Below are 453,059 nucleotides of genomic sequence, written 5' to 3' on the forward strand. Positions count from 1 at the left end.
CGGCGCAGGTTGTCGGGGTCGTCCTGATGGGTCCATCCCTCGTCTGCCCAGGTATCGCGTTCTTCAACCGCGACAAGGTTGACCATGGTGCCGCCGCGCAGGGGATACGTCACCATATGCCGCCCCGGCCCCATATACACGGTGGCTTCCGCCGGTTCGCGACCGGTGGCCGGGACGGTCGCCCGCCATGCCACCTGCCCGGTAAAGAACGGATTGCGTGCCCCGTTCATCGCCCGGTGGGCCACCGACCGCAGGCCATCGGCACCGATGATGAACCCCATCTCCTGCGCTGGTTCGCCGACCAGTTGGACCTGCGCCGTGGTCAGGCTGGGGATCACACGTTCGACCCGCACGCCGCAGCGAATGGTCACCCCGGCGTCAAGTGCCGCATCCGCCAGGAGGTCGATCAGGTCCGCCCGGTGAAACAGCAGAAACGTCGCCCCCGGCGCCACTTTGTCGAAATTGAAATCAATCACCTCGTGGCCGGACACACCATCGCGCAGCCACACACCATGCCCGTGCACGGCCCGGTCGCGCGCAGCCTCGCCCAGACCTAAGGCCTCCAGCACGCGCACGCCATTGGGGCTGATTTGCAACCCGGCACCGACCTCGGTGATCGCAGGCGCTTGTTCCAGCACGGTGACATGCGCCCCGCGCCGGGCCAGCGCCACCGCCGCCGTCAGCCCGCCGATCCCTGCGCCAAGGATGGTCACGTCCTGTCCTGCAATCATGGTTGCACGTTCCTCTGGCGTTCACCCATCCGTCACACTTCCCCGGCTGACGTCATGGGATAGCAAAGAAAAAAGGCGCCGGGTTCACCAGCGCCTTTTGTCATGGATCAGGGCCACATGCCACGCGACAAGTGCGCCCATCGAGTGATTTTCACCGACCGAGCCTAATCGTCGCGGTGAACCTTCTCGCGGCGTTCATGGCGTTCCTGCGCCTCAAGGCTCAGCGTCGCAATGGGTCGTGCATCCAGACGTTTCAGCGAAATCGGCTCGCCTGTTTCGGAGCAATACCCGTATTCGCCCTCTTCGATCCGGCGCAGCGCCTGATCAATCTTGGCCACCAGTTTGCGCGACCGATCACGTGTTCTTAATTCAAGCGCCCGATCTGTCTCCTCCGACGCACGATCCGCGATGTCCGGGATATTCCGAGTGTTGTCTTGTAAACCTTCCAGCGTATGGCGGCTTTCGTCCAACAATTCTTCTTTCCAGGCCAGAAGCTTGCGACGGAAATATTCCGTCTGACGCGCATTCATGAACGGTTCGTCTTCGGCAGGACTATAATCGTCGGGCAGGAAAGTCTCTGCTTTCATACCAACTCCCTCAACTTACCGGACCGTAAAGACGTAACAACCAAGTTGCACCATAGGAGTCCGGCTTCTTGTGGCGCCCGTTTACACCCGCTGTTGCCGGTTGTCACTAGCCAAACCGCAGGATCAGGAAAGGTTTTCGCCAATAACGGGCAAACATCTGATATATAACAAAATCACTCGGGATTAGGATCGCCCGAACGGGTCACAGGAACACCGGGGCGCGGCGATCGGGTCATGCTGTGAAACTGTCGCAAGTGACCGCGGCCCGGAATGGCACGACCGAACCCTTGCCAAAACCCACCGGTCCCATTACTTCGCCCCGGTAAGCGCCGCCGTGACCGCAAGGGGATGACAGGATGACAAAACGCTTTGAAGGCACTGAAAGCTATGTCGCAACCGATGATCTTAAGGTTGCGGTGAATGCCGCCGTTACATTGGAACGTCCGCTGCTGGTCAAGGGTGAACCCGGCACCGGCAAGACGGAATTGGCCAAGCAGGTGGCGGGCGCCCTGGGCGCGCGGATGATCGAATGGAACATCAAGTCCACCACCAAAGCGCAGCAAGGTCTGTACGAATACGATGCCGTCAGCCGGCTGCGCGACAGCCAGTTGGGCGACGAACGTGTGCACGACGTGTCGAACTATATCAAACGCGGCAAATTGTGGGAGGCGTTCGAGGCCGATGAACGCGTCGTCCTGTTGATTGATGAGATCGACAAGGCCGATATCGAGTTTCCCAACGACTTGCTGCAAGAACTTGATAAGATGGAATTTCACGTCTACGAGACGGGTGAAACCATCCGCGCCAAACATCGCCCGATCATCATCATCACCTCGAACAACGAAAAGGAACTGCCGGACGCCTTCCTGCGCCGCTGCTTCTTTCACTATATCCGTTTCCCCGATGCCGACACGCTGGCCAAGATCGTCGAGGTCCATCACCCCGGCATCAAGCCGCGTCTGCTGACCGAAGCACTGACCCAGTTTTATGAAATCCGCGAGCAACCGGGGCTGAAGAAAAAACCGTCCACCTCGGAAGTGCTGGATTGGCTGAAACTGCTTTTGGCCGAGGATATTGACCCCGAAACCCTGAAGCGTGACGGGGCGTCCGCGCTTCCGACGCTGCACGGGGCGCTGTTGAAGAACGAACAGGATGTGCATCTGTTCGAACGTCTGGCCTTCATGGCCCGGCGCGAGGGGCGTAGCGGGCGGCATTAGCCCATTTGATCTTGACAATCGGACCATATGAACTTATCTTCTGATCAACACGACAGGAGATGCACCATGCACACCGCCCCACACCCGATCACCCCGCCCCCGGCCCGTCCGACCTCGGACCACGCGGCCGTGGCGCTCAAGGCCTATGGTCGCATTGCCGAGGCTTGGGGGCTGAAACTGGACGAGGCTGCGGCACTGGCGGATATGTCCACCTCCACCTGGAAGCGCGCGCGCAATCCCGGCTTCAAGGGCGATCTGACCCGCGACCAGATGCTGCGGCTGTCCGCGCTGGTGGGCATCTACAAATCCCTGCACCTCTATTTCGACGCGGCGATTGCCGATCAATGGATCACCCTTGCCAACACGGGTCCGCTGTTTGACGGTGCGCGTCCCATCGACACGATGATCGAGGATGGCTTGCCGCAATTCCTGCGTGTGCGCAATTATGTCGATGCGCTGCGGGGTGGGATGTGAGTAACCCGCTGCCGCTGCGATCTGTCAGCGACCGCGCGCTGGTCCGCCTGATCCCCGCCACCTATCACAAACCGCCCGTCCTGCGCGGGCTGGTCGATAGCGACGACGAAATGGCCCTGCTGGCCGAGGTCGAGGCGATGACCTCGGCCCGCCAGATCGCCGAGCGCGGGCGCGATCTGGGGGTGAACCGTCTGGAACTGGCGTGGGAACGTCGTGCTGCCGATCTTCGCATCTATGGTTTGAGCCATGTGAACGCGGCCTTCACCTATCGCCGGGCGGGCGGCAACCGATTCAATGACGAAACACGCGGCGCATGGTATTGCAGCTGGAGCGCCATGACCTCGCTGGCCGAAGTCGGGTATCACTACACGCGCGAGCTGTCCCATATCGGCATCTTCGACACCAAGGTGCGTTATGTCGAATTGCTGGCGGACTTCATCGGCGACTTCCCCGACCTGACCGGCCAGCCTGACCACCCCGCGCTGCACGAAGACCCGGCACGGGGCTATCCGCGCGGGCAGGAACTGGCCAATCGCCTGCGCGCGGACGGACAGCGGGGGTTGGTCTATCCCTCCGTGCGCCACCCCGGTGGCACCTGCCTTGTCGCCTTCGATCCCGCCGCCGTGCAGAACGTGCGCCCCGGTGCCAAGTGGGACATCACGTGGTCGGGCAGCCCGGATTTTGACGTGGTGGGGCTGTAGGCATCGATTCGGTCAACCTCGCGCCGATCAGCCCTGTCGGTCTAGTGCCACATGAAACACCCCGCACAATATATTGTTTTTCTTTACGGCTTTCCGGGAAAAGCACCCTGGATCACGCCATTTTCCTTGGTCAAACCACAACACCCCCATACACTCTGACCCTTGCCTGGGGGGGCACAAATGCGGGTGTGACGGTGTTGTTATGGGAAGCAATGCGCACATGTCCGTTCGGCCAATGACGCCGTCTGATAGAGATGCGTGGGCGCGCCTGTGGGAAGGCTACCTGCGCTACTATGAGACCGAAGTCGCCCCGGAGGTTTATGAAACCACCTTCGCCCGGCTTCTGTCAGAGGATCCGAACGAATTCCACGGGCTTCTGGCCTGCGTGGAGGATCAGCCCCTGGGGCTGGTGCATTACCTGTTCCATCGTCATACGTGGAGGATCGAGAATGTCTGCTATCTGCAAGACCTCTATGCCGACCCGTCGATGCGCGGCATGGGCGTCGGGCGGGCGCTGATCGAAGCGGTTTACGCTGCCGCCGATCAGGCCGGTGCGCCATCAGTCTATTGGCTGACGCAGGATTTCAACCACACCGCCCGCAAACTCTATGACCGGATTGGCGTCAAGACGCCGTTCATCCGGTATAGGAGGGCGTGACGATGCGAATGATGATCCTGCCGACCCTGTTGACCGCGTTCACCATCAGCGGATGTTCGATTCCGATGACCGCGAACAGTCCACGAGAGGAAGTCGCCGCCCGCCGCATCGCCCTGCCTGCAGCCCTGCCGCCGATGAAGGCCTTCGGCTCGACCCATATCATCCGGCCATCACGACCCAACAGCGTCATTGCCGGGGACTTCCTGGACCTGTCCTTCCAGTTGGAAAGCGGACGCCCCCTGCCCGTTCTGACCCGGTTCGAGGGGCCAGTGACTCTGCGCGTCACAGGGGATGCGCCGTCTTACATGACGGCAGACCTGACCCGATTGATGTCCCGACTTCGGATCGAGGCCGGGATCAATATCCGGCAAGTTGCCGCCAACGAGACCGCCTCGATCACGCTTGAGGTCATTCCGAAACGGCAACTGCAACGTCTCGTGCCCCATGCGGCCTGTTTCGTGGCACCCAATGTGGCAAGCTGGCAGGACTACAAGGCGGCGCGCGGCACCGCCCGGCTGGATTGGACACGCCTGCGCACCCGCACCCAAATGGCCGTGTTCCTGCCCGGCGATGTCAGCCCGCAAGAGCTGCGCGATTGCCTGCATGAAGAGGTCGCGCAGGCGCTGGGGCCGGTGAATGACCTGTATCGCCTGCATGACAGCGTGTTCAACGATGACAACTTCCATACCGTGCTGACCGGGTTCGACATGCTGATCCTGCGCACCTATTACGCCCCGGAACTGTCGTCCGGCATGAGCCGCGGCGACGTGGCGGCCCTTCTCCCCGCCATACTGGCACGGCTGAACCCGGCAGGTGGTGCCGGAGCGCCCCGCATGGGAGGCCGGTCCCCCGAGGCGTGGAAAGACGCCATCGCGACCGCGCTGGGCAAGGGCGCCTCGACAAACCGCCGCCGCGAAGCTGCCACCACCGCCGTCGCACTCGCCCGCAAGATGGGATGGCGCGACACGCGGCTGGCTTTCAGTCTGTTTGCCTATGGCCGCCTGCATATGCGCCAAAGCAGCCGCGACGCCTTCGCCGCCTTCCGCGAGGCCGAAGCGATCTATCGCGCCAGTCCCGAAACCGCCCTGCACGCCGCGCATATGGGCGTGCAACTGGCCGCCTATGCCCTGTCTGCCGGTCAGGCGGATCAGGCAATTGCCATCGTCAACACGCATATCGCCCCTGTGATGCGCGCCGAAAATGCCGCCCTGCTGGCCACGCTGATGATGATCAAGGCCGAGGCGCTGGACCTTGAGGGACGCCCGCGTGAAGCAGAGCTTGTCAGGCTCGACAGTCTGGGCTGGGCGCGGTATGGCTTCGGCTCGAACGAGCAGGTCGGCGCGCGGCTCAGCGAAATCGCAGCCATATCGCCGGGTTAGACGGATTGGGGCTGTTGTGACAGCCCCCGTGCAAGGGGTTTAAGCTTATGCTGGTCATTGCGGCATTTGTTTTCGGGGCATTGGTCGGGGTCATCCGCGCCCGCAAACGCGGTGGAAATCGGCTGGACATCGCGCAATATGCGGCGGTGCATGCGCTTGTGTTTGCGCTGATCGCGCTGTTCGCCTCGATCTTCATCAGCCGCTAGGTTTGCGCGATGTTCCTGCCCTTCTTTGAAAACCTCCGCGCCAACAAGGTCCCGGTTTCCCTGCGCGAATTTCTGGCGTTTCTGGAGGCGATGAAAGCCGGGCTTGTGACCTATGATATCGAAGGGTTCTACTACCTCGCGCGCGTTGCGATGGTGAAGGACGAGCGCAACCTCGACAAGTTTGACCGGGCCTTTTCCATGACGTTTGAAGGGCTTGAAGCGATCTCTTCAGAAGACATGCTGGAGGCCGTGGACATCCCGCAGGAATGGCTTGAAAAAATGGCCGAGAAGTTCCTGACCGACGAGGAAAAAGCCGAGATTGACGCCCTGGGCGGGTTCGACAAGCTGATGGAAACCCTGAAAGAGCGTCTGAAAGAACAGGAAGGGCGCCATCAGGGCGGCAAAAAGTGGATTGGCACCGCTGGCACGTCACCCTTCGGAGCCTATGGTTTCAATCCCGAAGGCGTGCGGATCGGGCAGGACAAATCCCGCCACCAGCGCGCGGTGAAAGTCTGGGACAAGCGCGAGTTTCGCAATCTGGACGATTCCGTCGAGTTGGGGACGCGCAACATCAAGGTCGCCCTGAAACGCCTGCGCAACTGGGCGCGGACCGGGGCAGACGAAGAGTTGGATCTGGACGGCACCATCCGCGCCACCGCCGAACACGGCTATCTTGACGTGAAAACCCGGCCCGAGCGGCACAATGCGGTGAAAGTTCTTTTGTTCCTTGACGTGGGCGGCTCAATGGACCCGCATATCAAGGTGGTGGAAGAGTTGTTTTCCGCTGCCCGGGCCGAGTTCAAGCACCTGGAATACTACTATTTCCACAACTGCCTTTATGAAGGTGTGTGGCGTGACAATGCACGGCGCTGGACCGATCAGATCCCCACATGGGAGGTGCTGCGGACCTATGGGTCTGATTACAAGTGCATCTTCGTAGGCGACGCCTCGATGAGCCCATACGAGATCGCCTATCGCGGCGGCGCGAACGAGCATTGGAATGATGAGCCCGGCCAGGTCTGGCTGGAGCGGGCCCGCGACCAATGGCCGGACAACCTGTGGATCAACCCGCTGCCCGAGCATCACTGGCGTTACACCCAGTCCGTGCAGATGATCAGTCAGATCTTCGAGGGCCGCATGGTGCCGATGACGCTGGAGGGGATCGAACGCGGGATGAGAGACCTGGGGCGCTGAGCGCGTGCGGCCCCGCCCTGCCCCTTCCTTTTTGACCAGAGCGGACACATATCTCATCCATGTTGAAACTGCTTCCGATCCTTCTGCCGGTTCTTTACGGCCTGGTGCTTTATCATTTCTCGGTCTGGCGCACCCATCGTGAACTGGATGCGCAATCGACACGTCTGGCCGACCCGAAGCTGAAGGCGTTGACGGACCGGATGGCGGCGGCGCTGGATATCGCGGAAATCCCCGTGCACATCTATGAAATCGACCCGGTGAACGGATTGGCCGCACCGGATGGGCGCATCTTTATAACGCGCGGGTTTTACAATGAGTATCGGCAAGGCAGGGTATCGGCCGAGGAACTGTCCAGCGTGATCGCCCATGAACTGGGGCATGTGGCGCTGGGGCACGCGCGCAAGCGGATGATTGATTTTGCCGGTCAGAACGCCATGCGCACCGTGCTTGCGATGATGATCTCGCGCCTGTTGCCGGGGATTGGCGTGTATATTGCCAACATCCTGACCCGGCTGGTGGCAGCGGGGTTGAGCCGGGGCGACGAGTACGAGGCCGATGCCTATGCCACTGCGCTCCTGATCAAGTCGGGGATCGGGGCCGCGCCGCAGAAAACGCTGTTCGGCAAGCTGGATGCGTTGACGAAATCACGCTCGGGGGTCATGCCAGCGTGGCTGATGAGCCACCCCGAGACACAGGACCGCGTTGCCGCAATCGAGAAGAACGAGGCCAAGTGGGTTCGGTAAAGTGAAGGCTTGAGGGTTGAGGTTAAGGGGCCTTGCCCCTCTGCGCATGCGCGCATTCACCCCAGGATATTTGTGGCCAGAAGAAACCCGGGTCAGAGCAATGTCTCAAGCGCCTTGCCCAGTCGCGGCAGGCGCGCTTTTTTCATCAGGCGGCGGATGGTCCAGTCTTCGCCGGACAGGGTGCGGGCTTGAGACAGAACGCGGGTGGCGACCGTCGTGATGGCGTCCGGGCATTCGTTGAGAAATGTCAGAAGAAACAGGTCGGGGCTTTCGCGGCGCAAGCCTTCTTCGGCCAGCGTATGGCGGGGGAAATCAGCGTTGTTCAGGGTCAACAGCACGTCCGCATGTCCTGCGATGGCGGCGGCCAGCACATGGACGTCGTTTTCATCGGGCAACCACAACCGTCTGAGGTCCGCGTCATGGAGCAGCACACTGGCCTTCGGCCAACGGTCGCATAGCAGTGAAATTTCTGCGCGGGCGACGCTGTCCTGATCGGGTCCAAGCTTTGCTGCCGCGCGCGCCCATTCTTCCAGGATGCGGGGCGACCACAGGGGGGTGAAGCAACCCTCTGCTGCAGCGCCAATCACCATTTCGCGCATCACGGTGGGATAAAGCACGCAGGCGTCGATCAGAACTTTCATGGCAGAAGGCGGAAGAACAGCGCCTTGAGATAGCCGCTTTCGGCAAGCTGCGGGTGCATCGGGTGGTCTGCCCCGGCAAAGCCCGTGTGGATCAATTGGCTGTTGCGCCCTGCCCGTCCGATCCCCCGGATCGACGCCGCGCGGAACTTGTCGATCGTGGCAGCGTGCGAGCAGGAACAAAGCCCAAGATAACCGCCGGGCGCCACCAGGGGGGCGGCGAGCCGAGCGAGGCGTTCATACGCGCGCAGCCCCGGTTCCAGCGCCTTTTTCGACGGCGCGAAGGCAGGCGGATCACAGATCACCACGTCGAACGTCTGGTTTTCATCAGCCAGCGCGGTCAGCATGTCGAAGGCATCGCCCTGCGCTGTGGTGAACCGGTCCTCGGCCCCCATTTGGCGCGCCCCCTCTTCCGCCAGCGCCAGCGCGGGGGCTGAGCCATCGACCGCCACCGCGTGTGACGCGCCTGCCGCAAGGGCTGCCAGCGAAAAGCCACCGACATGCGAAAACACGTCCAGCACGCGGGATCCTTTGGACAGGTCCGCCGCAAAGGCATGGTTCGGGCGCTGGTCAAAGAACAGCCCGGTTTTCTGCCCGCCCGTCAGATCCGCCATATAGGTTGCCCCGTTCATCGGCACGGCCACGGGCGCATCGGGGGGCCGCCCCAGCAGTACGGCGTTCTGGTCGTCCAGCCCCTCCAGCGCGCGGGCGCGGCCCGAAGCGTTCTTGAGAATGGTCGTGACGCCTGTCACCTGCGCGAGAGCGGCAGCCAGTTCGTCCAGCAGCAACTCGGCCCAGGCGGCATTGGGTTGGATCACGGCGATGTCACCGAACCGGTCAATGATGACGCCGGGCAGCCCGTCTGCCTCGGCATGGACGAGACGATAGAAGGGCGCATCGAACAGGGTATTGCGATGGGACAGCGCCGCGGACAGCCGTGCCGCCAGCCAGGTCTGGTCAATCACCGCATCCGGATCACGATCCAGCATCCGCGCGATGATCCGGGACCGGGGGTTCACCGCCACCGTGCCCAGCGGCGCGCGCCCGGCCTCTTCCAGCCGTGCGATGACACCTGCGCCAAGAGCTTTGGTGCGCCGATCGGTCACCAGTTCATTGTCAAAGACCCAAGGCGCCCCGTGGCGGATCGCACGCGCATTCGCCTTGGGTTTCAGGCGGATCGTTGCGCGATCAGGTGTATGCGGCTGGGCCATGTGATATCATCCCTCATATTGGTCGATTTGTGCCTAGCCTGTGCCCGCGCCCATGGAAACCCGGAAATTGGGCGTTGTTAGCGCTATCATTTCCTGATAGAAGCGCCACAAGCCCAACCAATTGTGCCATATTGATACGATCAGGAACAGGAGCGCGAACATGACCCTGAACAGCGATCTTCTGAAAGTGACCGAACGGATCATCGACCGTTCGAAGGACACGCGGCAAACCTATCTGGACAAGATCAACCGTGCCGCCGAAGACGGTCCGCGACGGGCGCATCTGAGCTGTTCGGGACAAGCGCATGCTTATGCCGGGGCTGGTCCCGATCAGGACCGGCTGGCGGAAGGGCGCGCGCCGAATATCGGGATCGTCACGGCCTATAACGACATGCTGTCGGCGCATGCACCCTTTGCGACATTCCCTGACCTGATCAAGCGTGTGGCCCGCGCGGAAGGGGCAACCGCTCAGGTCGCAGGCGGAGTTCCTGCCATGTGCGACGGCGTCACACAGGGCGAAACGGGGATGGAACTGAGCCTGTTTTCCCGTGACGTAATCGCGCTGGCCTCGTCCGTGGCGCTCAGCCACAACACTTTCGACGCGGCACTGTTTCTTGGCGTGTGCGACAAGATCGTGCCCGGTCTGGTGATCGCTGCGGCCAGTTTCGGGCATATCCCGGCGGTGTTCATCCCGGCCGGGCCGATGACCTCGGGCCTGTCAAATGACGAAAAAGCCAAGGTGCGCAATCAGTTCGCCGCCGGAGAGGTGGGCCGCAAAGAACTGATGGCCGCCGAGATGGCGGCTTATCACGGCCCTGGCACCTGCACGTTTTACGGCACCGCCAACACCAATCAGATGCTGATGGAGTTCATGGGGCTGCACCTGCCCGGCGCGTCCTTCGTCACGCCGCATACCGACCTGCGCGATGCGCTGACCGCCGAAGGCACCCGCCGCGCGCTGGCGATCACCAGGGATGGGCCGGCAGGGTTTACTCCGGCAGGTCATGTTCTGGACGAAAAGGCCTTCGTGAACGGGCTGGTGGGTCTGATGGCGACCGGCGGGTCGACCAACCTTGTGTTGCACCTGCCCGCGATGGCGCGGGCGGCAGGGATCATATTGACGCTGGAGGATTTCGCCGACATTTCGGCCATCGTGCCCTTGATGGCGCGGGTTTATCCCAACGGACTGGCCGACGTGAACCATTTCCATGCGGCGGGTGGCCTTGGCTATATAATTGGCGAATTGCTGGACGTGGGGCTTCTGCACCCGAACGCGACGACCATCATGGGCGACCTGAGCGCCTATACGCAGGACCCGAAACTGGATGGGGACCGCGTGCGCTGGGAACCCGGCCCGCGTGAAAGCCTGAACGACAAAATTCTGCGCCCGGCCACTGATCCGTTCCAGAAAACCGGGGGTCTTGTGCAATTGTCGGGCAATCTGGGACAAGGCGTGATCAAGGTCTCGGCGGTCGATCCGGAACGCCATATCATCGAAGCCCCCGCCCGCGTGTTCCACGATCAGGACAGCGTGAAAACCGCGTTCAAAGCTGGAGAGCTTGAGGGCGACATGATCGTTGTCGTCCGCTTTCAGGGGCCGCGCGCCAACGGAATGCCGGAACTGCACGGGCTGACCCCCACCCTGTCGGTTCTGCAGCAGCGCGGCCAGCAGGTGGCGCTGGTGACCGATGGGCGGATGTCCGGCGCATCCGGTAAGGTGCCTGCCGCTATTCACGTCGCCCCCGAAGCCGCCGATGGTGGCCCGATTGCGCGCATTCGCGATGGCGATATCATTCGGCTGGACGCCGACCGCGGCACACTTGAGGTTCTGACCAAAGGTGCCATGGATCGCCCCGCCGTGCAGGTGGACCTGAGCGCCAACACAGACGGCATGGGCCGTGAACTTTTCGAAACCTTCCGTCGTGCGGCCCGCCCTGCGACCGAAGGCGCCAGCACCCTGTCTTGAAGGAGACCGTGATGACCCCGCAAGAGGCAAGCCGCACCGCCGAGAAAATCTGTCGTCTGGCGCCGGTCATTCCGGTTCTGGTGGTTGACCAAGTCGCCCATGCCGTCCCGCTGGCGCGGGCGTTGGTCGCCGGTGGGCTGCCCGCCCTTGAGGTGACATTGCGCACCGACGCCGCGTTGGAGGTGATCGCCGAGATGGCAGGCGTCGATGGTGGTGCAGTGGGCGCTGGAACGCTTTTGTCTTCGCAGGATATTGAAAATGCAAAGAAAGCGGGCGCGACTTTTGGTGTCTCGCCCGGCGCGACCGACCGCCTGCTGGACGCGTGCGAAGCCAACGACCTGCCGCTTCTGCCCGGTGCGGCCTCGGCGTCGGAAGCGATGCGTCTTCTGGAGCGTGGCTACACCGTGCAGAAATTCTTTCCGGCCGAAGCCGCCGGAGGGGCGCCGTTTCTGAAATCGCTCGCCTCGCCCCTGCCTCGGATCCGGTTCTGTCCCACGGGTGGCGTCAGCCTGAAAAACGCGACGGAATACCTGTCCCTGCCCAACACGCTTTGTGTGGGCGGGTCATGGGTGGCCCCCGGCGATCTGGTCAATTCGGGCGACTGGGCAGGCATCACACGGCTTGCGACCCAGGCCGCGCAACTTGGGCGCTGACCTCGTGACGCCCGACCCGCGACGGACGCGGTTGCGCTAGAGCCATTTCAGAAGCCTGAAGATCGCAATTTCGACGACCAAAAGCACCGCGACCGCCCCGCTGAACAGCCAGAAGGCATTGTCGTTATCGACCCCCGGCATGCCGCCGACATTGATCCCCATAAGCCCGGTCAGGAAGGACAAGGGCAGGAAGATCGCCGACACCACGGCCAGCACGTAAAGCGTGCGGTTGGTCTTTTCCGCAAGCTCGTTGACGATGTCATCCTTGATCACCAGGGCGCGTTCCTTAACCTGGTCCAGCTCTTCCACATAGCCGATCACCTGATCGGTCGTTTCGCGCAGGCTGGTGCGCCAACTGTCGCCTGCCCAGGCTGGCGGGTCTGCCAGCAACTCGCCCATCGCGGCGCGTTGCGGGGCAAGATAGCGCCGCAGGATCACCGATTTCTGACGGATATCGGCGACGGCGCGGCGTGTCTCTGACGCCTCGCGGTCGCCCAGATTGCTTTCGATATCGTCGATCTGGTCTTCAATATCGTCGATCGCCGGGCCGATCCGTTCGTTGACGCGCGCGATCAGACGGACATAGGTTTCGGCAATGGTCGCAGGCCCGGTGCCGTGATCGACCAGCGCCGCCAGAATATCGCGCACGCTTTGCAGACGCTGATCGCGCAGCGTGATGACCCGCATCCCGTCCGACCAGATACGCAGGGCGACCATGTCCTCGGACCTTTGACCGGGGTTCAGATTGGTGCCACGGATCACCGTGGTCAGTCCGGTCTTGCCGTGAAAGACGCGGGGGCGGGTTTCTTCGGCCAACAGCGCCTCGGCCGTGGCGGGGGACAGACTGCTTTTGTGGCGCACCCAGGTCTGCGCCCGCGTGCTGGCGCGGTCCAGATGCACCCAGATCGGGCCATCCGGGGCACGCCATCTTTCGACGGCCTGCCAATCGGCGAATGCGCCGCGCCCGTCGCCGGTCAGGGTGATGGCAAAGACCAGCCCGTCATCTTCGGGCGCTTCGGTGGCGAGAAGTTCGTATTCGCTCATTGTTGGTGCCCTCTTTGCCGCGCGGGGTCAGATGATCTCATCTTCGTCGAACAGCGGATCATCCTCAAGCTGGGTGGAAAGGGCGGTCATCTTGTCGTCGGCCTCTTTGCCGTTTTCGACGCGGGCGACGTGAAACAATGCGTCGCCTTCATTCACGATGGGCATGACCGCGCGCCCCACAATGATGCCGGGCAAGGTGGCGATCACCTCGGCCTCGACCTCGCCGAACGGGTCCGAGACGACGGCCAGCACATCGCCCTGCCGCACCGTGTCGCCTTCGGATTTATAGGTGCGCAGAAGCCCGCCCTGCCCGGCCCGGATCCAGCGGCTGGTGGTGCAGAACACCGGATCGGCCTTGGCCCGGGACACGCCCCGGCGGCTGATCATGCCTTTGTCCTGAAGCACCCGCAGAATGCCCATCACGCCAGCGCGCACCGACATTTCATCAAACCGCAACGCCTCGCCCGCTTCGTAAAGCAACACGTCGACGCCGATCTCATGTGCCGCCCCCCGCAACGAGCCATCGCGCAACGGCGAACGCAAGACCACCGGCGCACCAAACAGCCGGGCCAGACGGCGGGTTTCGGTATTCCCGGGAGAGATGCGGATCTGTGGCAGATTGGTGCGATGCGCTGCAGCCGAGTGCAGGTCGATCCCCAGATCGCAGCGCGACACCACCTTGCGCAGGAAAATATCCGCCAGCCGCGAGGCCAGCGACCCGGCGTCAGACCCCGGGAAGCTGCGGTTCAGGTCGCGCCGATCCGGCAGGTATCTGGACCGGATCAGAAACCCGGGTGCGTTCACGATGGGGATGCAGATCAGTGTGCCACGCAGGGTTTGCAGGTTCCTTATGGTCAGAAGGCGGCGCACGATCTCGACCCCGATCACCTCGTCGCCATGGATGCCTGCGCTGACAAACACCGTCGGGCCGGGCTTGCGCCCGTGGATGACATGGGCCGACATCGTGACCGGTGTGTGATCGGACAAGACGCTGACCGGCAGGTCGATGGTCTGACGGCTGCCCGGTGCGACATCGACACCACCCAGCCGGAACGCAGCACGCCGCGTCACTAGCCCTTGCCCTTGGTCCGGGTCGAGCCGCGCTTGATGTCTTTTTCCAGAAACTCGATGATCTTGCCCGCCACGTCGATCCCGGTGGCTTTCTCGACCCCTTCCAGACCGGGGGTGGAGTTCACCTCCATCACCACCGCACCATGATTGGCGCGCAGCATATCGACACCGCAGACATTCAGGCCCATCGACTTGGCCGCCCGTACCGCGGTTGATCGTTCCTCGGGCGAAATCTTGATTGGCTCGGCGCTGCCGCCCCGGTGCAGGTTCGACCGGAAATCATCGGCAGCCCCCGTGCGTTTCATCGCGGCAATCACCCGTCCGCCGACCACCAGTGCACGAATGTCGGTGCCGCCGGCTTCCTTGATGAACTCCTGCACCAGAATGTTGACCTTGGCGCCGCGAAACGCCTCGATCACCGATTTGGCCGATCGGTTGGTGTCGGCCAGCACCACACCGATGCCTTGCGTGCCCTCAAGCAGTTTCACCACCAACGGCGCGCCCCCGGCCAGTTTCAGCACCTCGTCCGTCTGTTTCGGATCATGCGCGAAGGTGGTGACCGGCAGTCCGATCCCATCCCGCGCCAAAAGCTGCATCGAGCGCAGCTTGTCCCGCGACCGGCCGATGGCGACGGATTCGTTCAGGGGATAGACGCCCATCATCTCGAACTGGCGTAGAACGGCCAGACCATAGAACGTCACGGACGCCCCGATGCGCGGGATCACCGCATCGTAGTGGCGCAGTTTTTCCCCGTTGTAATACACTTCGGGCCGACGCGAGGCGATGTTCATGTAACACCTGAGCGTGTCGATGATGTCCAGCTTGTGTCCCCGTTCTTCCGCAGCCTCTTTCAGACGCTGGTGGGAATACAAGCCCGCATTGCGGGCCAACATGGCAATTCTCATTCAACTTCTCCTGTGCGCGGGTTGGGGTCGGGGGGCGGGTTGTGTCGTGATCGGCTGACCGGGCCGTGGCAGAACGGGTGCTCCGGCCAGATAGGACCGGCGCGGGTCCACCAGCAGACGGTGCCTGCGGATCGCGCTACGGCCAAGGATAACATCAAACTCCATCTTTTCGCGATTGGCCAGCGAAACGTCGATCAGCCAATGCCGCTTGCCGATCACCAGAGTGGTGCGCACGACCAGTCGCCGCTCCGGCACGCCGCCGGTGTTCTTGATGTCGCGTTCTTCAAGCACGGGGGCGGACAGGCGGCGGGTCGTGCGGCGGTTTTTCAACGGGACCATGAATTCGACCCAAGGCGCGCCATCGCGTTCAAAAAGGGTCTGGTCCACCGCGTGAAGCGCCGTGGTCCGCGCGCCCGTGTCCACCTTGGCCGGCAGATCGAGTATGCCGAAATCCGGCAGGGCAATATGTTCGCGCCAGCCGATGATCTGAGGTGGCCTGGAGGGGGGTGATTTGGTCATGCGTGTCGTCCGAGTTTTACGTGTGCCGGTTCATTGAACATTCCCGAACTTGGCACGCCTTTCCACAAAAAAACGGACGACACGCCAATCCGCACCGGGACCGACCGGAACACTCGCTCGGATGGCCCTCAGCCCAGCACGTCAGATACGGCACGTGTTGTGGCGGCGATCACCGTATCGGCCTCGTCCCGGGTCAGGCAGAAAGGGGGCGCAAAGCCCAGAATGTCGCCTTGTGGCATGGCGCGGGCGATCACCTTGCTTTGCTCAAGCAATTTGGCCGAGACCTGCGGCCCGATCTTGTCGGTTGCATCAAAGAAGGCGCGGCTATCGCGATCCTTCACGAACTCGATGGCGCAGAGCATCCCCTCGCCCCGGATATCGCCCACATGAGGATGGTCTGACAGGGCGTCTTTCATCCCTTGCTGCAAATACGCGCCGACCTCTCCCGCGTTCTCGACAAGGTTCAAATCCTCAATCAGCTTCAGGTTCGCCACCCCTGCCGCCGCGCCGATGGGATGGGCCGAATAGGTCCAGCCATGACCGATGGGGCCATTTTCATCGGTGCCCTGCTCCAACACCTTCCAAACCCTATCGGATACGATGGACCCGGACAGTGGCGCATAGGCGGATGTCAGACCCTTGGCGATGGTGATGAAATCGGGCGTCATCCCGTAGTGATCCGAGCCAAACATACTGCCCAGCCGTCCAAACCCGGTCACGACCTCATCCGCGATCAGCAGAATGTCGTGCTTTCTCAAAACGGCCTGAATGGCGGCCCAGTAGCCTTCCGGCGGGGGCACGATCCCGCCCGTGCCCAAAACCGGCTCGCCGATGAACCCCGCGATTGTGTCAGCCCCTTCGCGGTCGATCAACGCCTCAAGCTCGGCGACGCAATGGGCCACGAACTCCGCCTCGCTCTGATTCAGATCATTTCGGCGGAAGTAATATGGGGCCTCGGTGTGAATGACCTGCGCCAGCGGCAGGTCGAACTTTTTGTGAAACAGTTCAAGCCCGGTCAGCGACCCGGTGACAAGCCCCGAGCCGTGATAGCCACGCCAGCGCGAGATGATCTTTTTCTTCTCGGGCCGCCCAAGGATGTTGTTGTAATACCACAGCAATTTCACGTTGGTCTCATTTGCATCCGAGCCACCCAGCCCGAAATAGACCTTGGACATATTGGCAGGCGCGCGGTCGAGGATCATCTTGGACAAGGTGATCGACGCCTCGGTGCCGTGCCCGACATAGGAGTGGTAATAGGCCAGCTCGCGCGCCTGATCGGCAATGGCCTCGGCGATCTCGGGACGGCCATAGCCGACATTCACACAGTAAAGCCCTGCAAAAGCGTCCAGCAGCTTGTTGCCATCACGATCCTCGATATGCACGCCCGATGCGGTGCGGATGACACGGGTCGGGCTTTCGCCGCGCGCGTGTTGGGCCAGATGGGTCGAGGGGTGGAAGAAGTTTTCGCGATCCCACTGGTCGAGTTGGTTATTGTGAAGCATGGCTTACCTCAATCGTTCGGGCGGGCGGGCGCGCCGCCGGGTTCAAAGACGATAGGAGCTTTTGCGCATGGACCCTTGGCGTTTTGCGGCTTCGGGTCGGGCGGGTCGGCTCCGCTCAGCCCCAGCAGCAGCGCGCAATGCCTTTATTGCTTGGGTCTTGTCCCGGATAACGCATGACGAACGTGAAATCCAGCCTGCTCAGCCCACGACATCGCCAATCACGGCAACACAATCCCCGGATTTGATCAGGCCCGGATGATGGCGGCTGATCAGGATCCCGCCCCGGCGGGCGTGATAGTCCACCGGCACCTGCCCGGTTCGGTCCACCGGCCAGCGCCGCGCCACCACATCGCCCTTGCGAACCGGATCGCCAAGATCGACCAACGCCTCGTACAGCCCTTCACCTTCACTGAACAGGAAACAGTCATCATCCGGCATGGTCAGCGTCACGGTGTCGTCGATCTGCATTTCGGCATCAAGGATCCCCGCATGGATCAACACGTTGCGCGCACCCTTCTTGGCAATCGCGTTCGACCGCGCGGTGGAGGTGCCGCCCCCGCCCAGCTCGGTCGTGACCAGCACCTTGCCCATCTCTTCGACCGCGGTGTCATACATGCCCACATTGTCGATCTCGCGCATCCGGACCGAATAGGGCGCGTTGAAGGCCCGCATGGCCCGCACGCAAGCAGCCTCCAGCGACTTGTCGTCCAGAATATGCACTGCCGCGAAGGGCAGGAAATCCAGCGTCTTGCCGCCGGAATGGAAATCGACCGCGATATCGGCCATGGGCAGCAGCACGCGCTGGAAATAGTCGGCAATCTTCTCGGTCGGGGTGCCGTCCGGGCGGCCGGGGAAGGATCGGTTCATGTTGCCCTTGTCGATAGGCGATGTCCGGGTGCCCGCGCGGAAGGCGGGATAATTGAAGGCGGGCACGATGATGACGCGACCGGTAATGTCCTCGGGCTTCAACGTCACCGTCAGTTCCTGCAACGCAATCGGCCCTTCATATTCATCCCCATGATTGGCCCCGGTCAGAAGCGCGGTGGGTCCGGGACCGTTCTGAATGACCGTGATCGGGATCATGACCGACCCCCAGGCGCTGTCATCGCGGCTGTAGGGCAGCCTGAGGAATCCGTGATGCGCGCCGTCCTGATCCAGCGGAATGGTGGGCGTAATCGGGGTCTTGATCATGGCTCAATCCTTCACGAACATCTTGCGTGGCACATCGGACAGACATTCCGGGCCATCCATACCGATGCGTATGCTTTCGGTGATCTCAAACCCCCAATCCTCCATCCACAGGCCGGTCATGAAGTGGAAGGTCATGTTTTTTTCAAGCACCGTCTTGTCGCCGGGGCGCAGCGACATGGTGCGCTCGCCCCAATCGGGCGGATAGGACAGACCGATAGGATAGCCGGTGCGGTTGTCCTTCTCGATCCCGTATTTTCTTAGCACATCAAAGAAGGCCAGCGCGATATCTTCGCAGGTATTGCCCGCGCGGGCCTTGTCCAATCCCGCGTCCATCCCTTCCAATACCGCCTTTTCGGCGTCCAGAAAAGTCTGGGTGGGTTTGCCCAGGAACACCGTGCGTGACAGTGGGCAGTGATAGCGGTGGACGACGCCCGCAATCTCGAAAAACGTGCCTTCGCCCGTTTTCATCGGCTGGTCGTCCCATGTCAGATGCGGCGCGGCGGCATCCGCGCCCGAGGGCAACAGCGGCACGATGGCCGGATAATCTCCACCATACCCAAGCGTATTGTCGTAACGCAGGCCGGCGTCATAGATCTCGGCCACCAGATCGCATTTGCGCAGGCCGGGATTCACCTTGTCAAAAATACGCTGGTGCATCTTGCCGACGATCTGCCCGGCCTGCCGCATATAGGTAAGTTCGGCCTCGGATTTCACGGCACGTTGCCAGTTCACCAAGGCGGTGGCGTCGATGAACTGTGCGTCTGGCAGATGGGACTGCAGCGACGCAAAGGCGGCCGCCGTGAACCAGTAATTGTCCATCTCGACCCCGATCCGACCCTTGTCCAGCCCGCGATCCGCCAGTTGCGCGGACAGGTAATCCATCGGGTGGCGTTCGTTGGATTGAACATAATGATCGGGATAGCCAATGATACGGTCTGGCGTCATGTAACAGGTCCGCAGCGCCCCCGCCGCATCCTGCCCGCGCCCGAACCATGTCGGCGTGCCGTCCGTCGTGACAATGACGCATTGGTGCACATAGAACGACCACCCGTCATAGCCGGTCAGCCAATTCATGTTCGACGGATCTGTGACGATCAACAGATCAAGCTCACGCCGCGCCATCTCGCGCCGCGTCTTTTCCAGGCGATCCGCATATTCATCCCGCGTGAACCAGAGCTTCGCTGCGTCCATCCTGTTCCTCCACCCTGCAAGACACGACATCACAATTCAGCCTAGCTGACGCAAGGATGTGATTCTTGGCAAGAGTTGTGATAGGCGCGCGCCTGGGTCGGGGTGTCGGTGTGCCTACCACCGACCCCACAGGCTGCGCCACAACAGGCTGCCCCGGCGGGAAAACTCCGATTGCCCCAATGTCCCGTCCACGGCCGAACGAGGGGATTTCTGCGCCTGACGCAAGATCGCGCGGCTTCGCCATGCGCTGCGCAAGGCGGCGTTGCCATCCTTGCCCAGCACAGTATATGCGTGGTCAATCGCGGCCAACCCGGCTTCGGACAGTTCGCGGATCGTGCCGTCATCAGGCACGACATGCCCCCGCCCTGCCGCTTTCAACGCGGGTTGGGACATCAGCCAGTTGGCAATCCCCGCCGCCTCGCCCAGATCGGTCAGCGCCTGATCCCGGGCATGGTCGCCTTCAAAATCGGTAAGCCCCGTGGCCTGCCCGGCTGCCAGCATCAACGCCCCCGCGCTGTCACGCAGATAGGTGCGGATCTGCCCGGCGTCGCGACGCGGCGCGCCCTGCGCATCCCGCTCGCGCGCGTCCAGCATGGTCAACAAGGGCGCCGCCCGCAGATCGCCCCAGATCACCAGTTGCGACAGCGGAGTCGCGACATCATGTTTCGGAGCCTCGCGTCCATCGGTTGCCGCCTCGATCACATCGCGCCAGAATTGCAGGCGGATCATCGCGACCATCGGTTCCTGAGACATGAACGGCGCACGCGCAATCTCCAGGTTGAACGCATAAAGCGGGAACAGCCGTTTGCGTTCCTCCACAGCGCCGGTCATGGTCGCCAGAAACCGGTCCGGATCGCCCTTCTGCACCATCTCGGCGCAAGCGGCGATGGGGTCGCGCGGGTTCAGCTCGATCATGCCGGGCGCGCCCCGTCACGCAGCAGTTTCCATGTGATCGCGTCAAGCAGCGCCTGAAACGAGGCATCGACGATGTTGGGGCTGACGCCAACGGTCGACCAGCGGTGGCCGTCGCGGTCTTCGCTGTCGATGATCACGCGGGTCTGCGCTTCGGTTCCGCCCTGGGTGATGCGCACCTTGAAGTCGACCAGATGCAGATCGTCGATGATGTCCTGATAGGGGCCAAGATCCTTCGCCAGCGCCTTGGCCAGCGCATTCACCGGGCCGCGATCGGTGCCGCTAGCGTCCATGCTTTCGGACACGGACAGTTTCTTTTCGTTGCCGATTTTCACGACCACGATGGCTTCCGACAGGCTGACGGTCTGGTTGCGTTTGTTCTTGCGCCGCTCGACCGTGACTTTGTAGCGTTTGACCTCGAAAAACTGCGGCAACTGCCCCAGCACGTCCCGCGCGACCAGCTCGAACGAGGCTTGCGCGCTATCATAGGCATAGCCCTGATCCTCGCGTTCCTTCACCCGGTTCAGGATGTCACCAAGACGCGGGTCGCCCTTGGCAACCTTGATGCCTGCATCCGCCAACCGCGCGCGCAGGTTCGACTGCCCCGCCTGGTTCGACATCGGCACGATGCGTGTGTTGCCCACGGTTTCGGGCGGGATGTGTTCATAGGTGGTCGGGTCTTTCAGAATGGCGCTGGCATGCAGCCCCGCCTTATGCGCAAAGGCCGACGAACCAACGAAGGGCGAGGCCTTGTTGGGCACCCGGTTCAGGATATCATCTAGCTGGCGTGACAGGCGCGTGAGCCCCTTCAGGGCCTTGTGACTGATCCCTGTTTCGAACCGGCTAGCATAGGGTTCCTTCAACATAAGCAGGGGGATCAACGTGGTCAGGTTCGCATTGCCACAGCGTTCGCCCAGCCCATTGAGTGTGCCCTGCACCTGCCGGGCGCCCGCGTCGATGGCGGCCAGAGAACAGGCCACCGCGTTGCCCGTGTCGTCATGGGTATGAATGCCGAGACGGTCGCCAGGAATGCCTGCTGCGATCACGGCTTTGGTAATCTGGTGCACCTCGTGCGGCAACGTGCCGCCATTGGTATCGCAGAGCACAATCCAGCGGGCACCGGCGTCATACGCGGCTTTCACGCACTCCAACGCATAGTCCGGGTTGGCCTTGTAGCCATCAAAGAAATGTTCCGCATCATACAGCGCCTCGCGCTCTTCCTTGACCAGATGCGCGACCGAGGCGCGGATGTTTTCCACGTTCTCATCCAATTTGATCCCCAGCGCGGTGGTGACGTGGAAATCGTGGCTTTTGCCGACCAGACAGACCGCAGGCGTGCCCGCGTTCATCACGCCCGCCAGCACATCGTCGTTCTCGGCCGAGCGCCCGGCCCGTTTGGTCATGCCAAAGGCCGTGAAGGTTGCGCGCGTCTTGGGAGCGGTGGCGAAAAAGTCGCTGTCGGTGGGGTTCGCGCCCGGCCAGCCGCCTTCGATATAGTCGATGCCGAGCGTGTCGAGGGCCTTGGCGATCTGCTGCTTTTCGGTGAGCGAGAATTGGACGCCTTGGGTTTGTTGGCCATCGCGGAGGGTGGTGTCGTAGAGGTAGAGGCGTTCGGTCATTGGTTTGCCCCCTTGCCCGTGGCACTTGCGGCACGGACAGCGCCTGATGCCGATTCACACACCGGGCCGCTTGCGGCCCGGTTCGCCCCCGACCCGCCCCCCAGGGCGGGGGCGAAAACGCCCCCACCCTCGGGTCGTTGGCGAACCTGTGTTTTGCTTTGAAGTGAAGGCATCACAAGCCCTCCAGCTTGGCGGGATCGAAGTCTATTTCCGGTCGCAAATCAACGTGGTCCTTGGACATACGAACGCTGACATTTGCCAATGACAGAATGTGCTTCATTCGGTCTACTTCCGAAAAATCTTTGCTTTTCATAGCCCTTTGTCGGGCATCATGAAGCTTCTGAGCAATCCGTCTTAAGCTATCAACACCATTGCGATAGGTTGAGACTCGAGCTGAAAGAGCTTCTTCCGAGAAAAACCCAAGAAAAATCAGATTTCGCGCCAGAGCGTTCGCATCATCCGAACCATTCATTTTCTTGAGGCATTCCAGTGCAGCATGTGTATTCAGATCATCCGCCAATGCGTCAATGATTGCCTGCTCTGGCCTGAGTTTCATTGCGTCATCCACATCGCCGTACTGAGCGATCAACTCAACAAAGCCGTGAAGCCTGTTCTCAGCGTCTACTGCTTTCTCTTCCGTCCAGTCCATCGGCTTGCGGTAATGCGTGCCGAGGAACACGAAGCGGATCACCTCGCCCGGCACACCTTGTTCCAGCAAATCATGCACGGTGAAGAAATTGCCCAGCGACTTGGACATTTTCTTGCCCTCGACCTGCAACATCTCGTTGTGCAGCCAATAGTTCGCGAACCCCGCGTCCGGGTGCGCGCATTTCGACTGGGCGATCTCGTTTTCATGGTGCGGGAATTGCAAATCGTTGCCGCCGCCATGGATGTCGAAGGTTGCGCCCAGCAATTCATGGCTCATCGCCGAGCATTCGATATGCCAGCCCGGACGCCCCCGACCCCACGGGCTGTCCCAGCCGGGCAGATCATCGGTGGACGGCTTCCACAGCACGAAATCCATCGGGTTCTTCTTGTAGGGCGCGACCTCGACCCGGGCGCCCGCAATCATGTCATCGACAGACCGGCCGGACAGGCGACCATACTCCTTGTAGCTTTCGACCGCGAACAGCACATGGCCCTCGGCCTCATACGCGTGGCCCTTAGCGATCAGATCTTCGATCATCGCGACCATTGGCTCGATGAACTCGGTCGCGCGGGGCATTTCATCGGGGTCCAGAGCGCCCAAGGCGCGCATGTCGTTCAGATACCAGCCGATGGTCTCATCCGAGCGTTGATGAACCAGTTCTTCCAGCGTGCCCCCGGCGCCCGCCTCTTTGCGGGCCAGCGCGGTCGCGTTGATCTTGTCATCCACATCGGTGAAATTGCGCACATAGGTCACATGATCCGCGCCATAGACGTGCCGCAACAAACGATAGAGCACATCGAACACCACCACGGGCCGCGCATTGCCCAGATGGGCGCGGTCATAGACTGTCGGCCCGCAGACATACATGCGGACGTTTTCGGGGTCGATCGGCTCAAAGGGCCGTTTCTTCCGTTGCATTGTGTCGTGGAGTTGAATCTTGACTTCCATTTGGTCCTCGTGCGTCCCCGCAAGCGTTATCCCGCGGCGGGCTTAGCAAGTTCCTGACATGTATGGAATAGAAGAACGGCCCGCCTGACGATGTCAGTGGGTAATGCAGCAGATAATGGTGATGCTTTTCCGTTTCATGTCGCGAAGGCTATCACCCTTCCCCCTGCCTGCCAAGCGCGTTATCGTGACCCCATGACACGTGACGCGGTGAACGAAATATGCAAAGCCCTGCCCGGTGCGGAATGGTCCGAGCCATTTGGACCCGGCCATGACGTCTGGAAAGTGGGCGATAAGATTTTTGCGGCCATGGGTGCGCAGACCGAAGGGGTTTCAGTCAAGACGCCAGACGTGGAAACCGCCGCGATGCTGATCGAGGCTGGTGTTGGCACCAAGGCGCCTTATTTCCATCGGTCATGGGTGCTGTTGCCCTTCGATGCGGGGCAGGACGAACTGACCCACCGCATTCACCGGTCCTATGCGCTGATCCGGGCCAGTCTGACAAAAAAGGCGCAAGCGGCGCTGGCGCCCTTTGATCCCGATATCTAAGCCATCGCCGCGTTGGTTTTCACAGCCAATTCGCCCTTGGTCCACATCTGAACAACCTTATAGAGGATCGGCAGGATGATCAGCGTCGCGGCCACCAGGCTGGCCCCTGCCACGATCCGAAGGATGTCGCTGCCATTGACCACGGCCCCCAGTTGCATGAGGCTTCCAAATGCGGCCAGGGGGAAGGTCAACGCGCCCCAAAGCGGGCTGAATCCCGCCTTCAGCAGCCACCGGATACGGCCAATCAGAATGCTCAGGATCACGATGGCGGTGACGCTGAACACCAGCGCCAGTTCGGTTTCGTCCAGCAGATAAGCCCCGGTGCCCAAGACGCTGGCCGGGGCCAGATGGATTGCCAGAAGCGGACGAAGCGGCGGTGGAATGCGGGTGCGCAGAAACTGGGCGGCGCTGGCGCCCCAGATGATCGCGGCGGCAAAGAAACCGCCCCAGAAGCCCGCTTCGGCAAATCCCACCCATCCCAGCGGCACGGCAGCCAGCGGGATCAGCACGAAGCCTGCGAACAGCAGGTGCCAAACCGGGGTCACGATCCGCGCCTCAACGGGGCCGGTGATCAGCATGTGGATGACACGCAGGGCCAGCAACACATGCGCCGCAAAGGTCAGAAGCAGGATCGCCCCCGCCAGAACCAGCGAAAACGGTTCAACCGTCGCAGACAGAAGATACCCGCTCAGAACCATCGCAGCCAGCCCTGCGCGGCCGGGCAGCACCCTGAGATCTTCGATGAACGTGCCAGAGCGCTGCATGAATTTCATGGCATAAGCCGCAAGGCTGAAGAGATAAAGAAGCGTCACCGCCCCCAGGATCAACTCACCGATGGCACCGGGCGCGGAGAACGTATCTGTCGCGCGCCGCCAGGCCAGACCCAAGCCGAACACGCCCATGATCGGGGTGAAAACGGCAGGGGGCATCCGCTGGAACATCCGGGTTTTCGGCGGGATGGGCGGCGGCGGCGGGAAATACGGGGCTTTGGCCATCGGCGGGATCCTTGAAATGCAATCGCTGAACACAACGACGCCCATTTAACCCGTGTGGCCACACAAAAAAAGACCTCGATCGCGTCCGGATTGCCGCAGGCCGGGTCTGTCGTCGCGCGGCGCCTCTAAACCAGTGTTTCCTTGCGAGCGGCGCGCAGATTGTCTGCCAGCGCGGCGCGCAACAGTGTCGCCTCGGACCCCACCCCAAGAAAAGTCACGCCAAGATCGGTGTAATACCGGAAATCGGCATGGTCATAGTGAAGAATACCCGCGGCCTTTCCGGCGGCGCGGATGCGGGCGACGCTGTGGGCAATCGCCGATTTCACCTCGGGATGGCCCGGGTTGCCGCGGTGCCCCATATCGGCCGACAGATCCGCGGGTCCGATAAAGACACAATCAACCCCATCGGTGTTTGCAATCTCGTCGATATTTTCAACCGCAAGGCGGGTTTCGGCCTGCACGATCAGGCACACTTCGTCATTGGCGTTGGTCAGATACTCATCCATCTGCCCAAATCGTGCCGCACGGGCGACCCCTGCCCCCATGCCACGCCGCCCCTCTGGCGCATAGCGGGTGGCGGCAACGATGCGTTCTGCTTGCGCCCCTGTGTCCACCAGAGGCACCAAAAGGCTTTGCGCCCCAAGATCCATCACCTGTTTGATCACCCAATCCTCGCCCACGGGCACCCGCACGATGGGCGAGAGATCGAACTGCCCCAATACCCGAAGCTGCGTCTGGATCATGGTCGGATCGAAAGGGGCATGTTCACCGTCGATCAGCGCCCAGTCATAACCGGTGCCCCCAACAAGTTCGGTTGCAGAGGGGCTTGCCAGGTTCAGCCAAAGCCCGATCTGCATTTCTTCCGCAGCCAAAGCGCGTTTCAGCCGGTTTTCTGGTGCTTTCATACCGCCCCGCAAATTATTTAACACGTGAACAGGCACAGCCTAGCCACCCCTGCCTCCGCGATCAAGCACATGGGGCGTGGTTCGGTCGCGCTTCGTTAACAGTACTCGTTCACGATTATTACAGATAATCAGACCGTTGCAGACCGTATTTCGCCATCTTCTCGTTCAGGGTTCGGCGCGGCAGGCACAACTCGTCCATCACCCCGACGATCGAGCCCTTGTGGCGGCGCATCGTGTTGTCGATCAGCATCCGTTCGAACGCTTCTACGTATTCCTTCAAAGGCTTGCCCTCGGTCGTCATGACCGGCTGCACCTCGTCATGGTCCGACATCAGAAGCGACGAGATCGTGCCGGTGCCGCGCCGCGACTGCAACACGGCGCGTTCGGCAATGTTGATCAACTGTCGGATATTGCCGGGCCACGGCGCTTGCAGAAGCTGGGCGGCTTCCTGCGCGCTGACCGTCGGGGCGGCGCAGCCGTATTCATCGGCAAACTGGTCGGCAAAGCCGGTGAACAGCATCAGGATATCCTCACCGCGTTGGCGCAGGGGTGGCAGGGTGATCTTCATCGCAGCCAGGCGATAGAACAGATCGGGCCGCAAGCAATCTTCGCAGGTCTTGCCCTGCTCTTGCAGGTTGCAGATCGCCACGACGCGGGTTTCGGCGGGCGTGCCCTGATCGTTCATCCATGTCAGCAAGCGGGCCTGAAGCCCCATCGGCAACGCCTCGATGTCCTCAAGCACCAGCGTGCCGCCGCGGGCTTCTTCGACCAGCGGCTGGGGGCCGCCCTCTTCCATCGGGCCAAACAGGCGGCGCGTCAGGTCGTCTTCGTCTTGCCCTGCGCAGGTTGCGACGACGAATTTCTTGCCCGCCTTCGCCCCGACCGCATGCAGCGCATGGGCGACCAATGTCTTGCCGGTGCCTGTCTCGCCTTCGATCAGCACGTGACCCTCGGACTGACCGATGTCCAGAATATCCTCGCGCAACCGCGACATGACAGGCGAGGCGCCAATCAGCTTTTTCATGATGGTCGACCCGTCCGAGAGTTCACGGCGCAGCGCGCGCGCATCCATGGCAAGACGTCGCTTATGCGTCGCCTTCTTCGCCAGACTGGTCAACTGATCGGGGTTGAACGGTTTTTCAAGGAAATCGAATGCCCCGACCCGCATCGCCTCGACTGCCATGGGCACATCGCCATGGCCGGTGATCATGATCACGGGAAGTGAGCTGTCGATGCTCATCAGTTTCTTCAAAAACCCCATGCCGTCGATCCCGGGCATCTTGATGTCCGAAATGATGACCCCGGGGTAATCCTGCCCGATCACCTTCAGGGCATCCTCGGCCGAGGGGTAGGTTTCCGTCTCGAACCCCGACAGGGACAACCATTGCGAGATGGATTGTCGCATGTCCTGTTCGTCGTCGACGATCGCGATTTTCATTGCCTGCGCCATCGCAGCCTCCTGATTTCCAGTTGCGTGACAGCCCTATTCAGCGGCTTTCACGTCCAAATCCTTGTCATCCAGAACCGGCAGTTCGACCTCGAACACAGCCCCGCCATCCTGACCATTGCGCGCCGTCAGACGCCCGCCCAGATCGGTGACGATCCCGGATGAAATGGCCAGACCCAGCCCGACCCCGTCGCCCGGCGCCTTGGTGGTGTAGAAAGGCTCGAACAGGTTATCCAGATCGTCCACTCCGTTTCCATTGTCGCGCACGGTGATCAACACATAATCACCCCGGCTGACAATTATATCAACCTGCGGCAAATCAACGGTTTTTGTCGCGTCCAGCGCGTTACGCAGCAAATTGATCAACACTTGCTCCAGACGCAAGCGATCCCCCATCACCATGACGGGTTCGCGCGGAATATTGCGCGTGATGCGCACCTCGCGGCTTTTCAGTTGGGGTTCCATCATCGACAAGGCGGTGGACACGCTTTCGCGCACATCCATCGGCTCGAACGCGTCACCGCCCTTGCGGGCATAGCTTTTCAACTGCCGCGTGATCGCGCCCATCCGTTCAATCAGGTCGTCAATGCGCTGAAAACTGGACAGGGCTTCGTCAGGGCGTTTGCGTTGCAACAGCAATTTCGCGCCGGCCAGATAGGTTTTCATTGCGGCCAGTGGCTGGTTCAATTCATGGCTAACCGCCGCCGACATTTCGCCCAGAACAGCCAGTTTCGAGCTTTGCGCCAGCGTCTGCTCGGCCACTTGCAGGTTTTCTTCGGCGCGTTTGCGCTCGGCGATCTCGCGTTGCAGGGCAAGGTTCAACTGCCGCAAATCCGCCGATTCCTGCGCAAACAGAACCGAACGGAACTGCGCCCGGCGGCTGATCAGATAAAACAGCAGCGACAGGAGCATCGCGAAGGCCATGATTTCCAGCGCCAGAACCGCGTTCACCTTCTCGCGCACCGAGGCATAGGAGGTGAAAGACGCAATCCGCCAGCCCTGAAACGGCACCCGGCTTTCGTGGCGCATCACCTCTTCACCCAGAAACAACACGTCCGACGGCAGGCCCGACCAATCCGCCGCATCGCGCACGCTGCGCCTGATCGCGTCGGTGGCCGACACGGTGGCCAGCGCCTCGCCTTCCGGTTTGCCGCGCCAGCGCGGTTCGGTTGCCAGAATGACGTTTCCTTCACTATTGGTGACAAGCACCGCGTCCGAAATCCCCGACCAACTGCTTTCAAACTTGCGCAGGTCGACATTCACGACGATCACCCCGATCACGCCATCGCTGTCCTCGATCTTGCGGGAATAAGAGAACTCGTAGGACCCGGCCTCGGTTTGCACCGTTGTGAACACGGTTTCCGAGCTTCTGAGCGCCTCGACGAAATACGGGTTGGTGCGGTGTTGCGAGCCAAGGGCCTCGCGCGTGGTGGCGGCCACGGCGCGCCCGTCACTGTCCAGAAGCATCAGCGACGCGGCTTCGATCTCGTCGCGATAGGAAATCAGCCGGGCCGTGCTTTGCGAATAATCGGCCGAATTCAGAGCGTTGATCAGCGCCGGATCCCGCGACAGCAGAAGCGGCACGACCGAGTTGCGCTGTAGTTCACTGAGCAGGTTGCCCGAATACAGCGCCACGCGCAGTTCAGCCCGATTGCGGGTGGTTTCGGTGTAGCGTTCGGTCAGCAAACGGTTTGAAAAGAAGACCACGAAAACAGCAAGCGAAATCAACGCCACAAGCACAAGCCGCGCGCGAAGACTGACCCCCGGTCGCGGGGGCGGCACTGGACGTTTCTTTGGGTCGACCATGGCTTGAAGATAAGTCCGCGCGACCCGCTTCGCAATCATGCAGCGACGACGCTGTCCACCAACGAGCGGAACATCGCCACGCCATCCGTGCCGCCATGCTTTTCATCCACGCAGCGTTCCGGATGCGGCATCATGCCCAACACGCGCCGGTTCTTGGAAATCACCCCCGCGATGTCACCCGTCGACCCGTTCGGGTTGTCCAGATAGGTAAACGCGATCCGGCCCTCGTCGCGCAGCTGCGCAAGTTTCTCGTCGGTGACGTTGTAATTGCCGTCGTGATGGGCGATCGGCACGGTGATTACCTGCCCTTTTTCATAGCCGGACAGAAAATCGCAATCCGTGGTTTCAACTTTCAGGTCAATGGGTTTGCAAATGAACTTCAAGTTGGCATTGCGCATCAGCGCACCGGGCAGGATGCCGGTCTCGGTCAGCACCTGAAACCCGTTGCAGATCCCGATGGCATAGCCGCCCCGTTCGGTGTGCTTGATCAGCGACCGGGTGATGGGCGATTGTGCCGCAATGGCCCCGCAGCGCAGATAGTCGCCAAACGAGAAACCGCCGGGCACGCCCACGATGTCCAGATCATCCGGCAACTCGGTTTCCTTGTGCCAAATCATCTTGACCTGTGCGCCGGCCCGTTCGAACGCCACGGCCAGGTCGCGATCGCAGTTGGACCCCGGAAAAACAATGACACCCGCCTTCATCACAGCACCTTGATGGCGTAGTTTTCGATGACGGTGTTGGCCAGCAGCTTCTCGCACATCTTCTTCACGTCCTCTTTCGAGGTGCCATCGGCTAGGTCCAGTTCGATCACCTTGCCTTGGCGGACCTTCTCGACCCCGTCAAAGCCCAGATTGCCAAGCGCGTGGCGGACGGCCTCGCCCTGCGGATCCAGAACGCCTGTTTTCAGCATCACGTCTACACGAACTTTCATCGGGGCAAATCCTCAGTTGATCAGGGTCGGTTTGGTGGGGGTGTGGGTCACGTTCGACGGCATGACGCCCAGTCGGCGCGCCACCTCGGTATAGGCATCGGCCAGGTTGCCAAGGTCGCGACGGAACACATCCTTGTCCAGCTTCTGGCCGGTTTCGATGTCCCACAGACGGCAGCTGTCGGGGCTGATCTCGTCGGCCACGATCAGACGCGGGAAATCGCCTTCGTAAACGCGCCCCATCTCGATCTTGAAATCGACCAGCTTGATGCCGACGCCGTACATGACACCCGACAGGTAATCGTTCACGCGCAGCGCCATCGACACGATCTCGTCCATCTCCTGCTGGCTGGCCCAGCCGAAGGCGGCGATGTATTCCTCGGGCACCAGCGGGTCGCCCAGGCTGTCATCCTTATAGGAAAACTCGACGATCGGGCGCGGCAGCGGTGTGCCTTCCTCGATCCCCAGCCGTTTGGCAATCGACCCGGCGGCAACATTGCGCACGATGATCTCAAGCGGAATGATTTCGGCGGCGCGCACAAGCTGTTCGCGCATGTTCAGCCGCTTGATGAAATGGTTGGGGATGCCCAATTGCGTCAGCCCCTTCATGAAGAACTCTGACAGGCGGTTGTTCAGAACGCCCTTGCCGTCGATCACGTCCTTCTTTTCGGCGTTGAAAGCGGTGGCATCGTCCTTGAAGTATTGCACGATGGTGCCCGGCTCGGTGCCTTCATACAGGATCTTCGCCTTGCCTTCGTAAAGTTTCTTGCGCCGTGCCATAAGACCTCCGTCGGTCGGTGCGGGATGCAACATTGGACGGGCCCCCTGCCCGTGCGACTCCCGCCATTGCCCGCCCTATACGTGAAAGCCCGACGCTGGGCAAGAATATCGCCGATCCGGTACAATTTCCGGGCATTGAGAGCGCAACCGGGGTTGCGATGAACGTCCGCCATTGGCATATCAGTATCGACAAGCGCCGTTCGGCCTGCCGAGGGCACCAGACCATGAACAAGGGAACGCCATGACCACCTTTGATGATCGCGAAAACGCTTTTGAGGCCAAGTTTGCGCATGATGAAGAAATGCAGTTCAAGGCAGAAGCACGCGCCAACAAGAAGCTGGGCCTGTGGGCTGCAGAGAAACTGGGCAAGACCGGGGACGACGCATTGGCCTATGCAAGCGAAGTGATCAAGTCCGATTTCGAAGAAGCCGGCCACGAAGACGTGGTGCGCAAGGTCACCGGCGACCTGAACACCGTCAGCGCCGACGAAGTCCGCGCCAAACGCGCCGAATTGCTGGCCGTCGCCAAGGCGGAACTGGTTTCGGAGGCCTGATCGCCCCGGACCACGCGCGTGCCCAGATCGGCGTGCGCCCAATGACACATGACACCGACACACGCCAACGGGCGCACCTTCCGGGGATGCGCCCGTTTTCATTTCGGCGTCCGGCGGGACAGGTTGATCGGCAATAGTCGTTAAAACTTGATCTGTTAACAGCATATTCGTGTCTTTGCGAAACCCTGATGCCGGGATCGGAAAGGGGTGAAGCCATGCACGAACACACAGATATCCTGCGGGATCACCCAGACATCCTGCAAAAGCGGCGCGCGACGCGGGCGCTGTCGGTCGCGGACGGGATCGATCTGCGCAAAACCGCGCTGCGCCAGCTCTTGGCCGCGTTGTTGGTTCTGGGTGTGATCGTCCTGATGTGGGACAAGATTGCACAGCTTGACCTCAACACCATCCGCGCGGCGCTGAAATCGGTGACCCCCTGGCAATGGCTGGCCGCGTGCGGGTTCACCGCCGTCTCTTTCTGGGCGTTGGGGCGATATGATCGCGTGGTGCACCGCCTGCTGCGCACATCCGCCGACATGAAACAGGCTGAACAGGCCGGGATCGCCGCGATCGCGATTTCCCAGACGGTCGGCATGGGGGTGATTTCGGCCAGCTTCGTGCGCTGGCGCATGTTGCCCGATGCCTGCCTGACCCAGGCGGCACGGCTGACGGCCATCGTATCGGCATCGTTTCTGGCGGCCTGGGCGGTGATCACATCGGCGGCGGTCGTTATGGCACCGGTGGCGTTGCCCATGGGCGGTTGGGTACAGGGGGTCGCATGGACGGTTCTGATCGTCACCGCGCTGGCGATGGTCGCCTCACTGCTGCGACCGCGCCTGTTGTCAGGTGTGCGCCTGCCCCCGCTGCGCGCGGTTGGCGCGTTTCTTGCTCTGGCGGTTCTGGATATGGTGGCGGCGGGTGCGGCGTTGTGGGTCTTGCTGCCCGCGGGCTGCGAAATCTCACCTTTGCTGTTGATTGCCGCCTATATGCTGGCACTTGGTGCGGGGTTGATCTCGGGCACACCGGGCGGAATGGGTCCGTTCGAGTTGACGCTTTTGGCAGCTCTGCCCACGGCCGGGCCTGAACCGCTTCTGGCCGCAATTCTGGCGTTTCGGGCGGTCTATTTCGCCCTGCCAGCGCTGTTGGCCGCCGCGCTGACCATTCGCGGGCCACGTGTGGCAGTCAGCCATCGGAGCGGCCAAGCCAACCGGTCCGAACGGGCTAGACTGCGCCCGCCATTCGGCCCACACCTGCCCACGCATGTCGCCCAGGCCCTGCGCATCGCCCCGCGCGCGGAAGCCGGGCTGCTGCGCCACGGTCGGTTGTCGCTGATCGAACGTGGCGATGCGACCCCGGTTGCGATGGGGACCACAAGCGGGCAGAGCCTGATTGTGCTGTCCGATCCCATGGACCCCGTATTGTCGCCGGACACATTCCTGTCCGAGCTTGAAGACCTTGCCCGGCGCGGATTTCATGCGCCGTTCCTGTACAAGATCGGCGGGCGCATGGCCTGTGCGGCACGGCGGGCGGGTTGGCGGGTGTTGCCGCTTGCGCGCGAGGCCACGCTTGACCCCCGACGGTTTACCCTGGACGGATCCGACAAGCGCCAATTGCGTCGCAAATTGCGGCAAGCCGACAAGGCAGGCGTCATCATTCAGCCCGGTGGGGTCGACCTGCCACTTGCCGATATGGACCGGATTGCGGCACGCTGGTCCGCCACCCATGGTGGCGAGCGCGGATTTTCCATGGGGGTCTGGTCCCCCGCCACCTTGCCTTTTGCGCTAGTATTTCTGGCCTATTATCACGGGCGGTTGGTCGGCTTCCTGAACCTGCACGCAAATGCCAACGAACACGCACTGGACCTGATGCGTATCGACCCGTCAGCCCCGGACGGCACCATGCACGCGCTTGTGACGCAGGCGATTGCCGCGGCCAAGGCCGATGGCATTACCCGGTTTTCACTGGCCGCCGTGCCGCTGGGCACCTGCCGAAACGAACGCACCGCCTTTCAACTCATCCGGCGGGTTCTGAATGCAGCCTGCGGCGCAGACGGGTTGCGCCAGTTCAAATCCGCCTTTTCGCCTCATTGGGAAACCCTGTATGCCGCCGCCCACTCGACCGTGGCGCTGGGGATTGGGGCGCTGGATGTCATGCGCGAAATTCATCAGACCAAGACGGCGTAAGCGCGTCCAAACCTGCGTCCATGATCTTGTGCCCATGACACCCCCGTGGTGTTCCGGTGGGGTTCCTGTGCCACCCCGCCACAACAGGGCGAGGTGGGCGCGCAGGCGACATATCCAGTCGCAACAAGTATTTTTCCTGTTCCCCCCGCGCATGGTTGACGCATTGGGTTTGCGCCTGCACGCAATCCGTGGCAGGTAGCGGCCAAACCTCGTCTCACAACAAGCGGAGCCCCCGATGACGGACGCGCTGACCCAACTGATGACCGAACGCGATTGGCTGCTGGCCGACGGAGCAACCGGGACCACCCTGTTCAACATGGGCCTGACCTCGGGCGATGCGCCCGAGCTGTGGAATGTCGACAAACCTGACAATATCCGCGCGCTGTACAAGGGGGCCGTGGATGCCGGGTCGGATATCTTCCTGACCAACTCGTTCGGGGGCAACGCGTCGCGGTTGAAACTGCATGATGCGCAGAGCCGGGTGCGTGAGTTGAACCGCGCCGCCGCCGAACTGGGGCGCGAGGTTGCCGATGCCACGGGCCGCACCGTGGTGGTTGCCGGGTCCATCGGGCCGACGGGCGACATCATGGAGCCGATGGGCAGCCTGACCTTCGACAGCGCGGTCGAGATGTTTCACGAACAGGCCGAAGGGCTGAAGGAGGGCGGCGCGGATGTGCTGTGGGTCGAGACAATCTCGGCGCCCGAGGAATACAAGGCCGCTGCCCGCGCCGCCGAACTGGCCGGAATGCCGTGGTGCGGCACGATGAGCTTTGACACCGCCGGGCGCACCATGATGGGCGTCACCTCGGCCGATCTGGCAAAGATGGTTGAAACGCTCAGCCTGCCGCCACTGGCGTTTGGGGCGAATTGCGGGGTTGGCGCGTCCGACCTGTTGCGCACCGTGCTGGGCTTTGCAGCCCAAGGCAGCGAGCGCCCGATCATCGCCAAGGGCAACGCAGGCATTCCGCAATATGTGGATGGGCATATCCACTATGACGGCACGCCTGACCTGATGGCCGATTATGCCGTTCTGGCGCGCGATTGCGGGGCGACGATCATCGGCGGCTGTTGCGGCACGACGCCTGACCACCTGCGCGCGATGCGCGAGGCGCTGGAAACCCGGCCACGCGGCGAGATGCGCCCGACACTGGACCAGATCGCATCTGCCCTTGGCGGCTTCTCATCAGCGTCCGATGGCACGGGCGACGATGCCGGGCCACGACCGGACCGCCGGTCGCGTCGTCGGCGCAGTTAACCACACGGACGGGATAGGACACGGGAACGAGGGCACCAATGCCCTCGTTTACTTTTCAGGCCATGGGCACATAGCGTCAAAACAGCGACAATTGATCGCCCGCCCTCGGCGGCACCGCAAAGAGGTCGCGGCGCAGCGCCGGCAGATCCCTGCCCAACCCAAGCCGCGTTCGCGCAATCGCGAAACGGTGGCGCAACAGCGCCGAAAACGTGCCCTGACCGACCATCCGGGTGCCAAAGGTCGCGTCATAATCCTCCCCGCCGCGCATCTCGCGCATTCGTCCCATCACGCGGGCCGCCCGGTCGGGCGCATGTTCCGCCAGCCAGTCCTGAAACAGTCCCGACACCTCGCCGGGCAGCCTGAGCAGGATATAGCTGGCCGCGCGGGCACCTGCATCGCTTGCTGCGCTCAAGATCGCCTCAAGCTCGTGATCGGTCAGACCCGGAACGACGGGCGCGACCATCACGCGCACCGGGATCCCCGCCCCTGCCAGCCGTTCGATCAACTTGAGCCGTCGCACCGGGCTGGGCACGCGCGGCTCCATCCTGCGCGACAGACCCGCGTCCAGTGTCGTGACCGAGATCCCCACATGCGCCAGCCCCGCCTTCGCCATGTTCGCCAACAGGTCAAGGTCACGCTCGATCAGCGTGCCTTTGGTAACGATGGTCACGGGGTGGCGAAAGTCAGACAGCACCTCGACCACCCCGCGCATCACACGATACTGTGCTTCGATCGGCTGATAGGGATCGGTGTTGGTGCCAATGGCAATCGGTGCCACCTGATAGCGCGGGCGCGACAGTTCCTGTTCCAGTCGCCGCGGAGCATTCGGGCGGGCAATCAGCTGCGTTTCGAAATCCAACCCGGCGGAGTATCCCAGAAAGGCATGAGTCGGACGCGCAAAGCAATAGATGCAGCCATGTTCACAGCCTCGATAGGGATTGATCGAGCGGTCAAACCCGATATCGGGCGATTGGTTGCGCGTGATCACACGCCGTGGATTTTCGATGGCCACATGGGTCTTGAGTGCGCGCGGCACCTCTTGATCCCAACCGTCGTCGATCGCAACCCTTTGATAAGGCTCGAACCGCCCGCTGGCATTGCTGACGGCGCCCCGCCCCCGCCGTGCCTCGGCCCTGATCTTGCTGTCGTGATCCGACTCCATGGTTCATCATAGGAACATATCAGGAACATATGAAGCATATTCACGATCTACCCGCGAATTATTCATTTGCCATTAGGTCGGTCAAAGGGCACTCAGTGTCGCAATCGGTTCAGACCAGACGTGCGAAATCGTCGCATGTGAGAATTGAGACAACGACCTTTAGCTGGGGAACGACAGCCATGTCCGACCAAGAAGACGATATCATCCTGAGCGAGCTGAACGACGAAGAGCTTGTCCAGCAGATGCATGATGACCTGTATGACGGTCTTGCGGAAGAGATCACGGAAGGCGTCAACATCCTGCTGGAACGCGGGTGGGAGCCTTACAACATCCTGACCGAAGCCCTTGTCGCCGGCATGACCATCGTGGGCCATGACTTCCGCGACGGCATCCTGTTCGTGCCCGAGGTTCTGCTGGCTGCCAACGCGATGAAGGCCGGTATGGCGATCCTGAAACCGCTTCTGATCGAAACCGGCGCGCCGCGCATGGGCAAAATGGTAATCGGCACGGTCAAGGGCGATATCCACGACATCGGCAAGAACCTTGTGTCCATGATGATGGAGGGCGCTGGCTTCGAGGTGATCGACCTGGGCATCAACAACGCTGTCGAAAGCTATCTTGAGGCGCTGGAGGCCGAACAGCCTGACATTCTGGGCATGTCCGCCCTGCTGACCACCACCATGCCCTATATGAAGGTGGTGATCGACACGCTGGTCGAGAAAGGCATCCGCGATGACTATACCATTCTGGTCGGCGGCGCGCCCCTGAACGAGGAATTCGGCAAGGCCATCGGCGCCGACAGCTATTGCCGCGACGCGGCGGTGGCGGTGGAAACCGCCAAGGATTACATGGCCCGCAAGCACAACCAGCTTGCCGCAGGTTAAGCCGCGTCAAACGCCTCTCAGGCCCTGCCCGCGCGGCGGGGCCTTTTCTTTTGAACCCCGAACCCCCAGATGAGGGTCATGAGCAAGACACGCTTCATTCTTCTGATCGCTCTGGTGATCCTGTCAGGCGGGCTGACGATCTTTGTGGCCGGTCTGGCGATGGCGTCGGGCAAGCTGGATGGTCGGGTTGCAATGGCACTGTTGCCTTTGCTGATGCTGGCCTCGATCGGTGTTCGGGCTTTATCGGGACGCAAAGGAAGATGAAACCGACGGACGAGGAACTCACACGCACGGGGCTGGCGCCAACGGATGCCTCGGCCAAGGTGCTCGTGCTGGCCTGCGGGGCGCTGGCAAATGAAATTCTGGCGCTGATCCGCCTGAACGGCTGGGATCACATGAGCCTGACCTGCCTGCCCGCCATTCTGCACAACACGCCCGACCGGATCCCCGCAGCGGTGCGCGCGGCGTTCGACAAGCACAAAGCGGATTTCGATCAGGTTTTTCTGGCCTATGCCGATTGCGGCACCGGCGGGCAACTGGCGGCGCTATGCGATGAACTCGGGATCGAGATGATCCGCGGCCCCCACTGCTACAGCTTTTTTGAAGGCAACGACGCCTTCGCCGCCCACGCGGACGGAGAAATCGACGTCTTCTATCTGACCGATTTTCTGGCGCGCGGTTTTGAGAACTTCGTCATCAAGCCCTTGGGTCTGGATCGACACCCCGAACTGCGCGACATGTATTTTCAGCACTATACCCGGCTGATCTATCTGGCGCAGACGGACAATCCCGACCTGGACCGCATGGCACAGGACGCGGCCGACCGGCTGGGCCTGAAATACCAGCGCAAGTTTACCGGGTTTGGCGATCTGGCAACGGCGTTGCAGACGTTGGCGTGATCACACCGCTTCGGCTGCGTGGTGGCGGATGCGTTCGACCATCGCGCGCAGCCCGTTCGATCGTTGCGATGACAGATGTTCGTTCAGACCCAACCGCGCAAGCTCGGCGGGGGCATCGACCTTGCCGACCTCAGACAGGGGCAGGTCATTATAAAGTGCCGCCAGAACGGCAATCAGCCCCTTGACGATCATCGCATCGCTGTCACCACGAAAGCGGAAGGTCTGGCCGTCGATCTCGGGATGCAACCAGACCTGACTGGCACAGCCTTCCACCTTGGTTGACGGCACTTTCAACGCGTCTTCCAAGGGCGGCAGGGCCTTGCCCATGTCGATCACCATGGCATAGCGATCCTCCCATTCGTCCAGAAAGGCAAAATCGTCGACGATCTCTTCAAAGGCTTGACTGGCCATGGGGTGTCCTTCTGCTTCACCCTTCATCAGTTAGGGCGAACCGCGCGAAAGGTCCAGACCCCCGGCCAACGGCGCAGTGTTCTCTTTTCAAAGCCCCGCGCATGGGCTAACCCTTTGGTCAGAAGAAGAGGAGCGACCATGACCCTGCGCCGTTTTGCCCTGCCCGCCGTGATGACCAGCCTTGTCTTGGGGCTGAGCGCCTGTGGCAGCACGTCGAACCTGAACCCGTTCAACTGGTTCAGATCAGATGGCGTCAAAGAGGTGGCGGTCATTCCCGAAGGCGGTTTTCTGGAGGATCAGGAGTTTCGCGGGCTGGTCACGCAGGTGATTGATTTGCAGGTGCAACGCAGCACCGGGGGAGCCATCGTGCGGGCGACAGGCCTGCCGCCCCGCCTTGGATACTGGGACGCTGACTTGGTGCCCGAGAACTTCGAACGCCCTGTCGACGGTGTTCTGACCTATATGTTCCGCATCAGCGAACCACCCTATCACACCATTGCAGGGCGCCCGAAACAGCGCGAGGTGCTGGTGGGACATTTCGTGTCGAACACCAAATTGCAGGGCGTGCGCACGATCCGCGTGGTGGGTGAACGCAACAGCCGATCCTCCAGCCGCTGACCCGGCGGTCAGAACGACCGGGCTTCAGACCTCGAACACCTCGACCCGCTGGCCTTTGGCGGCCAGCGCCAGTTTACCTTCGCACAGGCGCAGCGCATCGTTTCCGAATACCTCGGCCCGCCAGCCACGCAGGGCCTGCACGTCGCGCTTGCCTGCCGCCAGCGCGTCCAGATCGGCGGCTGAAGCGATCAGTTTCTGCGCCACCTTCTCCTGCTCGCACCGCGCTTTCAGAAGCACGCGAAGCAGGTCCGCCAGCGCCGGGTTCACTTGCAGCTTGTCGCGTGATTTGTCAGGCGCGCGCGGCAGATCCTCTTGCGCCATTTCAACGCCAGCGGTGACAGCGTTCAGGATCCCTTCGGCAATCTCGCCCTTGCGGGCTTCGCGCAAGAGCAGACGCGACCGGCCCAGATCCTGCATGTTGCGGGGCTTGGTCGAGGCCAGTTCCAGCAGCGCGTCATCCTTCATCACCCGGTTGCGGGGGATGTTGCGCGATTGGGCATAGGCTTCGCGAAACCTGGCCAGTTCCTTGGCAACCCCAAGGAAACGCGACGAATTGGTGCGGGTTTTCAGACGCTTCCACGCGTCCGAGGGATGGATGGTATAGGTCTCGGGGTCGGTCAGAATAGCCAGTTCTTCCTCGACCCATGCACCGCGCCCGCTTTTCTCAAGCTCGGCAGAGAGGTGTTCGTAAATCTGGCGCAGATGCGTGACGTCGCCAATGGCGTATTTTTTCTGCGCTTCGGTCAACGGGCGGCGCGACCAGTCGGTGAAACGGCTGGACTTGTCCATCTGCGCGCGCGCGATCTTGCGCACCAAGGTCTCATACCCGGCCTGATCGCCAAAGCCACAGACCATCGCGGCCACCTGCGTGTCGAACAGGGGGTGTGGAAAAACGCCCGCTTCAACAAAGAAAATCTCAAGATCCTGACGCGCGGCATGGAACACCTTGACCACGTTTTCATCGCGAAACAGGTCATAAAGCGGGTCCAGCGACAGCCCATCGACCAGAGGATCAACCAGCACCGCATTGTCATCTGCATCGCCGGGCACGGCAAGTTGCACAAGGCAGAGCTTGGAGTAATAGGTGCGTTCGCGCAGAAACTCCGTGTCGACCGTGACATAGGGATGCGTGGCGGCGCGGGTGCAAAACTCGGCCAGCGCCTCGGTCGTGGTGATCGTTATCATACAGGGTCTTTCTGCTCTTTTTCGTGTGCCTTCTGGCCGTTCGACGGGTTTACGGTGAAACCGGGAAAAAGGGAAGCCTTGGGCGACATGGGCGCATCAGGGCAGGTATACTGGCGTGCGGTCGCCACTTGCGAAACAGCGAAGCACGGCGGGATAAAGGCGATGTTCCTGTTCCAGTACCCGGGCCGCCAGGGTCGCCGCCGTATCATCCGGCAGGATCGGCACCCGAGCCTGACCCAGAATCGGGCCACCATCCAGTTCTGCCGTCACTTCATGCACCGAACAGCCAGCTTCCGCATCGCCCGCGTCAAGCGCGCGTTGATGGGTGTTGAGCCCCTTGTATTTCGGCAGGAGTGACGGGTGAATGTTCAGACACCGCCCGGACCATTTTCCTGTGAATCCTGCGGTCAGGATACGCATGAACCCGGCCAGACAGATGATGTCGGGGCGGGCCTGTTCCAGCGCGTTGCTCAATGCGCCCTCGAACCCCGCACGGTCGCCCTTGAAGTCGCGGTGGTCGACGACTGCGGTCGGAATGCCAAGGGCTTGCGCCTTCGCAAGACCGCCCGCATCCGGCACATTGGACAGGACCAGACAGGGCCGCGCCGGGTGGTCGCCGGTCATCGACCGCGCCAGCGTCACCATGTTCGAGCCGCTGCCTGATATCAGGATGGCGACCCGCTTATGCGCCCCGCCCGCATTGATCACAGAAGCGACCCAAGATAGCTGACGCCCTCGCCCGCCTGAATGCGGCCCAGTTGCGTCACCGTCTCGCCCGCATTCGTCAGACGCTCGGTCACGGCAGCGGCCTGCGCGGCATCAACGACCAGCACCATGCCCTGACCGGAATTGAAGGTCTTCAGCAGTTCCGTCTGATCCATCCCGCCAGTTGCGGCCAACCACTTGAACACGGGCGGCAGGTCCCATGCATCCAGATCAACCAGCGCGCCCAGCCCATCGGGCAGCACGCGCGGCAGGTTTTCTGTCAGACCGCCGCCGGTGATATGCGCCAGAGCATGCACGCCCCCTGCCCGCACGGCCTCAAGCGCCTGACGCACGTAAAGGCGGGTCGGGGCCAACAGCGCTTCGCCCAATGTGATGCTGCCATCCCATGGGCAGTCCGCGTCCCAGCCAAGGCCTGAGACCTCGACCAGTTTGCGCACCAGGGAATAGCCGTTCGAATGCACGCCGTCGGACGCCAGGCCAAGCAGCACATCGCCTTCCTTGACGCCTTTTGGCAAATCTTCACCGCGCTCCATCGCGCCGACCGAGAAACCGGCCAGATCGAAATCGCCATCGTCATACATGCCCGGCATCTCGGCGGTTTCACCCCCGATCAGGGCACAGCCCGAAAGCTCGCAGCCTTTTGCGATCCCTTCGATGATCCGCGCCGCCTTGTCGGTCTCAAGACGCCCCGTCGCAAAGTAGTCCAGGAAAAACAAAGGTTCCGCGCCTTGGCACACAAGATCATTGACGCACATGGCCACCAGATCAATCCCGATCGTATCCACATTGCCTGTGTCAATCGCGATGCGCAGCTTGGTACCAACGCCGTCGGTGGCGGATACCAGAACCGGATCCGTAAACCCTGCACCTTTCAGGTCAAACAGCGCACCAAAGCCACCCAGACCGGCCATCACGCCCGGACGGTTGGTGCGTTTGGCGGCGGGCTTGATCCGTTCAACCAGTGCATTGCCTGCGTCAATATCCACGCCTGCGTCGGCATAGGTGATGCCCTTGGATGCGTTGCTCATCTGGTCCCCCGATTGACCTGCATAAAAACTGCGCCTGCGATAGCTTAAGGGGGGCAAAGAGTCCACGCCTCGCTTGACGCCGCGCGCCAGTTTGCTAGCAAGGGCGGCACCGGTGAATACAGTGGGCCTGTAGCTCAACGGTTAGAGCAGAGCGCTCATAACGCTTTGGTTGCAGGTTCGAATCCTGCCGGGCCTACCACTCCTGTACGGATCAGTCGGGTGCCGCGTGTCAGCGGGGCAAGACCAGTTCGACCTTCAGGCCCCCCAGATCGGCGCTGTCGCCCAACCGCAAATGCCCGCCATGACCGCGCGCGATGTCGCTGGCGATGGCCAGTCCCAGACCCACGCCCGACCCCTTGTCCTGATTGCGTGCCTTGTCCAGACGCGCAAAGGGTTTCAGGGCTTCTTCGCGCGCCTCGGGCGGGATGCCCGGCCCGTCATCTTCGACCACGAAGCGCAAGTCGCCGCGCCCAGTGACAAGCGATAGCCGCACGTGTGAACCATAGCGCGTGGCGTTGCCCAGCAGGTTTTCCAACGCCCGCTCAAGCGCCGCGCGGCGTGCGGGATAGGTGCCGGGTTCGGCCACGTCGCCCAATACGACGTTCTGACCCGCCCGCGCCGCGTTCTCGGCCAGATGGCGGGTCAGAGTTGCCAGATCGACGGGTTCCGGTTCATCTTCCAGCGCGTCCGAGCGGGCAAAACTCAGAAACCGGTCAACCAGACGTTCCATGTCGTCGACATCCCGCTCCAGATCTTCGCGGCTGTCGTCCTCGATCATCGCCAGCCCCAGCCGCAGGCGGGTCAACGGCGTACGTAAGTCGTGACTGACGCCCGACAACATCAATGTGCGCTGTTCGATCTGCCGTTCGATGCGCGAGCGCATATCCAGAAATGCCTTGCCCGCCGACCGGACTTCGGTCGCACCCGCCAGCTTGTAAGGCACCACCTGCCCCTTGCCGAACGCCTCGGCTGCCGTGGCCAGCCGGCGGATCGGGCGCAACTGATTGCGCAGGAAAAGATAGGCGATCAACGTCATCAGGATACCGGTGGCCACCATCAGCACCAGCAATTGATGCGGGTTCGACGCAGACACCCGATCACGCGAAAACCCCACCCGCATCGGCCCGTGACTGGTGATGACCCCCACGATCACGCCATCACGCGTCGATGACAGATCGACCCCGGTCAGGTTCGGCAAACCCGCCTGCAAAGTGCGCGACACCCATGATCCAGTCAGGTCGGTCAGCCGGATGGACGTGTCGACAGGCGCCCCCGGAAGCTCGACCCACATCGCCAGCGGCCGGATCACCGGCGCGATCCGGTCAAGCGCGGACCGGGGGGTGGCGGCGGCATTCACCTCCTCCAACAGATATTCCAGCTCCAGCACCACCGCCGATGTCATCTGCACCGTGATTCGATTGAAATGCCGCTGGATGAACACCACCGAAACAACCAGTTGCAAGGTCACGATCGGCACGATCAGGATCAGTGCCGCCCGCCCATAGAGGCCCCGCGGCATGAATTGCTTCAACCAGCCGAAATCGAGAAATCTGTTCTTGGGCAATTGAACCATGGCCAGACCCTATGACGCAGCGCCCGTCTTGCCAAGCGGCGACCGCGCGGGGTTACTGAGGGGGAGATTCGCAAAACACGGGGGGGCCCGGGCGTGGCCAACAGGACAGACATGACAGACCGTCCACCCACAGGCGTAATGACCCGGCAGGCGCCGGGCATCCGTCGCATCATCGCGCCCAATCCCTCGCCCATGACCTATTGGGGGACCAACACATTCGTTCTGGGCGAAGGCGATGTGGCCCTGATCGACCCGGGCCCGGCAGACCCCACCCACATGAAGGCGATCCTGTCCGGTCTCCGGCGCGGTGAACGGGTGACGCATATCCTTGTCACCCACGCACATCTCGACCATTCCCCCCTGGCCCGCCCGCTGTCCGAAGCCACCGGCGCGCCGGTGATGGCCTTTGGCGACGCGCAATCCGGACGCAGCGAGATCATGCGCGATCTGGTTGCACGTGGCCTGACCTCGGGTGGCGAAGGCGTCGATACCGAATTTCGCCCCGACATCCTGCTGGAAGACGGAGAGGTCTTTCGCGCCGCAGGGCTTGAGGTCGAGGCGATCTGGACCCCGGGCCACTTCTCGAACCACATAAGCTTTGCCTGGCAAGGCATTGTCTTTACGGGGGATCACGTTATGGGATGGGCCAGTTCACTGGTCTCGCCACCGGATGGAGATCTGACCGCCTTCATGGCCTCCTGCGCGAAACTCGCCGCCCGGAAGGATCGGCTTTACTTGCCAGCCCATGGCGCATCCATCCCCGACCCTGCCGCCCGTCTGGCCTGGCTGATCGCGCACAGACAATCACGCGAAACCGAGATCCTGACTGCCCTGTCGGATGGCCGCCCGGCATCTGTCCGCACCCTGACCCGCGCGATCTATACCGACACACCAACCACCCTGATCCCGGCTGCCCAACGCAACGTTTTCGCGCACCTGATTGACCTTGCGATGCGCAAAATTGTCATGGCGGAACCGCACCTGGACGCCAATGCAGATTTTCGCAGGATAGACTGAAGAAAAACGCTAATCCCTCTTGCAGCCCGAAATCGCTCTTGCTATATCGCCCCTCGTGTTCCGGCGTAGCTCAGCGGTAGAGCAGTTGACTGTTAATCAATTGGTCGTAGGTTCGATCCCTACCGCCGGAGCCAATTAAATCAATAAAAGCGGCTATTTACCGAGACCGCCAATGGCGGTCTTTGTAGTTTTAGACCCACCCCATAAGTAGGTCATAAGCACACGCGGGTGTTCGGTTCCACCTCGACAGCCAACGTGTTAAGTTTCAGAAACCGTCGTTTCTATTCAGTGGCTTGCGCATGAAATACGTTTCCCCCTCGGTCAAAGAGACCGCCTTCAACTGCCCGCATTGCGGAGCGCTTGCAAAACAGTTTTGGTATGCGATCCGCGCAGACCTGAACAGCGATGAGCACCCCAAGCCACTCGTGGCGACCGAAAATGACGATCAGAATTGGGATTTTGCAGACGTCGAGGACAAGGAAACCCGTGAAAATCTGGCCGCTTGGGGCAAGCTGATGAAGCTGGCCCATCCGTTCTTCGAGGGAGGAATAGACGAGAATTATAGCTTCCAGAACGTCTAAAATCTCTTCATCTCGCGTTGCTATAATTGCAAGGATATCGCGATTTGGATTCATGAGCGGCTAGTCTACCCTCAGCGAGGCGAAGCTCCGCCCGCCAACCCAGACATGCCGGACGAAATTCGCCGGGACTACGATGAGGCCAGCACTATCCTTGACCTCTCAGCCAGAGGGGCAGCAGCTCTCATCCGCCTCGGCATCCAAAAACTGTGCAAGCACCTCGGCCAACCGGGCAAGAATATCAACGATGACATCAAGGCCCTCGTTGCAGGGGGCCTCGACCCACGCATTCAGAAGGCCCTCGATGTGGTGCGGGTCGTCGGGAATAACGCGGTCCACCCCGGCCAGATCGACCTCAAGGACGATAGGGCGACCGCGGAAAGTCTCTTCCGGCTACTGGACTTGATCGTGGAAAAGATGATCTCCGAACCGAAGCACGTTGAGGAGGTCTATGCGGCCCTTCCTGAGGATGCACGCAAAGCGATTGAGAAGCGCAACGGCAAGTAAAAGCGACCCGCTGCACACGCACCCGGGTCGCTCTACAGGTCATGGGGAAAGGAGTTACCCCGCCCTGACTGCGGTTGTTGCGCTTAACGAGTAACTGAACCGCTATGCCTCTGGCGGTTGGCGAGGCCGCTCCGCACTCCGACCGGAGTGATCTGTGTCAACTCATCGCTGCCACAAACCTTCATGCTTGGATCGAAACAGAACGAAGGACGGTGGCACATGACACATTCCAAGCAGCTTGTCGTGGATTTCTCGAAAGTGAAGCGAAACGATGTCGGAACCGTGGGCGGCAAAAACGCCTCGCTCGGTGAAATGATCGGTGCGCTTCAACCGAAAGGGATCCGCGTGCCACCGGGGTTTGCCACGACCTCGGACGCATTTCGCGCCTATCTGGTCAGCAATGGCCTGAACCGGAAGATCGCAAATGATCTTGAGGCGCTGTCGTCCGGCAAAACCTCGCTTCAGAAAACCGGAAAGCGCATTCGCAAGCGGATACTGAACGGCGACTGGCCCGAAGACATCGCCGCAGCCATACGGGCCGCGTATCGCACGCTTTGCAATGCGGCAGGTGAAACCGATCTGCCGGTCGCGGTTCGCTCAAGCGCCACGGCGGAAGATTTGCCCGATGCCAGTTTCGCAGGGCAGCAAGAGACCTTTCTGAACATCATTGGCGAGGAGGCTTTGCTGGACGCCTGCAAGCGATGCTATGCGTCGCTTTATACCGACCGCGCCATTTCCTACCGCCAGATACAGGGGTTCGCGCATGATCAGGTGGCCCTGTCGGTTGGTGTCCAGCAGATGGTGCGCGCCGATACGGGCGGGTCGGGGGTCATGTTCTCGATTGATACGGAAAGCGGGTTTCCCGATGCGGTCCTGATCAATGCCGCGTGGGGTTTGGGCGAAAACGTCGTGCAAGGCGCGGTGGACCCCGATGAATACCAGGTCTTCAAGCCGTTTCTGGACAATCCCGATCTGGCGCCGATCCTTGAAAAACGTCTGGGCGCCAAGGCCATCAAGATGATCCACGACCGCGACGGCACACCGCGCAACGTGCCCACGTCACGCGAAGAGCGGCAGAGCTTCGTGCTGAGCGATGCTGAAATCCTTGATCTCGCGCGCCAGGCCAAAGTGATCGAGGCACATTATGGCCAGCCGATGGACATGGAATGGGCCCGCGATGGTGTGAGCGGTGATTTGTTCATCGTTCAGGCCCGCCCTGAAACGGTTCAATCGCGCTCCGATATGGGCACCCTGAAATCCTATGCGGTGACGGATCCCGGGCCGGAATTGCTGCGCGGCCTGAGCGTGGGCAGCGCCGCCGTTGCCGGGCGCGTTTCGATCATCGAAAGTGCTGCCGATATCGACAGGTTTATCGACGGGTCTGTGTTGGTGACAGGCACGACCGACCCGGACTGGGTGCCGATCATGAAACGGGCGGCCGCGATCGTGACCGACCATGGCGGACGGACCTCGCACGCCGCCATTGTCAGCCGCGAGCTGGGGTTGCCAGCGATCGTCGGCTGCGGCAACGCCACACATATCCTGCACGACGAACAGGACGTCACGGTATCCTGCGCAGAAGGCGAAGAAGGCGTCGTGACCGCCGGCATTTCCGAGATCAACGTCACGGAAGAAACGCTTGATGCGTTGCCCCGGACCAAGACGAAGGTCATGCTGAACCTCGCCAATCCCAGTGCGGCGCTGCGCTGGTGGCGTCTGCCGGTCGATGGTGTCGGGCTGGCCCGGATGGAGTTCGTCATCAACAACTCGGTCCAAGTTCACCCCATGGCTCTGGCGCATATTGAGAAGGTGCGCGACCCCGAGGTTCGGGCGAAGATCGAACAGCTGACCGCAGGGTATGACACGATGCCAGAGTATTTCGTCGACCGCCTGTCGCGCGGTCTGTCGCGGATCGCGGCGTTTTGCTATCCCAAGCCGGTCATCGTGCGGATGAGCGATTTCAAGACCAATGAATACGCCGATCTTCTGGGCGGACGGGACTTCGAACCGCGCGAGGAAAACCCGATGCTCGGGTTTCGCGGGGCGTCGCGTTATTATTCCAAGATGTATCGCGACGGCTTTGCGTTTGAATGTCAGGCCATAGCGCGATTGCGCGGGAAAATGGGTTTTGACAACGTGATCGTCATGATCCCGTTCTGCCGCACGCCCGAAGAGGCCGACAAGGTTCAGGCTGTCATGGCAGAGCATGGCCTTGCGCGCGGCGAGGATGGGTTGAGAGTCTATGTGATGTGCGAAATCCCGACGAATGTCCTGCGTGCCAAGGAATTTGCCACGCGGTTTGACGGGTTCTCCATCGGCTCGAACGATCTGACACAGCTGACCTTGGGCGTCGATCGGGACTCCGATGCGCTCGCAGATTTGTTCCGCGAGGATGACCCGGCCGTGCTTCAGATGATCGAAACGGTCATCCGCGAGGCGCATAAGGTGGGCTCCAAGGTCGGCTTCTGCGGCCAAGCGCCCAGCAACGATGCCTCCTATGCCCGTCATCTGGTCGGATATGGGATCGATTCAATCTCGGTGACGCCGGACAGCTTCGTTCAGGTCTTGCGCAACGTATCGGACGCGGAAGAAAAGCGGGAGAAGTGAATCCGCTTTGATCCGATCCAACCGGCCCCGCGCACTATTCTTTCACGTAGGGTTTGCCGTCCGCTGCGGGTGCGCGTGCACGGCCCACCACGCCAGCCACAACAACAATCGTTGCGACATAGGGCGCCATCGCCAGAAACTCCGACGGGATCGGTGTGCCCAGAAGTGCGAGTTTCTGCTGCAGGGAATCCGCAAAGCCGAACACCAGTGCGGCCAGCAAAGCCCCCACCGGATGCCAGCGCCCGAAGATCATCGCCGCAAGCCCGATGAACCCCCGCCCGCCGGTCATGCCTTCGTCAAACCGCCCGACAGAGCCGAGTGTGAACCACGCCCCGCCAAACCCCGCGACCATGCCCGCCACCGTCACATTGACATAGCGCGTGCGATAGACGTTGATCCCCAGCGTGTCGGCGGCACGTGGCTGTTCTCCGACGGCACGTGCGCGCAGTCCGTGGCGGGTGTGAAACAGGTAATAGGTCGCCAGCCCCGCCAGAATGAACGCGCCATAGACGAAGATATTCTGGTTGAAGAACACCGGCCCGATCACCGGCACGTCGCTGAGAAGGGGTATCTTTATGGTCCTGAACACGGGCGCGTTGTTCAGCGCGCGGTATTCCTGAAACACCTGGCTTGAGATGTAGCTGGTCAGCCCCAGCACGAACAAATTGATAAAGACGCCCGCGATGATCTGGTCCATCCGGTAGGTCACCACCAGTGCCGCCAGAATGAACCCGAACATGCCGCCGACCGCGACGGCGGCGACCAGCCCGGCGATCCCACCCGCCAGCGATCCAACCAGCGCACCGGTGAAAGCGCCTGCCAACAGCATGCCTTCAATGCCGATATTCACAACGGCCACCCGTTCGGAGAGCACCCCCGCCAACCCTCCAAGCGCGATGGGGACGGCTCGCACAAGTGTCGCCTGCAACATGCCGGTCAGTGAAAAGGACTTGCCCGCCGTCGCCCAGACCAGAAACGCGGCAACCGCGATGGCCAGACCTATGCCCAGGATCATGGAAGCCCACTTTGCGCCCCCGCGCAGAAACAGGCGCACGCCAAGAAAGGCCAGCAAGGCCGAGATGACATAGATGAACGGCCCGCCGGGCACCACAAGGTTCGGCACCGGCCAGACATCCGTCGGACGCGACAGGCGGAAGGTGGCCACCCCGGTTGCATCCGGGGCCATGAAAACAGCCAGCAGAACGCCAAGACCGATGAGGATTGCGCCGCTGATGCGGGTTTGCCGTTGACGGGCTTTGTCTAGAAGAACGCTCATGATCCGCCCTCCTTTGTTTGATCGCGGCGAAATCCCCATGGAAACAGCGCTTTGACCAGCAAAGGTGCGGCAATAAAGACGATGATAAGCGATTGGATGATGCCGATCAGATCAATGCTGACGCCCGCGTCCACCTGCATCTGTCGCCCGCCAGCCTCCAACGCGCCGAACAGCACACCCGCAAAAAGCACACCGACCGGATGCGATCGACCCAGAAGTGCGACCGCAATCGCGTCAAACCCGATCCCCGCCGAAAACCCCGGCGTGGCGCGGCCAAGCACACCCAATGTCTGGTTCGCCCCCGCAATACCGGCCAGCGCCCCGGCAATCGCCATCGCCAACACGATGGTCAGGCTGGCATTCATGCCAGCAAACCGCGCGGCCACGGCATTCTCGCCACTGGCGCGAAATTCGAACCCCAGTTTGCTGCGAAACAGCAACCAATAGGCAAGCGCCACCATGGCAAGCGTCAGGAAGATGCCTGCATGCAAGCGCAGATTGGGGTCGAGGAAGGTCAGAAGACGGGGAAGTTCGGCGACCTCGGGAACAGATTTCGAGATCGGATCGGCGCGACCTTCCTTTTGGATCAGCGGCGTGCGCAGCAGATAATCCAGAAGCCGATACGAGATCAAATTCAGCATGATGGTCGAAATCACCTCGTGCGCGCCGGTTGCCGCCCGAAGCCAGCCTGCGATGCCTGCGTAAAATGCACCGGTCACGGCACCTGCCAATATTGCACCGGGCAGCGCAATGACCGCAGGCAGATCCCCCAGCGCAACGCCGGCGACCACGGCGGCAAGTCCGCCCATGACGACCTGCCCCTCGGCCCCGATATTGAAAAGCCCGGCGCGGAAACCAAGCGCCAAACCCAGACCCGCAAGGACCAGCGGCAGCGCGGCCGTCAGCGTTTCCGAGATCGCATTGACCGACCCGACCGAGCCTTGCAGCAGGGCCACATAGGACCGGCCGATTGTGGCCAGATCAACCCCGGTGGCGACCATCACCACGGCCCCAAGGATCAAAGCCGCAACAAGGGCGAACAGTGGCACGATCACCAGATCCTCGACCTTGCTGCGTCCCAGCAGCCTGCCTTTCGTGGCGTGATCGGTCATGTCGCTCATACCCTCGCCCCCGCCATAGCAAGTCCAATGTCCCCTTTGTCGACAGGTGCGTCATGCGGGGCGTACTCCGCCACGATCCGACCCTTGAACATCACAAGGATCCGGTCGGACAGCGCCATGATCTCGTCCAGTTCGGACGAGACAATCAACAGGCCGTCGCCTTCGTCGCGCGCGGCCATCAGGCGTTCGTGGATAAAGGCAATCGACCCCACGTCCAGCCCGCGTGTCGGCTGCCCGGCGATCACGAAACGCGTGTCGCGGGACAGCTCGCGCGCCACGACCAGCTTTTGCTGATTGCCACCCGACAAATGCGCCGCAGACGTATGAACCGAGGGCGTGCGCACGTCATACTGTTCGGCCACGGCTGCGGCGTCGGTATGCACTCGGCCCCAGTCGATGCTGGTGCCCGCCGAATAAGGTGGGGCGTAATAGCTGTCCAACACCATGTTTTCGGCAACCGTGAAGGTGCCGATCAGCCCGGCACGCTGCCGGTCTTCGGGGATATGCGCGATGCCCAAACGGTGGCGTTCACGTGGCGAAGCTTGGGTGATATCCGTGCCATCGAACCGCACCTGACCAGACACGACCCGGCGCAGACCCGCCAACGCCTCGATCAGTGCCGATTGTCCGTTTCCCTGCACACCCGCAATGCCGACCACCTCGCCACTTCGCACCTGAAACGAGATGTCATCGACAGCCACGGCGCCATCATCCCTGAGAACGGTCAAATCCTGAATGCCCAGAATGACGTCGCCGGGCACAAACGGGGCGCGGGCAACATCGAAATCGACTGGATGACCGACCATCATCTCAGCCAGATCAGGCCGTGCCAGCTTCTTAGGATCCCCGGTTCCGACAATCTCGCCACGGCGGATGACGGCGATACGGTCCGATATATCAAGGATCTCGTTAAGCTTATGAGTGATGAAGACGATCGCCTTGCCCGCTTCGCAAAGCGACCGGACGATCTGAAAGAACTCGTCGACCTCTTGCGGGGTCAGGACCGCTGTCGGCTCGTCCAGGATCAAGACGTCGGCCTCGCGAAACAGAACCTTGATGATCTCAACCCGTTGCTGGATGCCGACGGGCAACGTTTCGATGATCGCATCGGGGTCGACGGCCAGCCCATATTCGGCACTCAGACGACTGACTTCGGATCGCGCCGTCGTCAAATCCAGATGATCAAACCGACCAACCGGTTCGATGCCAAGGATCACGTTTTCCGCCACCGTAAAAACAGGCACCAGCATGAAGTGCTGATGCACCATGCCGATGCCTGCGCGGATCGCTTCGCCCGGCCCGGCAAAGCGCACCGATTGGCCGTCAATCTGGATCTCGCCCTCGTTCGGGCTGTAAAGACCGCAAAGCACGTTCATAAGCGTCGATTTGCCCGCGCCGTTCTCGCCCAGAAGGCCCAGAACCTGACCCGGTTCAATCGTCAGATTGACCCCCTTGTTCGCGACAACCGGGCCGAACCGTTTCGTGATATTTCTCAGCTCGACCCGCATGGTTCCGACCTAGTCCGAGACCGCGATGCTGCCGTCGATGATCCCGGCGCGAATGGCATCAAGCTCGGCCTTCAAAGCGTCTGGAACGGCGCTTTCCATATCGTGGAACGGAGCAAGATCGACGCCGCCGTTTTCCAGCGTGCCGACAAGAACACCGCCCGAAAACGCGCCCTTCATCGTGTCCTCGATCACGCGCGCAACAGTCGCATCCATGCGTTTGGTGATTGAGGTCAGATAGACGTGCTGTCGTTCGGTATCGGTGAAATAAAGGTCTGCATCCACACCGATGATCTTCAGCGTGTCGACCCCAAGTTCATCGGCCAGCGTCGCAGACCCAAGCCCGACGGGTCCGGCCACCGGCAGGATAATATCGGCGCCCTCGTCATAAAGGTTCTGAGCAAACGCGCGACCGTCATCGAGGTTATCAAAGTTGTTGGTGAAAAGCCCTTCGCGGGTATCAAGATCCCATCCCAGCACCACCACGCTGTCGTCTTTCGTCGCGTTCCAGTGGTTCACGCCCTTGACAAACCCGTCCATGAAGATGGTCACGGGCGGGATGTTGATCCCCCCGAAAGTGCCCAGGATCTTGGTCTTGGTCATGCCAGCCGCCAGATAGCCTGCCAGAAACGCGGCCTGATCGGTTGCATAGACCTGCCCCAGCACGTTGGGGATGGGCGGATCATAGGCGAAATCGACGATCGAGAACGGCTGATCCGGGTTGCCTTTTGCGGCCTTCGCGGTGGCATCACCCAACAAAAAGCCGACGGTGATGATGATGTCGCAATCACCTTCGATCAGAGAGTTGATGTTGGCGTCGTAATCCGTCTCGGCCTGCGATTCCAGAAAACGCCCTTCAATGCCAAGATTTTCCTGCGCATCCAGCACGCCCTTCCAGGCCGTCTGGTTAAAGCTGTTGTCGTCAATGCCGCCTGTGTCCGTGACCTGACAGGCGGTGAACCCAAGGGCTGGCCCCGCCAGCAGCAGCGACACCAGTGCAGCGCCAAGCGCCGGCGGTTTTGTCCATAGCGTCCGTTTCATGATGCACTTCCTCCTCCAAGCAAGATTGCTTTGAAGTCTAGCGCGCCCTTCCCCCGGTCGATTGAGGCATATCAATCGTCGCCAGTGTCTTTCTTGAAGATCATCGACAGCCTCAGCACCGCGGCCAATATGGCCTGTGCCAATACAGGCGACCGCCCGATGCCGATGGCTTCATCATTGTCGCGGGCATCGTTTTCACGCAGGGAACAGCGCCAGTGACCGTCGCGGTCATTGGCCCGACCGTGAATGCTCACCGCCCAATTGGGATAGGCGTCATCAGCGACCAGAAGGGCCCCATCTGTCGTGGATATGCGCTCGGCGGTCACCTCCTGGCCGATCTGGCCGGGAAGCAGAAACCGCAGCGCATGAACCGCGCCCGCGAAATCCGCAATCGGCATGTCAGCCTGTGTTTCAAGTTCTTCGATCAGGATATCCAGTTCAGGGTCTTTCATCGTAAATCGCTCCGATTGTTTGGGTTTGCCAGGCCTGAATGCGACACCCCCCGCGACAAGGTGGCGCGATGCGTCCAGAGGCATCCGGGATGGGCCGGTTCGAACATGACTGCCCGCATTCGACCGCTTTGACGGAAGGTCCGGGACTGGCAGGCGGCCCTGATCCGGACGCAAAACCACTGACGCCGCGCGGGCTGGTTTCTTCGTGGATCATGTTTCCTGTCGCAATACGATCGGCCTTCATACGCCCGGTCCTTTGGATCACTGTTTCTTGGAAAGCGTAGCAGCGGCGCCGTGCCATCCATTGACCTCGGTCAATCGGACCGGGCGACGCGTGTGAGCTAAATCAATCCATCATCGAAAATTCGCTATAGCTTCGGGGCAGAGGTCAGTTGTCCAATGTTCGAAAACGCGTTGAAAATCTTCAAGATCAAAGGGTTCGACATCAAGATTGATCCGAGCTGGCTGATCATTGCGGCATTGATCGCCTGGAGCTTGTCGCAACACTATTTTCCGTCCGCACATCCGGGGGAAACCAGGGGCGTCTATCTGTTCATGGCCGTGACCGCCACGCTGTGCTTCTTCGCCTCTCTTCTGCTGCACGAGCTGGCTCACTCGATCGTTGCGCGTCGTTTGGGCGTGCCCATCAAAGGCATCACGCTTTTCCTGTTCGGCGGCGTCGCTGAACTGGAGGCAGAGCCGCAATCGGCACGAGCCGAATTCTGGATTGCCTTGGCCGGGCCGGTCATGAGTTTGCTTCTGTCGCTCGCTTTCGGTTCGCTTGCCTTGCTGGCCGGGCTTGTCAGTGGCCTTGAGACCATTGCCACCGTTCTGTCCTATCTGGCCGCCATCAATCTGATCCTCGCCCTGTTCAACCTCGTGCCGGCATTCCCGCTGGACGGGGGCCGCGTCCTTCGTGCCTATCTCTGGCACAGGCATGGCAACCTGTTGCGAGCGACCGAAACGGCGGCGAGATCCGGCACGATCTTTGCCTATGTTCTGATGATGCTGGGGTTGCTGGCCTTGTTTCAGGGCGCCCTTGTCACCGCGCTGTGGCAGATGATGATCGGCGGCTTTGTCTTGATGGCAGCGCGTGCAAGCTACAATGATCAACTTGCCCGCGCCGTGTTCGCCTCACGAACTGTTGGCGATCTGATGCAGGATCATCCCGTGACCGTCGGGCCAGAGGTCACTTTGGCCGAATTCGTCAACCACGTGATGCTGCGACACGGACGAAGCTTTGTTCCCGTGGTCGAAGGCGAAACGCTGCTTGGCCATATCGACCAGGCAATGATCGCCGGTATCGACCGCGAACACTGGCCAAGCACCCGTGTCGATGACATTTTTGCCGGATTGGACGACACATCGACGGTGTCACCCGACCTGCCCATCCAGGAGCTTATGGCGATCATAACGAAAACAGGCAGGCGGAAGTTTCTTGTTGTCAAAGGGCACCGATTGGTTGGGATCATCTCGCTGTCGGACCTTGTTCGGCATCTACAGCTCTCTGACCTGAGCATCGCAGCAGAAAGGTAAGACCGCGGATGCACCACAACCGGCCGCGCATGACAGCGCATGACAGCGTGCCGTCAATCCCATCTCCCGGCAAGGATCGTGGTTTCGCCGAATGACAAGACCACGCCAAGTATTTACCCTTGCTTCAACGCGATGCGATTTGACAGATGGAAACCAACGGTGGAGCACCGCAATGAACAGCACGGGTGACGACAAGGCACTGGTCGATGCAATCCTGGATGCGGCCGCGGACGCCATCATCGTGTCGGACGAGAAGGGCTTGATCCTGCGGGCCAACCCGGCAGCCATTGCGATGTTTCAACATACGGAACAGGACCTGGTCGGGCAGAGTGTCAACGTGCTGATGCCGCAAGCGGCCGGGGCGCTCCATGACCGCGATCTGAACCACCATATCGAGACAGGCGAAAACCGGATCGTCGGCCAAGGCCGTGACGTTGAAGGGGTGCGCAAAGACGGAACGCGTTTTCCGCTGCACTTGTCTGTTGGAAGTGCCACAGTGGGTGAAAGCCGCGTTTTCATCGGTATCTTGCACGACCTGACGCAGCGAAAGGCCACCGAAGCCGCGCTGGCGCGGTCGCGAAGGTTGAATGCCATCGGCCAGATGACCGGCGGGATCGCCCATGATTTCAACAACTGGTTGACGGTCATCATCGGCAATCTTGAATTGCTGGAGATGCGCAATGCAGACCAGCGCGACTTGAATTTGATCCGCGATGCGCTTCACGCCGCCACGATCGGCTCTGATCTGATTGCGCGGCTCAGTGCCTTTGGGCGCAGAAGCGACCTTAACCCGGTCAGGGTCGATCTGAAGGCGCTTTGCGAGGATACGCTGGTGATCCTGAAGCGGACGCTTGGTGCGAGAATCCAGATCAAGACAGACTTTGCGCCGGTGATCAGTCTGGTGATGGTTGATCCTGTTCAGCTTCAATCGGCCTTGATGAACCTGGCCCTCAATGCCCGGGACGCGATGGGCGATGGTGGTGAGCTTTTGATCTCGGTGAAGAATGTCAGGATCGACGATGACTATATGGCGCAAGAGGTGGATGTCGAAACCGGCGACTATGTATGCCTGTCGGTCAGCGACAATGGCGAGGGGATGAGCCCCCAGGCGCAAGAGCATGTGTTTGAACCGTTTTTCACAACCAAGGCCGATCGTGGCGGCACCGGGTTTGGGCTGGCAACCGTTTACGGGTTCGTAAAGCAATCCGGTGGTCACATCACGCTGTACAGCGAAGAAGGGTTGGGAACCAGCTTTGGGTTATACTTTCCTGCCCTTGCGGTAACCAATGCCCCCACCCGCTCCGAAACAAATCAGAAAACCCGGTCGAACGCGCCGTTTGGGCAAGGCAAGACCGTGCTCGTGGTCGAGGACAACGCCAAGGTGCGCAAGCTGTCGGTCGCGCGGATTCGCGAACTGGGCTTCGATGTGGAAGAAGCGCAAAGCGGTGACGCGGCCTATGCGATGCTTGCCGGGGGAATGCGGGCTGACATTCTGTTTTCCGATCTTGTCATGCCCGGCGAATTGAACGGATACGATCTTGCCGCACTGGCATCCAGAGAGTTTCCCGATGTGAAAGTGCTGCTGACATCCGGTTACGCCAGCGATGTGGTCACAACTCAACTGTCGCAGGGCAAAACCTACGACATTTTGCACAAGCCCTATCGACAGGCCGACCTGATCGAAAGCCTTCAGGCACTTTTTGCGGACGACCCGGACGATTGAAGGACTTGAACGTCGCATGAAAACGTATATCCGATACCACGAACGGTCTTGATCAGCCTTGGTTCTGCCGGGTCGTGTTCGATTTTCTTGCGCAAACGGGCGACCTGATTGTCAATGGCCCGATCAAGGGGGTTCCATTCCCGTCCGCCCGTCAGATCCATCAGCTGATCACGCGACAAGACCCGTTTCGGGTGTTTCAAAAAGACCATCAGCAGCTTGAAATCTCCACTCGTCAGGCCGCAATCCTTTCCCACACGGTCCACAAGCGCAAGCCGGTCAGGGTCAGCCGTCATTCCGTCAAAGATGTATTTTGTGTCTTCCTCGGCTGCCGCGGAATGCGCGACCTCTGCCGTGATCGCCGCGCGTCGCAAGACGCTGCGCACCCGCGCAATCACTTCCCGGATGTGAAACGGTTTCGTGATATAATCATCGGCGCCGATTTCCAGCCCGGCAACGCGGTCAATCACGTCGTCCTGTCCGGTGACCATGATGATGGGAACCGACGAGACGCGTCGGATCTGGCGGGCCAGGTCCAGACCGTTCTCGGACCCAAGATGGATATCCAAAGTGACCAATGAAACGCGCTTGGTTCTGATCAGGTCCAGAACAGATTGCCCGCGCGTTGATTCAAGCACTGCAAACCCTTCCGCTTCAAAGACATTCCGAAGAAGCGTTCTGATTTTCGCGTCGTCTTCCACGACAAGAATGGTTTGTGCCGACATATATGTCCCCTTTGTCGGTGACTGCCGATGACAACCAATAGGTTGGTGCCGGAACCCTATAAGAAAAGGGCTGCATACAAAATGATACAAATCTACGCAGCCTGACCACCATCGCTGATACGAACGCAGTCCATGGTCCCTTCTGGACGAACAGAGGAGACCCCTGCGATGTATGTCACCCTTCCGACTGTAAACAGCACCATTGGACCGGTTCTCAGCCTTCAGACATCCCACCGCAATCAGGCCGAGACTCGTCTGAAAGCCGGGTCATACCTGTATTACGAAGGGGACAAGGTGAACTGGCTGTATCAGGTCAAGTCGGGTGTATTGCGATTGGCACGGCTGCTTGAGGACGGTCGACGCCAGGTCATTGCCTTCGGTTATCCGGGCGATGTCGTTGGCTTCCCTTCCGATGGCCTCCACCATACCGATTGCGACGCTCTTGCAGATGCGCGGTTGCAGCCACTGCACCGGTCCGCACTGGAACATGGCGGCCGGGATGACAAACTGCACGCCCTGCTGCTCGAGGCTGCAATGCGCGAGATCAGCGCGATGCAGGATCACTTCATGATGCTTGGACATAAATCAGCAGTCGAAAAAGTCGCGTCGTTTCTGAGCGTCCTGATCGCGCGCCATGGCACGGACCAGGACGGCAATCGCCAGATCGACCTGCCCATGCCCCGCGCCGATATCGCCGATTTTCTGTGCTTGTCGACCGAAACGGTTTGCCGGACATTTGCGCAGTTTCACAGACGCGGGATCATTGCCGTCGACAATATCTATACGATCATCCTGTTGCAGCCCGAGGCGCTTGTCGCGCTGTCGAAAGGCGATGCTGACTAGGGGTCGCCGGTCACCCGGAACACCGGGACGGGACGGGCGAATGAGCCTGCGTGACCCGTCTTCTCATACAGCGCATGTGGGCGGCGATGGAACAAGAGGCGACGCCCGCGCGCCACTCAACACCCCGTGACTGTGATAAGCTTGCCATGAAAACACCCTTCGGGTCAGCCGAGTGCAGACGGCCCCTTCAAGGTTTTCGGGGCGTGCACCACCCGGAAGCGCAACAGCAAACCCGATGGCGGTTATGAACGACGAAAATCAGAATGCCGTGTATGCCCAATCCGTTATCTCCGTGGCCAAAGCACTTGATGTGGATCCAGAGCGTGGGCTGGATGCGCGTGCCGTTGCGCTTCGACACGACCGCCACGGCCCGAACCAGTTGCGCGCGCATGCCCGGCAAAGCCCGTTTCTGATCCTGGCGCATCAAGCCGAAGGCGTGATCGTCTGGCTTCTTGCGTTTGCGGCCGGGTTGTCCTTCTATTTTCGCGACGTTGCCGAAGGTATCGCGATCGTCGTTGTTCTGTTGATCAATGCCGCGATCGGGTTTTTCACCGAGCTGCGCGCAGCGCGCTCGATGGAGGCATTGCTGGATATCGCGTCGGTTTCCACCCGCGTCCGACGGGACGGTCAAGACCTGCGTATCGACGCGCAAGATCTGGTGCCGGGTGATATCGTCCTGCTTGAAGCCGGGGAAGTGGTCACTGCCGATCTACGACTGGCCGAAGCGTCACGTCTGGAATGCGACGAATCCGTGCTGACCGGAGAATCCGCGCCGGTGGCCAAACAAACCGATCCAGTACCACCAGGGGCCGTGATCGGGGATCGCGCCAGCATGGTCTACAAGGGCACGGCCATCACCCAGGGGTCGGGGGTGGGCATCGTGACGGGCACCGGAATGGCCACGGAACTGGGGCGTATCAGCCATCTTGTGCAAACCGCCCATGCCGCGTCCTCGCCTCTGGAAAAGCGTTTGGATCGGCTGGGACACAGGTTGGTCTGGCTGACGCTGGCGCTTGCGACCTTGGTGATCGGCGCCGGTATCCTGCGCGGGCACGACATGTTCACGATGGTTCAGACCGGTGTGGCATTGGCGGTTGCTGCGGTTCCCGAAGGATTGCCGGTTGTCGCCACGTTGAGCCTTGCGCGCGGTATGTGGCGCATGGCCGCGCGCAACGCGATCATTTCAAGCCTGTCATCGGTGGAAACCCTGGGCGCGACCACGGTGATCCTGACTGACAAGACCGGCACGCTGACCGAGAACCGCATGACGGTTGCGCGCTATCTTGTTGCTGCGGCTGATGTGGACCTGACGCATCAGGAGGGCGCGGTTCAGTTTGAAATCGACGGTCAAAGGACCGACCCCATGCAGGACGCGCGCCTTTCTCAGATGCTGCGGATTGGTGCGCTTTGCAACAGCGCGACATTGGGACACGGGCGCGCGGCCCCCTCCGGCGATCCGATGGAACTGGCGCTGCTGCGTGTTGCCCAGCGGACCGGTCTGGGGTGCGATCACATGTTGCAGAAATGCACGAAGGTGACAGAGCACGCCTTTGCCCAGGACGCCAAAATGATGGCAAGCGTCCATCGCATCGACGGTGGGTATCAGTTTGCGGTCAAAGGTGCACCCGAAGCCGTGATCGACGCCTGCACCCATGTGCTGGGACCAGACGGGCCGCAGGAACTGGACCCCGCCGCGCGCGCCCGGTGGCTGGACCGCGCCGCAGATGCCGCAGCGGACGGGCTGCGCTTGCTGGCCATGGCGATGAAGCCGTCGGATCGCGAAGATGCGGCGCCCTATGAAGGCTTGACCCTCGTCGGGCTGGTCTGTTTTCACGATCCTTTGCGCGAAGATGTCGCCGCGGCCATCGCCGCAGCCCGCACCGCTGGGGTGCGCGTTGTGATGATGACGGGCGATCATGCCAAAACGGCGGCCGCCATCGCAAAACAGGCAGGTCTCGGCACGAAGGGTCGCCCTTTGGCCGTGATCGAGGGGCAAGAGCTGACGGGTTTCGACCCCGATACAACCGACGGAGCCTTGCGCGACCGTATCCTTGCCGCCGATGTCTTTGCCCGTGTGGACCCTGTCATCAAGCTGAAACTCGCCACGCTCTACCAGGCGAACGGCCATATCGTTGCGATGACCGGTGACGGCGTCAACGACGCCCCTGCCCTGAAAAAGGCCGATATCGGGATCGCAATGGGCCAGCGCGGCACCGAGGTCGCCCGCGAAGCCGCGCATATGGTGCTGCGCGACGATGCCTTCGGTACCATCATCGCGGCAATGCATCAGGGGCGCGTAATCTTCGACAACATCCGAAAGTTTGTCGTCTATCTGATGTCCTGCAATGTCAGCGAGGTGCTGATCGTCGGTCTGGCTGTCGGCACGGGCCTTCCGATGCCCCTGCTGCCGCTGCAGATCCTGTTTCTGAACCTCGTGACGGATGTGTTTCCTGCCTTCGCGCTGGGGCTGGGCGCAGGAGATGACACCGTCATGCACCACCCCCCGCGTAATCCGGCAGAAGACATCGTTGATCGCAGCCGCTGGACCGACATCGGCGTTCTGGGTGGGGCAATTACCCTTGCCACGCTAAGCGCATTCTGGCTGGCACTGCATTGGTTGAAACTGGATGTGGGGCGGTCCGTAACGGTGGCCTTCCTGACCCTTGCGCTGGCGCAGTTGTGGAACGTGTTCAACGTGCGGGTGCCGGGGGGGCGGGTGTTCGTCAATGATGTGACGCGCAACCCCTGGATCTGGGGCGCGATCACCCTGTGTATTGGGCTGATCGCGGCAGCCCTTTGGGTGCCGGGCTTGTCGAGTGTTTTGCAATTGCCCGATCCGGGCGGTGCCGGATTGCTGCTGGCGACGAGTGCCAGTTTCATTCCGTTGGTGATGGGACAGATCTATGTCAGCTTGCGCCCGGCGCATTGACAGAAATCGACGACCTTTTTCTCTGCCCGAGCCCCCCTGGAAGAACGCATCCGGCATGTGATTTGTGACATGGGCGCCACAATGTTTCAAAAGACAACAGGATTGTGAAATATTTAGTCGCGGCAAATTCCTAACAATATGTTAACATGTGAATACCGAAAGGTCTCTGGTGGGGAAAACGGTGCGTCATATTCCGGCGCAACCCTCAGCATCTGGAGTGGGGTAATGGTATATAAGTCACAGAATAAACAGATTAAAACACCAAAGCGCGTCGTTCGCTATCTTCGACAGCAGACACCGCCGAAAACCGACAGAACAAAACGGGACGAGCCCGAGACACCCGCCGTGGTGTTCACGGACTGGGCCAGCATCTGACGGGTTTTCACGGCTGCGCGACACGCTTAAGTTGGGATCATGACTGATCCTGTATCGTCCATACGCAATCTTGGGCCTGCGTCGGATGCGGCGTTTGCCCGGGCGGGCATTCACTCGGCGGATGAATTGCGGGACATGGGCGCAGACGAGGCCTATCGCCGTTTTCTGGCGGCGGGTTCTCGTCCCCATTTCATCGGATACTATGCTATGGTCATGGGGTTGCAGGGGCGGCCGTGGAATGACTGTACGGGCAAGGAGAAGGCCGAGCTTCGCGCGCGGTTTGGTGCGCTGAAGGCCGAGATCGGACAGACCGGAGTGTCCGAGCGCAAGATGGAGGCGATCCTGGACGAGATCGGGATCCTGCGGCAGACGGGACGTTGAACAGGTGGCTCACGGTGTGAGCCAGAGGGGCGCTGCCCCTCACCCCGGGATATTTCGGGCCAGAAGAAACACCATCGTGCAAATGAAAAAGCCGCCCAGGTTCCCCTGAGCGGCTTTTTGTCAATCTGACGGGTGGGCTTAGCCAACCAGTTCCAGACCCGAGAAGAAGTAGGCGATTTCCTCTGCGGCGGTTTCCGGGGCGTCCGAGCCGTGGACCGAGTTTTCGCCAACCGACTGGGCGAATTCCTTGCGGATGGTGCCTTCGTCAGCGTCGGCCGGGTTGGTGGCGCCCATGACGTCACGGTAGGCTTTGATCGCGTTTTCGCCTTCCAGAACCTGCACGACGACCGGCTCGGAAATCATGAACTCGACCAGTTCACCGAAGAAGGGGCGGTCCTTGTGGACGCCATAGAAGGTTTCGGCTTGTTTCTGCGTCATGTGGATGCGCTTCTGTGCGATGATGCGCAGGCCGGCGGCTTCGATCTTGGCGTTGATGGCGCCGGTCAGGTTGCGTTTGGTGGCATCGGGTTTGATGATCGAGAAAGTGCGTTGAATGGCCATGTCGGTCCCTTTTGCGTTTGAGCGTCAAGGCCCCTGCCCTGATGCGGATGTGATTTGCGCGTCCCGTAACATGGGATCGGCGTTTTGAAAAGCGGCGATTGACGAGGCTGCCCGGCTCAGGCACATGGGGTTTCATGCTTCGGATTTCAGACATCACCTATGCCGTTGAAGGACGCCCGCTGTTTGAAGGCGCGTCGGCCACCATCCCCGATGGTCACAAGGTTGGCCTTGTCGGGCGCAATGGCACGGGCAAGACGACGCTGTTTCGCCTGATCCGGGGCGAGCTGTCGCTGGAGGCCGGGGACATCTCGGTGCCGAAGGGCGCGCGCATCGGGGGCGTGGCACAGGAGGTGCCTGCCTCGCAGACCTCGCTTCTGGATACGGTGCTGGCGGCGGATACCGAACGCGCCGCGCTGATGGCAGAGGCCGAGACCGCCACCGACGCCCACCGGATTGCCGATATTCAGACCCGTCTGGCCGATATCGACGCCTGGAGCGCCGAGGCGCGGGCGTCTGCGATTCTGAAAGGCCTGGGGTTCGACGATGACCAGCACGCCCTGCCCTGTGCCGATTTTTCCGGCGGCTGGCGGATGCGGGTGGCGCTTGCGGCGGTGTTGTTCTCTGAGCCCGATTTGCTTTTGCTGGACGAGCCGACCAACTATCTGGATCTGGAAGGCGCGTTGTGGCTGGAACAATACCTGACGCGCTATCCGCACACGGTTCTGATCATCAGCCATGATCGCGGACTGCTGAATCGTTCCGTCGGAGCGATCCTGCATTTGGAAGACCGCAAACTGACACTGTATCAGGGACCGTATGACCGGTTTGCCGAAACCCGTGCCGCGCGGCTGGCGGTCGCGGAAAGCGAGAACAAGAAGATCGAGGCGCGGCGCGCCCATTTGCAGAGTTTCGTGGATCGGTTCCGGGCCAAGGCTTCAAAGGCCGTGCAGGCGCAGTCTCGTCTGAAGATGATCGAGAAGCTGAAGACCATCACCACCCCGCAAGAGGCCGCGTTGAAGGCGTTCAGTTTCCCCGAGCCCGAAGAGTTGTCGCCCCCCATCATCAATATGGAAGGCGCGTCCTGCGGTTACGGTGACACCACCGTTCTATCGCGGATGGATCTGCGGATCGACCAGGACGACCGGATCGCGCTTCTGGGCAAGAACGGTCAGGGAAAATCCACGCTGTCCAAGCTCTTGTCAGGCAGGCTTGATCTGATGAGCGGGCGGATGACCAAGTCCTCCAAGCTGCGCATCGGCTATTTCGCGCAGCACCAGATGGACGAGCTTTACGAAGACGAAACGCCGGTCGAGCATTTGCGCCGCCTGCGCCCGAACGAGGTGCCGGGCCGCCATCGGGCGCGGCTGGCGGGGTTCGGGCTGGGTGCGGATCAGGCCGAGACGGTGGTGGCGCGGTTGTCGGGCGGACAGAAGGCGCGGCTGACCCTGCTTCTGGCCACTCTGGACGCGCCACACCTGTTGATCCTGGACGAACCGACCAACCATCTGGATATCGAAAGCCGCGAGGCTTTGGTCGAGGCGCTGACCGCCTATTCCGGCGCGGTGGTTCTGGTCAGTCACGACATGCATTTGCTGGGGCTGGTGGCCGACCGGCTGTGGCTGGTCAATGATGGCCACGTCGCCCCGTTCGCGGGCGACCTGGAGGATTATCGCAAGATGCTTCTGTCTTCGGACGAGGACAAGAAGCCCGCCAGGGCCAAGCCTGCGCCAACCAAGCCGAAACGGGCCGACCGCGACACGATCCTGGCCCTGCGGGCCGAGCTGCGCAAAGCCGAGGCGCGGGTCGAAAAGCTGGAAGCGATGCGCGACAAGCTGGACGCCAAGCTGGGCGATCCGGGCATTTACGATCCCGAACGCAAGGATGAAGTCGTGGTCTGGCAGAGAAAGCACGCCGAGGTGCACGACGCCCTGGACCGGGCCGAAGAGCTCTGGTTGCGCGCGCAGGATAAGCTTGAAAAAGCCGAGGGTTAGGCATGGAACTTGAGCTGTTCATCCCCGCTTTTGTCACGTTATTTGTGGTGATGGACCCGATTGGCATCTCGCCTTTGTTCATGGCGCTGACGCGGGGAAGAACCAAGCGCGAGCGGCGGGCGATTGCGTTGCGGGCTTGCGCCACGGCGGCGGTCATTCTGATCCTGTTTGCATTTCTCGGCGAGAATGTTCTGGGGTTCCTGGGTATCTCGATGGCGGCGTTCCGGATCTCTGGCGGGATATTGTTGTTGCTGCTGGCGCTGGACATGCTGTTTGAACGCCGCACCCAACGGCGCAAGGATCAGTCAGAGGAAGGGCATGATACGCATGACGACCCGTCGGTCTTTCCATTGGCCATCCCGATCATGGCGGGGCCGGGGTCGATTGCCACCGTCATCTTGCTGTCGGGACAGGGCGATGGTCTGACGGGCCTCGCATTGGCGCTGACCGTAATGGCCTTGGTGCTTCTGATCGCGTTCATTCTGTTCAACGCAGCATCGCTGTTGGAGCACGTATTGCGCGAAACGGGCATCAAGGTGGTGACACGACTTCTGGGGATGCTGCTGTCGGCGCTGGCCGTGCAGTTCATTCTGGATGGGCTTCGCGATTTCGGCCTGATGGGATAGCACATTTCCTGCGCGGCGCGGTGCCCCGGTGACAAGTCCGCCAGTCGTTCCTATATCTTTCAGGTACCTATCTCGGAGACCCGCATGACCGGCGACGACTATGCCCGCGCGATCTATCTGACCCTGCTTCTTGTGGCGATCGGGGGATATTTCATCGCGGAAAACCGCAAGAATATCGGCCAGACCTTTCGCCATGCGCTGATCTGGGGGCTGATCTTCATCGGCGCACTGGCCGGGGTCGGACTATGGCAGGATATCCGAAACGACATCACCCCCCGGCAAAGCGTGGTGCAGGAAACCGGGCAGATCGTGCTGCCGCGCGCGCGTGACGGGCATTTCTATGCGACGCTGCTGTTGAACGGACAGCCGATTGATTTCGTCGTCGACACCGGCGCCAGCCAGATCGTTCTGACCAAGGAAGACGCAGAACGCGCGGGTGTACAGATGGAGGCGTTGCGCTTTTTCGGCCGCGCGATGAGCGCCAATGGCCCGGTACGCACAGCACCTGCCCGCATCGCCCGGGTCGAGCTTCTGGGGATCGAGGATTTCGGCGTCGAGGTCTGGGTGAATGATGGCGAAATGCCGGGGTCGCTGTTGGGCAACGACTATCTGCAGCGGTTCGAGAAGATCGAGATCGAGCGGGACAGGCTGATCCTGACCCGGGGTGGCTGATACGCGTTTAATCGCGCTATATCATAGCGTTAAGAGCTTGCCTTCATCTCCCACCGGCCGCTTTCCTGGCTCCAGTATTTGGCGGTGCAACCTGCGGCGACCACCTCTTTCCATTGCGCGCGGGCGCGGGAAACGGCGTCCGGATCATTGCCGTCGAACAGGATACTGACGCGGGTCAGCGCGGTCATTTCATCAAAACTGACCGCCGCTCCGTCGACCAAAATCAGTGCATCGGCGGGGTGGGCCAGGGTCATGTCCGTGGTCAACAGCACAGGCTGATCCGCATCATGCGGCCCGCCTGCCAGCCCGTGCGGCAAAAAACCGTCATCAGACGCCGTCCACAGCCGCTCATCCAGCCAGTCCAACCGCGCGGGATCGGTACCGCGCAGGCAGATTTTCCAACCTGCCTGCAACGATCTTTGCAAAAGCACCGGCAATGTCGCCTCAAGCGGGCTGCGCGTCATGTGATAGAAAAAGACCTCGCCGGTCTTGTCCTGTGACGCGCCCTGCCCGCTGTCGGTTTCGGTTGCCGGGTCTGACATCACTCGGCCTCGTACATGTCCTGCACAAGACGGTTCAGGGTCAGAACGCCCCAACCGGTCGCACCCTTGGGCCACAAGGGCCCGTCCTGCGCGACCTGCGCGGTGCCGGCAATGTCGAGGTGGATCCAGGGCTGGCCGTCCTTGACGAACCGACCAAGGAACTGTGCGGCGGTGATCGACCCTGCGGGGCGGCCGCCCACGTTTTTCATGTCGGCCTTGTGCGACTTGATCAACTGGTCATAGCCCGGCCCCATCGGCATCCGCCATGCGCCTTCGCCTTCGGCTTTGGCAGCATCCAGAAGCCCGTTGCACAGGGTATCGTCATTCGAGAACACGCCGGTGTTGTCATGCCCGAGCCCGATTATGATCGCGCCGGTCAGGGTGGCCAAGTCGATCATGCCAGCCGGTTTGTATTCTTCCTGCGCGTACCACATGACGTCACACAGGACGAGCCGGCCTTCGGCATCCGTGTTGATCACCTCGATCGTGTCGCCTTTCATCGAGGCCACAATATCTCCGGGGCGCTGCGCACGGCCATCGGGCATGTTTTCCACCAGACCGACCAGTCCGACCACGTTCGCCTTGGCCTTGCGGGTGGCCAGCGTTTTCATGACGCCCGCCACGGTGCCTGCCCCGCCCATATCCATGGTCATGTCTTCCATTCCCGCGCCGGGTTTCAGGCTGATGCCGCCGGTGTCAAACACGACGCCCTTGCCGACCAGCGCCAGCGGGGCGACGCCCTTCTCACCACCCATCCATTCCATCACGACCACCTTGGACGGCGACTCGGACCCCTGCCCCACGGCCAGAAGCGCGCGCATTCCAAGCTTCTCCAACGCGTCCTCTTCCAGCACCTTGACTGTCACCCCGAGCTTTTTCAGCGCCACAAGGCGGTCGGCAAATTCGGTGGTGGTCAGCACATTAGCGGGCTCGTTTACAAGGTCGCGGGTGAAAAAGACCCCATCGCTTTGCGCATTGATGCGCTCGGCGGCGCCCTCGAACTGGTCGACGCGCGACACCATCAGCGACAGGTTGCCCGGCGTGACCTTGTCGTCCCTGCCGGTCTTGTGATCGTTGAAGGCATAGGCGCGCAGCACCGCCCCCAGCGCCAGATCATCGGCGTGTTTCACCGGACCGGCCAGAACCAGAACATCCTTGCCGGCCATGGATTTGCCGATGGCCCCGCCCGCCTTGCGCGCGGTGGTCTGATCGGCGCGGGGTGCCAGCCGGATGACCTGCACGGCCTCGGCCTTCATCCCCGTGGGAAAGGCCAATTCATGCGCGTCCCCGTCCTTCATCTTCTCAAACGCCTCGCTTTCGGCAAACCGCAGAAGCGCGCCACGGGTCAGCTTGTTAACCCTCCGCGCTGCCGGGTGCAGCTTGCCCGGTTCGGACAAGACCACGGCCACGCGGCCTTCGTGCTCGCCGATGGCATCAAGGTTCACTTCGCTGAAAACGGGCTGGATCGGGGTCGTCATGGGACATTCCTTTCAGGCAATCTTTTGCCATTCCTAGCCAGAGGCACACCGAAAGGCCAGATAGCAGTTTTCCCCGGCCAAGGGATCGGCTAGAAAATGACCCACAACATGTTGGGGTTCACCGGGGGTAACGTGGCCAGATTCGACCGCTATATGCTGTCGCAAATGATTTTGCTGTTTGGCTTTTACGGGCTGGTGCTGGTTCTCTTGTTCTGGGTGAACCGGGCGGTCAGGCTGTTCGATCAGCTGATCGCCAACGGTCAGAACGCCATGGTGTTTCTTGAGTTTTCGGCGATGATCGTGCCGGGCGTGATCGTGTTCATCATCCCCATCGCGTCCTTCGCGGCCGCGGTGTCGGTGACGAACCGGCTGAACGCGGAAAGCGAACTGGTGGTCGCGCAGGCCGCAGGTTTCGGCCCGTTCCGACTGGCGCGACCGGTTCTGGTGTTTGGCGTCTTTACCGCGCTGTTCATGCTGGTCCTGACCCACGTGCTGGTCCCGATGAGCCAGTTGCGTTTTGCCGAACGCCAGGCCGAGGTCGCCGAGAATATCACAGCGCGCTTTCTGACCGAGGGCAGCTTCGTGCACCCGGTCGAGGGCGTGACCCTCTATATCCGCGAGATCAGCCCGGCGGGCGAACTGCTGGACATTTTCCTGTCGGACGACCGCGACGAGGGGCAGAAATACACCTATACCGCCAAGAAGGCGCTGATCCTGCGCACCGATGCCGGGCCGCGACTGATCATGTTTGACGGACTCGCGCAGGTGTTGAACGACAGCTCGCAACGGCTGTCGACCACCAGATTCAAGAACTTCACCTATGACATCTCGGCCCTTCTGTCCGGACCGATCGGCGGCAATCGCTCCGTCACCCAGATCTATACGCCCGAGCTTCTGAACCCACCCAAGGCCACGTTGGTCGAGACCGGCGAAACCCTTGCAGCCCTGCGCGCCGAGGGGCATTTCCGCAACGCACAGGCGCTGTATTCGATCGTGACCGCGATGACCGGGTTCTCGATGCTGATCGTCGCAGGGTTCAGCCGGTTCGGGCTGTGGCGGCAGGTGGTTCTGGCGCTTGGCACCGTGGCGCTTTTGCAAACCGTGGACAACACGATGCTGGACATGGCGCGGCGTGACGCAAGCCTGTTATGGCTGGTTTATGCGGCGACGGCAGTGGGCGCGGTGATGAACATCGTGATCCTGATCCTGGCCAGCCGCCCGTCCGCGCGCGACCTGCGACGCCGGCGGCGCACCCTGCGCGAGTTGTCGCGGACACCGGCCGGAGGGGTCGCATGAAACTTCACCTCTATATCGCGCGCCGGTTCCTGTTTGCCTTCCTGACCATGCTGGTCGTGCTGGCGATGATCTTCGTGCTTCTGGACATGGTGGAAAGCATGCGCCGGTTTGACAGCGCCGCTGTCGGGTTCGGAAACATACTCAGCCTGACGCTTCTGAACGCCCCGGTCTGGATGTATCGCATCCTGCCGCTGATCGTCATATTGGCGACCCTGTGGATGTTTTTGAGCCTTGCGCGCAGTTCGGAAATGGTCGTGACCCGGGCGGCAGGGCGATCCGCCCTGAACACGCTGATCTCGCCCGCGCTGACCGTGTTCCTGTTCGGCCTGATCGCGGTGGCGGTGGGCAACCCGATCGCAGCGGCAACGTCAAAGAAATACGAACGCATCGCCGCGCAATACGAGGGAACGGGCGGGTCGGTCCTGTCGATCTCGACCGAGGGTGTCTGGCTTCGGCAGGGCAACGAAGACGGCCAGACCGTGATCCGCGCCACCCGGTCCGATCTGGAAGGCACCAGCCTGTCGGGCGTGACCTTCTTTTCCTTTGCGCCCGACGGCTTGCCAACCCTGCGGATCGAGGCCAAGACCGCGCAGCTTGAACCCGGACAGTGGATGCTGACCGGCGCCAAGGTCTGGGATCTGGAAAACGCCGACAACCCCGAACTGGAATCGCAGTCCTTCGATGAATATCTGGTGGATTCAAACCTGACGCAGGAACAGATCCGCGACAGCTTCGGCAAGCCCAGTTCGATCTCGATCTGGGACATGCCGCGCTTCATCAACCAGTTGGAGGCCGCCGGGTTTTCCGCCCGCGCCCATCAGGTCTGGTTTCATATGGAACTGGCAACACCCTTCTTTCTGGTCGCCATGGTTTTGATCGGGGCGGGTTTCACCATGCGCCATACTCGTTTTGGCCGCACCGGGATCATGGTGCTGTTGGCGCTGATGATGGGGTTTGGGGCTTACTTCATCCGCAATTTCGCGCAAATTCTGGGTGAGAACGGGCAGATCCCCGTGCTTTTGGCCGCATGGGCGCCGCCCATCGCCGCGATCATGATGCCCATGGGGCTTTTGTTGCATCTGGAGGACGGGTGATGGACAACCTTTGGGCCAGAGCACGCGCAGGACTGGCGGCCGCCTTGCTGGGGCTTGCCACTGCGTCGGGTGTCCTTGCCCTTGCGTCGGGTGCCGCCCTTGCAGGTCAGGCCAGCCTTATCGCCGATCAGGTGCGCGTCGAAGGCAACAGCGCCCTGATCGCGCGGGGCAATGTGGTGGTCCTGTATGAAGGAACGCGCCTGACCGCCTCATCCGTGATTTACGACAAAACCACCGACACGCTCCGCATCGAGGGCCCGATCACCATCCGCCGCCCTGACGGAACCGTGCTGATCGCACAGGCGGCGGAATTGGCATCGGACCTGCGCAACGGCATCCTGAAAAGCGCGCGGCTGGTGTTGAACGAGCAGTTGCAGATCGCCGCCGCCCAGATCAACCGCGTGAATGATCGCTATACGCAAATGACCCGTGTTGCGGCCTCGTCCTGCCATGTGTGCAAGACCAACCCGGTGCCTTTGTGGCAGATCCGCGCCGACCGCGTGGTGCATGACGAAAAGGCCCGGCAATTGTATTTCCACGGCGCGCAGCTTCGCATCGCGGATGTGCCGGTGTTCTATCTGCCGCGGCTGCGCCTGCCCGACCCCACCCTGAAACGCGCCACCGGCTTCCTGCCGCCGCGCATCCGCACCACCTCGACGCTGGGCGTCGGGGTCGTCGCCCCGTTCTTTCTGCGTCTCGGCGATCACGCGGACCTGACCCTGTCCCCGTTTCTGGCGGCCAACACCTCCACGCTTGAGCTGCGGTATCGCCACGCGTTCCGGGTCGGTGACATTGCGTTTTCGGGCGCCATCAGCCGTGACGATGTGCTGCCCGACCAGACGCGATACTATGTCTTTGGCGAAGGCACGTTCGCCCTGCCCCGCGACTATACGCTCAGCTTCGAACTGCAAGAGGCTTCGGACCCGGCCTATCTGCTGGATTATGGCTATTCCGATCAGGACCGGCTGCGCAACGCAATCGAAGTGATGCGCGCGCGTCGGGACGAGTTCGTGTTCGGCGGCATCACCCGCTATGACACATTGCGCGAAAGCGAGTTGCCGATTTCGGATCAACTGCCATTTGCCCAGGTCGATGCATTTTATGAACGCCGCCTTTTCCCGCAATGGCTGGGGGGCGAACTGCGCGGCACCCTGTCCTGGCAGGCGCATTTTCGCGAAAGCACGCAGGACATACTGGGCCGCGACATGGCCCGGATGGGCGCCGGGCTGGGCTGGTCGCGCAGTTGGATCGGCCCTGCCGGTCTGGTGATCGAGGCCGAGGCGGGTGTGGATGCCAATGTCTATTGGATCGAACAGGACAGCCGATTTCTTTCGGAACAAAGCTTCGCGGCCCCGTCTGCAGGGGTGACGCTCAGATGGCCAATGTCGCGTGTGGCGGCATCGGGCGCGGTCGACATTCTTGAGCCGGTCGCCCATGTGGCATGGTCCAAGCAGGTCGGGGCCGACATTCCCAACGAAGACAGCGTGTTCGTCGAATTTGACGAAGCCAACCTGTTCGATCTGAACCGCTTTCCCGGCTATGACCGGCGCGAAGACGGCGCGCGGGCGGCGCTTGGGCTGAGCTGGACGCGCCATTCGCCCGCCGGCTGGGCGTTCACGCTGGCGGCAGGCCGGGTGTTTCGCGAAGGCGGGTTCGACCAGTTCACCGATGCCTCTGGCCTGGCGGGCGACCGGTCCGACTGGCTTCTGGGGGCGCATGTGAACATCGGCGGGCGGTTCGCGCTGCAGGGGCGTGCGCTGCTGGACGACAATCTGGGGATCACCAAGTCCGAAACCCGCGCCGCCTATCTGGCCGAAGATTTCCAGATCAGCGCCGCCCATATCTGGGTGATCGAAGACCTGGCTGAAAACCGCCCCGACCCGACCCACGAATTGCGGCTGGACGGCGCCTATCAGATCAGCGATTTCTGGCGCCTGTCGGCCGATGGCAGCTTCGATCTTGAAGCCCGGCAGGCCACGCGCGCCGGATTGGGTCTGCGTTATCAAAATGAATGCCTTTTTATGGACCTTTCCCTCTCGCGTCGTTTCACATCCTCGATTAATGTGACGCCAACGACGGATTTCGGCTTCAAGGTCGAATTGACGGGGTTTGGCGGGGCACGGGGCAAAACGGCCCATAAATGCAGTGGCTGACCGGGCCCGTGAATTGACCCGCAGATTGAGATGACGGCATAAGATGACGCAGAGCAGAACGGACAGGACAATGGTGAAACGCATGATCAACCGCCGCGCCCGCACCGGGCCGAGATTTCGCCTGGTCAAGCGCCTTGCCACGACGGTGATGGCGGGGATGCTGGTCGCGGCGTCGCTGGGCGCGGGGACGGCCTTGGCGCAGGATCTGTTCGCCCCGGTGAAAAAGGTCAATGACCGCGTGATCACCGCCTATGAATTGTCGCAACGCATGGCGTTTCTGACCATCCTGAAGGCCCCCGGCAATCTGCGTGAACTGGCATTGGAACAACTGACCGATGAGGCATTGCAGCGCCAAGCCGCCGAAAACGCGGATGTGAACCCCACCGCCGAGGAAATCCTTGCCGGGATGGAGGAGTTTACCGGCCGCTTCAATCTGGATGTCGAGACCTTCAACAAGATCATTGCACAGGCCGGCATCGCACCCGAGACATTCCGCGACTTCGTGTCAGGCGGGATTGCGTGGCGCGGCGTCGTGCGCGCCCGCTGGGCCGGCCGGGTCGAAGTCACGGATGACGAGGTGGATCGCCAGCTTGCCCTGACCCGCCCCGGACAGGGCGTGCGGGTTCTGCTGTCCGAAATCATCCTGCCAGCCCAAACCCCGGCGCAGATGCAGGCGTCGAACGCGCGCGCCTCGGAACTGAGCGAGATTACGACCCTGCCCGCCTTCGCCGCCGCCGCGCGGCAGTATTCGGTGGCACCGTCACGCGGGCGCTCGGGTCGACTGCAGTGGATGGACCTGTCGAACCTGCCCCCCGCTGTCGCCGCGCAGATCCTGCCGCTGGCACCGGGGCATGTCAGCGACCCGATCCCGGTCAAGAACGGCGTTGCAGTCTTTCAGATGCGCGCGATCGAAGAAACGGACACGCCGCAACCGAAGGATGTGACCGTGGATTACGCCACCCTGCTGCTGCCCGGCGGACGCACGGAAACCGCCCTTGGCGAAGCCGCTAGTATTCGCGCCAAGGTCGATACCTGCGACGATCTTTATGGCGTCGTTCCCGTTGCAACGCCTGCACAACTGCAACGCGAAAGCCTGCCCATCGGTCAGGTGCCCACCGGTTACGCGCTGGAACTGGCCAAGCTGGACGAGGGCGAGGTTTCAACCAACCTGACCTCGGCCTCCGGGCAGAACCTCGTGTTCCTGATGCTGTGTTCACGCACCCGCGATCTGCCGGAAGAGGTCAGCCGCGAGGACATCAAGCGTCAGTTGCAAAACCAGCGCCTGCAGAGCTTCGCCAGCGCCTATCTGGACGAGTTAAAGGCCGCGGCCTATATCGAAGACTATAGCGGGCAATGACCGACGCGTCGCCGTCCAAGGACCGCTTGCCCCCCATTGCCCTGACCATCGGTGAACCGGCAGGGATCGGCCCGGACATCGCCGGGCCGGCCTTCACCGCGCTGCGGGGTAAGGTGCCGTTTTTTCTGATCGGTGATCCGTCGCACTTGCCGCTCGGCACGGAATTTACCGAGATTGCAACGCCCGCCGAAGCGTTAACCGCATCCAGCTTGCCGGTGCTGTGCCACGCCTTTCCCAGCCCCCGCCGCCCCGGCGACCCCCAAGCGGACCATGCGCCGCACATCATTGCGGTGATCGAACAGGCCGTGGCGCTGAGCCGCTCGGGCGAGGCGCTGGCGGTCTGCACCAACCCGATTCACAAGAAGGCGTTGAAAGATGGCGCGGGCTTTGCCTTCCCCGGCCATACGGAGTTTCTGGCCCATCTGGCGGGCGGGGCGGATGTGGTGATGATGCTGGCCTGCGAGGGCTTGCGCGTCGTACCCGCAACCATCCACATCGCGGTGTCCGAGGTGCCGACTGCCCTAACCCGTGACCTTCTGGCGCAGGTTATTCGGACAACCCATTCGGCGCTCATACGGGATTTCGCGATCGCCACTCCGCGCATCGCTGTCGCCGGGCTGAACCCCCATGCGGGCGAAGGCGGCGCGATGGGGATGGAAGAGATCGAGATGATCACCCCGCTTCTGGACGACCTGCGCGCCGAGGGGCTGGATCTGATCGGACCCCAATCAGCCGACACGATGTTCCACGCCGCCGCGCGGGCAGGTTATGACGCGGCGGTCTGCATGTATCACGATCAGGCCCTGATCCCGATCAAGACCATCGACTTTGCAGGTGGCGTCAACGTCACGCTGGGCCTGCCCTTCGTGCGCACCTCGCCCGATCACGGCACGGCGTTTGACATCGCGGGCACGGACAAGGCGGATGCAAGCTCCTTGATCGCTGCCTTGCGCATGGCCCGTCAGATGGGACGCAGCCGTTGGGAACGATCGGCATGAGCCAGATCGACGGCCTGCCCCCCCTGCGCGAGGTGATTGCGACCCACGGTCTGACCGCCAAGAAATCGCTGGGGCAGAATTTTTTGCTGGATCTGAACCTGACCGCCAAGATCGCGCGGCAGGCGGGCGATCTGGCGAACTCGGACATTCTGGAAATCGGGCCCGGCCCCGGCGGGTTGACGCGCGGGTTGCTGGTCGAAGGCGCACGCAAGGTGCTGGCGGTCGAGAAAGACAGCCGCGCCATGGCACCTTTGGCCGAGATCCAGGCAGTCTATCCCGACCGACTTGAGGTCATCAACGCCGATGCGCTGGAGCTTGACCCGCTGGAGCATCTGACCCCGCCGATCCGCATCGTCGCCAATCTGCCCTATAATGTAGGCACCGAACTTCTGGTGCGCTGGCTGACCCCGCCCCGCTGGCCGCCGGTCTGGGACAGCTTGACATTGATGTTCCAGAAAGAAGTCGCTGAACGTATCGTCGCCCAGCCCGGATCGAAGAAATACGGGCGTCTGGCGGTGTTGTCACAATGGCGCACCACCCCGCGCGTGGTGATGGAACTGCCACCCGAAGCCTTCACCCCGCCACCGAAGATCCACTCGGCCGTGGTGCATTTCGACGCGCTGCCTGAACCGCGTTTCGAAGCGGACGCGGACAAGCTGCAAGCCCTCGTGGCGAAAGCCTTTGGCCAGCGCCGCAAGATGCTGCGCGCGTCGCTGAAGGGTCTGCATCCGCAAATCGAAGATGTACTGACCTCGGTCAGGATCAAGCCTACAGCGCGCGCCGAAGAGATCGGCATCGAAGCCTTCTGCGCGCTCAGCCGCGCCTTGGCAGAATGACCGCTTGCCTCAGCTGTGCTCCTCAGCCGCCGTTTCCGCCAGCGCCCGGTTGAAGGCCTTCAGGGCATCCACATGGAACACCGCGCCCCATAATTCGGGCGGATCGCCCTCGCCGCCCAAGGTGACCACGGGAATGAATTGCGCGTTCGAGGTTTCGAACATCGGCATCACAGCCTCCAAGGTGGCGTTGCCGTCGACATAGACGCCTTGCTCGATCAACTCCCAACACAGCTCTTCGCGGGCGGCCTTGTCGTGATCACGTGCGCGCATGATCTGGGCCACGCGCACCGTGGATAACAGATAGGCTTGCGGACCGGCCGCCAGATGCACGCCGCGCCGTTCAAGCTGGGTCAGGAAGAATGATCGGTCGACCCAGCGGCTGGCCAGCGCGGTGGACAGCGACACCGCCGCCATCACCGCGATCCCGGTCTGCCAGTCGCCGGTCAGCTCAAACACGATCAGCGTGGTGGAAATCGGCGCGCCAAGCACTGCCGCCGCCACAGCGCCCATGCCCGCCAGCGCATACAATGTCTCGGAGCCTGACACATCGGGAAAGACCGCGGTCGCCACGATCCCGAAGGCCAGACCGGTCAAGGCCCCGACCATCAGCGCGGGGGAAAACACCCCGCCCCCCATGCGACCAGCCATGGTGATCGCGACGGCGGCAACCTTGACGACGACAAAGGTGATCGCCAGTTGCAGCCCCAGCCCGCCGGTCAGCGCATCCGATGTGGTTTCATAGCCCACGCCGATGATATGCGGATACCAGATCGCTATGGCGCCCAGGATCAGACCAGCACAGGCCGGGCGCAGCACCTTGGGCAGGCGCAGGGCTTTCTGAATGCTGTCGCCCACATCCTCGGCCCAGAAAATGGATCGCATCAGGATCACCGCGACCACACCGCAGACCAGCCCCAGCAGCAGAAAGGCGGGCAATTCGACATAGAAAGCGAGCGAGCCTTCGGCGGGCAGGATAAACTCGGTCACATCACCATATTCGATTCGGTTGATCACCGTGCCTGCGACCGATGCGATGGCAATCGGGGCGAAGGCGTGCACGGCGAAGTGGCGCAACACGACCTCAAGCGCGAACAGCGCGCCCGCGATCGGGGCATTGAAGCTGGCCGATACCGCCGCAGCGACCGCGCAGCCCAACAGGTCACGTCCGGTGACACCGTCAGCCTTGATCCGCACAGACACCCAACTTGAAATGACCGCCGCCAGGTGAACCACCGGCCCCTCGCGTCCTGACGAACCGCCCGTCGACAGCGTAATCAGTGACGCCAGTGCCGATCCCAGTCCCGCGCGTTTCTCGACACGGCCATCCCACAGGGCGGCGCCCTCGATCACGTCGGCGACGGCACGCACACGCCCGTCATGGGTGAACCAGTTCAGAATGATCCCGACAACCAATCCGCCGAAAGCGGGCAGCAGAAGCACCCAATACCACGGCAACGTGCCCGCGAAACTGTGCAAATGTGCCAGATCATCCGTGCCATACAGCGTCGCCTGAAGCGTTTCGATTCCCTTGCGAAACCCCAACGCGGCGAAGCCGGACGCGACCCCAATCAGAAGGGCGATCAGCCAGAACTGCACCTGGCTGGGCCCTTTCTCGATCAAAATTAACCAACCAGTGGTGGCCCGCTTTCGCAAATCCCGCCAAGCGCGATATAGAAACAATTTTAGCCGTCTAGGCATCGTCACCCGCCCGCGCGGCCCTTCCCAAGATCACGCATTTACCATAAGTTGTTCCGGCTTTGCTGGGGAGGATGGGATGACCATCGACACCGTGATTACCGAGCTTTCGTCCATGCTAGGCGATCGGCTCAGCCGCTCCAAGTCTGATCTGTCGCACCATGGCGGTTCCGAAAGCCATTTCGCCCCGGCCCCGCCGGATGCGGTGGTCTGGCCCGAAACCACGGACGAGGTCAGCGCCATCCTGCGCCGGTGTCATGCAGCGGGCGTTGCGGTCATCCCGTTTGGCGCGGGCACTTCGCTTGAGGGGCATACCAGCGCGCAAAAAGGGGGGCTGTGCATCGACCTGACGCGGATGAACCGGGTCTTGTCGGCAGATCCCGGCGACATGATCGCCGTGGTGCAGCCCGGCGTGACCCGCGAAGACCTGAACCATGAGCTGCGCGATCTGGGCGTGTTCTTTCCGGTCGATCCCGGCGCAAATGCGACCCTTGGTGGCATGGCGGCCACGCGGGCCTCGGGCACCACGACCGTGCGCTATGGCTCGATGCGCGACAACGTGTTGGGACTGACCGTTGTGCTGGCCGATGGGCGCGTCATCAAGACCGGGTCGCGCGCGGCAAAGTCTGCGTCGGGCTATGACCTGACCGCGCTGTTTCTGGGGTCCGAGGGGACGCTGGGCATCATCACCGAGCTGACCCTGCGCCTGCATGGTGTTCCCGAACAGATCAGTGCGGGCATTTGCGCCTTTCCCGACATGGCCTCTGCCGTGGGGGCGGTACAACAGGTGATCCAGATGGGCATCCCCATGGCGCGGATCGAGTTTGTGGACGCCGACACCGCGCGCGCCTTCAACGGCTATGCCGGCACCGACATGCCCGAATGCCCGCATCTGCTGATCGAGATTCACGGAAGCCCCACCGTCGTCACCGAGGCCAGCGAAGCCTTTGGCGAGATTGCAGAAGATTTCGGCGCCACCGGATACCAGCACGCCACCCGCACCGAAGACCGCAACGCGCTGTGGAGGATCCGCCACCAGGCCTATTACGCGGTGCTGGCGCTGCGACCCGGCGCGCGGGCGGTGGTGACGGATATCTGTGTGCCCATCTCAAAACTGGCCGACGCCATCACCGAAACGCAGGCCGACATTGCGGCCTCGGGCCTGATGGGACCGATCCTGGGTCACGTTGGCGACGGCAACTTCCACGCGGCCCTTTTGATCGAAGACGGCAACGACGCCGAGAAAGCTATCGCCAAAGACTTGGCCTTAAAGATGAGCACCCGCGCCCTGGCCATGGGCGGCACGATCACCGGAGAACACGGGGTCGGCATGGGCAAACTTGGGCTGATGGAGGCGGAACACGGCGCAGCGTGGCACGTGATGGGTAACATCAAGACGGCGCTGGACCCCAAGGGCATTCTGAACCCCGGCAAGCTGGTGCCACAATGCTAACGCGGTTTACCTGCCCAGCAGTTCGCGCGCGGCGGCGCGGCCCGCATCGGTGATCGTATCGCCCGAGATCATCCGCGCCACCTCGTCCACGCGGGCAGCCGTGCTCAACGGGGTTACGGTGGTCAAGGTCATACCGTGTGCCACCGTTTTCTGCACCTGCCAGTGATGATCCCCCAAGGCGGCGACCTGCGGGCTGTGCGTGACCACCAGAACCTGCCCGCCTTGTGACAACGACGCCAAACGCCGCCCGACCGCGTCGGCAGTGGCCCCGCCCACGCCGCGATCAATCTCATCAAAGATCAGGGTCAGCCCATCAGTTTCGCGGGTCAGACACACTTTCAGCGCCAGCAAGAACCGGCTGAGTTCCCCGCCCGAGGCAATCTTGTTGAGCGGTCCGGCGGGCGCACCGGGGTTGGTGGCGACGGTGAAGGTGACCTGATCCTGCCCGTCGGGTCCGGGTTCGGTGCCGGTGATCTCGGTGGTGAATACGGCGCGTTCCATCTTCAGCGGCGCCAGTTCGCCCGACATTGCCTTGTCCAGCGCCGTGGCCGCAGCCGCGCGCGCGCTGCTGAGCGACCTGGCTGCACTGTCATAGCGCGACCGCGCGGCGACAAGATCCTGTTCCAGACCGGCTATCGCATCGGCACCCGCATCCAAGGCGTCAAGCCGTGTGCGCAGATCATCCGCAAATCCCCCCAGATCATCCGGGGCCACCTGATGCTTGCGCGCCATCGCGCGAATGGCGAACAGGCGCTCTTCGACCGCCTCAAGCTCGTGCGGGTTGAACGTCAGGCTGTCCAGCGCGGCCTCGACCCCCTGCACCGCGTCGCCCAGTTCTGCCATCGCCCGCCCCAGGGCGGAAATCGGGGGGTCCAGCGCCTCTCCGGCCTGATCGACGACGCCTTCCAGCCAGCGCAAGGCGTCGCCCAACCGGGCTTCGGCCCCCTCGCCCGATGACAGCGCCTGATGCGCCTTGGTGATATCCTCGCCGATCCGTTCGGCGGCTTGCATCAAGCGGCGGCGGCGGTCCAACTCGGCGTCTTCGCCGGGTTCGGGGGCCAGCGCCTCCAACTCGGCAACCGCATGGCGCAGAAACTCCTCTTCGGCTTGCGCCGCGGCCAGATCGGCACGGGCCTGATCCAGCGCCTTCGCTGCCCGCGACAGGTCGCGCCAGGCTGTGCGGGTGGCCTCGACCTGCGCATCATGGCCGCCGAACTCATCCAGCAACTGCCGGTGAACGCGCGGGTTCAGAAGCCCGCGATCATCCTGCTGCCCGTGCAATTCGACCAATGTCTCGGACAAGGCGCGCAGCACTTCGCCCGATGCACGACGATCATTCACCCAGGCCGTCTTGCGCCCATCGGCCCGGTTTACCCGGCGCAGGACCAGTTCGTCCTCGACCGGGATGCCCGCCTCTTCCAGCACACCCCGCGCGGGATGGTCAGGTGGCACGTCGAACACTGCCGTGACCTCGCCCTGTTCCGCCCCGGCGCGCACCAGATCTGCCCGTCCGCGCCAGCCCAGCACGAACCCCAGACTGTCCAGCAAGATGGATTTGCCCGCCCCGGTTTCCCCGGTCAGCACATTCAACCCCGGCTGAAACTCAAGCTCCAGCCGGTCGATGATCAGAAGGTCGCGGATATCAAGACCACGCAGCATGGTGTCCCCGGACGCTTGCGGTCCTGCCCCGGCGAAGGGTCAGAGCCATTCGCCCTTGACCAGTTGCCGATAGACCGAGTTCAGCCAGTTGTTGCCTCTGGCCTCGGGTTTCAGCCCGGACTTGGTCAGCAGGCGATAGCTGCTCTGATACCATTCGGTCGATTGGAAGTTGTGCCCCAGAATGGCCCCGGCGGTCTGCGCCTCCTCCACCAGCCCAAGCGACAGATAGCTTTCCACAAGCCGGTGCAACGCCTCGGCCACATGGGTCGTGGTCTGGAATTGCTCGACCACCACGCGGAACCGGTTGATCGCGGCCGCGTAATGCTTGCGCTTCAGATAGTAACGGCCGATTTCCATCTCTTTCGCAGCCAGATGGTCAAAGGCCAGATCAAATTTCAGGATCGCGGATTTCGCGTATTCGGTGTCGGGATAGCGTTCGATCACAGTGCGCAACGCTTGCAACGCCTGATAGGTCAGGCCCTGGTCGCGCCCGATCTCGTCAATCTGGTCGTAATAGCTGAGCGCCAGCAGATATTGCGCATAGGCAGCATCTTCGGAGGCCGGATAGAAGTCGATATACCGCTGCGCGCTGGCCCGCGCCTGTTCATATTCCTTGTCCTTGTGGTGCGAAAACGCCTGCATGATCAGCGCGCGCTTGGCCCATTCGGAATAGGGGTACAGGCGCTCGACCTCGCCAAACCACTTGGCGGCTTCCGACGGGTCGCCGCGTTCCAGATCATATTCACCGCGCTTATAGATTTCTTCCGCCGTCCACTGGTCGATCGGCTTTTTCTCGACAGGTTGCGAGAAAGCACCAAACAGGCCACCGCCCCCGCCGCCGGAACTGCCACCAAGACTGCCAAACCCCAAACTGCCAGAGCCGCCACCGCACGAGGACAGAACAAGTCCCGACACCAACGCCACGCTGATAGCTTTGCCAAATTTCACGCGGATCATGACCGGTGCCACCCCAAAAAATTACTATCCAACCGAAAGGTCCGAATTGCTCTCGCCTGTCCTAGCACAGAAATTTTCAAGGCAAAATGGTTTGCGCGGCAATTTTCGCACCTCTTGGACACTCGGCGCACACTCATTCCTCCCACACGTGCCTGAAAACGAAGAAACCACGCCAGAAAAGCGTGGCTTCCGTATTGGAATCAACGGGTTCGGGACCAGATCATGCCGTCATCGGAAGATCGGAGCGGCGCACCCCCACCCCCGGCAGACGGCGTGCGGTTTCCGGGTCGCATTCGACCAGACGCCAGGCGTCCGGTTGATCGAACAGGGCGCGCAACAGTTTGTTGGTCATCGCATGACCCGCCCGGTGCCCGACATAGCGCGCCTTCAGCGGCGCCCCGGCCAGAGCCAGATCGCCCACCGCATCCAGCATCTTGTGGCGCACAGCCTCGTCAATGCGGCGCAGACCGCCGGGTGACAGAACCGCGTCGCCATCGACAACCACGGCATTGTCATAGGTTCCGCCAAGGGCCAGCCCGGCCTTGTGCATCGCGTCCACATCGGCGCGGCGGCAGAAGGTGCGGCAATCGCTGAGCTCGCGCACGAAATTGCCATTGGACAGGTCCAGATGCTTGTCCTGCGTGCCGATGACACGGTCAGGGAACGAGATGTGAAAATCGATCTCGAACCCGTCCGAAGGCTCCAGCCGCGCCCAAACGGCATGTTCGCCGTCATCTTCGCGGTATTCGACGGGTTTCAGAACCTCAATCACCCGCACGGGGGCCGCCAGTTCGCGCACGCCGGTCTTCACCAGCCCGTCGACAAAACGTGCCGCACTGCCGTCCATGATCGGCACTTCCTGCCCGTCCAGTTCAACCAGCGCATTGTGAATGCCGCACCCGGCCAGCGCGGCCATGATGTGTTCGATGGTCTTGACCTCGACCCCGGCATCGTTCCGGATCAGGGTGCACAGCGGCGTCGGCACACCGGACGCCCAGTGGGCGGGCACCAGATTGTCACGATCCGTGACATCGATCCGTTTGAACCAGATGCCGTGTTCCGCCGGGGCGGGCATCACACGCATTCGAACCGGGCGCCCGGAATGAAGCCCGGTGCCGGTGAATGTCACACTGCTTGCAACTGTGGTTTGCACGTGTTGCCTCTTCTTTGCCTCTGTTCGGGTTGACGTAAACGGATTGCGAAAGGCGGCCCGTTCCGTCTGCATTTGTTGCCGCGCCAGAAGCCGCTGACGGTTGGGGTCTGTGTGGAGTGGCACAGCTTCCCGACCGTTCTGGGTCTGCATGGTGATGCGGACGTCCCGCCCACCGATGTCAGTTTCCGCGCATAAACAGGTCTCTGAACCCGGTTCTGGCAGCGGCAGGTCTGACGCGCTCCAAGCATGTAGGGCTTGGTGACACAGAGGTAAATCCTGCCCGGTGCAATAACAATTCAAACCTCTGTAACGGTCTGTAACATCGCCACACACCCCGGCGGAGGGTTGCCGAAACACCGCCACCCGGGCCGTAATCCGCTGTTCTGCAACAAAAAAGACCCGCCAAGGGGCGAGTCGGAGCGGATCATTTCGTGATGAATATGACAACCTGTCAACGCAGGCAATGCCGTGCAGAGGGGTGGTTTGTGGCCCGTTTAATACAGGGCTTGGAACGGGCCGCGCGACACAGGTCCGCGCGGCCCAAAACAGTTTGCGATCAGTTTGCCTGACGCCGCAGGAAGGCGGGAATTTCAACCTTGTCCTGTTCGGGGTCAGTGGCCGGGGCTTGCGGTTGCGCGGGCCGTTCCGATTGCACCGGCGGCTGGCTGCGCGCCTGGTCTTCGGCACCAGCGGCACCCGATCCGGTCATCCGGTTGATCAGCGAGTTGATGCCAAAGCGTGGTTTGTCATGCCCCGCGCCTGCGCCCCCTGCGCCCCCCTGATGTGCGGGCGTGCTGCCATGTGACGGCGCCTGTTGGGCACGCGGCTGGTTGTGCACAGCGGCCTGCAACCGGGCCAGTGCCTCGGGTGACGGGGTGCCGGGGGCCGGGGCGCGCGGCGCGACGAACGTGGCCACGTCCGGCTGATCGTCATATCCCTGCGGTGCAGCTTCGGGTTCACGCGGCTGATAGGCGGGCGGAGGAATATCGCCCCCTGCCTGTTCAGGGTTGAACACGTTTTCGGTCGGCGCTTTCGGGGCTTCTTGCTCCCGCTCCAGATCGCCAAACAGCGACGGCTCGCTGCTGGCGGCTTCGACAGGTGCGGCTGCCGGGGACGCCGAAGCTGCGGGGGCAACTTCTGCGGCAGGCGCGTTATCGATCGCAGCGGCTGCGGCAACAGCTTCCGGCGCTTCGGCTTCCATTTTCTGCTCGACCTCAAGCGGGGCCTGCAGCGGGGCGGCCAGACTGCGGCGCGGCAGCGGGATGTCCGAATTCACATCCACCGCGTCGATGCCGGTGGCGACCACGGACACGCGCATCGCGCCTTCCATGTCGGTGTCCAGCGTCGAGCCGACGATGATGTTGGCGTCCTGATCCACCTCTTCGCGGATACGGTTCGCGGCCTCGTCCAGTTCGAACAGCGTCAGGTCGTAGCCGCCGGTGATGTTGATCAACACCCCCTTCGCGCCCTTCAGGCTGATTTCATCCAGAAGCGGGTTTGCGATGGCTTTCTCGGCGGCCTGAACGGCGCGATCTTCGCCATCGGATTCGCCGGTGCCCATCATGGCTTTGCCCATCTCGTCCATCACGGCGCGGACATCCGCGAAGTCGAGGTTGATCAGGCCGGGGCGCACCATCAGGTCGGTGACGCCTTTGACACCTTGATACAGCACGTCATCCGCCATCGAGAACGCCTCGGTAAAGGTCGTTTTCTCATTCGCCAGGCGAAACAGGTTCTGGTTGGGAATGATGATCAGCGTATCGACCATCTTTTGCAACGCGTCCACACCGTCCTCGGCCTGACGCATCCGCTTGGCGCCTTCGAACTGGAACGGCTTGGTCACGACGCCCACGGTCAGCACACCAAGCTCGCGCGCGGCCTGCGCGATGATCGGGGCCGCCCCCGTGCCGGTGCCGCCGCCCATACCGGCGGTGATGAAACACATATGCGCGCCGGCCAGATGATCGACGATCTGTTCGATCGATTCCTCGGCTGCCGCTGCGCCGACCGATGCACGGGCCCCCGCGCCCAGCCCTTCGGTCACTTTCACACCCATCTGGATGCGGTCCTTGGCGCGCGAATGCTGCAAAGCCTGCGCGTCGGTGTTGGCCACTACGAATTCAACGCCCTCGAGTTCCTTCTCGATCATGTTGTTGACAGCGTTGCCACCGGCACCGCCCACGCCAAACACCGTGATACGAGGTTTCAACTCTTCCTGACCGGGCAAGGTAAGGTTCAAAGTCATGATTTTTCCGCCTGTCTATGTCCGCGCCGCACCGATGTCCCCCGATGGCGGCAAATACTGTCAATTATTTCCGACTGAATCGCCGGTTTCTGCCTCGTTTTGACCATGTTACCCCAAAAAACCGCCTTTCGTCACGCCCTAAAGGGGCGCAATGCCGCAAAATATTGAGCAATCGCAGGCGATTTCAGCAGGATTTCGCCGAACACACCGTATATTGGTGCGATCGAGGTCTTCTTACCAATTGTCCTTGAACCACCGGAAGGCCCGGCGCAGGCTGCGCGCCGGGTAGCTTTCAGCCGGAATGTCGAAATCCCACCATTCGTCCTGCGGATGGGCGGCGAACAGACACAGCCCGACTGCCGAGGCAAACCCCGCCCCCGTCGCCGCCTGCGGCAGTCCCTGCACCCGCAGCGGGCGCCCGATGCGCACCTGCTGGCCCAGAATTTTCGGGGCCAGCCCGTCCAGCCCGGGGATCTGGCTGCCGCCGCCGGTCAACACGATCTGCTGGCTGCGCAGATGCTCGAACCCGGACGCGTCCAGACAGGCGCGGACCTCTTCCAGAATTTCTTCGACCCGCGGGCGCATGATGCCGATCAGTTCGGCCCGGCTGACCGTGCGTCGGTCATGTTCCCAATCACCGGTGTCACCGCCGATCTCGATCATCTCGCGATCATCCATGCCCGTGGCCACGACACCGCCATAGAAGGTCTTGATCCGTTCCGCCGTCGACAGCGGGACCTGAAGCCCCTTCGAGATGTCCGAGGTCACGTGATCCCCGCCCAGCCGCACGCTGTCGGAATAGATCATGTGCTTTTTCATGAAGATGGACAGGCCCGTTGACCCGCCGCCAAGATCAATGCAGGCCGCGCCCAGTTCCTGCTCGTCCTCGACCAGCGCCGAAATGCCGGACACATAGGCCGAACTCGCCAGCCCCGCCAATTCAAGATCGCAGCGTTTGATGCAGTAAAGCAGGTTCTGAATGACCGCTGAATCAACGGTCAGCACATGCATGTCCACCGCCAGCCGGTTGCCGATCTGTCCACGTGGGTCGTTCAGCCCCGACCGGTGATCCAGCGCGAAATTGACCGGCTGGGCGTGCAACACTTCGCGCCCCTCGCCAATGTCGGGCATGTCACAGGCGGCCAGCACCCGCGCCACGTCGTCTTCGGTGACAGCGGCGTTGTTCAGCTCGACCACACCATCCAGACCATAGCTGCGCGGGTTGGCACCCGAGAAGCAGGCGATCACGTGATCGACGCGAATGTTGGCCATTTTCTGTGCTGCCTGAATGGCGGTGCGGATGGCGCGTTCGGTTTCCTGCATCGCGTCGATTTCGCCGAACCGCACCCCACGCGACCGCGTGGTCGCCGCCCCGATCACACGAAACGCGCTTTGCCCGGCCAGACTGCCCACCCCATCGCTTTCGCGAAACTGGTCCGGCCCGTCAAAGCGCAGGATCAGGCAGGCGATTTTAGAGCTGCCGATGTCCAGAATGGCGATCACACCTCGCTGCATGGCGGCTTCGCGCATGGCGCGCATGGCGCGCTGCTGGCTGTAAATATCGGTCATTGGTCGTCGGCTCCAAATTCTAACGTTCGAATGCGACGCAACTCTTCGACGGCTGGCTCACCCAGTCGAAGCGTCGGTCTCAGGGGGTTTCTCATGTCGACCACGGTCAGGTCGCGGGCCATCACCTCTTGCGCCTGATCCAGGGCGATCACCTGCTCCAGGGCGGCCACGGAGTCGTGCTCGGGCAAGAGGATGCGCTGTTTGGTGGCCAGAACCACGTCCCAACGACGCTCGCCAACCCGCACGAGGCCGCGCAGCGACGGCCCGAGCGGACGCGCCGTTTCGATCAGCGCCAGCGCCTCGTCCACAGCCTGGTTCGCGCCCGCGCCCGCGATCAGCGGCAAGTCCGACCGGCCATTGCGCGTGATCAGGCTGGCCACCCGATGGCCGCTGCGGTCCAGCAGGTCAAGGATGCCATCATGGCGCCAGATGATGACCGGCTGGCGTTCGGTGATCGCCACCTCAAGCACGCCACCGGGGCGCACCCGCAAGGCGGCCTTTTCGACAACGTCCAATTTCGTAAGCTCCAACCGCATCGCCTCAAGATCCAGATCGAAGCTGGATATCGGGAAGTCGATGGGCAGCAGGTCGCGCACCGCGTCGGCCACCACCGGTGTTGCGCCCTCGACCGCCATCAGCTTGACCATGAACTCAGGACGCTCCTGCACCGACCGCTGAATCTGGGTGTAAGTGTCGACGAGATGGGTGCGATTGTCCGGGTTGGCGAAGTAAAGTCCCACCGCCAGCAACACAAGCCCGACCGGCAACCCGACCCGCAGCAAAGCCCGGAAGGTCGGCGTCAGCCACAAGCGATGCGCCTTGTAGGCCAGGCGCGAAGGCGCCGGATCGCGATGGGTCGGCGCGGCATCTGACGCCCCGCCCCCGGCCTGCGGCGGACGTGGCGCGGCGACGGAATGATAGCCGCGCGCGGGGCGGGGTTTGCGCATCAGCGATCGCATGAGGCATCCTCCACCATCCAGGCGCAGAACTGGCCAAAGCTGATCCCGTGATGGGCTGCCTGTTCAGGCGCGAGCGACGTGGGCGTCATGCCCGGCTGCGTGTTGGTTTCCAGAAGGATCAACCCGTCCAGCCCGCGCGCCTCGTCCCAGCGGAAATCAGTGCGGCTGACACCGCGACACCCCAAGACTTCATGCGCCCGCAAAGCGTAGTCCAGACAGGCGGCTTCGATCTCGGCGGGGATGTCGGCAGGCATGATGTGGCGCGAACCGCCCTCGGCATACTTGGCGTCATAGTCATACCAGCCATCGGTCAGGATATCGGTTACACCAAGCGCCCGGTCGCCCATGATCGTGGTCGTCAGTTCACGCCCCGGCGCATAGGTTTCCACCATCACCGTATCGGGCATGGTCGGGGCCAGTTGCGGCGGCGTGTTCGCGCCGTCCTGCACGATGTAAATCCCGACCGAGCTGCCCTCGTTGAAGGGCTTCACCACATAGGGCGGCTCCATCACGTGGCGGGCGCGCACCTCGTCCGCCGGTGCCAGAACGCTGTCGACCACCGGCAGGCCTGCTGAGCGATAGGCGTCTTTCGCGCGCTCCTTGTCCATCGCGAGCGAGGACGCCAGCACACCGGAATGGGTATAGGGAATTTGCAGCCACTCAAGCAGGCCTTGCACGCAGCCATCTTCGCCCCAACGGCCATGCAGCGCATTGAACACCACGTCGGGGGCTTCACTGCGCAGACGTTCGGACAGGTCAGGGCCAGCGTCGATGGCAACCACGTCATAGCCCTCGCCTTTCAGCGCCGCGACGCATTCGCGCCCGGAGCTCAGCGAGACCTCCCGCTCGGCCGATTGACCGCCCAGAAGAACCACAACTTTCGAGACTGTCTTGCCCGACATGCCTGCTTTTGCCTCGTTCCTGGCCGCGAAACCGCGACCAACTGCCCAGCCGTTTCCGGCGCCGATCCGCACTTTGCGCGCGGTGTTTATCTTTATCGGAGGCTGTACCGCCCCTTACCTCAGGGCATTGTGCCCCTTGTTTGCAAGGGCGCTTGCCCCTTGTCACCGGTTCTTTTCGACCGGATCTGAAGGGCCTGCCCGACCCCGGTATCTGCGCGCGTCCGTTGGCTTATTTCTCTGCCAATTCACCCACGCGCATGATTTCCCATACTAGCTCTATGCCACTGTGTTCGTAAACCTTTTTTCTGACCTCTTCGCCCAATCCTTCAAGGTCGGCGGCAGTGGCGTCGCCGGTGTTGGTCAGGAAATTCGCGTGCATCGGGTTCATCTGCGCCCCGCCCCGCGTGGCTCCGCGCATCCCGGCATCCTCGATCACCTTCCACGCTTTCAACTCGTGGCTGTCATCGGCACGCCCGGTCGAACTGAACCCCGCCGGGTTGCGGAACGTCGACCCCGCGGTGCGGTCCTTGGTCGGCTGCGTCTGGTCCCGCTTCGCCAGTTGCGCTTCCATCCGCGCGGTCAGGTCGTCGGGGTCGCCCATCGGGCCTTCAAATGTCGCGCTGGTGATGATCCATCCCTCGGGAAGGTCGGTTTGACGGTATTGGAATTTCAGATCATCGGCGGTCAGCATCACCCGCTCACCCTCGCGCGTGATTGCCTGCGCTTCGACAAACACGTCCGCCACATATGACCCATAGCAGCCCGCATTCATCCGCACCGCGCCGCCAATGGCACCAGGGATGGTGCGCAGGAAGGTCAGGTCAACGCCCGCTTCGGCTGCCTTGCGCGCCACATGGGCATCCAGCGCGGCGACGCCTGCGGTGACACGGGTGCCGTCTGTGTCAATCTTGTTGAAGCCCCGACCCAATCGGATCACCACACCACGAATGCCGCCATCGCGCACAATCAGGTTTGACCCGACGCCCATAGGAAACACCGGCACGTCGGGGTCAAGCGCGGTCAGGAACTGCGCCAGATCATCTGCATCCGCCGGCATGAAAAACCAGTCGGCAGGCCCGCCGACGCGCAGCCAGGTCAGGGCAGACAGGTCCTTGTCCTGCACCAAAGCGCCGCGTGTTTCGATCTTGCCTGGATGGGTCACGTCAGCCTCGTGTCTTGTGCAGCCACCGGATCAGGTAGATCACCGGCCAGCGCAGGATCGACATCGCTGCGATCATGACCAGTATCCCGACCAGTGGCCCGTTTTGATAAACCACGTAACCCAATAGCGGAATGCCCACAGCGATCAAGACGTAAGCTGCCCGCCAATGATGATCGCGTGACGGAAACAGGGCGATGATCTGTGCCACCACCGCCCAGAAACAGGCAAGGATCAACGAGAGAGTCATACGCGCCCCAGGGCACGGCGACCCAGATACCAAAGCGGACGGCGAAACATGGATATGAACGCCGCCAGTCCGATAGCTGACCATATCCAACCGTGCACCACGCCAATCCAGATGATCAGCACAGGGGCGGCGGCCAGCAGCGCAAAGCCCGGTGCAAACTGGCGGCGCATGGGCAAAAACGCCACCGCGCTGGCGGCGATCACCCAAAGGGTGGCGGCGATCAGCGCGGGGCTCATGGTGCGGGCCGTGTCATGACAGCCGCGCGGGCAGGTTGTTTGCCCAGGCGCTGATCGTCCCGGCCCCAAGGCACACGACCAGATCGCCCGGCTTGGCATGATCGCGGACCAACGCGGTCAGCGCATCCTCATCAGGGATGGCAATGGCGTGGCGGTGGCCATGGCGCACCAGACCAGCGACCAAATCGTCACGGCTTGCGCCTTCAATCGGGTCTTCGCCAGCGGCATAGACATCGGCGATGCCGACCACGTCGGCTTCATTAAAGCAGGCGCAGAACTCTTCGAACAACCCGTGCAGACGGGTATAGCGGTGGGGTTGATGCACGGCGATCACGCGGCCCTCGGTCGCCTGACGGGCAGCTTTCAGCACGGCCGCAATCTCGACCGGATGATGGCCGTAATCGTCGATGATGGTGACGCCGTTCACCTCGCCCACTTTCGTAAAACGCCGGTTCACGCCACCGAAACTGGCCAATGCGGCGCGAATTTCGTCCCGCTTCATGCCCAGATGTCGCGCGACAGCCACCGCTGACAGCGCGTTCGAGACATTGTGATCCCCCGGCATCGGCAGGGTGCAGCCGTCGATCCGGGTGTCTTCATTGTGCAGTTCAATGTCGAAATGAGCGACACCGCCCTTGTAGGTCAGGTTCACAGCCCGCACATCGGCCTGCGCGTTGAACCCATAGGTCACGACGCGGCGGTCCGTGATCTTGCCGACCAGTGACTGAACCTCGGGGTGGTCGGTGCAACAGACCGCCAGCCCGTAAAACGGAATGTTCGAGACGAAATCCAGAAAGCCCTGCCGCAGCGTGTCGAAGTCGCCCCAATGCTCCATATGTTCGGGGTCGATATTGGTGACGATGGCGATGGTCGCGGGCAAACGGTTGAACGTACCGTCGCTTTCATCGGCCTCGACCACCATCCATTCGCCCTGCCCCATGCGCGCGTTCGAGCCATAGGCGTGGATGACGCCGCCATTGATCACGGTGGGGTCGATATGCCCGTGCACCAGAAGCTCGGCGACCATCGTGGTGGTGGTTGTCTTGCCATGCGTGCCGGCCACGGCGATGTTGGATTTCAGACGCATCAGTTCGGCCAGCATCTCGGCCCGGCGCACCACGGGCAGGCCACGCGCACGGGCGGCGTCCAGTTCCGGGTTGCCCGGTTTGATCGCGGACGAGATCACGACAACCTCGGCATTGGCCAGGTTCTCGGCCTTTTGTCCGACGAAGATTTCAGCGCCCAACTCCGCCAGCCGATCCGTGATCTTCGAGGTTTTCAGATCCGACCCCTGCACCCGATATCCGTGATTGAGCAGCACCTCCGCGATGCCCGACATGCCGATGCCACCAATGCCGACAAAGTGGATCATCCCCATCTCGATGGGCAATTTGGTCGCTGCTGCGTTCATGTGGCTACCTTTCACTCGTGCGATTTGTCCGGCCTTGTCTGCGGTCGGTCAGGTCGTTTGGGAGACACCCGCCAGATGTTCAACCAGCTCCACCAACGCATCGGTCGCGTTTGGCCTTGCCTGTGCTTTAGCGGCGCGTGACATCCGCATCGCGCCGTCGGGGTTTTCCAGAACGGTCGATATCTGCGCGGACAGCGTGTCCACGTCAAGACGGCTTTCGGGGATCAGGATCGCAGCACCTGCCTCGACCAACCCGCGCGCGTTGGCGGTCTGGTGGTCATCCGTCGCATGCGGATAGGGCACAAGGATCGAGGGGCGGCCGATCACTGAAATATCCGCCACCGAGGACGCACCAGCCCGGCTGATCACCAGTTGGGCTTCGGACATGCGGCGCGGAATGTCGGTGAAGAAGGGTTGCACATCGGCGCGGATACCATGTTCGGTATAGAAGGCGCTGACGCGCTCCATATCTTCTTCGCGGGCCTGGTGGCTGACCGAGATATGCTGCAAAAGCCGCTCGGGCAACGCGGCAATGGCAGGTGGCACCGTATCTGACAAGGCGCGCGCACCCTGTGATCCGCCAATGACAAGGATCGACATGGGATAATCGCCCGGCGCGATATAGCCCGCGGTTTCACGGGCCAGCACCCCCGCCCGGACCGGATTGCCGGTATAGACAGGGTTCGCGCCTTCGGGCAATTCGGTCGGCCAGGTGCCGCAGGCCACCGCGTTGACGCGCGTGGCGAAGATCTTGTTGACCCGCCCCAACACGCCGTTTTGTTCATGGATCATGCGCGGCAGGTTCAGCACCTTGGCCGCAGACAAAGCGGGAATCGTCGGATAGCCGCCGAAACCAACAACCGCCTTGGGCTTGTCGCGGCGCATTTTCAGGATCGCGCCCATGATGCCCGCGCCAATCCGGGCAGGCACCAGCGCCTTGGCCAGCATCCCGCCGCGCGCGAAGGTCGCGGACGAGACCTCTTCGATCTCGACCACATGGGGAAAGCCACCCGTGTAGCGCGCGCCCCGCGCGTCGGTCGACAGCTTCACCCGCCAGCCTTTGCGCAGCATCGCCTCGGCCAAGGCTTGTGCGGGAAACATGTGGCCGCCGGTGCCCCCGGCGGCAATGACGAGAAGAGGTTTGGCGTCGCTCATCGTCCTTGCCTGCTTGCGAATACGTCCTGCATACGGCCCTGTGGCCGGGTGCGGGTAAACGCCAAAAGCATGCCAAGTGCAATCCCCCCCGCAATCAGGGACGAGCCGCCATAGCTGACGAAAGGCAAGGTCATGCCCTTGGCCGGCAACAGGCGCACGGCGACCCCCATGTTGATCAGCGCCTGCACGCCGAACATGGCGGCCAGTCCGGATCCTGCCAGCCGAATGAACGTGTCGCGTTCATGGATCAGGCGCAGGAAGCTGCGCACCACCACGGTGGCATAGAGCGCGATAATGACCAGAACAAGAATCAGCCCGTATTCCTCGGCGGCCACCGCAATGATGAAATCCGTGTGGGCGTCCGGCAGCGACCATTTCACCTGCCCCTCGCCCACACCGACGCCGAAGAACCCGCCTTCGCGGATCGCGTTGGTGGCATAGCCAAGCTGCGTTGTCGGGTCCACATCCGGGCTCAGAAACCCGTCGATGCGGCGGGCAAAGTGCTCGGAGTTGCTATACGCGAACATCCCGCCCAACACGACCACCCCGGCAGCAGCCGCCAGAAACAGGATCGGCGCACCGGCCAGAAAATACATGACACCCCAGCCAAAGAGCACCAATGCGGCCTGCCCGAAATCCGGTTGCAGCGCAAGAAAGCCGACGATCACCAGCACCAGCCCCAGCGACATCGAGCGCCCCGGCGGGCCATTGATTTCCTGGCTTGCAGCCATCAGCCACGCGGCAACGACGACGAAACCGGGTTTCAGAAACTCGGACGGCTGGATCGAAGCAAAGCCCAGTGAATACCACCGCACGGCACCCTTGCCGAAATCGGTGCCAAGAACCGGCAGCAGCATCACCGCAACCAGCGCGATCACAAACCCCAGCACGCCAAGCCGGCGCACCATGCGGGGGCTCATCATCGTCGTGGCAAACAGTGTGACCAGCGCGGTCACGCCGAAGATCAACTGACGTTGCACGTAATGAAAATGCTCAAGCCCGTTGCGTTCGGCCAAGGGGGGCGACGCCGCCAGCCCCAGCAGAATGCCGATCCCGAACAGGATCAGGATGCAGGACACCGACCACTTGTCGATCGTGCGCCACCACCGGGGAAGAATGGGGTCGCCGTCGCGCGCGGGAACCGCGCCATATACCATCTCTGTCATGGGAAAACGCCTGCCACTTGTCTGTACCGCTCGTTTTTACCAACAGCAGCCCCCATTTTAGGGTTATCTCTGCCGCTGATCCTCATTCGCCCGTCTGATGCGGGTCATTGCGCACAGGATAGCCAGCTTTTCATTGGTTTTCCAGAGAATTCGCGCCACGTGCGACCCCGGTGCGCGATCAACTGCCGGGCGGGCTGACCGCGCGTGAGGTTGACCGGTCGCGCCCCAGCCTGCTTTCGCGCCAGATGATCACCAGCCCGGCGCAGACCACGATGCCCGCCCCTGCCAGCATTTGAAGCGTCGGCAGCTCTCCGAAAAAGACATGTCCGAACGCGAGCGCGAAGATCATCGAGGTATAGTCAAACGGCGCGATGGTCGAGGCATCGGCATGGGTATAGGCCGTGGTCAGCATCAGTTGCCCCACCCCCCCGGCCAGCCCGGCCCCCAGCAACAGCGCGAACTCCCACCCCGTGGGCCAGACCCAACCGAAGGGCGCGGTCAGCAGCGACAGAAACACCGCCGTGAGCGAGGCATAGATCACCACGGTCGAGGGTGGATCAATGCCCACCAACTTGCGCACAAGGATCTTCGCGACAGCCACGCAACAGGCGGCGATCAGGGCCAGTATCGCGCCGAAGGCGCGCAGCGTGTCATCTTCGCCGCTGCCGCCAAACCCCTCCAGTCGCGGCCACAGGATCACCAGGACGCCAACCAACCCGGCCAGAACGGCGCCGATCCGCACCATGCGCACCTGTTCGCCCAGAAAGATCGCGGCAAGCACCACTGTGATGATGGGTGCGGCATAGAAGATCGCCGTGACCTCGGTCTGCGGCAAATAGCCAAGCGCGGTGAAGCTCAGCCCCATGGCCAGCACGCCGACGGTGCCGCGGCTGATATGCCCCCAGGGGTTCGTGGTGCGCAGGGCGCTGTGCAACCGCCCCTCGTATGCCAACCAGCCAAGAATGACCGGCAGCGCAAAGAGCGAGCGGAAGAACACTGCCTCGCCCGCTGGAATATGACCTGACACCGCCTTCACCATCGTCTGAAGCGAGATGAAGAACGCCACCGAGCCGAGTTTCAATGCGATACCGCGCGAAGGGTTCATCCCCCTCGCTTAGCGCGTTTGCCTAACGGTTGGAAGCCGGACCCGTGAAACGAAAAACGCCCCCAACTTTCGTGGGGGCGTTTGACTTGGTCTGCGCTGGCTTAGTTGATCATCGTCAACAGCGTGTCCAGCGACTGCTTGGCGTCACCATAGAACATCCGCGTGTTTTCCTTGAAGAACAGCGGGTTCTCGATGCCGGAATAGCCGGTGCCTTGCCCGCGCTTCGACACGAAGACCTGCTTGGCCTTCCAACATTCCAGCACCGGCATGCCGGCGATGGGGCTGTTGGGGTCTTCCTGAGCGGCCGGGTTTACGATGTCGTTCGAGCCGATGACGATGGCGACATCCGTGTCCGGGAAATCGTCGTTGATCTCGTCCATTTCCAGCACGATGTCATAAGGCACTTTGGCTTCCGCCAGCAGCACGTTCATGTGACCGGGCAGACGGCCCGCGACCGGGTGGATCGCAAAGCGCACATTCTTGCCTTTGGCACGCAAACGGCGGGTCAGTTCGGCCACGTTCTGCTGAGCTTGCGCCACCGCCATGCCGTAGCCGGGGATGATCACCACGCTGTCGGCGTCTTCCAAAGCCGCCGCCACACCTTCGGCGTCGATGGCGATCTGCTCGCCCTCGATTTCCATCGCGGGACCGGCCGAGCCGCCGAAGCCGCCCAGGATCACGCTGATGAACGACCGGTTCATCGCCTTGCACATGATATAGGACAGGATCGCACCCGACGAACCAACCAGCGCGCCAACCACGATCAGAAGATCGTTGCCCAGCGAGAAACCAATCGCTGCCGCGGCCCAGCCGGAATAGCTGTTCAGCATCGACACGACGACCGGCATATCCGCGCCGCCAATGCCCATGATCAGATGATAGCCGATGAAGAAAGCGGCCAGCGTCATGATGAACAGAGGCAGGAAGCCCCCGGTGTTGAAATACCAGATCAGGCAGACCAGCGAGAGGATCGCGGCACTGGCATTGAGCATATGGCCCCCGGGCAGCTTCTCCGCCGCCGATGTCACCTTGCCCGCCAACTTACCATAGGCAATGACCGACCCGGTAAACGTCACCGCACCGATGAACACGCCCAAGAACAGCTCGACCCGCAGGATGTTCTGCTCGACCGGTGTTTTATGGGCCAGCAGGGCGGCGAAGCCCTCAAGCCCGTGGCGGGCCTCGTCGCTCATCGCCAGCACATTGCCCAGCTCGATATGGGCGTTATAGCCCACGAACACGGCCGCCAGACCGACCAGCGAGTGCATCGCGGCCACAAGCTGCGGCATCTCGGTCATCTGGACCTTCTGCGCGACATAAGTGCCGATGACACCGCCGCCAGCGATCAGGATGATCGACAGAACCCACAGGCCAGAGCCGGGGCCAACCAGCGTGGCTAAGATTGCCAGCGCCATACCGACAATGCCATACCACACGGCACGTTTCGCGCTTTCCTGCCCCGAAAGACCGCCAAGCGAGAGGATGAAAAGAACTGCCGCGACAACATAAGCGGCTGTGGTGAAACCAAATTCCATAACCCTCTACTCCTTACGATTTCTGGAACATGGCGAGCATCCGCCGTGTCACGAGGAAGCCACCGAAGATGTTGATCCCCGCCATGAAGATCGACAGCGCGGCCAGCAGGATGACAAGGAAGGACCCCGTCCCGATCTGCATCAGCGCACCCAGAATGATGATCGACGAAATGGCGTTGGTGATCGCCATCAGCGGCGTGTGCAGCGAATGCGAGACATTCCAGATCACCTGGAAGCCGACGAACACCGCCAGCACGAACACGATGAAGTGCTGCATGAAGCTGGCTGGCGCATAAAGCCCTGCCAGCAGCATCAGCGCACCGCCCACACCCAGCAGGGTGAATTGCTGTTTGGTCTGTGCCTTGAACGCGGCAAGCTCTTGCGCCTTTTTCTCTTCGGGCGTCAGTTCTTTCATCGCAGCCTTGGGCTTGGCGGCAATCGCCTGCACCTTGGGCGGCGGAGGTGGGAATGTTATCTCGCCCTGATGGGTGACGGTCGCGCCGCGGATCACGTCATCTTCCATGTCGTGATTGATCTTGCCGTCCTTGTCAGGCGTCAGATCCGACATCATGTGACGAATGTTGTTGGCATAGAGGCTGGACGCCTGCGCGGCCATGCGCGACGGGAAATCGGTATAGCCGATGATGGTCACGCCATTGTCGGTCACGATCTTCTCGTCCGGCACGGTCAGTTTGCAGTTGCCGCCCTTCTCGGCCGCAAGGTCGACGATGACGGATCCGGGTTTCATGGCTTTCACCATGTCCTCGGTCCACAGCTCGGGCGCCTCGCGGTTGGGGATCAGCGCGGTGGTGATCACGATGTCCATTTCCGGGGCAAGCTCGCGGAACTTGGCCAGTTGCGCCTCGCGGAACTCGGGGCTGGAGACCGAGGCATAGCCGCCCGTGGCCGCGCCGTCTTGCTGGTCTTCCTCGAAATCGAGGTAAACGAACTCGGCCCCCATCGATTCAACCTGTTCGGCCACTTCAGGTCGCACGTCGAACGCATAGGTGATCGCGCCCAGCGATGTGGACGTGCCGATCGCGGCCAAACCCGCCACACCGGCCCCGACCACCAGAACCTTGGCGGGGGGCACTTTGCCTGCCGCCGTCACCTGTCCGGTAAAGAAGCGGCCGAAATTATTGCCCGCCTCGATCACCGCGCGGTAGCCCGCGATATTGGCCATGGACGACAGCGCGTCCATCTTCTGTGCCCGTGAAATACGCGGCACCATTTCCATCGCGATGACAGTCGCACCGGACGCCTTGGCCTTTTCCATCCCCGCTTCGTTGCCACCGGGATTGAAGAAGCTGATCAGCGTCTTGTCTGCCGACAGCCGTTTCAGCTCTGCATCAGTGGGCGGACGCACCTTGGCGATGATATCCGCAGCCTTCCAGAGCGCAGCGGCGGTTTTGACAACCTCGACCCCCGCCTCTTTGTAAGCTGCGTCCGAGAATCCCGCGGCCGCACCGGCCTTGGTTTCAATCACGCAGTCATAGCCCAGCTTTTGCAGCATTTTGGCGCTGTCCGGGGTCATTGCGACCCGGTTCTCGCCCTCGAATACTTCCTTGGGTACACCGATCTTCACAGTCTCTTCCTTCTCCCGTCGTGTGCCGACCGTGGGGCATCCCCGGTCCCGGCGGTTTCCTGTGCATCCTATACGCGGCTCAGGCGCAAGATGCTATCGTTACGGAGCGTATTGCGACAATATTGTTTCAATACGCGCTTCCCCATCGCAGGGCAATGCTGCTTTGCAGCAGGGCTGTCAGATCCAGCGGCGCACCTGTCCGGCCCAGTCGTCGAATGCAGGGCCGAATTTGGCCCTCAGTGCCGCTTCTTCCCATAAAATGAACCGCTTGGTGATGATGGTGGTGAACACCGGCACCAGCAGAAGCGCCGGCAGCACATCCCACCTGAGTATGAGACCTGTCAGGATCATCGCGTCGCCCAGATAGATCGGGTTGCGTGTCCAGCGATAAAGGCCGTGCTGCACCAGCGCGGACGGCTCTTCGCCCGGAATGACCGTGGTTCGGGCGCGCCGGAACTGCCAGATCGCCGCCCCCAGCAGACCCAGCCCCAGCACGATCAGCAGGTTGCCCAGCCCGCGTGTTATCTCAAGCCCGAAGCCCAGCCCCGGTGCGATCCGGTCCAGCCCATAGGCCAGCGCGATCATCAGGGCCAGCCAGACCGGCGGCATGTCAAGCCAGCGCAGAAGATGGGTCATGCGAAGACGCGCCCCTGGGTCGTATTCATTGAAGAATGTTGTAACGTCTGGACCGGGATGTGCAACGGCATTCGCGCCTCGATTGGTCTTGCCCCAAAGGTGAAAATCCCTACCCTTCCGAAAACCCGGCGACGAGGTATCACATGACCGATTTCAACGCGACCCGACCCCTGTTTTCCCTGCCCCACGGCGTGACCTATCTGGATGGCAATTCGCTTGGCCCCCTGCCCGTCGCCGCACAAGACCGGATGGCCGCCTGCCTGCGCGATGAATGGGGCGAGATGCTGATCACCGGGTGGAACAAGGCAGGTTGGATGGACCAGCCACGCGCCCTGGGCGACCGGATCGGGCGGCTGATCGGCGCGGCGCCGGGCACGACGGTGGTGGGCGACACCTTGTCAATCAAGGTCTATCAGGCGCTGGCCTCGGCGCTGGAGCTGCGCCCCGACCGCCGTGTGATCCTGTCTGACAGCGGAAACTTTCCAACCGATCTTTACATGGCCGAAGGGTTGGTGCGGTCGCTGGACCAAGGCCACCGGATTGAAACCCCTGCCCCCGAGGACGTCGCCGCACAAATCGACGCCATCGGCGATGACCTTGCCGTCCTGATGTTGACTGAAGTCGATTATCGCACCGGGCGGCGGCACGACATGCCCGCCCTGATCCGCGCGGCGCATGAGGTTGGCGCGCTGGTGATCTGGGATCTGGCCCATTCGGCGGGCGCTTTTGCAGTGGATGTCAGCGACACGGATGCGGATTTCGCGGTCGGGTGCACCTATAAATACCTGAATGGCGGACCCGGCGCGCCCGCGTTCATCTATGTGGCGCCCCGACTGGCCGATCAGGTGCAACCAGCTCTGTCAGGGTGGCTGGGCCACGACGCGCCATTTGCATTCGATCCCGACTATCGCCCCGGTCCCGGCATCGACCGGATGCGCGTCGGCACCCCGCCGGTTCTGCAGATGGCGGCGCTGGAGGCTGCGCTGGATATCTGGGATCAGGTCGACATGGACGCCCTGCGGACCCGGTCGGTTGAATTGTGCGAGCGGTTCATCGAGGGGGTCGAGGCGACCTGCCCGGACCTGACCCTTGCCAGCCCGCGCGACGCGGCGATGCGCGGCTCTCAGGTCAGTTTTCGGTTTGACCATGGATACGCCGCCATGCAGGCGCTGATCGCGCGCGGCGTGATCGGGGATTTCCGCGCGCCAGACATCATGCGCTTTGGCTTCACCCCGCTCTACATTGACGAAGGCGACGTGGATCGGGCGATTGCCACGCTGGCCGATATTATGGCGCACCGTTTGTGGGATCGGCCCGAGTATCACGCCCGGGCCGCCGTGACATAATTCAATGCGCGGGGCGGATGAACGTCCCGTTGCGCAGATCGGCCATCGCCTGGCGCAGCTCGTCCTTGGTGTTCATCACGATCGGGCCATGCCACGCCACCGGCTCGCGGATCGGCGCACCTGCGACCAGCAAGAAGCGTACGCCCTCCGGCCCGGCCTGCACCCGCACGTCATCCCCTGCCCCAAACCGCACGACGGTGCGGTTGCCGGACAAATCGCGGATGTTGACCTCTTGCCCCATCACCTCTTTTTCAAGCAGCACACCTTGGGGTGCGGCAGCATCAGTGAACGCGCCCGCGCCTTCGAACACATAGGCGAAGGCCTGACGGCGCGTGTCCACCGGGAAGGTCTTGGTCACACCGGCGGGTACCGTGATATCCAGATACAGCGGGTCCGCCGCGATCCCGTCGACCGGGCCAGACTTGCCCCAGAAATCGCCGACGATGACGCGGACCTTGGTGCCGTCATCTTCCTCGATCACCGGGATCTCTGCCGATGGCACGTCCTGATAATTCGGCGCGGTCATCTTCAGATCGCGCGGCAGGTTGGCCCAAAGCTGGAACCCATGCATCTGCCCGCGCGCGTTCGCATGTGGCATTTCCTGATGCATGATGCCGGACCCGGCCGTCATCCACTGGATATCCCCCGCGCCAAGGCGACCGGCATTGCCAAGACTGTCTTCGTGTTCCACCTCGCCCGCCAGCACATAGGTGATCGTCTCGATCCCCCGGTGCGGGTGCCATGGAAAGCCCTTTTCCGACAGGCGCGGATCGTCGTTGCGGAAATCGTCGAACAACAGAAACGGGTCATAGGCTTCCGGCTCGTGAAAGCCGAAGGCTCGGTGCAGGTGCACACCCGCGCCTTCCAGCGTGGGTTTCGACTGCGTGGCTGACAAAACGGGACGAATGGACATGGTATCCCCCTTTCAGAAGGTCATGTGGTGTTGGTCTTAACCTAGGCACGGCACGCTTGATCTGCAATTGCGCGCAGCTTAACAGCACCTCTGCATTTTTGCACAAATCGCTTCGGGGCAAGCGCGCAGAGCCGTTTCCTGCTATACTTGCAGCATTAGTTTATGGATTGAGGCACCCATGGCCCAGCATTTTACCGACACCGAATGGCGAGAGATCGAGGCACATCTGGACGCAGCCCTTGCCCAAAACCCAGAAGCCTATGGCCTGCCGGAACGGCGCGACGGGTCCGTGATCCTGATGTCGTGGAACATTCGCAAGTTCGGAGCGGTTGCCGACCGGGACGGGTTGAAGAAAAGCGCGGGCGCCACGCGGATGATTGAACGCATCGCCGCGCAGGCCGATCTGCTGGCCATTCAGGAACAGCAGGAAAAGACGGGCGCGCTGGAAGCATTGATCACTGCATTGGGCGGTTCTCACAACGTGATTTACAGCGATGTGACGGGCCGCAGTCCTGGTTACAAGGGTATGTCGGAACGGTTTGCTTTTCTATATCGCGAGGACCGGGTGCGGTTGGGGCATCTGGCCTCGGATCTGTCCTATGACCGCACCGCGATCGCCGCAAACATGAACGAGGCGCTGAAAGCCTCCTTTGACACCAGCGTGCCGGGTCAGGACGACCCCGGCTATCTTGAGCAGTTGATGAACTGGGTGCAGAACACCACCCGCCTGATGGGGTCACAGTTTTCCAAATTCGTGCAGTTCATCCGCAGCCCCTATCTTGTCGAGTTCGTGATCGGCGGACCGGATGGCCAATACGAGTTTTATGCCGTCAACGCGCATCTGGTGTCCGGCAAGAAGAACGAGCGGGAGCAGGAGTTCTTTGCGCTTCTGGAGTGGCTTCTGCATGACAGCCGCAAAACGGTTGGCGAACGGCGCAAGATCATCCTGATCATGGGGGATCTGAACATGGATTTCGACAGCTCGAACGCCGACCGGCGGATCGGGATCGAAAACTATGTGACCGGGATCAACGCCAAGCGGCGGCTGGATGCCAAGGTAAACTTCCCGTTCCTGGATGGCAGTTTCAACACCAACGCACGGCGCACCCAGACCTATGACCACATCGCGTGGCTGGCCGATGATACACGCCTGCCGCGTGGGCGTCATAACGGGTTGGCGGGCACGCTTGGGCTAGACCAGTTCAATTACGGCATGTTCGATTTCGTGCAATTGTTCACCGAGGCTGGCCCCGGCCGACTGCCAGACGGCACCCCGGACTATAACCGTTTCGCACATGATCTGTCCGATCACATGCCGATCTGGGTCAGGCTGCCCCGGCCCGCGTCAGATCAGACCCGGTTCACGACGTAGGCGGCAGCGGGCAGTCATCCGGTTGGGCCTTCCAGCACAGACCGTCATATTCGCGCGGGCTGGTCACGGTGACATTCACCAGATCGCGCGGATAGATGCCGGTCCACCGCACAGGGAAGGGTGGCACGTATTTCGCGACCGTTTCCACCACGATCAGTTTCTCGCCCCTGTACATCTTGGGAATATGCGGCCCCAGATATTCGCGCATTGTGGTGCGGGTGTGGTTGTAAATACCGCTGTTGAAGCTGGTTTTTGACAGACCCTTTCCCAGTTCGCGCGGATATTCGTCGTTGCAGCGTGTTGGCGAAAGGTTGCATTCCACGACGGTGACGCGCACCCAACTGCCTTCCCTGGTCCCGGACATGTATTCGAACAGCTCATCCAGCCCTTCCAGCGTCGTGCGGTCGAACGAGTGGAGCCGCGACAGGTAGTCGGCGATCGCATAATTCGCTTTCAGTGCAAGGCTTTGGCGGCGATACGCCTCAAAATAAGTATAGGTCGCCATCAGTCCGAACAGCAGGATAGGCAGGATGATCACGCTTTCGACCGTGATTGATGCGGCCTCGACCCGCGCGAATTTGCGCAAGCCCGCCCGTGCGCGCCGCACCGTGCGGCCACCGGAGGCGAGGAGTGTCATCAGATTGCTAAACATCGTCCCTGCCCTCATGGTTCATTCACATAAGTTGACATGGCAACAATCGCGACCGCGCCGGACTTGTCGCGCGGCAGGCCCATGACATAGGGCGTCGTGAAGAAGAACGGGTCTTTCTTCACACAGACACGGATCAGCAGCAGATCTCCACCACCACCCGGCCCGTATTCCACATTCTCCGGCTGTTTATAGTCGTTTGCCCGGTCGACACATTCAATCGGCCCGGTGGGCAGGGTCCACCCCACCCCGTCGATCTTGCGCACGTCGATGGTCATTTCCCGTTCGCAATCGTGAAACAGGATGGTGTCTTCGCAGATGTTTTTCTTCAGGACGGTCATGTCCTCGGGGCGGTTTGTGCCCAAACGCATGCCGCGGACGTTCACATCAACAGCCCGCTCCAACATCATCGACCGCATGCCATAGATGCTCAGTTCGAAGGATGTCAGGAACAGGGTCAGGAAGAACGGAAACCACATCACGAACTCGATGGTCGTATTGCCGTCGCGTGCGCGCAACCTGTGCCAGATCTGTTTACATACCCGTTTCATTCGTACTGTTCCGTTGTCCTGTCAGGACGCTCCTGTTTCCAGATAGCCTGCCCCGTGGGCGTTCCCGTAACCTGTGCTCACGACCGTCAGTTGATCAGCCGCAACTTGTTGATATCCGCCGCGATTTTCGAAAACACCTTGCCGATGTCCAAGGCGCTGACCTTGTAATGCAGAAGCTCGGGCTTGCCGCTTTCGCCAACCTTGGTGGACGCGCATTTCTGCATCGCATCTGTCGCCGTGTCGGGGGTTTCCATCTCGATCGTATAGATGGTAATGCCCGCGTTCTTGGCCGCCGTGCATTGATCCAGCAGGCGCTGGTCGATGTCGCGGGTGCCATTGCCGTCCGAGTCATTGCTGTTCGAGATCAGGCGACCGGGCGCGTTCTTGTTTGCCGGCAACAGCCAGTCAAATCTCTCGACGAAGCCCCAGGTGTATTTCTTCTTCCAGAGCTCCTGCCAGGTCAGTTGGCTGGTATAGCTATCAAATTCTGAGCGCGTGGGCGTACAGTAATTTCTGCCATGTCGGCTGGACCAGAAGCAGTCGTTCCGACCATTCTTGCCATACGGGTGTTCTTCCCAACGTGTTTCGCCTGTGGCCGGCAGGAACCACATATACTTGTTTGTATCAGCCTTATAGACCGACATGATGTCCCGGTCATTATAGGTGTTCAGCCAGAAGGGTGACGGTCCGGTCCGGTATCCATCAAACAGATGGTGGTGGTTGGTGTTCTGACCATCGGTCATCAGCACCAGGAACTTCGACGAAGATGTGGTGGCCGGATTGAACGGGCGGCCCGCGAAGGCTGCATCGACTTCACCATCGTCGATCAGCGCCGACACAACCGTTTGCGCCTTGTGATGCAGAAGCGCCGAACCCCATTTCAAACCGATGTCGATCGCGGTATCACCTTCTGCGCTCAGGGCATTGATCTTCGCTTCCATCTGGGTCGGCGAATCCTCAAAAGGCACAACCTCGCGCCAACTGTCCGTATGGCAAGACAGATAGGCATCGCTGTTGTTGCTTTTGTAATTGCCGCCATAGCGATAGAACTTCGCCGCCTGGCGCAACGGGACGTCCGGATCGACATAGGCGGACCGGAAGGTCGCATCGGGATAGAAGGTCGCGCAATAGGCATCGGTCTGGGCGTCTTGCCGGGTGAACTTCGTCAAGAGCGTCTGCCCGACATTCACCTGTGTGGAATAGGGGATCAGCGACAGCGATGTCTTCTTGTGCGTGATCGTGCAATTGGTCGAGGTCGTTCCGTCATTCGGATTGCACAACAAAAGGTTCGAAAACTCCTTCGCGGCCTTGCGCAGCTCGTAAATCTTGGAATTGCCCGTGGTGGATGTATTGCCCATCGACCCGGACACGTCCACCACCAGCGAAATCTCGGTCAGCGCGTTCACCTTGGCCGCCGCGCCTGCTGCGGGCGCGCTCAGGTAACTGACGCCGGTCGATGGCAGGAAGGGAAACGGATTGTCCAGAAGGGGTGTGCGCACATCCATCTTGGCGTAGCCCGACACCATGGTGCCGTCCGACTTCACCGTCACCACAACGTCTTCCGGTTTGATGAACCCATCAAGGCCCGCGCGCTTGAAGTAATCCATCACCACGCTTTTGCGGTCGTTTTCCTGATCCGGGTGGGCCGCGGCCAGAAGCGCACGGTCCAGCGTGGCCTGCAAGCGGGTGCGCTGCATTTCATATCGCATCAGGTCAATCGACAGGCCCGAAACGATCAGCAGGGTCATGAACAGGAACATCGTCAGGATGAACATCGCCCCGTCTTCCTCGCGGGCGAAAGTGTTGAGCCGACCCCGTCGCAACAGGCCCGCCACACTGGATTTGAAACCGCCCAAGCAGTCGTTCCGGCGCTTCATGTCGATCTCCCTTCCCATGCCCCCGCACGGTACCAATTCACACGTACTAACTTTTTAATCTTTCGATAATAATTCGAAAGCTATGGCAAAACTAAGGCAATTTCTTTACGAAAGCGAGCAAACTCGCCCAAATACGCCTGATTGTCCGCAGCTTAAAAACAGAAAGCCGCCTGAGCACGGTTTTGCATTGGATGTCGAACCAATGGCACGGGAAACCGGGGTGGCATTGGGGCCGATTAGGCCTAACCTGTTCAAAGAAACGCCGCCGAAAATCGATTCTGCGGCAGTGCAGCAAAGTACGCAGGGGTATGAAAAATGGCTGATATGGCTAACATCAAAGAGCCGAGTTTCCGCGATTCCGTGAACCTGATGTTCGACCGCGCGGTCGCGCTCATGGATATTCCCACAGGTTTGAAAGAGAAGATCCGGGTCTGCAACTCGACCTATACCGTTCGGTTTGGCGTGCGGCTCAGGGGTGAAATCCGCACCTTTACCGGCTATCGCTCGGTCCATTCCGAACATATGGAGCCTGTCAAGGGCGGCATTCGCTATGCCTCGGCGGTGAACCAGGACGAGGTCGAGGCGCTGGCCGCCCTGATGACCTTCAAATGCGCGCTGGTGGAGACGCCGTTTGGCGGGTCCAAGGGCGGGTTGTGCATCGAACCCCGCGATTACGAGGAACACGAGCTGGAACTGATCACCCGTCGCTTCGCCTATGAACTGGCCAAGCGCGACCTGATCAACCCATCGCAGAACGTCCCTGCCCCCGACATGGGCACCGGCGAACGCGAAATGGCGTGGATCGCAGACCAATATGCCCGGATGAACACCACCGACATCAACGCACGCGCCTGTGTCACCGGCAAGCCCACTCATGCGGGCGGCATTTCCGGCCGGGTCGAGGCCACCGGGCGCGGCGTACAATATGCCCTGCGCGAGTTCTTCCGCCATCCCGAAGACGTGAAGATCGCCAATCTTGAGGGCAAGCTGGACGGCAAAAGGATCATCGTGCAGGGGTTGGGCAATGTGGGCTACCACGCGGCCAAGTTCCTGTCGGAAGAAGACGGGGCCAAAATCACCGGCATCATCGAACGGGACGGCGCCCTGGTGAACGAAGATGGGCTGGACGTCGAGGCAGTGCACCAATGGATTGTCCAGCACGGTTGCGTCAAGGGATTTGGCGACGCCAAGTATCTTGAGGACGGCGCGAAGGTGTTGGAAGCCGAGTGCGACATCCTGATCCCCGCCGCGCTGGAAGGGGTGATCAACCTGACCAACGCCGACCGCATTCAGGCCCCTCTGATCATCGAGGCCGCGAACGGCCCGCTGACCTCGGGTGCGGACGAAATTCTGCGCAAGAAGGGCACGGTGATCATTCCCGACCTTTATGCCAACGCAGGCGGTGTGACGGTCAGTTACTTTGAATGGGTCAAGAACCTGAGCCATATCCGCTTTGGCCGGATGCAGCGCCGCCAGGAAGAGGCACGCCACCAACTTGTGGTGGACGAACTGGAGCGGCTGGACCGCTATCTGGGCGATGCCTGGTCGATGACGCCGCAGTTCAAGGAAAAATACCTGCGCGGCGCGGACGAGCTGGAACTGGTCCGGTCGGGTCTGGATGACACGATGCGCACCGCCTATCAGGACATGCGCGAGGTCTGGCATGCCCGCGACGATGTGGATGATCTGCGGATGGCGGCCTATATCGTGGCGATCAAGCGCGTGGCGGCAAGCTACCGCGCCAAGGGTCTCTGACCCCAGCGACCCCCGGCTGCCGCCTTTGCGGACTGCATCAAGGCGGCAGCGTAACCTGCTGACGATATTTGATTTACCGGCGCAGGTGGTCGCTTTTCGCCGCGTCCTGCAAGGCCCAGTATTGCAGGGCATCACGTATGCCCTCGGCCGCCTGCCTGCGCCAGTTTTCATCCTGCAACAGCTTGCGGTCGCGGGGCGAGGACAGGAATCCCAGTTCGATCAGGGCGGACGGAATATCGGGCGCCTTCAACACCGAAAACCCCGCCTTCATGCGCGGGCTTTTATAGGTCGACCGGGTTGCCGAATGGATCCCTTCCACCAGAGCGTCGGCCAGGGCTTCGGAACGTGGCGTGGTCTCGGTGCGCGCCAGATCCATCAGGACCAATGCCACCTCGTCCGACTGGCGGGTCAGATCGACACCGGCCAGAATGTCCTCCCGGTCATGCCGCTCGGCCAGGGATTGCGAGGCGGCATCGGTGGCCGCGTCCGACAGGGTATAGACGGTCGCCCCGGTGGCCCGCCCCTGTGCCAGGGCATCCGCGTGCAGCGACAGGAACACGTCGGCCCCGGCCCGGCGGGCAATGGTCACCCGTTCCTCCAGCGGGACGAAGATGTCGCTGTCACGGGTCAGAACGACCTTGAACCCGCCCGAGCGCAACAGCGTCTCCTGCAACTGCCGGGCAAAGGTCAGCATCAGATCGGCCTCGACCACGCCTTCGCGCTCGGCGCCGGGGTCAATGCCGCCATGGCCGGGATCCAGCACCACCACAAGGTCGCCAAACCCGGTCTGGCGCGTCTTGGGCGATGGCATCGGGCGCGGCGTGACGGGGGTGAACACAGCGCTGTCCGGCGCACCGGTGGTGGCGGCGAATTCTTCCGGTGACGATTGCGCCAGGTCCAGGGACAGGACGGCTGTCCCGCCCTCGCCATCGGGGCTGGTCATCCAGGCGTTTTCCACAACCATCGGGGCGGACAGGGTCAGGACAAGTCGCGTCCAGCCGGGGCGAAACAGCCCCGCGCGCAGATCCGCCACGCGCTCGGACATGTCGCGCAGGGCACCGGTATCAAGCCCGGACCAGTCCAGTTCGGAAAAATCCAACACGACGCGCTGTGGGTCGTCCAGCGTAAACACTCGCCAGGGCACGGCGCGTGTCATCTCGATCGTGACCGCCGCGCCCCGCCAGCGGTCGGTGATCGTGACCCCTGCCCCGGCCAGTCTGGCCAGCCCTGTCAGCTTCTGCGCCGCGTGCTTTGGCCGTGGCGGGGTTGCCGGGGGCACAGCTGACGGGTCAGAGGGTGCGGCACCATCCGTCGCCCTATGTGGTCGCGGCTCGGGCTGCACAGATGTTGCAGGGGCGGCACTGTCCTGCCCCATCGCGACACTGGCCATGCCAGTCACCAGCGCAAAATATCCTGCCGCCAGCAGGGCTGCCCCCGCCCTGCCCGTCGTCCATGTCGTCATGTTCCAGCAACCCTGCCCGAGCTTTCCTTTGGACGAAGCTTACCAAGCTCCGCCCGGAAGGTCAGCCCAAATTGAACAGGCAATGCGCGTTCAGCTGTCTTCGCGTTTCTCGGCGATGATCTGTTCCATCTGCTCCAGCGGCATGTAACCGCGCGCCATTGTATCGTGCATCACGAAGGCCGGCGTACCGGTGATCTGCAACCGCTGCCCCAGCGCCCGGTTTTCGGCCAGAACCCTGTCCACTTCGGGCGCATCCATCCCGTCGGCAATCGCCTGCCCGTCCAGCCCAAGCTCATCCCCCAACGCGATCAGGCTTTCGGTCGTGACCGGCCCGCGTAGCGTGATCAGGGCATCGTGCAGCTTGGCATAGGCATCTTCGCCCGCCAGCAACTGGCCCGAAATCGCGAACCGGGCCGACAACATGCTGGCTTCGCTGAGGATTGGAAACTCTTTCAGGATCAGGCGCACACCGGTGTCCTTTTCCAAAAGCTCTTGCAGGACGTCATAGGACTTGCGGCAATATCCGCACTGGTAATCGACGAACTCGACGATGGTGATGTCACCATCAGGATTGCCCGAAACGTGGGAAAACCCATCGTTGAACAGCGCATCGGCATTGACCTTCACAAGATCCGCATCCATCGCATCCTGTGCCTCGGCCTGGCGCTGCTCCAACACGCCGATGGCTTCCATCAGCACCTCGGGATTGTCCAGCAGATAGGCGCGAATCTCGTCGCGAAAAGCGTTGCGTTCGTCATCCGTCATGCTGGTCAGATCCAGCGCGGTGCCCGGCAGGGCCATTGCGAAGGTCAGCGCAGAGGTCAGGGCCAGGGGCCTTAGGAAATTCATGTCGTTCGTCCGTTCCTGTTTTGGCGCACAGTTCGTTGCGCAATTATTCTAGCAGCCGGGTGTGCCCCGTAACTGCACAATCCCGCGATCACCCCCGCATTTACGCGATTGGCGCGACACTGCCAACCAGTCGTCTGCCTGTGGGCGCTGCGACATAATCCGCACGCGGACGGCATTGACTTTACCCCGTATGGAAGGCACCCAGACGGGCGCACAGCAAAAGGATGTTGCCATGAAAAGCTCGACCCGCGGCATTGTCGATCCGTTTATCGTCATGGATGTGATGGAGGCCGCCCGCGCCGCCGAAGCGTCGGGCCGTGACATCATCCACATGGAGGTGGGTCAGCCGTCGACCCCGGCCCCCACGAAAGCCCGCGAGGCGCTGGCGGATGCGATGAAAGGCGAGCCGTTGGGCTATACCGTCTCACTGGGCCTTCCGGCACTTCGGCAAGGCATCGCAAGACTTTATAAAGACTGGTATAATCTGGAAATCGACCCCACCCGCGTTGTGGTCACTCCGGGCAGTTCCGGGGCTTTCATCCTGGCCTTCACCGCGCTGTTTGACGCGGGCGACAAGGTGGGGCTGGGTGAGCCGGGATATCCGTCCTATCGGCAAATCCTGAAGGCCCTGAACCTTACCCCCGTGGGCATTCCGACCCGCGCGGAAAACCGCCTGCAACCTGTCCCGTCCGAGATCCCCGGCGATCTGGCCGGGCTGATCACCGCCTCGCCCGCCAACCCGTCGGGCACGATGCTGGATCACGCGGCCCTTGAAGGGCTGATCGGCACCTGCCACGCGCAGGGCACCAGTTTCATTGCCGACGAGATCTATCACGGTCTGCAATACGAGGGGCGCGCGGTCTCGGCGCTTGAAGTCTCCGACGACATTTACGTGATCAACAGCTTTTCCAAGTATTTCTCGATGACCGGCTGGCGGGTGGGCTGGATGATCGTGCCCGAAGACCATGTGCGCCTGATCGAACGGCTGGCCCAGAACATGTTCATCTGCCCCTCGCATGCCAGCCAGATCGCCGCCCTCGCCGCGCTGGAGGCGCGTGACGAGCTGGACGCGAACCTCGCCACCTATGCCACCAACCGCCAGTTGATGATCGAGGAGTTGCCCAGGATCGGGTTCGACAAGATCGCCCCACCCGACGGGGCGTTCTATATCTATGCCGATATTCGCGACCTGACCGATGCCAGCCGTGCGCTGGCTGCTGAAATCCTCGACAAGGCAGGCGTCGCGGTGACCCCCGGTCTGGATTTCGATCCGGTGCGCGGGCATCAGACACTGCGCTTTTCCTATGCCCGGTCAACGGATGAAATTCGCGAAGGGTTGGCGCGGCTGGCGAGGTTCATGTCCAGAAGGCGGCGTGCATAAAGCGTTCAGATCGCAGCGAATCGCGCTGTTGTCGCATCAACTTGGGCCTGATGGTAGGGCCCTGATTTTCCATAACTGATTGACAATTCTCTGGTCGTTTCAATTATCGCGCGTTCTTCTCACCAAAAAGAAAACGCAGGATGGCCCAAACTGCAAAATGAGGCGTTCATTGCACCTTTTAGCCTTTTCTTAGCCCGGATGCTGTTTAATTAGAACAAAGCGCAGAAAGATGGCGGTTTCGGATCAGTAGTAACGATTGGTTGGGTTAGCGTATGCCACAAGGATATTTGGTACAGCTTGGTGACAATTCTCTGGATGCTGGCGACAGTATCGGTGATCCGCTTGTCACGTTTACCACGGCATCCTCCATTGGTGCAGGCGAGTGGGTGTGGTCGGGTACGTATGGTGGCAGCACTTACACTAACGAGGTTGAACCCGGCGTTTATTACGAGGCCTCAGATGGTAACGTGTATTTCGTACCTGACCTTGGCCCCGTTGACACAATTTCGTCATCTTCGGTCGTGTCTGCCCCCGCCTATTCCACAAATGACGGCATCCTGACCGGCACCAGCGGCGATGATGTCATCGACGACACCTTCGTCGACGAGGATGGTGATGTTGTCGATGGCAACGACAGCATCAGCACAGGCGGCAATGACGACATCATCTATGGGTATGAAGGCAACGATACCATCGCTGCGGGCGCGGCCAACGACACTGTCTATGGTGGTGATGGGAACGATACGATTGATGGCGGGGCTGGCGACGATGTCATCTATGGTGACAACGAACCCGCCACGCCCGATCCCGCGACACTGAATTGGGGATCAGCATCGTCCAATGGAACATTCGCGGTATCCGGCACGACGCAAACCGTGAATGTCGCGATATCGACCAACACATCCACCAGCGGCCAGACCGCGACGGCCACCTCGAATGGGTCACCATCAGAGCCCGGTCTGTGGGTCAGCGGCGTCACCGATCCGATCACGACGACCATGTCTTTCGACACGCCGGTCGAAAATGTCTCGTTCGAGGTATATGACCTCGATTTCTCGGCTGGGGGGTGGGACGACCGCATCACGATCACCGCAACCGATGCCGATGGAAAACCGATCACGATCAATTTCTCGGACCTTGACGGGTTGCATTCGGTGTCCGGCGGACAGGTGGATGCAGATGGCGCAGCTAGCAACGGGGTCGAAACCAGCGGGGCGGACGATTCCGTCACTGTCACGATTCCCGGCCCGTTGTCGGATATCACCTTCGTGTTCGACAATGGTGAAAGCGTAGCCCGCAGCGGAATGTTCGGCGTCGGCAACATGACATTTGACATACTTCCGCCCGAGGCCACGGACACCGGCGGCGATGACACGATCGACGGTGGCGATGGGGCAGATACGATCTATGGCCAAGGCGGCGATGACACGCTGACCGGTGGATTGGGGGCTGATACGCTGGATGGCGGTGCGGGCAGCGATACGCTGAACGTGGCGGCGGGTGACACCGCATCGGGCGGCACCGGGTCAGACATTTTCAACCTGGATGCGGCAACCGCACTGGACGGATCGGGGCCAACCATCACCATCGACGGTGGCGAAGATGATGATGATGGTGACACCGACACGCTTTATCTGAACCACCTTGTCGACGACTGGGACGATGTGGTGTTCGATCCGGGCAATTCGGAAAACGGCACCGCGACCCTGTCCGATGGCACGGTGCTGACCTTCACGAATATCGAAAGCGTCATCATCTGCTTTACCTCGGACACCATGATTCTGACCGACCGCGGGGAACGCCCCGTTCAGGATTTGCGTCCCGGAGATATGGTCGTGACCCGTGACAATGGGCTGCAGCCGATCCGCTGGATGGGCCAGAAGACCGTATCCGGCACCGGCAACCTGGCCCCGATCCGGATCGCGCCGGGTGGGTTCGGGAATGACCGGCCGCTTCTGGTCTCGCCACAGCACCGCATGGTTTTCGCCGGTTACGAGGCTAGCCTGCTGTTTGCCGAACGCGAAGTGATGGTGCCCGCCAAGCACCTGTTGGACGGTCGCGGCGCCGTGCTGGCCCCGATGGAACAGGTGACCTATTTCCACATGATGTTCGACCGCCACGAAGTCGTGTTCGCCAACAATGCCGCGACTGAAAGCTTCCATCCCGGCCACCAAGGCCTGGCGGCCATCGACGCCGCCGCGCGGGACGAGTTGTTTGCCCTGTTCCCCGACTTGCGCGCGGATCCGTGCCACTATGGCGACACGGCCCGCCCGGTCTTGCGCGCGTTTGAAGCAGGCGCCCTGCCCTGCGTCGCCTAACGTCACCCGCGCAAACCCTCAATCGCGCACCATAAACCGAACGCGCCGCGCAAACTGGGGCGCTGCGGGGTTCGGCGGGTGCAGAATTGCTGTCCGCGAAACCCCGGTGACAGATAGTCCATGGGAAGGTGATCAGGGTGCCGATGCCGTGATACCGCGTTCAGCGGCGCTGGTTTCGCGAACACGGACGCCTTCTGCGAAACCCTCGCAAAGTCCGGTGGCATCGCGACAAGTGCCTTGGCGCTGGATGCGATCAAAGGCGCGGGCGTCGAAACGGCGCGGATCGCGGGAGGCCGTTTACCGCGCGGCCTGGCGGACCGATTCTGTCGGATCCCGACACCACGGTCTGCATGCCACAACCGTCGCGGATGCCCGAGGCACAGATGCCCCATCCTCCCGGCACCGAAACCTGATGTTTTGACTGTCACACGGCCCCGATCCGCGACGGGGCGGTGTCAGTTGATCCCGTTTTCCCGCTGCACCGCGCGGATGAAGTCGATCACGCTCGCCACCTCGGCCCGGGTGATCCCCTCGACCGGGGCCATGTCGCCGAATTTCCAGTGATGGGCCCGCACGCCTTGTTCGGCCGCCATGTAGAAGGCGATGTCGGCATGATGTGACGGTTCATAAATCTTGTGGATCAGGGGGGGTCCCGCCCCGTCGACACCCCCTGCATTCGTGCCGTGGCAGGCGGCGCATTTGGCCACGAATACCGTCTGGCCGATCTGTTGTGCATCGGTCAGCGCCGGCATGTTCACCGGCACGAGTGGATCGCCCGGCGCGGCGGTGTCGCCTGCGCCCATTGCATTCTGATCGGACGGGGCGGTCCGGGTCAGGGCCCAGCCTGCCACAACCGCGGCCAGAACCGCGATACCGGCATAGGTCAGCTTTGGGTTGGATCGAATCATGTGATCTCCTTTTTGTCTGACCGCCACCGTGGGCGTTCCATCGACTGGAAGGTCAACAGCGAAAGGTCAGGGTCAGGCGACCGACGAGCGCATTGCGGGGTCAGCCCCTTTCTGCGACGACCAGTCCCGCGCCGCATCGCCAAAGGCACGGAACAGGATTTGCGAGACGGGATCCTGCGTGGCGTTGTATTCGGGGTGCCATTGCACCGACAGCGTGAACCCGGGGGCGTCCTGAATCACGATGGCTTCCGGTGTGCCATCATCGGCGTGACCTTCGATCACGATACGCGACCCGGCGGTCTTAATCCCCTGCCCATGCAGGGTGTTGGTGCGCACGCAGGTGGCACCCAGCAACTGATGAAACACGCCGCCTTCGTGCAAATGCACGTCGTGGCGAATGGCGAATTTCTCCTCCAGCGTGCCATCAGGTGGCATCCGGTGGTTCATCCGCCCCGGCAGGTCACGGATTTCGGGATAAAGCGTGCCACCCATGGCGACGTTGACCTCTTGAAAGCCGCGGCAGATGCCGAAGAAAGGCTGGCCCCGATCGACGCAGGCCCGGATCAGTGGCAGTGTGATGGCGTCGCGGCAGCGGTCAAATTCGCCATGCGCTTCGGTTTCGTCCTCGCCATATTCTGCGGGGTGAACATTGGGCCGCCCACCGGTGAACAGGAACCCGTCGCAGGTGTCCAGAAGCTCGTCCACCGTCACGAAGCGCGGGTCCGACGGCACGATCAGCGGCAGGCAGCCCGCGACCTGCGAAATGGCTTCGGAATTCATGGTGCCGCCCGCATGGGTCGGATATTGGTCGTTGACCAGATAGCTGTTGCCAATGATGCCAATGATCGGTCGGGTCATACCTGCTCCGCGTGATCTGTTCAGGTGCGGAAAGATACTGTACCGCAGATGCCTGCACAACGGGTTTGGCGCGTGATTACCCTTCCGGCACCAGCCCTGCGGCTTTGATGCCCGCCTCGCCTGCGGCCAGATCGTTTTCCGAGGTGTCACCCGACACGCCCACGCCGCCCACGACGTCACCTTCGGCGTTGCGCACGATGAACCCGCCCGGCACGGGGACCAGCTTGCCGCCATAGGCCACATTGGCCGCCGCGATGAAATAGGCCTGCGCCTCGGCGCGGTCGCGCTGTGCGGTGCCGCCAATGCCCAGCATGACCGAACCATAGGCCTTGCCGCGCGCCAGATCGAACCGACCGGCGGGCGCCCCGTCAGAGCGTTCAAAGGCGATCAGATGCCCGCCCGCATCGACCACAGCGACCGAAAGTGGTTTCATCTTGGCCTTTTCGGCATGGTTCAGGGTTTCGCGCACGATAACCCGCGCAGCCTCCAGTGAAATCCTGTTCATGTGTCTCCTCCCGGTATTGGCCTATGCCGCGCATTGGGCCTTTCTGGCAAGCCTGTGCGCGTGCAGCAGGGGTTCAGTATACCCCGAAGGCTGTGCACGGCCATCAAATACCAGCGCGCAGGCGGCCTTGAAGGCTTCGCCGTCGAAACCGGGGGCCATCGGCTCATAGGCCGGGTCGTCCGCGTTCTGGCTGTCGACCTTCCGGGCCATGGCGCGCATGGCGTCCATCACCTCATCCTTCGAAACGATGCCGTGGTGCAGCCAGTTGGCCAGCGCCTGGCTGGAAATCCGGCAGGTTGCGCGATCTTCCATCAGGCCCACATCGTGAATGTCCGGCACCTTTGAGCAGCCGACACCGGCATCCACCCAGCGCACCACATAGCCAAGAATGCCTTGGGCGTTGTTTTCCACCTCGTCGCGGATTTCTGCGTCCGACCAGTTCACGCCTTGCGCCACCGGAATGGTCAGCAGATCATCCAGCGTCCCGCGCGGCCCCTTGGCGGCAATCTCGTCCTGCCGGGCCAGCACATCGACGCGGTGATAATGGGTCGCGTGCAGGGTCGCTGCCGTGGGGCTTGGCACCCAGGCGGTGTTGGCACCCGCTTCGGGATGGGCGATCTTTTCGGCCAGCATGTCGGCCATGCGATCCGGCATCGCCCACATGCCCTTGCCGATCTGGGCACGTCCGCGCAGCCCGCAGGCCAGCCCGATATCGACGTTGCGATCCTCATAGGCGCTGATCCAGGCGGTGTCTTTCATGTCACCCTTGCGCACCATCGGCCCCGCTTCCATCGAGGTGTGAATCTCGTCCCCTGTGCGGTCAAGGAAGCCTGTGTTGATGAACGCCACGCGATGTTTGGCCGCGCGGATACATTCCTTGAGGTTCGCGCTGGTGCGCCGTTCCTCATCCATGATGCCCAGCTTGACGGTGTATTGCGGCAGGCCCAGCATCGCCTCGACGCGGGTGAAAATCTCATCGGCGAAGGCGACCTCTTCCGGGCCGTGCATCTTGGGCTTCACGACATAGATCGACCCTTTGTGCGAATTGCCATCCTCGCGCTTCACATCGCGCATTCCGATCAGGGTGGTTATCACCGCGTCCATGATGCCTTCCGGCACCTCATTACCGTCGCGATCCAGAATGGCGGGGTTTGTCATCAGGTGGCCCACATTTCGCACCAGCATCAGAACCCGGCCCCTGTGGGTCATGGGCGTGCCATCAGGCGCGGTATAGTGAATGTCATCGGCCAGCTTGCGGGTGAAGCTCTTGCCGCCTTTGGTGACCTCTTCGGTCAGGGAGCGGTCCATCAGGCCCAGCCAGTTGGAATAGGCCAGCACCTTGTCTTCGGCATCCACCGCGGCCACGCTGTCTTCGCAATCCATGATCGCCGACATCGCGCTTTCCAGGCGGATATCCGAAATGCCGGCACGGTCCTGTTTGCCGACCGGGGTGTTTGCGTCCAGAAGCAGCTCGATCATCAAGCCGTGGTTTTTCAGGTAAATCCGCCCCTCGGCATGACCTGCGAATTGAGCAGGATCGGCCAGCGCAGGTGTCAGAGCGCCGTCATTGACCGAAATGTCCTGCACATCGGCCCAGCTTCCATCAGCCAGCGGCACCGCCTGATCCAGAAAGTCGCGCCCCCAGGCAATCACGCGCGCGCCGTGTTCGGGGTCATACCCCCCCGGCTTGGGCGACGTCCCCAGTGCGTCGGTGCCATAAAGCGCGTCATACAGGCTGCCCCAGCGGGCATTGGCTGCGTTCAGGGCAAAGCGCGCGTTCGTGATCGGCACCACCAGTTGCGGGCCGGGGATCTCGGCAATCTCGGGGTCCACATTGGCGGTTTCAATCTTAAAATCGGGGCCTTCGGGGACAAGGTATCCGATGTCTTCAAGAAACGCGCGATAGGCTTCCGCGTCATGTGGCTGGCCCGCGCGGGCCTTGTGCCAGTCGTCGACCTGCTGCTGAAGGTCGTCGCGTTTCTTCAGAAGGGCGCGGTTCTTTGGACCAAGCTCGTGCACGATTTCGGCGAACCCGCGCCAGAAGTCGTCGTATTTCAGCCCCGTCCCGGCCAAGGCGCGCGTTTCCAGAAAGCGCCCCAGCTCGCGATGCACGGACAATCCTTTGCGGTCGATATAAACGCTCATCCCCGGTTCCTTCAGTCGGCAATCAAACAAGTTGCGGTACACTCTCGCATACTGCAAGGGATCACAAGTGGGATTTCCTGCCCCGACAGATAAGCAGAACTTAACCGTGAGCCAAGCATCGCTCGTGTCTTGCAGCCCCCGGACGGCAGGTCTAACCTGCCGACTTGCACGCGAGCCAAAAGGATTCACGATGACCGACACAACGCCCCAGCCCATTTACCTTGCCGACTACACGCCGCCCAATTGGCTGGTCGAGGACGTGTCCCTGACCTTCGTTCTGGATCCGACCGCAACGCGCGTGCGGTCGACCATCCGGTTTGCCCCCAACCCCGATGCCACATCGCGCGACTTCTTCCTGCATGGTGAGCATCTTAACCTGATCCACGCCGCCATTGACGGGACCGAGATCACGCCCGAGATGGCCGACGGCGGGCTGACAGCAGAAGTGCCAGACACCGCTTTCACATGGGAGGCCGAGGTCGAGATCAGCCCCGAAACCAACACCGCGCTGTCCGGACTTTACATGTCGAACGGCATGTATTGCACCCAATGCGAGGCCGAGGGCTTCCGCCGCATCACCTTCTATCCCGATCGCCCCGACGTGATGGCCCCCTTCCGGGTGCGGATCGAAGGCGATATGCCGGTGCTTCTGTCCAACGGCAACCCCACCGGGTCCGGCGAAGGCTGGGCCGAATGGCATGACCCCTGGCCCAAACCAGCCTATCTGTTCGCGCTGGTGGCGGGCGAGTTGATCGCGCGCGAGGACAGGTTCACCACCATGTCCGGCAAACAGGTGGATCTGAAACTGTGGGTCCGCCCCGGCGATGAAGCCAAGACTGCCTTCGGGATGGAGGCGCTGAAGGCTTCGATGAAATGGGACGAACAAGTGTATGGGCGCGAATATGATCTGGATATTTTCCAGATCGTCGCCGTGTCGGACTTCAACATGGGCGCGATGGAAAACAAGGGGTTGAACATCTTCAACACCTCAGCCGTGCTGGCCAGCCCCGAAACATCGACAGATGCGAATTTCGAGCGGATCGAAGCCATCATCGCGCATGAATATTTCCACAACTGGACCGGAAACCGGATCACCTGCCGCGACTGGTTTCAACTGTCGCTGAAAGAGGGTCTGACCGTGTTTCGGGATCAGCAGTTTTCAGGCGACATGCGGTCCAAGGCGGTGTGCCGGATCAACGATGTGATCGCCCTGCGCGGACGTCAGTTCCGCGAGGATAACGGCCCGCTGGCCCATCAGGTGCAGCCTGACAGTTTCGTCGAGATCAACAATTTCTATACCGCGACCATTTATGAAAAAGGCGCAGAACTGATCGGCATGATGAAAACGCTGGTGGGGGATGATGAATATTACAAGGCGCTCGACCTGTATTTCACCCGCCATGATGGGCAGGCCGCCACGATCGAAGACTGGGTGCGCGTGTTCGAAGACAGCACGGGCCGCGATCTGACCCAGTTTCGGCGCTGGTACAAACAGGCCGGCACGCCGCGCCTGAAGGTGACGGATGACTTCAAGGACGGCACCTATACCCTTCACTTTGAACAGGAAACCCCGCCCACACCCGGGCAGGACGAGAAGTTGCAACAGCACATTCCGGTCGCTGTCGGTCTGATCGGCCCGAATGGGGACGAGGTGGTAGCGACACAAGTGCTGGAGATGACCGAGGCGACGCAAAGCTTCACCTTCGACGGTCTGGGGGCCAAGCCCACCCCGTCGATCCTGCGCCATTTCTCGGCCCCTGTGATCCTGCAACGTGACAGCTCGCCCGCCGAACGCGCCTTTCTGTTGGCCCATGACACCGACCCGTTCAATAAATGGGAGGCCGGGCGCGCGCTGGCCAAGGATGTGCTGATCGCCATGGTGACGGGTGAGGATGCCCCGCTGTCAGATTATCACGAGGCGCTGACGGTGATGCTGCGCGACGACAGCCTTGACCCGGCCTTCCGCGCACTGGCGATGGGCCTGCCGGGGCAGGATGATCTGGCGCAGACCCTGTTTGACGCGGGCGTCACCCCGGACCCGCAGAAGATCCATCGCGCCAGTGAAACCCTGAAACAGGCGACGGCCGAGCATCTGCAAGACCTGTTGCCGCGCCTTTCGGCCGAGATGGAAGTGGACGCGCCCTATGAGCCCAATGCCGAACAGGCGGGCAAGCGGGCGCTGGGGCTGGAGCTTCTGAAACTGACCAACCGTCTGGATGGCGGCGCGGCGGCCCAGGCCCTTTATGAAAGTGCAGACAACATGACCCATCGTCTGGGGGCGCTTGGCTGTCTGCTGGATGTTGAAAAAGGCAGCAAGGAACTGGCCGATTTCCGCACCCGCTTCGAAGATGACGCGTTGGTCATGGACAAGTGGTTTGCCATGCAGGTTGCCCATGCTGACCCCGATAAGGCCGCCGACATAGCCGACACGCTGACCAAGGATCCGGCGTTCAACTGGAAGAACCCGAACCGGTTCCGCGCCCTGTTCGGCGCTCTTTCGATGAATCAGGCGGGGTTCCATCACGCATCTGGCAAGGCCTATGGCCTGCTGGCGGATTGGTTGATCAAGCTGGACCCGGTCAATCCGCAGATCACAGCACGCATGACGACGGCGTTTGAAACCTGGCGACGCTATGACGCGGACCGGCAGGACATGATGACCGCGGCCCTGAAACGCATTGCCGCCACGGACGGGTTGAGCCGCGATAGCCAGGAAATGGTGGGCCGTATGCTGGGCAAGTGAGCTGCAGTAAAATGGGCGGTGCCGTCTGGCCCGCCCATGTCTTTTCACTGTCCGTTTCGTTTTGCTGTGCGCGGGGTCTAGCTGACCGCGCAGTAATTCTGTTCCTTGATCCAGTTGCGCATCCCTTCGCGCTTGCGCTTGGAATGGAACGGCCCCCAGTCGGCGGCGACGCCGCGCATGCCCTTGGACACCACATTGTCACGCGGCACGGTGACCGACATGATGCGGATGGCACAGCTTAGGTTCAGCTCGCCCTTTTTCAGGTCGGCCCCTGACCGCGCCTGGCAACCATAACCGCGCGCGGTGGCGGGCAGGATCTGCACCAAACCATACCATTTGCCACCGCCACCCACGGCGGTCTGGCGCCACGTGCTTTCATAGAAGGATAAGGTGGACAGAAGACCCGTCCAGAACGCATTTCGCCCCACCTTGTCCTGCGACTTATAGCCGGGGCACCAGGCGTCGATATCGTCTGGCACGGTTTCTGCCAGGATCGTCCCATGAGTTTCCAGCGCCTTCATCGTGGCATCTGTCCAGGCCGGGGCCTGCGGTTTTTCATCCCATTTCATCGTCAACATAGGCATGCGCACCCCACGCGTGCCGAAAATGTCGTTGGCCTGTGCGCTCGGGGCAAGCATCAACGCCGCCGCCAGGCCCAAAATCAGTCGTTTCATCGTCCCTCGCTCAGGTCCGGTTGCTGTCTTTCTTACGTCATCGCGGCGAAATAAGGGGCGTGGTTGCATTTAGCAACCTCACCAATGCGGCAGCGCAGCAATTGGCAGAGTCTTGCTGAAATTCATGTTTACAAAGCCAATTTGTGCCCATGACGTTCTACCATTGCCAGAAAATCGTAGAATTGCTGCACTGCGGCGCAATCGGAAGGTGAGCAACACGCGCCAGAACCCGTCGCGCGCCCCAAGCGGCCCGCTGCATCCTCGGCCGCCAGCACCTCTTGCCCCGCGCGCATGCCTGCCCTAGAAGGCCAGAAGATCACCAAACACGGGAACACGCACATGCTGGATCATCTCGCCTATGAACCCCCTGCACCGAAAGTCATTGCGGGTGCCAAGGACGATTGGGAACTGGTCATCGGGATGGAGATCCACGCGCAAGTCAGCTCGAACGCCAAGCTGTTTTCCGGGGCGTCCACGAAATTCGGGGCGGAACCCAACGCGAACGTGTCCTTTGTCGACGCCGCGATGCCGGGCATGCTGCCGGTAATCAACGAATACTGCGTGGAACAGGCGGTGCGCACCGGGCTAGGCCTGAAGGCCGAGATCAACTTGTTTTCCGCCTTCGACCGCAAGAACTATTTCTATCCCGACTTGCCGCAGGGCTATCAGATCAGCCAGCTTTATCACCCCATCGTGGGCGAAGGCGAAGTGATCGTGGACATGGCGCCGGGCGTGGCGCGCCGCGTGCGGATCGAACGCATTCACCTGGAGCAAGACGCAGGGAAATCGGTGCATGACATGGACCCGAACATGTCCTTTGTCGACCTGAACCGCACCGGTGTGGCGCTGATGGAAATTGTCAGCCGCCCCGACATTCGTGGGCCCGAGGAAGCCGCCGCCTATGTCACCAAGCTGCGCCAGATCCTGCGCTATCTGGGCACCTGTGACGGCAATATGCAAAACGGCAACCTGCGGGCGGATGTGAACGTGTCGGTCTGCCGTCCGGGCCAGTACGAGAAATACATTGAGACGCAGGATTTCGGCCATCTGGGCACAAGGTGCGAAATCAAAAACATGAACTCGATGCGGTTCATTCAGGCGGCGATTGATTTTGAAGCCCGCCGCCAGATCGCCATTCTGGAGGACGGCGGAGAGATCACGCAGGAAACCCGGCTTTATGACCCCGACAAGAACGAAACGCGGTCGATGCGCTCGAAGGAAGAGGCGCATGATTACCGCTATTTCCCCTGCCCCGACCTGCTGCCTTTGGAGATCGAACAGGACTGGGTCGACGACATTGCGCGGTCGCTGCCCGAACTGCCGGACGAAAAGAAGGCGCGCTTCGTCAACGATTTCGGCCTGTCGGAATATGACGCGGGCGTGTTGACCGCCGGTGTGCGCAACGCTGCGTATTTTGAAGAGGTCGCCGACGGGCGTGATGGCAAGCTGGCCGCGAACTGGGTCATCAACGAGCTGTTCGGCCGTCTGAAAAAAGACGACAAGACCATTGCCGACAGCCCGGTCAGCCCCGCACAACTGGGCGGTATCATCGAGTTGATCTCCAAGGGCGACATCTCTGGCAAGATCGCCAAGGATCTGTTTGAAATCGTCTATACCGAAGGCGGCGACCCGGCCAAGATCGTCGACGAGCGCGGCATGAAACAGGTCACCGACACCGGCGCCATCGAAGCCGCAGTGGACGAGGTCATTGCCGCCAACCCGGCCCAGGTGGAAAAAGCCAAAGAGAACCCGAAACTGGTCGGGTTCTTCGTGGGTCAGGTGATGAAAGCCACCGGCGGCAAGGCCAACCCGAAAGCGGTGAACGAGATCGTGACCGCGAAACTGGGGCTCTAGGCTCACCTTTCGGAGCTGACAAAAAGGGCGCCGCTTGGGCGCCCTTTCTTTTCATGACGTTGATCGTAGCGGCTCCGCGCTGGACCCGTTTTGAATCTCGATTTTTACAGCCCCGGCAGCAGACGCGTCAGACCACGTTCGCCGAAGGTGGCACCACGCTTGGCCCCGAAGGCGTATTCCACACCCAGCCCAAGATAGGTTGACGACAGGTTGGCGGTGACGCCGAACGCAGTGGCGCCGATCCCGGCGGATCCGACTTCACCATACAAAGTCACGTTTTCAGCAGGCTCGTAATTCGCGCGGAATGCGGTGGTGTAAATGTGAACATCGCCTTCGAAGTCGACCCGATCATAGGCCGCGCCAACCGAGAAGTGGTCGTTCAACTGATAGGCGCCGGCAATCCCGAAAGCGGTGGCAGACACGCCACTTTCGTCGCCGAACCCGACATAGGCTTCAAGATCGAGCGCCCCGAAATCGCGGCCGACCTCGGCGCCATAGAAGTCGATCGAGGTGAAGCTGTTGCTTTCACGGCCATAGAACAGGCCCGCCGAGGTCGTATCATTGAAGTGATAGATCGCGTGAACAGCGCCCGAGGTCACGCCTTCGTTCACGAACCCGAATTCGTAATGCGAAAGGTCGAACTGCACGGAAAATGCGCGGTTGATGCCAAGCTCCAACGAGCCTTCCACAGCCATGCGCGACAGGTCGCTGTCTTCGCTGAAGGCCGAATACCCAAGGGAAATGTCGCCACCGGTCAGTTCCATGGCGGCAGCCGGCATCGCACCCAGGGTGGCGGCGCAGACCGATGTGAAAAGGATTTTCTTTAGGTGTGTCATGCTCGTCTCATATCTTATATTCGTAGTCTCGCCCGGATGCCGCCACGCAGAAATCGGCTTGGCGGCGATCTGGTAACAGACTGTTAACAAGTGTTAATCCCTTCTGACATGCCGATTTTCTATTTTGCGTGGAAACTATCCATTGGGATGGGTTTCGTGCTGTTTTTACAACGGCTTCATGTGGCTTCATGCGGCTTCATGCGGCTTCGTGCAGGCTCATGTGGGCGGTGCCGTGATCGCGCGGACTGTGTCCGGGGTCAGGGCCATCCGGTCACAACCGCCGCTGCGCACAGAACCGCTTGGGCCGGGCGCGATGTCTGGTCATGCGCCACGCCACCTGCTAAGCGTCTGCACGACCACAATCCTGATCAGAGTATCCAGATGTTCGAATACGAAGCGATCCCCGCCCCGCGCAAGGGCAAAAAGGCCCGCGGGGTCAAGACCAGCGAAGACCGGTTCGCCCATGCGATGACCGAAGTGTTGAATGACATGGCCGCCGACGGGTGGGAATATCTGCGCGCCGACACACTGCCTTGCGACGAGCGGTCGGGATTTACCGGGCGCACCACGGTCTATCAGAACGTCCTGGTGTTCCGTCGCCCGCTGCTGACAGAAGCCGCCGTGGACACCGACGCAGACGAGACAGAGGAGGCACCGGTTCACCGTGCACCCGCCGTCGCGGCGCCGGTGGATCCGGTCGACAGCCACGCGGCGCCGTCGCTGCCATCGGCGGACGCGGCCAATGCGGTTGGCGACCATGCCCCCGCTGTCACCCGCCAGGACAACTGAGCCGGGTCAGTCCGAGATATCCAGTGCCAGCGCGTGGATCTGCCCCACCAGCTCCGGCCCCAGCGCCGCGTGAACGGCCCGGTGGCGGGCCACGCGCGACATCTTGCCGAACGCCGGCGCGCGGATCACCACGCGGAAATGACTTTGCCCACCTTCCTGATAACCCGCATGCCCCCGGTGCATTTCGCTTTCGTCAATAACTTCAAGATGTTGCGGCGCAAACGCGGTGTGCAACGCCTTGGCAATCTGATCGGCCCTGGTCATTTCCTGCCCTTTCCCTCTTCAATCGGCTCGAAAATGCAGTAAACTCTCGGGTCCGAGTCGAAAAGAGTATTCCCATGCCCAATAATGATCCATTTGGTTTTGACATCTCGGTCTCAGCGGCCAAGAAAAAGAACCCGCGCGGCAAGCGTGGCATGTCGGGGGCGTTCGAGACCTCGAAACGGGTATGCGAACATCCCGGCTGTGAAGAACAGGGGCAATATCGCGCGCCGCGGTCGCCAGATCATCTGGACGAGTTCAAGTGGTTCTGCAAAGACCATGTGCGGGAATACAACCTGAAATGGAACTTCTTTGAAGGCGCGCCCGAGGACGAGGTCCATGAACAGTTCGAAAAGGATCGTGTGTGGGAGCGCGAGACAAAGCCTTTCGGATCAAAGGACGAACAACGGGCCTGGGCACGGCTGGGCGTTGATGACCCGCATCAGGTGCTGGGCGCCAACGCGACCCGCAATCCTGGCAAGTCGATCACCGGCACCCGCAAGCTGCCCCCGACTGAACGGCGCGCGATCGAGATTCTGGACGCCAAGGACCACTGGACCAAGGCCGAGATCCGCAAGGCCTACAAAAAGCTGATCAAGGTCTTGCATCCGGACATGAATGGCGGCGACCGCAGCCAGGAGGAGCAGTTGCAGGAAGTTCGCTGGGCTTGGGATCAGATCAAGGACAGCCGCAGCTTTAAGTAAGCACCGCGCGACGGGGCTCCGGGGGAAAAGGGGCTTTGCCCCTCTGCGCGTTGCGCATTCACCCCAGGATATTTTTGGCCAGAAGAAGCTGGCGAGAAGCTGTCGGACCAGTTCCGGGTGTTTCTATGACCAGCCTGTCGTTGCGTCATAAAACTCGCCCCCTTCCCCTTGAACCCGTCTCGTTGATCAGGCATCACACTCGGGTTGCGACGCGCGAGGCAGAAGGAACTACGCAGATGGCAGACGGCACACAGGATATGAACGCAAAACCCACCGAAGAAATCTCGGTCCGTGAGGTGTTCGGGATCGACAGCGACATGCATGTCAAGGCGTTTGCCGATCGCACCAGCCGCGTGCCGGAAATCGACACGACCTACAAGTTTGATCCTGACACGACACTGGCGATCCTTGCTGGGTTTTCGCACAACCGTCGCGTGATGATCCAAGGCTATCACGGCACGGGGAAATCGACCCATATCGAACAGGTGGCCGCGCGTCTGAACTGGCCTGCGGTGCGGGTGAACCTTGACAGTCACATCAGCCGGATTGACCTGATCGGCAAGGATGCGATCAAGCTGAAGGACGGGATGCAGGTGACCGAGTTTCAGGAAGGCATTCTACCCTGGGCCTTGCGCAACCCGACCGCGATTGTGTTCGACGAATATGACGCGGGCCGCGCGGATGTGATGTTCGTCATCCAGCGGGTGCTGGAACATGACGGCAAGCTGACCCTTCTGGACCAGAACGAGGTGATCACCCCTCACCCGTCCTTCCGCCTGTTTGCCACCGCAAACACCGTGGGTCTGGGCGACACGACGGGGCTGTATCACGGTGTGCAGCAGATCAACCAGGCGCAGATGGACCGTTGGTCGCTGGTTGCCACGCTGAACTATCTGTCACATGATGCGGAAACAAATATCGTGCTGGCGAAGAACCCGCTTCTGAACACGGAAAAGGGTCGCAAGACGGTCAGCCAGATGGTGACGGTCGCCGACCTGACCCGCACCGCCTTTATGAATGGCGATCTGTCTACGGTGATGAGCCCACGGACCGTGATCAACTGGGCCCAAAACGCGCATATCTTCCGCTCGGTCGGCTATGCGTTCCGCCTGTCCTTCCTGAACAAATGTGACGAGCTGGAACGCCAGATCGTGGCAGAATTCTATCAGCGGTGTTTCGACGAGGAACTGCCGGAGAGCGCGGTGAGCATGAGCCTGGGGTGATTTGTGATCGTTTGATATCCTTCTGCATTGCCCAGTCGCAGAATTGGGCAGTGCCGACCTATGGGACTTCGATAGGCTGATCCAATGAAAAAACCCTCCGACAACCCCGCTGATCCGTTCAAGAAAGCGCTGGCCGAGGCGACGAAAACGCTTGCCGATGAGCCGGAACTGTCGGTCAGCTTTACGGTGGATCCCTCGGGCGTGACGAAGGACGCGATGCGGCTGCCGCAAGTCACGCGGCGGCTGACGCGCGACGAGGTGTTGCTGGCGCGGGGCACGGCGGATGCCTATGCGATGAAGCTGCGCTATCACAACGAGGCGACCCACGCGAAATATGCCCCTGCCAGCGGCATGGCGCGCGAAATATATGAGGCGATGGAGACCGCGCGCTGTGAGGCGATGGGCGCGCGCGACATGCCCGGCACAGCGGGCAACATCGACGCCAAGATCGAAAGCGATGCGATGCGGGCGGGTTTTGACCAGCTCACTGCCGCGGCCGATGCGCCGCTGGCCACCGCGGCCGGATACCTTACGCGTCATTTGGCGACGGGGCGCGATATGCCCCCGGCTGCGGCCAACGTGATGAATTTGTGGCGCGACTTCATCGAGGGCCAGACCGGCGATCATCTGGACGATCTGGGCGACAAGCTGGGCGATCAGACGGCGTTTGCCCGCTTTGCCCGCCAGATCATCGAAGATCTGGGCTATGGTGATCAACTCGGCGACGACCCGGACAGTGAGGATGATCAGGCCGAGGATGACGCCGAACCGGACGAGGATCAGACCGAGGACGATCAGCAAAACGAACAATCGCAGGACGATGAAGAGGCCGAGGCCGACCCCGAACGGTCGCAGGACGAGCAGATGGACCAGTCCGAAGCGCAGGTGACGCTGGACGACATGGCCGAGGACGAGATGAGCGACGAGGCGCAAATGCCCGAGGCCGATGCCCCGCTTGAGCCGCCCGCCCCGCCGCCCGCGTCGGAAGCGGATCCGGATTATCTGGTTTACAGCAACGAACATGACGAAGAGATCATGGCCGAGGATCTGGCGGAACCGGCCGAATTGGAACGCCTGCGCGCCTATCTGGATCAGCAATTGGAGCCGTTGAAAGGCGCGGTCAGCCGTCTGGCGAACAAGTTGCAACGGCGGCTTCAGGCGCAGCAGAACCGCTCGTGGCTGTTCGATCTGGAAGAAGGTATTCTGGACGCCGGTCGTTTGGCGCGCGTCGTCGCCAACCCCACGACCCCCCTGTCGTTCAAGATGGAAAAGGACACCGAGTTCCGCGACACGGTGGTGACACTGCTTCTGGACAATTCCGGGTCGATGCGGGGGCGCCCGATCTCGATCGCGGCGATCTGCGCTGACGTCTTGGCGCGGACGCTGGAACGCTGTCAGGTCAAGGTCGAGGTTCTGGGCTTCACCACACGGGCCTGGAAAGGCGGGCTGGCGCGCGAGAAGTGGCTGGCCGATGGACGCCCGCAGCAACCCGGCCGTCTGAACGATCTGCGCCACATCATCTATAAAAAGGCCGACGCGCCGATGCGGCGGACACGGGACAATCTGGGCCTGATGATGAAAGAGGGGCTTCTGAAGGAAAACATCGACGGCGAGGCGCTGGAATGGGCGCATCGGCGGATCGTGGCCCGACCCGAGCAGCGCAAGATCCTGATGGTGATTTCCGACGGGGCGCCGGTGGACGATTCAACGTTGTCCGTTAACCCCGCGAATTATCTGGAAAAACACCTGCGCGACGTGATCGCCATGGTCGAAAAACGCAAGCAGGTCGAGCTGCTGGCCATCGGCATCGGCCATGATGTGACACGCTATTACGACCGCGCGGTGACGATCACCGATGTCGAACAACTGGCCGGCGCGATGACAGAGCAACTGGCGTCGCTGTTTGACAGTGATCCCCGCGCACGGGCGCGCCTTCTGGGGATAAAGAAGGTCAGCTGACCCCCCCTTTCCTCGGCCCGCGTTTCACGGCATGTTGCGCGCATCCAGCGCCTGCCTGTGGCGCGCGGCATTACCCGACACATTCAGACACCGGAGAACACCATGTTCCAATCCTTCGACACGACCGCCGACCCCTCGCATGGCCCCGTCAGGCTGGCGCGGCTGCGCCGGGCAATGGCGATGAAAGGGCTGGACGGGTTCATCGTGCCGCGTGCGGATGCGCATCAAGGCGAATATGTCGCGCCGTGTGATGCACGTCTGGCGTGGTTGACCGGGTTCACGGGCTCTGCCGGGTTCTGCATTGCGTTGAAGGACCACGCCGGGATTTTCGTGGATGGGCGGTATCGCACCCAGGTGCGTGCGCAGGCTGACATGGAGGCGTTTACACCGGTCCACTGGCCCGAAACCCTGCCCGGCCCGTGGTTGAAGGACACACTTGCGGGAAAGGCCGCCAAGATCGGCTTTGATCCGTGGCTGCACACGAAAGGCGAGATCGAAACCATCGAAAAGGCGCTGTCAGGCACCAAGGTCACGCTTGTGCCAACTGACAATCTGGTTGACCGGATATGGGAGGATCGCCCCCCTGCCCCCAACGGCAAGATCATCGAGCAACCTGTTGAGTTTGCAGGCATGTCCAGTGCGGCCAAACGCTCTGAACTGGCGGATATGCTGTTGTCGGCAGGGCAGAAATCCTGCGTGATGACCTTGTCCGACAGCATTGCATGGATGCTGAACATCCGCGGCGACGATCTGCCCCGCATTCCGGTCGTGCAGGGCTTTGCCGTTCTGGGCGATGATGCTGCGGTGGCGTTTTTCACCACCGAGGGGCGCCAGATCGAGGCTGCGTTGGACAAGGATGTCACGCTGCATTCGGTCAAGGATTTCGCCGACCATCTGAAAACACTCGATGGTCCGGTCCGGGTGGACAAGGCCACCGCTCCGCTGGCGGTATCGCAGCTGTTGGACAAGGCGGGCATTGCGGTGGATTGGGACAGCGATCCCGCCATTCTGCCCAAGGCGCAGAAGAACCCGACCGAACTTCGGGGCGCGCGCACGGCGCATCTTCGCGATGCCGCCGCCGTGGTCGAGTTTCTGACCTGGTATGACGCCGCAGAGAAAACCACCCTGACCGAGATTGATCTGGTCACGACACTGGAAGACAAGCGCCGCGCATCAAACGCGCTGTTGGACATTTCGTTCGAGACCATCGCGGGCGCCGGACCGAACGGGGCGATCATGCACTATCGCGTGACGCATGATACGAACCGCACCCTTGCCCCCGGCGATCTGGTGGTTCTGGACAGCGGCGGGCAATATCGCGACGGCACCACGGACATCACCCGCACCTTGCGGGTCGGCAATGTCGGGGACGAGGGAAAACGCTGCTACACGCGTGTGTTGCAAGGCATGATTGCCCTGTCGCGAATCTATTTTCCCAAGGGGCGCACCGGTCGCGATCTGGACCCGATCGCGCGCTATCCCTTGTTTGCTGCCCATCAGGATTTCAACCACGGCACCGGGCATGGTGTCGGGGCGTATCTGTCAGTGCACGAGGGGCCACAACGGTTCAACGCAATCTCGGATATCGAATTGCTGCCCGGGATGATCTTGTCGAACGAACCGGGCTATTATCGCGAAGGCGCGTTTGGCATCCGTCTGGAAAACCTGATCGTCGTGCAAAAGGCCACCTGCCCCGATGGCGGCGATGCCGATCGCGACATGCTGTCTTTCGAGACCCTGACCTTTGTCCCCTTTGATCGTGACCTGATCCTTCCCGATATGCTGTCGGGGGAAGAGCGGGCGTGGCTGAACAACTATCACGTCACTTGCGTTGAAAAACTGTCGCCGCTTCTGGGTGACGCTGCGTTGCGCTGGCTCAAAGCGGCCTGTGCGCCTATTTGACACGCGACCGTCACATTTTTTCTGATACTGTTCCGCGCACGGAACCCGCAACACGAGGATGACCATGGCTGACCAAATCACGATCCGCCCCGCCGAAGGGAAATGGACTGTTCGCGCCGGGGGCGCGGTGTTGGGGGAAAGCCAATCGGCGCTTGAAGTGGTCGAAGGCAACCGTGCCCCGGTGATCTATTTCCCGAAGGGCGACGTGGCGATGGCGTTTCTGGACAAAAGCGACACGATCACCACCTGCCCGTATCGTGGCGAGGCGCGGCATTTCTCGATCCAGACGAAATCGACCGTGATCGAGGATGCGGGTTACATGTATGACGCACCGGTCGAAAAACTGGCCGCGTTGAAGGATCATCTGGCCTTCTATGCCGAAAAGGCGACCATCGCGCGCACCTGACGCTGGGGCGTCATGGCGCCTTTGGGATCGAAACCTGCCCCCCGCCCACCGGCGCGGCAACGCCGGTCGTACCGGGGGCCGAGGTTGTCATCCCCCGCGCCACGCGCACCGCAAGATAGGCAAAAGCCTGCGCCTCCAGCATGTCGCCATTCAGTCCGGTGGCGTCGATGTCCCGGACCGGGACGGAAAGCCGCGCCCGAAGCTCACCCATCAGGGCTTGATTGTGGCGTCCGCCGCCCGTGACCAGCACCTGTTTGGGCGGTGACGGGCAATGCTCCAGACCGCGTGCAACAGCAGCCGCAGCACAGGCGGTCAGGCTGCGCAGGGCATCGGCATCGGACAGATCTGACACCAGTCCCGGAAGGTCAGGAAAATCGTCACGGTCGAGCGATTTGGGCGGCATGCGATGGAAATAGGGATGGGTCAGGAACCTGTCGACCATCGCCTGATCGGCCACACCCGAGGCGGCCAGTTCCCCCCCTTCGTCCCGGGCAGCATCGCGCCGGGCTTGTATCAGGTCGTCCAGCGGCGCATTGGCCGGGCCGGTGTCGAAGGCCAGGCAGGCCCCCACCGCATCCGGCCGCTCAATCCGTGGGTCGACCCATGTGACATTGCCAACGCCCCCCAAATTCAGAAAAACCAAGGGCGCGTCAGCCCCGATGAACCGCGCGCAGGCATGGTGAAAGAATGGTGCAAGTGGCGCACCTTCGCCCCCCAAACCCACATCCGCGCTGCGAAAATCCCAGACCACCGGTAGGCTCAGCGCCTGCGACAGCGCCTGTCCGTCGCCCGCCTGATGGGTGCCCCGCCCGCGCGGGTCATGGGCGAATGTCTGGCCGTGAAAACCCAGAAGCTCCGGGGTCGGGTCGGTCTGCATTAGCTCGGCAATGGCCGCATGATGCACGGTTTCGACAATCTGCGCGGCGGCGGGGATTTCTGGTGCATCTTGCCATTTTCCCAAAGCACGCCGCAGGGTTTTGCGTTGTGCGGCCGAATAGGGGCGAAATACGGTCGGACCGAACCCCGCGATCACATCGCCATCGGTTTCGATCAGGGCGGCGTCCACCCCATCCAGTGATGTGCCTGACATGCACCCCAGGGCCCAGACCGGCCCTTGCTGCAAGCGGGCCCGCAATGCCCCGTCGGCCCTGGTCTTGTCGATGGCTTTCAACACGCTCTTTTCCTTTTCCCGCCCCGCGTCTATACGGAAGGTTCAAAGATCAGGATGGACCAAAAGAACATGACCTACCACCCGAAATCCGACTTCATGCGTGTGATGATCGAGCGCGGCTTTCTGGCCGATTGCACCGACTATCAGGCGCTGGACGATGCGCTGAACGCGGGGGTGGTTTCCGCCTATATCGGTTATGACGCGACGGCGCAGTCGCTGCATGTGGGGCATCTGATGAACATCATGGTGCTGAGGTGGTTGCAGAAATGCGGCCACAAGCCGATCACCCTGATGGGTGGCGGCACCACCAAGGTGGGCGATCCCTCGTTCCGGTCGGACGAGCGCCCGCTGTTGGGCCCGGAACAGATCGAGGCCAACATCGCCGGCATGCAGCAGGTGTTCGCCAAGTTCCTGCGTTATGGCGACGGAGCCAGCGATGCGATCATGCTGAACAACGCCCAGTGGCTCGACGGGCTGAATTACCTCGATTTCCTGCGCGACATCGGGCGGCATTTCTCGGTCAACCGGATGTTGTCGTTCGAAAGCGTGAAGTCGCGGCTGGACCGCGAACAATCGCTGTCGTTTCTCGAGTTCAACTACATGATCCTGCAAGCCTATGATTTTCTTGAGCTGAACCGCCGCTATGGCTGCCTGTTGCAGATGGGTGGGTCGGACCAATGGGGCAATATCGTCAACGGTGTCGATCTGACGCGCCGGGTGGCGGAAACCGAGGTCTTCGGCCTGACGACTCCGCTTCTGACCACCTCGGACGGGCGCAAGATGGGCAAAAGCCAGGGCGGCGCGATCTGGCTGAATGGCGATATGCTCAGCCCTTACGAGTTTTGGCAATTCTGGCGCAACACGACCGATGCTGACACGGGCAAGTTCTTGAAAATCTTCACCGAATTGCCGGTCGAGGAATGCGACCGTCTGGGCGCGCTGGAAGGGGCCGAGATCAACGAGGCCAAGATCATTCTGGCCAACGAGGTCACCGGCCTTCTGCACGGTGCGGAGGCTGCCAAGGCTGCCGAAGCCACCGCGCGCGAAGTGTTCGAAAAAGGTGGTGCGGGCGATGACCTGCCCACCCTGACGCTCAACCCCGGAGATCTGGGCGACGGGATGTCGATCGTGCAACTGTTCGTCAAATCCGGTTTGGCAAAGTCCGGCAAGGACGCGAAACGCCTGATTGCCGAGAACGGGGCAAGGGTGAATGACGAAGCGTTGACCGATGCCGGCCGGATGGTTGTTGCAAATGATCTGGATCGGCCAATGAAGCTCTCGGCGGGCAAGAAGCGTCACGCGCTGGTGGTGTTGGCGGGCTGACCCGGACGTCGCCAGCCCTGATACGGGTCGACTTGTCCCACGTATAAGCTCGCGCGGCGCCTACGAGCACGCCCATCAGGTTGCGGAGCGATTTTCTGATTTCGCGCAACTGTGATATTCTGCCCCCATTCAGTTCCGGGGGGGGGGCGGAATGTCGACGTTCGAAACGGTCACAGCCCGTTGGGCATGGGCAGGTGCGCTTGCACTGGCGTTGTATGTCTTTGCCGGGATCGCCACCGCCCAAGACCGCACCACCGAGCCGTTCCTGCGCACCTATGCCGCCGCGCGCGCCGCACCCACCATCGCCGAGGAAGGCGGCTGGCGCACGATCCGGGTGGAATACTGGAGCAAGGCGATCTTTTCTTTCACCTATAATGTCGACAAGGAGATCTGTCAGTTCCTGATCTGGCTGTCGGATGCCGAGGATGATTTTCCCAACAAGATCATTGATTTCGGCTGTGATGGCACACCAGACCGGATCAGGACCCTGGCGGACAGGGAATTTCAGAACCGCCCCCTGACCGATTTTGAAACCCGCGTCTATGCCTATTTCCTGCCCCGCGCCGCGGCGAGTTTCGAGGCGGCAAGCCTGATCAAATCCTACAATCCGGAACCGAAACTGGCGCTGGTGCCGGATGCAAAAATCATGCGCGAAAATCGGGAGCTGATGCAGGAAATCGCCAACGCCGCCACAAACAGCACCCTCATGGGCAATCCGGAGCATTCCGAGACCCTGAAACCGAACGACCGTGTGTTCAGGATCTTCGTCAACAACGGGGCCAAGAATGGCGGGGCGACGCTGACATTCTTTGCGGAAAAGGCATCGGGACGGTCGCTGCGATCCTGCAGCATTGATTACGAAGATCCGACCAATGACGTGGTTTTTCTGGACAGAGCCTGTGACAGCGTTTTCGAATATGCGTCCGATAATGGCAAGGGTCGGAAGCTGGCCGTCGCGGGGATGGAGGGCGTGATCAAGGGCGTATTGCTGGATGTCGCGCGGTTTGCACGGGTGGCAAACACCTATTTCAGCCTGAATTGAACTGAGCCCGACCTCTGCAAGTCCTGGGTTTGGCGGTCGGTGGCTCACGTTGTGAGCCTGAGGGGCGCTGCCCCTACGGTCCAAATCGTGGATTTGGACCTCCCCCGGGATATTTGAGGCCAGAAGAAATACGCAATCCGTCAAGGGGTGGTCCTGGTGAATTGCCGTTCGTGAAGGGGGCCGTTAGGCTGGCGCAAAAGACAGGACTGCTGTGCCATGACTTCGAATAACCCGCTTCTTGCTTCTACAATCGCCCCTCCGGTGATGGAGGCGCGTCGTTGGATCGCGGGCAAGGCGTTTGGTGCGGATCGACCGCTGATCAATGTGAGCCAGGCCGCGCCTGTTGATCCGCCGCCCGACCAGATGCGGCAGGCCATGGCCGAGGCGGTGTTGCGGCAGGACGAAGTGCATCTTTATGGCCCTGACCTGGGGTTGCCGGCGTTGCGGACGGCGTTGGCGGACAGCATCACGCGACGTTATCAGGGCCAGGTCAGTGCGAAAAACATCGCGATCACGTCAGGCTGCAATCAGGCGTTTTGCGCCGCGATCGCCACGCTGGCCGCACCGGGGGACGAGGTCATTTTGCCGGTGCCCTGGTATTTCAATCACAAGATGTGGCTGGACATGAACGGGATTGCGACCGTTCCCTTGGCCTGTGGGGATGATCTTGTGCCTGATGCCGGGGATGCCGCAGCCCTGATCACCGCGCGCACCCGTGCCATCGTTCTGGTCACGCCCAACAACCCGACCGGGGTCGAATACCCGCCCACGGTGATTGCGGCCTTTCGTGATCTGGCCCGCCACCACGGGATCACTTTGATCATCGACGAGACCTATCGCGATTTCCATTCCCGCCCTGGCGCGCCGCATGAGCTGTTTGGCGATCCGGATTGGGACGACACGGTCATTCATCTTTACAGTTTTTCGAAGTCGTTTCGTTTGACGGGACATCGGGTGGGCGCGATGGCAACGTCGCCTGCTCGGCTGAGCGAGGTCGAGAAGTTCATCGACACGGTCACCATCTGCCCTGCTCAGCTGGGCCAGCACGCTGCGCTTTGGGGGCTGCGCAATCTGGGCGACTGGCTGGAGGGGGAGCGGCGGAAGATCCTGGTACGGGGCGACGCGATGCGTTCGGGATTTGCGCCCCTGGCCGAACGGGGGTGGCGGCTCAGGGGGTGTGGCGCTTATTTTGCCTATGTGCAGCATCCGTTCGATCTGCCCTCGGACCAACTGGCGCGGGCCTTGGTGGACCAGTGCGCCGTGCTTGCCCTGCCGGGCAGCATGTTTACCCCGGAGGGCGACGCGGCGGGCGCATCGCACCTGCGCATTGCCTTCGCCAATAGTGATGAAAAGGGAATTGCCGAGGTGTTGAAACGGCTGGCGACTGTCCGTCCCTGACGGGGATCGCCATCCGATGCATCGACAGATATTGGCATTCCCGGCTGGCTCACCTAAAACCCTTGCAAACAGGTGGTAAAAGGAACACGCGCATGGCAACCGGCAAAGCATCCCGCACGTTTGGCTGGATCCTGATGGGTCTGGTGATGGTGGGGCTCGTGGGGTTTGGATCGACCAATTTCGGCGGCTCGGTTCGGTCGATTGCGACCGTGGGTGACACCGAGGTGGACGCCAACCGGTATCTGCGCGAACTGCAATCCGAGATGAACGCGTTTCAGGCGGAAACCGGGCAGCGCCTGACGATGGAGATGGCGAAGGGGTTCGGGCTGGATCAGCAGGTGCTGGCGCGCGTGATTGCCACTGCGGCGCTGGAAGATGAAACCGCGCGGATGGGCATTTCGGTGGGGGATGCGCAATTGCGCGACCGGATCGTCGACATTCCGGCCTTCAAGGGGGTTGATGGCAAGTTCGACCGCGAAGGCTATACCTTTGCGCTGGAGCAATCAGGCCTGACCGCGTCGGAGTTTGAGCAAAGCCTGCGCGATGAGGTCAGCCGCCAGATCTTGCAGGCCGCCGTGGTGAACGGGGTGGCGACGCAGCCTGCGTATGTCGACACACTCTATGCCTATGCCCGCGAGGCGCGGGATTTCACCTGGGCCGCGCTTCCGATGGACCAGTTGGAGACGGAGGTGCCGGCCCCGACCGATGACGCGTTGACCGCCTATTATGAAGCGCATCCGCAGGACTTCACCCTGCCGGAAACCAAGGTCATCACCTATGCGTGGATGAACCCGGAGGATGTCATCCCGACAATCGAGGTGGAAGAGGCGCAGATCCGCGCGCTCTATGACGAACGCGCTTCGGAATACCTTGTCCCGGAACGCCGGATGGTCGAGCGTCTGGTCTTCAACAGCAACGACGAGGCCGAAGCCGCGATGGACGCGCTTGCCACCGGCAATCAGACCTTCGAAGGTCTGGTGACCGGGCGAAACCTGCAGCTTTCTGACGTTGATCTGGGCGATGTGTCACAGGACGAGTTGGGGGCTGCGGGGGAAGCAGTGTTCGCGCTGACCGAACCCGGTGATGTGACCGGACCGCAAGACAGCGACCTTGGCCCGGCGATCTATCGCATGAACGCCATCCTTGAGGCGCGCGAAACCAGTTTTGAAGAGGCGCGCGAAGAGCTGCATGGCGAGTTGGCCGCCGATGCGGCGCGCCGCCTGATCGGCGACATGGTGGCCGAGCTTGATGACCAGATGGCCGGGGGGGCCACCATCGAAGAAATCGCGAAAAGCCACAACATGCGCCTTGATACGCTGCGCTGGACCGCTGGCAACAGCGACGGAATTGCCGCCTATGATGCGTTCCGCGAGGCCGCCCAGGCGGTCACCACCGATGATTTCCCCGAAATCACCCTGTTGGAAGATGGCGGTGTCTTTGCGATGCGGCTGGATGAGCTTCAGGCCCCGCGCCTGCAAGATCAGACCGAGGTGGCAGACGCCGTGCGCGCGGGGTGGGAGGCTGAAAAGCGGCTGGAGCTGCTGGCCGAACAGGCGCGCGCGCTGATCCCGGAACTTGAGGGCGAGGCCACCCTGTCGTCGCTTGGGCTGACCGAGGTGGTCGAGGAAGACCTGACGCGCGAAGCCTTTGTCGAAGGCACACCGCCGGGCTTCATGGCTGCCGTCTTTGACATGGCGCCGGGGGATTGGCAGGTGCTTGAGGCTGAGGACCGCGTGATACTGGTGCGGCTGGATGCGATTCAGCCTGCCGATCAGGACAGTGACGAGGCGCGCGAATTGAAGGCCAGCTTTGCCGCCGGCACCGCGCAGGAAATCGCGCTGGACATCGAAAACGCCTTTGCCCGCGCCGTTCAGGCCCGCGCCGGGATTGAACTGAACCGCGCAGTGATCAACGCCGTGAATGCGCAGTTTCAGTAACCCGACCCGCTGACAGGACCGGAAAGGACATTCAATGGCTCTGACCCCCTCGTTCGAGGATTTCGAAGCCGGTTGGCAGGCTGGGCGAAATCAGGTCGTGTACACGCGGCTCGCGGCCGATCTGGACACGCCGGTGAGCCTGATGCTGAAGCTGACCGAGGCGCGGCGCGACAGTTTCATGCTGGAAAGTGTGACGGGTGGCGAGGTGCGCGGGCGCTATTCCATCGTTGGGATGAAACCCGATCTGATCTGGGAATGCCGGGGCGATCAGGCGCGGATCAACCGGCAGGCGCGGTTCGACGCCGAGGCGTTCGAGGACATGGCGGGCGACCCGCTGGACGCGCTCCGCAACGTGTTGGCGGAAAGCCGGATTGACCTGCCTGCCGACCTGCCAGCGGCATCGGCGGGTCTGTTTGGTTATCTGGGTTATGACATGATCCGTCTGGTCGAACACCTTCCCGATGTGAACCCGGATCCGCTAGGGCTGCCGGACGCGATGATGATGCGGCCGTCGGTCGTGGCCGTGCTGGACGGGGTGAAGGGGGACGTGACTTTGGTGTCGCCAGCCTTTGTCGACAGTGGTCTGAGCGCCAAGGCGGCCTATGCGCAAGCGGCCGAGCGGGTGATGGATGCGCTGCGCGATCTGGAGCGCGCTGCCCCGGCCGAGACCCGCAATCTGGGCGAGGCACGCGCATTGGGACCGTTGGTGTCGAACTTTGCCAAGCCCGACTATCTGGCGGCGGTGGAAAAAGCGAAAGACTACATCCGCGCAGGTGATATTTTTCAGGTGGTGCCCAGCCAACGCTGGACCCAGAACTTCCCCCTGCCCCCTTTCGCGCTTTATCGCAGCCTGCGGCGCACCAACCCGTCGCCCTTCATGTTCTATTTCAACTTCGGCGGCTTCCAGGTGGTGGGCGCATCGCCCGAGATTCTGGTGCGCGTCTTTGACCGCGAGGTCACGATCCGCCCGATCGCCGGGACCCGTCCGCGCGGTGCGACGCCCGACGAGGACAAGGCTTATGAGGCGGACCTGATGGCGGACCAGAAAGAGCTGGCCGAACATCTGATGCTTCTGGACCTTGGACGCAACGATGTGGGGCGCGTGGCCAAGATCGGCACGGTGCGCCCGACGGAAGAGTTCATCGTCGAACGCTACAGCCACGTCATGCATATCGTGTCGAATGTGGTGGGCGAGCTGCATGAGGATCAGGATGCGCTGTCGGCGTTTTTCGCCGGGATGCCTGCGGGCACCGTGTCGGGTGCGCCAAAGGTCCGCGCGATGGAGATCATCGACGAGTTGGAGCCCGAAAAACGCGGCGTCTATGGTGGTGGGGTTGGCTATTTCAGCGCAGGTGGCGACATGGACATGTGCATTGCCCTGCGCACCGCCGTGGTGAAGGATGAAACGCTCTATATTCAGGCCGGGGGGGGCGTCGTCTATGACAGCGACCCGGAGGCGGAATATGAAGAGACGGTGAACAAGTCCAAAGCGATCCGGCGGGCCGCGGAAGATGCCGCGATGTTCACGCGGGGCGGCAACGGGTAAAGGGGCGTTGCCCCTCGGCCATGCGGCCTCACCCCAGGATATTTCTGGCCAGAAGAAACCGCGGGATCAGTTGCCCATCATCCATTTTCCGTCCGGCCAGAAGGCGTGGAAAGCAAAGGCGAAGAGCAGATCATGGGGCACATCGCGCCCCTTTGCGTCCTTGACCCGGATCGTGCCCACGTCGCGCCCCTTGGCAATCTGCACCGTGTCGAGCGCCGAGGCCTGACCCGCGGCCCAGCGGATTGTCAGCCCGGCCTCGCGGATCTCGCCCGCCTTGGCCAGGCGTGACACCGGCCAAGCGCGGTCCCCCACGCGAAGAACGCGGGCCAGGGCGGGCACTCCGTGAGGTGGGTTTTCGCCTGTGAAGAACGGATAGGGGCGGTTGCGGCTGTCATAGCCCGTATAGGGGTTTTGCCCATAGGAGCGGCGCGCTTTGGGCTGGTTCATCACCAGGCCTTGCGGGTTGCGCGCGGCAAATTCGGCCCAGCTTTCCATCCAGGCGGGAAGCTGTTTCAACTGCACGCCCGTGTGTTGCCCCACGATCCCTTCGCCGATCGCCTGCTGCCACCAGCTTTCGGTCTGGTGGTCATACATCACCATGTCAGAGTTGCGAAGTTTGCCGGTCACGCCGAAGCTCAGGGTCTGCCCTGCCACGCGACGATCAAACACCATACCCGAGTTGCACAAGGGGCAGAAGGTGACGGCAATCGGCACCCCGCCCACGCGGTCATTCACGATCTCGTGCCATGTCAGGTAGCGCAGGGGATAGGCGCGCGGTTTGGTTCCGGGAAGTTCAACCGTCAGCACGGGTTCGCGCGCGCCCAGGCGGGTTTCATCCGCAACCTTGATGAAGGCCGGATCGCTGAGCGCGGGAATGCCATCGCGCCCGGGGCCACCGGAGAGGATTTCGGACCATTGTTGCACCGAGGTTTCGCCAAAATCCGTTTTGGGAAATTCAGACGCCCAGTCGGCGGGGTCGGCCCGCACCTCATGCACCCACAGACCGAGCGTGATGGCGATCAATGTAACGAGGATACGCATGGGGCCTCTCTTTCCTGGCTGTCCGATGTGATCGTGACAGAGAAAGACGAGGCCCCATAGCCCCCTTCACAGGGGTTTGAGCAAACGTGCGCGGCCTAGTCGGCCACGCGCGCTTCGGTGATCACGTCTGGCTGACTGGTGACGGCGCCATTGGGGCCGTCACCGCGCTTGATGGCGTGCACCACGTCCATCCCTTCGGTGACATGCCCGACGACCGTGTATTTGCCGTCCAGAAAGGGGCCGGGAGCGAACATGATGAAAAACTGGCTGTTGGCCGAATTGGGACTCTGCGCGCGGGCCATGCCCACGACCCCTTCGACGAAGGGTTCGTCCGAAAACTCGGCGGGCAGGTCGGGATAGCTGGACCCACCCATCCCGGCGCGTCCGCCATTGCCATCGGCCTTGCCGAACTCAACATCGCCGGTTTGCGCCATGAACCCGTCGATCACCCTGTGAAACACCACGTTGTCATAGGCACCTTCGCGGGCCAGGGTGACGATCCGTTCCACATGCTGCGGGGCCAGATCCGGGCGCAGGGTGATCACCACCGTGCCCTGTCCCTGCCCGGCGATGGACAGCTCCAGTTTCGGTGCATCGCCAAGCGCGGACAGGTCGGCAGGCGCCGGTTCGCGCGGCCAGAGCGTGTAGATTGCATAGCCCACGACGATGGCAACCCCGGCCAGAAACGCGATCCAGAAGGTCATCTTGTCACGTTTCGTGTGCGTCTCAGACATCTGCCGCCACCTTGACCGAGATCATCACATCGGGGTCTGCCGGCGGCTCGCCCCGTGTGATGGCATCCACATGCTCCATCCCCGAGGTGACGCGGCCATAGACCGTGTATTGCCCGTTCAGGAAGTGGTTATCCTTGAAGTTGATGAAGAACTGGCTGTTGGCCGAGTTGGGGTTTTGCGAGCGTGCCGCCCCCAGCGTGCCACGGTCATGGGGCAGTTTCGAAAACTCTGCCGGCAGGTCAGGAAGCGACGAGCCGCCTGTGCCCGCATGGCGCAGGGTCATCGGATCCTTGCCATTGGCCACATCGCCGGTCTGGGCCATGAAGCCGTCGATCACGCGGTGAAAGACAACGCCGTCATATTCACCGGCGCGCGCCAGTTCCTTCATCCGTTCGCTGTGTTTGGGGGCCACGTCGGGCAGTAGCTCGATCACCACGGTGCCGCCTTTCAGCTCCATCAGAATGGTGTTTTCGGGGTCTTTGTATTCGGCCATCCTGGCCTCCTTCCGGTTCGTCTGTTGGGTCTTTCTTCGCGGGCCAACCTATGCGTCTGCGGAGCAAGATGAAAGAGGCGACAGGTGCATTTTCCTCACCAACCCCGTTGACCCCGACCCGCTTTTGATGTGCAACTTGCCACAAGCTGATGGAGGGACGGATGGCCTGGAAAACACTCGACGATATGGATCTGAACGGCAAGGTTGTGCTGACGCGCGTGGATATCAACGTGCCGGTCGAGGATGGAAAAGTCACTGACGACACCCGCATCCAGCGTATCCTGCCCACATTGCGCGATATTCTGGCGGCGGGTGGCAAACCGGTTCTGCTGGCCCATTTCGGGCGACCCAAGGGGCAGCGCGTGCCGGAGATGTCGCTGTCGGTGGTGCAACCGGCGTTGGAAGCGGCCTTGGGACACCCGGTAAAATTCGCCGAGGACTGCATCGGCGGTCCGGCCAAGAAAGCGGTTGCGGCGTTGCAGAGCGGAGAAGTTCTGCTGTTGGAGAACACGCGTTTTCATGAGGGCGAAACCAAGAATGACGGGTTGTTCGCGGCCTCGCTGGCGGCCCTTGGCAACATCTATTGCAACGATGCGTTTTCAGCAGCGCACCGGGCGCATGCTTCGACCGAGGCCTTGGCGCATCTGTTGCCATCCTGTGCCGGGCGACTGATGCAGGCAGAACTGTCGGCCCTTGAGGCGGCATTGGGCGATCCCGAACGCCCGCTGGTGGCGGTCGTGGGCGGGGCCAAGGTGTCGACCAAGCTGGATCTGCTGGGCAATCTGGTGGGTCGCGTGAACCAATTGATCATTGGCGGCGGCATGGCCAATACCTTCCTGGCCGCACAGGGGATTGATGTGGGCAAATCACTGGCCGAACATGACATGGCCGACACCGCGCGCGAGATTCTGGCCAAGGCCGAGGACGAAGGATGCGAGATCGTCCTGCCTTCGGATGTGGTTGTGGCACGCGAATTTGCGGCGGGTGCAGCGCACGAAACGGTCGCCGCTGATGCCTGCCCTGCAGATGCGATGATCCTGGATGCCGGACCGGACACGGTGGCCCGCATCTGTGAGATATTCGAAGCAGCCAAGACCCTGATCTGGAACGGCCCGCTGGGTGCGTTCGAGATCGAGCCATTTGACGCGGCCACCAATGCCGCTGCAAAGAAAGCCGCCGAACTATCAGCGGCAGGAAAGCTCGTGTCGGTCGCCGGTGGCGGCGACACGGTGGCGGCGTTGAACAAGGCGGATGCGGCCGAGGACTTCACCTATATCTCGACCGCAGGTGGTGCATTTTTGGAATGGATGGAGGGTAAGACGCTGCCCGGTGTGGCGGCGCTTTCTGACTAACCCCTTCATATTACCTTATAAAAGACCCCGCACCGGCGACGGTAGCGGGGTTTTCTTTTATCTGATTTCGCCACTTGACGAGTTCCTGAGTGTTTTAGTAGGTTATGAGCATCAGCCAGTTGCCCAAGCGACCAGCCGGAGAAACAGGGCAGTTTTTGCCCCCCGACAGGAGCGCGACAATGACATTTCCCTGCGAAGGCCCGCAACTAGCCAGAACCGATATCCCACACCCGCTGTCCATCCTGACCGGCCTGACCTTGTTGGCCACCTGGATCGTGACCTGCTTTGAAGGAGACAGACCATGACCGCCCCCCTGCCCGCCTCGGTGTTCGACACGGCCCGCCAGACGCCGCCGCCCAAACATGATGCGCTGGACCTGACCGGATACGGAAAGAAGGCGCAGATCGTGCTGAACGACATGGTCTATACTCTGACGATCACGCGGGCGGGCAAGCTGATCCTGACCAAGTGACCCATGCTGTGGCGCGTGTCTGGCTGCGTTCCCGCCCGACTGATTTCCCCCGCGCCCGGACGGGGGGCAAGACCCACGACCGTTTCATCCGTCTTGCCCCCACTGTTCTTTCCTTCCCCTGCGTTTGGGGTTCTTCTTGCCGTCGTTAGCGCCAGCACAATTGCAAGGGCCGGGCCTGTCGCCTAGAACAAGGGAAACTCACCAGTTCCAGACAGGACCGACATGCCAAACCAAGCACAAATGGATAAGATCAAAGCCAAACAGGGCTTCATCGCCGCACTTGACCAGTCGGGCGGCTCGACCCCGAAGGCGCTGCGCCTTTATGGGATCGAGGAAGACGCCTATTCGAGCGAGGCCGAGATGTTCGACCTGATCCACGCCATGCGCGCTCGGATCGCTCAGGCGCCGGCCTTCAATGGTGACAAGGTGATTGGCGCGATCCTGTTCGAAATGACAATGGACCGCGAGATCGCCGGGAAACCCACCGCGACCTATATGTGGGAAGACCGCGGTGTCGTGCCGTTTCTGAAGGTCGACAAGGGGCTGGCGGATGAAGAGAACGGCGTGCAACTGATGAAACCGATGCCGGATCTCGATGCACTGTGCGACCGCGCCGTGAACGCAGGGGTGTTCGGCACCAAGATGCGCTCGGTCATCAACGCGGCGAATGCAGACGGCATCAACGCCAATGTGGCGCAGCAGTTCGAGGTCGCCAAACAGATCATGGCGCACGGGCTGGTGCCGATCATCGAGCCCGAGATCAACATCTCGATCCCAGACAAGGTGGCGGCGGAAGACCTGTTGCTGGTCGCGCTGCAATCGCAACTGGATGCCCTGTCGGACGATCAGACCGTGATGCTGAAACTGACCCTGCCCGAGACGCCGAACCACTACAAGGCGCTGGTGGATCATCCGCGCGTGGCCGCGGTGGTGGCGTTGTCGGGCGGATACAGCCGGGCCGAGGCCAACGCCCGTCTCAGCCAGAACACCGGCATGATCGCCAGCTTCTCGCGCGCCCTGACCGAAGGGCTGTCCGCGCAGCAATCGGACGAAGAGTTCAACGCCACCATCGCGGATACGATCGACAGCATCTATCAGGCGTCGATCGCGGGCTGATCCCGGTCTTGCACGAACCTGACGCCCGTGGCGCACGCTGCGGGCGTTTTGTGTCGGGTCGGCTATGACAAGCGCCGCACCCCGGGATTTTGCCTTTTGCCTGAAATCCTGCATACTGAATACAGATCAGTTTGCATAAGTTGACAAGTTGAAAGGCGCGCCTCATGGCCAGCACCCTTCTTGGCGGCATCGCGATCAACGAAGTTCTGGTTGACCCCAATGGCGCGAATGATTTTGACACAGACGGCAATGGCGTTGCGCGCGGTGCAGATGAGTTCATAGAGCTGATCAACACCTCTGACGCCGCGATCGACATATCCGGACTTGAGCTCTGGGACCGTGGACGCGACAATTGGTTCACGTTTCCTTCCGGCACCATCCTGGAGCCCGGCGCAGTCGCAGTGGTGGTGCGCAACGTCCAGAATGGCGGCAGCTTGCCTGCTGTGACCGGTGACAATCTGGCTTTCGACGCGAATTACGGCGGCGGCGTGTTCAACAACAACGGCGACAATATTGTCGTCTATGACCCGAACAATGACGAATATATTCAGGCGATCTACAACGGCGACTCGGTCGACGACCCTGTCAACGGCCCGGGATATTCCGGGTTTTCCAGCACCGCCACGCAATCCGGGACAACCGAGGATTGGGGAAACGATCAGGACGGGTTTTCGATCCAGCGGACCTCGGCGGGATTTAACAACTCTTTGACCCCAACACCCGGAACGGACATCGTCTGTTTTGCCTCCGGCACCCTGCTTGAGACCCCGCAAGGCTTCACCCCGATCGCGGCATTGCGCGCAGGCGACCTTGTCAACACGATGGATGATGGCTGGCAGCCCATTCGATGGATTTTCGCCCGGCGCGTCACGCTGGCCGATCTGCACGCGGACCCGAATCTGTTGCCAATTGCGATAAGCGCCAATGGTTTGGGTGACAACCAACCCTCCACGCCGCTATTGATCTCGCGTCAGCATCGCATTCTGATTGAAGGGAAAATCGCCCGATGCATGTTCGGCGCAGAACAGATATTGGCCGCTGCAAAGGATTTGACGGGGTGCGAGGGTATCCGGGTGCACCATCCGGACACAGGCTTTTTCTATTATCACGTCCTGTTGGACAAACACCAAATTCTGAACGCAAACGGGATTGCGGCAGAAAGTCTTTATCTGGGACCCGGCGCGATGACCGCCCTGTCAGGTGATGCGCAAGAGGAGTTGCGGCTTTTGTGCCCACATGGCGGTCTTGGGGTGCCCGCGCTGTCGCAAACACCATCGCGGCCATTGACCCGTGGCGCGCGCGTCAGAACACTGGTGAAACGGCATGTCAGGAACAATCGGGAGCTGCTGGCTGCATTCCGACGGACGCTGACACACGATCGCCATCCGGAAGGTTGATCCAAACGGCCGGTCCCTGTGCCGGCAGTCGGCTTCCCTGCCCATCCACGAAAAAAGCATCTGCTGATTCGATTTGGGATTCACAAGGCGAATCGCCTGTGCCATAGTGTCGGTGCACCATCCGAAAAGAGATGGGCAAGAGGCAGTACATACAGACGGGACACCTATGGGCGCACCTCGTGCACAAGCTGGTTTTGGTGGGGCGATCTACTTCGTGGTGATCGTGGGGCTTGGCCTGTATTTCACCTTTGCCAGCGTGCAGGGCGACTTTGGTCTTTTCCGTCGCGTGCAGATCGAGGCTGAGACGCAATCGCTTTTGAAAGAGCGGGATGCGCTCTCGGCCGAGATTGCCGCGCTGTCCAACAAGACCCGCCGCCTGTCGGACGATTATCTGGACCTCGACCTGCTGGACGAACAGGCCCGGTCCGTACTGGGCATGGTGCGCGCGGACGAGGTTGTCCTGCGCTGACGGCGCGCGGTTTGGCTGCCCCTTCTCACTGCCTACATCACTCATTGCTCTATTGCAGTTGTGCAAACCTGTTCATGCGCATGGCGCAAGGCTGTGAACCTGTCGTCGCGTCAAGTTTTTGTCGACCTGAAAGCATATTTTCTGTATAAGATAGTTTAATACTAAACTACCGCTTCGCATCAGCCGACGCCAGGAGGAGGACGCCATATGGCCGCCCGGAAAAGCGCCCCGAAAAAATCCGCTAAATCAAACACATCGAAGGAAGAGCTGCTTGGCTTCTATCGAGAGATGTTGCTGATCCGTCGATTCGAGGAAAAGGCCGGCCAGCTTTATGGCATGGGTCTGATCGGCGGGTTCTGTCACCTCTATATCGGTCAGGAAGCCGTGGTTGTCGGGCTTGAAGCCGCCGCGAAAGACGGCGACAAGCGTCTGACCTCTTATCGCGACCACGGCCACATGCTGGCCTGCGGGATGGACCCCAAAGGTGTGATGGCCGAGCTGACGGGTCGCGAAGGGGGGTATTCCAAAGGCAAGGGCGGGTCGATGCACATGTTTTCGACCGAAAAGCATTTCTATGGCGGCCACGGCATCGTGGGCGCGCAGGTGCCGATTGGCACCGGGCTGGCCTTCGCCGACAAGTATCTGGAAAATGGCGGCGTGACCTTCACCTATTTCGGTGATGGCGCGGCCAATCAGGGTCAGGTTTACGAAAGCTTCAACATGGCGTCGCTGTGGCAGTTGCCTGTGATCTATGTGGTTGAAAACAACCAATATGCGATGGGCACATCCTTGCAGCGGTCCAGTTCCACCCCCGACATCTATACCCGCGGCGAAGCCTTCGGCATTCCCGGCGAGGCGGTCGATGGGATGGACGTATTGGCGGTGAAAGAAGCCGGTCTGCGCGCCACCGAACACTGCCGGTCAGGCAACGGGCCATATATTCTTGAGATGAAAACCTACCGCTATCGCGGCCACTCCATGTCCGATCCGGCCAAGTATCGCACCCGTGAAGAGGTGCAGAAGATCCGCGAGGAACGCGACGCCATCGAGCATGTGCGCGACTTGATTCTGCAGGGCAAACACGCCTCGGAGGACGAGCTGAAAGCCATCGACAAAGAGATCAAAGGCATCGTGAACGACGCTGCCGAATTCTCGAAGAACAGCCCGGAGCCCGCTCTGGAAGAGCTGTGGACCGACATTTACGCCTGAGACCCGGACAGAGGAGAGAATAGAATGGCTACTGAAGTATTGATGCCCGCCCTGTCCCCCACGATGGAAGAGGGAACACTGGCGAAATGGCTTGTGAAAGAAGGCGACGAGGTCGCATCGGGCGATATCATTGCCGAGATTGAAACCGACAAGGCCACGATGGAATTCGAAGCCGTCGATGAAGGGATCATCGGCAAGATCCTTGTCGAAGAAGGCACCGAAGGCGTGAAGGTGAACACACCGATTGCGGTGCTGATTGAGGAGGGCGAAAGCGCCGATGACATTGCGGCCCCTGCGGCAGCACAAGCTGACACTGATGCGCCCGAAACCGCCGACGCGCCAGTCGAGGCCAAAGCAGCCGCCCAGCCGATTACTCCGGTCGCGCCCACCGAAACGGACATTCCCGAGGGCACCGAAATGCGCGCGACCACCGTGCGCGAAGCTTTGCGCGACGCGATGGCCGAGGAAATGCGCGCCGATGACACCGTGTTCCTGATGGGCGAGGAAGTCGCCGAGTATCAGGGGGCGTACAAGATCAGCCAGGGCTTGCTGGACGAGTTCGGCGCCAAGCGCGTGATCGACACCCCGATCACCGAACACGGCTTTACCGGCCTTGCAACAGGCGCGGCGATGGGCGGTCTGAAACCGATTGTCGAGTTCATGACCTTCAACTTCGCCATGCAGGCGATTGACCACATCATCAACACGGCCGCGAAGACGCGGTATATGTCGGGCGGCCAGATGTCCTGCCCCATCGTGTTCCGCGGTGCCAATGGCGCTGCGGCCCGTGTGGCTGCCCAGCACAGCCAGGATTACGCGGCGTGGTATGCGCAAATCCCCGGCCTGCATGTGGCGATGCCCTATTCGGCGTCGGATGCAAAGGGTCTTCTGAAAACCGCGATCCGCGATGAAAACCCGGTCGTGTTTCTGGAGAATGAGCTGCTCTATGGGCAGAGCTTCGATGTGCCAGTGATGGACGATTACACCGTGCCCTTCGGCAAGGCGCGCATTTGGCGTGAAGGCAATGACCTTACCATTGTCAGCTTTGGCATCGGCATGAAATACGCGTTGGAGGCTGCCGACGCGCTGGCCGAAGACGGCATTTCCGCCGAGGTGATCGACCTGCGCACCCTGCGCCCGTTGGACTATGACACGGTGCTGAACTCGGTCATGAAAACCAACCGCTGCATCACAGTGGAAGAAGGCTGGCCGGTGGCGTCCATCGGCAACCACATCTCGGCGACCATCATGGAACGTGCGTTCGATTATCTGGACGCCCCGGTGATCAACCTGACTGGCAAGGACGTGCCCATGCCCTATGCCGCCAACCTTGAGAAACTGGCACTGGTGACCACGAAAGAGGTCATCGACGCCGCTAAAGCCGTAACCTATCGCTAAGGAGACACAGACATGGCAACCGAAATTCTGATGCCCGCCCTGTCACCTACGATGGAGGAAGGCACGCTGGCGAAATGGCTGGTCAAGGAAGGGGACGAGGTCGCGTCGGGCGACCTTCTGGCCGAGATCGAAACCGACAAGGCGACGATGGAGTTCGAAGCTGTCGATGAAGGCATCATCGGCAAGATCCTAGTCGAAGAAGGCACCGAGGGCGTGAAGGTGAACACCGCCATCGCGATTCTGGTCGAAGAAGGCGAAGAGGTCGGAGAGGTTGCCGAAAGCGCCCCCGCAACGCCTGCTGCCGAAAAGGCCGACGCTGCGCCGGACGCCAAGGAAGAATCGGCTCCTGCGGCTGCAAAACCTGCCGCCCCTGCCCCGCAAGCCGCTGATGGCAGTCGCATATTCGCCTCACCGCTGGCGCGGCGCATTGCGGCGGACAAAGGGTTGGACCTGGCCCAGATCAAGGGCTCTGGTCCCAAGGGACGGATCATCAAGGCAGATGTTGAGGGCGCGACCGCAACCGCACCCAAATCCGCCCCAGCCGCCACAAGCGCACCTGCTGCAGCCGCGCCTGCGCCGTCCGTATCGGCTGATACCGTGGCCGCGATGTATGAAGGGCGCGACTTTGAAGAGGTCAAGCTGGACGGAATGCGCAAGACCATTGCCGCCCGTCTGTCGGAGGCTAAGCAGACCATCCCGCATTTCTATCTGCGGCGCGACATCAAGCTGGATTCGCTTCTGGCCTTCCGCAGCCAGTTGAACAAGCAACTGGAAAGCCGTGGCGTGAAGCTGTCGGTCAATGACTTCATCATCAAGGCGGTCGCGATCGCCCTGCAACAGGTGCCCGAGGCCAACGCGGTCTGGGCCGGGGATCGCGTGTTGCAAATGAAGGCGTCCGACGTGGCGGTTGCCGTGGCGATCGAAGGCGGCTTGTTCACGCCGGTCTTGCAGGACGCGGATCAGAAATCCCTGTCCAGCCTGTCGACCCAGATGAAAGATCTGGCCGCGCGGGCGCGTGACCGCAAGCTCGCCCCGCATGAATATCAGGGCGGCAGCTTCGCGATCTCGAACCTTGGCATGTTCGGCATCGACAATTTCGACGCCATCGTGAACCCACCCCATGCGGGTATTCTGGCCGTGGGCACGGGGGTCAAGAAACCTGTCGTCGGCGACAATGGCGAATTGACCACAGCCACCGTGATGAGCGTCACGATGTCGGTCGATCACAGGGTCATTGACGGGGCTGTCGGGGCGAACCTGCTGAAAGCGATTGTCGAGAACCTTGAAAACCCGATGACGATGCTGGCGTAACGTCGCATTCAAAACTTGCAATCTATTGACATGGCTCAAGGCGAACCCGTACGTCTTGGGCCATGTGCTTTTCCAACATGCTGAAAACACAGGAGAAGCAGATGGATTTCATAACCCTACTTGATGACACCTCGGCCAATACAGAGCGGTTTCGTTCCGCGCATCCTGAGGCTGCGAAAGGGTTCACCGGAATGCACCGCGCCGCGATGGCGAACGGGGCGCTGACCACCAAGGACAAAGAACTGCAATGCATTGCCATCGGCATCGCCAAGCAGTGCAACGATTGCATCGGCTTTCATGTGCGCGCCGCCCTGAAGGCTGGCGCCACCCGCGACGAAGTGGCCGAAACCGTGTCCGTGGCCATCATGATGGGGGGTGGTCCGGCTTACATGTACGGCGCACGCGCCTTGCGAGCCTTCGACCAATTGTCGCAATAACCGTCAAAGCAAATCGCGATTTGAAACACAAAAGGGCGGCGCAAACGCGTCGCCCCTGATCATTTCGGCTTGGGGTATCCCCGTTCTGGCGGGCTGGTTAACCAGCGACAGCGACAAGGAAAAGGGTCGAAAAACCCACCACTGTCGCAAACCAAATCTGTTTCATCTCGGAACTCCGATCATTGTCCACAGCTTCGTATAGATGAAGTCGACAGATCAAAACATTGATTTATCGCAAATTTGCGGATTTCCGCCGATGGTTACTGGATCAGGCGCTGATCCATGTTGATCGAGGGGCAATCGCACCCTGCCTCGCCCACGATCCGCGCCGGAACACCCGCAACGGTCTTGTTGCATGGCACGTCTTCCAACACGACCGAACCGGCCGCGATCCGTGAGCAGGTGCCAACCTTGATGTTGCCCAGAACCTTGGCGCCGGCCCCGATCAGCACACCATCGGCGATCTTCGGGTGACGATCTTCGTCTTCCTTGCCCGTGCCGCCCAGCGTCACCGAATGCAGCATCGACACATTGTCACCCACCACGGCGGTTTCCCCGATCACGATGGAATGGGCGTGGTCGATCATGATCCCGCGCCCGATGCGTGCACCGGGATGGATGTCGATGCCATAGACCTCGGAACACCGCATCTGGATGAAATACGACAGTTCCTTTCGCCCCTGTTTCCAGAGGTGGTGCCCAAGGCGATAGGCCTGCATCGCCTGAAACCCTTTGAAATACAGCACCGGCTGCAACATGCGGTGGCAGGCCGGATCGCGGTCCAGAACGGCGGTAATGTCGGCGCGGGCGGCTTCAGCCAGTTCCGGGTTGTCGGCATAGGCTTCATCCGCAATTTCGCGCAGCAACACCATGCTCATCTCGTTCGAGCTGAGTTTGGCGGCGAAGCGATAGGACAGCGCCTTTTCCAGCGTGCGGTGGTGCAATACGCAGGCGTGGATCAGGCCCCCCATCAAGGGTTCATCCGCGACCGCCTGCCGTGCTTCACGGGTTATACGATCCCAAACGGGTTCGATTTCGGTGACGATCGCGCGCTTTTCGGCCATGGTCATTCCTCGTGTTGAAGCCCCTTCCTACACCAGATAGGGTCGGAGTTCAAAATGCAAACCCGTGGTAGCACGGATCACCGACATGAATGAATCCCGGATCGCAACATATCGCGCACAATTGATCGACGCGCTGTCGGCGCTGGATCGCAGCGATGCGCGCGGGGCATCCGGGCAAAAGACGGTCGAGCTGGACCAGCAGGCCGTGGGGCGGCTCAGTCGGATGGATGCATTGCAGAATCAGGCGATGGCGAAAGCAACCGGTGCGCGCCGCGCGGCCCAGCGCACACGCATCCTCGCCGCCCTGGCACGGATCGACGAAGACGAGTTCGGATTATGCGAGGATTGCGGCGAAGATATCCCGACAGGTCGGCTTGATCTGGATCCCTGCGTTACCAAATGCGTGAGCTGCGCAAGCGGATAAGGCGCCCGCGCCGGTCATTTCGTGCCTTCAGCGCTGCAAACACGGTCAACATGCAATCGACATAATCGGGGTCGTTCAGGAACGGCTCGGCCACACGTGGCAGAGACATGGCAACAGATCCAAGGCTGCCATTGCCCCAATCCGGATGCGCATGGCCCAGCGCGCGCCGGTATCTGTCCGCCGCTTCCGCGCGGTGCAGCATTTCCAGCATGGCGCCGGGACGCTTGCGAGCCGGAAGCGCCAAAAGAGCGCATCCGGCAGCCGCGACATCTCCGGGCAGAACAGGACGCATGGTTACAGCGCCACTTCCAGCCGCGCGTACGGTCCGGGGCCAAACCGGTCTGACACCTGCGCCACTTCGACCGTGTAAGCTCCGCTGACAAGGTCGGCTGTGCGCATCATAGCGTCATAGGTCCAGACAGGTGCTGCAACCTCGACCTCGCGCTTGACCGACCCACCGTCGATGACACGCAGGCGATAGCGTTCAAAGGCTTCCCCCAACGGGACATCGGTGGCATCCCACGCATCCGCATCCACACGACTGCGCCGAACCCAGCGGATCAGGTGGTCGGCTCCAGACAACTCACTGCCCAGATGCACCGGCGCATAGGGGCGCAGACCTATTCCCTTGAACGCGTGGACTTCATGCAGGAAGGACGGGTCTGACAGCTTCTTGCGGGCCGGTCCGATCCGATAATGCCGGCTCAACCCCCGCGCCGATGACGCCAGCCGGACCTGCGCCTGATGTGCGCCCAGCAAAACCACATAACTGCCCACCGGCCAGGACTGGGGCGCCGTGGCATCGGTGCCCGCCTGCCCGCGTAAACGCAGGGTCAGGTCATAGGTCCGCTCGCCCACCAGTTCGGCCCCGGCAAACTGGAAAACCTCCCACATATCCGGGTTGCCATCGCCGATCACCGCCACATTGGCGCCATTCAGCATGTCGTCGATGGAGCATGACGACAGGGCCCCTTCGGTCAGCGCGACCCGCAAGGCCGGACCCCGGTCGATCATGCCCGAGGGTGCATGGGCCAGCACCGATTGCGTCACGCCAATGATCGACGGATCCGTGATCATGCGATTGACCGCGTAGCCATTGTCCGCAACCGAACTGTAAAGCGCCACGCGCCCCGGCCAGGGCCGCGCAGCCACCGCAATGCGGGGCTGATGCGGCACCTCGTCCCCGGTCAGAAGCGGCAGGTCCATGAACAAGGGGAACACGGGTGCGGGGGGAATATAGGGTTTGACCGCAGGCGCAGGCTCGACGCTGTCTGATGGCTGGAACAGGCCCGGCTCCACCCGCACGGCGCGCAGGGTCTGCACACCGGTATGATCCACATGGTCAATCCGGTACTGCTCGGTCCCGGCCTCGGTGGTCATCTCGATCACATCCCCGGCTCCCTTCGCCAACTCGGATGGCGGCAGCGAAAATGTCGCCTTGTCCCGCGCCACGCGGGCTTCCGACAGCCAGCGTTCAACAATGGCCCGCGCCTCGACCCGGGTCAGGATCAGCGGGATTTCCGAGGCGGCGACCGACCGGCTGGTTTCATCCGGGAAAGTCGCCTCGACCGAGCGGACATCGTAATCCCCGGCCCCTTCCACATAGGTCAGGCGCACGCGACCGGCGATCTCGGCCTCGGGATCGCGGATGCGTTCCAGCGTGGTGTCGCGATCGGGCGACAGGGCCATTTTTTGCGGATCAAGCAGGTGGTCGGACCGCCCGGTGCGGGTTTTGAAGACCAACATCCCCTCGCGTTCGGTCACTTCGAAACCATAGGCCAGCATCAAGGGCTGCAACGCCGCCCGCGCCCCGCCGACCTGATCGACGATATAGCCACGCACCAGCCCGTATAGCTTCGAGACATCATAGCGTGTCACCCCCGACCGTTCGCAGATTTCGGCCACGACCGAGGAAAGCGAGCGCGCCGAGACGCGGCCGTTCAGCCAATGCCCCCGGTCGTAATTCGCCCCATCACTCCACAATCCTTTGCGGTTGGGAAACTGCGGAAAGGGTCGCGCATCCCACGCCCAGACATGTGCGCGGGTCATGTCCAGCATCTGAACACCCGTCGCACTGTGGGTCGGATTGTTGTCAGGCGTGGCCCAATAGTCATAGATCGCGCGCAGATATTGCGCCTGTATCAGATCATCCCGCCGCCCGTTCGAGTAGCGCGGCTTTGAGCTTTCCGAGCTTTTCGGGTCCAGAAACTTGTTGGGCTGGTTGGTGCCCTTGTCGATGGCGGCACAGCCGATTTCGGTGAACCAGAAGGGTTTCGATCCGGGCAGCCAGCCGGTCGGGGCAGCCTGACGCACGCCGCCGACACGATTGTGGTGCGACCGTTCCCACCAATTGCGCAGATCCTTGTAACGAAAGACCCACGGCTCGCCATGCGCGCCATCTGTGATGGGCGTTCGAATTTGCAATGCGCGCGCATCCGCCGTTTTGTAGTACCAATCATATCCCTCACCGCCCTCGATGTTGGATTGAAGATAGGCCAGATCATAGATCGACCCGTGATGCGCATCCGCATGGTCGAACCCGTCACGCCAGTCGGACAGCGGCATATAGTTGTCGATGCCGATGAAGTCGATATCCGGGTGGCTCCAAAGCGGGTCCAGGTGATAAAACACATCGCCCGACCCGACCTGCGGGTGATAACCGAAATACTCGGACCAATCGGCGGCGTATGAGATCTTGGTTCCCGCCCCAAGGATCGTGCGCACGTCCTGCGCCAGCGTGATCAACTGGTCAACCACCGGAAAGCTGTTGCCGGGACCGCGAATTTGCGTCAGCGCCCGCAACTCGGACCCGATCAGAAAGGCATCCACGCCGCCTGCCGCCGCACACAGATGGGCATAATGAAGGATGAAGCGACGATACGAAAACCCCGCAGGGCCAGTATAGTCAACGCCGTCATCCGTGACCGTGAAATCGCCCGGCTGCGCCGTCCCGAAGAACGCGTTGACCTGCGCCACCGCCCCTGCCGTGCCATCAGGTGATGCGACGTGGCCGGGCGCGTAGGACGTGGTGATCCGTCCGCGCCAGGGCAGGACCGCCTGCCCCAGATTGCCGCTCCAGGGATCGGGCAGCGTGTTGCCCTCCATCTGCTCCATCAGGATAAAGGGATAGAATGTTGCTTTGCGGCCGGAATTCGACGCCAAAGCAATCGCTTCCATCACGGCTTTGTCAGACGGGGTGCCGCCATAGATCGGGCGTCCCTTGTCATCTTTCGGCACAAGCCCTGCCTGCGAACGGCTCACGCCCGATACACACCACGGCATGCTGTCGCCATCCACCTCTTTCTGCTCGACACGGGGGCGGATACGGCAGTTGCCACAGCGCAGGTCATCACCGAACCACGACACCACCAAAGCGGTGTTGCGGCAGTTGGGCATTTCCTGCCGCATCATCTGGTAAGAGGTTTTGAAATCCGTCAAGCCGGACGGGGTGTTCATGTTAGACCCTTCGACTGCGCCGGGCGCGCTTTTGTAAAAGACAGGGCTTGTGGCGAGGGAATATTCGCCCGTGCCGGGGATCAGCGCGACGGCGCGGGTGCCGCGTGCCACTTCCCTGGGCTGGTCGCGCTGTTCGGGGCGGAACACCTCGAAGCTGAATTGCGGTACACGGTTGCCGAACTGGCCCAAGGGCAAGTCTTCGATCACCACATAAGCGACGCCGCGATAGGCCGGTGCCTTGCCCGCGCCCTTGACGGCTTCAATCTTCGGGTCCGGCAGTTGCGATTCAGTGCCGGTATAGACGCGCATGTTCAGGTCTGTTGGCGACACCTCGTTCCCATCTGCCCAAATCCGTCCGACGCGGGTGATCTCGCCTTCGCACAAGGCAATCGCAAGGCTGATCGAATAGCTATAGGTCGTGACCTCGGGTTCAGGCGGAGATGGCATCCCCTTGCCCCCGCCACCGCCAGTGGTCGTGACCGATTCCTTGAAGCGCGTGGCCCAGATCACCTGCCCGCCCAAACGGGCGCGGCCAAAGACCATCGGGATCGCGGCCCCCTCGGACGCACCGGTCAGGCGCATCCGGTCGACCTTGCCGGTCTCGACAGGTTCCGAGCCTTCGCCCAGGATACGATTGTCGATGACCTGACCGACAGTCGCCCCAATCGCCTTGCCGATCACCACCGATGAAAGGCCAAGAACGCCCCCGCCAATCGAAGCTCCGGCGGCTGCACCGACTGCGGATAGTAAGATCGTTGCCATCAGTTGATCCTTTCAGGAAATGCGAAACACGCCACGATGCGGCGGGCCCAGGGGGCAGACAGTGAGTTTTCGACCACGCCATGACCCGAATAGGCATGGACAAAGGCGGGTGACGGGTCGGTTTGGCAGAGAAACCCCAGATGCTTGGCCACCGCGCCGCCCTGCATCCGAAACAGAAGCACATCGCCCGGACGGGCCGCTGAAACGGGGCGTTCGATCAGGTGCTGGCGGGCGGCTTCCCACAGGCGTTCCGCGCCCGCAGCCTCGGACCAATCGGCGGTATAGGCCGGCACTTGGGCCGGTTCCCCCCCCAGCACCGCACGCCACACGCCGCGGATCAGTCCAAGACAATCACACCCGTTGCCCCGGCAAGACGCCTGATGCACATAAGGCGTGCCAATCCAGCGTCGGGCCTCGGCCACGATTTCTTGCTGCAAACGGGTCAATTCAGTCACCTGACTCGGGGGAAAACGGGTTGGTGCCATCGCGGCCAAAATCCAGCCGATCCAGCAAGTCGTTGGTTTCCTTCGCATCCCCGCCATCGTTCTTGCCATGCCCCACCGGGTAGGACATCAGCCAGTCCTCACCGGGAATGTCGGGAAAACCGCGAAAGTTTCGGAAGTTGTTGAACTTGACCCGGCAGGTTTTCGGCAGCTTGTCACATCCGGCTTCAAGGCGCACCATGTCCCCCGGCACCATGGACGCGCGAATGGACTCCCACAGCTCAACCGTCCGCGCGCCGTCCTCGCCCTTGCGGTCGTTCTTGATCAGTCCGGTCAGGCCTTTGGCCGCGCCGGTCAGGACGGTGAGCCTGCCCCGTTCAAACCACCGGTTGGGATAAAGCGCCATATCCGAGAACTGAAACGTGGTCTCATGCGTGTTTTCCCCCACCGCGATGTCCAGCCGATATCCCGACTGGTTCAGATTGAACCGGCACGACCCATCCCCCAGAACCGCGGAACACGGCATCTGATAGACACGCCCCTGCGGCTGGTTCAGCTTTTCGGACAAGCCGTTCAGTTCAGCGCGGAACCCACCGGCTTCACGGGCAAGCTCGCCCACCGTGCCGCGAAAACGCAGAAAGCGTTGGCGTGTGTCCACCCAATTGACCAGCCAGGCTTCCACCTCAGCCCCGTCATAGCGGCCTGCGCGAATGTCTTGTTCCGAGATCGAGGCGTCGTTCAGAACGCCCAGCGCCTCGGTGTTGTCAACCGACAGGCCAGTTGTCTGGCTCAGCGCATGGGCGGTCATGCCGGTATCTGCGCGAAAGGTCACGCCGTCGATCACCAGATCCAGATCATGATCGGTGAAGCCGTGCACGACCCCATCGCGCCGCGTGACCTTCCAAAGTCGCGCGACCGAAGTGACACCTTGACCCAGATGGGCTTCGAATTCAGAGGACAACGCCATCAGACCCGCACCTCCACAACCGGAACATTGGGGGCATCACCCGCCTGGAACGAGGCGACCGATGTGTGAATGCGATCGGTGTCAAAGCGCACCGGCACGTCAAATTCATATCCCGCCGTCACCTCGGCCCCGGTTTCAGGGGCAGTCATGAACGTCACCATCCCGGTGGTGTAATCCACGGTGAACTGCGTGCCCTCGCTCAGCGGATCGCCCTTCAGGCCCAGCTTGACCGTGCCTTCAACCGGCTTCTGAATGGGCCGGGCATAGGTCTGCTCTCCGGAACGATAGGTTTTGATCAGTGGAAACTCGACCCTATCGCCATCGCCCCAGGCGATGATCTGATCGGTGTATTCCGGGGGGTGCGACGGTAGACTGCTTTTGTAATCCGACCAGTCCTTCCAGCGAAACCCGACAAGCTGCCCGCGCCGTGCCTCGAAGAACGCAATCAGCGTTTCAACATCGTCGAGCGACCGCATCCCGATGCCCGCATCATAGCGGCGGCGCGAATGCTCCCACGGGGTGTTGCGTTCTTCAAACCCGTTGGCAAGAGTCACAACCTCGGTACGCCGTTCCGGGCCACCAACGGACCCAAAGCTCAGATTTGCCGGAAACCGGACCTCGTGAAAAGACATGGGGAAACCCTCCTAGGTTCGAAATGACTGGGTTAACGGTGGCGCTGACCACGTGACAATGCGCGCGACATCTGCGCGGCGATCTGGCTTTGCGACCGCCGGAACCCTTCGACGTCAGGGGTCGAGATGTTCATCGTGATATTGACAGGGCGACCGCTGCCGCCGGCCTGCACGCCCAATCGACCGTCGGCTCCACGAGCCAGCGGCATGATCGCCTCTGGGCCCGCCTCGCCCATAAGGCCGGTGGCGCCGCGCATCGGAAACGTCGTCGCGCTTGAGACCACGCCGCCCTTGGCAAAGGGCACCACGCGCCCTTGCGCGAAGGTCCCACCCTTTTCAAACGGCAGGAAGGCGTTGGTCGCGGCCCCGACTGCCTGCCCCAGAATGTCGCCGAAATGCCCCGTAACGGGCTTGATTGCAGCATTATAGGCCGCCTGCGACATAGATTGCGCCACGCCCTTCAAAGCATCCGACAGCTTCATGCCATCAAAGACCAGACCATCAAACGCCTTGCGCAATCCCGATGAAATGCCGGAGGACAGGGTGTTCACATCCGCGCTCAGATCCGAGACCGTCGAATGCATGCCCCTAAGTTCGAACACGAAGCCTGCGGTCATCGCCTGCGCGCCGCCCAGGGCCGTTTCCAACGCATCCAGTTGTTCATCAAAGCTGTCCAGACCGTTCATGGTTATTCTCCTTCAGTCAGGTGTTTCGGCGCATCCGGAAACGCCAGCGCCAGTTCTTCCAGCCGCGCCCGCAGGCATGGCGCGGGTTGATCATCCAGCCCGGCCATCACCATCAGTTCGACCGGGGTCAGCGCCCAGAACTGGTCCGGGCGCAGTCCCAGCCGCCCCAGCCCAAGCCGCATCAGGCCGGGCCAGTCGAAAGCGGGACAGGTGCTCATGGGTGCGCTTCGCTGTCAGTGGGCGTGGCGAATGCCCGGCTCAGAAGCTGCCCCGCCGCCTGCGCCGCGCGCACCGGACCACCGGTAATCTCGGCCGCCAGCAGGTCCTGCGCGCGGCCTTGCCAGCCGCCACCCCGCAATCCGGCCACGATCAGCGCCAGCACATCCCGGCTTGAAAACGCACCGCGTTCAAACCGTTCCACCAACCCGATGATCGTGTCCTCGCCCAACTGCGCCTCTAGCTCGGCCAGCGCACCCAAGGTCAGCTTCATGACATGCGCCGTGCCGTCGATGGTCAGCGTGACCTCTCCTGTCCAGGGGTTTGCCATGATCACAGCGCCGTAAAGCTCAGCTCACCCGCCGAGGCCATCGACAGCTCATATGTCGCCTCGCCGTTATGTGACCCAGCATACTCGACCGAGGTGATCATGAACGGCCCCTCGACGACGCCGAAATCAGGCACGATCACCTGGAAGTCCGGCACCTCGTTGTCAAAAAAGATCTGCCGCGCCCGCTCATCCGTGGTCGCGTCCTTGAACACGCCCGAGCCCGAGATCGAGGCGGATTTCACACCCGCGCCCCCCAGCAACTCGCGCCAGCCTCCGGTGCTTTCCAAACTGGTCACATCAACGCTTTCCGCATTGAAACTCAGACGCGTGGCCCGAAGGCCTGCAATGGTCTCGAACACGCCGCTGCCGGTCATGTCGAGCTTGATCAATAGGTCCTTGCCGTTTTGCGCAGCCATGGGATCACTCCGTTGTTAAGGGTTAGTCGTCTTGAACACGGGCACGGAAGAACAGGTCGATCCGGCGCACATCCGCGTCCTCGACCCGCCGCGCCCGCGCGCGATGGAAATTCAGATAAACAAGCTGGCCCCGTGCCAGCGCCAATGTCGCATCCACCAGCGCATCGCTGACAGCGGCGGCCACTTGCTTGGCGCTTTGAAAGCCCGCTTCATCCGTCACCACGCTGACGGTGATTTCGTGCAGGGCGCCATGCCCGGTCATGTCGGACCGTTCGCGCACATCCTCGGGGCCGAGGCTGACATAGGTGCCGGTGATGATCCCCGCAGGCACCGCGTCATAGATCGCACCGGCGACAAGCGTCGACAGGGCCACATCACCGGTCAGCCGCTGATACACGGCCTGCTGCAAGGCGGCGGAAACACCGTAGCTCATGCCGACACCTCCTCTTGGGCGAAACAGGTCAGGTAATGGGCGCTGGCATCAGCCTCGGTCACGGCCAGGATGCGAAACAGGCGCGATCCGGCGCGAAACCTCTGATCAGGTTGGGGACGCGACGGGGCACCATCCGGGGCAGCCCGCACCGTGATGCGAAACGCGATGGTTGACACCGTGGCAAACCCGGCGGCCCGTTCGCGGCCCGTGCGCGGCTTGATTTCGGCCCATAGCTCGCCCAAAGCCTGCCAGCTTTGGGTGAATCCCCCGGCCCCATCCGGTGTGCGCACCGGCGCTTCAAGCGTCAGCTTGCGGTTCAGAACCGGCGCTTTCATCGGGCACCCCCACCGCCAAGCAGGCGCACGGTGCGATAACGCTGGATCAACGACGACACAGCGGATGGCCACGGGGCTTGCCCAATCGAGGCCCCACCGGCCTCGGACCGGTTTTCATAATAGCTTGCCGCCAAAAGCATCACGGCCTGGGCCAGATCCGCGGGCATATCGGCCCAGCTGGCACCAAATCCCGCGTCAAATCCGATCACCACCTGTCCACCCACCGGGATGGCTGGCAAACACAGGCCCGTCGACACCAATCGTGGCCGGTGTAAGTCTGGCTCCAGCACATACCGGGCGGTGTTGATCACCTCTTCACCGCCAAGGCGATCCACGATCTTCAGGCCGGTGATCTGGCTGACCGGGGCCACAGGCAGGGCTTGCGTGGCCAGATCGCGCCAGGCGGTCAGGGTCCAGGTAAAGCTGCGGGACAAGAGGATCTTGCCAGTGCGGGATTCGATGGCCGCGATGGCGGCCCTTAGATAGCTCTCCAGCACCGTATCCTGCACCCCGTCATCGGCAAACCCGGTGCCCAGCCGCAAGTGGTCCTTGAATTGGGCGACCGGAAGGACCGCGCCCGGCACAGTGGTCTGCTCGACTAACATCATGGATCATCTCCGAAATTCGGGTCCCTCACGTCACTTGGGTTAAGATGGGCGCGCACCGTCCGCGTTGCTCGGACGGAGGGGGAGCAGCTAGACAACACGGGGGGTAGGTCAGCGCGCGCCCGGTCCCGCACCTGCCGTGTGGCAGAATGCGAGGCTCGGGTTCAGGCTCTTACGAGACCGAGAACTTCAGAAGCTTGATCGCCGCGAAGTCGCTGACATCGCCGCCCACGCGCTTGGTCGCATAGAACAGCACATGCGGCTTGGCCGAGAACGGATCTCGCAGGATGCGGGTGTCAGGACGTTCGGCAATCGTATAGCCCGCCCCGAAGTCACCAAAAGCAACCGGGGTTGTATCGGTGCCAATATCCGGCATGTCTTCGGCGATCAGAACCGGATAACCCAGCAGACGCGCAGGTTCCCCGGCGGCCAGGCCGTCCGACCACAGGAAACGGCCATCCATATCCTTCATCTTGCGCACAGCCCCGGCGGTTTTCGAGTTCATCACGAACTTCGCACCCGCGCGGTATTCGGCGTCCAGCGCATAGACCAGATCAATGATCGCATCCGCCGGGTTCGAGGCGTCGAAATCGCCCGACGTGCCGGTCACGATGTAACCGATATTGCCCCAGGTCCAGATGTCATTGTCCACTGACGGGTGCGCCAGAATGCCCTTGGGCTTGTCGATCCCGTCCCCCGAAATGAAGGCCCCGGCCTCGGCGCGGGCAAACTTGTCGGCAATCCGGCCCGCCAACCAGGTCTCGATCTCGAACGCGCTGTCGTCCAGAAGACGCTGCGACGCTTTGGGCAGCGCGGACAGCTCATGCAGCGGAATGGTGATCCGCTCAATCGAAGGCGTGCCGGTCTCGACCGAAGGATCCGTTTCCGTGGCCCAGCCCGAGCCGACATCGGAATGGTCGATCAGCACGTCATAGGACGTCGCTTCGACATTCACTACATTCGCCACGGCACGCAGCGACGCGGTGGATTTCAAAACGCTCTGAATGGTGTCGGCGGTCTGCGGATCGACCAGATAGCCACCGTCCCCGGCAACCGCTGTCGACATGGCCTTGCCATCCAGTTCCAGACCGCGCAGCCCGTCATCGTCACCCGACCGCAGATACGCTTCAAACGCTTTCTGATGCGGGGCTTCCAGATCGGCGGCAGCAGCAAGATGCGGACGCGCCGCAGGGGACTTGGAGGTGAAGTTTGTTTTGCGATCCAGCATGGTCAGTCGCTCTTCCTGTTGTTGAAGTTTGGTGGAAATATCGTCATGAAACGCATTGATATCGCTCATGAAGCCAGCCAGCGCGGTCTTCACCTCGGCGGCCGGGGTGGCGTCCGTCGCGGCCGACTGGCCCAGAGCCTTCGTCTCGGTCTTGCTCATGTGTATGTCCTTTTCAGAGGGTCAGATCGCTGGCACGGCGGTATCGGGCCAGCATATGGCGCGCTTCGTCGATCGAAGCGGCCAGTTCACGCAGGGCGGTATCGTGAACGGCAGGCAGATCGCCTTTCGCCCCCACCCGCGCCGTCGGAAGCATGGGGAAGGTGACAAGCGACACCTCCCACAGCTCCAACTCGGTCAAAAGCCGTTGGCCCTTGTCGTCCTTGGTGGCCCGCTTGGTGCGATAACCAATGGACAATCCATCAATCGCACCTGCCTCGATCAGCGCAGCGGCCTCCCGCCCCTTGGCGACATCCGTCAGAATGCGCCCCTTGACGTAAAGCCCGCGCGCGTCCTCGCGCACCTCGTCCCAGACGCCGATGGGTTGCGCCGGGTCGTGTTGCCACAGCATCTTCACGCCGCGGTCCGCCGCCTTCAGCGCGCGCAGGGATTTGCCATAGGCACCGGGCGCCACAATGTCGCCGCCCGTGTCGCATTGATCGAAAAAGCTGGCATAGCCCTCGATCAGAATGCCCTCGTCCACTTCGGACGTTTCGCCCAGCTTGACGAATTTGTGTTCAAGCCCAAGATCGGGCCGGAAATCGCTCATCTGCTTTTCCTCGTTGGTTATGCGTTGTCGGATGTCAGGGGCGGCAGGCCCAGAAGGCTGCGTTTCTCGGCATCTGACAGAAAACTGGCGTCAGCCACGCGGCGCCATTGCTGATCCCGTTCAGCGGACAGGGCCGGCACTTGGTCAAGGTCGGGCTTCAGGACCACGCTTTCACCGGTGAACCCGGCCAGCCAATGGCCCACACTGGCCGCAACCCGCGACACCAAGGGCACCACGGTCAGGCGATAAAACGCCCGGCTGGCCTCCTGATAGTTCGCATAGGTCGCATCGCCCGGAATACCGATCAGCATCGGTGGCACCCCGAAGGCCTGCGCGATCTCGCGCGCGGCGGCTTCCTTGGTTTTTTGGAACTCCATATCCGAAGGACTGAATCCCATTGGTTTCCAGTCCAACCCGCCCTCCAGCAGCATTGGCCGCCCGGCATTACGCGCACCGACGTGATGGGTCTCCATCTCGGCCAGCAGACGATCATACTGATCCGCGCTCAGTTGCGCCTGCCCATCGGCCCCGTTGTAAACAATGGCGCCCGATGGCCGCGCGGCGTTGTCCAGCAGGGCTTTCGACCAGCGGCTGGCCGCGTTGTGCACGTCGATCGCCGTGGCGGCCGCCTGCAAGGGCGACAGTCCGTAGTGATCGTCCTGCGGGTGGAAGGCCTTCACATGGCAGATCGGGGTCGTGCCCTCCCCCACGTGAAACCGATGCTTGCGCGCGCCGACCGTGTAATCATAAGCCACCGGCCAGCCATCCGCCCCGGGCACGAGGCTCATCCGGTCGGACCGGAGCACATGCAACTCACCCGGCAGCCCATCCTGTCCGGGAACAGCCTCGAAATACCCGTTTCCGGTCAACAGCAGTTGCCCGAAAAAGGCTTCGAACAGCTCGGCCCGGCCCTGCGCGGCATTGGGGCGTGCCAGAAGGTCCAGCAGCGGGTGGGTGTCGAACCGCTGGCTTTCATCCTGCAAGACCAGCGGCAGCGCGGCAGCGGCTTCGGCAATCAGTTTGACCGACCGAAAGCCGACCGGATTGGCAGCAAAGCCCGTTTTGGTCAGGCTGACAACATCACGCGGGCTCCAGGCCACCCGGCCCGCGCCCCCATAGGCAATGACCGGGCCCGTCGCCGAGGCTTTGGTTTCGGTCGGTTGTGCCGCCATATGTGCTGCGTCACCCCGCTTGAGAAAGTCGAATACCATGGGCGGATGCTCCTCGCGTTCTGTCCTTGTTGGGGAAGAATCCCCGGCAAATCTGTCCCGCCCGGTCCCCTGCCTGTCGCAGCGCCGGTCGGCGAAACTTTCGTCTCAGTGATGGTCAGGTCAGGGTCGCTGGAGCGTTACCGTTCTGGACCCTGCCTTTCGATGTTTTGCACTCTGACATCCAAGGTTAAAAAACAGTTTAACCAAGCGAACGCACCTGCGGATGGCGGTATTTGGCAACGGGTTCGATGATCAACTCGTGCAAAGCCCAAACCAGCGCATCAACGCGGTCGGGGCTTCCCTTGCCCTCGTATCCCTGCACCGTCATGCGGCACATCTCGTCTTCCAGTGCAGGCATCGACGTGGCATGAGACACGCGGCCCTGCTCATACAGTGCCGCAACGGGCTCGGCACGCGCCGATTTGCCCCGCGTGGCGCGTACGGCGCGAAACGGCACAGTGGCGTCGATCTGCCGGATCACGCTCTCCACCAGATCTCCGCCCTGGTTGACCTCGGCCACCAAACGGTCGGCACCGTGGCGTTGCATCGCCGCAATCGCCGCTTCAGACCATTGTGTCGGGCTGGCCGCCGAGACACTGGCATCCTCCAGCACCACGGCTCGCCAATTGCCCGGTGCGCCCTGGGCCATGACACCCGCCACCACGATCCCGCAGGCGTCCGACCCCTTGTGGCCCGTCACCGGCGGGTCAACAGCAACCACGATGCGGTCGAACTCTGGCAGTTCGCCGGTGATGCGCGCGGCATCCAGCCTCGCCATGGTCCACAAAGCCCCCTCGACATCTTCAAGCAAGACCCCATCCAGCTCCTGCCGTCCAAGGCTCGTGTTGGCATAGCGGCTGCGCACCTCGTCAAGGAAACTCTTGGCCAAATAGGCGCGATTGGCTTCTGTGGGGGCTTGCGTCACCACGGTCGACGGGTTGTTCAGGATCGCCTTCAACACCCCCACGTTACGCGGCGTTGTGGTTACGCATTGGCGCGGATGATCGCCCAGCCGCAATCCGAACTGCAGCATGTCCCAAGTGTCCTCGGCCTTTTTCCACTTGGCCAGTTCATCCACCCAGGCCGCATCAAACTGCGGACCGCGCAGACTTTCCGGTTCATGTGCCGAAAACACCTGCGCCACCGCCCCATTGGGCCAGACCAAGCGTCGCCGCCCAGCCTGCCACTCCGGCCGCCGGTCAGGGGGCGAGCACGCCAGTATCCCACTGTCGCCGAAAATCATTACCTCGCGCACCTGGTCGATGGTTTCACCGACCAAAGCCACGCGGTGGGACCGGCCCGGGTCCAGCGGACCGAACCCTTCGACCTCGGCCCGCACCCATTCCGCCCCGGCGCGGGTTTTCCCCGCGCCGCGCCCCCCCATGATCACCCAGCTGCGCCAGTCACCGTCCGGCGGCAACTGATGGTCCAGTGCCCAGAACTCAAACAGATACGGAAGCGCTGCCAACGCCCCGTCACTCAGATCATTCAGGAAGCTCTCGCGCTCTTCTTGCGTCGCGCAGGCAAGCCAGTCGGCGCCCGATTTCATCTCGGGCCTCAGCAAGGTCGAGAGCGCCCGCTCCCGCCCCGCCAAAGGCGGTTTGACCACTTTGTTCAAGTCGTTTCCTTTCCTCGAATACTGTTTGCATGGCACGGCGCACCTCGGTCACGGCTTTCGCCAATCCCGGTGTGGTCTCGCAATCGGCCAGTTCCGCCGCGCTCAACTGGCGGTCCAGCTCTTTCAAAACGCGCAGAAAAAACGCGTCCGCGATCTTCAGGTACTCTTCCGAAGCCGCGTCCTTCCCCAAGGGCGTGATCATTGTCATTATTATATTTGCCTCTCATGCTCGTCTCCGCACGAGCGACATGAAAAAACGGCCCCGGGCGGGTGCCCAAGGCCGTTGAAGTCACGTCTTCTAGCGTATGTCAGACCCTAGGGGCGACCGCGCGTTCTGTCAAACCGCCCTCCCGCAACACCGTCCGGCAAGGTCATGTTTTCTTTACCAGATCACTGGTTCGCCCGCTCGGCTTCGATCTCGCGCCACTTGGCAACGTTGCGGTTGTGTTCTTCCAGTGTTTCGGCAAAAGCGTGCCCGCCCGTGCCATCTGCCACAAAAAAGATGAAATCGGTGTCGTCCGGGTTCAGAGCTGCCTCGATCGCCGCTTTGCCCGGGTTGGCGATGGGAGTGGGCGGCAGACCGTCGATGACATAGGTGTTATAAGGCGTCTCCGAGCGCAGTTCGCTTTGCCGCAACCCCCGGCCCAAGGCCCCCTGTCCCTTGGTGACACCATAGATCACCGTCGGGTCCGTTTGCAGGCGCATGCCCTGGTTCAGGCGGTTTACGAACACGCTGGCCACCTGGCGCCGCTCTTCGGCCACGCCGGTTTCCTTTTCCACGATCGAGGCCATGATCAGCGCCTCTTCCGGGCTGTCATAAGGCAAATCCGGCGCACGTGCTTCCCATGCTGCCGCCAGAATGGCCGACTGAGCCGCCTGCATCTCCGCCAGCAGCGCCGCCCGGTCTGCACCGACCCTGACTTCATAGCTGTCTGGCGCCAACGTGCCCTCGGCGGGGACCTCAGCCACCTCGCCGTCCAGAAAATCGGCATGGTTCAGACTGTCCACGATCTGCCAGCTTGTCACCCCTTCAGCCAGCGCAATGCGATAGCGCGTATCGCTTTCATTGCGCACCTTCTGATAGGTCTCGGGCACGGGGGTGTCCTGTTCGGCCGGGTTGAACTCGGCCGTGATTTCATATTCCTGCGTGGCGGGGTCCAGTTCGCGCACCTGAACCTCGGCCGCCAGAACACCGATCCGGTATACGACTTCCGTACCACAGGTCGACGCCCCGCCGCGTGTCACCACATCGACGATATCTTCCATCGACGCGCCCTCTGGCACCAGAAACGACCCGGCCTTCAACTGGGATTTCTTGTCGGAATACTCGACACCCAACCGAAAGATCGTTGCATTTGAAATTGCACCTTGTTCGGTCAGGGTATTTGTCACGCGCGAAAAGTTGGATCCTTTTTCAACGCGCAAACAGATTGCTTCGGTCAGCGGACCGGCACCGGTGTACTGCCGTTTACCCCATGCGATCATCCCGATTGCGACGATCATGATGACCACGAACAGGCTCAGCGCATTCGACGCGATGTTGCGCCACATCAGTCAGCGACCTTGCCCATGATCAGGCTGGCATTGGTGCCGCCAAACCCGAAACTGTTGGACAGAACCGTGTTGATCTCGCGCTTCTCGGCCTTGTTGGCGGCAAGGCTCAGCTTCGGTGTGACCGCCGGGTTGTCCAGGTTGATCGTCGGTGGCGCGATCTGGTCGCGCAGCGCAAGGATGCAGAAAATCGCCTCGACCGCGCCCGCAGCCCCCAGCAGGTGGCCGATCGAGCTTTTGGTCGAGCTCATCGTTGCGTTCTCAGCCGCATCGCCCAACAGGCGTTCAACCGCGCTCAGTTCAATCGTATCCGCCATGGTCGAGGTTCCATGCGCATTGATGTAATCAATCGCGGACGGCTCCAGTCCTGCCTTCGCCAGAGCGGATATCATCGCGCGGAAGCCCCCATCGCCATCTTCGGATGGGGCGGTGATGTGATAAGCATCGCCTGACAGGCCATAACCCAGAACCTCGGCGTAAATCTTGGCGCCCCGTGCCTTGGCATGTTCGTATTCTTCCAGCACGACAATGCCCGCCCCTTCGCCCATGACAAAGCCATCGCGGTCCACGTCATATGGGCGGCTGGCCGCTTGCGGGTTGTCCCCGGCCTTGGTGGACAGCGCCTTGCAGGCATTGAACCCGGCAATCCCAAGCTCGCAAATCGCCGCCTCGGCGCCACCGGCGATCATCACATCCGCATCGCCGGTCTGAATCAGACGCGAGGCATCACCAATGGCATGTGCGCCTGTCGAACAGGCGGTGACAACAGAATGGTTCGGCCCTTTGAAGCCGAACTTGATCGAAACCTGACCCGAGATCAGGTTGATAAGCGATCCGGGAATAAAGAACGGAGACACGCGGCGCGGTCCACGCTCGTTCAGCAGAATCGAAGTTTCGGCAATCGTCGCCAGCCCGCCGATCCCCGACCCGATCATCACACCCGTGCGCAACCGGCTTTCCTCGTCCTCGGGCATCCAGCCGGCATCCTTCACGGCCATTTCCGACGCCGCCAAGCCATAGAGGATGAAATCATCCACCTTCCGACGCTCTTTCGGCTCCATCCAGTCGTCCGGGTTGAACGTGCCATCCGTGCCGTCGCCCAGCGGAACTTCACAGGCATATTTCGTGGTCACACGCGACGCATCGAACTTGGTGATCGGGCCAGCGCCCGACTGCCCGTCAAGTATACGTTTCCATGTTTCCTCGACCCCACATGCAAGGGGGGACACCATGCCCAGACCTGTAACGACCACTCGACGCATTCTGCTGCCCTTTCTCAGGAAGTCTTTCATCCCACGCTTGATAGCGCGGCGAAGGGTTTAGGGGCAAGAGGCGTTCGGCCTGTGCGGCAAAAGCTGCCGATCGCAGGCCATCCGGTGACACGCTGGGAAAACTGAGACCCCATCGTGTCACCGGTCCGGGACTCACACCTACAGGGCTCAGATGAATTCTGCGCGACGCTCTGGCTCAGGGCGCGCCACTGCCAAGGCCTGAGCCAGATCAACAGCCTTCGAAAACAAGGCCCGCCCGATCAACGTGCCCGCGATGTTGGGGATGTATTTCAGGCGCGCCACATCATCCAGTTCGTGGACCGTCCCGGCGGCGATGACCTGATGCCGGGTCTTGCCAGCCAATCCACTCAGAAGCCCAAGCTGCGCATCCGGCTGATCAATGTCACTGTCAATGTCGGTGATCAGGACACTGGCCAAAGGAACATCCGCATAGGACGCCAGAAAATCCTCTGGCGTGATGGCCACAGGATTGCGCCAACCATCCGTCATCAACTGGCCTTGCCAAACATCGGCCGCCAGAACGATCTGGTCTGGATGTCTGTTGGCAAGCTCTTTCACCATATCAGGATCACGCGCCGCAATGGAGCCCAGCACAACGCGTCCAGCGCCCTTCTCGATCCAGTTTTCAACCATGTCACGGGTGCGGATGCCCCCGGCAATCTGGACCGAACAACCCGCCTGTTCAATGATCCGTTCGATCAGGGCCGCGTTTTCGCCCTTGCCATCCACCGCATCGAAATCGGTGATATGGATCCATTCAGCCCCAGCTTCGGCGAAACCCTGTGCCGTCTCGACCGGATCCACATGCCAGATCGACGGCTCTTCCAGCCGCCCACGATGCAACGTCACACACCGCCCGTTCTGCAACTCAAGTGTCGGATAGATGATCATGGATCGCCTCCTTCGCCAAACCATCAATGGTTTAGTGAAACAGTATCATATCCCCGCAAGCGTGACCAAATTCGGCTCAATGCGTGCTGAAAACGGCGCACGGTATCAAATCCGCACAAAAAAACGGCCCGCCATGTGGCGGGCCGTTTCTGGAATTGGAAAGTCTCGTGACCTTATACGGCTTCCGAGATGAATTTCACGGCGTCGCCGAAGGTTTGAATGGTCTCGGCAGCATCATCCGGGATCTCGATGCCGAACTCTTCTTCGAAGGCCATCACCAGTTCAACGGTGTCCAGGCTGTCGGCGCCAAGGTCGTCAATGAACGAGGCCGATTCCGTGACCTTGTCCTCTTCAACACCCAGGTGCTCAACAACGATTTTCTTCACGCGATCTGCGACGTCGCTCATGATAAATCCTCACGTTTTTTCAGGCGCTTGGCCCTTTTCGATAGACCCGGGATGGGCCACTTAGTTTTCGGTGTGTAACACCGACATCCCCCACCCCGAAAGGTATGTTGGAGAAAAACATGCGCCGCCTATAGCACATCGCATTAGATAGGCAAACGCTTTAGACCTTCGATAGGTCAGGTGACCGAGTGCTGTTCACCCGCCCCCCTTGTCACAACATGGCCATTCCGCCATTCACATGAATCGTCGCCCCGGTGGTGTATCCTGCCTCGGGTGCGGCAAGGTACAGCACGGCGGCCGCGATTTCTTCGGGTGTACCCATCCGCGCGGCGGGGATTTGCGCGTTGATCTTGTCTTTCTGGTCGTCGGTCAGCTTGTCGGTCATCGCGGTTGCAATGAACCCGGGTGCGACGCAGTTTGCCGTGATGCCGCGGCTGGCCACCTCATAGGCGATGGATTTGGTCAGCCCGACCATCCCTGCCTTGGACGCGGCATAGTTCACCTGCCCCGGGTTGCCGGTCGCCCCCACGATCGAGCTGATGTTGATGATCCGCCCCCAACGGGCTTTCATCATTGGGCGCATGACACCCCGGCACAGACGCATGGTCGAGGTCAGATTGACGCTGATCACGCTGTCCCATTCCTCATCGGACATGCGCATGAAAATCTGGTCGCGGGTGATCCCGGCGTTGTTGACCAGTATGTCCACCGATCCCATCGCCTCGACCGCCTGCTTGGGCAACGCATCCACGGCGTCGCCATCCGACAGGTTGCAGGGCAGCACATGCGCCCGCTCGCCCAACTCTGCGGCCAGAGCCTCAAGCGGTTCCACACGCGTACCGGACAACGCCACAGTCGCCCCGGCACCGTGAAGAGCCGTGGCAATCGCGCCACCAATGCCACCCGATGCCCCAGTGACCAGCGCATTCTTTCCAGTCAGATCAAACATTTATACTTCCTTCTTCATCTCTTTGCAGGCGCCAATCCCCACGACGGGACTGACGGCAGAATTCAGAATCTCCTGAAACTGCCTACCCGTTCAGTGCCGCGACCGCAGCAGCGACATCGTCCGGGGTGCCAACCGCGCGCGTTTCGACATCTTTTGCAATGCGCCGGATCATGCCTGACAAGGCCTTTCCTGCACCAATTTCCCAGATCTCGGTCACACCCTGTTCAGCCATCCACGCCACGCTTTCACGCCAGCGCACTGAACCTGTGACCTGTTCGACCAACAGCGACCTGATCGTGGTTGCATCGGAAATCGCGCGCGCCCGCACATTCGACACCAATGGCACGACAGGCGCTTTCATCTCGACATGCGATAACGCCTCTGCCATCGCTTCCGCTGCGGGCTGCATCAGGGCGCAGTGAAACGGCGCGCTGACCGGCAAAAGTACCGCGCGTCGCGCGCCTTTGGCCTTTGCGATTTCGACGGCGCGCTCGACCGCCTCCTTGTGGCCGGACACAACCACCTGTGCCGGATCATTGTCATTGGCCGCCTGGCAGACCTGATCATGTGCTGCTTCCAAGGCCACGGCTTCGGCTGTTTTAAAATCCAGCCCCAGCAAGGCAGCCATCGCCCCGACCCCTACGGGCACGGCCTCTTGCATGGCTTTGCCCCGCGCACGCAACAACCGGGCGGCGTCGGCAATCGAAAATGTGCCGACCGCCGCCAACGCCGAGTATTCGCCCAGCGAATGGCCCGCGACAAAGGACGCTGCCGACACCGAAACGCCTTCCGCCTCTAATGCCCGCATCGCGGCAAGCGATGTGGCCATCAGGGCTGGCTGCGCATTCTGCGTGAGCGTCAAGGCCTCCTGCTCGCCCTCCCAGATCAGCGAGGACAACTTTTCGCCAAGCGCCTCGTCAACCTCGTCGAACACGGCCTTCGCCGCTGGATACGCGTCTGCAAGGGCCTTGCCCATTCCGATGCTTTGGGCGCCCTGCCCGGGGAATACGAATGCGCGGCTCATGGGCTCTCCTGTTGTCATGCCTTTCCCAAAGGGCATAGCGCGCAGGGACGTTTGGCGCAATCGCTTTGCCGGAAATGAAAATCGGCGCCCGCCTGACAAGACGCACGCCGAACCGGTCGAACTTCGATTGAGTGTCGCTTACGGGGCCGACACCCGCGCCAGCGAAATGGCATTGCCCGTCACCCGTGCGATCCTGCGGTTTCTCGGATCGCGTCTGCGCCGCTCGCCGGTCAGGTCCGAAACAAGCCGCGCCTGAATGCGTTCCAGCGCCGCCTCGGGCCCTGCGATGACCTCATAGGCGTCCATGCCGCTGCCGATCCGCGCATAGAGGGCCGCATCATCCGGGTTGTCGTCGTTGCGCAGGATCAGAAATGATCCGATATCCGCGAAGGGAATGCGCGTTTCGTGCCGGAACCGGTTCAGACCGTCCCGATGCCCGATCCGCAACTCACAGCCATCCAGATCAACCTGTGCTTCGACCTGACGCGCGTCGCGGCCATACCAGAACAGCATCCAGCCCACCACGAACAACAGGCCCGTCAGGCCAAGCTTCATCGCCATGGTCAACGGATCGGCAAACGTGTCGGCCGAAAAAGACCAGACGCCTGCGATAATCAAAAGAAGCACCAGACCGACGAACCGTCCCGCTGCATGTGTCAGCCGCAACAGCCCCGCCTCTGTGCCAATCGCGCTTAAACGATATCCCCACGGAGTCTGCACGACCCCTGGTCCGCCCTTGCCCTGTTCGGTTGTTTCCGAAGACTTGATATTCTCAATATTGCCCTGCATCCGTGTGCCGCCCATTTCAGTTCAATATCACCGGGATCAACCGTGCGATTTCCGTATCCGGACCGACGCCCTCCCTGTACTCGAACGCTCCCACGCAACTGTGACGGGATTAGGGCGCAGGTCTGGTCATTCGCGGGCAATTGCAGGGATCCGGGCCGGAACTCTGCACGGGTATCACGGGACCGGCACACAAACCGGAATCAGCCTTGCACCATGGGCGCAGACGTGTATAAGGCACCGTCCTTTCCGTGTGTCTGAGAACCGCGTGGCCTCTCGTGGATGGGGGCGGAAAGGTGAAGCCCCATCCTTTGAAGCGCGCCTGAAAAAAGAACTGGAGCTCACATGCCGCTTTACGAGCATGTCTTCATCTCGCGTCAGGACTTGTCCAATACGCAAGCTGAAAACCTCATCGAACATTTTGGCACCGTGCTGGCCGACAACGGCGGTAAAGTCGTTGACAGCGAGTACTGGGGCGTCAAGACGATGTCTTACAAGATCAACAAGAACCGCAAGGGTCACTATGCGTTCATGAAGACCGATGCACCCGCACCGGCCGTTCAGGAAATGGAACGCCTGATGCGCCTGCACGATGACGTGATGCGCACGCTGACGATCAAGGTTGACGAACACGCCGAAGGCCCGTCGATCCAAATGCAAAAGCGTGACGAACGCGGCGACCGCCGTGGCCGTGACCGCTAAGTTCGAAAGGATCTAACCCATGGCAGCCAAACCATTTTTCCGCCGTCGCAAAGTATGCCCCTTCTCGGGCGACAACGCGCCGAAGATCGACTATAAAGACACGCGCCTTCTGCAGCGCTACATCTCCGAGCGTGGCAAGATCGTCCCCTCGCGGATCACCGCTGTGTCGGCCAAGAAGCAACGCGAACTGTCGCGCGCCATCAAACGCGCCCGCTTCCTCGCCCTGCTTCCCTATGCCGTGAAGTAAGGAGATCTGATCATGCAAGTTATCCTTCTGGAACGTGTGGCCAAACTTGGCCAGATGGGCGATGTCGTTGACGTGAAGCCGGGCTTTGCCCGCAACTTCCTTCTGCCCCAGGGCAAGGCCCTGTCGGCCTCCGACGCCAACATCGCATCCTTCGAAGCCCAGAAAGCGCAGCTGGAAGCGCGCAACCTGGAAACCAAGAAAGAAGCCGAAGCCCTGGCCGCGAAACTGGACGGCGAACAGTTCGTCGTGATTCGCTCCGCCTCGGACGCTGGCGCGCTTTACGGCTCTGTCACCCCACGTGATGCCGCTGACGTCGCCACCGAAGCCGGCTTCACCATCGACAAGAAACAGGTCGCCCTGAAAGCCCCGATCAAGGAACTGGGCCTGCACGCCGTGCATGTCGTCCTGCACCCCGAAGTCGAGGTCGAGATTCAGCTGAACGTCGCCCGTTCTGCCGAAGAAGCCGAATTGCAAGCCTCGGGCAAGTCGATCCAGGAACTGGCCGCTGAAGCCGAAGCTGAAGCCGAGTTCGAGATCGCCGAACTGTTCGACGACATCGGTGCAGCCGCGTCGGAAGACGAAGACCTGGCCGAAGCCGTCGAAGAAGAAGTCTCTGCTGAGGATTCAGAGGAAGACTAAGCCCTTACTTCCACCTCAAGAACAAAAGCCGCTCCGTTTCGGGGCGGCTTTTTTGCATCATTGATGAAGCCTTCTCGGCGCGTCTTGGCGCTACGATCCCTACCTTTCACTCAACATGAGTGAAGCAATATACCACCACTCTATTCACAGACGTCCGCTTTCTCACACATCGAAAGGGCAACAGCCGAGCCGTTCCATTTGCATTTCCGACGCCCCACACCTTGCCTGACAACTTGTCAGCGCGGCATCGCCGACCCCGCCACAAACGGCTATTCTCACAACCTTGTTCACAATACAGTTCGGGGTATGACTCACTTTACTCGACGTGCTTTTGTTGTTTCACTGTCCACGCTTGCCCTGACGGGCTGCTTTGGACATGATCGATCGCAAAAATCAACGCACCGCATTGACGGGTCGTTCAATCCGCCGCTCTATCCCAACGAAACGCCCGAGCTGCGCGGCCTGATCAACAAATGGGCTGATCACTACCAGATCCCGCGCGAACTTGTGCACCGACAGGCCGTGCGCGAAAGCACCCATCGCCCATGGGCACGCAACGGACCCTATTGGGGGTTGCTGCAGATCCTGCCTCAAACCGCCCGCACCATGGGGCATCGTGGCCCGCCCAAAGAGCTTCTGAATCCGGACGTGAACCTGAAATACGCGGGCAAGTACCTGCGCGGTGCCTATATCGTGTCGGGTGGCAGCATCGAAGGGGCGATGAAGTGGTATGCCAAGGGCTATTATTACGAAGCCAAGCGCAAAGGGCTTCTGGTCGAAACCGGGTTGCGCCCCGGCTGACGCGGCCCGACAAACGAAAAAAAGCCGCCCAATCGGGCGGCTTTTTCCTTGAACGGCGGCGCCGGTCTTATTCTTCTTCCAGCGCCTCGACAGCCTTCTGAAGATCGTCCTTGGACACTTCTTTTTCCGACACTTCGGCCAGCTCAAAGACATAGTCGATAACTTTGTCTTCAAACAGCGGTGCCTGGATCTGCTGGCGCATCTGCGGGTTCTGCTGAACGAATTCAAAGAACTGGCGTTCCTGCCCCGGGTACTGACGCGCCTGGTTCATGACGGCTTGAGTCATCTCGGCATCCGACACCTCGATCTCGGCCTTCTGGCCCAGCTCGGCCAACAGCAAGCCAAGGCGCACGCGGCGTCCAGCCAACTTGATGTGCTCGTCCGTCGGGTCGATCTCGGGGTGGTCGTGACCTTCCACGTCCGGGTTTTCCTCATGCCACAGCTGATGCGCGATCTGCTTGGCCTCGGCATCCAGAAGCGACGGCGGCAGGTCGAAATCGACCAGCTTGTCCAACTCGTCCAGCAGACCACGCTTCATCACCGCACGCGCGGCTCCCGAGAACTCGGCTTCCAGACGTTCACTGATCTGCCCTTTCAGAGCCTCCAGATCTTCTGCGCCAAACTTCTTCGCCAACTCGTCGTTGATTTCGGCGGCGACAGGTTCTTTAACCTCTTTCACCTTGCACTCAAAGACAGCGTCCTTGCCGGCCAGGTTCTCAGCCCCATACTCGGCCGGGAACGACACTTTGACTTCCACATCATCGCCTGCTTTCGCACCGACCAGCTGCTCCTCGAAACCGGGAATGAACGACCCCGACCCCAGCACCAGCGGATAATCTTCCGCCGCACCACCGTCAAAGGCTTCGCCGTCAACCTTGCCCAGGAAGTCGATCACAACCTGATCACCGTCCTTGGCTTTCGACCCTTTCTTGCGGTCTTTGAAATCCTGTGCGGTTTCAGCCAGGCTGCCCAGCGCTTCTTCGATATCCGCCTCACCGGCTTTCACAACCAGCTTTTCCAGCTTGATGCCTTTCAGGTCGACGTCCGGGATCTCGGGCAGAGCCTCATAGCTCATCTCGATCTCAACGTCGTCGCCCTCTTTCCAATCTTCATTGGTCATCTTCACGTCGGGCTGCATCGCCGGGCGGTCGCCGCTTTCTTCGAAATGCTTGTTCATGGCGCCGTCGACGGCTTCCTGCATGGCTTCGCCCATCAGGCGCTGACCAAACTGCTTCTTCAGAAGCGCCATCGGCACCTTGCCCTTGCGAAAGCCCTTCATTTCGACTTCGGGCTGCGCCTCGGCCAGCTTTTCGTTGACTTTGGCATCCAGATCAGCGGCCGGAACCACAATCTTATAGCCGCGTTTCAGACCTTCATTCAGGGTCTCGGTGACCTGCATCATCTCGTCCTTTTTCCGTCTATGGTGCGGGTGGAGGGACTTGAACCCCCACGCCTCGCGGCGCCAGAACCTAAATCTGGTGCGTCTACCAATTTCGCCACACCCGCAAAAACCGTGGGCAGCCCGCACTGGTTTCGCAGGGGCCGCCCAAATTCGCGCCCTTCTAACACCAGTATAGGCAGGATGCGAGAGGAAAAACGCGCGCCAGGCCGTTCGACGGGTGGCAAATCGCGTTCTATTGGTCACAGGCTGCGAAGGATTGCCAGTGACCAGACGCAAGCGACCAGAAAACAAGTGATTTTGCCCGCAACCTTGCTAGCCTGCAAAACACAAAAGCAGAGCCCGGACACCGGGCCACAGACGAAGGCAGGACATAGATGACACCCAACCCAGTTTCGGGCGGTGTGATGGCGGAAAACGTGCGCAACAGCGTTGCCACGGCGGGGCTTGGCCCCGGTACGCTGATTCACACTCTTCACGGCGATCGCATGATTGAAACCCTCACCCCCGGCGATCGGGTGCTTACACCGGGGGCAGGCAGTGTGCGGCTCGACGCCATCACCCGCACCGTCGCCCCGACGCGCAGCCTGTGCCGGATCGCTCCGGATGCTCTGTCAGACAGCCGTTCAGGCCGCCGCGCCGGCCCCGTGATCACCTCACACCGGCAAATCCTGCTGGTTGCAGGGTGGCTGTCGCGCGCCATGTTCGGGCGGGATCAGGCGCTTGTTCCCGTGTCGGCAATGGTGGACGGAGACCTCGTCCACCACATGACCCTGAACACCGAGATACCGTTGTTCCAGTTGCATTTCCGACGCCCCACCCTGTTTCGCGCGGGCGGGCTGTACATGCTGGGAACGCCGCACCGGAAGCACGCCCACTAGCCTCCCAACCCGCGATACACACGCGGCAGCATCTCTGGCAGGTCCTCGGCAATCAGCCCCGGCCCAAAGGTCAACGCGCATTCCACATGCAGCGAGGCCGCCTGTTCCGCTGCTGGCTTCGGGGCAAAGCCGCGCGCCAGCAACCCGGTCATAAAGCCCGCCAGCACGTCCCCTGACCCGGCCGTCGCCAGCCACGGGGCAGACCGTTCATAAGCTGCCGGGTTGACCGCGCACGTTCCATCCGGGTCCGCAATCACCGTATCCGGCCCTTTGAACAAGACCACACAGCCTGCCCGTGCCGCCGCCTCGCGCGTCGCGTCAACCTTCGAATAGGCCGGGCCCTTGGTGGCCGGGGCGTTCAGCTTCTCGGCAATATCCGGGAACAGCCGCGCAAACTCACCGGCATGAGGCGTCAGCACACAGTTTCCATGCAACATATCGAACAGTTCCTGCGGCGCATCGGCATAGGCCGTCAACGCATCCGCATCCAGAACCGTTGCGCGCCCCGCCGCCAACGCCACCGGCACCAAGTCCCGCGCCCGCTCCTGCCCCAGTCCGGGGCCAAGGCACAGCGCGTTCAGCCGTGCGTCCGCCAACACCGCCTCCAACGCCTGTGCATCCCCGACCGGAGACAACATGATCGCATCCAGCCGCGCCGCGTTTTCCTGAAGCGCGCCGGGCGTGGGCGCGACGGTGACAAGCCCTGCCCCGATGCGCAGCGCCCCACGCGCAGCCAACCGTGCCGCGCCCCCCTTGCCGGATGGGCCGGAAAGGATCATGGCATGGCCGTGGGCGTACTTGTGACCATCGCCGAGTTTTCCAAGACCGCTGGGTCTATCCTGAAGCTTGACCTTCCCGATACCAGCCTGCTCACACCGTGGCGAACTGGTCTCCAGACCAATGTCTTTCACAGCCAACTTCGTGCAATACGTTTCACCATCCCCGCAAAAATGACCGATCCGTGCTTTGTGGAATGTCACTGTCAGAAAAGCCCGAACCGCACCGTAATTGGCCGACAAGGCAACACCACTGTCCATGCACAGTCCGGACGGGGCATCTATTGCCACCATTTTTCCGAATGTCGCCCCTCGAACATACAAACTGTCAAGCGGCCGAAGCACTTTGTCCTCCGGTGACCTGGTCAAGCCTGCACCGAAAACCGCATCGACGAACAGATCACCATCCCGCTCTGCAATGCGGCCTTCGTCCCAGGGTGTAACCGCCCCCAACTCCGCCCACCGCTCATAATTCACCCGCGCATCTGGCGGTAGCCTCGACGCATCCCCATACAGAAACACCTCCACCTCCCAGCCCCGCTCTTTCAACAACCGCGCCACGACAAACCCGTCGCCACCGTTGTTCCCCGGGCCGCACAGCACCACGGCCCTGAACACCTTCCCCGTTTCTTCTGGCTCCAAATATCCCGGGGAGCACGAGGGGCTGGCCCCTCGTTCCACCCTCGCCAATTCAGGCCATTCCTCGAAGATGGCCTCGACCACACCCCGCCCGGCCCGCTCCATCAACTCAAGCCCGGTAACCGCGCCCGACTCGATGGCCGCTTGCTCTATCGCCCGCATTTGGGCCGCCGTCAGCAATTCCGTCATGGGTCGCCTTTCAACAAGTGCATAAATTTCAAACCAATCGCCTAATTTTTGTGCAATCGGCTGGATATTGGCCGAAACACACCGCCCTGCACCAGCCTATCCAATTGTCCCTCTCACGGGAAAGTGGTCTTTGGGTCGCAACACGCATGAGCCAGATGGGGATGCAGATGAAAAAGATCGAAGCGATCATCAAGCCGTTCAAACTCGATGAAGTCAAAGAGGCCCTTCAGGACATCGGGGTGCAGGGACTGTCGGTCATCGAAGTCAAGGGATTTGGCCGCCAGAAAGGCCATACCGAACTGTATCGCGGTGCCGAGTATGTCGTTGACTTTCTTCCCAAAGTGAAGATCGAAGTCGTGCTGCCCGAAGATCAGGTGGACGAAGCGATCGAGGCGATCATCGACGCCGCCAAAACCGACAAGATTGGCGATGGCAAGATCTTCGTCACCCCTGTCGAACAAGCCATTCGCATCCGTACCGGTGAATCCGGCCACGACGCGATCTGACCCAACATCCAGACAAGACACGAACCAAAGGATACTTGAAATGAGTGCAACTGACGTACTTTCCATGATCAAGGATGAAGACATCGCCTATGTCGACATCCGCTTCACCGACGTGCGCGGCAAGCTGCAACACGTGACCGTGGATTGCGACCTTGTCGACGAAGACTTCCTGGAAGAAGGCTTCATGTTCGACGGGTCCTCCATCGCAGGTTGGAAGTCGATCGAAAACTCGGACATGAAACTGATGCCGGATTGCACCAGCGCCTATGTCGACCCGTTCTATGCAGAAAAGACCCTGTGTCTGCATTGCTCGATTGTCGAGCCGGACACCGGCGAAGCCTATGGGCGCGACCCCCGCGGCACCGCCGAAAAAGCCGAAGCCTATCTGAAATCCTCGGGCATCGGGGATGTGGCCTATATGGGGCCCGAGGCAGAATTCTTCCTGTTCGACGATGTGCGCTTCTCGAACACCATGAACAAGGTCTCGTTCGAAGTCGACGCGGTGGACGCGGCGTGGAATTCGGACACCGAATATGAAATGGGCAACACCGGTCACCGTCCGGGCGTCAAAGGGGGCTATTTCCCGGTGAACCCGATTGACGACGCGCAGGATCTGCGCTCGGAAATGCTGACCACGATGAAGCAGCTTGGCATGAAAACCGACAAGCACCACCACGAAGTGGCCTCGTGCCAGCACGAGCTTGGATTGATCTTCGACACCCTGACCAAACAGGCTGACGAGTTGCAGAAATACAAATACGTCATTCACAACGTGGCCCATGCCTATGGCAAGACGGCAACCTTCATGCCGAAACCCATCGCGGGCGACAACGGCACCGGAATGCATGTGAACATGTCGATCTGGAAAGACGGCAAACCGCTGTTTGCAGGTGACAAATACGCCGACCTCAGCCAGGAAGCCCTGTGGTTCATCGGTGGTATTCTGAAACACGCCAAGACCCTGAACGCCTTCACCAACCCGTCGACCAACAGCTACAAGCGTCTGATCCCCGGGTTCGAAGCCCCCGTCCTGCGCGCGTATTCGGCCCGTAACCGGTCGGGTTGTGTTCGTATTCCGTGGACGGAAAGCCCGAAAGCCAAGCGTGTCGAGGCCCGGTTCCCCGATCCCGCCGCCAACCCCTATCTGTGTTTTGCAGCGCTTCTGATGGCCGGGCTTGACGGCATCAAGAACAAGATCGACCCCGGCCCTGCACAGGACAAGAACCTGTATGATCTGCCGGCGGAAGAACTGGAAGGCATCGACACGGTCTGCGCCTCTTTGCGTGAAGCACTCGACAGCCTGAAAGAGGATCACGACTTCCTGCTGGCCGGTGACGTGTTCACCAAGGATCAGATCGAAGGCTACCTGGCCCTGAAATGGGAAGAGGTCTATGCGTATGAGCAAACCCCGCACCCGATCGAGTATCAGCTTTACTACAGCTGCTGATCCCAACGCTGAACAAAGGAAAGGGCGCCGATGATGGCGCCCTTTTTCATGTCACTTTCTGAAACTCTGAAACGTTCCGCTGACCACATTTCTGCCGCTTGCTTGTCCCCTAACGGATCAGACGCGCCCGCCTGCCGCGCGATAGGCTTCCAACTGCTTCGCGCCCCGCTCGATGCAGATATTGTCAGCTTCCTTCTTCGACATGCTTTCGGGTTTCGCCACAGCCTCGTCCCATTGCACACGTTCGGGGGTGTAAAGCTGACAGGTCACTTTCCCTTTCGGAGTGTTCACTTCGACGGGTGTGCTTTCATAACTGGACCGCCCACAGCCCGACAACACAACAGCCACGCTCAGAACAACCAAACCTGTCCGGATCATCTTATTTACCTTTCATACCAAGTTACCGACCAACAAAGCCGCCATTGGCTCAGCTTCGACAAGCCGTATTCACCAACGATTAAATTCCAGTCCAGCGATAGTCTAAAGCACGTATTTTTCAAGATATTTTGACTTGAATTGACGAAAACGGCAGGTTTTCGCACCAAATGATGGCATCCATCACACCCGTTCAACCGATCGGGGATCGAACGTCATGCTTAGGCCAAAGGGGCGCCACGTTTCTGTCATTACCGCTAACATTCGCCGGGTCGCGAATCACGCCTCATTGCGCACGACATAGGTGTGGATCGAAAAAACCACCGCCCCCGTCACCGGCAGACGCCGCATTCCCTGACGCTCGACCCGGGTCCAGGTCGGGCCGTCCGGCGCCATCTCTCGCCGATCATCTTCGCGCCGGGGTTGGTGCAGCTCCGGATCATCATAGGTCAGGCAGTTCGCCCGCCACATCGGCCGCCCGACCTGAATCCCATCAAACAGGCGTTGCACGCGTTTTGCGATATCCGGTGTATAATCCGTCACCGGTTTGTGAATGCGAACCAGAGGCTTCATGAACTTCTCCTCCAGCGACCAACTGGCGGGAAAGCACAGGATGGCACCGGTCAGAACGTGTTCATCCCCCTGCTTCTGCATCAAGACAAGATCTTCCTGCACAAGGCGCCCGCATGTCAGAAGCGGCGCGTCGCGGTCGATCACGACCTTGCGCCCGTCCGGGCAGGTCACCCCACCGCCCGAGATCTCGAAACCTTGACTGACGGCAAGCGCGTCCAGAACGGTGTCCAGCAATTCCACGGCTGCGGGCCGTGCAGCCTCGCTCAGCTTGTGAACGGTATCCCGCTTGGAATGGATCAGCGCAATGCGATGGGCCATCTGTGCGGCATAGGCATCGTCCTGCACCAGCCATTCGCCCGAAGCGATCGGCTGCAAGCCGGGAAGTCGCGTCAATCGCGCATCTTCCCAGGGGCGGATCGGTAGGGCGGACTGGCAGATTTCGACCATGGAATGCTCCGTCAGTCAGGTGGGTCAACGCTTTGTCGGGGCGGCACCCGGATCAAGCCCTTTCACGCACCGAATGGCAAGTCAAAGCGCGCAAACAAGCCGAAATGATCCGAGCCGAGCCGCTCCAGCCGCTGCACGCTGCCATCGCCGCCACTGACCAGTACATGATCAATCGGCACCCGCATCCAGCCCCGCATCTTGGTCAGGGTCACATGGGGCGGCCCGATCCTTTCGGTCCTGCTGATCTCGGTCAGCCGGGCCATGGCATGGCTCCACGGAACCATGTTGAAGTCACCGCCAATCACCAGCGGCGCGCCGCTATCGTCATTTGCAAGTCTGGACAGAACCGGAGACAGGCGCGCGATATGGGCCGGTTGGCTTTTCGGCCAGGGCCAGTGCAAATGGATCGACACCACCCAAACCGGGCCGCGTGGCGTGGTCACTTGCATCGCCGCAAGGCCATCGGCTTCGGCGCAGAACCCCGACCCCGGCACAATCGGCCAGCGCGAGGCCACCGCCACGCCACCCACGGTGGCGAAGGGGCAGAACTGCCGCGCCTTATAGGTCGCCTCCAGCGGATCAAACACCACCATGTTTGCGCCGCTGATCTCTTGCAAGGTCAGGAAATCGGGGCGACGGGCCAGTATGTCTGCCGCCAAAAGCCCGGGGTCTTCGACGCGAAACCGCATATTTTTCTGATACAGGCTCAGCCCCGATCCGCCCGATGCGCTCAGCGCGCCGCTCATCCAGAAGATCGGGCCGATGGCGGCCAGCGCCGCAGCCCCTCCGACAATGGCCCAGCGCCGTGCCCGTGCCACCCAAAGCAGCACGGCCAAAAGCAGGATCGCCAGGGCAATTTGCGGTCGGAACACGGCGACACTGTCCCCTGCCGGGTGGAACCGCCCCAGATAGCCTGCCCCCAACGCGGCAAGGGCCAGCAACAACAGATTTCTGAGACCGCGCTTAATCATGCGTTCGTGATACCCGGATCAACTTCGTATGGCACATTCAATCACCACTGCGTGAGCGAGGCTCCGCCAAGCTTGTGAGCTACGCGCTGGATGCCCAATCTGCAAGCACGCATCAAGGGGGTTTGCCAATGACGACCGAGAAATTTACCTTCACTGGCCATGCGGGTCACGCATTGGCTGCACGGCTGGACGTGCCCGAAGGGCCGCACCTAGCCACCGCCCTGTTCGCCCATTGCTTTACCTGCAGCAAGGACATCATTGCCGCCCGCCGGATCGCGGCCCGCCTTGCCGCGCTGGGGATTGCCGTGCTGCGTTTTGACTTCACTGGGCTGGGCCATTCCGAAGGAGAGTTCGAGAACACCCATTTCTCGTCCAATGTCGACGATATTCTGTTGGCGGCGCAGGCATTGTCGGATCGTGACATGCCGCCCAGCCTGCTGATCGGGCATTCGCTGGGCGGGGCGGCCATCCTCAAGGCGGCCAGCCGTTTGCCGGGCACAAAGGGGGTCGTGACCATCGGTGCTCCTGCCGATCCGGCCCATGTGATCGAGACGTTTCGCGAAGCCCTGCCCCGCATCCGCGCCGAAGGCAGCGCCGAGGTTCGTTTGGGCGGTCGGCCGTTCCGGGTCAGCGACGCGTTCCTCGAGGACGTCAAAAGCAGTGACCTGGAAACGATCCTTGGCAAACTGAAACCCGCGCTTCTGGTGCTGCATGCCCCACGCGACGAGGTCGTGTCGATCGACAACGCCGCCCGTATTTTCATGGCCGCTAAGCATCCGAAGAGTTTCGTGACCCTGGATGACGCCGATCACCTGATCACCCGCGCCGAAGATGCTGAATATGTGGCGGAAGTGATCGCGGCATGGGCTGCAAAATACATTGAACTGACCCCGCCAGCCCCACCACCCGGCGCCCCCGAAGGCATCGTGCGTGCCAGCGAAGCCGACCCGCGCGGGTTCCTGCAAGACATACAATCCGGACCGAACCACCATATGTATGCCGACGAGCCTTTGGCCTATGGCGGCACCAACAAGGGCCTGTCGCCCTATGGGTTCCTGTCGGCAGGTCTGGCGGCCTGCACCTCGATGACCATCCGCATGTATGCCCGCCGCAAGGGCTGGCCGCTGGACCATGTGCGCGTGGATGTGAGCCACGACAAGGTGCATGCCCAGGATGCCGAAACCGGCACCCGCGACCGGGTCGACCAGTTCCAGCGCGAAATCTGCCTTGAGGGCGCACTGGACGCTGATCAACGCGCCCGTTTGCTGGAAATCGCCGATCGCTGCCCTGTGCACCGCACCCTGGAAGGCTCCAGCAAGGTCGTGACCCGGCTGGTTGACTGACCCCCGATGTGCGGTTCCTGACAACACTTGACGCGGAAAGAGGCACACCGACCGACCGGAACGGCTTTTGGCCTTGACCTGCGCCACCCACGCGTCAAAAACCCCCCGTATGAGTACAGGCAGACTAACCATTGATCTGGACGCCGTGGCCGCCAACTGGCGGGCGCTTGACGCGAAATCCGACCCCGGGGTGCAAACCGCCGCGGTGGTCAAAGCCGACGCCTATGGGCTTGGCGTGGGCAAGGTGGCGCGTGCGCTGGCCGCGGCTGGCGCGCGCCGGTTCTTTGTCGCCGTGGCCGAGGAAGGCGCCGCGCTGCGCGAAGCCCTTGGTCCGGGGCCGGAAATCAGCGTCTTCGGGGGCCATATGTCGGGCGATACCGACATGATCCACGACCTTGGCCTTGTGCCCATGCTGAATTCGGTCGAACAACTGACCCGCCATTTCGAAGCCCTGCCCGGTCACCCGTTCGGCATCCAGCTGGACACAGGCATGAACCGGTTGGGGATGGAACCACCCGAATGGGCCACGCTGCGCGATCTGATTCTATCGCAGAACCCGCGCCTGATCATGAGCCATCTGGCCTGCGCGGATGAACCCACCCACCTGATGAACCGCCAGCAGCTCGACACATTCCACGAAATGACCGAGGGCGTGGACGTGCCGCGCAGCCTGTCGGCAACCGGTGGCATCCTGATGGGCCCGGATTATCATTTCGACCTGACGCGACCCGGCATCGGCCTATATGGCGGCCTGCCGTTCGACAACGCCGCCCCCGTGGTGACGCTGGACCTGCCTGTGGTGCAGATCCGCGACCTGGCCGCAGGCGAAAGCGTTGGCTACTCCAACACCTGGGTCGCAGAGCACGCCACCCGCGTGGCCACGGTCAGCGGCGGCTATGCCGATGGGATCACGCGCCATATTTCGAACAAGGCCGTGATGTTTCACGAAGACACGCCCTGCCCGATCCTTGGCCGCGTGTCGATGGACCTGATCACCGTCGATGTCGGGCATCTGAAGGGAGACCCCAAAGCACTGACCCTGTTGGGCACGCACCAGACCCCGGATGATTTGGCTGACGTCGGCGGGACAATCGGGTATGAAGTTTTGACACAGCTTGGCGCGCGCTATGCCCGCTATTACGCGCGAGGTCGCGGATGAAGCCGCTTACCTATCCTTTGGCCGCCCTTGGCCGCGCCACGCTTGGCTTTCTGGCCATGGTGGGTCGCGTGGCGATCTTCGCGGGTCAGTCACTTAGCCATATCATCCGCCCGCCCTTTTATCCGCGTGAGTTTCTGAACGCGCTTCTGAACATCGGCTATTTCAGCCTGCCTGTGGTGGGCCTGACCGCGATCTTCACCGGCGCGGCCCTTGCCCTGCAAATCTATTCCGGCGGGCAACGCTTCTCGGCCGAAGCCGTGGTGCCCCAGATCGTCGCCATCGGTATGGTGCGCGAGCTTGGTCCGGTGCTTGTGGGCTTGATGATTGCCGCCCGCGTGACCTCCTCGATCGCGGCCGAGATTGCGACCATGAAAGTGACCGAGCAGATCGACGCCCTTGTCACCCTGTCTACCCACCCGATGAAATACCTGACTGCGCCGCGTGTGCTGGCTGCGATCCTCGTCGTGCCCGCGCTGGTGGGCATCGGTGATATCATCGGCATCATGGGCGGCTATATCGTCGGCACCAAACAACTGGGTTTCGCACCGGGCGCTTATATCAACAACACCTGGAACTTCCTCGAAACCGCCGATATCGTGTCCTCGCTCGTGAAAGGCGCGGTGTTCGGGTTCATCGCCGCCGTGATGGGCTGCTATCACGGGATGAATTCCGGTCGCGGCGCGCAAGGCGTGGGCCGGGCCACCAAAACCTCGGTCGAGGCGGCGGCGATCCTGATCCTTGCCGCCAACTTCCTTCTCACCAGCTTCTTCTTTGCCACATGATCGAACTGACAGACGTCCATAAGAGTTTCGGCCCTAAAAAGGTCTTGTCCGGTGTGAACCTGACCATTCCGCGTGGCGAAAGCATGGTGGTGATCGGCGGGTCCGGCACCGGGAAATCCGTGCTTCTGAAATGTGTTCTGGGCCTGATGACACAGGACAGCGGCACGATCACGCTGGACGGTGAAGACACGCAAAAGGCCGAACGCGACGCGTTTCTTGCCCGCTTCGGGATGCTGTTTCAAGGCGGCGCGCTGTTTGACAGCCTGCCCGTCTGGCAAAACGTGGCGTTCCGTCTGCTGCGCGGCTCACTGGCCCGTCCGTGGCCTGAGGCGCGCGAGATCGCAGTCGAGAAACTGCGGCGCGTCGGTCTGACCCCCGATGTCGCTGACCTCTACCCCGCCGAACTGTCGGGCGGGATGCAAAAACGCGTCGGCCTTGCCCGCGCCATCGCTGCCGAGCCTGAGATCATCTTTTTCGACGAGCCCACCACCGGCCTTGACCCCATCATGTCCGGCGTCATCAACGACCTGATCCGCGAAATCGTTGTGGAAATGGGCGCCACCGCCATGACCATCACCCACGACATGTCCTCGGTCCGCGTGATCGCCGACAAGGTGGCAATGCTGCACGGGGGAAAGGTGCAGTGGACGGGCCCAGTCGGAGACATGGACGCCTCGGGCGATCCCTACTTGACGCAGTTCATTTCAGGCAGTGCGGAAGGGCCGATTGAGGCGGTGCGTTAAGGAAGGACAGCCGGCAGTCTTGCCGGGCCGCGCCACCTCGCGGGTCTCTGCAGCCCTCTGTCACTCTCTGAACCTCGCCAATTTGGACACCGCGTCACCATGCTCAAATACCTCAACCTCGCCCTCCTGATCGCCTTCCCCATCGCGTGGTTCGCGCCGCTTATGCGGGCAGGCCTCAACTTGCCGCTCTTTGGCCTGAAGGAAGTCAGCGTGATCTCTGGCCTGCAAGCCCTGTGGGACACAGACGTGATCCTTGCCCTGCTCGTCACGTTCTTCGCGGTCTTTGCGCCGATCATGAAGGTGCTTGGCCTCGCGCTGATCCAGTTCGGCATGATGCGGCGCAAGATGCTGCCGGTGTTCAACATCCTTGGCAAACTGGCCATGGCTGACATCTTCCTGATCGCGCTTTACATCGTCTTGGTGAAAGGCATCGGCATGGCGAAAATCGAGACCGGATGGGGTCTCTATCTGTTCACCGCCTGCATCCTGACCTCGATCGCGATCAGCTTCGCAACGGCCAAACGCCAGAGGGTCTGAGACCTCTTGCAAGCCCCGATTGGGTCAGGCAAAAAGCCGCATGGCAAAAGCTCCGAAAACCTTCACCTGTAACGCCTGCGGCGCGTCCTCGTCCAAATGGTCAGGGCGGTGCGAAGCGTGCGGAGAATGGAACACCATCGTTGAAGATGTGCCGCTAAGTGCCGGCCCTGCCTCGAAATCCCTAGGGGGAAAGCGCGGCACGGCGATCAGGCTGACCGACCTGTCCACGGAAGAAACGCCGCCACCCCGCACCGAATGCGGCATGGCCGAGCTTGACCGCGTGCTAGGGGGCGGTCTTGTGCCCGGATCGGCCATTCTTGTGGGGGGCGACCCCGGCATTGGCAAATCGACCTTGCTGTTGCAGGCCGCCGCAAAATTTGCGCGCGCCGGGTTGCCGACGATCTATGTTTCGGGCGAAGAAGCCTCGGCGCAAGTGCGGATGCGCGCAGGGCGTCTGGGCTTGACCGATGCCCCGGTTCGGCTGGCCGCCGAGACCAATCTGCGCGACATCATGACGACGCTGGACGCGGAACGCCCGGCGCTGGCGATCATCGATTCCATCCAGACCATGTGGGCCGACCACGTGGACAGTGCGCCGGGGTCTGTCAGCCAGGTCCGTACCGCCGCGCATGAACTGACAACCTTTGCCAAGAAGCGCGGCATTTCGGTCATTCTGGTCGGCCATGTCACCAAGGACGGTCAGATCGCCGGGCCGCGTGTGGTCGAACACATGGTCGACACGGTGCTCTATTTCGAAGGCGAGCGTGGCCACCAGTTCCGCATCCTGCGCGCGGTCAAAAACCGCTTTGGCCCGGCAGATGAGATCGGCGTGTTTGAAATGACCGGCAAAGGGCTGGCCGAGGTTCTGAACCCGTCGGCGCTGTTTCTGTCCGACCGCGAAGACCCCGCCCCCGGTTCGGTGGTGTTCGCGGGTATCGAAGGCACGCGCCCCGTGCTGGTCGAATTTCAGGCGCTGGTCGCGCCCTCGCCGCTCAGCCAGCCGCGCCGGTCGGTGCTGGGCTGGGACAGCGGGCGTCTGGCGATGATTCTTGCTGTTCTGGAAGCCCGCTGCGGCATCCCGTTTGCCGGGCTGGATGTTTATCTGAACGTCGCCGGTGGCATGAAAATCTCGGAACCCGCCGCCGACCTTGCTGTGGCGGCGGCGCTACTTTCCGCGCGCGAGGATGCGGCAATCCCGAAAGAGACTGTGGTTTTTGGCGAAATCAGTCTATCAGGGGCTTTGCGCCCTGTGGGGCAGACCGAAAACCGGTTGAAAGAAGCGCAAAAACTTGGTTTCACAGCCGCCATCGCGCCTGCGCGCAGCAAGACCGGCTCGGGAACCGGGTTGAAGATACAGAAGATGGCGGACCTGACCGGGTTCGTTGGTGAGATTTTCGGGGCCGGTTAGCCCCACAAAAAGGGACGGTGGCAAGCCACGCTTGAACCGAAGTGAGACGACATGGAAGGCTTCACCTTGATTGACGGGATCGTTGCGGCGGTCATCCTGATTTCGGCCATTCTGGCCTATTCGCGCGGGTTCGTGCGCGAAGGCATGTCCATCCTCGGGTGGATCGCAGCGGCCATTCTGGCCTATATCTTTGCCCCCCGCGCCTTGCCGCTGGTCAAGGAAATTCCGGTTCTGAAAGACTTCATCGCCGACAGTTGCGAGTTGTCGATGATCGCGGCCTTTGCCGGGGTCTTTGCGCTGGCGCTGGTGATCGTGTCGATCTTCACGCCGCTCTTTTCCTCAGCCATCCAACGATCCGCGCTTGGCGGGCTGGATCAGGCGCTCGGTTTCATCTTTGGCGTGGCGCGCGGCCTGTTGCTGGTGGCCATCGCGCTTGTGGTTTATGACCGCATCGTGACCACGGACACGATCGCGATGGTCGATGACAGCCGCACCGCCAAGATCTTTGCCCGCACGCAAGACAAGATCAACGAACAGATCCCCGAGGACGCGCCGGGCTGGATCGTCCAGAAATATGAAGATCTGGTTGGCGCCTGCAGCTCGCCAATCCAACAAGCGCCGACAGAGTAACGTGACAGCGCGCCCAACCGGGCGCGTATCGCATCTGGACGTATGGGTTGCGCGCCGTCCTGAAGATCGCCGCGTGACATACCAGGGCGGGTCCAGTAAGACAGGGCCAACGCCACGGAATCGGAGCCCGCTGCCCATGTCCGACACCTTGTCAGCCGCCGCCAAATCCCTGCCCCCCGCACATCCTTTCGATGACGACAAGCTCAAGGAAGAATGCGGCGTTTTCGGAGTGATCGGCCTGGCGGACGCCGCCAATTTCGTGGCCCTTGGCCTGCACGCCCTGCAACATCGGGGGCAAGAGGCTGGGGGCATCGTTTGCCATGACCCCGAACTTGGCTTCAACTCGGTCCGCCGTTTTGGCTATGTGCGCGACAATTTCACCAAGGCCAGCGTGATGGAAACCCTGCCCGGTCCCATCGCCATCGGTCACGTGCGCTATTCCACCGCCGGATCGAAGGGCGCGGCCATTCGGGACGTGCAGCCGTTCTTTGGTGAATTTGCGATGGGCGGAGCGGCGATTGCCCATAATGGCAACATCACCAACGCGGTCGCCCTGCGCCGCGAACTGGTCGAGCGCGGGTCGATCTTTCAAAGCTCGTCGGATAGCGAGTGCATCATTCACCTGATGGCACGATCCCTGCAACGCAACATCCCCGAACGGATGGAGGACGCGCTGCGTCGTGTCGAAGGCGCGTTCTCGGTCGTGGCCATGACCCGGACCAAGTTGATGGGCGTCCGCGATCCGCACGGGGTGCGCCCGCTTGTGCTGGGCCGGTTGGGCGAAGGCTGGGTGCTGGCCTCGGAAACCTGTGCGCTGGACATCATGAACGCCGAGTTCGTTCGCGAGATCAAACCCGGCGAGATGGTCGTGATCAGCGCCGAGGGCGTCGAAAGCCGCTTTCCCTTCCGCCCGAAACCGTCGAAGTTCTGTATTTTCGAGCATGTGTATTTCTCGCGCCCCGACAGCAGCTATGGCGGTCGGTCAGTCTATGAAACGCGCCGCCAGATCGGTGTCGAACTGGCCCGCGAAAACCCCGTGGACGCCGACATCGTCTGCCCCGTCCCTGACAGCGGCACGCCTGCGGCGATCGGCTACAGCCAGGAAAGCGGCATCCCCTATGCGATGGGGATCATCCGCAACCAGTATATGGGCCGCACCTTCATTGAACCGACTGAACAGATCCGCAATATGGGCGTTCGCCTGAAGCTGAACGTGAACCGCGCCCTGATCAAGGGCAAGCGCGTGGTGCTGGTCGATGACAGCGTGGTGCGCGGCACGACGACGCGCAAGGTGAAGGACATGATGCTGGACGCCGGCGCCAAGGAAGTGCATTTCCGCATCGCCTCCCCCCCCACAGCGTGGCCCTGTTTTTACGGCGTCGACACGCCCGAACGCGAAAAACTGCTCGCCGCCACGATGAGCGAGGATGAAATGCGCGAGCATCTGAAGGTGAACAGCCTGAAATTCATCTCGCTGGACGGTCTTTATCGCGCGGTGGGCGAAGCGTCGGGCCGCAAGAACGACTGCCCGCAATATTGCGACGCCTGTTTTTCAGGCGAATACCCGGTCACGCCGTCAGACAAGGTGGACAGCGGGTTTGAACTGAAAGCGGCGGCAGAATGACGCCCGCGCCCGGGCAAACGGCTTTGGCCTTGCCCTCGGCGCTTGGGAATGAAAAGACGACAGCATGACTGAGACACAGAAAATCGCCCTTGTGACGGGGGCTTCGCGCGGTTTGGGCGCTGCTCTGGCGCTTGAGCTTTCGAAAACGCATCATGTCGTTGCCGTGGCCCGCACCACCGGTGCGCTGGAGGAACTGGACGACCAGATCAAGGCCCAAGGCGGCACGGCCACGCTGGCGCCGATGGACATCACCAACCGCGATGCGATGGCGCATCTGTGCCGTTCGGTCCATGACCGATGGGGGCCAGTGGATATCTGGGCGCACACCGCGATTTACGGCCCGGCCTTGATGCCGACGCCCGATCTGGACGACAAGGGGTGGACGCAGGCGCTGAACACCAACGTCGAAGCCACGCGGAACCTGATCCATATGGTCAACGCGCTGATGACCGATGACAGCACCGCGCTTTTCTTTGACGACAACCACGCGGGCGAGAAGTTTTTTGCAGGCTACGGCGCCACCAAGGCCGCGCAGATGGCGCTGGTCCGCAGTTGGGCTGCCGAGAACGCAAAGATCGGGCCACGCGTTGTGATCGCCGAGCCAAAGCCGCTGGCCACCTCGATGCGTGCACGCTTTTTCCCCGGCGAAGATCGCAGCAAGCTGGCCCCGGTCGACGAAGAAGCCCGCCGCATTCTGACCGAAGCCGGGCTGGCCTGACAGCCCATCGCCCGATATGCCACCGGCACAGGCCGCGCTGCGCTTGCCGCGCGCGCCAAGCTGCCGTATTGAGAAGGCAACACCGTGCCGATCCAGGGCTGGGCAGACGGGCAGGAAGGGCCAGATAATGCGCATTCTCATCACCAACGACGACGGGATCAACGCGCCGGGTCTGAAGATCGCCGAAGCCATTGCGCAAGAGGTCGCACAAGAGCTTGCGGGCGAACGGGCCGAGATCTGGACCGTCGCCCCGGCTTTCGAACAATCCGGCGTGGGTCACTGCATTTCCTATACCCATCCCTTCATGATTGCCGAACATGGCCCCCGCCGCTTTGCCGCCGAAGGCAGCCCGGCCGATTGCGTGATTGCGGCGATCTATGACGTGATGCCCGACCGGCCCGACCTTGTGATCTCAGGCGTGAACCGGGGCAACAATTCAGCCGAAAATGCGCTGTATTCCGGCACGCTGGGGGCCGCGATGGAAGCCGCCTTGCAAGGCCTGCCTGCCATCGCCCTGTCGCAATATATGGGTCACGGAACCAAGGGGCTGGCCAATATGTTCGATGCGGCGGCGGCATATGGCGGGGATGTGGTGCGACGCCTTCTGGCCGATGCCCCCTGGGATCACGGTGCCGATTACCGCCTGTTCTACAACGTAAATTTCCCGCCTGTCGGGTCAGATCAGGTCAAGGGCGTCAAGGCCGCCCCGCAGGGCTGGCGCAATGATGCGTTTTTCAGGATCGAGGCGCAGAACAGCCCCTCGGGCCGCAAGTTCTTGTGGATCAAGGGCGGACCGCAGGCCAATCGCGCGGCACCCAATATGGACGTGACCCACAATCTGGACGGCTTCGTGTCGGTCACACCCATGCGCGCAGATCTGACCGCCCATGACCATCTGGACCATCTGGGGGCACTGTTTGAATGAGTGATGCGGGCGTCTCGGACGCGGAACGCAAAATGCAGTTCCTGTACACCCTGCGCTCAAAGGGGGTGACGAACCCGCGCGTTCTGTCCGCCATGGAAGAGATCGACCGCGGACCTTTCGTTCGCGGGCTGTTCGCTGAACGCGCCTATGATGATATGCCGCTGCCAATCTCCTGTGGGCAAACGATCTCGCAACCTTCTGTGGTCGGGTTAATGACGCAGGCCGCGCAGATAAACCCGCGTGACAAGGTGCTCGAGGTTGGCACCGGGTCGGGCTATCAGGCGGCGATCCTGTCGCGGCTGGCACGCCGAGTTTACACGGTCGATCGGCACCAGAAACTGGTGCGCGCGGCGCGCGAATTGTTCGAGGCAATGGATCTGCACAACATCACGACAATCACCGGCGATGGATCGCGGGGCTTGCCAGATCAGGCGCCGTTTGACCGCATCATCGTCACCGCCGCCGCCGAGGATCCGCCCGGTCCCCTCTTGGCGCAGCTTGCCATTGGCGGTATTATGATCGTGCCGGTGGGGCAGTCCGACGCGGTACAAAGCCTGATCAAGGTGACGCGGACCGAAGACGGGTTTGAGTATGAAGAGCTTCTGCCGGTGCGGTTCGTGCCCCTTTTGGAAGGGCTTGGGCAGGACTGACATCGACGATGATCCGGGACGCCGGGCCGCGGGGCTGACCCCCGCACAGCAGTGAAAAGACCCGCCAACAGGGTCGCAACCAGAGCCCGACAACGGGCCAACGGATTGAGGAACGAGCAATGCCACTTTCAACCACGACCAAATTTGGTGCGCCCCGCGACATGCGCCGCCGCCCCCTGCGCTCTGCCGCCCTGATCGGGCTTTTGGTGGGGCTGACGGGTTGTGATGGCAATTTCGACATGGATTTCCGACGGTTCGCGCCCGGCGGGCTTTCCACCGCCGAGGCGGCACAAGGGGCCACAACCGCCGCACGGCCCAAGGCAGATGCGCGCGGTGTGATCTCTTACCCCAGTTATCAGGTGGCGGTGGCCCGGCGCGGCGACACGGTCGCGCAGGTGGCCGGCCGCATCGGAATGGCGCCAACCGAACTTGGGCGCTACAACGGTATTGCGGTGGACGCCCGCCTGCGCGAAGGCGAGGTGCTGGCCCTGCCCCGGCGCGTGGCGGAACCGGCGACCGGCGTGATCCAGCCTAATGACAACATCGACATCACCACCCTGGCAGGGAATGCCATCGACCGGGCGGACAGCCCGTCTGGCAAACCCACAGCCGTGGTGACATCGGGTGAACAACCAACACGTCATCAGGTGAAACGTGGCGAAACCGCATATTCGATCGCGCGCAACTATGGTGTCTCGGTCCGCGCATTGGCGGATTGGAACGGTCTTGGCTCCGGCCTGACGGTGCGCGAAGGGCAACATCTGATGATCCCGGTCAAAGTGGATGCACCGGTTCAGACCGCCAGCGTAACTCAACCGGGTCAGGGCTCGGCGGCCCCGATCCCGCCCTCGTCGACCAAGCCCTTGCCAAAGGACGAGGCCGTGCCCGAGAAAGTGGCCGCACCCGCTTCGCCGAAACTGGAAGAAAGCCGCACCCCGGCCAGCACCGCGCGCATGTCGCTGCCGGTTTCCGGCAAGGTGACAAGCCTGTTCGACGCCGAGAAGGCCGGATACATTCTGGTCTCGGCCAAACCCGGCGATCCGGTCAAGGCAGCCGCCAACGGCACCGTCCGGCTTGTGTCCAAGGACGTCGAGGGCGAAGAGATCGTGGTGATCGACCACGGCAACGGCACCCAAAGTGCCTATAGCTTCATCGAAGGGATCAAGGTCAAGAAGGGTCAGTCGGTCAAACGTGGCCAGCAGATCGCGTCGGCCTCGAAGAACCAGTACAATGCGATCCAGTTCCTTGTGTTCAAGGGCACCGAGCCGGTCGACCCGATGCCCTATCTGAAATAAGTCCGTTTACAGGGACACAACGCAGGGGCGGCCAAACGGTCGCCCCTGTTTCGTTTGGGTTCACAAAGTGATGCGGAACAGGGCGAAGCCGCTGTCTGATGTCCCGGCTTCTTCCATGCGAACCCCCGGAACATTTGCCATATGCTTGGTGGCCGAGGGTCCGGTTTCAAACAAGACGGTGGTGTTTTCCAACGGTGCAAATGACCAGTTGCCGTCTGCCTTTGGATTGATTGTCCCCTTCTCGACGATATAGCGCACGATCACATCCCGGTTGGTATCCGGCCCGTCAAAGACCGTTGTATCCTCGCTGGCGCCGGGGAAGTTGCCACCACCGCTTGCCCGGTAATTGTTGGTCGCGATGATGAACTCCTGTTCTTCGTCGATGGGGTGCCCGTTGAATTGCAGGTTGACGATCCGATGGGCATCAGGCGCGAGCACCTCTCCGTCCTTGTTGTATCGGGCGGGTTGGCTCAGGTCGATCTGATAGGTCACCCCGTCGATCACGTCGAAATTATAGGACGGCATCGAAGGATTGAGCAGCACGGCATCCTGTGCGCCGGGTTCGATCTGGTTGAAGATCGCGGCTGATCGCTCGAGCCATTCGCGCACGGTCGCACCATTGATCCGCACCGCCCGCACGGTGTTGGGATAGAGGTAGAGGTCCGCCACGTTCTTGATCGCCACGTCCCCGACCTCGACATCGGTGTAGTATTCCGGACCCCCACGTCCCCCGGCCTTGAAGGGAGCTGCGGCGGACAGGATAGGCAATCCTTCATGCTCGGTCCCCTTCATCATCTGCTCAATGTACCAGACCTGAGCATTCGAGACGATCTGGATCGACGGATCATCCGCGACCAGCGCGAAATAGGAATGCAGTGGCGCATCGGTTTTGCCAACAGCGCGCCGAACATACTCCAACGTCGCGTCATGTTCCTGTTGGACCGAGGCCAACACCGCTTGGTCGCTTTCAACCAGCGGAGCGATCGAACGATCCTCTCCCCGTTGATAGATCGGTCTTGCCTCGCAAGTATGTGACACCACACGCCACGCGCCGCCGTCATGTTCCAGCATCAGGTCGATCAGCCCCATATGCGAGCCCCAGAACCCGCCCATGACGGCCGGAATGCCCATCAAAGTGCCCGCTTCGACATCCGCGCCAGCAAAATCGGCGTAGGTGTCAGAGGGGAACACAAGATGAGAATGACCCGTCAGCACCGCGTCGATCCCTTCAACGGCGGCCAACGGGATCGAGGCGTTTTCCATCCCGTCGCTATGCTCAGCCGCGCCAATGCCAGAATGCGACAGCGCGATGATCAGGTCTGCCCCCTCTTCACGCATCTGCGGTATATAGGCGCGGGCCGTTTCGATGATATCGCGGGCCATTACATTGCCTTCGAGATGACGACGGTCCCATGTCATGATCTGCGGCGGCACGAATCCGATGAACCCGATCCGGATGGGCTGCACCGTGCCGCCCCCATTCGTGATCTCGCGGTCCACGATCACATAAGGCGGCAGAAGCGTCTCATCTTCGCGCGGTGTGCTCCCCAGCTTTTTCGCGACGTTCGCACACACGATAGGGAAATTGGCTCCGCCCACGGATTTCATCAGGAAATCCAGACCATAGTTGAACTCGTGATTGCCCAGCGTCGAAGCGTCAAACCCCAATGCGTTCATCGCATTGATGACCGGATGCGTATCCCCGTCCTTCATCCCGCGCTCATAGGCGATATAGTCGCCCATCGGGTTGCCTTGCAGGAAATCCCCGTTGTCCAGAAGCAGCGAATTGGTCGCCTCGGCGCGTATGTCCCCGATCAGTGACGCGGTGCGCGCCAGCCCGACCGTATCAACCTCGCGATCCGCGTAGTAGTCATAGGGGAAGACATGGACGTGCAAATCCGTCGTTTCCATGATCCGCAGATGCGCCTGATTTTGCGACGCATGAACGGAATAGGGATGCAGGGCGATAAACCCGGCGGTGCCGGCCAGAAAGCCACGACGCGATAGGGTAAGAGACATGGGAACCTCCGCTTTGGGTCATGATAGGAAACAGGCTATGGGTCCATCATGACAGCCCAATGACCGACTTGGCAAATTCGCACCTGCAGAAACGGCAGCGCCTCGCTGATCAGAACGATCTGCGAGGCGCTGAAAACTTTTCGATTTCCATACCTTATTGCGACTTATTCGTCCGCGCGCCCTTTGCCCAGATGCTTGCGCAACCGCGACGGCGTCGACTTCTTGCGGTTCTTATAGGGGTTCTGCTCGCCCTGCCCGCGCATGGTCAGGCGGATCGGCGTGCCAGGCATGTCGAAATCCTCGCGCAGGCCATTGACCAGATAGCGGCTGTAGCTGTCGGGCAGTTTATCGGGTTGCGAGCACATCACGACGAAGCCCGGCGGGCGGGTTTTCACCTGAGTCATATAGCGCAGCTTGATCCGCCGTCCCCCCGGCGCGGGCGGCGGGTGGGCCGAGATCATTTCGGCCAGCCATCCGTTCAACTGTGCGGTTTTCACCCGGCGGTTCCAGATCTCATGCGCGCGCATGACAGCCGCTTGCAGGCGCTCCAGCCCCTTGCCCGTCTTGGCTGATATCGTCACCAATGGCGCGCCGCGCAACTGCGGCAACAAGCGATCAAAGGCTTCCTTCAACTCTTTCAGCTTGGCCTGCTTTTCAGGCTCTGCATCCCATTTGTTGACTGCGACGACCACCGCACGGCCTTCACGTTCGGCAAGGTCGGCGATGCGCAGGTCTTGCTGCTCAAACGGGATGGCCGCGTCCAGAAGCACCACCACAACTTCGGCAAACTTCACCGCGCGCAACCCGTCCGAGACCGAGAGTTTTTCGATCTTTTCCTGCACCTTGGCGCGTTTGCGCATTCCGGCTGTGTCAAAGATGCGTGTCGGCACCCCACCCCAGTCAAATCGCAGCGAAATCGCGTCGCGGGTGATCCCGGCTTCCGGCCCCGTCAGCAGACGTTCTTCGCCGATCAGCTTGTTGATCAACGTGGACTTACCCGCGTTCGGGCGTCCGATCACCGCCACCTGCAAGGGTTTGTCCTGTGTCGGCACGCGCGGGCCGTCATCTGCGTCCGCATCAATATCGACATCGGTTTCGGGGGCCATTTCGGCAGCGCGTTTTTCGAACTTTTCCGCAATTGGGCGCAGCACATCCAAAAGCTCGCCCATACCTTCACCGTGCTCGCCGGACAGGCGGATCGGCTCGCCGAGTCCAAGCGAGAACGCCTCAAGATACCCTGCCTCGCCGGCCTTGCCCTCGGATTTGTTGGCGGCAAGGATCACGTGCGCGTTCTTGCGGCGCAGAATATCGGCAAACACCTCGTCCGATGGCAAAATGCCAGCGCGCGCATCCACCAGAAACAGGCAGGCGTCGGCCATCTCGACCGCCCGTTCGGTCAGGCGGCGCATCCGGCCCTGAAGGCTTTCGTCGGTCGCTTCTTCCAGCCCCGCGCTGTCGATCACGGTAAAACGCAGATCACCCAGCCGCGCCTCGCCTTCACGCAAGTCTCGGGTCACGCCGGGCTGATCATCGACCAGCGCAAGGCGCTTGCCAACCAGACGGTTGAACAGGGTGGATTTGCCCACATTCGGGCGCCCCACGATGGCAAGGGTGAAGCTCATATCGGTCTCCGGGTCACATCAAGCGCCCCGCATACACGGTTTACGGGTCAGCGCAAAGCCAGAAGTTTGCCATCACGTGATACCAGATAGGCGGTGCCATTCACCACGACGGGACGTGTCGCTGCCCCACCCGGAATGGCCACCTGTCCGACCAGCGCGCCGTTCACGGGGTTGAAGCCACGCATCACCCCGTCGGACGAGGCAACCCACAGCTTGCCCCCCGCCAGAACCGGGCCAAGATTGGCATGGATCGCCTTGCGTTTCCGGGTTTTCGCCTTGGTGTAATAGGGCAGCGGCACGCCCCAGATGCGCTCGCCCGTCTTGGCGTCCAGACGCACCAGTTGCGCTTCGTCCGAGACCAGGAAAACCGACCCGCCCGTGACCCAGACCGGGCTGACCGCGCCTTCTTTGGCCGTCCACAGGCGATTGCCCGACAGGTCGATGGCCACGGTGCGCCCCACGGGGTTTCCGGTGTAAATCACACCATCCTTCACCACAGGTTCACCCGTGATATCAGTCACGATGGAATAGCCGCGCCCGGCCCGTTCCCCGGCGATCAGGCTGGACCATGTGCGCGCACCGCCTTTTTTCAGGGCGGCCACGACCTCTCCCGACGCGAAGGGCAGAAGCACAAGGCGGTCGGTAACAGCGGGCGATGACACGCCTACGATACCATCCTGGCTCGGTGTGCCCGACAGGCGCCATTTCACGCGGCCTGTTCCGGTTTCGATCGCCCAGGCGCTGTTGTCGCGGCTGACCACGTAAACAAGCCCACCAGACACAGCTGGCGCGCCCGACCCCGAGGCATCCATTTTTTGCTGCCACTTGACGCGGCCAGTCGCAGCATCCAACGCGCTGACCAGACCAAAGCCCGAGGTCACATAGACCGTGCCATCGGCATAGGCCAGACCACCGCCTGACGCATCATCCGACTTGTCCGACGGGGGCGTCAGGTCACGCGACCAAAGCGTCGCGCCCGAAGTCGAGGTGGCCACAACCTGCGCCCGGCTGTCCAGTGTGAACACGCGTCCGTTCGCCACGACCGGTTCGGCGGTGATCCGGTGCTTGCGGTCATTGCCCTGCCCGATTGACGCCGCGAAGCGAAGGCTCGGCGTGGGCGACAGGGCGGGATGTTGCACGCGGTGGGTCAGACTGCCACCCAGATGGGTCCAGCTTGCGTGATTGACCGTGGCGGGCAGGGAAATCGGCTGCGCGCGATCGGCGCGCGCGGGTCCTTCGACGGCGGCTGCCGCCTCGGACAGCTCGGCGGCGTCCATGGTCTGCGGATTCAGACTGCGCAGGTCCTCACGTTCGCCCGGCAGAATGTATTCCGGTTGGGAACAGGCGGACACAAGGCTCAACGAAATCAAGAAAGCGGCGCTGTGTGTGAACTTCAAAATATGCCCCCCGGGATACCAATATCTTTGTTCGCACCGGTTACGGCCCGGTGCGGGCCGTCACGACGTTTCCAGTGACCCACCCAGCGCCACAATCAACTGAGACGCGCGCCGACGCAAGGCCCCAGACGCCTCGTCATCGACCAAAAGGGATTGCAGCCGGGCAATGGCCGCGTCGGTCTGACCGTCGTCAATGTCGATCAGTGCCAGTTGTTCCTCGGCCAGCACTCGAAACGGTGCCCCGGCCACGGCCAGCGGCTCAAGCCGGGCGCGGCGTTCGGCATTGTCCAGCCCGGAATCCGCCGCTGTCACCAGCTTCAACTGGGCCAGGTCGCGATACAAGCTGTCGATGCTTGCGTCATCAGCCAGCGCGCGCAGGGCCGCGGCCCCGTCTTGACCATCCGTGGCGGCCAGCATCGCGACCACCGCTGCCGCGTCACCGTCGACCTCAAGCGCGGCCAGGGCGGCGGCGCGCTCTGCCGGATCGGCCTGTTCTTCAGCCGCCAGGATCGCATCGCCCAGCGCCTGCGCCTCGGCCCGTGCGCTGGCCTTTCGCCATTCGTTGAATGCCGCCCCACCCACCAGCAAGACAACCAGCAAGACGGCAATCCAGCCGTATTTCCGCATCAAGGCATACAGCCTGTCGCGACGCACCTCTTCGCTGACTTCGTCGATGAAAGTATCGGTCTCGCTCACGGTCTGGCCTCCGGGTCAAAATCTGACCTCCTTTTGCCCGAAGGACACCCGGTTGCCAAGGGGGTGCGTCATAGCGCGGCCCGATCCCCTGCCCGGATCGTGTCGCCGGGTGTCAACGAGGGCCTGACGCTCCCCCAAGGGTTGCGCGGGTCAGGCAAGCCGCACTTGTTCCGCGGCACGACACGACATAGTCTTTTTCCAGTTTGTTTCACTTCGGCAGGATTTTTCATGCGCCTATTCCCCATTCTCACGGCGATCATTGTGGTGGCGGGTTTGTATCTTCTGGTGTTTCAGCGCGATACGCTGGAAACCGCCGCCGGAACACCGCCCACCGAGGCAGGCGCAGACAGTGCTGCCCCGACCGGGGAAACCACGTCGCAGGCGGACCGGGGTGTCTCGGTCGTGGCCCTGCGCAGCACCGCGCGCGCGATTGAAATGCCGGTGCTTCTGCGCGGCCGGACCGAAGCAAACCGCCGGGTCGAACTGCGTTCAGAGACGACCGGGCAAGTGATCTCGGCCAAGATCGCCAAGGGCAGTACTGTGGACGAAGGCGACATCCTGTGCCAGCTTGATGCCGGCACCCGCGAGGCCAGCCTGGCCGAAGCCACCGCCCGGCTGGCCGAAGCCAGGGCACGCGCGCCCGAAGCCGATGCTCGTGTGATCGAAGCACAGGCGCGGCTGGACGAAGCGATGTTCAACCTGACCGCCGCCACCAAGCTGTCCGAAGGCGGATTTGCGTCGGACACGCGGGTGGCCAACACACGCGCCGCCGTCGAAGCCGCACGCGCCGCGTTCGTCGCCGCGCAATCCGGGGCTGCCAGTTCAGCCGCCGCGATCCAGTCTGCCGAAGCCGCCGTGGCCGCCGCCGAACGCGAGATCGAGCGGTTGGACATTCGCGCCCCTTTCCCCGGCACGCTTGAGACGGACACCGCCGATCTTGGCACGCTTATGCAACCGGGCGCGGTCTGCGCCACGGTCGTGCAATATGATCCGGTGCGGGTTGTCGGCTATGTCTCAGAGCTTCAGGTCGACAAGTTGACCACCGGGCTTCCGGCCGAAGTGCGCCTTGCGGCGGGCGCTGAGTTGACCGGACATGTGACGTTTGTGGCAGACACCGCCGACCCGATCACGCGCACCTTCCGGGTCGAGGTCCAGATCACGCGTCCCGACGATGCAGCAATCATCCGCGCAGGGCAAACCGCCGAGGTGGTGATCACCGGCAACGGGCTGCAGGCCCATCTGGTACCGCAAAGTGCACTGACACTGGATGACGACGGCCAGTTGGGGGTTCGGATCGTGGCCGACGGGGGGGTGGCCGGCTTCGCCCCCGTTACGATGGTGCGTGACAGCAACGACGGGGTCTGGATCACCGGCCTGCCTGCCACTGCCGAGGTCATCGTCGTCGGTCACCACTATGTCAGCGATGGCGTGGCCCTTGACTTAACCTATCGGGAGCCTGGCATATGATCGGGATCATTGATTGGGCCGCAAACCGGGCCCGAATGGTCATTGCCTTTGTGATCCTGTCGGTCTTGTCCGGCGCAATCGCCTATGTCAGCCTGCCCAAGGAAGGCGAACCGGACATCGAAATCCCGGCTCTTTTCGTCTCGGTCCCCTTCCCCGGCATTTCCGCCGCCGACGCCGAACAGCTGCTTCTGCGCCCGATGGAGACAGAGCTGGCCGATATCGACGGGTTGAAAACCATGTCCGGCACCGCCGCCGAAGGCTATGCAGGCGTGGCGCTGGAATTCGAGTTCGGCTGGAACAAGACCAATGTCATGGCCGATGTGCGCGACGCCATGAACTCGGCCGAAGGGAAGTTTCCGCAAGGCTTCGACAGCTACACGGTCAATGAAATCAACTTCTCGGAATTTCCGATCATCATCGTGAACCTGACCGGCAACGTCCCTGAACGCACGCTGGTGCGGATGGCGCGCGATTTGCAGGACAGGTTGGAAGGCTTGGATGCCGTGCTTGAGGCGTCCCTGACAGGCTATCGCGACGAGATGTTGGAGGTCGAAATCGACCCGTTGAAGCTGGAAGCCTATAACGTCACGGCGGGCGAGTTGATTCAGGTCGTGCAGAACAACAACCAGTTGATCGCGGCGGGCGATATCAAGACGCCGACCGGGTCCACGGCGGTCAAGATCCCGTCGTCCTTCGACGAGGTGCAGGACGTCTATGACCTGCCCGTCAAGGTCAACGAGGACAGCGTCGTCACGCTGGGCGATCTGGCGACGATCCGCCTGACCTTTGAAGATCGCGAGGGCACGGCGCGGTTCAACGGCGACACCACGGTGGCGCTGCAAGTGGTGAAGCGGAAGGGCTATAACCTGATCGACACCGCTGCCGAGGTACGCGACCTTGTGGACGAAACCCGCAACAGCTGGCCCAGAGAGCTGCAACAAGCCGTCAAGATCGGCACCTCGAACGACCAGAGCTATGTGGTCGACAGCATGGTGCGCCAGTTGGAAGGTTCGGTCATCACGGCGATTGCGCTGGTGATGATCGTGGTCCTGGGTGCGCTTGGCACGCGGCCTGCGCTGCTGGTGGGGTTTGCGATCCCGACCTCGTTCCTGCTGACCTTCGCGCTGTTCGGCGCGCTGGGGGTCACGATCTCGAACATCGTGATGTTCGGCCTGATCCTGGCCGTGGGGATGCTGGTGGATGGCGCCATCGTCGTGGTGGAGTATGCCGACAAGAAAATCCGTGAAGGCGTGGGTCCGATGTCGGCCTATACGGCGGCGGCGAAGCGGATGTTCTGGCCTATCGTCAGTTCAACCGCCACGACACTGTGTGCCTTTCTGCCGATGCTGTTCTGGCCCGGTATTCCGGGCGAGTTCATGGGCTGGCTGCCCAAGACGCTGATCTTCGTGCTGATGGCGTCGCTGTTAGTGGCGCTGATCTATCTGCCGGTGGTCGGGGGCGTGTCGGGGCGGATCAGCCGCGCCATCGGCCTGATGTCCGACGCGCTGCGCGGGCTGCCGGTATGGCTGCGCGCACTTCTGGTGTTGCCATCGGCCTATGTGCTGTTCCTGTCGGCCTTCCAGCTTCTGAACCCCGGCTATCTGTTCGGCGGCCAGCCCCCGTTCGAAGGTGCAATGGCGATCCTGCCCGGCGCGCTGATGTTCCTGTTCGGGGCGGTGGCCACGTCGATCACCTTGGGCTCGCTCAGCTGGCATCGCGAGGCGCAGCGCGTTCAGGGCGGCTATCGTCGCACGTGGTTTGGCCATCTGATCCACTTCATCTCCGGCAACCCCATCATGCCGCTTGTGTCGATTGCGCTGGTGATCGGCTTCGTCGTGTCGACCTTCATGATGTATGGACGCAACAATCTGGGGGTCGAGTTCTTTGCCGAAAGCGAACCGGAGCAGGCCATCGTCTATGTCCGTGCCCGCGGCAATCTGAGCCTTGAAGAACAGGATGCCATGGTCAAACAGGCGGAAGAGATCGCACTGTCCACCAAAGGCATCGACAGCGTCTTTGCCTTCGCCGGAGCGGGCGGGCTGAACCAGAACACGGGCGGCGCGATGGGGCCGCGTGACAGCATCGGGCAGTTGCAGATCGAACTTGTCGCCTGGGCGGATCGCCCGTCAATCGAGGAACACATCAAGCTCTTCGGCCTGATCCCCTTCACCACGACCGAGATCGACCCTGAATATGACGGTGATTACGTCATGGCCCGGCTGGAAGAGCGGCTGGCCACCCTGCCCGGCATTCGCAGCGAAGTCTTGAACCTGAACCGCGGCCCAGCCTCGGCCAAACCCGTGCATCTGCGCCTGAAGGGCGATGATTGGGATGATCTAGAACGGGCAGCTACTCTGGCGATTGCCCGGTTCAACGACACCCCCGGCTTGACCGCCATTGAAGACACGCTGCCCCTGCCCGGCATCGACTGGCAGATCGAGGTGGATGTCGAAGAAGCCGGCAGATATGGCACGGATGTGGCCACTGTGGGCGGCATGGTGCAGCTTGTCACGAACGGCATCCTGCTGGACACGATGCGGGTCGACAGCTCGGACGAGGAAATCGAGATCCGGGTGCGCCTGCCCCGGAAAGACCGCGTTCTATCGACGCTGGACGGGCTGAAAATCCGCACTGCAACCGGGCTGGTGCCGATGTCCAACTTCGTCACCCGCAAACCGGTGCCAAGCCTCGCGCAGATCGACCGGGTGGATCAAAGCCGGTATTATGACGTGAAGGCGGGCGTGCAGGACGGGTTGGTTCGCCTGACGGGTCCCGATGGGACCGAGGAATACATGAACGCGGCGGAGGCCGATCGGATCATGGCCTCTGAGGACGGTGCCGACCTGAAACGCACCCCCGTCACCCCCAACGACCTGATCGCCAAGCTGACCACCTGGCTTGAAACGGCAGATCTGCCAGCCGGGGTCAGCTATGAATGGACCGGCGATCAGGAAGACCAGGCCGAGAGCCAGGCGTTTCTGGGGCAGGCTTTCATCGGCGCGCTTGGGTTGATGTTCATCATCCTTCTGGCGCAATTCAACAGCTTTTATAACTCGGTCCTGGTGTTGCTGGCGGTGGTGTTGTCCACCACAGGCGTTCTGATCGGAATGATGGTGATGCAACAGCCCTTCTCGATCATCATGACCGGCACAGGGATCGTGGCGCTGGCGGGGATCGTGGTGAACAACAACATCGTGCTGATCGATACCTATCAGGATTACGCCCGCTACATGCCCCGGATCGAGGCGATCACCCGCACCGCCGAGGCGCGCATCCGCCCCGTCCTGCTGACCACGATCACAACCATGGCGGGCCTCGCCCCCATGATGCTGGGTCTGTCGCTGGATTTCTTCAACGGTGGTTATTCGCTGGATGCGCCGACGGCGCTTTGGTGGAAGCAACTGGCGACGGCAGTGGTGTTCGGGCTGGGGATCGCGACGGTGCTGACGCTGGTCTTTACACCGTCGATGCTGGCCCTGCGCATCTGGATTTCGGCGGGCGCCTACCGCTCGGCCAACGGCCTGCGTGCATTGGCCCGCAGGTCGGGCCAGACCGCCCGCGATGCGGCACTGGACAAGGCCGCCCGTAAAACGACGCTGCACGATCTGGTCTGGGATCAGCCAGACGATCAGGCACCACCCGTCGTAGAAGCGGAGACCGGCGACATGTCACCCAATGTGGAAGACATCAAACTGGTGCTGTCGCCGCGCGCGGCCCCACAGGCCACGGCGGCAAACCCGGTCTCAACCTCGGACCCCGACCCGGCGGATGATCGCCCGCCCGGCGGAAAGGACGCCGCAGAGTAAACGTCGAACGCGTCCGCGCGACCCTGTGAGGGACGGTCTTACTCCGCCAGTTTCAGATGACCTGGCGCGACCTGCGGTTCGGGGTCGTCTACGGCTTCCCGTGCCGCTTCGCTGGCCTGACGCGCCCACATCGCGGCATAGCGGCCATCCTGCGCAAGCAACGTATCATGGCTGCCACGCTCGACCACCTCGCCGGCCTCAAGCACGATGATTTCATCGGCATCGACAATGGTGGACAGGCGGTGGGCAATGGTGATCACGGTGCGGCCTTCGCCCATCTCGCGCAGGCTTTCCTGAATGTCCCGCTCGGTCTGGGTGTCCAACGCCGAGGTGGCTTCGTCAAGCAACAGGATCGGCGGGTTCTTCAGAAGCGTCCGGGCAATGCCAACGCGCTGCTTCTCGCCGCCCGACAGTTTCAAACCGCGTTCGCCCACCTGAGTGTCATACCCGTCCGGCAAGCTCATGATGAAGTCGTGGATCCTGGCAGCTTTCGCCGCGCCTTCCACCTCGGCCCGGCTGGCTTCGGGACGGCCATAGGCGATGTTGTAATAAACGCTGTCATTGAACAGAACCGTGTCCTGCGGTACCACGCCAATCACCCCATGCAGGCTGTCTTGCGTCACGTCGCGCACGTCCTGCCCGTCGATCAGCAAGCGGCCCCCATTCACGTCATAGAAGCGGAACAGAAGCCGGCCAATCGTGGACTTTCCCGAGCCCGAGGGGCCGACAATCGCAACCGTATTGCCTGCAGGCACGTCGATGGAAACACCCTTCAGGATCGGCCGCTTTGGGTCATAGCCAAAGCGCAGATCCTCGAACCGCAAGGCCCCACCCGTGACGTTGATGTCGGGCGCGCCGGGTTTGTCCGTCACCTCGGCAGGTTGTTCCAGCAGGTCAAACATCTCGCCCATATCAACAAGCGACTGGCGGATTTCGCGATAGACGGTGCCCAGGAAGTTCAGCGGCATGGTGATCTGGATCATATAGGCGTTGACCATGACGAAATCACCCACCGTCAGATCTCCACGCTGCACCCCGACCGCCGCCAGGACCATGACGCCCACCAGACCCAGCGTGATCAGCAAGGCCTGTCCGAAGTTCAGAAAAGCCAGTGAATACGACGTCTTGAGCGCCGCTTTCTCATACCCCGCCATTGCCACGTCATAGCGTTCCGCCTCGCGCCGTTCGGCACCGAAATACTTGACGGTCTCAAAATTCAGCAGACTGTCGATGGCCTTCTGGTTGGCGTCCGTGTCCTGATCGTTCATTTCCTTGCGGATACGCACCCGCCATTCCGTCACCTTGAAGGTAAACCAGACATAGGCGCCGATCGTTCCAACAACGACGGCCAAGTACCAGACATCAAAGACGAAAAACAGGATGGCCGAGATCAGCGCAAGCTCCAGTACCAGCGGCCCCATGGAAAACAGCATGAAGCGCAAAAGGAACTCGACTCCCTTCACGCCGCGTTCGATGATCCGCGACAGCCCGCCCGTCTTGCGCGTGATGTGATAGCGCATGGACAGACGGTGAATGTGGGTGAAGGTTTCCAACGCCAGCTGCCGCAACGCGCGTTGACCGACACGGGCAAACACCGCGTCGCGCAATTGCTGGAACCCGTTGGTCATGATCCGCGCCATACCATAGGCCAGCGTCAACCCGATGGCCCCGACGCCCAGCATCCACGCCTCGCCCGAGGTTTCGCCGCTCAGCACATCGACCGCACCCTTGTACAGAAACGGGGTCAGCACTGACACAATCTTGGACGCCAGCAGCATCACCAGTGCGATGACCACACGCCGTTTCACCCAGGGCTGATCGTCGGGCCACAGATACGGCGCGACGCGCTTGATCGTGCGCCACCCGTTCTTGGGCGCTTCGGTCGAGGTGATACGGGACGGAGCCATGATTAACCTTGTCTGGGCTGGCCCGCGCCGCCCGCACAGGGCGGAGGCAGACGGGGCTTGCGTCATTTCAATATTTCACCGATATTTGAAATATGGAGCAGAGTCGAGTCCTCAAATCCCTGTCCGCGATGGCACATGACACACGGTTGGAAATCGTGCGTCTGCTGGTGCCGCTTGGCAAAGACGGGCTGGCCGCAGGTGCCATCGCCGAAGCTCTTGGCGTGTCGGCGTCGGGCTTGTCCTTCCATTTGTCACAGCTGGAAGCAGCGGGGCTTCTGACCTCACGCAAGGCGTCGCGCCATGTGATTTACGCGGCCGACTGCAAGGCTCTGGGCGCCGTCATTGCCTATCTTCTGAACGATTGTTGCGCGCGCGACCCGGATATCTGCGCCTGCACGGACGAAGCCCGCCAGACCGAGCAGGCAGGGGCATAAGCCCCGCCCGTGCATCGATCACTCCGGGTTCGGTATGGTAAAGACCTGCCCGGGATAGATCAGGTCGGGGTCACGGATTTGCCCGCGATTGGCAGCAAAGACGCGCACGTAAAGCGGCCCTTCGCCCAAATGTTCGCGCGCGATGGCCCATAGGGTTGATCCCGGCTGCACCGTCACCGCTGCGACCCGTGTTGTGGGCGTCTCGGATCCCGTATTGGCAGCGGTCAGCTGGGCGGGTTCTTCACGTTTGAACGGCGTTTCGGTGCGCGATGTGACAGTTCCGTCTGCGGCCAGCTCATCGACGCGCAGCGTGTAAACGCCGCCGTCCACCTTGGGCAGCGGCACACGCCATTGGCCACTTTCCGACACTTCCCCGATCTCAATCGGCTCGTTGTCCAGATAAACGCGCAGATTGGCACCGCCTTGCCCGCGTCCGGACAGGGCCACATCGCCTGCATCATCGTAGGTGATGGCGTCAATGACGATATTGTCGACCTGCGGTCGGCCGGTGCCATCCTGCAAGACAGCGATCCCCTCATCATCCGCCAGCAGCACCTGAGGCGCTGAGGCAACGGTGTCCGAGCCGTCCGGGCTGGACAACGCGCCTGCCCCGGACGGCGCAAGCGTGTCGCCTGTTTCCGGCGCCTCGGCCACCACTTCGGCTTCTGCAACCGCTGCTGTATCCGGGACAGGACGGGTCGGGGCAATCAGCACGGTTTGCGGGCTTTGGCCGTTTTCGATCGCTTGCCCACTGTCATCCAGCATCGTCAGGCCCAGGGCACCGGGTGAGGTGATCGGCAAGTCCAGCAGCGCCACGAAGTTCCCGTCGCTGCCGACTGTCACGTCTTCCAGCGGTGCGCCATCAAGAGTCAGTTGAACGGTGCTTCCGGGGGCAGCGTGCCCGGCAATCACGGCATTGCCTTCGGGATCGACGCGAACCACGTCAAAACCCGGCGAGGCATCCTCCGATCCCGGCGACTCCCCGGCCATTTCCTTGGTTTGATCATCACTTTTTGGGGGAAGCGCGGCTGTTGCATCTGTATCGGGCGCCGGGGCGGGCACTGTGTCTGCCGGGGATGTCTCGGCCGCTTGGGGCGTGTTCGTCGGGGCCGGCGTCTGCGCGACTGGGCTGGGGTCGACGGCGTCGCGGTTTCTCGTCCCAAGATAAAAGGCCAAGCCCGCGCCAAGGGCCAGAACAACCCCTGCCACCACGAAATATCCGGTCCTGTTCCCGGTGTTGCCTGTCTCGGTCGTCATATGCGTCCCCTGTCGGGCGATCTTTTCGCCGCGCCGCTTGTTCGACAGTAGCAATACCGCTAACACCGGTCAAAAGATCATTCTGGCAGCAACAAACAGGGACATACATGACAGAGCACACGGCATCGGTCTGCGTTTACTGCGGCTCGCGCTTCGGCGCTGATCCCGCCTATCGCGAGGTGGCAACAACACTGGGCACCGCCTTGGCACAGAACGGGTGGCGGCTGGTCTATGGGGCCGGGGATGTCGGGTTGATGGGCACGGTCGCCGTTGCCGCCCAGATCGAGGGTGCCGAGACGTTTGGCGTCATACCCCAGCACCTGATGAAATGGGAGGTCGGCAAGCGCGACCTGACCACCTTCATCGTGACCGAGAACATGCACGAGCGCAAAAAAGTCATGTTCATGAACTCGGATGCCGTTGTGGTCCTGCCGGGCGGGGCCGGATCGCTGGACGAGTTTTTTGAGGTTCTGACATGGCGCCAGCTTGGTCTGCATGCCAAGCCAATCCTGCTGATGAACGTAAACGGGTTCTGGGATCCGCTGATCACGCTGATGGATCACGTGATCGACCAGGGGTTCGCCGAAGACAGCCTGCGCGGCTTCATCACCGTCGTATCGGATGTGGATCAGGCAATCACGGCCCTGCGCGCCGCCCTGTCCTGACGATAGGCCTCGGCAGAGTAAATCGCGAGCGCAAGCCAGATGAGTGGGAAAGCGATCATGTGCCACAGCGTCACTTGCTCGCCCAGAATGGCGACCGCGCAGGTGAACTGTAGACTGGGGTTCAGGTATTGCACCAGCCCCACCGTGGACAAGGCCAGCCGGCGTGACGCGAAGCTGAACAGCATCAGCGGCACCGCCGTGATCAGACCCGATGCGACCAGCAGCGCGCTGTCCCAAAGATGGGTGCCGAACACGCCGCCCGTGCGTCCGACGATCCCCTGCCACCCTGCCATGTGGGTGCCGAACAGCCAGACCATGGCGAAGGGCGCCAGCAAAAGCACCTCGGCGGTGACAGACAGGATCGGCCCTGATGTGAGCGTCTTCTTGATCACTCCATAGATCGCGAATGTCCCCCCCAGAAGCAGCGACAGCCACGGCGCCACGCCCAGCCCCAAGGTCAGCGTCAGCACCGCCGTCCCGGCAAGAAGCAGTGCGATCGCCTTGCCGCGGGTGATCCGTTCACCGAACAAGAGGCGACCCAGCACCACCATGATCAGTGGAAAGATGAAATAGCCCAGGCTGGCCTGAACCACCATTCCGATCTGAACCGACAGGATGAACCCACCCCAGTTGACCGAGATCACAAGCGCGGCCAACACCACCAGCAACGCAGAGCGGCCCCGAAGCAAGGCGGGCAACTCGCCCAAGCGACCTTGCACGGCGAGGATGGTTCCAAAAATCGCCAGCGACCAAATCGTGCGATGGCTGAGCAGTTCCAGCGGTGGCACATGCTCCAGCAGCTTGTAAAACAGTGGCGACAGGCCCCAGACAACACAGGCGGCAACAATCGCCACCACCCCTTTCATGGTATCGGTCACTCCGCGCGCCTCCCTTTGCCCACCGACCTGTCTTGGCACAAAAAAAGCGGCCGCCCAAGTGGCGACCGCCATGATGTTTCGTGATGGGCAAGGCCACGGATCCCACCGCCTGCCCATGTTCTGGTTACAGGCGCGAGGCCACGTTTTCCCAGTTCACGAGGTTGTTCAGGAAGTTGTCCAGATAGGCCGGACGCTTGTTGCGGAAGTCGATGTAATAGGAATGCTCCCACACATCGCAACCCAGCAGCGCAGTCTGACCAAAGCACAGCGGGTTCACGCCGTTTTCGGTTTTCGTGACTTTCAGGCTACCATCGGTGTCTTTCACCAGCCAGGCCCAACCCGAGCCGAACTGCCCCGCACCAGCCGCAGCAAATTGCGACTTGAACTCGTCAACCGAGCCAAAGCTTTCGGTGATCGCTTTTTCAAGCTCACCCGGCATGGCGGTTTTGCCCGGACCCATCATTTCCCAGAACTGGTTGTGGTTCCAAAGCTGGCTGATGTTGTTGAAAATGCCGTTCTGCGCCACGGCGTTCTTGTCATAGGTGCCGGTGATGATGTCTTCCAGCGACTTGTTTTCCCACTCGGTCCCGGCAATCAGCTTGTTGCCATTGTCGACATAGGCCTTGTGGTGCAGGTCGTGGTGATATTCCAGCGTTTCCGCCGACATGCCCAAATCGGCAAGCGCGTCGTGTGCGTAAGGAAGATCGGGAAGTTCAAAAGCCATATCTAGCCCCCTGTTCATGCGTGTTTCCGTTACGTCCTAGATGGGGTAGCAGGCGGGGGAAGGTCAAGGGGCAAGGCGGAAAACCCTGCCCCCGGGTACACTTATCCGCGCACGAACGCGGCACGGGGGGGTGTCAGACCACCTCGCCCCCTCGCTTGGCGGCATCGGACAGGATGTCAAACGCGTATTGCGCGACCGAGCGGAAACACACCAGCACGGCGGTTTCATCATCTTCCAGATAGAACGCGGCCGGGATCTGGGCGATGCGGGTGCGGCGCAGCATGCCCGGCTGCATGACCGAAGTGTCGGCGGGCGTCAGCTTGGCGATCACCTCACGGCAGGCAGCCCCGGTCACACGAAAGACGGCGCGCGCATCCGAGACATTGACCACCAATGCATGTTCGTTCGCCAGCGCCTTGCTGGCTGCATCTACCACGTTTGGCGCTTCTGCATGATCCACGATCAGCAACAGCTCATCAGGCGACATCCAGCCCGCGCGCCCTTTTACGCCCTCGGTGATCTCGCCTTGCCCTGGTATGTCTGCGCCCGTTGCGGTCTTGACCGCCTTGGCGACCGCAGCGGACGACAGATCACCACGCAGGGTGATCATGCCGACCAACCCGGCCTCATCGACCTTGCAATAGCCGTCAAATGACGCGCCTTGCAGCGCGGAAACAGCGTTAGACATTCTGCTTCTCCCCGTCCTTGTCATAGAAAACCGGATCGCAGATCCGCGCCTTGATCACCGTGTTGGACCCATCCACCGTGGGGAAATCCAAGACCTCGCCCATGCGGTCGGGACCGTGTTTCACAAGCCCCATCGCGATGCCTTTTTTCAGCGTCGGCGAATAATAGGTCGAGGTGACGCGCCCGATCATGTTGCGCTGACCGTATTCGTTATCACCCTCGCCCACCGCATAGGCACCATCGGGCAGGACGGACCCGTCCAGCGTTTCAAGCCCAACCAGTTTCCAGCGATCCGGGTCGGTCATGTGACTGCGCTGCTGTGCCCGTTTGCCAAGGAAGTCCTCTTTCTTCTTTGAGATGGCCCAGTTCAGCCCCAGATCCTGCGGGATCACGGTGCCGTCGGTTTCGTCCCCGATCATGATAAAGCCCTTCTCGGCGCGCATGATGTGCAGACATTCGGTGCCGTATGGCATGACGCCGAACTCTTCACCGGCCTCAAGAAGCGTGTCCCAGAAGGCGCGGCCCTGGCTGGCGGGCACGGCAATTTCATACGACAGCTCGCCCGAGAACGAGATGCGATAGACCCGCGCGTCGAACCCGCCAATCGTGCCGTCTTTCCACTGCATGAAGGGCAGCGTTTCCTTGGACACGTCCATGCCGCCCAGCTTCTCCAACAGCTTGCGGGCGTTGGGACCCACCACGGCGACCTGTGCCAGTTGCTCGGTCACGTTGGCGACGTAAACTTTCCAGTCCCACCATTCGGTCTGAAGCCATTCCTCCATCCACGCGTGGATGCGGTCGGCCCCGCCTGACGTGGTGTGGCACAGCCATGTGTCGTCATCAATGCGGGCCACAACACCGTCATCCGAGAGGAACCCGTTTTCCGAGCACATCAGACCATAGCGGCATTTGCCGACGGCCAAGTTCGACATCATGTTGGTGTACATCATGTCGAGGAACTTGCCCGCGTCCGGCCCCTTCACGATCAGCTTGCCCAGAGTCGAGGCATCCAGAAGCCCCAGCTTTTCACGGGTGTTCAGCACCTCGCGATGCACCGCCTGTTCATTGGTTTCGCCCGGCTTGGCATAGCAATAGGGGCGACGCCAATGACCGACAGGTTCCATATAAGCGCCCGCGTCTTCGTGCCACTGATGCATTGGCGTGCGCCGGATCGGCTGGAAGATCTCGTGGCGTGCTTCGCCTGCAATCGCGCCGAAGCTGATCGGCGTGTAAGGCGGGCGGAATGTGGTTGTGCCGGTCGCCGGTATGGGTTGACCCAATGCATCAGAAAGAACGGCCAGGCCATTGATATTGGACAGTTTCCCCTGATCCGTCGCCATGCCCAAAGTGGTATACCGTTTGGTGTGCTCGACGCTCTCATAGCCCTCGCGCGCGGCCAGTTGCACATCCGACACCTTCACGTCATTCTGATAGTCCAGCCACATTTTCATGCGCTTTTGATGCCCTGCACCCTGCGGCATGATCCAGACGGGGGCCATCGGCTGCGCCTCTTCGGCCTTGGCCTTGGGGCCAGCCTTGCGCACGGCTTTGCCGCCAGCAGCCTTCGCTGCCTGCTTGCCCGCCTCATAGGCATCGTCAAGTACGCCAGCCAGGTCCAGCGGACCCGACGCTGCCCCAGCCGTCACCACGAAGGGCTTGCCGTCATGGCTGGTGGGCGCACGGTCGGGGTCTGGGCGGAAATGCGATTGAGCTTCGTCCCAGATCAGTTTGCCACCGCAATGCGACCACAGGTGCACAACGGGGGACCAGCCGCCCGACATGGCAACCGCGTCACAGGCGATGTCTTCAAGGGCGGCGCCCTCACCTGCTTGCAGGCAGATCGAAACCCCGGTGACGCGCTTGCCGCCATTGACCTTGGCAATCGCCCGACCGGGTTCCACCCGGATGCCCGCCGCGCGGGCTGCTTCGGCAAGTGGGCCGGTGGCCTCGGCGCGCGCATCGAGGATCACAGGCACGTCCAGCCCCGCCTCTTTCAACGCCAGCGCGGTGCGATAGGCGTCGTCATTGTTGGTCACGACCACGGTCCGGTCGCCCACGGACACGCCCCAGTTCACGGCGTAGTCACGCACGGCCGAGGCCAGCATCACGCCGGGAATGTCGTTGCCCGCAAAGGACAACGGCCGTTCAATGGCGCCGGTCGCGGTGACGATCTGCTTGGCCCGGATGCGCCACAGGCGGTGACGCGGACGATCGTCGCCCGGTGTATGATCTGCCACGCGCTCGTAACCGAGCACATAGCCGTGGTCATACACACCGGACCCCATCATGCGGCTGCGCAGGGTAACATTGTCCATGCCTTCTAGCTCGGCCAAAGTGGTGGCGATCCAGTCGTCGGGCGACTGCCCGTCAATCTCACCGCCATCTACAGGCGCACGTCCGCCCCAGTGGTGGGTCTGTTCCATCACCAGAACCTTCGCACCGGAACGGCCCGCGGCCAAAGCCGCCGCCAAACCAGCCACACCGCCACCGATCACGACCACATCCGTGTGGTGATAGTAATGTTCGTACCGATCCACGTCCGCCTCGGTCGGCACCTGGCCCAGCCCAGCGGATTTACGGATGATGGGCTCAAACACGTGTTTCCAAGCCGCCTGCGGCGCCATGAAGGTCTTGTAATAGAACCCTGCCGGCAGGAAACGCGCGGCATAGTTGTTCACCACGCCCACATCGAACTCAAGGCTCGGCCAGTGGTTCTGCGAGGTGCAGGTCAGCCCGTCAAACAGCTCGGTCGTGGTGACGCGCTGGTTGGGTTCAAAACGCCCGCCCTGCCCCAGATTGACCAAGGCGTTCGGCTCTTCCGCGCCCGAGGCGACGATGCCGCGCGGACGGTGATATTTGAACGACCGGCCCACCAGCATCTGGTCTTCGCCCAGAAGGGCCGCGGCCAGCGTGTCGCCCTCATACCCCTTCATGCGTTTTCCGTTGAAGGTGAAGTTCTTCGGTTTCGACCGGTCGATCAGACGACCGCCCTGTGCCAGACGGGTGCTCATGTCCAGCCCTCCCATTCAGGGTGTTTCTTTTTGACCGCGTTGATGATCGCCTTGGGCGGCTCATAGGTCTGGGCGGAATAGGTGCCGTAAACCTCAAGCGTCATGGTGTTGCGCGCCGCGTGGAACCACTTGCCGCAGCCCGAGACATGCCGCCAGCGTTCAAAATGAATCCCTTTCGGGTTCTTGCGGTGAAACAGATAGGTCTCGAACTCATCATCCGACGAGCCGGGACCGAAACGCTTCAGATGCGCCTCGCCGCCGCCATGCAGGTCTGTTTCATCGGCCATCACGCCGCAATAGGGGCATTCAAGGATCAGCATGCCATACTCCTCGAGCAAACTCGTTCGATTATCAAATCTCCAAATCCAGTTTGGAGTGTTCCTAGTATTACGACCGCAGCCTGCATCACTTCGCTCGCACGAAGCGTGCGAGACACCCATGCATCTGCATTCTTCTGCTGTTCGCCAACGGCATCCAGATCTCGTTTAGTCGCTTCTAAATCTCGATTGAATGCACTCTCACTTTTGCCATGAGGAACATTTGCAAGCTCCTCAATAACGGGATTCGGGGTTTCACCACTCTCGCGTATTTGAGATGCAAGTACTTTAGCGAGCAGCGCGTTTTTTGCGTTTGCTACTTCTATGCCTTCTGAAAGGCTCAGTATTTGCTTCTGGGTCAGTGTGCTTTCATCGCGTTGACCCGGTACCGCCGATGTTCCGTGTTCTTGAAGCACGAAATACAGCACGGCTACAGCGATACCCATTGCACCGAGCCTTTGAAACAGGTCCGCGTCACCAACTGCAGCGCAATAAACTGATCCGACCAACCAGATCGCAATTAGTAGCCAGCAAAGGACATCAACTCGGTTCAATGCGCCACCCCCGCTGCCACGCTTTCATCAATAAAGCGCCCTTCGGTGAAGCGGTTCAGACCGAATGCGCCGGCCAGTGCGCCGGGTTCGCCTTTGGCGACGGTTTCGGCCATGGCCCAGCCCGATCCTGGGATCGCCTTGAAGCCGCCGGTGCCCCAGCCGCAGTTGATAAAGCAGTTGCCCAGCGGCGTCTTGCCGATGATGGGCGAGCGGTCGCCCGTCACGTCCACGATGCCGCCCCATTGGCGCAGCATTTTCAGGCGCGAGATGATCGGAAAGGTCTCGACCAGGGCGCGCACGGTTTCCTCGATGTGATGGAACGATCCGCGCTGGGTGTAGTTGTTATACCCGTCGGTACCGCCGCCAATCACAAGCTCGCCCTTGTCGGACTGAGACATGTAACCGTGCACGGTATTGGCCATCACAACCACGTCGATGCAGGGTTTGATCGGCTCGGACACCAGAGCCTGAAGCGCGACGCTTTCCATCGGCAAACGGAAGCCCGCCATGTCAGCCAGATGGCTTGCGTTGCCCGCCACCACCATCGCCAGCTTGTCGCAATCAATCTGTCCTTGGTTGGTGTCAACGCCCGTGACCTTGCCGCCTGATTGGCGCACACCGGTCACTTCGCATTTCTGGATGATGTCCATGCCCATGTCAGAGCACGCCCGCGCATAGCCCCACGCCACCGCATCGTGGCGCGCGGTGCCCGCGCGGTCCTGCCACAACGCGCCCAGAACGGGATAGCGCGGGCCGTTGATGTTCATGATCGGCACCAGCTCTTTCACGCGCTGGGGGCTGATGAACTCGGTCTTCACACCTTGCAGCGCGTTGGCATGCGCCGTGCGCTCATACCCGCGCACCTCGCTTTCGGTCTGGGCCAGCATCATGACACCGCGCGGGCTGAACATGACGTTGTAGTTCAGGTCCTGGCTCATCGTCTCGTACAGAGACCGCGCTTTTTCATAGATCGCCGCCGAGGGGTCTTGCAGATAGTTCGAGCGAATAATGGTGGTGTTGCGACCCGTGTTGCCACCACCCAGCCAGCCCTTTTCGATGATCGCCACATTGGTGATACCGAAATTCTTGCCCAGATAGAACGCCGTGGCCAATCCGTGGCCACCTGCGCCCACGATGATCACATCGTATTTCTTCTTGGGTTTCGGCGATGCCCAGGCCCGCTCCCATCCCTGATGATAACGCGCAGCTTCCCGCGCAATGGCAAATGCCGAATAACGTCGCATGCGATTCTCCCGATCGGGCAGAGTGTTCATGTCGTTTTTAGCGTTCAGCGACGATTTCGAAGCGCAATCCTGCGTCATATGGAAAGAAAAAGGCGACATGCCCGACGATTTTCTTTTCCCAGCGAGAACGTGATTGTCGCAGGGGGTCTTTAAGGGTTTTGTCCGACCTCGTTGCGCATTACATCAAGGGGAAACGCAAGCTCGCGGAGGAAACATGGTTTTCTGGCTGATCATCGGGGCGCTGACCCTTGCCACCATTCTTGTTCTGGCGCGGCAGATGCTGCGCCCGCGCAACGATGAGAACCTGACCGATGGCGATGCCACCCGGCTCAGCTCTGACATGAAGGTCTATCGCGACCAGCTCAACGAACTGGACCGTGACGTGGCGCGCGGCACCGTGACCGCACAGGACGCCGACCGCGCCCGGGTCGAGATTTCGCGCCGCTTGCTGGAAGCCGACAAGGCCGCACAGGCCAAGGCGCGGCCAACGGATGCCCCTCAGACAATCAGCCAGGTCACGATCGCCCTCTGTGCCATTCTGTTGGCCACGGGTGCGTTCGGGCTTTACTGGGTGCTGGGCTCGCCGGGGTTGCAGGACCTGGGACGTGACAAGCGCATCGCGATGAGCCAGGAAATGCGCGAAAGCCGTCCCAGCCAGGCCGAAGTCGAAGCCGAAATGCCGCCCTGGCCCGGCCCCCCTGCCGAAGCGCCCGCCGACTATCTTGACCTGATCCAGGGCTTGCGCGATGCGGTCGCCAAGAACCCTGACGACGTGCGGGGGCTGGACCTGCTGGCCCAACACGAAGCCGCCCTTGGCAACATGATCGCCGCCCGCAAAGCGATGGGACATCTGCTTGAGGTGAAAGGCGACGCCGCCACGGCGGATGATTACGTCAGGCAAGCCGACCTTCTGGTCAACGCCGCCGGTGGCTTCATTTCACCCGAGGCGGAAGAGATGCTCAGAAATGCGATGGCGCGTGACCCCAATCACCAGCTGGCGCGTTACTACACCGGCCTGCTGTTTGCCCAGAACGGCCGCCCCGACATGGCGTTCCGCCTGTGGCGCGGGCTGCTCGAGGAGGGGCCGGAAACTGCGATCTGGTGGACCTCGGTGCGCTCGCAAATCGGCAGCCTCGCGGCCTATGCCGGTGTTGACTACACGCCGCCGGAAGCCCCAACGCGCCCCGCTGCCCCGAACCTGTCCGGCCCCAGCGCCGACGACATCGCCGCCGCACAGGAGATGAGTGAAGAGGATCGCACCGCGATGATCCAGGGGATGATCGACCAGCTCTCTGACCGGCTCGCCACCGAAGGCGGCACGCCCGAGGAATGGGCCCGCCTGATCAGCGTGCTGGGCGTCGTCGGCAATACCGAACGCGCCAGCGCCATCTGGGACGAAGCACAAACCCGGTTCAAGGACCACCCCGAGGCGCTGACCACGGTACGCGATGCCGCCCGACAGGCCGGGGTTGCCCCGTGATCCTGGACACGGTCGAAGCCTTCGCCTGCGCCCTGCCCCCGATGACCGCCCTTGCCGGTCTGGACCTTGGCACCAAGACCATCGGCGTGGCGGTGTCCGACCGGATGCGGCAGATCTCGACCCCTTTGGAAACGATCAGGCGCACCAAGTTCACCGCCGATGCAGCCAGAGTGCTGACAATCGCAAAGGAGCGTGACCTGGGCGGTCTGATCCTGGGCCTGCCCCGCAACATGGATGGCAGCGAAGGCCCGCGCGCCCAATCCACCCGCGCCTTTGCCCGCAACCTCGAAAAACTGACCGACCTTCCGATCACCTTTTGGGATGAACGTCTGTCCACCGTCGCCGCCGAACGCGCCCTGCTCGAGGCGGATACGTCCCGAAAACGTCGCGCCGAGGTGATCGACCACGTCGCCGCCGGGTATATCCTGCAAGGTGTATTGGACCGAATGAGGCATCTGTAATGTCGGACGACATCTGGAAACGGGACGAGGTGGACAGCCCCTGCATCAAGGTCTGCGTCGTTCACCCGACGGCGCGCATCTGCACAGGATGCTATCGCACGATGGACGAGATTGCCGGCTGGTCCCGCCTGTCACCCGATGCCCGACGCGCGGTTCTGGCGGACCTGCCAGGCCGAAAATCGCAAGTGGCAACACGGCGCGGGGGTCGCAAGGGCCGTCTCGCATAGACGTGACCATTGCGACCGGAAACGTGAAACGGCCTGACAGGTCAGCCCCCTATGATGCTCAGGATGCATGCGGAAAAAGGGCTGGCCATGACACTACTCATTCGATGTGCGATCACGCTTTCGATGCTGGTGATTGCGTCCCCCCTTTTCGCCATCGACTGGAAAACACGCCCGACCGATAACCGGCTTGACCAAACAGACCTGACCCGCCTGATCACGGGCCAAACCCTGACGTTCCATGACGGGGCTCTGTCGGTCTTCCACACGGACGGAAGGTACGCCTACACCTATGGCGGCGGGGGAACGTGGTTCGGGCACTACCGGATCGAAGCGGATGGCACGGCCTGCATCACCTTCGTGACCGGGATGTCCCGCTGCGACCTGTACGTATTGCATGAGAACGATCTGGTGCTGATCACACAGGAGGGGCTTCGCTTCCCGATCCGATCCATCACACAAATCTCACAATGACCACCAGCGGCGGCCCCGAACAAAGGGGCCTTGCCCCTCGCACCCTTGGTGCTCACTCCAGGATATTTTCAGCCAGAAGAACACGGGGGCGGCTCTCCAGCCGTTGAAGGATCGGCAGGCTGAATGGTCATGTCTATGCCGCCTACCGCGCAGTTGCGTGTCATCCGCGCTTCTTCTGGCTAAAAATATCCTGGGGGTGAGAGCCCTTGGCTCGAGGGGGCAACGCCCCCTGTTCCCGTTATTCAGCGGCGGCCTCGGCCTGTGCGTCGAGCTCCGCGGCACGCTTTTCGACAAGGTCGACGATATGGTCGATCATCTTTTCATTGTCGAGCTTGTGATCCTGCTTGCCCGCCAGATAGACCATACCCGACCCGGCGCCGCCGCCAGTGAAGCCGACATCCGTCATCAATGCCTCGCCCGGCCCGTTCACCACGCAACCGATGATCGACAGGCTCATCGGGGTGTGGATATGGGCCAGGCGCTCTTCCAGGGTGGCGACGGTCTGGATCACGTCAAACCCCTGACGGGCGCAGGACGGGCAGGAAATGATGTTCACACCCCGATGGCGCAGCCCAAGGCTTTTGAGGATCTCGAACCCCACTTTCACCTCTTCCACCGGGTCCGCAGACAGGCTGACGCGGATCGTGTCGCCGATTCCGGCCCAAAGCAGGCTGCCCAGACCGATGGCGCTTTTGATGGTGCCGGACACAAACCCGCCCGCTTCGGTGATGCCCAGGTGAATCGGGGCGTCCGTTGCGTCGGCAATGCCATGATAGGCGGCGGCAGACAGGAACACGTCTGACGCCTTCACGCTGATCTTGTAGTCGTGAAAATCATTGTCTTCGAGGATGCGGATATGATCCAACCCGCTTTCCACCATCGCCTCGGGGCAGGGTTCGCCGTATTTTTCCAACAGATGACGTTCCAGCGATCCGGCATTGACGCCGATACGGATCGAGCATCCGTGGTCCTTCGCGGCTTTGATCACCTCGCGTACGCGGGTCTCATCGCCGATGTTGCCGGGGTTGATCCGCAGGCAGGCCGCGCCCGCTTCGGCCGCTTCGATGGCGCGTTTGTAGTGGAAATGGATGTCGGCCACGATCGGCACCGGGCTTTCGGCGGTGATCTCTTTCAGGGCTTTCGTCGACGCGACATCGGGGCACGAGATGCGCACGATATCGGCCCCGGCCTCGGCCGCCGCCAACACCTGTGCCAGAGTTGCCTTTACATCCGAGCTGTCCGTGTTCGTCATCGTTTGCACGGCAATCGGTGCGCCGCCACCGACCGGCACATTGCCCACCATGACCTGCCGCGATTTCCGACGTTCGATATTGCGCCAGGGACGGATTGGATTGTGAGACATGGGGATCCCCCTTTCGCCGACAAGTTTGCGGTCAGGGATAGCGCGCGGCGGGCGTGGCGACAAGCACACAACGCCTCGACCGGGCTGTGATTTCAGTGGTTACCGGGACAGGTTCAGCTCGGCCACATAGGTTGCCAGATCGGCGTCGTTTTCCATGTTTGCGACGGCGAAGGCTTCTGTCAGCGCCTCTTGCGACAGGGCCACGTTCTTCACCACCGACGGGCCGTCCCCCGAAGGACCATAGGCCGTGCCGTTCACGGCGAAATAAACGGACCCGGCATTGCCGGTGCGCATCACAGGGGCCTGTTCGGTCTTGGGCAGCACATAATGTTCACCCGCATCCAGAATTTTCTCAAAGATCACGGTGCCGTCCGCCGATTGGATGCGAATCCACGAGGGACGCACGGCGAACACCGCGACCTCGGCGGCTTGCGCGCCCAGCACCTGTACGGCTGGTGCCGCATTGGCCGGATCGCCTTCGGCCGTCGCCGACGTTTCGTTCACAGCCAGCCGCGGGGTATCACGATCAGCAATCGTCGCGCCGTTCATGGGCGTCCCGAACGATGTCGGCGCTACCCCCAGATCGGGCGTGGTCACACCGGCCAGAACGCCAACACTCGCCGGATCGAGCGTCGAGATCGGCGCATCCCGATGGGTCAGGACAGGAACCTCCAGGGCTTGCGGGCGATAAAGCCGATCCAGAGCTTCGGCCGATGGTGGCTGGCTCAGGCCCGCCCCCGCTGCGGCCAGCAGCTCGGATCCGTCCTCATCCCGAAACGATGCAGGGCCGTCGCCCACATCCGGCAATTCGGCCAGCACGCCCGGCGTCTGTTCAATCGGCGCGAAATCGACGCGCTGTATTTCCTGCAGCACTGACCATCCGCCAAAGCCAAGCAATCCGATCAGCGCCGCGAGCACGGCAACCGATCCAACCGCACCGGGTTCGATCCCGGCAAAGATGCTTTCGGACTGGGGCACCCAGTTCGCATTCGGATTTGCCAGCGGGTCGCCGCTGTGATCGGCCCGTTTCGCGACGGGTTTGGATTTGTCCGCCTGCTTCGAGACACTTGCCGACAGGCCGTGCGCCGTCGTGAATCCGCTTTCCTTGCAAAAGGTCTTGTAGGCCCATTCCGGGTCCATCCCCAGATAGCGGGCATAAGAGCGCACATAACCGGCGATGAAACCCTGCGTTTCGAACGCGGAAACATCGGCGTTTTCGATGGCGGCGATATAGGTGGCCTTGATCTTCAATTCACGCTGGACATCCAACAGCGATTTGCCAAGCGTGGCGCGTTCGCCTCGCATGACATCGCCAAGCCGCAGGTCATAAGAATCAAAGCCCGTCGGCTTGTCTTCTTCCTCGACCCGAGGCGTGTTCCAACGCCCGATCATACAGCTGCTCCTCGTGCCTCATGTGTCCCGTTTGAAGCCAACGATTCGTGTGCGCTGCCTTCCCTGAACGGAGGTTAACATATTCTCACAAAATGTGCAGTCAGTGATCCAGCTTAAGCTGACAGTTCGGCGCGATTTAGCTCACAATGTGACCATAGTTGGTCAAGCGCGTTGATCAGCGCATCCATCTCTTTCGGCCCGTGCACCGGGGACGGGGTGAACCGCAACCGCTCGGTGCCGCGCGGCACCGTCGGGAAGTTGATCGGCTGGACGTAAATTCCGAAGTTTTCCAACAACATATCAGACAGCTGTTTGGTGTGGACCGGGTCACCGACAATCAGCGGAACGATGTGCGAATCATGGTCTATGATCGGCAAGCCCAGCGCCTTCAGGCGGGTTTTCAGGACCTTGGCCTGGGTCTGGTGCGCGTCACGCAGGGCCTGATCCGTTTTCAGGTGCTTGACCGACGCGGCGGCCCCTGCGGCGACGGCAGGCGGCAGCGAGGTGGTGAAGATGAAGCCCGGCGCATAGGAGCGCACGGCGTCGCACATTTTGGCCGAGGCCGCGATATAGCCGCCCATCACCCCATAGGCTTTGGCCAATGTGCCGTTGATGATGTCGATCCGGTGGGCCAGGTTGTCACGCTCTGACACCCCTGCCCCGCGCGGGCCGTACATGCCCACGGCGTGAACCTCGTCGATATAGGTCAGCGCGCCGAACTCATCGGCCAGATCGCAGATCGCTTCGATCGGGCCGAAATCGCCATCCATGGAATAGACGCTTTCAAACGCGATCAGCTTGGGTGCCGCAGGATCGTCGGCTTCCAGCAATTCGCGCAGGTGGGCGACATCATTGTGGCGGAAGATGCGTTTCGCCCCGCCGTTGCGGCGCACCCCTTCGATCATCGAGGCATGGTTCAGCGCATCGGAATAGATGATCAGGCCGGGAAACAGTTTCGGCAATGTCGAGAGGGTCGCGTCATTGGCAATATAGGCCGAGGTGAAGATCAGCGCGTCTTCTTTCCGGTGCAAATCCGCGATTTCGGCCTCAAGCCGCTTGTGGTACACGGTCGTGCCGGAAATGTTGCGTGTCCCGCCCGAACCAGCGCCGGTCGCCTCGATCGCTTCGTGCATGGCGTCGCGCACGGCTGGGTGTTGGCCCATGCCAAGATAGTCATTGCCGCACCAGACGGTCACGGGGGTCTCAGACCCGTCGGGTTTCTTCCAGGTGGCGTGGGGGAACTGGCCCTGACGGCGCTCGATCTCGATGAACGTGCGATAGCGGCCTTCGTCATGCAGGCGTTGCAGCGCTGCATCAAGCTCGTGATTGTAATCCAAGTTACCCTCCTGGCCGGTCTGATCCTGTTCGTTCGCACAACATACAGGGTATCACCTCACAAACATATTCAAAAATTGGATATGTTTTTCCCCGAATGTCATTTCTTGCCGTGTTAACGGTTTCGGTTTGGGTTTTACATTGATCCATCTCAAACGGAACCCTTTTCAGGGATTCCGCGACACTACGCCCCCTTTCTTGCGCAGGGTGGACAGGACTTTTGGGACTGATAGGGTCTGCGCCAAACACACCTGCTATTGGAGCATTGCAATGACGCTCGACCCTGTTCTGGACCGCATTGATGCGGATCTTGACGCCGCAACGGACCGCCTGCTGGAGTTGCTGCGCATCCCGTCCATTTCCACCGACCCAGCCTATGCCGTTGAATGTCAGAAGGCGGCGGACTGGCTTGTGAACGATCTGAAATCCATTGGGTTTCAGGCAGATAAGCGGCAAACCCCCGGTCATCCGATGGTCGTGGCCCACGCGCCCGGCCCGGAGGGTGCCCCGCATCTGATGTTCTATGGTCACTACGACGTGCAACCGGTGGACCCGCTGGATCTGTGGGACAGCCCACCGTTTGAACCCGCCGTGGAAGACACGCCCGCAGGTAAGGTCATCCGGGGTCGCGGGTCGTCGGATGACAAGGGGCAGTTGATGACTTTCGTGGAAGCCTGCCGCGCCTGGATTGCCGTCCACGGCACCCTGCCCGCCCGCATTTCACTGTTTTTCGAGGGCGAGGAAGAATCAGGGTCGCCGTCGCTGATCCCGTTCATGGAGGAAAACCGCGAGGAACTGACCTCGGACATCGCGCTGATCTGTGACACGGGGCTGTTCGAATCGAAAACTCCGGCGATCATCACCCAGTTGCGCGGCATGAGTTGCGAGGATTTCACCATCACCGGGCCTGACCGCGACCTGCATTCGGGCATGTATGGCGGTATCGCGATGAACCCGATCCGCGTCCTGACCCGCGCGCTGGCCGACCTGCATGACGACACGGGTCGCATAACCCTGCCCGGCTTCTATGACGGGGTCGAAGAGCTGTCGGACGACATGCGCGCCCAGTGGCAGGGGCTGAATTTCGACCATGCGGCCTTTCTGGGCGATGTCGGGCTGAAAGACCCGGCGGGCGAACAGGACCGTATGCCGATCGAAATGCTGTGGTCACGCCCCACCTGCGACGTGAACGGCATCTGGGGCGGTTATACGGGCGATGGGTTCAAGACCGTGCTGCCCAGCAAAGCCTCAGCCAAGGTCAGCTTCCGGCTGGTGGGCAAGCAGGACCCCGACGCGATCCGCAAGACCTTCCGCGCCTATCTGGAAGACCGCCTGCCCGACGGGTTCACCATCGAATACCGCACGGAAAAGGGCTCACCCGCCGCGCAGGTCTCGACCGACAATCCGATGTTTGAACAGGCCCGCAAGGCGCTGACAGATGAATGGGGCATTCCGGCGGCCTTCGCAGGGTGTGGAGGTTCGATCCCCATAGCCGGGTATTTCAAGGATATTCTGGGCGTCGATGCAATGCTGATCGGCTTTGGCAAGGATGACGATAACATCCACAGCCCGAACGAGAAATATGACCTGGAAAGTTTCCACAAGGGCATTCGAAGCTGGGCACGCATTCTGGCAGAGCTGAGCTGAGCGATCGCGAACCTCCGGTCCGGCACTTGGCGTGTCGGGCCGACCCCTATCCTTCGCGCGATGTCGGGCCGGACCGATAATACCGCGCCAGCTTGATCAGCAGGATCACCCACGGCCCGCCATGCATCAGCAGATCCAGAATGTCCAAGGGGCGCACCAACGTGCCGGAGAACAGCATCACCAGCTTTTCCCAGATATGAGGCGGGGCAAAGGGGGCAAGACCGATGGTCAGGCAGAAAATGATGACGATCGGAAATGACATGTCGTCGAAGATCGACATCATTCCACGCTTTTCCATGCCCGTCACAATCCTGCATTCCTGACTATTGGTCGCCAACGAAGGCAGAATATCGCCCGGACCACGGGCTGACGATGTGGTGAAGTGGCGCGGTTGACGGGGCTCGAACCCGCGACCCCCGGCGTGACAGGCCGGTACTCTAACCAACTGAGCTACAACCGCGCGTGGCGGCGTGAATACAGCGGGCATGATGGGTCGTCAATGGGAAATCATATGTCGGCGGACAGCCCCCCGCCATAGAATCCCAACTCCGAAAATGAAAACGCCCCGCCAGGGGCGGGGCGCTTTTCAGGCAGTGGTGGCGCGGTTGACGGGGCTCGAACCCGCGACCCCCGGCGTGACAGGCCGGTACTCTAACCAACTGAGCTACAACCGCTCACTGCCAAGCCTTGCGGCTTGTTCGGGCGTTCTAGGCCGCAGGTCGGGGGGCGTCAAGCGGCCAATGTCGTTTTTGCAGATTATTTTTCGATCACCTGATGACCGCCTTCGGCAGACAGGTGAAAGATGATCCCCTGACCGCCCGGAAGCCCCAGCATATCGTGTTCGTTCAGGCCCAACCAACGCGCACGCAACACCCGTGACAGGATGCCATGCGTGAAGATGACGGCCGGACCCGCAAGTTGCGACAGGAACGCATCCACCCTGCGCGCCAGATCCAGATAGGTTTCGCCGCCGGGCGACGTGAAATGCCAGCTGATCGGATCCACTTCCGCCAAGGACGCCAGCGCGGGCCAACGGGCATTGATCTCGTCCTGCGTCAGCCCTTCCCACGCCCCGAACGCGATTTCGCACAAGCGGGCATCCCGTTGCACGGACCACCCCAGCGGCTCCAGCGCCAGTGCCGCCGTCTCCAGCGCCCTGCCCTGTGGCGAGCTATAGGCGCGAACGTCATCGCGCCCGGCAAGCAGCCGGTGCAGTGTCACCCCGATATCACCGGCCTGCTTGCGCCCCTGTGCGGTGAGCGGCGAGTCCAACCGCCCCTGGTGACGCCGGGCCACATTCCATTCGGTCTGACCATGTCGAATGACAAACAATTCGGGATGATACATCACCGCCCCTATTCAATCAGCAGGTTCGGTCAACCCGCGCGCACTTCGTAGATACAATATGATCCGGACGAAATGTAAGGAAATGACGGGGATATATGGTGGGTCGTGAGAGGCTCGAACTCCCGACATCTTCGGTGTAAACGAAGCGCTCTACCAACTGAGCTAACGACCCGCCCTGCTGCTAATAGCCTTGGCCAACAGGGGATTGCAAGAGCGGTTTTGCGTCAGTAGGCAAAAAATCTGACCCTCGTCCGGTCACCGCAAATGGTTGCACTTTGCCTTACGTCACGTATGGTGCCGACACCCCATCAGCGAGGATCACGAACGTGTCGGCCCCAGTCGTGCCCAAAGGCGTTGCCCATGTTGACATCGAGGCTCCGGACAGCCCCGAGCCGATCGTCTTTGTCCTATTGCCCAACCTGTCGATGCTGGCCTTCACCTCAGCCATCGAACCCCTGCGGATCGCGAACCAACTGACAGGCCAAAATCTGTATTCATGGACCACCATGTCCGAAAACGGCGAAAACGTGCGCTGTTCGAACGGGATCGAGATCGGCATCGACCGCGCCTTGGGAGATACGCCCACAGACAGTCGTATCTTCATCTGCTCCGGCGTGCAGCCGGAACTGTCGACCAGCAGCAAGGTGGCGGATTGGACACGCCGGCAGTGGCGCCTGGGCCGTACGGTCGGGGCCTTGTGCACGGGGGCCTATACACTGGCCAGGGCGGGCATCCTGTCCGGTCACAAATTCACCCTGCACTGGGAGAACATCGCCCCGTTTCGGGAACATTTCCCGGACCTTGATCCGGTCGAACAGCTTTACACGATGGACAACCGCGTGATGACCTGTGGTGGTGGATCAGCCGCCACGGACCTGTTTTTCAAGCTCATCTATGACACGCACGGGCCAGTGCTGGCGCAGGCTGTCCTGAACATGTGCCTGCATACGGTGCAACGGTCGGAAACGGATCGGCAGCAAAGCTCGACCTCGGCCTCGATCGGGGTGCGCAACGACAAGCTGGTGCGCGTCATCAACTATTTCGAAGCGCATCTGGAAGACCATATCAATCTGGACATCGTCACCGACGAACTTGGTATTTCGCGCCGCCAGATGGAGCGGCTGTTTCGTCACTATCTGGACACGACCCCCAAGAAATACCTGCAGAACCTGCGCCTGCAACGCGCCCGCATCCTGCTGGCGGAAACCAATTTGCCGGTTGTCGACGTGGCGGTGGCCTGCGGCTTCGAATCGGCGGCCTATTTCTCAAAACGTTTCCGCGAGGCTTTCGGCATGTCGCCGCACAAGTTCTCCACCGGCCATATCTGATGACCTTGGGTGGCATCCGATCTGAAAGAGAGAAATGGTGGGTGATAACGGATTTGAACCGCTGACATCTTCGATGTGAACGAAGCGCTCTACCACTGAGCTAATCACCCAACGGGGCAGCTTTTAGCGTCACTCATCCTCAGGTGCAAGGGCATCTTTCGCGGCGGTCATTGCTTTGTTGCGACGGATCTTGCAGATGATCACATCGGCGTCCGGCAAGGATTTCTGCCGGTTGAGCTTGATCGTGCCCAAAGGGGGAAGGCGCAGTTTTTCACCGCGCAGCAGAGCCGCCCCCAGTTCTTCCAAAACAGCCTCATAGACATCGCGGGCCTGATTGGGGCGCAGGTCGGCGCGCGCGGCCACACGCGCCAGCATGTCGCGAGTTTTGACCACCGGGTTGGCCGGGACATTCGGGGTGGCCTTGGTATCTGCTGCGTCCGGCGCGTTTCCGGCGGCGGGGGCCAGAGGGGGTGCCGCTTTGGCTGCGTCTTTGACAGTGGTGCCTGTTTTCGCGCCCGCCCTGGCCGTTGTTTTCGGGGCGCTGGTCGATTTGGATTTTGTTTTGGATGTCGCACGTGCAGCCATGATGCTTTCTTTCCATTTGGGCGTGAAGCCCGGCGTAGTGATATGTCCTAAAATGAAACGTGCGGGCAATCTGGCCCGCACGTTTGCTTTGCTTGGTGATCAGTGCGCAACAGGCGGCGCGCTGGTCGGGTTCTTGGCCAGGGCCGTGGCAGCCTCTTCGGCGGCCTCATCCCATTCCACGGCGACCGGTTCACGCACCAGGGCGTGTTTCAGCACCTCGGACACGTGACTGACCGGGATGATCTCCAACCCTTCTTTCACATTGTCGGGAATGTCGCGCAGGTCTTTTTCGTTTTCCTGCGGGATCAACACGGTCTTGATGCCACCACGCAGGGCCGCCAGCAGCTTCTCCTTCAGCCCGCCAATGGCCAGCGCGTTGCCGCGCAACGTGACTTCGCCCGTCATGGCGATGTCTTTCTTGACCGGAATGCCCGTCAGAACGGACACGATGGACGTCACCATCGCCAGCCCCGCCGAGGGGCCATCCTTGGGCGTCGCGCCTTCCGGCACGTGCACGTGAATGTCCCATTTTTCGAACTGGGGTGGCTTGACGCCGATTTCCGGTGCGATCGAACGGACATAGGAATTGGCCGCGTCGATTGACTCTTTCATCACATCACCCAGCTTGCCGGTGGTTTTCATCCGGCCCTTGCCTGGCAGACGCAAGGCTTCGATGGACAGAAGATCACCACCCACACTGGTCCAGGCCAGCCCGGTGACAACACCGATCTGATCCTCTTTCTCGGCCAGACCATAGCGGTGCTTGCGCACGCCAAGATAGTCGTCCAGCAGATCGGGTGTGATCTCGATCGTATCGACCTCTTTCTTGACCAGCTTGGTGACGGCCTTGCGCGCCAGCTTGGCAAGCTCGCGCTTCAGGTTCCGCACCCCCGCCTCGCGGGTGTAGTAGCGGATGATATCGGTCAGCGTGGTCTCGGGCACGGTAAATTCGCCCTTCTTCAACCCGTGATCCTTGATCACTTCCGGCAACAGATGACGCGTTGCAATCTCGCGCTTCTCATCTTCAGTGTAGCCCGCCAGCGGAATGATCTCCATCCGGTCCAGAAGCGGACCGGGCATGTTGTAAGAGTTTGCGGTGGTCAGGAACATCACATTCGACAGGTCATATTCGACCTCAAGATAGTGGTCGACGAAGGTCGAGTTCTGTTCCGGGTCCAACACCTCAAGCATCGCGGATGCCGGGTCGCCCCGGAAATCCTGCCCCATCTTGTCGATCTCATCCAAGAGGATCAGCGGGTTCGTGGTCTTCGCCTTTTTCAAGGCCTGGATAATCTTGCCGGGCATCGAGCCGATATAGGTCCGGCGGTGACCGCGAATTTCGCTTTCATCGCGCACACCCCCCAACGAGATGCGAATGAACTCGCGCCCCGTGGCCTTGGCAACCGATTTCCCAAGCGAGGTTTTACCCACACCCGGAGGGCCGACAAGGCACATGATCGGGCCTTTCAGCTTTTTCGAGCGTTGTTGCACGGCGAGATACTCGACAATGCGTTCCTTGACCTTCTCAAGCCCATAGTGATCGGCGTCCAGAACCTTCTGGGCGTTATTCAGGTCTTTCTTGACACGGCTTTTCGTGCCCCATGGCAGACCCAGCATCCAATCCAGATAGTTGCGCACGACCGTGGCTTCGGCCGACATGGGCGACATGTTCTTGAGCTTTTTCAGCTCGGCATCCGCCTTCTCGCGCGCCTCTTTCGACAGCTTGGTGGCTTCGATCTTCTCTTCCAACTCGGTCAGTTCGTTCTGACCTTCCTCGCCGTCGCCAAGTTCCTTCTGAATGGCCTTCATTTGCTCGTTCAGATAGTATTCACGCTGGGTGCGCTCCATCTGGCTTTTGACGCGCGTCTTGATCTTTTTCTCGACCCGCAGCACGGACATTTCGCCCTGCATCAGGCCGAACACCTTTTCCAGACGTTCGGACACGGTGAAGGTTTCCAGCAGCTCCTGTTTCTGGTCGACTTCTACGCCCAAATGACCCGCCACAAGGTCAGCCAGCTTGTCCGGCGCGCGGGTTTCCGACACGGCGGCAAGGGCTTCTTCGGGGATGTTTTTCTTGATCTTGGCGTAGCGTTCAAACTCTTCGCTGACCGAGCGCAGAAGCGCCTCGATCTCGTTTGGGTCGCCGGGCCGCTCTTCGATCACCTCGGCAAAGGCCTCGAAATACTCGGTGTTGTCGACATAATCGGTGATGCGCACACGCGACTGCCCTTCGACCAGCACTTTCACGGTGCCATCGGGCAGTTTCAGCAGTTGCAGCACATTCGCCAGCACGCCCACGGTATAAATCCCATCCACATCCGGCTCATCAACCGACGGGTCGATCTGGCTGGACAGAAGGATCTGCTTGTCATCTGCCATCACCTCTTCCAGCGCACGGACGGATTTCTCGCGCCCGACAAACAGCGGCACGATCATGTGGGGGAACACCACGATGTCGCGCAGCGGCAGGACCGGGAAGGATTGGCTCAGTTGCTCACTCATAAGATTTCCTTGTTTTTGGCAAAGCGCCCTGCCCCTGTGTTGCGGCAGCCGGGGCGCCTCCTGTTCGGATATTCAGATGGGGGTCGCAACCCCCGACGTCAACCCGCTTTGCCTCTCCACTCTGCCCCCGCCGCGCGCCGACAACAAGGGCAAAGCGGGACCTGTTTTGCAGAAGAAGGTTAGCGATTTCCTAAAGCGGGTCGATATCGCCCTGCGCGCGCCCGGCATGGAAGGCTGTTTCCCATTCGGCAAAGGTGCCGGCGGCGATGGCGTCGCGCATGCCCTGCATGATCTCTTGGAAATAATGCAGGTTGTGCCAGGTCAGAAGCATGCCCGAAATCATCTCTTGCGCGCGGAACACGTGGTGCAGATAGGCGCGCGAATAGTTGCGGCAAGCGGGACATGTGCAGGCTTCATCCAACGGGCGCGGGTCGTCCTGATGGCGGGCGTTTTTGATATTCAAAACACCGTGACGGGTGAACACCTGCCCCGTGCGACCGGACCGCGAGGGCAACACGCAGTCCATCATGTCGATGCCGCGTTTGACCGCGCCCACGATATCGTCGGGTTTGCCCACACCCATCAGATAGCGTGGCTTCGCTTCGGGCAGGAAGCCAGGTGCAAAATCAAGGCAGTCGAACATGGCCGCCTGCCCTTCGCCGACGGCCAGCCCGCCAACGGCATAGCCGTCGAACCCGATCTGTTTCAAAGCCTCGGCGCTTTCTTCGCGAAGGTCGCGTTCCAGCCCACCTTGCATGATCCCGAACAGGGCATGGCCGGGGCGATCCCCGAACGCCTCTTTCGACCGGGCCGCCCAACGCATCGACAGGCGCATGCTGTCCGCGATGCGGTCACGGTCGGCAGGCAATGCGGGGCATTCGTCGAAGCACATGACAATGTCGGACCCCAGCAGCCGCTGAATCTCCATCGAGCGTTCCGGCGTCAGCTCGTGTTTCGACCCGTCAATGTGGGATTTGAAGGTCACACCCTTCTCGGTCAGTTTGCGCAGACCCGCCAGGCTCATCACCTGGAAGCCGCCCGAATCGGTCAGGATCGGCTTGTCCCAGTTCATAAACGTGTGCAGGCCACCCAACCGGTCGATCCGTTCCGCCGTCGGGCGCAGCATCAGGTGATAGGTGTTGCCCAGCAGAATGTCGGCACCCGTTGCCGCAACACTTTCGGGCATCATCGCCTTCACGGTGGCCGCGGTGCCCACGGGCATGAAAGCCGGGGTGCGGATCTGGCCGCGTGGGGTCGAAATCACACCGGTGCGGGCCTTGCCGTCCGTGGCGTTCAGGGTAAACGTGATGCGGGTCTGGTTCTGATCTTGCATGCGGCTGATGTGGCGCATGACGCCCCGATTGCCAAGCAGTTTTTAAGCAAACACCGGTGCCGACCGACCTGCCGGTCAGCTGTCGTCGTCGTGGCTGATCCTGACCGTGCCAAGGTTGGCGGCATTCACCCGTTCCGACAGCCGTTCCAGCTTGCGACTGGTCAGCATCAGTTCGGTCAGCGTGGTGTTATCCACCCGATTGGCCAGCGCATAGGCGACGTCCTGCACCATGCGGGCCGCCTGGTCCAGCTGCTTGGTGCACGTCACTGTCTTCGTCTCACCGTTCTTCGTCGATATCACCGCCAAGGCTCCTCGTATCGCACATGCACACCTCAAAATGTGTTTTCAACAGAGAATTCAAGTCGAACGCGTCTATTTTATGGCGAATTATAGGCGTTTGCGCATCAAGCTGTTGTGATATTCGACACAGTCGACCGTTCTTAACGTTGTTTGGATCGCGAAGCGAAACAAACAACGCAGCCCTCAAATAAGTGCATCTGCGCGCGTCGGGCGGGTCGGCACATCCGGCGATCTGGCAAGATCGTTCAACTGCGCGCGTTTGCCGCCGGGCTGGCACTGGACCTTCACGATCGTAATCCTTATATGATCAGTCAGGTTTAGAATGATGGCACACAGACTATGAACACATCCGACAAGATTGAAGGCGAACCACTGATCAAGCCGTCGACGGTCGATCATCCGCTTTATGACAGCGTGGTCGAAGCCTGCCGCACGGTCTATGATCCTGAAATTCCGGTCAATATCTTTGACCTCGGTCTGGTGTACACGATCGAGATCAACGACCAGAACGAGGTTGACCTGATCATGACCCTGACCGCACCGGGCTGCCCGGTGGCGGGCGAGATGCCGGGCTGGCTGGTCGAGGCGATCGAGCCGGTCGCGGGCGTCAAGCAGGTGAATGTCGACATGACCTGGGACCCGCCCTGGGGGATGGAGATGATGTCGGATGAAGCGCGTCTTGAACTGGGGTTCATGTAATCCCATCTGACGCCATCAGTACCGCAATCGGCGCGTCAGGCGCCATGCGCGCCCTTGAAGGAGAGACGGATGTTTGGCATTCCCGGCAAAGCGCCGATCACGATGACACAAGCCGCCGAGAACCAGATCGCCAAGCTGATGGCGTCTGGCGGGCACACGGGCTTGCGGATCGGGGTCAAGAAGGGCGGCTGTGCGGGTATGGAATACACCATGGACTATGTCGACGAGGTCGACCCGCATGAAGAAGTGGTCGAACAGGGCGATGCCCGCGTGATCATTGCCCCCATGGCACAGATGTTCCTGTTTGGGACCGAGATCGACTATGAGGTATCGCTCCTGGAATCCGGGTTCAAGTTTCGCAACCCCAATGTCAGCGAAGCCTGCGGCTGTGGAGAATCGATCAAATTCGACGACGCGCTGACCAACGGGACATCGTAAAGCTGATGGCGGTCAGCGACGCCGATATTGCCTTCGTCAAAGAGCTGTTTCACGGACTTGGCCCTCTGACCCATCGCAAGATGATGGGTGGCGCGACCTTTTACTGCGACGGGCAGGTCTTTGCGATCCTGTCCAGCAAGGGCGAGGTTTACCTGAAAGCGAAAGGTGCCTTTGCCGAGGCACTGGATGCCGAAGGCAGCCACATTTTCGGGATGGACGGCAAGACGATGGGATATTGGACCCTGCCCGACGCTGCCCTGGACGACCCGGATCTGGCCCGCGATTGGGCGCAACGGGCGCTGGACGCTCTGGCCTGATCGCGACCACCCTTCGACCACTAAACAGCATGACCACGCCCAATTGCGCCGCGGCACTTGGCCTGCGGGGCTTGACGCCCATCGCGCTGCGTCCGACAACACGCGTGACACAGTAGGAGACATATGATGACCCGGCGCAAACTGGCAGCAGGCAATTGGAAGATGAACGGGACCAGCGCGGATCTTGTCGAGTTGGAGGCGCTGGCAAAAGCCCACCCCACCCCCGGCTGTGACATCCTGATCTGTCCTCCCGCCACCCTGATTTCCCGTGCGGCCGCGGCGGCATCTGCGCAGATCGCCATTGGCGGACAGGATTGTCATCAGAAGGACAGCGGCGCCCATACCGGCGACGTGTCCGCCCCGATGTTGCTGGATGCGGGCGCCCAGTATGTCATTCTGGGCCATTCAGAACGCCGCGAGGATCACAGGGAAAGCGACACCGATGTGCGCAACAAGGTCGTCGCGGCCCTGTCCGCCGGGTTGAAGGCGATCGTCTGCGTCGGCGAAAGCCTTGCCGAGCGTGAGGCCAACAACACGCTGGACATCATCGGCGGGCAATTGGCCGGGTCGATTCCGGATGTCGTCACGGGCGACAGCCTTGTCGTCGCCTATGAACCGATCTGGGCGATCGGCACCGGCAAGGTACCGACGCTGGACCAGATCGGCGAGGTGCATGATTTCATCCGCATACGGTTGGAAACCCGGTTCGGCGCAGGCGTCGGGCGGTCAACGCGCATTCTGTATGGCGGCTCTGTGAAACCCGCCAATGCGTCCGAGATTTTTGCCGTTTCGAATGTCGATGGCGCACTTGTCGGGGGCGCCAGCCTGTCGGCCACGGATTTCTCGCCTATCATCACCGCGTTGGAAAACGCCTGACCCGCCAATCGGGGTCAATCTGCGGCTTGACAAAGGACCTCACTTAATTAACTCGTTAATTATTTCCGCGGGAGCTCTTGATGGACTACTCCGACCTCGCCGACTGGCAGAAACGCGCCGCCGACTGGGCGCGAGACTATCACGCGGGTCTGCGCGACCGGCCCGTGCGCCCCAACATCGCGCCGGGTGAGTTTCTGGCAAAGATTGACGCCCCCGTTCCAGAACAGCCTGATCCGGTCGAGGCGATCTTTGACGACTTCACGCGGCTGGTGCCTGACGCGATGACCCATTGGCAGCACCCGCGGTTCTTTGCCTATTTCCCGGCCAACGCCGCCCCTGCCTCGATGCTGGCCGAGCAACTGGCCAACGCCATGTCAGCGCAAGCCATGCTGTGGCAAACCGCCCCCGCCGCGAATGAGATGGAAGAACTGGTGATCCGCTGGCTGCGTGATGCGATGGGGCTGCCCCTTGGTTTCACCGGCACCATTCATGACAGTGCGACCACGGCGACTTTTTCTGCTGTCACGACCATGCGCGAACTCGCCTTGGGGCACGAAGGCATCACCAAAGGGCTGTCTGGCGCGCCCACGCTGCGCATCTATGCCAGCGCGCAGACCCATTCCAGCGTCGACAAGGCGGTGCGCCTGTCGGGCATCGGGCAGGACAATCTGGTCAAGGTGCCAACCGTGCCCGGACATCCCACCTGGTCTATGGACCCGGACGCCCTTGATCGCCTGATCCGCGACGATCTTGCGGCGGGGCTGAAGCCCGCTGGTGTTGTGCTTTGCGTTGGCGGCACGTCCATCGGGGCATGTGACGACATCACTGCCTGTATCGACGTGGCACACGCCCACGGCCTGACCGTGCATGTGGACGCCGCCTGGGCCGGGTCCGCCATGATCTGTGAAGAGTTTCGCACCCTCTGGACAGGAATCGAGGCCGCGGACAGCATCATCTTTAATCCTCACAAATGGCTGGGAGCCCAGTTCGATTGCGCCGTGCAGTTCCTGCGCGATCCCGCCCCGCAGATCGGCGCGATGGGGTTGCGCCCCGAATACCTCAGGACGCAGGGCAAGGATGAGGTGGTCAATTACAACGAATGGACCCTGCCCCTTGGCCGCCGCTTCCGGGCGCTGAAACTGTGGTTCCTCTTGCGCGCCGAGGGGCTGTCGGGCCTGCGGGCCCGCATTCGCAACCATGTCGCCTGGACTAACGAGGTCGCAGAGGTCATCGCCACCCTGCCCGGCTTTGAAATCACGACACCGCCAATCTTGTCGCTGTTCACTTTCCGCTTTCACGACGACGCGAAAACCGCCGCCCTGCTGGAGCGGGTGAACCGCGACGGTCGCCTGTATCTGACCCAAACCCAGCACGAGGGGCAGTTCGTCATCCGCGTCTCGGTCGGCCAATATTCGACGACCCGTGACGATGTGATGATGATCCCCGACGTGCTGCAGGAACTGTCCCGCGACCTCTAACAGCAAGAAATCTTTACTTTTCCGTGCCAGCGTATAAACTGGATGCGGGTCATGCCTTGTGCGGCGGACATTATTTTACCGCACAATCGGCATGCCGGCACCCGCTTTGGTTCTTATCTATTAGATAGGCGAAAGGGGAATCCAATGGAGTTCGGGAAGGACTTTACATATCACGAGTACGTCGCCGATGGCGTCGTTCACGGTTTGGGGGTGGTCGCCGCAATTATCGGATCGGTCGCCCTGATCTACTGGGCAATGGGGGACGCCCCTTTGGGGCATCTGCCGCCCATGCTGGCCTATGGGGCCGGGCTGATCGCCAGCTTCACCTTATCCGCAGCGTATAACATGACCCTTCACCGGTCGGCACGACAGGTGTTGCGCAAATTCGATCACGCGGCGATCTATCTGATGATCGCGGGCACTTATACGCCCATCGCCCTGATCGGAATTGGCGGCACCAATGGCTATGCGCTGGTTGCTGCGGCATGGACCCTTGCCCTGATCGGCGTGGCGATGAAGCTCTTTTTCTTCGGTCGGTTCGAACGGTTCGGACTGATGCTGACCTTGATGCAGGGCTGGATGGCGGTTCTGATGATCGGCCCACTGATCGCTTCGTTCAGCCCGGTTGTGCTGGTGTTGCTTGTCGGTGGCGGATTGTTGTTCACCTTGGGAATCTTCTTCCATCTTGGCGAACATCTGCCCTTCAACCGCGCGATCTGGCATATCCACGTCCTGCTGGGCGCGGCGGCGCATTACGCCGCTGTCGTGATGGTGGTGGGCACCTGAGGTCGAAATTAACCGCGGTTCATGACGCGAACAGAACAGACCTGTCGTTTCCCGACCCGCTAGGCTCAGGGAAGGGAGGACGGAAATGGATCGGCTGGACTGGCTCATTTCACTTGTTGTGCGCACCATTGGTGCCGAGCGTGGACGCGCGGCGCGTGGGCGCCCCTGACGGTCATTCACCGTCACCACGCCCCACAACAATTCAGGTTTCAGCCATGACCAAGACCAGTTCCCGCCGATCCGGTGGACGTGCCGCCCGCCAGGCCCTGCGCGCAGCCCCGCTTGCCCAAGATGTCCGCCCCGTCCGCGCAGGGATGGAGGGCGGCACCTTCACCCCCCTGACCCCGGAAGGCATTCGTCGCATTCACCTTGCCGCGCTCGATGCGCTGGAACAGGTAGGGCTGGCAGATGCGCCGCCATCGGGCATCGACATCATGACCCGCGCGGGCGCGGTGCTGGGCGAAGATGGACGCCTGCGTTTCCCCCGCGCCCTGGTCGAAGACATGCTCGCCAAGGCGGCAAAGGGGATCACCCTGTGCGGGCGCGACCCGCGCCATGATCTGACCCTGGGCGCAAGGCGCGTGCATTACGGCACTGCGGGTGCGGCGGTTCACATGGTCGACCCGCATGGGCGGGAGTATCGCGAAAGCACCGTTCAGGACCTGCATGATGCCGCACGCATCGTCGATCAACTGGACAACATCCATTTCCTGCAACGGCCCATGGTCTGCCGCGACATCCCCGACAACCGCGAGATGGATCTGAACTCGATCTATGCCTGCACGTCGGGGACGACAAAACACGTGGGCATCTCGTTCTCGGAACCCGATTTCGTTGAGGACGGTATCGGGCTTCTGCACATGATCGCGGGCGGGGAAGCGGCCTGGAGGGCGCGCCCGTTCGTGTCGAACTCCAACTGCTTTGTCGTGCCGCCAATGAAATTCGCCACCGAAAGCTGTCAGGTGATGGAGAAGGTGATCGCGGCCGGCATGCCCGTTCTTCTGTTGTCTGCGGGCATGGCGACCGCCACGGCGCCCCCTACGCTGGCGGGCGCGATCGTTCAGGCCGTCGCCGAATGTCTGGCGGGTGTGGTCTATGTGAATGCAATTGCGCCGGGGCACCCCGCCATTTTCGGCACATGGCCCTTCCTTGTCGATCTGCGATCCGGGGCCATGTCGGGCGGATCGGGGGAACAGGCGCTGATGTCGGCGGGCTGCGCCCAGATGCACCAGTTTTATGGCCTGCCCGGCGGAGCGGCGGCGGGGTTCTCGGATTCAAAACTGCCCGACATGCAGGCGGGGTGGGAACAGATGTGTTCCAACGTACTGGCCGGCCTGTCCGGGTTGAACATGGTGTACGAAGCGGCGGGCATGCACGCGTCGCTTCTGGGCTTTTGCCACGAAAGCCTGATCCTGGGGGACGATATTGTCGGGCAGGCGTTGCGCTGTGTGCGCGGGATCGAAGTCACTGAAGATGCGGTCAGTATCGAGATGATGCGATCGGTCTGCCTTGACGGCCCGGGTCACTATCTGGGCGAGGATCAGACGCTCAGCCGGATGCAGACGGATTTTGTCTATCCGACGCTTGGCGATCGAACCTCCCCCAAAGAATGGGCCGAGGTCGGCAAGCCCGACCTGATCGCCGCCGCGACCGCACGGAAAGAGGAGATACTGGCGCAAAGGGCCAGTGCCCGTTTCGATCCGCAAGTCGATGCTGCGATCCGGGCGCGGTTCAACATCCACCTGCCGCAATAAAATCCGCTGCGTGCGTCACCCGCGCGCGGCCTCGGCCTTTTCTTCCAAGGTCAGCCATTCCTCTTCTGCCGCGGCCAACGCTTTCTGCCGCTCGGCAAGACCTTCGGACGCTTTCTTGAATTTCACCGGCTCCCTGGTGAACAGCTCCGGGTCCATCAGAAATTCTTCCAGTTTTGCAATCTCGGCAGACAGGCGATCCATTTCGGCGGGCAAGGCGTCAAGGCGATGCTGTTCGGTAAAGGACAATCCATCAGGTTGCGACCTCATGTCCTGCTTGAGATTTTCTGCCTTCGGCTTTGATTTTTCTTTCTTTTTTTCAGGTGCGCCCACCCGCGCATCCCGTTGCGCCTGGTAATCCGACCAGCCGCCCGGATAGATCGTCGCCCGCCCGTCGCCTTCCATCGCGATGGTGCGTTCGGCCACGCGATCCAGAAAATCACGGTCGTGGCTGACCACCAGAACCGTGCCGTCATAGGCCGTGATCAGCTCTTGCAAAAGGTCCAGTGTTTCCACGTCCAGATCGTTGGTCGGCTCGTCCATCACCAGAAGGTTCGATTGCCGCGCCATGATCTTGGCCAGGATCAGCCGCGCCTTTTCGCCGCCGGACAGTGACCGGACGGGCGCGCGGGCCTGAGCGTCGGAAAACAGAAACTCTTTCAGATAACCAACGACGTGTTTGGGATTACCCCGCACCATCACCTGATCGGCCTTGCCCGATACGCGCATGTCGGGGTCGCCGGTCAGGTTTTCCCATAGGCTGTCATCTTCGACCAGCCCGGTGCGGTTTTGGTCGAACACCGCGATTTCCAGCCCTGTGCCGTGTTGCACGCTGCCGGTATCGGGTGTTTCCTGCCCGACCAGCATGTTCAGAAGCGTGGTCTTGCCCGCCCCGTTCGGGCCGACGAAGGCGATGGTTTCACCGCGCATCACGCGCAGGTCGAAGTCGCGCAAGATCACCCTGTCGCCATAGGATTTCGAGATGCCGCGCGCCTCAATCACCTTGCGACCCGATTTTGGCCCGGCCTCCAGCGCCATCTCTGCCGCGCCCTGCCGCTTGATCTGGGCGGCGCGTTCGGCCTTGAGGTCCTGCAACGCCCGCAGGCGGCCCTGGTTGCGCTTGCGCCGCGCGCTGATGCCTTCCACCGCCCAGCGCGCTTCGGATTTGATCTTGCGGTTCAGCTTGTGGCGGCTTTGGTCTTCTTCGTCCCAGACCTTGTCGCGCCAGGCTTCAAAGTGCTCGAACCCCTTTTCCTGCCGCCGCACCTGTCCGCGATCAACCCAGAGGGTGGCGCGGGTCAGCGCGCGCAGAAAGGCCCGGTCATGGCTGATCAGGATGAAGCCCGCGCGGGTTTGCGACAGTTCATCCTCAAGCCATTCAATCGCCTGAATGTCCAGGTGGTTGGTCGGTTCGTCCAGCAACATGAGGTCAGGCGCTTCCGCCAGCAGCTTCGCCAATGCGGCGCGCCGGCGCTCGCCCCCCGAGGCGGTGGTGACAGGGGCATCCAGCCGCAGTTTAAGCCCCTCGGCCACCCGTTCCACCAGGTAATCCTGCCCCGGTTCAAGCCCCGAGACCGCGAACTCCCCCAACGTGGAAAACTGCGACAAATCCGGGTGTTGCTCCATATACCCGACCGACACGCCGGGCGACAGGACGCGCGTGCCCTGATCCGGTTCGACCAGCCCGGCCATGACCTTCATCAATGTCGATTTACCCGACCCGTTGCGCCCGACCAGCGCCACCCGGTCGCCCGGTTGCACCACAAGGTCAAGCCCGTCAAACACGGGATCGCCGCCAAAGGTCAGCGAAATATCGGACATCTGAAGTAAGGGTATACGCGCCATATCGCCGGGTTAGGCAATCCGCCTGCCAAGGTCAACAGACGGCATGTGCGGACAACGCGCGCAGCAGGCGCAACCGGGCGGGCGGCACGGCAAAAACCTCCAACCCCGTAAAGACATGCAGCGTGTTTAGGTCATGATCAACCACCGCGTGATCAGACACCCAGCCCCCCATCGCAAGATAGCTGCGCAGCAGCGGCGGCATCACGCGCAGGGCCTGTCTTGCATCCGGCGCACGGCCCGAGCCCGGTGCAAACCGGATCGCATCGGGTGTTTTGATCCGTGGTCGCCAAGTGCCGGGCGACAGGTGATGCGCGCGTAAAAAGGCAAACACCTCGCGATAGCGGGTCGCATCGGTGCCAGGGAATGAGGAACAGCCAAACAGCATCCCGACGCCCTCGGCTTCGACCTGCTGGGTCAGCATCGCCCAGGCCAGACGCAGGATATCGGACTTGTCACGGGCCTCGGACGAGATGCAGAAGCGTCCGATTTCGACCATCGGGGCGTCATAGTGTGCCAGCGCCGACAGATCATAAAACTGCGCGGCATAGCTGTCGTCAATCCGCGCCCCGTTTTCGAACGACTGCACACGGCAACATGCGACCAGCGCGCCCGTCGCGCGGTCTTCGACCAACAGGTGCCAGCAGCCATCGTCAAAACGATCGGCGTCCAGTCCGTCGCGGCCGCGAAAGCAGCGATGGCGCAGCGATTGTGCGGCCCGGATATCAGCCGAGCTTTGGTCCTGCCGGGCGGCGTAGCGGCCAGCGGTCAGTGTCAGCATATCACCCCTTCCAGCCCATCGCGGGGCAAGTTCGTGCAACATATGCGCCTCTGAGCTTATGCCGACAAGATGCAACGGATCCATGACAGCCGTCGCGAGAAAACGAAAAACGCGGCACCGGACCGGCACCGCGCTTTTGACTCATGTCTTTTGCGGTCAGTTCCCGCGAATCTGTTCCGCCACGTCGATCCGACCGATGGATCCAAAGAGCTGCCGCAGGAACCCGATGCCCTTGATGTTGCTGTCGGTCACACGGCGTTCCAGCACGACGACGCGCCCGTCCTCAAGCCCGAATCGTTCAATGTTCTCAACGACGCCCTTTTCCGTGAAGGTGATGGCCAGCACTTCGCGGTCAATCTCTTGCGGGGCGTTATACAGGTAATGCTTGAAACGCGAGCGGACGTAATAATACCCGCTGCCCGCCAACAGGCCTGACGTGCCCGGTTTGCCGATAGAGGCGCCGACTGTTTCACGCGTGTCCTTGCCGACCTCGATCAGGTCGACATCTTCTTTCGGCGGCATGTAACCGTGATTGCGGTATATTGCCGAACAGCTTGCGACAAGGGCCACCAGCAGCATTGCCGTGATCATCTTGCCCGTATTTCTGCCCATCTGGCGCAGATATGACATGCCGCCCCCTTGCGTTCTTCACCCTGTCTTGGGTATCGGCTTAGCCCAGGATCGCGCATGGTTCAAGAAACGATCACCGGCCGCCAGGGTCTGGTGTATGGTTCTGTCTGACCAAAGGCGACACCGAGTATTCAGCGGAGACGCAACATGACCGACACACACCCCTCTGGCAGCGCCCTGCCCTTTTCACATCCCTTGCGCGTGGCCGAGTTGCCCACGGGCCGGCCGACCCAGTTCGAGCTTGCCCCCGACGCCGCAGAATGCGCCGCCATCGCCGCGGATCTGGGGATCCAGGGTCTTCGCAAGCTCAGGTTCGCAGGGGAACTTGCCCCCTTTGGCAAGCATGACTGGCAGATGCAGGCGGAACTGGGGGCAACCGTGACACAGGCCTGCGTGGTGACACTGGATCCGGTCACGACGCGGATTGACGACAGGGTGGACCGTCGGTGGCTTCGCGATCTGGATCAGCCCGCGGGCGCGGACGAGGTCGAAATGCCCGAAGACGATACGATCGAGGCTTTGGGCACCGTGATTGATCTGGGTCAGGTGATGGTCGAGGCCCTGGCCCTGGCTCTGCCGCTTTATCCCCGCGCGGAAGGGGCTGAAATTCAGACGACGGTGTTTACCGAACCGGGTCTCAAGCCAATGAGCGACGAAGACGCCAAACCCTTTGCGGGTCTGTCCGGCCTGCGCGACAAACTGGGCAGGAAAGACAATTAACGGGATTTCGGTGCAATTCGCCCTTGCAAGAATCAAGAAAAGCAGTATTTTCCCGCCTTCTTCCAAAAGATGGGTTGGACAGCGCACCGCAAACCGCGTATGAGGCGCCGAGACTCAGGAATGACTTGAGAACACCGGGCCGCTGCGCCCCAGAATGACACCGGGCGATACCGCCCCCGAAACCGAAGGTTGAGACCATGGCTGTCCAACAGAACAAAGTATCGAAGTCGCGCCGCAACAACCGCCGTGCGCATGACGCCCTGGTTGCCGCGAACCCGAACGAATGTTCGAACTGCGGCGAGCTGAAGCGCCCCCACCACGTCTGCCCCTCGTGCGGCCATTATGACGACCGCGAAGTCGTTGCAATTGCCGACGAAGTTGACTTCGACGACGAGGACGCGGCGTAAGGCTCTTGCCCGGCGCGGGCGGGCATGTCAGAAAATCCCCGAGCATGGGATAACGAATGACAATGAACGCCCCCAAACGCACAATCGTATCGGTCGACGCCATGGGCGGAGATCTTGGACCGGCAGCCGTGGTTGCCGGTCTTGCGCTGTCTGCCGACAAGAACCCCGAAATCGGGTTCATTCTGCACGGCAACAAACCCCAGCTTGAAGGACTGGTTGCCCGTCATGCGGGGCTGGCCGAGGTGTGCGAGATTCGCCACGCCGACGAAGCTGTCACGATGGACGACAAGCCCAGCCATGTGATGCGCAACGGGCAGAACACCTCGATGTGGTCGGCGATTGACGCGGTGCGGGATGGCGACGCCGAAGTTGTAGTCAGTTGTGGCAACACCGGCGCCCTGATGCTGCTGTCGATGGTGCGGCTGCGCAAGTTGCCCGGCGTGAACCGCCCGGCCATTGCCTGCCTGTGGCCGTCGCGCAACCCGTCCGGGTTCAACGTGATGCTGGATGTGGGCGCCGATGTGCGCGCCGACGAGGACGACCTTCTGCAATACGCGATGATGGGCGCGTCCTATGCCCGCAACGGCCTTGGCATCGCCCGCCCCCGCGTAGGCCTGTTGAATGTCGGGACCGAGGAACACAAGGGCCGCGCCGAGCTGAAAGCCGCTCACGAACTGATCACCAACGCCGCCGAGGGCGCGCAGATCGATTTTGTCGGGTTCGTGGAAGGGGTCGACCTGCCCTCGGACCGCGTCGATGTCATCGTCACCGACGGGTTTACCGGCAATGTCGCGCTGAAAACGGGCGAAGGCACCTCCAAGCTGATTTCCGGCCTGCTGCGCGAGGCGTTCAGCGCCACGATCGCGTCGAAACTCGCCGCCCTTCTGGCCATGCGCCCACTAAAGCGCATGGGCCAGCGGGTCGATCCCAGCCGCAACAATGGCGGCGTGTTTCTGGGCCTGAACGGAACCGTGGTCAAAAGCCACGGCTCGGCGGATGCCACGGGGATTTCCGCCGCCGTTCGGCTGGCGTTTCAGCTGGCCAAGGGCGGCTTCAACCAGAAGCTCGCCGCCCGGGTTGCATCCGGCGACGCATCACGTCAAGATGCCGCAACGGAAAGCCGGCAAGGTGAGCAGCAAGAATGACAAGACGCGCCGTGGTCAAGGGCGTTGGGCATTATTTGCCCGAACGCGTCGTCCCGAACTCGTATTTCGAAAAGATTGTCGACACCTCAGACGAGTGGATTCGCACGCGCTCGGGGATCGAACGGCGTCATTTCGCAGCCGACGACGAAACCACCTCGCAAATGGCCGCCAACGCGGCGCGCGCGGCCCTGCAACAGGCCGGGCTGACCGCTGATGACATCGACGCAATCATCGTGGCCACATCAACCCCTGACCTGACCTTTCCGTCCGTGGCAACCATGGTGCAAAGCGAATTGGGCATGTCACGCGGCTTTGGCTTTGACGTGCAGGCGGTCTGCGCTGGCTTTGTCTTTGCGCTGACCAACGCCAATGCGCTGATCCTGTCCGGACAGGCCGACCGTGTGCTTGTCATCGGGTCCGAGACGTTCTCGCGCATTCTGGATATGACGGACCGGTCAACCTGCGTGTTGTTCGGTGACGGCGCCGGGGCCCTGGTGCTAGAAGCGCAGGACGGCAACGGTGACACCACGGATCGTGGCATTCTGTCGGCGGATCTGAACTCGGACGGGCGGATGCGCGAGATGCTGTATGTCGATGGCGGCGTGTCGACGACGCAGACCTCGGGCCATTTGCGGATGCAGGGCAATCCCCTGTTCCGGCAGGCGGTTGGCAAGCTGACCGAAACCGCCGAAACCGCGTTGAACAAGGTCGGGCTGACCGATGACGATCTGGATTGGATCGTGCCCCATCAGGCCAACATCCGCATCATTCAGGGCACCGCCAAGAAGATGGGCGTGCCGATGGATCGGGTGATCCTGACTGTGCAGGACCATGGCAACACCTCGGCGGCGTCGATCCCGCTGGCATTGTCGGTGGGCTGTGCCGAGGGCAAGATCAAACAGGGCGATCTGGTTGTGACCGAAGCCATTGGTGGTGGTCTGGCGTGGGGCGCGGTGGTGATCCGCTGGTAATACCGTCAAACCCCTGCCTGAACGGCAATTCCCAAGCCGTTGATATTGACTCGGAAAATCAAACCACCCATGCTTCCCGAAAACAATCAGGGGGACGACATGAGTGAAAAGACTTTGACCCGCATGGACCTGAGCGAGGCCGTATTTCGCGAAGTCGGCCTGTCGCGCAACGAAAGCGCGCAGCTGGTCGAATCCGTGCTGGGCCATGTATCCGATGCCCTGGTGGCCGGTGAAAGCGTCAAGATTTCATCCTTCGGCACGTTTTCAGTGCGCGACAAGGCCGCCCGCGTGGGCCGAAATCCGAAAACCGGCGAAGAAGCGCCGATCCCGCCGCGCCGGGTTCTGACATTTCGCCCATCCCACCTTATGAAAGACCGGGTCGACGAAGGGAACAAACGCTGATCCCTTCGCGGCGCCCAGTCGACGGGTGCCCGCGCCCTGATGAATAAAAGAAGCAGAACAGACAGGTCTGGACATGGATAAGAAGTCACCCGACGCCTTCCGCACCATCAGCGAGGTGGCCGAATGGTTGGGTGTGCCAACCCATGTGCTGCGGTTCTGGGAAAGCCGGTTCAGCCAGGTCAAACCGGTGAAACGCGCCGGTGGGCGACGCTATTACCGCCCCAACGACATGGAGCTTCTGGGCGGCATCCGGAAGCTGTTGCACGAAGATGGCATGACCATCCGGGGCGTGCAAAAGCTGTTGCGGGAAGAGGGGATCAAGCACGTCGCCGGGATGTCTCCGCCTCTCGACAGCGACGAAATGCGCGACATCACCCCGTCGAACGTCGTTCCCTTGGCAGAAAAGCGCGCAAACGGAAACAGCTCGGATGACGTGCCGATGAAGGCAGAGCGCGCGGATGCGCCGTCTGCCGAGCCGGAACAGTCAGATCCGTCCACGTCACAAACCCCGTCTGCTGACGAGGCGCCCCCCGAAACGGTATCGCCTGAAACAGCGTCATCCGATCCGGCGTCCGGCACCCCTGCCCCCACCGTTTCCACACCACCTGCTTCGTCACAACTTTCGGACAAGACGGAGGTGCCGCATCACGAAGAAGCGTCCCACACCGCGCCCGAGCAACCCGACGACGCGGCCAACCTGCCCGAAACCGAAACCGAGACTGGCTCCCAGCCCGAAGCCGACGTTGAACCACCCTTCACCCGTGGGGATGTGGGTGACGCGCAGGACGAACGCCCGGCGCCCCTGCCCGACGCCGAACCGGAGCCACAGCCAGAACCCCGGCTTTTCGCCTCTGCCCGAACGGCACCCGACACGGCACACGCCGGCACGGAAGGCGCGCCCGAGCTTCCGGGTCTGCAGGACGACCCCGAATCGCATCACGCACCCGACGCGCCGACGGCGTCCTCTGCCCCTGCGGATGCGCCTGCACCATCGCCAGTGGAAACGCCCCCTGCCCCGCGGATTGATATTTCGCATATTCCCGCCGACCCCGGCGACGACGACGCGACCCCGCCCCCACCCCTGACAGCCGCGTTGCGGCAGGCCCGTAAATCCGGCACCCGCGCGCACATTCCTGCCTTGCAGGCGCTGGCGGACCGGTTGGAGTCGCTGGCGGCGCAAATGAACCGCGACCCTGGCCCGACCCCATAAGGCCGGAAATGAAACGCCGATCTGTGCCCCCGTGCGGAATGACGCATTTCCTGCCGTTTCCCGCTTGCCCTGCCCCAGAAAATCACTATGTAGGGGCCTCAGTCGGGCTATGGCGCAGCCTGGTAGCGCGTCCGTCTGGGGGACGGAAGGTCGCAGGTTCGAGTCCTGCTAGCCCGACCAATCTCAAAACCGCCCGCCCGTTCATCGGGCGGGTGTTTTTGTATCCGCGTGACGGATGAAAGGGGGGATGCGAATGAAAACCGGCGTTTTGGCAGACCGGCAAATCCGGCAGATGATCACCGATGGTGGGATCGCCGCGTCCTCGCCCATTCTGAATGAGCAGATCCAGCCGGCTTCGCTGGACCTGCGGCTTGGCGACACGGCCTATCGCGTGCGTGCGTCGTTTCTGCCCGGCAAGGGCTCGACCGTGGCCGAACGACTGGACGAGTTGACGATGCACAAGGTGTCGCTGACCGGCGGCGCGGTGCTGGAAAAGGGCTGCGTCTATGTCGTGCCGCTGATGGAACGTCTGCGACTGGCCGACGGGATGACCGCAGCGGCCAGCGCCAAATCCTCGATCGGACGGGTCGATCTGATGACCCGCGTGATCACCGATCACGGGATCGAGTTCGACCGCGTGCCGGAAGGCTATGACGGGCCGCTTTATGCCGAACTGTGCCCGCAGAGTTTTTCTGTCGTCGCCCAGCCCGGACAGCTTTTGAACCAGATCATCTTTCGGCAAGGCAAGACAATCCTGACCGATGACGAGTTGCGCGCGGTCCATGCACGCAGCCCCATCGTGACCGGCGATCCCGTGATCTCGGACGGGCTCGGGTTTTCGGTCGACCTGAAACCGACCTCTGGCGATCTGGTGGGCTATCGCGCCAAGCGCCATACAGGCGTGGTCGACCTGTCAAAACTTGCCCATTACGACCCTGTGGACTACTGGGAAGAGGTGCACACGACGGACGGGCGCATCATCCTTGACCCCGGCGCGTTCTATATCCTTGTCAGCCGCGAAGCGATTGCCATCCCGCCTGACTGCGCCGCCGAAATGGCCCCCTATCTGGCGATGGTGGGCGAGTTTCGCGTGCATTATGCGGGCTTTTTCGACCCCGGCTTCGGCTATGACGCCGCGGGCGGGTCCGGGTCGCGCGGGGTGCTTGAGGTACGCTGCCACGAAGCGCCCTTTGTGCTGGAACATGGGCAGGTCGTGGGGCGGCTGGTCTATGAACGGATGAGCGAGGTGCCCGAGGTGCTCTATGGTGCCGACATCAAGTCGAATTATCAGGGCCAGGGGCTGAAGTTGTCAAAACACTTCAAGTGATACAGGCCACCCGATCTGCCGGTCAGGCCTGAAACCGATAGAAATCGCGCGCTACGGTGTGAAAGACCTGTGTGTGACAGGCTTGCGGCACAAGTTCAGCATAGGCGCGGAACAACGTGTCATAATCGGAATACAGGCTGTCGACCGGGAAGTTTGACCCGAACATGCAACGATCTGCGCCAAACTGGTCAAGACAGACATCAACGATCGGGCGGAAATCCCGAATCTGCCAGTCATGTTTGAACATGCCAAGCCCCGATAGTTTGCAGGTGACATGTGGCAAGTCAGAAAGTTGGCGAAGCGTGCTGGCCCAATCGGCCAGCCCGGTCGTCGAACGATCATGCGGGCTGCCCGCGTGACACAGGGCAATCTGTGTGTCGGGCGCCGTTTCCAGAACGCGGGCGGTCCTTTCCATCAGGTCCGGGATCAGTTGCAGATCGAAGCTCAACCCGCGCCGCCCCAATTCGCGCAGGCCATCGGCGAACCGGGGATCGTCCAGCAGCGTGTTGGTGCCGGTCTGGGCATCCTCGCCCGGCGCGCGCCCGACGATCTGACGCACCCCGCGCAGGGTTGAGAGGGTTTGGAGCCGGTCAAGCTCCGCGCCAAGGTCCGGCGCGGTCAGATCACAGAACACAACCTGAACCAGCGGCCAGTCGGGGTTGGCGTCCGCCACCGATTGGATCCAGACGGCCTCTTCCCAGCCATCTTCCGCGCCGACCTGAATATGCACCGACCCCGTGACGCCTTGCGCGCTTGCGTCGCGGCGAAACTCGTCCAGCAGATAATCGCGTTGTATCGGGGCGGGATCGCCAAAGAACCGCGGCGTGCCCTTGGCCATCAGCCACGGGTAATGCACCTTGGACAAATCCCAAAGGTGGTGGTGGGCGTCGATCATCACAGCGCTCCGTCGGCCAGTCGTTGCAACACGTCATCGCCCTGAGCTTTCCAGAAATGCAACAGGTCGATGAAGACCCAGTTCTCGGCCAGTTTATCGCCGTTGCGGCGGTAAATGTCGATCACGCGGAACTCTCCGATCTTGCCGGTGGCGGCATGCCCCATGAAATCGCCTGTCAGCCGCGCGGTGAAATTTGGCCAGCCGAAAAACCCACCATAGTGTCCTTCGGCCAGCCGCGCGATATGAGTGGTTTTCGAGCGGTCCGAAAAGGCGGCGCGGAACGGCCCCGAATGCTGGCGTGTATAGCGCGGGATCGTATAGGTCGCGCCAATGCCGGTCGGCCCCCACCATAGCATCTCCTCGGCCCATGTCCGGCGCAGTTCGTCCTCAAGGCGCAGCCCGCTTTGCCACTGGCCCAAATCGCGGATCATACGATTGATCAGGTCCAGCGTGGCCTTGCCCTGGTCACGCGGTTGCGGTGCAAACAGCAGCCCGTCTTGGGTCTGCGGCCCCGGTTGCACCAGTTGCGCGGCGGTTTGGCCGGGGAACGGTTCCAGCCCAGCCTGCACCATCAGATGCGGCAGGTCGAAATACATCGCCGTTTCCACGATCTTGCCACCTGCGACCCGATGAAACGCGCAATAGCGCAGCATGGCGATCTTGCCGGTGGGCCGGATGTTCAGGAAGGGCTGGTCGAACAGCCCCATCAGGTGCCCCATCGACACCACCCAGACCCCTTCGAACCCGTCCATCTGGTTCAGACCGGCGAAGAACACATCCTCGCGCCATTGCAGGCTGGTCAGGCTGTTGCGCAAAGGGGTCCAGAACCGCTGGGCGACCTCGGAAGCCGAGGTGATCTGACCAAAAGGGTGACATCCGCGCCAGACATAGCCCTCGGCGACATGATCGGACATTGCGCGATCTGCGGTGATTCCCGGCGCGACCAGATCGGCGTGGTGGCGCCGGACCAGTTCCTTTGCAGGCTGCAGTTGGTTCATTTCAATCTCATTACAGTCGGTTACGCGCTTTTTGCATACGCTTGCAAAAATACCTTGCCAAAAAGTCGCAGCAGAGTCTAACCTTTTTGCAATCGTATGCAAAACCCAATGGGAGGGGGTCCACATGGCCGAGATCCAGTTGCGCAACATCAGCAAGCGCTGGGGCGCCTTTGTCGGTGTCGACAATTTTGACCTGACCATCGCCGACAAGGAATTTCTGGTTCTTCTGGGGCCATCGGGCTGTGGCAAGACCACCACGATGCGGATGATCGCGGGGCTTGAGGACGCCACCGAAGGTGACATCATCGTTGACGGTGAACGGGTCAATGACAAGGAACCCAAGGACCGCGATGTGGCGATGGTGTTCCAAAGCTATGCGCTTTATCCGAACATGAACGTTTACGAAAACATCCGCTTTCCGCTGAAGGTGCGCGGCAGTGACCCGGCGACCCACCATGATCGTGTGATGCAGGCCGCCGAGCGGGTTGAGCTTTTGGACTTTCTGGACCGCAAACCAGCCGCGCTATCGGGTGGTCAACGCCAGCGCGTGGCGCTGGCGCGCGCCATTGTGCGCAAGCCCAAAGTGTTCCTGATGGACGAACCCCTGTCCAATCTTGACGCCAAGCTGCGGGTGTCCACCCGTGCGCAGATCAAGAACCTGAGCCACGATCTTGCCGCCACCACGATTTATGTGACCCATGACCAGATCGAAGCCATGACCCTGGCCGACCGCGTGGTCGTGATGAAACGTGGCGTGGTTCAGCAGGTCGGCAGCCCGACCGAGATTTATGACACCCCCGCCAACACCTTCGTCGCCAGCTTCATCGGCTCGCCCGCGATGAACCTGATGGACGGCGAGGTGCAGGGCGGCACATTCCGCTCGCAACACACAGAAATCCACGGCCTGACCGCCCCTGACGGCCCGGTCACGCTGGGTTTCCGCGCCGAGGATGCAAGCCTGGCTGCTGCCGTACAGGGGCAGATCAACGCCCCGATCTATACGCTTGAGCTGTTGGGCGACGCGACGATGATTTCCGTGCGCATCAATGGCGCGCTGGTCTCGGTCAAAGCAGACAAGGCCTTCCGGGCCGAGATCGGGGACACGGTCTCAATCTCGGTCCCCAACGAGATTTGCCACATTTTCGAAGCAACCGAAGATGGCAAACGTATCGAGGGATAACCCTCAGACACCTGCCGCGCAAGTGGCACAACCATGGTCCGTGAGTCGACGGCGGACCTGAATAAACAGGGAGACATTTTGATGTTCAAGAAACTTGCATTGGCCGGCGCGTTGTCGGTGATGACAACCGGCGCATGGGCCGCATGTGCTTATGAAAACACGACACCCTTGAAATCGCTGTCCGCCGGGTTCGAGGCCTGGAAAGCGGTCACGGACGCGATGGCGGAATGCGGAAATTTCCAGGCTTCGCTGGATCAGGAGTTCCGTGAAAAGCAACCGGAGGCCTTTGCGGCAAAACCCGCCCTGTATCAGATTGGTGGCGTGGCAAACTCGACCATGGTGCCGCTTTTGAACGCGGGCACCATCCGCCCGCTCGATGATCTGGTGGCCAAATATGGACAACACCTGAAGCCCAATCAACTGATCAAGGTGGATGGCAAGATCTACGCCATTGCGATGATGGTGAACCTGCAGCATCTGATGTATCGCGAGGACATCCTGAACGACCTTGGCATTGCCGTCCCCACCACCTATGCCGAGATGCTGGACGCCGCCGCCAAGATCAAGGAAGCGGGCGTCGTGGACTACCCGATTGGCGGCACGTTCAAGACCGGATGGAACCTGGGCGAAGAGTTCATCAACAACTTTCTTGGTGAAGGGGGCGAGTTCTTTACCGATGGCAACATGCCCAACATCAACAACGAAAAAGGCGTGGCCGCGCTGGAAGTGATGAAGGCGCTGACCGAATATATGGACCCGGAATATCTGGTGTCCGACTCGACCTATGTTCAGCAGCAATTCCAACAGGGCAAGATCGCCATGGCAAACCTGTGGGCCAGCCGTGCCGCCGCGATGGATGATGAGGCCGAAAGTCAGGTCGTGGGCAAGGTCGTGATGGCCGCCGCCCCGATGGGGTCCGAACGCCCGGCTTCATCGCTGTGGTGGGATGGTGTCGTTTTCGCCACCAACATGACCGATGAAGTAGCCGAAGCTGCCTTTCAGGTCGCGATGGAGGGTATGGACACCGAGATGGTCAAGGCCAACAACGACGCAGCCGTCTGGCTGATCGACGGGTTTGAGGCTGGACGGCTGGCCCAGGGCGCCTATGAAACCGCGCAGAAAGGCGCCGCGCCCTATCCCGGATCCGGTCCGATGGGCATCATGCACACGGTCTTGGGCAACGGGATTTCGGATTACCTGACCGGTGCCAAGGACGCGGCCACGACGCTGGCCGACATCGAAGCGGCCTATATCACGGCCGCCAAGGAATCGGGTCTGGTGCAATAAGCCCCGATCCGGGGGAAGGGTTTCGGCCCTTCCCCACCCCTTCACGACCCCACCCGGACCATCAGAAAGGCAGAGCCATGAACTTCAAGACCTTCGCCGCTTTTGTCGGGCCATCTGTCTTCATGATGCTCCTGTTCATCGCCTTGCCGCTGGCCAGCGTGCTGAAACAGAGCTTCTATGTCACCCAACCGATTTACGAAACGGTCGAGGTCGAAAGCTGCTCGCCCGGGTTCCCGGAACAGATCTGCGTGACCGAGCGGAAATCCGTGCCGAAACTGGATGAAGACGGCAAGATCGTCGAGGTCACGACCTATGTGGGCCTTCAAAGCTATCGCAACGTGCTGGAACTGGAGCGGGCATGGAATGCCGTCAAGCGCGACGGTCTGATGGCGCTGCAATCCATTGATTTCTGGAAAGCGCTGCGTTTCACACTGACTTTTACGCTGATCACGCTGCCGCTTGTTCTGGGCTTCGGGCTGGGCATCGCGTTGATGATCAACAACGCCTCGCAAGCCATCAAAGGGCCGGTGATCTTCATCTCGCTTCTGCCCTTCATCATCACGCCTGTGATCGGGGCACTCAGCATCAACTGGCTGTTTCGCGGCGACGGGATCCTGACCGCGTTCATCGAATGGTATCTGCAACGCGACGTGTCGATGTTCGCGCAGGCCTGGACCATCGAGGTTCTGATCATGCTCTATCGCGTCTGGCACGTGGCCCCCTTTGCCGCGATCGTGTTCTATGCCGGGCTGCAGACCGTCAACAGCGACGCGTTGGAAAGCGCGGTGATCGACGGGGCCAGCCGCTGGCAACGCATGAAATACGTGGTGATCCCGCATCTGATGCCGCTGATCATCTTCATCTCGATGATCCACCTGATGGACGCCTATCGCGTGTTCGAGGAAATCGTCGGCTTCTCAAGCCAGGGCTATGTCATCAGCTTGCAATGGCTGACCTATGACTTCCTTGTGCCGGATCAGGCAGGGAACCGGTCGATCAGCCGCGCCTCGGCGTCTGCGATGCTGACCATGATCGGGATCGCCATTCTTCTGGTCCCGCTTCTGCGCCGCACCTGGCAAGACCATAAAGGAGGTCACTAAGATGTCGTCTCGCGCCCTGCGTCAGCCGTTTGCGCTGAAATTCACCTCGGCCACCTTCCTTGCGATCTGGTGCATTGTTGCCGCCTTTCCGATCTTCTGGATCACGGTGATGAGCTTCAAATCCCCGGTTGATGCCTTTTCGTCCAACCCGTTGAACGTGGTGTTCGGCCCCAGCACGCGGGCGGGTGGCAACGGGCTTTCGATCCTCGACATCCTGATGGGCATCGTCGTGATCTGGATCACGGCTCGCCTGATGACCCGGACCCTGCCGATGATGGTGGCCGCCTATGCGCCTGCCGGGCAGAAATGGATCGGCTGGGTGATCGGATCACTGGTTGTGGCGATCGGGTTCCTTGTCACCTTCTTTGCGATCCTGCCCGCCATTCTTGACGCGCTGAACCCGGTCTTTGGACCTTTGGGGCGCGACATCATCGGCCTGACGACCGAGCATTACAAAACGGTCTGGATCGACCGGGGCTTTTCCAACAACTTCAAGAACTCGATGATCGTGACCACGGGTGTTGTGACCGTATCGCTGACTGTTGGTACACTGGCGGGCTATGGTCTTGCGCGGTCCGGATCAGGCCTGGCCTTTGCCATCCTGATCATCGCGCTGGTGTTCCGGGCGCTGCCGCACTCGGTTCTGGTGGCGGGCTATCTGCCTGTGTTCATTTCGTCGTCCGAGTGGCTGGCCCCGATCCTTGGGGAAAATGCCCCCACGCTTTACGGCAAGCCCTTCGCCGTCATCGCGGTGCTTGTCGCGATCAACCAGCCCTTCACGATCTGGATGCTGCGGTCCTTCTTTCAAAGCATCCCCGCCGAGCTGGACGAGGCCGCGCGGGTCGATGGCTGCAACCATTTTCAGGCCTTCCGCCGGGTGATCATGCCGGTGATGTGGCCGGGGGTGATCACGACCGGGCTGTTTTCCTTCCTTCTGGGCTACAATGACTTCCTTGTCACCTCGCTTCTGCTGGACGCGCAGAACCAGACCATGGTGCCGGCGATTGCCGGGATGTTCAGCCGCGAGACGACGACCACCGATCAGGTCGTTGCGGTCGCAGCGGCAGTGTCGATCACCGCGCCGCTCTTCTTCCTGGTCATGGTGTTCCAGCGCCAGATCGTCAGCGGCCTGACCGCCGGGGCTGTGAAAGGCTGATGAGCAGCCGGGCACGACATAATGCGCGGTCAAGCCATCCGGCCCTGAACCGAATGCCGCGGGATTTCCTGCTGGGGCGTCCGCGCCCCACACAATCCCAACGTATTTGACAGGAGAGACAGAATGAAAGGTTCCCGCCCCGAACAAGCGGTCCTGACCCGTGACACGGATATGAAGAAAACCGACGATACCCGCCAGGTGATCGAAGCCATGGTGGACGGCCTGAATGACCACCGCATCAGTGATATCGGCGAGTTTTTCGCCGATGGGTTCCGCTGGATGGGCAATCAAGGCTGCGGCACCAAGACGGGCCTGAAAGAGTTTCAGGACAACTGGCAGCGCCCGTTTCAAGCGGCGTTTTCGGACAAGGTCTGTATCGACGAAGCGCGGCTTTACATGGGCGAATGGGCGGCCGCCTTCGGTCGCCAGGAAGCCACCCATTCGGGTGAGTTTCTGGGCATCGCCCCCACCGGCAAGCGGGTCGAGATCCGATATATGGATTTCTGGAAGGTCGTCGATGGCAAGATCGTCGACAACTGGGTGAATGTCGATTTCGCCCATGTGGCCGCGCAGCTGGGCGTGGACCTGTTTGGCGGCGAAGGGTGGGAAGCATTTGACCGGGGCGAGCGTCAGCCCCCCGGCCCGAACAAGCGAGGAAGTGACATGACAATCGAATACCTGAAACGCGGCAAACCCGAAGCCGATCGCGCCGAGGATGATGCCAAGACCGCCTCGGTTGTCGCCGCGACCCTGAAAGACATCGAAACCCGCGGCGATGCCGCCGTGCGCGATTTGGCGGTAAAGTTCGACGGCTATGACCGCGACAGCTATCGCCTGACGCCGGGTGAGATCGACGCGCTGATCGCCAAGGTCAGCCCGCGCGAGCTGGACGACATCAAATTCGCACAGGCTCAGGTCACGAATTTCGCGCAGGCGCAGCGCGACAGCATGCTGGACGTCGAGGTCGAGACCCTGCCGGGCGTCATCCTGGGTCACAAGAACATCCCGGTACAGTCGGTCGGCTGCTATGTGCCGGGCGGCAAGTTCCCGATGGTCGCCTCGGCGCATATGTCGGTGGCCACCGCCAAGGTCGCGGGCGTGCCGCGCATCATCGCCTGCACCCCGCCCTTCAACGGTGAACCCAACCCCGCCGTGATCGCGGCGATGCATCTGGGTGGCGCGGATGAAATCTATGTTCTGGGCGGTATTCAGGCCGTGGGCGCGATGGCGCTTGGCACGGAAACCATCGACCCCGTACACCTGCTGGTCGGCCCCGGCAACGCGTTCGTGGCCGAGGCCAAACGGCAGCTTTTCGGCCGTGTCGGCATCGACCTGTTCGCAGGCCCGACCGAGACGATGGTGATTGCTGACGACACCGCCGCCGACGCCGAGCTGTGCGCCACCGACCTGCTGGGTCAGGCCGAGCACGGCTATAACAGCCCCTGCGTGCTGCTGACGAACTCGCGCAAGCTGGCCGAAGACACGATGGTCGAGATCGACCGCCTTCTTAAGATCCTGCCCACCGCCGGCACCGCGAAAGTGTCGTGGGAGGATTATGGCGAGGTCATTGTCTGCGACACCTATGAAGAAATGCTGAAGGTCGCCGATGACATCGCGTCCGAGCACGTGCAGGTGATGACCGACCGCGACGACTGGTTCCTTGAGAACATGACCTGCTATGGCGCGCTGTTCCTTGGGCCGCGCACCAACGTGGCCAATGGCGACAAGGTGATCGGCACCAACCACACGCTGCCCACCAAGAAAGCGGGGCGTTACACCGGCGGGCTATGGGTGGGCAAGTACCTGAAAACACACAGCTATCAGAAGGTCACAACAGACGAGGCCGCAGCAATGATCGGGGAGTATGGATCGCGCCTGTGCATGTTGGAAGGCTTCGTCGGCCACGCCGAACAATGCAACATCCGCGTGCGCCGTTATGGCGGCGTGAATGTCCCCTATGGCGAAGGTGCGCCTTATCGCGACGCAGCAGAGTAGCAACAACGAGCGGGGATTGTGACACGACACCCCGCCAACACATGAGACAACAAAAATGGATGTGCAGACCAAGAACAAAGCACTGATCGCGCCCGTTCGGGCCGCGATGTATGATTTTGACGAGGCGATGGTGCGCAAGGCGCTAGCAGATGTAACGGCACCTGATGCAGTGTTTCACCTGTGTTTCCCCTTTGGTGACAGCATCGGGGCGGATGCGTTCTATGACACAGCCTATCGCGACCTGCTGGACGCCTGGCCGGATCTGGAGCGGCGCGATTACATCGTCGTGGCCGGGCCGGATCAGGATGGGGCGGAATGGGTTGGCTGCGGTGGCTACTACACCGGCTCGTTCGAGGCCCCGTGGCTGGACATCCCCCCCACCGGCCATCAGGTGCACATGCGGTTTCACGAGTTCTTCCGCATCGAAAATGACAAGATCGTCGAGTTTCAGGCGCTGTGGGACATTCCCGAGGTCATGATGCAGGCCAATGCCTGGCCGCTGGCGCCCTCGCTTGGGCGCGAATGGCATGTGCCGGGCCCGGCCACCTGTGATGGCATCGTCCCCGGCCCCTATGACATGGAAAAAAGCACCGCCTCGCGCCAGCACATCATCGACATGCTGGACCATATGAAGCGTCACCCCAGCCAGGGCGGCCCCGAAGTGATGGAGATGGACAGGTTCTGGCACGACAAGATGAGCTGGTATGGCCCTTCCGGCATCGGCACAGGGCGCGGTATTCGTGGGTTTCGCAACTGGCACCAGATCCCGTTTCTGGCGGGTATGCCGGATCGCGGGCAGTATGTGGATAAAATCGACTATCACTTCTTCGGCGATGGCGACTATGCCGCGGTCACAGGCTGGCCCGACATGATCCAGACCGTGACCCATGGCGGCTGGCTGGGGATTGCGCCTGCGGGCAAGAAGATCACCATGCGCAGCCTTGATTTCTGGCGCATTGAAAACGGCAAGATCCGTGAAAACTGGGTGTTGGTCGATCTGCTGGACGCGTATGACCAATTGGGTGTGGACGTGTTTGCGCGTCTGCGGGAATTCAACAAGGTGCGCCATATGGAACGCCTGAACATACCTGATGGAATGAGCTGATGACCGGACTGCCCAAAACCCCTTCGTTTAGACTGGATGGCAAGCGTGCGCTTGTGGCCGGGGCCAGTTCCGGCATCGGTCTGGCCTGTGCGGCAGCTCTGGGCGAGGCGGGGGCCGAAGTGACCTTGGCAGCCCGCCGCGCCGATGCGTTGGAGGCTTTGGTCAGTGACATGACAGCCGCGGGCATGTCCGCCAGCGCGTTGCCTTTGGATGTGGCAGATATTGCAGGCACGCAGGCCGCGATTGCCGAGAACGGGCCGTTTGACGTGCTGGTGAACTCGGCCGGTCTGGCGCGTCACAGCCCGGCCAGTGAAACGACAGAAAAGGATTTCGACGCCGTTTCGGACCTGAACATCAAAGGAGCATACTTCCTGACGCAGGCCGTCGCCAAAGGGCTGATTGCAGCCGGAAAACCCGGCAGCCTGATCAACATCTCATCGCAAATGGCCCATGTGGGTGGGCTGGATCGCGCCGTCTATTGCGCGACCAAACACGCGGTGGAAGGTTTCACCAAGTCTATGGCGATCGAATGGGGCAAGGCGGGGATCCGCGTCAACACGATCTGCCCGACCTTCATCCTGACCGACCTGACGCGATCCACCTTCGACCAACCCGACAAACGCGCCTGGATCGAGGACAAGATCAAGCTGGGCCGCGTGGGCGAGGTCGAGGATATCATGGGCGCTGTGCAATTCTTGGCCTCGGACGCGTCCAGCCTTGTCACCGGTACGGCCTTGATGATTGACGGCGGGTGGACGGCGGAATGAGCAAAGTGACCTCAGCCCAAGTCGCCGAACGCGCAGGCGTCAGCCAGTCGGCAGTCAGCCGGGTGTTCACGCCGGGTGCGTCGGCGTCGAAGCGCACGGTCGAGAAGGTCAGGAAAGCCGCCGAAGAACTGGGCTATCGCCCCAACTCGCTGGCGCGCGCGATGGTGTCGGGCAAAAGCCGGATCATCGGGCTGGTCGTGGCCTATCTGGAAAACCACTTTTACCCCGAGGCTTTGGAAAAACTGTCCAATGCGTTGCAGGAACAGGGCTATCACATCCTGATTTTCATGGCCTCCAGCACATCGGGCGACATTGAAAGCGTCGTTGATGAAATTCTGGATTATCAGGTGGATGGGATCATCACCGCCTCGGTCGCCATGTCGTCTGATCTGACCGCACGCTGCCGCAAAGCCGGTGTGCCGATCGTCATGTTCAACCGCTCTCAGGACGGGCCGAACCTGTCCTCGGTCGCGTCGAACAATTTTGCGGGTGGACGCAAGGTGGCCGAGTTCCTGCTTGCGGGCGGCCACAGGAAGATCGGCTATATCGCGGGCTGGGAAGGGGCGTCGACCCAACGCGACCGCGAAGCGGGTTTCCTTGCCGGGTTGGCAACGGGCGGACAGTCCTTGCACAGCCGGGCCATCGGCGATTTTCATGCCGACCGCGCTGCCGATGCCGCGCGGCACATGTTCTCGGCCAAAGACCGGCCCGACGCGGTGTTCGTCTGCAATGATCACATGGCCTTCGCGGTGATGGATGTGTTGCGCTCGGAACTGGGACTGTCGGTGCCGGGCGATGTCTCGGTCATCGGCTATGACGACGTGCCGATTGCCGCCTGGCCCGCCTATGACCTGACCACGGTGCGCCAGCCTGCCAACCGCATGGTGGCGGAAACTGTTGAGCTATTGCTGGGTGAAATCGACGGCACCGGGCGCGGCCCGCAGAAAATTGAAATTGATGGGCCGCTTGTCGTGCGCGGCTCGGCCCGTATCCCGGAAGGATGGAGCACATGAAGGGTTTTGACCCCAAGTTCAAGGATTTCCCCGACTATATCATCGGTATCACCAAGGAAATCTGGGAAGATCGCGGTATTGCAACACTGCATGATTACTATGCGCCCGATATCGTCGTGCGCTCACCCGCCTCGGTCGTGGTGGGCAATAAGGATGTGATCGGGGCGACCATGGCCACGCTGGCAGAGTTTCCTGACCGCACCCTGCTGGGCGAGGATGTGATCTGGTCGGGCACGCCGGAAGAGGGAATGCTGTCCTCGCACCGGTTGTTTTCGACCGCGACGCATCTTGGCGATGGGGTTTACGGCAAGGCGACGGGCAACAAGTTGGCCTATCGCATCATCGCAGACTGTCATGCGATCAACAACCAGATCAACGATGAATGGTTGATCCGGGATCAGGGCGCCATCGTGCGTCAGATGGGGTGGGAGCCGAAGGACTATGCCCGCTATCTGATCGTGCGCGAGGGCGGGCCGGAGCAATGCGTGCAGCCGCTCACCCCTGCCAATGACAAACCCGGCCCCTATAAGGGCACCGGCAATGACAATGAATGGGGTCAGAAATACGCTGATATTGTGACCCGGATCATGAATGCCGACATGACAGCGATTGAATCCGAGTATGACCGCGCGGTGCAGTCTGAATATCCCGGCGGCGCCACGGGCCACAGTTGGGGGCCGGTTGACCGGTTCTGGATGGGGCTGCGCGCGTCCTTCCCGAACGCCACATTCACCATCCACCACCAGATCGGGCGCGATGATCCGATGATGCCGCCCCGCGCCGCGCTGCGCTGGACGCTGCATGGCAAGCATGACGGTTGGGGCGTGTTTGGCGTGCCAACCGGGGCCGAGGTCTTTGTGCTGGGCGCCAGCCATGCCGAATTCGGGCCGTGGGGCTTGCGGCGCGAGTTTACGTTGTTCGATGAAACCGCGATCTGGAAACAAATCCTGCTTCAAACAGGCGAGCTCTGATGTCCAACGGCGTCCGACATATGGGTGTCAGTCAGGCCGCGCGCCGGTTTCATTGCTTCCTTGCCTCGCGCCGAGCACGGCGGCTGAACAATCGCCCGCCCGGCATTTGGGTTTGATCCATTCTGACCCAAACCAATAGGAGACAGACCAATGAGCACCATCCAAGACCGCATCGTTCGCTATGGCGACCTGAAGCCCTGCAAAACTGCTTTCATCGACGCCCATACGCCGGGCTCGGACCAGAAGGAAAACTTCACCATCATCGGCGGGGGCGTCAGCGAAAGCCCCGACCAGCACGTGCATATCACCGACCAGATCGGCTTCAACATCGGCGCGGCGGGGCAACCGCCGAAATGCCGCAACTCTCTGCACAGCCACACCACCGCCGAGGTGTTTTTCGTCCTCAAAGGCCGCTGGCGGTTCTTTTGGGGCCGCTATGGCGACGCAGGGGAGTTTGTGGCCGAGGAAGGCGATATCTTCAACATCCCAACGGGCATCTTCCGCGGGTTTGAGAACATCGGCACCGACTATGGCATGATCATGGCCGTGTTGGGCGGCGATGATGCGGGCGGCGGCGTAACATGGGCGCCGCAAGTGATCGAGGACGCTAAGGATCACGGGCTCGTGCTGGGTGACAACGGCGCGCTTTACGACACGAAAAAGGGGCAAAGCCTACCCGATGGTGTGAAACCCATGCCGCTTTTGACCGAGGAACATTTGAAAGCCTTCCCCGAGGTGCCGGTTGAGAATGTCGTGCGGGATTATGTGGCGCGGTATTGGGATTTGATGGCGCTGGCAGGCAAGAAACCTGCGAAGGTCATTGGTGAAGACGCCTTGCTGCGTGACAAGCCGGGGTTCGAAGTTGATTTCCTGACCCGTGGCTCGATTCCCGACGAGATGCACAGCCATGACAAGCCAACCGTTCTGATGCCCATGCGGGGTCACTGGAAGCTGCGCTATGATGGCGGGGAAACCGTGCTGAACCCCGGCGACACCTGCCTGATCAATCCGGGCGAGGCGCACGCGCTTGCGCCCTCGATGACGGGTGAGGCGAGCCTGTATCGCGTGCGCACCACTGACGATCCCGCTGGCCTGACCTGGACCGGCAAGTAAGCAAACCGGAGGCGCCCATATGACGCATATCAAGACAACCCATGTGGGCTCTCTTCCCCGCAGTCAGGCGGTGGTGGATTTCATCTTCGCCCGCGAAAACGGCACGCCCTATAATCCGGCAGAGTTTGACGCCTGCATGACGCAGGCTGTGTCCGACACCGTGCGCAAACAGGTGGAAGCCGGGATCGACATCGTGTCGGACGGCGAGACGTCCAAGATCTCGTATGCCACCTATGTCAAGGATCGCTATACCGGGTTTGACGGCGACAGCCCCCGCAATGCACCGGCGGACCTGAAGATGTTTCCCGGCTTTCTGAAGCGGCTGGCGGATGATGGCGGAACGCCTCATTACGCCCGCCCCATGTGCGTGGGCGAGGTGAAATCGAAAGGCCAGGGCGAGCTTGAGAAGGACATCGCGAACCTGAAAGCAGCGATGGCCGAACACGGGGCCGAACGCGGTTTCATGAACGCCGCCAGCCCGGGTGTGATCTCTCTGTTCCTGCAAAACGACTATTACAATACGCGCGAGGCGTATCTGGCCGCGCTGGCCGACGCGATGAAGGCGGAATACGAGACCATCGTGGCCTCGGGGTTGGATCTGCAACTGGATTGCCCGGATCTGGCCCTGTCACGCCACATGCTGTTCACCGACCTCAGCGATGACGCGTTCATCAAGGTCGCCAACATGCATGTCGAGGCATTGAACCACGCGCTGGCGGATGTGCCTGCCGACAAGGTGCGTGTGCATATCTGCTGGGGCAATTACGAAGGCCCGCATTGCTGCGATATTCCGATGGCCAAGATGTTCGACACCTTAATGGCGACGAAATCGCGTTATGTGTTGTTTGAAACGTCGAACCCGCGTCATGGGCATGAATGGACGACGTTTCGCGACCGCAAAGCGGATATTCCCGAAGACAAGGTTCTGGTGCCCGGTGTGGTCGATACCACGACCAATTTCGTTGAACATCCCGAGCTTGTCGCCCAACGCATTCAGCGATTTACCGATATTGTCGGGGCAGATCGCGTGATCGCGGGCAGCGATTGCGGCTTTGGCACCTTTGCGGGCTTTGGCGCGGTGGACCCTGACATTGCTTATGCCAAACTGTCGGCTTTGGCCGAGGGGGCGGCGTTGGTCAAATGACGCCCCTTGTGCTGCTTCCCGGAATGATGTGCGATGCGCGGCTGTTTGCGCCGCAGTTTGCTGCGTTTTCGGGGCGGCGCATGGTGGTGTCTGCGCCCCTGACTGACCACGCCAGCATCAAGGGGTTGGCGCAGGCCGTGCTGGCCGATGCGCCGCCACGCTTTGCGCTGGCGGGCCTGTCGATGGGCGGGATCGTCGCGATGGAGGTGTTGCGTCAAGCCCCGGACCGGGTGGACCGCATCGCCCTTCTGGACACCAACCCGCTGGCCGAGGCGGACGCGGTCAAGGCGCGGCGCTTGCCACAAATGCAGAAGGTGCGCGAGGGCGAACTGGCCCGCGTCATGCGCGACGAAATGAAGCCAAATTACCTGAGCGATGGACCCCACCGTACCGAAATTCTTGACCTGTGCATGGAGATGGCGCTGGACCTTGGGCCGCATGTGTTTTTGACACAGTCGCGCGCCTTGATGGACCGCCCCGAACAGAGTGAAACCTTGCGGGCGGCGCAGCTTCCGGCGCTGGTTCTGTGCGGGCGGGATGACACTTTGTGTTCCGTTTCCCGCCATGAACTGATGGCCGATCTGATTCCGGGTGCCCGGTTGGAGATCATCGAGAATGCGGGGCATCTGCCCACTCTGGAACACCCTGAACAAACCAATGCGGCGCTCATGCGCTGGCTGGAGGATTAATTGGACAACTCGCTTCTGACCCTGCTGTCGCAGGTCGACACCCCAACCGTGTGCAACGCTATCGAAGTGGCGCAGGGCAAGCGCGGCTTTGATGCGTTTACCCGTGGCACAATGCTGGCCTCGCACCCTGATGCCCCCGCCATCGTGGGCTATGCCCGCACCGCGCGCATCGCCGCCGTCGCCCCGCCGTCCGAGGCGCCCGATGTGATCAAGGCGCGGCGCATGGACTATTACCGTCATATGGCGGAAGGCCCGCGCCCTGCCCTTGCGGTGATCGAGGACGTGGATTTCCCCCATTGCATCGGGGCCTATTGGGGCGAGATCAATACCACGGTGCACAAGGGCTTCGGCCTGTCAGGGGCGCTGACCAATGGCGTCATGCGCGACTTGGGCGACTTGCCGGATGGGTTTCCGGTGATCGCAGGGTCTATCGGTCCCAGCCACGGGTTCGTGCATGTGCGGGATATCGCAAAGCCGGTCACCGTGTTCGGGTTGAACATTGCCGACGGCGATCTGGTCCATGCCGACCGCCACGGCGCGCTGGTCATTCCATCCGAGGTGCTGCCCGCGCTCGAGGCTGCGATCCGGCGCTTGCTGGACACCGAAAAGCTGGTCCTTGATCCAGCACGGCAAGACGGGTTCGATTTCGAAAAGTTCGAAGCGGCCTGGTCCGCCTTCGAGGCCGCGCGCACCTGAGCACCCTTGCCACCGTCGCGTCGAAGGTCGCAACGGTGCCGGGCCAACCGCGCCCGATCAGAACAGCTTTCGCGTCACACGGCGTGCCTTGCGGGCGCGTTTTGCCATATCCTTCCCCTGACGCGACTGGCTGTCGGCGCGGGCGCGTTCTTCATTGGTCATCTCCTCGCGTGACTTGCCACGACGCGAGGCCATGTCGATGCCCGCATCCACGCCCTTGTTGACCAAACGGCGCGTCACCTGGCGAACGATCATATTGATGATTTGATTAAGGTTCATATCAACTCTCCTGCCCTTTCGGCGGATAGTAACCGCAGTTTCGGGCAAATTCACGGCGGTTTTCCAACCTGACGGCAGATATCCCTAGTCTTCAAACAACTCGGACTGACCTTCGGGGCTTTCGTCCTCGTCTTCGGTCTCGGGGCCGGGCATGGCGCCGGGCGGGGGGCGGCTTTCCAGCAGGCCCGCCGACCGCAACTCCTTCAACCCCGGCAGATCGCGGGCGCTTTCCAATCCGAAATGATCCAGAAACTCCGACGTCACAACAAAAGTAACTGGACGGCCCGGTGTCATTCGGCGGCGCCCAAAGCGGATCCATTCCATCTCGATCAACTGGTCAATGGTGCCACGGCTGACAGAGACACCGCGAATTTCCTCGATCTCGGCGCGGGTGACAGGCTGGTGATAGGCGATGATGGCCAGGGTCTCGATCGCGGCGCGGGACAGTTTGCGGGTCTCGACCGTTTCCTTCTGCATCAGATAGCCCAGATCGGGCGCCGTCCGAATGGCCCACGCATCCCCCACCTTGACCACCGACACCCCACGCCCTTCATATCGTTTGCGCAGATACACCAGCGCCTCGGCGGCGTCCGAACCATGCGGCATCCGCCCCTCAAGCTCTTTCACTGTCACCGGCTCGGCGGACGCAAACAGAATGGCTTCGACCATGCGTTCCTGTTCGCCCATGGGCGGCGCTTCGAACAGGCTGTCATTGTCCCGTTTGTCGTCATGGTTCTGGGCGACAGATTCGTCGCGCGTCACGTCATCCGTCATTCGGTTTCCTGCGGATTTGGATGGGGGCGAAGATCTCACCCTGTCTCAGTTCGATTGCCCCGCGCTTGGCCAGTTCCAGCGTGGCCGCGAAATTGGCAGCTGTCGCAGAGCGACGCCGCACCGGATCCGTTTCCCAGCCTTCGGGAAGATACGAGGTCAGGTCGGTCCAGTCGCCCGCATATCCGATCAGGCCACGCATCCGGTCCAGTGCCTGTTCCATCGTCATCACCGCATCGCGGTCCATGACGAAGGGGCGAAACTCGTCCTTGGTGCGGATGCGGGCATAGCCTTGCATCAGGTCCAGAAGATTGGCGGTATAGGTCACGCGGCGCACCCGCGTCACATCCTCGGGAATGCCGCGGGCAAAGAAATCGCGCCCCAACTGATCGCGCGCCATCAGCTTTGCGGCCACATCGCGCATCGCCTGCAAACGCTCAAGCTGGAACGCCAGATGCGCGGCCAGTTCTTCGCCGGATGGGCCATCTTCGGTCGGATCGGGCGGCAGCAACAAGCGGGATTTCAGAAACGCGAGCCACGCGGCCATCACCAGATAATCAGCCGCCAGTTCGATGCGCAGATGCCGTGCCTTTTCGACAAAGCCCAGATACTGTTCGGCCAGTTCCAGAACCGAGATCTTGCGCAGGTCGACCTTCTGCGTGCGGCTGAGCGTCAGAAGCAGGTCAAGCGGTCCCTCGAACCCCTCGACATCGACGATCAGCGCCTCGGCCGCCAAACGCGCCGAGACCGACATCGCGTCGCTTTCAAATTCCTCAGTCTCGCTCATCCGCAGCCCGTTCAGACCCCTGACCTGTCATCAGGCTCTGAAACTCTGCGTCAAGCGCGGAAATGTCAACAGGATCGGGCGCGCGCCGCCAGTCCAGCGCAGTATTGGCGCGGTCCAGGGCTTGCCCTTTCAAGGGGCCGGCGGCCTCGGCCACCTCTTCCATCTGCTCCAGCACGCCATTGCAATGCAGGACCATGTCGCATCCGGCCTGAAGCGATCGCCGCGCCCTGAGAGTAAGCGGACCCTCCAGCGCCTGCATCGACAAATCGTCCGTCATCAGAAGCCCGCCGAACCCGATCTGCTCGCGGATCAGCGTGATGATGGCCGGGCTTTGTGTCGCCGGGTGGTCCGGGTCGATATCGTCATAGACAACATGCGCCGTCATCCCAAGCGGCAGACCGGCCAGAGGCTCGAACGCCATGAAATCGGTGCGGCCCAGTTCCTTGGCCTTGGTTTTGACGCGGGGCAGTTCCTTGTGACTGTCCAGATTGGCGCGGCCCTGTCCGGGAATGTGCTTGACCACCGGCAATACGCCACCTTCCAGCAGCGCCTGTGCCACCATGCCCGCCCGTTCCGCCACGCGCACCACGTCTTCGCCATAGCAGCGATTGCGCAGGATGGGATGTGTGTCGGCATTGGCGATATCCGCCACCGGCGCACAGTTTCCGTCAATGCCAACCGCCAAAAGCTCGTCCGCGATCAGGCGATAACGCAGATAGAGTGTGCGCAGCGCATCGCGCCTGTTCAATGCCACCTGATCCAAGGCGGGCAACCATTCGCGCCAATGCGGCCCCGCCATTCGCGCCACCCGCCCGCCTTCCTGATCAATGAAGATGGGCACGTCACGCCCGACCGCGCCGCGCAGTTCAGCCGTCAGCGCCCGAAGCTGATCGGGGTTGTCCACGTTGCGGGCAAACAGGATGAAACCCCAGGGCTGGACGCGTTCGAAAAAATCGCGCTCAGAGGGCAGAAGCTGCGTCCCTTCGCACCCGAAGATATACGCGCCCTGCCCTTGCATGTCAGCGGTTCACGACCGGAATACAGGCCGCCTTGGACGCCATCAGAACTGAACAGAACCGGCGCGCATCGGCCAGATCCTCGAACCCGACGGCGCGCAGGCGATAGAAGGTCTTGCCGCCCGACTGAGCTTTCTGAACGACGCGCGACTTGTCGGTGAAATACTCGTCGAACCGGGCCACCAGACGGTCCCATTCGGCGCGGGCCACGTCTTCGCTGTCAAAGGCGCCCAGTTGGACCAGCCGCGTGCCCGCTGAAATCTGGTCAGGGGCCACTTCCTGCGCGACCTGAGCCGGAGCCGGCGGTGCTGCGACAACACGGGTCGTCAGGTCTGCCGGACGGACCAAGGGGCGCGGCGACTGGCGGACACCGGGGACCGATGCCGGGATGATTTTCACGGCATTTACGACCGGCGCATCGGCGGTGGCGTCATCCAACGCGGCCTGCACCGTGTCATCAGACCCTGCGTCTGAAAGCGGTGCAGCATCGGCTGCGATCTGTTCTGCAATGGCAAGGGCTGCGGCCACCGGGTCAACCTGCCCGGGCGCACGATCCGGCAGGATGGCTGCGGCCTCGTGCAGCGGCAGTTCCGCGCCCGGCGCCGTGTCCGCGCGCGCTGCGACCTCGGTCGCCATATCCTCGTCCGCGAGGTCCTCGGGAGCAGGGGCCAACACCAATCGGTCGGCGGGGGCCGCGGCCTGACCTTCGGATTGAACATTGTTCACGGCAAAGCCCTGATGCGCGGCGGATTGGCCGCCGGGGTTGTCCGGCTGCACACGCATCGGCCCTTCCAGCGCACGCACCACCGGAATGCCGGTCACATCGCGCACCGCCAGCTTGTAACCCCAAACACCCAACCCGACAATCAGCGCCAGCGACAGCGCCGCACCCGCATAATTGAACATTGTGCTGAACCCGCCTTGGCCAGAGCTGGGCAAAGGCGCGTCTTCGGTCATATCCGCCATCGGAGCATCATAAAGACCATGCTGGCCATCATATGCAGCCGAACGGGCTTGCAGAGGGTGCACATCCAGCGGCTGAGCTCCACCATGCGCCGGATGCACATACTGCGGCGAAGGCGCGACCAAAGGCGGCTCGGTCCGATGCGCGGACTGATACCCGTGATCATACTGATTGCTGAACGTCGCCTGCCGGGTCCCGGGACCCCAATGTGCTTCTGCCATAATGCCTCACCTCCGGTTGCGGACGCGTCGGCCATTGATGGCTCTTTCTGCGTCCCGGTCCGGTTACTGCGTCAACCTCTTGCCCGCCGAAGCTGCCCTTGTGATCAGCGCATTTCCTCGGCAGGAGTGACCCCCAAAATACCCAAGCCTGACGAAATGACAACGGCTACGGCACGCGGCAGGGCGATTTTCGCTGCTGATGAGTCATTCTTGCCATCCTGAAGAAAGCGCAATTCCGGCTTGTCATTGCCCCGGTTCCACAGCGCGTGGAAGTCCGAGGCCAGTTCATACAGGTAAAACGCGATGCGATGCGGCTCATGCGTGCGCGCCGCGATCTCGACCAGGCGCGGCCATTCGGCCAGCTTTTTCGCCACCGCGATCTCGGCCTCGTCCTCGATCTTGGGCGTATCGGTCAGGGTGATCCCCTGATCCGCGGCCTTGCGCAGAACCGAACGCACCCGGGCATGGGCGTATTGCACATAGAACACGGGGTTGTCGCGACTCTGCTCCAACACCTTGTCGAAATCGAAATCCAGGGGCGCGTCGTTTTTGCGTGTCAGCATAACAAAACGGGTCACGTCCGGCCCAACTTGCTCGACGACATCTCGCAGGGTCACAAAGGTGCCCGCCCGTTTCGACATCTTGAACGGCTCGCCATTCTTGTAGAGTTTCACGAGTTGCGTCAGCTTGATATCCAACGGCACACGCCCATCCGACAGCGCCGACACCGCCGCCTTCATCCGCTTGACATAGCCACCATGATCGGCACCAAACACGTCGATCAGCGCGTCAAACCCGCGTTCGATCTTGTCGAAATGATAGGCGATGTCTGGCGCAAAATAGGTCCAGCTGCCGTCCGATTTTTTCACCGGGCGGTCCACATCGTCGCCATGCTCGGTGGACTTGAACAGCGTTTGCTCACGCGGCTCCCAATCTTCGGGCTTCTTGCCTTTGGGCGGCTCAAGCACACCCTCATAGATCAGACCCTTGCCTTCCAGCGATGCCAACGCAGCTTCAATCCGACCCGTGCCATAGAGCGATTTTTCCGAGAAAAAGACATCCATCTTCACCCCCAGCATCGCCAGATCTTCGCGGATCAGGTCCAGCATCTTCCCGGTTGCAAACTCACGAATTTCCGCCAGCCAGAACTGTTCGCCCTTGCCAACGAACGCATCGCCCACTTTGTCCTTCAACGCCTGCCCGACAGGCACCAGATAATCGCCGGGATAGGTGCCGTCCTCGAACGCCACGTCCTGCCCATGCGCCTCCAGATAGCGCAGGTAAACCGAACGGGCCAACACATCGACCTGCGCGCCGCCATCATTGATGTAATATTCCCGCGTCACCTCGTGACCGGCATAGTCCAGCAGGCTTGCCAACGCATCGCCAAACACCGCGCCGCGCGTGTGACCCACATGCAAAGGCCCCGTGGGGTTGGCAGACACATATTCCACATTGACCTTCTGTCCCGCCCCCATGGACGAGCGGCCATAACCGTCACCACCAAGAATGCCCTCGACCAGTTTTGCCCAGATTGATGCATTCAGCCGCAGGTTCAAAAACCCCGGCCCGGCCACTTCGGCCACGTCGATGCGGTCATCGGCGGCCAGCTTTCCTGCCAGCACGTCAGCAATGTCGCGCGGCTTCATCCTGGCAGGCTTGGCCAGAACCATCGCCGCATTGGTTGCCATATCCCCATGCGCCGCATCGCGCGGCGGCTCGACCGCCACGTTGTCAAAGCTCAGCCCCTCGGGCAAGGTACCCTCGGCCACCATCGCGTTCAGCGCGTCGATCACAAGGCTGCGAATATCGGCAAACAGGTTCATGGATATGGTCCTTTTCTCTCAGGCGCACTCCTAGCACCCCCGCCCCAAAGGTCAAGCAACCCGATGCGCGAAACTGCCCGTTTCTTCTGGCCCGAAATATCCCGGGGGTGAGGGGCAACGCCCCGAGGGGGCAGGCCCCCTACCCGCCCAATCCCAGCCGCTTGTGTTCCTGCAAGGCGAAACGATCCGTCATTCCGGCGATATAATCCGCCACCAAACGCGCCAGGCGACGGTCGCTGGTGGCCGCTTCGATCTCGGCCCGCCATTCACCCGGCAGGTCGGATGGGACAGCGCGGTAATGGGCAAACAGATCTTCCACCACGTGGGTGACCCGCGCACGCATCGCAACCACCGATGGGGCGCGGTACATCCGGGTGAACAAAAACTCTCGAATAACCTTCAGATCCGCCCACAGCGCGGGCGAAAAGCGGATGACCGCGTGATCCAGCACGCGCACCTCTTCGACCGATTGCGGCGCCGCATCCACCAACAACGCCTGCGAGGTGGTCAGTACATCCTCCACCATCACGCCAAACACCCGGCGCAATGCCTCGTGTCGGCGTCGTCCCGCATCCAGACCGGGATAGGTCGCGTCCACCTCGGCAATCGCCGGGCCAATGATGGGCAATTCGGCAATCTCGTCCATGTCAAACAGCCCCGCCCGCAAGCCATCATGCAGATCGTGGTTGTTATAGGCGATATCATCGGCCAGCGCGGCGGCCTGAGCTTCGGCGCTCGCGTGGGTGTGCAATTCCAGATCGTGGCGCGCGTTGTATTCCGCCAGTGCGGGCGGCAGATCACCCACCACCGGCCCATTATGTTTGGCAATCCCTTCAAGGGTTTCCCAGGTCAGGTTCAACCCGTCCCATTCGGCATAGTGCCGTTCAAGCGAGGTGACGATCTTCAACGCCTGCGCGTTGTGATCGAACCCACCAAACGGGGCCATCATGGCGTCCAGCGCATCCTCGCCGGTATGTCCAAACGGCGTGTGCCCCAGATCATGGGCCAGAGCCACGGCCTCGGTCAGGTGGCTGTTCAGCCCCAGCGCGCCCGCGATGGTGCGCGCCACCTGCGCCACCTCGATCGAGTGGGTCAGCCGTGTGCGGAAATAATCGCCCTCGTGTTCCACAAACACCTGCGTCTTGTGTTTCAGACGGCGAAAGGCCGAGGAATGAATAATTCGGTCGCGATCCCGCTGAAACGGCTCGCGAAACGCGCTTTCGTCCTCAGGGTAAAGCCGACCCCGGCTGCCACCGGGATGCGTTGCGTAATTGGCGAGCATACCTGCCCCTTTCTGCCTGTCACCGCAGATGTGCCCAGTTGTCCCGACCAAGGCACACCGTCCGGGCGTCTTGTCGCGCCCGCATGGCCCCCCTATATTCCGTTATGCGCGAACATGAAATGGATTTCCAATGGACCTGACCCTGCCCCCCACCGTCACAGACCGTGCGTTTGCCCGCCTGGCCGAGATTGGCGCAGGTGCCCAAGGCAAGGCCCTGCGCGTCGCCGTCGAAGGCGGCGGCTGTTCAGGGTTTCAATATGACATCTCGCTGGATGACCCGGCCGAGGGCGATCTGGTGCTGGAAGGGTCCGGCGAACAGGTGGTGGTCGACGAGGTGTCGCTGCCATTTCTGGCCAACGCGACAATTGATTTCAGCGAAGAGCTGATCGGTGCGCGGTTCATCGTGAATAACCCGAACGCGTCGGCGTCCTGCGGGTGTGGCACGTCCTTTTCGATGTAATCCCCCTTTTCTTGTCCCAACCAACCGGCTAGGTGCAGCCCATGCACACGGACTGGGACACTATCATCATTGGCGCGGGCGCGGCGGGCCTGTTCTGCGCGCCCTTCGCGGCTGCGCATGGCGGTCGCGTGTTGGTCATCGACCATGCCGCCAAACCCGGCGAAAAAATCCGTATTTCCGGCGGTGGGCGCTGCAATTTCACCAATATGCACACAGAGCCTGCGAATTTCACCGGCCAGAACCCGCATTTCCACAAATCCGCTTTGGCGCGTTACACCCAATGGGATTTCGTCGAGTTGATCGACCGCGCTGGGATCGCGTGGCACGAGAAAACGCTGGGGCAGTTGTTTTGTGACGGTAAGTCGACGCAAATCATCGACCTGCTGGTGCAAAACCTGAAGGACGCCGGGGCCGAGTTGCGTTTGTCGACCACCGTTCAGGCGGTCGATCGAACAGACACGGGCTTCGCGCTGGACACCACTGCGGGCGAGTTGAGGTGCAAGAACCTCGTCCTTGCCACGGGCGGCAAGTCGATCCCCAAGATGGGCGCGACCGGTTTTGCCTATGATATCGCTCGCCAGTTCGGGCACGAGGTCATCGCCCCCCGCCCCGCGCTCGTTCCCCTGACCTTCCCAGACGGTCGCTTTGCGGCCCTGTCCGGCGTGTCCCTGCCTGTCCGCATCTGGACCGACCGTGCGCGCTTTGACGAGGCGATGCTGTTCACCCATCGCGGGCTGTCCGGGCCTGCGATCCTGCAAATCTCGTCCTTCTGGCGCGAGGGCGAGGCGATCCATATCGACCTGACGGGTGGACGCGACCTGTTCACCACGCTCCGCGATCAACGCCAGACCGAGGGGCGGCGGCAACTTTCGACCGAGCTGGCGCGTCACCTGCCTGCACGACTGGTCGAGTTTCTGACAACCGAATGGGCAGACCGCTTCGACCTGACCGCGCGTCTTGCTGACCAGTCAGATACGGCGTTGCGCGCGCTGACCGATCAACTGTCCGATTGGGCGCTGATGCCCGCCGGGTCCGAGGGCTACCGCACCGCCGAAGTCACCCTTGGCGGCATCTCGACCGACGGGATCGACAGCAAATCGATGATGTCGAAAACCGTTCCTGGCCTTTACTTCATCGGCGAATGTGTCGACGTGACGGGCTGGCTCGGCGGGTTCAATTTCCAATGGGCGTGGTCCAGCGCCCACGCCGCCGGGCGGCATATCGCCGAACGCTGAACGGCTTTGCTTGCACCCCCGCCCGTTTGCGCCCACATTGGCCGCCACGAACAGAAGGGGGCCGCATGAAAATCGCCAGTTTCAATATCAACGGCATCAAGGCGCGTTTGCCCGCGCTGATGGACTGGCTGGACGAGGCGCAGCCCGACGTCGCCATCTTGCAGGAGATCAAGTCGATTGACGAGAACTTCCCCCGTGAGACCTTTGAAGACAAAGGATATAACGTCGAAACCCACGGACAGAAAAGCTTCAACGGTGTCGCCCTTCTGTCCAAGCTGCCGCTTGAGGATGTGACCCGCGGCCTGCCCGGTGACGACGCGGACGAACAGGCCCGGTATATCGAAGCAACCGTGGTGGGCGATCACGCCGTGCGCATCTGTGGGCTTTACCTGCCCAACGGCAACCCGGTACCGGGTCCGAAATACGATTACAAACTGGCATGGATGGACCGCCTGCGCGCCCGTGCCGAGGACCTTCTGGCCACTGAAGAAGCGTTCCTGATGGCGGGCGATTACAACATCATTCCCCAACCCGAGGACGCTGCCCGCCCCGAGGACTGGATCGACGATGCGCTCTTCCGTCCCGAAAGCCGCGAGGCATGGCGCAAGATCACAAACCTTGGCCTGACCGAAGCCTTCCGCGCCCGCAACCAGGCCCCTGAACATTACACGTTCTGGGATTTCCAGCGCGGCGCGTGGCAGCGCAATGACGGCATTCGCATCGATCATTTCCTGCTGTCGCCAGAATGCGCCGATCTTCTGACCGACTGCCAGATTGATAAAGAAGTGCGCGGGCGCGAGAAGCCTTCGGACCATGTTCCAATCTGGATTGAGCTAGCGGCATAAAGATCTGACATGAAAAGAAAAATCATCATCGACACCGATCCCGGGCAGGACGACGCGGTTGCCATGCTTCTGGCCTTCGCCAGCCCTGAGGAGGTCGACGTTGTGGGCATCACTGCCGTTGCTGGCAACGTGCCACTGGAGCTTACGGCCAAGAATGCGCGGATCATCTGCGAGTTGGCGGGCAAGCCCGACACCAAGGTTTTTGCCGGCTGCGACCGTCCCCTGCGCCGCGATCTGGTCACGGCGGAATATGTGCATGGCAAGACCGGGTTGAACGGCCCGGTGCTGCCCGACCCGACCATGCCGCTGCAAGACCAGCACGCGGTTGATTTCATCATCGACACACTGTGCGCCCATGATCCCGGCACCGTCACGCTCTGCCCGTTGGGGCCGCTCACCAACATCGCCACCGCCTTTGAACTTGCGCCCGAGATCATCGAGCGCGTGCAGGAAATCGTCCTGATGGGCGGTGCCTATTTCGAGGTGGGCAATGTCACCCCGGCGGCCGAGTTCAACATCTATGTCGACCCGCAAGCCGCTGATATTGTGTTTAGATCGGGCGTCCCTCTGGTCGTGATGCCGCTGGATGTGACCCACAATGCCCTGGTGACGAAAGCCCGCAATGACGCGTTCCGCGCCCTGCCCGGTGAGGTGGGCCACGCGGTCGCCGAGATGACGGATTTCTTCGAACGGTTCGACAAGGAAAAATATGGCTCGGACGGCGCGCCTTTGCATGACCCGACCGTGATCGCCTATCTGATCCAGCCTGATCTGTTCCGCGGGCGGCATATCAACGTCCAGATCGAGACACAGTCCGAGCTGACCATGGGCATGACCGTCGCCGATTGGTGGGGCGTCACCGACCACCCGCCCAATGCTCTGTTTGTCGGGGACGTGGACAGCGACGCCTTCTTTGCCCTTCTGACCGAAAGGATTGCCCGGTTATGAGCAGCCTGCGTCTTGCCACCCCTGACGATCTTGACCGCCTGACGACGCTTGTCGCCGGCTTTCACGCGGAAAACGGGATCGAACAGGACGACGCCACCCGGCGCGGTGCCCTTCAGCCGCTGCTGGATGGCTCGCCCCACGGGGCGATCTGGATGATCGGGCCGCGCACCGCGCCCGTGGGCTATATCGCGGTCAGCTTTGGCTGGTCGATCGAGTTCGGCGGGCTGGACGCCTTTCTGGACGAGATTTTCGTGCGCGAACGCGTCCGCAGTCGTGGCATGGGCAGCGAGGCATTGGCGTCGCTGGTCCGTGCGCTGGCCGATCAGGGTGTGGGAGCGATGCATCTTGAAGTTGGCGCCGACCAAGATCGCACGCGCCGCCTGTATGAACGCATCGGCTTTCGGTCCCGCAATCGCTATCACTTGATGACGCGGGTGATGTAGCGGGCGAGAAACTCTGATAGGGTCCGGGTCATGCGCGACATCTTTGACAATTCCTATGCCCGCCTGCCCGACAGGTTCTATACCAAACTGCCGCCCGTTCCGGTGGCTGATCCGCAGGTGTTGCGGGTCAATGACGCCCTTGCGCTCGAGCTTGGGCTGGACCCCGCAACCCTGACCGCCGAGGTTCTGACCGGCAACACGCTTTTGCCCGGCTCGGACCCGCTGTCGCAGGTCTATGCGGGGCACCAGTTCGGCGGATGGGTGCCGCGTCTGGGCGACGGACGCGCGATTTTACTGGGCGAGGTCACGGGTGATTTCGGGCGGCGGGACATTCAGTTGAAAGGGTCCGGCATCACGCCTTACAGCCGCAATGGCGACGGGCGGGCCTGGGTCGGGCCGGTGATGCGCGAATATATCGTGTCCGAGGCGATGCACGCCCTTGGCATCCCCACCACCCGCGCGCTTGGGGCGGCTTTGACCGGCGAAGGGGTGCAGCGCGAACGGCGCTATCCCGGTGCGGTGCTGATGCGGGTGGCGTCCAGCCATATTCGCGTCGGCACGTTCCAGTACTTTGCCGCACGGGGTGACACGGCGGGGCTGCGCCTGTTGCTGGATCACGCCATCGCCCGACACTATCCAGACGCCGATGGTCCGATGACCTTTCTGGCGGGGGTGGTGGCCGCTCAGGCGCGGTTGGTGGCGCAATGGATGAGTATCGGATTCATCCACGGTGTGATGAACACCGACAACATGGCCGTGTCGGGTGAAACCATCGACTATGGCCCCTGCGCGTTCATGGATGCCTATCATCCCGGGACGGTCTTTTCATCCATCGACCAACAGGGGCGCTATGCGTTTCAGGCGCAGCCCAACATGGCGGTGTGGAATCTGGCACAACTGGCAACCGCGCTTCTGCCCCTGATGGATGGCGACCCGAACCACGCCGCCGAGAAAGCGACGCAGGTGTTGGAAGGGTTTGCCGACCATTTCAGCCCTGAATGGATGCGCCTGTTCCGTGCCAAGATCGGCCTGACCACCGAAGAAGACGGCGACGAGGCGCTGATCACCGGGCTGCTGGCGCGCATGGCCAGTTCGCAAGCCGACTTCACCGCGACTTTCACAGCCCTGACCGGGGGCGACGCCAGCGATCACATCACAGATGAGGGTGCGTGGGACAGCTGGGCGCCCGACTGGACCGCCCGACTGGAGCGCGAACCGGGCTACCCGAAGGCAGTGATGCGCGCGGCCAACCCCGTTCTGATCCCGCGCAATCACCGGATCGAACAGGCCATTCAGGCCGGGATCGGCGGGGATTATGCCCCCTTTCACCGGCTGGTCGATGCGCTGGTGCGGCCCTTTGATCCGCGAGCGGAAGATCTTGACCTTGCCACCCCGCCTAAGCCGGAAGAACGCGTGTCGCGCACCTTCTGCGGCACCTGAAGCGGCTCTGTCGCTGGAAATTCCGCACAGCGTTGACTAGTTTATGAACATGAATGCCGACGACCTGAATCTTAAACTGGTCACCTACAACATGCGCAAGGCGATCGGCCTTGACCGGCGGCGCGATCCGCATCGCATTCTGGACGTGATCAACCACCTTGATGCCGATGTCGTCGTCTTGCAAGAAGCCGACCGCCGCCTTGGTCCGCGCCCCGCAGCCTTGCCCCGCCATTTGCTGGAAGACGAAACCGATTTCGTCGCCGTGCCCTATGATCGCAAGGGCATATCGCTGGGCAGTCACGGCAACGCGATCCTTGTGCGCAAGGGCCTGACCTTCCATCACGCAGAGCAGTTGGAATTGCCGGGGCTAGAGCCGCGCGGCGCGGTCTCGGTCGAGATCGAGGGCCGCCTGAAACTGGTTGGCACCCATCTGGGCCTCCTGCGTCCATATCGCCATCAGCAGATGCGCCAGCTTGCGCAGAAGCTTGCCATTACCCCCCTGCCAACAATGATAATGGGTGATTTCAACGAATGGTCACCGAAACGCGGGTTCGAACCGTTGGAGCATAACTTCGACATCATCTCGCCCGGTCGATCCTTTCACGCCTCGCGCCCGATGGCCGGGCTGGACCGTCTGGCGCTGAGCAAAGGGGTCGAGTTGCGCGACGCTGGCGTCGAACAGTCGCCGCTGGCAAAGGTGGCGTCCGACCATTTGCCGGTCTGGGCCAAGGTCCGCATCAAAGAGTGATGTGTCACCCCGGCTTGTGTCAGGAGGCGTCGGGCCCTGCAGGGCTGCGCGCCGTCTGATTGGGGCCGACCACCGCCCCCAGGATCAACTCGGCCGCCGGGCGGAAATTTCGGGCATATTCGTTGATCGCGAAGGCCTCGCGCATGTCATCGGGCAGGCCATCGGGGTCACGGTCCGAGGTCAGATCGAACTGCGCCGCACCTTGCATGACATTCATCAGGGTCCGCGCCACCAGCATGGCCTGCTCGGCATTCAGATGAAGCCGTTTGGCAAGCTGGATTGCGACGCGTTCGAAATTTGCCAACATGCGGCGCTTTGCGGCAAACAGCGCCTCGTCGGCCACATTTGCCTCGATCACCGCGACAAGGCGGGCAAACAGGGGCAGAAACAAAGGCGTTTCTTGCGACAGGCGGGTCAGGAAATCGGCCAGATACACGGGGTCCAAGTCCCGTTCGGGTTCGGCTTCGAAGCGGTTCACAAGGTTTTCCAACGCTTCGCCGAACAACATCAGGAACAGTTCTTCCTTCGACCGCACATACAGATACAACGTTCCCTTGGCGAGTTTGGCGCGACCGGCCAGCGCGCTCATCGTCACGCCATCAAATCCAACGTCTTCGATAAGAGCACGTGCGGCGGCCAATATCTCGGCCTGCCGCTGCAGTTTCTGATCCTCGGACCGTGCTCGTTTCCCCGATCGTGTCGTCAAGAATGCCCGCCATTGTTGCCTGTCGCGGGTCGCGCCCGCGCTGTCGAACGACTATCGGACGATCTTGCCGTGGTTGGCAAGACAGGGATTGCACAATTCCGCGCCACCGACCTGCCGCAACCGGCCATCGGACATGACTGTTCTGCCTTGCGGAGAGGCAACAGGGTTCGGTTGGGCCCAACTGAGCATTCCCCCCGCGTGGATTTCACGGCATAAGGGGGCAGGCAGAGCGAGTATCGGAGGCATAATGTCCGACCCATCCATTCTGAAACGGTGCGAGGAACTGGGGCTGCGCATGACCGGACAGCGCCGGGTGATCGCGCAAATCCTGGAAGAGGCCCATCGCGACCATCCAGATGTCGAAGAGTTGCATGCCCGCGCCGTTGGTCTGGACAGCCGCATTTCACTGGCGACGGTCTATCGAACCGTCAAACTGTTTGAAGAGGCGGGGATCCTTGTCAAAAACGAATTTGGTGACGGGCGCGCGCGCTATGAAAGCGCGGACCGGGACCATCACGACCACCTGATCGACCTGACCTCCGGGCAGGTGATCGAATTTCTGGACCCCGAGATCGAAGCCCTGCAGGAAAAGATCGCGGCCAAGCTGGGATACGAGTTGAAAGGCCATCGGCTGGAACTTTACGGCGTCCGCAAGAAGGACAGGAAAGACACGTGACAGGCGCAACCGATCACGCCCGCTGATCGGCTCCATCACCGATCATATCTTGTCTTGGCGCGGAAAACCGGGTCTTGTCGCCGGGTTGTTTTTCTCAGACCGCGAAACGTCACCCAATGCAGAACTTGCGTGGAATTCTTCTGATCATCTTTGCCATGGCAGCTTTTGCCCTGGAGGATGTGTTCATCAAGTCGATGACGCAGGGCATGCCGGCGTCACAGACTTTGTTTCTGCTGGGCGTGGGCGGTTCGGTGGCCTTTGCCATCATCACCTATGTGCAACGCGGCACGCTGGCTCCGCTCGTGCATCGGGACATGCGGTCGCGGATCATGCTGTGGCGCAACGCCTCGGAAGCCGTGTCGGCCATGTTCTTCGTCACCGCCCTGTCCCTCGTTCCACTGTCGACCGTGCTGGCCGTCTTTCAGGCCATGCCGCTGGCCACTACGGCGGGAGCGGCCCTGTTTCTGGGTGAACAGGTCGGCTGGCGACGGTGGAGCGCCATCGGCATCGGCTTTCTGGGCGTTCTTCTGATCATCCGGCCGGGTGCCGAGGGCTTCCAACTGGCCGCCCTTCTGCCCATCGCGGCGGTGTTCGGCATCGCGCTGCGCGACCTTCTGACCCGTCAGCTTGACCCGACGATCCCGTCCAGCAGCGTGGCGTTCTATGCGTTCCTGATCTGTATTCCAGCGGGCGCGCTGATGATCCCGGTCAGCGGCGGTTTTGTCGTCCCGGAACCCATCGGATGGCTCTTGATGCTGGGAGCGACGGTCTTCGGTGTCTCGGGGTATTACGCCATCGTCAGCGCGCTGCGGGTGGCCGAAACCTCGATCATCATGCCGTTTCGGTACACGCGCCTGATCTTCTCGATTGTGCTGGGGATCATCGTGTTCGGCGAAGACCCCGACAATCTGACCTATCTGGGCGCCATGATTGTGATCGGCACCGGGATATATACGTTCCTGCGCGAACAACGGATCCGTGCGCGCTAACATTTTTCAATCCTGTTGTCGTGACGCCTGCAACACGCTAAAGACGCCTCAACTGAAGTTTTCTTCTTATTGGGAGCGCTAACATGAGCACCATCGTCGATATCTTTGCCCGCGAGATTCTGGACAGCCGGGGCAACCCAACCGTTGAGGTGGATGTGATCCTTGACGATGGCACGCTGGGCCGTGCGGCCGTGCCGTCCGGTGCCTCGACCGGCGCGCATGAAGCGGTTGAAAAGCGTGATGGGGATAAATCCCGCTATATGGGCAAGGGCGTCCTGCAAGCGGTCGAAGCCGTGAATGGCGAGATTGCCGACGCGCTGGTCGGGTTCGATGCCACCGAACAGGAAGCCATCGACGCCGCGATGATCGAACTGGATGGCACCGACAACAAGGGCCGTCTGGGCGCCAACGCCATTCTGGGCGTGTCATTGGCTGTCGCCAAAGCCGCCGCGGATGCATCCGCCCTGCCCCTTTATCGCTATGTGGGCGGCGCGTCCGCCCGGGTGCTGCCTGTGCCGATGATGAACATCATCAACGGCGGCGAACATGCCGACAACCCCATCGACATTCAGGAGTTCATGATCATGCCGGTCGCGGCAGAGAACATCCGTCAGGCCGTGCGCATGGGGGCCGAGGTGTTCCACACTCTGAAAAAAGAGCTGTCGGCGGCTGGCCTGTCGACCGGTATCGGGGACGAGGGCGGGTTTGCGCCCAACATTGGGTCAACCCGTGATGCGCTCGACTTCATCATGAAGTCGATTGAAAAGGCAGGCTACACGCCGGGCGAAGACATCTATCTGGCGCTCGATTGCGCCGCGACCGAGTATTACAAGGACGGCAAATATGTGCTGTCGGGCGAAGACAAGTCGCTGACCAGCGAAGAGAACGCGCAGTATTTGAAAGAACTCTGCGACGATTATCCGATCATCTCGATCGAAGATGGCATGTCAGAAGATGACTGGGACGGCTGGGTCGCACTGACCAAGCTGCTTGGCGACAAGATCCAGCTTGTGGGCGACGATCTGTTCGTGACCAACCCCGCGCGTCTGGCCGAAGGGATCGCCAAGGGGGCGGCCAATTCAATGCTGGTCAAGGTGAACCAGATCGGCACCCTGTCCGAAACCTTGAAAGCGGTCGACATGGCCCACCGCGCACGCATGACCAACGTGATGAGCCACCGCTCGGGCGAGACCGAGGACGCGACCATCGCCGACCTTGCCGTCGCCACGAATTGCGGCCAGATCAAAACCGGCTCTCTGGCGCGGTCGGACCGGTTGGCGAAATACAACCAACTGATCCGGATCGAGGAAATGCTGGGCGTGACGGCAGAATATGCCGGGCGGTCGATTTTGAAATAAATCGCTCGTTGGACAGAAACGAGAAAGGCCGGGGCGATGCTCCGGCCTTTCTTTTTTATTGACTTGCAAAGCTTTGCGCGAAGGGCCGCAGAGACCCGCGGGGTGGCGCGATCGCGCCGCCCCATGGGGGCGGGTCGGCGCTGCCCGGTCTGGCGACCGGGCAACCAGACAGCCTAAACTTAGCTACGCGCCAATTCAGCAGCGTGTATTTACTCTGGTCAAAGCACTTCGCAATCTTCAGGTCGCGCAATCGCTGTTTTGCCATCACCAACCCCGCAAAGCTCGAAAGAGACAAAGCGCTTGTGAATCACCTCTCTAACAAACAGCCACGATTGACCACGCCACTTTATCTTATCGTAGCCTGAGATTGGCACGATGCCATTACTGGCCTGACAGCCCGTTACTAGGTTATCCATTGATGATCTCCGCCGTAGTGATTTCAGAACCTGCTGATAACTTGAGCTTGCCACGCTGTGCGGCAAATCTTCATGAGGCCCCAATGACCCCCGACCAGATCATCACCCACCTGAACCTCAGCCCACATCCCGAGGGCGGGCATTATCGGCAGACATGGGTCGACACCGACGCCAAGGGGCGGCCCTCGGGCACCTGCATCTATTTCCTTTTGAAAAACGGCGAGCGGAGCCATTGGCACCGGGTCGATGCGACCGAGATATGGCTATATCACGCGGGCGCGCCGCTGGTTCTGTCGATGGCAGATACCGACGCGGGACCGGCACAGGATCATCTGCTTGGCCCGGACCTCGCCACCGGTCAGTCGCCTCAGTTGATCGTGCCGAAAGACCACTGGCAGGCTGCGCGCTCGACCGGGGCCTATACGCTGGTCAGTTGCACCGTGTCACCGGGGTTTCGGTTCGACGGTTTCACCCTGGCGCGTGATGAGTTCGAAATCCCACGCGCCTGAGTGGTTTATCCGCCCAGCAACAGTGCCGAAACCGGCGCCATCGCGACGGTTTTCGCCCGGTTCCCCAGGCTCCATTCGATCAGGGCTTGCAATGTCTCGGCCCGGGCGTGTCCCAACAGGATCACCCCACTGTCCTGCCCGGCCTTGAAGGCTGCGTTGTCAAGGAAACGGCGCATGACCTGGCTGTCCTGCCCTTCCCCGTCCAGTTCGCGGAACACAGTGCCTGCGGCAACGCCGGTTTTCAGCGCCGTCTTGTGACCGGTGTTCAGCCCCTGCGGCTCGGACACCAGACCGTGTCCGCTGGCAACCAGAATCTCGGCGATTTGCGCGGCCAGCTGGCTGTTGCCCTGAAAGCCGCTTTCTTCGGCCATGAAGATCGCGACGGCCTGATCCAGAAGCGGGGCCTGAGCCTGAAAGATCACTTCGGCATCCTTGGGGGTGGCGTTGGCGGGCAGCGAGGGCACGATCAGCACCTCGGCCCCGGTACTGCGATAGAAGGCGACCGCCTGCTCGGCGTCGGGCGCGCTGGCTTCGACGATGAAACTGACCGGAAAGGGCAGATTGTTCAGGTCGCCCAGAGATTGGCGCGTTCTACCCAGATCCATCAGAACGACCGACATCAACGGCCGCCCTTCGGGGTTGGAAAAGGCGGCGGCGTTCTGGTCGATGGCAAGCATGAACTGATCGGTCAGCACCGCCCCCGCTTCCGCCGGGGCCTGATTTTCGTCTGCGGGCTGTTCGATGGTGGGCAGACGGTTGGTCGTCACCCCATCGGCCTGATCGTCAAACGGCGCAACAGGGTCGCTTTTGATTTGCGGCGTGTTGGCCAGTTCGGGAATGGATTGCGGCAGCTTCGGGGCTGCGGCCTCGTCCGCCTGACTGGTCTCGGCATCTGTACGGGCCGCATCGTCACCGGTGGCATCCGGGTTCGCATCTGCGCTGTCCTGAACGGCAGGTTCTGGCGCGGCGTCCGGTGCAGGCACGGGCGGCGCGTCGGTGTCCAGCGGTGCCTCGTCCGCCGGCACGGCAGGTTCCGGCGGAGGCGCGGGCGCGTCGGCCACAGGCACGTCGGTGTCGGGCGCAACGTCCGCGATGTCCATTTCGGCCGGGCTGTCTGGCGCACTGATTGCATCGGGCGGTGTGTCGTTGACCTCTGGCGCGGCGGCTTGCGCGTCCCCGGCCTCTGATGATGCTCCTGATGCTCCATCGGGCGTGGTGGGCGCATCGGGCGCGGGGGCACCCTGATCCACAGGTGGCGGGTCAACCCGCCCCGGTTGCACTGGCGCCAGTTGCAGCGACACAACCCCAAGCCCCAGAACGGACACGACCGTTCCGGCCAAAACACCTGACACGAAGCCTTTTGCCATGGCTTTCTCTCCCCGAAACCTCATCTTTGCCTGTGCCGCTCTTGACCGTCGGCACCTGCGTGGATCATGTATAGCCCGACAATCGCGGGACGTAACCCCCGCTGAGACATTCCTGGCGAAAGGCCGCATCATGATCCTGCTGATCGACAATTATGACAGCTTTACCTACAACCTCGTCCACTATTTCGGTGAATTGGGCGCCGATGTGGTGGTGCGCCGCAACGATGCGTTGAATGTGCAGGAGGCGATGGGCATGGGTGCGGCCGGGATCGTGCTGTCCCCCGGCCCCTGCGATCCGGCACAGGCCGGGATCTGTCTGCCCCTGACATTGGCCGCCGCCGAAGCGGGTGTGCCGCTGTTTGGCGTCTGTCTTGGTCATCAGGCCATTGGCGAAGCATTTGGCGGCAAGGTCGTGCGCGCGCCTGAAATCGTGCACGGCAAGATGGGCGAGATCGTGCATCACGGCAAAGGCGTGTTCGAAGGCCTGCCCTCGCCGCTTTTGGCCACGCGGTATCATTCGCTGGTGGTGGATCGCGACACCCTGCCCGACTGTCTTGAAATCACCGCCGAGCTGGACAACGGGCTGATCATGGGCCTGCGCCACAAAGAACTTGAGGTGGAAGGCGTGCAGTTCCACCCCGAAAGCATCCGGTCCGAGCACGGACACGCGATGCTGCAAAACTTCCTGAAGAAAACAAAGGTGGCGGCATGAGCGACGCAATGAAACCCCTGATCTTTGCCGCGACCGAAGGCCCGCTGTCCCGCGCTCAGGCCGAAGCTGCCTTCGAAGAACTGTTTGAAGGCCGTGCCACCCCCGCCCAGATCGGTGCCCTGCTGGCTGCCATGCGGGCGCGTGGGGAAAGCGTCTCGGAATATGCGGCCGCCGCTGCCGTGATGCGCGCCAAATGCGCCAGGGTGTCCGCGCCGGAAGGCGCGATGGACATTGTCGGCACGGGGGGCGACGGGATGGGCACGCTGAACATCTCGACCGCGACGGCCTTTGTCGTGGCGGGCGCGGGTGTGACTGTGGCCAAGCATGGCAACCGCAACCTGTCATCCAAATCGGGCGCGGCGGATGCGCTGACCGAAATGGGCGTGAACGTGATGGTCGGGGCAGATGTGGCAGAACGCGCGATCAACGAGGTCGGGATCGGCTTCATGATGGCCCCCATGCATCACCCGGCGATGAAACATGTCATGCCGGTGCGTCAGGAACTGGGGTGCAAGACGATCTTCAACATTCTTGGCCCGCTGACCAACCCGGCAGGGGCCAGGCGCCAATTGACCGGCGCGTTTGCGTCCGACCTGATCTTCCCGATGGCGGAAACCTTGCAGTCTTTGGGGTCAGAAAAGGCGTGGCTGGTGCACGGGGCGGACGGGATGGACGAAATCTCGATCACCGGTGTGACCTCCGTGGCTGCCTTGGAGAACGGCAAAATACATGCGCGCGAAATTCACCCCGAAGATGCGGGTCTGCCCGTGCATCGGCTCGCGTCGATCCTTGGGGGCGAGCCCGCCGAAAACGCTGCGGCCTTCCGCGCGCTTCTGGCGGGCGAGGCATCTGCCTATCGCGATGCTGTGCTTCTGAACGCGGCGGCGGCGCTGGTGATTGCGGACAAGGCGGCAAACCTGAAGGAAGGCGTCGGACTGGCTGCGGAAAGCATCGACAGCGGAGCTGCAAAAGCGAAGATCGACGCCTTGGCCGCACTGACATCGCCGGCATAGCTTGCCCCTGCCCCCACAAGGAATTAGACCACCCCCATGAGCACCGTTCTGGACAAAATCAAAGCCTACAAACTGGATCATGTGGCCGCGTGCAAAACCGCCCGCCCCCTGTCCGAGGTTGAGGCCGCCGCCCGTGAGGCATCCCCCACGCGCGGCTTCGCGCAGGCGCTGATGAAGGCTGCAGAAACCGGCTATGGCCTGATCGCCGAGGTCAAGAAGGCCAGCCCGTCGAAGGGGTTGATCCGCGCCGATTTCGACCCGCCCGCGCTTGCCCGCGCTTATGAGGCGGGCGGTGCGACCTGCCTGTCGGTTCTGACGGACACACCGTCCTTCCAAGGCGCGGATGACTATCTTGTTGCAGCTCGGTCGGCGGTCCGTCTGCCGGCGCTGCGCAAGGATTTCATGTATGACACTTATCAGGTGGCCGAGGCCCGCGCGCTTGGCGCCGATTGTATCCTGATCATCATGGCATCGGTCGAGGACGCACAGGCGCAAGAGCTTGAAGAGGCCGCCTTTTCCTGGGGCATGGATGTGCTGATCGAGGTGCATGACGAGGCCGAGCTGGACCGCGCCCTGGCGCTGAAATCGCCGCTTCTGGGCGTGAACAACCGCAACCTCAAAACCTTCGAAACCACGCTCGACACCACCCGCCGCCTGTCGAAACTGGCCCCCGCCGACCGCCATCTGGTGTGCGAAAGCGGGCTTTTGACGCCGCAAGATCTGGCCGACATGGCCGAATATGGGGCGCGCAGCTTCCTGATTGGGGAAAGCCTGATGCGACAGAATGATGTCGAGGCCGCCACCCGCGCACTGCTCGCCAACCCGGTGCCGGCATGAGCGACAAATCCCCCCTGACCCATTTTGACGCAGACGGACAGGCCCATATGGTCGACGTGTCCGACAAAGCCGTGACCGACCGCATCGCCCTGGCCGAAGGGTTCGTCAAGATGACGCCCGAGACACTGGCACTGGTCATGTCCGGATCGGCCAAGAAAGGCGACGTGCTGGGCGTGGCACGGCTGGCCGGGATCATGGGGGCCAAGCGCACCTCGGACCTGATCCCGTTGTGCCATCCGCTGCCCATCACCAAGGTCGCACTTGAACTGACGCCGCAGCCCGACCTGCCCGGCGTCCGCGTCACCGCGACCGTCAAGACCGGTGGACAAACCGGGGTCGAGATGGAGGCGCTGACCGCTGTCTCGACCGCCTGCCTGACCGTCTATGACATGCTGAAAGCGGCGGAAAAGGGGATGGAGATCACCGGCATCCGCCTGTTGCGCAAGGAAGGCGGGAAGTCGGGCATATACGAGGCCGACAGATGATCACCGTGACCGATGCGCTGGATGCGATCTTCAAGCTGGTCGAACCGCTTGGCACGGAAGACGTGCCGCTGGCCGACGCTGCGGGGCGCATCCTTGCCCAGCCCGTCACGGCCACCCGCCTGCAACCGCCCTTCGCCGCCTCGGCCATGGATGGATATGCTTTGAACGGTGTCGAGGCCGATCCCGAAGCAATGTTTCACGTGATCGGCGAAAGCGCGGCGGGGCATGGGTTCGACGGTCAGGTGGGTCCGGGGGAATGCGTGCGCATCTTCACCGGCGCGCCAATGCCGGACGGAACCGATCGGGTGATCATTCAGGAAGATGTGGAGCGCAAGGGCGATCTGATCACGCTGGCGCGCGCGCTGGACAAGGGCCCGCATGTGCGCCCCGCAGGCGCCGATTTCACCCCCGGTGACACAATCCCTGCCCCGCGCATCCTGTCCCCCGCCGATCTTGCACTGGCGGCGGCGATGAATGTGCCGGCACTGACGGTTACCCGCAAACCCGTCGTGGCCCTTCTGGCTACCGGGGACGAGTTGGTCATGCCCGGCGAGATGCCCGGCCCGGACCAGATCATCGCCTCGAACGCTTTTGGGTTGAAAGCCCTGATCGAGGCCAATGGTGGACACGCCCGCATGTTACCCATCGCGCGCGACAACGCAGCCAGCCTGCGCATGGCGTTCGACCTGGCCTCGGACGCCGATCTGATCGTCACGATCGGGGGGGCGTCGGTGGGCGATCATGACCTTGTGGGCGACGTGGCCGCCGACATGGGGATGGAACAGAGTTTCTATAAGGTCCTGATGCGCCCCGGAAAGCCGTTGATGGCCGGGCGCCTGGGTGACGCGGTGATGATCGGCCTGCCTGGCAACCCCGTCTCGTCGATGGTCTGCGGGCATGTGTTCCTGGTACCTGCGCTGCGGGCGCTTCTGGGTCTGGGCACTGCGGCTGCACCGCGCAAATCGGCGACCCTGGCCGCGCCCGTCACAGCCAATGGCCCGCGTGAACATTATATGCGCGCCCGAGTTGATGACGACCAGATCACCATCTTTGACAGCCAGGACAGTGCACTGCTGAGCGTGCTGGCACAGGCCAACGCATTGGCGATCCGCCCTGCCTCTGACCCGGCGCGCGATGCGGGGGCGCAGCTGGACTATTTGCCGATCTGACACGATTTTCTGTGCCCATGTTCCCGCCAGACGTGCGCAGTTGACACAAAAAGGGAACAGGGATAGAACATTCCTTGAACGCCCAGACGCAAGGGCCATCCCGAACCGTCGTCCCAACGACGGCCACGGATTACAAAACGACGGAGGAATGAGCAGATGCTGACCCGCAAGCAGTTGGAACTTCTGGATTTTATTCACAAACGGATCCAACGCGACGGCGTGCCCCCGTCCTTTGACGAAATGAAAGAGGCGCTGGACCTGCGATCCAAATCCGGCATTCACCGGCTGATTACGGCTCTGGAAGAACGCGGCTTCATCCGCCGTCTGGCCCATCGTGCCCGCGCCATCGAAATCGTGAAACTGCCCGAGCCTTTGGAAAACTCCGGTCGTGCCGGGTTCGAGCCGCGCGTGATTAAGGGCGACCGCCCCGAACAGACGCCACCAAGCGCCATCCCTCTGGAAGGGCTGGGCGTCAGCGACCTGCCCCTGATGGGGCGCATCGCCGCCGGACAACCGATCGAGGCCATTACAGACGGCGCTCAGCACGTGTCGGTGCCCGAAACCATGCTGGGCACGGGCGGGCGCCACTATGCGCTTGAGGTCAAAGGCGATTCCATGATCGACGCCGGGATCAACAACGGCGACATCGTGGTCATCCGTGAGACCAGCCAAGCGCAGAATGGCGACATTGTCGTGGCGCAGGTGGATGGGTATGAGGCGACGTTGAAACGCTTTCGCAAGACCGATGGGATGATCGCGCTGGAAGCGGCCAATCCGGCGTATGAAACCCGCTTGCTGCCCGAAGGTCAGGTCAGCGTTCAGGGCAAACTTGTCGGGCTGATCCGCACTTATTGATCCGCCTCATCCGGGCGGGTCAAGGCAGCTTGCAAACGCAAAAGGGACGCGACTGATGCGCGTCCCTTGTCTTTTGCGGCCCGACTCTCGGGCACCAGTCATAGGGCGGGTGTCATCCAAGCCCGGACAATTTCTTCTGCAAATCTGCCAACTGCTTCTTGATCGCCTCCAACTCGTCCTTGGCACCGCCATCGGACGCCTCTGACGTGTCGTCCTCGTCCTCATCAGAGGTGGTGCCACCGGGGAACCCGCTCATCATCGCTTTCATGAAGGCTTCCTGCTGCGCGCGCATGGCTTCGAACCCCGGCATCTGCGCCATCGGATTGCCCATGGCCCCGAAGTTCTCCATCATCTTGGATTGCCCGTCGCGCAGCATCTCGAAGCTGGCGGCCAGAAATTGCGGCACGACACTTTGCGCCTGCGTGGTGTAAGACCGCACAAGGTCCGTCAGCACATCCACCGGCAACACGCTTTCGCCGCGGCTTTCATGTTCGGCAACAATCTGAAGCAGGTACTGGCGCGTCAGATCATCCCCGGACTTCAGGTCGATGATCTGCACCTCGCGTCCATCGCGGATGAACCCGGCGATGTCGTCCAAGGTCACGTAATCTGACGTCTCGGTGTTGTAAAGCCGCCGACTGGCGTAGCGCTTGATCAGCAGCGGTTCATTTTTCTGAGCCATCATACCTCCCCGCAGCATCTAGGGTATGCTGCACTGCAAAAGCCTAACAGCGCACGGCCCAAAGGCAAGTCTTTTGACCAAAAGTTTACGTCACGACCGCTGGCGCACCGGGCAACGAAAAAGGGCGAGCCCAAGGCTCGCCCTTTCGGAAATTGCCGGGAGGGAGGTTGACCCCGGCGAGATCCGCTTACTTCGCAGTCGCTTTTTTGGCGGCTTTCTGAACTTCGTCAGTGGCTTTTTTGACAGCAGCCTGAGCGTCGTCGCCCATTTCCTTGCCGGCAGCCATCAGCAGCTCAACGGTTTCAGCCTGAACTTTTTTGGCAACTTCAGCGAAAGCAGCCAGGTTCTCGGCAGCCATTTCAGCCTGAGCCGAAGCGAAATCGCTGACGGCTTTGCCATACTCGGCGGCTTCTTCTTTGGCGGTGGTCACGTCGCCCATTTTGGCCAGAGTTTCTTTGGTCCATTTGGTCGAAATTTCGGCCGACTGGTCAGCAGCTTGCAGAGCAACTTTCGACAGTTTCTCGCCCAGGGCAGCCTGGTTTTTGAAAGCGTCTTGAGCAACCGACATGTCAACAGGGAAGTTGCCCAGCATGTCTTGGAACATCTTGGTGAAGTCTTGGGTCTTGGTCATTGTCATATTCTCCATGGTTTGGCGCCGGGAGGAGGAGGACGCCTGAATTTGTTATGAGGAGAATATGCATGCTGCGGTGCAGAAAATCAAGTCTTTTTCTGCACTGCAGCATAAACTATTTTAAGTTGTTGAAAATCAAGTGTTTGGCTTGCTTACAACATATGTTCCGGGGGCCGGGGCAAGGGGTTTGTGCGAAGAATCGCCTATTTTTCTTGCCTCGATCTGCTTCCCGGACCGCTTGGAGAGCCATTGATCCCAGCGCCCCCACCATGACCCTTCGTTGAATGTCGCGCCCTCCATCCAGTCATCGGATGCCGCTGGCCAGTCATCATTGGTATAGTGGCCGTATTTCTTTTTCGATGGCGGGTTCACAATCCCGGCGATATGGCCGCTTTGCGACACGATGAAGGTTTTGTCCTTCGATCCCATCTGCCGGATGCCGTCATAGGATGACTTCCAGGCCGCGATATGGTCGGTTTCACAGGCAATGGCACAAAGCGGCACATCGACATCCTTGATTGACAGATGCTCGTCCAGCAGTTCGAAATCGCCTTTGGCAAAGCGATTGTCCTGGCACAGCCCGCGCAGATATTCGACGGTCATTTTCGCAGGCAGGTTGGTGCTGTCACCGTTCCAATACAGAAGATCGAACGCCGGCGGGGTCTTGCCCAGCATGTAACTGTTGATCGCGGGGCCATAGATCAGGTCATTGGGCCGCAGATACGAAAATGTGCGCGACATGAAGAAACTGTCCAGATAACCCTTTTCCTGTACTTCCTCCTCGATCCCGCCCACGAAATCGTCATTCAGGAAAACGCCGACTTCGCCCTGATCTTCAAAATCGGTCAGGGTGGTGAAGAACGTGGCCGAGTTGACGGATTTGTCACCGCGCTTCTTCATCAGCGACAGGGTCAGAGACAATGTGGTGCCGGCGATGCAATACCCGACGACATTGACTTTTGTCTGCTTCGTGATCGCCTTCACCTCGCGCATGGCGGCCAGATAGCCATCTTCGATGTAATCACCCATCCCGACATCGGCATAAGAGGCATCGGGGTTCACCCAGCTGACCACAAACAGCGTATAGCCCTGATCGACAATCCATTTGATCAGGCTGTTCTGCTCTTTCAGATCGAGAATATAGAACTTGTTGATCCATGGCGGAAAGATGATCAGCGGTGTGGCATGCACCTTTTCGGTTGTCGCCTCGTACTGGATCAGCTCCATCATCCTGTTGCGAAAGACGACCTGTCCCGGCGTCGTGGCGATATTGCCGCCCACTTCGAACGCGCTTTCATCCACCAGTTTGACCAGAAGTTCCCCGTCATTGGCTTCCAGATCAGCGACCAGGTTCTCCAGCCCCTGCACCAACGACTGCCCGTTTGTCTCAACCGCCCGCTCCAACGCGTCAGGATTGGTGGCAAGAAAGTTCGTGGGGCTCATCATATCGACGATCTGCTGGGTGAAGAATTCCATCCGCTTGGCTTCGTCAGGATCTAGCCCCTCGACGTCCTTCAGGGCATTTTCGATCGTCTGGGACGAAATCAGATACTGTTTCTTGACATAGTTGTAATACGGGTGCGTGTCCCACAGCGGATTGGAAAAGCGCCGGTCTTTCGGGCCGGGATCTTCGGGTGCTGTGAAGTCTCCGCTGGTCAGGGATGCCTGTGCTTCGATGGCGTGTTCCAACGTCTTAGACCAAAACGCGATCTGGTGTTCGAACATTTTCGACGGGTTGGCCATCATGTCGGCCCAGACCGCTCCCGCCGCCTTGGCATAGAAATCGTGCCCCGGCGCCTGAAGGCTGGGACGCACGGGTTTGCGATGGGCCATGATATTGGCCAGCCGCTTCGACAGCTCTTCGATGCGGGCGAGGTTGTTGTTCAGTTCACTCAGTTCCTGGCCTTTGTTAACTTGGTCAGTTGTCATGAAACAATTTCCCCCCTATGTTTTTTCGCAAGTGCAGCATCGAAGAAACTGCATGTGTTATCTGACTATGCAAATGCAAAGCGACAAATCAAAGGCTAATATAAAATGCGGTACATGGCGACATACGATCTGATGGAGACACTCCGCAATACGAATCAGTGGCTGGGGGCGACCGCCGCTGCCATGGGGTCGTATCCCGCAACAGCCTTGGTCCCGAACCCCTTCTTTCAGCTTATGTCTGCCTGGGGTGAAGTGACCGAGCGCAGTTTTGAACGCATGGTCGCCAAACCGGACTGGGGTATTCTGAGCGTTGTCGGCGAAGACGGACGCGATCATGTGGTCCAGGTGGAAAAACGAGTCGAGCGTCCTTTCGGCGACCTGATCAAGTTCAACGTGGCGGGTCGTGCCGAGATGAAGCGCCGCATCCTGCTGGTGGCGCCGATGTCCGGTCACTATGCAACGCTTTTGCGATCGACGGTGGCCAGCCTTCTGCCCGATGCCGATGTGTATATCACCGACTGGCACAACGCCCGCGACATTCCCGTCAGCAAAGGCAAGTTCGATATCGAGGACTACACGCTCTATCTGGTCGATTTCATGCGCTATCTCGGCCCTGACATCAACGTGGTTGCCGTGTGCCAGCCTGCCCCGCTGACACTCGCGGCAACCGCCTATCTGGCCGAGCTGGATCCCGAAGCACAGCCCCAGACCCTGACCCTGATCGGTGGGCCGATCGACCCCGATGCCGCCGCCACGGACGTGACCGATTTCGGCCGCCGAGTCACGATGGGACAGCTGGAAGGCCTTGCCCTGCAACGGGTGGGGTTCAAATACAAGGGCGCCGGGCGCAAGGTCTATCCGGGCCTGATGCAACTGGCCGGGTTCATGTCGATGAATGCCGAAACCCACAGCAAGGCGTTTTCCACCCAGATCCTGCGCGTCGCCAAGGACGAAGCGTCGGACAGCGACAAGCACAACCGGTTCTATGACGAATATCTTGCCGTGATGGACATGACGGCCGAATTTTATCTGTCCACGGTCGAGCGCGTCTTCAAGAACGGCGAGATCGCTAAGAACGATTTCATCGTCGATGGTCACAAGGTCGACATCGGCGCCATCACCGATGTTGCGGTCAAGACCGTCGAAGGCACCAAGGACGACATCACCGCCCCCGGCCAGTGCATCGCCGCGCTTGACCTTCTGACCGGCTTGCCTGCGGACAAGAAGGCCAGCCACGTCGAAGATGGCGCGGGCCACTACGGTATCTTTGCCGGGAAAAGCTGGCGCAACAACATCCGCCCGCTGGTCCTGGATTTCATCGACCAGAATGCCGGACGTCACGACCGACAGGCTGCCAAGACGCGTGCCAAGCGGGACGCTGCAAGGAAGGCGAAGCTGAAGGTCGTGAAGGCCGCCGGGAAATAGGCTGACACCCCGCATGCATCTACTGCAAGCGGCACCGGCTGATGGCAGGCCGCAAGGTTGGGTCCTGACGGGTCAGAGGGCGACACAAGGCTTTCGGCGCATGGATGCGTCGATCTGCTCATCGCCCTTGCGAACTCCAACGCGGGCAATCGGGGTCAGCCGATCAGCAATCTGAATAGCCATCGCCATCTGCCGGATCAATCCGCAGATGGGTGACACGCCCGCCGGCACCGCAGATCTGGACAAGCCAGGTCTGGGCATGGCCCTGCCACCCGCCTCCTAGCAACGTCTGAAGGTATCGGTCGACCCCACCCGCGTGCACCAGATCCGGGATTCTGGCGCGCATCGCCCGATCACCGAAAAAGGGATCCGCTTCATCGCCGGGATGGCGAAGCCCAAAGCGATGAAAGTTGGCGCGATCCTGCTGGACAACCGCACCGACATCCCTGAGCGGTTGACCACGAGAGTTGAAGAAATCTTCTTTGCCAATGGTGGTGTAGTATGAGGCAAGATTGGGACCGGCAAAGGCGGATTGGGCCGTCCAGAAAACAAATGCCGAAAGCATCAATGAAATCTTGAGCATCTGGAAATCTCCTGTGCAGTAGAACATACCAAGCATAGCCCAGCTCGGTTCTTCACGAAACGCACGCAGGACATGTCGTCCGTGCCGCGGTTTCTCGACAGGATAGACACGGCAAAAGCGGTGCGCGTTCAGATCAGATGCAGGCCAAGGACATTGAACATCCTGCCGATGAGCAGGGTTCGATCTGGCCGCGACCATCCGCAGGCATGAGAAGCGAAGCGGTTCAGCGGCTTTGTTGAAACAGGGTCGTCAGCGCAGTTCCAGCGGCATGTCCAGCCAGGCGCGCATTCCGATATTGACCTGATGGGGGACTTCGACCGTGGGCAGATGCCCGGCTTCCGGCAAGATGACAAGCTCGGCCCCCGGGATCAGCGCGGCCATGGTTTCATGCCGCTTGGGGGGCGTCAGCCCATCATGGGCCCCGCACATCACCATGGTCGGGATCTTCAGCCGTTGCAGGCTGCGCTGCGCGTCCGGGCGCCGTTGCAGGGCGCGGGATTGACGCACGAACATCTCGGCCCCCAGGCGGTGCGCCATGTCATGGACCAGCGCCATCACCGCATCGCGCCCCGGGCCGGGGGCCATGTGATCGGGTGACAGGCTTTCGGCCATCGCCTCGTCCAGCCGCCCGGCGCTGGCGCGCACGATCTGCGGCTCGCGCCATGCTGCCTGTGCGGGCGTATCCGGCAGGGGTGTGGTCGAAATCAGCGCCAGTCGCGACACCCGGTCTGGCGCGCGGCGGGCGATCTCCATCGCGACGATACCCCCCATGCTCAGCCCGGCCAGCGCAAAACGCGGGGGCAACTGATCCAGAATGTGCCCGGCCATGTCGCGGATTGTCTCGCCATGCACCGGCGGGGCGACGATGACCACGTGGTCACGCGACAAATCCTCGATCTGCGGGCCGAACACCCGCGCATCGCACATCATTCCGGGGATCAGAACCACAGGTTCCTGCATCATCTGCTCGTTTCTTCTATCGTGCCTCGACGGGGAGTTTGACGCCCCGCCGCCGGTTGCGCAAGCGCGAAGCCGGCAGCGCAGCGCAGATCAGATGCGGGCCAGCACCACCTTGACCATTTTTTGGATGGTGCGCAGGCATTCGTCGTCCGAGAAACGGTGATCGGCGCCCTTGACCAATGTCAGCCTGATATCATCGCCCTCAACATGCTCCAGCAGCTTCACCGCCTGGGCGGTTGGCACCGCCGTATCCTCGGTCCCTTGCAAGAAGCGCACGGGCATGTCGAGAATCAGAGGGCTGCGCAGGACCAGATTGTCGCGCCCGTCTTCGATCAGCCGCCTGGTGATGATGTAATCGTCGTCATAGTCCGACGGGAGGGACACGAAGCCTTCGCGCTCCAACTCTGCCTTTTGTGCGTCTGAGAAACCCGCCCAATACCCATCTTCGGTGAAATCCGGCGCGGCGGCGATGGTGACAAGGCCCACCACCCGACCGGGCCGCGCCCGTGCCAGAAGCAGCGCCTGCCAGCCGCCCATCGAACTGCCCACCACCAGAACCGGACCGTCGATCAGCGTATCGACCACCGCCAAAGTATCCTCGTGCCAGTCACCGATCGCGCCATCGGTGAAGTCGCCCGAGCTTTGCCCGTGACCGGAATAATCGAACCGCAGAAACGCGCGCCCTTGCGCCTTTGCCCATGCCTCCAGCGCCACAGCTTTCGTGCCCTCCATGTCCGATTTCAGCCCGGACAGGAACAGGATCGTCGGCCCCTTCCCTTCCGTTTTCACATAGGCAATACGGCGGCCCATCGCGGTTTCAAGAAACTGTGTATCGGACATGCTGTCCCCCGGTCTGATGTGTCGCGCAAACCATACCGGGCGCAAACCGCTCTGCAATCCCCAACTTTGCCCACGGGCCGTTGACAGCACGCAGGCAAGGGTTCAAAAGGCACCCACACATAACCCGCAACCGGGCGTTCCGTGGGCGCCAAAACGACGAGGAGAAGGCCATGAGCCAGATTTCCCTTACATTTCCTGACGGCAATTCGCGCGCATTCGACGCGGGCGTAACCCCTGCCGAGGTTGCCGCTGGCATCTCGAATTCCTTGGCCAAGAAGGCTGTTTCGGCCACGGTGGGCGGCAAGCATTGGGACCTTCAATGGCCGATCAACGAGGATGCCCAGATCGCCATTCACACCATGAAGGACGAGGTGCAGGCGCTGGAACTGATCCGCCACGACTTCGCCCACGTGATGGCGCGTGCGGTGCAGGAAATTTGGCCCGACGTGAAGGTCACCATCGGCCCGGTCATTGAGAACGGCTGGTATTATGACTTCGACCGCGAAGAGCCGTTCACCCCCGAAGATCTGGGCGCGATTGAAGCCAAGATGAAAGAGATCATCAACAAACGCGATCCTGTGACGACCGAGATCTGGGACCGCGACCGCGCGGTCAAGTTCTACGAGGCCAATAACGAGCCCTACAAGGTCGAGTTGATCGAGGCGATCCCCGGGGACGAACCGCTGCGCATGTATTGGCACGGGCATTGGCAGGATCTGTGCCGTGGTCCGCATCTGCAACACACGGGCCAGTTGCCCGCCGATGCCTTCAAACTGATGAGCGTCGCCGGGGCCTATTGGCGCGGTGATTCAGATCGCGCGATGTTGCAGCGTATCTATGGCGTTGGCTTCCAGAACAAAGAGCAGTTGAAGAAACACCTGCACATGCTGGAAGAGGCCGCCAAGCGCGACCACCGTAAGCTGGGCCGCGAGATGGACCTGTTCCACATGCAGGAGGAAGCGCCGGGCCAGATCTTCTGGCACCCCAATGGCTGGACGATCTACACCGAGTTGCAGGACTACATGCGCCGCCAGCAAAAACGCGGCGGCTATGTCGAGGTGAACACGCCGCAGGTCGTGGACCGAAAGCTGTGGGAAGCCTCGGGCCACTGGGACAAGTATCAGGAGCATATGTTCATCGTCGAGGTGGACGAAGAACATGCGCGCGAGAAATCGGTGAACGCGTTGAAGCCGATGAACTGTCCCTGCCACGTGCAGGTCTATAACCAGGGCCTGAAATCCTATCGCGACCTGCCCCTGCGGATGGCCGAGTTCGGGTCGTGCAACCGCTATGAGCCGTCAGGCGCCCTGCACGGCATCATGCGGGTGCGCGGGTTCACGCAGGACGACGCCCATATTTTCTGCACCGAAGCGCAGATCGAGGAAGAAACGAAAATCTTCATCGAATTTCTGTCCGCAATCTACAAGGATCTGGGCTTTGAGAACTTCGCGATCAAGTTCTCGGATCGCCCCGAAAAGCGCGCCGGGTCGGACGCGGTCTGGGACAAGGCCGAGACTGCGCTTCTGGACGCGACCAAGGCCGCCGGGTACGACTGCGAGTTGAACCCCGGTGAAGGCGCGTTCTATGGTCCGAAGCTGGAATTTGTGCTGACCGACGCCATCGGGCGCGACTGGCAATGTGGCACGCTTCAGGTGGATTTCGTGCTGCCAGAGCGGCTGGACGCCAACTATATCGGCGAGGATGGTGCCAAGCACCGCCCGGTCATGCTGCACCGTGCCACGCTTGGGTCGTTTGAACGTTTCATCGGCATTCTGATCGAAAGCCACGCGGGCAAGCTGCCCTTCTGGCTGGCACCGCGTCAGGTCGTCGTCGCCTCGATCGTGTCGGATGCCGATGACTATGTGCGGCAGGTGGTCGACGCGCTGAAAGCCAAGGGCATCCGGGCCGAGGCCGACACCCGCAACGAAAAGATCAACTACAAGGTCCGCGAACACTCGGTCGGCAAAGTGCCGGTGATCCTGGCCTGCGGCATGAAAGAGGTCGAGGACGGCACGGTGTCGATGCGCCGTCTGGGCGAAAAACAGTCCAAGGTGCTGCCGCTGGACGAGGTGTCCACCACCCTTGCCGCCGAGGCCACACCGCCGGACCTGGTCTGATCGACAAACAGCTCTCAAACCCCCGCCACCGTGCGGGGGTTTTTCGTGGGGCCGGGTGTTAAACCCCCATCACGCAGACCGTCCCCCACGCGGCGTTACAACCAAATATTTGTAACAATCACGCTGCCAACGGCATGTTCTTTGTAATTTTTCGCATCACACCCAGCCGCGGATTTGACAATCATGTCGCTCCTGACACACCGAAAGGCGCGAAAACCCCTTGAATCCCGGCGCTTGGCCGCTGGGCTGATCGAATTTCTGCAGGGGCAAAACAACTGCTGCTGTTCACTCGCGTTAACGGAGGCGTGAATTACGCGTTCGTGAGTGGAGCGTGTGACCACCCACCCCTTACCTTTCCCCTACCGCCCCTCAGAGGCGTGAACGAAAAACCGAAAGGAAACTCGATGTCCAACAACATGAAAACCGTCGCCGTTCTTGGTGCTGTTTCGGCCGCTGTGGCTGCCAATGCCGCCCCGGCCTTCGCCGATGGCGAGCAGGAAAAATGCTTCGGCGTGGCCCTTGCCGGTCAGAATGACTGCGCCGCCGGTCCTGGCACCACATGCGCCGGCACCTCGACCGTCGATTACCAGGGCAATGCCTGGAAACTGGTTCCAGCCGGAACGTGCGAAACAATGGAAATCACCGATGCATCCGATGGCGAAAAGCGCATGGGCTCGCTGGAAGCGTTGGAGCGTGACCTGCCCGCCAGCTGATCCGGGTCTCTTGTAACTGGGGGCTGGCCATGTGTGATGGCCACCCCTTCCCGCCTTCGGCACCCGGTCCCCGACCGTTTCAATGGAGCTTTCAATGCGCGACGTTCAGCACGACAACAGCCTGCCAATCGGGGCGGGTGTCGGATACAAGCCACAGCATTTTGCCGCGCTGACCGATGATCCCGGCAGTGTAAGCTGGCTTGAGATCCACGCCGAAAACTTCATGGGCGATGGTGGCCGTCCTTTGGCGCAGTTGCGTCATCTGGCCGAACGTTTCCCCATCTCGGTCCATGGGGTTGGCCTGTCCATCGGCGGCGAAGAGCGACTGGACCCTGAGCATCTGGCCCGCCTGAAAAAACTGACGGATTGGCTCAACCCGGCGATGTTCTCTGAGCATCTGGCATGGTCGACCCATGACGGCGCGTTTCTGAACGACCTGCTGCCGCTGCCCTATACGGCCGAGACCCTGTCGCGTGTCACCGCCCATATCGATCAGCTGCAAGACCATCTTGGCCGCAAAATGCTGCTTGAGAACCCGTCCTCCTATCTGGCATTTGTTGGAAGCACATGGTCCGAACCGGACTTCCTGCGCGAAATCGCCCGGCGCACGGGCTGCGGGCTGCTGTTGGACGTGAACAACGTCTTTGTGTCCGCCACCAATCTGGAATTCGACCCGCGCGCCTATATCGACGCCTATCCGCTTGATCTGGTGGAAGAATTTCATCTGGCCGGTCATGACGAAGACGCAGACGAGCTTGGGCGCAAACTGCTGATCGACAGCCATGGCAGGCCGGTCGACGAACCGGTTTGGACCCTGTTCGATCACGTGATCGCCCGTGCGGGCGCCCGCCCGGCCCTTGTGGAATGGGACAACGACGTACCCGAATGGGACGTGTTGGAAGCCGAGGCTGCACGCGCCACGCAGCATATGAAACCCGCATTAGCCGCAGCGGTGTCCGCATGAACGATAGCGTAACCTTTTCAAGCACGGGCGACGTAACCGTCACGCAAACAGCGTTTCGCAAGGCCCTGCTTGATCCGCAACAAGACGTGCCAGAAGGCTTGACCAACCCCGACGGCCAGCATGCCGACAAACGCTTCTCGGTCTATCGCAACAACGTGGCGCACGGGTTGTCCGAAGCCATGCTGACCGGCTTTCCGGTGCTTGCCAAACTGGTCGGTGACGAATTTTTCCGTGAAATGGCGAAGGTTTACCTGCGTATTCACCCACCAGCCTCGCCCTTGATGATGCATTACGGGGCGGCCCTGCCCGGATTTCTGGAGAGCTTTCCCGGCACGCTGCACCTGAAATATCTGCCTGATGTGGCCCGGTTGGAGCTGGCCTTGCGCCGCGCTTACCACGCTGCCGATGCCCTGCCCATTGACCCCACCCTTCTGACCCGACTTGACCAGCCCGCCCTGATGCGCGCGCGCCTGCATATGTCACCCGCTTGCGAGGTGCTGATCACCAAGTGGCCCGCTAAGGCGATCTGGGATTACAACATGAAGGATGGACCGCAACCCACCGGTGGCGCGGAAAATATCCTGATCAGCCGTGTTGGCTTTGATCCGGTGGCCGAGCGGTTGCCGCAGGGCGGCGCGCCGTTCGTCAGGTCCCTGATCAAAGGGCGCAGCTTCGGCACCGCGTTGGGGTTGGCCACAGCTGACACGCCCGATTTCGACCTGACCGAAACGCTAAGCGTTCTGATCGCGACGCACGCGATAACCGGCGCCGACAAACCAGACTAACACTTCGGAAGGATACCGTCATGCGCGCCTTGGCAAACCTCTATAACCCGCTTGTCAATCTGGCCGAGCGGCTGGCCCCGGCGACCTTGCCAACGCTGGCCCGGTTCACCTTTGCCGCCACACTGCTGGGGTATTTCTGGGCCTCTGCTCTAACCAAGACCGGTGACGGCGTGCTGGGCATTTTCCAGCCCTCGCTGGGCGCCTATGCACAGATATTCCCGAAGGCGATGGAGGCTGCGTCCTATGATGTCGGCCAGTTGGGCCTGTTTCACTGGGCGGTGGTGGTGGCCGGCACCCTGGCCGAGTTCATCCTGCCGCTGCTGATCACCGTCGGGCTTCTGACACGTCTGGCCGCGCTGGGAATGATCGGTTTTGTCGCCGTGCAAAGCCTGACAGACCTTTATGGCCATGGCGGCATTGATCAGCCCGAAACGCTGGGCGCCTGGTTTGACCGGATCCCCGACAGCGTGATCCTGGATCAAAGGCTGTTCTGGATGGTCGTGCTGGTGACTTTGCTGCTGAAAGGCGCAGGGCCATTGTCGGTCGACCGGCTGCTTGGCATCCGCTGAACGACGGTCAGTGCGGGTCGGGTTTCAAGGCAAACAGCGCAAGCAAGCCACCCAATCCGGCCAGAGCAATCGGGAACATGGTGAACACGCCATACCCGAAGGCGAAATACATGCCTGCTGCTGACAACAGCAACAGCACGCCGCCCACTTGTGCCACCGACCGCGCCATCGCGCCCCCGGCCAGCGCCAATACCGGCGCGATCAGGGCAAAGGCCCGCACACGCCCCGGATGGTCAACCTGTTCGGCCAGATCGGGCAATTCACCCATCCGCGCGATCACCTCGGTATAGCCATAGCCGAAAAACCCGACGATCATGCCCCAGATCCCGGCGATGATCCCCAAAACCAATGCAGCGTTGCGCATGCAGATACCTCCTACTTTCCGAACAGATAGGCGCTCAGGCGGTGTGCTCCAACCAGTCCTCGCGCGTTTTTGCGTCCCAACCTAAAGTCAACTTTTCGCCGTCCTCGATCACGGGACGCTTCATAAGGGTCGGGTGTTCTGCAAGCAAATCAAGGGGATCAACTGTGCGCTCAGCCTCGCTCAGCCCGCGCCAAGTGGTGGAGCGCCGGTTGATCAGCGCCGCGCCGAACGCCTGATGAAACCGCGCCAGATCCGCCGGGGCGACCCCATCCGCGCGCACGTCCACATACTCGACCACGGCCCCTGCCCCTTCCAGGGCCTTCACCGCCTTGCGGCAGGTATCACAGGTCTTCAACCCCCAAAAACGCATCAATCCCGTCCTTCTGTCATGGTCCCGTTGCAAGCGGGCTGCACCCTGCTGCACGACGCCTGCCCGATGCCTATATGCCCCGATCAGGCCGGAAACGGAAGGACGCCGATTGATGCCCATTGCCCCGGACCAAAAAGGAATCCCTTGCTTTTTTCAGAACATGGCCCAAATCTTAGGGTGTAAGACAGCACTATCTACCGCCTCCTTCCCGGCAGTCGGACGATACCTGACTGTACGATGAAGGCCTCGCACGTTGCGGGTGCCCATACCAAGGAGAGACGGAAATGGCCGACAAGCAAAGCGGCACCGTAAAATGGTTCAACACCACCAAGGGCTATGGTTTCATCGCCCCCGAAGCGGGCGGCAACGATGTGTTCGTGCACATCTCGGCGGTCGAACGCTCGGGTCTCACAGGCCTCGCCGACAACCAAAAGGTCCGCTATGACCTGCAAGAGGGCCGCGACGGGCGCCAATCAGCCGTGGACCTTGAACTGGTCAGCTGATCGGACGACCGGTTAGAGAATAGCGAACCCCGCGGAGTGGACGCTCGGCGGGGTTTTTGTTTGGGGGATTACGCTCAGGGTTCGGAGAGCAGCGCCCGGCACGTGGGTGGGCGAGAAGCGCCCGCCCATTGGGGCGGGTCGGGCGCTGCCCGTGCTTGGCACGGGCTAATTCAGCTTTTCAGTCGACAGATGATTATCAACTATAAACCTGAGAAAATTTCGTCCAGTTTCAGTAATCTTGAAGGTGTCACCCTGCACAATGACAAATTCTGCATTCAGCAGGTAAGCCATGTACATGTCTAAGTTCCAGCCATCCAAGATTCCCCGTTCGGCTTTCACACGCTCAAACATCTCGACTGCTTCTTTATGAGATACATCTCGGGCGTTCAAAACCTGTAGCGCCTCGATCTGACTTCCAAAGATATTGGAATACAATCGCTCAAAAGCCCGGAGCATCCGTGCCTCAGTCAAGCTCCTTACGAGAATCTTGAGGTGATCTGTGTCAGGATAGTTCCGTAGAGCATCCAATGTCTCCTGCTCAATTCGCTGCGCAACAGGATCATGAAGCTCAGTGAGGTCTACGTCCTCAAGTTTCGCTACCTCACCGGGTCGGAAGGCTTCCGGTTGGAGTTTTCCTTCGAACTCCGCGCCAGTAGGTCCAACCCTAGTCAGTCGCGGGAGCAATCCCTTTAACTCACCGCTAAAGAGCCAGACAACGGCGATCGCCGCGAATGGCCAAGCTACTGCTTTGGCAAGATCGTTTAGAAATGAAAGAGTGGCCAAGACAATCTCGGGGCTCTCGCCGCAAAACCATAGTGTGGATTGTTCCGGCTCGCATGCCGACACATTCAAGTAAAAACCGGTCGCTATGGCAACACCAATGAAAAGCCCAAATGCGAAATATCCTCCAGAAATTCGCATCCCTCGACTCGCTAGTGTGTCTACCATGACGGTTTGCTCGCTTTTCACCCCCGCAACTCCGCCTCAAACTCGCGCCATTCCCCCTTCGACATGCCGGAGGTCTCCTGCGTGACCTCTTCGCCTTTCAGCATACGGCGCACGCAGTCCATGGCGCGGCCCGACAGGTTGGCGCCGCCAAGGCGGTAATCCTCGAACGCGCCGTATGCGGCGGGGACCCAGTCGGCGACGATGTTGCAGATCGCGTCGGCATAGACGCGGATTTCATACTGGGCGTGGTGGTCGGCGCGCAGGCGCAGGAAGTGGAACAGGTTGTGCAGATCGACCTTCCAGTACCACTGGGTATAGACGTTGGCGGGCAGGTTCATCCGCGCGAGTTCCCGCGCCAGCCCCTGTTGGCCTTCGTCCGAGATCATCGCCTCGTAATTGTCATAGCAGCGGTTGCTGTCGGCCTTCAGGATTTCCAGCACGCGGGCGGCTTCCTCGCCTTCCAACGTGGCGCCACGGCCCTGATTGTTCACCACCGACTGCGCGGCGATGTGTTCGGGCGCGGGGATATAGAACTCGCGGTCCAGGATCGAATAGCGCGCCGAGTATTCGTTCACATTCGCGGTGCGGTGGCGGATCCACTGGCGGGCGACAAAGACGGGCAGCTTGACGTGCAGCTTGATCTCGCACATCTCGAACGGGGTCGAATGCCAGTGGCGCATCAGGTAACGGATCAGCCCTTCGTCGTTCTGCACCGATTTGGTGCCCTTGCCATAGCTGACCCGCGCGGCCTGACAGATCGCGGCGTCGTCACCCATATAGTCGATAACGCGGACGAACCCGTGGTCCAGCACCTCATGCGCGGTATAGAGGTGTTTTTCCATCCCTGGGCTGACCGCACGCAAGGTCGGTTGCGGGGTGCTGCGCTGGTCTTCGATTTCGCGGATCTGCTCGGGGCTCAGGGGCATGTCGAATCTCTCGTCTCGTGGTTGCCCGGCCACTATATATAGTCGCGGCCCGTGGCAAAACACCCATATGGCGTGGAGGCTGCGTTTCTGCTTTTCTCACCCGCCCGACCTGATAGGCTGGCGGCATATCCACCGGAACCACGAAGAGAGAGCAGATGAGACTTCGATACCTGCACACGATGGTGCGCGTGAAGAACCTGGAAGAGAGCATGCGGTTCTATGAGCTTCTGGGGCTTGAGAAAACCCGGCAGATGGATTCGGAACAGGGGCGGTTTTCGCTGATCTTCATGGCCCCGCCGGGCCAGCCGGACTGCCCCATCGAGCTGACCTATAACTGGGATGGCGATGACGGATTGCCGTCAGACAGCCGCCATTTCGGGCATCTGGCTTATGAGGTCGAGAATATCTATGAGATGTGTCAGCACCTTATGGACAACGGTGTGACGATCAACCGCCCGCCGCGCGATGGGCGCATGGCGTTCGTGCGGTCGCCCGACAACATCTCGGTCGAATTGTTGCAGGCCGGCGATCCCCTGCCTAGCCAAGAGCCATGGGCCAGCATGGACAACACCGGTCACTGGTGATGCGCGCAGGGCGGATCACACAATGGGCGCTGGCCTTGGTGACCCTCGTTTGGGCGGGGACTGCCGCCGCCCAAAGCGATGCGCCGTGCCGTCAGGCGTTGGCGCTGGGGTTGGATGTGTCCGGGTCGGTTGATGAAGGGGAATACCGGCTGCAACTGGACGGGCTGGCCGCCGCGCTGGAACAGCCCGAGGTTTTGCGCGCCCTGCTGTCCCAACCCGCCCGCCCGATCCAGATCGCGGTTTATGAATGGAGCGGCCCATCCCATCAACGCCTGTTGCAGGATTGGGTGTCGATCACGGCGCGCGAGGATGTGAGTGCCGTGGCGGATCGTCTGCGCCGCACCACCCGCATCAAAGCCGACCCGTCGACCGGGATCGGGGCCGCAATGATCTTTGGTCAACGTCTTCTGGCCGGGCGCCGGTGCGAAACACTGACCCTGGATATCTCTGGTGACGGGCCTGCCAATACCGGGCCACGGCCGCAGGATGTACGTTATCTGTCCGGTTTTGACGGGATCACCATCAACGGGCTGGTGATCGGTGCGGGCGATGCGAACACCGATCTTGTTGCCTATTTCAAGGAACTGGTCATTCACGGGTTCGGGCGCTTCGTCGAACAGGCCGCCGATTTTCGGGACTATGAAGACGCGATGGCCCGCAAGCTGCTGCGCGAGTTGCGCGGCGTCGTCGTATCAAACCTGCAGCCACCCCATCCGCCCACGGGTCAATAGATATACCGGATCTGATCCGTCCAGTATCGTTCGACCCGTTTCAGCGCGACATTGATCTCCTCGATCCCTGATGACGTCAGCACATCGCGGGATTGCAGACCGTCTGCGTGGCGTTCGAACAGGCCGGCGACGATGTCACGGATCCCGCGCCCTTTCTCGGTCAGGCGCACCCTTACGCTGCGGCGATCCACCTCGCACCGCTGATGATGCATATAACCCATTTCGACGAGTTTCTTGAGGTTGTAGGACACGTTCGACCCCTGGTAATAGCCGCGCGTTTTCAATTCGCCTGCCGTCACCTCGTTGTCGCCGATATTGAACAAAAGCAGCGCCTGCACCGCGTTCACTTCCAACACGCCGACCCGTTCAAACTCGTCCTTGATCACGTCCAGCAGCAGACGATGCAGCCTTTCAACCAACGCCAGTGCTTCAAGATACTGATACACAAATGTCTGATTGCTTGTCTGCCCAATGGGGGAGTGCATGCTCATCCGTTTCTCCGACCTAGTTACCAAGGTGACTATTCGGTCCGAAATGAGAACATTCAGTTAAATGCGTGCATCAGTTGCGGAAAATTTTCGTCAAACCCGCTGGGTCAGCGCATCGCGGTGTTACCGATGATGTGCTGGATCAGGTCGGACAAGTGTTCGGGTGGCTCTTGCTGGCCGGACACCCATTGATACAGGTCCTGATCATTTTCGCCCAACAGCGCCTCGTAGAGGTCAAGCTCGTCATCCGTCATCGCGGCCAACCGGTCCGTGGCATAGCGGTGCAGGATGATATCCATTTCCTTGATGCCGCGTCGCATCGACCGCATGCCCAAACGCTTGATCCGCACCTCGCGGGTTTCACCGACGCGCGCACCGGGGGTTTCCCTCAGCTGGTCCAGGGGCACGCCGCTCATGCGATGACGCCTTCCAGCCGTTTGCGCAGACGTTTTTCCAGCCGACCCAACTGATCGGCCGACCGGGACATCTGCGATTTGATGTCACGGATTTCCAACAGCAGGTCGCGCACCTCGGGCAAGTCATCAAGATTGCCGGCCGGTTCTGCCACTCCTTCGCCTTCGCCGGTCAGCAGCCAGCGCAACGAGACATTGAGGATGCCCGACAGCATCTGCAGCTTGTTGGCGCGCGGTTCGTTCAGGTCATCTTCCCAGCCGCGCAAGGTCTTGACCTTGACGCCAATTCGCCGGGCCAGATCATCCTGGCTCAGACCGATCGCCTCGCGGGCGCCGGCCAGTCGGTCGCCGAAGGTTGCAGCCTCTTCCGAGAACCAGTTTTCATCCTGCGATATGTCGTCCATCTGCTTTTCCTATCGTTTCAGGCACCACGCCGGGCACCGGGTTCTGGCTTGATTGGTTGCGCGGCTGACCCTAGAAGAACTGGGACCAACTTACAAATCGGGGACATCATGTCTTTCCTTTCTGCGACACTTGATCGCGTAAAACCATCACCTACCATCGCCGTTTCCACCCTGGCAGCCGAGTTGAAAGCCGCCGGGCGCGATGTGATCGGCCTGGGTGCAGGCGAGCCGGATTTCGACACGCCCGCGCATATCAAGGCGGCGGGCAAGGTGGCGATTGATGCTGGCAAGACGAAATATACTGCACCTGACGGGATGCCCGAACTGAAGCAAGCCATCTGCGACAAGTTCAAGCGCGAAAACGGGCTGGATTACACGCCTGCCCAGATCTCGGTCGGCACCGGCGGCAAGCAGATCCTTTACAACGCCCTGATGGCGACCCTGAACCCCGGGGACGAGGTGATCATCCCCGCCCCTTACTGGGTCAGTTACCCCGACATGGTGCTGTTGGCGGGCGGTGAGCCTGTCGTCGTGGAATGCCCCATCGAAACCGGGTTTCGCATGACACCTGAACAGCTTGAGGCCGCGATCACGCCGAAAACGAAGTGGCTGATCTTCAACTCGCCCTCGAACCCGACGGGCGCGGGATACACGCGCGCGCAGTTGAAGGCATTGACCGATGTTCTGATGCGCCATCCGCATGTCTGGGTGATGACCGATGATATGTATGAACACCTCGCCTATGACGGGTTCGCGTTCTGCACGCCAGCCCAGGTGGAACCCGGCCTTTACGACCGCACCCTGACCTGCAATGGCGTGTCCAAGGCCTATGCAATGACAGGCTGGCGCATCGGTTATGCGGGCGGGCCTGTCGAGTTGATCTCGGCCATGCGGAAAATCCAGTCGCAGTCGACCTCGAACCCTTGTTCGATCAGCCAATGGGCGGCGGTCGAGGCGCTGAATGGCCCGCAGGATTTCATCGCCGAGAACAACAAGGCCTTCGTGCGCCGCCGCGATCTGGTGGTCGAGATGCTGAACGCCGCAGACGGTCTGGAATGCCCGGTGCCGGACGGGGCATTCTATGTCTATCCGTCGATCAAGGGCTGCATCGGCAAGACCACGCCGTCGGGTGTGAAAATCACCGACGACGAGGTGTTCGCCAAGGCATTACTGGAAGACACGGGTGTTGCTGTTGTTTTCGGTGCGGCCTTCGGGCTGAGCCCGAACTTCCGCGTCAGCTATGCCACATCGGACGCAGCACTGAAAGAGGCCTGCACCCGCATCCAGGCCTTCTGCGCAAGCCTGCGTTAAGGGGGCGGAATGGATCAGGCAAGGATCACCGCCAACCTGCCCAGCCGCAGTTTTGACGCCACTTTGTCCTTCTATGAGGGGCTTGGGTTTCAACTGGTCTGGCGCAGTGATGGCTGGATGATCTTCGGGTTTGGCACCACCCGGATCGAGTTCTTTCCGCATCCCGAGCTTGATCCAAAATCCAGTTGGTTTTCGGCCTGCCTGCGCCTGCCCGATATTGACACGCTCCACAAGGCATGGCGCCGGCAGGGCATCGCCGCGGACGCCGCCGCAATTCCACGACTGACCGACATTGCGCCCGCCACCGCCAGCGCACCGCGCATGTTCTACATGGTGGACCCGGATGGCAGCCTGTGGCGCGTGATCGAAGACAAGGACATCAGATGAGCATCTCTCTGCCCGACTATTACTTTCGCGTGCGTGAAAACGGTGCGTTCGTCTTTCGTGTGAACACCGAAAACCGGCAACGCCCGTTGGAGTTGGATCAGATCGCCGCAGTGAACATCCGAAACGGCGAGGTCAAGCCGCAGGGCGCATATGAACTGACCGACGCGGATCAGGCCGCCATCGCCGCCTGGATGGAAGAGCGAAAAGCAACGCTTGAGGCACGCGATCTGGATGACATCCTGCGCAGCATCGACCACCTGAACCTAACGGCCCATTGGGCGCAAACCCGTGCAACTCCCGAAGCGTTGGAGCAGGTCACGGATGCGCTTCTGTTGGCGATGCATGATCTGCGCACGGTGCTGGTGCGCAAGAAAGCAGACCGGCTGAAACAGGGTTAGACGGCAGGACCCGGTTGCATCTCGCCAATCCGGGACGAACTTTTCCAGAACCGCCACGACATGAAGATACCGGCACAGACAAGACCCAGCAGCAATCCGACCCAGACACCCGGCGCACCGAAGCCCAACGTGATCCCCAGCACATAGGACATGGTCATGCCAACCCCCCAATAGCTGAGCGTGGCAATGATCATCGGCACCCGCGTGTCCTGCACCCCGCGCAACAGGCCCATCGCGATGGCCTGTGCCCCGTCGGCAAATTGGAACAGGGCCGCGACGATCAGAAGGACCGAGCCCAGCGTGACGATCTCGTCCCGTCTTACCTCGCTTGGGTTCAGGAACAGTTTGATCATCGGTTCAGGCGCACCAAGGAACAGGATCACGGTCAACCCGCCAAACACGACCGATGCCAAAGTCACGGCCAGAGCCCCACGCCGCAAGCTGGCCTCGTCGCGACGCCCCAAAGCGCGTCCTGCCCGGACGGTCGCGGTGTTTGACAGGCCCAGATGCACCATGAAGAAGGCGGCCGTGATTTGCAGCGCGATCCCGTGGGCGGCCAGCTCCAGGGTGCCGATCAGTCCGACAACCACCGTCGAGGCCGAGAACATCCCAACCTCGGCCAAAGTGGTCAGGCCGATCGGAATGCCAAGGCGCAAAAGCTGGCGCAACGCCTCCCAATCCGGTTTCCACAGCCGCCGGAACAGGCTGGCCTCGGCATTCAGCCGCGCGGCATAGACGACCAGCACCAGTCCGGACGCGATCTGGATCAGGACCGAGGCAATGGCCGCCCCGCGCACGCCCAGTTCCGGCGCGCCCCAATTGCCGAAGATCAGCGCATAGTTGATAAACCCGTTCATCACCGCGGCCAGCACCGTTGCCCATAACACGATCCGGGTATGTTCCAAGGCAGCCAGATAACTTTTCAGCGCCATGACCAAAAGCGCAGGCACCAGCCCGACCCCGGCGATGCGCAGGTAATCCTGTGCCAGAAGGCTCAGATCGGGATCCTGCCCGATGGCCCGCAGAATTGGCGCTGACATCCACATCAGAGGCAGGACCAGCAGCGCAAACCCGACCGAGAACCACATCGACATACGGGTCAGCCTGCGCACCCGCACATCATCACGCGCCTCGGAGGCTTCGGCCACCATCGGCATCAAGGCCCAGGCCGGACCCGACCCCATGATCAGGAACATGAAAAAGAACGTGCCGGCCAGTGTGACGGCGGCCAGTTCCTCGACCCCGTACCAGCCCAGCATGATCGTGTCGATGATCTGCACCGCGAACTGCGCCAGATGCGAGGCAACCAGCGGAAGTCCCAAAACAAGGACTGCGCGAAAATGCTGTGACAGGGTGAGCGTTTGCAACATCACCCAGACCTATGCCGGAATATCGGCATGGGCAAGATGCCGAACAACCCGGACCGTCCGCCTGTACCCAGCCTAGCGCAACAGCGCCAGCAGCGCCCGCGAGGGGTCGCCTGTGACCGGAAGACCCCGCGCGCGCTGAAACGCCTCGATCGCTTGCAGGGTTTTCCTGCCGATCACCCCGTCGGCTTCGCCCACCTCGTATCCTGCCCGGGTCAGGCCGCGTTGCAGCGCTTTGCGGTCCTCAAGTGTCAGCCCGTATTTGTCGGGACCGAACGTGCCTCGCAGCGGCGGGCGCCCCAACAGACGGTCCGAAAGATGTCCGACGCCGATGATGTATTTCTGCGCATTGTTGTACCGCCCGAGCACATTGTAGTTGTGATAGACCTCGAACACCGGGCCGTTGTCCCCTGCCGGTTTCACGACCCGTCCACGACCTGACGGCGCACGTCCCGTGATCTCGTCCCCCCAACGCTGCCCACGCCGCCAGCCCGACCGGCTGAGATATGCCGCGGTTGACGCCAGCGCATCGGTCGGATCGTCTGACCAGATGTCGCGTTGCCCATCGCCACGGAAGTCCACCGCATAGGCCAGATAGGATGTCGGAATGAATTGCGTATGCCCCATGGCACCCGCCCAGCTTCCCTTCATGCGCGCGGGCGTCACGTCGCCACGTTCCAGAATTTTCAGGGCCGCCATCAACTGCCCGTCAAAGAACCGCCCGCGCCGTCCGTCAAAGGCAAGCGTCGACAGGGCCGAGATCACAGGCACATCCCCGCGCCGTTCGCCATAGCGGCTTTCCAGCCCCCAGACGGCCACGATCACCTCTTTCTCGACGCCATACTTTGTCTCGATCTGCGTCAGCAATCCTGCGTGGCGCCGCAGCATCTCGCGCCCCTTGGCAATCCGTTCGTCAGAAGCCGCGATCGCCATATAATCCTCGAACGAGCGGACGAACTCAGTCTGGTTGCGGTCCCGTTCCACGACGCCGGGCAGATAGCCGACATCGCGGAAGGCACGTGTTACGGTGGATGCGCTGATCCCGGCCGCCCGCGCCCGGGCTTTTGCCCCGTCGACCCAGGTGTCGAAGGCGGCGTTCGGAACGGCGCGCATGGTTGATCCTGCACCGGGTCGCGACGCGGGCCGGGTGGTTGCGCCGGACTGGCAGGCGGTCAGGTAAAGCCCGGCAAGGCCGAAGGCAATGAAGCGTCTGGAATAGGTCATGGGGTGCCCCTGCTCTTGTTTTGAGCTGAGAGTATAGGGCTGCGATGCGAAGGCAAGCACCTCGTTCATGTTCCCACCGGACCAGCGGCAAGAAGCAGGAAAGGGGCCGGTTTCCCGCCCCTTTCCCGGTGAACACACCACGCGCAGGTCAGCCGCTGCGCCGTTGATCCGGGTGCAGACTGGCCCCCAGGATATGGTCCGCCTTGTGAATCACCTGGCTGGCATGTCCGACGATCAGCGGGTCGGGTTGACCCACAAGCTCGTGATCCTTGTCGGGGTACTCCAGCGTCGACAGGAAATGCCGCATACATTCCAGACGCGCGCGTTTCTTGTCGTTGGACTTGATGATCGTCCAGGGCGCATCCGCCGTGTGGGTATAGAAGAACATCGCCTCTTTCGCTTCGGTGTAGTCATCCCATTTCGACAGGGATGCCACATCCACCGGGCTGAGCTTCCAACGTTTCAGGGGATCATCCTTGCGGCTGTCAAAGCGGCGTTTCTGCTCGGGCTGCGTGACCGAGAACCAGTATTTGTAAAGCTGAATGCCCGATCGGGTCAGCATGCGTTCAAACTCCGGCGTCTGTCGCATGAACTCAAGATATTCGTTGGCGTTGCAGAACCCCATGACCCGTTCGACACCGGCGCGGTTATACCAAGAGCGGTCATAAAACACCATTTCGCCCGAAGTCGGCAGGTGCGAGATATACCGCTGATAAAACCATTGCCCGCGCTCTTCGTCCGTGGGTTTGTTCAGCGCCACGATACGCGCCTCACGCGGGTTCAAATGCTCCATGAAGCGTTTTATCGTACCGCCCTTGCCCGCGGCATCGCGACCTTCAAACAGCAGCACGAATTTCTGCCCTGTTTCGCCCACCCAACGCTGGACCTTCAGAAGCTCTGCCTGCAACTTGGCCTTCGTGGCTTCATATTCCCGACGCCCGAGTTTCGTGCTGTAAGGGTATTTGCCGTTCTCAAAAGTCTGGCGGATCTTGTCTTCGGTCACGGTCGGAAACCCGCTTCTGCCCTTGCTCACCTGTGGCGCAGTCTGGGATGATGCCGCCGCAGATGTCTTCGCCTGCGCGTTCGCAGTTGTCGGGGCGGATTTCGATACGCGGGTTGCTTTTGTTGTCATGAGCCAATCTCCATTTCGGGGTTCGAAAACCTGTTATCATCTTGCGCCGTCAGGCGCTTTGATCCGGGTCAATGGAAATTGCTATTGTCCAAGAAGAAAGGCCCGCCGCGATGCGGACCTTTCAACAAGCAGGCGACAGCCGTTAAACGGGGCGATCCACCCGCATCGTCACATGCGCGGTTCCGCGCACGGCACGTGACCATTTCAGTTGTACCTGCTTGTAAGTTGCCCCCCGGTTCACCAACACATGCGGATTGTCCCAGACCTGAGCGTTCGAGCCGTCACGCAGATCGCCCTCGATCGTCACGCTGGACACGGTGCGCGCATTGCCACCAAAGGGGAAATAGGCGGACCCGTCCAGCGTCCAGGTCGCAGCGGATGTGTTCTGGTTGAACTCCAACGTCACCGGAGAGACGGTCGCTTGCGTCACACCTGTGAAGGCGTTGTTCTCGAACGTCACGTCCTTCATGCTCCAGTAATCCAGACCGGCATGGGTAGTCGACACCCCCTCGACCCGGTCGATCCAGCCAGCCAGCGTGCGGAAGGTGTTGTTGGTCACGTGCAGGCCAGACACATAATGGCCGTTGCCGAAGGGTTTGATCAGGATCCATTTGAACCACGACGCCACGTCATTGGCGGTAAAGATATTGCCGGTGATGGTCATGCCTCCGAACGAGTATTCGGACCCGTGATCGGGAACGGCGTCATGTTCGTTGTTCCATTCGATGAAACAGTTGTCGACGTAATTCCCATTCAGAACCGTCTTGTTGTTCTCGTAAGTGAACACCATACCGGCCACACGCGGCCCGTCCGTGACCTCATCCCCCTGAAACAAGTGGTTCCCCTGGATGATATGCCCCGACCCGTGCAGCACCATCGAGGTGCCCATCCGCTGAAACCGGTTGTCGCGGATCTTGGCGTCATTGGCATTCACGTTGAAGGCAACCGACTGTCGCGTGGTGGCGGGCTGGCTTTGTTCGTTCGAGACAAACTGGCAGCGATCCAGATGCAGATCCTGGCACCCACGCCCGACGGAACTGATGCCGCGGTTCTTCGGTTTGATGAAGAAACAGTCCTGAAAGACGAAGTTCTCGCCATCCCTTGGCAGCAAAACCGCCGACGCATGGCCGTTGCACTGAAACTCGACCTCGGTCAGGTTCATCCGGTTCACCTGGGCAAACCCGCCGAAATCCAGCACGTATTTGTGCCGCGTGAACGTGTAGCTCTGGTTGGCGGCAGCCCCCCAAAGCGGCTGGCTCAGTTCGACCTCTGAGGCACTGATGTTCACTTCTTTGACGTAGACTTCGCGCCCCACGCCCGCGCCGGTCACGACAGAACCCGCCTGAACCGCCGCGACATTGGTGACATTGGTCAGCTTGTAGGGGTTGGCGGGGTTGTATTTGGCAGTGGAATTGGTGGTCTCACTATCCCAGGCTGACCCGCCGATCACATAGAACTGCCCGTTCTTGATCACGCGCCGGATCAGGAATGTGTCACCAGCGCTATAGGCCGCCTGCATGTCGATGGGCGCCGTGACATCGACCCGCCGCCCGCACATATCCAGTATCTCGTGATCGGCATAGTGCAGAAGCGCTTGAAAAGCCTTGCGAAAGCCCAACTGCTCGTCGCCAAAGGCGTCGGCATAAGTGGGCAAATCGAAACTGCGGGTCAGAGAAAGATAGACGTTATCGGCCATGGTCATCGTGCCCTCGAACCGAATATCTGCGTGAAGTGTCAGGTTCGACCCGATAAGGTAGCTGCCTTCAGGCACCAGAAGCGTGCGCCCGTTGGCGGCAGCATCGGCGGCTTCGAAGGCGGGTTTGTCATCGGTGACACCGTCACCTGCGGCCCCGAAATCACGCACATCGACCCAATCCATCATGTCGCGCAGATAGGCCCCGGTCACATCCTCGACCACCAGGTCGTCAATCCGTACGACACCTCCGCTTGATCCGATCAGATCCAGTCCGACATGGGCATACGCCACATCCGCCCCCCAGATGATATTGACACCATTGCGGCTGCCGGACCCGATAATGGCCGACACTTCGACCACCTCGCCATAAGCGGTGAGTGCCGTCACCGGGCCGGTTTCCAGGTTGCCGCCCGCATGGGCGCCACCGCTTTGTGCGGGCCACGCCGCCACCCGCACCGACGGCAGCGGGCCCGAGATCGCCTTCACCTTCGCGGACACACGCAGATAGCATCCCTGTTCATAAGGCGTCTGCCCCATATAACGCAGCTTTTGCGTGGAGTCGGTTTTCAGAAGTTCAAGGCAACCGTCGAAATCCTGGTCTGCCGGTACAAGGGCGGCGTTGCCTGCCCCCGCATAGGTCAACGACCCCGGCGTTCCATCCTCGCTTGACCAGACCGTCAACCCATCTTCGAATGCTGGGGGCATGAAAACCACCCCATCGGTAAGCGCCTTGTTCATTGATTTCCCTTTCAGGTCCAGACATGCAGCCCCCTTTGGCGATGCATCATAGACGCACCGCCCATCGCGCATGGGCGACGGGGCAGAAAACAGCGAAAGAGCTATCAATCAGGCGTTAACGAGACGGAACAGGAGCGAACGCTGGCCTGTTTGCGCAACGCAAAACGGCGCACCAAACAGGCACGCCGTGTGTTGGGTCGGGACAGGAAATCCCTATTTCATCAACTCGCCCGCAAGACCCTGATCAATCAGGGTGGCGGTTTCCGCGACTCCATAAAGGGCGGCGAAACTGCCGAAACGCGGCCCTTGGCTTGCGCCCAGAAACACCTCGTACAGCGCCTTGAACCAGTCGCGCAGGTTGTCGAACCCATGCAACTTGCCCACAGCAAAAACGATGGATTGCAGGAACTCGTCCGAGGTGAAATCAACCTCGGGTGCCGGGTCGTCATTGCCCATCTGGGCGTTTTTGCGCGCGATCACGTCCAGCGCCTTATCCCCATCGCGAAACGCCGCCGCAAGTTCTTCCATCGCGGCACGTTCCTGATCGGTCGGCGCGCGGAAGGTGCGTGCAGGCGCCACGAAGTCCTGAAAGTACTTCACGGCATAGCCAGCCGCCGCGTCCAGATCAGGATGCGTCTCAGGCGAGGCCTCGGGTGCGTACCGCTTGATGAACCCCCAAAGCTGATCCTTGTCATCCGCCGATGCAACCGACGCCAGGTTCAACAGCATCGAGAACGAAACCACCATGTTGGATTGCGGCACGTCGCCGCCATGGATGTGCCAGACCGGGTTGTTCAACTGCCCTTTCAGGTCTTGCTTGTGATAGGCATTCAGTTGCTGATGATATTCATCCATCGCCTTCGGTATCACGTCGAAATGCATCCGTTTCGCGGTCTTCGGCTTCAGATACATGAAATACGCAAGACTCTCGGTCGAGGCATAGGTCAGCCACTCATCAATCGACACCCCATTGCCGCTGGTCTTGGAAATCTTCTGCCCGTTCTCGTCGAGAAACAGCTCATAGGTGAAGTGCTCGGGTGCAGGCCAGCCAAGGATGCGGCAGATCTTGTCATAGATCGGCGTGTTGGTGGAATGGTCCTTGCCATACATCTCGAAATCGACTTCCAGCGCCGCCCAGCGCGCGCCGAAATCGGGTTTCCATTGCAGCTTCACATTGCCACCCGTCACCGGCAGGGTCCACTCGCGCCCATCCTCGTCGTCGAAAGTGATCGTGTGGTTTTCAGCGTTCACCTCTTTCATCGGCACATAGAGCACCCGCCCCGTTTCGGGGTGGATCGGCAGGAAAATGGAATAGGTCTGACGACGTTCTTCACGCAGGGATTTCAGCATCACCTCCATGATCGCGTCATATTTCTCAACTGCGCGTTTCAGCACTTCGTCAAACTGACCAGAGCCATAGAACTCAGTTGCCGAGTAGAACTCGTATTTAAACCCGAACGTGTCCAGAAAGCGGCGCAACATGGCGTTGTTGTGATGGCCGAAACTCTCATACTCACAAAACGGATCGGGCACCGAGGTCAGCGGTTTTTGCAAATGTGCCTTCAACCCCTCGGCATTGGGCACGTTGCCGGGGATCTTACGCATCCCGTCCAGATCGTCGGAAAAACAGATCAGTTTGGTCGGAATGTCCGAGATCACTTCGAACGCGCGCTGGATCATCGTGGTGCGCGCCACCTCGCCAAAGGTGCCGATATGGGGCAGACCCGACGGGCCATAGCCCGTTTCAAACAGCACGTATCCCTTTTCGGGCGGCGCCTTTTGATAGCGTTTGAGCACCCGGCGCGCCTCTTCAAAGGGCCAGGCTTTCGAACTCATCGCGGCGTCTCGCATCTCGGACATATGCTTCATTCCTTGATTGGCGCGGCCATATGGCACGCGCGGCTATGTACAGGTGTTCTCCCTATTGCGATGGACGCGCCGGGTCAATATTCTGCACTGCAACAGACAGGAGCGAACACACGTGCAACAGACCCCCCATTCGATGACCGCCGAAGACAGCCTGATCGCTGTGATGGTGGCGGTCTCCGCCTCGGACGAACAGATCACGTCGGCCGAACTGGTCACGATCGAAAGTATCGTCAATCACCTGCCGGTGTTTGCGAAATACGATCCGGACCGCATCAAGACCGTGTCGCAAACAGTGTTCGACCTGTTCGGCGTCGAAGACGGGCTGGATGCCCTGTTCGGACTGGTTCGTGAAAACCTACCTGAACCGCTTTGGGAAACCGCCTATGCGCTGGCCTGTGACGTGGCAGCCGCCGATGGCGAGCTTCAGGGGCCGGAATTGCGTATCCTGGAAGAAATCCGATACGAGTTGAACATCGAACGCCTGCACGCCGCGGCGATCGAACGCGGTGCGCGGGCGCGGCATATGACGATTTGACCCAACGATCGGTGCGGCGCGTTGCACCCGCCCGTATCTCTCCCGGCATCAACCCAATCCGCCTTATTTGAAGGGACCGACATGCTCGACCAGTTCGACATTACCAAACGCTGGCCGGCGAAAGACGCCAGCGTCATTCAGCTGTATTCATTGCCAACGCCCAACGGCATCAAGGTCTCGGCCATGCTGGAGGAAACTGGGCTGCCCTATGAGGCACATCTGGTCAGCTTCGCAGCCGACGACCAGCACACACCAGAATTCCTGTCACTGAACCCCAACAACAAGATCCCGGCGATCATTGACCCAAACGGCCCGAATGGCGCCCCGCTGCCCTTGTGGGAAAGCGGCGCGATCCTGATCTATCTGGCAGAAAAATCCGGAAAGCTACTGCCGTCAGACGCCGCGAAGCGCGCCGAGGTGCTGCAATGGCTGATGTGGCAGATGGGAGGCTTCGGCCCAATGCTCGGACAGTTCGGTTTTTTCTATGCCTATGGCGGGAAAGAGATCGAAGACCCGCGCCCTCTGGACCGCTACAAGGCCGAGGCCAAGCGCCTGCTTTCTGTACTGGATCAGCGGCTTGACGGTCGCTCGGTGGTGGCGGGCGACGCATACTCGATTGCCGACATAGCGATCTGGCCCTGGGTGCGGGCGCTGTTCACCGGATACAAGGCATCCGAGGTTCTGGGGTTGGAAAAATACGCCAATGTCCTGCGTTGGCACACCGAATGCGCGGATCGGCCCGCGTCTCAGGCGGCTGTCAATATTCCGGCATCACCGGAGTAACGACCAGCCACCAGGGCGGCAGCCCCCGATCAGGTGCCATATTCCAGGGCCCAGCGGGACAGAAGCTGGTGTTGCAACACGCGCGAGCGGCGGCTCCAGCCCTTTGCGCCTGGGGGTCGTTCGCGGTTGGCCCGTGGAATGGCGGCGCGTCGCTCCAGATCCGCCGTAAAGATGGCAAAGCTCAGCAGTCGCCCCTCCGGTGCTGTCAGGTATCCGGCCAGCGAACTGACGAAATTCAAGGTGCCGGTCTTTGCCTTGACCGCATAGGCGGCGTCATTGATCGCCCGTCCCCTTGCATCCAGAGGGGTCACATTCTTCATCAAATCCTGCAAATACCCCTCGGGCCCGGCGCTGTTCAGCGCCTTCACCATGTCACTTGCGGACAGGCGAGATTGATCGCTCAACCCACTATGATCCTTGAAGAACGCGCGCTTGGCACCCAGTTCGGTGTTCATCCAGTCGGCCATGGCCGCACCCGAGGCTGCCAGACTGTCCGGCCTGCCGTCGCGGGTCGCACTGGCAGAAAGTCCGATCAATTCGGCCGTCAGGTTGGTTGAGTATTTCAGCATCCCCTGCGCCACCTCCCTCAGCGGACGCGAACGATGCGCCGCCAGCACGGTGCCGCCGGGCAGCGAAGGACGCGCCGTAGGGCTGGGCAAACGGATGCCTTCGCTGCGGGCCAGAACCTGAAAGACCTCGCCTGCGTAAAGGTCGGGGCGCCGCACCGGAAGCCAGCGAGACCCACCCTTTCCCAAAGCACCACGGGCCACGGTCCAGTTGTCGATGCCCTTGGCATCCTCATAGGTATAGACCGGCACCTTGCGGTCGATGATCTGCATGCGCGCCATCTTGACCGCCGGGCGAAACCGATCCGACCGCGCCTCCATCGACACATCAAACCCCTGGCCTGCACGCTTCCATTCAAAATGCACCCGATTGTAGTTCAGGTTCAGCGCCGACACTGCGGGATTATACCCCAGATGATCCGGCTGCCCCGGATCAATCATCCGCTCATATGGCAGCCCGCGACCATCCACGATGAAATCGCCTTTGATCGACGTGACATTCTTTTGCTTCAAGGCCTTCACAAGCGCCGCCAAGGCGTTCGTGTCCAGCGTTGGATCCCCGCCTCCGACCAGCAGCAAATCGCCCTGCACCACCCCGGCTTCCACCGGCCCCGTGGCAATCACCTGCGTTTCGAAACTGTGTTCCAGCCCAAGCGATGAAATGCCGTAAACTGCCGTGATCGCCTTGGCGACACTGGCCGGGGGCAAGGGCAGGACGGGGCTGTGCGCTTCAAGGATCAGGCCGGTCTTGGCATCTGCCACCACGAAACCGATCTTGCCGCCCAGGTTGGCATCGGCAATCAGCGCATCTGCCGACGGAATCAGACGTTTCGAGAAATCCAGCAACTTGGGTGCAGGGCGGATCGACGTCGCGGGCGCGTTCGCGAATACCGGGCTGACCAGACTCGCGCCCAGCCCCCCCAAAAATGCACGTTTCGAAATCACTTTGACCATAGGTGAATTAAATCCTCTGGGCATTCACGGGGCAACCCGATTTATTGTGAACCAACGCGTCTGGCGCAGGTTTGATCCTTGCTGATCCGGGCATCTCACCATTCGCCGCGGGCGCGGATCTGGGTGGACGAGACATCAACCATCGGCACATTGATCAGGGACCAGGCCGGCGCTTCTGCATTGGCCAGTTGCCGCGCCGCCCGCCCCGCGATCCGGGCATGTTCGAACCGTTTTGCCGCGGGCGACGTGCGTGCTGCGACCCGGTCCCCCGGACGCGCGATGACGCCCACGGGCACGTTCTGCATGATCCATTCCCACCGGTCCCAGTGATGAAAGCTGGCCAGATTGTCCGCTCCCATAAGCCAGACAAACCGCACCCCCGGATACAAACGCTGTACAGCCTGCAGCGTCTCGGCGGTGAATCGCGTGCGGGTCAGACGTTCGATGTCTGTGACCTCGACACGCGGATGCTGCATGACAGCGCGGGCGCGCGCCAGCCGTGTCTCGATGGGGGCGGGTCCGTTTTTCTTCAACGGATTGCCGGGTGTCACCAGCCACCAGATCCGGTCCAGACCAAAGCGTTTCAACGCCTCGCGGGTGATGTGAGCATGGCCGCTGTGGGCCGGATCAAAAGACCCGCCCAACAGCCCGATCACCTGCCCCGGTCGCGCATATGGAAGTTCGTGACGCATCAGCGTGCCATTGCCCGGCATATCAGGCCCCGCCCAGCCCTAGTCGATCTCTGCCGACCGCGCCCAAAGGTTCACGGTCTCTTCACTGATCGCGGCGTCAATGGCCTCCAACTCCGCCGGGCTGAAATCAAGCCGATCAATCGCACCCACACAGTCCAGCACCTGTTCAGGGCGCGACGCACCGATCAATGCGGTTGTGATCCCTTCGTCCCGCAGCACCCAGGCGATCGCCATTTGCGCCAGGGTCTGACCCCGCGCTTTCGCAATGTCATTCAGCGCGCGCAGACTATCAATCACCGTATCCGAGACCGCGTTCGCGGGCAGCGACTTCCCCTGTGCCGCACGGCTGTCTTCGGGAATGCCCTTCAGGTATTTATTCGTCAAAAGCCCCTGTGCCAGTGGCGTGAACGCGATTGAACCGACGCCCAGCTCGGTCAACGTATCCTTCAACCCGTCCCGCTCAACCCAACGGTTCAGCATGTTGTAGGAGGGCTGGTGAATCAAACAGGGCGTCCCCAGATCGTTCAGGATCGCCACCGCCTCGCGAGTGCGCTGGCTGTTATAGCTGGAGATCCCGGCATACAGCGCCCGCCCTGACCGCACAATATGATCCAGCGCGCCCATCGTTTCCTCCAGCGGCGTGTCAGGATCGAAACGGTGGCTGTAAAAGATATCGACGTAATCAACCCCCAACCGTTTCAGGCTTTGATCACAAGACGCGATCAGGTATTTCCGGCTGCCCCATTCGCCATAGGGGCCGGGCCACATCTCGTAACCCGCCTTGGAGCTGATGATCAGTTCATCCCGGAAGCCTGAGAAATCGGTCCGCAAGATCTCGCCAAACGCCTCTTCCGCGCTGCCGGCGGGCGGGCCGTAATTGTTCGCGAGGTCAAAATGCGTGATCCCGTTGTCAAACGCTGACCGGCAAATCGCCTCTTTCGTCCCATGCGGAAAGTCATGCCCGAAATTGTGCCACAGTCCCAAACTGATCGCAGGCAGCTTCAACCCCGACGCCCCGCAGCGCCGATAGGTCATCTTTTCATAGCGGTCTTCTGCCGGATGATAGGTCATGGTTGCTCCTTCGGGATTGCCCTGCCCCCTTTGTCTGGCTAAGACACCGGGAAGTCAAACGCGAGGACACATCCCATGGCCGCTTATCAATATGTTTACCACATGGACGGGGTTTCCAAGACCTATCCCGGTGGCAAGAAGTGTTTCGAAAACATCCGCCTGAGCTTCCTGCCCGGCGTGAAAATCGGCGTCGTGGGCGTGAACGGCACCGGTAAATCGACGCTGATGCGCATCATGGCGGGCATTGACAAGGACTTTCAGGGCGAGGCCTGGGCCGCCGAAGGCGCCACGGTCGGCTATCTGCCGCAGGAGCCGGAACTGGACCCGTCGCTCGATGTGCGTGGCAACGTCATGCAGGGCGTGGCCGAGAAGAAAGCCATCCTTGAACGCTATAACGAACTGGCCATGAACTACTCGGACGAAACCGCCGAGGAAATGGCAAAGCTGCAGGACGAGATCGACGCCCAGAACCTCTGGGATCTGGACGCGCAGATTGATGTCTCGATGGAGGCGCTGCGCTGCCCCCCCGATGACGCCGACGTCACCACGCTTTCGGGCGGTGAAAAACGTCGCGTGGCGCTGTGCAAGCTGCTTCTGGAACAGCCCGACATGCTGCTTCTGGACGAACCGACCAACCACCTGGACGCCGAAACCATCGCGTGGCTGCAACAGCACCTGATCGACTACAAGGGCACCATCCTGATCGTCACCCACGACCGCTACTTCCTGGACGACATCACCGGCTGGATTCTGGAACTCGACCGCGGGTCTGGCATTCCCTACGAAGGCAACTATTCGTCCTGGCTCGAACAGAAAGCCAAGCGGCTGGAGCAGGAAGCCCGCGAGGACAAGTCAAAGCAGAAAACGCTGGAGCGCGAGCTGGAATGGATGCGTCAGGGCCAGAAAGCCCGGCAGGCGAAATCCAAGGCCCGGATCAATGCCTATAACGAACTGGCCAGCCAGTCCGAGCGTGACAAGGTCGGACGCGCGCAGATCGTCATCCCCAACGGCCCGCGCCTTGGGTCGAAGGTGATCGAGGTCGAAGGCCTGAAAAAGCACATGGGCGACAAGCTTCTGATCGAAGACCTGTCCTTCAGCCTGCCCCCCGGCGGCATTGTCGGCGTAATTGGCCCCAACGGTGCGGGTAAATCGACCCTGTTCAAGATGTTGACCGGGCAGGAGCAGCCCGACGAGGGCACGATTGAACTGGGCGACACGGTGAAGCTGTCCTATGTCGATCAGTCCCGCGACGACCTGAACCCCAACGATACCGTGTGGGAGGCGATTTCCGGCGGGGCCGAACTGATCGAACTTGGCGACGCACAAGTCAATTCAAGAGCTTACTGCTCGTCCTTCAACTTCAAGGGCGGCGATCAGCAAAAGAAACTGTCGCTTCTGTCAGGCGGCGAACGCAACCGCGTCCACATGGCGCGGCTTCTGAAAGAGGGCGGCAACGTGCTGCTGCTTGACGAACCCACCAACGACCTCGACGTCGAAACCCTCCGCGCACTGGAAGACGCGCTGGTCGATTTCGCCGGCTGCGCGGTGGTGATCTCGCACGACCGCTTCTTCCTCGACCGTATCTGTACCCATATTTTGGCTTTTGAAGGCGAAGCCCATGTGGAATGGTTCGAAGGCAACTTCGAGGATTACGAAGAGGACAAGAAACGACGGCTTGGACCAGATGCATTGGAGCCCAAGCGATTGAAGCATAAGAAGTTTACGCGGTGAGAGAGCGGTCCCGATTTCGGGGCCGTTTTTCATCGGCGCGAGGCAGCGGATTTGACTTCAAATCCGTGTTCGCGCATAGGGTCAGTTCATGTAATTTGTTACTTTTTTCGGAGACATTCTGATGAACAAAGGTAGGTCTGTCCGACTTTTCTTGGCTGAAGGAACCCCAACTGGCGTTGTGACGGCAGAGATCGTGAACTGGACAGGCCATGTACTTGCAGCGCCAAGGACCAAACTAGACGTCGCACTAAGAAGAGAAGAGCTTAAGCGGACTGGAATTTACATTCTCTTTGGCTCCCCGCTTGATACAACTTTGCCAAGTGTTTATGTCGGCGAAGGCGATGACATCTCGAAACGACTTTATTCGCACTCAATAGATGACAAGAAAGATTTTTGGGACCGCTTTGTTGCAATCACAAACAAAGATATGAATCTCACAAAAGCCCATGTGAAATACCTTGAGGGGCGCCTAATCACGCTCCTGAAAACGGCGAAAAAAAGCAGAGTTACTAATCGAACTGATCCTGAATTCGATCGCCTGCCAGAGGCCGACATTTCAGATATGGAAGCTTTCTTGGAGGAAATTCAACTTGTTTTGCCGGTTATTGGCGTGGATTTTTTCCGCAAGGCGGGGCAGAAAAATAGTAAGCTGGAGGATGAACCCAGAAAAACATCGCCGGAGTTCGTACTGTATCATGCGAAGAAAGGTATCAATGCTTTTGCTTCAGAAATTGATGGTGAGTTCATACTAAAAGCAGGTTCGACAGGCGACTTGAACGAGTCCATCTCATTCAAAAATGCCAGCGCTGAAAGGCGAAAACAGGTTTTAGCTTCAGGTCGAGCAGAGAAAATCGAAAATAATCGTTTCAGATTGACCGATGATGTAGCCTTTTCCAGCCCCAGCGGTGCTGCAGTGTTCTTATTTGGAACAGCGAGAAACGGTCGAACGGACTGGCTCGTCAAAGGCACTTCGCAAACCTACGCTGACTGGCAATCTAGCCAATTGATCTAGTATTCCCCCTTCTCCACAGCCACCGGCTGCCCATCCTCATCCAGCGCCACGAACACAAACACGCCTTCTGTCACCTTGTGGCGTTCGCCAAGCCGGTCGCGTTTCACCCAAGCCTCCAGCTCGATGGACATCGACGTGGTTCCGACCCGGCCCACGCGGCCATAGATGCACAAGACATCGCCCACCTTCACCGGCTGGATGAATTTCATTGCGTTCACAGCCACCGTCGCCACACGCCCCTGTGCGCGTTCGCCTGCGATGATGCCGCCAGCGATGTCCATCTGGCTCATCACCCAGCCGCCGAAAATATCGCCTGCCGTGTTGGTGTCCTTCGGCATCGCCAAGGTGCGCAGGATGATGTCGCCTTCCGGCGCAAGTGTCTGATCGGACATGGGATCCCCGTTTCCAGTTTTGCTTTCCCATGGGTAAGCCGCAGGTCGCCCCCGCGCAAGCGGATCGCTGCGTCAGTTCGCCGTGGCCACCGTGCGCAGTTCGTTCAGAAGGTCCAGCAGCGTCTCCATCTTCTCGTGCCCGAAGCGGCTTTCCAGATCTTCATAGATCTTCGCGGCCTTGCCGGACATTTGCGCGTATTTCTCGCGCCCTGCCGGGGCGATCTGTACCTTGCGGCGGCGGCCGTCGCTGTCGTCCACCCGCTCGATCAGCTCGCGTTCTGTCAGGTTTTTCAGAATGCGGCTCAGGCTGGGCGGCATCAGGACGCAGCGTTCGGCCAGTTCGGTCGCACAGCAGGGTTTGCCTTCGGCCAACACGCGGATCACGCGCCATTGTTGGACAGTCAGGTCGATCTGATCCAGCTCGTGACGAAAGGGTTTCAAGGTTGCTTCACGCGCGTGAAGCAACGCGATGGGAAGGGCGCGTTCAAGTTTTCTCATTCCGGTTCCTTTTCGCGGAGGGCCGCGTGGATCGTGCTCCAGCTCTTGCGGCTGAAACGGGTTTCAATGTCCTGAACCTCAAGGCTGAGAATAAAGGGCGTGTCGCCCATCTGCGGGCGCAGCGCGTCCTCAACCGCGCGATATAGGGTGTCGGCGATGGCCTCGCGCGTGGTCTCGTCCCGTCCCTGCCCCAGCCTCAGGATCATATCAAGGAAGTGATACCCGCCTGCCCCGTCGCCAATGGCGTCGACAACGGCCTCGAACCCGCGCACGCGGATGCCGCCGACCGGGCAATGGCCCGTGGCGACCAGCGCGTTGCGCATGGTTTCGGCCAAGGCCGGCAGATCGGCATGGTGACCCAGCCCGTGGCTGAATTCGAATGACAGGTGCGGCATGGACACTCCTTAACACTGGCAGTAAATACCTGCCGCCGCTGAAAAGCAATTCATTGCGGGTGCAACAAGATGCCTCAGGGCGTGATGACACCTGACGAGACCCAGTGGTCGAACTCGGCCAGAACCCGCTCGGTGAACGCCGGGTCGTTGATATGGGCCTCCAGTTCCAGAAGCGTGACATTGTCCGGGCATTGGGCGCGGATTTCGTCGCAAAAAGCCGCCAACCCCGCGGCATCATGCAAAGGCCCACCCGGCCGGTCCCATTCATTGCCCCCCTGCAACGGCAGAAGAAGCGTGACCGGGCCCTGCGCGGCAGAAAGCTTACGGCACATCGCGCGCGCCATCTCGCGCCGTTGTTCCGGTGTCATCATGACGGAGGACAACAGCCGATTGTGGGCATGCACCTCCTGCCCAGCCAGTGTCGATGGCACGTCCTGCCAACCGATGAAATCCACCAGGTCATAGCAACCAATCGACACCATTTGCGGCGTGGCCGAGGCACCTGCGTGTGTCATCCGGTCCGGCCCGGCCGAGATGCTCGACCCCATGATGTGGTTTCCAAGCTCTTGCGGGGCAAAGTCCAGAACGGCGGCGAAGGCGCCCTCGGCGGCAAGGCTTTCAAAAGCCCGCCCGCCCATTCCCGTGGCGTGGAACACCGCCACCTCGAACCCGCGCGCTTCAAGGGCGGGTTTAAGCCCGACCATGTAGCGCAGCACGGTCTTGCCAAAACTAGTCATCCCGATCAGGGGTTTGGTGAAGTCCGGCGCCTCGACCGCTCGCGCAGCGCCCAACACCGCCCCCGCCGCTTGTGACAGCGACGCCTTGCAGATCGCGTTCAGCCCGTAAAGCCCGCCCGCCCACAGGATCATCTGCACGTCGGCCGGCAAACGTTCGGGGGGGATCAGGGGCGAGAAGCTGACCGTCGAAACCACATATTTCGGCACGCCAAGCGGCAGGGCCTGACACAGATCCAGCGCCGCGTCGGTGCCCATCGTGCCGCCCAGCACGATCAGCCCGTCAAACACACCTTCGCGATAAAGACGCAGCGCCAGGGCCGCAGACCCACGCGCCATGATCTGCATGGCCGTGTTTTCATCCCCGCTGTCGATGGCGGCCTGGATCGACGACCCGCCAGCCTCGGCAACCTGATGCTTGGAATAATCGCAGGGCGCGCTGGGATCCCCGAGTACCGAAATATCCATCGTCTTGACGCCACCGCCCTGCCCACGGATCACGTCCGCGATGTAATTCAGTTCGTCGTCTTTGGTGTCATAGGTGCCGACAACCAGAATGGTCTTGTCGCTCATAGCTGCATCCATGCGGTTTTGAGGTCGAAATACTTGTCGAACGCGTGCATCGACTTGTCATGCCCGTTGCCTGACTGCTTGACCCCTCCCAACGGAACCGTCGTGTCCGGGCCGCCATAGGTGTTCACATGGACAACGCCTGCCTGAATGTCGCGCACCATCCGGTGGGCGCGACTGAGGTTCGATGTCCAAACCCCTGCGGCCAAACCGAATTTTGTGGAATTTGCGATCTGAACCGCCTCTTCATCCGACGTGAACGGGGTCACGGCAAGGACCGGACCGAAGACCTCGTTCTGGGCCACGTTGTCCTGCGGTTTCACACCGGTCAGCACGGTCGGCTCCATGTAATATCCGCCAGTGTCTTCAAGAATGCGCGACCCGCCCAGCGCGAGTGTCGCGCCTTCCTCAACCGCACGGGCAACGAAACCCAGATTGCCTTCCAGCTGAGGCATGTTGTTCACCGCGCCGATATTGGTGGTCAGGTCCAATGGATCGCCGACCTTCATCGCAGCAGAGTGTCGCGCCAACGCATCGACGAATGCGTCATGCACGCTTTCCTCGACCAACAGGCGCGAGCCGGCCACGCAGACCTGCCCCGCATTGCGGAAGATCCCTGCCGCCGAAACTTTGGCGGCCTGTTCCAGATCCGGCGCATCGGCAAAGACCACGTTTGGGGATTTGCCCCCCAGTTCCAGATAACAGCGTTTCAGGTTCGACCGCGCCGCATATTCCAGCAATCTGCGCCCCACCCCGCCGGACCCGGTGAACACCAGAACATCCACATCCATCGACAGCGCCAGTGCCTCGCCAGTGACGGACCCCTGGCCGGTCACGACATTGAAAACGCCATCGGGCAGACCCGCCTCCGTGGCCAGTTCAGCAAGGCGCAACAGGGTCAGAGATGCAGTTTCCGCCGGTTTCAACACCACCGAGTTTCCGGCCGCCAGCGCGGGTGCCAGCTTCCACGCCCCGATCATCAACGGGAAGTTCCACGGGACAATCGCGCCGACAACACCCACGGGTTCCTTGTGGACAAGCCCCAGTATTCCCGGCGCGGTCGGGGCGATTTCGCCATACACCTTGTCCAGCGCCTCGGCATAGTATCGGAACGTGCTCGCCGCCGACCCCGGTTCGGCTTTCATGGCCATGCCGATCTCGGTCCCGTTGTCGCGCACGCCCAAAACCGCAAGTTCCAGCGCGTTCTGCTCGATCAGGTCCGCCAGCTTGTGCAGAACCTTCTTGCGATGCGCAGGCGCCGCCCGCGACCAGCGTCCGTCATCGAAGGCGCGTCGCGCCACGGCGACCGCGCGGTCCACATCCGCTGCGGACGCCCGGACAATTGTCGTCAGTCGCGATCCGTCAATCGGCGAGAGAACGTCTTGCGCCTCCCCCGAACCTTCTTCCCACGCTCCGTCAATATAAAGTTTCTGCGGCGCGACAGGATGGCCGCGAAGCTCGTTGATGCGTGACTGGTCTGCCATTCGTCCGTCTTTCTTTCTTTGAAGTCCAGCCAGACCCGGCGGAAATGCAGGGCCAGAACCAGAACGATCATTCCAAACAGGATCGCCGCAATGGGGCGATCAACGAAGTCGAGCGGTGATTTCACGCGCGCCATGGCGCTGCGCAGTTTCACCTCCATAATACCACCCAGCACCATGCCCAGCACGATGGGCACCACGGGAAGCTGCATTCGTTTCATGATGAAGCCGAAGATGCCGAACCCCGTCGCAAGGATGCAATCCGTCAAGGAGTTGCGCAGCGAGTAGACTCCCACGAAACTGAGGATCAGGATGCACACCCCAAGGAAGCGGTTGGGTATCTTCACCACCTTGATCAACTGATTGGTCGCAACCAGCAAGAAGATCACCACAAGCACGTTCAGGACCAAAAGCGCCAGATACAGCGCGACCACGAAATCCATATCGTTTTGAAACAATTGCGGGCCCGGGATCACGTTGTGGACATAGAAGACCGACAACATCATCGCCGTCAGAGCCTCGCCGGGGATGCCCAGCGCCAGAAGCGGCACCATCGCCGCTGCGGGCACCGCGTTGTTGGCGGTTTCCGCCGCGATCAGGCCTTCGCTTGACCCATGGCCGAAATCCTCGGGGCGTTTCGACGATTTCTGCGCATAGGTATAGGACATGAACTGCGCCGTGAACTCGCCCACACCGGGGATCATGCCCATGATCACGCCGAAGGACGCGGACACCCCGGCAATGCGCGGATGGCGGGCCAACTCGCGAAAGCCCTGAAAGAAGCTTCCCTTCAACCGGGTCAGGCGCACCTTTTCGTCGTCACCATGCAGAAGCGTGAACGCCTGTGACAGCGCGAACAGCCCCAGCACAACGACGATCAGGTTCACCCCGCCCGACAACCAGCTTTGGTCGAACGTATAGCGTTTCGAATAGCTGGCCGGGTGCAGCCCGATGGTGTTCAGCCAGATGCCAAAGCACGCCATGGCAGCCGCGATCAACGTGTGTTTGCGATGGGCCGTCACCACCAGAATAATGCCCAACAGCGCGGCCAGAAAGATCTCTCGGCTGCCGAACATCGGGGCCACCTTGGCCAGCACGGGCGCAAAGAAAATCAGGCACATGACCGAGAACAAGCCGCCGAAGAATGACGAACTATACGCCAGAGAAAGCGCACGCCGCGCCTCACCCCGCGTGGTCATTGGATAGCCGTCATAGGTGGTCAGTGCGTTCACGGCGGTGCCCGGCGTGTTGATCAGGATCGCGGGGATCGAGCCGCCATACATCGAGCTTCCGTAAATCCCCAGCAGCACCGTCAACCCGACAATCGGGTCCATCGAAAAGGTCGCTGGCAACAGAATGGCGATCGCGACGGCGGGTCCGACACCCGGAATGGCCCCGATCAACACGCCGCCCACTGACCCGACCAGCAGCGCCAGCACCACATCCCAGCGGGCCAAGACCCCGGAGCTGGCCTGAACCTGTGTCAGAAAGTCGATGATCAGGTCCATCTGTGCCTCAGAAATTCAAAATGAAGAACGACCGCAGCGCGCTCGGCAGGTATTCATACAGGGCCGCACCGGGGATCTTCACTTGCAGAAAGCTCTTGAAAACGACCACGACGGTAATCGCGAACAGAACCGCGCTGAGCATCATGATGCGGTCGCGGTATCCGACGCGCCAGGTCAGCATCAATGTGAACGCGATGGTCACGGGCAGATAGCCGATGATCGGGACCAGCAGCACATAGCCCAGAAACCATGCCGCCCATTCAAAGACCGATGCCCAGACCTTTGCCTCGCGCCGGTCGGTCCAATGCTGATACAGCCAGGTGACACGCACAGTTACGACCAGCAGGACCATTGGCGCGGCGGCAAGCGGCCCCAGCCACAGGGCAAGCCCGACCGCCAAAACGCCCCAGAACAGGCTTTCGGCCCATTGGAACCAATCCGCTTCGCGCATCCAGCGTGGCAGGCGGCGCGGTTTGCGCGGCAGGTGCCAGAAATGCAGGGCGGAGAACAGGACCATGCCGCCAACACCGATTGCCGGCCAGAAACGCGGCTGCGCAAAGAATTCCTTGCCCTTCAGCCATTTGGTCTGCTCGCCCAGCGCCGCGATCAACAGCGTTGCGCAAATCAGGAACAACGCCGCGAACAAGACCTGCCCGCGACGGGGACGATCAGGATGCTCTGAAATATCGTCGCTCATACCTGCCCCTCATGAAGATGCGGGGCCAGCGAACTGCCAGCCCCGCGCCAAGCGTATCATTCGAGGATCTTGCCAATCCGCGCCCCGGTTTCCTGATCTGCGGCGATCCGTGCCGCCGAAGCGTCCGCATCCATCCAATAGACCAGCGCGCCGGTTTCCTTGGCCACGTTCTGCGCACGCTCGCTCATGACAGTTTTCGAGGCGACGGCGGCGATCTTTTCACGCACATCTGCGGGGGTATCCTTGGTCACGAACAACCCGTTCCACAGCGCGATGTTCAGATTTTCATCCAGCTCGCCGACGGTGGGGACGTCGGGGATCAGGCTGATGCGTTCGTCCGTGATGGCCATCAGCACTTTCACATCGTCCAGGCAAGGCAGGATCAGTTGCAAAGTGGTGTTGATCACATCCGCGTCGCCTGACGCTAGCGTGTTGCAATCCAGCGCATCAAAGGCTGCATCCGACCCCCAGTCGAACCCGGCATTCACCGCATAGGCTTTCGTAACCTGCGTCGGTGTCAACACATCCCCAAAATGGCCCAGCGCCACGTCGTTTTCCTTGGCATAAGCGGCCAGCTCTTCCATCGAATTATAAGGCGCGTCCTTGCTGGTCGCGATCACGAACGGATAGGTCAGGAAGATGCCGATCGGGTCGAATTTTTCCGGGGTCAGTTCGTCAATACCGATCTCGTGGCCGATAACGGGCACTGCGGGCACGAAACTGCCGATGGTGTAGCCATCTGCGGGCGCGGTGGCCACGTCAATCGCGCCGGGGAACGGGCCACCGCCCCCGCCGGGCTTGTTCACCACAGCCGCCGATACGCCATATTCGGCCTGGAAATCCTCGGCGATCATGCGCGTCAGCACGTCCTCAAGATCGCCGGGCGGCCATGGAACGATGAAGCTGACGGGCTTTTCGGGGTATTCGGCAAGTGCCGGACCTGCAAGTGCGGCGGCGGTCAGTGCGACGGCCCCTGCCAGAATGGATTTGGTGTTCATGACGTTCTCCCTGCTGCGTCGTGGTCTGAGTAGCGATCGGTTCATTATTTGAACCATTGGTTTTAATTTAGATTGACAGAGCCGCATCAATCCTGTCAAGAAAACAATGAACATGCGAAGTAATTTTGCAGCCACCGCCAGGTTTCACGCGCTGCACGCAGATGGGATCGCCAATGGGAACGACATCCAAAGCCTTGTCTTTGCTCAGCTATTTCAGTCGCGCCATGCCCCGGATCGGGCTAAGCGAACTGGCACGCCTGTCTGGCCTGAACAAGGCCACCGTGCATCGCCTGCTGAGCGAACTTGCCGAACATGGATTCGTCGAACAGGTGGGCGCCGGGCGTGAATACCGCCTTGGACCGGCCTTTCTGCGCCTTGCCGCGCTGCGCGAAAAGCAGGTGCCGGTGCGCGAGGTCGCGTTGCAGCAGTTGACCGAACTCAGCAACAAGACAGGCGAAACCGCGCATATGTCGCTTCTGAACGGGGACGTTCTGTCAAACCTCGCCTATGCCTATTCCAACCGCCACGGCACGATGGTGATGATGGAAGACGCCGAGGTGCTGGAGCTTCATTCCACCGGGTCCGGGCTGGCGGTCCTGGCCTATTCACCGGCGTCCTTTGTTGACGAGATCCTGTCCCGCCCCCTGATTGCGCGGACCTCGCAGACCCTCACCGATCCGGCCGACATCCGCGCGCTGTTGCCTGCGATCCGCAGACAGGGAATGGCGGTCTCGACCGGAGGGTTTGAAGAGGACGTGATCTCGCACGCCGTACCGATCTTCGACGCCCGATCCGCCTGTATCGGTGCCATGGCGGTTGCCGCCCCGGTGTCGCGCATGACCGATGCCCTGCGGCACAACATCTGCGACAAGCTGATGGTCCACGCGCGTCAAACGACCCGCATCCTTGGCGGCTTTCCACCCGACACTTTCCCCCCTTATCAACCGCAAACACCGCTTGCAGAAGAGGCATGACATGAAGGATTCCAATTTTCTGAAAGAAAAGAACGCCCGGTCGCTGTGGCACCCCATGGCGCATCCGGCAGACAGTCAGGCCAACCCACCCACCATCGTCACCGGAGCAGATGGTGTTCGGATCACCGACGTGGACGGGCACGAGGTCGTCGATGGTGTCGGGGGCTTGTGGAACGTAAATCTCGGGTTTTCCTGCCAGCCGATCAAGGACGCCATCGCCACGCAGTTGGATCAACTGCCCTACTATTCCACCTTTCGCGGCACTACGAACGATAAGGTGATCGAGCTGTCGGAAATGCTGTGCGATTTCTTCGCACCTGATGGGTTGACCCGCGCCTTCTATACCTCCGGCGGGTCGGACAGCGTCGAAACCGCTTTGCGACTGGCCCGGCAGTATCACAAGATCCGGGGCGATCAGGGGCGCACAAAGTTTCTGAGCCTGAAGAAAGGCTATCACGGCACGCATATGGGCGGCGCATCGGTGAACGGGAACGCCAATTTCCGCACCCAGTATGAACCGCTCTTACCGGGCTGTTTTCACATCCCCGCCCCCTATACCTATCGCAACCCGTTCAACGAAAGTGACCCCGAAAAGCTGGCACAACTGTGCCTGCAAGCGCTGGAAGACGAGATTTCATTCCAGGGTGCAGGCACCATCGCGGCTTTTATCATGGAGCCCATTCTGGGCGCAGGAGGGGTCATCCCGCCGCACGAAACATTCATGCCTGGCGTGCGCGAGATCTGCTCGAAACATGGCATCCTTCTGATCGCGGACGAGGTGATCACCGCTTTCGGCCGCACCGGCGGCTGGAGCGGCAGCCGCTATTGGGGTGTGCAACCCGATTTCATGTGCACGGCCAAGGCCATCACCAACGGCTACTTCCCCTTCGGCGCGGTGATGATCGCCGATCACGTGGTCGACACGTTCGAAAAGGACACAACCGGCAAAGCTGCGATCGGACATGGCTATACCTATTCAGGCCATCCCGTCGGGGCTGCTGCCGCAATCGCTTGTCTTGAGGAAACCCAGCGTCTGAAGGTGAATGAAAACGCCGCCGCCCGGGGGGCCGAGCTGTACCAAGGTCTGCAAGAAATCGGTGCGGCCAATGACATCGTCGGCGACGTGCGCGGCGGGCACGGGCTGATGTGTGCCTTGGAACTGGTGTCAGACACGGCGACCAAAGCCCCGATCGACAAACAGACGATCGGCACAATTCAAGAGATCGCGTACCAAAACGGTGCAATGGTGCGCGTGTCCGGACCCAACATCATCCTGTCGCCGCCACTTGTCCTGACCGCGAAAGACGTGACCACCATTGTTGACGCCCTCAAGGCGGGGTTTGCAGCTGCCTGATGACCGCTAGCGGTGCTGGTCGAACAGGACCGGCACCCCGTCGGGGTCGATGACCACGAAACTGGCTGGACCGTCGTCGCCACCCTTTTCCTGCGTGATCTCAAGACCGGCTTCCTTTAGGCGGGCTTTGATCTCGCGTACATCCTCGAAAGGGTCCACGGTGCGTGCCGACTGGTCCCAACCGGGGTTGAGGGTCAGCATGGTCCCTTCAAACATGTCCTGAAACAGACCAACGATCGCGTCACCGTTCTTCATGATCAGATAGTTGTGCGCCTCGTCCCCGGCAAAGACGGCAAACCCAAGTGTCTCGTAAAAGGCGCGCGACCGGGACAGGTCTTTCACACCCAGACTGACGGAAAACGCTCCGAGTGACATGATGATATCCTCCGTTCTGCAACCGAAGGATAGCACAGTTTGCCCGCAAGCGGTGTCAGATCGGCACGACCAGCCGGATCCCGTCCAGATCGCCCGATGCCGTGATCTGGCAGGACAGGCGCGATGCGTCGGTGACGTCGCCATCGGCCATGTCCAGCATCGCCTCTTCGAAATCGCTCTTTTCACCGGTTTTTGCCAACCAGTCGCCTGATACATGCACATGGCAGGTGGCGCAGGACAGTGACCCGCCACATTCGCCCTGAATGCCTGCGATATTGTTGGCTACGGCGGCTTCCATCATGTTCATGCCGTCCTTGACGTCAGCCACGACTTCCTCGCCCCCAGGCAAGACCCAGGTTACTTTCATATCATTTCTCCTTTATCTTTCCGTATGCTAGACGAAATGCACGTAGAAATCGCGCAGCCCGTCGCCCTCAAGGTCCCGGGTTTTGATGACTTCCTTGCGCTTCATGTAAATGTGGTTGTCGACCAGCAAACGGCCCACGGCGTCCCCCAGCGTCTGGTCGGCCTCAAGATCGTTCATCGCGCGTTTCAAATCGACAGCCGTGCCGTCTGTGGCATCGGTGCGGTCAAAGCCATCGCCCGTCTCCATCGGCCCCAGCGCATAGCTGTTCTCAACCCCCAGCAGTGATGCCTGAAGTACGGCGGCAACCGCCGTGTAAGGGTTGGCCGTGGCATCCGCCATCCGGTGTTCCAGACGCGACTTCGCGCCCCCTTCACTGGAAATGCGCGTGGTGACATTGCGATGGTCGCCGCCCCAATTGCGCCAATAGCCGGACAGGGTGCCGGGTTGCAGCCGCTGATAGGAATTGGTCGTGGGCGCGACCAGACCCGACAGCCCCTTGTGATGGTGCATCAGACCGGCGATACAGCCGCGCGCTAGATCGTTCATGTTCTCCGGCCCGCCCACCGGACCGTTGTCCAGCGCGTTGCGCCCATCCTGATCGCGGAAGCTGAAATTGACATGCATCCCCGATCCGCCTGCCTCGGCAATCGGTTTGGGCATGAAGGTCAGGACCAGACCGTGTTCCAACGCCACCTCGCGCGCCATCTGACGGAACAATACGATGTCATCCATCTGCTTCAGCGCCTCGTCAAAGGTCAGCGTGAACTCGAATTGCGGGCTGTCGTATTCCGCCGTGATCATATCGACGTTGAACCCCAGATTGTCAGCGCGTTCCCAGATGTCATCGGTAAAGCGAAGCGGGTCGGAAAACGGCCCGGTTCCGTACACCACCCCACCCGGTGCGTCATAGGGCACGAGGCGACCAATCTCGTTGGCCATCAGGGCGTAGCACTCCAGCTCGATCCCGATCATGGGTGTAAGACCCCGTGCCTGCCATGCCGCAATCGCGCGTTTCAATGCCTGTCGTCCGCACAGCTCCAGCGGCGCACCATCCTGATCGTAAAGATCACCTATCACGATCTGGGTTGCGCTTTCCCAGCTGTCGCGGATGTCGGCCTCGTCCCAGCGCAATTCCATATCCGGCAGACCCTGCTTCATCATCGCGCCCGGCGCGTCCAGCAGATCCTTGTCGTAATGCACCCCGAAGGTTGAGCGGCAAAAGCGAGTGTTCCCGTCCTGAATCTTGTGGTTGGGCAGGTATTTGCCGCGCAGAATGCTCAGGTGGTCGCACCAAAGGGCGCGCAAACGGTCTTTCATCTCACCTCCCTGCCCGACAATTGTCAGGCCACCCCGATTAAGCGGGTTATGTCGCCTGCATCGTAACAGGCAGTTCTTTGATCCCACCGACAAAGTTGGACCGCAGGAACTTGTGATCCCCCGCCGGTTCCACCAGTTTGACGCGTTTTACGAGTTCTTCAAACAAAACCCGCACCTCCAGCCGCGCAAGATGCATTCCCAGACATACATGCGGCCCACCCTGCCCGAAGGACATGTGCCGGTTTGGGCTGCGGTGAAGGTCCACGCGATTGGGGTCGTCGAACACTTCTTCATCGCGGTTGGCCGAGATCCACCAGTAAAGCACCTTGTCGCCCTCGCGGATGGTCTTGCCGTGAATGTCGTGGTCGCAGGTCGCGGTGCGCCGGAAATAAAGCGCAGGCGTGGCCCAGCGGATGATCTCGTCCGGTGCGGTGGCCCAGATATCACCGCCCGCCTGCATCTGGCCCAGAAGCTCGGGCTGATGGCACATGGCCTGAATGCCGGCGGCAATCGAATAGCGGGTCGTGTCATTGCCTGCCGCCACGAGCAGACAGAAGAAGTTGCGGAACTCCTGTTCCGGCATGACGTTGCCATCCTTGTCCGGTTGCAGGATCATGTGCAGAACGCCATCGGTGTCGCCCTTGCGGTTTTTCTCCGCCATCAGCCGTTTGGCATAGTCGAAAAGCTCGGCCCCGGCAGGCGAGTTGAACGGCATCATCCGGTATTCGTCCGTCTCCATCTTGTCCAGAACATGATCGGTGAAGTCCGGGTCGGTGTTGGCGATCAGCGCGTCCCCTTTCTCGACCAGCCATGGCAGATCTTCGTCCGGCGTGCCAAGAATGCGCCCTAGCATCATCATCGGCAATTGCCGTGCAATTTCCTTGGTGGCGTCGAACGTGCCCTTGTCCAGCGCTGCATCCAGAATGGGGTGGCACAATTCGCGGATCTGCTGCTCGAACCCGGCCACCACGGGGCGCGAAAACGCCTTGCCCACTTTCATACGGGTCTTCATATGCTCGGGCGGATCGGTCTCCTGAAACGTGCGTCGGGCCAGATACTCTTCATAGGTCTGGTCTTCCATCCGAATACCGCGCGCCGAGGACATGACCTGATAGTTTCGGTTCAGCTCGGTCATATCGGCATGGCGTACGATGCTCCAGAAGCCTTCCCCTCCGCCCCAATCTGTCCAACTGACGGGATCTTCACGTCGCAGCCGGACGAACGTGTTGTGCGGCGCGCCGTTCACGAAGGTGTCGTGGCTGGACAGATCAGCATATCCGTCGTCATTAGGGGTCCAGACTGTCATGCGCGCCTCCCTGGCTGCTGCGCGATTGTATGTTGCGCGCTTGAAAATATATTATATAACATGTTAAATATGTAAAGCGGAGAAATCATGCGTATCGCGATCTTGATGACCAACACCGATGAAAGCGCATTTTCCCAGCAACATCCAAAGGATGGTGAGAAGTGGAAAGCGTTGCTTGCGCCGAAACGCCCCGGTTGGGCCTTCACCGTCTATTCGGTGAAAGATGGCAAGTTCCCAAAAAACGAGTCGAATTATGACGGGTGGATCGTCACCGGCAGCCCGGCTTCGGTGCATGATGACGCACCTTGGATCGCGCGCTTGCTGGATCTGATCACCTGTATCGAAGCGTCAGGTAAACCGCTGTTCGGCGCCTGCTTCGGTCATCAGGCCATCGCACTGGCATTGGGGGGAGAGGTCGGCCAAAACCCGGATGGATGGGTCTTGGGGTCGGTCGAAGTCGAAGCAACCGCCCGCCCGCCCTGGATGGAAGCGCGCCGTTTCTGGCAATATGGCGCGCATATCGAACAGGTGACCAAGTTGCCCAAGGGTGCCGAAATCGTTTTGCGTCACGAAGGATGTCCTGTTGGGGGCTTCCGGATCGCAGACCACGTCTTCACAACGCAAAACCACCCGGAAATGACCCATGATTTCATCGCCGCACTGGTCGAGGAACTGGCGTCTGAAAAACCGGCCGATGTGATTGAAAAGGCTCGCGCCTCGTTGCCTCTGTCAGCCGACAATGGCTTGTTCTCGGATTGCATCATCCGGTTCTTTGAACATGAACGCGCTGCCTGACCCGCGTCAGCCCAGCTTCGCCAGCAGGTCCATGACCGTCACGCGATCAAATTGAACATGCCGCACCATCAGAGCCTCGGCCTCGTCAGCTTTGTGCGACAAGATTAACGCAGCAATCTGCCGGTGTTCCTCGGCACTTTGGGCGATGGCATCGGGATAGGCATAGCGCGCCCGATAGTAAGCCAGCAACTTGCGCGCATTCATCTTGATCATGTCCAGAAGGAACGGGTTGCCTGACGCCTCGCCCACCTGTTTGTGAAACTCAAGGTTCAGCGCATAATAGCCATCCGGGTCGCCATCCCCCTTGTCGCGCGCATGGGTGTCGCAGGCGTCAACAATCTGCATCAGTTGCGCGCCTGCTGGCGCAGAGATACGCCGCGCCGCAAGCCCCGCCGCCTGCCCTTCCAGCCGCGCGTGAACCTCGAGAATAGCCAGAAACTCCTCAAGCGTTGGCTTGAACAGGACAGCCCCCTTGCGCGGCTGGCGCAGGATCAGACCCATCGCCTCAAGCCGCAACAATGCTTCGCGCAGGGGCGTGCGCGACACTTCGTATTTCGCGATCAGCGCGTTTTCATCAATCGGATCACCGGGGTTTAATTCTCCCCGGTCAATCCCCGACAGGATCGCGTTCAAGACAGTTTCCGTTTGTCCGGCCATGGGGCGAGTTAAGCAAAATCGGCGGTGAAATCCACCCCTTGCATGGCAGAGACCGCCGATCGTCCACACGGGCGGCCCCTTGCGTTTCCCTTAGGCCTTGCCCGCAATCTGGACGTAAAACAAGATTGCGCTGGACCTATTTTTCGCGGCCAGAAATGTCATCCTTCTTTTTGATCAAAGATACTGAGTCCCCCGCCCTTGCGCGGCCGGACCACAACCCCCCGGAGGATAAAATGGACGGTGCCCTGAAGGAAAATGACATTTCGCATGTTGTCGAAGCAGACAAGGCCCATGTCTGGCACCACCTGACCCAGCACAAGCCGTTTGAAACGGTTGATCCCCGGATCATCGTTGAAGGAAAGGGGATGCGCGTCTGGGACCAGAACGGCAAGGAGTATATTGACGCCGTGTCGGGCGGCGTCTGGACGGTGAATGTCGGCTATGGCCGGGAAAGCATCGCGGATGTCGTGCGTGACCAATTGGTGACGCTGAACTATTTCGCAGGCTCGGCCGGATCCATTCCGGGGGCCATGTTCTCGGAAAAACTGATCTCGAAAATGCCGGGCATGACCCGCGTTTATATTACGAATTCAGGCTCCGAGGCGAATGAAAAGGCGTTCAAGATGGTGCGCCAGATCGCGCATAAACGCTATGGCGGCAAGAAGACCAAGATTCTGTATCGCGACCGCGACTATCACGGCTCGACCCTGGCCGCGATGTCAGCCGGTGGGCAGGATGAACGCAACATGCAGTATGGCCCCTTCGCGCCCGATTTCGTGCGTGTGCCCCATTGCATGGAATATCGCAAGGACGAGATCGGGCTGGGGCATGTGTCCGGCGCCGAATTTGGCCGTGCCGCCGCCGATCTGATCGAGGACGTGATCCTGCGCGAAGGCCCGGACACGGTTGGTGCCCTGTGCCTGGAGCCAATCACAGCAGGTGGCGGCGTGATCGAGCCACCCGAAGGATATTGGGACCGCGTGCGCGAGATTTGCGACAAATACGACATTCTGCTGCATATCGACGAGGTCGTATGCGGACTTGGACGCACCGGCACCTGGTTCGGCTATCAGCACTATGGCATCCAGCCTGATTTTGTCACCATGGCGAAGGGTGTTGCCTCGGGCTATGCGGCGATTGCCTGCTGCGTCACCACCGAAAAGGTGTTCGAGATGTTCAAGGACAACTCGGACGATGTGCTGAACCATTTCCGCGACATCTCGACCTTCGGAGGCTGCACCGCCGGCCCGGCGGCCGCGCTGGAAAACATGCGGATCATCGAAGATGAGGGGCTGCTGGAAAACACCACCAAGATGGGTGAACGGATGCTTGGCAACCTGAAGGCCCTGATGGACAAGCACGCAGTGATTGGCGATGTGCGCGGCAAGGGCCTGTTTCTTGGGGCCGAACTGGTGAAGGATCGCGAAACGAAAGAGCCGGTGTCGGAAAAGGACATCGCCGCCGTCGTGGCCGACTGTGGCGCGCAGGGTGTGATCATCGGGGCCAGCAACCGCTCGATCCCCGGGCGCAACAACGTGCTTTGCTTCAGCCCGGCGCTGATCGTGACCGCCGAAGATGTGGATCGGATCACCGATGCCGTCGACAACGCCTTGGCCAAGGTTTTCGGCTAGGACCTGCCCACTCACGGAACAAAGGCGGGCCTTTTCATTGGCCCGCTTTTTGCATTCTGGGTGTGACTGTCGTCACCCATTGCAGGAAGGACAATGCCATGTGGCCTGCCCCCGTCACCCTGACCGGAAATCACGTCGTGCTTGCACCTCTGACGCCGGATCATGCCCCAGCCTTGCGGGACGCCAGTGCCGATGGGGCGCTGCACAAGCTGTGGTACACCTCGGTTCCCGGCCCCGAGGAAATGGAAGCCGAAATCGAGCGCCGGCTTGGATTGCAAAAGGCAGGATCCATGTTGCCGTTCTGCGTGATGACGCCGGATGAAACGCCGGTCGGCATGACCACCTATATGAACATCGACACGGCAAACCGACGGGTAGAGATCGGATCGACATGGTATCGTCGATCCGTGCAACGCGGGCCGCTGAACACCGAAGCCAAGCGACTGTTGTTGGCACATGCTTTCGATACACTTGACTGTATCGCGGTTGAATTTCGCACCCACTATATGAACCAGCAAAGCCGACGCGCGATCGAACGATTGGGCGCCAAGCTGGATGGCGTCCTGCGCAGTCATCAAATCGGGCCCGGTGACGCGATCCGCGACACGGCGGTCTATTCGATCATTGCATCCGAATGGCCTGCCGTGCGCGCGAACCTGACCTGGAAGCTGGAACAGCCTCGCTGCTGATGGCGGTTTGCTGCCGGGCCTGACCTCAGGTTTGAGCGGGATACTGGACTTTTCGACATAATGTTCTATATTTGTTCTCATGTGATGGTCGTGAAACAGATCAGGAACAGGAGGATCGAACATGCACGCTGCCCGCACTTTGCCGCCGACTCCGAAACAGGTCGACTATGCCCGCCATATCGCTGCCCGCTTGGGGGCAGACATCCCGGCCGACAAGATCAGTGATCGCGCCGCCCTGTCCGCGTGGATCGGGGAACATCAGGCACGCCTGAACGCGACCACACCGCGCGTCACCGACGGGCGCGCGACTTCGCGTCAGGTGGCCTTTGCCGAACGTATTGCACGACTGAAGCGCCGCGCGATCCCGGATGAATGTTTCCGCGATGCCGGTCTGATGTCGGCCTGGATATCGTCCAATCGCTGAACCGGCATTATGTCCAGATTGCCATGGAACTAGGTCCACGCTAGGGTCGCCTGCATGGCTGCCCCCGTTGAAACCTTTTTTCTGGATCAAGACGCCCAAGGCACGCTTCAGGCGCAGATCCAGCAGATGATCGCCGAGGCGATCCTGTCCGGGCGACTGCCGCGTGGCGAAAAGCTGCCATCGACCCGGCGCCTGTCGGCGCATCTGGGGGTCAGCCGGATCACGGTCACGCTTGCTTATACCGAGTTGCAGGCAAACGACTATCTGACTTCGAAGGGGCGCAGCGGCTTCTATGTCTCTGAAAACGCGCCGGAACCTCCTTCGTTCAAACTGCGTGCGCGGGGCGAGGACAAGGTGGATTGGGTGCGCGCCATCGGCACCAGCTTTACCGGGGGCAGCACGCCCGCAAAGCCGCTGGACTGGCGGCGGATGAAATACCCGTTCATCTATGGGCAGGCCGATCCGACGCTGTTTGACCACAACTCATGGCGGCTATGTGCGCTTCGGGCTTTGGGGCAAAAAGACCACCCCGCGATGATGCGCGATTATTATGACCAGGACGATCCGCAACTGACCGAATTCATTGCACGCCACATTCTGCCCCGGCGCGGCATTCTGGCCCGACCCGAAGAGATCCTGATCACGCTGGGTGCCCAGAATGCGCTGTGGCTGACGGCGCAGGTCCTGCTGACCCAGCGGCGCACGGCGGCGATCGAAGATCCTTGCTATTATTCCTTGCGCGATATCCTGACGCAAAGCCGCTGTCATCTTGTGAGAATTCCGGTGGATCGGGGCGGGTTGGCCCCCGATGCGCTGCCCGATGGCACGGATGTCATCTATACCACGCCCAGCCATCAAAGCCCGACAACGGCCACGATGCCGCTGGACCGACGCAAGGCGCTGCTGAAACGCGCCCGCGAGTTGGAAGCAGTGGTCGTCGAAGACGACTATGATTTCGAGATGTCGTTCCTGAACCCACCCTCACCCGCCTTGAAATCGCTGGATCGCGAAGGGCGTGTGATCTATGTCGGCAGCTTCTCGAAATCGCTGTTTCCCGGGCTGCGCCTTGGCTATCTGGTCGGGTCGGAACCCTTTATCCGCGAGGCACGCGCGCTGCGGTCTTTGGTGCTGCGTCACCCGCCCGGATTGATCCAACGCACCGTAGCCTACTTTCTGTCTCTGGGGCATTACGACGCCCTGATCCGCCGGATTGGGGCGGCCTATCACGACCGGCGCGACGTGATGAACACCGCGATCGAGGATGCCGGCCTGACCATTGCGGGGCGCGGCGTCTTTGGCGGCTCGGCCTTCTGGATGCGCGCGCCCGAGGGCATCGACACGCGCCTGCTGGCGGATCGTTTGATGGCGCATGAAGTCGTGATCGAACCCGGCGCTCCTTTCTTTGCAAGCAGCACGCCGCCGCGCAACTTCTTTCGCATCGCCTACAGCTCGATCCCGGCATCCCGCATTCCCAAGGGGATATCCCTGATCGCGCGTGAAATCGCGGAAATGCAACAGACTGGCGCCAAATAGCCCAGTCAACTGGCCCTATAGCAAGCCCCCCGTGCTGCCTAAGAATATTGGCAAGACCACGCCTGCCCGGCACCGCGGATCACCGGAACAGGCGTTATTTTCAAGGGAGAGTTCCAGATGAAGATGACCACCGAAGAAGCCTTTGTAAAAACGCTTCAACTGCACGGAATCGAACATGCGTTCGGCATCATTGGCTCGGCCTTCATGCCGATTTCCGACAACTTCCCCGCCGCGGGCATCACTTTCTGGGACTGCGCCCACGAAGGGTCGGGCGGGATGATGGCCGATGGATACACCCGCGCCACTGGCAAGATGTCGATGATGATCGCGCAGAACGGCCCCGGCATCGCGAATTTCGTGACTGCCGTGAAAACCGCCTATTGGAACCACTCGCCCCTTCTGCTGGTGACACCGCAAGCAGCCAACAAGACCATTGGCCAAGGCGGGTTTCAGGAGATCGAGCAAATGAACATGTTTGCCGATTGCGTGGCCTATCAGGAAGAGGTCCGCGACCCGTCGCGCATCGCGGAAGTGCTGAATCGGGTGATCCTGAATGCCAAGCGGGCCTGCGCGCCGGCCCAGATCAACATTCCGCGCGATTACTGGACGCAGGTGATCGACATCGAACTCCCCGAAATCGTGACCTTCGAGCGTCCGGCAGGCGGCGAGCAGGCGTTGTCCCAGGCCGCCGATCTTCTGTCCCATGCGAAATTTCCGGTGATCCTGAACGGGGCAGGTGTCGTGCTGGGCGGAGCAATCGAAGAATCAATGGAACTGGCCGAGCGGCTCGATGCGCCTGTCTGCGTGGGGTATCAGCACAACGACGCCTTCCCGGGCAGCCATCCTCTGTTCGCGGGACCTTTGGGCTACAACGGCAGCAAGGCCGCGATGGAGCTGATCCAGAAAGCCGATGTGGTGCTGGCGCTTGGTACGCGGCTCAACCCGTTCTCGACCCTGCCGGGTTACGGGCTGGATTACTGGCCGAAAGACGCCAGGATCATTCAGGTTGATATCAATCCCGACCGGATCGGCCTGACCAAGACAATCAGCGTGGGGATCGTGGGCGATGCCAAGAAAGTGGCGGCGACGCTGCTGCATAAACTGTCGGCGGATGCAGGTGAAGCGGGTCGCGAAGAGCGCAAGTCGACCATCGCCCAGACCAAATCCGCCTGGGCACAGCAATTGTCGTCGATGGATCACGAGGACGATGACCCCGGCACCACCTGGAACGAGCGCGCGCGCGATGCAAAACCCGACTGGATGAGCCCGCGCATGGCGTGGCGCGCCATTCAGGCCGCCCTTCCGAAAGAGGCGATCATCTCGTCCGACATCGGCAACAACTGCGCCATCGGCAACGCTTATCCAACGTTCGAGGCGGGTCGGAAATACCTTGCACCCGGCCTGTTTGGACCCTGCGGTTACGGCCTGCCTGCTGTCGTGGGGGCCAAGATCGGTTGTCCGGACACGCCTGTGGTGGGGTTCTCGGGTGATGGGGCCTTCGGCATCGCCGTCACCGAACTGACCGCGATCGGACGCGAAGAATGGCCCGCCATCACCCAGATCGTGTTCCGCAATTATCAATGGGGCGCCGAGAAGCGCAACTCGACCTTGTGGTATGACGACAATTTCGTCGGGACCGAGCTGGACACCCAGGTCAGCTATGCGGGCATCGCCAAGGCGTGTGGCCTGCAAGGCGTCGTGGCGCGGACCATGGACGAACTGACCGCCGCCCTGGACCAAGCGATCAAGGATCAGAAAGAGGGCAAGACCACCATCATCGAAGCGATGATCAACCAGGAACTTGGTGAACCGTTTCGCCGCGATGCGATGAAAAAGCCCGTGGTTGTCGCCGGGATCAGCAAGGATGACATGCGCCCGCAAAAGGTTTGACGTTCCGGCCGGACTTCATGGTGAGGTCCGGCCAAGCATGACGAAAGGCTCGCCCTGATGAAGCCGCTGGAAACGCTTCTGCGCAACGCCGCAAGATCCAATCACAGGATCATGCTGTCCGAAGGCAACGCGCTGCGGGTGGTGCAGGCTGCGCATGACGCGGCCTCGCAAGGCATTGCACAGGTCGGGCTTGTGGGAAACCTGTCAGAGATCAACAGCACTTTCGACAGGCTTGGTCTGAAATGCATCGACGGGATCACGCTTCACGAGCCTGCGACCTCGCCACATCTGAAGGAACTCGCGGCGCTCTATCACGAACTTCGCAAGCATAAAGGCGTCACACAAAGCCAGGCCGAGGTTGCGGCGCTGAACCCCCATGTGTTCGCGGCCTTGATGGTAAAGGCAGGGCACGCGGATGGCACGGTCGGCGGCGCCATCGCCACCACCGCCGAGATCGTGCGCACCGCCCTTCAGGTCATCGGCCCGAAACCTGATACAAAACTGGTGTCGAGCTTTTTTCTGATGCTGTTTTGCGAGGTGCACCACGCCCGCAAGGGCGCGATGATCTTTGCCGATAGCGGGCTGGTGGTGGACCCGACGGCCGAGGAAATGGCGCAGATCGCGCTGTCTTCGGCGGACTCGTTCATCACCCTAACGGGCGAGGTGCCGCGCGTGGCGATGCTGTCCTTCTCGACCCGCGGCAGTTCGGAACACCACTCGGTCTCCAAGGTCGTCACCGCGACACAGTTGGCGAAACAGCGTGCACCCGATCTGTTGATTGACGGTGAGTTGCAGTTCGACGCCGCCTTCGTGCCGGATGTGGCCGCCCGAAAGGCCGAGGGCAGCCCGTTGGAGGGTGTTGCCAACGTGTTCATATTCCCCAACCTGGAAAGCGGCAACATCGCCTACAAGATCGCCCAGCGCGTGGGCGGGGCCACGGCCATCGGCCCCGTGCTTCAGGGGTTGTCCAAGCCTGCCAACGATCTGTCACGCGGCTGCACGGCCGAAGATATTCTGCACATGATCGCCGTGACGGCCGCGCAAGCCAGCGCCAACGCCTAGCTGGCCCGCGCCATCCGATCTGCCGCGATCGCCAGCACCGTGCTGGCCACGATGTCATCGACTGTCGCGCCGCGCGACAGATCGCAAACCGGGCGCTTGAACCCTTGCAGGATCGGCCCGTAGGCGCGTGCGCCGGCCAGTTCGACCATCAGCTTATAGGCGATATTGCCGGCATCCAGGTTTGGAAACACCAACACATTGGCATCCCCCTGCCCGGCACTGCCTTTTTGCGCGGCAATGGCGCGGTTCAGGGCGGCGTCCGCCTGCACGGGACCGGGAAATCCCGAAAGCTCTGCGGCGCTGGCAACCTTATCGACGGACGGGCCTCTGCCGGATTGCCCGGTTGAATAAGACAGCAGCGCCACCCGTCCCGCACCCAAAAGCCGCGACGCTGACAGGTGCGAGCTTCTTGCAATATCAGTCAGTTGCGCGGCGTCTGGCTCCACCGTCACGGCGCAATCGGCAAAAATCATCTCGCGCCCGTCCGGCAAGACCATCAAGAAAAAGCTCGATGGCGTTGTGGTGCCCTCCTCCAGCCCGATCACCATCGACGCCGCCTCGATCACTCGGCGCGAGGGAGCAAGGGCACCTGCGACCAGAATGTCCGCCTCGCCGGTGGCCACCATGGCCGCCGCCTGCATCAAGGGTCGCTGCAGCATCCGGGCGGCAATGCTGTCTCGCATCGGGCGCGCTGTCATCAGCGCCTTCACATGATGCGCCTTCGACTGGGAAAGCGGCACCGGCACAGCCAGTCCTTCGCGTTGCAACCTGTCCGCCGCAGCCGCGATGCGCGCATCATCATTTTCAGGCATTATGACCTTTGCCCGCGCGGTCCGGGCGATCTGAATGGCGCGATCAAGGGCGGGCATGTCGGGTCCTTCTGGCACGGTCAGGCTTCTCGGACAGTGCTGTACCCTGTCAGCACCAGATAGATCAACGCCGCCGCCACGATGATCGACGGACCGGCGGGCGTGTCATATTGCAACGATCCCCACAATCCGGCCAGGCTGGCACCCCACCCGATCAGAACCGCCGTCACTGCCATGGCGACCGGGCTGGATGACACGAGCCGGGCCGCAGCCGCTGGAATGATCAGCAAGGCCGAGATCAGAAGCGCCCCGACCACCTTCAAAGACACTGCGACCACGATGGCGAGCGACAGGGTCAGCACGATCCCCTCGCGCGTCGGATTGATGCCCGAGGCCGCCGCCAGATCCGGGCTGAGTGTCGACAGAAGCAGACGTGACCAGCGCCAGGCGATCAGCCCGGCAATCGCCAGCGCGCCGCCCCAGACCAGCACCAGATCGCCGCGCGTCACCGCCAGAATATCGCCAAACAGAAAGGCGGACAGGTCCACCCGCACACCGGGCGCGAAGGAAATGGCGACCAGCCCCGCTGACAGGGCCGAATAGGACAGAACCCCAAGCCCGGTATCTGGCGACTGTCCGCGGGCCGACATCCAGCTGATCGCCAGCGCCATGGCAAGCGCAATCACCAACGTGCCCAGCCAGATCGGCAGAGCCATCAAAAGCGCCAGCGCCACGCCCAGGATCGCCGCATGTGCCGTTGCGTCCCCGAAATAGGCCATCCGCCGCCAAACAACGAACGATCCCAGGGGCCCTGTGGCAATCGACACGCCGATCCCAGCCAGAGCCGCGCGCAACAGGAAATCATCCAGCATGCGCGATATCCTTTTTGGCAGCATGATCATGGTCGCAATCGTGATGCGCGTGATCATGTTCGTGTTGATAAAGCGCCAGCGCACCCTGTGTGCCTTGCCCAAACAGCGCCCGGTATTCCGGCGCGTCCCGCACCACATGCGGGGTGCCTTCGCAACAGACATGACCGTTCAGGCAAATCACCCTGTCCGAGGCGCTCATCACCACATGCAGGTCATGGGACACCATCAGGACCGCAACCCCCATTTCGCGGCGCACGGCTTCGATCAAGCGGTAAAACGCGGCCTCGCCATTCTGATCCAACCCTTGCGTCGGCTCGTCCAGCACCAGCAGGTCGGGCCTGGCCAGCAATGCACGTGCCAGCAACACGCGCTGGAACTGCCCGCCCGACAACTCGGCGACCTGTTGACGGGCGATGTCGGGCACGCCGACGCGACGTAAAACCTCGGCCTGTTTGGCGGGGCTGTGACGGGTGGGTAGGTTCAGAAAACAGGACACCGGCATCGGCAGGCTGCGATCCAGTGCCAGTTTCTGCGGCACATAACCGACCACAAGACCCGGTTTTCTGCTGATCTGCCCCGACACACGCAACATTCCCAGCAAGGCGCGCAGCAAGGTGGATTTGCCCGACCCGTTGGGGCCGACAATCGTGACGATCTCGCCAGGGTCGATCGAGATATTGACGCCGCGCAGAACCTGCCGTCGCCCATGCGACACCGAAAGATCCCGGGCGGTGATCAAGCTCATGCCGCCGCCTCGCCCGCGCAGGTGGGGCACAGACCCAGCGCCTCGATATTGCTGCGTTCGACGGTGAACCCGAGGTCATTTGCAATGCGATCAACTTCTTCCCGAACAGATTGTCCGGGCGTTTCCGCAACCGCCTTGCACGCCTTGCAAATCAAGAACACCGGCGCGTGATCGCTGCCCGGGGATGAACAGGCGGCGAAGGCGTTCAACCGGCGGATACGATGGACAAAGCCTTGATCCACAAGGAATTCCAATGCGCGATAAGCGACCGGAGGTTGGCTTCCGAACCCCTCGGCGGACAAACGCTCCAAAACGTCATAGGCCCCCATCGCCCGGTGTTCTTCCAGCAAGATTTCCAGCACACGTTTTCGGACGGGCGTCAGACGCGCGCCGCTTTCGCGGCATATCTCCTGCGCGCGCGACAGAGCATCATGGGTGCAGGCTTCGTGGTCATGGGACTGAAAGGCGCAGGAGGGATCGTGATCATTCATTCGGGTTTGACATCTCGGTTATGTAATATTATCACTCTCAAAATGGTATAACATTACACTCACCATCTCAAGGCCGAACATGCACCGCTTTACCCTTCCTGCGCTTTTTCTGTCTGCCACCCCGCTTGCCGCTGATCCGCCGCGCGTCGTGACAGATATTGCCCCCGTTCATTCACTGGTCGCGACCGTGATGGGCGATCTGGCCCAGCCGGAGCTTTTGCTGCCCCAAGGCGCAGACCCGCACGCCTTTCAAATGCGTCCCTCGCAGATGCGCGCGCTGTCACAGGCGGATCTGGTGTTCTGGGTCGGTGCCGAGTTGACCCCCTGGCTGGAACGCGCCTTGCCCGGCGACGGCACATCCCGCACGGTCGCGCTTCTGGACCTGCCCAGCACCCATCTGCGCGAAGCCAGCCACAGCCATGATGCGCATGACGACCACAGCGATCACGATGATCACGAGAAGGATGATTCCCATGACGGACACGCGCATGACCCGCATGCGTGGCTGTCACCGGAAAACGGGGCGGTCTGGTTGACCGAAATCGCCGAGGCACTCGCCCATCATGACCCGGAGAACGCCGAACAGTATCGTGCGAATGCCGCTGACGCACTGGCACGCTTGCAACAGATAGATACAGAAATCGCGACGCTGTTGGACCCTGTTCGGAACCAAGGCTTTGTCGTCTTTCACGATGCCTATGGGTATTTCACCGACCATTACGGCCTGTCGTCGCTGGGGGCGGTGCGCGAAAGTGACAGCGCCCCACCCTCGGCCGCGCGTCTGGCCGAGATCGAGGAATTGTTGAACAACGGCCGGGTGGCGTGTGTGTTCGCAGAAGCGGCCGAGGGTCAAGACATGATGCGCGATCTTGTCGATGGCACTGACATTGGCTTCGGCGTGCTGGACCCGAACGGCTCAAACCTGCCCCCCGGGCCAAACCTCTACACGGATCTGTTGCAGGGCCAAGCCGGTGCGATTGCAGAATGTCTGGGTGACTCCGCAAGCTGATCACGAAAAAGGGCGCCAACCGGCGCCCTTTCCTGTTGGATCTGAGCAGTTCAGAAAAACGCCTGCAACCCGGTCTGCGCACGACCGAGGATCAGCGCGTGCACGTCGTGCGTGCCTTCATAGGTGTTGACGGTTTCAAGGTTCACCATGTGGCGGATCACGTGGAATTCCTGGCTGATCCCGTTGCCACCATGCATGTCACGGGCGTGGCGCGCGATCTCCAGCGCCTTGCCGCAATTGTTGCGCTTGATCAGGCTGACCATTTCCGGTGCGGCCTTCGCCTCGTCCATCAAACGCCCGACACGCAGTGCAGCTTGCAGGCCCAGGGTGATCTCGGTCTGCATGTTGGCCAGCTTCAATTGAAACAATTGCATCTGCGCCAGCGGCTTGCCGAATTGCTTGCGGTCCAGCCCGTATTGGCGCGCGGCATGCCAACAGGCTTCCGCCGCCCCCATCGCGCCCCATGCAATGCCATAACGCGCGCGGTTTAGACAGCCAAACGGCCCCTTCAACCCTTCGACATTCGGCAACAGCGCATCTTCGGACACCTCGACATTGTCCATCACGATCTCGCCTGTGATCGAGGCACGCAGGGATTGCTTGCCTTCGATCTTCGGAGCCGACAGCCCCTTCGCGCCCTTATCCAGCACGAAACCCTTGATCTTGCCGCCATGTGCATCGGATTTGGCCCAAACCACGAACACATCCGCAATCGGCGCGTTTGAAATCCACATCTTTGACCCGTTCAGCACATAGCCCCCATCGACCTTTTTCGCGGTGGTCTTCATGCTGCCGGGATCGGATCCAGCGTCGGGTTCAGTCAGACCGAAACAGCCGATCCATTCACCCGCCGCCAGTTTGGGCAGATATTTCTGGCGCTGCGCGTCGGTGCCGTAGGCATAAATCGGATACATGACCAGCGACGATTGCACCGACATCATGGAGCGATAGCCGCTGTCGACCCGCTCGACCTCGCGCGCGACTAGGCCATAGGTCACATAGCCCGCGCCAAGCCCGCCATATTCCTCGGGGATGGTGGTGCCCAACAGCCCCATCTCGCCCATCTCGGCGAAGATCGCGGGGTCGGTTTCTTCGTTCTCAAATGCATCGGTGACACGCGGCAACAGTTTCTCCTGCGCGTAGGCAAAGGCGCTGTCGCGGATCATGCGCTCGTCTTCTTCAAGCTGAGTTTCAAGCAGAAACGGGTCTTCCCAGTTGAAGCTGGACAGTTCCGGGCGGGATTGCGGGGCAAGATCGGCCATGTCTCAGGCTCCTTTCGCGTTGATGGCAGCCTCGATCGAGGCTTCAAGGATATCAAGGGCTTCGTCCAGTTGATCCATCGGAACGGTCAACGGGGGCAGAAGCCGGACGGCATTGGCGCGGGTGCCGCAGGGCAGGATGATCAGCCCGCGCGCCTCGGCCTCGGCCACGATGGCTTGGGTCAAGGCCGTGTCGGGGGCGTTGCTGTCGCGATCCGTGACCAGTTCAAAGGCTACCATCGCCCCCAATCCGCGCACGTCGCCGATGGCCTCCATCCCTTGCCGGGACGCGATGTCGGCCAGGCGGGCTATGATCTTGTCACCAATCTCGGTGGCACGGGCGCACAGGTTTTCTTCGTCGATCACGTCCAGCACCGCGTTCGACGCCGCGACCGCCAAAGGGTTGCCCGCATAGGTGCCGCCGATGCCGCCCACCGGGGCTGCGTCCACAACCTCTTTCCGGCCGGTGACGGCGGATAGCGGGAAGCCCCCCGCCAACCCCTTGGCCATGGTGACAAGATCGGCGGCCACACCTGCATGTTCAAAGGCAAACATCTTGCCGGTCCGCGCGATGCCTGCCTGTACCTCGTCCGCGATCAGGACGATGCCATGTTCATCGCAAATCTTGCGCAGGGCGCGCAGGAACTCGGGTGGAGCGATATTGAACCCCCCTTCCCCCTGCACGGGTTCGATGATCATCGCGGCGACCCGTTCCGGGTCGATCGAGCTTTTCAGCATGTTGTCCAGCACCGACAGCGATTGTTCGACCGAAACTCCGTGGAAGGCGTTCGGGAAGGGCACATGAACGACCTCGGGCGGCATGGCACCGAACGCTTTTTTATAGGGCGTTACCTTCCCGCACAGCGCCATCCCCATCAGGGTGCGTCCATGAAAGGCGCCGGTGAAGGCGATGACACCCGACCGGCCAGTAAAGGCGCGCGCCATCTTCACGGCGTTTTCAACAGCTTCCGCGCCGGTTGTGACCAGCATGGTTTTCTTGGCAAAATCGCCCGGCGTGGCAGCGTTCAGACGTTCTGCCAGCGACACGTAACCTTCATAGGGGGCGACGTGGAAGCAGGTATGGGTGAACGCTTCGGCCTGCTGGGCCACGGCGGCCATGATCTTGGGGTGACGGTGGCCGGTGTTGTTCACAGCGATGCCCACGGCAAAGTCGATGAAACGCTTGCCGTCCACATCCCACAGCTCGGCGTTCTGGGCGCGAGCGGCATAGATGCCACGGGTGGCAACGCCATTGGCGACGGCATCGGCACGTCGGGCTTTCAATTGTTCGGTATTCGACATGTGGTCCCCCACTGCAAAATTTGATTCCGCCCCATATTGCGCAAAATCCTGCGCAATGCTATCAAAATTTTGCGCAAGATATGCGAAAGCGAAAACCGGCGCAGCCTGTCACAAGGCATCAGGGAAGAGGAACGCAGATGCAGGACGAGTTCGATGTCGGCACTCGGCTGAAAACGCTCAGGCAGCAATTTGGCTTGTCTCAAAGGCAGTTGGCCGAGGCGGCGAATGTGCCACATGGTCAGATCTCGATGATCGAACGCAACCATTCCTCGCCCTCTGTCGCCAGCCTGCGCAAGATATTGGGCGGGTTGAACATGTCCATGTCCGAGTTCTTTGAACCCGAAGCCCCCGCGACTCACCAGGTATTCTTCACCCCGTCCGAGCTGCGCGACCTGACATCCGCACTCTATCAGGACAACGAGGCGGCGCGGAAAATGATCACTATCCGGCAGGTGGGCGACGCCAAGGCGCACGGGCTTCAGGTCTTGCAGGAGCTTTATGAACCCGGCGCGGATACGGGCGAAACCATGATCGAACACGAGGCCAACGAAGGCGGTATCGTGATCGAGGGCGAATTGGAGGTCACCGTGGGCGACGCCACGCGCGTCCTGAAAGCGGGAGACGCTTATCTGTTCAACTCGCGCGAACCACACCGTTTCCGCAACATCTCGGACCGCCCTGCCCGCGTCGTGTCCGCCTGTACGCCCCCATATCTTTAGGAGTCGCCATGCACCCGCTTGAAGGTCTGAAAGTCGTCGAACTTGCCCGCATCCTGGCCGGGCCGTGGATCGGGCAATCGCTGGCCGATCTGGGCGCTGACGTGGTGAAAGTTGAAAGCCCCGATGGCGACGACACGCGCACTTGGGGGCCACCCTTCATCGAACGGGAAGGCGACACCACCGCCGCCTATTACTATTGCGCCAACCGGGGCAAAGATTGTGTCACCGCCGATTTCCGCACACCGGAAGGTCAGCAGATCGTGCATGATCTGGTCAAGGATGCCGACATCCTGATCGAGAATTTCAAGGTCGGCGGATTGGCAAAGTATGGGTTGGACTACACAAGTCTCGCCAAGCTCAACCCGCGCCTGATCTATTGTTCGGTCACCGGGTTCGGACAGGATGGGCCGTGGGCGAAGCGTGCAGGCTATGATTTCCTGCTGCAAGGGCTGTCGGGGCTTATGTCAGTCACAGGCGACCCGGCGGGCCAACCGCAGAAGGTGGGCGTCGCCATCACCGATATCGTGACCGGGCTTTACGGCACGATCGGCATTCTGGCGGCTGTCGAACAGCGCCATCGCACCGGGCGCGGGCAGCATGTGGATATGAGCCTCTTGGATTGCGCAACCGCCATGATGGCCAACCAGGCGATGAATTTCCTTGCCACCGGAACCAGCCCGACTAGGATGGGCAACACACATCCCAACATCGCGCCTTATCAAGTGTGCCCGGTCAGCGATGGCTATATCATTCTGGCGGTGGGAAATGACCGGCAGTTTCAACGGTTTTGCGGCGTGATCGGTCGCGACGATCTGGCGAATGATGCGCGTTTTGCCACCAATCAGGAAAGGGTGGCCAACCGCGCTGCGCTGACGCCCGAAATCGAGGCGTCGCTGGCACATTGGACCATGGCCGACATTCTGGCCGCGCTGGAAGACGCCACCGTGCCCGCAGGCCCGATCAACACGATGGAACAGACTTTCGCCAATCCGCAAATCCAGCATCGCGGCATGCAGATCGCGCCCGAAAATGTGCCGGGAGTGCGAGGGCCCTGGGTCTTTTCGGATGCCACGCTGAAGCTGGAAAAAACTGCCCCGCGTCTGCCGAAATAACAAAGGGCAGACGCCGCGCGCCTGCCCCTTGAGTTTGTTGCCACAGGCGCGATTTACTCGAACACGGCGGTCGGGTTATCCAGGCTGTCCGATCCTTCAATCGCCACGCCCTCGGCGCCCACCAGCACGACGGCGCGTTCGATGTTGCGGGTCTGCGCCACCAGATGCTCGATTGCGTTCTCCACCAGTGCACCGCCCGGATGACCCGCGCCCAGCATCTGATCATAGGACGTCCCGGCCTCGGCCGCGGTGCGAATGTCGCCCAGCGCGACCATCGTGCGGTCCATGTCCCCGAGCAGATTGTTGGCCAATGTCTCGTCTTTTTCCTTCACCAGATCATAGAGCGACGGCCCTTCAACCACCGACCCATCGACGCGCACATAGCGTCCGGTATAAACATTGCGAATGCCCAGCCCGTCGAAGTAATGCGAGTTGTGCGTGTTGTCCGAGAAGCAATCATGCTCTTCCTCGGGGTCGTTCAGCAAAAGACCCAGCTTCATCCGCTCACCTGCCTGTTCGCCATAAGACAGGCTGCCCAGCCCGGTGAACGCCATGACGATGCCCCGGTTCGGATCGGCCGTGACATCCATGCGCCCCTGCCCGCCTTCGGACCAATTGGCCACCGCGTCCTGGAGGTCTGTGATCAGCAGCTCGGTCGCCGCTTTCAGATAGGCCGCGCGACGGTCACAGTTGCCGCCCGTGCAGTTGGCAGGGTCGAAATCAGTGACGGGGCGCTTTCCCGCACCGTGTTCGGTGCCGAACAGATCCTGCCCCCACAGAAGAAATTCGATAGCGTGATAGCCCGTTGTCACATTGGCCTCGATCCCCTCAACCTCATGTAGGTTCTGCAACAGCCCGGGTGTAATTTCTGACGCGTCGATGCTGACACCGGCGACGGTCAGGGTCGGGTTGGCAATGACGTTCGCGGTTGAAAACGGGTTCTCGTCATTGGCGCCCAGATCGGCCGAGACATAGTCGATCAACCCCTCGTCCAATGGCCAGGCATTCACCTTGCCTTCCCAAGCATCAACAGACGGGTTGCCAAAGCGAAATGCCTCGGTCTGCTGATAAGGAACGCGCGCCGCCAACCAGGCGTCTTTCGCCGCGGTCAGTGTGGCATCCGTGGGATCGGCGATCAGGGCATCAACCGCTGCATCCAGTGCCTGCGCCAAGGCAAGACTGTCTTCATAACCGGCCTGCGCAATATCGGCATAGTTTGTCAGAATGTCGGCAGGCGTGGCGGCCTGGGCGAGGCCCGTGCTGCACATAAACGCGGCGGTGGTGGAAAGAAGCGTCGATCGGAACATATGAACCCTCGTTGTTTGTGGATTTCCCTCGCTATAGATGAGTATTTTTGTCGGGTAAAGTGTTCTTGACAGTTTTTGTCAGCTATTTCCGTGCACCCCAAAATCGCGCGCAGGCATCGGTTATCTCAACTTTTGCTAGATTTGGCCCAAACGGTGCCGCGTTTGCAGCGCATCAGACATTCCCAAGGGCAATCCAACCGCAGCGTGACCACCCTTTTTCCGGGCTTCCATGGCCGGTTCACTAAAATAGTTAACGCAAGAATTAACCGAGAGTTGAGTTAGGCACATTTCCGGCCGGGTACCGACGGGCACAAATACAGACCCCGCGCTTGAACGGGTTAAAAAACAAAAACAAGGACATGGGGATGGTCAAACAGAAGATTGCCGTGGTCGGCGGTGGGGTTGGTGCCATAACCGCGGACTATGCCATCACTCAAACGCCCGATTGGGACAAGACATTCGACGTCACCCTTTACCAAATGGGGTGGCGCAATGGTGGCAAAGGCGCCAGTGGGCGAAACGCCCGGTTCAGGCAGCGGATCGAAGAACGCGGGCTGCATGTCTGGGCCGGTTTTTATGACAATGCGTTTCGTAACATGCGCCGTTGTTACGAAAAATTGGTGCAACTGGGGCTGCGCAAGGTATGCGATCCTCTGGGTACCATGGACAAGGCCTTCAAACCCCTGTCTCACCTGTTTCTGGCCGAACGCGTGCCCACCACCTCTCTGGACGACAACCCGTGGCGCCCCTGGGTCATCGACCTGCCGGGCAACACGAAACAGCCCGGGTCGGAAACCAGGGTGCCCGGCCCGTTCCAGATGATGTTGCGTATCCTGGAAATTATCATCGAGTTCATGAAAAAGGGTGAACTGGAGGACGGTCCGCATCGCCAGTTGGGCATCGCGCTTCCGACCGGGCTGCTGGCCGATCACGAGGCCATACACCGCCAAGTCAGCGCCATGCCCGCCGACCCGACCCAACACGCGGCGCGCGACACCAATGCTCTGCTTGATTTCATTGCCAAGGCTCAGGCTGCCGTTCACGCGATGGAGACAGCTGAGAACATTCAGGACGACGCCAAACGACGCGGCCTGTTTCTGGTGGATATCGGGCTGGCCTATATGCGAGGGGTCGTCGGGTCCGACACGTTCACCAACGGCTATGACGTATTGGATCAATGGGAGTTCACCGACCGGCTGCGCCTGAACAATGCCAGTGATCTGGCGCTGGACTGGGTCGCCATTCGCGGCTGTTACGACTTCGTCTTCGGCTTCCCGCAAGGCAACACCGACCGGCAGGGCGACACCGGCGCGGGCACCGTGATACAGGCCATGTCCCACCTGATCCCGCACGAAGACTGGCCCACCCCCGGCCCGGCCTCGATCTCGTATTTCTGCGCGCCTGCCCCGGACGGCGAAATGCTGGAGGAGTTCAATGCCACTGTCGCGTCATGGATGGTCAAGGATCTGCTCGATCTGTGGCCCAAGGCAAAGACACGCGGCAAATTCGACAAGGGGCTGTTTTACGAAAGCCCCGAGGCCGCAATCTATTCCCGCGTGAACATGTACGGATCGGAACGTTATGTCCTGTCTGTTGCCAACAGCGTCTATCACCGGCTTGCCCCCTCTGAGAGCGGGTTTTCCAACCTGTATCTGGCCGGGGACTGGACCCGCTGCGGGCTGAACGCGGGCTGCGTCGAAGGGGCGACCATGTCGGGCATTGCCTGCGCCTCGGCCATCACAGGGGTCGATCTGCTGAATGTCGGGGCCGAGGATATTCCGCGGGAGAACACCCTGCTTGAAAAGGCGATGTTCCAGACGAACTCGATCTCGGGGACGGCGTGGCCACTGACCCCCTTCTTTGCGCGGGGCGAAATGACCGGCGTGTTCTTCTTTTACGAAAGACCTCGTGACGAGGTGCGGGCCATGCTGCCCGACGGCATTCACCTGGGGCATTGTCCGATGGTGCGCCCCGGCTATCATCCCGTAGGAATGTCGTTTTGCCGCTATCACAACGTGCGCGGATCATTCATTCCAAACGTCCTTGCTATGCGCCCCTATGGCGAGGCAACCTTTGCCATCCCCTTCACCCACACAGACGAAGGGCGCGCCGCGCCGCTGCTGTATCCGCGCCGGCTGTATGTAAACAACAGCTCGGCAATTCTTGCGGGCAAGGTTTTCTATGCGATGCCCAAGACGAAGGCTGACATCTCTGTCGGCAACACACGTTTCGCCGCATCAAACGCGGATGGGCTGGCGATTGAATTCCGCGCGCAGCAGCATCGTGATCCGGTCGCCCTGTCAGGGCACCCGGCACACGGGGCGATTTCGGACTTGCTGGACATGACATTTGTCACGCGAAACAGGCACGGACGTCTGTTCTACAACGCCTTTGACCTGCAACTTGATCGCTCATATGTGGCGCCGGTGACGGGCGAGGTTTCGGTCACCGACCCCAGCCCGGACGGCTTTCCCGACACACAGATGGCGGTCGCCCCCCTGTTGGATCACCGCGGTGCGGGACTTCCTGGGGCTTTCCGAATCTGGTGTTCCTGGTCCATGACAAACCCTCTGGACAGCCGCCGCGTCAGACACGCAGCCGAAGCCCGATCCTGGGTGCGGCGTAACGATTGAGGATATGATGCAAGTAGTGAACTGCCTGGCGTGTTCCGAGCCTCTGGCGCAGGGGGCAAGTTTCTGCGGCAATTGCGGGGCCGAAGCCGTGTTGGATGCCCAAAACCCCGAATTGCGTGTCCTGACGATCCAGTTCATCGACCTGGTCGGGTCCACAGCCCTTGCCAGTGCCAGCGCGCTTGAAGTCTACGACGACACGATCGCCGCCTTCCACACGCTGGTCAACGAGGTGGTCACCACCTATCGCGGCACCGTCCTGCAACGCTATGGCGACGGGGTGTTGTCGTGCTTCGGGCTGGGCCATGATGGCGAGGATTCGGCGCTGTCCGCCATCGCCGCAGGTCTGTCGATTGCAAAAAGCGCACCGGTGAAACTGAACGGCCAAAACGTTCGCGTCGGGATCGACAGTGGCCAGGTCATGTGCCGGGTCGGTCAATCCGGAACGCTGTTTCCGCAACTGGCCGGTCTGCATGTGAACCGCGCCGCCCGCTTGCAGGAACAAGCCCCCACCGGCGGCGTCGTCATATCGGGCGAAACCCGATCCTTCCTGTCGCGACTGGCGGAACTGGACATCACCCGCCGCGAAAAGATTGCGTTGAAGGGCATAGACGCGCCCGTTGACGTGATCGGCGTTGCGGGTTTTACCTTTCTGGAACAGTCCGACACTGGCCGGCCCCTGCTGGAACGGGATCGCGAATTGTCGATCCTGACGGGACGGTCTGCCAAGACCTTCGCCCTGATCGGGCCGGCCGGGATCGGAAAATCCGCTGTGCTGAGCGAACTGACCCGCCGCATTGCCCCGACGCCCGTCCTTTCCCTGAACGCGCGGGCCAACCTGAGCCAGACCGCGCTGCTTCCCGTGGTCGAGGCGGTGCGTGGCGAGCTTTCTCTGACCGATGCGTCCTCTCTGCCATCGTTGCGGGCAGGATTGTCGGGCATCGGTATCGCCCTCTCCGATCAGGATCTGAACCTGATGGCAAACGTTCTGGGGCTGCACGAGGCAACGCCCGTTTCCTTGCCACCGGAACAGCAAAAAGCCCGCCGGATCGACTTGATGACAGATGCTCTGCGCAAGATCGTGTCACACAAGGCCGCGACACTCGCCTTCGATGATTTCCACTGGGCCGACGAGGAAAGCGCAGCGGTTCTGCGCAATCTGATCGAAGACCCGGATTTCACCAATCGGCTGATCATCACCAGCCGTCGCTCGGACCAGATCACCGCGTTGGTCAGCGAAACCGCCATTCACGTGGTCGACCTTCAGCCCCTGTCAGATAAGGCGGCCAAGGATGCGCTTGCGCCCTATTCCGACCTGACAGAGGTCACACGCCGCACCATCATTTCCGGTGCCGAAGGCAACCCGCTGTTCCTGCTGGCGCTGGCCGAGCGTGCACGCCAGCTGGGCAAACAGGCGGGCGACGTTCCCCTGCCCCGCAGCATCGAGGCCACATTCCAGGCCATCATCAACGGGCTGGGACCCTTGAAAGAGGTCGTTCAATGCCTGTCCGTGCTGGGTCGCGTTGTCGACCCCGATCACGCGCGCCTGCTCCTGCCCGACCGTGACAGCCTCGACGATGAGCTGCGCGTGTTGACCATCAACGGCATTCTGCACGCGCGGCGCGACGGGCTGACATTTGATCACGCCCTGTTGCGCGACGCCGCATACGAGATGCTGCCGGGCAAGCGGCGCCGTGCGTTGCACCTGCAATTTGCCGACCAGTTGCGCCAGCACGACCCGGCGCTCGTGGCCAAGCTGCCAGAGCTTCTGGCCGACCATGTCCTCGCCGCCAAGGCGCATGATCAGATCCCATCTGCCTGTATCGCGGCCGGCATCCGCATGCTGATGGCCGCAAACTTCGACCCGGCGATCACGTATCTGGAAAGCGCGCAGAAGGATATGGAAAATCAGGTGAAGGGTCAGACCGTCACCCGCGAGGAGTATCTGCCCGTTCTGTCCCTGCTTGCCAGCGCCCAGGTGCAGCGCCTTGGGTTTTCGCACCCAACGGTGTTGGACAGCTACAAGAAACTGGAAAGTGCCGTCGGCTATGCCAAAGGCACTGATCGGCAAAGGATGATCACGCTTTATGGCCTGTTCGCTCATCGCATCATCAGCGGAGACGTCACCGCCAGCCGCGAATTGGTCGATCAGATGAAAACCCTTGCAGCAAACGGGTCGGACGAGCTTTCAGTGCTGTGGTTGGTCAATAAAACCGCACAACGCCTGTATTCCGGCGATTTTGCCGCCGCCGCGGCCAGCAGCGATGCACTAAAGCGCCTCTATCGCGTCGAAGATCACGGCATGCTGTTTGTCGAACTGGGGGCGGACCCGCTTGCATCGGTTCTGTCGGCGGACGCCCATATTCTGGTTCGCAAGGGCGACAAGACCGGTGCCATCGCCGCGATCGAGGCCGCAAAGGCGCATCTGAACACCATCGGCGCCACCGCTCAATTGCCGTGGATCCACATTTTCGGAGCACAGGCGTTCTTTGAAGGCGGCCACATGCCTCTGGCCCTGCGCGAGGTTCAGACCGGCATAGATATCGCCGATGAACAAAGCGCCGGGTTCTGGTCGCTGATCGGGCGTTTGTGGCAATCCTTGCTGTGGATCTATGACGGCAATCTGGATACGGCCCCCGAAGCGTTCGAGGGATACATCAGCCACGCCAGCGCCATTGGTGCCCAGTTGAATCTGCCCTTCTACAATGCCGTATTGGCCAGAGTGAGGGCCGCACGCGGCGATCTGGACGGCGCGCAGGCCTTGATCCGCGACGCCGCAGCATTGATCGAGAAACGGGGCGAGCGTGAATGGCAATCGCGGTTTGAAGCGATTCGCGCTGAAATCGTACGCGCGATCGCGCAAGGCGAGGCAGTCGGCGCCTTCGGGTCGAAAAACCCGAAGCTGACGTAGCGCCTTCACCACTCACGGCCACCAGAAATGATGTAGCCCAACCCATCCGTCATCTGACGGGCGGAAGCACCCCAGTATTGTCCGGCTTTCACCGGGACGAAATATCGCTCCAACGCCGCGATGCGGCCACCCAAAGCGAGAGCTTGCTAAGTTATCGTGCTAAAAAAGCCTTTTGTATTAGGGCCTTCAGCGCCTCCGGTTCCTTGTATAAGCGTGAAATGCATCAATGCATGTGATGCAAATCACACCTGCAGGCAGGTTTGCAGCAAAGATGTGATTATTTCGTGAAGATCGCGGAAGTTTTCCCTGTCATCCGCCTTCGTTCATCGCGATATCGCGCAGCGCATTCAGGTTCGCAATCAGGACAGCGCCGTTGTCGAACCGCGCGATTCCCTCTGCCTCCCAGCTTTTCAGTTGCCGGTTCACATTCTCGCGGGTCAGCCCGGCGTAAGCTCCCAGCCAGCTTTGGCTGACCTTTACCCGATCTGAACCGGCCTCGCCGTTCTGATCATTCAAAAGCCGCAGGATGCAGCTTGCCAGACGCGATTGCCCGCTGGCCAGGGCCTTCAGCTCAAACATTTCAGATGCGTTTCGGGCTTTCTGGCACAAGGCCACGATGACCAGAATGGCGCTGTCGCCGTCGTCTTTCAGCGTTTGCAACACATCGCGCCGGGCCACCTCCAGACCAACCAGCGGCTCCAGCGCGACCACGTCCGCACTGCGTGGACCGCCGTCGAGACAGGCAATATCGCCAATGACATCACCAGGGCCAACCAGCCCCAGAATGGATTTCTGGCCTGTTGCGGTGGTGATGCTGACCTCGGCCCGTCCGGATTTGACGATCAGCAGCGATGCCCCCGGTTCACCATGTCGAAAAATCGACACTCCTTTCGCAAAGTCGCGCCGCTGCCCTTTGTCCGCCAGAACTTCAAGTGCCTGCGTACCTAATGCCTCGATAACCATCGGCGCCCCCGCTGTGATCCGGGCCGTCCGGCACCTTCCGGCGGACCGCCACGTTCTGATGCTTAAATCAGTTGATCGCCAAGGGAAATATGTTAGCGCCCGCGGCCAGGGCGCTGCGCGGAACCGGGGCTTAGACCGACGCCTCCAGCAAGTGCCGGGAATAGGGATGTTCGGCGTTCTTATGCCGGAGAGCATCGACGCCCAGCACTTCGACAATCTCGCCATCCTTCATCACCGCCAGCCGGTCGCACATATGACCGACCACGGACAAGTCATGGGACACCATCACATAGGTCAGCCTGTGTTCGGTGCGCAGATCCGCCAGCAGGTTCAGGATTTCGGCCTGCACCGACACATCCAGCGCCGAAGTGGGTTCGTCAAGCAAAAGCAGATCGGGTTCCGGCGCAAGCGCACGGGCAATTGCCACACGCTGGCGTTGACCACCAGACAACTGGTGCGGATAGCGAAAGCGGAACTTTTGTCCCAGCCCCACATCGTCAAGCAGCCGCACGACGCGCGCATCAATATCCCTGAACCCGTGCAGTTGCAGGGTTTCGCCCAGCACCTGATCGACAGAATGGCGCGGATGGAGCGAGGCATAGGGGTCCTGAAACACCATCTGCACCGTCTTGAAGAACGTCTTGGGGCGCTTGTGTCCTATCGCCTGCCCTTCGACCTTGATCGTGCCGGACCAGTCGGGCGCAAGTCCGGTGATCGCGCGCAGGATCGTCGATTTCCCCGACCCGCTTTCCCCCACAAGCCCGAAACTTTCGCCTTGCGCCACGTCGAAGGTGGCATGCTTGACCGCATCCACCCGGTCGCGCCCGCTGCCGAACCAGACGTTCAGATCTTGCACTTCCAGCATCTTCATACGCGTCCACTCACACTTGGGGCCTCGGACCAGGCGGGGTCACGTTTCAGCACATCCAGCCGGTCGCGCGGGTCGTCCAGCCGGGGAAGCGAGTTTAGCAATCCACGGGTATAGGGATGCTTTGCCTCGTGCAGCTTGTCGGCATCGCAGACCTCGACGATGCGTCCCGCATACATGATCAGCACCCGATCACAGAAATCGGCAACAAGGTTCAGGTCATGGCTGATGAAGATCAGCCCCATGCCACGCTCCTTCACCAGCCTGTCCATGATGTCCAGAACCTGCCGCTGCACCGACACGTCCAGAGCCGAGGTGGGTTCATCCGCGATCAAAATCTCGGGGTTCGGGATCAGCATCATGGCGATCATGATCCGCTGCCCCATCCCCCCTGACATTTCATGCGGATAAGCGCGCATCACGCGTTCGGGGTCGCGGATTGATACTGCCTCTAGCATTTCAAGCGACTTGGCATAGGCTTCTGATTTCGAGGCTTTGCTGTGCAGCCGATACGCTTCGATGATCTGATCGCCGATGGTCATCACGGGATTGAGCGAAAACTTCGGATCCTGCATCACCATGCTGATCCGCTGCCCGCGCACGTCGCGCATTTCCTTCTCGGTCTTGTCCAACAGGTTCACGCCGTCCAGCTTGATGTGGTCCGCTTCAACAATCCCCGGCGGGCGGATCAGGCGCAGGATGGCGCGACCGGTCATCGACTTGCCCGACCCGCTTTCGCCCACGATCCCCAACCGCTCGCGCCCCAATGTGAAGGACACGCCGCGCACGGCATCGAAAACGCCGTGACGGGACGGGAATTTGACCCATAGGTTTTCAACGTCAAGAAGGGTGCTCATCATTCACCTGCTTTCGGGTCCAGGACATCGCGCAGTCCATCGCCCAGAAGGTTGAAGGCCAGCGACACGGTGAAAATGGCAAGGCCGGGCATGGTGGCGACCCACCAGTGATCCAGAATAAACCGGCGCCCTTCGGAAATCATCGCCCCCCATTCCGGGCTGGGCGGTTGTGCGCCTAGGCCAAGGAAGCCAAGTCCCGCAGCGGCCAGAATGATTCCCGCCATGTCCAGCGTCACCCGCACGATCAAAGACGAAATACAAAGCGGCCAGATATGTTTGGTGATAATGCGAAGCGCCCCTGCCCCTTGCAGCTTGATTGCGCTGATGTAATCCGACGACCGGATCGTCAGCGTTTCAGCCCGCGCAATCCGCGCGTAAGGCGGCCATGCAGTCAACGAGATCGCCAGCACTGCGTTCTCGATCCCGGCCCCCAGTGCGGCCACGAAGGCCAGCGCCAAAACCAAACGCGGGAAAGCCAGAAAGATGTCGGTGATCCGCATCAAAACGGTATCAGTCCAGCCGCCGACATAGCCCGAGATCGTGCCCACAAGCAGCCCCGCCACCGGCGCGATCAATGCAACCAACGCCACGATATACAGCGTAATCCTTGCCCCATAGATCAGGCGCGACAGGATATCTCGTCCCAGACTGTCGGTCCCGAAGATGTGGTCTTCCGTCCCAAGGGGCGCTAATCGATTGCCCAGATCCTGCACATAGGGATCATGCGGGGCCAACAAGGGGGCAGCGGCGGCGATGACGACCAGTGCCACCAGAATGCCCAGCCCGATCATCGCCATCGTGTTGCTGCGAAAAGACAGCCAGCCTTGATAGAAGGCAGATATCTTGGCGTGGCGGCGCGAGGTCGGCGTGTCCGTCAGCAACCATTGTTTCAGTGTTTGTTCGGTCATCGACTGTGTCCCGCCTATTTCGCACGTGGATCAAAGACCTTGTAAAGCAGGTCCGAGAAGATATTGAGCAGGATGAAGATCAGCCCCACCACGACAGTGCCGCCCAGAACGGCGTTCATGTCCGCAGACAGCAGCGCGGTCGTGATATAGCTGCCGATACCGGGCCACGAGAAGATGATCTCGGTCAGCACGGACCCTTCCAGAAGGCCCGCGTAACTCAGCGCGATCACGGTGATCAGCTGCACGCGGATGTTCTTGAACGCGTGTTTCCAGATCACATCCCATTCCGACATGCCCTTGACGCGGGCTGTGGTCACGTATTCGGCGCTCAGTTGTTCCAACATGAACGACCGCGTCATACGACTGATATAGGCCAGCGAGTAGTAGCCCAGCAGAGATGCCGGCAGGATGATGTGGGAAAACGCGTCCCTGAACACGTCCCAATTGCCGTCGATGATCGAATCCACAAGGATCAGCCCGGTCACACTGGGCACCACGTCGACATAGAAGATGCCCACGCGACCCGGTCCGCCGACCCAGCCCAGAATGCCATAAAAAATCAAAAGCCCCATCAGACCCAGCCAGAAGATCGGCATGGAATACCCGATCAGCGCAACGACCCGCGCAACCTGATCAATCCAAGACCCTTTGCGCACGGCCGCAAGCACCCCCAGCGGCACGCCCAGGACAACCCCGAAGATGATGCCTAAGGTGGCCAGTTCCAGTGTGGCGGGGAAAACCCGCGCGATGTCTTCGGACACCGGGCGCGCATTCAGAAGCGAGGTGCCGAAATCCAGATGCAGCACATCCCAGATGTAATAAAAGAATTGAACAATCAGCGGCTTGTCCAGCCCAAGCTGTTCATACACGGCGTCATAAGTGGATTGCGACGCCCGTTCTCCCACGATGGCCAGCACCGGGTCAATCGGCATGACGCGCCCGATGATGAACGTGACGAACAACAGCCCCAGCAATGTCACGGCGATCGACCCCAGCGTGCGCAGGGTCGTGCGCGCAACCGGCCACAACGTGGCGGAAAGAGGCGCCCTTGGCGGGCGCCTCTCGTGATTGTCTTCGCTCACGGCCATTTACTTGGTGACCTGCCAGTAGGCGGCAGAGGTCACGGCCTGTCCGGTCGACCAGTTCATCACATTCTCACGCAGCGCAGATTGTTCGATCTGCTGGAACATGATTGCGAAGGGCGAGATTTCGCGGAACTCGGCCTGAATGTCCTGATACATCTGGATCCGCTTGTCGCGATCGCCCTCGGTCACGGCGGCTTCGACCTTCTCGGTCAGCCCGCCGGTATCCCAGCTGTTGCGCCAGGCCAGCAGGCCGGTGGCCTGTGCCTCGTCGCTGTTATCCGGGTTATAGGCGAAGGTGCCTGCATTGGTCTGCGGGTCGGGATAATCCGGCCCCCAGGCGCCCAGATACATATCCAGCTCGCGCGCGCGATAGCGGGCCAGGATCTGTTTCGCCGTACCGACCGTGATGTTCAGCGTGATCCCGGCCTGTGCCAGCGTGTTTTGCAGGGATTGCGCGATTTCGATCCGTTCCTGCGCCTCGCGCACGCCAGTTTCGATCTCAAGTCCTTCGACACCCGCTGCGGCCAGAAGCTCCTTGGCCTTCTCGATGTTCAGCGAGAACGGGTTTTCCTCGGACGCGCCCAGATAGGTCGCGGGCAGGAAGTTCTGATGGATCGTATACTGACCTTTCAGGAAGCTGTTCTTCATCCCTTCATAGTCGATCAGGTATTTGAACGCCTGACGGACCTCGGGCTTGGACAGCTCGGGGTGTTTCTGGTTCAGCGACAGATACATCAGACGGCCTTTCAGCTCGTCCTCGACCTTGATGCCACCAGCCTCCATCACACCGGCAATATCTTCCGGGTTCAGGTTGCGGGCGATGTCGATGTCACCGCGTTCCAGAAGCAGACGTTGAGAGGCGCTTTCAAGCACGTGACGCACGATCACCCGCTCCATCGCAGGGGCGCCCCCGTAATAGTCGGCAAAAGCCTCAAGCGTCACACTTTCATTCGGCTTCCAGCTGCCCAGCGTGTATGGCCCCGATCCGGCCGAGTTCGTTTTCAGCCAGGTGTTGCCCATATCGCCGTCGACCTCGTTGGCCATAACGGTTTCCTTGTCGACGATCGCACCAATGGTGGCCGTCAGACAGTTCAGCACAAACGACGTCGCATATTGCTTGTCCGTGGTGATCATCAGCTTGTTGCCGTCCGCCTTGATTGTCTCGGCAACATTTTCCGGCGTAAACCCGAACTGAGTGAGGATGAAGGCAGGCGTCTTGTTCAGGATCACCGCTCGTTGCAACGAGAACGCGGCGTCTTCTGCCCGAACTGGGTTGCCCGAATGGAAGGTGACGCCTTCACGCATGGTGAAGGTGATGGTCTTGCCGTCCTCGCTGACCTCCCAGCTTTCGGCAAGGCCGGGCTTGTAGCCAGCGGCCAGGTCCAGCGGATCAAGATAGACCAGACGACTATAGACATTGCGGCTGATGTCCGAACCTGCAAACTCGAAGCTTTCTGCCGGGTCCAGCGTCGTGACATCGTCAATGCGGTTGGCAATCACCAGCATGTTGGCGGGCGTTTCGGCATAGGCGGCGAAGGATGACACCCCCACGGCCACACCAATTGCGGCGCTTGTCAGCAGTCTGTTGATGGTATTCATGTTTGAACCTCTCCTGTTCGGTTGTGGTTTGGGCTGTGCGCTGGTCGGGTTATTGCCCCCATGTCTTTTCCAGCACGCGCAGCCAGTTTTCATGGCAAAGTTTGGCAATCAACGCCTCGCCATATCCGTGTTGCGCCATGGCTTGCCTGAGTTTCGGCAAGCCAGCACAAGTTGTCACATCTTCGGGCACAACAGCCCCGTCATAGTCAGACCCCAGCCCGACCCGATCTTCGCCCAGATGCTCAATCAGATGATCCAAATGGCGCAACATCTGCGACAGCGGCACATCTGACAGCATCCGCCCGTCATCACGCAAAAATGCCACCGCAAAGTTCAGGCCCACCATCCCATCGCTTTCGCGAATCGCGGCCAGTTGTTTGTCGGTCAGGTTGCGACTGTGCGGACAAATGGCGTGGGCGTTGGAATGGGTCGCCACAAGGGGTTTCGTGGAATGGCGCGCAACGTCCCAGAATCCGGCCTCGTTCAGGTGGGACAAGTCTATCATGATGCCAAGCTCATTGCACCGGCGGATCAGGCGCAGCCCGTGATCGGTCAGACCCTCGCCGGTATCCGGGCTGGACGGATAACGAAAGGGCACACCGTGACCAAAGATGGTCGACCGGCTCCAGACCGGACCGAGCGATCGCAGGCCCGCCTGATACAGCACTTCAAGCGTGTTCAGTTCCGCGTCAATCGCTTCGGCCCCTTCGATGTGAAGGATGGCGGCGATGTGGCCTGCGTCAAGTGTCTTGCGAATTTGCTCGGCCGTGCGGCACACGGTCAACGCGCCACGCTCCTGCAGGTCAAACAGGATGGCAATCTGCGCCATGGCAACGGGCAAGGCGTCTTCCCAGTCGATGGGATCGGGCAGCGGCAGGTCGTAACTGGGCTTTGCCATTTCCTCCATCTTGAAATCGGTGTCCACCGGCGACGGAATATAGATCGCGAAAAAGCCGCCACCAAATCCCCCGGCCCGCGCGCGTATCACGTCGATTGCGCCGTCCCGCCCTGTCAGGAACGTATGCGCCGCCGATTTTCCGCCCGCCCGATAGAGCTTCAGCAGAACATCGTTATGCCCATCAAACACCAAAGGATTGGTTTGGCCGGTCACGAGTGATTTCCCCCAAGGTCAGCACCGCGCCAGCTTATGTCAGAGTTTCTCATAGACGAGAGAAATTTGCATGATATTTTATCATAAGGTGATTACACTTATGAAGAGCGACCCTTATGCCGACGAAATCCTGGCACAGTCTGCCCGAATATCAGGCCCTTCGCGCCCTGATGGAAAGCGGCACGACGTCAAAGGCGGCGGTCAGGCTGGGCTTGTCGCAATCCGCGATCAGCCGCTCGATCGCCAGCCTCGAGGCGCGGACGGGGCGCATCCTGTTTGAACGCGAAGGCGGGCGGCTGCGGCCGACCAGCGAGGCGGTGCAGATGAACCGGCGGCTCGACCCGCTGTTTGAAGCCCTCGACCGCATCGACGGCCCGCCCGAGATGGCGCAGGAAACCTTGCGCCTGATCGCGCCCCCCACCTATGCCCATCGTTTCCTGGTGCATCACATCGCCACCTTTCTGAAAACCAACCCGCATTTCTATGTCAGCCTGGATGTCGCCCCGTCAGAGGACGTCATCCGTGGCATCCTTGACCGGCGGTTCGACCTTGGGGTCAGTGGGGTCGAGTTGTCGCGCAACGGTGTCAAACTGACTCCTTATCGCTCGGCCACGGCGGTCTGTGCCATGCCGCCGGATCACCCGCTGGCGGATCAGAAGGTCATTCACCCTGCGGACCTGCACGAGCAGGCGCTGGTCGCCCTGACGCATCGCCACGCAAGGCGTGGGCAACTGGACAAGGTGCTGCAAGCCAACCGCAGCACCCCGCGCATCGTGGCCGAGGCCTCGACTTCCTTCGCGGCTGTCGACCTGGCGAAAGAGGGGCTGGGCCTGACCATCGTGAACCCGTTTCCCATCGTGCAATACCGGGCCGATGATGTGATCTTTCGACCATTTGCATCGCAGATCGAATATCGCAGCTATTTCGTTACCTCGGATGACAGGCCCATTTCGGCCGTCACCCGATCATTCATGCGTCATCTCAGGCTGCACACGGCGAAAGACCCATTCTCGCACAAGGCCTGACGGCAGCAGGTCCGGTGGCATCCGTGCAACTTGAACGGACTATCGAATTGTAAGCCCCCCGGCTTGCTTCTAAAGTATGAGCGGGCACAACGTGGTGACAGGGCTGCATCCGGTCGGAGGCAACCATTTGATCCGATTAATGGGCAGGGTTCCGTTGCTGAACGAGGTAAAATCACTTGCAAGCCTGACCCTTGGCACGGCCCGTGACCTGGCGCCCATCGTCGGCGTGGTGGCGGTGTTCCAGTTCCTGATCCTCAGACAACCCCTTGATGATGTAGGCGAAAAGCTGATCGGGCTGCTGTTCGTCATGGCCGGGTTGGCGATCTTTATCCGCGGTTTGGAACTGGCGCTGTTTCCGATCGGAGAATCCCTTGCAGATGCGTTTGCCAACAAGGGCAGCCTGTTCTGGCTGTTGTTGTTTGCGTTTTCGCTGGGCTTCGGCACCACTGTGGCGGAACCCGCCCTGATCGCCGTCAGCCGCGAGGCCGCGCGGGTGATGTCCGACATCGGGGCCGTCGGCGCCAGCACGGCGGAACAGCTGCGCTATGCCGATGCGCTGCGTTATACGGTTGCCGCTGCGGTCGGGTCATCGCTGGTCATCGGGGTGATGCGCATCCTGCTGGGCTGGCCCATCCACTACCTGATCATCGGGGGCTATGTGCTGGTGGTGATCATGACCGCCTTCGCCCCCGCCGAGATCATCGGCATCGCCTATGACAGTGGCGGAGTCACGACCTCGACCGTGACCGTGCCGCTGACCACCGCGCTGGGGGTTGGCCTGGCCAGCGTCATCAAGGGCCGCAATCCGATGATCGACGGGTTCGGGCTGGTGGCCTTTGCCAGCCTGTTGCCCATCGTATTCGTGCTGGGCTTCGGCATTGTGGGGGCGGTGCAATGATCCATGAACTGGTTGTCACCTTCATTGCCACCATCACGGATGTTCTGCCGATCCTGGCAGTTCTGATCTTCTTTCAGGCGGCCGTGCTGCGCAAACCCGTGCCACATCTGCGCAGTATTCTGGTGGGCGGGGTCTATGTCGTTCTGGGGTTGGGGCTGTTTCTGTTCGGCTTGAAAGAGGCGCTGTTTCCGCTGGGCGAGGCAATGGCCCGCCAGTTGACCGACCCCGCCTTTCTGGGCGACCCGACCGACTGGACCGCGCATGGCTGGACCTATCTGTTCGCCTTTGCCATCGGGTTTTCCACCACGATCGCCGAACCATCCCTGATTGCCGTGGCCATCAAGGCACGTGAAGTGTCGGGCGGCACGGTCAAGGAGTGGGGGCTGCGTATTGCCGTGGCCCTCGGGGTAGCACTAAGTCTTGTGTTCGGCACCTACCGGATCGTCACGGGAACGCCGCTCTATATGTATATGATCGTGGGCTATGCGGTTGTGATCTTGCAAACGATCTTTGCGCCAAAGAACATCGTGCCCTTGGCCTATGACAGTGGCGGGGTGACCACCTCGACCGTAACTGTGCCGCTGGTGGCGGCGCTTGGGCTTGGCCTGGCCTCGACCGTGCCGGGCCGCAGCCCGGCGCTGGACGGGTTCGGCCTGATCGCGCTGGCCAGCCTGTTTCCCATGATTACGGTCATGGGATATGCGCAGTTGGTGCAGTGGAATGACAATAGACGGGCGCGGCTGGATGTGCCAAATGCCAAAACGGAGGACATCGAATGAAGTTCAAGCTCATCATCTCTCTGGTGCAGGATGCTTATACCGATGTGATTGTCGATGCTGCCCGCAGCGCGGGTGCCACGGGCGCCACAGTCATCACAAGTGTCCGGGGCGAAGGGTTGGAGAAAAAGAAGACCTTTCTGGGGCTGACCGTCGCCGGACAACGGGACATGGCGCTGTTTCTGGTCGAAGAACATCTGGCGGCCAACATCCTTGAAACCATCTGCAAAGCGGGTGAATTTCTGAAGGAACCGGGGCGCGGCGTGGTCTTTCAGATCGATATCGAAGACGCCATCGGCCTGGAATCGCAGGTCAAAGCCCTGAAAGCGTCGCTTGAGAAGGACGAGCTATGAGCCAGCCTGAAGAAACCCGTGTCCGCGATGCCGTGCGGCAGGACCCCCATGTCATCAACGGCCTCGCATCGGTTGCCGAAGCAATGCGGCTGTTTGAAACATCGGGGCACGACACGTTGGTGATCGACAAACGGTCACCGGATGACGAATACGGCGTTCTGACGATCAGCATGATCGCGCGGCAGGTATTTGCCCAAAATCGCGCGGCCCGGCGGGTCAGCGTCTATGAGGTGATGGAGAAACCGGCCATCAACCTGTCGGGCAACATGCAGGCCCGCTATGCGATCCGTCTGCTGACGCGGCTGAACCTTGATGTGGCGCTGGTGGTCGAAGATGACCGGTTGATCGGCACGGTGGGCCTGCGCGAATTAACCCTGGCCGAGTTCGCATCGAATGTACCGCCCGCAGAAAACGTGCAAAACAGCGAAAAGGAGTGACGAACGCACGCCGGTTCACGCAAAGTCAGCATCTCACCCACATAAGACAATGCCGCGAGGCTGGAAGGATAATTCGTTCGTCCTTCCATATAATTGCGCGTCACCTTTAATCAAGATTAATGACCCCGCTTCGCAAGTCGCACTAGTGTCACGTGTCAACTTCATAACAGGCCCCTGAATGACCCAGATCTTTGACGACCGCTGGATTCGCAAGATGCTGACGGACCTGCCTTATGCGGCGTGCCTGACCGATCCAAACCTGCCCGACAATCCTCTGATCTTCGTCAATGAGCTGTTCTGCGAACTGACCGGTTACAAACAGGACGAACTGATCGGTCAGAACTGCCGGCTGCTGCAGGTCGATGATACGGATGCCAATGAACTCGCGAAAATCCGCAACGCGGTCGAAAACGGAGGCGCGGTTGCGTCGGACCTGCTGAATCAGCGGGCCGATGGAAGCCTGTTCTGGAACCGTTTGTCGATCAAACCGATCCGCGACGATCAGGGCGTTCTGCAGCGATTCATCGCCATTCAGATGGAAGTTGAGGACAATCCTTACGAGGCTTTGCTTGAAAAACAGCGCCAATCCGCCGCCGCGCTGTCAGAGCTTCACCATCGTCTGAAGAACCACCTGTCCCTGATTATGTCCTCGGTGCGGCTTCAGATCCGTGAAAACGGTGAAAACGATGGGTTGCTGAGCGTCCTGAGCCGGATCCAGAGCCTGCAAACCCTGTATGCCAGCATGCAACAAGGCATAGAGGCACCCCCGGGTTTGGATCAGGTGGCTCTGTTCGATTATCTGACCACGATTTGCGAAGCGATCACCGGGCTGAACGCCGGAGTGGACCTGATCTGTGATGTGCCCGACGAGCCTTTCGAATTAGGCCATAACCGAGCAGCGCAACTTGGCATGATCGTGGCGGAACTTGTGACGAACGCCATGCAACACGCTTTTGATGGCGAAGGTGGCGAGGTGACGCTTTATGGACGTCTGCGCGATGAGGAAATCCTGATCACCGTTTCCGACAACGGCCGTGGGCAATGCGCTTGCAACCCCATTGAACTTGGAACAGGATTGGGCGGCAAAATACTGAGACAAATGGCAAAAAACCTTTCGGCGACAATCGACGTCACACCGTCCAGCTCGGGTGTGTCGGTCTCGGTCACGCTGCCGATCGAAAAATGAGACTCTTCGAAAAAAGCAAGTATGGTGTGTGTACGAAAGTAAACGAAAGCCGATGCCATGATCGAAAGCTGCCTGTATCGCAAACTATCGCATTATGTGGATATTGACGACGATTCCTGGGACATTCTCGCACGACTGGAAGATGCAGAAGAAAGCTACAGCGCCAGCGCGGTGGTCCGCGAAATCGGCACCAGCGCCGACGAGCTTTTCGTTGTCAAAAGCGGGTGGTTTTATTCCTTCGTCCTTCTGCCTGACGGCCGGCGTCAGATCGTGTCGATCCGGCACCCGGGCGACGTCGTAGGGTTTGCCGACATCGCCTATGAAAATGCGTGTGACACATTGGTTGCCGCAAGCGATGGCGTGCTTTGCCCTTTTCCCAGAAAGCACCTGCAACGCGTGTTCACCGACGCCCCGCGCGTCGCGGCCCTTCTGTTCACCTTGGCGGTGCGCGATCAGGTCTTGCTGACCGATCTTCTGAAAGCGACCGGCCGTATGAGCGCCCGCGAGAAACTTGCCTATTTCCTGCTGGAACTTGACGCTCGACTAAGGATCACCAACCCGGACAAGACCAGCTTTCGCCTGCCGTTGAACCAGACCGAAATCGGCGACACGATCGGCCTGACGAATGTCTATGTCAGCAAAAGTCTGGTGGCGCTTGAGCAGCAGGGGCTTGTGTCGCGCAAGGACGGGGACATAACGATCCTGGCCCCGGACGTGATGAAAGCCATGTGCGACTTCCAGGACCGGCATTCACAGATGGATGTCGGGTGGTTTCCCGGTGCGGAAGACGACCCCCATGTCGGGTCAAAACCCTAGCCCGCTATCAACGCTGTGGCACCGATTGCGTGACCCGCCGCAATCAGCCGGGAACCTTTTGCCCCCTTCCGCGTTTTTGACCTGAGACCACGAGCACATCAGGTGCCCGTGGCGACAGTCAGAAAAGCGGGACGACCGCAGAATGGAAAAATGGACATGCAACCGAAGCACCGGGAATTCTGGGACAGGCTGAACAAGGTTCCCACCGGACTGCTGGGGATCAAGGGGCGTCACTTCCCGATGACCCACTATCCCTACGAGGATGAGAACGCCGTATATTTCCTGACCGCGCAGTGCACCCATGCCCATAACAGCGCGCTGAAGAACGAGGATGTCCATTATCTCGTCAGCTCTGACCAACAAGGGCTCTATGCCGATGTGAACGGTAAACTGAGCATTGAAGCTGACCAGAACAAGATTGATGAAATCTGGAACGCGGTGGCCGCGTCCTGGTTCGAAGACGGAAGGACCGACAATTCGCTGCGTCTGTTGAAACTGACACCTCAAGCTGCCGAGATGTGGCTTGCAACCGACAGCAAGGCCTTGTTCCTGATCGAGATTGTGAAATCCAATTTGGCTGGGACAACGCCCGACATCGGATCACACAACGTCCTCAGCTTTTGACCCAATGTCCCGATAGGCTTGACTGCCTGACTCAACTGCCCATCTGGTTTCAGCCAGATGGGCTTTTTTTTGGCTCAGAACAGCAACTGGCTGACAGCAAGCAACAAGGCCGCCGTTGTCGCCAAAGCCGTCAACCCGAGCAATGCAAACAGCCCGTCCCGACTGATCAGCGAGATGGACAACAATGCGACCACAGAGGCCAGCAGTGAAGACGACATCGGCACAAGTTCAAGAAACGGCATGGCCGCACCACACAACAGGCAGATCGAATAGAGCAGGTAAGAAAACGGCGGTCGCGTCAGAAAAGACAGCCGGCGCGTCGTCACCTCCTGCACCCAGGACAATGGCTTCTCGACCTGAGACAGTGCCGTGTTCAGTTTACGGCGTGGCATCTGCCGTCGAAGAATGAAATCGGGCAGCCACAATCTGTCGCGGCCCAACAGCAACTGCGCGGACACCATCGCGATCAGCAACCCGCAGACCGACGACAGTCCGGGCACGCCACTAAGTGGCGTGACGATGACCAGGCTGACAAACAGAAGGATCGGGGTGAAGGACGCCACACCCATTTGTTCGATCAGGGCTCCGACCGTCGCCTCACCCGGACCGCGCATGTCGTGGATCGTATCAACGATTTCCGCGATCTGATTGTCAGGGTCAGGGTCCGTATGCTGATCATCGGTCATTCTGCGCCAGTCCCCTCAGTCCTTCAAAGGTGTCAGTCGCGTGGCGAAGCTCGCGCCGAGCGCGGCCATGATCGCGCAAATGACAAGCGCGTATTCCGCACCGGCAAGCTGGGCCACGCCACCCAGCCCCAAACCAGCGAAAAGGACAATGCCGATGACCGTATTGCTCAGCGCCGTGTATCGCAAGCGGGTCTCGTCCCGCGTCATGTCAGTCAGGAATATGCTGCGCCCTGATCGCACCCCCTGATAGGCAACCTGTGCCACGAACATCAGGCCGACCGCCCACCACAAGCCCAGCGTGCCACCACCCAGAACCATGGCCGCCGTCAGACCATAGGCCCCCGCCGCAACCAGTCCGGACATGCAAAGTGTCAAGCGGCTGGATATATCGGACACCTTGCCCCATAGAAACGCCGACGACGACGCGGCAAGCGCCGAGGCCACGACCAGCGGGCCCAACTGCGTCAGGCTGCGTTCCGACGCCCCGACCGTCACCATCACGATGAAGGGCGGCGCAAAGGCCGTCGCGGTCAGAAAGCCACGCGTCAGGATGAAAAGCTGAAAGGCGCGGTCGGTGACAAGCGGGGCAAAGAATGCCCGCCAGCTCTGCGCCTCTTCACGAGTTTCGGGGATGTCATCTTCCTGCAGGCGCAAAAAGACCAGCGCCGCCGCACCGTAAAGCATTCCGGCCAGAAAGACATAGGCGGCGACGGCGGTGATGGAGACGTCGCCAAACACACCAAGGGACATGGACACCCCGTAGGCCAAACCAAACGCCGCTGCGATGCTGCCTGCAGCGCCCGTCACCGCGCCACGCCGTCCCTGCGGGACCGAATGGGCCAAAGCATCCTTGTAAGTCGTTGATGCGATTGAACGGCCGATAGCCAGCACCGCCAAGGCTGCCACGATCAGCCAACCGGCCAGCGCATCTGAAAGGAAATAAGCGATCAGGGCGATGGATACTGCCATGGCGCTCTGCACCGCAGCGCCCATGGCCCAGAACCTCTTTCGGCCAAGCTGGGTTTGCACCCTTCGGGCGACCCAAAGCTGGGGCAGCAAAGCCCCCGCCTCGCGCACGGGGACAAGCGCACCAATCAGATAGGCTGGCGCCCCGATGGCCCCCATCAGCCAGCTGAGCACGAGCTTGGGATCAATCAGGGCGTCAGCGGTCTTCGACGCGCTGAGCGACAGAAGATGGATCAGCCCGTTGCGATTTCGGTTCTGTTCGGGTTTGTCCCCGGCCTCTGCCATATCTTTGGTCACGTCTGTCACGGTCCAGTCCACCCTATGGGTCGGGATGACATTTTGCAGCCCCCGATCACGCGCGCAACATGGCCCGGCGTTCCCGACGGGCCATGTGAAAGGTTTGGCGTGTCAGACCGATCTAGCTGGCCGCGCGACGAAACAGCGTGATCACAAACAGAATCAGGAAGATGAAGAACAGGATCTTGGCGATGCCCGCCGCTGTCCCGGCAACCCCACCAAACCCAAGGAACCCAGCAATCAGGGCGACGATGAGAAACGTAATGGACCAACCAAGCATGAGAGCTCTCCTATATTGTTTTCACTTGAAGAAAGAACGTGCTGAAGCCTGATTGGTTCCCGATCAATCGGATATTGCCGATCTGAAGGGTCTCCGCGCCCTAACCCTCCGGTCCGAAATCCGGTGTCGCCACAATCCTGATATCGGCATTTATCAACGCGTCCCGTCCACGCATGGTCAGGTCAGTGGTAAAATTGAATTGGTCCCTGAGTTCAAAGGGATAGGCCTTGAGCCTTACGCGCGTAGCGTAGATCTCGTTCTTCATGATGACCTGCACCGGACGCGCCCAGTCCAGATAGGGGCTGGTGTGGGCCACATCGGTCAGTATGTCGATGATGCCGTCTGTTTGCCGGTCGGGTGCCACCATGAACTCGGCCACGCACATCAGGGTTTTGGACCCGTCATTGGCGCTGGCGATGTTTTCCGACCAGATGCGGGAATGCGGGATGGTGACGACGTCGTCATCGGCGGTGCGCAGCTTGACCGACCGTGTGTGAATGTCGATCACCTCGCCGTAATCATCCCCGACGCGGATCCAGTCGCCGGACCGATAGGGCCGTTCGAAAATGGCGACGATCCCGGCCACGGCACTTGTCGCCCAGTCCTTGATCGCAAACCCCAACGCCACGCCGACCGTGCCGAGCACCAGGATGAAATTCTTAAGCGTAACATTAAAGACCAGCGGAATGATCAGCACCACGGCAACCGCAAACAGGGTCACACGCGCCAGCGGGATCAGGTTCAGGACCAGAAGGCGAAACCGTGCGGGCAGCTTTTCGGCAACGCGCGGCACGACATAGCGCAGCACGTGATACACGAGCAAGCACAGCAAGATGATCGCGCCGACCTGCGCAAACGTCCAGCCCGACACGTCGTTGAACAATTTGGTCAGGTCATAGTTTTCGGTATCCATCCCACCCTCACCTCATATCTGGTCAAGCGGCAGACCCGCTTCGGACAGGATGCGCCGCACATGCGGATAAGCGCTTTCGCGGACCAAGATCTTGCCGTCCTCGATCTTGATCAGGCCCACCCGTTCCAGCGCCGAGCCGATGCCCACCGGCAGCGTCATCGGAAGCACCATCCCCAGTTCCTTCGCGGTCAGCGGCCCGTGGATCAGCAGTGCGTGAAGCACGAACCGGCCGATCCGTTCGATCCGCGATGGCAGTTTCGGCACAGCAGGATCCTGCAACCAGGTCGCCGCATCCTCGTGGTCATCGCCTGTGTCGTCGTGATCTGCATCTTCGGGGAGCTCGGTCGCATCCCCATTGGCGTCCACCTCCTGATTAACGGCGGCGTCCAGCAGCCGCATCGCGGCCCAGGGACATCCATAGGCCCGCGCGGCCAGGGTCTTGAGATAACGATCCTTGGGCGCACCCTCGTCATCCTCGGCCAGAATACCCTTGCCGCTGTCGGCAGATTTCAGCACCCTGTCCCCGATATGGGCGCGCAGCAACTCGGCTAGCGCCTTGTCCCCGAACGGTGCAAAACAGCGCGCGTCCGATACAACTGTCTCAATCGCAGAGGTTTGTGCCAGATAGGTCCAGGTCCAGCTTGACATGCCCAGAAGCACGTTGCGTGACGCGCCATCCAGTTCCGCCAGATAGGAACGCATCGCCGCCCGCCCCTCCAGCGACCGCCGCACAAGGGACGAAATGTCAGGGACTATCAGCGCAGCGCCCCCAGTGGGCACGGCGGCGGCATCCACAAGGTCCAGCCCGCGATCCGCGGCCCAATCCGCCAGGAAGTGTCGTGGCACACTGGGCATCATCACAAAGGCACAGACAGTATGCGGCCCCTCTTCCCGCCTGGCCCATTCCAGATAGACCTTGTCCAGGCGTTCAAACTGATATGCACGCAAGCTGGACCACAACGCATCCGGGATCATCGACCCTGAAAGGCGTTCCAGATCATCGGGCAGCAGATCAGCGTTTCGATCATCCAGCACCCGCAGCTTTTCACGCAGCCGTCGATACCCTTCTTTCAACGAGCTCGTCGCGGGGGCGCGCGGCCAGTCATAAGACCCGACCGAGGCAAGATCAGTGGGAAATTGGGAAAACGTCATTGGGCACCCTGTCAGAACGGATCACTGGACCATTTGGCACCAATGTGCGCCAAGTGCCGGAAAAGTCAAAGACGTTCCCGCCCCACCCATTACCGCTCTCCGTAAAGCGGCACGGTCGAGATCGACATCTTCGCCGATCCGCTCTCCACCTCGCGGGCATGGGCGATATAGATCAGCACCTGATTTGACTCGTCAAAGATGCGTTTCACGCGCAGGCTTTTCAGGATGATCGACATGCGCTGGCTGAACACGTCCTCGCCTTCGTCGCTGCGATCTATGTCACCGATGGTGATCGGGCCGGTTTGGCGACAGGAAATGGCGCTGTTTGACGGGTCTTCAAACCAGTTTCCATTGGACAGACGGTCCACCAGACCGCGCTCGAAATAGGCGATATGGCAGGTGACGCCCGCAACCTCCGGGTCATGGATCGCCTCTATGATGATGTCGTTGCCCAGCCAATCGACATCGACGTTCCCGACCTGTTCAGCCCTCGCGCTTGCGACGTAAAACGGACCGATCAGGCAGAGGTGGAAGAGTATTTTCCTGCAATATGTCATAGACTTGATCTCTTTCGTCATTGCTTGCCACAGCGGGCACCCGCGACCAGACTAACCGATATTGCGCACGGCTACATAGCGTTGTCACAGCCCCGCTGCAAAAAAGCATCGCCCTTTGGAACCTTTCGGGCCATCCTGCGTTCAATGTTGAAGGGAAATATGGAAAATATCATGGGGAAGTCTTTCATTCGGCGCCTGGCTCTGGTCGTGACGCTGGCCGCGTCGCTGCCTGCCGCGTCCGTTCTGGCCCAGACCAGCAGTGACGGCATTGCGAATGAGCCGGAAGCCGAAGTCATTGACACCGATCAGACGATCTCGGTGACGGAAAGTGTGCGTGATGATCAGATTGCCACACGGATTCAGGGCATCCTGAAGGCTACCGGATGGTATGAAGACGTGCAGGTCGATGTGCAGGATGGGATCGTTTTTCTGGACGGCACCGCGACCTCGTCCAAACGTCAGGACTGGGCGCGCGACCTTGCGGCCAAGACCGACGGCGTGGTCGCCGTCGTGAACCGGCTGACCCTGGTGCAAGAGGCCGACTTTTCGATCGACCCCGCGGTTTCCGAATTGCGCAGCTTGTGGGACAAGACAGTCTCGGCCGCACCGCTGATCCTGCTGGCGTTTCTGATCCTGCCATTGGCGCTGTTTCTGTCGTCCGGTGTCGCACGGGTGGCACGATGGGCGTTGAAGGATCGGTTGGGATCACCCTTCCTGCGCGATGTAACCGCCCGCTTCATTGCCCTGCCGGTCTTTCTTGTCGGCCTCTACATCGTTCTGCAAATCGCCGGTCTGACCCAGCTGGCAATCTCGGTTCTGGGCGGGGCCGGGGTGATCGGGATCGTCATTGGCTTTGCCTTCCGCGACATTGCCGAAAACTTTCTGGCCAGCCTGTTGCTGAGCGTCCGCCAACCGTTCCGGCGGGGTGACTTTGTTGACATTGCCGGGCATCAGGGCGTGGTGCATAGCATGAACACCCGCAGCACCGTTCTGGTGTCACCCGAGGGCAACCATATTCAGATCCCCAATGCCGCGGTCTTCAAGGCCACCATCGAAAACTACACGGCCAGCCCGAACCGCCGCGGATCATTTGACGTGGGCATCGGGTATGATGCCTCGATCACGGATGTGCAGGCGATCATCATGGGTGAATTGGCCGAACATGACGCCATTCTGTCCGACCCCGAACCGATGGTGCTGGCAGATACGCTGGGCGCGTCGACGGTGATCATCAAGATCTATTACTGGTTTGACGGGGCGGCGATTTCTCCGTTGAAGCTGAAATCGGTGCTGATCCGCCGCGTGATGGCGGCGCTGACGGATGCGGGCATCAGCATGCCAGACGAAGCCCGCGAAATCATCTTTCCCGAGGGTGTCCCGCTGGTCGAGGCGCCAGCGCCTTCGGACACCACCGCACCGACACGAACGCCCGCCCCGGTCAGGAAAGACACACCGAAAACAAAGATCGCCCCCGCGATGGACGAGGACCTGTCAAACGAGGTCGACAATCTGGAGCCGCAGATGCAAGTGCAGGTCGAAGGCGACAAGGACAGCAACCTTTTGGACAGTTGACAGATGACAGAAGAAGAAATTCAGGAAGAACAGGCGATCGAGGACGCCAGCAAGCTGACGGCCAAAACAGTGTACGAGGTGATCCGGCGCTCAGGCGACGAAGAGCTGGAGCGCAGCAACGGCTCGCTGTTCTGGTCGGGGGTGTCTGCCGGGATCGTGATCAGCTTTTCCGTGCTGGGCGAAGCCGTCCTGCGGACCTATCTGCCCGACACGTCCTATAGCTATCTGATCGAGAATCTCGGCTATTGTCTGGGCTTTGTGATGGTGATTATCGGGCGGATGCAGTTGTTCACCGAAAACACCATCACGACGGTCCTGCCCTTCCTGCACAGTCCAAGCTGGTCGGTGTTCAACCGGATCCTCGTTCTGTGGTCGATCGTTCTGTTTGCCAATGTGCTGGGCGCTTTTGCCATTGCGACTTTCTATGCCCACAGCGGCGCCATCTCGGCCGAAATCCTGCCCGCCATCGAAGAGCTGTCACGCCACGCCACCGGAATGCCCCCCGCCGAAAGCTTTGCCCGCGCCATTCCGGCTGGCATACTGGTCGCGGCGATCGTCTGGATGCTGCCCGAGGCCGGGGCGTCATCCGTGTCGATCATCGTCCTGTTCACATGGCTGATTGCCGCGGGCGATTTCACCCATATCGTCGCGGGGTCTGTGGAAATGGCCTATCTGATGGTGACCGGAGATCTGGGACTGCAGCAGGCCGCTTTCGGCTTTTTCCTTCCGGTTCTTGCAGGCAATGTGGTGGGCGGCACGGTCATCTTCGCCATGCTCGCCTGGGGGCAGGTGCGTCGTGACATCGACTGACCTGTCGAGGCACGCAACAGATCTTCCATCGGGCCGGCAAACGCCTGCGTCGATCACGTATCCCGGCGATAGAGAAAGGTAGAACCATGAATGACATGACCCTCAGCCTGGGCGGCGCAATCATCCTGGCCCTTGATATATATGCGATATACAACATCCTCAGTTCAAAGGCCTCATCGCTGTCCAAGGTGATTTGGACGATCGTGATCCTTCTGCTGCCGATATTCGGCTTCATTATGTGGTTGTTGCTTGGCCCCCGCGGTGTGAAATAGCGCACCGGGCCTGACGTGTTGTTGTATGGTGATCTGCGTCACCGCTTCCAAAGGGGACTAAACGATGGTGCTGAATAAGGATTACGACCCCGAACGCGATTTCGTCATCGGGAACGAGGACGCTGCCCGCCGACTGGTCTGGTTTGTCGACTTCACTGACAAGCCGACGCGACGCCTGCGCGACATCGTTCTGCGCCTGTCCGAACGCCTGTCGCCCGATCAGGTCGCCGTGGCGGTTCGCTTCACCTATCCCGAAGGCGACAAGCGCGCCGATATCGCCGCACGCGCCGCCATCGCGGCGGGGCAGCAGGAACGGTTCTTCGACATGGTCACGGCGCTGTTTGACGCCCCTCCGAAGTTTACCCGGGCCTCGGTGATCAAACTGGCCAGAGGGTTGGGCCTTGATCTGACGCAGTTCGAAGCCGATCTTGATGCGCCCGAGGTCGCCCAGCGCATCAAACATGACCGCGAGTCGCTGTCGAAAGAAGTTCCCCCCTCGGCCCCCTATCTGTTCATCGACGGCATCCTTTATCAGGGTGTCTGGGACGAGGTCGCCCTCCTGGAAGCGATCGAGCGACCGTTGGGCGTGCGGCTGGAAGTGGCGGCGTTTCGGTTCATCGACTGGGCAGCCTCTGCGGGGTTGATGCTGATCCTGGCCACGCTTGCCGCGCTTCTGTTCGTCAATATCGGCTTCTACGACGCGTTCGATGCGTTGCGAAACACGTCGATCGGCCTGTTTGCCGGAAGCTGGCGGCTGGATCTGAGCCTGCTGGCCTGGATCAACGACGCATTGATGGCTCTGTTCTTCCTGCTGGTCGGGATCGAGATCAAGCACGAGTTTGTCGAGGGCGAGCTGTCAAACCGCTCGGCCGCCGCCATGCCGATCATTGCAGCCCTGGGCGGCATGCTGGTGCCGGCCGGTATCTATGCCGCACTGAACTGGGGCACGCCCGAGGTGCATGGCTGGGGGGTGCCGATGGCCACGGACATCGCCTTTACCCTTGGCATCCTTGCCCTTCTGGGCAACCGGGTGCCGACATCGCTGAAGATCTTCGTCTCGGCGCTGGCGATTGTGGACGACCTTGGCGCCATTTTGGTGATCGCCGCGTTCTACGGGCATGGATTTCACCTTGCGGCCTTCATCACCGCCTGCGTCATCTTTGCCGCGATGATGGCGATGAATGTGGGCAAGATATACTGGCGCGCGCCCTATCTGATCCTGGGGGTTGTGCTGTGGTATTTCATCCACGAAAGCGGCCTGCACGCGACGCTGGCGGGGGTTTTGACCGCTGTTGCCCTGCCCAGCCGTGCCAAGGCCAACCGGGCGGCAGTCGCGGCGCAAACCGCCAAGCTGTTCGAGCGGGACAAGCAGATCGGGTCAGAACATATCGTCGCCGCCCCGACCTTCATGCAATTGCAGACCATCATGGACCGTCTGGGCGCACCGGGGGTGCATGTGCGCCATGCGCTGGAAAACTGGATCAATTTCCTTGTGCTGCCGCTGTTTGCCTTTTTCAACACCGGGCTTCTGATTACGACAAGCAGCGTGAATTTCACCGCGCCTGAAAGCCTTGGGGCGATTCTCGGGCTGGTGGTCGGCAAACCACTTGGCATCTTCCTTTTCGTCTATGTCGCCGCAAAGATCGGTCTGGGACGGCTGTCGTCCGAGATCAGCATGACGCAGGTTCTGGGCGCGGGCTGCCTGGCCGGGGTGGGCTTCACCATGTCGATCTTCATCGCAAACTCGGCCTTTGCGGGCAATCAGTTGGAATCGGTCAAGCTCGCCGTTCTGCTGGCCTCGTTGCTGGCGGCGGTGTTGGGCAGCGTGATCCTGATCTACGCACATCGCGCAGAACAGGCCGCCCAGACCCCCGATCCCTCCGAGGCCGAAGCCCCCTCGCCAAGCTAGGCAATTGTCGCGCGGCTGTCAGACCAGGGTTTCGGTCGACGCAAAAAACATCGCCTGCGAGATCGCGGACAAAACCTGTTCCGGGCGGAAGGGTTTGGTGATCAGAAAAGCCGGTTCCGGGCGTTCGCCGGTCAACAGGCGTTCCGGGAAAGCGGTGATGAAAATGACCGGCACGTCACCATGGGCCGCCAAAAGATCGTTCACAGCATCAATGCCCGAGCTGTCATCGGCCAGTTGAATATCGGCCAGGATCAGGTCAGGGCGACCGTCGGTGCCGACACTGACAGCCTCGTCACGGGTCTGGGCCACGCCAAAGACCCGATGGCCCGCGTCGGACACGATACCTTCCAGATCCATAGCGATGATCGGTTCGTCCTCGATGATCATCACCGCACCGCGTGCGGCCTCTGCCAGTTCGGCCTGGCCGATGCGGATCAGGGCCTCGGCCTCGTCTGGATCAACGCCAATGATCCGGGCGACATCGACCGCCGGAAAATCCTCCAACGCGTTCAGCAGAACGGCTTCGCGCGCATTCTCGGTCAGCCTTTTCAGAAGTTTCTGCGCCTTTGCCGCCACCCCGCGATCCGCGTCCGATACCGGTGCGCCCGAGCTTTGCCAGATCGTGTGAAACATACGATACAGCGCAACCCGTGCCCCGTCCTGATCGGGAATGGTGTCCGGGTTGTCGATCATCGCTTCCAGCACCGCGGCGGCATAGGCGTCGCCCGTGGACTGGCTTCCGGTCAACGCACGGGCATAGCGGCGCAGATAGGGAATATGTATCGCAATATGATCCATTTTGCTGTCCTTTTGCTTCAGCTACGGTTTTTTTTGGCTGTTGAGGAACCAGACCGTGATTTGATAGTTGTCCTCATGGTAAGCCGGTACAAATCGAAATAACAGAGTAAAATCAATGCCCGCCGATGACGCCGACAAAAAGCGATCGCAGGATCTGATCGACGAAAACCTGAAGAAAGCGTTCAGCGACACGCTGGACGAAGGTGTGCCGGATCGGTTCAAGGATTTGCTGGCGCAACTCAAGGAAAAGGCCCCTGACGACCCGTCGGAGGAGCCGCAAAAATGACGTCTCCCGACCCTCGTGATGCCGTGCTGGAATATATTCCCGCACTCCGTGCCTTTGCCCGCAGCTTGACCAAAGATGCCGTGCGGGCTGACGATCTGGTGCAGGAATGTTTGGTCAAGGCCATCGGGAATTTCGACAAGTTCAAAGAGGGCAGCAACCTGCGTGCCTGGATGTTCACCATCCTGCGCAACACCTTCTATTCCGAGCGCCGCAAAGCTGTGCGCGAGGCCGAAGACCCGGAAGGCGAGATCGTCGGCGCCCTGTCCGTCAAACCCGAACACGACGGTCGGTTGCAAATGACGGAATTTCAGGATGCGTTTCGGCAGCTCAAGGATGAACACCGCGAGGCGCTGACCCTGATCGGGGCGCTCGGGATGTCCTATGAGGAAGCCGCAGAGGCCTGCGAGGTGGCTATCGGCACGATGAAATCGCGCACAAACCGCGCCCGCAAGGAACTGGCCCGGCTGATGCATCTTGACGACGACACGCCGACCGAACTGACCGACAGCCAAACCCTATCCATCGTTAATCAATCAGGACATATGTGACACGTCTTCGCCACCTCTTCCTCAACTCACTGCAAAGCCGCTTTATTGCGGTTTATCTGATTGTGATGGCGCCGATTGCGGCCCTTGCCAGCTACTACCAGTTTACCATCCTGTCCGACCGCCACGAGGCGCGCGAAATTGCGGCGCTGGATGCGGTGGAAAGCGCCTTTACGCCTGTCACCTCGACCCTTGTGCAAAGCGATCTGCTGCTCAATCTGCTGGGCGAACTGGCCGGGCGCGGCATGTCTCAGGAAGGGGAATGCAGCAGTATGATAGATGCGGTGCTGAAGGCGGATTTCTCCGTCGCTGCGGCCGGGATCTATACCGAAGACGGACAGCCGCTGTGCACGCAAGCGATGCAGCAATTCGGGGTCGGGTCCGATCTGACCATCACCCCACCAGCCAATTCTCCACAAGTCAACCTGACTGAAAGCGAGCTGTTTGTCACCAAAACGGTGCTTGGTCATATTGTTGCCGTTCAGGCCAATATACCCTCTGTCGACCTGCCCGAAATCACGACCGACTTCAGGTTTGCCAGCCGGATTTCGCCTCTGACCTCCGACGGCAATCGTGCCGACGATCTCGTGCTTGTCCATCGCCTGGCGCCTCATGCACGGGGCATCGTACATGACGAACCCGACCTGGATCTGGCCATTTTACCGGTGACTGCGTTCGATCTGCGCCTGATCGCCACACTGCGTCCCGGTGTTGCCGCTCCACCCGTCTGGCGAACTGTGGTCAATGCCGCCTTCGTTCCTCTGGTGCTGCTTGCGCTCAGCCTGTTGCTGGCCGATCTGCTGATCGGCAAGTTGGCGGTGAATGACATCAAGCGGCTGACCCGCGACATGAAGGCGTTTCGGCAGGATCGTGATCTTCCGAGGCAGGGTGTCGGCCCTTGGGCCACGGACGAGACCGCCGCCATGCAGGCAGAATTCTCGACCTTGTCGGACCAGCTTCTTCGCGAGGAAGCCGAGGCGCAAAACCGTCTGCACAACGCCAGTATCCTGCAACGCGAGATCTTTCACCGCGTCGGAAACAACCTTCAGATCATCCAGTCAATCCTGCGACTTTATGCAAAAGAAGCCCAGACTCAGGAGGCCCGGCAACTGATTGACCAGGTGGCGGCCCGCATCCGCGTGATCAATCTGGTCCATAACGCCGTGCATCAGTCGGTCGATGCCCCGGTCTTGTCAGCGGGCCAGACTGTCAGCAAGCTGATCCAGGGCTTGCAGCATGAGGGGCTGATTGGCAGTGACATCGACATTGATCAACGGTTCCAGGATGTCGGGCTTCGCGTCAGTCAGATCTACGCCCTGTGCTATCTTCTGGTCGAGAAGCTGACCCGGTTATCGCGGTCCGGGGCGAGCCGGATACAGATTGACCTGGTCGAGGACGACGCGACGATCGTTTTGTCGGTCTCGGCAAATGTGGGTCAGTTGGCTGCCGCCGACCCGGTCAGCGCACGGTTGCGCGAGGTCTATACGCGCGACCTGAGGGCAACCGCCCGTTGGCGCACGGAAACGGACACTGTGACCTTCACGGCGGTCATTCCCGGTCAGGTTACCTGATCCCGGTGATCCGGTGGAAAGGCAGGTTTTATTCCCCGCCTCACGGAACCAACCCCTGCCTTGAGCGTTGACCTGTCAGAAACCGCAAGACGTAAGGAGAGACCGATGAATTGGGACGAAATTCAAGGCAAGTGGAAGCAGATCAAAGGCCAGTTGAAGGAACAATGGGGCGAGCTGACTGACGACGAGATCGACCAGATCGACGGCGACCGTGAACAGCTTGAAGGCAAGCTTCAGGAAAAATACGGCAAAACGAAGGAAGAAGCCCGCGACGCGGTCAACGATTGGCTATCCAGCTGACGGCTCTTCCCCTTTCGCACATGAAAAACTGACTTAAAACTGATACATGAGGCGCGGTTTCAGCCGCGCCTTTTTGCTGGCACGCCTGGAAAAACCACTCTGAAAGGACGCCCTGATGATCGACTTCGAAACATTCGTATTTCGCAGCCTTGTCGCGTTGGGGCTGGGGCTGGTCGTTGGCCTGGACCGCGAGTTCAAGCACAAACCCCTGGGCATGCGCGCCTATATGCTGGTCAGTCTGGGGGCGGCTGCCGTGTGCATGGTATCACTGAACATCGCAGCCGGGGCCGAAGCAAAGGCCGTCACTTTCGATTTGTCGCGTGTGGTCAGCGGGATCGTCGGTGGCATCGGGTTTCTGGGCGCGGGGGCGATCATGTCCAACCGGACGAATGGCAAACTGCGCGGCGTGGGCAGCGGATCTTTGATCTGGGTGGTGGGCATCATCGGCCTTACCGTGGGCCTTGGCTATGTGATCGAAGCGGTCAGTGTCACGCTGATGTCCTTTCTGGTCCTGACCATCGTGGGGTGTCTGCGCAGCCGGTTCGATCTTCAGGAAAACGACGAAGACTGATTGCGGAACACTTCGGACAGTTGTGCGTTGATCTCATACAAACTGGCGCAACGCGCGATGCAATTTTGCCGCGTGACAAGCAACACAAAGGAAAGGACCCATGGCCAAAATCAAACCGTCCTATGACCCGATTGACGACTTGAAAGGGTCGTCGCAACACCATGACCTGAAAAACCAGCCCGGTGAAAAGGCGGACGAGGATCATCAGAAGTCGGATGCAGATCCTTCTGATGAACTGAAACACGCCGTGGCCGGCACCAATTCGGATACGGGGATTGCCGACGCGTTGCGTGAGGCAGTTGATGACGATGAGGACGACAGCGGCGAAGGCACAGCCTAGCATTCAACGCCCGCCCCGCCGATACAGAAATTAAGGCCCGCATCGCAGGATGCGGGCCTTCGTGTTGCTTGGGGCTGACTGCCCTGCTGGTCAGGTTGCGCGATCTTCCTGCGCCTTTGTATCGGACGCCTCTTCACCACCCAGAAACACGCCCAGCGCACGGGTGGAGGGCGTCTGGTCAAGAATCACCTTCACGGTGATCAACACCGGCACGGCAATCACCATGCCGACCACCGACCAGATCCAGGCAAAGAACGCCACCGCGACAAAGACGACCGTGGGGTTCAGCCTCAGCCGGTTCGATATCACGTAAGGCGTGATAAGCTGCCCCTCGATCGAAGTCAGGGTCATATAGGTTGCAAAGATCAGCACCGCCGACCACGCATCCTCATAGACATTGAACCCGACGATCGAGGCCAGCAAAGCCCCGAACACGGCCCCGATATAGGGCACGAAGTTCAGTGAAAAGGCGATCACCGCGAACATGATCGGGTTGGGCAAGCCCCAGGCTGCCATCGCGGCCCCGATGACGATGCCAAGACAGAAATTGATCAGGGTGATGCCCCCAAGATACTGGCCCAGCTTCTGTTCAACCTGCTGCACCATCGCAACCGCCGCGCGCTTGTCCGAGAAACGGGGAAGGCTTTCCACCAGCTTGCGCACGAAGGTCGACCCCGATGAGATCAGGAAAAACATCAGCACGATGGTCAGCACGATCTGTCCAACCACAATCGGGGCGGCGGCCACAAGTGAACTGACAAAGCCGGGATTTTCGACGACCTTTACCGCCATCGCCGGTTCTTCTTCGGTGCTGGCGACAGCGTCTTCGGCGGCTTTGGCCGCTTCGCCCAGCTTGTCCAGGGTCTCGGCCGCCGGGTTCGGCATTCGGCGTAGATCATTGATCATTTCCGGCAGGTCTTCGGCCAGTTGCGTGATCGGAAAGCTGAAATTCCAGACCGCAAACATCAGCCCGGCCCCTGCCACGGCACAGATCGCGAAGGCGGTGATGACGCTGGGAATGCCAAGCCTCGACATGCGGCGTTCAATGGGGCGCATGATCAGGAAGCCCAGTATGGCGGCAACGATGGGGATCAGGAAATCGCTGGCCCAATCCAAAAAGAACAGGGCAAGGCATAGAAAAATGCCGATCTGCGCCCAGTTGGGTTTTTCTCTCATCTCACGTCCCCTCGCTGTCGGCGCGCGTTGGGCCAAGTGTGTCGGCCACAACAGCGCCGCGTTCCCCCATCGGCCTGTCCGGTCCGACTGTGGTGTCCTTGCGGGTCTGGTGTTCCATCTCGGCATTCAGCTTGCCGCCGGCCAGAACCACAATTGCCGAAATCCAAAGCCACATCAGCAGGATGATCACCCCGGCAATCGTCCCGAAACTTTCGTTGTAGCTGGCAAAATTCGAGACATAGATCGTAAACCCGAAAGACGCGGCGATCCAGAACAGGCAGGCCAGAACAGCCCCCGGTGAAATCCAGCGCCAGCGTGCGTCGCGGCGGCTGGGCCCGAAACGGTACAGCACCGAGAGCCCTGCAATGGTCAGCACGATCAGCAAGCCCCATGTGCCGATCCGGGTCGCAAGGTCTGCGATCGGATCAAGCGACAGAAACTCAAGGGCAAGGGGCAAAGCAACGATCACGACAATGGCGATCAGGATGCCCAGCATCAGCAGGATCGTAAGGGACAGAAAAGTTGCATTGCGCAGGAAAAAGCCGCGTTTTTCCTCTTCTGAATAGACGATGTTCAACCCGTCACACAGCGTCGCCACTCCGCGCGAACTGGACCACAGGGCAAGCCCCATACTGATGATCAGGGTCAGTTCCAGCCCGTTGGACTGTGCCACCGATGTGGCTTGCGTTCGTATGATCGACAGCGCATCCGCCGGAACGACACCCTGAAACCGATCCATCTGGGCCACGATCACGCTTGGGTCCAGCACCAGCCCGCCGATAGCCAGAAGCGCGGTGATGGCAGGGAAAAGCGCCAGGATTCCGAAAAAGGCGACCCCGGCCGCGATCAGGCTGATCCGGTCGCGCCCGAAGCTGCGCACGAACCGCGCAGCGATGTCCAGCCACCCGGAATGGGGGATGTCAGTTGGGGTGCGTGCATCGCGGCCTCGGGCCATTGAGCCTGTCCTTCCGTTCTTAGCTGTCAGGGACACCCTGCACCGCTGTGTTGCGAACCATGCGCGCGCGGGCCAGCTCTTCTTCAAACACCCGATCAGCTTCGGCGAAGGCGTCGTGGTCATCAGTATCGTCTTCATCTGACGCTGCCGAATGGCGCATGTAAAGCGCCCCGGCAATCGCAGCGCCCAAGGCGAGCGCGACGCCCCCGACCACCAATGGGTTCTCTTTTGCGAAATCGGCACCGGCCTGACCGGCGTCGCGCACTTTGCGGCCTGATTTCTGAGCGACCTCAAGCGCCCGTTCGCGGGCGGCGATAACCCGGGCGCGGGCCTCGGCGGACAGCTCCTCGGTGCCTTCAGCAATGCGCCGGCGCATATCCTCGGCCTGATGGCGCAATTCTGCGACCTGGTCCTGGGCCGTATCCAGCACTTCGCGCGCACGGTCCTGCACCCGTTCCGCCACGCCCGGCGCGGGCCGTGTTGAATGGGCGGCGACCATGACAGGCGTGTCACGGTCCGGGTCGCCCTCGGCAGGTTTGGGGCCGTTGTAAGCCCCCATCGACCGGCGCATCACCGGATCGGGTTTGGAAGCCGCCCCCCCCGCCCCTGACAATAGCCAGCTGACACCGGCCCCCACGGCTGCAACAGCCAACGGGTGCGCCTGAGCGTTCTGGCCAAAGCGGTTCATCAGCTTCTGCACGATATCTCCGCTCGCATCCCGAAGATGCTGCTTGGCTTCAGCGGTCAGGGCTTCGACAGACACATGATCATTCAGCGCCGACAGTTTCTGTTCCAACTGGGCGCGTTCGGCGTCGATATCGTCCTGAATTTCTTCGATGTCATTTTTCATGTGTGGCCTCCTTCAAGGCGGTTGCGTCGCGTCGGATGCGGGCTGCCGTGCGGGAGGGGGCGCGGCTGGCCATTTTCAGATCACTTTGCGCCTTCAGCACCATGATCAGCGCGATCACTCCGAAAAAGCTGGCCACGATCAGCGGCGCCCACACAACGGACACGCCCGCCGCCGTCAGGGCAGCAACCAGGGTGCCCGCGATCAGGTTCAGTGCGATCATCGCCAGGATGGCGGCCCCGACCAACAGACCGATGGCGGCCCCAGCGCGGTTGATATTTTCACCAAGCTCGGCCTTGGCCAGCGCAATTTCCTTCTGGATCAATCCCGAACTGAGCCTGAGCACATCCGAGATCAGCGACAAGGTGGATTGTTCGGATCTCATGATTTGTCCCCCGGCTTGGTCATCATCCGCGCAATCGCGAAACCGACCAGCGCGGCCCCACCGGCAAACAACAGCGGGTTGCGACGGGCGAAGTCGGACACATCGCGCGACAGCTGGCCCAGATCCTTGTCCCGGATCGCGTCCGAAGCATCGGCAAGGCTTGCCGCCAACTGCCCGAAGCTGCGTTCCTGAAATGACCCATCACGCAACGATGCCGCCGCACCGCGCAAGGTTTCCGAGGCACGCGATGCGTGCTCTGCAACCTTATCGGCCGTGGCTTCTGCGGTGTCGCGGGCTGTTTCCGCAATGTCCGCTGCGCCTGATTTCACGCTTTCGACGGACGATTTGACCGCTGACGAGGTCTCGTCCACCGCCTTGTCGATTTTTTCGGCAGCATCCTTTTTCGTCGCGCTTGCTTCTGCAGGTTTTGTAGTCTTGGCCATTTTCGTCTCCTCTTTCGTCTGTGTCATTTATTTAATGGGCGGGGTCCCCGAAATGGCGCCTCATCAAGACTGCCGGTTGGGAGACGCCCCCGGCACCGGGGCCGGAGGCGCTGGCAAGGATTAATCCCAGAAACCTTCGTCCAGGTTTTCCTTCTCCATCAGCTGGTCTTTGGACAACGGGCTGACGAACCCATAGGACTTGTCATCGGTTGGAACCAGACGGACATCGTCAACGGCGATGAAGACATGCTTGTCCCCAATATCAAGGAATCCGCCAACTTCGGCGATGATCCCGGTCAACTGACCGTTGCGGTTCAGCACAAGATCTTCGATTTCGCCAATCACATCCCAGCTCTCGTCAACGCTTTCATAGGTCGTGTCCATGTCCCAGTTGTCGGCTGTCATAGCATAGACTTGCCCGCCCGTGATGTCGCGTGTGCGGATCATGTCGCCACGGTCCATTGCATGGTTGTCGGCATAGGCCGCCGTGCTTGCGACCAGCGAGATGGCAGCGGTCATCAGAAAGTTCTTCATGGGTCATCTCCACGTTTCAATTGCATTGGTTCTGTCAACTCCTGCGCAAGAGATTGGTTCCGCACTAACCGACGATTCTCCAGATTTTTTTCATTTTTTTCATAAATTTAGGGCGTGCAGTTCTTCAAGCTGCACGCCCTGCCATCAGTCGCGTCACCCCTGTCGGCTGCGTCGCGTCACGCGCCTTTCGGACCGGCCACCAGCCAGATGATGAAGCCAATCAGCGGCAGCACCAAAATCAGCAGAATCCAGAGCACTTTGTTCAATGCCGGCACACCGGATTGCAGGACCGATACGATCGCCCAGATATCAAGGGCCAAAATAAGCAGGCCACCAAGGCCAGACACGAAATCCATGATGTTCTTCCTTTCCTGTCACACAGCCGAATTGGCCGATTGTCCCGATGTCAACGCGCCCCTGCCCGATTGGTTCCCTTGTGGCGCATGGTTCGTCACCCGTGCGATTCGAGGTCTGCGCAGATGATGCGTGTCACGTCGTCGATGGGGTGATTGGTGAGCGTTTTGGGGACTTCGGCCACCACGCGATCACGCACTTCTTGGTGGATTTCGTCGCGCAAGACGGCAAGCACGTCGGGTGCGGCGCATATCACCAGATGCGAAAAGGCATCTGCGTGGGCCTTCTTGTACAAGTGATCTGCCAGATCCTGCGCAAACCGTTCCTTGCCCAGCTGGTGCCAATCCGTGTCCTCATAAGCCGATTTACCGTGGTTGGCGCTTTGATGGACCCGCCCGCGCCGATTGGCGGCCTGTTCGCGGTTCGGAGGATTGTCTTGCTCGGTCTTTCGAAGCACCTGTAGGTCGGGGGACTGCACGTCGCCCTCGTTGACAAGAAACAGTGCCTTTTCACCATCCGCAATCAACACCCAGGTTCCTTTTCGCAGCTTTTTCATCAGGCTCTCCTTTTCATGGTCATCAGATGTCTTGCAGGGCGCGGGGTCGTCGCGTGAGCGCGACAATTGGCTCTAGTCTTCCAGACTGTCCTCTCGCTTGTCGGCGATCAGATCACGCTCTTTCTTCTTGCGGCTCTGAAACTTGTCTCCAAAACCTTCGATCTCGGACTCGTCGATCGTTTCACGTGCGCGGGCGAAAACCTCGTTTTCTTCCTCATCCATGTGGTGTTCGTAATCGTGCACAAGCTGATCGAACTTTTTCATCCAAAGATCCGAGGTCAACTTCAGCGCATTGATCTCTTCCAGCAGATCATCAAGCTGCTGATGTTCGTGCACCGAATGGCGGGCAGCGTCCTGCCCCCAGGTTTTTGAGATCAGCTTGGAATAAAAGGTTTCTTCTTCTGCAGCAGCGTGGCTTTTCACGTCTTCATAGAAACTGCGCCAAAGCGCGCCGCGATCCTGGGCCTTGCTGTCCTTGATTTTCTTCAGCAACGCGCGATGGTTGTCATGGTCGCTTTTGATGGCGTCATAAATATTGGGCATGTTCTTATCCTTGCATTGGCAACTGTATTATTCAAATCAAGCTCTACAGGTCGCAGAACGGGATTGAAGACGAAGGGTCACAGACCGGCGCGCAGACCGGGCGAATTGCGGCGGGACAAGTTGACCGGCAGAGCGGTATCCACACGCGACAGCCCATCTGAAATTGCGCTAATGGTCGCCGCTCGAGCCTCTATGGGGCGTTCGTCCATATGTGACAGCAGTTGCTGATAAATCTCCACCGCCCGTGACAGGCGTCGGCCGCGATTTGCACCCGTTCGTTGTTCGCCTCGCGGCCCGTTGGCTGGGAAATGAAGTTTTCTCATGTCCACCTTCCTTGCTAATGTCAGCATGACAGCGCGCCACGTAGCGCTTGGATAGTGAACGTCGCAGCACCTGCTTCGGTTCCAAAGTTTTTGAGCCGATGGCCGGAAGCCGACGGGCTTGACGCGCGGGCGAATCCAAGGACAAGAACAGGAACAAGGACACAGGATCGAAATGCCGGACCAATCTGCCACCCCTGATCGCCACAACCTGTTCAAGCCGGGTCACAACTGCTGGCGGGTCAGCAACGCCCGCGAATTTGCATTGGTGATTGATGGCGCAGCCTATTTCCGGGCGCTGCGCGAGGCGCTGATCTCTGCCGAACGTCAGGTGTTGCTGATCGGCTGGGACTTTGACCTTGAAATAGACATGCTGCCGGGCGAAAGCGACGAAGACGGCAACGCCCCTGACGGGTATCCCAATCAGGTCGCCGACTTCATGCAAGCCATAGTCGAACGCAATCCTGACCTGTGCCTCTATCTTCTGCGTTGGAGCGGATCTGCCGCCATCGCCCCCGGGCGGCTGGTGCCGGCGGTGCGGCTGAACCTGTCGGGGCCTGACCGCATCAAGCTGGCGCTGGACGGACGCCACCCGGTCGGGGCCTGCCATCATCAGAAGATCGTTATCGTGGATGACCGGCTTGGTTTTTGCGGCGGGATCGACGTGACCGATGCCCGCTGGGACACACCCGAACACACGCCCGACGACCCAAGACGTGTGCTGCACGACGGCTCGCCTGCCGGGCCGTGGCATGATGCCTCAACCGCGCTGACCGGACCGGCCACGCGCGATCTGGCAGAGCTTGCGCGCGCCAGATGGCAGCGCGCAACCGGAGAAGCGCTTTCCGCACCAGACCTGCCTGAACAAGACATTTGGCCCGCCTCACTTCAGATTGATTGCCGCGATATACCCGTAGCAATCTCGCGCACTGAACCGCCCGAGGAAGACAAGCCCCTGGTCAACGAAATCGAAGAAATGGTTCTGGACGGGATCGCATCCGCCCGCTCGACGATCTATCTGGAAAGCCAGTATTTTGCCCTGGATGCCGTGACCGATGCGCTGTCACTTCGCTTGGGCGAGGACGACGGGCCAGACATCATCGTGGTCAACCCCGAACGATCCAACATGCTGGAAGACAACGCGATGCATGTCACCCGAACACGGATGGTCAAAGCCTTGCAGGATGCCGACCGCCACAACCGCTTTCTTGTCGTGACACCTGTAAACGCGGCCAATGATCCGATTTATGTTCACGCAAAGATCTGCGTGATTGATGACCGTCTGCTGCGCGTGGGATCCAGCAACATCAACCGCCGGTCGATGGGGTATGACACTGAATGCGATCTGAGCATCGAAGGGCGGGACGAGGACACACGACAGGTCATCGCGGGGTTGCGCAATCGCCTGCTGGCCGAGCATCTGGGGTGTGCCCCGCAAACACTGGCCAAAGTAATTGCGCAGACAGGCAGCGTGCTTCCCGCGCTCAGGTCGCTGAACCCGTCCGAGGGGCGCCGCTTCATGCCGCTGGACCTGAAAGAGGATGCCGGCGCCGGCGCATTCCTTGCTGATACACGCCTTCTGGACCCGCGTTATGAACGGGGCACGGGCAAGCGGCGCGTCATCACATCGCGCGAAATAATGATCGGTTTGGCGGTGCTGGCCCTTGTCGGCTCGGTGTATCGTTATTTGGTGGGATGACATCGGGAAAGCCTTCTTCCGAACTGTCCCCAGCCCACATGGTCGGTATGCTGGCCCTGCCGGTTCGGCTTCGCGCTCACGCTATCGCCTGACCTTGTGCGCCCATGAACGGTCAAACACGGTCTCGCCATCCTCTTCGGCAACCAGCCGTTGGGTGATCTTGAAATGATCCGGCGCCCCGCGCATCGCGGTTTCAGCCCGGGTCGACACGCCCCAGTGCGCGCGCCCGAAACTGCGGTTCCATGTGATCATGGCCTGCGCATCCGCCGGGTTGGCCGGATCAATCGTCCAGACCTCGCGCACCGCGCTGTCAGAGATGATCCCGGTTTCCAGATCCTCGACCCGCCCATGGTCTGAAGATATGGTCAGGGTGATCCGACCCGTCTTCTCATCGACCTTGCGCGTTTTCTCGTCCTGCCCGTTGCGCAGCAATCGCGTGCGTCTTGGCGGGGCCGAGATCGGGGGCGGAAATGTCCATTCATCACGCTTCGCGCCTGCGCGTACCGGAAGGCCAAGCTGCCCTGCGGCAATCGTCAGGGTCACCGGATCAGGTTCCGGCCAGGAATATGGCCAATAGCTACCTGCCACCGCCAGTCGCAGGCGATGACCCTCGGGCAGGTGATAGGCGGTTTCGTCAAGCGCCAGAGTGGCATCGACCGGCTGGCCGGGGATCAGGTCGCGCTTGGCCTCGAACCCGTCCCGGTTGCGCAGATCCAGCAGGCCCATGGTGATCAGCATCGAGGTGCCATCGGGCCTGAGATCACACAGCCGCACCACAAGTTGCGCCCGTGGACGATCCGCCGCCACCCGCAAGCGGACCATTGGCCGCCCGACGATATCGACGCCACTGACCTGCGCCTGACTGTCAAAACACGCGCTGCGGGCATCGTCTGGCTGCTGATCATCCGGCAATTCCCCCGACCCAAAGCCGAAAGTGAAAAACTCGCCGCATTGTTCACCGTGTCGCAGATCCGGGGCGACGGTTGCGGGCAAGGCGCCTGTCAGTTCGTTCCCCAATGTCAGTTCTTGAACCTGCTCTTGCGCCGACGGCAGGGTTTGGTCGCTTATCCACCACCCGTCGCGATGGCTTGCAACCGGATCGGGGGTTGCGCTGTCCATGACATAGGCGCGCCACGCCGGGTCTTGCTCGACACCGTTGTCGACACCCTTCAACCAGTGGTCCCACCAGCGCAGCGCCTCTTGCAGATACCCGATCGACGGTCCGATCTGCGAGATATGCGGATATTTATGCCCCCATGGCCCGGCCACCCCCTTCACCGGCGCATCCAGGTTCTCGACCAGATGCCGCATCGTGTTGCGATACCCGTCATGCAAGCCACCAAAGGCCAGAACTGCCGCCTTGATCGCACCGTAATCCTCGCAGATCGACCCGTGCTTCCAATAGGCATCGCGATCCCGGTGTTCGGCCCAGATGCGTGGCAGCGGTGGCGTGTTTTCCAACCGTTCAAGCCACATTGACCGCCATTTGTCGCCCACCTGTTCAGGATCGGGCGGCATCGAAAACCACGACAGTACCGTCGCAGCCCAACTGATATTGTCCGAATGCTGAATGCCGCCTTTGTAATGCACATCATCGGCATAGCGGTCGACGGTCGAACCGATGGTGATCACCGCTTTCAGCGCGGCGGGTGCACGAGCCGCGATTTGCAGGCTGTTGAAACCGCCCCAGGAGATGCCCTGCATTCCTACCGCGCCGGTGCACCAACGCTGGCGCGCGATCCATTCGATCACATCTTCGCCGTCCTGCAACTCTTGCTCCGAATACTCATCATCAAACAAGCCTTCGCTTTCGCCACAACCACGGCGATCCACCCGCAGACAGGCATAGCCCCGCTGCGCGATCCAGGGATGCATCCCGGCATCCCGCTCGGCGGTGCCATCAGTCTTGCGATAGGGCAGATATTCCAGGATCGCCGGAACCGGACGGTCCATCGCATCCACCGGCATCCAGACACGCGCCGACAAACGCGTGCCGTCCGGCAACGTGATCCCAAGATCGCGGTCGTGGGTGAGGTCGTGAAGATCGGGGTCGGTCATGTTCCAGCCTTGCGTCAGGTCGCACGACGGTCCCAGAAGCAGAACGGTGCGTCAATGAGATCTTCCCCACCAACCAGACTGACTATCGGCCACGGGCAGCATCATGGGTCTGTTAGACAATGATGTTGGTCAGATTTGCCGCGCTGCCGCTCTGGACCCGAGGGTTTTGATGCATGATTGTCCGGTTGTCCGAGATCTGCAACACGCTGCCCTGCGCCGGGACAAGACTGCAATGAAGCCCGTCCGGGTCGCCCGTCAAAAGCGCGCGCATGACCACGATGGCCACCTTGTGCGACACGATGATTGCGGGGCCTTGCAGCTCGGACAGAAACGCATGCAGGCGTGTTGCCAGTTCATGCGTGCCTTCACCACCCGGCCCGCTGGTATACATGTCGTATTCAGATTGCAGCCCCGCCACGATGTCGGGATCACGCGCCAGACGGTCTTCGTGGGTGGTACCCTCCCAGGCGCCGCAGTTGATTTCGGACAGGCGGGCATCGGTGGCAAAACCCGCGCCCTCAAAGGCCAGCTTTGCGGTGTCTTGCGCCCGGCGAAGCGGGCTGGCCCACAGCGTATGTTCGGGCAATGTGGGGCGGATGCCGCGCAGGATCTGAGCCTGCTCGCGGGCCTGCGCCCGCCCCAGTTCCGTCAAATCCGAGTTCTTTTGCCCCTGCACCCGGTGATCTTTGTTCCATTCAGTTTCGCCGTGACGCAGAAGGAAAACGTCATGCGGCATGGTCAGCTTGGGAAGTGTCGTCATTTACAGAACCACCGCGCTTTGCGTGTTTGCGACCAGATGCACGTCGGCCCCGGTTTCGATCCAGTCATGGCCGGCACGGTGGCTTTGGTCCACCACGATCTCGGTGCCGCCCGCGGACACCAGATACCGGATCTGGCTGCCCAGAAACTCGCTGTGCTGCACCGTGCCGGGCAGCGAATCCGCAGCCTGCGTGCGACTGATCGAGATGTTTTGAGGGCGCAAAACAATGTTACCACCTTCGCCCGTGCTGCCCTCGGGCAAAGACAGCTGATCGCCCGTGTTGGTCACAAAGCGCCGCTCGTTGCCGTCGACTTCGACCTTGCCTTCCAGAATGTTCGCCGTGCCAAGGAAATTGGCGACGAACAGGTTTTCGGGGCGGTCGTAAAGCTCCAACGGCGACCCGACCTGCTGGATCACGCCGCCATCCAGAACCGCCATGCGGTCGCAGGTGGTGTTGGCCTCTTCCTGATCATGGGTCACGAAGATCGTGGTCAGACCCAGCTGTCTCTGCAGGCGCAAAAGCTCGCGGCGCATGTGAACGCGCAAGGATGCGTCAAGATTGGACAGGGGTTCGTCCAGCAACAGAACGTCAGGCTCCACCACCACGGTACGGGCCAGCGCGATGCGCTGTTGCTGCCCGCCCGACAGTTGGTTGGGCATCCGGTCGGCCAGATGGGCAAGGTCCACAAGCTCCAACGCCGCATCGACCTTGGTCTTGATCTGGGCCGAGGGCACTTTGCGTTCCTTCAGCCCGAACGCCACATTGTCGCGCACTGACATATGCGGCCACAGCGCATAGGATTGGAACACCATCCCCACATTGCGCTTCCACGGGTCCAGACCGACCACATCCCTGTCGCCAATCAAAATGCGCCCCTTGGGCGTGGGTCCAAACCCGGCAATCGCACGCAGAAGCGTGGATTTGCCCGACCCGGAGGGGCCAAGGAAGGCGAAGAACTCGCCGGGCTGAATGTCAAGGTTGACGCCCTTCAGAACCTCGGTGTCGCCAAAGGCCAGATGGACATTCTCGATCGTGATACCAGCTTTTTTCATTTCCATATTCCTTCAAGGCTCAGTGAGCGTCGCCCGATGACTTCAGTTTCTTGTCGCGTTCAATGATGATCTGCGACGCGATGGTGCCGATGGCGACGACGATGACCGCGACGATGCCAAGGGCAGCGCCTGCGCCACGCCCCGACGGGGTCTGCATGAACAGATAGATGCCATAGGCCAGCGGCGCGTCGTTGTTGGAACTGACCAGCATGATGGTCGCCGACAGCTCGACCGCGGCGGTGGCGAAACTGGTGACGAAACCCGCCAGAATGCCGCCGGTCATCAGGGGGATCACGATCTTCTGGATGGACCGGCGTTTGGTTGCGCCAAGGCTTTCGGCTGCTTCCTCCAGCGCGTGGCTGACCTGTTGCAGGGCCGCCGTGCAGGCACGCAGGGCATAGGGCAGACGCCGGATCATCAGAGCCAGCGCGATGATCACCCACCAGCTTGCCATCGGCTTGTCGGTGAATGGCACGTCGATGGCGTGGAAGGTGCGCAGGTATCCGATGCCCAGCACCACCCCCGGCACCGCCAGCGCCGCAGTGGCCAGATAATCCAGCCCCTTGCGCCCGAAAATTTGCGTGCGCAGAACGATATAGGCAATCGCGGTGCCGATGATCACGTCCAGCGTGGCCGCGATGCCCGCATAAAGCACCGTGTTCATGATAAAGGTCTTGGACCCTTCCCACATGGTCACATAGTTCTGAAACGTATAGCCGTCGGGCAGCGGCGCGAAGGACCAGATGGTGCCGAACGACAGCAGCAGCAGGCCGATATGCGGCGACAGAACCAACAGCAGGATGAAGATCACGGTCGCATAGGCCAATGCCTTTTCCGCGGGCTTCAGGGTGCGCTTGGCCATGCCGCCTCCGCCTTTCTGTACGGTGGCGTAATCCTTGCCGCGCATGAACAGGAACGATGCCCAGAGCGACAGGACCGAGAACACGACCAGAATGACCGAGATCACATAGCCCATCGGATCGCTGATCCCGATGGACGAGATACGCAGGAATGCCTGCGGCGCCAGCATGTTGTTCACGTTCAGCAACAGCGGCGTGCCCAGATCGTCAAACACCTTGATGAACACCAGCGCGGCACCGGCGATATAGCCCGGCATGGCAAGCGGAAAGACGATGCGCCGAAACAGTCGTAGCCCGTGGCTGCCAAGGTTCTGGGCGGCTTCCTCCATTGACCGATCAATGTTGCGCAGGGATGCGGACAGGTTGATCAGGATGAAGGGGAAATAGTGGATGGATTGAACAAGGATCACGCCGTTCAGCCCCTCCATAAACGGGATGTCAAAGCCGAACCAGTCGCGTAGAAGCAGGTTCACCGTGCCGTTGCGGCCAAAGATCAGCTGCATCGCCACCGCACCGACAAAGGGCGGCATGATCAGCGGGATGAACCCCAGACTTTGGATCAGGATCGAGCCGGAAAAGTGGAACCGCGTGGTGATATAGGCCAGGGGCAGCGCGATCACGGTCGCTACAACCACCGACATGGCCGAGACATAGAACGAATTCCAGAAGCTTTCGCGAAACAGCGACGTGCGGAAGAAATCGACGAAGTTCTGAAGCGTGGCTGCCCCGGTCGCAGGGTCTTGAAACGCGACGATCATCACCTGCGCGACGGGCACCAGCAACAGGCCGATCAGCAAAAGCGCGATGAAGACGGCGACAAGGTGCACGCCCGTCAGGTTCGGCACCAGCCAGCGTGGCAAACGGTCGGCAAGACCTGCCCGCGTGGCCGCAGGGGGAGAGGTGTTCTGTGACATGTCTCAGGCTTTCTTGAATGGCTGCCACCGCAACATGCGCGGTGGCAGCGCGGCCAGACCCCGGCAACGGGGTCCGACAGGGAGGCATTTACATTCCTGCGGCTTTGTCGGCCAGTTCTTTGGCCTTGGCATAGTTCGCGACAACCATCGCGTCCCATTCCTGTTCGACCTCAGCCTGACGCGCGCCGACCTCGTCGGTGGCTTTCTTGCGCTTCTTGGTGAAGATGCCCGCGAATTCCGGATCCAGGCTTTTCGCCTCGTCGATCGGGTTGGCGTCGATCAGGGCCCAGGCCTCGGCGATCAGGGCTTTTGCCTCTTCATTGCCGCTGTCGGCATGAGCCGCCTCGGCGGCCTGAATGGCCCCGACTGCGGCGCGCAGATCGTCCAGACGATAGGTGATCATCACGTCGAACATCGAATTGACGAGGTTGTAGCGTGCGCCCGATTTGGCCACGTCAAATTCCACCGTCGCACCAATGGTCGAATCCTCGAACGGATTCGGGAAGCCTTCGGGGGCATTGGCATAGGTGGCCGGGTTGATCGGCAGCCGCATGATCGCCGGGTCGAGCAGAACAGTCTGCCCTTCGGGGGTCAGCAGATATTCGATGAAGGCCACGGCGCCCGCCTCGTTCGGGGTGTTGTTGACGACTGCCACGTTCGCGGGGACCAGCGCGGTCACAGTCGGATAGGCGAAATCAACTGGAAAGCCCGACGCCTTGGACGAAAACCCGAAGAAGTCGATCACGATGCCCAGACCGAAATTGCCGGTGTTCACCCCATCCGGCACGCCAAAGCTGCGTTCCGTCACCGTCGAGAAGTTGCCTGCGATCCGTTTCCACTTGGCCCAGCCTTCGTCCCAGCCTTCGCCCTGCAACAGGGTTTCGACCGTCAGGTGCGTGGTGCCGGACCGCGACGGGGCCGACATGCCCACATGGCCGTGATATTCTGCCTTGGCCAGATCATCCCATTCGGTGGCGGGTTCAAGCCCGTTGGCTTTCAGATAGCGTTCGTTCCACATGATGCCGTAACCCGCACCGGCGAAGCCGTAGTACTTCCCGTCCGGGTCATTCAGGGGATAAGCGCCGATGCGTTCCGGGATTCCTTCGGATTTGATGGTGACATCAGCCAGCAGCCCGTCGCTTTTCAGCACTTCGAAGGCATCCGGTGCCGACGCCCAGAAAATATCAGCGGTGTTATCACCGGCGATTTCCTGGATGTATTTCACCCCGGCCGAGGTTTTCTTGTTCAGAACCTCAAGATCATATTCCGGATGGGCAGCTTCAAATGCGGCCTCGATCGGGCCGGTCATTGAATCCGGGAACGATGTGATGACGGTTACCTTGCCGTCTGCCAGCGCACCTCCGGCCGAAAGCGCCGTGGCTGCGATGGATGTGTAGAGTAGTGTTTTCATGATTGCCTCCCTGTGGCCTTGAGCGCGCTCCTCCTGCGCATATGGCAAAGGTTTTCAGGGGACCGCGTGTCCGTCAAACTTTGCTGCAAACAAAGACAAACGGTGCGAAATGCGTCAATTTTGACACATCGTTTAGGTCAATGCTGACCCGATTTCAGAAGCCCGACCGCCTTCATGCGCAGGTAAAGCCGCTTTCGGGGAATCGCGAGACGTTCCGCCGCTGCCCCTTTTCGCCCCGCTGTTTCCCTGAGCGTCTGCTCCAGAAGGTCGCGTTCGAAACTCAGCATCGCGTCATCATAGGATTGATGTGCCATCGCGCCACTGCGCGACGACGGTTGCAGGTTCATGCCCAAGCCAATGATCATACGTTCCGCCACGTTGCGCAATTCGCGCACATTCCCGGGCCAATCATACTTGCCCAACGGCGTCAGCATCTCTTTCGTGACGTTCGGAAGCCTCTTTTCATATCGCGCCGCCGCTTCACGCAGGAAGGTTTCCAGCAACAGATAGACATCCCGGCCGCGTTCCCTGAGCGCCGGCATTTCGACCGTCGCGACATTTACCAGATACAGAAGCTCATCGCTCAGGATGGTTGTAACTTCAGGGGCTTTCAAAGACCCGGTATAGGACAGGATGACCCGCGGTCGATCCCGTTGGCGCAAGTAATCGGCAAGCTGTGTTTGGGCGGTCATATCCAGCTTGTGAACCGCTCGTACAAACAGCGTGTCAGTGTCGGGAGGAACATCGTTCAACACACCAATCAGACCATCGGCATCAACCATGGCGCAATTGATCACGTGAAATCCACCTGATCCTTCTCCATAATCATGCAGCATCCGGGCGGCCAGCGATTTGCCGGTGCCGGCTTCACCGGACAGTGTGACGGTGACGGGCAACGGGGCCAGGTTCAACAAGGCTTTGCGACAGGTGCGCATCGCATCGGAACGGCCAACAAGTTGGCTGACCATCCCGCCGCGATGCACCACTCGCCTGCGTAATTTCTTGTTTTCTATGACAAGTTTCCGGGCATTCAGGGTGCGTCGGATCGTGCTGAGAAGCACATCCGGCTGCACCGGCTTTTCCAGAAAATCATAGGCCCCCGCCTTGATCGCCGCGATGGCCAATCGCACGTCCCCGTGTCCGGTGATCATGATGAAGGGCACTTCAGGCGCAGCATTTCGCACCGCTTTCAGCACGTCAAACCCATCCATGCCCCCCATGCGCACGTCACACAGAATAACTCCGCCCCACTCGGGATCCAGACTGTCCAGCATTGCCCGACCTTCGGCAAACCCACGCGGCGCCAGGCCTTCTTCTTCCAGAAGTTCACAGGTGGCCTCGCGGAAATCCTGATCGTCATCGACAACATAGATGTCATGCGTGTCGTGTTTCATCTTCATCCTCTCCCCGCGGCAGCGTCACTGTCGCCCGCGTCCCGACATCCGCGCGAGGGCCAAGCGACAATGTCCCGTTCATCCCGGTGATAATGTTGAACGAGATCGACAAACCAAGCCCCAGCCCCGCGCCCGGCTCTTTGGTGGTTACAAAGGGATCAAAGGCGCGTTCAGGCGCCAGATCACCCAAACCGATCCCGGTGTCGACGACCGAGAAGGTCAGCATACCCTGCCCGCCATCCTCTTTTCGGATCGTGATTGTGCCCGGCTGTTCGGTGGCGGCAATCGCATCACAGGAGTTGGACAGAAGATTGACCAGAACCTGCTCGATCAGGATCGCATCCCCGACCACGACGGCTTGTTCCAGCTTTGGGTCGATTTCGACGGTTATCCGATGATCTGCCATCTGCGCGTGCAACAGTTCCTGAGCATTGCGCAGCGAACGTGCCAATGAAACGTGTTCACGCAAATACTCGGACCGTCGGGCAAATTTTCGCAAATGCGAGATGATGCGCTCCATCCGCGTTACCAGGTCGTCGATCTTGCCAATCTGTGCCGCCTGCCGCACAGCGTCACCTTTTTCGATGGCAGTTTGCAACAGGTGAAGGCGTTGCCGGATCGCCCCAAGCGGTTGGTTCAACTCGTGCCCGATCCCGGCAGAGAGGTTGCCCAGCGCCGCCATCTTGCCCGCCTGTACAAGTTCGCTTTGGGTTTGGCGCAGATCACGGATCGCCTGATCCCGTTCAACCACCGAATTCTCAAAAGCGGTCACCGCCGATGCCAGACCGGCGATTTCATCGTTGCGGACCGGAAGATCGTCCAGCGCCGGACGCCCGCCTTCGGCGATCTGGCGCATCGCGCTGGTCAACCGTTCCATAGGTCGGATGATCGACGGGCGAACGTAATAAAACAGGATCGAAAGCCCACCTGCCGCCGCCAGGATCGTCAGCACCATCAACAGCCGCATGGTGAACGTTGCGTTCTTCAGGAACCCATCACTGATCGACAGGATAGCATTGCGCTGGATTTCAGCCTCGATCAGCAATTGTCCCTGCATGTGGTTCAACAAGTCCAGAACGGATTCAAGCTGGTTGCCCAGCTGGTCGCGCGTTGCGTGCCAATCCCGTCGAACCTGCACAACTCCGCTTGGATGGGTGGTCACGCGGGCCAAGGTGACAGCCGCCTGCCGAAGAAAAAGATACTCGGCCTTGGGCGGCAGTGTTTCGATACTCGCGTTTACCCGTGCCAAGGCATCCGCCACCAGGTTTTCAAATTGCCTGAGCTGCGCCAGAGATTGACTGGTCGAAATCTGGATGGCCAGCGTTGTCGCCGTGGCGGTGTCATTCCCGATATTTGAGAAGGTCGTTTGCAGCCGCAGTTCCGCGGCCAGCACACCCGCCATCTGACGCCGTATCAAGGGGTCTGGTTCGTCGATCATCCGGCGCGTCAACACTTCGATATTGAAAGCAAAATCCGCCATGACGGCGGCTGCCTCGTCCTGGATATCGGCGTTCAGCCACCGCAACTGGTCGATTTGGGTCAACAGGCTGGTTTCAATTTGCGCGACCTTTTCGACGCTACGGATCACCAGCGCCAACTGGTGTTGCAACGCCTCGGCGTCCTGCCGGGTGATCGCGGTGTCAAAACCGTCGTCAATGAACTCTCTCAGCTCGGCAATCGAGGTTCGGAGCTTCTTGTCCAGCACAGCCGAGCCCTCTGACCGATCCGACAATATACGATTGCTCAACATCGCCAGATCAGCTGTCTGGGCGGACAGTCGGGTGGTTCGGGTCAGTTTCGGCACCTGCGTTGTTCCAAGATCCGTCACCACTGAACGGGCGCTGCCCAACCAATAGAAGGATACCCCCAACACGATCCATGTCAGCAGGATTGCAGCCAGCACCATCAGGAACAGGCGCGTCCAGATACGAGGGGCGATATGATCCCACAGCCGTCTCACTGCGACGCTTGTTGTTCAAGCCTGCGCAAGGCCTGATCCGCCTGCACAAGCTGCGCCGCCGTGCGCGCCCGCCACATCCGCACCAATTCCCGCTCCGACGCGCCGGACCCCGATTGCAGTTTGGATTGATCCTCGTCCTGTCGTTGCAGGCTGGCTTTCAACGCTTCATCTTCTGACACAGGGACCGCCGTCAGAAGCAACCGAGGCGCAATCAGGTCACTGGGCGACACCTTACCGTCCAGAGCGTGAAAGCGACGCCACAGGTTTCGCCTTTCGACCAGACGATCTGTAATCAGAATATCGAACAATGTGTTCACCGACCAATAGCGATTGGAGGACTGCCGCGCATCATAGTCGAACCACGCAAGCTTCAACGCGTCGATCACATCCGGTGGCAGTTGTTCTTCTACTTCGGCACGCAGGTCGGGATCGAAGGGGATGCGTGAAATCTCAGGTTCCAATAGGGTGATTTGCCCTTCCCGCGACAACAGCATCCGCACAAACTCGCAGGCCTTGTGCGGTGCCTGCCCCCCCCTGAGAATGCCGACGCGTGCAGCCGCCAGAACAATCGGTCGACCATAGCGGAAATCCAGCTTGTCGGACTTGGATTGGGACAGAAAGTCGATGGTCAGGCCAATCTGAAACCGTTCGTTGATCAATCCATCCGGCACCCCATAGCTGCGCGCGGTCAGGGTGGACAGGTTGCCTGACAGTTCCAGCAGAAAGCGCCACCCTTCTTCCCAACCGCGCACCAGCAGAATTTGTTCAACCAGCATGTGCGTTGAGCCTGATCGTGCCGGGCGCGCCATCGCGATCTTGTCCCGATAAAGGGGGCGCAACAGGTCGTTCCAGTTCGCAGGCATGAACAAGGTGCTGTCAGAACGCCGCGCCCACCCAACCGAAGACAGTGCAAAAGGAGCCACTGACGCCGCGCCCTTTGCGCCACATATACCCGCTTGAGCAAAAGCGTCGTTGCGTTGCAACAACTCGAATGCTTCGGGTGAAGAGGACCAGAAGACGTCAAACCCCCGGATATTGCCGCGCAGGATCTCGTCGATTGCGGCCACGGTGTTCTTGTTCAAAACCCGGATCTCGGTTGTGGGGTCGCGCGCATCCCACATTTTCGTATAGGCCGCCGAAAACTCAGGTGGAAAGGATGTCAGCACCCGCAGTTCCTGTGCAGACGCCGGGCGTGTGCACAAAAGGGCAAGCATCATCAAGGCAAATCTCAGATATTGCATGGCCCAAGATTACGCGTTGCGCGGAAAAAGAAAGCCTGGCAAGAAGAAATCAACGAAATGGGTCACTTTTGACACATGCCAATCTGGAAGCAACGCCCGACTGTCGGCCGGCCGTCCAGGCCTTGTTGTCAGGAACATCCAGAACGCAATGCAGCTCAGGGAATACCGTGTCTGATAAAACGCGAAATGGCGCATGACAGGGACTGCATTCAACACCCAGTTATTGCAACGACCGCTTCACCCCTGGCATCCCGCCCGTCCGAAACAGGATTGCCACGCATTCCCACCCGACCCCGTGGGCCATGACTATCTTGCACGCTCTCAAGAACTCCAGATCGTCTCGTGCCAAGTGTTGACTGCAGAGCCGATGGAGCGCACTGACACCATCGTCGCGATCGCAAAGGCTGCCTCCGCCATTGCCACACTGTTCGCAAATCGCTCGACAACGCTGGGAATCGAACACGTTGCTCTGGGCGGCAGTATTTGACTGGCAATTGAGCTTGCAGACCAAGATCGCGTCATCTTGCTTAGGAACTCGAGCTGTTGCGCCCCACCAATCACACCGCGATCTCGCCCACGGCGGTGTCCTAATGGGGGCTTTGATGCATCGGGCGACGGACAATTCACAAGGTTCGTTAACCTGTCTTCCGAGATTTTGGGGGGACAAGACCCCGACAAACCGCAACGATCACCTGTGAACTTTCAGTTTCTCGAGATAATGGCGGAGGGGATGGGCCTGACGTCCAACCTTCTCTGACATTGCAAGCTCTCGAAAGAAGTTGCGGAACCCATGGCATGTGGAAGTCTTGCTGGAGCCCAAACCACCGCTCAGCGCCCCGCGGCGCGCATCCACACTGTCCGACGGGCCTCGACCGGGGTGCCGTGGACGACCGAATCGATTTCCATGACGCCATAGAGCGTCGACCAGTCCATCGCCATCATGCGGTAGGTGAAGTTCATCTGAACGCCATCGATGACCGCGGTGGTGGTTCCGATCAGCCGTGGCAGTTCGAGTTGCGAGCACCCTGCCGTCAACGCCACCTCATCGGGGCTCAGCAACGGCTCCGGAATCGCGGGATTGTCGGTTTCGACAGTCCACCGGGGCTCATCCGCAAGCTGCAGGACCAGCGGCGCCTGCGCTTCGGGATGGGTCGCCTGAAGCGTGTCGCCCAATTGCCAGATGGTGATGGTCTCGACCTCGCCATCGCCGGGAAATGGCAGGATCATGCCGCCCATCGCGGCATAGCCCGCCTGATGCTCGATCAGCCAGTCGCCGGTGAAAACCTCCTGGATGCGCGGCCAGTCTCCCTGACCGGAGGTTCCGCAGAGCGGTTGGTCTTCGGCGGCTGCAGGTGAGGCTAGCAAGGCCACGACGAATACTGCACCAGCCCTCATGTGATATCCTTTCATATTCGACGCCCTTTTGCCTTCACCGGCAGCCAGCGGTGGTCAGCCGGAACGCGCCTGTATCCGACAGCTCCGCCCGTCCTTCGGCCATCAGCGCCTCGCCGATCTCGCGGAACTCTTCGTCGGCCAGTCCCAATCCGTCGAGTATCTCGTTGATGTTCGAGCGGTCCACGGTGCAGCCGGCGGCCTCAATCGTGGCGACGGTGCGTTTGGTGGGAGTTGCTCCGGCTATGGTGCAGCCGGGGGTCGTCAACCGAAAGACTCCCATTTGGGACACATCGGCCAGACCGTCGGCGACAAGTCCCTCCCCGATTACGCGGAATTCCGCGTCGCTCAACCCGAGGCCGTCCAGAACATCGTTGACGTTGGAGCCGTCGACGACACAGCCGGCTGCCTCGATCGCGGCGACGGTGCGTTCCCTCGCCGTTTCGGCGAGAGCGGGGGGTGCGATGCACGCAACGCAAAAGGCAAGTGGAATCAATTTTGTTCTCATTCTGGATGTCTCCTCGGTGTCATCGGGTTTCAGCCGGTTTCAGCGCGCCGATCATGGATCGCTCCACGTCATCGGCATCGACAGGATCAGGGCCATCAGATCGGCCTGGCGGCGGGTACCGGTCTTGTCGAAGACGTTGCGCAGGTGAAAGGCGACGGTGTTGGGCGAGACGCCCAACCGTGCAGCGACCTGATCGCGCCGAAGCCCTTCGGCGACAAGGCGGGCGACGTTTGCCTCGGTCGGCGTCAGATCGAACAGCTGCCGCAGAACCGCAGGGTCGAGCGCTTCTTGGCGGTCGGGATCGCTGAGCGTGAGCATTGCGACGGCGTCCCGCGTCGGGCCCGCACCAAACGGACGGCCCAGCACCATCACGCGGCGCGCATGATCCTCCAGCCACAAGGCAGCGCCGCCTTCGCTGCCTGACAGGATCCGCGCGATCAGCGCGGTCAACCTGCGGCCGCCCTCGCCCGTCCCGGCCACACGCGGCTCAAGTGTGATGCCGGCAACCCGTGCCAGGTCCCGTGCCGCGCGATTGGCATGTCGCACGTTGCCTTCCGCGTCCAGCAGCACGACCCCGACCGTCAAGCGGTCCAACGCGTCTGTTTCCGCCTCACGCCCGCCCGCAGACCGTAGGCGGGCCACCTGGTCGAGACGGGCCGCGATCATCGCCCGCAAAAGATCGTAGTCGATGGGCTTTGTGAGATAGTCGTCTGCCCCCGCCCTGCGGCCCTCGATCATCTGCTCGCGCGACGAAAGGGCGGTCAGGAACACGAAGGGGATACCATTCAGCTCGGGCCGGGCGGACCGTAGATGGGCCAACAAGGCGCGGCCGTCTATTCCTGGCATGACAATATCGCAAAGGATGAGATCGGGGCGCGGGTCGTCGAGCCGTTCGAGAGCGTCGCGGGCATCAGCCGCCTGGATGACCTCATAGCCCGCCTCGCCCAGTTCGGCGGCGATATCGTCTCGCAGCGAAGGCTCGTCTTCGATGCACAGGATCAGGGGGGCGTTCATGTCGTCACCGCGCCGGGAAGGATCAGCCGCGCGACCAGCCCACCGCCCGCACGCGGGGCAAGGGTCACGTCGCCGTCCTGGAGCCGCGCGAGATGACGGGCGAGCGGCAGCCCCAGACCCGAACCCGGCAGATCGCGATGACGTGCCCCGCGCGCGAAGTCCTCGAAGGCAACAGCCAGTTCTTCCGGTGTCATCCCCGGACCCCGGTCACTGATGTCGCAGACGGCCAATTCGCCGTCCTGCATCGGCCTCACGTCGATATCGCTGCCGGGCGGCGAGTAGAGAAAGGCGTTTCGCAGGAGGTTTGCGAGGATCTCACCGGTAAGGACCGGATCGCAGATTGCGGTGACCGGCCGGTTGCCGCTTCCGAGGATCACCCGGCCGGTCTTCAGCGCTCTGGCCGATTCGTGCAGATCTTCAATGGCGGCGGCCGCGATCCTGTCCAAATCATGACAGGCCAGGTCCGGTTCGACAGCGCCCCGATCGACCCGCGCCATGAGAAGTGCCGTATCAGTCAGCCGGACAAGACGCGCCACCGCCTCTCGCGAAACTTCCGCCTTGGCGCGAATGATCTCGGGCGACGGCGGGTTGCCCGGTCGCGTCAGCCGATGCATCGCGCTGTCGATCACGGCGAGCGGCGTGCGCACCTGATGCGCGATCAGGTCGCTGAAGCGTCGGTAGCCTTCGGAGGTCCGCCTTTCCTGGTCGAGGTCGCGCTCCAGTTGCTTGGCGCGGAGCTGGTCCATCGTGGAGCGGATCAATCGTCTTTCGCGGTCGATCAGCAGTGCGGCCAATACCGTTCCGGAAATCAAGGCTCCCAACACGGTCGCCAGCGCCAGAAGGTGCAATCGGCCCAAACTGTCCAGGCGTTCGGACTGGATCTGCCATTCGCGCGACATGACCCTGCTCGCCTTGCCCCGCAGGGCTGTCGACAAGGCCGCCACATGTGCCGCCAGTGCCGCCCGGTCGCCGCCCTCGGCCGGATCAAGGGCCAGCAACCCGTCGCGCCAGCCCATCAGGCCCTCGGCCAGCCCGGCCTCGCTCAGGAACCGCCATTGTGGCCCGTCGCGCAGCAGGTTCAGCCGCGACACAAGAAGATCGAAGCGAAGCTGAACCTCGGCCGGGTCCGCGTCGCTTGACAGGGCCGCGGCAAGGTTCAGCGCCTCGATCTGGGTCTGACCGAATATCCAGGTCATGTTCTCGGTCGCGGAGATCTGCATCTGCCGCTCGATGCGCACGATGTTGACTGCGGCGACGGTTAGAAGGCCGATACAGGCAAGGATCAGCGCGGCAAGTCCGCCATAGCGCAAAGGCCTGGTAAGCCGCATCATTGCACATGAAGTGCGACAAGCTGCCAAACCCATCGCGTGTCATAACGGATATCGGCCAGCACCCTGTGATCGTCGCGCGGATAGACGATCCAGATCGGCCCCTTGTCGCGCGGAGTCAGTGCCGTCCCGTCCATGTAGAGTGCCGCGATCACGTCGAATTCGTGGAAGTCGCTTACGGGGATGTCGATGACATAGTCGTTCAGCGCCCGCGCGGTCACCGTCTCGCCCCGCGCTCCGGCCAGCGCCAGGATGTCACGCATCAGGACCCCTCTGAAGAGCGGCCGTCCGTCGGTGACGGTCGTCGAGGTCGCGATCTCGTGCCACTCCAACGCATCCAGATCGGAGCGCAATATCTCCACCTGCCCGCCATCCACCGCTCCCGTCAGCGTCAACAGCGGGCTTTCCGCAATCGCTTTCGGCGCGGCAAGAGCGATCATCGCCAGCACGAGAAGGCATGAATAGAGGCGATGCGTAAGTGTCATGAGAATCGCGCGAATAATGAGGCCTGAGTGGACGCTAGCACATATTTTTCCGCGTTGCCCCATTCAAACGGATGGGGTGCGAAACTGCGCCAGCACATATCCTGCGACTCAACAAGGAGAACGTTACATGTTCATAAACGCTTTCATCCGCCGCTCGATCAATATTTGCGCCCTGTCCTGTCTTGTGGCAACGGCCGCCACTGCCCAGGAGCCTGGCGGTCAGGTCATCGGCAGCTTCGGAGAGCAGCCTTTGGAACTGGCGATCTCGCCGGATCTTTCAGCAGCGACGATCATTGGCAGTTACGCTGATGCATTCCTTTCCGGCGTACAGACCGCTGACGATCAGGAAACCGCCTTTGTGTCACTCATGCTGAGCGGCGAGTTGCCGGACCCCGCGGAACTGTCGCTCGAAATCGCCTTCGCGCAAGACATGGGGGCCAACTGGCGCGGCGACGGGGAGAGCCTTGCGCTGGAACTGGCGGAATTCTCTGCGACGGATGGCATTGTGAGCCTCTCTGGCACCATCACTGGCGAAGTCAGCGGCGGACCCGACTCGGAAACGCGCCCCGTGACCCTCAGCTTTGACGCTCTTCTGGAGCAGGTGAACTGACATGCGGGCGGCTGCCATTTCGATGATCATGCTCGCCGCCCCCTTGGCAGCAGCCCCCGCAGATGGCGTCTATGACGGGTTTGACTGTGCGGCCCCGGTCAGCGACCAGCGCGTGACGTTACAGGGCAACCGGATCGTCTATTATGAGACCAGTTGCCGCCTGACCGATCCGCAAACCGTTGAAGGCTGGCAAAGCGCAACGCTCTACTGGGCCGACTGCCGAGGCGAAGGACAGGACTGGCGCGAACGCACGCTGCTGATGACGCGCATGGGCGGCGATCTGATCGTGATCGGCGATGGCTGGGCGGAACGCTATGCCCCCTGCCCGAACCTGCAACCGAGGCTCGATTGATGCGAAACGCGATCTTCGCCGCCGCCCTCTGCGCTGCGACACCGCTGGCGGCGGAACCAGTCACTGTCATCGTATTCGACGCATCCGGGTCGATGTGGAACCGGCTCGAGGGCGATTTCAGCCGGATCGAAGTGGCGCGCGATGTTATGGGCAACTACTTCGTCGATCGCGATCCCGACGCGCCCTATGCGATCGTGGCCTATGGGCACAATCGCCGCGGCGATTGCGCAGATATCGAGGTGGTCACGCCAATGGGCCTCCATTTCGGCGCGGGCCAGGCCAACCGGCTGGTCGGGCTGATCCCCCAGGGCATGACGCCGCTGACCAACGCGCTGCAGGTGGCGCGCAAACAGATCCCCGACACGGCGGAGGCGGCCGATATCGTGCTGATCACCGACGGGCTGGAGAATTGCGGTGACGATCCTTGCGCGCTGGCGGACCGATTCGCCGCCGAAGGCATCGCGCTGCGTGCGCATGTCGTGGGTTTCGGCATGGCGCCGGGTGAGGTCGGCGCGCTCTCCTGCCTGCCCGATCAGACCGGCGGATTGCTGTTCGAGGCTGCAACCGGGGCGGAACTTGCCGCCGCCCTTGCGCAGGTAACGCCCGCCGAACCGGTCGCGGTCACGGTAGTAATGTCGCTTCATGCGGTCTCTGCCGAAACCGGGGCGCCGCTGGGCGCAGCCGACTGGCAGATCGCGGACGAGACTGGCGCGGTCGTCGCGGAAGGCGAAAGGAGCGATCCTTTCGACATCGTCCTGCCCCCGGGGGAATACAGCGTCGCTGCAACCGCACCGGGCCACTCCGGCGAGATGGCCCTGACCGTCCGGCCTGACATAGTTCAGCGCGTGGCTGTGCCCTTGACTGAGGATCGTCCCGAAGCATCGCTTGAGGCCCCCGAAACCGCCCCGGCGGGCGGAGCTCTCAATGTCTCGTGGTCCGGTCCCGATGCCGAGGGCGACCGGATCACGCTGGCCAGCCCCGGTGCATCGGCGGGAGAGACATTCGCGGTGACGCTGACCCGGAACGGCAACCCCGTGACGCTGCGCCTGCCCGACGAGACCGGCCCTTACGAACTGCGTTACGAACAGAACCGGCCAGAGCGCATCCTCGCCACGCGCCCGATCACCCTGACTGCGCCCGGGGCCAGCATCTCGCCGCCGGACACAGCTCCCCCCGGCGAAAGGTTCGAGGTCGCCTGGACCGGACCCGCCGGCCCGAAGGACGAGATCGTGCTGGCGGAAGCCGGCTCGCCCGATGATGTCCGTATCACGGCAACCCAGACGCGATGGGGATCTCCTGCAAAGCTCAAGGCGCCCGAAACCGCCGGCACCTATGAACTGCGCTACCGCGTCGGCGCCTCGGGCCGCATCATCGCGCGTGCGCCCGTCATTATAGGAGCAACCGAATGATCCGCGCTGCATTTTCCGCTCTTCTTTTCGCCATTGCTGCTCCGGCATTAGCCCAGCAGAACACCGCCATCCCAAACGAGATCTGCTCTGAAATACCACGGGGCGCGGACAAGCTCGATCTGCGGCGCATCGGACCGTTGCTGGAAGGCAGTTGGACCGAGACAGCCGTGGGCATCGGAGCCACAATGGGCGTTCACAGGAACGCTCTCGAGATCGTCTACGACCGGATGCGCAACAGGCTCTACATCGCCGCTGACGGGATGCAGACCGAACTCGTCCCGGTACGGGGTGGCAACAGGGAGTTGCGCTATGATTTCGTCAAGGGCGCGCCGATGGACCCGAGCATGTTCGCGATCGAGCCGGATGTGGTCGAATGGGCCTTCGTGCTTGGGTGCTACATCGGCCTTGCCCCGCAATTCTCGTGGCACATTGGCAGCGGCGCACGGCGTGCAGACGGCATCATCAGCTTCTTCTCCGAAACGGAGGCGATGGGGACGAAATGGAACTCGGGCAGAGGCGCCCGCGAAGTCAGCCTGAGCCGGAGGTGATCTTGTTGAGACGGCTTTTTCTTGGATTTTGCGTCGCCGCCACGCCGGCGCTCGCACTCGACTCGGTCGGCACCGTGACGGCCTATCTGGATGGCGCCGACCTGACGTGGGAGGTGCTGCGGATGGAAGACGGTTCCACCATGGCACAGGTCAACGATATCGGTCCGCTGACCCTGATCGACATCAACGCCATGGGGGACGGGCATTTTCACATCAACCTGATTTTCGAAGGGAAGCCTTCGGCAGACTCGGCCCCTGCGGGCATTACCATCGACATCCGTCCCGACGGCGCGACCGGCCCTGCCTGGCAAAGCGATGGGGCGCCGTACCCGCCCAAGCTTATGCTCGAACGGCTCGACCTCGATGGCGCAGGCCGGGTGGAGGCCAGGTTCGTCGCCTCCCTCTGCCGCAGCGATGCGCCGACAACATGCAAACTCGTCGAGGGCCGGATCGACACCGGTCTGGGGATGCCGTGACCCTGCCGGATCTGCTCGCGATGGCTGCTTCATTTTCTTCTTGGCTGTCGAAAACGGGGGAGCCTCGGCCATGATGGCGCGGCTGAACACCCCCAAGCGGTTCGAGATCGAACTAGCCATACCCCGTTTCATTCTGTGGTTCGTGATGCTGCCGGTGGTTCCGGTCACAATTTTCGGGCTGGCACATCTTCTGGGCGGCGAGGTGATGACCGGGCTGATCCTGCTGGTGGGCCTCAACGGCGCATTTTACCTTGGCCACGCCTCCCTGTCCGAACGTACGATCCTGACGCTCGACAAGGTGTCAAGGCTGGTGACTGTCAGCCGAGACTCGCGGTTCCGCCCGCGATCGGACACCTATCCTCTCGACGCGCTGGACAGTGCCGAACTTGAACGAAACCACACATCTTCCGAAGAACGCACGACGTCGAAGGTGATGCTCGTATTCCGCAACACCCGGCCCGCGACCAGGATTCCGCTGTCGGGCTGGGGCGTGTCAGGGGACGGCCCCGGCAGGATCGCCGACGAGATCAACGACTGGCTGCGGCGAAACGTGTTTTCCCAAGACGACCAATGATCAGCAACGGAGCCACATGGTGCACATCAGACCCCTTTTCATCGGCACAGCCCTCGCGGCCGGCCTTTTCGCCACCTTCGGTCAGGCCCAAAGTTCGGGCGAGATAACCGTGATGATCGCGGGCGCGGAACGGACCATCCCCGTCTGGGCCGAACAGAGCGACTGGAGCGGCAGCGAGGACTGGCCTTCGATCAACATCCATGTGCGCGATTTCACCGATAACGGGGAAGAGCCAATCGTTGTATCCTTGGGCTTCGAGGCGTCCCGCTGGGAACCGAGCGTGCCAGAGTTGGATATGAGTCTGTACGAGAACAAGGAGCGCGTCGCCGTGCTTTATGGCCGCGAAGAGCAGGAGCGTGGCGGGCTGAGCGTCACCCTCGACGATCACTCGATCGACGGCACGCAACTGAGTATCAGCGGCAGCTTCGAGGGCAAGCTGGGACCTTCGGACAACTTTGGCAACGACATCGACCTGTCGCAGGGCGTTCCCGTCACCGGGACCTTTTCCGTCACGCTGGAGCAGTTGGAATGAGTGTTCGTGATTGGTCGATTCTTCGGACGGCAGCAGCCTATCTTTAGCTAGCCTGCGCCTGAGATCCCCGGCTGTATTCGACCACGGGCGGGCACCCTCCGAGGCTGGCGACGTCAAAAGCGCCCGTGGCGCAGCCGCTCGGCCAGATCGTCGCGAGACCGAGGACGGCGCGCCGCTGCCTCGAGCATTCGCTTTTGGGCGTCATAGGTTTTCTCCATGGTTTCAAGCTGCTCGGTCAGTCGGCCGGCGCGCTCGCCTGAGCGGCGCAGGGAAAGCAGGAACAGCAGGATCGCGAGTGCGATGACGCCGTAACGGAGCCCAGTGCGCGCCCATGCCGATCCGGCGCTCCCGGTGAGCAGCCCGGCGATCACCGTCGCCCCCTCTTCCAGTCGTCGAGCCGGGCGTAGATCGTGACCGCGATACCGCCGAGAGCCACGGCGATGAATACCCAGCGCAGGGTATCGAGATAGGGCACAAGCGGCAGGATTGCGGATTGGGTCTCGGCGAGGACGCTCTGCGCCACCTCGACCCCAGCTGCGCCCAGCGTCGCCACGCCTGCCGCACCACCCGCCTTCATGGTGCGGCTCTCGGCCAGCACTTCGCGCGCTGGAGGGGCTTCTTCGGCGAAGGCGGTCGCCCGGACCGGGAACCACTCGCCCCAGTGCCGTGCGGGCCCGAGATCAACATGGATGAACCCCGACCGGGGGTAGAATCCGAAGCCGAGGAACCCGACCGCCCGTGCCGCCGCCTCGAACGCCAACGGGTCATGGTTCGCCATGGCGATGTCGAAGGCGGCGCCGTCCATGTGCTTTGACCGGGTCGCGCCGCCGACGGCGCGGTTGTGCTCAGGGCTACGATCGGCGGAGCGGACGATCAGCGGCTTGCCTAGCCGGTCGCGCAGCGCCTGCAGCTTGTCGAGGGCCGGTTCGTTGACCAGCAGCTTGCCGGTGCCCCGGCATGCGATCTCGGCGGGCGAGAAGTTTGGCCAGCGCCAGGCACCCTCCGGCGCCTCGCGCCAGTGGTCGTAAAAGGTCGTGGTCATTGGGGTCCTCCAGAAACGAAAAACCCGCCTCGAGGGCGGGTGCGGTTTAACGAACGGGTCGGATGGCTTGGGCTACGGGCCGTTGCCGAAGAACTTCAGCTTGATGGCAACGCCGGCGAGCAGCGCGAGCAAGACCGCGGTGGTGATGGCGCGGACGACGGTTTGCACGGCCGTGCGGCGAACAAGCCGAAGCAAATCCAGCATCGAGCGCAGGTCGCGGATGTCGAGCGCCGCCTCGTCGCCTTCGAGCCCGACATCGGCGAGCGCGCGCTTGGCGCCTTCCTCGGCGGCGCGCGCGAGGATCGCCTCGAACTCGTGCTCTGGCATGCGGACGAAGCCGTCCTCCGGGCGTTGTGGGGCCATGGCGTGCCTCCCTCAGCCGATCTTCATGCCCCAGAAGGACGTCTGGTCGGCGGCGAAATAGCCGTCCGCGGCGCGGAAGTTGCCCTGCAGTTCGACGGTGTCGCCGGGTGTGAGCGCGACCATCGTCTGAAGCCAGAGTGCCGTCGCCTCGGAGATATGCGCGCCGCTGATCTCGCCGAACGAGCCGCGGATCTCGGTTGTGCCGTTCAGCACGAGCCGGCCGCTCATCCGCGCCGACGTGCTGGCGTTGACCTTGTAGACCAGGGTCGCGCCGAAGAGGTAGGTGCCGTCCACCGGGGCCACGAAGCGGTTGTTCGCTGCGTCGAAGACCCCCTGATCGTTATAGTCGGTGTTGTTCAGCCCGATCTTCGTCCAGGTCCCGACGCCGACGTAGTTGTCGTAGTTCGTGTACGCCTTGAACCGGGGCAGCCGGGGCTGGTCGACGATGCCGGTGGCGTTGTCGACGCTGAGCCCGTCGAAGAAGGTACTGCCGTCGGCGGAGACCGCGAGGCGGAAGCGGTCGGAGCCGAAGAGGCCAACCAGCGCCTTTGTCACGAAGCCGGTCTGCAGCGTCAGGCCAAGATCGTCGCCGGCCGCCTCCTTGTTCATGGTGTAGAACAGATCGCCGGTGCCGCCCTCGGCCACGGTCTTCGCGGTCCAGAGCGCGGCGTTCAGCTTGGCCGAGAACGGGTTAGATGCGTCCGCCGTCGTCCCCAGCCCCAGCAATGCCATGTTCTGCAGCGCCGCGGGCGTAGTCCCGATCCAGCCCGCGCCGCCGTAAACCAGCAGCAGCCCCTCGTCCTCGACCCACGCGCGCCAGCCGGTCCGCGGTGGCAGGCGCAGCCACGCCCCGTCCGTCCAAAGCGCGACGTTCAGGTCCCAGCCCGCCCAATCGCCCGTCGCGCCAGAGCCGACGATGTAGCGGTCGCCGTCGGCCGGGCTGCCTGGCGGTGCGGTCAGGTCGCGGTCGAGGACGGAAAGCTGGACAAGCCCGTCGAGCAGCCGCAGCGCCTCGTTGTGGGTGACATGTTTCTGGGCCTGCGCCGCGAGGATGGGCGATGGTCGAGCAGAAGACAACGGTCTGCCGGTCGCCTGCCTTCTCACGCCAGTGGCGGATCACCTCGTCGGTGACAGGCGCGCGGTCCATGATGTCCGCCACCTCGGTCATGTCGAAATCCGCACTGGTCTTGCGGACCGATTTCAATTCCTCCTGCACGCCAACATCGATGACAAAGGTGCGCGGCGGCACGAGGTGGCCCGATGCGATCAACTCACCCAGACGCACCTGGTCGGCTACATTGTCGAAGACCTCGCGCAGTCCCTTGCGGTCGCCGCGGGTCGCGTACCGCGTCCAGGAGCTGGCGTATGGCGGCCTGAAGCCGGAAACGGTGAAGCGGCTGGAAGCCCTTACCGATTATGGCCGCGGGATTGGGCTCTTGTCGGAGACGAGCAATGCTCACGTCATCTTCTACTACGGACTTCTGTCGCTACCGCTGCCGCTCGCGATCTCCGGTGACGATCTCGACGAGCATTTCCAATTTCCTGTCCACGAGGCAATCGAACTCGTGAACGCTTATTTCGTTACACGGTTATCAGCGCTCATTGAGCAGGAAGACTAGCCCCATCAATACTTTAAGTGGCTCCGTGCGCAAGTTGCTCGATCCCCAAAGCGGTTCGATCCCAGTACCACTTGAACAGATGGGACCAAGATCGGAAGCATTTCTGGCCGCACTCTTTCTCTCGTCCTTTCAATGCCTTAGGAAAAATTCGCCAAACTGACGTAGGCAACAGGTCCGGAGAATATCGGCCCGCAGAGAACACCTTGGGGCATCCTGACCCGGGTGCGGTGCTCAGCCCCTCCCGCATAACCTTCGAAAACAAAAAGAAAATCCGGCCGCAGCCGGATCGGTAGAACGCTTTCGCGAGGGCAAGTGGCGGAGGAGGTGGGATTCGAACCCACGGTAGACTTTCACCTACGTCGGTTTTCAAGACCGGTGCATTCAACCACTCTGCCACTCCTCCGACGAAGCGAAGGGATAGCGGTGGTTACGCGATTCTGAAAGCAGTTTTCGCGGGCTGGTTTTTGCCCACCACATTATCGCCTTGTGCGAGAGCCTTTTCACGCGGTCCATGTATCGCTAAAGTGGCGCGTAATCGGGAGCGATACCCGGCAAATCAGCGGTTCCGGGCATTGGCCCGCATGATAACTAGGGGCGAGACATGGCAAGCAAGACCACTCTGAAAGTGGCCATTGTGTTGGGCAGCGCACTGTTTCTTTCGGGTTGCGACGATGCGAAACTTCCCGACTTTCTGAAGAAGAACGACAAGGGCGGCGCCTCGGCGGCCGAAGGCAAGAGCGGGCGCGCGCAAAGTGGTGAACGCGATGTGGAAGCGCCCGAGATCTTTCAGCTGGCCGAAAAGGGGTTGTGGGACGGCCGTCCCAGCCTTGGCGGCGTATGGGTGGCGCATCCCGATGCCAAGGATCCCGAACGTGTGATCGTCCGCAATCAGGAGAATGGCAAATCCGTCGTTGGCGCCCTGTTCCGCCGCGAACGCGAGGTGCCCGGGCCGCGTTTTCAAGTGTCGTCCGATGCGGCCGATGCCCTTGGCATGTTGGCTGGCGCCCCGGCCGATCTGAGCGTGACCGCCCTGCGCAAAGAGGTGATCAAGGAAGAACCGCCCGCACCGACCGAAGAGCTTGAGGCCCCTGGCGAGATCGCGCAAACGTCGCTGGATGACCCGATCACTGCGGCGTCGGCCGCTCTGGCGGAAACCGAAGCCGCCGCCGCACGATCCGCCCCCCCGCCCAAGCCCGCCGCCCCGAAGGCAACCCCGGCCAGCGCGCTGTCGAAACCTTACATTCAGGTGGGGATCTTCTCGTTTGAAGCCAATGCCGACCAAACCGCCGCCGAGTTGCGCAACGCGGGTCTGCCGGCGACCATCAAACCGGGACGCTCGAACGGCAAGTCGTTCTGGCGCGTATTGGTCGGCCCGATCAACAGCCAGGAAGAGCACATGGCGGCGTTGAAAAAGACCAACGACATGGGCTTTACCGACGCCTATCCTGTCACGAACTGAAGCCCGCCCGGGCAAAGCAATAAAGCAATAAAGGCCAATCTCCTGCAATGCCAATCCGTCTGACCGTATTCTTCGCCGCCCTTTTGACCGTGCTGGCAACCGCCACCCTGCCCGCCCGTGCCTTCGAGACCCGCGCCGGTTCTGCCTATGTGCTGGACATCAACACGGGCACCGTCCTGATGGAAAAGAACGCCGAGGTGCCCCTGCCACCTGCGTCGATGTCGAAGCTGATGACGGTCAACCTGTTGTTCGAGGCGCTGGCCGACGGTCGGGTGACGATGAGCACCCAGTTCGGTGTATCGGATCGTGCGGCATCGACCGGCGGATCGACGATGTTTCTTGAACAGTCGGACCGCCCCACGGTCGAGGACCTGATCCAGGGCATCATCGTTCAGTCTGGCAATGACGCCTGTGTCGTGGTCGCCGAGGGTCTGGCCGGGACGGAAGATGCCTTCGCCCGTATGATGACCGACCGCGCCCGCGATCTGGGAATGGAGAATTCCAGCTTCGGCAATTCCTCGGGCTGGCCGCATCCGATGCAACGTATGTCGATGAAAGACCTGGCCATTCTGGCGCGTCACATCATTGTCGAGTTTCCGGACTATTATCGCTATTTCGGCCAGTCGGAATATCACTACAAGGGGCGCGCGCCCGACAACCGGTTCAACCGGAACCCGTTGCTGGATCTTGGCATTGGCGCCGACGGATTGAAAACCGGTCACACGCAGGAAGCGGGCTATGGGCTGGTCGGGTCCGCCCGCCAGGGGGACCGGCGGATCGTGTTCGTCATCTCGGGCATGGACTCGGAAAAGGAACGCGCGGAAGAGGCCGAGGCGATCGTCAACTGGGCATTTCGCCAGTTCACCATGAAAACCACGGTAAAAGCCGGTGAACGGGTGGCTGAAGCCAATGTCTGGCTGGGGTCCGCCGACACGGTCGGGCTTGTTCCGGCGCAGGATGTGGATCTTCTGATCCCCGCCGGGCAGCGCGAGGGCGTGACCGCCACCATCAACTGGAATGGCCCTGTCGCCGCGCCGATTGCGCAGGGCCAGGAACTGGCCGAGATGGTCATCAGCCGCGATGGGCTGAGCGACACCGTGGTGCCGCTTTATGCACAGGAAGGCGTGGGAAACGCCGGGTTCGGCAAGCGCCTGACCGTGGCCGCCGAACGGGTTCTGGCGCTGGTCATGGGCAATGACGCCCCCCCGGCCGCGCTGGAGCCTGATGTCGCACCTACAACCAACTGACGCGCGGATGGCCGGGCTTTTCATCAGTTTCGAAGGCATTGATGGCTCGGGAAAATCCACCCAGGCCAAGATGCTGGCAGAAGCGTTGCGGGACGATGGGCGCAAGGTCGTGTTGACCCGCGAACCCGGGGGCAGTCCGGGGGCCGAGGAAATCCGCGCTTTGGTGCTGGAAGGCGACCCCGACCGTTGGTCGGCACAGACCGAGCTTTTGCTGTTCACTGCCGCCCGGCGCGACCATCTGGAACGCCTGATTGACCCGGCCCTGTCGGATGGCAAGACCGTCATCACCGACCGTTTTGCCGACAGCACGCGGATCTATCAGGGCACCCGGTCTGGCGATCTGCGCGACATGGTCGATCAGTTGCATGATCTTGTGATCGGACGCGAACCGGACCTGACCTTTCTGATCGACATGGACCCTGATCTGGGCCTGTCGCGCGCCAAGGGGCGTGGCGGCACCGAGGAACGGTTCGAAGATTTCGGCGCGGATTTGCAGCACAAGATGCGCGCGGGGTTTCTGGAGCTTGCACAGAAGCATCCCGACCGCTTTCGCGTCATCGACGGCACCCGCGAGATCGACGTGGTGGCTGCAGATGTTTTGTCCGTAGCGCGCGCTGCTCTGGTCAGCGCCACCTCTGACAGATGAGCACAGGCATGAGCACGGATCCCGACGCCATACCCGAACCCGACCGGATCGACGGCGCCCCCCACCCGCGCGAGGCGGCGCGGGTGATCGGGCAGGACGCCGCCGAAGCCGCGTTTCTGACCGCCTATACGTCGGACCGGTTGCACCACGGGTGGCTGATCACCGGGCCGCGCGGCGTTGGAAAGGCGACCCTGGCCTGGCGCATCGCACGGTTTTTGCTGGCCACACCCCCGGATGACGGCGGCATGTTTGCCGCCCCCACACCGACCAGCCTTGATGTTTCCGATGACCACCCCGTCGCCCGGCGGCTGAAAGCTCTGTCCGAACCGGGGCTGTTTTTGCTGCGCCGTCCATGGGACGAGAAGAACAAGCGTTTGAAGGGTGACATCACGGTGGACGAGGTGCGCAAGCTGAAGCATTTCTTCGCCATGTCCTCGGCCGGTGGCGGGCGTCGCGTTGTGATTGTGGACGTGGCGGACCAAATGAACACTTCGGCGGCGAACGCCTTGTTGAAGCTGCTGGAAGAGCCCCCCGAAGGCGCGGTCCTGCTGCTGATCAGCCATCAGCCATCGCGCCTGTTGCCGACAATCCGGTCACGGTGTCGCGAATTGCGCCTGTCGCCCCTGTCCCCCCCCGATCTGGCGCAAGTGATGGCGGGGCTGGACGAAACCCCGTCCGCCGATGAGACGCAAAGACTGGGAGAGTTGGCCGCAGGTTCGGCGGGTGACGCCCTGCGCCTTCTGCATCTGGATGGTCTGGCGATCTATGCCACGCTGATCGAGATCTTTTCAGCAGGCCGCGGGTTCGACCGCCCCCGCGCCCTGAAACTGGCCAACAGCGCGGTGGGCAAGGCCAATGCCGAACGGTTCGAACTGATCCTGCGCCTGTTCGAGCTGTTCCTCGCCCGTTTGGCCCGTCACGGCACCGGCTTCCCTCCGGGTGCCGAGGCCGCACCGGGCGAAGCCGCCTGCCTGGCCCGCCTGTCGCCCGGCCCCGACGCGGCCCGCGGCTGGGCCAGCCTGCAACAGGAGCTGTCAGCGCGCGCCAACCATGGTCGGGCGGTGAACCTTGACCCTGCCGCGCTCATCCTTGATATGGTTTTCAGGATCAACGAAACGGCGGCGCGTCAAGCCGCCTGAGGCAAGGACGGACCTGATGAGCACGCCGCGGATTACCGACAGCCATTGCCACCTGGATTTCCCGGATTTCGAAGATGAACTGGAACAGGTGATCGCGCGTGCCGCCGAGGCTGGCGTCCGGCGCATGGTGACGATCTGCACCAGGATGGCCAATCTGGACCAGGTCCGCACGATCGCCGAGGCGCATGATCCGGTTTTCTTTGCCGCCGCCACCCATCCGATGAGCGTGGCGTCAGAACCGATGGTAACAGTGGATGATCTGGTCGCCTTGGCGGCGCATCCTAAATTCGTCGGTATCGGCGAAAGCGGGCTGGACTATCACTATACGGCGGACAGCCGCGAGGTGCAGATCGAAAGCCTGCGCATCCATATCGAAGCCGCGCGCCAGACCGGTTTGCCCCTGATTATCCATGCGCGCGACGCGGACGAAGATATGGCCCGCATCCTGACCGAAGAACACGCAATCGGCGCCTTTTCCTGCGTGATGCACTGTTTCAGCTCCGGGGCCGCACTTGCGAAAGCGGCGTTGGATCTGGGTTTCTATCTGTCGATGTCCGGCATCGCCGCCTTCCCCCGCAGTCAGGACCTGCGCGACATTTTCGCAACTGCCCCGGTTGAACGCATTCTTGTCGAAACCGACGCCCCTTATCTGGCCCCGCCCCCCCATCGCGGGCGGCGGAATGAACCGGCCTACACCGCCCATACGGCCAAGGTCGGCGCCGAAATCTTCGGCCTGTCCTACGAGGCATTCGCCGCACAGACCGAAGCCAATTTCGACCGGCTGTTCACTAAGGCCGCAACCATCGAGAGCGGTGCGTGATGGCGCGGCTGGAGTTCACCATACTTGGATGCGGCTCGTCCGGCGGGGTGCCCCGGCTGGGCGGGCATTGGGGCGATTGCGACCCGTCCAACCCGAAAAACACCCGCACCCGTTGCTCCGCACTTGTCACCCGAACCGGCGATGATGGCGGCGTCACGCGTGTGTTGATCGACACGTCGCCGGACATGCGTCACCAGTTGCTTCGCGCGGGCGTCGGCACCCTGGATGCGGTGGTCTACACCCACAGCCACGCCGACCATATGCATGGCATCGACGATCTGCGCATGGTGGTCTTCAACATGAAACGCCGCCTGCCCGTCTGGGCGGATGGCCCGACGCAGGAGGCGCTGCTGGCCCGGTTCAGCTATGCGTTCATCCAGCCCGAGGGGTCGAACTATCCGCCGATCCTGGACCTGCACTCGATCCGGCTCGGCAAGGGCGATGTGGTGATCGGTGGCGCGGGGGGCGACATCCAGCTGACCCCGTTCGAAGTGCGCCACGGCCTGATGGACGCCCTGGGGTTCCGGATAGGCGGGCTGGTCTATCTGCCGGACGTGAACGAGATCCCGGATGACGTGCTGCCTGTGCTTCAGGATCTGGACGTATTCGTTCTGGATGCCTTGCGCCGCTCACCCCACCCGACCCATTTCCATCTGGATCAGGCTCTGGAGTGGATCGAGCGTGTTGGCACCCGCAAAGGCGTGTTGACCAATATGCATATCGACCTGGACTACGCCACGCTTGATGCGGAAACCCCGCCCCATATCACCCCGGCCTTTGACGGAATGACCATCCGCATTCCGCTTGAATGAGCACTCTTGTCGATATCGTCCTGCCCGTCTTTCTGGTGATCGGGTTCGGCTATCTGGTGCGCTGGCGGCGCCTGTTGGACGACGGGGCGGTTGACGGTCTGATGCGCTTTGCGCAGTCGGTTGCCATTCCCTGCCTGTTGTTTCTGGCCATCGCGCGTCTGGACCTGGGCGCCGAATTTGATCTGGCGCTTCTGGGCAGCTTCTATACCGGCGCGGTTTCGGGGTTCGCCGCCGGGCTTCTTGGTGCGCGTCTGCTGTTTGGGCGTCCTTGGCCGGATGCGGTGGCCTTTGGGTTCGTGACGCTGTTTTCCAACTCGCTTCTGCTGGGTTTGCCGATCACGGAACGCGCGTTTGGCCCCGATGCTCTGGCCGGGAACTATGCCATTATCTCGATCCACGCGCCGATCTGCTATGCCATCGGCATCACCGCGATGGAGATTGCCCGCGCCCAGGGTGCAGGCCCCTGGGACACGCTGCGCCAGATCACGCGCGCGATGACGCGCAACATGCTGGTGCTGGCGATTGCTGCAGGCTTCGTCGTCAACCTTATGCATGTTCCCCTGCCCGGCGTGCTGGTCGAGGCGTTGACCCTGTTGGGCCGGGCCGCTCTTCCCACAGCCCTGTTTGCCCTTGGCGGTGTCCTCTATCTTTACCGTCCCGAAGGCGACCTGCGCATCGTCACCTATCTGTGCCTGATTTCACTGTTCGTGCACCCGGCGATCACCTGGGGGCTGGGGCTGGCGCTTGGCCTGAATGTGGATCAGTTCCGGTCTGCGATCGTCACGGCAGCGTCAGCGCCCGGCATCAACGCCTATATCTTTGCCAACCTCTATGGGGTGGGCAAACGCGTGGCGGCGACCACGGTTCTGGTGGCCACCGGCCTGTCGATCCTCACCGTCTGGGGGTGGCTCGCGATGCTCGCAGCCTTCGGATATTGACAATGGGCAGGGCGCACCAGCCTAAACGTTACAGATTTTCCATTCAACCCTCGCATCCGTAACATCCCCCCTTGCCCCGAATCGTGGCGCCAAGTATTATCGACCATACGGTCAGCTTTAATCGGCGCCGCTATCGGGTTTGGGAGGACCACATGGATGCATTGATTTGCGACGCCGTTCGCACCCCCATCGGACGCTATGGCGGTGCCCTGTCGCAGGTGCGGGCCGACGATCTGGCAGCCCTGCCCATCGCGGCCCTGATGGCCCGCAACCCGGACGTGGACTGGGCGTCTGTCGATGACGTGCTTTACGGATCCGCCAACCAGGCGGGGGAAGACAACCGTAACGTGGCACGTATGGCCGCCCTTCTGGCCGGGCTTCCGGTGGACGTGCCCGGCACCACGATCAACCGCCTCTGTGCGTCCGGCATGGACGCGGTGGGCATGGCCGCGCGCGGGATCAAGGCGGGCGACTATGACCTGTGCATCGCAGGTGGCGTCGAGAGCATGAGCCGTGCACCCTTTGTCATGCCGAAAGCCACGTCGGCTTTTACCCGCGCCAACGCGGTCTATGACACGACCATCGGCTGGCGCTTTGTGAACCCGAAAATGGACAAGATGCACGGCACCCACTCGATGCCGCAGACTGCTGACAACGTGGCTGAAGATTATTCCGTAAGCCGCGAAGATCAGGACGCTTTCGCCGCGCGAAGCCAGGCCCGCTGGGACGCAGCCCAGAAGGCAGGTCGCTTCGCGGACGAGATCATCCCCGTGACAATCCCGCAGCGCAAGGGCGATCCGGTCGTGGTCGACACAGACGAACACCCCCGCCCCGGCACCACCGCCGAGAAGTTGTCGGGCCTTAAAGGCGTGAACGGACCCGACCTGACGGTGACGGCGGGCAATGCGTCAGGTGTGAATGACGGGGCGGCAGCGATGCTGGTAGCCTCGGAAGCCGCGGCCGCGACCAATGGGCTGACCCCCATGGCCCGCGTTGTCGGGATGCAAGCCGCCGGCGTGCCCCCCCGCATCATGGGCATCGGTCCTGTTCCGGCCAGCCGCAAAGTGCTTGAAAAAGCGGGACTCACCATCGACCAGATGGATGTGATAGAATTGAACGAAGCCTTCGCGGCCCAGGGCCTTGCCACGCTGCGCGAACTGGGCGTCGCCGATGACGACCCGCGCGTGAACCCCAATGGCGGTGCGATTGCACTGGGCCACCCGCTGGGCATGTCCGGCGCGCGGCTTGTTCTGACCGCCGCCTATCAACTGAAACGCACCGGAGGGCACTATGCGCTCTGCACCATGTGCGTGGGGGTTGGACAGGGCGTTGCCCTTATTCTGGAAAGGATCTGACGATGTATGCTCAATTGGTGAAAACCGCAGGCACTGGCGTGAAGACCCGCGCGGAAATGTCTGATGAAGAACGGAATTTCCAGGATCGCATTGACCGGGATGAAAAGATCGAACCGAAAGACTGGATGCCCGATGACTACCGCGCCACGCTGATCCGCCAGATCGGTCAGCACGCCCATTCCGAGATCGTCGGCCAATTGCCGGAAGGCAACTGGATCACCCGCGCCCCCACGTTGGAGCGCAAGGCAATCCTGCTGGCCAAAGTGCAGGACGAGGCGGGCCATGGGTTGTATCTTTACTGCGCGGCGGAAACGCTCGGCGTCACCCGAGACGAACTGACCGAAGAGCTGCTGTCAGGTCGCATGAAGTATTCGTCGATCTTCAACTACCCCACCCTGAACTGGGCCGACATCGGCGCGGTGGGCTGGCTGGTGGATGGGGCGGCGATTATGAACCAGGTTCCATTGCAACGGACGTCATACGGCCCTTACAGCCGCGCGATGATCCGCATCTGCAAGGAAGAGAGTTTTCACCAGCGCCAGGGCTATGACATCATGATGAAGATGGCGCAAGGCACGGATGCGCAACGAAAAATGGCTCAGAATGCGCTCAATCGCTTTTGGTATCCGTCGCTGATGATGTTTGGCCCGTCCGACAAGGACAGCGTGCATTCCGCGCAGTCGCTGGCCTGGAAGATCAAGATCGACACCAATGACGAGCTGCGCCAGAAATTCGTCGATCAGACCGTGCCACAGGCGAAATATCTTGGTCTGACCATCCCTGACGAGCATCTGAAATGGAACGAGGAACGTGGCGCGCACGATTTCTCGGAACCCGACTGGTCCGAGTTCTTCAATGTCATCAAGGGCAAAGGCCCCTGCAATATCGACCGGATGAAAGACCGCGTCGCCGCCTGGGAAGACGGTGCATGGGTGCGTGATGGCCTTCTGGCCCATGCCCGCAAGAAATCAGCCGCGCGCACCGCCGCCGAATAAGGAGAGATCAGATGTCCAAAGAATGGCCCTTGTGGGAAGTGTTCATCCGCGGCCAGCACGGCCTGAGCCACCGGCATGTGGGCAGCCTGCACGCCCCTGATGCCGAGATGGCGATCAAGAACGCGCGCGATGTCTATACCCGCCGCAACGAAGGCGTGTCGATCTGGGTGGTGGAAGCCGTCCATATCGCGGCCTCTTCCCCGGAAGAGAAAGGCCCGCTTTACGAGCCGTCCAATTCGAAGGTGTATCGCCACCCGACCTTTTTCGACATTCCTGAAGACGTGGGGCATATGTGATGGCTGACCAGAACGCTCTGTTCGAATTTCTGCTCAGGATGGGCGACAACAGCCTGATCCTTGGGCATCGCGTCAGCGAATGGTGTGGCCATGCGCCTGTGCTGGAAGAAGACATCGCGCTGGCCAACACGGCGCTGGACCTGATCGGTCAGACGCAGATGTGGCTGGGCCTTGCGGGCGAGGTGGAAGGCAAGGGCCGCACCGCCGACGACCTGGCCTTCCTGCGCGACGCCTGGGATTTCCGCAACCTCTTGTTGTGCGAGCTGCCCAATGGTGATTTCGGCCGGACGCTGATGCGCCAGTTCCTGTATGACGCCTGGTCGTCGATCATGCTGGCGCGGTTGATCGGGTCGTCCGATCCGCGTGTGGCCGAGATCGCGGCAAAAGCCTCGAAAGAGGTCGCCTATCACGTGGAACGGTCAGGCGACACTGTCGTCGGGCTGGGCGACGGGACCGAGGAAAGCCATCAGCGGATGCAAGCCGCGCTGGATTACCTGTGGCCCTATGTCGGCGAAATGTTTGACGGCGACGCGGTGGACACGGCCATGGTCAAGGCCGGTATTGCCCCCGACCCCGCGTCCCTGCGTGAAGAATACGACGCGCTGGTGGGGCGCGTGTTGACACAAGCCACGCTGACCAACCCGACCGACACGTTCCACCACAAAGGCGGGCGCACGGGATACATGCACACCGAACATCTGGGCCATCTTCTGACCAGCATGCAATGGTTGCAGCGCGCCTATCCCGGCGCGACCTGGTGATATGGACCAGCCGTCGGTTGATACGATCTGGGACTGGCTGGACCAGGTGCCCGACCCCGAGATCCCGGTGATCTCGCTGGTCGATCTGGGCATCATCCGGGACGTCCGGTGGGAAGGTGACGTGCTGAACGTCGCCGTCACCCCCACTTACTCCGGCTGTCCTGCCACCACCGTGATCAAGTTCGACATCGAAGCTGCGCTGCGCGACCGAGGGATCGAAAAACTGGTCCTGACGACGCAACTATCCCCCCCGTGGACCACCGACTGGCTGTCTGACAAGGGCCGCGCGGCGCTGGAGAAATTCGGCATCGCTCCGCCCTCGGCCAAAGGCGAACCGGATCGCTGCCCCAATTGCGGCGGCACGGATCTGGAACGCACCAGCCAATTCGGCTCGACCCCCTGCAAGGCGCTCTGGCGATGCCGCGACTGCCTTGAACCCTTCGACTATTTCAAGTGCATCTAGGAGGTTCCATGGCGCGCTTTCACACCCTCAAAGTGACCGACATCCAGAAAACGATCCGCGATGCGGTTGTCGTGACGCTTGCGCCCGACGAGCCGGAGGCATTCGATTACACGCAAGGCCAGTACCTGACCTTCCGGCGGGATTTCGACGGGCAGGAGCTGCGCCGGTCCTATTCGATCTGTTCCGGGCTGGACGATGGCCGGTTGCAGGTCGGCATCAAGCGCGTCGATGGCGGGGCGTTTTCCACCTGGGCTAATGAAGAGCTGAAAACCGGCGACACCATCGAGGCGATGTCGCCCATGGGCAATTTCTTCGTGCCGCTGGCGCCCGATCTGGATCGCCACTACCTGGGTTTCGCGGGCGGCTCCGGCATCACGCCGGTGCTGTCGATCATCAAGACGACCCTTGCCCGCGAACCCAATTCTCAGTTCACGCTGGTCTATGCCAACAAGGCCGTGACCACGATCATGTTCCGCGAGGAACTGGAAGATCTGAAGAACCGCTATATGGGTCGGTTCAACGTGATCCACATTCTGGAAAGCGACGCGCAGGAGATCGACCTGTTCACCGGGTTGGTGGACGAGGAAAAATGCGCGGCTCTGTTCAAGAACTGGATCGACATCAAGTCCGTCGATACCGCGTTCATCTGCGGCCCTGAACCGATGATGCTGGGCATAGCCCGCGCGCTGCGCGACCACGGGCTGGATGACGCGCAGATCAAGTTTGAACTGTTTGCGTCCAGCCAACCCGGCCGCGCCGCAAAGAAAGCCGTCAGCACGTCGGCCGTGAAAGGCGACGGGATCAACGCGGTGATTGCACTGGACGGATCCAGCCGCACCATCACCATGGACGCCGAAACCTCGATCCTGGATGCGGCCCTGGCCAATGACATGGATGCCCCATATGCCTGCAAGGCCGGGGTCTGTTCGACTTGCCGGTGCCGTGTGATCGAAGGCGATGTCGAGATGCTGACCAATCACGCGCTGGAGGATTACGAGGTCGAAAAGGGCTATGTCCTGTCCTGCCAGTCCTATGCCAAATCCGCCCGTGTCGTCATCGACTACGACCAGTAAGGAGAGCCCCATGTCCGAGATGAGCATCACCGACTACCTCGCCCAGGGGGGTGTCATGACCTCGCCCGAAAACGTGCCCGCGCGCTATCGGGCCGAGCTGATGCGCCTGATGGCCACCTTCGTGGACAGCGCGCTGGCAGGGGCTGCGGGATTTGCAGATATCATCAACGAAGGTCCGGGCATCAAGGAACGCATCGCGGCGGCCAAGATCGTGCTGGAAAAGACCGACAATGCCGACAAGGTGTTGAAGATCATGGGCGACTTCGGCGCCAACATCGCGCGCTATGCCAATCACCACCCGTGGACGGACCGCTTGGACCGTGACGCGGATATCGGGACGTCGCGCACTGACGCAGACATGCGTCTGGCGGTGTTCAACTATCCCCTGCAAGGATGGGCAGATGCCGTTGTGATGAACCTTCTGATGGGTCTGGCCGTGGGCGTGCAGATGGGCGAATTCAAACGCGTGTCCTACGCACCTTTGGCCGAGGCATTCCGCGCCATTGCGCCGGTAGAAGCACGTCATGCCGAACTTGCCGCCGAGGGCGTCGAGCGGCTGGTTGAGACCGGCACGGACATGGCGGATCTGCAAGCCAGCGTGGATTACTGGTGGCCGCGCGTTGCGTCGAGCTTCGGCAAGGATGTCTCGACGCGCGCCAGCCAGTTGCAAGCCTTCGGTCTGCGCCACTCCACTAACGCCGAGTTGCGCGAAGAATGGGAAGCGGCAGCGGCCACCGCCCTGAAGAAACTGGGACTGAGCGCGCCCTGAGCGCCGCCTGACCGTATCACGAACAGAGGACACAGCATGACCTTGATGAAAGTCTCCAGCTTCGCGGCTGGTCAGTGGATTGCGCCGGGCGCGGGTGCCCGCCCCATCGCCTCGGCCATCACGGGGGCCCAGATCGCCGAAGCCGGTGGCGCAGCCTTGGATATGCAGTCGATGATCGACTATGCGCGCGACACAGGCGGCCCTGCCCTGCGCGCGATGGGCTTTCATGACCGCGCCAAGATGCTGAAAGCTCTGGCGGTGCATCTGGGCGAGCACAAGCAGATGCTTTACGACCTCAGCTTCGACACCGGGGCCACGCAATCCGACCACATGATCGACATTGACGGTGGCATCGGCACGATGTTCGTCTTTGCCTCGAAAGGCCGTCGCGAAATGCCGGATGGGCAGGTCTATATCGATGGCGAGATCGAGCAGCTGTCGCGCAATGGCACCTTTCTTGGTATGCATATCGCAACGCCCCTGCAAGGCGTCGCGGTGCATATCAACGCGTTCAACTTCCCGGTCTGGGGGATGCTGGAAAAGCTCGCGCCCACTTTGCTGGCCGGTGTGCCCGCGATCGTGAAACCCGCGACCGCCACCAGTTACGTCACCGAAGCCGCGGTGCGTATTCTGCTGGACAGCGGCATTCTGCCCCACGGCGCGTTGCAGTTGATTTCCGGCGGCACGGGCGACCTTCTGGATCGGCTTGGCCCTCAGGATATCGTCAGCTTTACCGGCTCGGCACAGACCGCGTCGATGCTGCGATCAAACCCGAACATCTTGCGCAACTCGGTCCGTTTCGTGGCCGAGCAGGACAGCCTGAACGCGTCGATCCTTGGCCCGGACGTGACCCCGGACACACCGGAATTCGACCTCTTTATCAAAGAGGTGCAGCGCGAGATGACCACCAAAGCCGGGCAGAAATGCACCGCGATCCGGCGTATCATCGCCCCCGATGCACAGGTCCAGAACGTGATTGAGGCTCTGTCAGCCAGTCTGGACAAGACCGTCGTCGGTGACCCGCGTGCCGACGGCGTGCGCATGGGCGCCTTGGTCTCGGCCAGCCAGAAAGCAGATGTGCTTGAGAAAGCCACCGCCATCGGAACGGAGAGCAAACTGGTTTATGGCAACCCGGATGACACGGATTTCGCCGGGGACGTCGACCCCGGCGCCTTCGTGAAGCCGATGCTGTTTCATTGTGAAAACCCCGATACGGCCACCATCGTACACGAATGCGAGGCATTCGGCCCCGTCTCGACGATCATGGGGTATCGCGACATCGCCCATGCAATCGAGTTGGCCAACAAGGGCGATGGGTCGCTGGTCGCCTCGGTCATCACAGGATCAGGCGATGTGGCGCGCGAGGTTGCCATGGGCGCCGGTGCCTTCCACGGGCGGCTTTATTTCAACAACGCCACCTCGATGAAGGAATCGACCGGCCACGGATCGCCCCTGCCCCATATGGTGCATGGCGGACCGGGGCGCGCGGGCGGCGGCGAGGAAATGGGCGGCGTGCGTGGTGTGTTGCACTATATGCAGCGCACCGCCATTCAGGGCAGCCCCGACATCCTGACCGCTATCGGCGGACGTTGGGTACCCGGCGCAACCGAGATCGACGGCCCAGCCCACCCGTTCACCCGAAAATTCGGCGAATTGTCGATTGGCGAGACGCTGCACACCAAGTCGCGCGAGATCACGCTGGACGATATCGAGCACTTCGCCAATTTCACCGGCGACACCTTCTATGCCCATATGGACAGCGCGGCCGCGAAACGTAATCCATTCTTCCCGGATCGCGTGGCGCATGGCTATCTGCTGCTCAGCTTCGCGGCGGGTCTGTTCGTCGAACCCAACGAGGGGCCGGTTCTGGCAAACACGGGCCTCGACAACCTGCGCTTCATGAAACCGGTCGAGGCCGGCCACAGCATGAAAGTACGCCTGACCGTGAAGGCCAAAACACGGCGCACGGATGAGTATGGCGAAGTGCGCTGGCACGTGACATTGACCAATCAGGATGATGAACTGGTGGCGGAGTACGAACTGCTGACGATGAACGCTTATTGATACCGGATGGTCGCCCCGACGATCCCCGACGAGGCGCAAGACCTCTTGACCCTCTTGCAGGGTGACGGAGATCTGCGGGTCTGGTCGGTGATCGTGACCATCATGGGCGACATGGCGCGCGGCCCCGGACAAACCGTATCCGGTGCAACGCTGGGCGTGCTGATGGGCGCACTTGGCATCCGGCCCGAGGCCACGCGAGTCGCGCTGCACCGGCTGCGGAAAGATGGCTGGATCAGCAGTCAGCGCGCCGGGCGCGGGTCGCTCTATGCGCTGACCGATCATGGTCGGGCGCAGACACAAGCGGTGGCTGATCGTATCTACGACCCGAACCCGCCCGCGCCGGACCGTTGGCACCTTGTCGTCACCTCGACGAGCACTGATCCGGACAATGTCGAGCAGCATCTGGTCAAGCAAGGTTTTTCAGAGCTGTCCCCAAAAGTGTTCCTCGGCGTTTCAGGCCCAGGCGCCTGCCCCGGATGTCTGCATTTCTCGGACAATACACCCCAATTGCCACAGACGATGCTAAACACGCTGATCCCTGCCCCTGCCGCCGCCGAGACCCAGCGTTTTCAGGCCAGGCTTGCACAGGTAAGACCGCGCATCCTTTCCTCCCAGTCACCGCTGTCTTCCCTGTCGAAGGCTGCATTGCGGATCATCGTTTTGCACAACTGGCGGCGCATCGTGTTGCGATGGCCACCGCTGCCCCTGCCCCCGACCTGGCCCGAGGCGCAACTGCGCCGTGATGTGCATGCGCTTCTGACCTGGCTTGGCCCGATTGATGCAGATGCCTTGAGGGGGTGAGCACCTTCTGTTGTCAGACAGGGTAGGATTGGTGCGGGCGGTGCGCACCAAACAGGTGTCGCATAGCGTTGCATTCGATATTCGACACGTTGTAGGATTTCAGTGCCTTATGGGCGTAATTGTCCCACCACGGCCCAGCGCATCACACTGAAACGCGGGGTCAAATGGGGGACCAGATGGGGGACCGGGCGTCCATGCGCAACAAGCTGACCGCCGTTCAGGTGAAAAAGGCAGGCGACGGAAAACACTATGACGGCGGCGGGCTGGTGTTGGTTCGTAAGGGCGGTGTCGGGAAGTGGGTGTTCAGATACTCTCACCTCGGGCGGCGGCGGGAAATGGGCATCGGGTCGCAAGCCGAGCTGACCCTGGCCGATGCGCGCCGCATCCGTGACCAGTGGGCAAGCGAATTGGCCAAAGGTCACGACCCGATCGACAGCCGCAACGCCCAGCGCGCGGCTGAACGTGATGCTGTGAGCCGGGAAGACCCGACACTCGAGGACATGGCGATCGAGGCGTTTGAAGCGCGCAAGGCGTCCCTGCGTGGCGAAGGGACGCGCGGGCGGTGGATGTCGCCGCTCGACCTGCACGTCATTCCAAAGATCGGCCGCAAGCGCATGAGCAAAATTCACCAGAAGGACATCAAGGACGCCCTGTCCCCGATCTGGCGAAAAAAACACCCGACCGCGCAGAAAGCCATAAACAGGATCCGCATCGTGTTCACCCATGCGCGCCTGGCCGGGTTCGACTGCGACCCGTTCACGGTTCACGCGGCGGAACACATGCTGGGCGTCGTGAAACACGAGCCACGGCATGTGCCGGCCACCCGATGGCAGGACATACCGGACCTGTACCAGGCCCTCACCCAGCGCGGGAACCACGCATCCTGTCTGGCGCTGCGTTGGGCGATCCTGACCGTTGTGCGCTCGATGGCTGTGCGCGGTGCACGGTTCGATGAAATCGAAGGCGATGTCTGGACGGTACCTGTCGATCGCATCAAGGGGCACGAAGGGCGCGTGAGAGAATTTCGCGTTCCACTGAGCGCCGAGGCGCAGGCCGTTGCGAAACTGTGCAGCGAGTTTTCCGACAATCTGCTGTTCCCCGGCCTGCGCGGCACCCCGATCAGCGATGTCGCGGTCAACAAGATGCTGCGCAGCACCGGCATCGAGGGAACGCTGCACGGGCTGCGCACGTCATTCAGAACGTGGGTGCAGGACAACCAGGTCTGCACCTATGAAGTGGCGGAGACTGTTTTAGGTCACACCATAGGCAACAAGGTCGAACGGTCATACGCGCGATCTGACCTGCTGGAACCGCGGCGCGTCGTTCTGGACGCCTGGGCGCGCTTTGCCACGGGGCAGGATGCGAAGGTTGTGCCGATCAGTGCCGGGAAAAGTGGGTGATTTTTCAACGATGCATCGAAACTCATTGGAATGCTGAAAGCGCGCGTTTAATCCGCCCGGAAACAATACGGCCCGAACACACCGAATGCGCCGCTGCCGGTCGACACAGGATAGCGCAGGCAAATCTGGTATGGTTCGTCAGGCACATCACAGTCGCGCTCGAAAAAATCCACCCATTTCCACGGTTTGGGCGGGAGATCGTTGGGCGCATAGTCTCCGCGCCCGCTGCCGCGACAGCCCCGAACGGGAACGCCGTTGTGAAAGGTTTCGATCCAAGCGTTCCAGCGACCAGAAACCGGAACGCGCGCTTCGGCTTTATACAGGATCAGAGGTTTATCAAACCCAACGTCCATGATCTCGACCGTTGCGGTGATCCAAGGTTTTGGAAGGATGTGTTCGTCATAATAAAGCCGCGCGTCCTTTCCGAAGATCAGCGCGAACCACATAAGCAGAATTGCGACCGTCCACAAACCCGTGCTTTTGTTGCCGAAGAACGCCTGTCGAATCGTCATTTTCCACCCAGCTTTCGAACAATGAAATCTCGTATTGTTTCGGCGCTGATCGACATAAGGGCGCGCATGATATGCTCGCCCGTGATGGCAAGAACTATGGCGACTATCACAGTGTCGTCCTCGGTCAGGCTCTCGATCTTTCCAATGATCCATTCGTGACCATAATACGCCGCCAGGAAGCCCGCGAGGATCCCGCCCAGCGCACGACGCAGGCGAATGCGCCGTTCGATCGGGGTTTCATCCTCTGGCGCCACCTCGTCCGTGAACAGCCATTTGATGAACGTGGTCAGCGCGACGGCGACCCAGAATTTTACGTCCTCGGCATACTGCATGGTCAGTCTGGTGGCCTCTCTGCGCTGAAGCTCGTTGTGAACCCGCTCGAAGACACCGAATGCGTCACCGATTTTACAATCCATTCGCCCAGCGCCGCGAGCGACAGGCCTGCGACCAAGACACGACCGTCAGCCGCAACCAGGGGGTTTCCCGGCAGCGTCATGGAAAGCGTTTCTTTCATCCGCTTGGATCGGTTCAGCTCGGCATCTGCCGCGGCCTGCGCGGTGGCTTCGTCCTTGAACCGTTCACGCAGGCGACGCACGGGTTCACCATCGCCTGCCTTGACCTCGATGTCGCTGGCGGCGTCCAGGTCGCGATAGGTGGCCACCACAGACCCCGCGCCATCCGACAGGGACCGATCAACCGACCAGCGCGACACCATGCTCGACGTGATCGGCACCAGCGGAACGGTGGCACCCGAGGCGGTGATGCCTTCGCCCTTGCGCCCGACGAACAACACGCCGCCTGATGGTTTGGCAATCAGGTCATGCTGGGCGGCAACGCGCGTCAAAAGCGCGATGTCGCTTTCGTCCACCTGGTCAAGATGTCCTGGCGCGATTGCCGCCGCGCTTTCGGTCGCGCCGGGTTCAAGCCCGTTTTCACCTGCGATTACGTCCACGATGTCGCCCAGCGTCATGTCAGACGGCCATGACCGGGTTTTCTGCTGCGTGATCGGTGCGGTGCCCGTGTCAGTGGTCCCTGTCGCCTTTGCTTGACCCGTGATGGATATGGCGCGCGGCGGGCCGCTTTCCTGCACGTTGTCGGCAACGAACAGACCCACTGACAGACCGCCCATCCAGATTGCAATCTCGGCGCCGGGCTGCGGCAGCGGAAACAACTGAACCAACCCGCTATTCGCGATCAGGATGTTACAACTGTCGGAGTCAAACCCTGAATTGTCAGTGACCGAGACAGACGTGATGGCCGAGAACGGCCCGGCCGACAGGGGCACACCGTTCACCGCCACCGCGAGCAGGTTGCTGATGTCCGTCACCCCCATAGCTGCGCGGTCCCCCGGTCCTCGCTGGGTTCATAGGCAGGAAGCAGGATTTCGATGCCGACCGGCAGGACCGGGCCGATCGAGGCCAGGCCGGGGTTGGCGTCCAGAACAGCCGCGACCACATCGTCACCGTCGCTGTCGTAATGCGCGCGGACCAGGTGATCGAGGACATCCCCGTCCTTAGAACGGTAGCGGGAAGAAACTGCCGTCATATCGTGCCAACCTCATTCTGAATTCTTGCTTGTGCGGGACACCGCCCGGCGCGAAGACGGTTTGGCCTTCGCTGACGCTTTCAATGACCCACACGCCCAGGAACGCGCCCGTGCCCGCCACCAGCGTGTAGGGCTTGCGCGCCTCGGCCATGCGTCGGAGCATGTCGACCTGCCCAAGCCCGCCGCGAAAATGGGGATAGATCACGCCATCCAGCTCGATATTTTCAGGGCCGAACCCGGTGAATTGCAGCGCGTCATGGGTGCCGACACGGTTTTGCCGCGCCCAACGGTACTCGCTGCTGCGCGTCATGTTCTGATAGGCGGCGCTGTTGATCGAGAACTGGTATTCGCCAAGTTGCATCATCACGTCAGCCATGGATCATCGCCCCCACATGCCTGTTGCGGGCACACGGTCAAACAGACCGCCCTGCGACGCCTGGCGCGCGCGCTGGTCCAGCATTTCAATGAGCTGCTGCGCCGATACGCCCTGCGCATTGACTGTGTATTGGTGAACATGGGTGACAGCCGCCTGCGCCGCCGCCTGCATTCCACCGCCCTGCATGATGCCTGACACTTTTCCTGCATAGTCTGCCAGCGACCGCATGGCGCGGTTGTCGGCAACCCACCCGGCCCTGTTCTGATACATCAGCTCCGGCCCCTTTTCGCCGGTCAAAACCGCACCGGGGCGGAAGAAGCCACCAGATGCGCGTTCCTGAACAGGCTCGTCGCTGCCACCCCAGAGTTTATCAGCAACCCACCGCCCGGCTTTGCCAGGCGCGTTCTGCACCCACCTCAAAGCGTCAATCACGGGCTGAATGATGCCCATCACCCATTCGAATTTGGACGCCAGCCAGTCGAGAACAGACCCGATGCCCTCTTTCACCCCGGCCCAGGCTTCTTTGACGCCCGCGACACCATCGGCAATGTTCTGTTTCAACCCGTCCCAGATTTCGCCAATGCGGTTCTTTGCGCTCTCGAAGGTCTCTTTGACTTTTTCCCAAAGGTTCAGGAAAAATGCCTTGATCGGCTCCCAGTTCTTGTAGATCAGGTAGGCCGCGCCAGCGATTGCGGCGATGATGGCCCCAACCGGGTTCGCGATCATAGCTACGCCGATCGCTTTGATACCACCTGCAACCAGCGGAAGGACGCCGCTCAAGCCGACCATCGCCTTGCCAAGGCTGAACACCGCGCCGCCGAACTTCACAACCTTCATGATAGTGCCGGATGCCAGAACGCCGCCGATGATGACGCCGAAGTTTTCCCAGCCGCCGACCATCTCGGCGACCTTGGTCACGGATTTAGACACAGTGCGGGTGACACGGCCCACGCCGCTGGCAAGATCCCGCACCACGGGGATGGCGCGCTCGACACCATCCGCAAAAGCGCCAGCCCATTCCTTCACCTCCGCACGGTTCGACACCAACCACCCGCTGATTTCCTGCATCGTCTGGGTAACAACTGGCATCAGCTCGGCCCCGATGGTGTTCTTCAGCCCCTTCCCGACCAGTTGCAGGTCAAGAAGGCTGTCTTGGAACACCTCGGCGTTGCGGGCGGCTTCTTCTTCCAGCACATAACCGGTCTCCCGCGCATCATCGCGCAGGTCGTTCAGCCCTTTGGACCCGTCGCGCAGCATGTTCAGCATGCCGATGCCGGACCTGCCAAACAGATCGTTGGCAATGGCCGCGCGCTCGGCGGTGGTCTCAACCTCGGTCAGGCGATCCGCGATGGCGGCAAGCGCATCATCAGGCAGCATGTCGGCGAGGTCAGCGGCGGACAGGCCCAGCGCGTCCAAGGCATCCTTCTGGGCGCCCGTGCCTTCCATGGCCAAGCCAATATTTTTGGTCATTTTTTCGAGCGACTTGTCGAATTCGCCGGTGGAAACCCCTGACCGTTCGGCGGCATAGCGCAGCTCTTGGAGCGCGCCGGTGCCGATACCCAGCTTGTCGGCGGTTTTGGCAACATCGTCGCCAAGCTGGGCGGTCGAAGATGCGACACCAAAGATCGCTGTCGCCGCAAGCCCGCCGCCGACAGCCAGACGACGCGCCTGGCGCCCGATGTCGGTTGTCATGGCGCTGAATGTCTTTCCGACCCGGTTGGCCGCATGGGACGCATTGGTCCATCGCTCCTGGGCGCGGCGCAGTTTGCCTAGCGTCCGCTCTAGGTCCTGATACTCGCGGTCAAGCTCTTCGACAGACCGGCCTTCTTTTTCCAGAACCTTGCGCTGCTTCGCCAACTCGCGCTGGCGCCGCTCGACATCCTTGATCGCGCTGCCGACCTGCGACAAGCCGGATTTCAGGAAACTAATATTCTTCTTGACCGATCCCTCGAGGACCGAACCGATGGTGATCGAGGCGTTAAGGCGTTGGTTCTTTGCCATTGGCGGGCAATCCTTCTAGCCACCACAGGAACAGGCTGACCGGCAAGCCCATGATTTCGGCGTGGCCCCAGCCCGTGAACCGGGCCAGGGCTAGTGCAGACCTGCGCAGATCCCCATCACCGGTCAGGCGTAAAAAACCGCCAGCGCCGCCTGCAAGCGCGTGTACTGGCGGATGGGTAGGCTGCGAATGGTGGCGGGGGGCAACTCAACCAGGTTGGCAATCAGCGTGACCTCGGCCTCGCCCTCGCCGCCCTTGGCGCGCTGTGCTGTGATCTGGTCATCCACCGTGGGTTCGCGCATGGTCAGGGCCTTCACCTCGGTGCTATCAATGATCAGGGGGCGTTCCTCGAAACGGATTTCAATGGTTCCGTCTGAATTCTCGATCAGCCAGGCGGGGTTTTTGTCCATGATCAAAGCCCCAGATTGCGGCGATGCTCGGCCAACTGATCGACGCCGCCGATGACACGCACCATGTTGATGGCGTCGATCTCGGTGGTGACGGTGCCGCCATGCGTTTCGCGGTAGTAATCCAGCGTGGCGGTGACGGTCAGCGAGGGCTTGTTGCCCGACCCCCACGTGCCGCGCGACAACTGCGTGATTTTGCCGCGCATGGTGTGGGTGACAGCCGTGGTGGTGCCGTCATAGCTTTCCAACGAACCCTTGACGGTCAGGGGAACACCAGACCCGGCTTTCAGCCCCCACATCTCGATCGTGGCACGGTCATAGCCGGTCAGGACGAACGAACAGGTCAGTTTTTCCAGTCCCATGTCGATGTCGATCGGGGCGTCCATGCCGCCCGCGCGGTGTTCCTCAGTGGAAACGGTCAGATCGGGCGGCGAATATTCCTCGATCTGGCCAGCATGTCCGCGCCCGTCGACAAACAGGTTCAGATACTTCAGCACATCACTTGCGGCGGTCATGCGAACACCTCCTCTACGTAATCATTGACCAGGTGCGACCGGAACGTGATGCGTTCGGCCGGATAAGGCGGGGTGAAGTCAAAGTCGAAGAAGACCTCGCCAAGCTGCACATTCGCGGGCGTGTTCAGGTCCGGGTCAGCCCAGCATTCACCGCCCAGGATGGCACCCTGCGCTTTCAGATCGCGCAGAGAGTCGTTAACGCCCTCGGTGACGGCTTCGACATAGGTCTTGGTGATCCCGCGATCGACAGCCCACAGGTGGGCGCGTTGCAGGCTGTCATTGATGATGTCAGCGGTGCGGCGCACACACAGGAAGTGCCATTTCGTGTCGGCGGTCACAGACCGGTTGCCCCATAGGCGGTATCCGTTCTGGCGAATGATCGTCGCGACCTTGTTTTCGTTCAGCAGGTTGGCGCGGGAATTGGCATCGCCCAGCTTGAAATCGACCGGGCGCGAGGTGCCCACGATGCCATTGATCAGCTTGTTTGACGGCGATGCCCAGAACCCGACAGTCAGGTCGGTCTTGGCGATCACGCCAGCAACCCGCGCGGATGCGGGTTCATCGACGGTGACGCCGCCGCGCGACACCTTGACCCAGGGGTCGACCACATACAGGCGGTCCGATCCGAAATCAGCCGCGGCGGTCTGTGCGTCCGCATCGGTTGTGTTCGGGCCATCTGCGATGATCACAGCGCGCATACGTTCGGCAATGCCGATCAGTTCGGACACGACCGGGTTGGCAGCATCGCCGGGGCGCTGATGCGTCATGCCTGGTGCGATCAGGACGCGCGGGGAAAACCCGACGACGCTTTCAGCCCCCAGAAGGGCGTGAACGCCCTCAAGGTTGCCATCGACCGCGTTGACGCCACCGACTGCATTTGCCAGCAGCGCCGCTTCGTCGGCGCCCTCTTCGATGCGCACCACCACCACGGCGGCGCCGATCTGGTCGAAAATGGCGTCAATTGCGTTGGGCAGGGTGCCGTTGGCGTCACCAACGGTATCAAGCCCAGCCGCTTCGGTGCGCGAACCCGCAATCAGGACGGGGGTGTTCAGGGGGAATGCGGCTGCATCGGCGTCGGGCGCGGTGCCCACGATACCGATAACGGAGCTTTTGACCGCCTCGATCGGGCGGGTGCCGTCGTCAATCTCGACAACCTCGACACCGTGAAGAAAAGTGGGCATGTGTCACCTCGAAATCTGCTATTGTTGGCAGCATTTCAGGCAGGTGTCGGGCTTTCCTCTGGCGGCTTCCCTATGCCCAGCGGTCAGGTCTGATCCAGGGACGCCAGCAGCGTTTCGGCCTGGGCCTTGGCCGTCAGCAAAATGCCCTCGTAATCATGTGGATCCGTGACCGCCTTCAACAGGTCGGTGGTCTTGCGGCGCAACCCGGATGCGCGAACGGCGATGGCCTGGAAGCGCGCGGCGTTGGTCACAATTTCCTGCGCCAGCTCGGTCAGGGTTTCGCCCGTCAGGTCGGCCTCGCCCTGCAAAAGGGCCTGCTGCTCTGCCGTTGCAGCACTTTGCAGATAAGCCCGCGCCGCCGCGTCCTTTTCGGCCCATGTCATTTGTTCATGCAAGGGCGCGCCGCCCGCCTGTGATGCCATGAAGCCTTCGATCCACTGGTTCATGGCGTTCAGCGCCTCGCTATAATCGGCAAACATGGGACCGCTGGCCGGAACGCTGCTGATCAGGTTGCCGTTGTCAAACGACAGAACAACCGCACCCTCCAGGTGAAGCCGCCACGCGCTGTCGGTGATTTCGACAGCACCTTCGGGGATCTGGATGTGAACCGCATCGTCATAGAACGCGATACCATCGGGGGAAACAGGGGCTGCGTATTTCATCTTAGTGTCCTATCGCCAAATACGAAACATTTTCACCGCTCACGGGATTGCCGGAAGCATTCACGACAAAAAAACGACAACTTGCAGTTGTTGTCTGGTCAGGCACCCAGCCAACCATCCGCACACCGGAGGTTCCCGATGCTGTGCTGGTGGTTTCCTGAGCGATTACCTTGAAAACATCGTTAGGGAATGTGATCGGAAACGTAGCATCCGCTTCGCCGCTTCCGCTGGACATGCCTGACGAACCCCACTGCAAAATCAGCCCGCTGGGTAGAATCTGAAAACCGGCAGTCGTCATGCTGTTGGACGCATAGTCCGTCATGGTGACAAGTTGCTGCCAAAGCGACCAGGACGACCCCGTGCGCAGACGAAAGAAAGCATCGCCGTCCGCGTCCGTGGCGATCTGCGACGCACCTGCCGTGCCTTCTTCATGCAGAACATAAATGCTGGCAGCACCGCTGGGACGTCCGGTGGTGGTCGCGTTTGCAAGGTAAATCCCGCTTGCGCTGATGACGTCCAGATCATCCACGCCAGATGACAGGTCGATGGCTTCCTGGTTGAACCCGGCGGTCTGGTCTTTCAGGTATTTCGTCCGCGACGCGAGCTGCGCCGCCTGTACGTTGGCAATGCCCTGACCCGCGCCAAGGTTGGGCGGGCCACCCACAACAGGATCGGTGGTTTCGATCTGGTAAATGCCGGATACCCAGCCTGCGCTCTCTGAAAGGTCAGCCATATTTAGACAACTCCGTAGGTAAACGCGCCATCATAGAAAATCGCAGCGTTGTAAAGGTTCGCGGCCTGTTCGAAAACGATGCCATCCAGGAAGCATCTGGCGGGAACGACCGTGTTCAGGATCCGTTGCAGTTCGGCCCCTTGTTCGATCGTGATCGGTCTGGCCATATACACCCGATACGATGCCCAATGCAGCGCGCCACCATACGGCTCGGCACCGTCATAGCTGATCGACCCATCAAAAACGGCAGGGTTGACACCCTCGACCACCACGGCATTTCCGTACCCGGCCGCTTTCACAGCCGCCCGAACGGCGCCCAACGTGCCCTTGCGGCGATGCACCCTGATCGAACTGGCAACCACGGCCCGTTTCGTGTCCTCGGACCAGCCCGCATTCCAATCCTCGACCGATGCCGCCCAGGCGTGAAACGGCAGCGCAGACGCCGGACAATCCTCGGTGGAGCCGATGCTTTGCACAGTGTCGACCAGACCTCTGTGGTCCAGCGCCGCCGCTTCCTCGATCGCGCGCTCCAACGGGGTCGCGTTTGGGGGCAGCAGGGTCTCGAAATCAGACATCGGTGCCCCCATTGGTCAGGGTGATGCCGGTCGAAGACGACACTTCGTTCCATGCAATCACCACATCGGTCGCGGGGGCTGTCAGCGTGACATTCTGCACCCCTTCCTGATGCAGCGCGGCAAAGATGCCAGAACGCGTGATGTCGTGCCCCAGCTTTCGGTTCTTTGCCAGGTACGCTTCAAGCGCAGCTTGCGCCTGGGCCATGACAACCGATGCGTCCGGCCCCTCGTAAAATGTCAGGGTGGCGTCGACCGCGAATGTGACCACAGTGGCGGCGTTCACATTCACCGTATCGCACAGGCGGCGGCGGTCGGGATTGCTTAGGTAATCTGACACCGTGGTCAACAGGCCGGCATCCGGCACCCCGTTTCCCTCGGTCGACAGGATGGTCACATCGACCACACCCGATGCGCTGCTGTCGCTGATCGCCACATCAGCCACCAGGGGCGATGCCGCAAGCGCGTTGAACGTATAATCACCGATGGTGCCACCTGTGGTGAACGCCTCTGGCGCCAGTTGCACCCGCTGGCGCAACCGCTCGTCGCCTTCCATGATCAGTTCAAGCGGCGGATTGGCGTGGGGGTCCGCTTCCTGAATGGTCTGACGCGCGACACCGTATTCGGCGGCGATGTGGTCAAGAACAGCCCCTTTGGCGAAGGCGAGCAGGCGCGACTTGCTGGCGTCCTGGATGGCGGCGCGCAGGATCAGTTCGCGATAGCTGTCTTCCTGCAACAACAGAACTATCGGCTCGCTTTCCAGTTCCAGCGTCGGTCGCAGGCTGTCAGCCAGGTCGATGCCGCCCTTTTCCTCGGCAAGCTCCAGAAGCCGTGCTTTTCGGGCCTCAAAAATCTCGGTGAAACTCGGCTGCTCAATGAACAGGGGCGCGGGCAGCTTGTCCAGGTTGATCGCGGTGAAGGCACTCATGACAGCTCGATCCCTTCAAGGCGCACCGGATCACCGCCGGGCAAGTACGTTCCGATCAGATCAATGACCACTTGGCCGGGGGCGAATGACTGAACCTTCACGCTGTCCAGCGCAAAGCGCGGCTCCCATTTCAAAAGCGCATCCGCCGTGGCGGCGATGATCGCCAGTTGGTTCGCCGCTGAATAGGGCTTGTCCACCAGGTCAAACAGACGTGATCCATAGTCACGACGCATCACCCGCGACCCGATGGGCGTGGTCAATATGCCTCTGATCGACTGTTGCAGGTGATCCAACCCGCTCGTCGCCCGGCCCGTGGTTGCGCTCATACCGTGCATGGTGGCCATTTTGATCCAGCGCCCCTTTTCTTCCTCTGGCGGGTTCCCCTATTGGGGCTGTCCGGTGCTGCCGGTGCCGGGCATCGTGTCGCCGTGTGTGTGCGTAACCAGGCTGATGCCGTCCGCGACCACATCGCCGGTGCCGGTGAATGTTCCGTCAAAATTTCCGGCAGGGACGCCGCCTGCAAACGGGCCGGGAAACACGATGCCCTTTGTCGTGTCGCCGCCCGGCGAAATCACGACAACCTGCGTTCCCGGTGTTTTCGGGATCCAGAATTTCTGGTCCTGCGACCCGAGCTGCGCGACCTTCAGCCAATCGCTGGTCACGCCGCCCGCCCACTCGACTTTTACTTTGTCGCCGTCCGCCTCGACCACCGTGGCGACAACCACCATGCGCTCGATCCGCCGCATGATTTCTGAAAGGGCAAAATCACTCATGGTGCCACCGTGTCATAGTCGTCTTCATTGCCCGACCCGATGTCCGGTGCGAATGACGAAAGCACTTCGCTTGCCGCCTGCCCGTCGCCCTGGTCGACCTGATCGCCGATGTTCGCCAGATGCGCCCATTCGACCAGCCAGGCGCGGTATTGATCCGCGCGCGGGTTGAATTCATCCGGTGCCACGGTGAACACCTGTGCGGCCCCCCACCGGACGCCCAGCCGCTCGTTGTGCAAAAATGCTGCCAGGGCGGCGGCATCGCTGGCCACGACGCGCCGCGCGCGCGGCTCGCGATAGCTGCGCAGAACCCGCGCCTCGAACCGCATCAAGGCCGCGATTTCGCCAGTGGTGGGGTCGCGCTCTTCTGTCGGTTCGATTTCGACCAGATCGACCAGGATGGCAGGGGTTGCAATCGCGTCCTCGCTTGGGTCTTCGCCTGCCTGGACGTTGAATGCGGGGAACGCGGCGCTGATCGCCGCGATCACCTGGTCCCATGCCGCCGCTACGTCGATACCCATGTCACTTCCCCACTTTCAGAATGGTGTAGGCGTGGATTTCATTCTCAAAATGCTTCCAGAAGATGCTGTCGATGTCGACGAACACGTTGTCTTCCAGATAAATCATGATCCGGTCAGCCACAGGCACGGTTGCCTCGCTGATCGCCCACCGCCCGCGCCCGTGGCGGGTATAAACACCGACCTTGCCGCGTATCTTCGCCACGAACCCGCCATGGATCATGATGTCGCCAACCTGGACACCGCCGGGCACCTGCTTTTTGCGCCCCGGAAATGCCGAGATAGGCAAATCATTGGTGCCGAACCACAGTTTCAGGGCGTTGCCGCCTTTGCCGACGCGGTATTCCTTGATGCGGCGGCGCAGGGCGGTGACGTTGCGCAGGCCCAATTCGGTCTTGATCCCGGTCGATGCCATACGACGCAGGGTGCCAGCCGTGCGCCTGACGGCCCTGTTCGTTGCCATTTTCACCTGTTTTGGTGTCGCGTCCAACGCCTCGGCCAAATAGTCGATGCGGCTGTCGTCGAAATCAAACTGCAACATGGGGTGTGGCCCCCTCTGCCAACTCGATCACCACCAGGCCGGTGCCGTTCTTGACCGCGTTGTGAACCACATCATACCGCGTCCGGCCGATCTGCACCTCGTCGCGCGTTTTCGCGTTCAGCGCGTTGTCTTCCGGACTTAGAAAGCGCGGGCCATCCTCTGACAGGGTGTAATCGCCGATTTCCTTGCGGTCTGTGGGGTCGTCAAAAATGCCTAAGACCCGCCCGATGATCTTGTTATCCCGGATGATCGTTGCCTCGATGGCAAATTCGTCGGGGTCGAAGAACTCGGACAGGTCTTCCCAGAGTGGTGACGGCATGGATTACGCCTTTTTGTCGTCGCCCTCGGCGTCGGCTTTGGCTTTGCCCTTGGGCTTGCCCTTGGCGTTGTCTTCGGTCAGCACCTCGGCCTTGCCGCGATGCAGAAGATTACGCGCCAATGCGTCCGAAACGGTGATTTCCGATCCGGCCTTGACGACTTCACCATCGACAACGATGGCCGAGGTGATCTTGATGTCGACGTTCTCTTTGCTCTTTGCCATTTCAAAAACCCTTGTGTTGCCCGCCAGCGTCACCGCTGGCGGTTAATTCAGTTAGACGCCGTCGCGGCCCAGGCAGAAGCTCTCTTTGCGGCGCAGCGCAATGTCGAAATCCTGATGCAGGATGATGCGGCGGGTGCCGGACAGCGACTGCGTGTACGGGTCGACCAGGATGTCCAGACCGCCCCACAGGCCGATCATCACATCGCGCATGTTGCCGAACAGAACGTCGCCATCGGCAAACTGGTTGGTGATCTCGACATCCGACCCGTTGACGGTGTTGCCCTGCTCCCAGATCGGCTGGCCGTTGGTGCCGCTGAATTTCTGGGTGCTTTTGCAATGGCCACGGAATTTCGAGTTGCCGATATAGCGCATACCATCGGTCAGCGCATTGTCCACGTCGACCTCGGTTTCCATCTGGATCAGCTCGGCATAGGTCGGCTGAACCGCGCCGAATGTCACGGCGTTGATGCCGGTCGTGTTCAGGATGCCCAACGGGTTGTTGCCAACCCCGTCACCATAGAACCCGTAATGGTCGATGCCCAGGGCAAGGTCCGTGGCAAGGCTGCTGCGGAACTGCATTTCGACATCAAGCGACGATTGTTGCAGCATCCGGCGCGTCACGCGCCCGAACACACCGATGGTGGTCGGCGTCAGGCTGACGTTTCCGACATCCATGCTGCCCTCGCCAACATCCTCGTCCTCACCGACGATGAACACGTTACCGCTGCCGGTTTGGCCAGGAATGTCCACATTGCCGATCAGGCCCGCCATGGGGGTGCCAAGCGACAGAAGAACAGCGCGGTTGCGCAGCATTTCGATGAACGATTGCGTGGCCAGCGTCGTGTCGATCAGATAGCCACCGGTGTCACCGGGGTTGGTGCCGCTGGTGTCGGTGTTGAACGTCCGGGTCAGCACATCGACCGGCACCGTGATACCCTCCGAATTGCGACCCATCGACCGCTGGGCTTCGGCGGATGCCTCGAATTCGAACTCTGCGTCACGCTGCGCGGTACGATCGCTGGGGTTCAGCAGTGCGCGGGCGGCGCGCAGGAAACTGAACCGGCGGATTTCGCTGTCCGACATTCCGATCTGACCGGCATTGTCGGTCAGCGGGTCGCGGGTCGACTGCCCCGCGGGGGTTTGGGCAACACGTGCCGCAACCACATCCAGAAGCGAACGCGAGAACGCTTCCGGCGTGGTGCCGTCGCGAACAGCTTTGATCGCCTCGGCTTGCGCGTCATACTGTTCACCCAGCTCAAGAATGCGCGCGGCGCGGGTTTGTTCGGCGGTGGCACCTTCGCCACCCAGCGCGCGCATCTGCTTGGCGGTTTGCAGAACCTCAAGCTCCTTGACGATGTTGCCGTCTTCGTCGACCTCGGCGCGGACAAGAGCACCGTCCGAATTCCGTGTGATGATGGTTTTCATATTGTCCGAACCCTCTTGTCGGTTTGTTTCAGGTTGGTTGGAAGTATTGTCAGGCTCCGCTGGGGCTTCCTCTGGCGGGTTCCCGTGTGCGCGACCCACGCCGACAGACGGGTCGGCGGGGATGCTGACCAGCGAAATCTCGTACGGTTCCCAGCGCGTCACCGTCACTTCATCAGGCTCGCCTTCGCGCTGCTCGATCACAATGTCGCGGACGAAATACCCGACCGAGATATGGCGGATGATACCTGACACCACGTCCTGCCATTTCTCGTCAGCCTTGGGGCCGGATCCGAAGCGCAGGACAGCCCGGCCGCGCCGGTCCTTGTCGATGCGGGCGCTCTCGACGACGCCGATCTGTTTGTCTGGGTCGTGATTCCACAGCACCGCCGCGCCATTGTCCAGGCGGTCCATAACCATGGCACCGGAACTGTGGTCAAGGATTTCATCGCCGAACCAGCGCGCGACCGGCGTTTCGGACGAAAACGCGACCTCGACGGTTCGTTCGTCCTTGTTGACATTGCGCACCTGGGCGGTGCGGCGCAGCGGCCCCGCCTCTCGGTTGTTGTTGATCTGCTCTGGCGTGATCGACCGGCACAGTGCCGCGCCAATCAGGCCAAGGTCACGTGCCTGTTTCATCCTCTTCGCCCTCCTGTGGCTGTTGTGGTGTGGCTTGCTGCGGGGTCGCGCCCAGCACAGAAGCCATGATGAATTCGATGGGAATGCCTGCCGACTTCATCTGGTCGATGTCAGCCGCCATGTTTTTCCAGACGGTTTGCGGATCACGCCCGCTCTTGCGGATAATCTCGGAAGGGGAAGTCAGAAGGTTGTTCTTGCTATCCACCTCGGCCTTGATGTCTTTTGCCGGGTCGACCCATGCCCAGCGACGGGCCTGCCACAGGACGTTCTCATATTTCTCGCGACTTTCAGGGCGCAGGCGGATCGGGCCGTTCTTGACCAGGCCCAGAAGCAAGCCTGCTTCCAGCGCCCCTCGATAGACGCGATCGACCAGTGT

Annotated in this window: 454 protein-coding genes, 9 tRNA genes and 2 pseudogenes (2 of these 465 cut by a window edge); 217 read left to right on the forward strand and 248 right to left on the reverse strand. The window is 61.2% G+C overall.

The window, feature by feature from the left end:
* Positions 1–731, reverse strand: the 5' portion of a protein-coding gene (locus IE188_RS00520) for an FAD-dependent monooxygenase (protein WP_191284527.1). The gene continues 439 nt to the left of window position 1, outside the view; 731 of the gene's 1,170 nt are visible here — the first part of the coding sequence; the start codon lies at positions 729–731; its stop codon lies off the left edge, out of view.
* A gap of 164 nt (positions 732–895) precedes the next feature.
* Positions 896–1,318: an RNA polymerase-binding protein DksA gene (gene dksA / locus IE188_RS00525; RefSeq protein ID WP_191284528.1), complete on the reverse strand. Its 423-nt coding sequence runs from the start codon at positions 1,316–1,318 to the stop codon at positions 896–898.
* A 356-nt stretch (positions 1,319–1,674) separates the two neighbouring features.
* Between dksA and IE188_RS00530 the strand changes: the two genes are divergently transcribed.
* The 8 genes from IE188_RS00530 to IE188_RS00565 all read left to right on the forward strand — a co-directional run bounded on the left by IE188_RS00530 (position 1,675) and on the right by IE188_RS00565 (position 7,890).
* Positions 1,675–2,535, forward strand: a complete 861-nt coding sequence (locus tag IE188_RS00530) for an AAA family ATPase (RefSeq protein ID WP_191284529.1) — start codon at positions 1,675–1,677, stop codon at positions 2,533–2,535.
* Positions 2,536–2,601: 66 nt separating this feature from the next.
* Positions 2,602–3,009 carry an antitoxin Xre-like helix-turn-helix domain-containing protein gene (locus IE188_RS00535; RefSeq protein ID WP_191284530.1) on the forward strand — a complete coding sequence of 136 codons (408 nt, stop codon included), beginning with the start codon at positions 2,602–2,604 and terminating at the stop codon, positions 3,007–3,009.
* A gap of 8 nt (positions 3,010–3,017) precedes the next feature.
* A complete protein-coding gene (locus IE188_RS00540; RefSeq protein ID WP_407648168.1) occupies positions 3,018–3,710 on the forward strand; it encodes an RES family NAD+ phosphorylase in 693 nt (230 codons plus the stop codon).
* A gap of 220 nt (positions 3,711–3,930) precedes the next feature.
* Entirely contained in the window at positions 3,931–4,368 is a 438-nt protein-coding gene (locus tag IE188_RS00545; RefSeq protein WP_229836364.1) for a GNAT family N-acetyltransferase, read from the forward strand.
* 2 nt (positions 4,369–4,370) lie between these two features.
* Positions 4,371–5,747, forward strand: a complete 1,377-nt coding sequence (locus IE188_RS00550; protein WP_229836367.1) for a DUF2927 domain-containing protein — start codon at positions 4,371–4,373, stop codon at positions 5,745–5,747.
* A 47-nt stretch (positions 5,748–5,794) separates the two neighbouring features.
* Positions 5,795–5,953: a hypothetical protein gene (locus tag IE188_RS00555; RefSeq protein WP_191284532.1), complete on the forward strand. Its 159-nt coding sequence runs from the start codon at positions 5,795–5,797 to the stop codon at positions 5,951–5,953.
* Between the two features lie 9 nt (positions 5,954–5,962).
* Positions 5,963–7,147 (forward strand): vWA domain-containing protein, encoded by a 1,185-nt coding sequence (locus tag IE188_RS00560; RefSeq protein WP_191284533.1) that lies wholly within the window; start codon positions 5,963–5,965, stop codon positions 7,145–7,147.
* 59 nt (positions 7,148–7,206) lie between these two features.
* On the forward strand, positions 7,207–7,890 hold the full coding sequence (locus IE188_RS00565; protein WP_191284534.1) for a M48 family metallopeptidase: 684 nt from the start codon (positions 7,207–7,209) through the stop codon (positions 7,888–7,890).
* Positions 7,891–7,982: 92 nt separating this feature from the next.
* On the opposite strand, the gene IE188_RS00570 is transcribed toward IE188_RS00565, so the two are convergent.
* Both IE188_RS00570 and IE188_RS00575 read right to left on the reverse strand, forming a co-directional pair.
* Positions 7,983–8,531: an RSP_2648 family PIN domain-containing protein gene (locus IE188_RS00570; protein ID WP_191284535.1), complete on the reverse strand. Its 549-nt coding sequence runs from the start codon at positions 8,529–8,531 to the stop codon at positions 7,983–7,985.
* The gene (locus tag IE188_RS00575) at positions 8,528–9,739 is read right to left on the reverse strand and encodes an RSP_2647 family RNA methyltransferase (RefSeq protein WP_191284536.1); all 1,212 of its coding nucleotides are present in this window, start codon (positions 9,737–9,739) and stop codon (positions 8,528–8,530) included. Before IE188_RS00575 ends, IE188_RS00570 begins: the two co-directional genes overlap by 4 nt.
* Before the next feature lie 160 nt (positions 9,740–9,899).
* Between IE188_RS00575 and edd the strand changes: the two genes are divergently transcribed.
* Positions 9,900–11,705, forward strand: a complete 1,806-nt coding sequence (gene edd, locus IE188_RS00580) for a phosphogluconate dehydratase (protein ID WP_191284537.1) — start codon at positions 9,900–9,902, stop codon at positions 11,703–11,705.
* Positions 11,706–11,716: 11 nt separating this feature from the next.
* Entirely contained in the window at positions 11,717–12,358 is a 642-nt protein-coding gene (gene eda, locus IE188_RS00585) for a bifunctional 4-hydroxy-2-oxoglutarate aldolase/2-dehydro-3-deoxy-phosphogluconate aldolase (protein WP_191284538.1), read from the forward strand.
* A 36-nt stretch (positions 12,359–12,394) separates the two neighbouring features.
* On the opposite strand, the gene IE188_RS00590 is transcribed toward eda, so the two are convergent.
* From IE188_RS00590 to cysS, 10 genes are all read right to left on the reverse strand, one after another.
* Positions 12,395–13,402: a zinc transporter ZntB gene (locus tag IE188_RS00590; protein ID WP_191284539.1), complete on the reverse strand. Its 1,008-nt coding sequence runs from the start codon at positions 13,400–13,402 to the stop codon at positions 12,395–12,397.
* A gap of 27 nt (positions 13,403–13,429) precedes the next feature.
* A complete protein-coding gene (locus IE188_RS00595) occupies positions 13,430–14,473 on the reverse strand; it encodes a succinylglutamate desuccinylase/aspartoacylase family protein (RefSeq protein ID WP_191284540.1) in 1,044 nt (347 codons plus the stop codon).
* A complete protein-coding gene (rimK, locus tag IE188_RS00600; RefSeq protein WP_191284541.1) occupies positions 14,473–15,378 on the reverse strand; it encodes a 30S ribosomal protein S6--L-glutamate ligase in 906 nt (301 codons plus the stop codon). Before rimK ends, IE188_RS00595 begins: the two co-directional genes overlap by 1 nt.
* Positions 15,379–15,897 carry an ATP-dependent zinc protease family protein gene (locus IE188_RS00605; protein WP_191284542.1) on the reverse strand — a complete coding sequence of 173 codons (519 nt, stop codon included), beginning with the start codon at positions 15,895–15,897 and terminating at the stop codon, positions 15,379–15,381. It lies immediately after the preceding gene.
* A gap of 128 nt (positions 15,898–16,025) precedes the next feature.
* Positions 16,026–17,399 carry an aspartate aminotransferase family protein gene (locus tag IE188_RS00610; RefSeq protein WP_191284543.1) on the reverse strand — a complete coding sequence of 458 codons (1,374 nt, stop codon included), beginning with the start codon at positions 17,397–17,399 and terminating at the stop codon, positions 16,026–16,028.
* Between the two features lie 198 nt (positions 17,400–17,597).
* Positions 17,598–18,590, reverse strand: a complete 993-nt coding sequence (gene doeB, locus IE188_RS00615) for a N(2)-acetyl-L-2,4-diaminobutanoate deacetylase DoeB (protein ID WP_191284544.1) — start codon at positions 18,588–18,590, stop codon at positions 17,598–17,600.
* 3 nt (positions 18,591–18,593) lie between these two features.
* Entirely contained in the window at positions 18,594–19,781 is a 1,188-nt protein-coding gene (doeA, locus tag IE188_RS00620) for an ectoine hydrolase DoeA (protein WP_191284545.1), read from the reverse strand.
* A gap of 114 nt (positions 19,782–19,895) precedes the next feature.
* The gene (locus IE188_RS00625; protein WP_191284546.1) at positions 19,896–20,696 is read right to left on the reverse strand and encodes a squalene/phytoene synthase family protein; all 801 of its coding nucleotides are present in this window, start codon (positions 20,694–20,696) and stop codon (positions 19,896–19,898) included.
* On the reverse strand, positions 20,693–22,312 hold the full coding sequence (cimA, locus tag IE188_RS00630) for a citramalate synthase (RefSeq protein WP_191284547.1): 1,620 nt from the start codon (positions 22,310–22,312) through the stop codon (positions 20,693–20,695). Before cimA ends, IE188_RS00625 begins: the two co-directional genes overlap by 4 nt.
* A 172-nt stretch (positions 22,313–22,484) precedes the next feature.
* The gene (cysS, locus tag IE188_RS00635; RefSeq protein WP_191284548.1) at positions 22,485–23,909 is read right to left on the reverse strand and encodes a cysteine--tRNA ligase; all 1,425 of its coding nucleotides are present in this window, start codon (positions 23,907–23,909) and stop codon (positions 22,485–22,487) included.
* Between the two features lie 192 nt (positions 23,910–24,101).
* On the opposite strand from cysS, the gene IE188_RS00640 reads away from it, so the two are divergent.
* Positions 24,102–24,455 carry an MmcQ/YjbR family DNA-binding protein gene (locus IE188_RS00640; protein WP_191284549.1) on the forward strand — a complete coding sequence of 118 codons (354 nt, stop codon included), beginning with the start codon at positions 24,102–24,104 and terminating at the stop codon, positions 24,453–24,455.
* Here IE188_RS00640 and IE188_RS00645 read toward each other — a convergent pair.
* The 7 genes from IE188_RS00645 to purC all read right to left on the reverse strand — a co-directional run bounded on the left by IE188_RS00645 (position 24,452) and on the right by purC (position 31,319).
* Positions 24,452–25,450 (reverse strand): TDT family transporter, encoded by a 999-nt coding sequence (locus IE188_RS00645; protein WP_191284550.1) that lies wholly within the window; start codon positions 25,448–25,450, stop codon positions 24,452–24,454. The genes IE188_RS00640 and IE188_RS00645 overlap by 4 nt on opposite strands.
* 125 nt (positions 25,451–25,575) lie before the next feature.
* Positions 25,576–26,355, reverse strand: coding sequence for an HpcH/HpaI aldolase family protein (locus IE188_RS00650; protein ID WP_191284551.1), 780 nt, complete (start codon positions 26,353–26,355; stop codon positions 25,576–25,578).
* A gap of 118 nt (positions 26,356–26,473) precedes the next feature.
* Complete coding sequence (locus IE188_RS00655; protein WP_191284552.1) at positions 26,474–27,805, reverse strand: sigma-54-dependent transcriptional regulator; 1,332 nt, start codon at positions 27,803–27,805, stop codon at positions 26,474–26,476.
* Between the two features lie 33 nt (positions 27,806–27,838).
* Entirely contained in the window at positions 27,839–29,608 is a 1,770-nt protein-coding gene (locus tag IE188_RS00660) for a sensor histidine kinase (RefSeq protein WP_191284553.1), read from the reverse strand.
* Positions 29,609–29,643: 35 nt separating this feature from the next.
* Positions 29,644–30,312, reverse strand: a complete 669-nt coding sequence (purQ, locus tag IE188_RS00665; protein WP_191284554.1) for a phosphoribosylformylglycinamidine synthase subunit PurQ — start codon at positions 30,310–30,312, stop codon at positions 29,644–29,646.
* Entirely contained in the window at positions 30,312–30,542 is a 231-nt protein-coding gene (purS, locus tag IE188_RS00670; protein WP_191284555.1) for a phosphoribosylformylglycinamidine synthase subunit PurS, read from the reverse strand. The genes purQ and purS overlap by 1 nt, the downstream gene beginning before the upstream one ends.
* Before the next feature lie 12 nt (positions 30,543–30,554).
* Positions 30,555–31,319 carry a phosphoribosylaminoimidazolesuccinocarboxamide synthase gene (gene purC / locus IE188_RS00675; RefSeq protein WP_191285275.1) on the reverse strand — a complete coding sequence of 255 codons (765 nt, stop codon included), beginning with the start codon at positions 31,317–31,319 and terminating at the stop codon, positions 30,555–30,557.
* A 241-nt stretch (positions 31,320–31,560) separates the two neighbouring features.
* Between purC and IE188_RS00680 the strand changes: the two genes are divergently transcribed.
* From IE188_RS00680 to bmt, 3 genes are all read left to right on the forward strand, one after another.
* Positions 31,561–31,872 (forward strand): DUF1476 domain-containing protein, encoded by a 312-nt coding sequence (locus IE188_RS00680; RefSeq protein ID WP_191284556.1) that lies wholly within the window; start codon positions 31,561–31,563, stop codon positions 31,870–31,872.
* Positions 31,873–32,087: 215 nt separating this feature from the next.
* Positions 32,088–34,055 carry a phosphatidylglycerol lysyltransferase domain-containing protein gene (locus IE188_RS00685; RefSeq protein ID WP_191284557.1) on the forward strand — a complete coding sequence of 656 codons (1,968 nt, stop codon included), beginning with the start codon at positions 32,088–32,090 and terminating at the stop codon, positions 34,053–34,055.
* 235 nt (positions 34,056–34,290) lie between these two features.
* Entirely contained in the window at positions 34,291–35,310 is a 1,020-nt protein-coding gene (gene bmt, locus IE188_RS00690) for a betaine--homocysteine S-methyltransferase (RefSeq protein WP_191284558.1), read from the forward strand.
* Between the two features lie 76 nt (positions 35,311–35,386).
* Here the strand turns inward: bmt and IE188_RS00695 are convergent, their stop codons facing one another.
* A complete protein-coding gene (locus IE188_RS00695; protein ID WP_191284559.1) occupies positions 35,387–36,472 on the reverse strand; it encodes a PA0069 family radical SAM protein in 1,086 nt (361 codons plus the stop codon).
* 179 nt (positions 36,473–36,651) lie between these two features.
* On the opposite strand from IE188_RS00695, the gene IE188_RS00700 reads away from it, so the two are divergent.
* From IE188_RS00700 to IE188_RS00710, 3 genes are all read left to right on the forward strand, one after another.
* Positions 36,652–37,356, forward strand: a complete 705-nt coding sequence (locus IE188_RS00700; protein WP_191284560.1) for a corrinoid protein — start codon at positions 36,652–36,654, stop codon at positions 37,354–37,356.
* Positions 37,357–37,434: 78 nt separating this feature from the next.
* Positions 37,435–37,620: a hypothetical protein gene (locus IE188_RS00705; protein ID WP_191284561.1), complete on the forward strand. Its 186-nt coding sequence runs from the start codon at positions 37,435–37,437 to the stop codon at positions 37,618–37,620.
* Entirely contained in the window at positions 37,617–38,255 is a 639-nt protein-coding gene (locus IE188_RS00710; RefSeq protein ID WP_191284562.1) for a DUF1638 domain-containing protein, read from the forward strand. The genes IE188_RS00705 and IE188_RS00710 overlap by 4 nt, the downstream gene beginning before the upstream one ends.
* Here the strand turns inward: IE188_RS00710 and IE188_RS00715 are convergent, their stop codons facing one another.
* Positions 38,256–38,666: a SufE family protein gene (locus IE188_RS00715; protein WP_191284563.1), complete on the reverse strand. Its 411-nt coding sequence runs from the start codon at positions 38,664–38,666 to the stop codon at positions 38,256–38,258. It abuts the gene before it with no gap.
* A 138-nt stretch (positions 38,667–38,804) separates the two neighbouring features.
* On the opposite strand from IE188_RS00715, the gene IE188_RS00720 reads away from it, so the two are divergent.
* Positions 38,805–39,284, forward strand: coding sequence for a hypothetical protein (locus tag IE188_RS00720; RefSeq protein WP_191284564.1), 480 nt, complete (start codon positions 38,805–38,807; stop codon positions 39,282–39,284).
* 24 nt (positions 39,285–39,308) lie between these two features.
* Here IE188_RS00720 and rnd read toward each other — a convergent pair whose 3' ends face one another.
* The 3 genes from rnd to purM all read right to left on the reverse strand — a co-directional run bounded on the left by rnd (position 39,309) and on the right by purM (position 42,223).
* The gene (gene rnd, locus IE188_RS00725) at positions 39,309–40,469 is read right to left on the reverse strand and encodes a ribonuclease D (protein WP_191284565.1); all 1,161 of its coding nucleotides are present in this window, start codon (positions 40,467–40,469) and stop codon (positions 39,309–39,311) included.
* Positions 40,470–40,565: 96 nt separating this feature from the next.
* Positions 40,566–41,177, reverse strand: a complete 612-nt coding sequence (gene purN / locus IE188_RS00730) for a phosphoribosylglycinamide formyltransferase (RefSeq protein ID WP_268246013.1) — start codon at positions 41,175–41,177, stop codon at positions 40,566–40,568.
* Positions 41,174–42,223 carry a phosphoribosylformylglycinamidine cyclo-ligase gene (gene purM / locus IE188_RS00735; RefSeq protein ID WP_191284566.1) on the reverse strand — a complete coding sequence of 350 codons (1,050 nt, stop codon included), beginning with the start codon at positions 42,221–42,223 and terminating at the stop codon, positions 41,174–41,176. The genes purN and purM overlap by 4 nt, the downstream gene beginning before the upstream one ends.
* A 123-nt stretch (positions 42,224–42,346) precedes the next feature.
* Between purM and IE188_RS00740 the strand changes: the two genes are divergently transcribed.
* Positions 42,347–42,422: transfer RNA gene (locus tag IE188_RS00740), tRNA-Ile, on the forward strand.
* Between the two features lie 30 nt (positions 42,423–42,452).
* Here IE188_RS00740 and IE188_RS00745 read toward each other — a convergent pair.
* Positions 42,453–43,796, reverse strand: a complete 1,344-nt coding sequence (locus IE188_RS00745; protein ID WP_191284567.1) for an ATP-binding protein — start codon at positions 43,794–43,796, stop codon at positions 42,453–42,455.
* Positions 43,797–43,907: 111 nt separating this feature from the next.
* Between IE188_RS00745 and IE188_RS00750 the strand changes: the two genes are divergently transcribed.
* The 5 genes from IE188_RS00750 (at position 43,908) to ppsA (ending at position 48,505) form a co-directional block, all read left to right on the forward strand.
* Entirely contained in the window at positions 43,908–44,813 is a 906-nt protein-coding gene (locus tag IE188_RS00750; protein WP_191284568.1) for an MBL fold metallo-hydrolase, read from the forward strand.
* Between the two features lie 59 nt (positions 44,814–44,872).
* Positions 44,873–44,947, forward strand: a tRNA-Asn gene (locus tag IE188_RS00755).
* A gap of 165 nt (positions 44,948–45,112) precedes the next feature.
* Positions 45,113–45,394: a hypothetical protein gene (locus IE188_RS00760; protein WP_191284569.1), complete on the forward strand. Its 282-nt coding sequence runs from the start codon at positions 45,113–45,115 to the stop codon at positions 45,392–45,394.
* A 105-nt stretch (positions 45,395–45,499) separates the two neighbouring features.
* Entirely contained in the window at positions 45,500–45,898 is a 399-nt protein-coding gene (locus IE188_RS00765; RefSeq protein ID WP_191284570.1) for a DUF4145 domain-containing protein, read from the forward strand.
* A gap of 219 nt (positions 45,899–46,117) precedes the next feature.
* Positions 46,118–48,505: a phosphoenolpyruvate synthase gene (gene ppsA, locus IE188_RS00770; RefSeq protein ID WP_191284571.1), complete on the forward strand. Its 2,388-nt coding sequence runs from the start codon at positions 46,118–46,120 to the stop codon at positions 48,503–48,505.
* 34 nt (positions 48,506–48,539) lie between these two features.
* Here the strand turns inward: ppsA and IE188_RS00775 are convergent, their stop codons facing one another.
* From IE188_RS00775 to IE188_RS00795, 5 genes are all read right to left on the reverse strand, one after another.
* On the reverse strand, positions 48,540–49,781 hold the full coding sequence (locus tag IE188_RS00775) for an ABC transporter permease (RefSeq protein ID WP_191284572.1): 1,242 nt from the start codon (positions 49,779–49,781) through the stop codon (positions 48,540–48,542).
* Positions 49,778–50,902: an ABC transporter permease gene (locus tag IE188_RS00780; RefSeq protein WP_191284573.1), complete on the reverse strand. Its 1,125-nt coding sequence runs from the start codon at positions 50,900–50,902 to the stop codon at positions 49,778–49,780. The genes IE188_RS00775 and IE188_RS00780 overlap by 4 nt, the downstream gene beginning before the upstream one ends.
* Positions 50,899–52,410 carry an ABC transporter ATP-binding protein gene (locus tag IE188_RS00785; RefSeq protein ID WP_191284574.1) on the reverse strand — a complete coding sequence of 504 codons (1,512 nt, stop codon included), beginning with the start codon at positions 52,408–52,410 and terminating at the stop codon, positions 50,899–50,901. Before IE188_RS00785 ends, IE188_RS00780 begins: the two co-directional genes overlap by 4 nt.
* A gap of 9 nt (positions 52,411–52,419) precedes the next feature.
* Complete coding sequence (locus IE188_RS00790; RefSeq protein WP_191284575.1) at positions 52,420–53,448, reverse strand: BMP family lipoprotein; 1,029 nt, start codon at positions 53,446–53,448, stop codon at positions 52,420–52,422.
* A gap of 71 nt (positions 53,449–53,519) precedes the next feature.
* Positions 53,520–53,900, reverse strand: a complete 381-nt coding sequence (locus IE188_RS00795; protein ID WP_191284576.1) for a hypothetical protein — start codon at positions 53,898–53,900, stop codon at positions 53,520–53,522.
* A 399-nt stretch (positions 53,901–54,299) separates the two neighbouring features.
* On the opposite strand from IE188_RS00795, the gene IE188_RS00800 reads away from it, so the two are divergent.
* Positions 54,300–55,436: a site-2 protease family protein gene (locus tag IE188_RS00800; RefSeq protein WP_191284577.1), complete on the forward strand. Its 1,137-nt coding sequence runs from the start codon at positions 54,300–54,302 to the stop codon at positions 55,434–55,436.
* A gap of 172 nt (positions 55,437–55,608) precedes the next feature.
* Entirely contained in the window at positions 55,609–57,159 is a 1,551-nt protein-coding gene (locus IE188_RS00805) for a PAS domain S-box protein (RefSeq protein WP_191284578.1), read from the forward strand.
* On the opposite strand, the gene IE188_RS00810 is transcribed toward IE188_RS00805, so the two are convergent.
* Positions 57,126–57,881: a response regulator gene (locus tag IE188_RS00810; RefSeq protein WP_191284579.1), complete on the reverse strand. Its 756-nt coding sequence runs from the start codon at positions 57,879–57,881 to the stop codon at positions 57,126–57,128. The genes IE188_RS00805 and IE188_RS00810 overlap by 34 nt on opposite strands.
* Positions 57,882–58,049: 168 nt before the next feature.
* Here IE188_RS00810 and IE188_RS00815 point away from each other — a divergent pair, with 168 nt between their 5' ends.
* The 3 genes from IE188_RS00815 (at position 58,050) to IE188_RS00825 (ending at position 62,409) form a co-directional block, all read left to right on the forward strand.
* Positions 58,050–58,724: a helix-turn-helix domain-containing protein gene (locus tag IE188_RS00815; protein ID WP_191284580.1), complete on the forward strand. Its 675-nt coding sequence runs from the start codon at positions 58,050–58,052 to the stop codon at positions 58,722–58,724.
* Positions 58,725–58,968: 244 nt separating this feature from the next.
* Positions 58,969–61,653 carry a cation-translocating P-type ATPase gene (locus IE188_RS00820; RefSeq protein ID WP_229836371.1) on the forward strand — a complete coding sequence of 895 codons (2,685 nt, stop codon included), beginning with the start codon at positions 58,969–58,971 and terminating at the stop codon, positions 61,651–61,653.
* Between the two features lie 414 nt (positions 61,654–62,067).
* Positions 62,068–62,409 carry a TfoX/Sxy family protein gene (locus IE188_RS00825; RefSeq protein WP_191284582.1) on the forward strand — a complete coding sequence of 114 codons (342 nt, stop codon included), beginning with the start codon at positions 62,068–62,070 and terminating at the stop codon, positions 62,407–62,409.
* A gap of 138 nt (positions 62,410–62,547) precedes the next feature.
* On the opposite strand, the gene ndk is transcribed toward IE188_RS00825, so the two are convergent.
* Positions 62,548–62,970, reverse strand: coding sequence for a nucleoside-diphosphate kinase (gene ndk / locus IE188_RS00830; RefSeq protein WP_191284583.1), 423 nt, complete (start codon positions 62,968–62,970; stop codon positions 62,548–62,550).
* 134 nt (positions 62,971–63,104) lie between these two features.
* Between ndk and IE188_RS00835 the strand changes: the two genes are divergently transcribed.
* From IE188_RS00835 to IE188_RS00845, 3 genes are all read left to right on the forward strand, one after another.
* Complete coding sequence (locus IE188_RS00835; protein WP_191284584.1) at positions 63,105–64,961, forward strand: ABC-F family ATP-binding cassette domain-containing protein; 1,857 nt, start codon at positions 63,105–63,107, stop codon at positions 64,959–64,961.
* 2 nt (positions 64,962–64,963) lie between these two features.
* Positions 64,964–65,587: a MarC family protein gene (locus tag IE188_RS00840; RefSeq protein ID WP_191284585.1), complete on the forward strand. Its 624-nt coding sequence runs from the start codon at positions 64,964–64,966 to the stop codon at positions 65,585–65,587.
* 84 nt (positions 65,588–65,671) lie between these two features.
* The gene (locus tag IE188_RS00845) at positions 65,672–66,259 is read left to right on the forward strand and encodes a retropepsin-like aspartic protease family protein (protein ID WP_191284586.1); all 588 of its coding nucleotides are present in this window, start codon (positions 65,672–65,674) and stop codon (positions 66,257–66,259) included.
* A 29-nt stretch (positions 66,260–66,288) separates the two neighbouring features.
* On the opposite strand, the gene IE188_RS00850 is transcribed toward IE188_RS00845, so the two are convergent.
* Together IE188_RS00850 and IE188_RS00855 are read right to left on the reverse strand one after the other, a co-directional pair.
* The gene (locus tag IE188_RS00850; RefSeq protein WP_191284587.1) at positions 66,289–66,801 is read right to left on the reverse strand and encodes a DNA polymerase III subunit chi; all 513 of its coding nucleotides are present in this window, start codon (positions 66,799–66,801) and stop codon (positions 66,289–66,291) included.
* The gene (locus IE188_RS00855; RefSeq protein WP_191284588.1) at positions 66,801–68,279 is read right to left on the reverse strand and encodes a leucyl aminopeptidase; all 1,479 of its coding nucleotides are present in this window, start codon (positions 68,277–68,279) and stop codon (positions 66,801–66,803) included. Before IE188_RS00855 ends, IE188_RS00850 begins: the two co-directional genes overlap by 1 nt.
* Positions 68,280–68,375: 96 nt before the next feature.
* On the opposite strand from IE188_RS00855, the gene lptF reads away from it, so the two are divergent.
* The 6 genes from lptF (at position 68,376) to rsmA (ending at position 76,013) form a co-directional block, all read left to right on the forward strand.
* Entirely contained in the window at positions 68,376–69,575 is a 1,200-nt protein-coding gene (gene lptF, locus IE188_RS00860) for an LPS export ABC transporter permease LptF (protein WP_229836374.1), read from the forward strand.
* Positions 69,572–70,669, forward strand: coding sequence for an LPS export ABC transporter permease LptG (gene lptG, locus IE188_RS00865; RefSeq protein WP_191284589.1), 1,098 nt, complete (start codon positions 69,572–69,574; stop codon positions 70,667–70,669). Before lptF ends, lptG begins: the two co-directional genes overlap by 4 nt.
* Positions 70,669–72,822: an LPS-assembly protein LptD gene (locus IE188_RS00870; protein ID WP_191284590.1), complete on the forward strand. Its 2,154-nt coding sequence runs from the start codon at positions 70,669–70,671 to the stop codon at positions 72,820–72,822. Before lptG ends, IE188_RS00870 begins: the two co-directional genes overlap by 1 nt.
* Before the next feature lie 70 nt (positions 72,823–72,892).
* Positions 72,893–74,179 carry a peptidylprolyl isomerase gene (locus IE188_RS00875; protein WP_191284591.1) on the forward strand — a complete coding sequence of 429 codons (1,287 nt, stop codon included), beginning with the start codon at positions 72,893–72,895 and terminating at the stop codon, positions 74,177–74,179.
* On the forward strand, positions 74,176–75,177 hold the full coding sequence (gene pdxA / locus IE188_RS00880) for a 4-hydroxythreonine-4-phosphate dehydrogenase PdxA (protein WP_191284592.1): 1,002 nt from the start codon (positions 74,176–74,178) through the stop codon (positions 75,175–75,177). The genes IE188_RS00875 and pdxA overlap by 4 nt, the downstream gene beginning before the upstream one ends.
* Positions 75,174–76,013, forward strand: a complete 840-nt coding sequence (rsmA, locus tag IE188_RS00885; protein WP_191284593.1) for a 16S rRNA (adenine(1518)-N(6)/adenine(1519)-N(6))-dimethyltransferase RsmA — start codon at positions 75,174–75,176, stop codon at positions 76,011–76,013. Before pdxA ends, rsmA begins: the two co-directional genes overlap by 4 nt.
* Before the next feature lie 9 nt (positions 76,014–76,022).
* Here the strand turns inward: rsmA and IE188_RS00890 are convergent, their stop codons facing one another.
* Positions 76,023–77,711, reverse strand: a complete 1,689-nt coding sequence (locus tag IE188_RS00890; protein WP_191284594.1) for a chloride channel protein — start codon at positions 77,709–77,711, stop codon at positions 76,023–76,025.
* A 76-nt stretch (positions 77,712–77,787) separates the two neighbouring features.
* Between IE188_RS00890 and IE188_RS00895 the strand changes: the two genes are divergently transcribed.
* Positions 77,788–79,161: an FAD-binding oxidoreductase gene (locus tag IE188_RS00895; protein ID WP_191284595.1), complete on the forward strand. Its 1,374-nt coding sequence runs from the start codon at positions 77,788–77,790 to the stop codon at positions 79,159–79,161.
* A 6-nt stretch (positions 79,162–79,167) separates the two neighbouring features.
* On the opposite strand, the gene recN is transcribed toward IE188_RS00895, so the two are convergent.
* The 17 genes from recN to IE188_RS00980 all read right to left on the reverse strand — a co-directional run bounded on the left by recN (position 79,168) and on the right by IE188_RS00980 (position 98,843).
* Positions 79,168–80,820, reverse strand: a complete 1,653-nt coding sequence (gene recN / locus IE188_RS00900; RefSeq protein WP_191284596.1) for a DNA repair protein RecN — start codon at positions 80,818–80,820, stop codon at positions 79,168–79,170.
* A 39-nt stretch (positions 80,821–80,859) separates the two neighbouring features.
* Entirely contained in the window at positions 80,860–81,777 is a 918-nt protein-coding gene (locus IE188_RS00905) for an outer membrane protein assembly factor BamD (protein WP_191284597.1), read from the reverse strand.
* Positions 81,778–81,997: 220 nt separating this feature from the next.
* Entirely contained in the window at positions 81,998–82,930 is a 933-nt protein-coding gene (gene lpxC / locus IE188_RS00910) for a UDP-3-O-acyl-N-acetylglucosamine deacetylase (RefSeq protein ID WP_191284598.1), read from the reverse strand.
* A 556-nt stretch (positions 82,931–83,486) separates the two neighbouring features.
* The gene (gene ftsZ / locus IE188_RS00915; RefSeq protein ID WP_191284599.1) at positions 83,487–85,175 is read right to left on the reverse strand and encodes a cell division protein FtsZ; all 1,689 of its coding nucleotides are present in this window, start codon (positions 85,173–85,175) and stop codon (positions 83,487–83,489) included.
* 234 nt (positions 85,176–85,409) lie between these two features.
* Positions 85,410–86,744 (reverse strand): cell division protein FtsA, encoded by a 1,335-nt coding sequence (gene ftsA, locus IE188_RS00920; protein WP_191284600.1) that lies wholly within the window; start codon positions 86,742–86,744, stop codon positions 85,410–85,412.
* A complete protein-coding gene (locus IE188_RS00925) occupies positions 86,741–87,703 on the reverse strand; it encodes a cell division protein FtsQ/DivIB (RefSeq protein ID WP_191284601.1) in 963 nt (320 codons plus the stop codon). Before IE188_RS00925 ends, ftsA begins: the two co-directional genes overlap by 4 nt.
* Positions 87,691–88,605, reverse strand: coding sequence for a D-alanine--D-alanine ligase (locus tag IE188_RS00930; protein ID WP_191284602.1), 915 nt, complete (start codon positions 88,603–88,605; stop codon positions 87,691–87,693). Before IE188_RS00930 ends, IE188_RS00925 begins: the two co-directional genes overlap by 13 nt.
* Positions 88,606–88,834: 229 nt before the next feature.
* Entirely contained in the window at positions 88,835–89,767 is a 933-nt protein-coding gene (murB, locus tag IE188_RS00935; protein WP_191284603.1) for a UDP-N-acetylmuramate dehydrogenase, read from the reverse strand.
* Between the two features lies 1 nt (position 89,768).
* Positions 89,769–90,014: a DUF2484 family protein gene (locus tag IE188_RS00940; RefSeq protein ID WP_191284604.1), complete on the reverse strand. Its 246-nt coding sequence runs from the start codon at positions 90,012–90,014 to the stop codon at positions 89,769–89,771.
* Entirely contained in the window at positions 90,011–90,250 is a 240-nt protein-coding gene (locus IE188_RS00945) for a DUF2484 family protein (protein ID WP_191284605.1), read from the reverse strand. Before IE188_RS00945 ends, IE188_RS00940 begins: the two co-directional genes overlap by 4 nt.
* Positions 90,251–90,263: 13 nt before the next feature.
* Complete coding sequence (gene murC, locus IE188_RS00950; protein ID WP_191284606.1) at positions 90,264–91,661, reverse strand: UDP-N-acetylmuramate--L-alanine ligase; 1,398 nt, start codon at positions 91,659–91,661, stop codon at positions 90,264–90,266.
* Positions 91,662–91,709: 48 nt separating this feature from the next.
* Positions 91,710–92,816 carry a UDP-N-acetylglucosamine--N-acetylmuramyl-(pentapeptide) pyrophosphoryl-undecaprenol N-acetylglucosamine transferase gene (locus tag IE188_RS00955; RefSeq protein WP_191284607.1) on the reverse strand — a complete coding sequence of 369 codons (1,107 nt, stop codon included), beginning with the start codon at positions 92,814–92,816 and terminating at the stop codon, positions 91,710–91,712.
* Positions 92,813–93,982: a putative lipid II flippase FtsW gene (ftsW, locus tag IE188_RS00960; protein WP_191284608.1), complete on the reverse strand. Its 1,170-nt coding sequence runs from the start codon at positions 93,980–93,982 to the stop codon at positions 92,813–92,815. Before ftsW ends, IE188_RS00955 begins: the two co-directional genes overlap by 4 nt.
* Before the next feature lie 178 nt (positions 93,983–94,160).
* Positions 94,161–95,087, reverse strand: coding sequence for a DMT family transporter (locus IE188_RS00965; protein ID WP_191284609.1), 927 nt, complete (start codon positions 95,085–95,087; stop codon positions 94,161–94,163).
* Between the two features lie 101 nt (positions 95,088–95,188).
* Positions 95,189–96,622, reverse strand: coding sequence for an NAD(P)(+) transhydrogenase (Re/Si-specific) subunit beta (locus IE188_RS00970; RefSeq protein ID WP_191284610.1), 1,434 nt, complete (start codon positions 96,620–96,622; stop codon positions 95,189–95,191).
* A gap of 13 nt (positions 96,623–96,635) precedes the next feature.
* Positions 96,636–98,207 (reverse strand): Re/Si-specific NAD(P)(+) transhydrogenase subunit alpha, encoded by a 1,572-nt coding sequence (locus IE188_RS00975; RefSeq protein WP_191284611.1) that lies wholly within the window; start codon positions 98,205–98,207, stop codon positions 96,636–96,638.
* Between the two features lie 177 nt (positions 98,208–98,384).
* Positions 98,385–98,843, reverse strand: a complete 459-nt coding sequence (locus IE188_RS00980) for a methyltransferase family protein (protein WP_229836378.1) — start codon at positions 98,841–98,843, stop codon at positions 98,385–98,387.
* 143 nt (positions 98,844–98,986) lie between these two features.
* Here IE188_RS00980 and kynU point away from each other — a divergent pair, with 143 nt between their 5' ends.
* Entirely contained in the window at positions 98,987–100,189 is a 1,203-nt protein-coding gene (gene kynU / locus IE188_RS00985; RefSeq protein WP_191284612.1) for a kynureninase, read from the forward strand.
* Position 100,190: 1 nt separating this feature from the next.
* Here the strand turns inward: kynU and IE188_RS00990 are convergent, their stop codons facing one another.
* Positions 100,191–101,102 (reverse strand): pirin family protein, encoded by a 912-nt coding sequence (locus IE188_RS00990; RefSeq protein ID WP_191284613.1) that lies wholly within the window; start codon positions 101,100–101,102, stop codon positions 100,191–100,193.
* A 178-nt stretch (positions 101,103–101,280) separates the two neighbouring features.
* On the opposite strand from IE188_RS00990, the gene IE188_RS00995 reads away from it, so the two are divergent.
* A complete protein-coding gene (locus IE188_RS00995) occupies positions 101,281–102,474 on the forward strand; it encodes an exonuclease/endonuclease/phosphatase family protein (protein ID WP_191284614.1) in 1,194 nt (397 codons plus the stop codon).
* Here IE188_RS00995 and IE188_RS01000 read toward each other — a convergent pair.
* From IE188_RS01000 to IE188_RS01010, 3 genes are all read right to left on the reverse strand, one after another.
* Positions 102,464–103,126, reverse strand: a complete 663-nt coding sequence (locus IE188_RS01000) for a TadE/TadG family type IV pilus assembly protein (RefSeq protein WP_191284615.1) — start codon at positions 103,124–103,126, stop codon at positions 102,464–102,466. The genes IE188_RS00995 and IE188_RS01000 overlap by 11 nt on opposite strands.
* Before the next feature lie 11 nt (positions 103,127–103,137).
* Positions 103,138–103,674: a TadE/TadG family type IV pilus assembly protein gene (locus IE188_RS01005; protein ID WP_191284616.1), complete on the reverse strand. Its 537-nt coding sequence runs from the start codon at positions 103,672–103,674 to the stop codon at positions 103,138–103,140.
* Positions 103,675–103,760: 86 nt separating this feature from the next.
* Positions 103,761–105,551, reverse strand: a complete 1,791-nt coding sequence (locus IE188_RS01010; RefSeq protein WP_191284617.1) for a TadE/TadG family type IV pilus assembly protein — start codon at positions 105,549–105,551, stop codon at positions 103,761–103,763.
* A 324-nt stretch (positions 105,552–105,875) separates the two neighbouring features.
* Between IE188_RS01010 and IE188_RS01015 the strand changes: the two genes are divergently transcribed.
* Positions 105,876–107,306: a Glu/Leu/Phe/Val family dehydrogenase gene (locus IE188_RS01015; RefSeq protein ID WP_191285279.1), complete on the forward strand. Its 1,431-nt coding sequence runs from the start codon at positions 105,876–105,878 to the stop codon at positions 107,304–107,306.
* A gap of 73 nt (positions 107,307–107,379) precedes the next feature.
* Here the strand turns inward: IE188_RS01015 and IE188_RS01020 are convergent, their stop codons facing one another.
* A complete protein-coding gene (locus IE188_RS01020; RefSeq protein ID WP_229836381.1) occupies positions 107,380–108,768 on the reverse strand; it encodes an N-acetylmuramoyl-L-alanine amidase in 1,389 nt (462 codons plus the stop codon).
* Positions 108,769–108,858: 90 nt separating this feature from the next.
* Positions 108,859–109,617, reverse strand: a complete 759-nt coding sequence (locus IE188_RS01025; protein WP_191284618.1) for a DsbA family protein — start codon at positions 109,615–109,617, stop codon at positions 108,859–108,861.
* A 232-nt stretch (positions 109,618–109,849) separates the two neighbouring features.
* Here IE188_RS01025 and IE188_RS01030 point away from each other — a divergent pair, with 232 nt between their 5' ends.
* Both IE188_RS01030 and IE188_RS01035 read left to right on the forward strand, forming a co-directional pair.
* Positions 109,850–110,998 (forward strand): pyridoxal phosphate-dependent aminotransferase, encoded by a 1,149-nt coding sequence (locus tag IE188_RS01030; protein WP_191284619.1) that lies wholly within the window; start codon positions 109,850–109,852, stop codon positions 110,996–110,998.
* A gap of 272 nt (positions 110,999–111,270) precedes the next feature.
* Positions 111,271–113,316, forward strand: a complete 2,046-nt coding sequence (locus IE188_RS01035; protein WP_191284620.1) for a Hint domain-containing protein — start codon at positions 111,271–111,273, stop codon at positions 113,314–113,316.
* Positions 113,317–113,771: 455 nt separating this feature from the next.
* On the opposite strand, the gene IE188_RS01040 is transcribed toward IE188_RS01035, so the two are convergent.
* The 4 genes from IE188_RS01040 to IE188_RS01055 form a co-directional block, all read right to left on the reverse strand.
* The gene (locus tag IE188_RS01040) at positions 113,772–114,224 is read right to left on the reverse strand and encodes a c-type cytochrome (protein ID WP_191284621.1); all 453 of its coding nucleotides are present in this window, start codon (positions 114,222–114,224) and stop codon (positions 113,772–113,774) included.
* A 72-nt stretch (positions 114,225–114,296) separates the two neighbouring features.
* On the reverse strand, positions 114,297–115,082 hold the full coding sequence (locus tag IE188_RS01045; protein WP_191284622.1) for a gamma-glutamyl-gamma-aminobutyrate hydrolase family protein: 786 nt from the start codon (positions 115,080–115,082) through the stop codon (positions 114,297–114,299).
* Positions 115,083–115,158: 76 nt separating this feature from the next.
* Positions 115,159–115,587, reverse strand: a complete 429-nt coding sequence (locus IE188_RS01050; RefSeq protein ID WP_191284623.1) for a GlcG/HbpS family heme-binding protein — start codon at positions 115,585–115,587, stop codon at positions 115,159–115,161.
* Positions 115,588–115,608: 21 nt separating this feature from the next.
* Positions 115,609–117,732 (reverse strand): malate synthase G, encoded by a 2,124-nt coding sequence (locus tag IE188_RS01055; protein WP_191284624.1) that lies wholly within the window; start codon positions 117,730–117,732, stop codon positions 115,609–115,611.
* 190 nt (positions 117,733–117,922) lie between these two features.
* On the opposite strand from IE188_RS01055, the gene pepN reads away from it, so the two are divergent.
* On the forward strand, positions 117,923–120,475 hold the full coding sequence (pepN, locus tag IE188_RS01060) for an aminopeptidase N (RefSeq protein WP_191284625.1): 2,553 nt from the start codon (positions 117,923–117,925) through the stop codon (positions 120,473–120,475).
* A 77-nt stretch (positions 120,476–120,552) separates the two neighbouring features.
* Here the strand turns inward: pepN and IE188_RS01065 are convergent, their stop codons facing one another.
* Positions 120,553–121,149, reverse strand: a complete 597-nt coding sequence (locus IE188_RS01065) for a lysozyme family protein (protein ID WP_229836383.1) — start codon at positions 121,147–121,149, stop codon at positions 120,553–120,555.
* 339 nt (positions 121,150–121,488) lie between these two features.
* Here IE188_RS01065 and gatB point away from each other — a divergent pair, with 339 nt between their 5' ends.
* Positions 121,489–123,003 (forward strand): Asp-tRNA(Asn)/Glu-tRNA(Gln) amidotransferase subunit GatB, encoded by a 1,515-nt coding sequence (gene gatB / locus IE188_RS01070; protein WP_191284626.1) that lies wholly within the window; start codon positions 121,489–121,491, stop codon positions 123,001–123,003.
* Between the two features lie 104 nt (positions 123,004–123,107).
* On the opposite strand, the gene IE188_RS01075 is transcribed toward gatB, so the two are convergent.
* Positions 123,108–123,839, reverse strand: coding sequence for a porin (locus IE188_RS01075; protein ID WP_191284627.1), 732 nt, complete (start codon positions 123,837–123,839; stop codon positions 123,108–123,110).
* Between the two features lie 381 nt (positions 123,840–124,220).
* On the opposite strand from IE188_RS01075, the gene IE188_RS01080 reads away from it, so the two are divergent.
* Positions 124,221–124,628 (forward strand): DUF4177 domain-containing protein, encoded by a 408-nt coding sequence (locus tag IE188_RS01080; protein ID WP_191284628.1) that lies wholly within the window; start codon positions 124,221–124,223, stop codon positions 124,626–124,628.
* 6 nt (positions 124,629–124,634) lie between these two features.
* On the opposite strand, the gene IE188_RS01085 is transcribed toward IE188_RS01080, so the two are convergent.
* Positions 124,635–124,892 carry a BolA family protein gene (locus IE188_RS01085; protein WP_191284629.1) on the reverse strand — a complete coding sequence of 86 codons (258 nt, stop codon included), beginning with the start codon at positions 124,890–124,892 and terminating at the stop codon, positions 124,635–124,637.
* A gap of 74 nt (positions 124,893–124,966) precedes the next feature.
* Between IE188_RS01085 and IE188_RS01090 the strand changes: the two genes are divergently transcribed.
* The 5 genes from IE188_RS01090 to IE188_RS01110 all read left to right on the forward strand — a co-directional run bounded on the left by IE188_RS01090 (position 124,967) and on the right by IE188_RS01110 (position 131,083).
* Positions 124,967–125,593 carry a J domain-containing protein gene (locus IE188_RS01090; RefSeq protein WP_191284630.1) on the forward strand — a complete coding sequence of 209 codons (627 nt, stop codon included), beginning with the start codon at positions 124,967–124,969 and terminating at the stop codon, positions 125,591–125,593.
* Between the two features lie 236 nt (positions 125,594–125,829).
* Positions 125,830–126,816, forward strand: coding sequence for a cobaltochelatase subunit CobS (cobS, locus tag IE188_RS01095; RefSeq protein ID WP_191284631.1), 987 nt, complete (start codon positions 125,830–125,832; stop codon positions 126,814–126,816).
* 84 nt (positions 126,817–126,900) lie between these two features.
* The gene (gene cobT, locus IE188_RS01100; RefSeq protein WP_191284632.1) at positions 126,901–128,775 is read left to right on the forward strand and encodes a cobaltochelatase subunit CobT; all 1,875 of its coding nucleotides are present in this window, start codon (positions 126,901–126,903) and stop codon (positions 128,773–128,775) included.
* A 102-nt stretch (positions 128,776–128,877) separates the two neighbouring features.
* On the forward strand, positions 128,878–130,677 hold the full coding sequence (locus IE188_RS01105; RefSeq protein WP_191284633.1) for an aminopeptidase P family protein: 1,800 nt from the start codon (positions 128,878–128,880) through the stop codon (positions 130,675–130,677).
* Positions 130,678–130,741: 64 nt separating this feature from the next.
* Positions 130,742–131,083, forward strand: a complete 342-nt coding sequence (locus IE188_RS01110) for a DUF427 domain-containing protein (protein WP_191284634.1) — start codon at positions 130,742–130,744, stop codon at positions 131,081–131,083.
* A gap of 10 nt (positions 131,084–131,093) precedes the next feature.
* On the opposite strand, the gene IE188_RS01115 is transcribed toward IE188_RS01110, so the two are convergent.
* A complete protein-coding gene (locus IE188_RS01115) occupies positions 131,094–132,257 on the reverse strand; it encodes an anhydro-N-acetylmuramic acid kinase (protein ID WP_268246014.1) in 1,164 nt (387 codons plus the stop codon).
* A gap of 66 nt (positions 132,258–132,323) precedes the next feature.
* On the opposite strand from IE188_RS01115, the gene tyrS reads away from it, so the two are divergent.
* From tyrS to trpE, 5 genes are all read left to right on the forward strand, one after another.
* Complete coding sequence (gene tyrS / locus IE188_RS01120; RefSeq protein WP_191285282.1) at positions 132,324–133,577, forward strand: tyrosine--tRNA ligase; 1,254 nt, start codon at positions 132,324–132,326, stop codon at positions 133,575–133,577.
* A 151-nt stretch (positions 133,578–133,728) separates the two neighbouring features.
* Positions 133,729–134,619, forward strand: coding sequence for a hypothetical protein (locus IE188_RS01125; RefSeq protein ID WP_191284635.1), 891 nt, complete (start codon positions 133,729–133,731; stop codon positions 134,617–134,619).
* 216 nt (positions 134,620–134,835) lie between these two features.
* Positions 134,836–136,017 carry an aminotransferase gene (locus IE188_RS01130; RefSeq protein WP_191284636.1) on the forward strand — a complete coding sequence of 394 codons (1,182 nt, stop codon included), beginning with the start codon at positions 134,836–134,838 and terminating at the stop codon, positions 136,015–136,017.
* Positions 136,018–136,109: 92 nt separating this feature from the next.
* Positions 136,110–137,954 (forward strand): SurA N-terminal domain-containing protein, encoded by a 1,845-nt coding sequence (locus IE188_RS01135; RefSeq protein ID WP_191284637.1) that lies wholly within the window; start codon positions 136,110–136,112, stop codon positions 137,952–137,954.
* 34 nt (positions 137,955–137,988) lie between these two features.
* Positions 137,989–139,500 (forward strand): anthranilate synthase component I, encoded by a 1,512-nt coding sequence (trpE, locus tag IE188_RS01140; protein ID WP_191284638.1) that lies wholly within the window; start codon positions 137,989–137,991, stop codon positions 139,498–139,500.
* A 66-nt stretch (positions 139,501–139,566) separates the two neighbouring features.
* Here trpE and IE188_RS01145 read toward each other — a convergent pair whose 3' ends face one another.
* The 3 genes from IE188_RS01145 to IE188_RS01155 all read right to left on the reverse strand — a co-directional run bounded on the left by IE188_RS01145 (position 139,567) and on the right by IE188_RS01155 (position 141,768).
* Entirely contained in the window at positions 139,567–140,541 is a 975-nt protein-coding gene (locus IE188_RS01145; protein ID WP_191284639.1) for a DUF3179 domain-containing protein, read from the reverse strand.
* Positions 140,542–140,636: 95 nt separating this feature from the next.
* The gene (locus IE188_RS01150) at positions 140,637–141,275 is read right to left on the reverse strand and encodes a peptidylprolyl isomerase (RefSeq protein ID WP_229836387.1); all 639 of its coding nucleotides are present in this window, start codon (positions 141,273–141,275) and stop codon (positions 140,637–140,639) included.
* Complete coding sequence (locus tag IE188_RS01155; RefSeq protein WP_191284640.1) at positions 141,268–141,768, reverse strand: peptidylprolyl isomerase; 501 nt, start codon at positions 141,766–141,768, stop codon at positions 141,268–141,270. The genes IE188_RS01150 and IE188_RS01155 overlap by 8 nt, the downstream gene beginning before the upstream one ends.
* A 161-nt stretch (positions 141,769–141,929) precedes the next feature.
* On the opposite strand from IE188_RS01155, the gene IE188_RS01160 reads away from it, so the two are divergent.
* From IE188_RS01160 to IE188_RS01200, 9 genes are all read left to right on the forward strand, one after another.
* The gene (locus IE188_RS01160) at positions 141,930–143,120 is read left to right on the forward strand and encodes a phosphoglycerate kinase (RefSeq protein ID WP_191284641.1); all 1,191 of its coding nucleotides are present in this window, start codon (positions 141,930–141,932) and stop codon (positions 143,118–143,120) included.
* Positions 143,121–143,421: 301 nt separating this feature from the next.
* Positions 143,422–143,592, forward strand: a complete 171-nt coding sequence (hemP, locus tag IE188_RS01165) for a hemin uptake protein HemP (protein WP_191284642.1) — start codon at positions 143,422–143,424, stop codon at positions 143,590–143,592.
* Positions 143,593–143,832: 240 nt separating this feature from the next.
* Positions 143,833–144,708: a fructose bisphosphate aldolase gene (locus IE188_RS01170; protein ID WP_229836389.1), complete on the forward strand. Its 876-nt coding sequence runs from the start codon at positions 143,833–143,835 to the stop codon at positions 144,706–144,708.
* Between the two features lie 164 nt (positions 144,709–144,872).
* Positions 144,873–146,105, forward strand: coding sequence for a Hint domain-containing protein (locus IE188_RS01175; protein ID WP_191284644.1), 1,233 nt, complete (start codon positions 144,873–144,875; stop codon positions 146,103–146,105).
* Between the two features lie 166 nt (positions 146,106–146,271).
* Positions 146,272–146,574: an FtsB family cell division protein gene (locus tag IE188_RS01180; protein WP_191284645.1), complete on the forward strand. Its 303-nt coding sequence runs from the start codon at positions 146,272–146,274 to the stop codon at positions 146,572–146,574.
* Between the two features lie 207 nt (positions 146,575–146,781).
* On the forward strand, positions 146,782–147,783 hold the full coding sequence (gene pdhA / locus IE188_RS01185) for a pyruvate dehydrogenase (acetyl-transferring) E1 component subunit alpha (RefSeq protein WP_191284646.1): 1,002 nt from the start codon (positions 146,782–146,784) through the stop codon (positions 147,781–147,783).
* 24 nt (positions 147,784–147,807) lie between these two features.
* Positions 147,808–149,181 (forward strand): pyruvate dehydrogenase complex E1 component subunit beta, encoded by a 1,374-nt coding sequence (locus tag IE188_RS01190; protein ID WP_191284647.1) that lies wholly within the window; start codon positions 147,808–147,810, stop codon positions 149,179–149,181.
* 12 nt (positions 149,182–149,193) lie between these two features.
* Positions 149,194–150,492, forward strand: coding sequence for a pyruvate dehydrogenase complex dihydrolipoamide acetyltransferase (locus tag IE188_RS01195; RefSeq protein WP_191284648.1), 1,299 nt, complete (start codon positions 149,194–149,196; stop codon positions 150,490–150,492).
* A 101-nt stretch (positions 150,493–150,593) separates the two neighbouring features.
* The gene (locus IE188_RS01200) at positions 150,594–150,929 is read left to right on the forward strand and encodes a carboxymuconolactone decarboxylase family protein (protein WP_191284649.1); all 336 of its coding nucleotides are present in this window, start codon (positions 150,594–150,596) and stop codon (positions 150,927–150,929) included.
* Positions 150,930–151,189: 260 nt separating this feature from the next.
* Here IE188_RS01200 and cysE read toward each other — a convergent pair whose 3' ends face one another.
* Complete coding sequence (cysE, locus tag IE188_RS01205; protein ID WP_191284650.1) at positions 151,190–151,993, reverse strand: serine O-acetyltransferase; 804 nt, start codon at positions 151,991–151,993, stop codon at positions 151,190–151,192.
* Positions 151,994–152,078: 85 nt separating this feature from the next.
* Here cysE and IE188_RS01210 point away from each other — a divergent pair, with 85 nt between their 5' ends.
* Positions 152,079–152,417 carry a TraR/DksA family transcriptional regulator gene (locus IE188_RS01210; RefSeq protein WP_191284651.1) on the forward strand — a complete coding sequence of 113 codons (339 nt, stop codon included), beginning with the start codon at positions 152,079–152,081 and terminating at the stop codon, positions 152,415–152,417.
* Here IE188_RS01210 and IE188_RS01215 read toward each other — a convergent pair.
* The 24 genes from IE188_RS01215 to IE188_RS01330 form a co-directional block, all read right to left on the reverse strand.
* The gene (locus IE188_RS01215; RefSeq protein ID WP_191284652.1) at positions 152,386–152,709 is read right to left on the reverse strand and encodes a DUF7742 family protein; all 324 of its coding nucleotides are present in this window, start codon (positions 152,707–152,709) and stop codon (positions 152,386–152,388) included. The genes IE188_RS01210 and IE188_RS01215 overlap by 32 nt on opposite strands.
* A 2-nt stretch (positions 152,710–152,711) precedes the next feature.
* Positions 152,712–156,635, reverse strand: a complete 3,924-nt coding sequence (locus IE188_RS01220) for a baseplate multidomain protein megatron (protein ID WP_191284653.1) — start codon at positions 156,633–156,635, stop codon at positions 152,712–152,714.
* Complete coding sequence (locus tag IE188_RS01225) at positions 156,635–157,081, reverse strand: NlpC/P60 family protein (RefSeq protein ID WP_229836395.1); 447 nt, start codon at positions 157,079–157,081, stop codon at positions 156,635–156,637. Before IE188_RS01225 ends, IE188_RS01220 begins: the two co-directional genes overlap by 1 nt.
* A gap of 1 nt (position 157,082) precedes the next feature.
* Positions 157,083–158,045, reverse strand: coding sequence for a DUF2163 domain-containing protein (locus tag IE188_RS01230; protein WP_191284655.1), 963 nt, complete (start codon positions 158,043–158,045; stop codon positions 157,083–157,085).
* Positions 158,045–158,677 carry a DUF2460 domain-containing protein gene (locus IE188_RS01235; protein WP_191284656.1) on the reverse strand — a complete coding sequence of 211 codons (633 nt, stop codon included), beginning with the start codon at positions 158,675–158,677 and terminating at the stop codon, positions 158,045–158,047. The genes IE188_RS01230 and IE188_RS01235 overlap by 1 nt, the downstream gene beginning before the upstream one ends.
* 32 nt (positions 158,678–158,709) lie before the next feature.
* Positions 158,710–159,363, reverse strand: coding sequence for a phage tail tape measure protein (locus tag IE188_RS01240; protein WP_191284657.1), 654 nt, complete (start codon positions 159,361–159,363; stop codon positions 158,710–158,712).
* A 2-nt stretch (positions 159,364–159,365) separates the two neighbouring features.
* Positions 159,366–159,581 carry a rcc01693 family protein gene (locus IE188_RS01245; RefSeq protein WP_191284658.1) on the reverse strand — a complete coding sequence of 72 codons (216 nt, stop codon included), beginning with the start codon at positions 159,579–159,581 and terminating at the stop codon, positions 159,366–159,368.
* The gene (locus IE188_RS01250) at positions 159,578–159,910 is read right to left on the reverse strand and encodes a gene transfer agent family protein (protein ID WP_191284659.1); all 333 of its coding nucleotides are present in this window, start codon (positions 159,908–159,910) and stop codon (positions 159,578–159,580) included. The genes IE188_RS01245 and IE188_RS01250 overlap by 4 nt, the downstream gene beginning before the upstream one ends.
* A gap of 2 nt (positions 159,911–159,912) precedes the next feature.
* Positions 159,913–160,326 carry a phage major tail protein, TP901-1 family gene (locus tag IE188_RS01255; protein WP_091430477.1) on the reverse strand — a complete coding sequence of 138 codons (414 nt, stop codon included), beginning with the start codon at positions 160,324–160,326 and terminating at the stop codon, positions 159,913–159,915.
* Positions 160,327–160,348: 22 nt separating this feature from the next.
* Positions 160,349–160,759, reverse strand: a complete 411-nt coding sequence (locus tag IE188_RS01260; protein WP_191284660.1) for a DUF3168 domain-containing protein — start codon at positions 160,757–160,759, stop codon at positions 160,349–160,351.
* A complete protein-coding gene (locus IE188_RS01265) occupies positions 160,756–161,094 on the reverse strand; it encodes a phage head closure protein (RefSeq protein ID WP_191284661.1) in 339 nt (112 codons plus the stop codon). The genes IE188_RS01260 and IE188_RS01265 overlap by 4 nt, the downstream gene beginning before the upstream one ends.
* Entirely contained in the window at positions 161,091–161,702 is a 612-nt protein-coding gene (locus tag IE188_RS01270; RefSeq protein WP_191284662.1) for a head-tail connector protein, read from the reverse strand. The genes IE188_RS01265 and IE188_RS01270 overlap by 4 nt, the downstream gene beginning before the upstream one ends.
* Positions 161,703–161,871: 169 nt before the next feature.
* A complete protein-coding gene (locus IE188_RS01275) occupies positions 161,872–163,086 on the reverse strand; it encodes a phage major capsid protein (protein ID WP_191284663.1) in 1,215 nt (404 codons plus the stop codon).
* 13 nt (positions 163,087–163,099) lie between these two features.
* Positions 163,100–163,693, reverse strand: coding sequence for an HK97 family phage prohead protease (locus tag IE188_RS01280; RefSeq protein WP_191284664.1), 594 nt, complete (start codon positions 163,691–163,693; stop codon positions 163,100–163,102).
* A gap of 17 nt (positions 163,694–163,710) precedes the next feature.
* Entirely contained in the window at positions 163,711–164,904 is a 1,194-nt protein-coding gene (locus IE188_RS01285) for a phage portal protein (protein ID WP_191284665.1), read from the reverse strand.
* Between the two features lie 199 nt (positions 164,905–165,103).
* Entirely contained in the window at positions 165,104–166,453 is a 1,350-nt protein-coding gene (locus IE188_RS01290; RefSeq protein ID WP_191284666.1) for a DNA-packaging protein, read from the reverse strand.
* Complete coding sequence (locus IE188_RS01295; RefSeq protein ID WP_191284667.1) at positions 166,389–166,730, reverse strand: permease; 342 nt, start codon at positions 166,728–166,730, stop codon at positions 166,389–166,391. Before IE188_RS01295 ends, IE188_RS01290 begins: the two co-directional genes overlap by 65 nt.
* Positions 166,731–166,912: 182 nt before the next feature.
* A complete protein-coding gene (gene mltG, locus IE188_RS01300; RefSeq protein ID WP_191284668.1) occupies positions 166,913–168,073 on the reverse strand; it encodes an endolytic transglycosylase MltG in 1,161 nt (386 codons plus the stop codon).
* Complete coding sequence (gene fabF, locus IE188_RS01305; protein ID WP_191284669.1) at positions 168,073–169,335, reverse strand: beta-ketoacyl-ACP synthase II; 1,263 nt, start codon at positions 169,333–169,335, stop codon at positions 168,073–168,075. Before fabF ends, mltG begins: the two co-directional genes overlap by 1 nt.
* A gap of 177 nt (positions 169,336–169,512) precedes the next feature.
* Positions 169,513–170,256 carry a 1-(5-phosphoribosyl)-5-[(5-phosphoribosylamino)methylideneamino]imidazole-4-carboxamide isomerase gene (locus IE188_RS01310; RefSeq protein WP_191284670.1) on the reverse strand — a complete coding sequence of 248 codons (744 nt, stop codon included), beginning with the start codon at positions 170,254–170,256 and terminating at the stop codon, positions 169,513–169,515.
* A 173-nt stretch (positions 170,257–170,429) separates the two neighbouring features.
* A complete protein-coding gene (locus IE188_RS01315) occupies positions 170,430–170,663 on the reverse strand; it encodes an acyl carrier protein (protein ID WP_091430496.1) in 234 nt (77 codons plus the stop codon).
* A gap of 211 nt (positions 170,664–170,874) precedes the next feature.
* On the reverse strand, positions 170,875–171,612 hold the full coding sequence (fabG, locus tag IE188_RS01320) for a 3-oxoacyl-[acyl-carrier-protein] reductase (protein ID WP_191284671.1): 738 nt from the start codon (positions 171,610–171,612) through the stop codon (positions 170,875–170,877).
* 82 nt (positions 171,613–171,694) lie between these two features.
* The gene (gene fabD, locus IE188_RS01325; RefSeq protein WP_191284672.1) at positions 171,695–172,636 is read right to left on the reverse strand and encodes an ACP S-malonyltransferase; all 942 of its coding nucleotides are present in this window, start codon (positions 172,634–172,636) and stop codon (positions 171,695–171,697) included.
* A 138-nt stretch (positions 172,637–172,774) separates the two neighbouring features.
* Positions 172,775–173,425 carry a hypothetical protein gene (locus tag IE188_RS01330; RefSeq protein WP_191284673.1) on the reverse strand — a complete coding sequence of 217 codons (651 nt, stop codon included), beginning with the start codon at positions 173,423–173,425 and terminating at the stop codon, positions 172,775–172,777.
* Positions 173,426–173,767: 342 nt separating this feature from the next.
* Between IE188_RS01330 and rpsF the strand changes: the two genes are divergently transcribed.
* The 4 genes from rpsF to IE188_RS01350 all read left to right on the forward strand — a co-directional run bounded on the left by rpsF (position 173,768) and on the right by IE188_RS01350 (position 175,811).
* Entirely contained in the window at positions 173,768–174,124 is a 357-nt protein-coding gene (rpsF, locus tag IE188_RS01335) for a 30S ribosomal protein S6 (protein ID WP_191284674.1), read from the forward strand.
* A gap of 19 nt (positions 174,125–174,143) precedes the next feature.
* Complete coding sequence (gene rpsR / locus IE188_RS01340) at positions 174,144–174,371, forward strand: 30S ribosomal protein S18 (protein WP_068246410.1); 228 nt, start codon at positions 174,144–174,146, stop codon at positions 174,369–174,371.
* A gap of 12 nt (positions 174,372–174,383) precedes the next feature.
* On the forward strand, positions 174,384–175,010 hold the full coding sequence (rplI, locus tag IE188_RS01345; RefSeq protein WP_191284675.1) for a 50S ribosomal protein L9: 627 nt from the start codon (positions 174,384–174,386) through the stop codon (positions 175,008–175,010).
* 306 nt (positions 175,011–175,316) lie between these two features.
* On the forward strand, positions 175,317–175,811 hold the full coding sequence (locus IE188_RS01350) for a transglycosylase SLT domain-containing protein (protein ID WP_191284676.1): 495 nt from the start codon (positions 175,317–175,319) through the stop codon (positions 175,809–175,811).
* A gap of 67 nt (positions 175,812–175,878) precedes the next feature.
* On the opposite strand, the gene tig is transcribed toward IE188_RS01350, so the two are convergent.
* Both tig and IE188_RS01360 read right to left on the reverse strand, forming a co-directional pair.
* The gene (gene tig, locus IE188_RS01355; protein ID WP_191284677.1) at positions 175,879–177,210 is read right to left on the reverse strand and encodes a trigger factor; all 1,332 of its coding nucleotides are present in this window, start codon (positions 177,208–177,210) and stop codon (positions 175,879–175,881) included.
* A 22-nt stretch (positions 177,211–177,232) separates the two neighbouring features.
* Positions 177,233–177,317 (reverse strand) — tRNA-Leu (locus tag IE188_RS01360).
* 270 nt (positions 177,318–177,587) lie between these two features.
* Between IE188_RS01360 and IE188_RS01365 the strand changes: the two genes are divergently transcribed.
* Positions 177,588–178,091: a Hint domain-containing protein gene (locus tag IE188_RS01365; protein WP_191284678.1), complete on the forward strand. Its 504-nt coding sequence runs from the start codon at positions 177,588–177,590 to the stop codon at positions 178,089–178,091.
* Here IE188_RS01365 and IE188_RS01370 read toward each other — a convergent pair.
* Positions 178,088–179,695, reverse strand: coding sequence for an NAD(P)H-hydrate dehydratase (locus IE188_RS01370; RefSeq protein ID WP_191284679.1), 1,608 nt, complete (start codon positions 179,693–179,695; stop codon positions 178,088–178,090). The two genes, IE188_RS01365 and IE188_RS01370, sit on opposite strands and share 4 nt — an antisense overlap.
* Before the next feature lie 167 nt (positions 179,696–179,862).
* Between IE188_RS01370 and IE188_RS01375 the strand changes: the two genes are divergently transcribed.
* Positions 179,863–180,201: a P-II family nitrogen regulator gene (locus IE188_RS01375; protein WP_191284680.1), complete on the forward strand. Its 339-nt coding sequence runs from the start codon at positions 179,863–179,865 to the stop codon at positions 180,199–180,201.
* A gap of 40 nt (positions 180,202–180,241) precedes the next feature.
* Complete coding sequence (gene glnA / locus IE188_RS01380; RefSeq protein WP_191284681.1) at positions 180,242–181,648, forward strand: type I glutamate--ammonia ligase; 1,407 nt, start codon at positions 180,242–180,244, stop codon at positions 181,646–181,648.
* A gap of 117 nt (positions 181,649–181,765) precedes the next feature.
* On the opposite strand, the gene IE188_RS01385 is transcribed toward glnA, so the two are convergent.
* The 3 genes from IE188_RS01385 to IE188_RS01395 all read right to left on the reverse strand — a co-directional run bounded on the left by IE188_RS01385 (position 181,766) and on the right by IE188_RS01395 (position 184,014).
* Positions 181,766–182,026, reverse strand: coding sequence for a hypothetical protein (locus IE188_RS01385; RefSeq protein ID WP_191284682.1), 261 nt, complete (start codon positions 182,024–182,026; stop codon positions 181,766–181,768).
* A gap of 276 nt (positions 182,027–182,302) precedes the next feature.
* Positions 182,303–183,043 carry a heme-dependent oxidative N-demethylase family protein gene (locus IE188_RS01390; protein WP_191284683.1) on the reverse strand — a complete coding sequence of 247 codons (741 nt, stop codon included), beginning with the start codon at positions 183,041–183,043 and terminating at the stop codon, positions 182,303–182,305.
* Positions 183,044–183,105: 62 nt separating this feature from the next.
* A complete protein-coding gene (locus IE188_RS01395) occupies positions 183,106–184,014 on the reverse strand; it encodes an endonuclease/exonuclease/phosphatase family protein (protein ID WP_191284684.1) in 909 nt (302 codons plus the stop codon).
* A 128-nt stretch (positions 184,015–184,142) separates the two neighbouring features.
* Here IE188_RS01395 and IE188_RS01400 point away from each other — a divergent pair, with 128 nt between their 5' ends.
* The 12 genes from IE188_RS01400 (at position 184,143) to IE188_RS01455 (ending at position 195,828) form a co-directional block, all read left to right on the forward strand.
* Positions 184,143–185,357, forward strand: coding sequence for a bifunctional alpha/beta hydrolase/OsmC family protein (locus IE188_RS01400; protein WP_191284685.1), 1,215 nt, complete (start codon positions 184,143–184,145; stop codon positions 185,355–185,357).
* A gap of 109 nt (positions 185,358–185,466) precedes the next feature.
* Positions 185,467–186,516: an alanine racemase gene (alr, locus tag IE188_RS01405; RefSeq protein ID WP_191284686.1), complete on the forward strand. Its 1,050-nt coding sequence runs from the start codon at positions 185,467–185,469 to the stop codon at positions 186,514–186,516.
* A complete protein-coding gene (locus IE188_RS01410) occupies positions 186,513–187,298 on the forward strand; it encodes an MlaE family ABC transporter permease (protein ID WP_191284687.1) in 786 nt (261 codons plus the stop codon). Before alr ends, IE188_RS01410 begins: the two co-directional genes overlap by 4 nt.
* Entirely contained in the window at positions 187,295–188,041 is a 747-nt protein-coding gene (locus tag IE188_RS01415) for an ABC transporter ATP-binding protein (protein WP_191284688.1), read from the forward strand. Before IE188_RS01410 ends, IE188_RS01415 begins: the two co-directional genes overlap by 4 nt.
* 99 nt (positions 188,042–188,140) lie before the next feature.
* A complete protein-coding gene (locus IE188_RS01420; protein ID WP_191284689.1) occupies positions 188,141–188,578 on the forward strand; it encodes a paraquat-inducible protein A in 438 nt (145 codons plus the stop codon).
* A 40-nt stretch (positions 188,579–188,618) separates the two neighbouring features.
* On the forward strand, positions 188,619–189,986 hold the full coding sequence (gene radA / locus IE188_RS01425) for a DNA repair protein RadA (protein WP_191284690.1): 1,368 nt from the start codon (positions 188,619–188,621) through the stop codon (positions 189,984–189,986).
* 51 nt (positions 189,987–190,037) lie between these two features.
* Positions 190,038–190,616 (forward strand): CvpA family protein, encoded by a 579-nt coding sequence (locus IE188_RS01430; protein ID WP_191284691.1) that lies wholly within the window; start codon positions 190,038–190,040, stop codon positions 190,614–190,616.
* 136 nt (positions 190,617–190,752) lie between these two features.
* Entirely contained in the window at positions 190,753–192,240 is a 1,488-nt protein-coding gene (gene purF, locus IE188_RS01435) for an amidophosphoribosyltransferase (RefSeq protein ID WP_191284692.1), read from the forward strand.
* A 64-nt stretch (positions 192,241–192,304) separates the two neighbouring features.
* Positions 192,305–192,958, forward strand: a complete 654-nt coding sequence (locus tag IE188_RS01440; protein ID WP_191284693.1) for an SDR family NAD(P)-dependent oxidoreductase — start codon at positions 192,305–192,307, stop codon at positions 192,956–192,958.
* A 127-nt stretch (positions 192,959–193,085) separates the two neighbouring features.
* Entirely contained in the window at positions 193,086–193,883 is a 798-nt protein-coding gene (gene surE / locus IE188_RS01445; protein ID WP_191284694.1) for a 5'/3'-nucleotidase SurE, read from the forward strand.
* The gene (locus IE188_RS01450) at positions 193,880–194,533 is read left to right on the forward strand and encodes a protein-L-isoaspartate(D-aspartate) O-methyltransferase (RefSeq protein ID WP_191284695.1); all 654 of its coding nucleotides are present in this window, start codon (positions 193,880–193,882) and stop codon (positions 194,531–194,533) included. The genes surE and IE188_RS01450 overlap by 4 nt, the downstream gene beginning before the upstream one ends.
* Positions 194,534–194,652: 119 nt before the next feature.
* Positions 194,653–195,828, forward strand: a complete 1,176-nt coding sequence (locus IE188_RS01455; RefSeq protein ID WP_229836399.1) for a LysM peptidoglycan-binding domain-containing protein — start codon at positions 194,653–194,655, stop codon at positions 195,826–195,828.
* A 60-nt stretch (positions 195,829–195,888) separates the two neighbouring features.
* Here IE188_RS01455 and IE188_RS01460 read toward each other — a convergent pair whose 3' ends face one another.
* The 4 genes from IE188_RS01460 to IE188_RS01475 form a co-directional block, all read right to left on the reverse strand.
* Positions 195,889–197,847, reverse strand: a complete 1,959-nt coding sequence (locus IE188_RS01460) for a bifunctional 2',3'-cyclic-nucleotide 2'-phosphodiesterase/3'-nucleotidase (protein ID WP_191284696.1) — start codon at positions 197,845–197,847, stop codon at positions 195,889–195,891.
* 164 nt (positions 197,848–198,011) lie between these two features.
* Positions 198,012–199,469 (reverse strand): ribosome biogenesis GTPase Der, encoded by a 1,458-nt coding sequence (gene der / locus IE188_RS01465; protein ID WP_191284697.1) that lies wholly within the window; start codon positions 199,467–199,469, stop codon positions 198,012–198,014.
* Between the two features lie 47 nt (positions 199,470–199,516).
* Positions 199,517–200,866 (reverse strand): PQQ-like beta-propeller repeat protein, encoded by a 1,350-nt coding sequence (locus tag IE188_RS01470; RefSeq protein ID WP_191284698.1) that lies wholly within the window; start codon positions 200,864–200,866, stop codon positions 199,517–199,519.
* 60 nt (positions 200,867–200,926) lie between these two features.
* Positions 200,927–201,562: a hypothetical protein gene (locus IE188_RS01475; protein ID WP_191284699.1), complete on the reverse strand. Its 636-nt coding sequence runs from the start codon at positions 201,560–201,562 to the stop codon at positions 200,927–200,929.
* 228 nt (positions 201,563–201,790) lie between these two features.
* On the opposite strand from IE188_RS01475, the gene IE188_RS01480 reads away from it, so the two are divergent.
* Both IE188_RS01480 and IE188_RS01485 read left to right on the forward strand, forming a co-directional pair.
* Positions 201,791–203,029, forward strand: a complete 1,239-nt coding sequence (locus tag IE188_RS01480; RefSeq protein WP_191284700.1) for an efflux RND transporter periplasmic adaptor subunit — start codon at positions 201,791–201,793, stop codon at positions 203,027–203,029.
* Positions 203,026–206,835 carry an efflux RND transporter permease subunit gene (locus IE188_RS01485; protein ID WP_191284701.1) on the forward strand — a complete coding sequence of 1,270 codons (3,810 nt, stop codon included), beginning with the start codon at positions 203,026–203,028 and terminating at the stop codon, positions 206,833–206,835. The genes IE188_RS01480 and IE188_RS01485 overlap by 4 nt, the downstream gene beginning before the upstream one ends.
* 38 nt (positions 206,836–206,873) lie before the next feature.
* Here IE188_RS01485 and IE188_RS01490 read toward each other — a convergent pair whose 3' ends face one another.
* Positions 206,874–208,742 carry an ABCB family ABC transporter ATP-binding protein/permease gene (locus IE188_RS01490; protein ID WP_191284702.1) on the reverse strand — a complete coding sequence of 623 codons (1,869 nt, stop codon included), beginning with the start codon at positions 208,740–208,742 and terminating at the stop codon, positions 206,874–206,876.
* A 92-nt stretch (positions 208,743–208,834) separates the two neighbouring features.
* Between IE188_RS01490 and IE188_RS01495 the strand changes: the two genes are divergently transcribed.
* On the forward strand, positions 208,835–209,176 hold the full coding sequence (locus IE188_RS01495) for an ArsR/SmtB family transcription factor (protein ID WP_191284703.1): 342 nt from the start codon (positions 208,835–208,837) through the stop codon (positions 209,174–209,176).
* Positions 209,177–209,194: 18 nt separating this feature from the next.
* Here the strand turns inward: IE188_RS01495 and IE188_RS01500 are convergent, their stop codons facing one another.
* Positions 209,195–210,433: a LysM peptidoglycan-binding domain-containing protein gene (locus IE188_RS01500; RefSeq protein WP_191284704.1), complete on the reverse strand. Its 1,239-nt coding sequence runs from the start codon at positions 210,431–210,433 to the stop codon at positions 209,195–209,197.
* Between the two features lie 107 nt (positions 210,434–210,540).
* Between IE188_RS01500 and IE188_RS01505 the strand changes: the two genes are divergently transcribed.
* Positions 210,541–211,098 (forward strand): LOG family protein, encoded by a 558-nt coding sequence (locus IE188_RS01505; RefSeq protein ID WP_191284705.1) that lies wholly within the window; start codon positions 210,541–210,543, stop codon positions 211,096–211,098.
* Here IE188_RS01505 and rarD read toward each other — a convergent pair.
* From rarD to IE188_RS01540, 7 genes are all read right to left on the reverse strand, one after another.
* Positions 211,062–211,976: an EamA family transporter RarD gene (gene rarD / locus IE188_RS01510; RefSeq protein WP_191284706.1), complete on the reverse strand. Its 915-nt coding sequence runs from the start codon at positions 211,974–211,976 to the stop codon at positions 211,062–211,064. The two genes, IE188_RS01505 and rarD, sit on opposite strands and share 37 nt — an antisense overlap.
* A 124-nt stretch (positions 211,977–212,100) precedes the next feature.
* A complete protein-coding gene (locus tag IE188_RS01515; RefSeq protein WP_191284707.1) occupies positions 212,101–212,700 on the reverse strand; it encodes a superoxide dismutase in 600 nt (199 codons plus the stop codon).
* A 133-nt stretch (positions 212,701–212,833) separates the two neighbouring features.
* Entirely contained in the window at positions 212,834–213,388 is a 555-nt protein-coding gene (locus IE188_RS01520; RefSeq protein WP_191284708.1) for a sarcosine oxidase subunit gamma, read from the reverse strand.
* Positions 213,381–216,398 (reverse strand): sarcosine oxidase subunit alpha family protein, encoded by a 3,018-nt coding sequence (locus tag IE188_RS01525; protein ID WP_191284709.1) that lies wholly within the window; start codon positions 216,396–216,398, stop codon positions 213,381–213,383. The genes IE188_RS01520 and IE188_RS01525 overlap by 8 nt, the downstream gene beginning before the upstream one ends.
* A complete protein-coding gene (locus IE188_RS01530; RefSeq protein WP_191284710.1) occupies positions 216,395–216,718 on the reverse strand; it encodes a sarcosine oxidase subunit delta in 324 nt (107 codons plus the stop codon). The genes IE188_RS01525 and IE188_RS01530 overlap by 4 nt, the downstream gene beginning before the upstream one ends.
* Positions 216,712–217,161 (reverse strand): hypothetical protein, encoded by a 450-nt coding sequence (locus IE188_RS01535; RefSeq protein WP_191284711.1) that lies wholly within the window; start codon positions 217,159–217,161, stop codon positions 216,712–216,714. Before IE188_RS01535 ends, IE188_RS01530 begins: the two co-directional genes overlap by 7 nt.
* Before the next feature lie 104 nt (positions 217,162–217,265).
* Positions 217,266–218,513 carry a sarcosine oxidase subunit beta family protein gene (locus tag IE188_RS01540; RefSeq protein WP_191284712.1) on the reverse strand — a complete coding sequence of 416 codons (1,248 nt, stop codon included), beginning with the start codon at positions 218,511–218,513 and terminating at the stop codon, positions 217,266–217,268.
* A 214-nt stretch (positions 218,514–218,727) separates the two neighbouring features.
* Here IE188_RS01540 and ccmI point away from each other — a divergent pair, with 214 nt between their 5' ends.
* The 4 genes from ccmI (at position 218,728) to IE188_RS01560 (ending at position 221,152) form a co-directional block, all read left to right on the forward strand.
* Positions 218,728–219,993 carry a c-type cytochrome biogenesis protein CcmI gene (gene ccmI, locus IE188_RS01545; protein ID WP_191284713.1) on the forward strand — a complete coding sequence of 422 codons (1,266 nt, stop codon included), beginning with the start codon at positions 218,728–218,730 and terminating at the stop codon, positions 219,991–219,993.
* Positions 219,990–220,454 (forward strand): Holliday junction resolvase RuvX, encoded by a 465-nt coding sequence (gene ruvX / locus IE188_RS01550; protein ID WP_191284714.1) that lies wholly within the window; start codon positions 219,990–219,992, stop codon positions 220,452–220,454. Before ccmI ends, ruvX begins: the two co-directional genes overlap by 4 nt.
* Entirely contained in the window at positions 220,454–220,681 is a 228-nt protein-coding gene (locus IE188_RS01555; RefSeq protein ID WP_191284715.1) for a DUF1289 domain-containing protein, read from the forward strand. Before ruvX ends, IE188_RS01555 begins: the two co-directional genes overlap by 1 nt.
* A gap of 87 nt (positions 220,682–220,768) precedes the next feature.
* Positions 220,769–221,152: a hypothetical protein gene (locus tag IE188_RS01560; RefSeq protein WP_229836401.1), complete on the forward strand. Its 384-nt coding sequence runs from the start codon at positions 220,769–220,771 to the stop codon at positions 221,150–221,152.
* A gap of 238 nt (positions 221,153–221,390) precedes the next feature.
* Here IE188_RS01560 and ispG read toward each other — a convergent pair whose 3' ends face one another.
* The 4 genes and pseudogenes from ispG to hemA all read right to left on the reverse strand — a co-directional run bounded on the left by ispG (position 221,391) and on the right by hemA (position 225,244).
* Positions 221,391–222,515: a flavodoxin-dependent (E)-4-hydroxy-3-methylbut-2-enyl-diphosphate synthase gene (gene ispG, locus IE188_RS01565; RefSeq protein ID WP_191284716.1), complete on the reverse strand. Its 1,125-nt coding sequence runs from the start codon at positions 222,513–222,515 to the stop codon at positions 221,391–221,393.
* Between the two features lie 99 nt (positions 222,516–222,614).
* Positions 222,615–223,655 carry a DUF4115 domain-containing protein gene (locus IE188_RS01570; protein ID WP_407648170.1) on the reverse strand — a complete coding sequence of 347 codons (1,041 nt, stop codon included), beginning with the start codon at positions 223,653–223,655 and terminating at the stop codon, positions 222,615–222,617.
* Positions 223,656–223,907 (reverse strand): annotated as a pseudogene (locus tag IE188_RS16870) (helix-turn-helix domain-containing protein); the annotation flags it as partial. It lies immediately after the preceding gene.
* Between the two features lie 113 nt (positions 223,908–224,020).
* A complete protein-coding gene (gene hemA / locus IE188_RS01575; RefSeq protein ID WP_191284718.1) occupies positions 224,021–225,244 on the reverse strand; it encodes a 5-aminolevulinate synthase in 1,224 nt (407 codons plus the stop codon).
* Positions 225,245–225,512: 268 nt separating this feature from the next.
* Between hemA and IE188_RS01580 the strand changes: the two genes are divergently transcribed.
* Positions 225,513–226,889: a M20/M25/M40 family metallo-hydrolase gene (locus tag IE188_RS01580; protein ID WP_191284719.1), complete on the forward strand. Its 1,377-nt coding sequence runs from the start codon at positions 225,513–225,515 to the stop codon at positions 226,887–226,889.
* A gap of 46 nt (positions 226,890–226,935) precedes the next feature.
* Here the strand turns inward: IE188_RS01580 and IE188_RS01585 are convergent, their stop codons facing one another.
* The 5 genes from IE188_RS01585 to IE188_RS01605 all read right to left on the reverse strand — a co-directional run bounded on the left by IE188_RS01585 (position 226,936) and on the right by IE188_RS01605 (position 228,408).
* Entirely contained in the window at positions 226,936–227,187 is a 252-nt protein-coding gene (locus tag IE188_RS01585) for an RND transporter (protein ID WP_191284720.1), read from the reverse strand.
* 85 nt (positions 227,188–227,272) lie between these two features.
* A tRNA-Asp gene (locus tag IE188_RS01590) sits at positions 227,273–227,349 on the reverse strand.
* A gap of 137 nt (positions 227,350–227,486) precedes the next feature.
* Positions 227,487–227,563 (reverse strand) — tRNA-Asp (locus tag IE188_RS01595).
* Positions 227,564–227,645: 82 nt separating this feature from the next.
* Positions 227,646–228,236, reverse strand: a complete 591-nt coding sequence (locus IE188_RS01600) for a histidine phosphatase family protein (protein WP_191284721.1) — start codon at positions 228,234–228,236, stop codon at positions 227,646–227,648.
* A gap of 96 nt (positions 228,237–228,332) precedes the next feature.
* Positions 228,333–228,408, reverse strand: a tRNA-Val gene (locus tag IE188_RS01605).
* 154 nt (positions 228,409–228,562) lie between these two features.
* Between IE188_RS01605 and IE188_RS01610 the strand changes: the two genes are divergently transcribed.
* On the forward strand, positions 228,563–229,564 hold the full coding sequence (locus IE188_RS01610) for a GlxA family transcriptional regulator (RefSeq protein WP_229836404.1): 1,002 nt from the start codon (positions 228,563–228,565) through the stop codon (positions 229,562–229,564).
* A 35-nt stretch (positions 229,565–229,599) separates the two neighbouring features.
* Here IE188_RS01610 and IE188_RS01615 read toward each other — a convergent pair.
* The 5 genes from IE188_RS01615 to IE188_RS01635 form a co-directional block, all read right to left on the reverse strand.
* Positions 229,600–229,674 (reverse strand) — tRNA-Val (locus tag IE188_RS01615).
* 19 nt (positions 229,675–229,693) lie between these two features.
* Positions 229,694–230,149 (reverse strand): HU family DNA-binding protein, encoded by a 456-nt coding sequence (locus IE188_RS01620; protein ID WP_191284722.1) that lies wholly within the window; start codon positions 230,147–230,149, stop codon positions 229,694–229,696.
* A gap of 99 nt (positions 230,150–230,248) precedes the next feature.
* Positions 230,249–232,651, reverse strand: a complete 2,403-nt coding sequence (gene lon / locus IE188_RS01625) for an endopeptidase La (RefSeq protein WP_191284723.1) — start codon at positions 232,649–232,651, stop codon at positions 230,249–230,251.
* 190 nt (positions 232,652–232,841) lie between these two features.
* Complete coding sequence (gene tgt, locus IE188_RS01630; protein WP_191285288.1) at positions 232,842–233,984, reverse strand: tRNA guanosine(34) transglycosylase Tgt; 1,143 nt, start codon at positions 233,982–233,984, stop codon at positions 232,842–232,844.
* A gap of 75 nt (positions 233,985–234,059) precedes the next feature.
* Positions 234,060–234,215 (reverse strand): hypothetical protein, encoded by a 156-nt coding sequence (locus IE188_RS01635; RefSeq protein ID WP_191284724.1) that lies wholly within the window; start codon positions 234,213–234,215, stop codon positions 234,060–234,062.
* Between the two features lie 408 nt (positions 234,216–234,623).
* Here IE188_RS01635 and IE188_RS01640 point away from each other — a divergent pair, with 408 nt between their 5' ends.
* From IE188_RS01640 to IE188_RS01670, 7 genes are all read left to right on the forward strand, one after another.
* The gene (locus IE188_RS01640) at positions 234,624–234,983 is read left to right on the forward strand and encodes an SUF system Fe-S cluster assembly protein (RefSeq protein WP_191284725.1); all 360 of its coding nucleotides are present in this window, start codon (positions 234,624–234,626) and stop codon (positions 234,981–234,983) included.
* Between the two features lie 69 nt (positions 234,984–235,052).
* Positions 235,053–235,421, forward strand: a complete 369-nt coding sequence (locus IE188_RS01645; protein ID WP_191284726.1) for a HesB/IscA family protein — start codon at positions 235,053–235,055, stop codon at positions 235,419–235,421.
* A gap of 5 nt (positions 235,422–235,426) precedes the next feature.
* The gene (locus IE188_RS01650; protein ID WP_191284727.1) at positions 235,427–235,738 is read left to right on the forward strand and encodes a TfoX/Sxy family protein; all 312 of its coding nucleotides are present in this window, start codon (positions 235,427–235,429) and stop codon (positions 235,736–235,738) included.
* Between the two features lie 126 nt (positions 235,739–235,864).
* Positions 235,865–236,614: a triose-phosphate isomerase gene (gene tpiA, locus IE188_RS01655; protein WP_191284728.1), complete on the forward strand. Its 750-nt coding sequence runs from the start codon at positions 235,865–235,867 to the stop codon at positions 236,612–236,614.
* 80 nt (positions 236,615–236,694) lie between these two features.
* Positions 236,695–238,092, forward strand: coding sequence for a pyridoxal phosphate-dependent decarboxylase family protein (locus tag IE188_RS01660; protein ID WP_191284729.1), 1,398 nt, complete (start codon positions 236,695–236,697; stop codon positions 238,090–238,092).
* 144 nt (positions 238,093–238,236) lie between these two features.
* On the forward strand, positions 238,237–238,878 hold the full coding sequence (gene trhA / locus IE188_RS01665; protein ID WP_191284730.1) for a PAQR family membrane homeostasis protein TrhA: 642 nt from the start codon (positions 238,237–238,239) through the stop codon (positions 238,876–238,878).
* Positions 238,879–239,093: 215 nt separating this feature from the next.
* Positions 239,094–240,632, forward strand: coding sequence for a trimethylamine methyltransferase family protein (locus IE188_RS01670; RefSeq protein ID WP_191284731.1), 1,539 nt, complete (start codon positions 239,094–239,096; stop codon positions 240,630–240,632).
* Positions 240,633–240,647: 15 nt separating this feature from the next.
* On the opposite strand, the gene IE188_RS01675 is transcribed toward IE188_RS01670, so the two are convergent.
* The 3 genes from IE188_RS01675 to IE188_RS01685 all read right to left on the reverse strand — a co-directional run bounded on the left by IE188_RS01675 (position 240,648) and on the right by IE188_RS01685 (position 243,882).
* Complete coding sequence (locus IE188_RS01675) at positions 240,648–242,474, reverse strand: ABC-F family ATP-binding cassette domain-containing protein (protein ID WP_191284732.1); 1,827 nt, start codon at positions 242,472–242,474, stop codon at positions 240,648–240,650.
* 31 nt (positions 242,475–242,505) lie between these two features.
* On the reverse strand, positions 242,506–243,252 hold the full coding sequence (locus tag IE188_RS01680; RefSeq protein ID WP_191284733.1) for a GNAT family N-acetyltransferase: 747 nt from the start codon (positions 243,250–243,252) through the stop codon (positions 242,506–242,508).
* Positions 243,253–243,408: 156 nt separating this feature from the next.
* Positions 243,409–243,882, reverse strand: a complete 474-nt coding sequence (locus tag IE188_RS01685) for an outer membrane protein assembly factor BamE (RefSeq protein WP_191284734.1) — start codon at positions 243,880–243,882, stop codon at positions 243,409–243,411.
* Between the two features lie 147 nt (positions 243,883–244,029).
* Here IE188_RS01685 and IE188_RS01690 point away from each other — a divergent pair, with 147 nt between their 5' ends.
* The 8 genes from IE188_RS01690 to IE188_RS01725 all read left to right on the forward strand — a co-directional run bounded on the left by IE188_RS01690 (position 244,030) and on the right by IE188_RS01725 (position 250,064).
* Entirely contained in the window at positions 244,030–244,602 is a 573-nt protein-coding gene (locus IE188_RS01690; protein ID WP_191284735.1) for a YceD family protein, read from the forward strand.
* Positions 244,603–244,799: 197 nt separating this feature from the next.
* A complete protein-coding gene (gene rpmF / locus IE188_RS01695; RefSeq protein ID WP_191284736.1) occupies positions 244,800–245,009 on the forward strand; it encodes a 50S ribosomal protein L32 in 210 nt (69 codons plus the stop codon).
* Positions 245,010–245,065: 56 nt separating this feature from the next.
* Positions 245,066–246,154, forward strand: coding sequence for a phosphate acyltransferase PlsX (gene plsX, locus IE188_RS01700; protein WP_191284737.1), 1,089 nt, complete (start codon positions 245,066–245,068; stop codon positions 246,152–246,154).
* A complete protein-coding gene (locus IE188_RS01705) occupies positions 246,151–247,125 on the forward strand; it encodes a beta-ketoacyl-ACP synthase III (RefSeq protein WP_191284738.1) in 975 nt (324 codons plus the stop codon). The genes plsX and IE188_RS01705 overlap by 4 nt, the downstream gene beginning before the upstream one ends.
* Positions 247,126–247,224: 99 nt before the next feature.
* Positions 247,225–247,527, forward strand: a complete 303-nt coding sequence (gene ihfA, locus IE188_RS01710; protein WP_191284739.1) for an integration host factor subunit alpha — start codon at positions 247,225–247,227, stop codon at positions 247,525–247,527.
* A gap of 73 nt (positions 247,528–247,600) precedes the next feature.
* Complete coding sequence (locus tag IE188_RS16735; protein ID WP_229836406.1) at positions 247,601–248,737, forward strand: MerR family transcriptional regulator; 1,137 nt, start codon at positions 247,601–247,603, stop codon at positions 248,735–248,737.
* A gap of 103 nt (positions 248,738–248,840) precedes the next feature.
* Positions 248,841–248,917, forward strand: a tRNA-Pro gene (locus IE188_RS01720).
* Positions 248,918–248,990: 73 nt separating this feature from the next.
* A complete protein-coding gene (locus tag IE188_RS01725) occupies positions 248,991–250,064 on the forward strand; it encodes a 2'-deoxycytidine 5'-triphosphate deaminase (RefSeq protein ID WP_191284740.1) in 1,074 nt (357 codons plus the stop codon).
* 22 nt (positions 250,065–250,086) lie between these two features.
* Here IE188_RS01725 and IE188_RS01730 read toward each other — a convergent pair whose 3' ends face one another.
* Together IE188_RS01730 and IE188_RS01735 are read right to left on the reverse strand one after the other, a co-directional pair.
* Positions 250,087–250,959, reverse strand: coding sequence for an amidohydrolase family protein (locus tag IE188_RS01730; protein ID WP_191284741.1), 873 nt, complete (start codon positions 250,957–250,959; stop codon positions 250,087–250,089).
* The gene (locus IE188_RS01735; RefSeq protein WP_191284742.1) at positions 250,959–251,957 is read right to left on the reverse strand and encodes a nuclear transport factor 2 family protein; all 999 of its coding nucleotides are present in this window, start codon (positions 251,955–251,957) and stop codon (positions 250,959–250,961) included. The genes IE188_RS01730 and IE188_RS01735 overlap by 1 nt, the downstream gene beginning before the upstream one ends.
* 124 nt (positions 251,958–252,081) lie before the next feature.
* On the opposite strand from IE188_RS01735, the gene IE188_RS01740 reads away from it, so the two are divergent.
* From IE188_RS01740 to IE188_RS01800, 14 genes and pseudogenes are all read left to right on the forward strand, one after another.
* On the forward strand, positions 252,082–253,137 hold the full coding sequence (locus tag IE188_RS01740; RefSeq protein WP_191284743.1) for an ABC transporter ATP-binding protein: 1,056 nt from the start codon (positions 252,082–252,084) through the stop codon (positions 253,135–253,137).
* An 81-nt stretch (positions 253,138–253,218) separates the two neighbouring features.
* The gene (locus IE188_RS01745) at positions 253,219–254,424 is read left to right on the forward strand and encodes an ABC transporter substrate-binding protein (RefSeq protein ID WP_191284744.1); all 1,206 of its coding nucleotides are present in this window, start codon (positions 253,219–253,221) and stop codon (positions 254,422–254,424) included.
* 77 nt (positions 254,425–254,501) lie between these two features.
* On the forward strand, positions 254,502–255,524 hold the full coding sequence (locus tag IE188_RS01750) for a carbohydrate ABC transporter permease (RefSeq protein ID WP_191284745.1): 1,023 nt from the start codon (positions 254,502–254,504) through the stop codon (positions 255,522–255,524).
* Between the two features lies 1 nt (position 255,525).
* Positions 255,526–256,680 (forward strand): carbohydrate ABC transporter permease, encoded by a 1,155-nt coding sequence (locus IE188_RS01755; protein ID WP_191284746.1) that lies wholly within the window; start codon positions 255,526–255,528, stop codon positions 256,678–256,680.
* Positions 256,681–256,851: 171 nt separating this feature from the next.
* A pseudogene (locus IE188_RS16740) lies at positions 256,852–257,244 on the forward strand (ester cyclase); the annotation flags it as partial.
* 99 nt (positions 257,245–257,343) lie between these two features.
* Complete coding sequence (hisD, locus tag IE188_RS01760; RefSeq protein WP_229836499.1) at positions 257,344–258,675, forward strand: histidinol dehydrogenase; 1,332 nt, start codon at positions 257,344–257,346, stop codon at positions 258,673–258,675.
* A 55-nt stretch (positions 258,676–258,730) separates the two neighbouring features.
* Positions 258,731–259,780, forward strand: coding sequence for an ester cyclase (locus IE188_RS01765; RefSeq protein WP_229836408.1), 1,050 nt, complete (start codon positions 258,731–258,733; stop codon positions 259,778–259,780).
* Positions 259,780–260,547 (forward strand): SDR family NAD(P)-dependent oxidoreductase, encoded by a 768-nt coding sequence (locus IE188_RS01770; protein WP_191284748.1) that lies wholly within the window; start codon positions 259,780–259,782, stop codon positions 260,545–260,547. The genes IE188_RS01765 and IE188_RS01770 overlap by 1 nt, the downstream gene beginning before the upstream one ends.
* Positions 260,544–261,560, forward strand: coding sequence for a LacI family DNA-binding transcriptional regulator (locus tag IE188_RS01775; protein WP_191284749.1), 1,017 nt, complete (start codon positions 260,544–260,546; stop codon positions 261,558–261,560). Before IE188_RS01770 ends, IE188_RS01775 begins: the two co-directional genes overlap by 4 nt.
* The gene (locus IE188_RS01780; protein WP_191284750.1) at positions 261,557–262,531 is read left to right on the forward strand and encodes a nuclear transport factor 2 family protein; all 975 of its coding nucleotides are present in this window, start codon (positions 261,557–261,559) and stop codon (positions 262,529–262,531) included. The genes IE188_RS01775 and IE188_RS01780 overlap by 4 nt, the downstream gene beginning before the upstream one ends.
* A 150-nt stretch (positions 262,532–262,681) precedes the next feature.
* On the forward strand, positions 262,682–263,644 hold the full coding sequence (locus IE188_RS01785; protein WP_191284751.1) for a cupin domain-containing protein: 963 nt from the start codon (positions 262,682–262,684) through the stop codon (positions 263,642–263,644).
* Between the two features lie 19 nt (positions 263,645–263,663).
* Positions 263,664–264,788, forward strand: coding sequence for a cobalamin-independent methionine synthase II family protein (locus tag IE188_RS01790; RefSeq protein WP_191284752.1), 1,125 nt, complete (start codon positions 263,664–263,666; stop codon positions 264,786–264,788).
* A complete protein-coding gene (locus IE188_RS01795) occupies positions 264,785–265,477 on the forward strand; it encodes an alpha/beta fold hydrolase (RefSeq protein ID WP_191284753.1) in 693 nt (230 codons plus the stop codon). Before IE188_RS01790 ends, IE188_RS01795 begins: the two co-directional genes overlap by 4 nt.
* The gene (locus tag IE188_RS01800; RefSeq protein WP_191284754.1) at positions 265,478–266,173 is read left to right on the forward strand and encodes an RraA family protein; all 696 of its coding nucleotides are present in this window, start codon (positions 265,478–265,480) and stop codon (positions 266,171–266,173) included.
* A 57-nt stretch (positions 266,174–266,230) separates the two neighbouring features.
* On the opposite strand, the gene IE188_RS01805 is transcribed toward IE188_RS01800, so the two are convergent.
* The 7 genes from IE188_RS01805 to IE188_RS01835 form a co-directional block, all read right to left on the reverse strand.
* Positions 266,231–266,452 carry a hypothetical protein gene (locus IE188_RS01805; RefSeq protein ID WP_191284755.1) on the reverse strand — a complete coding sequence of 74 codons (222 nt, stop codon included), beginning with the start codon at positions 266,450–266,452 and terminating at the stop codon, positions 266,231–266,233.
* 84 nt (positions 266,453–266,536) lie between these two features.
* Complete coding sequence (gene scpB / locus IE188_RS01810) at positions 266,537–267,226, reverse strand: SMC-Scp complex subunit ScpB (RefSeq protein WP_407648150.1); 690 nt, start codon at positions 267,224–267,226, stop codon at positions 266,537–266,539.
* Positions 267,216–268,010 carry a segregation and condensation protein A gene (locus IE188_RS01815; protein WP_191284756.1) on the reverse strand — a complete coding sequence of 265 codons (795 nt, stop codon included), beginning with the start codon at positions 268,008–268,010 and terminating at the stop codon, positions 267,216–267,218. The genes scpB and IE188_RS01815 overlap by 11 nt, the downstream gene beginning before the upstream one ends.
* Positions 267,997–269,028: a glycoside hydrolase family 3 protein gene (locus IE188_RS01820; protein ID WP_191284757.1), complete on the reverse strand. Its 1,032-nt coding sequence runs from the start codon at positions 269,026–269,028 to the stop codon at positions 267,997–267,999. The genes IE188_RS01815 and IE188_RS01820 overlap by 14 nt, the downstream gene beginning before the upstream one ends.
* A gap of 1 nt (position 269,029) precedes the next feature.
* Complete coding sequence (locus IE188_RS01825; protein ID WP_229836411.1) at positions 269,030–270,211, reverse strand: SPOR domain-containing protein; 1,182 nt, start codon at positions 270,209–270,211, stop codon at positions 269,030–269,032.
* A 104-nt stretch (positions 270,212–270,315) separates the two neighbouring features.
* Positions 270,316–272,037 carry an arginine--tRNA ligase gene (argS, locus tag IE188_RS01830; RefSeq protein ID WP_191284758.1) on the reverse strand — a complete coding sequence of 574 codons (1,722 nt, stop codon included), beginning with the start codon at positions 272,035–272,037 and terminating at the stop codon, positions 270,316–270,318.
* A 139-nt stretch (positions 272,038–272,176) separates the two neighbouring features.
* The gene (locus IE188_RS01835) at positions 272,177–273,319 is read right to left on the reverse strand and encodes a deoxyguanosinetriphosphate triphosphohydrolase (protein WP_191284759.1); all 1,143 of its coding nucleotides are present in this window, start codon (positions 273,317–273,319) and stop codon (positions 272,177–272,179) included.
* Between the two features lie 136 nt (positions 273,320–273,455).
* On the opposite strand from IE188_RS01835, the gene IE188_RS01840 reads away from it, so the two are divergent.
* The 7 genes from IE188_RS01840 (at position 273,456) to IE188_RS01870 (ending at position 279,438) form a co-directional block, all read left to right on the forward strand.
* Positions 273,456–273,779, forward strand: coding sequence for a HesB/IscA family protein (locus IE188_RS01840; RefSeq protein ID WP_191285292.1), 324 nt, complete (start codon positions 273,456–273,458; stop codon positions 273,777–273,779).
* Positions 273,780–273,820: 41 nt separating this feature from the next.
* Complete coding sequence (locus IE188_RS01845) at positions 273,821–275,014, forward strand: BaiN/RdsA family NAD(P)/FAD-dependent oxidoreductase (protein ID WP_191284760.1); 1,194 nt, start codon at positions 273,821–273,823, stop codon at positions 275,012–275,014.
* 65 nt (positions 275,015–275,079) lie between these two features.
* Entirely contained in the window at positions 275,080–275,859 is a 780-nt protein-coding gene (xth, locus tag IE188_RS01850; protein ID WP_191284761.1) for an exodeoxyribonuclease III, read from the forward strand.
* Positions 275,860–275,868: 9 nt separating this feature from the next.
* A complete protein-coding gene (locus IE188_RS01855; RefSeq protein WP_191284762.1) occupies positions 275,869–276,807 on the forward strand; it encodes a nucleoside hydrolase in 939 nt (312 codons plus the stop codon).
* Positions 276,804–277,250: a GNAT family N-acetyltransferase gene (locus tag IE188_RS01860; RefSeq protein ID WP_191284763.1), complete on the forward strand. Its 447-nt coding sequence runs from the start codon at positions 276,804–276,806 to the stop codon at positions 277,248–277,250. Before IE188_RS01855 ends, IE188_RS01860 begins: the two co-directional genes overlap by 4 nt.
* Before the next feature lie 30 nt (positions 277,251–277,280).
* The gene (locus IE188_RS01865) at positions 277,281–278,690 is read left to right on the forward strand and encodes a protein adenylyltransferase SelO (protein ID WP_191284764.1); all 1,410 of its coding nucleotides are present in this window, start codon (positions 277,281–277,283) and stop codon (positions 278,688–278,690) included.
* Between the two features lie 43 nt (positions 278,691–278,733).
* Entirely contained in the window at positions 278,734–279,438 is a 705-nt protein-coding gene (locus IE188_RS01870) for an endonuclease/exonuclease/phosphatase family protein (RefSeq protein WP_229836414.1), read from the forward strand.
* A gap of 19 nt (positions 279,439–279,457) precedes the next feature.
* Here the strand turns inward: IE188_RS01870 and IE188_RS01875 are convergent, their stop codons facing one another.
* Entirely contained in the window at positions 279,458–280,144 is a 687-nt protein-coding gene (locus IE188_RS01875; RefSeq protein WP_191284765.1) for a TetR/AcrR family transcriptional regulator, read from the reverse strand.
* A gap of 247 nt (positions 280,145–280,391) precedes the next feature.
* On the opposite strand from IE188_RS01875, the gene IE188_RS01880 reads away from it, so the two are divergent.
* From IE188_RS01880 to eno, 3 genes are all read left to right on the forward strand, one after another.
* A complete protein-coding gene (locus IE188_RS01880) occupies positions 280,392–280,820 on the forward strand; it encodes a Fur family transcriptional regulator (RefSeq protein ID WP_191284766.1) in 429 nt (142 codons plus the stop codon).
* Positions 280,821–280,936: 116 nt separating this feature from the next.
* Positions 280,937–281,809 carry a DMT family transporter gene (locus IE188_RS01885; RefSeq protein WP_191284767.1) on the forward strand — a complete coding sequence of 291 codons (873 nt, stop codon included), beginning with the start codon at positions 280,937–280,939 and terminating at the stop codon, positions 281,807–281,809.
* Between the two features lie 83 nt (positions 281,810–281,892).
* Positions 281,893–283,167: a phosphopyruvate hydratase gene (gene eno, locus IE188_RS01890; RefSeq protein ID WP_191284768.1), complete on the forward strand. Its 1,275-nt coding sequence runs from the start codon at positions 281,893–281,895 to the stop codon at positions 283,165–283,167.
* Positions 283,168–283,385: 218 nt separating this feature from the next.
* Here eno and IE188_RS01895 read toward each other — a convergent pair whose 3' ends face one another.
* Positions 283,386–283,583, reverse strand: coding sequence for a hypothetical protein (locus tag IE188_RS01895; protein WP_191284769.1), 198 nt, complete (start codon positions 283,581–283,583; stop codon positions 283,386–283,388).
* An 83-nt stretch (positions 283,584–283,666) separates the two neighbouring features.
* On the opposite strand from IE188_RS01895, the gene IE188_RS01900 reads away from it, so the two are divergent.
* Positions 283,667–284,092 carry a cupin domain-containing protein gene (locus IE188_RS01900; RefSeq protein WP_191284770.1) on the forward strand — a complete coding sequence of 142 codons (426 nt, stop codon included), beginning with the start codon at positions 283,667–283,669 and terminating at the stop codon, positions 284,090–284,092.
* A 5-nt stretch (positions 284,093–284,097) separates the two neighbouring features.
* Here the strand turns inward: IE188_RS01900 and IE188_RS01905 are convergent, their stop codons facing one another.
* Complete coding sequence (locus tag IE188_RS01905) at positions 284,098–285,459, reverse strand: divergent polysaccharide deacetylase family protein (protein WP_191284771.1); 1,362 nt, start codon at positions 285,457–285,459, stop codon at positions 284,098–284,100.
* 130 nt (positions 285,460–285,589) lie between these two features.
* On the opposite strand from IE188_RS01905, the gene IE188_RS01910 reads away from it, so the two are divergent.
* The 6 genes from IE188_RS01910 to lexA all read left to right on the forward strand — a co-directional run bounded on the left by IE188_RS01910 (position 285,590) and on the right by lexA (position 290,530).
* A complete protein-coding gene (locus IE188_RS01910) occupies positions 285,590–286,171 on the forward strand; it encodes an anthranilate synthase component II (RefSeq protein WP_191284772.1) in 582 nt (193 codons plus the stop codon).
* Positions 286,168–287,184: an anthranilate phosphoribosyltransferase gene (trpD, locus tag IE188_RS01915; RefSeq protein WP_191284773.1), complete on the forward strand. Its 1,017-nt coding sequence runs from the start codon at positions 286,168–286,170 to the stop codon at positions 287,182–287,184. The genes IE188_RS01910 and trpD overlap by 4 nt, the downstream gene beginning before the upstream one ends.
* A gap of 36 nt (positions 287,185–287,220) precedes the next feature.
* The gene (gene trpC, locus IE188_RS01920) at positions 287,221–288,021 is read left to right on the forward strand and encodes an indole-3-glycerol phosphate synthase TrpC (RefSeq protein ID WP_191284774.1); all 801 of its coding nucleotides are present in this window, start codon (positions 287,221–287,223) and stop codon (positions 288,019–288,021) included.
* Entirely contained in the window at positions 288,018–288,506 is a 489-nt protein-coding gene (gene moaC, locus IE188_RS01925) for a cyclic pyranopterin monophosphate synthase MoaC (protein WP_191284775.1), read from the forward strand. Before trpC ends, moaC begins: the two co-directional genes overlap by 4 nt.
* Entirely contained in the window at positions 288,503–289,675 is a 1,173-nt protein-coding gene (locus tag IE188_RS01930) for a molybdopterin molybdotransferase MoeA (protein WP_191284776.1), read from the forward strand. The genes moaC and IE188_RS01930 overlap by 4 nt, the downstream gene beginning before the upstream one ends.
* A 156-nt stretch (positions 289,676–289,831) precedes the next feature.
* On the forward strand, positions 289,832–290,530 hold the full coding sequence (gene lexA, locus IE188_RS01935) for a transcriptional repressor LexA (protein WP_191284777.1): 699 nt from the start codon (positions 289,832–289,834) through the stop codon (positions 290,528–290,530).
* 112 nt (positions 290,531–290,642) lie between these two features.
* On the opposite strand, the gene phaR is transcribed toward lexA, so the two are convergent.
* From phaR to IE188_RS01950, 3 genes are all read right to left on the reverse strand, one after another.
* Complete coding sequence (gene phaR / locus IE188_RS01940; protein ID WP_191284778.1) at positions 290,643–291,212, reverse strand: polyhydroxyalkanoate synthesis repressor PhaR; 570 nt, start codon at positions 291,210–291,212, stop codon at positions 290,643–290,645.
* 187 nt (positions 291,213–291,399) lie between these two features.
* Entirely contained in the window at positions 291,400–291,843 is a 444-nt protein-coding gene (locus IE188_RS01945) for a Phasin (RefSeq protein WP_191284779.1), read from the reverse strand.
* A gap of 135 nt (positions 291,844–291,978) precedes the next feature.
* On the reverse strand, positions 291,979–293,772 hold the full coding sequence (locus IE188_RS01950; RefSeq protein ID WP_191284780.1) for a PHA/PHB synthase family protein: 1,794 nt from the start codon (positions 293,770–293,772) through the stop codon (positions 291,979–291,981).
* A gap of 105 nt (positions 293,773–293,877) precedes the next feature.
* Between IE188_RS01950 and phaZ the strand changes: the two genes are divergently transcribed.
* Positions 293,878–295,197 (forward strand): polyhydroxyalkanoate depolymerase, encoded by a 1,320-nt coding sequence (gene phaZ, locus IE188_RS01955; RefSeq protein ID WP_191284781.1) that lies wholly within the window; start codon positions 293,878–293,880, stop codon positions 295,195–295,197.
* A gap of 163 nt (positions 295,198–295,360) precedes the next feature.
* Here the strand turns inward: phaZ and IE188_RS01960 are convergent, their stop codons facing one another.
* The 3 genes from IE188_RS01960 to IE188_RS01970 form a co-directional block, all read right to left on the reverse strand.
* Positions 295,361–295,780, reverse strand: coding sequence for a hypothetical protein (locus IE188_RS01960; protein ID WP_191284782.1), 420 nt, complete (start codon positions 295,778–295,780; stop codon positions 295,361–295,363).
* Between the two features lie 249 nt (positions 295,781–296,029).
* The gene (locus IE188_RS01965; protein WP_308442428.1) at positions 296,030–296,743 is read right to left on the reverse strand and encodes an alpha/beta fold hydrolase; all 714 of its coding nucleotides are present in this window, start codon (positions 296,741–296,743) and stop codon (positions 296,030–296,032) included.
* Positions 296,744–296,830: 87 nt separating this feature from the next.
* Positions 296,831–297,580, reverse strand: coding sequence for an alpha/beta fold hydrolase (locus IE188_RS01970; RefSeq protein WP_191284783.1), 750 nt, complete (start codon positions 297,578–297,580; stop codon positions 296,831–296,833).
* 170 nt (positions 297,581–297,750) lie between these two features.
* On the opposite strand from IE188_RS01970, the gene thrS reads away from it, so the two are divergent.
* From thrS to IE188_RS01995, 5 genes are all read left to right on the forward strand, one after another.
* Positions 297,751–299,697 carry a threonine--tRNA ligase gene (thrS, locus tag IE188_RS01975; RefSeq protein ID WP_191284784.1) on the forward strand — a complete coding sequence of 649 codons (1,947 nt, stop codon included), beginning with the start codon at positions 297,751–297,753 and terminating at the stop codon, positions 299,695–299,697.
* A gap of 404 nt (positions 299,698–300,101) precedes the next feature.
* Positions 300,102–300,410: a BufA1 family periplasmic bufferin-type metallophore gene (locus tag IE188_RS01980; RefSeq protein WP_191284785.1), complete on the forward strand. Its 309-nt coding sequence runs from the start codon at positions 300,102–300,104 to the stop codon at positions 300,408–300,410.
* Positions 300,411–300,504: 94 nt separating this feature from the next.
* Positions 300,505–301,374 carry an MNIO family bufferin maturase gene (bufB, locus tag IE188_RS01985; RefSeq protein WP_191284786.1) on the forward strand — a complete coding sequence of 290 codons (870 nt, stop codon included), beginning with the start codon at positions 300,505–300,507 and terminating at the stop codon, positions 301,372–301,374.
* Complete coding sequence (locus tag IE188_RS01990) at positions 301,371–302,159, forward strand: HvfC/BufC N-terminal domain-containing protein (RefSeq protein ID WP_191284787.1); 789 nt, start codon at positions 301,371–301,373, stop codon at positions 302,157–302,159. Before bufB ends, IE188_RS01990 begins: the two co-directional genes overlap by 4 nt.
* A 20-nt stretch (positions 302,160–302,179) precedes the next feature.
* A complete protein-coding gene (locus tag IE188_RS01995; RefSeq protein ID WP_191284788.1) occupies positions 302,180–302,728 on the forward strand; it encodes a DoxX family protein in 549 nt (182 codons plus the stop codon).
* Positions 302,729–302,735: 7 nt separating this feature from the next.
* Here IE188_RS01995 and IE188_RS02000 read toward each other — a convergent pair whose 3' ends face one another.
* Together IE188_RS02000 and IE188_RS02005 are read right to left on the reverse strand one after the other, a co-directional pair.
* Complete coding sequence (locus tag IE188_RS02000; protein WP_191284789.1) at positions 302,736–303,092, reverse strand: hypothetical protein; 357 nt, start codon at positions 303,090–303,092, stop codon at positions 302,736–302,738.
* A 34-nt stretch (positions 303,093–303,126) separates the two neighbouring features.
* The gene (locus IE188_RS02005) at positions 303,127–303,462 is read right to left on the reverse strand and encodes an arsenate reductase family protein (RefSeq protein WP_191284790.1); all 336 of its coding nucleotides are present in this window, start codon (positions 303,460–303,462) and stop codon (positions 303,127–303,129) included.
* 284 nt (positions 303,463–303,746) lie between these two features.
* Here IE188_RS02005 and IE188_RS02010 point away from each other — a divergent pair, with 284 nt between their 5' ends.
* A complete protein-coding gene (locus tag IE188_RS02010; RefSeq protein WP_191284791.1) occupies positions 303,747–303,965 on the forward strand; it encodes a cold-shock protein in 219 nt (72 codons plus the stop codon).
* Positions 303,966–304,130: 165 nt separating this feature from the next.
* Here IE188_RS02010 and IE188_RS02015 read toward each other — a convergent pair whose 3' ends face one another.
* Both IE188_RS02015 and thyX read right to left on the reverse strand, forming a co-directional pair.
* A complete protein-coding gene (locus IE188_RS02015; protein WP_191284792.1) occupies positions 304,131–304,913 on the reverse strand; it encodes a hypothetical protein in 783 nt (260 codons plus the stop codon).
* A gap of 17 nt (positions 304,914–304,930) precedes the next feature.
* Positions 304,931–305,839, reverse strand: a complete 909-nt coding sequence (gene thyX, locus IE188_RS02020) for an FAD-dependent thymidylate synthase (RefSeq protein WP_191284793.1) — start codon at positions 305,837–305,839, stop codon at positions 304,931–304,933.
* Between the two features lie 155 nt (positions 305,840–305,994).
* Here thyX and IE188_RS02025 point away from each other — a divergent pair, with 155 nt between their 5' ends.
* Positions 305,995–306,423: a VOC family protein gene (locus tag IE188_RS02025; RefSeq protein ID WP_191284794.1), complete on the forward strand. Its 429-nt coding sequence runs from the start codon at positions 305,995–305,997 to the stop codon at positions 306,421–306,423.
* A complete protein-coding gene (locus IE188_RS02030) occupies positions 306,390–307,154 on the forward strand; it encodes a DUF1194 domain-containing protein (protein ID WP_229836420.1) in 765 nt (254 codons plus the stop codon). The genes IE188_RS02025 and IE188_RS02030 overlap by 34 nt, the downstream gene beginning before the upstream one ends.
* On the opposite strand, the gene IE188_RS02035 is transcribed toward IE188_RS02030, so the two are convergent.
* The 3 genes from IE188_RS02035 to IE188_RS02045 form a co-directional block, all read right to left on the reverse strand.
* The gene (locus IE188_RS02035; RefSeq protein ID WP_191284795.1) at positions 307,148–307,645 is read right to left on the reverse strand and encodes a MarR family winged helix-turn-helix transcriptional regulator; all 498 of its coding nucleotides are present in this window, start codon (positions 307,643–307,645) and stop codon (positions 307,148–307,150) included. The genes IE188_RS02030 and IE188_RS02035 overlap by 7 nt on opposite strands.
* A 104-nt stretch (positions 307,646–307,749) precedes the next feature.
* Positions 307,750–308,058, reverse strand: a complete 309-nt coding sequence (locus IE188_RS02040; protein WP_191284796.1) for a succinate dehydrogenase assembly factor 2 — start codon at positions 308,056–308,058, stop codon at positions 307,750–307,752.
* Entirely contained in the window at positions 308,055–308,459 is a 405-nt protein-coding gene (locus IE188_RS02045) for a helix-turn-helix domain-containing protein (RefSeq protein ID WP_407648151.1), read from the reverse strand. Before IE188_RS02045 ends, IE188_RS02040 begins: the two co-directional genes overlap by 4 nt.
* A gap of 108 nt (positions 308,460–308,567) precedes the next feature.
* Here IE188_RS02045 and IE188_RS02050 point away from each other — a divergent pair, with 108 nt between their 5' ends.
* Genes IE188_RS02050 through IE188_RS02060 form a run of 3 tightly spaced genes read left to right on the forward strand, consistent with a single transcriptional unit; the run spans position 308,568 to position 310,555 of the window.
* Positions 308,568–309,770, forward strand: a complete 1,203-nt coding sequence (locus tag IE188_RS02050; RefSeq protein ID WP_191284797.1) for a pyridoxal phosphate-dependent aminotransferase — start codon at positions 308,568–308,570, stop codon at positions 309,768–309,770.
* Between the two features lie 9 nt (positions 309,771–309,779).
* Positions 309,780–310,157, forward strand: a complete 378-nt coding sequence (locus tag IE188_RS02055) for a VOC family protein (RefSeq protein WP_191284798.1) — start codon at positions 309,780–309,782, stop codon at positions 310,155–310,157.
* Positions 310,154–310,555 (forward strand): hypothetical protein, encoded by a 402-nt coding sequence (locus IE188_RS02060; RefSeq protein ID WP_191284799.1) that lies wholly within the window; start codon positions 310,154–310,156, stop codon positions 310,553–310,555. Before IE188_RS02055 ends, IE188_RS02060 begins: the two co-directional genes overlap by 4 nt.
* Here IE188_RS02060 and IE188_RS02065 read toward each other — a convergent pair.
* The 5 genes from IE188_RS02065 to IE188_RS02085 form a co-directional block, all read right to left on the reverse strand.
* Positions 310,552–311,925 carry an MATE family efflux transporter gene (locus tag IE188_RS02065; protein WP_191284800.1) on the reverse strand — a complete coding sequence of 458 codons (1,374 nt, stop codon included), beginning with the start codon at positions 311,923–311,925 and terminating at the stop codon, positions 310,552–310,554. The genes IE188_RS02060 and IE188_RS02065 overlap by 4 nt on opposite strands.
* Positions 311,926–311,997: 72 nt before the next feature.
* Entirely contained in the window at positions 311,998–313,146 is a 1,149-nt protein-coding gene (locus IE188_RS02070) for a lytic murein transglycosylase (RefSeq protein WP_191284801.1), read from the reverse strand.
* A 148-nt stretch (positions 313,147–313,294) separates the two neighbouring features.
* Positions 313,295–314,278: a polyphosphate kinase 2 gene (gene ppk2, locus IE188_RS02075; protein WP_191284802.1), complete on the reverse strand. Its 984-nt coding sequence runs from the start codon at positions 314,276–314,278 to the stop codon at positions 313,295–313,297.
* A gap of 142 nt (positions 314,279–314,420) precedes the next feature.
* Positions 314,421–316,712 (reverse strand): glycosyl hydrolase family 28-related protein, encoded by a 2,292-nt coding sequence (locus IE188_RS02080; RefSeq protein ID WP_191284803.1) that lies wholly within the window; start codon positions 316,710–316,712, stop codon positions 314,421–314,423.
* Between the two features lie 213 nt (positions 316,713–316,925).
* Positions 316,926–318,572 (reverse strand): lysine--tRNA ligase, encoded by a 1,647-nt coding sequence (locus IE188_RS02085; RefSeq protein WP_191284804.1) that lies wholly within the window; start codon positions 318,570–318,572, stop codon positions 316,926–316,928.
* Between the two features lie 121 nt (positions 318,573–318,693).
* On the opposite strand from IE188_RS02085, the gene IE188_RS02090 reads away from it, so the two are divergent.
* Both IE188_RS02090 and IE188_RS02095 read left to right on the forward strand, forming a co-directional pair.
* On the forward strand, positions 318,694–319,116 hold the full coding sequence (locus IE188_RS02090) for a tellurite resistance TerB family protein (protein WP_191284805.1): 423 nt from the start codon (positions 318,694–318,696) through the stop codon (positions 319,114–319,116).
* An 81-nt stretch (positions 319,117–319,197) separates the two neighbouring features.
* Positions 319,198–319,899, forward strand: coding sequence for a glutathione S-transferase N-terminal domain-containing protein (locus IE188_RS02095; RefSeq protein ID WP_191284806.1), 702 nt, complete (start codon positions 319,198–319,200; stop codon positions 319,897–319,899).
* Positions 319,900–319,928: 29 nt separating this feature from the next.
* Here the strand turns inward: IE188_RS02095 and dacB are convergent, their stop codons facing one another.
* The 3 genes from dacB to mgrA form a co-directional block, all read right to left on the reverse strand.
* Positions 319,929–321,419, reverse strand: coding sequence for a D-alanyl-D-alanine carboxypeptidase/D-alanyl-D-alanine endopeptidase (gene dacB, locus IE188_RS02100; RefSeq protein WP_191284807.1), 1,491 nt, complete (start codon positions 321,417–321,419; stop codon positions 319,929–319,931).
* A gap of 95 nt (positions 321,420–321,514) precedes the next feature.
* Complete coding sequence (locus IE188_RS02105; protein ID WP_191285297.1) at positions 321,515–322,111, reverse strand: nicotinate-nucleotide adenylyltransferase; 597 nt, start codon at positions 322,109–322,111, stop codon at positions 321,515–321,517.
* 39 nt (positions 322,112–322,150) lie between these two features.
* On the reverse strand, positions 322,151–323,182 hold the full coding sequence (gene mgrA, locus IE188_RS02110; RefSeq protein ID WP_191284808.1) for an L-glyceraldehyde 3-phosphate reductase: 1,032 nt from the start codon (positions 323,180–323,182) through the stop codon (positions 322,151–322,153).
* A gap of 75 nt (positions 323,183–323,257) precedes the next feature.
* Here mgrA and ettA point away from each other — a divergent pair, with 75 nt between their 5' ends.
* Positions 323,258–324,913, forward strand: a complete 1,656-nt coding sequence (gene ettA / locus IE188_RS02115; RefSeq protein WP_191284809.1) for an energy-dependent translational throttle protein EttA — start codon at positions 323,258–323,260, stop codon at positions 324,911–324,913.
* Positions 324,914–325,034: 121 nt separating this feature from the next.
* Positions 325,035–325,925 (forward strand): GIY-YIG nuclease family protein, encoded by an 891-nt coding sequence (locus IE188_RS02120; RefSeq protein ID WP_191284810.1) that lies wholly within the window; start codon positions 325,035–325,037, stop codon positions 325,923–325,925.
* On the opposite strand, the gene yciA is transcribed toward IE188_RS02120, so the two are convergent.
* The 8 genes from yciA to IE188_RS02160 form a co-directional block, all read right to left on the reverse strand.
* Complete coding sequence (yciA, locus tag IE188_RS02125; protein WP_191284811.1) at positions 325,922–326,317, reverse strand: acyl-CoA thioester hydrolase YciA; 396 nt, start codon at positions 326,315–326,317, stop codon at positions 325,922–325,924. The genes IE188_RS02120 and yciA overlap by 4 nt on opposite strands.
* A 72-nt stretch (positions 326,318–326,389) precedes the next feature.
* Positions 326,390–326,815: a homoprotocatechuate degradation operon regulator HpaR gene (hpaR, locus tag IE188_RS02130; RefSeq protein ID WP_191284812.1), complete on the reverse strand. Its 426-nt coding sequence runs from the start codon at positions 326,813–326,815 to the stop codon at positions 326,390–326,392.
* Positions 326,812–327,210, reverse strand: coding sequence for a 5-carboxymethyl-2-hydroxymuconate isomerase (locus IE188_RS02135; RefSeq protein ID WP_191284813.1), 399 nt, complete (start codon positions 327,208–327,210; stop codon positions 326,812–326,814). The genes hpaR and IE188_RS02135 overlap by 4 nt, the downstream gene beginning before the upstream one ends.
* A gap of 74 nt (positions 327,211–327,284) precedes the next feature.
* A complete protein-coding gene (locus IE188_RS02140; RefSeq protein WP_191284814.1) occupies positions 327,285–328,517 on the reverse strand; it encodes a Tm-1-like ATP-binding domain-containing protein in 1,233 nt (410 codons plus the stop codon).
* Entirely contained in the window at positions 328,514–329,980 is a 1,467-nt protein-coding gene (locus IE188_RS02145) for an aldehyde dehydrogenase (RefSeq protein WP_191285298.1), read from the reverse strand. Before IE188_RS02145 ends, IE188_RS02140 begins: the two co-directional genes overlap by 4 nt.
* Positions 329,863–331,503, reverse strand: a complete 1,641-nt coding sequence (locus tag IE188_RS02150) for a tripartite tricarboxylate transporter permease (protein ID WP_191284815.1) — start codon at positions 331,501–331,503, stop codon at positions 329,863–329,865. The genes IE188_RS02145 and IE188_RS02150 overlap by 118 nt, the downstream gene beginning before the upstream one ends.
* 7 nt (positions 331,504–331,510) lie before the next feature.
* A complete protein-coding gene (locus IE188_RS02155) occupies positions 331,511–332,200 on the reverse strand; it encodes a tripartite tricarboxylate transporter TctB family protein (protein ID WP_191284816.1) in 690 nt (229 codons plus the stop codon).
* Positions 332,201–332,256: 56 nt separating this feature from the next.
* Positions 332,257–333,198 carry a tripartite tricarboxylate transporter substrate-binding protein gene (locus IE188_RS02160; RefSeq protein ID WP_191284817.1) on the reverse strand — a complete coding sequence of 314 codons (942 nt, stop codon included), beginning with the start codon at positions 333,196–333,198 and terminating at the stop codon, positions 332,257–332,259.
* Positions 333,199–333,371: 173 nt separating this feature from the next.
* Here IE188_RS02160 and IE188_RS02165 point away from each other — a divergent pair, with 173 nt between their 5' ends.
* On the forward strand, positions 333,372–334,172 hold the full coding sequence (locus IE188_RS02165; protein ID WP_191284818.1) for an IclR family transcriptional regulator: 801 nt from the start codon (positions 333,372–333,374) through the stop codon (positions 334,170–334,172).
* Between the two features lies 1 nt (position 334,173).
* Complete coding sequence (locus IE188_RS02170) at positions 334,174–335,526, forward strand: aspartate aminotransferase family protein (protein WP_191284819.1); 1,353 nt, start codon at positions 334,174–334,176, stop codon at positions 335,524–335,526.
* A gap of 6 nt (positions 335,527–335,532) precedes the next feature.
* On the opposite strand, the gene IE188_RS02175 is transcribed toward IE188_RS02170, so the two are convergent.
* Genes IE188_RS02175 through IE188_RS02190 form a run of 4 tightly spaced genes read right to left on the reverse strand, consistent with a single transcriptional unit; the run spans position 335,533 to position 338,891 of the window.
* The gene (locus IE188_RS02175; RefSeq protein ID WP_191284820.1) at positions 335,533–335,901 is read right to left on the reverse strand and encodes a VOC family protein; all 369 of its coding nucleotides are present in this window, start codon (positions 335,899–335,901) and stop codon (positions 335,533–335,535) included.
* 55 nt (positions 335,902–335,956) lie between these two features.
* Complete coding sequence (locus IE188_RS02180; protein WP_191284821.1) at positions 335,957–336,268, reverse strand: 2Fe-2S iron-sulfur cluster-binding protein; 312 nt, start codon at positions 336,266–336,268, stop codon at positions 335,957–335,959.
* 27 nt (positions 336,269–336,295) lie between these two features.
* Positions 336,296–337,585, reverse strand: a complete 1,290-nt coding sequence (locus tag IE188_RS02185; protein ID WP_191284822.1) for a type I glutamate--ammonia ligase — start codon at positions 337,583–337,585, stop codon at positions 336,296–336,298.
* Positions 337,586–337,631: 46 nt separating this feature from the next.
* Complete coding sequence (locus IE188_RS02190) at positions 337,632–338,891, reverse strand: cytochrome P450 (protein ID WP_191284823.1); 1,260 nt, start codon at positions 338,889–338,891, stop codon at positions 337,632–337,634.
* Between the two features lie 87 nt (positions 338,892–338,978).
* Between IE188_RS02190 and IE188_RS02195 the strand changes: the two genes are divergently transcribed.
* Entirely contained in the window at positions 338,979–339,686 is a 708-nt protein-coding gene (locus IE188_RS02195; protein WP_191284824.1) for a type 1 glutamine amidotransferase, read from the forward strand.
* A 6-nt stretch (positions 339,687–339,692) separates the two neighbouring features.
* On the opposite strand, the gene IE188_RS02200 is transcribed toward IE188_RS02195, so the two are convergent.
* Positions 339,693–340,343, reverse strand: a complete 651-nt coding sequence (locus IE188_RS02200; protein ID WP_191284825.1) for a GntR family transcriptional regulator — start codon at positions 340,341–340,343, stop codon at positions 339,693–339,695.
* Positions 340,344–340,576: 233 nt separating this feature from the next.
* On the opposite strand from IE188_RS02200, the gene IE188_RS02205 reads away from it, so the two are divergent.
* The 6 genes from IE188_RS02205 (at position 340,577) to pta (ending at position 347,572) form a co-directional block, all read left to right on the forward strand.
* Entirely contained in the window at positions 340,577–341,974 is a 1,398-nt protein-coding gene (locus tag IE188_RS02205) for an aminotransferase family protein (protein WP_191284826.1), read from the forward strand.
* A 98-nt stretch (positions 341,975–342,072) separates the two neighbouring features.
* The gene (locus IE188_RS02210; RefSeq protein ID WP_191284827.1) at positions 342,073–342,663 is read left to right on the forward strand and encodes a GNAT family N-acetyltransferase; all 591 of its coding nucleotides are present in this window, start codon (positions 342,073–342,075) and stop codon (positions 342,661–342,663) included.
* Between the two features lie 121 nt (positions 342,664–342,784).
* Positions 342,785–343,087: a hypothetical protein gene (locus IE188_RS02215; RefSeq protein ID WP_191284828.1), complete on the forward strand. Its 303-nt coding sequence runs from the start codon at positions 342,785–342,787 to the stop codon at positions 343,085–343,087.
* Positions 343,088–343,141: 54 nt separating this feature from the next.
* Positions 343,142–344,620 carry a MocR-like pyridoxine biosynthesis transcription factor PdxR gene (gene pdxR / locus IE188_RS02220; RefSeq protein WP_191284829.1) on the forward strand — a complete coding sequence of 493 codons (1,479 nt, stop codon included), beginning with the start codon at positions 343,142–343,144 and terminating at the stop codon, positions 344,618–344,620.
* A 117-nt stretch (positions 344,621–344,737) separates the two neighbouring features.
* Positions 344,738–346,510 carry a sulfoacetaldehyde acetyltransferase gene (gene xsc, locus IE188_RS02225; protein WP_191284830.1) on the forward strand — a complete coding sequence of 591 codons (1,773 nt, stop codon included), beginning with the start codon at positions 344,738–344,740 and terminating at the stop codon, positions 346,508–346,510.
* A 57-nt stretch (positions 346,511–346,567) separates the two neighbouring features.
* On the forward strand, positions 346,568–347,572 hold the full coding sequence (gene pta, locus IE188_RS02230; protein ID WP_191284831.1) for a phosphate acetyltransferase: 1,005 nt from the start codon (positions 346,568–346,570) through the stop codon (positions 347,570–347,572).
* Here pta and IE188_RS02235 read toward each other — a convergent pair.
* Genes IE188_RS02235 through IE188_RS02250 form a run of 4 tightly spaced genes read right to left on the reverse strand, consistent with a single transcriptional unit; the run spans position 347,569 to position 350,489 of the window.
* Positions 347,569–348,441, reverse strand: coding sequence for a phosphate acyltransferase (locus IE188_RS02235; protein WP_191284832.1), 873 nt, complete (start codon positions 348,439–348,441; stop codon positions 347,569–347,571). The two genes, pta and IE188_RS02235, sit on opposite strands and share 4 nt — an antisense overlap.
* Before the next feature lie 20 nt (positions 348,442–348,461).
* Positions 348,462–349,253, reverse strand: a complete 792-nt coding sequence (locus IE188_RS02240; RefSeq protein WP_191284833.1) for a metal ABC transporter permease — start codon at positions 349,251–349,253, stop codon at positions 348,462–348,464.
* Positions 349,243–349,998 carry a metal ABC transporter ATP-binding protein gene (locus tag IE188_RS02245; RefSeq protein WP_191284834.1) on the reverse strand — a complete coding sequence of 252 codons (756 nt, stop codon included), beginning with the start codon at positions 349,996–349,998 and terminating at the stop codon, positions 349,243–349,245. The genes IE188_RS02240 and IE188_RS02245 overlap by 11 nt, the downstream gene beginning before the upstream one ends.
* Positions 349,995–350,489 carry a Fur family transcriptional regulator gene (locus IE188_RS02250; RefSeq protein WP_191284835.1) on the reverse strand — a complete coding sequence of 165 codons (495 nt, stop codon included), beginning with the start codon at positions 350,487–350,489 and terminating at the stop codon, positions 349,995–349,997. The genes IE188_RS02245 and IE188_RS02250 overlap by 4 nt, the downstream gene beginning before the upstream one ends.
* A 79-nt stretch (positions 350,490–350,568) precedes the next feature.
* Between IE188_RS02250 and IE188_RS02255 the strand changes: the two genes are divergently transcribed.
* Complete coding sequence (locus IE188_RS02255) at positions 350,569–351,498, forward strand: zinc ABC transporter substrate-binding protein (protein WP_191284836.1); 930 nt, start codon at positions 350,569–350,571, stop codon at positions 351,496–351,498.
* A gap of 50 nt (positions 351,499–351,548) precedes the next feature.
* Here IE188_RS02255 and IE188_RS02260 read toward each other — a convergent pair whose 3' ends face one another.
* On the reverse strand, positions 351,549–352,760 hold the full coding sequence (locus tag IE188_RS02260) for an acyl-CoA dehydrogenase (RefSeq protein WP_191284837.1): 1,212 nt from the start codon (positions 352,758–352,760) through the stop codon (positions 351,549–351,551).
* A gap of 3 nt (positions 352,761–352,763) precedes the next feature.
* On the reverse strand, positions 352,764–354,059 hold the full coding sequence (gabT, locus tag IE188_RS02265; RefSeq protein WP_191284838.1) for a 4-aminobutyrate--2-oxoglutarate transaminase: 1,296 nt from the start codon (positions 354,057–354,059) through the stop codon (positions 352,764–352,766).
* Between the two features lie 137 nt (positions 354,060–354,196).
* Between gabT and IE188_RS02270 the strand changes: the two genes are divergently transcribed.
* Together IE188_RS02270 and IE188_RS02275 are read left to right on the forward strand one after the other, a co-directional pair.
* Positions 354,197–354,778, forward strand: a complete 582-nt coding sequence (locus IE188_RS02270) for a cupin domain-containing protein (RefSeq protein ID WP_191284839.1) — start codon at positions 354,197–354,199, stop codon at positions 354,776–354,778.
* An 8-nt stretch (positions 354,779–354,786) separates the two neighbouring features.
* Positions 354,787–355,890, forward strand: a complete 1,104-nt coding sequence (locus IE188_RS02275; protein WP_191284840.1) for a CaiB/BaiF CoA transferase family protein — start codon at positions 354,787–354,789, stop codon at positions 355,888–355,890.
* A gap of 53 nt (positions 355,891–355,943) precedes the next feature.
* Here IE188_RS02275 and IE188_RS02280 read toward each other — a convergent pair whose 3' ends face one another.
* Complete coding sequence (locus tag IE188_RS02280; protein ID WP_191284841.1) at positions 355,944–357,197, reverse strand: imelysin family protein; 1,254 nt, start codon at positions 357,195–357,197, stop codon at positions 355,944–355,946.
* A 365-nt stretch (positions 357,198–357,562) separates the two neighbouring features.
* On the opposite strand from IE188_RS02280, the gene IE188_RS02285 reads away from it, so the two are divergent.
* Both IE188_RS02285 and IE188_RS02290 read left to right on the forward strand, forming a co-directional pair.
* Positions 357,563–359,830, forward strand: a complete 2,268-nt coding sequence (locus IE188_RS02285; RefSeq protein WP_191284842.1) for an acetoacetate decarboxylase family protein — start codon at positions 357,563–357,565, stop codon at positions 359,828–359,830.
* Positions 359,831–359,834: 4 nt separating this feature from the next.
* Positions 359,835–362,738, forward strand: a complete 2,904-nt coding sequence (locus IE188_RS02290) for an ATP-binding protein (protein WP_191284843.1) — start codon at positions 359,835–359,837, stop codon at positions 362,736–362,738.
* Positions 362,739–363,047: 309 nt separating this feature from the next.
* On the opposite strand, the gene IE188_RS02295 is transcribed toward IE188_RS02290, so the two are convergent.
* The 7 genes from IE188_RS02295 to IE188_RS02325 all read right to left on the reverse strand — a co-directional run bounded on the left by IE188_RS02295 (position 363,048) and on the right by IE188_RS02325 (position 370,129).
* Entirely contained in the window at positions 363,048–363,701 is a 654-nt protein-coding gene (locus IE188_RS02295; protein ID WP_191284844.1) for a Crp/Fnr family transcriptional regulator, read from the reverse strand.
* 130 nt (positions 363,702–363,831) lie between these two features.
* The gene (locus IE188_RS02300) at positions 363,832–364,572 is read right to left on the reverse strand and encodes an ABC transporter ATP-binding protein (protein WP_191284845.1); all 741 of its coding nucleotides are present in this window, start codon (positions 364,570–364,572) and stop codon (positions 363,832–363,834) included.
* Entirely contained in the window at positions 364,569–365,426 is an 858-nt protein-coding gene (locus IE188_RS02305) for an ABC transporter ATP-binding protein (protein WP_191284846.1), read from the reverse strand. Before IE188_RS02305 ends, IE188_RS02300 begins: the two co-directional genes overlap by 4 nt.
* Positions 365,426–366,334 (reverse strand): nickel transporter permease, encoded by a 909-nt coding sequence (gene nikC, locus IE188_RS02310; protein ID WP_191284847.1) that lies wholly within the window; start codon positions 366,332–366,334, stop codon positions 365,426–365,428. The genes IE188_RS02305 and nikC overlap by 1 nt, the downstream gene beginning before the upstream one ends.
* Before the next feature lie 14 nt (positions 366,335–366,348).
* Complete coding sequence (locus IE188_RS02315; protein WP_191284848.1) at positions 366,349–367,422, reverse strand: ABC transporter permease; 1,074 nt, start codon at positions 367,420–367,422, stop codon at positions 366,349–366,351.
* Positions 367,423–369,018 carry an ABC transporter substrate-binding protein gene (locus tag IE188_RS02320; protein WP_191284849.1) on the reverse strand — a complete coding sequence of 532 codons (1,596 nt, stop codon included), beginning with the start codon at positions 369,016–369,018 and terminating at the stop codon, positions 367,423–367,425. It abuts the gene before it with no gap.
* A 49-nt stretch (positions 369,019–369,067) separates the two neighbouring features.
* Positions 369,068–370,129, reverse strand: a complete 1,062-nt coding sequence (locus IE188_RS02325) for a dipeptidase (protein ID WP_191284850.1) — start codon at positions 370,127–370,129, stop codon at positions 369,068–369,070.
* Between the two features lie 116 nt (positions 370,130–370,245).
* Between IE188_RS02325 and IE188_RS02330 the strand changes: the two genes are divergently transcribed.
* The 8 genes from IE188_RS02330 (at position 370,246) to IE188_RS02365 (ending at position 376,244) form a co-directional block, all read left to right on the forward strand.
* Positions 370,246–371,154, forward strand: a complete 909-nt coding sequence (locus IE188_RS02330; RefSeq protein WP_191284851.1) for a LysR family transcriptional regulator — start codon at positions 370,246–370,248, stop codon at positions 371,152–371,154.
* Positions 371,155–371,293: 139 nt separating this feature from the next.
* Positions 371,294–372,052 carry a DUF1538 domain-containing protein gene (locus tag IE188_RS02335; protein WP_191284852.1) on the forward strand — a complete coding sequence of 253 codons (759 nt, stop codon included), beginning with the start codon at positions 371,294–371,296 and terminating at the stop codon, positions 372,050–372,052.
* On the forward strand, positions 372,049–372,831 hold the full coding sequence (locus IE188_RS02340) for a DUF1538 domain-containing protein (RefSeq protein ID WP_191284853.1): 783 nt from the start codon (positions 372,049–372,051) through the stop codon (positions 372,829–372,831). Before IE188_RS02335 ends, IE188_RS02340 begins: the two co-directional genes overlap by 4 nt.
* Positions 372,828–373,181, forward strand: coding sequence for a P-II family nitrogen regulator (locus tag IE188_RS02345; protein WP_191284854.1), 354 nt, complete (start codon positions 372,828–372,830; stop codon positions 373,179–373,181). Before IE188_RS02340 ends, IE188_RS02345 begins: the two co-directional genes overlap by 4 nt.
* Positions 373,178–373,618: a CBS domain-containing protein gene (locus IE188_RS02350; protein WP_191284855.1), complete on the forward strand. Its 441-nt coding sequence runs from the start codon at positions 373,178–373,180 to the stop codon at positions 373,616–373,618. Before IE188_RS02345 ends, IE188_RS02350 begins: the two co-directional genes overlap by 4 nt.
* Before the next feature lie 178 nt (positions 373,619–373,796).
* Complete coding sequence (locus tag IE188_RS02355) at positions 373,797–374,804, forward strand: PAS domain-containing protein (RefSeq protein ID WP_191284856.1); 1,008 nt, start codon at positions 373,797–373,799, stop codon at positions 374,802–374,804.
* 57 nt (positions 374,805–374,861) lie between these two features.
* Positions 374,862–375,620 carry a Crp/Fnr family transcriptional regulator gene (locus IE188_RS02360; RefSeq protein WP_191284857.1) on the forward strand — a complete coding sequence of 253 codons (759 nt, stop codon included), beginning with the start codon at positions 374,862–374,864 and terminating at the stop codon, positions 375,618–375,620.
* Positions 375,621–375,770: 150 nt separating this feature from the next.
* Positions 375,771–376,244: a pyridoxamine 5'-phosphate oxidase family protein gene (locus IE188_RS02365; RefSeq protein ID WP_191284858.1), complete on the forward strand. Its 474-nt coding sequence runs from the start codon at positions 375,771–375,773 to the stop codon at positions 376,242–376,244.
* Positions 376,245–376,318: 74 nt separating this feature from the next.
* Here the strand turns inward: IE188_RS02365 and IE188_RS02370 are convergent, their stop codons facing one another.
* From IE188_RS02370 to IE188_RS02395, 6 genes are all read right to left on the reverse strand, one after another.
* Positions 376,319–376,930 carry an exopolysaccharide biosynthesis protein gene (locus IE188_RS02370; protein ID WP_191284859.1) on the reverse strand — a complete coding sequence of 204 codons (612 nt, stop codon included), beginning with the start codon at positions 376,928–376,930 and terminating at the stop codon, positions 376,319–376,321.
* 15 nt (positions 376,931–376,945) lie between these two features.
* A complete protein-coding gene (locus IE188_RS02375; protein ID WP_191284860.1) occupies positions 376,946–378,202 on the reverse strand; it encodes an MFS transporter in 1,257 nt (418 codons plus the stop codon).
* Positions 378,203–378,314: 112 nt separating this feature from the next.
* Positions 378,315–378,473, reverse strand: coding sequence for a DUF1328 domain-containing protein (locus tag IE188_RS02380; RefSeq protein WP_191284861.1), 159 nt, complete (start codon positions 378,471–378,473; stop codon positions 378,315–378,317).
* Positions 378,474–378,573: 100 nt separating this feature from the next.
* A complete protein-coding gene (locus IE188_RS02385; protein ID WP_191284862.1) occupies positions 378,574–379,386 on the reverse strand; it encodes a mechanosensitive ion channel family protein in 813 nt (270 codons plus the stop codon).
* 12 nt (positions 379,387–379,398) lie between these two features.
* Positions 379,399–380,538, reverse strand: coding sequence for a hypothetical protein (locus IE188_RS02390; RefSeq protein WP_191284863.1), 1,140 nt, complete (start codon positions 380,536–380,538; stop codon positions 379,399–379,401).
* Between the two features lie 89 nt (positions 380,539–380,627).
* Positions 380,628–381,095: a CreA family protein gene (locus tag IE188_RS02395; protein ID WP_191284864.1), complete on the reverse strand. Its 468-nt coding sequence runs from the start codon at positions 381,093–381,095 to the stop codon at positions 380,628–380,630.
* A gap of 171 nt (positions 381,096–381,266) precedes the next feature.
* On the opposite strand from IE188_RS02395, the gene IE188_RS02400 reads away from it, so the two are divergent.
* From IE188_RS02400 to nhaA, 4 genes are all read left to right on the forward strand, one after another.
* The gene (locus IE188_RS02400; RefSeq protein WP_191284865.1) at positions 381,267–382,667 is read left to right on the forward strand and encodes a mechanosensitive ion channel family protein; all 1,401 of its coding nucleotides are present in this window, start codon (positions 381,267–381,269) and stop codon (positions 382,665–382,667) included.
* 3 nt (positions 382,668–382,670) lie between these two features.
* Entirely contained in the window at positions 382,671–383,477 is an 807-nt protein-coding gene (locus tag IE188_RS02405) for a formate/nitrite transporter family protein (RefSeq protein WP_191284866.1), read from the forward strand.
* A gap of 86 nt (positions 383,478–383,563) precedes the next feature.
* Complete coding sequence (locus IE188_RS02410) at positions 383,564–383,749, forward strand: PLDc N-terminal domain-containing protein (protein WP_407648154.1); 186 nt, start codon at positions 383,564–383,566, stop codon at positions 383,747–383,749.
* Between the two features lie 64 nt (positions 383,750–383,813).
* Positions 383,814–385,658: a Na+/H+ antiporter NhaA gene (gene nhaA / locus IE188_RS02415; protein WP_191284867.1), complete on the forward strand. Its 1,845-nt coding sequence runs from the start codon at positions 383,814–383,816 to the stop codon at positions 385,656–385,658.
* Between the two features lie 18 nt (positions 385,659–385,676).
* Here nhaA and IE188_RS02420 read toward each other — a convergent pair whose 3' ends face one another.
* On the reverse strand, positions 385,677–386,456 hold the full coding sequence (locus IE188_RS02420; RefSeq protein ID WP_191284868.1) for a response regulator: 780 nt from the start codon (positions 386,454–386,456) through the stop codon (positions 385,677–385,679).
* Between the two features lie 115 nt (positions 386,457–386,571).
* On the opposite strand from IE188_RS02420, the gene IE188_RS02425 reads away from it, so the two are divergent.
* From IE188_RS02425 to IE188_RS02450, 6 genes are all read left to right on the forward strand, one after another.
* A complete protein-coding gene (locus IE188_RS02425) occupies positions 386,572–386,742 on the forward strand; it encodes a NepR family anti-sigma factor (protein WP_191284869.1) in 171 nt (56 codons plus the stop codon).
* Complete coding sequence (locus IE188_RS02430) at positions 386,739–387,290, forward strand: RNA polymerase sigma factor (RefSeq protein WP_191284870.1); 552 nt, start codon at positions 386,739–386,741, stop codon at positions 387,288–387,290. Before IE188_RS02425 ends, IE188_RS02430 begins: the two co-directional genes overlap by 4 nt.
* Before the next feature lie 65 nt (positions 387,291–387,355).
* Positions 387,356–388,858 (forward strand): histidine kinase dimerization/phosphoacceptor domain -containing protein, encoded by a 1,503-nt coding sequence (locus IE188_RS02435; protein ID WP_191284871.1) that lies wholly within the window; start codon positions 387,356–387,358, stop codon positions 388,856–388,858.
* Between the two features lie 105 nt (positions 388,859–388,963).
* Entirely contained in the window at positions 388,964–389,158 is a 195-nt protein-coding gene (locus IE188_RS02440; protein ID WP_191284872.1) for a CsbD family protein, read from the forward strand.
* Positions 389,159–389,273: 115 nt separating this feature from the next.
* Positions 389,274–389,729: an MgtC/SapB family protein gene (locus tag IE188_RS02445; protein ID WP_191284873.1), complete on the forward strand. Its 456-nt coding sequence runs from the start codon at positions 389,274–389,276 to the stop codon at positions 389,727–389,729.
* Between the two features lie 100 nt (positions 389,730–389,829).
* On the forward strand, positions 389,830–390,069 hold the full coding sequence (locus IE188_RS02450; protein ID WP_191284874.1) for a hypothetical protein: 240 nt from the start codon (positions 389,830–389,832) through the stop codon (positions 390,067–390,069).
* Between the two features lie 90 nt (positions 390,070–390,159).
* Here IE188_RS02450 and IE188_RS02455 read toward each other — a convergent pair whose 3' ends face one another.
* From IE188_RS02455 to IE188_RS02500, 10 genes are all read right to left on the reverse strand, one after another.
* Positions 390,160–391,245, reverse strand: a complete 1,086-nt coding sequence (locus IE188_RS02455; RefSeq protein WP_191284875.1) for an AI-2E family transporter — start codon at positions 391,243–391,245, stop codon at positions 390,160–390,162.
* Between the two features lies 1 nt (position 391,246).
* The gene (locus tag IE188_RS02460; protein ID WP_191284876.1) at positions 391,247–392,200 is read right to left on the reverse strand and encodes a YihY/virulence factor BrkB family protein; all 954 of its coding nucleotides are present in this window, start codon (positions 392,198–392,200) and stop codon (positions 391,247–391,249) included.
* 19 nt (positions 392,201–392,219) lie between these two features.
* Positions 392,220–393,050: a DUF3618 domain-containing protein gene (locus IE188_RS02465; protein WP_191284877.1), complete on the reverse strand. Its 831-nt coding sequence runs from the start codon at positions 393,048–393,050 to the stop codon at positions 392,220–392,222.
* Positions 393,040–393,432 carry a phage holin family protein gene (locus tag IE188_RS02470; protein WP_191284878.1) on the reverse strand — a complete coding sequence of 131 codons (393 nt, stop codon included), beginning with the start codon at positions 393,430–393,432 and terminating at the stop codon, positions 393,040–393,042. Before IE188_RS02470 ends, IE188_RS02465 begins: the two co-directional genes overlap by 11 nt.
* Entirely contained in the window at positions 393,429–393,875 is a 447-nt protein-coding gene (locus IE188_RS02475; RefSeq protein ID WP_191284879.1) for a hypothetical protein, read from the reverse strand. The genes IE188_RS02470 and IE188_RS02475 overlap by 4 nt, the downstream gene beginning before the upstream one ends.
* Before the next feature lie 120 nt (positions 393,876–393,995).
* Positions 393,996–394,409, reverse strand: a complete 414-nt coding sequence (locus tag IE188_RS02480; RefSeq protein ID WP_191284880.1) for a PRC-barrel domain-containing protein — start codon at positions 394,407–394,409, stop codon at positions 393,996–393,998.
* 176 nt (positions 394,410–394,585) lie between these two features.
* Positions 394,586–394,765: a PLDc N-terminal domain-containing protein gene (locus tag IE188_RS02485; protein ID WP_191284881.1), complete on the reverse strand. Its 180-nt coding sequence runs from the start codon at positions 394,763–394,765 to the stop codon at positions 394,586–394,588.
* A 95-nt stretch (positions 394,766–394,860) separates the two neighbouring features.
* The gene (locus IE188_RS02490) at positions 394,861–395,319 is read right to left on the reverse strand and encodes a host attachment family protein (RefSeq protein ID WP_191284882.1); all 459 of its coding nucleotides are present in this window, start codon (positions 395,317–395,319) and stop codon (positions 394,861–394,863) included.
* Positions 395,320–395,391: 72 nt separating this feature from the next.
* Positions 395,392–395,862: a hemerythrin domain-containing protein gene (locus IE188_RS02495; protein ID WP_191284883.1), complete on the reverse strand. Its 471-nt coding sequence runs from the start codon at positions 395,860–395,862 to the stop codon at positions 395,392–395,394.
* A gap of 77 nt (positions 395,863–395,939) precedes the next feature.
* Positions 395,940–396,185: a hypothetical protein gene (locus IE188_RS02500; RefSeq protein WP_191284884.1), complete on the reverse strand. Its 246-nt coding sequence runs from the start codon at positions 396,183–396,185 to the stop codon at positions 395,940–395,942.
* Positions 396,186–396,357: 172 nt separating this feature from the next.
* Here IE188_RS02500 and IE188_RS02505 point away from each other — a divergent pair, with 172 nt between their 5' ends.
* Complete coding sequence (locus tag IE188_RS02505) at positions 396,358–397,881, forward strand: phospholipase D-like domain-containing protein (protein ID WP_191284885.1); 1,524 nt, start codon at positions 396,358–396,360, stop codon at positions 397,879–397,881.
* Positions 397,882–397,962: 81 nt separating this feature from the next.
* Here the strand turns inward: IE188_RS02505 and IE188_RS02510 are convergent, their stop codons facing one another.
* From IE188_RS02510 to IE188_RS02545, 8 genes are all read right to left on the reverse strand, one after another.
* Positions 397,963–399,939, reverse strand: coding sequence for a CocE/NonD family hydrolase (locus tag IE188_RS02510; protein WP_191284886.1), 1,977 nt, complete (start codon positions 399,937–399,939; stop codon positions 397,963–397,965).
* Positions 399,940–400,051: 112 nt separating this feature from the next.
* The gene (locus tag IE188_RS02515; RefSeq protein WP_191284887.1) at positions 400,052–400,699 is read right to left on the reverse strand and encodes a histidine phosphatase family protein; all 648 of its coding nucleotides are present in this window, start codon (positions 400,697–400,699) and stop codon (positions 400,052–400,054) included.
* Complete coding sequence (locus IE188_RS02520; protein ID WP_229836423.1) at positions 400,700–401,752, reverse strand: ABC transporter ATP-binding protein; 1,053 nt, start codon at positions 401,750–401,752, stop codon at positions 400,700–400,702.
* 19 nt (positions 401,753–401,771) lie between these two features.
* Positions 401,772–403,526, reverse strand: coding sequence for an ABC transporter permease (locus IE188_RS02525; RefSeq protein ID WP_191284889.1), 1,755 nt, complete (start codon positions 403,524–403,526; stop codon positions 401,772–401,774).
* Between the two features lie 88 nt (positions 403,527–403,614).
* The gene (locus IE188_RS02530; RefSeq protein WP_191284890.1) at positions 403,615–404,937 is read right to left on the reverse strand and encodes an ABC transporter substrate-binding protein; all 1,323 of its coding nucleotides are present in this window, start codon (positions 404,935–404,937) and stop codon (positions 403,615–403,617) included.
* 137 nt (positions 404,938–405,074) lie between these two features.
* Positions 405,075–406,331 carry a sigma-54-dependent transcriptional regulator gene (locus IE188_RS02535; RefSeq protein WP_191284891.1) on the reverse strand — a complete coding sequence of 419 codons (1,257 nt, stop codon included), beginning with the start codon at positions 406,329–406,331 and terminating at the stop codon, positions 405,075–405,077.
* A complete protein-coding gene (locus tag IE188_RS02540) occupies positions 406,312–408,291 on the reverse strand; it encodes an ATP-binding protein (protein WP_191284892.1) in 1,980 nt (659 codons plus the stop codon). The genes IE188_RS02535 and IE188_RS02540 overlap by 20 nt, the downstream gene beginning before the upstream one ends.
* Positions 408,288–409,508, reverse strand: a complete 1,221-nt coding sequence (locus IE188_RS02545; RefSeq protein ID WP_191284893.1) for an ABC transporter substrate-binding protein — start codon at positions 409,506–409,508, stop codon at positions 408,288–408,290. Before IE188_RS02545 ends, IE188_RS02540 begins: the two co-directional genes overlap by 4 nt.
* Before the next feature lie 217 nt (positions 409,509–409,725).
* Here IE188_RS02545 and IE188_RS02550 point away from each other — a divergent pair, with 217 nt between their 5' ends.
* Entirely contained in the window at positions 409,726–410,019 is a 294-nt protein-coding gene (locus tag IE188_RS02550) for a hypothetical protein (protein WP_191284894.1), read from the forward strand.
* A gap of 341 nt (positions 410,020–410,360) precedes the next feature.
* Here IE188_RS02550 and IE188_RS02555 read toward each other — a convergent pair whose 3' ends face one another.
* Genes IE188_RS02555 through IE188_RS02575 form a run of 5 tightly spaced genes read right to left on the reverse strand, consistent with a single transcriptional unit; the run spans position 410,361 to position 414,259 of the window.
* A complete protein-coding gene (locus tag IE188_RS02555; RefSeq protein WP_191284895.1) occupies positions 410,361–410,927 on the reverse strand; it encodes a hypothetical protein in 567 nt (188 codons plus the stop codon).
* Positions 410,928–410,961: 34 nt separating this feature from the next.
* A complete protein-coding gene (locus IE188_RS02560) occupies positions 410,962–411,432 on the reverse strand; it encodes a hypothetical protein (RefSeq protein WP_191284896.1) in 471 nt (156 codons plus the stop codon).
* Positions 411,433–411,483: 51 nt separating this feature from the next.
* Entirely contained in the window at positions 411,484–412,446 is a 963-nt protein-coding gene (locus IE188_RS02565) for a response regulator (RefSeq protein ID WP_191284897.1), read from the reverse strand.
* Entirely contained in the window at positions 412,443–413,774 is a 1,332-nt protein-coding gene (locus IE188_RS02570; RefSeq protein ID WP_191284898.1) for a sensor histidine kinase, read from the reverse strand. The genes IE188_RS02565 and IE188_RS02570 overlap by 4 nt, the downstream gene beginning before the upstream one ends.
* Positions 413,774–414,259, reverse strand: a complete 486-nt coding sequence (locus IE188_RS02575; protein WP_191284899.1) for a molybdopterin-dependent oxidoreductase — start codon at positions 414,257–414,259, stop codon at positions 413,774–413,776. The genes IE188_RS02570 and IE188_RS02575 overlap by 1 nt, the downstream gene beginning before the upstream one ends.
* A 127-nt stretch (positions 414,260–414,386) precedes the next feature.
* Here IE188_RS02575 and IE188_RS02580 point away from each other — a divergent pair, with 127 nt between their 5' ends.
* From IE188_RS02580 to IE188_RS02610, 7 genes are all read left to right on the forward strand, one after another.
* Positions 414,387–414,869, forward strand: coding sequence for a hypothetical protein (locus IE188_RS02580; protein ID WP_191284900.1), 483 nt, complete (start codon positions 414,387–414,389; stop codon positions 414,867–414,869).
* A gap of 1 nt (position 414,870) precedes the next feature.
* Positions 414,871–415,221: a hypothetical protein gene (locus tag IE188_RS02585; RefSeq protein ID WP_191284901.1), complete on the forward strand. Its 351-nt coding sequence runs from the start codon at positions 414,871–414,873 to the stop codon at positions 415,219–415,221.
* A complete protein-coding gene (locus IE188_RS02590; protein WP_191284902.1) occupies positions 415,221–416,630 on the forward strand; it encodes a vWA domain-containing protein in 1,410 nt (469 codons plus the stop codon). The genes IE188_RS02585 and IE188_RS02590 overlap by 1 nt, the downstream gene beginning before the upstream one ends.
* On the forward strand, positions 416,627–417,178 hold the full coding sequence (locus IE188_RS02595; protein WP_191284903.1) for a hypothetical protein: 552 nt from the start codon (positions 416,627–416,629) through the stop codon (positions 417,176–417,178). Before IE188_RS02590 ends, IE188_RS02595 begins: the two co-directional genes overlap by 4 nt.
* Positions 417,179–417,180: 2 nt before the next feature.
* Positions 417,181–417,654, forward strand: coding sequence for a hypothetical protein (locus IE188_RS02600; protein ID WP_191284904.1), 474 nt, complete (start codon positions 417,181–417,183; stop codon positions 417,652–417,654).
* A 70-nt stretch (positions 417,655–417,724) separates the two neighbouring features.
* Positions 417,725–418,228: a hypothetical protein gene (locus tag IE188_RS02605; RefSeq protein ID WP_191284905.1), complete on the forward strand. Its 504-nt coding sequence runs from the start codon at positions 417,725–417,727 to the stop codon at positions 418,226–418,228.
* Positions 418,229–418,244: 16 nt separating this feature from the next.
* Positions 418,245–418,760, forward strand: a complete 516-nt coding sequence (locus tag IE188_RS02610) for a hypothetical protein (RefSeq protein ID WP_191284906.1) — start codon at positions 418,245–418,247, stop codon at positions 418,758–418,760.
* Between the two features lie 113 nt (positions 418,761–418,873).
* On the opposite strand, the gene IE188_RS02615 is transcribed toward IE188_RS02610, so the two are convergent.
* The 4 genes from IE188_RS02615 to IE188_RS02630 all read right to left on the reverse strand — a co-directional run bounded on the left by IE188_RS02615 (position 418,874) and on the right by IE188_RS02630 (position 421,242).
* A complete protein-coding gene (locus tag IE188_RS02615; RefSeq protein WP_191284907.1) occupies positions 418,874–419,131 on the reverse strand; it encodes a hypothetical protein in 258 nt (85 codons plus the stop codon).
* A complete protein-coding gene (locus IE188_RS02620) occupies positions 419,128–419,802 on the reverse strand; it encodes a YcbK family protein (protein WP_191284908.1) in 675 nt (224 codons plus the stop codon). Before IE188_RS02620 ends, IE188_RS02615 begins: the two co-directional genes overlap by 4 nt.
* A 72-nt stretch (positions 419,803–419,874) precedes the next feature.
* A complete protein-coding gene (locus IE188_RS02625) occupies positions 419,875–420,165 on the reverse strand; it encodes a DUF6127 family protein (protein ID WP_229836426.1) in 291 nt (96 codons plus the stop codon).
* A gap of 12 nt (positions 420,166–420,177) precedes the next feature.
* Positions 420,178–421,242: a DUF2793 domain-containing protein gene (locus IE188_RS02630; RefSeq protein ID WP_191284909.1), complete on the reverse strand. Its 1,065-nt coding sequence runs from the start codon at positions 421,240–421,242 to the stop codon at positions 420,178–420,180.
* On the opposite strand from IE188_RS02630, the gene IE188_RS02635 reads away from it, so the two are divergent.
* Positions 421,224–421,784 carry a hypothetical protein gene (locus IE188_RS02635; protein WP_191285323.1) on the forward strand — a complete coding sequence of 187 codons (561 nt, stop codon included), beginning with the start codon at positions 421,224–421,226 and terminating at the stop codon, positions 421,782–421,784. The genes IE188_RS02630 and IE188_RS02635 overlap by 19 nt on opposite strands.
* A 313-nt stretch (positions 421,785–422,097) precedes the next feature.
* Here IE188_RS02635 and IE188_RS02640 read toward each other — a convergent pair.
* Positions 422,098–422,187 (reverse strand) — tRNA-Ser (locus IE188_RS02640).
* A 198-nt stretch (positions 422,188–422,385) separates the two neighbouring features.
* Between IE188_RS02640 and IE188_RS02645 the strand changes: the two genes are divergently transcribed.
* From IE188_RS02645 to IE188_RS02725, 17 genes are all read left to right on the forward strand, one after another.
* The gene (locus tag IE188_RS02645) at positions 422,386–423,243 is read left to right on the forward strand and encodes an SPOR domain-containing protein (protein WP_191284910.1); all 858 of its coding nucleotides are present in this window, start codon (positions 422,386–422,388) and stop codon (positions 423,241–423,243) included.
* Between the two features lie 47 nt (positions 423,244–423,290).
* Positions 423,291–424,490, forward strand: a complete 1,200-nt coding sequence (locus IE188_RS02650; protein ID WP_191284911.1) for a D-alanyl-D-alanine carboxypeptidase family protein — start codon at positions 423,291–423,293, stop codon at positions 424,488–424,490.
* A gap of 7 nt (positions 424,491–424,497) precedes the next feature.
* Entirely contained in the window at positions 424,498–425,136 is a 639-nt protein-coding gene (tmk, locus tag IE188_RS02655; RefSeq protein WP_191284912.1) for a dTMP kinase, read from the forward strand.
* A gap of 8 nt (positions 425,137–425,144) precedes the next feature.
* Entirely contained in the window at positions 425,145–426,275 is a 1,131-nt protein-coding gene (locus tag IE188_RS02660) for a DNA polymerase III subunit delta' (RefSeq protein ID WP_191284913.1), read from the forward strand.
* A gap of 16 nt (positions 426,276–426,291) precedes the next feature.
* Positions 426,292–427,095 carry a TatD family hydrolase gene (locus IE188_RS02665; protein WP_191284914.1) on the forward strand — a complete coding sequence of 268 codons (804 nt, stop codon included), beginning with the start codon at positions 426,292–426,294 and terminating at the stop codon, positions 427,093–427,095.
* Positions 427,095–427,907 carry an MBL fold metallo-hydrolase gene (locus tag IE188_RS02670; protein WP_191284915.1) on the forward strand — a complete coding sequence of 271 codons (813 nt, stop codon included), beginning with the start codon at positions 427,095–427,097 and terminating at the stop codon, positions 427,905–427,907. Before IE188_RS02665 ends, IE188_RS02670 begins: the two co-directional genes overlap by 1 nt.
* Complete coding sequence (locus IE188_RS02675) at positions 427,904–428,845, forward strand: AEC family transporter (RefSeq protein WP_191284916.1); 942 nt, start codon at positions 427,904–427,906, stop codon at positions 428,843–428,845. Before IE188_RS02670 ends, IE188_RS02675 begins: the two co-directional genes overlap by 4 nt.
* Before the next feature lie 152 nt (positions 428,846–428,997).
* The gene (gene pcaF / locus IE188_RS02680; protein ID WP_191284917.1) at positions 428,998–430,200 is read left to right on the forward strand and encodes a 3-oxoadipyl-CoA thiolase; all 1,203 of its coding nucleotides are present in this window, start codon (positions 428,998–429,000) and stop codon (positions 430,198–430,200) included.
* A gap of 2 nt (positions 430,201–430,202) precedes the next feature.
* Positions 430,203–431,195 (forward strand): 1,2-phenylacetyl-CoA epoxidase subunit PaaA, encoded by a 993-nt coding sequence (gene paaA, locus IE188_RS02685; RefSeq protein ID WP_191284918.1) that lies wholly within the window; start codon positions 430,203–430,205, stop codon positions 431,193–431,195.
* Between the two features lie 11 nt (positions 431,196–431,206).
* Entirely contained in the window at positions 431,207–431,491 is a 285-nt protein-coding gene (gene paaB, locus IE188_RS02690; protein WP_191284919.1) for a 1,2-phenylacetyl-CoA epoxidase subunit PaaB, read from the forward strand.
* Entirely contained in the window at positions 431,491–432,252 is a 762-nt protein-coding gene (gene paaC, locus IE188_RS02695) for a 1,2-phenylacetyl-CoA epoxidase subunit PaaC (RefSeq protein ID WP_191284920.1), read from the forward strand. Before paaB ends, paaC begins: the two co-directional genes overlap by 1 nt.
* Position 432,253: 1 nt before the next feature.
* Positions 432,254–432,715, forward strand: a complete 462-nt coding sequence (paaD, locus tag IE188_RS02700) for a 1,2-phenylacetyl-CoA epoxidase subunit PaaD (protein WP_191284921.1) — start codon at positions 432,254–432,256, stop codon at positions 432,713–432,715.
* Between the two features lie 8 nt (positions 432,716–432,723).
* Positions 432,724–433,788 carry a 1,2-phenylacetyl-CoA epoxidase subunit PaaE gene (gene paaE / locus IE188_RS02705; RefSeq protein WP_191284922.1) on the forward strand — a complete coding sequence of 355 codons (1,065 nt, stop codon included), beginning with the start codon at positions 432,724–432,726 and terminating at the stop codon, positions 433,786–433,788.
* A 10-nt stretch (positions 433,789–433,798) separates the two neighbouring features.
* On the forward strand, positions 433,799–434,557 hold the full coding sequence (locus IE188_RS02710; protein WP_191284923.1) for a Phenylacetic acid catabolic protein: 759 nt from the start codon (positions 433,799–433,801) through the stop codon (positions 434,555–434,557).
* Positions 434,558–434,593: 36 nt separating this feature from the next.
* The gene (paaZ, locus tag IE188_RS02715; protein WP_191284924.1) at positions 434,594–436,621 is read left to right on the forward strand and encodes a phenylacetic acid degradation bifunctional protein PaaZ; all 2,028 of its coding nucleotides are present in this window, start codon (positions 434,594–434,596) and stop codon (positions 436,619–436,621) included.
* A 6-nt stretch (positions 436,622–436,627) separates the two neighbouring features.
* A complete protein-coding gene (locus tag IE188_RS02720; protein ID WP_191284925.1) occupies positions 436,628–437,422 on the forward strand; it encodes a PaaX family transcriptional regulator in 795 nt (264 codons plus the stop codon).
* A gap of 176 nt (positions 437,423–437,598) precedes the next feature.
* Positions 437,599–438,822 carry a tyrosine-type recombinase/integrase gene (locus IE188_RS02725; protein ID WP_229836429.1) on the forward strand — a complete coding sequence of 408 codons (1,224 nt, stop codon included), beginning with the start codon at positions 437,599–437,601 and terminating at the stop codon, positions 438,820–438,822.
* Positions 438,823–438,869: 47 nt separating this feature from the next.
* Here IE188_RS02725 and IE188_RS02730 read toward each other — a convergent pair whose 3' ends face one another.
* The 21 genes from IE188_RS02730 to IE188_RS02830 form a co-directional block, all read right to left on the reverse strand.
* Positions 438,870–439,334 carry a hypothetical protein gene (locus IE188_RS02730; RefSeq protein ID WP_191284926.1) on the reverse strand — a complete coding sequence of 155 codons (465 nt, stop codon included), beginning with the start codon at positions 439,332–439,334 and terminating at the stop codon, positions 438,870–438,872.
* Positions 439,331–439,666 (reverse strand): hypothetical protein, encoded by a 336-nt coding sequence (locus IE188_RS02735; RefSeq protein ID WP_191284927.1) that lies wholly within the window; start codon positions 439,664–439,666, stop codon positions 439,331–439,333. The genes IE188_RS02730 and IE188_RS02735 overlap by 4 nt, the downstream gene beginning before the upstream one ends.
* A gap of 2 nt (positions 439,667–439,668) precedes the next feature.
* Positions 439,669–440,661 carry a phage late control D family protein gene (locus IE188_RS02740; protein ID WP_191284928.1) on the reverse strand — a complete coding sequence of 331 codons (993 nt, stop codon included), beginning with the start codon at positions 440,659–440,661 and terminating at the stop codon, positions 439,669–439,671.
* Positions 440,658–440,879 carry a tail protein X gene (locus IE188_RS02745; protein WP_191284929.1) on the reverse strand — a complete coding sequence of 74 codons (222 nt, stop codon included), beginning with the start codon at positions 440,877–440,879 and terminating at the stop codon, positions 440,658–440,660. The genes IE188_RS02740 and IE188_RS02745 overlap by 4 nt, the downstream gene beginning before the upstream one ends.
* Positions 440,848–441,255, reverse strand: coding sequence for a phage tail protein (locus IE188_RS02750; protein ID WP_191284930.1), 408 nt, complete (start codon positions 441,253–441,255; stop codon positions 440,848–440,850). Before IE188_RS02750 ends, IE188_RS02745 begins: the two co-directional genes overlap by 32 nt.
* A gap of 3 nt (positions 441,256–441,258) precedes the next feature.
* Positions 441,259–443,256 carry a phage tail tape measure protein gene (locus IE188_RS02755; RefSeq protein WP_191284931.1) on the reverse strand — a complete coding sequence of 666 codons (1,998 nt, stop codon included), beginning with the start codon at positions 443,254–443,256 and terminating at the stop codon, positions 441,259–441,261.
* Positions 443,257–443,379: 123 nt separating this feature from the next.
* Entirely contained in the window at positions 443,380–443,664 is a 285-nt protein-coding gene (locus IE188_RS02760; RefSeq protein WP_191284932.1) for a phage tail assembly protein, read from the reverse strand.
* Between the two features lie 2 nt (positions 443,665–443,666).
* Complete coding sequence (locus tag IE188_RS02765) at positions 443,667–444,176, reverse strand: phage major tail tube protein (RefSeq protein ID WP_191284933.1); 510 nt, start codon at positions 444,174–444,176, stop codon at positions 443,667–443,669.
* Complete coding sequence (locus IE188_RS02770; RefSeq protein WP_191284934.1) at positions 444,173–445,357, reverse strand: phage tail sheath subtilisin-like domain-containing protein; 1,185 nt, start codon at positions 445,355–445,357, stop codon at positions 444,173–444,175. Before IE188_RS02770 ends, IE188_RS02765 begins: the two co-directional genes overlap by 4 nt.
* An 83-nt stretch (positions 445,358–445,440) precedes the next feature.
* Positions 445,441–446,019: a hypothetical protein gene (locus IE188_RS02775; protein ID WP_191284935.1), complete on the reverse strand. Its 579-nt coding sequence runs from the start codon at positions 446,017–446,019 to the stop codon at positions 445,441–445,443.
* A 1-nt stretch (position 446,020) separates the two neighbouring features.
* Positions 446,021–446,752, reverse strand: a complete 732-nt coding sequence (locus IE188_RS02780) for a pyocin knob domain-containing protein (RefSeq protein WP_191285324.1) — start codon at positions 446,750–446,752, stop codon at positions 446,021–446,023.
* A 2-nt stretch (positions 446,753–446,754) separates the two neighbouring features.
* Positions 446,755–447,327, reverse strand: coding sequence for a phage tail protein I (locus IE188_RS02785; protein WP_191284936.1), 573 nt, complete (start codon positions 447,325–447,327; stop codon positions 446,755–446,757).
* Positions 447,320–448,252, reverse strand: coding sequence for a baseplate assembly protein (locus tag IE188_RS02790; RefSeq protein WP_191284937.1), 933 nt, complete (start codon positions 448,250–448,252; stop codon positions 447,320–447,322). The genes IE188_RS02785 and IE188_RS02790 overlap by 8 nt, the downstream gene beginning before the upstream one ends.
* Entirely contained in the window at positions 448,249–448,596 is a 348-nt protein-coding gene (locus IE188_RS02795) for a GPW/gp25 family protein (RefSeq protein WP_229836432.1), read from the reverse strand. The genes IE188_RS02790 and IE188_RS02795 overlap by 4 nt, the downstream gene beginning before the upstream one ends.
* 39 nt (positions 448,597–448,635) lie before the next feature.
* Entirely contained in the window at positions 448,636–449,025 is a 390-nt protein-coding gene (locus IE188_RS02800) for a phage baseplate assembly protein (RefSeq protein WP_191284938.1), read from the reverse strand.
* Complete coding sequence (locus IE188_RS02805) at positions 449,022–449,543, reverse strand: hypothetical protein (RefSeq protein ID WP_191284939.1); 522 nt, start codon at positions 449,541–449,543, stop codon at positions 449,022–449,024. The genes IE188_RS02800 and IE188_RS02805 overlap by 4 nt, the downstream gene beginning before the upstream one ends.
* A gap of 1 nt (position 449,544) precedes the next feature.
* Entirely contained in the window at positions 449,545–450,081 is a 537-nt protein-coding gene (locus IE188_RS02810; protein ID WP_191284940.1) for a hypothetical protein, read from the reverse strand.
* The gene (locus IE188_RS02815; RefSeq protein WP_191284941.1) at positions 450,068–450,400 is read right to left on the reverse strand and encodes a head-tail joining protein; all 333 of its coding nucleotides are present in this window, start codon (positions 450,398–450,400) and stop codon (positions 450,068–450,070) included. The genes IE188_RS02810 and IE188_RS02815 overlap by 14 nt, the downstream gene beginning before the upstream one ends.
* 3 nt (positions 450,401–450,403) lie before the next feature.
* Positions 450,404–450,622: a hypothetical protein gene (locus IE188_RS02820; protein ID WP_191284942.1), complete on the reverse strand. Its 219-nt coding sequence runs from the start codon at positions 450,620–450,622 to the stop codon at positions 450,404–450,406.
* 51 nt (positions 450,623–450,673) lie between these two features.
* Entirely contained in the window at positions 450,674–452,683 is a 2,010-nt protein-coding gene (locus IE188_RS02825) for a phage major capsid protein (RefSeq protein WP_229836435.1), read from the reverse strand.
* Positions 452,667–453,059, reverse strand: the final stretch of a protein-coding gene (locus IE188_RS02830) for a phage portal protein (protein ID WP_191284943.1). 1,179 nt of this gene lie beyond the right edge of the window; 393 of the gene's 1,572 nt are visible here — the last part of the coding sequence; the start codon falls outside the window, past its right edge; the stop codon is at positions 452,667–452,669. Before IE188_RS02830 ends, IE188_RS02825 begins: the two co-directional genes overlap by 17 nt.

The organism is Aliiroseovarius zhejiangensis (genome assembly GCF_014656375.1).
In the GTDB taxonomy this organism is placed as follows: Bacteria; Pseudomonadota; Alphaproteobacteria; order Rhodobacterales; family Rhodobacteraceae; genus Aliiroseovarius; species Aliiroseovarius zhejiangensis.

Excerpts from the sequence above, each read along its gene's own strand:
- IE188_RS01020 (WP_229836381.1), bottom strand. The coding sequence starts at position 108,768 with ATGACGACATGGACGACGGGCAGGGCGGGGGCAGCCCTGCTGGCGGCA.
- IE188_RS02160 (WP_191284817.1), bottom strand. The coding sequence starts at position 333,198 with ATGAACACCAAATCCATTCTGGCAGGGGCCGTCGCACTGACCGCCGCC.
- IE188_RS01870 (WP_229836414.1), top strand. The coding sequence starts at position 278,734 with ATGAACATGAATGCCGACGACCTGAATCTTAAACTGGTCACCTACAAC.
- IE188_RS00545 (WP_229836364.1), top strand. The coding sequence starts at position 3,931 with ATGTCCGTTCGGCCAATGACGCCGTCTGATAGAGATGCGTGGGCGCGC.
- IE188_RS01385 (WP_191284682.1), bottom strand. The coding sequence starts at position 182,026 with ATGATCCGGACAGGTTTGGTTGTTCTGAGCGTGGCTGTTGTGTTGTCG.
- IE188_RS01480 (WP_191284700.1), top strand. The coding sequence starts at position 201,791 with ATGCGCCTATTCCCCATTCTCACGGCGATCATTGTGGTGGCGGGTTTG.
- lon (WP_191284723.1), bottom strand. The coding sequence starts at position 232,651 with ATGAGTGAGCAACTGAGCCAATCCTTCCCGGTCCTGCCGCTGCGCGAC.
- IE188_RS02520 (WP_229836423.1), bottom strand. The coding sequence starts at position 401,752 with ATGAAAAAAGCTGGTATCACGATCGAGAATGTCCATCTGGCCTTTGGC.
- paaA (WP_191284918.1), top strand. The coding sequence starts at position 430,203 with ATGTATGCTCAATTGGTGAAAACCGCAGGCACTGGCGTGAAGACCCGC.
- IE188_RS00660 (WP_191284553.1), bottom strand. The coding sequence starts at position 29,608 with ATGGTCGACCCAAAGAAACGTCCAGTGCCGCCCCCGCGACCGGGGGTC.
- IE188_RS02605 (WP_191284905.1), top strand. The coding sequence starts at position 417,725 with ATGATGGCGCGGCTGAACACCCCCAAGCGGTTCGAGATCGAACTAGCC.
- IE188_RS01530 (WP_191284710.1), bottom strand. The coding sequence starts at position 216,718 with ATGCTGATCCTTGAATGCCCCTATTGCGGCGTGATGGCCGATGAAACA.
- IE188_RS02825 (WP_229836435.1), bottom strand. The coding sequence starts at position 452,683 with ATGAAACAGGCACGTGACCTTGGCCTGATTGGCGCGGCACTGTGCCGG.
- cysS (WP_191284548.1), bottom strand. The coding sequence starts at position 23,909 with ATGGAAGTCAAGATTCAACTCCACGACACAATGCAACGGAAGAAACGG.
- IE188_RS00720 (WP_191284564.1), top strand. The coding sequence starts at position 38,805 with ATGACCCTGCGCCGTTTTGCCCTGCCCGCCGTGATGACCAGCCTTGTC.
- IE188_RS00845 (WP_191284586.1), top strand. The coding sequence starts at position 65,672 with ATGACCGGCGACGACTATGCCCGCGCGATCTATCTGACCCTGCTTCTT.
- IE188_RS02005 (WP_191284790.1), bottom strand. The coding sequence starts at position 303,462 with ATGCGTTTTTGGGGGTTGAAGACCTGTGATACCTGCCGCAAGGCGGTG.
- IE188_RS00810 (WP_191284579.1), bottom strand. The coding sequence starts at position 57,881 with ATGTCGGCACAAACCATTCTTGTCGTGGAAGACGACGCGAAAATCAGA.
- IE188_RS02200 (WP_191284825.1), bottom strand. The coding sequence starts at position 340,343 with ATGGCCGGACAAACGGAAACTGTCTTGAACGCGATCCTGTCGGGGATT.
- IE188_RS02180 (WP_191284821.1), bottom strand. The coding sequence starts at position 336,268 with ATGAAAGTAACCTGGGTCTTGCCTGGGGGCGAGGAAGTCGTGGCTGAC.
- IE188_RS01685 (WP_191284734.1), bottom strand. The coding sequence starts at position 243,882 with ATGTCATATCTGCGCCAGATGGGCAGAAATACGGGCAAGATGATCACG.
- eda (WP_191284538.1), top strand. The coding sequence starts at position 11,717 with ATGACCCCGCAAGAGGCAAGCCGCACCGCCGAGAAAATCTGTCGTCTG.
- IE188_RS01945 (WP_191284779.1), bottom strand. The coding sequence starts at position 291,843 with ATGACCAAGACCCAAGACTTCACCAAGATGTTCCAAGACATGCTGGGC.
- IE188_RS01540 (WP_191284712.1), bottom strand. The coding sequence starts at position 218,513 with ATGCGACGTTATTCGGCATTTGCCATTGCGCGGGAAGCTGCGCGTTAT.
- IE188_RS02635 (WP_191285323.1), top strand. The coding sequence starts at position 421,224 with ATGGTCGAGCAGAAGACAACGGTCTGCCGGTCGCCTGCCTTCTCACGC.
- IE188_RS02795 (WP_229836432.1), bottom strand. The coding sequence starts at position 448,596 with ATGGCCACCATGCACGGTATGAGCGCAACCACGGGCCGGGCGACGAGC.
- IE188_RS02720 (WP_191284925.1), top strand. The coding sequence starts at position 436,628 with ATGGTCGCCCCGACGATCCCCGACGAGGCGCAAGACCTCTTGACCCTC.
- hemP (WP_191284642.1), top strand. The coding sequence starts at position 143,422 with ATGACCGCCCCCCTGCCCGCCTCGGTGTTCGACACGGCCCGCCAGACG.
- dacB (WP_191284807.1), bottom strand. The coding sequence starts at position 321,419 with ATGGTCAAAGTGATTTCGAAACGTGCATTTTTGGGGGGGCTGGGCGCG.
- ppk2 (WP_191284802.1), bottom strand. The coding sequence starts at position 314,278 with ATGACAACAAAAGCAACCCGCGTATCGAAATCCGCCCCGACAACTGCG.
- phaZ (WP_191284781.1), top strand. The coding sequence starts at position 293,878 with ATGCGGTACATGGCGACATACGATCTGATGGAGACACTCCGCAATACG.
- IE188_RS02065 (WP_191284800.1), bottom strand. The coding sequence starts at position 311,925 with ATGTTGCAAACGCTCACCCTGTCACAGCATTTTCGCGCAGTCCTTGTT.
- IE188_RS01835 (WP_191284759.1), bottom strand. The coding sequence starts at position 273,319 with ATGCTCGCCAATTACGCAACGCATCCCGGTGGCAGCCGGGGTCGGCTT.
- IE188_RS00805 (WP_191284578.1), top strand. The coding sequence starts at position 55,609 with ATGAACAGCACGGGTGACGACAAGGCACTGGTCGATGCAATCCTGGAT.
- IE188_RS01220 (WP_191284653.1), bottom strand. The coding sequence starts at position 156,635 with ATGGCAACGATCTTACTATCCGCAGTCGGTGCAGCCGCCGGAGCTTCG.
- IE188_RS01505 (WP_191284705.1), top strand. The coding sequence starts at position 210,541 with ATGACAGAGCACACGGCATCGGTCTGCGTTTACTGCGGCTCGCGCTTC.
- IE188_RS00990 (WP_191284613.1), bottom strand. The coding sequence starts at position 101,102 with ATGTCCATTCGTCCCGTTTTGTCAGCCACGCAGTCGAAACCCACGCTG.
- IE188_RS02570 (WP_191284898.1), bottom strand. The coding sequence starts at position 413,774 with ATGCGGCTTACCAGGCCTTTGCGCTATGGCGGACTTGCCGCGCTGATC.
- IE188_RS01880 (WP_191284766.1), top strand. The coding sequence starts at position 280,392 with ATGTCCGACCCATCCATTCTGAAACGGTGCGAGGAACTGGGGCTGCGC.
- IE188_RS01350 (WP_191284676.1), top strand. The coding sequence starts at position 175,317 with ATGACTCACTTTACTCGACGTGCTTTTGTTGTTTCACTGTCCACGCTT.
- IE188_RS01170 (WP_229836389.1), top strand. The coding sequence starts at position 143,833 with ATGGATAAGATCAAAGCCAAACAGGGCTTCATCGCCGCACTTGACCAG.
- IE188_RS01280 (WP_191284664.1), bottom strand. The coding sequence starts at position 163,693 with ATGAGCGATTTCCGGCCCGATCTTGGGCTTGAACACAAATTCGTCAAG.
- IE188_RS02270 (WP_191284839.1), top strand. The coding sequence starts at position 354,197 with ATGCAGGACGAGTTCGATGTCGGCACTCGGCTGAAAACGCTCAGGCAG.
- thyX (WP_191284793.1), bottom strand. The coding sequence starts at position 305,839 with ATGCCCCTGAGCCCCGAGCAGATCCGCGAAATCGAAGACCAGCGCAGC.
- IE188_RS02450 (WP_191284874.1), top strand. The coding sequence starts at position 389,830 with ATGGCCAAAATCAAACCGTCCTATGACCCGATTGACGACTTGAAAGGG.
- IE188_RS01650 (WP_191284727.1), top strand. The coding sequence starts at position 235,427 with ATGGCGGTCAGCGACGCCGATATTGCCTTCGTCAAAGAGCTGTTTCAC.
- IE188_RS02025 (WP_191284794.1), top strand. The coding sequence starts at position 305,995 with ATGAGACTTCGATACCTGCACACGATGGTGCGCGTGAAGAACCTGGAA.
- IE188_RS02400 (WP_191284865.1), top strand. The coding sequence starts at position 381,267 with ATGGGGAAGTCTTTCATTCGGCGCCTGGCTCTGGTCGTGACGCTGGCC.
- IE188_RS01750 (WP_191284745.1), top strand. The coding sequence starts at position 254,502 with ATGAACTTCAAGACCTTCGCCGCTTTTGTCGGGCCATCTGTCTTCATG.
- IE188_RS01680 (WP_191284733.1), bottom strand. The coding sequence starts at position 243,252 with ATGCTGACACTGACCGCTGGCCGCTACGCCGCCCGGCAGGACCAAAGC.
- pdhA (WP_191284646.1), top strand. The coding sequence starts at position 146,782 with ATGGCCGCCCGGAAAAGCGCCCCGAAAAAATCCGCTAAATCAAACACA.
- IE188_RS01105 (WP_191284633.1), top strand. The coding sequence starts at position 128,878 with ATGTTCCAATCCTTCGACACGACCGCCGACCCCTCGCATGGCCCCGTC.
- IE188_RS02815 (WP_191284941.1), bottom strand. The coding sequence starts at position 450,400 with ATGCCGTCACCACTCTGGGAAGACCTGTCCGAGTTCTTCGACCCCGAC.
- IE188_RS00870 (WP_191284590.1), top strand. The coding sequence starts at position 70,669 with ATGGACAACCTTTGGGCCAGAGCACGCGCAGGACTGGCGGCCGCCTTG.
- IE188_RS01240 (WP_191284657.1), bottom strand. The coding sequence starts at position 159,363 with ATGAACGGTCTGGACAGCTTTGATGAACAACTGGATGCGTTGGAAACG.
- IE188_RS01415 (WP_191284688.1), top strand. The coding sequence starts at position 187,295 with ATGATCGAACTGACAGACGTCCATAAGAGTTTCGGCCCTAAAAAGGTC.
- recN (WP_191284596.1), bottom strand. The coding sequence starts at position 80,820 with ATGCTGCGTGGTCTTGATATCCGCGACCTTCTGATCATCGACCGGCTG.
- IE188_RS02340 (WP_191284853.1), top strand. The coding sequence starts at position 372,049 with ATGATCCATGAACTGGTTGTCACCTTCATTGCCACCATCACGGATGTT.
- IE188_RS00940 (WP_191284604.1), bottom strand. The coding sequence starts at position 90,014 with ATGACTCTCTCGTTGATCCTTGCCTGTTTCTGGGCGGTGGTGGCACAG.
- IE188_RS02760 (WP_191284932.1), bottom strand. The coding sequence starts at position 443,664 with ATGGACAAAAACCCCGCCTGGCTGATCGAGAATTCAGACGGAACCATT.
- IE188_RS01235 (WP_191284656.1), bottom strand. The coding sequence starts at position 158,677 with ATGTCTTTTCACGAGGTCCGGTTTCCGGCAAATCTGAGCTTTGGGTCC.
- IE188_RS02485 (WP_191284881.1), bottom strand. The coding sequence starts at position 394,765 with ATGGATTTCGTGTCTGGCCTTGGTGGCCTGCTTATTTTGGCCCTTGAT.
- IE188_RS02150 (WP_191284815.1), bottom strand. The coding sequence starts at position 331,503 with ATGGACCTGATCATCGACTTTCTGACACAGGTTCAGGCCAGCTCCGGG.
- IE188_RS01895 (WP_191284769.1), bottom strand. The coding sequence starts at position 283,583 with ATGGATAACCTAGTAACGGGCTGTCAGGCCAGTAATGGCATCGTGCCA.
- IE188_RS02755 (WP_191284931.1), bottom strand. The coding sequence starts at position 443,256 with ATGGCAAAGAACCAACGCCTTAACGCCTCGATCACCATCGGTTCGGTC.
- IE188_RS01285 (WP_191284665.1), bottom strand. The coding sequence starts at position 164,904 with ATGGTATTCGACTTTCTCAAGCGGGGTGACGCAGCACATATGGCGGCA.
- IE188_RS00930 (WP_191284602.1), bottom strand. The coding sequence starts at position 88,605 with ATGTCGGGCAAGACAGTCTCGAAAGTTGTGGTTCTTCTGGGCGGTCAA.
- IE188_RS01500 (WP_191284704.1), bottom strand. The coding sequence starts at position 210,433 with ATGACGACCGAGACAGGCAACACCGGGAACAGGACCGGATATTTCGTG.
- pepN (WP_191284625.1), top strand. The coding sequence starts at position 117,923 with ATGACCGACACAACGCCCCAGCCCATTTACCTTGCCGACTACACGCCG.
- IE188_RS01745 (WP_191284744.1), top strand. The coding sequence starts at position 253,219 with ATGTTCAAGAAACTTGCATTGGCCGGCGCGTTGTCGGTGATGACAACC.
- IE188_RS02475 (WP_191284879.1), bottom strand. The coding sequence starts at position 393,875 with ATGGCCAAGACTACAAAACCTGCAGAAGCAAGCGCGACGAAAAAGGAT.
- IE188_RS00965 (WP_191284609.1), bottom strand. The coding sequence starts at position 95,087 with ATGAACCCTTCGCGCGGTATCGCATTGAAACTCGGCTCGGTGGCGTTC.
- IE188_RS02305 (WP_191284846.1), bottom strand. The coding sequence starts at position 365,426 with ATGAGCACCCTTCTTGACGTTGAAAACCTATGGGTCAAATTCCCGTCC.
- surE (WP_191284694.1), top strand. The coding sequence starts at position 193,086 with ATGCGCATTCTCATCACCAACGACGACGGGATCAACGCGCCGGGTCTG.
- IE188_RS02575 (WP_191284899.1), bottom strand. The coding sequence starts at position 414,259 with ATGACACTTACGCATCGCCTCTATTCATGCCTTCTCGTGCTGGCGATG.
- IE188_RS01040 (WP_191284621.1), bottom strand. The coding sequence starts at position 114,224 with ATGATTCGATCCAACCCAAAGCTGACCTATGCCGGTATCGCGGTTCTG.
- IE188_RS00890 (WP_191284594.1), bottom strand. The coding sequence starts at position 77,711 with ATGCCTAGACGGCTAAAATTGTTTCTATATCGCGCTTGGCGGGATTTG.
- eno (WP_191284768.1), top strand. The coding sequence starts at position 281,893 with ATGAGCACCATCGTCGATATCTTTGCCCGCGAGATTCTGGACAGCCGG.
- IE188_RS01860 (WP_191284763.1), top strand. The coding sequence starts at position 276,804 with ATGAGCAGCCTGCGTCTTGCCACCCCTGACGATCTTGACCGCCTGACG.
- IE188_RS01905 (WP_191284771.1), bottom strand. The coding sequence starts at position 285,459 with ATGGCAAAAGGCTTCGTGTCAGGTGTTTTGGCCGGAACGGTCGTGTCC.
- IE188_RS01310 (WP_191284670.1), bottom strand. The coding sequence starts at position 170,256 with ATGATCATCTATCCGACACTTGAGTTGCAGAACGGGCGGTGTGTGACG.
- IE188_RS01560 (WP_229836401.1), top strand. The coding sequence starts at position 220,769 with ATGACACTACTCATTCGATGTGCGATCACGCTTTCGATGCTGGTGATT.
- IE188_RS00995 (WP_191284614.1), top strand. The coding sequence starts at position 101,281 with ATGGCCCAGCATTTTACCGACACCGAATGGCGAGAGATCGAGGCACAT.
- ihfA (WP_191284739.1), top strand. The coding sequence starts at position 247,225 with ATGAGTGAAAAGACTTTGACCCGCATGGACCTGAGCGAGGCCGTATTT.
- IE188_RS02670 (WP_191284915.1), top strand. The coding sequence starts at position 427,095 with ATGGCGCGGCTGGAGTTCACCATACTTGGATGCGGCTCGTCCGGCGGG.
- IE188_RS02725 (WP_229836429.1), top strand. The coding sequence starts at position 437,599 with ATGGGGGACCGGGCGTCCATGCGCAACAAGCTGACCGCCGTTCAGGTG.
- IE188_RS02135 (WP_191284813.1), bottom strand. The coding sequence starts at position 327,210 with ATGCCGCACCTGTCATTCGAATTCAGCCACGGGCTGGGTCACCATGCC.
- IE188_RS01515 (WP_191284707.1), bottom strand. The coding sequence starts at position 212,700 with ATGGCTTTTGAACTTCCCGATCTTCCTTACGCACACGACGCGCTTGCC.
- IE188_RS02055 (WP_191284798.1), top strand. The coding sequence starts at position 309,780 with ATGGATCAGGCAAGGATCACCGCCAACCTGCCCAGCCGCAGTTTTGAC.
- IE188_RS00855 (WP_191284588.1), bottom strand. The coding sequence starts at position 68,279 with ATGACGACCCCGATCCAGCCCGTTTTCAGCGAAGTGAACCTTGATGCC.
- IE188_RS00750 (WP_191284568.1), top strand. The coding sequence starts at position 43,908 with ATGACAGACCGTCCACCCACAGGCGTAATGACCCGGCAGGCGCCGGGC.
- IE188_RS00625 (WP_191284546.1), bottom strand. The coding sequence starts at position 20,696 with ATGATCGAGCTGAACCCGCGCGACCCCATCGCCGCTTGCGCCGAGATG.
- IE188_RS01455 (WP_229836399.1), top strand. The coding sequence starts at position 194,653 with ATGCCACTTTCAACCACGACCAAATTTGGTGCGCCCCGCGACATGCGC.
- purM (WP_191284566.1), bottom strand. The coding sequence starts at position 42,223 with ATGAGCAACGCATCCAAGGGCATCACCTATGCCGACGCAGGCGTGGAT.
- IE188_RS01780 (WP_191284750.1), top strand. The coding sequence starts at position 261,557 with ATGAAGGGTTTTGACCCCAAGTTCAAGGATTTCCCCGACTATATCATC.
- IE188_RS01200 (WP_191284649.1), top strand. The coding sequence starts at position 150,594 with ATGGATTTCATAACCCTACTTGATGACACCTCGGCCAATACAGAGCGG.
- IE188_RS02490 (WP_191284882.1), bottom strand. The coding sequence starts at position 395,319 with ATGAAAAAGCTGCGAAAAGGAACCTGGGTGTTGATTGCGGATGGTGAA.
- IE188_RS01145 (WP_191284639.1), bottom strand. The coding sequence starts at position 140,541 with ATGCGTATCCTCGTTACATTGATCGCCATCACGCTCGGTCTGTGGGTG.
- IE188_RS01210 (WP_191284651.1), top strand. The coding sequence starts at position 152,079 with ATGAATGAATCCCGGATCGCAACATATCGCGCACAATTGATCGACGCG.
- ftsW (WP_191284608.1), bottom strand. The coding sequence starts at position 93,982 with ATGACAGAGATGGTATATGGCGCGGTTCCCGCGCGCGACGGCGACCCC.
- IE188_RS02525 (WP_191284889.1), bottom strand. The coding sequence starts at position 403,526 with ATGTCACAGAACACCTCTCCCCCTGCGGCCACGCGGGCAGGTCTTGCC.
- IE188_RS01675 (WP_191284732.1), bottom strand. The coding sequence starts at position 242,474 with ATGGCGCGTATACCCTTACTTCAGATGTCCGATATTTCGCTGACCTTT.
- IE188_RS02360 (WP_191284857.1), top strand. The coding sequence starts at position 374,862 with ATGATCGAAAGCTGCCTGTATCGCAAACTATCGCATTATGTGGATATT.
- IE188_RS02480 (WP_191284880.1), bottom strand. The coding sequence starts at position 394,409 with ATGAAGAACTTTCTGATGACCGCTGCCATCTCGCTGGTCGCAAGCACG.
- lexA (WP_191284777.1), top strand. The coding sequence starts at position 289,832 with ATGCTGACCCGCAAGCAGTTGGAACTTCTGGATTTTATTCACAAACGG.
- IE188_RS00905 (WP_191284597.1), bottom strand. The coding sequence starts at position 81,777 with ATGATCCGCGTGAAATTTGGCAAAGCTATCAGCGTGGCGTTGGTGTCG.
- lptF (WP_229836374.1), top strand. The coding sequence starts at position 68,376 with ATGACCCACAACATGTTGGGGTTCACCGGGGGTAACGTGGCCAGATTC.
- IE188_RS02390 (WP_191284863.1), bottom strand. The coding sequence starts at position 380,538 with ATGACGTTTTCCCAATTTCCCACTGATCTTGCCTCGGTCGGGTCTTAT.
- rpmF (WP_191284736.1), top strand. The coding sequence starts at position 244,800 with ATGGCTGTCCAACAGAACAAAGTATCGAAGTCGCGCCGCAACAACCGC.
- IE188_RS01410 (WP_191284687.1), top strand. The coding sequence starts at position 186,513 with ATGAAGCCGCTTACCTATCCTTTGGCCGCCCTTGGCCGCGCCACGCTT.
- IE188_RS02315 (WP_191284848.1), bottom strand. The coding sequence starts at position 367,422 with ATGGCCGTGAGCGAAGACAATCACGAGAGGCGCCCGCCAAGGGCGCCT.
- bmt (WP_191284558.1), top strand. The coding sequence starts at position 34,291 with ATGACGGACGCGCTGACCCAACTGATGACCGAACGCGATTGGCTGCTG.
- IE188_RS01265 (WP_191284661.1), bottom strand. The coding sequence starts at position 161,094 with ATGAAAGCGCCGGTTCTGAACCGCAAGCTGACGCTTGAAGCGCCGGTG.
- IE188_RS00745 (WP_191284567.1), bottom strand. The coding sequence starts at position 43,796 with ATGGTTCAATTGCCCAAGAACAGATTTCTCGATTTCGGCTGGTTGAAG.
- IE188_RS01535 (WP_191284711.1), bottom strand. The coding sequence starts at position 217,161 with ATGGGTATCGCTGTAGCCGTGCTGTATTTCGTGCTTCAAGAACACGGA.
- IE188_RS01315 (WP_091430496.1), bottom strand. The coding sequence starts at position 170,663 with ATGAGCGACGTCGCAGATCGCGTGAAGAAAATCGTTGTTGAGCACCTG.
- IE188_RS01390 (WP_191284683.1), bottom strand. The coding sequence starts at position 183,043 with ATGGTCGAAATCTGCCAGTCCGCCCTACCGATCCGCCCCTGGGAAGAT.
- IE188_RS00705 (WP_191284561.1), top strand. The coding sequence starts at position 37,435 with ATGAGCAAGACACGCTTCATTCTTCTGATCGCTCTGGTGATCCTGTCA.
- pta (WP_191284831.1), top strand. The coding sequence starts at position 346,568 with ATGAAGCCGCTGGAAACGCTTCTGCGCAACGCCGCAAGATCCAATCAC.
- IE188_RS00645 (WP_191284550.1), bottom strand. The coding sequence starts at position 25,450 with ATGGCCAAAGCCCCGTATTTCCCGCCGCCGCCGCCCATCCCGCCGAAA.
- IE188_RS02015 (WP_191284792.1), bottom strand. The coding sequence starts at position 304,913 with ATGGTAGACACACTAGCGAGTCGAGGGATGCGAATTTCTGGAGGATAT.
- rplI (WP_191284675.1), top strand. The coding sequence starts at position 174,384 with ATGCAAGTTATCCTTCTGGAACGTGTGGCCAAACTTGGCCAGATGGGC.
- IE188_RS02210 (WP_191284827.1), top strand. The coding sequence starts at position 342,073 with ATGTGGCCTGCCCCCGTCACCCTGACCGGAAATCACGTCGTGCTTGCA.
- IE188_RS02790 (WP_191284937.1), bottom strand. The coding sequence starts at position 448,252 with ATGAGTGCCTTCACCGCGATCAACCTGGACAAGCTGCCCGCGCCCCTG.
- IE188_RS01135 (WP_191284637.1), top strand. The coding sequence starts at position 136,110 with ATGGCAACCGGCAAAGCATCCCGCACGTTTGGCTGGATCCTGATGGGT.
- purC (WP_191285275.1), bottom strand. The coding sequence starts at position 31,319 with ATGGCACGGCGCAAGAAACTTTACGAAGGCAAGGCGAAGATCCTGTAT.
- IE188_RS01950 (WP_191284780.1), bottom strand. The coding sequence starts at position 293,772 with ATGACAACTGACCAAGTTAACAAAGGCCAGGAACTGAGTGAACTGAAC.
- IE188_RS00560 (WP_191284533.1), top strand. The coding sequence starts at position 5,963 with ATGTTCCTGCCCTTCTTTGAAAACCTCCGCGCCAACAAGGTCCCGGTT.
- IE188_RS01980 (WP_191284785.1), top strand. The coding sequence starts at position 300,102 with ATGTCCAACAACATGAAAACCGTCGCCGTTCTTGGTGCTGTTTCGGCC.
- IE188_RS01490 (WP_191284702.1), bottom strand. The coding sequence starts at position 208,742 with ATGGCTCCGTCCCGTATCACCTCGACCGAAGCGCCCAAGAACGGGTGG.
- fabD (WP_191284672.1), bottom strand. The coding sequence starts at position 172,636 with ATGAGCCGCGCATTCGTATTCCCCGGGCAGGGCGCCCAAAGCATCGGA.
- IE188_RS00895 (WP_191284595.1), top strand. The coding sequence starts at position 77,788 with ATGACCATCGACACCGTGATTACCGAGCTTTCGTCCATGCTAGGCGAT.
- IE188_RS01775 (WP_191284749.1), top strand. The coding sequence starts at position 260,544 with ATGAGCAAAGTGACCTCAGCCCAAGTCGCCGAACGCGCAGGCGTCAGC.
- IE188_RS02205 (WP_191284826.1), top strand. The coding sequence starts at position 340,577 with ATGGACGGTGCCCTGAAGGAAAATGACATTTCGCATGTTGTCGAAGCA.
- IE188_RS02165 (WP_191284818.1), top strand. The coding sequence starts at position 333,372 with ATGGGAACGACATCCAAAGCCTTGTCTTTGCTCAGCTATTTCAGTCGC.
- IE188_RS00850 (WP_191284587.1), bottom strand. The coding sequence starts at position 66,801 with ATGTCAGACCCGGCAACCGAAACCGACAGCGGGCAGGGCGCGTCACAG.
- IE188_RS01450 (WP_191284695.1), top strand. The coding sequence starts at position 193,880 with ATGAGTGATGCGGGCGTCTCGGACGCGGAACGCAAAATGCAGTTCCTG.
- tig (WP_191284677.1), bottom strand. The coding sequence starts at position 177,210 with ATGCAGGTCACCGAGACCCTGAATGAAGGTCTGAAACGCGGCTATAAG.
- IE188_RS02345 (WP_191284854.1), top strand. The coding sequence starts at position 372,828 with ATGAAGTTCAAGCTCATCATCTCTCTGGTGCAGGATGCTTATACCGAT.
- purQ (WP_191284554.1), bottom strand. The coding sequence starts at position 30,312 with ATGAAGGCGGGTGTCATTGTTTTTCCGGGGTCCAACTGCGATCGCGAC.
- IE188_RS01250 (WP_191284659.1), bottom strand. The coding sequence starts at position 159,910 with ATGGCAAACCCCTGGACAGGAGAGGTCACGCTGACCATCGACGGCACG.
- IE188_RS02235 (WP_191284832.1), bottom strand. The coding sequence starts at position 348,441 with ATGCCCGCCCTTGATCGCGCCATTCAGATCGCCCGGACCGCGCGGGCA.
- IE188_RS01995 (WP_191284788.1), top strand. The coding sequence starts at position 302,180 with ATGCGCGCCTTGGCAAACCTCTATAACCCGCTTGTCAATCTGGCCGAG.
- purF (WP_191284692.1), top strand. The coding sequence starts at position 190,753 with ATGTCCGACACCTTGTCAGCCGCCGCCAAATCCCTGCCCCCCGCACAT.
- IE188_RS02420 (WP_191284868.1), bottom strand. The coding sequence starts at position 386,456 with ATGGATCATATTGCGATACATATTCCCTATCTGCGCCGCTATGCCCGT.
- IE188_RS01075 (WP_191284627.1), bottom strand. The coding sequence starts at position 123,839 with ATGACACACCTAAAGAAAATCCTTTTCACATCGGTCTGCGCCGCCACC.
- tmk (WP_191284912.1), top strand. The coding sequence starts at position 424,498 with ATGGCCGGGCTTTTCATCAGTTTCGAAGGCATTGATGGCTCGGGAAAA.
- IE188_RS02295 (WP_191284844.1), bottom strand. The coding sequence starts at position 363,701 with ATGGTTATCGAGGCATTAGGTACGCAGGCACTTGAAGTTCTGGCGGAC.
- IE188_RS01525 (WP_191284709.1), bottom strand. The coding sequence starts at position 216,398 with ATGAGCACCCGTCTGGCACAGGGCGGTCGTCTGATCGACCGGTCGAAA.
- glnA (WP_191284681.1), top strand. The coding sequence starts at position 180,242 with ATGAGTGCAACTGACGTACTTTCCATGATCAAGGATGAAGACATCGCC.
- IE188_RS01125 (WP_191284635.1), top strand. The coding sequence starts at position 133,729 with ATGTCGACGTTCGAAACGGTCACAGCCCGTTGGGCATGGGCAGGTGCG.
- IE188_RS01460 (WP_191284696.1), bottom strand. The coding sequence starts at position 197,847 with ATGTCTCTTACCCTATCGCGTCGTGGCTTTCTGGCCGGCACCGCCGGG.
- IE188_RS00760 (WP_191284569.1), top strand. The coding sequence starts at position 45,113 with ATGAAATACGTTTCCCCCTCGGTCAAAGAGACCGCCTTCAACTGCCCG.
- IE188_RS02120 (WP_191284810.1), top strand. The coding sequence starts at position 325,035 with ATGAACAAAGGTAGGTCTGTCCGACTTTTCTTGGCTGAAGGAACCCCA.
- IE188_RS01025 (WP_191284618.1), bottom strand. The coding sequence starts at position 109,617 with ATGAATTTCCTAAGGCCCCTGGCCCTGACCTCTGCGCTGACCTTCGCA.
- IE188_RS01520 (WP_191284708.1), bottom strand. The coding sequence starts at position 213,388 with ATGTCTAACGCTGTTTCCGCGCTGCAAGGCGCGTCATTTGACGGCTAT.
- IE188_RS00640 (WP_191284549.1), top strand. The coding sequence starts at position 24,102 with ATGACACGTGACGCGGTGAACGAAATATGCAAAGCCCTGCCCGGTGCG.
- IE188_RS02560 (WP_191284896.1), bottom strand. The coding sequence starts at position 411,432 with ATGAGAACAAAATTGATTCCACTTGCCTTTTGCGTTGCGTGCATCGCA.
- IE188_RS02735 (WP_191284927.1), bottom strand. The coding sequence starts at position 439,666 with ATGCAGTATGCCGAGGACGTAAAATTCTGGGTCGCCGTCGCGCTGACC.
- IE188_RS01270 (WP_191284662.1), bottom strand. The coding sequence starts at position 161,702 with ATGATGTTAGTCGAGCAGACCACTGTGCCGGGCGCGGTCCTTCCGGTC.
- IE188_RS01990 (WP_191284787.1), top strand. The coding sequence starts at position 301,371 with ATGAACGATAGCGTAACCTTTTCAAGCACGGGCGACGTAACCGTCACG.
- IE188_RS01110 (WP_191284634.1), top strand. The coding sequence starts at position 130,742 with ATGGCTGACCAAATCACGATCCGCCCCGCCGAAGGGAAATGGACTGTT.
- IE188_RS01195 (WP_191284648.1), top strand. The coding sequence starts at position 149,194 with ATGGCAACCGAAATTCTGATGCCCGCCCTGTCACCTACGATGGAGGAA.
- dksA (WP_191284528.1), bottom strand. The coding sequence starts at position 1,318 with ATGAAAGCAGAGACTTTCCTGCCCGACGATTATAGTCCTGCCGAAGAC.
- IE188_RS02300 (WP_191284845.1), bottom strand. The coding sequence starts at position 364,572 with ATGAAGATGCTGGAAGTGCAAGATCTGAACGTCTGGTTCGGCAGCGGG.
- IE188_RS02660 (WP_191284913.1), top strand. The coding sequence starts at position 425,145 with ATGAGCACGGATCCCGACGCCATACCCGAACCCGACCGGATCGACGGC.
- murC (WP_191284606.1), bottom strand. The coding sequence starts at position 91,661 with ATGAACGCAGCAGCGACCAAATTGCCCATCGAGATGGGGATGATCCAC.
- ndk (WP_191284583.1), bottom strand. The coding sequence starts at position 62,970 with ATGGCCATTCAACGCACTTTCTCGATCATCAAACCCGATGCCACCAAA.
- IE188_RS02785 (WP_191284936.1), bottom strand. The coding sequence starts at position 447,327 with ATGTCTGATTTCGAGACCCTGCTGCCCCCAAACGCGACCCCGTTGGAG.
- IE188_RS01440 (WP_191284693.1), top strand. The coding sequence starts at position 192,305 with ATGACTGAGACACAGAAAATCGCCCTTGTGACGGGGGCTTCGCGCGGT.
- IE188_RS01395 (WP_191284684.1), bottom strand. The coding sequence starts at position 184,014 with ATGATTAAGCGCGGTCTCAGAAATCTGTTGTTGCTGGCCCTTGCCGCG.
- IE188_RS02750 (WP_191284930.1), bottom strand. The coding sequence starts at position 441,255 with ATGGCTGACGTGATGATGCAACTTGGCGAATACCAGTTCTCGATCAAC.
- IE188_RS01260 (WP_191284660.1), bottom strand. The coding sequence starts at position 160,759 with ATGAGCTACGGTGTTTCCGCCGCCTTGCAGCAGGCCGTGTATCAGCGG.
- IE188_RS01045 (WP_191284622.1), bottom strand. The coding sequence starts at position 115,082 with ATGACCCGACCGATCATTGGCATCATTGGCAACAGCTATCTGGTCAAC.
- IE188_RS02460 (WP_191284876.1), bottom strand. The coding sequence starts at position 392,200 with ATGGCCCGAGGCCGCGATGCACGCACCCCAACTGACATCCCCCATTCC.
- pdxR (WP_191284829.1), top strand. The coding sequence starts at position 343,142 with ATGGCTGCCCCCGTTGAAACCTTTTTTCTGGATCAAGACGCCCAAGGC.
- IE188_RS00820 (WP_229836371.1), top strand. The coding sequence starts at position 58,969 with ATGAACGACGAAAATCAGAATGCCGTGTATGCCCAATCCGTTATCTCC.
- IE188_RS01660 (WP_191284729.1), top strand. The coding sequence starts at position 236,695 with ATGGACTACTCCGACCTCGCCGACTGGCAGAAACGCGCCGCCGACTGG.
- moaC (WP_191284775.1), top strand. The coding sequence starts at position 288,018 with ATGAGCGACAAATCCCCCCTGACCCATTTTGACGCAGACGGACAGGCC.
- IE188_RS02175 (WP_191284820.1), bottom strand. The coding sequence starts at position 335,901 with ATGTCACTCGGAGCGTTTTCCGTCAGTCTGGGTGTGAAAGACCTGTCC.
- IE188_RS00780 (WP_191284573.1), bottom strand. The coding sequence starts at position 50,902 with ATGAGCGACATGACCGATCACGCCACGAAAGGCAGGCTGCTGGGACGC.
- mgrA (WP_191284808.1), bottom strand. The coding sequence starts at position 323,182 with ATGACCTATCATCCGGCAGAAGACCGCTATGAAAAGATGACCTATCGG.
- ettA (WP_191284809.1), top strand. The coding sequence starts at position 323,258 with ATGGCCGCTTATCAATATGTTTACCACATGGACGGGGTTTCCAAGACC.
- IE188_RS01640 (WP_191284725.1), top strand. The coding sequence starts at position 234,624 with ATGAACACATCCGACAAGATTGAAGGCGAACCACTGATCAAGCCGTCG.
- IE188_RS01180 (WP_191284645.1), top strand. The coding sequence starts at position 146,272 with ATGGGCGCACCTCGTGCACAAGCTGGTTTTGGTGGGGCGATCTACTTC.
- IE188_RS02425 (WP_191284869.1), top strand. The coding sequence starts at position 386,572 with ATGCCCGCCGATGACGCCGACAAAAAGCGATCGCAGGATCTGATCGAC.
- IE188_RS01725 (WP_191284740.1), top strand. The coding sequence starts at position 248,991 with ATGAAAACCGGCGTTTTGGCAGACCGGCAAATCCGGCAGATGATCACC.
- IE188_RS01160 (WP_191284641.1), top strand. The coding sequence starts at position 141,930 with ATGGCCTGGAAAACACTCGACGATATGGATCTGAACGGCAAGGTTGTG.
- IE188_RS01645 (WP_191284726.1), top strand. The coding sequence starts at position 235,053 with ATGTTTGGCATTCCCGGCAAAGCGCCGATCACGATGACACAAGCCGCC.
- IE188_RS01765 (WP_229836408.1), top strand. The coding sequence starts at position 258,731 with ATGGATGTGCAGACCAAGAACAAAGCACTGATCGCGCCCGTTCGGGCC.
- IE188_RS02505 (WP_191284885.1), top strand. The coding sequence starts at position 396,358 with ATGCCGGACCAATCTGCCACCCCTGATCGCCACAACCTGTTCAAGCCG.
- ispG (WP_191284716.1), bottom strand. The coding sequence starts at position 222,515 with ATGTCTCACAATCCAATCCGTCCCTGGCGCAATATCGAACGTCGGAAA.
- nhaA (WP_191284867.1), top strand. The coding sequence starts at position 383,814 with ATGGTGCTGAATAAGGATTACGACCCCGAACGCGATTTCGTCATCGGG.
- trpC (WP_191284774.1), top strand. The coding sequence starts at position 287,221 with ATGAGCACCGTTCTGGACAAAATCAAAGCCTACAAACTGGATCATGTG.
- IE188_RS00970 (WP_191284610.1), bottom strand. The coding sequence starts at position 96,622 with ATGGAATTTGGTTTCACCACAGCCGCTTATGTTGTCGCGGCAGTTCTT.
- plsX (WP_191284737.1), top strand. The coding sequence starts at position 245,066 with ATGACAATGAACGCCCCCAAACGCACAATCGTATCGGTCGACGCCATG.
- IE188_RS00825 (WP_191284582.1), top strand. The coding sequence starts at position 62,068 with ATGACTGATCCTGTATCGTCCATACGCAATCTTGGGCCTGCGTCGGAT.
- IE188_RS02105 (WP_191285297.1), bottom strand. The coding sequence starts at position 322,111 with ATGCGTCACGAACTTCCATATGCGCGACCGGGGCAGGTGATCGGGCTG.
- IE188_RS01255 (WP_091430477.1), bottom strand. The coding sequence starts at position 160,326 with ATGGCTGCGCAAAACGGCAAGGACCTATTGATCAAGCTCGACATGACC.
- hisD (WP_229836499.1), top strand. The coding sequence starts at position 257,344 with ATGACAATCGAATACCTGAAACGCGGCAAACCCGAAGCCGATCGCGCC.
- IE188_RS02620 (WP_191284908.1), bottom strand. The coding sequence starts at position 419,802 with ATGACCACGACCTTTTACGACCACTGGCGCGAGGCGCCGGAGGGTGCC.
- IE188_RS01430 (WP_191284691.1), top strand. The coding sequence starts at position 190,038 with ATGGAAGGCTTCACCTTGATTGACGGGATCGTTGCGGCGGTCATCCTG.
- IE188_RS01035 (WP_191284620.1), top strand. The coding sequence starts at position 111,271 with ATGCCACAAGGATATTTGGTACAGCTTGGTGACAATTCTCTGGATGCT.
- IE188_RS00945 (WP_191284605.1), bottom strand. The coding sequence starts at position 90,250 with ATGAGCCCCGCGCTGATCGCCGCCACCCTTTGGGTGATCGCCGCCAGC.
- IE188_RS02555 (WP_191284895.1), bottom strand. The coding sequence starts at position 410,927 with ATGAGGGCTGGTGCAGTATTCGTCGTGGCCTTGCTAGCCTCACCTGCA.
- IE188_RS02095 (WP_191284806.1), top strand. The coding sequence starts at position 319,198 with ATGCTCGACCAGTTCGACATTACCAAACGCTGGCCGGCGAAAGACGCC.
- IE188_RS02185 (WP_191284822.1), bottom strand. The coding sequence starts at position 337,585 with ATGAAAGACCGTTTGCGCGCCCTTTGGTGCGACCACCTGAGCATTCTG.
- IE188_RS02430 (WP_191284870.1), top strand. The coding sequence starts at position 386,739 with ATGACGTCTCCCGACCCTCGTGATGCCGTGCTGGAATATATTCCCGCA.
- fabG (WP_191284671.1), bottom strand. The coding sequence starts at position 171,612 with ATGTTTGATCTGACTGGAAAGAATGCGCTGGTCACTGGGGCATCGGGT.
- IE188_RS02665 (WP_191284914.1), top strand. The coding sequence starts at position 426,292 with ATGAGCACGCCGCGGATTACCGACAGCCATTGCCACCTGGATTTCCCG.
- IE188_RS01365 (WP_191284678.1), top strand. The coding sequence starts at position 177,588 with ATGACACCCAACCCAGTTTCGGGCGGTGTGATGGCGGAAAACGTGCGC.
- IE188_RS02775 (WP_191284935.1), bottom strand. The coding sequence starts at position 446,019 with ATGAAATACGCAGCCCCTGTTTCCCCCGATGGTATCGCGTTCTATGAC.
- tpiA (WP_191284728.1), top strand. The coding sequence starts at position 235,865 with ATGACCCGGCGCAAACTGGCAGCAGGCAATTGGAAGATGAACGGGACC.
- IE188_RS00715 (WP_191284563.1), bottom strand. The coding sequence starts at position 38,666 with ATGGCCAGTCAAGCCTTTGAAGAGATCGTCGACGATTTTGCCTTTCTG.
- IE188_RS00980 (WP_229836378.1), bottom strand. The coding sequence starts at position 98,843 with ATGACCCATCTTCTGCGCTGGCTTGACATGCCGCCGGTCTGGCTGGCC.
- doeA (WP_191284545.1), bottom strand. The coding sequence starts at position 19,781 with ATGGACGCAGCGAAGCTCTGGTTCACGCGGGATGAATATGCGGATCGC.
- IE188_RS02730 (WP_191284926.1), bottom strand. The coding sequence starts at position 439,334 with ATGACGATTCGACAGGCGTTCTTCGGCAACAAAAGCACGGGTTTGTGG.
- IE188_RS02510 (WP_191284886.1), bottom strand. The coding sequence starts at position 399,939 with ATGACCGACCCCGATCTTCACGACCTCACCCACGACCGCGATCTTGGG.
- IE188_RS02590 (WP_191284902.1), top strand. The coding sequence starts at position 415,221 with ATGCGAAACGCGATCTTCGCCGCCGCCCTCTGCGCTGCGACACCGCTG.
- IE188_RS01150 (WP_229836387.1), bottom strand. The coding sequence starts at position 141,275 with ATGTCTGAGACGCACACGAAACGTGACAAGATGACCTTCTGGATCGCG.
- IE188_RS02440 (WP_191284872.1), top strand. The coding sequence starts at position 388,964 with ATGAATTGGGACGAAATTCAAGGCAAGTGGAAGCAGATCAAAGGCCAG.
- IE188_RS01295 (WP_191284667.1), bottom strand. The coding sequence starts at position 166,730 with ATGACAATGATCACGCCCTTGGGGAAGGACGCGGCTTCGGAAGAGTAC.
- gabT (WP_191284838.1), bottom strand. The coding sequence starts at position 354,059 with ATGTCGAATACCGAACAATTGAAAGCCCGACGTGCCGATGCCGTCGCC.
- IE188_RS02545 (WP_191284893.1), bottom strand. The coding sequence starts at position 409,508 with ATGATGCTTGCCCTTTTGTGCACACGCCCGGCGTCTGCACAGGAACTG.
- paaD (WP_191284921.1), top strand. The coding sequence starts at position 432,254 with ATGGACCAGCCGTCGGTTGATACGATCTGGGACTGGCTGGACCAGGTG.
- IE188_RS02140 (WP_191284814.1), bottom strand. The coding sequence starts at position 328,517 with ATGAGCGACAAGACCATTCTGGTTGTCGGCACCTATGACACCAAAGAC.
- IE188_RS02255 (WP_191284836.1), top strand. The coding sequence starts at position 350,569 with ATGCACCGCTTTACCCTTCCTGCGCTTTTTCTGTCTGCCACCCCGCTT.
- cobT (WP_191284632.1), top strand. The coding sequence starts at position 126,901 with ATGAAAAAACCCTCCGACAACCCCGCTGATCCGTTCAAGAAAGCGCTG.
- IE188_RS02645 (WP_191284910.1), top strand. The coding sequence starts at position 422,386 with ATGGCAAGCAAGACCACTCTGAAAGTGGCCATTGTGTTGGGCAGCGCA.
- nikC (WP_191284847.1), bottom strand. The coding sequence starts at position 366,334 with ATGACCGAACAAACACTGAAACAATGGTTGCTGACGGACACGCCGACC.
- IE188_RS01865 (WP_191284764.1), top strand. The coding sequence starts at position 277,281 with ATGCGCGACATCTTTGACAATTCCTATGCCCGCCTGCCCGACAGGTTC.
- IE188_RS01960 (WP_191284782.1), bottom strand. The coding sequence starts at position 295,780 with ATGCTCAAGATTTCATTGATGCTTTCGGCATTTGTTTTCTGGACGGCC.
- IE188_RS02275 (WP_191284840.1), top strand. The coding sequence starts at position 354,787 with ATGCACCCGCTTGAAGGTCTGAAAGTCGTCGAACTTGCCCGCATCCTG.
- IE188_RS01245 (WP_191284658.1), bottom strand. The coding sequence starts at position 159,581 with ATGAGCACCTGTCCCGCTTTCGACTGGCCCGGCCTGATGCGGCTTGGG.
- IE188_RS02675 (WP_191284916.1), top strand. The coding sequence starts at position 427,904 with ATGAGCACTCTTGTCGATATCGTCCTGCCCGTCTTTCTGGTGATCGGG.
- pcaF (WP_191284917.1), top strand. The coding sequence starts at position 428,998 with ATGGATGCATTGATTTGCGACGCCGTTCGCACCCCCATCGGACGCTAT.
- IE188_RS02050 (WP_191284797.1), top strand. The coding sequence starts at position 308,568 with ATGTCTTTCCTTTCTGCGACACTTGATCGCGTAAAACCATCACCTACC.
- IE188_RS02060 (WP_191284799.1), top strand. The coding sequence starts at position 310,154 with ATGAGCATCTCTCTGCCCGACTATTACTTTCGCGTGCGTGAAAACGGT.
- IE188_RS02370 (WP_191284859.1), bottom strand. The coding sequence starts at position 376,930 with ATGACCGATGATCAGCATACGGACCCTGACCCTGACAATCAGATCGCG.
- IE188_RS02530 (WP_191284890.1), bottom strand. The coding sequence starts at position 404,937 with ATGAAAACACTACTCTACACATCCATCGCAGCCACGGCGCTTTCGGCC.
- IE188_RS01705 (WP_191284738.1), top strand. The coding sequence starts at position 246,151 with ATGACAAGACGCGCCGTGGTCAAGGGCGTTGGGCATTATTTGCCCGAA.
- IE188_RS01885 (WP_191284767.1), top strand. The coding sequence starts at position 280,937 with ATGCAGAACTTGCGTGGAATTCTTCTGATCATCTTTGCCATGGCAGCT.
- IE188_RS01085 (WP_191284629.1), bottom strand. The coding sequence starts at position 124,892 with ATGACCAGGGCCGATCAGATTGCCAAGGCGTTGCACACCGCGTTTGCG.
- rsmA (WP_191284593.1), top strand. The coding sequence starts at position 75,174 with ATGAGCCAGATCGACGGCCTGCCCCCCCTGCGCGAGGTGATTGCGACC.
- IE188_RS02190 (WP_191284823.1), bottom strand. The coding sequence starts at position 338,891 with ATGACAGTCTGGACCCCTAATGACGACGGATATGCTGATCTGTCCAGC.
- pdxA (WP_191284592.1), top strand. The coding sequence starts at position 74,176 with ATGACCGACGCGTCGCCGTCCAAGGACCGCTTGCCCCCCATTGCCCTG.
- paaE (WP_191284922.1), top strand. The coding sequence starts at position 432,724 with ATGGCGCGCTTTCACACCCTCAAAGTGACCGACATCCAGAAAACGATC.
- IE188_RS00530 (WP_191284529.1), top strand. The coding sequence starts at position 1,675 with ATGACAAAACGCTTTGAAGGCACTGAAAGCTATGTCGCAACCGATGAT.
- IE188_RS01375 (WP_191284680.1), top strand. The coding sequence starts at position 179,863 with ATGAAAAAGATCGAAGCGATCATCAAGCCGTTCAAACTCGATGAAGTC.
- IE188_RS01175 (WP_191284644.1), top strand. The coding sequence starts at position 144,873 with ATGGCCAGCACCCTTCTTGGCGGCATCGCGATCAACGAAGTTCTGGTT.
- radA (WP_191284690.1), top strand. The coding sequence starts at position 188,619 with ATGGCAAAAGCTCCGAAAACCTTCACCTGTAACGCCTGCGGCGCGTCC.
- IE188_RS02585 (WP_191284901.1), top strand. The coding sequence starts at position 414,871 with ATGCGGGCGGCTGCCATTTCGATGATCATGCTCGCCGCCCCCTTGGCA.
- IE188_RS02495 (WP_191284883.1), bottom strand. The coding sequence starts at position 395,862 with ATGCCCAATATTTATGACGCCATCAAAAGCGACCATGACAACCATCGC.
- alr (WP_191284686.1), top strand. The coding sequence starts at position 185,467 with ATGAGTACAGGCAGACTAACCATTGATCTGGACGCCGTGGCCGCCAAC.
- IE188_RS02710 (WP_191284923.1), top strand. The coding sequence starts at position 433,799 with ATGTCCGAGATGAGCATCACCGACTACCTCGCCCAGGGGGGTGTCATG.
- IE188_RS02330 (WP_191284851.1), top strand. The coding sequence starts at position 370,246 with ATGCCGACGAAATCCTGGCACAGTCTGCCCGAATATCAGGCCCTTCGC.
- IE188_RS02610 (WP_191284906.1), top strand. The coding sequence starts at position 418,245 with ATGGTGCACATCAGACCCCTTTTCATCGGCACAGCCCTCGCGGCCGGC.
- IE188_RS02030 (WP_229836420.1), top strand. The coding sequence starts at position 306,390 with ATGGGCCAGCATGGACAACACCGGTCACTGGTGATGCGCGCAGGGCGG.
- rpsR (WP_068246410.1), top strand. The coding sequence starts at position 174,144 with ATGGCAGCCAAACCATTTTTCCGCCGTCGCAAAGTATGCCCCTTCTCG.
- IE188_RS02580 (WP_191284900.1), top strand. The coding sequence starts at position 414,387 with ATGTTCATAAACGCTTTCATCCGCCGCTCGATCAATATTTGCGCCCTG.
- IE188_RS00685 (WP_191284557.1), top strand. The coding sequence starts at position 32,088 with ATGCACGAACACACAGATATCCTGCGGGATCACCCAGACATCCTGCAA.
- rnd (WP_191284565.1), bottom strand. The coding sequence starts at position 40,469 with ATGATAACGATCACCACGACCGAGGCGCTGGCCGAGTTTTGCACCCGC.
- IE188_RS01555 (WP_191284715.1), top strand. The coding sequence starts at position 220,454 with ATGTCGGACGACATCTGGAAACGGGACGAGGTGGACAGCCCCTGCATC.
- hpaR (WP_191284812.1), bottom strand. The coding sequence starts at position 326,815 with ATGAGAAAACTTGAACGCGCCCTTCCCATCGCGTTGCTTCACGCGCGT.
- IE188_RS01130 (WP_191284636.1), top strand. The coding sequence starts at position 134,836 with ATGACTTCGAATAACCCGCTTCTTGCTTCTACAATCGCCCCTCCGGTG.
- IE188_RS02445 (WP_191284873.1), top strand. The coding sequence starts at position 389,274 with ATGATCGACTTCGAAACATTCGTATTTCGCAGCCTTGTCGCGTTGGGG.
- IE188_RS01190 (WP_191284647.1), top strand. The coding sequence starts at position 147,808 with ATGGCTACTGAAGTATTGATGCCCGCCCTGTCCCCCACGATGGAAGAG.
- cobS (WP_191284631.1), top strand. The coding sequence starts at position 125,830 with ATGGCAGACGGCACACAGGATATGAACGCAAAACCCACCGAAGAAATC.
- IE188_RS01805 (WP_191284755.1), bottom strand. The coding sequence starts at position 266,452 with ATGAACCTTAATCAAATCATCAATATGATCGTTCGCCAGGTGACGCGC.
- IE188_RS02035 (WP_191284795.1), bottom strand. The coding sequence starts at position 307,645 with ATGAGCATGCACTCCCCCATTGGGCAGACAAGCAATCAGACATTTGTG.
- tgt (WP_191285288.1), bottom strand. The coding sequence starts at position 233,984 with ATGCAAGATCAGAACCAGACCCGCATCACGTTTACCCTGAACGCCACG.
- IE188_RS02810 (WP_191284940.1), bottom strand. The coding sequence starts at position 450,081 with ATGTTGCAGTTTGATTTCGACGACAGCCGCATCGACTATTTGGCCGAG.
- IE188_RS01770 (WP_191284748.1), top strand. The coding sequence starts at position 259,780 with ATGACCGGACTGCCCAAAACCCCTTCGTTTAGACTGGATGGCAAGCGT.
- IE188_RS00695 (WP_191284559.1), bottom strand. The coding sequence starts at position 36,472 with ATGGAGTCGGATCACGACAGCAAGATCAGGGCCGAGGCACGGCGGGGG.
- IE188_RS01010 (WP_191284617.1), bottom strand. The coding sequence starts at position 105,551 with ATGAAGCGCCGGAACGACTGCTTGGGCGGTTTCAAATCCAGTGTGGCG.
- IE188_RS02280 (WP_191284841.1), bottom strand. The coding sequence starts at position 357,197 with ATGTTCCGATCGACGCTTCTTTCCACCACCGCCGCGTTTATGTGCAGC.
- IE188_RS00575 (WP_191284536.1), bottom strand. The coding sequence starts at position 9,739 with ATGGCCCAGCCGCATACACCTGATCGCGCAACGATCCGCCTGAAACCC.
- IE188_RS00775 (WP_191284572.1), bottom strand. The coding sequence starts at position 49,781 with ATGAGCGTTCTTCTAGACAAAGCCCGTCAACGGCAAACCCGCATCAGC.
- mltG (WP_191284668.1), bottom strand. The coding sequence starts at position 168,073 with ATGTGGCGCAACATCGCGTCGAATGCGCTGAGCCTGTTCGTGGTCATC.
- IE188_RS02215 (WP_191284828.1), top strand. The coding sequence starts at position 342,785 with ATGCACGCTGCCCGCACTTTGCCGCCGACTCCGAAACAGGTCGACTAT.
- IE188_RS01820 (WP_191284757.1), bottom strand. The coding sequence starts at position 269,028 with ATGCAAGGGCAGGGCGCGTATATCTTCGGGTGCGAAGGGACGCAGCTT.
- IE188_RS02085 (WP_191284804.1), bottom strand. The coding sequence starts at position 318,572 with ATGTCCGAGATGCGAGACGCCGCGATGAGTTCGAAAGCCTGGCCCTTT.
- IE188_RS02335 (WP_191284852.1), top strand. The coding sequence starts at position 371,294 with ATGGGCAGGGTTCCGTTGCTGAACGAGGTAAAATCACTTGCAAGCCTG.
- IE188_RS01740 (WP_191284743.1), top strand. The coding sequence starts at position 252,082 with ATGGCCGAGATCCAGTTGCGCAACATCAGCAAGCGCTGGGGCGCCTTT.
- IE188_RS00710 (WP_191284562.1), top strand. The coding sequence starts at position 37,617 with ATGAAACCGACGGACGAGGAACTCACACGCACGGGGCTGGCGCCAACG.
- IE188_RS01795 (WP_191284753.1), top strand. The coding sequence starts at position 264,785 with ATGACGCCCCTTGTGCTGCTTCCCGGAATGATGTGCGATGCGCGGCTG.
- IE188_RS00650 (WP_191284551.1), bottom strand. The coding sequence starts at position 26,355 with ATGAAAGCACCAGAAAACCGGCTGAAACGCGCTTTGGCTGCGGAAGAA.
- cysE (WP_191284650.1), bottom strand. The coding sequence starts at position 151,993 with ATGGCCGAAAAGCGCGCGATCGTCACCGAAATCGAACCCGTTTGGGAT.
- gatB (WP_191284626.1), top strand. The coding sequence starts at position 121,489 with ATGCTGGATCATCTCGCCTATGAACCCCCTGCACCGAAAGTCATTGCG.
- IE188_RS01825 (WP_229836411.1), bottom strand. The coding sequence starts at position 270,211 with ATGGCAGAAGCACATTGGGGTCCCGGGACCCGGCAGGCGACGTTCAGC.
- IE188_RS00680 (WP_191284556.1), top strand. The coding sequence starts at position 31,561 with ATGACCACCTTTGATGATCGCGAAAACGCTTTTGAGGCCAAGTTTGCG.
- IE188_RS02595 (WP_191284903.1), top strand. The coding sequence starts at position 416,627 with ATGATCCGCGCTGCATTTTCCGCTCTTCTTTTCGCCATTGCTGCTCCG.
- phaR (WP_191284778.1), bottom strand. The coding sequence starts at position 291,212 with ATGGCTCAGAAAAATGAACCGCTGCTGATCAAGCGCTACGCCAGTCGG.
- IE188_RS01155 (WP_191284640.1), bottom strand. The coding sequence starts at position 141,768 with ATGGCCGAATACAAAGACCCCGAAAACACCATTCTGATGGAGCTGAAA.
- IE188_RS02405 (WP_191284866.1), top strand. The coding sequence starts at position 382,671 with ATGACAGAAGAAGAAATTCAGGAAGAACAGGCGATCGAGGACGCCAGC.
- IE188_RS01845 (WP_191284760.1), top strand. The coding sequence starts at position 273,821 with ATGCACACGGACTGGGACACTATCATCATTGGCGCGGGCGCGGCGGGC.
- IE188_RS01015 (WP_191285279.1), top strand. The coding sequence starts at position 105,876 with ATGGCTAACATCAAAGAGCCGAGTTTCCGCGATTCCGTGAACCTGATG.
- edd (WP_191284537.1), top strand. The coding sequence starts at position 9,900 with ATGACCCTGAACAGCGATCTTCTGAAAGTGACCGAACGGATCATCGAC.
- trpE (WP_191284638.1), top strand. The coding sequence starts at position 137,989 with ATGGCTCTGACCCCCTCGTTCGAGGATTTCGAAGCCGGTTGGCAGGCT.
- thrS (WP_191284784.1), top strand. The coding sequence starts at position 297,751 with ATGAGCCAGATTTCCCTTACATTTCCTGACGGCAATTCGCGCGCATTC.
- IE188_RS00925 (WP_191284601.1), bottom strand. The coding sequence starts at position 87,703 with ATGCGATCGCTGATGCGCAAACCCCGCCCCGCGCGCGGCTATCATTCC.
- IE188_RS00835 (WP_191284584.1), top strand. The coding sequence starts at position 63,105 with ATGCTTCGGATTTCAGACATCACCTATGCCGTTGAAGGACGCCCGCTG.
- IE188_RS00875 (WP_191284591.1), top strand. The coding sequence starts at position 72,893 with ATGGTGAAACGCATGATCAACCGCCGCGCCCGCACCGGGCCGAGATTT.
- IE188_RS02040 (WP_191284796.1), bottom strand. The coding sequence starts at position 308,058 with ATGAGCGGCGTGCCCCTGGACCAGCTGAGGGAAACCCCCGGTGCGCGC.
- IE188_RS00590 (WP_191284539.1), bottom strand. The coding sequence starts at position 13,402 with ATGAGCGAATACGAACTTCTCGCCACCGAAGCGCCCGAAGATGACGGG.
- IE188_RS01485 (WP_191284701.1), top strand. The coding sequence starts at position 203,026 with ATGATCGGGATCATTGATTGGGCCGCAAACCGGGCCCGAATGGTCATT.
- IE188_RS00550 (WP_229836367.1), top strand. The coding sequence starts at position 4,371 with ATGCGAATGATGATCCTGCCGACCCTGTTGACCGCGTTCACCATCAGC.
- IE188_RS02625 (WP_229836426.1), bottom strand. The coding sequence starts at position 420,165 with ATGGCCCCACAACGCCCGGAGGACGGCTTCGTCCGCATGCCAGAGCAC.
- IE188_RS01330 (WP_191284673.1), bottom strand. The coding sequence starts at position 173,425 with ATGCAGGGCAATATTGAGAATATCAAGTCTTCGGAAACAACCGAACAG.
- IE188_RS00795 (WP_191284576.1), bottom strand. The coding sequence starts at position 53,900 with ATGAAAGACCCTGAACTGGATATCCTGATCGAAGAACTTGAAACACAG.
- IE188_RS01730 (WP_191284741.1), bottom strand. The coding sequence starts at position 250,959 with ATGATCGACGCCCACCACCACCTTTGGGATTTGTCCAAGGTGCATTAC.
- IE188_RS02170 (WP_191284819.1), top strand. The coding sequence starts at position 334,174 with ATGAAGGATTCCAATTTTCTGAAAGAAAAGAACGCCCGGTCGCTGTGG.
- IE188_RS00535 (WP_191284530.1), top strand. The coding sequence starts at position 2,602 with ATGCACACCGCCCCACACCCGATCACCCCGCCCCCGGCCCGTCCGACC.
- IE188_RS01370 (WP_191284679.1), bottom strand. The coding sequence starts at position 179,695 with ATGACGGAATTGCTGACGGCGGCCCAAATGCGGGCGATAGAGCAAGCG.
- IE188_RS01420 (WP_191284689.1), top strand. The coding sequence starts at position 188,141 with ATGCTCAAATACCTCAACCTCGCCCTCCTGATCGCCTTCCCCATCGCG.
- IE188_RS02805 (WP_191284939.1), bottom strand. The coding sequence starts at position 449,543 with ATGGGTATCGACGTAGCGGCGGCATGGGACCAGGTGATCGCGGCGATC.
- IE188_RS01275 (WP_191284663.1), bottom strand. The coding sequence starts at position 163,086 with ATGAGCAAGACCGAGACGAAGGCTCTGGGCCAGTCGGCCGCGACGGAC.
- IE188_RS01050 (WP_191284623.1), bottom strand. The coding sequence starts at position 115,587 with ATGAACAGGATTTCACTGGAGGCTGCGCGGGTTATCGTGCGCGAAACC.
- trhA (WP_191284730.1), top strand. The coding sequence starts at position 238,237 with ATGGAGTTCGGGAAGGACTTTACATATCACGAGTACGTCGCCGATGGC.
- IE188_RS00790 (WP_191284575.1), bottom strand. The coding sequence starts at position 53,448 with ATGAAACGGACGCTATGGACAAAACCGCCGGCGCTTGGCGCTGCACTG.
- IE188_RS02355 (WP_191284856.1), top strand. The coding sequence starts at position 373,797 with ATGACCCAGATCTTTGACGACCGCTGGATTCGCAAGATGCTGACGGAC.
- IE188_RS02380 (WP_191284861.1), bottom strand. The coding sequence starts at position 378,473 with ATGCTTGGTTGGTCCATTACGTTTCTCATCGTCGCCCTGATTGCTGGG.
- IE188_RS00800 (WP_191284577.1), top strand. The coding sequence starts at position 54,300 with ATGTTCGAAAACGCGTTGAAAATCTTCAAGATCAAAGGGTTCGACATC.
- IE188_RS02320 (WP_191284849.1), bottom strand. The coding sequence starts at position 369,018 with ATGAATACCATCAACAGACTGCTGACAAGCGCCGCAATTGGTGTGGCC.
- IE188_RS02550 (WP_191284894.1), top strand. The coding sequence starts at position 409,726 with ATGACAGGGACTGCATTCAACACCCAGTTATTGCAACGACCGCTTCAC.
- IE188_RS01735 (WP_191284742.1), bottom strand. The coding sequence starts at position 251,957 with ATGAACCAACTGCAGCCTGCAAAGGAACTGGTCCGGCGCCACCACGCC.
- IE188_RS01000 (WP_191284615.1), bottom strand. The coding sequence starts at position 103,126 with ATGTTTAGCAATCTGATGACACTCCTCGCCTCCGGTGGCCGCACGGTG.
- trpD (WP_191284773.1), top strand. The coding sequence starts at position 286,168 with ATGAGCGACGCAATGAAACCCCTGATCTTTGCCGCGACCGAAGGCCCG.
- IE188_RS02260 (WP_191284837.1), bottom strand. The coding sequence starts at position 352,760 with ATGGCCGATCTTGCCCCGCAATCCCGCCCGGAACTGTCCAGCTTCAAC.
- IE188_RS02535 (WP_191284891.1), bottom strand. The coding sequence starts at position 406,331 with ATGAAACACGACACGCATGACATCTATGTTGTCGATGACGATCAGGAT.
- IE188_RS02765 (WP_191284933.1), bottom strand. The coding sequence starts at position 444,176 with ATGACCGCCGCAAGTGATGTGCTGAAGTATCTGAACCTGTTTGTCGAC.
- IE188_RS01080 (WP_191284628.1), top strand. The coding sequence starts at position 124,221 with ATGTTCGAATACGAAGCGATCCCCGCCCCGCGCAAGGGCAAAAAGGCC.
- IE188_RS02455 (WP_191284875.1), bottom strand. The coding sequence starts at position 391,245 with ATGAGAGAAAAACCCAACTGGGCGCAGATCGGCATTTTTCTATGCCTT.
- IE188_RS02800 (WP_191284938.1), bottom strand. The coding sequence starts at position 449,025 with ATGAGTGATTTTGCCCTTTCAGAAATCATGCGGCGGATCGAGCGCATG.
- IE188_RS02245 (WP_191284834.1), bottom strand. The coding sequence starts at position 349,998 with ATGAGCTTGATCACCGCCCGGGATCTTTCGGTGTCGCATGGGCGACGG.
- IE188_RS02385 (WP_191284862.1), bottom strand. The coding sequence starts at position 379,386 with ATGGATACCGAAAACTATGACCTGACCAAATTGTTCAACGACGTGTCG.
- der (WP_191284697.1), bottom strand. The coding sequence starts at position 199,469 with ATGAGCTTCACCCTTGCCATCGTGGGGCGCCCGAATGTGGGCAAATCC.
- IE188_RS02045 (WP_407648151.1), bottom strand. The coding sequence starts at position 308,459 with ATGGACGACATATCGCAGGATGAAAACTGGTTCTCGGAAGAGGCTGCA.
- xth (WP_191284761.1), top strand. The coding sequence starts at position 275,080 with ATGAAAATCGCCAGTTTCAATATCAACGGCATCAAGGCGCGTTTGCCC.
- IE188_RS02000 (WP_191284789.1), bottom strand. The coding sequence starts at position 303,092 with ATGCGCAACGCTGCATTGGTTTTGGGGATCATCGCCGGGATCTGGGGC.
- IE188_RS02465 (WP_191284877.1), bottom strand. The coding sequence starts at position 393,050 with ATGAAAAATGACATCGAAGAAATTCAGGACGATATCGACGCCGAACGC.
- IE188_RS02250 (WP_191284835.1), bottom strand. The coding sequence starts at position 350,489 with ATGAATGATCACGATCCCTCCTGCGCCTTTCAGTCCCATGACCACGAA.
- IE188_RS01290 (WP_191284666.1), bottom strand. The coding sequence starts at position 166,453 with ATGAAATCGGGCGCCGACTGGCTTGCCTGCGCGACGCAAGAAGAGCGC.
- IE188_RS01910 (WP_191284772.1), top strand. The coding sequence starts at position 285,590 with ATGATCCTGCTGATCGACAATTATGACAGCTTTACCTACAACCTCGTC.
- IE188_RS00565 (WP_191284534.1), top strand. The coding sequence starts at position 7,207 with ATGTTGAAACTGCTTCCGATCCTTCTGCCGGTTCTTTACGGCCTGGTG.
- IE188_RS02770 (WP_191284934.1), bottom strand. The coding sequence starts at position 445,357 with ATGCCCACTTTTCTTCACGGTGTCGAGGTTGTCGAGATTGACGACGGC.
- lptG (WP_191284589.1), top strand. The coding sequence starts at position 69,572 with ATGAAACTTCACCTCTATATCGCGCGCCGGTTCCTGTTTGCCTTCCTG.
- ftsA (WP_191284600.1), bottom strand. The coding sequence starts at position 86,744 with ATGACCGATATTTACAGCCAGCAGCGCGCCATGCGCGCCATGCGCGAA.
- tyrS (WP_191285282.1), top strand. The coding sequence starts at position 132,324 with ATGACCTACCACCCGAAATCCGACTTCATGCGTGTGATGATCGAGCGC.
- IE188_RS02470 (WP_191284878.1), bottom strand. The coding sequence starts at position 393,432 with ATGAGATCCGAACAATCCACCTTGTCGCTGATCTCGGATGTGCTCAGG.
- IE188_RS01815 (WP_191284756.1), bottom strand. The coding sequence starts at position 268,010 with ATGAGCGAGACTGAGGAATTTGAAAGCGACGCGATGTCGGTCTCGGCG.
- IE188_RS02565 (WP_191284897.1), bottom strand. The coding sequence starts at position 412,446 with ATGAACGCCCCCCTGATCCTGTGCATCGAAGACGAGCCTTCGCTGCGA.
- scpB (WP_407648150.1), bottom strand. The coding sequence starts at position 267,226 with ATGACGGATGACGTGACGCGCGACGAATCTGTCGCCCAGAACCATGAC.
- IE188_RS01620 (WP_191284722.1), bottom strand. The coding sequence starts at position 230,149 with ATGGCTGCACGTGCGACATCCAAAACAAAATCCAAATCGACCAGCGCC.
- IE188_RS16735 (WP_229836406.1), top strand. The coding sequence starts at position 247,601 with ATGGATAAGAAGTCACCCGACGCCTTCCGCACCATCAGCGAGGTGGCC.
- bufB (WP_191284786.1), top strand. The coding sequence starts at position 300,505 with ATGCGCGACGTTCAGCACGACAACAGCCTGCCAATCGGGGCGGGTGTC.
- IE188_RS00840 (WP_191284585.1), top strand. The coding sequence starts at position 64,964 with ATGGAACTTGAGCTGTTCATCCCCGCTTTTGTCACGTTATTTGTGGTG.
- IE188_RS01230 (WP_191284655.1), bottom strand. The coding sequence starts at position 158,045 with ATGGCGTTGTCCTCTGAATTCGAAGCCCATCTGGGTCAAGGTGTCACT.
- ccmI (WP_191284713.1), top strand. The coding sequence starts at position 218,728 with ATGGTTTTCTGGCTGATCATCGGGGCGCTGACCCTTGCCACCATTCTT.
- IE188_RS00955 (WP_191284607.1), bottom strand. The coding sequence starts at position 92,816 with ATGAGCGACGCCAAACCTCTTCTCGTCATTGCCGCCGGGGGCACCGGC.
- paaC (WP_191284920.1), top strand. The coding sequence starts at position 431,491 with ATGGCTGACCAGAACGCTCTGTTCGAATTTCTGCTCAGGATGGGCGAC.
- IE188_RS01570 (WP_407648170.1), bottom strand. The coding sequence starts at position 223,655 with ATGGACCCGGAATGGGCCTACAAGACCTTTTGCAAGGAAAGCGGATTC.
- IE188_RS02780 (WP_191285324.1), bottom strand. The coding sequence starts at position 446,752 with ATGGCTGACCTTTCAGAGAGCGCAGGCTGGGTATCCGGCATTTACCAG.
- IE188_RS01030 (WP_191284619.1), top strand. The coding sequence starts at position 109,850 with ATGAAAAGCTCGACCCGCGGCATTGTCGATCCGTTTATCGTCATGGAT.
- rimK (WP_191284541.1), bottom strand. The coding sequence starts at position 15,378 with ATGAGAATTGCCATGTTGGCCCGCAATGCGGGCTTGTATTCCCACCAG.
- IE188_RS01970 (WP_191284783.1), bottom strand. The coding sequence starts at position 297,580 with ATGTCCGATACACAGTTTCTTGAAACCGCGATGGGCCGCCGTATTGCC.
- IE188_RS00655 (WP_191284552.1), bottom strand. The coding sequence starts at position 27,805 with ATGGCGCAGGCAATGAAAATCGCGATCGTCGACGACGAACAGGACATG.
- IE188_RS00570 (WP_191284535.1), bottom strand. The coding sequence starts at position 8,531 with ATGAAAGTTCTGATCGACGCCTGCGTGCTTTATCCCACCGTGATGCGC.
- IE188_RS01090 (WP_191284630.1), top strand. The coding sequence starts at position 124,967 with ATGCCCAATAATGATCCATTTGGTTTTGACATCTCGGTCTCAGCGGCC.
- IE188_RS02155 (WP_191284816.1), bottom strand. The coding sequence starts at position 332,200 with ATGAGCGACGATATTTCAGAGCATCCTGATCGTCCCCGTCGCGGGCAG.
- fabF (WP_191284669.1), bottom strand. The coding sequence starts at position 169,335 with ATGCGTCGAGTGGTCGTTACAGGTCTGGGCATGGTGTCCCCCCTTGCA.
- IE188_RS01005 (WP_191284616.1), bottom strand. The coding sequence starts at position 103,674 with ATGAAACGGGTATGTAAACAGATCTGGCACAGGTTGCGCGCACGCGAC.
- IE188_RS02365 (WP_191284858.1), top strand. The coding sequence starts at position 375,771 with ATGGACATGCAACCGAAGCACCGGGAATTCTGGGACAGGCTGAACAAG.
- IE188_RS00700 (WP_191284560.1), top strand. The coding sequence starts at position 36,652 with ATGTCCGACCAAGAAGACGATATCATCCTGAGCGAGCTGAACGACGAA.
- IE188_RS02010 (WP_191284791.1), top strand. The coding sequence starts at position 303,747 with ATGGCCGACAAGCAAAGCGGCACCGTAAAATGGTTCAACACCACCAAG.
- IE188_RS02650 (WP_191284911.1), top strand. The coding sequence starts at position 423,291 with ATGCCAATCCGTCTGACCGTATTCTTCGCCGCCCTTTTGACCGTGCTG.
- IE188_RS02080 (WP_191284803.1), bottom strand. The coding sequence starts at position 316,712 with ATGAACAAGGCGCTTACCGATGGGGTGGTTTTCATGCCCCCAGCATTC.
- IE188_RS02745 (WP_191284929.1), bottom strand. The coding sequence starts at position 440,879 with ATGACGGCAGTTTCTTCCCGCTACCGTTCTAAGGACGGGGATGTCCTC.
- IE188_RS01790 (WP_191284752.1), top strand. The coding sequence starts at position 263,664 with ATGACGCATATCAAGACAACCCATGTGGGCTCTCTTCCCCGCAGTCAG.
- IE188_RS01400 (WP_191284685.1), top strand. The coding sequence starts at position 184,143 with ATGACGACCGAGAAATTTACCTTCACTGGCCATGCGGGTCACGCATTG.
- IE188_RS02515 (WP_191284887.1), bottom strand. The coding sequence starts at position 400,699 with ATGACGACACTTCCCAAGCTGACCATGCCGCATGACGTTTTCCTTCTG.
- argS (WP_191284758.1), bottom strand. The coding sequence starts at position 272,037 with ATGAACCTGTTTGCCGATATTCGCAGCCTTGTGATCGACGCGCTGAAC.
- IE188_RS02195 (WP_191284824.1), top strand. The coding sequence starts at position 338,979 with ATGCGTATCGCGATCTTGATGACCAACACCGATGAAAGCGCATTTTCC.
- IE188_RS01065 (WP_229836383.1), bottom strand. The coding sequence starts at position 121,149 with ATGAAACGACTGATTTTGGGCCTGGCGGCGGCGTTGATGCTTGCCCCG.
- IE188_RS01755 (WP_191284746.1), top strand. The coding sequence starts at position 255,526 with ATGTCGTCTCGCGCCCTGCGTCAGCCGTTTGCGCTGAAATTCACCTCG.
- IE188_RS01965 (WP_308442428.1), bottom strand. The coding sequence starts at position 296,743 with ATGATGCAGGAACCTGTGGTTCTGATCCCCGGAATGATGTGCGATGCG.
- IE188_RS01635 (WP_191284724.1), bottom strand. The coding sequence starts at position 234,215 with ATGGTGCAGGACGTCGCCTATGCGCTGGCCAATCGGGTGGATAACACC.
- IE188_RS01055 (WP_191284624.1), bottom strand. The coding sequence starts at position 117,732 with ATGAGCGTTTATATCGACCGCAAAGGATTGTCCGTGCATCGCGAGCTG.
- IE188_RS01670 (WP_191284731.1), top strand. The coding sequence starts at position 239,094 with ATGACCAAGACCAGTTCCCGCCGATCCGGTGGACGTGCCGCCCGCCAG.
- doeB (WP_191284544.1), bottom strand. The coding sequence starts at position 18,590 with ATGATCAAGACCCCGATTACGCCCACCATTCCGCTGGATCAGGACGGC.
- rpsF (WP_191284674.1), top strand. The coding sequence starts at position 173,768 with ATGCCGCTTTACGAGCATGTCTTCATCTCGCGTCAGGACTTGTCCAAT.
- paaB (WP_191284919.1), top strand. The coding sequence starts at position 431,207 with ATGTCCAAAGAATGGCCCTTGTGGGAAGTGTTCATCCGCGGCCAGCAC.
- IE188_RS01580 (WP_191284719.1), top strand. The coding sequence starts at position 225,513 with ATGACGCTCGACCCTGTTCTGGACCGCATTGATGCGGATCTTGACGCC.
- IE188_RS02820 (WP_191284942.1), bottom strand. The coding sequence starts at position 450,622 with ATGGCAAAGAGCAAAGAGAACGTCGACATCAAGATCACCTCGGCCATC.
- IE188_RS01930 (WP_191284776.1), top strand. The coding sequence starts at position 288,503 with ATGATCACCGTGACCGATGCGCTGGATGCGATCTTCAAGCTGGTCGAA.
- IE188_RS01215 (WP_191284652.1), bottom strand. The coding sequence starts at position 152,709 with ATGCGTCCTGTTCTGCCCGGAGATGTCGCGGCTGCCGGATGCGCTCTT.
- IE188_RS00765 (WP_191284570.1), top strand. The coding sequence starts at position 45,500 with ATGCCGGACGAAATTCGCCGGGACTACGATGAGGCCAGCACTATCCTT.
- purS (WP_191284555.1), bottom strand. The coding sequence starts at position 30,542 with ATGAAAGTTCGTGTAGACGTGATGCTGAAAACAGGCGTTCTGGATCCG.
- IE188_RS02395 (WP_191284864.1), bottom strand. The coding sequence starts at position 381,095 with ATGACATATTGCAGGAAAATACTCTTCCACCTCTGCCTGATCGGTCCG.
- IE188_RS00610 (WP_191284543.1), bottom strand. The coding sequence starts at position 17,399 with ATGCTTCACAATAACCAACTCGACCAGTGGGATCGCGAAAACTTCTTC.
- IE188_RS02410 (WP_407648154.1), top strand. The coding sequence starts at position 383,564 with ATGAATGACATGACCCTCAGCCTGGGCGGCGCAATCATCCTGGCCCTT.
- IE188_RS02500 (WP_191284884.1), bottom strand. The coding sequence starts at position 396,185 with ATGAGAAAACTTCATTTCCCAGCCAACGGGCCGCGAGGCGAACAACGA.
- xsc (WP_191284830.1), top strand. The coding sequence starts at position 344,738 with ATGAAGATGACCACCGAAGAAGCCTTTGTAAAAACGCTTCAACTGCAC.
- IE188_RS01600 (WP_191284721.1), bottom strand. The coding sequence starts at position 228,236 with ATGTATCATCCCGAATTGTTTGTCATTCGACATGGTCAGACCGAATGG.
- IE188_RS00605 (WP_191284542.1), bottom strand. The coding sequence starts at position 15,897 with ATGACCAAATCACCCCCCTCCAGGCCACCTCAGATCATCGGCTGGCGC.
- IE188_RS00555 (WP_191284532.1), top strand. The coding sequence starts at position 5,795 with ATGCTGGTCATTGCGGCATTTGTTTTCGGGGCATTGGTCGGGGTCATC.
- IE188_RS01495 (WP_191284703.1), top strand. The coding sequence starts at position 208,835 with ATGGAGCAGAGTCGAGTCCTCAAATCCCTGTCCGCGATGGCACATGAC.
- IE188_RS01785 (WP_191284751.1), top strand. The coding sequence starts at position 262,682 with ATGAGCACCATCCAAGACCGCATCGTTCGCTATGGCGACCTGAAGCCC.
- IE188_RS01855 (WP_191284762.1), top strand. The coding sequence starts at position 275,869 with ATGAAAAGAAAAATCATCATCGACACCGATCCCGGGCAGGACGACGCG.
- ppsA (WP_191284571.1), top strand. The coding sequence starts at position 46,118 with ATGACACATTCCAAGCAGCTTGTCGTGGATTTCTCGAAAGTGAAGCGA.
- yciA (WP_191284811.1), bottom strand. The coding sequence starts at position 326,317 with ATGTCCGATCAGACACTTGCGCCGGAAGGCGACATCATCCTGCGCACC.
- IE188_RS01900 (WP_191284770.1), top strand. The coding sequence starts at position 283,667 with ATGACCCCCGACCAGATCATCACCCACCTGAACCTCAGCCCACATCCC.
- IE188_RS00785 (WP_191284574.1), bottom strand. The coding sequence starts at position 52,410 with ATGCGGGTCGAGCTGAGAAATATCACGAAACGGTTCGGCCCGGTTGTC.
- cimA (WP_191284547.1), bottom strand. The coding sequence starts at position 22,312 with ATGACCGAACGCCTCTACCTCTACGACACCACCCTCCGCGATGGCCAA.
- kynU (WP_191284612.1), top strand. The coding sequence starts at position 98,987 with ATGACCGATTTCAACGCGACCCGACCCCTGTTTTCCCTGCCCCACGGC.
- IE188_RS01690 (WP_191284735.1), top strand. The coding sequence starts at position 244,030 with ATGACCGACACACACCCCTCTGGCAGCGCCCTGCCCTTTTCACATCCC.
- ftsZ (WP_191284599.1), bottom strand. The coding sequence starts at position 85,175 with ATGACTTTGAACCTTACCTTGCCCGGTCAGGAAGAGTTGAAACCTCGT.
- IE188_RS00815 (WP_191284580.1), top strand. The coding sequence starts at position 58,050 with ATGTATGTCACCCTTCCGACTGTAAACAGCACCATTGGACCGGTTCTC.
- IE188_RS02350 (WP_191284855.1), top strand. The coding sequence starts at position 373,178 with ATGAGCCAGCCTGAAGAAACCCGTGTCCGCGATGCCGTGCGGCAGGAC.
- IE188_RS02070 (WP_191284801.1), bottom strand. The coding sequence starts at position 313,146 with ATGACCTATTCCAGACGCTTCATTGCCTTCGGCCTTGCCGGGCTTTAC.
- paaZ (WP_191284924.1), top strand. The coding sequence starts at position 434,594 with ATGACCTTGATGAAAGTCTCCAGCTTCGCGGCTGGTCAGTGGATTGCG.
- IE188_RS02285 (WP_191284842.1), top strand. The coding sequence starts at position 357,563 with ATGGTCAAACAGAAGATTGCCGTGGTCGGCGGTGGGGTTGGTGCCATA.
- IE188_RS02290 (WP_191284843.1), top strand. The coding sequence starts at position 359,835 with ATGATGCAAGTAGTGAACTGCCTGGCGTGTTCCGAGCCTCTGGCGCAG.
- IE188_RS01585 (WP_191284720.1), bottom strand. The coding sequence starts at position 227,187 with ATGGAAAAGCGTGGAATGATGTCGATCTTCGACGACATGTCATTTCCG.
- IE188_RS02435 (WP_191284871.1), top strand. The coding sequence starts at position 387,356 with ATGGCGCCGATTGCGGCCCTTGCCAGCTACTACCAGTTTACCATCCTG.
- IE188_RS02240 (WP_191284833.1), bottom strand. The coding sequence starts at position 349,253 with ATGCTGGATGATTTCCTGTTGCGCGCGGCTCTGGCTGGGATCGGCGTG.